Genomic DNA, 453,498 nt, shown 5'->3' on the forward strand with positions numbered 1-453,498 from the left:
CGGTGGTCTGCGATCGTCTGCTGGGCAAGCGCGAAGAAGCGCTGGCTTAAGCTGCTTCATGGCCCGCCACAAGCGGGCCTCGAGCTGCTTCCTGGCAAAAATGGAAATGCCCCGTATCAATCGATACGGGGCATTTTTTATGCGTGTGATGCAGTGTCTTTTTCCTTGCGCTAACGTCGAAGCAGTGCCAAGACCTAATGTGGGAGCGAGCCTGCTCGCGATAGCGGTAGATCAGTCAACATATGTGTTGAATGTAAATCCGTCATCGCGAGCAGGCTCGCTCCCACAGGAATTATGTACTCCGCATCTACATCACAAGGACCTGCATGTCGTTCATCCACACCAACATCATCCACATCCTCGCCGCGCTCTGGTTTGTCGTCTGCTGGGGTGGCTATACCCGTTACGCGACATGGAAGGGCCGCGACACCGCGTGCCTGGCCAGTGTGTTGCACCTGTATCGCGAAGACTGGATGCGCCGCATGCTGTTGCGCGACAACCGCATTGCCGATGCCAGCGTGATCGGTAACCTGGAGCGCAATGCCTCGTTCTTCGCCTCCAGTACGCTGATTATCCTGGCCGGTATTCTCACGGTATTGGGTGCGTCCGACAGAGCCGTGTCGTTGCTGGCGGATATCCCGATGGTGCAACAGGCTTCCCAGGGGATGTCGGAGATCAAGTTGTTGTGCCTGGCGCTGGTGTTTGTCTATGCGTTCTTTACCTTTAGCTGGTGCATGCGTCAGTACAACTTTGCGGCGATTCTCGTGGGCTCGGCGCCGATGATCGGCGAGCGCCATGTGTCCGAGCAAGAGCGTAAAGCCTTCGCTTCTCGAGCCGCCCGTGTCATCTCCATGGCGGCCAACCAGTTCAACTTCGGGCTGCGTTCCTATTACTTTGGCATGACCATGCTGGCGTGGTTCGTCAGCCCCTGGTTGTTCATGTTGATGAGTGCTGGCGTCGTGCTGGTGTTGTATCGCCGCGAGTTTCACTCCGACGTTCTTGATGTGATGGTCTATACCCCTACGGAGGCGCCATTGCCTGAAGCAAACAAGGAGGCTGCTTGATGAGTATTCCGTTCTGGTGTGTGTTTATCAGCGCATTGTTGATTTTCGTGGCAAAGATCCCGGTGGCCAAAGCCATGAACGAGCAGGGTGGTTACAACAATCACCTGCCGCGCCAACAGCAGGCGCAACTTACAGGCTTCGGTGCCCGTGCATTGGCGGCCCATCAGAACAGTTTCGAGGCGTTCTTGTTGTTTGCGGTAGGGGTGTTGATGGCGCATACCACGCAGACGGCGGGATGGCTGATCGATGCGCTGGCAATCATCTTTGTGATCACGCGTATCCTATATCTGTTGTGCTATTGGGCGGACTTGGCCTGGCAGCGCAGCCTGGCGTGGTTCGGCGGCTTAGTGTGTTCGTTGTTGTTGATGATTAGTCCGACTTTTAGGACGATTTTGATCTAATACTGCATTGCAAACAAAAGCCGCAGACAAAAGAAAACCCGCACTTGGCGGGTTTTCTTTTATCACTAAAAACGCTGTTAGTTTTTAGGCGCTTCTGGAGCGGCTTCTTTTACCGCTGCTGCGTTCGATTCGGCCTGAGCTTTGGCAGCTTCGGCGTTTTCTTTTGCTGCCTCGTTCACTTTATCCTGAGCTTCGCTCATTTTTTCCTGAGCTTGCTCGGCATGTTTGGTGGCATCTTGAGCTTTGTCCTCGGATTTTTTATCGCAGGCAGCGAGACCGAGGGAAGCGGTCAACATCAAGGCAATAGCTAAAGTCTTACGCATGGGGTGTTTCTCCTGATGGAAAGTATCTACTGGCCTTTCGAGCACAGCCGACAGCTTTAAGTTCCTCAATTCGTTCAGATATATAAGTTTGTTTTGCTGCGGAACTTTTACCCACTAGCCTGCTACTTTGCCCGGACACTAAGAAGAGTTTTATCAAATGGCCGAAAACCCCGTTTTTGAGCGTGCGACGCGATTTCTGTCGGTATTGCGCCATTGTCAGGTACTCGGCATGCGAGTTCACAGCGCCAGCAGCGAAGGGCTGACGGTGATTCTGCCGTACAGCCCGCAGATCGTCGGCAACCCGCAAACCGGGGTGATTCATGGCGGTGCGCTGACCTCGTTGATGGACACCGCCTGCGGCATGGCCACCCTTTGCGTGCTGCCCGAGTTTGAAGTCTGTCCGACGCTCGACTTGCGCATCGACTACATGCACGCCGCCGAGCCGCACAAGGACGTTTACGGCTTCGCCCAATGCTATCGAGTGACCACCGACGTCATTTTTGCGCGCGGTTTTGCCTATCAGGACGACCCCGAACAGCCCATCGCCCATGTGGTGGGCACCTTCATGCGTATGGGCAAGGGCATCAAAGGCACCAAGGGTTTTGCCGGTGCCATAGCTGGAGGTGCGAAATGACCGACTCGTTCAAGGAGCAACTTCAACAGGCCCATGCGCAGGGGGACTACGCCTCTCTGCTGCACCTGATTCCCTACGCCAGACTGATCGGCGTCGAATGTTCGCGTGTCGGGGATGAGCTGCTGTTTCGCCTGCCGGCCAACAAGGACAACATCGGTAATCCTTTATTGCCGGCGATTCATGGCGGGGTGATTGCCGGGTTCATGGAGCTGTCGGCGGCACTGCACCTGCTGATCTTCACCGGCTCTCCCGGCGTGCCGAAGATTATCGACTTTTCCCTCGACTACCTGCGCGCGGGGCAGTTTCGCGATACCTGGGCCAGATGCCAGGTGTGCCGTCAGGGGCGTCGGGTGGCAAACGTGGCGATTACCGCCTGGCAAAGCACTGAAGCCGAGCCCATTGCCACGGCCCGCGCTCATTTCAAAATTGAAGAGCCCTTGAAATCCTGATCTCAGCCCCCAACTCTGATGACAACCCGCCGCCGACCCTCAAGGTCGCGGCTTATGCCATCTGATTGGAGTTTGATGACCATGAGTGTGGAAACTCAAAAGGAAACCCTGGGCTTCCAGACCGAGGTGAAGCAACTGCTGCACCTCATGATCCATTCGCTGTATTCCAACAAGGAAATTTTCCTTCGCGAATTGATCTCGAACGCCTCTGACGCTGTCGACAAATTACGTTTTGAAGCGCTGGCCAAGCCTGAATTGCTGGAAGGCGGCGCTGAACTGAAAATCCGTGTGAGCTTCGACAAAGACGCTAAAACCGTCACCCTCGAAGACAACGGCATCGGCATGAGCCGTGAAGACGCGGTCACCCATCTGGGTACCATCGCCAAATCCGGCACTGCCGATTTCATGAAACACCTGTCTGGCGATCAGAAAAAAGACTCGCACCTGATTGGTCAATTCGGTGTCGGTTTCTACTCGGCCTTCATCGTCGCCGATAAAGTCGACGTATTCAGCCGCCGTGCCGGCCTCGCTGCCAGCGAAGGCGTGCACTGGTCGTCCAAGGGCGAAGGCGAATTCGAAATCGCCACCGTCGAGAAAGCCGACCGTGGTACCCGCATCGTCCTGCACCTGAAGTCCGCTGAAGACGAATTCGCCGATGGCTGGCGTCTGCGCAACATCATCAAGAAGTACTCCGACCACATCGCTTTGCCGATCGAGCTACCAAAAGAAGTGGCAGCCGTTGAAGGCGAAGACAAGCCTGCCGTTGAATGGGAAACCGTCAACCGCGCCAGCGCCCTGTGGACTCGTCCTCGCACTGAAGTGAAAGACGAGGAATACCAGGAGTTCTACAAACACGTCGCTCACGATTTCGAAAACCCGCTGAGCTGGAGCCACAACAAGGTCGAAGGCAAGCTCGAGTACACCTCGCTGCTTTATGTACCGACCCGTGCTCCGTTCGACCTGTACCAGCGTGAAGCGCCGAAAGGCCTGAAGCTGTACGTGCAGCGTGTGTTCGTCATGGATCAGGCCGAGTCGTTCCTGCCGCTGTACCTGCGCTTCATCAAAGGCGTGGTCGACTCCAACGACCTGTCGCTGAACGTTTCGCGGGAAATCCTGCAGAAAGACCCGATCATCGATTCCATGAAGTCGGCGCTGACCAAGCGCGTTCTGGACATGCTGGAAAAACTGGCGAAGAACGAGCCTGAGCAATACAAAGGCTTCTGGAAGAACTTCGGCCAGGTCATGAAAGAAGGCCCGGCAGAAGACTTCGCCAACAAGGAAAAAATTGCTGGCCTGCTGCGTTTCGCGTCCACTCAGGGCGACGACGGCGAGCAAGTTGTGGGTCTGGCCGACTACCTGGCTCGCGCCAAGGAAGGTCAGGACAAGATCTACTACCTGACTGGCGAAACCTACGCGCAAGTCAAAAACAGCCCGCACCTGGAAGTCTTCCGCAAGAAAGGCATCGAAGTGCTGCTGCTGACCGATCGCATCGACGAGTGGCTGATGAGCTACCTCAACGACTTCGACGGCAAGAGCTTTGTCGACGTGGCACGCGGTGACCTGGACCTCGGCAATCTGGATTCGGAAGAGGACAAGAAAGCTGCGGAAGAAGTCGCCAAGTCCAAAGAAGGCCTGGTTGAGCGTCTGAAGACTGCACTGGGCGACTCCGTTGCTGAAGTGCGGGTCTCCCATCGTCTGACCGATTCCCCGGCGATTCTGGCCATCGGCGAGCAGGACCTGGGCCTGCAAATGCGTCAGATCCTGGAGGCCAGCGGTCAGAAGGTTCCGGATTCGAAGCCGATCTTCGAATTCAACCCGGCTCACCCGCTGATCGAGAAACTCGACAACGAGCAGAGTGATGAACGCTTTGGCGACCTGTCGCACATTCTGTTTGATCAGGCGGCCCTGGCGGCCGGCGACAGCTTGAAAGACCCGGCCGCTTATGTGCGCCGTCTGAACAAGCTGTTGGTTGAACTGTCGGTTTAACCGCGCTGTATAAAAACCCGCTTCGGCGGGTTTTTTCATTCTGGGGCTTTTTTACTGGGAGTAAGTCATGAGCCAAATCACTGTTCGTTCCGTCGTCTATCAGATCGATGGCCAGTCGTATGAAAGCCGTCTGGCCTTCGATGCCGATCATAAAGGCCCGCGCCCGGGTCTGTTGATGGCGCCGAACTGGATGGGTGTCAGCTTTGGCGCCGAAGAGATCGCCAGGTCGGTGGCCTCCAAGGGCTACGTGGTGTTGATCGCGGACCTCTACGGCCAAGCGGTTCGTCCGCAGAACGGCGATGAGGCGGGCGCGGCGATGATGCCGTTGAAGAATGATCGCGCCTTGCTGCGCAAACGCATGCAGGCTGCCTTCGAACAGCTGCAAGGGCAGGGCGAGGCGGCAGTCGATACCTCGAAACTGGCGACCTTCGGTTTCTGTTTTGGCGGTTGCTGTGCGCTGGAACTGGCGCGTACCGGCGCACCGGTGAAAGCGGCGGTGTCGTTCCACGGCACTTTGGATACGCCGAACGTGAACGATGCGAAAAACATCAAGGGTTCGGTGCTGGTATTGCATGGCGCTGCCGATCCGCTGGTGCCGAAAGAGCAACTGCCGGCGTTCGAAGCTGAAATGAATGCCGCCGGGGTGGATTGGCAATTGCTGAGCTACGGCGGCGCGGTGCATTCATTCACCGATCCCCGTGCCAATGTGCCCGGCACAATGATGTATGACGCGAAAACCGCTGCTCGTGCGTTTGCGTCGATGCATAACTTGCTGGATGAAGTTTTTAGAGGCTGAGCTGTTGCCAGGCGCTGAATGAGTCGGTGCCTGAACGGGCCTCATCGCGGGCAAGCCCGCTCCCACAGGGAATTGTGCCGTATGCAATTTTTGCGAACGACCCGGTCAACTGTGGGAGCGGGCTTGCCCGCGATGACGGATTGACAGGCGATGCAGAAATTACGGTAGTTCGATCCGCTCACTTTCCCCTGGCACTGTCGGCCAATCCCCGGCCGCCCAGCGCCGACGTGCTTCATCGATCAACGCCGGATCACTGGCGACGAAATTCCAGTTGATCCGTCGCGGCCCATCAAGCGGCGCACCGCCAAACAGCACGGCATGACAGTCGCTCTCGGCAAACAGTGTCATCTCTTCCCCGGCCGGCAACACCACCAGCGAGTGCGGTTCCAGCAGCTCGCCATCCAGTTGCACTTCACCGCTCAGCACATACAGTGCCCGTTCTTCATGCTCGGTGGGAATCAGCAATGTGGTCGCCGTTTGCAGGTTCAATTCGGCATACAGCGTAGGAGAAAGCACCGGGACCGGCGATTCGAGGCAAAAGCCTGACCCGGCGATCATCCGTATCTTCACGCCAAGGTTATCGCTGACGGGCAACGTGGCAGCCGGATGGTGGCTGTAGTGTCCTGGGCCGTGTTCACGATCCTTGGGCGAAGCCAGCCAGATCTGTAAGCCGTGCATCGTAAATTCGCTGTCTTTCAATGGTTCGGGTGTGCGTTCGACGTGGGCGATTGCGCTACCCGCCGTCATCCAGCTGACATCGCCGGCATTCACCACCTGATCGGAACCGAGGCTGTCCTTGTGCTGGATTTGCCCTTCGAACAGGTAGGTGAGGGTGGACAGGCCGATGTGTGGATGCTGACGGATGTTCATGCCTTTGCCCGCCGGATAACGGGTTTCGAGCATATGGTCGAAAAACACGAAAGGCCCGACGTTGCGGCATTTGGCTGACGGCAGCGGGCGAAGAATCGGCTGGCCTTCGACATCTTCGGCGCGAGGGCGGATCACGAGTGGCGTGTTCATGGTGCATTCCAGGCTGAGCGGGTGACGCAAGGAGCATAACCCGCTGGCGCAGCCCTTGCCGCTATTGGCTGAAGGCACCTTCGGACAGATGGGTTTCGATGCTGACCTCGGAGGTGGTCATCAGCTTGTGTACCGGGCAGCGGTCGGCCACGCGGTGCAGCTCGTCACGCTGGGCATCGGTCAGCACCCCCTTGAGCGTGAGTTCGACGTGCAGGGCGTATTTGCCTTTCTGCTCTTCACTGTTATCGCGCTTGACCTCAACCTCGACGCCCGTCAGCGGGATGCCCTTTTTCCTGGCATACATTTTCAGCGTCAGGGCCTTACAGGCACCCAGGGCTGCGTCGAAGTAGTCGTGTGGTTCAGGCGCGGTGCCTTCGCCGCCAGAGGTTTTCGGCACATCGGCAAAGAGTTCGTGGTCATCGATCTGGACGCTGTGACGAAAACCTTCGGCGGAGACGGTGTTGACGGTAACAGTCATAAGAAACCTCGCAGGCATTGGGAAAAGTCATTCGATCAAAAAAGGTCCTGAAGTTATAGAGCATCCCTTCAAATTCGCGTTCCACTTTCTTGGCGGGGGATTCGACTAAGACGCAGAACCTGTAGGAGCGAGCGGTGCGGCGATCCGACTTGCCCGCGAAGAATGCACCGCAGTTTTTCAGGCATTACGCGTCATCGCTCTTCGCGGGCAAGCCTCGCTCCTACAGGATTTCACTGAACTTGTCATCGTCCTGTCACCCCGGCGTCATACCCTCGCGCTCATCTCAATCAAGGAGCGCACCATGCACCTCACCCGTTTAGCCGCCCTGGCCACAATGATGTTCGCCAGTGGTCTGGCCTGTGCCGAAGTCCGCGTCGAAGGCCCGGTGGAATACGGCGTGTTCGCTGGTCCGAAAGCCGAACTGCAATCGGGCGAGCGAGTTTTGCGCCGCAGCAATGAACAGATCCAGCAAACCGAAATCGTCCCGGCCAAACTCGGCACCAAGTTCGGTATGCGTTACCAGTTGGCCGGCAAGGTCGCCGAAGACCAACCGCTGACTTTGCTCTATTTCACGCCGGGCATCCGTACTCCGGATGGCGCGCGACACGACAAACTGGAAGTGACTCAGAAACTGGTACCCGGTGCTCCGCAGGACCTGATGGCCTTCGAGTTCACCGAAAGCCATGAAGTTGTTCCCGGTGAATGGCGTTTCATGGTGTTCCAGGGCGACCGTCTGCTGGCCCAGCAACGCTTTACCGTGCGCTGATCGCGCGCGCCCAACCAAATCCCAGACGAAAAAAAGCCCCGCGTTTGCGGGGCTTTCATGTTGTTGCGGATCAGCTGCCTTTGACCGTCTTGCCGTTGACCGTACCGTCGAGGAGCATGATGTTGTACTCCTTGCCGTCGGTTTCGACCTGTTGCAAGCGAACCAGCAGGTAATCCCAGTCCTTGGCGAACCACAGGACGGTGATGCGCTTGCTTTGTGTCGGGTCGCGCACGCGCTCGACCTTGATTGCATCGATCTGGCCAGCCTTGGTGTCGACTTTTTCCGAACCCAGCACGCGGAAGTCATAGGTATCGACTTCGCCGCCATCGACGACCGGGTAGCTCATGGTCTTTTTGCCGGCCGCCACATCATGCTGCAAGGCCAGTTGATAGGTGGATTTGTCGACCATGCCGCGATTGAGCGGGATCTTGACCGGATCGCCGCGATCGGTGCCGGTGACCATTTTCGTGGTCCAGTCGAAGTCCAGATCAGCTTTCTTGGCTTTGCCCAAGCCGCCCCGTTCGAAGTGATAGGACTGCGGCAGCAGGGTGTCCTTGTCCAGGGTCAGCGTACTTTCTTCAGTCAGGCTGGCGATCATCATCGACGCCTTGAAGCTGAGTTTCCAGACGCCGTTGGCTCCCTTGGTCAGGCTGCGTTCAGCCGTGCCGCTCATGGGTAGCTGCTTCCAGTCGGCGGTGTAGCTGGCGGAGAAGGGTTGAAGGTCTGCAGCCTGCGCAAACGGCAGGGCGAGCAGAGCGCAAGCGAAGAGCAGGGCGCGACGCATAAAATCTCCTAGGTTCGAATCAAGTGGCCGCTGGCCGCGAGTAACTGTCCGTCCAGTAAAGCACCTTGTTCGCCGAGTGATAAACGACCTTCGGCAAACCAGCGTACGGCCATCGGGTAGATCAGGTGTTCCTGGGTATGGACTCGCTGCGCCAGACTCTGCGGCGAATCGTGCAACTCTACCGGTATTACTGCCTGTACGACCAGTGGTCCGCCATCGAGTTCCTCGGTGACGAAGTGCACGGAACAGCCGTGTTCAGTATCGCCGGCCTCCAGCGCGCGCTGATGAGTGTGTAACCCTTTGTATTTGGGTAGCAGCGAGGGATGGATATTGAGCAGGCGACCCTGATAGTGGCGCACGAAGTCAGCGCTGAGAATGCGCATGAAACCGGCCAGTACCACGAGTTTGGGGTTGAAGGCGTCGATCAGTTCGATCAGCGCGGCATCGAAGGCCTCGCGACCTTCGAAAGCCTTGTGATCCAGGGTGCGGGTGTCGATGTCCGCGTCCCTGGCGCGTTGCAGGCCGTAGGCGTCGGCGCGGTTGGAAATCACCGCAGCGATGCGGGCCGGGCTGTCGCCGGTCCGCGTGCTGTCGATCAAGGCCTGCAAGTTACTGCCAGTGCCGGACAACAGCACCACCACATCACAGGTCTGGGACATCAATGAGCCTTGAGGTTCTTCAGTTCAACCTGGGCCGCGCCTTCGGCAGCGGTGGCGATCTGACCAATGACCCAAGGCTGCTCGCCGGCTTCACGCAACACGTTCAGCGCGGTTTCAACGTGCTCTTGAGCAACGCAGATGACCATGCCGACGCCGCAGTTCAGCACGCGGTGCATTTCGTTTTCGTCGACGTTGCCTTTCTCTTGCAGCCAGTCGAACACGGCAGGACGGGTCCAGCTCGCAACGTCAACCACCGCTTGTGCGCCTTTTGGCAGAACGCGCGGGATGTTGTCCAGCAGGCCACCACCGGTGATGTGGGCCATGGCTTTGACGGCGCCGGTTTCCTTGATCAGCTTGAGCAGCGGCTTCACGTAGATACGGGTAGGGGCCATCAGCAGGTCGGTCAGCGGTTTGCCGTCGAGCTGGATGTTTTCGATGTCTGCACCGGACACTTCGATGATCTTGCGGATCAGCGAGTAGCCGTTGGAGTGCGGGCCGGAAGACGGCAGGGCGAGCAGGGCATCGCCGGCAGCGACTTTGGAACCGTCGATGATTTCGGACTTTTCCACGACGCCGACGCAGAAGCCGGCCAGGTCGTAGTCTTCGCCTTCGTACATGCCAGGCATTTCAGCGGTTTCGCCGCCGACCAGGGAGCAGCCGGACAGTTCACAGCCAGCGCCGATGCCGGTCACGACCTGGGTCGCGGTTTCGACGTTCAGTTTGCCGGTGGCGTAGTAGTCGAGGAAGAACAGCGGCTCGGCGCCGCAGACCACCAGGTCGTTCACGCACATGGCAACCAGATCGATGCCGATGCTGTCGTGCTTGTTCAGGTTCAGCGCCAGGCGCAGTTTGGTGCCGACGCCGTCAGTGCCCGAGACCAGTACCGGTTGCTTGTAACCGGCCGGGATTTCGCAGAGGGCGCCGAAACCGCCCAGGCCGCCCATGACTTCCGGGCGCGCAGTGCGCTTGGCGACGCTCTTGATGCGTTCGACCAATGCTTCACCGGCGTCGATGTCTACACCGGCGTCCTTGTAGCTCAGGGAGGGTTGCTTGCTCATGATCCAGGCCTTTAGGGGGGATTCAGGGGTAACGACCGAGTCCAGTGGGACCGCCGAAACAGACGAAGGCGTGTGCCATCGGCGAATTTCAGGGTGCCCGGCTGTTGCCGGTCTGCGAAGGCGCGCGATTTTATCAGGCTTGAGGGGCAGCGGCCATCCTCGTGCCGACGGGCAGGGGCATATCGCGTTAAAAAAACCGATATTGCCCGTGTTGGTGACGTCCCGGATGGCTGTATAAGGTATCGACGTTAACCGTCTATCGTTATGACAGTGCGAAAACTTACCGTGATCGGGTGAATGTTTTGCTTGAACGTGTGGTCAACAGACCCCTGGTTCAATCATCTTCACGCGGTCTGTTCCAGCCGCTCTTGTCGTCAGGAATCTTTTTATGCGTTTTCTTAAATTCTTGTTCGCGGGCTGTTTATCCATGGTTAGCCTGACCAGTCATGCCGAAACCGTCAAAGGCCTCTATCAAGTGCGCGAGCCTGTCAGCAGCCAGACGCCGGAGGAGCGCGATCAGGCGACTCAGCGGGCGCTGGATACGTTGGTGTTGCGCCTGACCGGCGACCCCAAGGCGGCGCAGAGCCCGGGGCTGGCGACCGTGCGAAAAGACCCTCAGCAGATCATCAGTCAGTTCGGTTATGACGCCGGGCCGCCGGAGGTGTTGAAGGTCGATTTCGATCCAGCCACCACCGAACAGGCCTTGCGGCGTGCCGGGTTGGCCGTGTGGGGTGCCAACCGGCCATCGATTCTTGGTTGGTGGTTGAACGAATCCACCGAAGGTTCGAGCCTGGTCGGCGATGGTCAGGCCAGCGCTACGCCACTGCGTCGAGCGGCTCAGCATCGTGGGCTGCCGCTGCGTTTGCCACTGGCGGACCTGAATGAGCAGATTGTCGCCACTGCGCCGAATCTGGAAAGTGCAGACCCTGCACCGCTGCAAGGGGCATCCGACCGTTACAATGCCGATGCCTTGCTGGCGGTGCATGCCCGTGAAGAGGGTGGCCAATGGCAAGCCAAGTGGCGTTTGTGGTTGGGCGATCAGAAAGAAGCCGGTAGCGTGCAGGGTGCCGATACCGCCGCGCTGGCCGATGCGGTGATGCTGGCGGTCAGCCAACGCTTGGCGCCGCGTTTTGTCGCCAAGCCGGGAGCATCGAGCGAGCAATTGCTGGAAGTGCAGGGGATGAGTCTGGAGCGTTATGCGACGCTCGGGCGTTTGCTGGAGCCTTTTGGCGCACGTTTGCAAAGTGTCGACGGTGACCGCGTGATTTATCGGGTCAACGGCAGCCCCGAGCAACTGCGGGCGCAGTTGTCTTTGGCCAAGTTGCAGGAAATTCCGGCCGGTGAAGCGCCGGCCCCCACTGCGCCTGTTCAGCCCGTGGCGGCTGGCTCGACACCGGTCGCGGCGCCGGCCCCGGCACCGACACCGCAGTTACGTTTTCGCTGGTAGTTTTTCTTTATATAGAAGCAGGAGTGGTACATGGCCGATACACGGCGTTGGTTCTGGCTCGGTGGGGTGGTCCTGCTTTGCGCGTTTGTTTACCTGTTGCACCCGATCCTGACGCCGTTCCTGGTGGCGCTGTTGCTGGCCTATCTGTTCGACCCGCTGGTGGATCGGCTGGAGAAGTACGGCCTGTCGCGGACCTGGGGTGTGGTGGCGGTGTTCGCGTTGTTTACCTTGATCTTCACGACCTTGCTGTTGGTGTTGGTGCCGATGCTCGCCAAGCAGCTGTTTCGCTTGTACGAACTGGCGCCGCAGATGCTCGATTGGTTGCAGCACACCGCATTGCCGTGGGCGCAATCGAAATTTGGGCTGTCGGATAATTTTTGGAAATTCGACAAGCTCAAGGCGGCGATCAGCGAGCACATGGGCCAGACCACCGACATTGTCGGCGTGGTGCTGAGTCAGGCGACGGCTTCAGGTCTTGCACTGATTGGCTGGCTGGCCAATCTGGTGTTGATTCCGGTGGTGAGTTTTTATCTGCTGCGCGACTGGGACCTGATGATGGCCAAGATCCGCAGCCTGCTGCCGCGTGATCGTGAAGAGCGCGTGATGTCCCTGGCGGGAGAATGTCATGAGGTGCTCGGGGCATTCGTGCGCGGGCAGTTGCTGGTGATGCTGGCGCTGGGCGTGATCTATGCCGCAGGCTTGATGATCGTCGGGCTGGAGCTGGGGCTGTTGATCGGTCTGATTGCCGGGTTGGCGGCGATCGTGCCGTACATGGGGTTCGTCATCGGGATTGGCGCGGCATTGATTGCCGGTCTGTTCCAGTTCGGTGGCGATTTGTATCCCATGATCGGTATTGTCGCGGTGTTCATGGTCGGCCAGGCGCTGGAAGGCATGGTCCTGACGCCGTTGCTGGTGGGAGACCGGATCGGCCTGCACCCGGTGGCGGTGATCTTCGCGATCCTGGCCGGCGGCGAGCTGTTTGGTTTTACCGGTGTGTTGCTGGCGTTGCCGGTGGCGGCGGTGATCATGGTCCTGGTGCGTCACGTACACGATTTGTATAAGGACTCGGATATCTACGGCGGTGCCGACGAACTTGAGCCATAAGGTTTTTTGATCGCTCGTAGCGGGCAGTCTGGTTTCGTGCCAGGTTTGCCCGTATCCCTCGTGTGGCTGTCACATGCGCCGCCAAAGAACCTGGTTAACGCAAACCTTTGATTTTGCTTGTGGTCTGTCGCATTGTGCGGTCAGCCTCACGGGTATAAACTTCGCAAACTTTACACAGAGGCCACTAACGGTTCCTTTGGAACTGTTCAGTCAGCATGAAACCGATTCAGCTGCCCCTAGGTGTGCGTCTGCGTGATGACGCTACCTTTATCAATTACTACCCAGGCGCCAATGCCGCTGCACTCGGCTATGTCGAGCGGCTCTGCGAAGCCGACGCCGGCTGGACGGAAAGCCTGATTTACCTCTGGGGCAAGGACGGGGTAGGGCGCACGCATTTGTTGCAGGCGGCGTGTCTGCGCTTCGAACAACTGGGGGAGCCGGCGGTGTACCTGCCGTTGGCCGAGTTGTTGGACCGTGGCATCGAAATCCTCGACAACCTCGAACAATACGAACTGGTCTGCCTGGACGATCTGCAGGCGGTCGCTGGCAAGGCGGATTGGGAAGAGGCGCTGTTCCATCTGTTCAATCGTCTGCGTGACAGCGGCCGGCGTCTGCTGATCGCCGCCTCGACATCCCCGCGCGAACTGCCGGTGAAGCTGGCAGACCTCAAGTCGCGGCTGACACTGGCACTCATCTTCCAGATGCGGCCACTCTCTGACGAAGACAAATTGCGTGCCTTGCAGTTGCGCGCATCCCGTCGCGGCCTGCACCTGACGGACGAAGTCGGGCATTTTATTTTGACTCGCGGTACCCGCAGCATGAGTGCACTTTTCGAGCTGCTTGAACGCCTCGATCAGGCCTCCCTTCAAGCCCAGCGCAAGCTGACAATCCCGTTCCTGAAAGAAACCCTTGGTTGGTAAAAGACCTGATCAAACCCAGGTTTTACGCGGGTTCCGGCATATTCCAGGCGTCAACAAATCCGCTTTCCTGCAAGAGGGCAGGCTGCGCAAAGGTTCAAAATGGGCTTAAGCGCTTAGATGTAAACGAGAAACTGATAAGTCACATAAAGATCGATTGAATTTGCAAATGAGGTTGATAGCGGGCATAGTCGCGGCTTCTTTAGAAACTATCAGCCACGGTCGTGCCCATGCTAAATCGCTTCGCACCCCTCGTGCCTCTCGCACTCGTCACCCTGTTGTTCGGTTGCGCTGCTCACTCTCCAGTGTCCCAGCAAGAGCCAAAACAGCAGGTTTCAAATTCAGTTACCGCTCAGTCTTCTTCCGTTCTTTTCCAGGAAGAGCTGGCCACCGATAAAGAACTGGCAGACTTCGCCGGCGGCAAGTCGTACCAGCTTCCGGTTCTGGCCGACAGCATCCTCGAACGTGGCATGTCCCTGATCGGTACCCGTTACCGTTTCGGTGGCACCTCCGAGGCCGGTTTCGACTGCAGCGGCTTCATCGGTTATCTGTTTCGTGAAGAGGCCGGCATGAACCTGCCGCGCTCCACTCGCGAAATGATCAACGTTGACGCTCCTCTGGTTGCTCGCAGCGCCCTCAAGCCGGGTGACCTGCTGTTCTTCGCCACCAATGGCCGTCGCGGTCGTGTCAGTCACGCCGGGATCTATCTGGGTGATAACCAGTTCATCCACTCCAGCAGCCGCAAAAGCGGTGGTGTGCGGATCGATAGCCTGGGCGACAGCTACTGGAGCAAGACCTTCATCGAAGCCAAGCGCGCACTCGCGATGGCGCCGACTACGGCCCCGGCTATCGTCACGGCACGCAAGTAAGCGGACAGTTTGTAAGGCGAACTTAAAGTCTTACTTGAAGTTTGCCGCGTAGCCGCTAGAATCCTGATCTAATATTGATGGCAAACCGCCTGCGTTCTGCGCAGGCGGTTTTCTTTTCTGCCCTTTCGGTGGAAAAAGCCGCAGCCAGATCAGGATGTTCTGTTTATGACGATGTCGGCCCGCCTCGCACTCATGTTCTTCGCAGCGCTGCTCAGCGCCTGCGCCAGCCGCACACCGCCACCTGCGCCGGTGGTCCGCGCTCCGATTGTTTTCGGTCCTTCCCAAGCCTTTTCCCCTGCGGCAGAAGACGTACTGTTTCGCGCGCTGGGTCTGGTGGGAACGCCTTATCGCTGGGGCGGCAACACACCGGATTCCGGGTTCGATTGCAGCGGTCTGATCGGTTACGTCTATCGCGATGTCGCCGGCATTTCCTTGCCGCGCTCCACCCGCGAGATGATCGGCATGCAGGCTCCTAGTGTCGGCAAGGAAGGCCTGCAAACCGGTGACTTGATTTTCTTCGCCACCAATGGTGGTTCCCAGGTCAGCCACGCCGGGATCTACGTCGGCGAAGGCCGCTTCGTCCACGCGCCAGCCACGGGCGGCACGGTCAAGCTGGACAGCTTGTCCAAGGCTTACTGGCAGAAAGCCTACCTGAGCGCCAAGCGCGTCTTGCAACCTGAGCACTTGGCACATAATCCGTAGCGGAAGTTGTCATGATCGCTCGCTTGAAGGATGACTCGCGCTGGGCGACAGGTTGACGCTGTGCAAAAACTGTAGGAGCGAGGCTTGCCCGCGAAAGCGGTGTGTCAGTCGATATCAATGTTGACTGTGCTGCCGCCTTCGCGGGCAAGCCTCGCTCCTACGGTCAGAGCTGATTACTTGGCTGCTGAAACGCGCCACACCTTGTTCCCGACATCATCCGCCACCAGCAAGCCTCCTTGCTGATCGATCACCACGCCCACCGGCCGGCCCATGGCTTTTTCCTCGTCGTTGAGGAAGCCAGTGAGCACATCCACCGGTTGCCCGGTCGGTTTGCCGGCGCTGAACGGCACGAAAATCACTTTGTAGCCACTGTGTGGCTTGCGGTTCCACGAGCCATGCTGGCCGATGAATACACCTTGAGTGAACGGCGCGGGCAGTTTGCTGCCTTCGGCAAATGTCAGGCCCAGTGACGCGGTATGTGGCCCCACCGCATAGTCCGGGGCGATGGCCTTGGCCACCAGATCGGGTTTTTGCGGCTCGACGCGAATGTCGACGTGTTGGCCGTAATAGCTGTAAGGCCAGCCGTAGAACCCGCCGTCCTTCACTGAGGTGATGTAGTCCGGCACGAGGTCGCTGCCGATTTCGTCACGCTCGTTGACGGCGGTCCACAGTGCGCCGCTCTGAGGCTCCCAGGCCAGACCGTTTGGATTACGAATCCCCGAGGCGAAGATCCGATGATTGCCGGTGGCGCGATCCACTTCCCAGATCGCCGCGCGGCCTTCCTCCTGATCCATGCCGTTTTCACCGACGTTGCTATTCGAGCCCACGGTGACGTACAGCTTGCTGCCATCCTTGCTGGCGATGACGTTTTTGGTCCAGTGATGATTCAGCGTACCGCCCGGCAGGTCGACCACCTTGATCGGCTGCGACTTGATCGCCGTTTCACCGTTTTCATAGTGGAAACGCAGCAGGCGATCAGTGTCGGCGACGTACAGGTCATTGCCGACCAGGGTCATGCCGAAGGGCGAATTGAGGTTTTCCAGGAATACCATGCGGGTTTCGGCGACGCCGTCGTGGTCCTTGTCCCGCAGCAGGGTGATGCGGTTCGGGCTGGGGACGCCGGCACCGGCGCGGCCCATGACTTTGCCCATGACCCAGCCGCGAATGCCTTGGCCATCATCGGGTTTGGGCGGCGCGTTGGTTTCGGCCACCAGCACATCGCCGTTGGGTAATACGTAGAGCCAGCGCGGATGATCGAGGCCTTCGGCAAACGCCGCCACTTGAGTCCCTGCCGCGGCGACGGGTTTCTTGCCTTCAGGCCAGCCGATTGCCGGGGCGATGTTCACCGTCGGGATCAGGGTTTTATTCGGTTCCGGCAGCTTGGGCGACGGTCCGGTGCCGTCCGAGACTTGCAGGCTGGAGGTTTCACCACAGGCGGCGAGCCCTCCGGCGAGCGCGATGATGAAAACGAGATGGGGTTTGCGCATTACTGATCTTCCCTATGAATGCATTGACGTAATCATAGAGAAGCGTAGACGTTCGATGGTTCAACCCGTCAGCCGCGGGCTTCCTTGAACAATACGGCGATCCCTGGATGGTAGTTGCCGGCTTCATTGCGCAACTTGCGATAGGCGTACGGGAAATACCAGGCCACGGCGCAGCTGGGTTCCTTTTGCAGGTCGTCGAGCATGTCCTGGAGTTCTTCCGGTGTAGCGCTCTGCTGAGCTTTTTGCGGCGCAACGAACAGGCAACCGAGTTTCAGGTCGCTGGCGTAGCTGATCCTCTTGGCCTCGCTGGTGATGTCCTGCAGCGCCTGAGTCAGGTTCAGGCTGTTGACCCGCGGCCAGCGTTGAGTGGCTTGAAGGTAGGCGCGTTGTTCGGCGGTGGCTTCGGGAGTGGCGATAAACAGGTCGGCGCGGCCGTTGCGTTCGCCTTCTTCGTTCTGCTTGCGCGTCGGCGTTTGTTGCAAGGTGACCATTTCTGCCATCCAGGCTGCGGCGGAGAGCAGGCCGAGGTTGGCTTTTTCGTCGTACCAATAAGGTGTGTCGTTATCGCCGCGTACAGCGTTGTAGCGGTCGATACAGTCAAACCAGCGTTCCAGCACCGGTCGCAGGAATTCCAGCTTCGGATTGCTGATGATCATGCCTTGCATGTTGCTCACCCTTGTAATTGTGATGTTGGGTTGTGGCGCTTTGATATCACTGCTGACAGTGTGGTGCAAGTTGGGTGTCAGAAATTTGATCGGCGGCAGTATATCGCTCGCCCGCGCTTTGTCTTCAATTGACGCTCCACCCCCAACCCTCTAACCTTCGCGGCTTGTTTCAGGTGCTCTGTGGCGGTGGCCGACAGAGTGAAACAGGGAAGCCGGTGAGTGACTATCGTCAAGCGACGAAGCGTCACGATCCCGGCGCTGCCCCCGCAACGGTAAATGAGTGAAAACTGCGCCTTGAGCCACTGTGTTGATGTCAACATGGGAAGGCGCGCAGTCAGGCAAAACGCCGCTCATGAGCCCGGAGACCGGCCTGATTCATCCAACGGCATCACGGCGGGCGATGCCAGGCTTCTTGCCGTCTATTCTTGTGCCTGCCCGCCGTTATCCAGCCTCAACGGAGAGCTCCCATGACTGATACCCCCGATCGTGACGAACGCCATCTGGCGCGCATGCTGCGCAAAAAAGCGGTGATCGACGAACGCATCGCCAACTCCCCGAATGAATGCGGCCTGCTGCTGGTGCTGACTGGCAATGGCAAAGGCAAAAGCAGCTCGGCGTTCGGCATGCTTGCGCGGGCCATGGGCCACGGTATGCAGTGCGGCGTCGTGCAGTTCATCAAGGGGCGCACCAGCACCGGCGAGGAGCTGTTCTTCCGGCGCTTCCCGGAGCAGGTGCGTTTTCATGTGATGGGCGAGGGCTTCACTTGGGAAACCCAGGACCGCCAACGCGACATCGCCGCCGCCGAAGCCGCCTGGGCGGTGTCCCGCGAATTGCTGCGTGATCCGGCCATTGGCCTCGTGGTGCTTGATGAGTTGAACATCGCCCTCAAGCACGGCTACCTCGATCTCGATCAGGTGCTCAGCGACTTGCAGGCCCGTCCGCCGATGCAACATGTGGTGGTCACCGGTCGTGGCGCCAAGCCAGAGATGATCGAGCTGGCCGACACCGTCACAGAAATGGGCATGATCAAGCACGCCTTCCAGGCCGGAATCAAAGCGCAAAAAGGCGTCGAGCTGTGAACTGCACTTTATGAATAGCCATCGTCAATGCCCGGCGGTACTGATCGCCGCGCCGGCCTCCGGTCAGGGCAAGACCACCGTCACTGCCGCGCTGGCCCGTTTGCATCGCAATCAGGGGCGCAAGGTTCGCGTGTTCAAATGCGGCCCGGACTTTCTCGACCCGATGATTCTCGAGCGCGCCAGCGGTGCACCGGTCTATCAACTCGACATGTGGATGGTCGGCGAGCAAGAAAGTCGGCGTCTGTTGTGGGAGGCCGCTGGCGAAGCCGATCTGATCCTCATCGAAGGCGTCATGGGGCTGTTCGACGGTACGCCGTCCAGCGCCGACCTGGCGCGGCACTTCGGTGTGCCGGTGCTTGGCGTGATCGACGGCACCGCGATGGCGCAGACGTTTGGCGCGCTGGCCCTGGGCCTTGCGCGTTATCAGCCGGATTTGCCTTTTGCCGGTGTGCTGGCCAACCGGGTCGGCACTGTGCGGCATGCGCAGTTGCTCGAAGGCAGCCTGACTGAAGGCTTGCGCTGGTACGGTGCGTTGTCCCGGGAGACCGGGATCGAATTGCCGAGTCGACATCTTGGCCTGGTTCAGGCCAGCGAGCTGAATGATCTCGATCTGCGCCTCGATGCGGCCGCCGAGTCACTGGCCAGCAGTTGCGATGTGGCGCTGCCGCCGGCCGTGGAATTCGCCGCGCCTGAAATGATCGCGGCCGAACCGTTGCTGGCCGGTGTACGGATTGCCGTGGCCCGCGATGAAGCTTTCGCGTTTACCTACGGCGCGAGCCTGGATTTGCTGCGGGCCATGGGCGCCGAATTGTCTTTTTTCTCGCCGATCCGCGACAGCGGGTTGCCGGAGGCAGACAGCCTCTATCTGCCGGGCGGTTACCCCGAATTGCACCATGTGGCGTTGTCACAAAACACGCCGATGCTGAACGCGATCCGCGCTCACCACGCGGCGGGTAAACCGTTGCTGGCCGAGTGTGGCGGCATGCTGTATCTGCTGGATTCCTTGACCGATGTCGAGGGCACTCGCGCTGAACTGGTTGGCTTGCTGGCCGGTGATGCGGTGATGCAGAAGCGTCTTGCCGCGTTGGCCTTGCAGGCGGTCGAATTGCCGGAAGGTTTGCTGCGTGGGCACACGTATCACCACTCGCTGACCAGCACCGGGCTTGAGCCGATTGCTCGAGGTTTGAGCCCCAATGGCGGGCGAGGGGCGGAGGCGGTTTATCGTGAGGGGCGGATGACGGCTTCCTATGTGCACTTTTATTTCCCGTCCAATCCATCGGCGATTGCCGCGCTGTTTGTGCCTGACCTTGACACCGCCATCGCGGGCAAGCCCACTCCCACATTAGAGAGTGTGTTGCCTGAAGAAACACGGTCCACTGTGGGAGCGAGCCTGCTCGCGAAGAGGCCATGACGGAAAACGCATTTTCCGAAGCCGAGCGCGCAGCCGTCTACCGAGCCATCGCCGAACGCCGCGACATGCGTCACTTCAGCGGCGGCACAGTCGAGCCCGAGTTACTTCGTCGTCTGCTCGAAGCCGCGCATCAGGCCCCGAGTGTCGGCCTGATGCAGCCCTGGCGTTTCATCCGCATCAGCGACCGGGCACTGCGCGGCAAGATTCAGCAGCTGGTGGAAGAAGAACGCATCCGCACCGCCGAAGCCCTCGGCGAGCGCTCCGACGAATTCATGAAGCTCAAGGTCGAAGGCATCAACGACTGCGCCGAGGTGCTGGTCGCCGCGCTGATGGATGATCGTGAGCGGCATATCTTCGGCCGTCGTACGTTGCCGGAAATGGACATGGCCTCGCTGTCTTGCGCCATCCAGAATCTTTGGCTGGCGTCCCGCGCCGAAGGCCTGGGCATGGGCTGGGTGTCTCTGTTCGAACCGCAAGCGCTGGCGGACTTGCTGGGTTTACCGAGCGGGGCCAAGCCTTTGGCCGTTCTTTGCCTGGGGCCGGTCAAGGAATTCTATCCGGCGCCGATGTTGGTACTCGAAGGTTGGGCGCAGGCGCGTCCACTCAGTGAGTTGCTGTATGAAAATTATTGGGGAGTGAGTCAATGAGTGTGGCGTTGTTGAGTGTCGCCGCGGTCGCGCTGGATGCGCTGCTGGGTGAACCCAAACGCTGGCATCCGCTGGTGGCGTTCGGTCGTGTTGCCGATCGCATCGAGCAACGTTTCAACTCCGGTGGCCGTGGCTGGCGCAGTCACGGGGTTACGGCCTGGGTGATGGCGGTCGTGCCGCTGACCTTGCTGGCCACCGCGCTTTCCTGGGCGCCTTATGTCGGTTGGATTGTCGAGATTCTCGTGCTCTATTGCGCCCTCGGCATGCGCAGCCTTGGTGAACACGTCGAACCGGTGGCCAAGGCCCTGCGCAGTGATGATCTGATCGAGGCGCGCAAACGCGTTGGTTATCTGGTCAGCCGTCAGACCAGCGAACTGGATGAAACCGAAGTCGCCCGCGCCGCCACCGAGTCGGTGCTGGAGAACGGCAGCGATGCGGTGTTCGCCGCGCTGTTCTGGTTTGCCGTGGCCGGTGCACCCGGCGTGGTGCTTTATCGTCTGAGCAACACCCTGGATGCGATGTGGGGTTATCGCAACGAACGCTTCGAGCGTTTCGGTTGGGCCGCGGCGAAGATCGATGATGTTCTCAATTACATTCCCGCACGTCTGGTGGCGTTGACCTACGCGCTGCTGGGCAAAACCCGACTGGCGCTGAAGTGCTGGCGTACCCAGGGCCCGACCTGGGACAGCCCGAATGCCGGGCCGGTGATGGCCGCCGGTGCTGGCGCGCTGGGCGTCGAGTTGGGTGGGGCGGCGATTTATCACGGTGAGCTGCATCAGCGTCCGCAGTTGGGCGAAGGCGTGCCGGCGGATGCCGATTCCATCGACCGTGGCTGGCAATTGGTCCAGCGCGGGGTATGGTTATGGCTGCTGATTCTCTGCGTGGGGGCTGAATTCTATGCTTGAGCACGGTGGCCGCTTGCGCAAGGCGGCGCTTGAATACGGCATTGCCGAAGCCGATTGGCTCGACCTGTCCAGTGGCCTCGCGCCCTGGCCATTCCCGGTCCCGGACATCCCGCTGCGGGCCTGGGCGCGGTTGCCGGAAACCGATGACGGTCTGGAGCAGGCTGCCTGCAACTATTACGGTGCGGCTCAAGTGTTGCCGGTGGCCGGGTCGCAAATGGCGATCCAGTTGCTGCCGCGTTTGCGTCGGGCCGGCAAGGTCGGCGTGCTGTCGCCGTGTTACGCCGAACACGCCGAAGCCTGGCGTCGCAACGGGTACATCGTGCGTGAAGTGCTGGAGTCGGAAGTCGATTTCTTTCTCGACAGCCTCGATGTGCTGGTGGTGGTCAACCCGAACAATCCCACGGGGTTGAGCCTGACTCCGGCTCGTCTGCTGGACTGGCATTCGCGGCTGGCCCAGCGCGGTGGCTGGCTGGTGGTGGACGAGGCGTTCATGGACAACACCCCGCATTTGAGTCTGGCGCCGTTCGCCAATCAGATCGGCTTGATCGTACTGCGCTCCTTCGGCAAGTTCTTCGGCCTGGCCGGTGTGCGACTGGGGTTTGTGCTGGCCGAGCGCAAGTTGCTCAAGCTGCTGGCCGAACAGGTCGGACCTTGGGCGGTCAGCGGTCCGACCCGAGTGCTGGGTCAGGCGTGCCTGACGGATACGGACGGGCACACCCGACAGCGCATTCGTACTGACGAGGCCGGCGAGCGTCTGGCGTTGCTGCTTGAACAGTACGGTTTCAAACCTCAGGGCGGCTGTGCATTGTTCCAATGGCTGATCACCGAGTGCGCCGAAGCGCTGCATGAATTCATGGCCCGGCGCGGCATTCTGCTGCGGTTGTTCACCCACAACAGCAGCGTGCGGTTTGGCTTGCCCGCCGATGAGGCGGATTGGCTGCGTCTTGAGCAAGCGCTTGAAGCCTACGTTAAGGAAGCGCAATGACTACATTGAAGGTGCAGGGCGCGACTTTGATGGTGCAGGGCACTACATCGGACGCCGGTAAAAGCACGCTGGTGACGGCGCTGTGTCGCTGGGTAACGCGCCAGGGCGTGAGTGTCGTGCCGTTCAAGCCGCAGAACATGGCTCTCAACAGCGCGGTGACTGCTGACGGTGGCGAGATCGGTCGCGCTCAAGCGGTGCAGGCCCAGGCTGCCAACCTTGAACCGCACACCGATATGAACCCGGTGCTGCTCAAACCCAATAGCGATACTGGCGCCCAAGTGATCATTCATGGTCGCGCGGTTACCACCATGAATGCCGTCGCCTATCACGACTACAAAGTCATCGCCATGCAAGCGGTGCTGGCCTCTCATGAGCGTTTGAGTGCGGCGTATCCGGTGGTGATGGTCGAAGGGGCAGGTTCGCCGGCAGAGATCAACCTGCGCGCCGGCGACATCGCCAACATGGGGTTTGCCGAGGCGGTGGACTGCCCGGTCGTACTGATTGCCGACATCAATCGCGGTGGAGTTTTCGCGCATTTGGTCGGCACGCTGGAGCTGCTGTCGCCCAGCGAGCAGGCAAGGGTCAAAGGCTTCATCATCAACCGTTTTCGCGGCGACATCACCTTGCTGCAACCAGGCCTCGATTGGCTGGAGGAGCGCACCGGCAAGCCGGTGATCGGCGTTTTGCCGTATGTGATGGACCTGCATCTTGAGGCCGAGGACGGTCTCGATCAGCGTCAGACCGACAAGGCCGATCAAGTATTGAAAGTGGTAGTGCCGGTACTGCCGCGTATCAGCAACCACACCGATTTCGATCCGCTTCGTCTGCATCCGCAAGTGGACCTGCAATTCATCGGACCCGGCCAGGCGATTCCGCCAGCCGACCTGATCATTCTTCCCGGCTCGAAAAGCGTGCGCAGTGACCTCGCGTACTTGCGGGCCAACGGTTGGGACACGGCGATCTCGCGGCACTTGCGCTATGGCGGAAAAGTGCTGGGGATTTGCGGCGGTCTGCAAATGCTCGGCGAGCAGGTGCACGACCCGCTGGGCCTTGAAGGCGCGCCGGGTTCCAGTGCCGGCTTGGGCTTGCTGGCGTTCGAAACGCAGCTCGAAGAAGAGAAGCAGTTGCGCAATGTGCGTGGGCGCCTGGCACTGGAAGATGCGCAGGTCAGTGGCTATGAAATTCATGCCGGCGTGACCACCGGGCCGGCGCTGGAAAATGCTGCGGTGCAGCTCGACGATGGTCGCTGCGATGGCGCGCAAAGTGTCGATGGGCAGATTTTCGGCACGTATCTGCATGGCCTGTTCGAGTCACCGGCGGCGTGCAGTGCGCTGTTGCGCTGGGCCGGGTTGCAGGATGTGCAGGAAGTGGATTACCACGCCTTGCGCGAGCGCGATATCGAGCGATTGGCGGATTTGGTGGAGAAGCATCTGGATACCTCGCTGTTGCGTGAGCTCTGTGGTTTTTGAGGTGGTTTTGAGGGCGCCTTCGCGGGCAAGCCTCGCTCCTACAGGTTTTGTGTCGTTCACATTATTACGATTCGACGCTAATCCGTAGGAGCGAGGCTTGCCCGCGAAGAGGCCCGCCCCGACACCGCACATTTTAAGGAATAAACCATGCTGCAACTGATCCTCGGCGGCGCTCGATCCGGCAAAAGCCGCCTGGCTGAAAAGCTGGCGACAGACAGTCAGCTCCAAGTCACTTATATAGCCACCTACATCGCCACCAGCCAATCTCAAGATGGCGAAATGAACGAGCGGGTGGCCCATCACCGCGCCCGCCGTCCGGCCGAGTGGGCGTTGATTGAAGAACCGCTGGAACTGGCCCGCGTGCTGCGCGAAACCGCCAGTGCCGATCGTTGCTTGCTGGTGGATTGCCTGACGTTGTGGCTGACCAATCTGCTGATGCTCGACGATGCCGAGCGCTTGTCGGCCGAGCGCGAAGCTCTGCTGGACTGCCTGGCGTCATTGACGGGTGAAATCATTTTTGTCAGCAACGAGACCGGGATGGGTGTCGTACCGCTGGGCGAATTGACTCGCCGCTATGTCGATGAAGCCGGTTGGCTGCATCAAGCCTTGGCCGAGCGCTGTCAGCGAGTCGTACTGACCGTTGCCGGCCTGCCCCTGACTTTGAAAGGAACTGCGTTATGACTCACTCCTGGTGGCTGAACCCGTGCAAGCCAATCGACGCTCAAGCGGTGGAACAGGCGCAGGCGCGTCAACAGCAACTGACCAAACCTGCCGGCTCTCTCGGCCAGCTCGAATCGGTGGCGGTGCAACTGGCCGGGTTGCAGGGGCAGGTCAAGCCGACGCTGGATCAGCTGTGGATTGCGATTTTTGCCGGTGACCATGGTGTAGTTGCTGAAGGAGTGTCGGCGTTTCCGCAGGAAGTCACCGGGCAGATGCTGCACAACTTTGTCAGCGGCGGCGCGGCGATCAGCGTGTTGGCGCGGCAGTTGGGGGCTTCCCTGGAAGTGGTCGATCTCGGCACCGTCACGCCGTCGTTGAATCTGCCGGGGGTGCGTCACCTGAACATCGGCCCGGGCACGGCGAATTTCGTCCAGGGACCGGCGATGACCCAGGCCCAAGGTGAACTCGCCTTGCAGGCCGGTCGCGACAGTGTGCAGCGCGCCATCGCGGCAGGCGCACAGTTGTTCATCGGTGGCGAAATGGGCATCGGCAATACCACCGCGGCCAGCGCGTTGGCCTGTGCGTTGCTCGATTGCCCGGTGGTGCATCTGGCCGGACCGGGGACCGGATTGAACGCGGCGGGTGTCAGCCATAAAGCCCAAGTCATCGAACGCGCCTTGGCGTTGCATGGCGCTCAGCGTAGCGATGCGCTGCAGACCTTGTTCAACCTCGGCGGTTTTGAAATCGCTGCGCTGGTCGGCGCGTACCTGGCCTGTGCTCAGGAAGGCGTCGCGGTGTTGGTCGACGGGTTTATTTGCAGTGTCGCTGCGTTGGTGGCGGTGCGTTTGAATCCGGCCTGCCGTGAGTGGTTGCTGTTCGGTCATCGCGGCGCCGAGCCGGGTCATCGCCATGTGCTCGAAACCCTGAACGCCGAACCGTTGCTGGACCTTGGTCTGCGACTGGGCGAGGGCAGTGGCGCGGCGTTGGCCGTGCCATTGTTGCGTCTGGCCTGCGACCTGCACGGGCAAATGGCGACGTTCGCCGAAGCCGCGGTGGCGGATCGCCCGGCATGACCTTGCGCCTGGACCTGTTGCGCCATGGCGAAACCGAACTCGGCGGCGGTTTGCGCGGCAGCCTCGACGATGCGCTGACCGGCAAGGGCTGGGAGCAAATGCGCGCCGCAGTGATCGAACAGGGGCCCTGGGATCGACTGGTCAGTTCGCCGTTGCAGCGTTGTGCGCGCTTTGCGCAAGAACTTGGGGCGCAACTATGTTTGCCGGTGCAGCTGGATAAGGATCTGCAAGAGCTGCACTTCGGCGCTTGGGAAGGGCAGAGCGCGGCGGCGCTGATGGAAACCAGTGCCGAGGCGTTGGGCTTGTTCTGGGCCGATCCCTATTCGTTCACGCCGCCCGAGGGTGAGCCGGTTGCGGACTTTTCAGCGCGGGTGTTGGCGGCCATCGAACGGCTGCACACGGCCTATGCGGGTGAGCGAATCTTGCTGATCAGCCATGGCGGCGTCATGCGTTTGTTGCTGGCTCAAGCGCGCGGATTGCCGCGTGAGCAGTTGCTCAACGTTGAAGTTGGTCATGGCGCGTTGTTCTCGTTGTCGGTCGAGCCCGGCGTCTTGTTAAGGGAAGCGATCTGACCATGTTGCCGTTCTGGATCGCCCTGCAATTTTTGAGCAGCCTGCCGATTCGCCTGCCAGGCATGCCGACGCCCGAGGAACTGGGCCGGTCGCTGCTGTTTTATCCGCTGGTCGGTTTGCTGTTTGGCGTGATCCTGTGGGGGCTGAACTGGCTATTGCTGGGCACGCCATTATTGCTTCACGCCGCACTCCTGCTGAGTGTTTGGGTCGTGCTCAGCGGCGCGTTGCACCTGGATGGCCTGGCCGATAGCGCCGATGCGTGGCTCGGGGGTTACGGCGACCGTGAACGCACCCTGACCATCATGAAAGACCCGCGTAGCGGGCCGATCGCCGTGGTGACGCTGGTGCTGGTGTTGCTGCTCAAGTTCGCCGCGTTGCTGGCGTTGATCGAGCAGCAGCACAGCGTGATCCTGATCATCGTTCCATTGATTAGCCGTAGCGCGTTGCTGGGGTTATTCCTCACCACGTCTTACGTGCGTCCCGGTGGATTGGGGCAGGCGCTGGCCGATCATCTGCCGCGTTTGGCCGGTCAGCAGGTGTTGGCGATCAGTGCGGTGGCTTGTGTTGTGATGGCAGGCCTCAGCGGTGTATGGGCGCTTGCACTGGCGGCAGCGGTGTTTGTCTGGTTGCGGCAAGTGATGGTGCGGCGATTGGGCGGGACAACGGGCGATACGGCAGGGGCGTTGCTGGAATTGCTGGAGGTGGAGGTGCTGGTGGGGCTTGCACTGCTCTGAATCCTGTAGGAGTGAGGCTTGCCCGCGAAGGCAGTGTGTCAGTCGATATCAATGTTGACTGTGCTGCCGCCTTCGCGGGCAAGCCTCGCTCCTACGGTAATATGTGTCAAAAAATTTGCTTTCATTTAACCGCGGGTATATACACGCACTATGCTTCCTTCTCAATGTTTGTGTACTAACCTGCGTCGCGCCGCTCGTGGCGTCAGCAGGCACTACGACGGCGCTCTCGACGGCTTCGGGATCAACGTTGCCCAGTATTCTTTGCTGTGCAATCTGCAGCGTCTGGATCAGCCGAGCATCTCGACGCTGGCGGAGGCCATGGGCCTGGATCGCAGCACCTTGGGGCGCAATCTGCGGGTGCTGGAGGGCGAAGGTCTGGTGACGCTGATCGAAGGCGAGGACATGCGCAATCGCATCGTCCAGCTCACTGAGACAGGGCGCGAACGTCTGGCAGCGGCCTTGCCGGCCTGGGAAGCGGCGCAGCAGCGGTTGATCGACCGTCTGGGTGCCGAGAAGCGTGAAACCTTGCTGAAACTGCTGGACGAACTGGCTTGAGGCCAGTTTGTTCGATCTTAAGCGGGTATATACCCGCTACCGGAGAACAAGAATGACATCAATGTGGCGTACATGCGGTTGGGTTCTGTTGGGAAGTGCGCTGATTCTGGCGTTGTCCCTGGGGGTGCGACACGGTTTCGGGCTGTTTCTGGCGCCCATGAGTGCCGAGTTCGGCTGGGGCCGCGAAGTGTTTGCCTTCGCCATTGCTTTGCAGAACCTGATCTGGGGCCTGGCGCAGCCATTCACCGGCGCACTGGCCGACCGCTTTGGCGCTGCGAAGGTGGTGTTGATCGGTGGTGTTCTGTACGCCCTGGGTCTGGTGTTCATGGGGCTGTCCGATTCGGCGGTGACCTTGTCCTTGAGCGCTGGGTTGTTGATCGGCATCGGCCTGTCGGGCACCTCGTTCTCGGTGATCCTGGGCGTGGTCGGCCGGGCCGTGCCACCGGAAAAACGCAGCATGGGCATGGGTATCGCCAGCGCCGCCGGTTCTTTCGGCCAATTCGCCATGTTGCCCGGCACGCTGGGGCTGATCGGCTGGCTTGGCTGGTCTGCGGCATTGTTGGTGTTGGGCCTGGTGGTGGCGTTGATCGTGCCGCTGGTGAGCATGCTCAAGGACAAGCCGCTGCCGGTGCTCGGGCACGAGCAAACCCTCTCTGAAGCGCTACGCGAAGCTTGTTCCCATTCAGGATTCTGGCTGTTGGCGTTCGGTTTTTTTGTCTGCGGTTTTCAGGTGGTGTTCATCGGCGTGCACTTGCCGGCCTATCTGGTGGACCAACACTTGCCAGCCTCCGTCGGCACCACGGTGCTGGCGCTGATCGGGCTGTTCAATATCTTCGGCACCTACACCGCTGGCTGGCTCGGCGGGCGGATGTCCAAACCGCGCCTGCTCACCGGTCTGTATCTGTTACGGGCGGTGGTGATTGTGCTGTTCCTCTGGGCGCCGGTCACTCAGGTCACGGCTTATTTGTTCGGCATGGCCATGGGATTTCTCTGGTTGTCGACGGTGCCCTTGACCAACGGCACAGTGGCGACCTTGTTCGGTGTACGAAATTTGTCCATGCTCGGTGGGATCGTTTTCCTCTTCCATCAGCTCGGCTCGTTCCTCGGCGGTTGGTTGGGTGGGGTGGTGTATGACCGAACCGGGAGTTACGACTTGATCTGGCAGGTGGCGATTCTCTTGAGTCTGTTGGCCGCAGCCCTGAACTGGCCGGTGCGCGAGCAGCCGGTGGCACGTCTGCAAACCCGGATGAGTGCAGCATGAACAGTCTCTGGCCGCGGATGGCTGTAATCGCCATCGGCGTACTGCTGCTGGCCCTGGCGTGGTGGGGCTGGCGTCAGGGTGGCCTGGCGTTGATGCAGTTGGGCATGGGTGCTTGCTAGCGAGCGGCGAAGGCGAGTAATTTCGTTTTCTGACGATTGTTCAAGGATGCACCGACATGCTGATGCGCTGGCTTGCAGTTCCCGCGTTGCTGACGGTTTTTACCGGGTTGGTCCAGGCGGCAGAATGCCCGGAGTTGTTACAAGGCTCATTGCCCAAACTGCGTGCCAAGGAATCCATCGATCTGTGCCAGCGCTTCGCCGGCAAGCCGCTGGTGGTGGTCAATACCGCGAGCTTCTGTGGCTTCGCCCCGCAGTTCAAAGGCCTTGAGGCGCTGTATCAGCGTTACAAGGATCAAGGGCTTGAGGTGGTTGGTGTTCCATCCAATGATTTCAAACAAGAGTCTAAAGATGGCGCAGAGACTGCCAAGGTCTGTTACGTGAACTACGGCGTCACCTTCACCATGACCGAGCCACAGAAAGTCCGGGGCGATGATGCAACGCATTTGTTCAAGGTTCTCGCTGAACAAAGCAGTTCGCCGAAGTGGAATTTCTACAAGTACGTGGTCGATCGCCAAGGCAAGGTGATCGCCAGTTTCTCCAGCCTGACCAAGCCTGACAATCCCGAGTTCATCGAGGCGGTGGAGAAAGCTCTCGCTTCGAAACCCTGATCGACGCGCACTAAAAAGCCCCGCCTCTGTACAAGAGTGCGGGGCTTTTTCAATTCAGGCGAGCAGGGAGTCAAGCTCGCCGAGAATCATCAGAAACGGTAGGTTGCGCCTACACCGAAACCGTTCGCCCAGTTTTCATACTTGGCGTTATAGGTTTGGCGGCCGTTGCTGTTGTTGATCTTGACCGACTCTTCGCGCAGGTACGAGTACGCTACGTCGATGGTCAGGTCGTCGGTCGGGCTCCAGCCAGCGCCAAGGCTGAAAATCTTGCGATCGCCAGTCGGGATGCGTGGGGAACGGTTTTCGTTATTGGTCGGTGCCTGGTCGACAGACAGACCGGTACGCAGGACCCATTGTTTGTTCAACTGGTACGAAGCGCCGATGGCGTGAGCCCAGGTGTCATGCCAGTTCTGTTCTTCGGTGATGGTGCCAAACCGGCCGTTCAGGGCAGCAGGAACGCCACTGTTCTCAACGGTGATTTCTTTCAGGCGGCTCCAGCGAGTCCAGGTGCTGCCTGCGTAGAGAGTCCATTTGTCGTCCAGCTGGTGAGTAACCGAGAAGTCGACCGACTCAGGCGTGGTGATGTCCAGCGATGCGTCGTACTTCTGGTTCGGGTTCTGACCAAGGGCACCCAGGAGGTTGTAATTGACCTTGGTGTCACCCTCGAGCTTGTACTTCACTTTCGAGTGGTAGGTCAGGCCGACGCGAGTGCTGTCGGTGGCTTGAACCAGGATACCGATGTTGTAACCCAACGCGGTGTCGTCACCCTTGATCTTGACGTTACCGTCCGCTGCGCGCGGGTTCAGCGACAGGTTCGATTCCAGGGTGCCGTCAATGCGGTTGATGGTCGGACCGAAACCGATCGACACCTTGTCGTTGAAGGCGTAGCTGACGGTTGGCTGCAGGGTTACGATTTTTACTTCGCTCTTGCTGCCGAAGTATTTGCCGGCGAAGCCGTTCTCGTAGTCGGTCACCAGGCCGAATGGCGCGTAGACGCCGAAACCGAATGCCCAGTGGTCATCGATTGGCTTCACGTAGTAGCCCATGGGCACGCCCATGAAAGGGACCATGTCACCTTTGTTGGTGCCACTATTCGGTCTGGAGCTCGCATCACTGATATCAGCGTGCGCGTCGATAAATGCAACACCACCGGTCACTTGTTCGCGCTTGAGGCGAGACATGCCGGCAGGGTTACCAAAAACTGTAGATGCGTCGTCGGCAGATGAAGATCGCCCGGCAAAACCTGTCCCCATCCCGCTGATGCTTTGTTCGTTGAGGGCAAAGCCACTTGCGAAGATTTGGGTGGATGCCATGGCAACGGCGAGGCTAAGGGTGGTTTTGAGCATTACTTTTTTCATTATTAGAACTCCTGGTGATCACCGGGGCGAAAATTACCAACATTTTCGTCCGGGCGCTATAGCCTGTATCGCTTGATTTAGAGCGGTTTTGTAGGACAATCCGACCAAAATCGCGACAAGTTGTGCGATCTTCGGAAACGGGTGGGTCAGCAGGCGACCTGATTCAACGATGAAACACAGGTTTGCCAGGCGTAGGTGAAATCTCGCAGACGGCCTTGGGGCTGGAAAGTCTGGCGCCAGATTCGGGCCATTCCCAACAGGTCGTCGGAGGCGGGGAGGGGAGTGTTCTGTTCTTCTATCAGCAGCCAGGCGATGGCGGTGGCGTAACGCAGGTTGACGGTCAATTCCAGGTGCGGGCCGCTTAGAAAAGCATGTTGGCTGGCCAGGCCGCGGACTAGGCTCGCCCGATCCGGGTCCAGGGCCAAATAGTGATCCCACAGGGCTTGGTGGCGAGGCTCGGCGATTCGATACAGGCCGTGTCCACGGCGGTCATGCAAGGCTGACCCAAGGGCTGACTGACTGGCGGCAATGCCCAGCAGCAGGGATTCGGCAGTTGCGCTATGGCGTCCGAGGTAGATCAATGTCGGACGGATCACATAACGACACAGTTCGCTGGCAGCGATACCCATAAAACCCTCGAAACATGAAGTGGGTCGGCGACACCTGAAGGGGGCCTTGGCAGCAGTGGATCGATTCAGGCTCGCCGGAAGCGGACCAAGCCGCTTGAGTTGAAGTGTAGTGTCATTATTTCGCTGTAAAGGACTGTTTTTAAAATATTTCCGGCTTCGAGTTATAACCGTTATATCGGTTGGTGCTTAGCCGCAGGCCACGAAATGAGAAATATCGGGCAATAAAAAGCCCCGCTTTTCAGCAGGGCTTTTGAGGTTTTCAACCTTTCTGGCGTCTCAGGCAACCAGTGCCTGGCGAGTACGCTCGATCACAGCCTGCAGCGGTTCTGCGCTGGAATATTGATCCGGGTACAGGCGTTCGCTGTGACGAGCGATGCCGTGTTCGTTGACCAGAGTGAAGCTGAAGCAGCCTTTGCGAGCGGCCATGATCAGGCAGTTCATTGGAGCAAAAGCGTTGGTTAGGGTGCGGATGGCATCCTGAGTGTGGATTTGAGTAGACATAATTGGTGTTCCTACAAGCGACACGGATAAGAACCGTGCAAAGTTAAAACGTTCCAGTGACGACGACCACCATTGGTCGAACGAAGAACCCGACTGGAACAAAGCAGCCAGTTTGAAGCGCTGATAAATTGGCGCGCTTGGGCTGGCAGGTAGGTACTTAGGAGGGCAGGCAACACATCAAGGGCAAAGGTTCTGGGCCCGGGGTGAAGATCCTGATCAATTTGCAGGCTGGTTCGGTCAGAGTAAGTGAGCTTCGCAACACCCTTTGCTTTCGATTCAAAGGCTGTGTTGGCGTAGATTTACCTGGAAACCATCGAGGTGGCCGATCCCGCTTTGTCGGTGGAGGCTTCTCTTGGAGAAGGCTGACCGGGGGGATTTGTTCGACCAGAATTGACTTTCAGCTTGGTACTAACGCCGCGGATACTAACGGATTGAATTACCGAAGGGAAGTCTGTTTGCAAAAAAAGATCGTTGGAGTGCCTGCGGACCAGTCCCGGCTGAGCGATTGGAAGTGCCACCGGCAGAGCCTGCGCCCCGTAATGGCCCAGAACCCGACCGTTGATCCGAGAGGACGATCGAGCCAGGATCAATCTGTAGCGCGGGTTGCCTTGGGTTTATCCCCAGACCTTACCTAAAAACGCGCCGAAAAAGCGCATCGATATAACCGGCTCGCAGGTACTTGTGCACATAAGTTGCGCGAACTGTCATCCCACTGTCATCCTCGCCTCAATGGGAGTGGGTGCCTGTAATGAAAATTTAAGTCAATGAAAAACATCGCTTTTTTTTACTGGTGAAAAAATCGTCAGTTTGACTGCGAGCCCCATCCCACACGGCTTTGCGCGAGTTCAAAGGCGGTTGTCCACTGAGTTATCCACAGCTTCTGTGGATTGTCCCAAGCGCTTGCTCTAGGACGGGCGTGCAGGCTTTTTTCGACTTTACCTATGCGAAAAAAAGAGTAGAGTGGCGCGCCTTCCGATCTGCCCCACAGTGCTTTATGAAGTTTCGCTCAGTATCAGTCTCCGCTACCCCAACCCCTCCCAGTGTTACCCCACCCAAGCGCTTTTCGATGCGCGTGGCCGAGTGGCTGCTGGACAGCCCGCGCCTGGGCGAAAACTCCAACGTCAAACACTTCGCCGGACGCTTGCTCAAGCAGCCTGCCCGTGAAGGCGTGGTGGCCGCGCAAAGCCGTCTCGGCCAGTTGATGTGCCGCGAATGCGGTAATGCCCTGGATCGCCGCATTGGCCAGGAGCTGTTGCGTCAGGCCGCGCGTGCGGGCGACCGACGCGCGCAACAGGAACTGGGCCTGACCGAAGACTGAGCTGTCCAAGACCTGACGCCTTGGTTAACCTTCACGCTTTATCTAATCGGCAGGAGTGGCTATGGCGATGGACTTGACCAGCGCATTGCTGGGGCTGGCGGGCGCTGGGCTGCCGTTACTGGTGCTGGCCTGGCAACTTCAGCGTCGAGCGAGTGCGGGGCAGGCCGAGCTGGCGCTGCTGGAGGAGCGCCTTGCCATCGCCCAACTGACGCAGGACGGCTTGAATGCTCAGCTTGACACTTGCCGTGATGAAATCGCCGACCTGAGCCAAGCCAACGCCGCCAAACAGGCCGATCTGGCCGCCGTGCGCCGTGAAGTCGAACTGCTGCAGATCGAACGCGACGACGCCCGCGACGCGGCCCACGCCTGGAACATCGAACGCGCCGGCAAAGAGGCTGAGTTGCGTCGCCTCGACGCTCAGGCCGCTTCCCTTAACGCCGAACTGCGTGAGCAGCAGGAAAGCCATCAGCAGCGCCTCAACGACCTGCAAGGCTCGCGGGACGAACTGCGCGCGCAATTCGCCGAGCTGGCGGGCAAGATCTTTGACGAACGTGAGCAACGTTTTGCCGAAACCAGCCAACAGCGTTTGGGGCAGTTGCTCGATCCGTTGAAGGAACGTATCCAGTCGTTCGAAAAACGCGTCGAGGAAAGCTATCAGGCTGAAGCTCGCGAGCGCTTTTCCCTGGCCAAGGAACTGGAACGGCTGCAACAACTGAACCTGCGCCTGAGCGACGAAGCCACCAACCTGACGCGAGCCTTGAAAGGGCAGAAAACCCAAGGCAACTGGGGCGAGCTGATTCTCGAGCGGGTGCTTGAGCATGCAGGCCTGGAGAAGGGGCGTGAGTACCAGACCCAGGTCAATCTCAAGGGGCCGGACGGTGAGCGTTTCCAGCCGGATGTGATTATTTACCTGCCCGGCGACAAGCAGGTCGTGGTCGATTCCAAGGTCAGCCTCACGGCCTATCAGCAATATGTGGCGGCCGAGGACGATGCCATCGGCCAGATCGCCATCAAGCAGCACGTGCTGTCCCTGCGCAATCACGTCAAAGGCCTGGCCGGCAAGGACTACAAGCGGCTCGACGGCTTGCACAGCCTGGATTTCGTGCTGCTTTTCGTCCCGATCGAAGCGGCGTTTTCCGCGGCGTTGCAGGCTGAGCCGACGTTGTTTCAGGAGGCATTCGACCGCAATATCGTGATCGTCAGCCCGACCACGCTACTGGCCACCTTGCGGGTCATCGACAGTCTGTGGAAGCAGGAGCGCCAGAGCCAGAACGCCCGGGAAATCGCCGAGCGCGCCGGCTGGCTGTACGACAAGTTCGTGTTGTTTATTCAGGATTTGGACGAGGTCGGCAATCGCTTGCAGCAACTGGACAAGGCTTACAGCAACGCACGCAACAAGCTGACAGAAGGCCGTGGCAACCTGGTCAGTCGCAGCGAACAGCTCAAGTTGCTCGGAGCGCGGGCCAGCAAGAGCTTGCCGGCGGACCTGCTGGAGCGGGCGATGACCGATGTCGATGGCTTGGCCGAGTTGCCGGAGTAAAGAGCAAAAGATCGCAGCCTTCGGCAGCTCCTACATTGACTGCGTGCAAACCCGATTCTGTAGGAGCTGCCGAAGGCTGCGATCTTTTCGAAGGCAACACAGACCTCAATCATCACCCTACAACGGTAAATGCCGACTCAACAACGCCCGCAACGCCGCCGGTTTCACCGGTTTGGCCAGGTAATCCAGGCCCGCCGCATGCACCTGGGCCACCGTCTCCGGCCGTCCATCTGCACTGATCACCACCCCCGGCACCGGCTCGCCCAGTTGCGTGCGCAACCACGCCATCAACTCGGTTCCGGTCTCGCCATCGTCCAGGTGGTAATCCACCAGCGCCAATTGCGGACGCACCCCGTCGCCGAGCAGCGTCGCGCATTCATCGCGGTTGCGCGCGGTCCAGACCTGGCAACCCCAGCGGGTGAGCAAACTATTCATACCGATTAAAATGCTGTCTTCGTTATCGATACACAGCACCTGCGCGCCACCGAGCAAATGGCCATTGAGTTCGGCCACTTTGGCCGGCGTCGTGGTTTGTACCCGAGCCAGTGGCACGCTGACGCTGAACACGCTGCCGCGACCCGGCCAGGAACGCACGCGCAAGGTGTGGCCCAGCACACGACACAGTCCATCGGCAATCGCCAGGCCCAAGCCCAGGCCTTTCTCGGCTCGGGTCTGGTGGCTGTCGAGGCGTTTGAACTCTTCGAAAATCACCTGCAGTTTATCTTCCGGAATACCCGGTCCACGGTCCCAAACCTCCAGGCACAGCTCGCCGTTGCGCCGCCGAACGCCCAGCAGCACCGGCCCTTTGGCATAGCGGAAAGCATTGGTCAGGAAGTTCTGCAAGATCCGTCGCAGCAGTTTGATGTCGCTGTCGACGCGCAGCGCGCTGCCCCTGACGCGGAATTTCAATCCCTGTTCCTGAGCCAGTGCCTTGAACTCGGCGCCTAGCGTATGGAACAACTCATTGAGCGCGAAGGGCTTGCGATCAGGGTTGATCTTGCCGTTTTCCAAGCGAGAAATGTCCAGCAGGTCGCTGATCAGGTCCTCGGCCGAGCGCAGTGAACTGTCCAGGTGATGAACCAGCTTTTGGGCTTCACTGGACAAACTGTCTTCCTGATGGGAGAGCGCGGCAGAGAACAGTCGCGCAGCGTTCAGCGGTTGCATCAAGTCATGGCTGACGGCAGCCAGGAAACGGGTTTTCGACTGGTTGGCCGATTCGGCGGTGCCCTTGGCTTCGGTCAGGGCAACGTTGAGTTGCGACAGCTCGTGGGTCCGTTCGGTGACCCGTTGCTCGAGGCCTTCGTTCGCTTCGGTCAGCGCCTGCTCGGCCTCGCGGAACGCGGTGATGTCGGTGAAGCTCATGACGAAACCGCCGCCCGGCATCGGGTTACCGATCAGCTCGATCACTCGACCATTGGGGAACAGCCGCTCGGAGGTATGGGCGCGGCCCTGACGCATCCAGTGCAAGCGACGGGCGACGTGCACTTCCGCTTCGCCGGGCCCGCACAGACCGCGCTCAGCGTTGTAGCGAATGATGTCGGCAATCGGCCGGCCAACGCTGATCAAACCGTCGGGGTAGTTGAATAACTCAAGGTAGCGCCGGTTCCAGGCCACCAGTTTCAGCGACTGGTCGACCACGCTGATGCCCTGGGTGATGTTCTCGATGGCGCCTTGCAGCAGGGCGCGGTTGAACTGCAGCACTTCCGAGGTTTCGTCGGCGATCCGCACGACATCCTCGAGTTGCATTTCCCGACCTTCAATCGCGGCTTTTACCACCGCCCGGGTCGAAGATGCGCCGAGTACACCGGCCAGCAAGCGTTCGGTATGGGCGATCCATTCACCGTCCGCGTTCTGGTTCGGGTTGAAGCCTTTGCCCTGACGGTAGGCGAAACGAAGGAAACTCTGACGAGCCCGCTCTTCGCCGACAAAACGGGCGGCCAGTTGCTGCAAGTCATTGATCTGTACCGCCAGCATCGAACGGGCGCTCGGGCGGGCGCTGATTTCCTGGCCGATGAAGCGGCCGGCCTGCCAGTGCTCTGAAACCCGCGTGCGCGACAGCACCGAGACCCAGGCGAACAAGGTGAAGTTGCCCGCCAGGGACAGCACCACGCCTTGCGTCAGCGGCGTGATCGGCAGGTTCAACGGGTTGCCTTGTAGCCATGCCAGCCCCGGAAAACTGCTCAGGGGCAAGCCGAGGCTTTTGGCGGCGATCGGCAACACCAGAGTGTAAAACCAGAGGAACGTCCCAGCGGCTAGCCCCGCGAATACCCCTCGACGGTTAGCCTGTTTCCAATACAGCGCGCCGAGCATGGCCGGGGCCAGTTGGGTCACGGCGGCGAAGGCGATCTGGCCAATGGTCGCCAGGCTCGCGGTGGAGCCCAGCAGTCGATAACTGACGTAGGCCAGCAGCAGAATGACCACGATGCTCACCCGGCGCACCGAAAGCATCCACTGACGGAACACTTCGAACGGCCGCTCGGCGTTATTACGCCGCAGTAACCAAGGCAGCAACATGTCGTTGGAAAGCATGGTCGACAGCGCGACGCTGGCCACGATCACCATACCGGTCGCCGCCGAAGCGCCGCCGATAAACGCCAGCATCGCCAGAGCAGGGTGAGATTGGGCCAGAGGCAGGCTGATGACAAATGAGTCCGGCAGCACCGAACTGGGCAACAACATCTGACCGGCCAGCGCGATCGGCACGACAAACAGCGCTGCCAGCGCCAGATAGGCCGGGAACACCCACTTGGCCAAACGCAGATCCTGAGGATCGATGTTTTCCACTACGGTCACATGGAACTGCCGGGGCAGGCAGATGATTGCCATCATCGCCACGCCGGTTTGCACCACCATGGAAGGCCAATTGATAGTTTCTTTCCAGTACGCTTCGAGGCGCGGGGCGAGCATGGCCTGGTCGAACAGGTCGTCGAATCCGTCGTACAAGCCGTAGGTCACGAATGCGCCAACCGCGAGAAAAGCGAACAGCTTGACCAGCGATTCAAAGGCAATCGCCAGCACCATGCCGCGGTGGTGTTCTGTGGCGTCGAGGTTGCGGGTACCGAAAACGATGGTGAACAGCGCCAGCACCAGCGACACGATCAGCGCCGTGTCTTGCGCGCGCGTGCCCATGGCGTCAGCGCCGGCACCGATCAGCAGGTTCACGCCCAGCACGATGCCCTTGAGCTGCAAGGCGATGTAGGGCAATACGCCGACCAGGCAGATCAGTGCCACCACGACCGCCAGCGACTGGGATTTACCGTAGCGGGCGGCGATGAAGTCGGCGATGGAGGTGATGTTTTCCTGCTTGCTGATCATCACCATTTTTTGCAGGACCCACGGCGCGCACACCAGCAGCAGGATCGGCCCGAGGTAGATCGGCAGGAATGACCAGAGTTGTTCGGCCGCCTGGCCCACGGCTCCAAAGAATGTCCAGCTGGTGCAATAAACGGCCAGCGACAGGCTGTACACCCAGGCACGTACCCCTGGCGGCAACGGCGCGCTGCGCCGGTCACCGTAAAAGGCGATAGCGAACAGGATAGCCATATAGGCCAGGGCGACGGTGGCGATCAGCCCGATGGACAGCGACATGGGAACTCCAGACAAAAGACCTCCGGGACTGCGCCCGGTCAGGACAGTCTCGCATGACCGCTTGAGTTAGTCAGTGTCGACCAAGGTCGTGGCGTGGCGGGGTGTCGCAGGTTGGGAGGCCGTCAGATCTTTGGTGTCTGTGCGGCCTTCATCGCGAGCAGGCTCGCGATGGCGGTTACTGATTCAACGCAATATCAATCAACCGATGCAACTCTTCAACCTCCAGCGACTGCATCGCAAACAGGATGCGAAACACCGTCGGCGCCACCACCATATTGATCAGTCGATCGGCACTCGGCTTCGGCTGCTCGGGATAGCGATCCAGAATCGTCTGCAACTGCCCGCCAATGATCGTCACGCAATAGCCCGGCGTGGCGCTGGATTGCACATCGCGCATCATGTTGCGCCCGGGCTCGGAACTCATCTCGTCCAGATACTGCTCCGCCCAGGCCAGCACGTCACCGCGCAGGCTGCCGGTGTTGGCCGGCTCGCTGTCGGGGCGCATGCGGGCGAGGGCGACGTCGGCCAGCAGCGCTGACAGATCACCCCAGCGCCGGTAAATGGTCGACGGCGTCACCCCGGCCCGTGCAGCAATTTGCGGCACCGTCACGCTGGCGCGATCCTGTTCTTCGAGGAGTGCGCGGACTGCCGAGTGAATCGACTCTTGCACCCTGGCGCTGCGGCCACCAGGACGTAAACCTTCTTTAATAGCCATACGGCGGACCTTAACACAAAGAATTTGCTTTAAGCGTTTACCAGTAGCACACTCCGCAAAAGCAAAAAGTTAGCTTTTGCGGAGTGTGCTTATGTCCCGTCTAACGTCAAACCGTTCCAGCCTGTGGTTTCTGGCGATCACCTTACTCAGTTTTCTCGCCGCTTCCACCGCGCCAACGCCGTTGTATCACTTGTATCAAGAACACCTGCAGTTCTCGGCAGCGACCCTGACCCTGATTTTCGGCGTCTACGCCCTCAGCTTGCTGGCGGCGTTGCTCACGGTCGGTTCGCTTTCGGATTATCTGGGGCGCAAACCGGTGATTTTTACCGCCGTATTGCTGAACATGCTGGCGATGTTGCTGTTTATCAACGCCGACAGCGTCGCCTGGCTGATCAGTGCGCGGGTCCTGCAGGGTTTTGCCACGGGCATGGCCACCGCCGTTTTGAGTGCGGCGCTGCTGGACACCGACCGTCAGCAAGGGCCGATGGTCAACAGTGTCGCGCCGTTGCTGGGCATGGCGCTGGGAGCCATGGGCTGCGGCGTGTTGGCCGAGTTTGCGCCGCTGCCGCTGCAATTGACCTATTGGGTGCTGTTCGCGCTGTTTGTGATGCAAGCGCTGTATGTCTGGCGCCTGCCGGAAAGCGTCACTCGACAACCGGGTGCCTGGGTCTCGCTACGCCCGACCCTGCATGTGCCGATTCAGGCGCGGCGGATGCTGTGGCGAGTGCTGCCGATAGATCTGGCGGTGTGGGCGCTCGGTGGTTTTTTCGCTTCTTTGGCGCCGTCTCTGGTGCGGACCGCCACCGGGTCCACCTCGAATCTGATTGGTGGGGCTACGGTGGCCGTGTTGACGGTGACCGGCGCCTTGATGATCTACACCTTGCGCAATCGGCCGGCCGACAAAGTCTTGCTGTTGGGCGCGAGCCTGCTGCCTGCGGGCGTTGCGCTGATTCTGCTGGCGGTACACAGCGCCAGCCTGCCGTTGTTTTTCTTCGGCACTCTGGTGGCGGGCGGCGGTTTTGGAGCGGGTTTCCTGGGTGCCTTGCGAAGCATTGTGCCGCTGGCCTTGCCTCATGAGCGGGCGGGGCTGATGTCGGCGTTTTATGTACTCAGTTACCTGGCGTTCTGTTTGCCGTCGTTGCTGGCCGGTAGTCTGACGCGGACCTTTGGCTTGGTGGCAACCACCGATGGTTATGGCGCAGTGCTGATCATTCTATCGCTTGGTGCGCTGGTCGGGTTGATGCGTGTGCAGACTGTCAAAGTCTGTGGCGTTGATGTTCGATGACTGTTGGCCTTGGCACCGAGACCGAAGGCAGCGTCTGATGCCATATCTGCAAAACAGATAACAGTTAGAGATATTACACGTTATATCGATATTCGATTCGGATCTATCATGAACTCCACCTCACCAGAGGACAGGAGATCATCATGACCTGCACCCATAGCGTTAAACCCGGTATCAAACCGCTCAGTCATTTGCAGCACCCTCGAGAGGCCATCCGTCAATTCACCCCCAACTGGTTCGCGGCGACCATGGGCACGGGTGTATTGGCACTGGCCCTTGCGCAATTGCCGGTGTCGAATCCCGGTCTGCATGCGTTTGCCGAAGGCCTGTGGCTGTTCAATATTGTGCTGTTTGTTCTGTTCACGGCCATGTACGCCGCGCGTTGGGTCATGTTCTTCGACGAGGCGCGGCGGATTTTTGGACACTCCACGGTTTCGATGTTTTTCGGCACCATTCCCATGGGTCTTGCGACCATCATCAACGGCTTTCTGTTGTTCGGTCTGCCGCGCTGGGGTGACGGCGTGATTCATCTCGCCGAAGTACTGTGGTGGCTGGATGTGGCGATGTCGCTGGCCTGCGGCGTATTGATTCCCTACATGATGTTTACCCGCCAGGAACACAGCATCGACCAGATGACCGCCGTCTGGCTGTTGCCGGTGGTGGCGGCGGAAGTGGCGGCTGTCAGCGGCGGTTTGCTGGCGCCGCACCTGGCCGACGCTCATTCACAACTGGTGGTGTTGGTGACCAGCTACGTGCTCTGGGCCTTTTCCCTGCCGGTGGCGTTCAGCATTCTGACCATCCTGTTGCTGCGCATGGCGTTGCATAAATTGCCCCACGAAAATATGGCCGCCTCGAGCTGGCTGGCCCTTGGGCCGATTGGCACCGGTGCGCTGGGCATGTTGCTGTTGGGGGCTGATGCGCCAGCGATCTTCGCCGCCAACGGTTTGCCGGGCATCGGAGAGATCGCTGCGGGGCTTGGCTTGGTGGCCGGCATTACGCTGTGGGGCTTCGGGTTCTGGTGGATGCTGATGGCGCTGTTGATCACTGTCCGTTACTTGCGCGCCGGTATCCCGTTCAATCTCGGCTGGTGGGGCTTCACCTTTCCGTTGGGCGTCTATTCTTTGGCGACGTTGAAACTTGCGAGCACGTTGCACCTGACGTTTTTCAGTGTCTTTGGCTGTGTGTTGGTGGCGTTGTTGGCGGTGATGTGGCTGATTGTCGCCAAACGCACGGTGCAGGGCGCATGGCGGGGTGAGTTGTTTGTTTCGCCGTGCATTGCAGGATTAAAGAAATAACCGGCAAAGATTGGGTAATCTGTGGCCTGGATCGACGTTCCACTCCAAAACAGTATTCATGCCACTCGCTACCCAAAATCAGCTACCCAAAATCAGGGACACATGGAAGATGAGTCACCCCTCGCAGTTCACCTTGCTTCGCACTCGGCGCTTCCTGCCGTTTTTTGTCACGCAGTCCCTTGGGGCCTTCAACGACAACATATTCAAGCAGTCGCTGATCCTCGCCATTTTGTACAAGCTGACCATCGAGGGTGACCGTTCGATCTGGGTCAACTTGTGTGCGTTGCTGTTTATCTTGCCGTTTTTCCTGTTCTCGGCCCTGGCCGGGCAATTCGGGGAAAAGTTCGCCAAGGACGCGCTGATCCGTCTGATCAAGCTCGGGGAAATCGTCATCATGACGGTGGGTGCAGTCGGTTTCATGTTCGATCACCTGTCGCTGATGCTGCTGGCGCTGTTTGCCATGGGCACCCACTCGGCGCTGTTCGGGCCGGTGAAGTACTCGATCCTGCCGCAGGCCTTGCGCGAAGAAGAACTGGTGGGTGGCAACGGCCTGGTGGAAATGGGCACCTTCCTGGCGATTCTCGCCGGGACCATTGGTGCCGGGATCATGATGTCCGCCAGCAATTACGCACCGGTCGTGTCCGCGGCAATCATCGGGATCGCAGTGCTCGGTTACCTGGCCAGCCGCAGTATTCCCCGGGCCGCAGCGGCATCGCCGGAAATGCGTTTGAACTGGAACATCTTCAGTCAGTCCTGGGCCACCTTGAAACTGGGTCTCGGACAAACCCCTGCGGTATCGCGTTCGATCGTCGGCAACTCATGGTTCTGGTTTGTCGGGGCGATTTATCTGACGCAAATCCCGGCGTATGCCAAGGAATGGATGCACGGCGACGAGACCGTGGTGACGCTGATTCTTACGGTGTTCTCGGTCGGTATCGCATTGGGCTCGATGCTCTGTGAGAAATTGTCCGGGCGCAAAGTCGAGATTGGCCTGGTGCCGTTCGGCTCATTCGGTCTGACGGTGTTTGGCCTGTTGCTGTGGTGGCATTCCGGCGGAATTCCGGACAGCATTACCGGCCATGGCTGGATCGAAGTGCTGGGGTTCGGTCACACCTGGCTGGTGTTGATCGACATCCTCGGGCTTGGGGTCTTCGGCGGTTTCTACATCGTGCCGCTGTATGCGCTGATCCAGTCGCGCACCGCCGAGAATGAGCGGGCACGGGTGATCGCCGCCAACAACATTCTTAACGCCCTGTTCATGGTGGTGTCGGCGATTGTGTCGATCGTCTTGCTGAGCATTGCCAAGCTGTCGATCCCGCAGCTGTTCCTGGTGGTGTCGCTGCTGAACATCGGCGTCAACGCCTACATCTTCAAAATCGTCCCCGAGTTCAGCATGCGCTTCATGATCTGGCTGCTCGGCCATTCCATGTATCGCGTCGAACATCGCAATCTGGAGCTGATTCCCGATGAAGGCGCGGCATTGCTGGTTTGCAACCATGTGTCGTTCGTCGATGCCTTGCTGATTGGCGGTGCAGTGCGTCGGCCGATTCGCTTTGTGATGTATTACAAAATCTACAATCTGCCGGTGCTGAACTTCATCTTCCGCACGGCGGGGACGATTCCGATTGCCGGGCGTCAGGAAGACATTCAGATCTACGAAAAAGCCTTCACCCGCATCGCCCAGTATTTGAAGGACGGCGAGTTGGTGTGCATTTTCCCTGAAGGCAAGTTGACCGCCGATGGCGAGATCAACGAGTTCAAGGGCGGGCTGACGCGGATTCTCGAAGAAACGCCGGTGCCGGTGATACCGCTGGCGTTGCAGGGGTTGTGGGGGAGTTTCTTCAGCCGTGATCCGAACAAGGGGATGTTTCGTCGGTTGTGGTCGCGGGTGACCCTGGTGGCGGGGCCGGCGGTGGCCGTTGAAGTGGCTGAGCCGGCGACATTGCAAGGGTTGGTGGGGGAATTGCGTGGGGCCGTCAGGTAGTCGTTAATCGGGCGGGCCTCTTCGCGGGCAAGCCTCGCTCCTACAGGTTGAGGACACACCACCAACCCCTGTAGGAGCGAGGCTTGCCCGCGAAGACGGTAGAGGCCTAAGCGCTAACCTTGAGCCCAATCAACCCGGCAATAATCAACGCCACACTGACGAGTCTGAACAACGCCATGGATTCACCAAACAAAATGATCCCGGCGATCACCGTACCCACCGCACCCACGCCAGTCCAGATCGCATAGGCCGTGCCCAGCGGCAATTCCTTCATGGCAAGGCCCAGCAGGCCAAGGCTGATCGCCATGGCGGCAATGGTCAGTGCGGTAGGAAGAGGGCGGCTGAAACCGTCGGTGTATTTCAGGCCGACGGCCCAACCGACTTCGAACAGGCCAGCGAAAAACAGAATGATCCAGGACATCAGAGACCTCCATCGATGGATGGGGTCGTCCCCGGATTAATGATTCGATCGAGCCGCGAGGTCGTCCTCGCGTTGCGCAATAGAGTGCCCATCATTAACCCGAGGATCAAGTTTTCGGCTTAATCCACCGCCTGCTGAGCAGCGATTTGCCGGTCTTCTTTCTCGCTCATACGACGGAAATACGTCGAGAGCAGCGCCCCGGAAATGTTGTGCCAGACGCTGAACAACGCACTTGGCACCGCCGCCAGCGGCGAGAAGTGCGCACTGGCCAGGGCCGCGCCCAGGCCGGAGTTCTGCATGCCGACTTCCAGTGCCAGGGATTTGCGCTGGGCCAGTGGCAGGTTGAACAGGCGCCCGGTGAAGTAACCCAACAAGTAGCCGAAGCTGTTGTGCAACATCACCACGGCCATGATCAGCAGGCCGGATTCGGCAATCTTCGCCTGGCTGGCGGCCACCACGGCGGTGACGATGATCACGATGCTCACCACCGACACCAGCGGCAATACATCCACCGCGTGACGAACCCGATCACCGAGTACGCGCTGGGCAACCACGCCAAGCACGATCGGCAGCAGCACGACTTGCAGGATCGACCAGAACAGCTCCATGAACGACACCGGCAACCAGGCCGAGGCCAGCAGCCAGATCAGCGCCGGCGTCAGCAACGGAGCGAGGAGGGTGGTGACGGCGGCAATAGCCACCGATAACGCCAGATCGCCACGGGCCAGCCAGGTCATCACGTTCGACGAGGTGCCGCTTGGGCAGCAACCGACCAGAATCACCCCGACAGCAATCTCTGGCGGCAGGTGGAAAACCTGGCAGAGCAACCACGCCACACCGGGCATGATCACGAAATGGGCGACCACGCCCAAAGCCACACGCCACGGATGGCGAGCGACTTCGGCGAAGTCTTCGAGCTTGAGGGTCAGGCCCATGCCGAACATCACCAGCCCCAGCAGCGGCACGATGGCGCCTTTCAAGCCGATGAACCAGGTCGGTTGCACAAACGCCACGACGGCGAAAACCAGTACCCAGTAAGCGAAGGTGTTGCCGACAAAACGACTCAATGCAGCCAGTGCGCGCATGGCCTGATCCTTGTTTAAGTAGCACCACAAAACCAATGTGGGAGCGAGCCTGCTCGCGATGAGGGGCTGACATTCAACAATGATGTTGACTGAAACTCCGCTATCGCGAGCAGGCTCGCTCCCACAGTAGACATCACAAGCCTTTAAATACCTTGCGGGGTCTCTTCACCACCCAACGCTTCAACCATCGCCGGCAGGAAGTCGCCGAAGGTCAGCATCATCAGGGTGAAGCTGGCGTCCAATTGGCCCAGGGCTTCGTCGCCACCGTCCTGTTCCGCCTGATCTTGCAGCAGGTCTTCGAACTTCAGGCGCTTGACCACCATTTTGTCGTCAAGCACGAACGACAGTTTGTCCTGCCAGGCCAGCGACAGTTGAGTGACCACTTTGCCGGTGCTCAGGTGCAGCTGGATTTCTTCGCTGGTCAGGTCCTGACGCTTGCAGCGCACGATGCCGCCGTCTTCGTGGGTATCGCGCAGTTCGCACTCGTCGAGCACGAAGAAATCATCCGCGGCTTTCTGGGTGGTGACCCACTCGGTCATGGTGGCGGTCGGCGACATCTTCACCGTCAGCGGACGCACTGGCAGCGAGCCGATCACTTCGCGCAGGGTAGACAGCAGGTCTTCGGCACGTTTCGGGCTAGCCGAGTTAACCAGGATCAGGCCCTGTTTCGGCGCGATGGCGGCGAAGGTCGACGAGCGACGGATAAAGGCGCGGGGCAGGAAGGCCTGGATGATTTCATCCTTGATCTGATCGCGTTCCTTTTTGTAGACCTTGCGCATTTGTTCGGCTTCGATCTCTTCGACCTTTTCCTTCACCGCATCACGCACGACACTGCCCGGCAGAATGCGTTCTTCCTTACGGGCGGCGATCAGCAAGAAGTCGCCGCTGATGTGCACCAGCGGCGCGTCTTCGCCCTTGCCGAATGGCGCGACGAAACCGTAGGTGGTCAACTCCTGGCTTGCACATGGACGCGCCAGTTTGGTGGCCAGTGCAGTTTCCAACGCCTCGGCATCAAAAGGCAGATCTTGGGTCAGGCGATAGATAAGCAGGTTTTTGAACCACATGGGGTGAGTCTCTCCTTTATACAAAGGGGGGCATTATTGTCCTCCGTGTGCCATAGGCCAACCCTTCTCTAAGCCTTTGGAAGGCCTGAGAAAATTAATTTAAAAAGTGCTTGCCAGAGGTTGGGTCGCTACGTAGAATGCGCGCCACACCGAAAGTGAAGGGTGATTAGCTCAGCTGGGAGAGCGTCTGCCTTACAAGCAGAATGTCGGCGGTTCGATCCCGTCATCACCCACCATTCGCTTTAGTGTTACGCGCAGCGGTAGTTCAGTCGGTTAGAATACCGGCCTGTCACGCCGGGGGTCGCGGGTTCGAGTCCCGTCCGCTGCGCCATATTCGGTAACCTGGAACGCTGAACGCCAGGTCACCACGGAAAAAGCCCGCTAACGCGGGTTTTTTTCTGCCTGAGGTTCCTGCTGGGTGTGTCGTTTTACCGGTCTTCAGATTTTTTGATTTTTTATCAATTAAATCAACACTTTATGAAAATCTGTGGCACAATGCGCCCCGCAACGAAGGTAAAGGGTGATTAGCTCAGCTGGGAGAGCGTCTGCCTTACAAGCAGAATGTCGGCGGTTCGATCCCGTCATCACCCACCACTTACTTTCAACGCTACGCGCAGCGGTAGTTCAGTCGGTTAGAATACCGGCCTGTCACGCCGGGGGTCGCGGGTTCGAGTCCCGTCCGCTGCGCCATATTCGGTATCTGGAACGCTGAACGCCAGATCACCACAGAAAGCCCGCTTAATGCGGGCTTTTTGCCGTCTGGGATTTGGCTTTGTGCTGGCCTTCCACTGAAAAAGCGACCCGTACAGGTCAATACTGGTCAGTTAAGCGCGGAACCTGTGGGAGCGGGCTTGCCCGCGATAGCGACCTGTCTGACGCATCAATTATGAATGTGCTGCCGTCATCGCGGGCAAGCCCGCTCCCACATGGATTGCGCTTGACTGGCATTACCCGAACAGGTCGCTTTATTGTTCGGCGTTACGACTGTGCCGGTAGTCGCTGACGGCCTCGTACACCGCTTTGCGTAACCGGTTGATCCCGCCAATCGGCCTATGGGCTTCAAGGCCGAACCATGGGTTGAACGATTGGTTGTCGCATTGCAGGTTCAGCGCCGGGGTGTCGAAATCCTGGGCAGGCAGTTTGATCCGGGCCACGGTTTCGAAGGGCGCGTCGCTTTCGTTCCACTCGATACTGGTGTCTTCGATCGGCATGTACTTGCCCGCATCCTGACGCTGGATCTGTAGAACGAAACAGGCCGGCACCCGATCGGTCGACAGCTGCTGGTTCAGCGCACTGCGCAGGAAATTCGGCAGGTTTTGATTTTGCGTGGGCAGCGCGTAGGCCGGGCAGCTATCAGGATCCGGCATCACCCGGAATTTGGCGTTGGCCTCACCAAATTTGTACGGCGAAACCGAAAAGTAAGTGGTCTGCGTCGGGCTTGTCGGGGCAGGGGAGAGCGTCGCCAGCGCAATAAACAGATGGCGAACCTGCCAGGTGCGCGGGTCCCAACCCGGGAAGAACGCCATGACCTTTTTGCCGTCAGCCTGAGCGGCCACATTCTGACGATACTCGGCGACATCGCTGACAAAGAAGTTCGGATGGTTGAACATCACGAAATCCTGTTCGCTGCGCCCTTGCCGGTCACTCAGCAACTGTTTACCAGGCACATCGAACAGTTTGATCGCCATGCCCCGGGCATCGCGGATGCTGTCGAACTGTGGATACGCATTGCCGTTGGACAGCCGCATTGTCGCTTGCCAGGTTTTGCCAGGTTCGCTGAACACACCTTGACGTAACGCCATCGCCAGATCCGGCAGCACCTGAACCTCGGCCTTCACGCAACCGTGGGCTTTGGCATGGGCATCGCGCAGGTAGCGGGTATTTTCGCGGTGTTGATCGACGATTCGCACGGCCGTCTGGATGATCTCCTGGGTCATTGCCGCTTCGCCGTCCGGAATCAGTTCTTCAGCCGATACCGGGCCGCGATGCTGCCAGGCGGACCAGGCCATGATCAGCGCCCAGCCGAGCAGGCCCAGACCCAACAAGCACAGCAGGGTTTTGCCGAGGAAGGCGCCCAGGCGCAACCAGAGAGTGATCAGCATGGGTCAATCCTTTTGACTGAGGCGGCGGTCTGGCAATTGCGACTCCATCGGGCCACCCAATACTTTCAGGTATTCCAGCAGCGCCCAGCGTTCCTCCGGTTGCAACAGGCGACCAATTACTCCGTTACCGCGCTCGCCTGCGCGGAACTCGTGGCCGCTGTTGTGATTGCCGGTAATGCGCGTGTCGAACACAAAACCGTTGGTGAAGGCTTCGGTGCGATAACCCAAGTGTTTAGGGTCGTATTCGAAGGTGCCTTTGTAGAACGTGGTCGCGCGTTCACTTTGTGGCGAGAGCAATTGATAAAGGCTCGGTACCGAACCGTTGTGCAAAAACGGCGGCGTGGCCCAGACGCCCGCCAATGGTCGGGCTTTGTAGCTACGCAACTCTTGAACACCGATCGGCAGGCCGAATCCGTCCAGGTTCGGGCGCTCTGCGGGTGTCACATTGGCTTCGCGGTAGGCCTGCTTGCTCACGAAAGCAGTGACATAAGCGAGTCCCTTGGCCACTGACAACTGGCTCATATCCAAGGGTTCTGTGGGTTTGGGATGCAGTTGTACGTCCAGTTGAGCAAGCTCTGCCGGATCCCACTGCAAGGCCGTCAAATCGAAGCGATGATCGGCGATGTTGTTGGCGGCGCCGGCGTCTGTGCCAATCAACTCCACGGGCAGCAATTTCAGATGCTGCACTGCTCTGCCATCGTTTTGGGAGACGCGGGGTACATGACACCCGGCGCAATTTTCAGCGAACAGTTCGCGGCCTTTTGCGGCCAGGGGCTTGTCGATGTTGCCTAGTAGTGACTCCGGCCAGGCGGGCGGTTTGAGTCGCTGCAGGGTTTGCTCGATCCGGTGCAGATCGCGTACCCGGACGCTGGACGGGTAACGGTCGTCGCCCTTGAGCGGCTGCCCGCTGCTGTCGAAGAAATTCAGTGTGGCGCCCACACCCAAGGCTTCGCCGATATTACGGGCCATCGGTTGCTGCGCCGAACCGTTCCACTGCACCCAGTCGAAGGTCCACATGTCCCACAGTTGCGGGTAGTCCACCGGAGCGTTGGCCACGCGGTAGTTGGCGGGTGAAATCGCGTCGCCGAAGCTGGCGTTGGCAATGCGCCCGAAGGCGTCGGTGCGGCCGGGGCCTTCTTCGGTGGGGTAGAGGCCGCGATGGGTGTCGTTCCAGGCCACTTTCAAGAAGGTATCGAGTGAGACTTTAAAATCCTGGCGTAGCTGTTGATGCCGTGCGTCGTAGTCCTGACCCAGAACGTTGCGGGCGAAACGTTCGAATTTCCAGGGGTTGTAGTAAGTCGAGGCGAGGCTGGCCACCAGTGCCTGGCCGAAGCTGCCGCCACGCAGGGTCGGAACGCTGGACGGCAATACATGCTGGGCCGAGCCGCCGTCGATGCGCACGGCTTGGCCATTGAAGCGTAATTCGCCGGTGTGGCAGGCGGCGCAGGTGATGTCCAGATACTCGTCCTGGCTGCCGGGGTTTTGATGACGGGCAAAACCGACGGGCAGGTTGCCAGGGTTGTTCGGCGTGGCTTTCTGGCTCGGGTCGATCAGAAAACCAAAGCGTGCGAGGTATTCGGGAGCGGCGAATCGGCGCTGCGAGAAGGGCAGTTCCAGGGCGTTGAACCAGTCATAGCGCAAGCCTTTGACCTGGGTACCCTGGGGCGTGAAATAGTAAGCCTGGCGGTCGGCGGCGCTCCATTGCTCCAGGTAATTCACCTGTTGCGCCGGTGACCAGGCTGGCAATTTCGGGTTGGCGACATAGTACAGCACCACGGCGAGGCCAAGCCCCAGCAGTACTGCGATCAGCATCAGCAAACGGAATATGAGGCGCAAGATAAACATCCTTGTCAATTTGTAGTTCTCTTATGCCTCAGCTGATGAGGTGCGGCAAGAGGCCATTACGCCAGAGGCTGTGGGAACCGGCACCCGAGTCTGTGGGAGGCAGATGACAGAAGCTTCATCCATCTATTGCCGAAATGCGTTTAAACACCTGAACTTATCAGGCGTTTCCTGCTCTCATGCCGGTAGCCATTGGTCGTGGCGGCCTGATAAGCTCGCGGCTTTACTCGATTGCCCTTTAGGCGCATGAACAAGGAAATAGCATGAAACAGCATCGGTTGGCGGCGGCGGTGGCCCTGGTTGGCCTGGTACTTGCGGGTTGTGATTCGCAGACCAGCGTAGAGCTGAAAACCCCGGCGCAAAAAGCTTCCTACGGTATCGGCCTGAACATGGGCAAAAGCCTGGCTCAGGAAGGCATGGATGACCTGGATTCCAAAGCCGTGGCCCAAGGCATCGAAGATGCCGTCGGCAAGAAAGAACAGAAGCTGAAGGATGAAGAACTGGTTGAAGCCTTCGCAGCACTGCAAAAGCGTGCTGAAGAGCGTTTGGCCAAGATGAGCGAAGAGTCGGCAGCCGCCGGCAAGAAATTCCTCGAAGAGAACGGTAAGAAAGCCGGTGTCACCACCACCGCTTCCGGCCTGCAATACGAAGTGGTCCAGAAGGCCGATGGCGCTCAGCCCAAGCCGACCGACGTAGTGACTGTTCACTACACCGGTAAACTGACCAACGGCACCGTTTTCGACAGCTCCGTCGAGCGCGGCAGCCCGATCGATCTGCCGGTCAGCGGTGTGATTCCGGGTTGGGTCGAAGGCCTGCAACTGATGCACGTTGGCGAGAAGTACAAACTGTACATCCCTAGCGAACTGGCTTACGGCGCCCAAAGCCCAAGCCCGGCGATTCCAGCCAACTCGGTGCTGGTATTCGACCTGGAGCTGCTGGCCATCAAGGATCCAGCAAAACAAGACGCTACCAAGTAATCAGCGTCTGCTCTTAAAACAACGCCTCGCTTATGCGGGGCGTTGTTGCATCTGGCGTTCAGCGAAGGTAAACAAAGCGAACGGATGCGGTACGCTGGAGTCATAGCCAGTGAGGACGCCAGAGCTAGACGGGCTAAGGCGCCAAGTCAATGAAATCTTGGGTTTTTTTATGTGAGTAAAAAACGCCCGATCTGAGTCAGGCCCTTATGAAACGGGGCTTTCAGCGATGAAATGCAGCTCTGTTCACAAGGTTATCCACAATTTGTGTGGATAACATTTCAGTGGGAGAAAATGATGAAAGCACCCTGGAATTTCGCTCGTTTTCTGCCTCTGGCCGGACGCCTGCTCGCCCGTGGTCGTTTGCCGACCCTGCTGTTCGCTGTTGCCAGTAAAGGCGCGAGCCAGGGCAATCGCCTGGGTAAACTCAAAGATGATCTGCGTTTGTTACAGGCACTCTGCCTGGCCTACTGGCGTGGCGAGTACCGGGCCATCAGCCCCAAAGCACTGGTCTCGGTGGTGGCCGGCCTGATGTATTTCCTGAGCCCGGTGGATGCGATCCCGGATTTCATCCCGGTATTCGGCATGCTCGACGACATTGCCGTACTGGCCTGGTTGATGAAAGTTCTCGATGACGAACTCAACGCCTTCCGTGCCTGGCGCAAGCGTCAGCTGCCGGAAAAGCTCGCAGTGGTCGAACGCCTGCCCGATACCCCGGAACAACTGCAACTTCAGGGCCCGAAAAAAACCTGAACCGATTCAGGATCATCCATATTCATACCCCCGCGACCTTGGCCGCTGTTAGGATTACACTTCTAGGGAAAAGCGCCGACTCGCTAAGTGTCGTTGTCCTACGGGGTAGTCATGGATATTCAGATAATTACACGCGAAGGCGAACCCGAATATGCGGTTCTGCCATGGGCTCAGTATCAGGCTCTACTGAAAGCAGCAGGCATCAAGCAACAACCATCGCACGAGGCCACAGTGCCTCCCGCGGCGGCACCAGACCAGATTCTTCCGGGTCTGGATCAACTACGCAATTTGCGCGAAGGGAAGGGCATCGCCATTGAGGCGCTGGCCCGCACGGTAGGCATCAGCCCGTCATATCTCGCCTTGATCGAAAGCGGTGAGCGTCAACCTGACGCTGCTATTCGCCGCAGCCTCGCCTGGGAATTGACGGTGCCAGGATGGAGGGATGAATCGTGAGCGTACGCATCAGTCGTCAACATTGGGACGGATTGCTGGGGGAGCTGGATCAGGCGCGTCGTCAGCGCCATCTTTTGACTTATCGGGCGTTGCTGGAGCGTTTGCAGCTACCCACGCCGGCCATGCAAACCTTGACCGCAGCCCTTGAGCACCTGGCCGCGCTGGATGCCAGAGCCGAGCAGCCGTTGCGCAGCTCGCTGGTGATCAGCCAGGGCGCGAGTCGCTTGCCGCGCACCGGCTTCTTCGAGTGTGTCGAGCGCCTCGGGCGCTTCTCCGGACCGTCCGATGGCGTGGCTGCCGCGTCCTGGCATGCCTCGGAAGTGGTGCGGGTGTTCGAATACGAATACCCCGAGTCGGCGGAAGCCTGAGTGTTTTTACGACTCAAGGCGCAGGCCAGTTACTGGCTGGCCCGCCGGTTGTTCCACTGGTCGTGGTTTGTGCGTCAGCCGCGAGGCTGGAGTTGGCTCGAGGGCCAGTTCGCGCGCATGGCGAACCTGGGTGATGTCGGCGCCCAGAGCTTCTATGGCCACATTCTGACCTTTCGCGGTGTCGGTCTTGGGGCACGCGAGGAGGGTGTGAGATTACTGCGCCTGGCCGCGTTGGCGGGGGATGGCAAGGCGGCGTATCAGGTTGGCGTGATCTGCCTCGCGGGGACGCCGAGCAAGGCGCCGGATCCGGTGGAAGCGGCTCGCTGGTGGGAAATGGCAGCGAAGGCCGGGCATCCGCTGGCCGAACTCAAATTGAAAGAGTTGGCGTCCCGCGGTTCTGCGGATTAAGCAATTAAGTGTCTGACAAATGAACGTGGCGTGAGGGCAACCTCCCGCCACGTTTGCGTTTCTGCCTGCTTGTTGATTAATGGAGTGATCATTGGCGAATTACCCTACATCAACATCATCCTTTCCTGACTTCTTTCCTGATCTATCCCCCGCAAAGTCTCGCGCGTTTATTGCCGGGTAGATCCATCGGAGATTTCCTTCAAGTTGTAGCGGTTTGCATGAACTGGTGCGCGATACGCTCCATCGATAGTCTTGGGGTTGTCACTGCAAATTCAGTGACAGGGCGTGGAAGCCCTTCTATCGTTAGGCGCATCAAGCGCCACCAGTTCGGCGTTTTTTTATCGTCTGTGTTTTATGGTGGCTGTGCGCGGGGCGCTTTCGAGTGCGCCAGGTGCCTAACGTCCTGGTCTTCCACACCTGCGTACAGCCGCCACCTATTGCGTGGAAGTGATTTCTGGCGGCTCCAATTCCCAAGTGCTTGAGAATCTGTCCATGCGCGGCTCGGTCGAGTGTGATTCGACGATACTCAGCGACTTTGCCTTGCTCTGCGCCATTCCACTGCGCGATGGGTGTGATGTGCTGGATGTGATTGGGCGGCGGTTGCGGGCTCGGTCTTCGGATTAGCGCCGAGCAGTTTTTTGTGGCGGAGGGAGTCTGCTCCAATGTAGGTAAGTTAAGCGAATATCCTGTGGGAGCGTGGCTTGCCCGCGAAGAATGCGCCGCGGTTTTTCAGGTATTACGTGTCATCGTTCTTCGCGGGCAAGCCACGCTCCCACAGGTTCTGCGTCTTAACTTACCGACCCTCGCCACAAGAGCAAGATCAAAGATCGCAGTCATCACCGATGTCCGGCAACCAACGCTTCTTCGGTTGTCGGCACCGCTAGGCTATCAATCACATGCACGCTATACCCCGGCACATTCTTCGCGTGATGCTTGGCCTGTGATGCCATCTCGGCCAGTTGGCTCGCATCGAGTTGTCCACAAGCCTGTGGATGCAAATGCACCACGCCGATGGACAGGGACAGCAGCGGAAATTCCTGTCTTACGCCTTGGCGGTTGGGGGCGATGAAGCAGCCGGCTTCCAGGTGTTCGCTGCGGTAAAAGCGTCGGCATTGGCTGTGGAAGTCGTCCAGCAGTTGGTTCAGGCGTTTGCGCCAGTCTTCCGGGCCGAGGACCAGCAGGAAGTCGTCGCCGCCGATATGGCCGACGAAGTCGCGGGAAGGGTCGACGCGGTCGTTCAGGCATTGCGCCAGACACAGTAGGACTTCATCCCCGCGACCGTAGCCATAGATGTCGTTGAAGGGTTTGAAGCTGTCGATGTCCACGTAGCAGATCACCGATTCCCGTTCCTGTTGCAGCAGCCGTGTCAGGCATTGCTGGATCGGCACGTTGCCCGGCAGCAGGGTCAGCGGGTTGGCATAGCGGGCTTGCTGGATTTTCAGTTCGGTAATCAGCTTGAGCACGTCGATCACCCGACCGAGCCCCAGATAGCCGCCGTTGAGGGTGATGATGAAGTCTTCTTCGATGCGCTGGCGCGCGCGGCTGGTGATCAGGCGGCTGACCTGTTGCAGCGACTGGCTCAGCTCCACGGCGAGGAAGTCGTTGCTCATCAAGCGGCTGATGGGCTTGCGGGCGAACAGGTCGGTGGCGAAGGGCTTGAGCAAGGCATCCGAGAGCGAATGACGGTGGACGATGCCGCAGGGCTGGCCCTGTTCGTCGAGCACCGCCAGGGAGTTCAGGTTGGCCTGGCGGCGGAAGGCTTCCAGCACGGTGGCGGTCGGGGTGTTGCTGGTCACCGCCGGTTGGTCGTTGAGCAGGGCGCTGAGGTCACTGACTTCCTCGTTCAGTATCGCGGCGACGCTGTTTGGTTTGGGCATCAAGGTTCGGGCCTCGCGGGGCGGATGCTCCTGTGGCCGGCAAAGCAGATAACCCTGGACCAGATCGACGCCCATTTCGGTCAGCACGGCCAGTTCTTCCGGCAATTCGATGCCTTCGGCGATCACTTTTGCCCGGGAAGCCTTGGCGATCTGCAGGATCGAGCCGACGAACTCGCGCTTGAGCGCGTCCTGGTGAATGCCGTCGATAAAGTGCCGATCGATCTTGACGTAATCCGGGCGCAATTCAGACCAGAGCCGCAAGCTCGAATAACCGGCACCCAGATCATCCAGTGCAATGGAAAACCCCATTGCCCGATAGTGATGCAGGGCGTTTTGCAGCAACTGGAAATCGTCGGTTGGGGTCTGTTCGGTGAGTTCGATCACCACCTGGCTCGGCGGTATGCCGAAGTCCTGCAGCAGTTGCAGGGTACGTCCGGGTTGGTGGGCGGCTTCGAGCAGGGATTCCGGGGACACATTGAGGAAGAGTTTGCCGGGCAGTTGCTGTTCATTGAAGCGGCGGCAAGCACTTTGACGGCAAGCGATCTCCAGTTCGCTGAGGCGACCGGCCTGGCGGGCTACCGAGAACAGGGCGACGGGGGAGTGCAGCGGACTGTTGGAGGGGCCACGGCTGAGGGCTTCGTAGCCGATGATACGTCGTTCAGAGAGGGAAATGATCGGCTGGAACAGGCTGTGCAAACCGCTTTGAGTCAGTATCGAGCTCAAGGCACTCAGCTGTTCGGTCGTGGTCATGGCGTTCTCTGGCGATAAAAAAAGGACTGGGCGTGCTCTCGTTAAAGAGCACGCCCAGTCCTGTATTTCACGACAGAATGATGACTGTTTGATGACGCTCCGGGGAGCGTCAGCATTAAATTGCCATCATGCTGATTGCAACCGATTAGTGCTTGGCAACCGCGGTGTTGAGTTTCAAGTAATCGAGCAGAATCCGCCCGGTCTCGCTCAGATAAGCATCGTCTTCTGGCTTGGTCTTGTCCGGCTCGGCCGCGAGGGCATCTTCGTCTTCTTTCTTCAGCTCTTTGAGCGGCTCTTCGCCCTTGGCCTTGCGACGGATGTTTTCCATGACAAGTTGCTTGGCTTCGATATCGGCATGTTGTGCGCGACGGTCGGCTTCATTGAGGCTGACGGTTTTTTCGCTCATCAACTTCTGCGCCAGGGCCAGTTTGTCGCGGATGAACACGAACTCCGCGTCTTTGGCCGTGCGCACGTCATGCTCGGACTTGAGCTGCGTGATGTACGGTTTGAACGGGTCAAGCGCAGGCTTGATGGCCGCACGAATGGTGTCCCACGGCATGGCTTCCGGCAGGGCGCTTTCGCCTATTTCCTTGGTGTCGATGATCGATGGGTAATCGATGTCCGGCAGCACGCCCTGATGCTGGGTGCTCTGACCGGAAACCCGGTAGAACTTGGCCAGGGTCAGTTTCAGTTCGCCATGGTTCAGCGGCTGAATAGTCTGCACGGTGCCTTTGCCGAAGGTCTGGCCGCCGATGATCAGTGCGCGGTGGTAGTCCTGCATGGCACCGGCGAAAATCTCCGACGCCGAGGCGGACAAACGGTTGACCAGCAACGCCATCGGGCCTTTGTAGAACGCCCCCGGGTTTTCATCTTCCAGTACATCGACCCGGCCGTCGGCGTTACGCACCAGTACGGTCGGACCTTTGTCGATGAACAGACTGGTCAGCTCGGTGGCTTCCTGCAAGGAACCGCCGCCGTTGTTGCGCAGGTCGATGACCACGCCGTCGACTTTGTCTTTCTGCAACTCGGTCAGCAGCTTCTTGACGTCGCGGGTGGTGCTCTTGTAGTCCGGATCGCCGGCACGGAAGGCCTTGAAGTCCAGGTAGAAGGCCGGGATCTCGATGACGCCGAGCTTGTAGTCCTTGCCATCCTGTTTGAGGTTGAGGACCGACTTCTTCACTGCCTGGTCTTCGAGCTTCACCGCTTCGCGGGTGATCGGCACGATCTTGGTGGTCTGGTCGTTCGGCGCATTGCTGGCCGGAATCACTTCCAGGCGCACCACGGTGCCTTTCGGACCACGAATCAGTTTGACCACTTCGTCCAGGCGCCAGCCGACCACGTCGACCATCTCTTTGTTGCCCTGGGCCACGCCGATGATCTTGTCGGCCGGTGCAACCTGCTTGGTTTTGTCGGCCGGGCCGGCAGGTACCAGGCGCACGACTTTCACTTGATCGTTATCGCTCTGCAACACGGCGCCGATGCCCTCGAGGGACAGGCTCATGTTGATGTCGAAGTTCTCCGCGTTATCCGGCGACAGATAGTTGGTGTGCGGGTCGTAGGACATGGCGAAGGTGTTGATGTACGCCTGGAAGATGTCTTCTGCACGGGTCTGGTCCAGACGCGCCAGCTGATTCTTGTAACGCTTGGTCAGGGTTTCCTGAATCTGCTTGGACTCTTTGCCGGAGATCTTCATCCGCAGCACTTCGTCCTTGACGCGTTTGCGCCACAGGTCGTCCAGCTCGGCGGTGGTCTTGAGCCAAGGGGCATCCTTGCGATCGACCAGCAAGGTTTCCTTGGTGGTGAAGTCGATTTTGTCGACGCCCTTGTTCAGCTCGGCAAGGGCAAAGTCCAGACGCGCCTTGACGCGGTCCAGGTAGCGCTTGTAGATGGTGAACCCGGCGTTCAGGTCGCCGCTTTTGAGGAAGTCGTCAAACTGGGTTTTCCATTTGTCGAATTCGGCAATATCGCTGGCCATGAAGTAGCTGCGCGATGGGTCCAGCAGCTTGAGGTAGCTGTCGTAGATGATCACGGAGCGTGCATCGTCGAGCGGTGGCTTGCTGTAATGGTGACGCTTGAGCAATTCGACGACGTTCAGACTGGCGATTACTTCATCACGATCGGGCTGAAGCTTGTCCCAGCTGTTGGCTGCGAACGAATTGCTCGACATCGGCAAAATACCGAGACCAATGACAAGAGCGAGGGCGGTGCTGGGGAGCAGATGCTTCATGCTGATTCGACGCGGGGACAATTGATAACGCATATTAGGCCGTCTTTGAAGTCGCCGGATCCACAAGGACCGGTCGCATAATGCAAAAAGCCCGGCGCTACAGCTTCGGGCTCAGTCCAGACTCACTATGGAGGCACTGTGAAAGCATTGCAAGGCGTTGAGGGGCGAGTGGAGTGGGTTGAAGAGCCGAGTCCTACGTGCGATGTAGGACAAGTTCGCATCCGAGTAGCGGCAGCAGGACTCAATCGCGCTGATTTGTTACAGAAAGCAGGACTTTATCCGCCACCGCCGGGGGCCAGTCAAGTACTGGGTCTTGAGTGTTCGGGGGTGATCAGCGAGGTCGGTCCGGGCTCCTCCTGGCAGGTCGGTGATAGGGTTTGCGCCTTGCTGGCCGGGGGCGGGATGGCCGAAGAGGTAGTTGTCGACGGACGGCATGTGTTGCCGGTTCCCGAAGGTTTGTCGCTGGCCGAGGCGGCAGCGTTGCCGGAAGTGTATGCAACCGTTTGGCTGAATTTGTTTCAACTGGCTGCGCTCAAACCGGGTGAGAAAGTTCTCCTGCACGCCGGAGCGAGTGGAATTGGTTCAGCTGCCATTCAGCTGTGCAAGGCATTTGGTAACCCGTGCTGGGTTAGCGTCGGCTCCGCCGAGCGTCTGGCTTACTGCGAAGCGTTGGGCGCACAGGGTGGCGTCGTACGCAATGGCGATCTGGATAGCTTGAATGATCTTGCCCCGTTCGACGTGATCCTCGACCCGGTGGGTGGTAACTATGCGGCGTTGAACCTCAAGCTGCTGGCTCGCGATGGACGTTGGGTGCTGATTGGCTTGATGGGCGGTCGTGAGGCGCAGCTGGATCTGGCGCAGGTGTTGGCCAAACGGGTGCAACTGCTGGGGTCGACCCTGCGCAGTCGCGACGATCAGTTCAAGGCCGATTTGTTCAGCGATCTTGGCCGGCATGTCTGGCCGCTGTTTGCCGAAGGGCGTTTGAGCCCGCAACTGGCCAGGACATTTGCGATCAAGGATGCCGAAGCGGCATTTGCGGAACTGGCGACGAATAAGGTGTCGGGGAAGTTGGTGCTGGTGATTGACGAAAGCCTGACCTAAACCCTGTAGGAGCGAGGCTTGCCCGCGAATGAGGCGACACGGTGTATCTGTCAGACCGCGTCGCGTCATTCGCGGGCAAGCCTCACTCCTACAAGGGTTCTTGGTTACTTCCAGATATGGATCGGCCAGCCGGCCTTTTCGGCGTGTTCGAGCAGGACCGGATCCGGATTCACCACATGCGGAAAGTCCACTTTCAGCAGCAGCGGCAAGTCATTGCGTGAGTCGGAATAGAAACTCGCGCCTTCCAGGTTTTCCTCTTCGGCATCGAGCCATTCCAGCAACCGGGTGATCTTGCCTTCGCGGTAGGTCAACGTGCCAACGGTATTGCCGCTATACACCCCGTGTGCCACTTCCAGCTCGATGCCGAGAATCTCGTCGATGCCCAAGCGGTCGGCAATCGGCTTGACCAAATGCGTGCCCGAGGCCGAGATCACCAGGATCCGGTCGCCGGCCTTGCGGTGGGCGGCGATGGCTTTGGTGGCGTCGCTGAAGATGATCGGCTCGATGAAGTCTTCCACCCAAGGCCCGACCAGATGGTCGACTTCTTCCGGTGTGCGCCCGATCATCGGCTCAAGGCTGAAGGTCATGTACTCCTCCATGCGCAACTTGCCGTGGCTGTAAGCGTCCATCAGTTCGTTGTTCTGACGCATGAACGACTCGGGATCGACCCAGCCCAGGCGCCCCATTTGTTCGCTCCAGAGGGTGGCGCAGTCGCCGTGGATCAGGGTTTCGTCCAGATCAAAAATTGCCAGGGCCATCAGTGCAGTTCTCTCTTCAACATCAGCAAGGTCATCAGGCTACCTCACACAGGGCCGTCGGATCGATGGAAAGTGCCAGGCGCTGACCATCGGGATGCAGGTCGGCCGCCGAACGGTTCAGCACATCCACCACCAATTCCACGCCCCGGGCTTCGACCCGATAGCGAATCACGTTGCCCAACAGGCTGTGGCTGCGAATCTGCGCGTCGAGTTCGCCGTCCAGGCTTAGCTCGATAGCTTCCGGGCGAATCGCGAGGCGATGGGTGATCGGTCGTTGCAGCAATTTCGTCGCGCTGTCGGCATCCAGCAGGTTGTAGTTGCCGATGAAGCCTGCGGCAAATACATCGACTGGCGCGGTGTAGAGGGTTTCTGCATCGCCGCTTTGTACGATCTTTCCCTGATTCATCAGGAAAATTCGGTCAGACATGGTCAGGGCTTCTTCCTGATCGTGAGTGACGAAGATCGTGGTCAGGCCGAGTTCGCGCTGGATCTGACGGATCTGTTCGCGCAGGTGCTTGCGAATCCGCGCATCCAATGCCGACAGCGGCTCATCCAGCAACAACAACCGAGGCCGGGTCACCAGCGAGCGAGCCAGGGCGACACGCTGACACTGGCCGCCGGACAGTTGATGCGGGTAGCGGGCGGCGAAATCATTGAGTTCCACCAGTTGCAACACTTCGGCGACGCGTTTTTGGCTGTCGTCGGCGTTGACCTTTTGCATGCGCAAGCCGAAGGCGACGTTCTGCTCCACGGTCATGTTCGGGAACAGTGCGTAACTCTGGAACACCATGCCGATCCCGCGTTTTTGCGGGCTCAGCGGGACGAGGTCCTGACCCTCCAGCAGAATCTTGCCGCCGTCCACCGAGGTCAGGCCGGCGATGCAACGCAGCAGGGTGGACTTGCCGCAACCGGACGGGCCGAGAAGGGTGACGAATTCACCTTTCTTGATTTCGCAGTTGATGTCGCTGAACACGGTAGTGCCCGAGTAATTCTTTTGAAGATGTTGGACGCTGACATAGCTCATTCGCTTTTGTCCTTGTTCAAGATATTGGCCGCCCAGGTCAGAACCAGCACAAAGAAGAAGTAGGAAATCACCAGCGCGCTGGTGAAGTGGCCGCTGCTGTTACGCATGTTGTTGAGGTAGACCTGTAGGGTTTCATAGCGGGTGCCGACGAGGATGTTGGCGAACACGAACTCACCGAACAGGAACGAGAACGACAGCAGCAACGCCACCATCAAACCCTTGCGCAGGTTCGGCAGCACCACAAGGAATGCCGCTTGCCAAGTGCTGGCGCCGAGTAGTTGCGCGGCATCCATCAGGTCGCGCAGGTTGATCGCTTGCAGGTTGTTGGTGATCGCCCGGTACATGAACGGCAGCGCCACGGTGAAGTAGCAACCGATCAAAATCCAAGGCGTACCGACCATCGCGAACGGCCCCGAACCGTAGAGCTGCAGCAGCCCCACCGACGACACCACCGGCGGCACCGCGAAGGGCAGCAGGATCAGGATGTTCATCAGTGCGTCGAGTTTCGGGAAGTGGTAATGCACCACGAACAGCAGCGGCAGAATCAGCACCACCGACAGAATCAGCGAGCCGACACAGACCAGTAACGACTGGCCGAACGCGTCGAGAAAGCGCGGATCGCTCCACAGCTGGATGTACCACTTCAAGGTAAAGCCGCTGGGCAGAATGGTCGCCGACCAACTGCTGGCGATCGAGTAGATCAGCGTGCCGGCCAGCGGCAACAGCAGAATGGCAAACAGCAAATACACCACGACGCGGTGATAGACACCGACGGGGCCCAGTTCAGCGCGAGACATGGTAGCTCCTCTTCAACAGCAACTGATGCACGATGGTCACCAGGGTCATCAACGCCACCAGCACCACGGCCAAGGCGCTGGCCAGGTTCGGGTCGAGGGAAATGTCGCCGGAGACCATCGCCGCGATGCGGATCGGCAACACGTTGAAGTTGCCGGTGGTCAGGGCGTAGACCGTGGCGTACGCGCCGAGGGCGTTGGCCAGCAGAATCACGAACGTGCCCAGCAGCGCCGGGGTCAGTACCGGCAAACCGATGTGTCGCCAGAACTGCCAGCCGTTGGCGCCCAGCAAGGCGGCGGACTCACGCCAGTCTTCGCGCAGGGCATCGAACGCCGGGTAGAGCAGCAACACGCCCAGGGGAATCTGGAAGTAGGTGTAGAGAATGATCAGCCCGGTCTTCGAATACAGGTTGAAGTCCTGAATGATCCCGGCCTGTTTGAGCATGATGGTGAAGGTGCCGTTGAAGCCCAGCAAAATGATGAACGCGAAGGCCAGGGGCACGCCGGCGAAGTTGCTGGTCATGTTGGCGAAGGCATTGACGAAGTTGCGCAGTTTCGAATCGACCCGGCGCAGGGAGTAGGCACCGAGTACGGCGATGATGATGCCGAATACACTGGACCAGAAACTGATCTCGAGGCTGTACTGGATCGCCTGCAAATAGAACCTCGAGTTGAAGATTTTGCTGAAGTTGGCCAGGCCCCAGCCGAATTCTTCCGATTGCAGGCTGTTGATCATCACCCAGAGCAGCGGGGCGATCTGGAACACGAAGAAGAAAATCGCGAAGGGCACCAGGCACAGAGCGGCCAGCCATTTACCACGGGTCATGGCGTTCACTTGAGCAGCTCCCGGCACACAGGTTTGTCGTGGGGCACGCCCAGCAGTTCGCAGACGGTGCCGCAGATTTCGGTCTGTTTCGGTGCGGCGCTGGCGCTGAAGCTGAAAGCATCGCCGAGGACGAACAGCGGCACTTCGCGTTCTTCGGGCAGCAGGCCGTTGTGCGAGCGGTCGTTATTCATGCCGTGGTCGGCCGTCACCAGCACCTGGTAACCAGCGTCGAGCCAGCCTTGCAGGTAATCGGCGAGAATGATGTCGGCCGAGCGAGCGCTGTTGCGGTACTGCGGGGTGTCGAGGCCGTGCTTGTGCCCGGCGTCGTCGATGTTCATGGGGTGGACCAATAAAAAGTTCGGCGCGTGGCGCAGGCGCAGGTTTTCCGCGTCGGCGAACAGGTGCGAGTCCGGGTAGTGGTCGCTCCAGTAGAAATGACCGTGCTGGATCGGCAGTTTGGCGTCGTCGGTATGACGATCCCGGGCGGCCACGAACGGCGAACGGTTATACAGCTCGCTGACCCAGTGATAGGCCGCTGCCGCGGTTTTCAGGCCGGCGTCGGTGGCGTAGTGGTAGATGCTGCGCTGGGTGGACAGGCGGGAGACGTTGTTGTGAACGATGCCGCTGTCGATCGGCGTAACGCCGGTCAGGATGCATTCATAAAGCGGTCGGGACAGGGCGGGCAGTTCGCACTCCAGCTTGTAGAGTGCCGCGCGTCTTGCGCCAACGTAAGCCTGCAGATGCCCCATGGCGTGGCGCGCGACTTCGTAATTGAGGCCGTCGAGCACGACAAGGATGACGTTGTGCTTCATAGGGGCTGGAACTCCGCAAAATATCGTCAAACCTGTAGGAGCGAAGCTTGCTCGCGAAGGCGGACTGTCAGCCAACATCAATGTTGAATGTCAGTCCCTCTTCGCGGGCAAGTCGGATCGCCGCACCGCTCGCTCCTACAATCTGATCTCCATCAGATCCCCGAATGGGGATCTACCGTGTTACGGCATATTGATGATGACTTCTTCCTGCCACTTCTGCGGCAGCGCCTTGGAGGTCTTTTCCCATGCGTCGGCGTCTTTGATCGGCGTAACCTTTTTGTACTGCTCGTTCGGCAGCAGCTTGGCCTTGACCTCTTCCGGCAGCTTCAGGTGTTCGGCGCGGATCGGACGGGCGTTGCCTTTCGCCAGGTTGATTTGGCCGGCATCGCTGAAGATGTATTCGCGGGTCAGCTTGGCGGCGTTCGGGTTCTTCGCGTATTTGTTGATGATGGTGGTGTAACCGGAAATCACCGAGCCGTCGGACGGAATCAGCACGATGTAGTCATCCGGGTTCGCCATCTTGGCCTTGTAGCTCAGACCGTTGAAGTCCCAGACCACGCCGACTTCGATTTCACCCTTTTCCATGGTGGCGATCGTCGGGTTGGCCATGGACAGGCGGCCTTGCTTGGCGATGTCAGCGAACAGCAACAGGGCTGGCTGAATGTTTTTCTCGTCACCACCGTTGGCGAGGGCGGCGGCCAGTACACCGTTGGCAGCCTGGGCCGCGGTGCTCACGTCACCGATGGAGACTTTGTACTTGCCAGTCTTGAGGTCGGCCCATTTGGTCGGTGCCTCAGAACCGTGCAGCAACTTTTTGTTGACGATAAACGCAATGGTGCCGGTGTAGGCCAGTGCCCAGTTACCGTCTTTATCCTTGGCCCAATCCGGAATCTGTTCCCAGGTCGTTGGCTTATAAGGTTGCACCACGCCCTGCTTGACCGAGATCGGGCCGAAGGCGGCTCCGACGTCGCCGATGTCGGCGCTGGCGTTGTCTTTTTCAGCGGCGAACTTGGCAATTTCCTGAGCCGAGCTCATGTCGGTGTCGATGTGTTTCAGGCCATATTTCTTGGCCAGGTCTTCCCAGGTGCCTTTCCAGTTGGCCCAGTCATCGGGCATGCCGACGCTGTTGACTGCGCCTTCCGCTTTCGCAGCGGCTTCCAGGGTTTTCAGATCATCCGCCGCCATGGCGGAGGTGCACAGGGCAATGGTCGAGCCTAACAGTGATGCCAGGAAAAACTGTTTCATCCGAAGCTCCTTTGGGCGTTTTCAACGCTGCGATTGCGGTTGTGTTGGTCTAGGTCAGCAATACCTGAGCCAATTTAGGCGGGTTGGATGACATTTTGATGTCGACGACCGGTCGGCCTGAATTTTCTGCGCTCGGATACGCGGGGTGCGAGATAAGCGTAGACCATGGCTAAGGAGCTGATATGAAAGGGACTTGGCCATAAAATTGCAGGTGTCTGGCGCAACCGTTCGGCGGCTGTGTCATCTGTCAGTCATGTGCAGTGCCTAGGCTTGCAGGCAGTTGAAGGAACCGATTTGAATCACGGTTCTGCCCTGAATCAGTGCTGGTCTAGTCCAGATAGGTAACGTTGATGCGCATCGAGACAACCAAAGCGGTGACAGCCATCGGGCAGGTTCTGCAAGAACAGCTCGACCACGGCCTGTTGGCGCCCGGGAGCAAGTTGCCGGCAGAGCGCAAGCTCAGTGAGTTGTTCGGTACCACGCGGATCACCGTGCGTGAGGCGTTATTGCAGTTGGAGGCTCAGGGCCAGATTTATCGCGAGGAGCGACGCGGCTGGTTCGTGTCGCCACCGCGACTGGCTTATAACCTGATGCAGCGCAGCCACTTTCACGCGATGGTCAGTGCGCAGGGGCGAGTGCCGTCCACCGAGGTGATCTCGGCGCGCTTGCAACCGGCGTCGGCGGCGGTGTGTGCCTGGTTGCAGTTGCCGGCGCTGTCGAGCGTGATCCAGATCTGCCGCTCGCGACGGATTGACGGGCGATTGGTGTTGTATGTGGAGCACTACCTGAACCCGCAGTTTTTCCCGGGGATTCTGGACTTCGATCTGAATCAGTCGATGACCGAACTGTATGCACGGCATTACGACTTGCACTACGGGCGGGTGCGTTTCGAGATTGTGCCGACGGCGTTGTCGGTGGACGCCGCGGCGGCTTTACGGGTGTCGGTGGGCAGCCCGGGGTTGCGGATTGCCCGGGTCAATTACGATCAGCACGAGCGGTTGATCGATTGCGACCTCGAATTTTGGCGCCATGATGCGATTCATGTCGGGGTGGATGTGGTCTGAATCCTGGCTGCGCACACGAGCAGCCGAAGGCTGCGATCTTTTGATCTTGATTTTGATCTTCCGTAGGAGCGAGGCTTGCCCGCGAAGAGGGACTGACATTCAACATAGATGTTGGCCGATAGTCCGTCTTCGCGGGCAAGCCTCGCTCCTACAAGGGCTTTTATTCCTTGGCGACTTGCACACTCATCCGTGGCGTCGCCAGATCCAGCCCGGCTTCATCCAGATGGCGCTTGAGCGACAGGTTGAACGCTCGGGAAACTTCCCACTGCTTGATCGGCGCGGTCTTGAAGCGTGCGCGAAGAATCGCGTTGCCGGATTCGAAACTTTCTACCCCTTGAATCTCCAGCGGCGACCAGATATTTCGCCGTTGCAGCGGGTCGGTGCGCATTTTCTGGCCGACTTCGCGCATCAGTTTGATCGCCTCGTCGATGTCCATGTTGGAGGGCACCGCCACCCGGAAGATCGCGTAACCGAATTCCCGGGAGTAGTTCTTGATGCTTTTGATTTCGCTGAACGGAATGGTGTGAACGATGCCGTCGATGTCCCGCAGGCGCACGGTGCGGATGGTCAAGCCTTCGACCGTGCCCAAGTGGCCGCCGACGTCCACGTAGTCGTCGATGGCCAGGGAGTCTTCGATGATGATGAACAGCCCGGTGATCAGGTCGGCCACCAGTGATTGCGCGCCGAAACCGATGGCCAGGCCGATCACACCGGCACCGGCCAGCAACGGCGTGACGTTCATGCCCATGTTCGCCAGGGCGACGATCAGCGCAATGATGAAAATCGCCACGAACAGCACGTTGCGGATCAGCGGCATCATCGTCTGTGCGCGGGCATTGGCCAGGCCTTTGCGCGAGCGGGTGAGGGCGTGATGCACGGCGGTGTCACTGAGGATCCAGATCAGCCAGGCAAAAATCAGCGTGCCACTGAGGCTGAACAGTTTGACGCTGACTTCATGACCCTCGCCTTCGGTGAAGCGGATCAGCGACATCCCCCAGACGCGCAGGCCGAGTTCGATGAATGCCAGCCACACCAGCAGATGGGCGAGGGTGTAGAAGAAGCTTTTCAGGCGATCCGAATACAGCGCGTGGCGCTTCACGCTGCGTTGCGGTTTGAGTGAATGGCGGCGCACCAGCCCATTGATGACCATGCACAACACCAGCAGCACGGTGCAGATCAGTGACTGACGCAAGGCCGTGCTGGTGTCGCCGGCGGAGACGAAGGTGGCGAACAGCGAGATGCCCACCAGCACCAGCGCAGGCAGATACCAAAAGGTGCCGAGGATTTCGATCGTGTCGCTCAAGGCCCGGCGAGTCAGGCGCCGGGATAGCGGTTGATTGCGGATCAAGTGCGCGATGGGCCGACGGAAACGCAGAACGAAAAAACCGGTGGAGATCGCCGCCAACACATTGGCGAACGTCGCTGCTGTGTGAGCCAGGTGACTGCCGAGGCTTTCAACCAGGCGCGGATCGTTCAGGGCTTCACCGAAGGCGGCGAAACTGCCGATCAGCCACAACGGGCGGAAGGCCTGATGCCGCAGGATGTACAAGGCACGGTGGCGATGCGGACCATCCAGCACGGAAAACGCAATCACGCAGATCGCCGAGAAACAGGTACCGACCACCAGCGCATAGGCCAGCACCATGGCCAGGCTTTTGCCCAATGACGAAGGCAGGGCGTAGGTCATGTAAACCGTCATGACCAAGGCAATCAACCACGGTCCGAGTTTGCGCAAGGCGAAGCGCAGCATGTCCAGCGCCTTCGGGTGTTGTGGCAGTTCTTCGGTGAGACCAAAGCGCATGCGTACCCGGTGGCCGAGCCAGATCAGGGCGGCGGCCAGCAGGCTCCAGACCATCAGGATTACAGCGAAAGCGAAGATGATCGGCAGCCATTCATTGGCCGGCAGCATCAGCGCCGCCAGTTCGTCCTTGGCCAGATCGACCTCTTCGGACCAGCGATTGAGCGGACTGTCGGCGCCGGAAAATTGCTTTTCGAGCCCGGCCAGAGTGTCGCCGATCAGCCCCAGCACGCCTTGTTCAGTGGGCGGCTGAGCCTTTTGGGTGACGTCGCGAAGTTTTTTCAGGTCCGTCAGTAGCTGGGTGCGCTGCTGATCGTTTTCCAGCGACTTGATGACTTCGTCCAGCGATTGCCCCAACGGCTCTTGTGCTTGCGGCTGGGTTTTCGCCGAGCCATTGAGCAACCCCGGCAAACTGACCGCTTGGGCAGGTGCCATCGGCAGCAGTGTCATCAGGCAGACAAGGAACAAACACGGCAGGGCAAAAAGACGAGCGAACACGGTCAACCTCGGATGAGCGAATCGGCCGAGTGTACGAGCCCGTCAAAATCAATGCGAGCCAGGCGCAAGGTTTTATTCGTTGAGTTTGGCGAGGATCTTGTAGATCACGGTGGCAAGGATCATCAACATGCCGACCCACATCGCGAACACACCAGCGTTCTTGTCGCGAAAGTTGAAGCCGATGGCCAGCATGATCATCCCGGAAAGAATCGGGATCAGCATGGCGTGGAACGAAGACATCGAGATCATGGTGACAGCCTTGTCGGGGAGGGTACTGCAAGTCTAGGCGGCTTTCGGACGAGCGGAGGTGATGCGGGTCAGAAGTGAGTCAGAAGCAGCGCAATCCGTGTGGGAGCGGGCTTGCTCGCGAAGGCGGTGTGTCAGGTAACATTAATGTCGACTGATACACCGCCTTCGCGAGCAAGCCCGCTCCCACAGGTTGCGATTCGCTAGGGCTAAGGCAATTCGCGACAGGCGTAGAACGCGCTCAGCACTTTGACCAGATGCGCCAGATCATGGCTGCCGCACAACTCACGGATCGAGTGCATGGCGAACGTCGGCAAACCGATGTCCACGGTGCGCACGCCCAGGTGGCTGGCGGTGATCGGGCCGATGGTCGAGCCGCAGCCCATGTCGCTGCGCACCACGAAGCTCTGCACCGGTACTTCTTCGGCCATGCACAAATGACGGAAGAACCCGGCGGTTTCGCTGTTGGTGGCGTAGCGCTGGTTGCTGTTGACCTTGATCACCGGGCCGGCGTTGAGTTTCGGGCCGTGGTTGGCATCGTGCTTGTCCGCATAGTTCGGGTGCACGCCGTGGGCATTGTCCGCCGAGACCAGCAGGGATTTCTGAATGGTCCGTACGAATTCATCCCCTTCGGGCAACAGGCGACGCAGGGTTTGCTCAAGCATCGGACCGTCGGCGCCACAAGCCGAGCAGGAACCGACTTCTTCGTGATCGTTGCAGACCAGCACGCAGGTTTCGTCGGTTTCGGTCGTCAGCAAAGCTTGCAGGCCGGCGTAGCACGACAGCAAGTTATCCAGGCGCGCACCCGCAATGAAATCGCCATGCAGGCCGATGACCGCGGCGCTTTGGGTGTCGTAGAAGCTCAGCTCGTAATCGAGCACTACGTCAGCGTTCAGGCCATGTTCGCGGGCCAGTTGGTCGGTGAGCACGGCGCGGAAGTCCACGCGTTCGTCACCGGCGAATTGCGCGAGGATCGGCGGCAGTTCGGTCTGGGCATTGATCGCCCAGCCCATATTGGCTTCACGGTTGAGGTGAATGGCCAGGTTCGGAATGATCGCGATCGGTGCCTTGAAGTCGATCAACTGGCTCTCGACCTTGCCATCACGGCGGAAAGTCACGCGGCCGGCCAGAGACAGATCGCGGTCGAACCACGGCGCCAGTAGCGCACCGCCATAGACTTCGACGCCCAGTTGCCAGAAGCCCTGGCGTTGTAGCTCCGGTTGGGGTTTGACTCGTAGGCACGGGCTATCGGTGTGCGCGCCGACCAGACGGATGCCGCCGTGCAGGGGCGAATGACGGCCCATTTTGAACGCGACGATCGAAGAGTCGTTACGGGTGACGTAGTAACGACCATTGGCTTCGGTGGTCCACGGCTCGCGCTCGTCGAGGCGGATAAAACCGGCCGCTTCCAGACGCTGAACAAGGCTGGCGGTGGCATGGAACGGGGTAGGGGAGGCCTTGAGGAAGTCGATCAGGCCTTGGTTCAACTCTTCGCGCATAAGAAACTCCAGACAGCAATGGGCGGGAGTTTAACGTATTGGCTTGAGGCTTTGGGCCTGACGTTCGCAGGTTGCGTCAGCGGGCCGCGGCTACCCGTTTTTTCAGGTACTTCATGATGATCTGCTCATCTTCAGGCTTTTCTGGCTTGGGCAGTTGTTTGGGCCAGCGATTCTGATGGGTGTTCAGCAGCTGTTTCTGACGGGTGTGGTTCCAGCGAAGAATCTCCCGCGAGGCGGATTCCCACCACTCATGTCGGCATACCGTGTAGTACGGATGATCGGGCGCTGCGCTGCCATAAAGCAAATCGCGACCGACTTTTCTCATGGCGCCGTTCTGGTTGCGTAATTTCCATTTGATTTTCAGCCGTTGCCAGGCCGACGGAACGGGTTTGACTCGCGGCACATCGCGGCACAGTTCCACCAGATTTTGGCTGAACTGCTCGCCATGCTGGGAGAAGAAGTACGCCTGCATCGCATGGAAGAAGCGTTTTTCCGCGAAGTAGTGATAAACGTATTTTTTCGCTTCACCCACCGGTTTGTCGCGCATCGCGAACGACAGGGCGATTTGCTCGATGGTGTGAATGTCGAAGCTGTTGCGGGTCCATTCGTCGATAAACTGGATCGACGCTTCGAACAGCGGCGCGTCGCGCTCGGTCACGCCGCACAGTCCGCTGTTGTACAACTTGAAACCGTTGTCCGGGGTGATGCCGTGAGCGCGTAGGCGTTCACCAAGCTTCAGGTAGTCGTGGCGTTCGCAGACGTCCCGCCAGTCGTACTCGAAGCGGTCCATCAGGTAGTGCCCGGGCTGAATCTGGTTGAAGATTCGGTTGGGGTCGCTGGTGAACAGGGTGTCGGTATCGACGAACAAGGTCTTTTCAGCAAGCTTCAGACCGGCGGCCATGGCGCAGGCTTTGCGGCGATGGTGATAGCCGTTTTCGCCCTGCCACCGGGTCAGGGTTTCTTCGGTCAGGAACACGGTTTCAACCGGCCAGCCGGCGTAGTCTTGCGGGCGATCCGTCAGGATTCTGATGCACGGCAGCTCGCCGTTCTTCACATGGGAAAGCGCAGTCAAAATGCTGAACTTGGCTTCGCGCCGATAAACGTCCTGATTGCCGTAGATCAGATAAAGCAGCTGATTTCGGGTTTTCTTGACGGGCGTTGCCAAGGAGTCAGTACTACTCATTCTGTTCAATTCTCACTTTGAAGCGGTGACGCCATGTGGCAGATTTAGAACGGTGCCGGGCATTCGAAACGCAAGCGGTCGCCAGTTTGGGGGTGGGTAAAACTCAACATGCTCGCATGCAGGCACAAGCGCGGCCAGGCAGCCAGTGCTTGCTCATGGGCGTAGAGCCCGTCACCCAACAGCGGGTGGCCGATGGAGAGCATGTGCACGCGCAACTGGTGAGAGCGGCCGGTAATTGGCGTCAGCTCGACGCGGCACCAGTCGCCACAACGCTCCAGCACACGCCAGAAGGTCAGGGCGTGCTTGCCAAATTCGTGGTCCACCACATGGCGCGGCTTGGTCGGCGGGTCGTAGCGCAGGGGCAGGTCGATGCTGCCGCTGTCCAGTTCCGGTTGTCCCCAGCACAGGGCGGTGTAGGCCTTTTCGGTTTCGCGATCGTGAAATTGCCGAGATAGCTCGCGATGAGTGTCCGGGTCACGGGCCAACAGAATGATACCGGAGGTTTCCCAGTCCAGCCGATGGACAATTCGCGCTTCCGGGTAGCCGTTTTCTTGCAGGCGCGTGATCAGGCAGTCCTTGTTGTCATCGGCCCGGCCAGGGACGGAGAGCAACAGGGTCGGTTTGTCCACCACGAGTACGGCGGCGTCCTGATGGATGATGCGGATGTTGGACAACGGCATTAAAACAGCCTCGTAACAAACGCCAACGGCGGCTCAGGCCCCGCCCTCTGTAGGAGCGAAGCTTGCTCGCGAAAGCGTCACCTCGGTCTATCAGATAGACCGAGTTGCCTGTGTTCGCGAGCAAGCTTCGCTCCTACGGAGTGCGTAAGAGCCTGAGCCGCCGTGGCTCCCGCCGGATCGACTCAGCGATCTGGCAGGGTGATATTGAGTTCCAGGATCGAGCAGCTGCCCTGGTTTTCCAGAGCGACGTGCACGTCATCGGACCCGATATTGACGTACTTGCGGATCACTTCCACCAGTTCCTTCTGCAAGGCTGGCAGGTAATCCGGCGTACTGCGCTGGCCGCGTTCATGCGCCACGATGATCTGTAGACGCTCTTTCGCTACCGACGCGGTGCTGACCTTTTTACTGGCACGAAAGAAGTCAAAAAGGTTCATTACCTACCTCCAAAAAGTCGCTCGAAGAATCCCTTCTTCTCGACATCGAGGAAACGATGGTCCACGGTTTTGCCCAGCAGACGATCGACGGCATCGCTGTACGCCTGACCGGCATCGCTCTGGTCGTCGAGAATGACCGGCACGCCCTGGTTGGAGGCCTTGAGGACGGCTTGCGATTCCGGAATCACGCCCAGCAGGGTCACCGCCAGGATTTCCTTGACGTCTTCGACGCCGAGCATTTCGCCGTTGCTCACGCGTGTAGGGTTGTAGCGAGTCAGCAGCAGGTGTTCCTTGATCGGGTCTTCGCCGTTTTCGGCGCGACGGGACTTGCTGGCCAGCAGGCCCAGCATGCGGTCCGAGTCACGTACGGAGGAGACTTCCGGGTTGGTCACCACGATCGCTTCGTCAGCGAAGTACATGGCCAGGTGGGCGCCTTTCTCGATACCCGCCGGGGAGTCGCAGACCACGAATTCGAAGTCTTCTTTCAGCTGCATCAGGACCTTTTCGACGCCTTCGACAGTCAGCGCGTCTTTATCGCGGGTCTGACTGGCGGCCAGTACGTAGAGGTTTTCCAGACGCTTGTCTTTGATCAGAGCCTGTTGCAGGTTGGCTTCGCCGTTTACCACGTTGACGAAGTCATACACCACGCGGCGCTCGCAACCCATGATCAGGTCGAGGTTACGCAAGCCGACGTCGAAGTCGACGATAACTGTTTTGTGACCACGCAGAGCGAGGCCGGTACCGATAGCGGCGCTGGTGGTGGTCTTACCCACACCACCCTTGCCGGATGTAACCACGAGAATCTTGGCCAAGGTGTTTTACCCCTAAGGAAAAAGGACGTTTAGCCCCTGAAAAACATCTCTTGAAAAACTACTGCAGTCGGACAGCCTTGGCTGGAATCCGGTTTTGAGCGGCGCTTACCCCCGGTAAACACTACTTTTAGCCTTTTTCCTACTTCGTTTGAGCCGTTTTCGCTACGTTTTAGAGATGCTTGGAAAATGCGGCAGTATCCGTTAAAGCCGAATGATGTTCAACACGTCGCCCGACAGGCTGACTTGTACGCCCGCGCCCCACAATGGATCACGACGCAGATCCTCGGAAACCTTGTAGTGGCCGGCGATGGAGACCAGTTCAGCGGTCATTTGCTGACAGAAAATCCTGGCTTTCGTGTCACCTTTGACGCCGGCCAAGACACGACCGCGCATCGCGCCGTATACATGGATGTTCCCATCGGCGAGAAGTTCCGCCCCCGGGCTGACCGACGAAATCACCACCAAATCGCAACCCTGGGCATAAATCTGCTGGCCACCGCGTACCGGCGAGGTAATGATTTTGGTCGGTTTGATGGTCGGTTCCGGTGGTTTTTCCGGTTTTTTCGCAACAGTGCCTTCGAGCGGGTCGAGCGGGCGCTCGCGGGCGCCGGACGGCGGCAGCACCGGCAGATCGACGGCGATGGCGGCGGCAATGTCTTCAATGCGGCTGGCACGGATCGCCAGGGTACGCAGGCCATGCTGGCGGCAGATGCGCATCAGGCCCGGCAGATCGACCGAGCCTTCGCTGGCCGGGAGTTTGTCCAGGGCCAGTACCAACGGCGCGTTGCTGAAGAAGTTGGGCGCCTGGGCGACCTTGGCGGCCAGTTGTCGATCAAGGTTCTCAAGGTCGTTACGGGCCAGTTCCAGCACCGTAATGGCGAGCATGCTGCCCTTCAACTGGAACACGGGATCTTGGTCTAGCGGTTCGGTTTGGCTCATGGTCGGCATACAACGGCTTGTCACTAAAAGTGCCGAGACTTATAACGAGAACGCCCGCGGGCCGCAAGCCGGGTCGAACGATGTAGAATGCGCGGCCACTGTCTTGACGGAACCTTTAATGGATCGCCCGCGTTTTCGAACAGCATTTCTTTCTCCACGTTTCTGGCCGCTGTGGTGTGGCTTGGGGCTGTTGTGGCTGATTGTGCAGCTGCCGTATCCGGCGTTGCTGTCGGTCGGTCGCGTCTTGGGCGCCTTGATGTATCGGGTGGCCGGCGACCGACGGCGCATTGCCAAGCGCAATCTTGAGCTGTGTTTCCCTGAAAAGTCCGCTGCCGAGCGCAAGCGTCTGCTCAAGGAAAACTTCGCCTCCACCGGCATCGCCTTCTTCGAGATGGCCATGAGCTGGTGGTGGTCGCGCAAGCGTCTGGCGAAACTGGCCCATGTCGAAGGCCTGGAGCATTTGAAGCAGGCCCAGGCGGAGGGCAAGGGCGTGATTCTGATGGCCGTGCATTTCACCACGCTGGAAATCGGCGCGGCGCTGCTCGGTCAGCAGCACACCATTGATGGCATGTACCGCGAACACAAGAATCCGCTGTTCGACTACATCCAGCGTCGTGGCCGCGAGCGGCACAACCTTGACTCGCTGGCAGTGGAGCGCGACGACGTGCGTGGCATGCTCAAACTGCTGCGGGCAGGCCGAGCGATCTGGTATGCGCCGGATCAGGACTATGGCGCCAAGCAAAGTATCTTCGTGCCGTTGTTCGGGATTCAGGCGGCGACCGTCACCGCCACCAGCAAGTTCGCGCGGCTGGGCAAGGCGTTGGTAGTGCCGTTCACTCAGCAACGCCTGGCTGACGGCAGTGGTTATCGGTTGGTGATCCATGCGCCGCTGGAGGGCTTTCCCGGCGAGACGGAAGAGGCTGACTGCATTCGGATCAACCAGTGGGTCGAAAGCGCGTTGCGCGAATGTCCGGAGCAATACCTCTGGGCACATCGCCGCTTCAAGAGCCGTCCACCGGGCGAACCGAAGCTGTACGCCAAACGCGGTTGAGTCACCGATCCCTTTAAGCACCATGGAGTGTTGCGATGAGTTCTGCTGAACCGGTTACAGGGTTGATACTTTCCGGCGGCGGGGCTCGTGCGGCCTATCAGGTGGGCGTGCTGGCGGCGATTGCCGAGCTGTTGCCGGTGGGGGCGGCGAATCCGTTTCCGGTAATCGTCGGTACCTCGGCCGGCGCGATCAACGCGGTCAGCCTGGCCAGTGGGGCAATGGACTTTCGCGGCGCGATTCAGAGCCTGACCGCCTTCTGGCAAGGTTTCCGCAGTCATCTGGTGTTGCGCAGCGACTGGCCGGGGGTGATCCATCAAGCCACCCGCTTTGTCAGTCACAGTCTGCTGGGGATTGGCTCTCAGGTACCAGTGGCCTTGCTCAACAGCTCACCGCTGCGCGGTTTACTCAACGACAAACTGCACATGCCCGGAATTGCCGAGGCCATCGCGCAAAAGCAATTGAAGGCGGTGGCGGTCACGGCGTTTGGCTATGAATCCGGTCAGGCCGTCACGTTTTATCAGGGCGGCGGCATGATCGAGTCCTGGTTGCGCCATCGGCGAATCGGCGTGCCGACCCAATTGAGCGTCGACCATTTGCTGGCCAGTTCGGCGATTCCATTGCTGTTTGCGCCGGTGAAGATCGGCGAAGAATATTTCGGCGATGGCGCGGTGCGTCAATCAGCACCGATCAGCCCGGCCCTGCACTTGGGCGCCAGTCGCGTGCTGGTGGTGGGCGTCAGCGGCAACCCGCGCGGGGTCGACCCGCAACAGCCGCTGCAACGTGCCTATACCGGTCAGCAGCCAACCCTGGCGCAAATCGGCGGGCACATGCTCAACAGTACGTTCATTGACAGCCTGGAAAGTGACATCGAGTTGCTGCAGCGTCTGAACCAGTTCAGCCATCTGCTGCCCGACGGCGCACCGAGTCGTGTATTGGGAGCTGCGCCGGTGGAGGTGCTGGTGATTTCGCCGAGTCAGCCGATCGATGAAATTGCAGCGCGGCACCGGCAGGAATTACCGGCGGCCTTGCGCCTGTTTTTGCGCGGGCCGGGGGCGACCAAGACCAGCGGGGCGGGGGTGCTGAGTTATCTGCTGTTTGAGGCGGGGTATTGCAGCGAGTTGATCGATCTGGGGCGGCGCGATGCGTTGGCCAAGCGGGATGAACTGTGCCGGTTTCTGGGGTTGGTGGAGCCTGCGGTTCCGGCTTGAGGTTTGTGGTGCGGCTGTTCGCGGGCAAGCCTCGCTCCTACATTGATCTGTGCCGTTCACAAATCCACTGTAGGAGCGAGGCTTGCCCGCGAAGCTTTTACGATTAGAAGTGGAACTTCACCAGGAAGCTCGTGTTGCTCTGATCGGTCTTGAAGGCCTGGCTGTCCTTGATCCCGTACTTGTCTGACCAGTAGTCGTACTCGACACCCACGTACAACTGCTTCTCGCCAATATTCATCGCTTTACCCAAATCGTATTTGATCTGCGGGTTGAAATGCAGGTTGGCGTGGTAGGTGCCTTTGCTGTTCTTGTCGTTGTCGACCACCCAGTCCATGAAACCATCGATCAGGATGTTCGAATCGCCCACGGGAATGGTGTAGGACCAGACTGGTGTGATCTGCCAGACGTTGTCACCCGGGCGACTGCCCTCGGTGTGACGCTGGTAGAAGTTCAACTGGAAGTAGTCGAACCCGGGAATCGCCAGGTCGAAACCCGGACCGATCAGGTAAGACTCGGTATCGCCCTCACCAAACTCGTACGTCATGGCCAGCAGCACGTCCTTGACCGGGCCGAATTCGATCTTCTGGTCGAGGACCTTGCCCAGCGAAATACGCGGCTGGAACTCCCCGTAATAGGTGTTCGGGCCGGCGTTGAAGTCCTTCTCGCCGTTGTAGAAGATCTTGTCGAGGAAGAAGAAGTTATCCCCGTATTTCCAGGCATCGGCGTGCTCGAAGGTGACGGTTTGCTGAATGCGCGGGTTGACCTGGAAGTCCTTGCCATAAAGGTAGGTCAGGCTGTTGTTCTGCCATTGCAGCAAGTCGCCGGCCATTGCCTGGCCCCCGGCCAGCAAGGATCCCGCAAGCATCAGGCTGGTGCACGTACGTTTCATTCGGTTGCTCCCAAAAAGTAGGTGGTTCCACGTTATTTTTCTAAGGTCGGCGCTCTGGTGTGGCGCCTTTTCTTGCGGCTGTAAAAAATCATCCATTCGGTCAGCTTTGATGCTGTTAGCAAGAGCTGAGCCAAGGCTTTCAAAAAGCAAAAAGACGCCCGTTCGGCTGTTCGAAAACAGTCGATTGAGCGTCATTTCGAGATGCCTTGGTACTGTCCAGAGCCGGGATAAGCTGGCTTTCTGGTCAGGAATTAAATCCGGGCTTTTTTTTAGACCGGATTCGGGCGGCCGCGGAGAATACTGACTCCTTGGCCAGGTCTCAAGTGCCCCGCAACAGAGCACTGGTGAGAGGTGTGGGGCACGGTTGTCGGCGGTCAGCCTGGTGTCGTTGGACGACAGGCTTTTCTGGTCATGAGTCATCTGTTGCTCCCTCTTGTTTTTATTGTTTGAGGCGCAGGCAGCCACCCCTGTGGGAGCGAGCAGGCTCGCTTCCACAGGGGAGGCGTGTCTTTTAGTGGGTCAGTGCGGGTGGGCGTGGCAGTCGTTGACGGTCGCGCGGTCGTGACCGCCCAGAATGTTGAACAACAGGTTCAACGACAGGGCACTCAGCGTGGCCATGGCAATACCGCTGTGGGTGATCGGGCTCATCCACATTGGCAGGTGCGCGAAGAATTCCGGACGCACCACCGGGATCAGCCCCATGCCGATGCTCACCGCCACCAGCAACTGGTTGCGACGGTCACCGATGTCGGCTTCCTGAAGAATCTTGATCCCGGTGGCGGCAACCATGCCGAACATCGCAATGGCCGCGCCACCGAGTACTGCAGGTGGAATCGATGCCACCAGGAATGCCGCTTTCGGCAGCAAGCTCAGCACCACCAGTAACCCGCCGGCGACGATGGTCACCGAACGGCAACGCACGCCGGTCATCTGCACCAGGCCGATGTTCTGGGCGAAAGAGGAGTGGGTGAAGGTGTTGAAGAAACCGGCGAAAAACGAAGCGCCGGCATCACACAGCAAGCCGCGCCGCAGCATCCGTGGCGTGACATCCTGGCCGGTGATTTTGCCCAGAGCCAGGAACATCCCGGTGGACTCGACGAAGATAATCACCACCACCAGGCACATGGACAGAATCGGTGCGAGTTCGAATTTCGGCATGCCGAAATGCAAAGGGGTGACGATCTGCAGCCATGGCGCCTGAGCCATGCCGCTGAGGTCGACCATGCCGATCACGCCGCAAATGACATAGCCCAGGCACATGCCGATCAATACCGAAATGTTCACCCAGAAACCGCGCATGAAACGATGGACCAACAGAATCGTGGCCAGTACCAGTGCGGCGATGGCCAGGTAAACAGGCGAACCGAATTGAGCTGCGCCAGCACCGCCACCGGCCCAATTCACGGCCACGGGGAACAGCGACAAACCGATCGAGGTGATGACGGTGCCGGTCACCAGCGGCGGGAAGAAGCGCACGACTTTGGACATGAAAGGTGCGATGAGCATGCCGAAGAAACCGGCGGCGATGGTCGCGCCGAAAATCCCTTGCAGGCCGATGCCGGGCATCCCGGCCATGGCCACCATGCTGCCGACAGCGGCGAAACTGGCACCCATCATCACCGGCATGCGAATGCCCATCGGGCCGATGCCCAGTGACTGGACGATGGTGGCGATGCCGGCCACCAGCAGGTCGGCGTTGATCAGGAAGGCGATTTCTTCACGGCTCAGCCCCGCGGCCTGCCCGATGATCAGCGGCACCGCAATGGCTCCGCCGTACATCAGTAGAACGTGTTGCAGGCCGACCAGGATCAGTTGCAAAAGGGGTAAGCGCTGAATGGCGGGTGCGTCGGGGATGCGGGCTTCGGATAGCTCGGACATGCAACACCTCGGATCTTTTTTATTCTTGTGATTTACAGCTGCAGTGCTGCTGGCAGCTGTTTTCTAATCAGGTGGACCGCATTGCGGCCAATCGCAGGCAAGCCAGCTCCCACACAGGCAATGCAAAACCTGTGGGAGCGGGCTTGCCCGCGAAGCTTTTGCTACTTAATGGGTTTGGGCTCCCTGAACAATCCACGCACCAATCAGGTCACGTTCCTGCTGGGTCATCTGGGTGATGTTACCCAGTGGCATGATCTGGCTGGCAACAGCCTGGGCCTGGATGCGCGGGGCCTGGAGTTTGATCTGCTCGGGGGTATCGAACATCACGCCAGCCGGCGCCGCACTGAACAGCGGGCTGGTGGGTTTGGCCGAATGGCACACGGCGCAGCGTTCCTGAATCACGCTGTGAACCTTGTCGAAACTCGGACCGGCGTTTGCAGCCTGGGCCGGTGCTTCAGCAGGCTTCTCGACGGCAGGTTTGGCACCACCACCAAGGGCGGTTTCCGGCAGCGGCTGGTACTCGATGGTCCCAGGCGCCTTGGCCACTTCAGGTGCGCTGGACATCGGCGCCGGCCCGGTCACGTAGGCCAGGCAGATCATGCCGACCGCCGCAACGGGCAGGGTCCAGGCGAATTTGTGGCTGTCGTGACGGGTGTTGAAGTAGTGACGCACCAACACCGCCAGCACCGCGATCCCGGCCAGGATCAGCCAGTTGTATTGGCTGCCATAGGTGCTCGGGAAGTGGTTACTGATCATGATGAACAGCACTGGCAAGGTGAAGTAGTTGTTGTGCCGCGAACGCAGCAAACCTTTGGCCGGCAGGGCCGGATCGGGCGTGCGGTTCTCGGCGATCGCCGCCACCAAGGCGCGCTGCGCCGGCATGATGATGCGGAACACGTTGCCGACCATGATGGTGCCGATGATCGCGCCGACGTGCAGGTACGCACCACGACCGCTGAACACTTTGCTGAAGCCGTAGGCGGCGCCGATGATCAGCACGAAGAGGATTCCGCCTAGCAGGGCAGGGCGTTTGCCCAGGGCCGAGTCGCAGAGGAAGGAGTAGATGAACCAGCCGATGAACAGCGAGCCGAGACCGATGGCCACGCCTTCAGGGCCGCTCAGTGTGCTGCCCGGTGCCAGCAGGTACAGCGTCGGGTTGGAGTAGAACACCACGCACAACAGCGCGATCCCTGACATCCAGGTGAAGTAGGCTTCCCATTTGAACCAGTGCAGGTTGTCCGGCATGGTCGGTGGAGCCAGTTTGTATTTTTCCAGGTGATAGATACCGCCGCCGTGGATCGCCCACAAATCGCCTGCCAGCCCGTTTTTCGGGTTGACCCGATTGAGGTTGTTCTCCAGCCAGACGAAATAGAACGACGCGCCGATCCAGGCCACGCCAGTGATCATGTGAACCCAGCGCACGCTCAGGTTCAGCCATTCCAACAGATGTGCTTCCACAGTCTTTACCTCTCGCCTGTCACTCTGTCGTCGAGTGATCAGACCTTCTCTTATTGGTGGGGGGCGAGGATCAAACGCTCATCCTCTTTGAAAAAATGCTCATCGCAGTTGTTGCCTGTGCCACTGCGATCAACCACCAGGAAGTCATCCCGCTTTTCGATCGTCAGCACCGGATGGTGCCAAACGCCGCGATGGTAATTAATGCCCTGCCTGCCGTTGGTGACGAAGGCGCGGACCAAGCCTGATACAGGTTCATCGCCAAGTGGCGCGACCACGATCAGAAAGGGGTTGCCGAGCAGCGGAATGAAAGCCTGGCTGCCCAGCGGGTGACGCTCCAGCATGCAGACGGTCAGCGGCATGTCCTGCGCGTCGGCGCGGAAGATGCTGATGATCGCGTTGTCCTCTGGCGTGGCGGTTTCGACCACAGCCAGTTTGTGAAAGCGCATGGTCGAACCGTTGTTGATCATGAAGTGATCGCTGCCGTCGGTTTCGATCACGTCACCGAAAGGGGCGAAGGCTTCTTTGGTCAGCGGTTCAATCGTCAGTGTGCGCATGCTGGTCTTCTTTTCGTTAAGTTCTGTGTTGTTTGATCTGGCGCCTTCGCGGGCGAGCCTCGCTCCTACAGGGGTTGCGTAATACCTGTAGGAGCGAGGCTTGCCCGCGAAGGGCGCGACGCTTATTTAGCGACCTTGCCGAGGACCCGCAGGCGACTTACGCCCCCATCCGGGAACACGTTCAGGCGGATGTGGGTGATCGGGCCCAGCGCCTTGATCTGCTCGGCAAAGGTGTGTTCGGCGTGCATTTCCAGCTTCTGGCTTGGCAGCAATTCGCGCCAGAACAGCGATTGGGTTTCGATCTGGCTGTCGGTACCGCCTTTCACGAATGCACCCTGGATCGAGCAAGTGTCCGGGTAGTTGCCTTTGAAGTGCAGGGTGTCGACGATGACTTTCTCGATCTCGCCCGCATGGCCCAGCGCGACGATCACCCAGTCATTGCCTGGCGTGCGACGACGTGCGGTTTCCCAGCCATCGCCCATGTTGATGCCACGGCCCGGGTTGAGGATGTTGCTCATGCGGCCGAAGTGCTCGTCGGAGCAGGCCAGCGCCCGGCCGCCGTTCAGGGCTGCAGCCAGGTCGACTTGTTCGTTGTCGCCCACAGCGGACCAGTCGCGGAACGGAATGCCGTACACGCGCAGACGGGCCACGCCACCATCCGGGTAGATGTTGAAGCGCAGGTGGCTGAACGCCTGGTCGTTGTTGATTTCGTGGTAGTGGTGGCTGTTGCCTTGCAGTTCGACGGCCGACAGCACTTCAGTCCACTGAGTGTTTTCGTCCGGCTCGCCCGAGGCCAGAAAGCACGCTTCCAGGGAAGCCGATGGCGGGTAGTTGCCGGTGAAGAATGAAGTGTCGATGTCCACGCCCTTGATCGAGCCCGGTACGCCCAGGCGGATCACCGCGCTGTCGTAGCCTTCGAAGCGCTTGCGGCGCGACTCCCAGCCGTCCATCCACTTGCCGTTGTCATCGAACACGCCCTCCTTCCATACGGCCGGGGTCGGTTGGAACAGACGGTTGGCGTCTGCGAACCAGTCATCGGTGACCGAGATGATTTTGGTGCCCAGACGGGCGTCGGCCAGGTTGACGAACTTCTCGAAAGGTACGGCGTAAGCTTTCATTCTTCTTGTCTGCCTTTAAATAAGTTGGCTTGGGATGCTTGCAGGGCCCTGGGCGTTTTCCGCGTTTTTTAACGCTCGGGCCAAGTTCGCTATAGGGTCAGTAATCGGAACAGGGCGATCTTGTTGATCTCCGCCAGCGCGCATTTGAATTCGGTGTCGACCGAGTTGTGAATGCGCGTTTCGAACGCCGCGAGGATCTGATGCCGGTTGCTGCCTTTTACCGCCATGATGAAGGGAAACTTGAACTTGGCTTTGTAGGCGTCGTTCAGCTCGGTGAAGCGCTGGAACTCATCGCTCGAGCATTGGTGAATACCCGCGCCAGACTGTTCTTCAGTGCTGGCAGCGGTAAGCTGGCCCTGGACGGCAGCTTTGCCGGCCAGGTCCGGGTGAGCGTTGATCAGGGCCAATTGGCTGTCGTGATCGGCGCTCAACAGGATGTCGCTCATGCGCTGGTGCAGGGTTTCGATCTCGTCGATCGAAGTGTCCTGGCCCAGGTCGAAGGCTTTCTCGGCCACCCATGGCGAATGTTCGTAGATGTCGGCGAAAGCGGCGACGAACGCATCGCGGCTCAGGCTCGACGGTTTGATGGTTTGAAAGGTGCTCATTTCGCGGCCCCTTGGAACGGGTGGGTTTGGTGCCAGTGGCGAGCGATGTCGACGCGGCGGCTGAACCACACCTGTTCATGACTTTTAGCGTATTCGATAAAGCGTTTGAGCGAAGCCAGGCGCGCCGGACGGCCGATCAGGCGGCAGTGCAGGCCGATCGACAACATCTTCGGTGCTTCCGCACCTTCGGCATACAGCACGTCGAACGCATCTTTGAGGTATTCGAAAAAGTCGTCGCCCTTGTTGAAGCCCTGGACCTGAGTGAAGCGCATGTCGTTGGTGTCCAGGGTGTACGGGATCACCAAATGCGGCTTGCCGGTCGGGTTGTTCGGTTCCCAGTAGGGCAGGTCGTCGTCGTAGGTGTCGCAGTCGTAAAGGAAGCCGCCTTCTTCCATCACCAGCCGACGGGTGTTCGGGCCGGTGCGGCCGGTGTACCAGCCCAGTGGGCGCTCGCCGGTGATTTCAGTGAGGATGCGGATCGCTTCGAGCATGTGCTCGCGTTCCTGTGCTTCGTCCATGTACTGGTAGTCGATCCAGCGGTAGCCATGGCTGCAGATTTCGTGACCGGCATCGACCATCGTGCGGATCACGTCCGGATGGCGCTGGGCGGCCATGGCCACGGCGAAGATGGTCAGCGGAATGTCGAATTCCTTGAACAGTTTCAGAATCCGCCAGACGCCGGCACGGCTGCCATACTCGTAAAGGGATTCCATGCTCATGTTGCGCTCGCCTTGCAGCGGCTGCGCCGAGACCATTTCCGAGAGGAACGCTTCGGACTCTTTATCGCCGTGCAGGATATTGCGCTCGCCACCTTCCTCGTAATTGAGCACGAAGGACAGCGCGATGCGGGCATTGCCCGGCCAGTGTGGGTGAGGAGGGTTACTGCCGTAACCGATCAGGTCGCGTGGATAGTCAGCGCTCACTGCAGTCTTCCTTCTTGTTCGTGTCGACTTGTTCAAAGTCAGGGTGTGTGTGGCGGCCTGGCGATGAGAGGGCAGGCTGGCGTCACAGCGATGGAGTGATTGTATACAACTTTATATTCACTTTGTAAGCCTGATTTTTTGCATTTTTCACTGACTGGTCACTTTGAAGGGTACTGCAAGAAACCTGCCTGACTGGTCAGCTAATGGATACGGGGTCCGCTGATCGTATGGTTTGGCGTCAGATTCGCCGTTAAACCCTGAATGGCGGAGTTGGCGGTAAAAATGTCGTTTTTATTGTGTACAATTTTTATGAAAAGTGTCTTAATCAGTCGCTCGCCGCAGCTTTTCGTGCTCCGAAACGGTGCGGTCTCCTTTTCAACTGACTTCGGGAGGCGCGAGGTCTGACTGCTCCACGCAGGCAGGCGCGCAGAATCAATGGGACGTTTGACTACACACGTTTTGGACGCTGCACACGGTTGCCCGGGCAGTTCGATCAAGGTCGAGTTGTACCGCGTTGAAGGTTCGCAGCTGGAATTGGTCGCCACTGCGCTCACCAACAGCGATGGCCGTGTCGATTCGCCGCTGCTGCAAGGCGATGACTACCGGTCCGGGGTCTATCAGCTTCAGTTTCATGCGGGTGATTACTACCGCGCCCGTGGGGTTCAGTTGCCTGAGCCTGCGTTCCTGGATGTGGTGGTGCTGCGTTTCGGCATCTCTGCGGAACAGGATCACTACCATGTGCCGTTGTTGATTTCGCCGTATAGCTATTCCACGTATCGAGGCAGTTGATCCCCCAAGCAGCTGCCTCCTCCGAGAAGCGACTGCGCATATAGCTTCTTTGGTCTTTCGCCCGCTCACACTGCGGGCTTTTTTTTGCCCTGAGAAATGTGGTGCATGGGAGGGACCCTTCGCGGGCAAGCCTCGCTCCTACAGGGGATTTGTGAACGCCACAAATCGATGTGAACGGCACAAATCGATGTGAACGGCGCAAATCGATGTGAACGGCACAAATCGATGTGAACGGCGCAAATCGATGTGAACGGCACAAATCGATGTGAACGGCGCAAATCGATGTGAACGGCGCAAATCGATGTGAACGGCACAAATCGATGTGAACGGCACAAATCGATGTGAACGGCACAAATCGATGTGAACGGCGCAAATCGATGTGAACGCCACAAATCCCTGTAGGAGCGAGGCTTGCCCGCGAAGCTTTTAACGGCTCAACAACGACGCCGCACCCGCCCCGCTAAACAACCCCGCACTCACCCGGTTAAACCAGCTCTGCCCCTTGCCGCTGCGCAGATACCGCGCAGCGCCATGGGCACCGAGGCCATAAGCCAACTTGCACAGCAAATCCAGCACGGTCCAGGTGGCAATCATCACCAGCAACTGCGGCAGGAACGGTTGTTCGGCACTCAGAAACTGCGGCAGGAAAGCGGCAAAGAACAAAATGTCTTTCGGATTGCTCGCGCCGAGCATGAACGCGCGCCCGAACAGTGCGCGAAAGCGCGGCACCGGCGCAGTCTGGGGCACTTCGGCGCCTTGGGATGGCTGACGCGATTGCTGCCAGCTCTGCCAGGCGAGATAGAACAGGTACAGCGCACCGACGATTTTAAGGGCGCTGAACAGCTGTTCCGACGCCAGCAACAATGCGCCCAAGCCAAGCGCCGAAGCACTGAGCAGGCAGATCGACGCAATCACACCCCCCAGAAACGCCGGGTAAGAACGGCGTAAACCGTAATTCAGACTGTTGCTGATCATCAGCAAAGACAGTGGCCCCGGGATCAGGATCACCACCAGCGCAGCGCCGCTGAACAGCAGCCAGGTTTCCAGACTCATGACTTTCCTCCATTTGCACAAAAGCCTCACCCGACGGGGTGAGGCTGTTTTGAAACTCTGTTTTTGAAACGTAGACGGCTTACAAGAAAATGAACTTGGCGATGAAGATCGCGCAAAGCACCCACAGGCTGACGGAAATTTCCTTGTACTTACCGGTGCCGGCCTTCAGCGCCACGTAGGTGATGAAGCCCAGCGCGATGCCGTCGGCGACCGAGAAGGTCAGCGGCATCATGATCGCGGTAACGATTGCCGGAATGCTGTCGGTCGCTTCGTCCCATTCGATATGCGCCATGCCGCCCATCATCAGCGTCGCTACATAAATCAGCGCACCGGCGGTTGCGTAAGCGGGGATCATGCCAGCCAGCGGTGCAAAAAACATTGCGGCAATAAATAGCACACCTACGGTCACGGCGGTAAGACCAGTCCGACCACCAGCGGCTACGCCAGCGGCACTTTCCACGTAGCTGGTGACCGGCGGAACACCGACCACCGCACCAAATACGCTGGAAGCACTGTCGGCTTTCATGGCGCGGGAAAGGTTTTCGATCCGGCCGTCAGCGTTCACCAGGTTGGCGCGCTGGGCGACGCCCATCAGGGTGCCAGCGGTGTCGAACATGTGCACGAAGAGGAAAGCGAGTACCACGCTGATCATGCTGACGTTGAATACGCCGGCGACATTCATGGCCATCCAGGTCGGTGCCAGGCTCGGCGGCGCTGACATAATCCCTTCGTAGTGCACCAGGCCCAGGCCCCAACCTGCCAGGGTCACGGTGATGATGCTGATGAGAATCGCGCCGAACACTTTGTGGTAGCTGAGCACGGCGATCATCAGGAAGCAGATGGCCGCCAGCAGCGGGCCAGGCTCGCGCAGGGAACCAAGCTTGATCAGAGTGGCCGGGCTATCGACAACGATGCCGGCGGTTTTCAAGCCGATCAGGCCTAGAAACAGGCCCACACCGGCGCCCATGGCAAAGCGCAAACTCACTGGAATGCTATTGAGCAGCCATTCGCGAATCCGGGAAAAGGTCAGGAACATGAACAGCACACCGGAAACGAACACCGCACCAAGGGCGGTTTCCCAGTTGTAGCCCATGGTGCCGACCACGGTGTAGGTGAAAAACGCGTTCAGGCCCATGCCCGGCGCCAGGCCAACCGGCCAGTTGGCGTACAGGCCCATCAGCAGGCAACCCAGCGCGGCGGCGATGCAGGTGGCGACGAACGCTGCACCGTGGTCGATGCCGGCATCGGCCATGATGTTCGGGTTGACGAAGATGATGTAGGCCATGGTGATGAAGGTTGTCAGACCGGCGATCAGCTCGGTCTTCACCGTGGTGCCGTGCAAGCTGAGTTTGAAGATGCGCTCCAGCCAGCCATTGCGTAATGGCGGCGAGAGTTCCAGCGTCGAGGCTTCGGATTTGCGGCTTTCCACAGCGAGTACTCCTCAAGAGTTTTATTGTTATTTCCAGGGCCGGACCCATGAGGGTGGCAGCGACCCTTTGAGGTACTTGCGAATTTGTTGACCCGTTGGTCAAGAACTCGCACGAAGCGAATTATGCTTTTGTATACAAATAAAGCAAATAATGTTTTTGATTTTGTAGACGAAAAGTTTGGCAATAGGGATATATCGCCAGGAAGGAATGCCTCAAACCTGTAGGAGCGAGGCTTGCCCGCGAAGGCTGACCTGAGGTAATCAAATCTTCTGCTGGTTCTCCCCCAGCCCCAGATTCACCGCCAACCACCCATTCACCGCCGTCTCCCCAGCTTCGGCAAACACCCGCTCGAGCAATTTCACCTGCTCGCGTCGCAACGATTGCTCGAACCGCGCGCCTTCCGCAGTCAGTTCCAGCAGCCGCTTACGCTTGTCGGTCTCGGACGCGACGCTGTTTACCAAATGCATTTCCACCAACTGACGTAGCGGAATGTTCAGCGCCTGTTTGCTCACGCCGAGCAACGCCAGCAACTCCTTGACGCTGAGGGCAGGGTAGCGGGCGATGAAAAACACGATGCGTTGGTGCACCCGGCTCAAGCCGCGACGCTCGAGCATTTCGTCGGCCTTGGCGGTGAACGCCTGGTAACCGAAGAAAAACGCTTCCATGGCTTGTTGCTGAGTGCTGGGGTTTTTAAGGTCAAGCATGTTGACGTATCCGCTCGGTCTGTCGTAATTTCGGTCAACCAGTTTGACTCATTTTCCTCAGGCCTCGCTACCGGTGACCCCCATGGCTTTTTCCGAACGTGTCTCGCGCCTTAAAAGTTCTTTGATCCGTGAAATCCTCGCTGCCGCCCAGCGCCCGGAAGTGATGTCGTTCGCTGGCGGCTTGCCGGCCGAAGCCATGCTGCCGAAAGTCGAATGGGCTAACATGCCGCTATCCATGGGGCAATACGGCATGAGTGAAGGCGAGCCGGCGCTGCGTGAGGCGCTGGCGGCCGAAGCCCGAGCGTTGGGTGTGCCGTGTGAGGCGAGTCAGGTGCTGGTGGTCAGCGGTTCTCAGCAAACCCTCGATCTTGCGGCCAAGCTCTACATCGACAAAGGCACCGAGATCCTGCTTGAAGCGCCGACTTACCTGGCGGCGTTGCAGATTTTTCAGCTGTTCGGTGCCGACTGCATCACCGTCCCGCTGGAAGCCGATGGCCCGAACCTGGTGCAATTGCGCAGCCGTCTGGAAAAACACAAGCCAGCGTTCATCTACCTGATTCCGACGTTTCAGAACCCGTCAGCAGTGCGCTACAGCGAGGCCAAACGCGATGCAGTGGCGGCATTGCTCGACGAGTTCGGCGTGACCCTGATCGAGGACGAACCCTACCGCGAACTGACCTTCGACGGCGGCAGTGCCACGCCGATCGTCAGCCGCTTGAACAAAGCCAGCTGGATCTACACAGGCACCGTGTCGAAAACCCTGTTGCCGGGCCTGCGGGTCGGTTATCTGATCGCCAGCCCTGACCTGTTTCCGCACTTGCTGCGGCTCAAGCAATCGGCCGATCTGCACACCAACCGCATCGGGCAGTGGCAAGCGCTGCAATGGATCGGCACCGAAAAATATCAGCAGCACCTGGGTGAGTTGCGTGACTTCTATCGGGTTCGTCGGGATGCGTTTCAGTCGGCATTGGAAACGCACTTTTGCGATCTGGCGCAGTGGAACGTGCCGCAGGGCGGGTTGTTTTTCTGGCTGACGCTCAAGCAGCCGCTGGATACGCGCACGCTGCTCAAGGCTGCGCTGGCGGCGGATGTGGCGTTTATGCCGGGCGAGCCGTTTTTTCCTGAGCCGGACAACAACCCCGGTCATCTGCGGCTGAACTTCAGCCACATCGATCCGGCGCGGCTGGACGAAGGGCTCAAGCGATTGGCGACGGTGGTGCGTCAGGCACAGGCGGCAGAAGCGGCTTGAGAGGACGCAGAAACAAATAAACCGGCCTATGGGCCGGTTTATTTTTGTCCGGGATTTGTAGTGCTTGTGCCGACGCCTTCGCGGGCAAGCCTCGCTCCTACGGGGGCGAGGTGACCATTCGCACTGTAGGAGCGAGGCTTGCCCGCGAAGAGGCCATCAGCAGCACCACAACACCATCAGGCTGCAGCAAACCGCTTATCCAGATAATCAATGATCACCTTGGACTCATACATCCAGGTGGTCTGGCCATTCTCTTCGATGCGCAGGCACGGCACCTTGATCTTGCCACCTTGCTCCAGCAGGGTCTGGCGATCCTGTTCGTTGTTCTTCGCATCGCGCAACGCCACCGGAACGTTCAGGCGACGCAGGGTGCGGCGGGTTTTCACGCAGAACGGGCAGGCGTGGAACTGATACAGGGTCAGGTCCTTGGCGGCCGTTTCGACCTGAGCCTGAGCGGCGGCGGGGCGCTGCTTCTTGCCTGGACGAGTGATGAAATCGATGAAGATGATCAGTTGGCCGAGGCCGACACGAAGCGCTTTAACGAACACGGGATAAGCCTCACAGGGCAAACAGAAGGCGCGCAGCTTACCTGATTTTTTGCAGGCGAAAAAAAACCGGCGATCAGTGCCGGTTTTCTTCATGCTGCGAGTTACTTGATCAGGCTGAGAAACTCGCTGCGGGTGGCCGCGTTTTCGCGGAACTCGCCGAGCATCACCGAGGTGATCATCGTCGAATTCTGTTTCTCCACACCGCGCATCATCATGCACATGTGCTTGGCCTCGATCACCACCGCAACACCCAGGGCGCCGGTGACTTGCTGGACCGCATCGGCGATCTGGCGGCTGAGGTTTTCCTGGATCTGCAGGCGGCGAGCGTACATATCGACGATCCGCGCGACTTTCGACAGCCCCAGGACCTTGCCGCTCGGGATGTAGGCAACGTGGGCTTTGCCGATGAACGGCAGCATGTGGTGCTCGCACAACGAGTAGAGCTCGATGTCCTTGACCAGCACCATTTCGCTGTTGTCGGAGCTGAACAAGGCACCGTTGGTGACCTCTTCCAGTGTCTGTTCATAACCGCGGCAGAGGTACTGCATGGCTTTGGCGGCACGTTTTGGCGTGTCGAGCAGGCCCTCGCGGGAGGCGTCCTCGCCCAATTGGCCGAGAATCTCGGTGTAGTTCTGTTCCAGTGTCACAGGGGCTGATTCCATAAGGGTTTCAGAGGGGTACTGTTTCAGTCTGTACCAATTTTGTACCAATCCAGCTGTTTTCGAGCTTCCCGAGTTCACCCCAGTCGGTGCTGGGGTTTATCCATCGGGCGTAGGTCGATAGCAGCATCTGAACGCTATGACCGAGCTGAGTGGCAATAAATGCAGGGTTCATCCCCGCCATGAGGCACATGGTAGCGTATGTGTGTCGGCAGTTGTATTGCCGGCGGGCGCGAAGCTCAAATCGATCAGCGCCGCCTGGAAGTGTTTGTCGGTCACGCTAGCCTACTGAATGAACTCGAAGTTCTTGGTCGGCGGGAGCACGAATGGCATTCGACGTGTTTCGGCGGCTCTGTCAATCGCGTTTTCCTGCCTCCAGTTCAGCTCGTTCGATGGCATCGCTCAGTGCGGATTGAGGGGGGGTAGGCGAGGTAGTGCTGGCGCGGGCCTGCTTTGATCTCCCTGCCTCTGGGTGTACTCCCCGAAACGGGGAGTTTTTGAGGAGTTGGCGTAGGTAGTGTTGGCAACCGCAGGGGCCGGGTCTCCGGGCCCTGCGATGGCAGATCAGTTAGCCAATTAGGACAGTCGGACCGATAACCGGCTTCTTCGTATCTGCAGAAACAGGTCCGAAGACGAGCTTGACACTGCTCACGTCAATCAAGAAGTTTGATTGGCCTTTTCCGTTGTTCGACATGGTGGCCCACCGGATTCGAGAGTATCCTTTTTCGGTAGGTTTACTCGTGACCGATTCCGCTTCCGAGTTCGGGAGTTTTTTACTGACCGGCCCACAAGTGAACTCCATGATCGCCTGCCCATCTGCCTCTTCCAGGTTCCACCACAGCACGTTTGCAATCGTGTTTCTATCGAGTACATCTTGAAGTGTAACAATGAACGTCGCCGATTCGATGTCAAACTTCGAGTTGTTGACCAAAACCGGAGCGACTGATGGGGATTGGCTCGAGAGGGGGGGGTATAACTCTTGGCTGTTTTGGTTGAACTGCAAATTGCCAGGTAGGGACAATGTAATCTGGATGTCGTTCTGGTCGAAGAGGACGTAGGTTTTAACCGGACCTTGGTATTCTTCCGAGACTTTTTCCTTGAGTGCTTCAGACATTTTAATTTCCTTTTTATCTGTGCTGAAATTCTAGAAAAGAATTTCTCCTTGTTACGCGATCCCAACCTTGGAAGCGCGCTGGGCAATTCTTGATGGGAGAACTCACTCTGTCAAATGTTTGAAAGCCTAATTCGTCAATTTTTTATTTATGGCTAAAGGGAGGATAATTTGAATGACGTTTTCTTGATCCTAAGTGCTTGAGCTGAAACTAAAAGTGAAGAAGTTCAGGGCTTCGCCAAGGGTGATAGTTACGAGCAGATACAAAAAGCGCGGGCATAGCTTCGCATGAAGATTAGAAGTAAAACTCTCTGACATCAACGGTAGCGTAAGTTACTTTGCCATGAGCAGAAACGAAGGCCTCAGGTCTGTCCGCTGCTGGCCAAGCCAAGCCGGTCAGCAAGGCGGACTTCAGAAGCTATTGGTATCCGAAATATATTAAGTGTTATTTATTGCTATCGGCTATAAGTCGCTTGACTCTAAAGTATGCAATAAGTCCCCGGGACACTTAGAAAACCGCTCTTATAACGTAGCGGGGTGGTTCCAGTGTCACAGAGGCTGATTCCAGAGTTTCAGAGGGGTACTGTTTCTGTCTGTAGCAATTTTTTACCACTCCAGCTGTTTTCGAGCTTCCCGAGCTCACCCCAGTCGGTGCTGGAGTTGATCCATCGGGCGTAGGTCGATAGCAACATCTGAACGCTATGACCGAGTTGAGTGGCAATAAACGCAGGGTTCATACCCGCCATGAGGCACATGGTGGCGTAAGTGTGTCGGCAGTTGTATTGCCGGCGAGTACGAATCCCCAATTCTGTCAGCGCAGCCTGGAAATGTTTGTCGGTCACACTCGACTGCTGGATGAACTCGAAGTTCTTGGTCGGCGGGAACACAAACGGCGACTTCGCTTGCTTGCGGCGGCTCTGCTGCGTGCGTTGCTTGGCCATGCGCTCGGCTTGGTCTATAGCGTGCAAAGCGCGACTGTTGAGCATGACCTGGCGGATAGTGCGGGTTTTGGTGCGCTCCTCGATCTTGTAGTCCGCGACGATCCGACACACGTTGACCAGGCGCTTCTCCTTGTCGACCTCCTCCCAGCGCAGCGCCGCCATTTCGCTCGGGCGCATGCCGGTATAGAAGGCGAACTCGAAGTACGCCGCGTAGATGCGCATCGAGTGGGTCAGGGTCTCGTACAGATGAGCGATGATCTTATTGGCCTCATCCACCGTGAAGGGGTCAATCGGCTTCTTGGCTTTCGCCGGCAGTTCGATCGATTCAACCGGGTTGCGGTTGATCAGCCCGTCTTTCACCGCGGTACCGAACACCGTGGTCAAACGCTGGATCGCCGCGCGCTTTACGCCTGGCGATGGCCATTCGGTGTTGGCCACCACCTTGCGCAGCATCACCGACGTGATGCTGTCTATGGGCAGCATCGCCAGATAGGGCATCCAGTACAGATTGAGGGAGCCGAGGTAGTTCTTGCGTGTACCGGCGACGATCTCCCGGCTGTTGAGCCACTCCTGGGCATACTCCCCGAAACGGGGAGTTGCCGAATAGGTGGCATAAGCGGAGTTGGGGAACAGTTCGGTATAGCGCTGATCATCGAGGACACCATGCTTGATCAGGCTGGTTACGTTAGCGCGTAGGTCGGCGGCAGCCTTAATCCCCTTCGGCGTTTGGGGATAGGGGAGGGTTTCGCAACGGCGTTGCCCATTCCAGGTAAAGCGAATGCGGACGGACTGTCCAGCAAATTCAACTCCGGTGGGCAATCCCATTGGCTTTCGAGCCATGCCTCGTATCTCCTGATGCTGTAGTAAATGCGGCTGTCGATGGTGTTCCAAACACCTTTAGGGATAACCCCTCTGGCGCGCTTGCCTTGCAATGCTCGGCGAGTGGTGCCGACCAGCTCGGCCATCTTGTCTTCCGGAATCTTGTCGATCTGGCAAATCTCAATAGCCGGCTCGGGGGCGATTGGGTCTAGAGATGTGTGCATATGCTGTGCTCCTTGTTTGAGCCAGCCGCCGGATCTTTGGTGAGAGGACGGCAGCTGGGTAATCTAGCCTGTGAAATCAAGCCGCTTCTGTTGCTGCTTGGGCGTCGAGGTAGTCGGCGAGGTCATGTAGATAAATCACGGGTTTTGCCCGCGCCGAGCTGTGCAGGCGTTTGATGTTCAACGGAATGCGACCTGCTTTTATTTCCTTCAACAGGTAGCGGTCGGTTCGGATGTGCGAGAAATACCTTTCGCGTACCTCGGTAATAGACGGGCAAGGTGTATCGAACTGCTTTCTAAGCTGGTTGAGGGTGCTGGTCACGCTGCATCCTCCCCATACCCCTCGGCTTGTGGCAGGAGCTTCAAGCGAATCAACTCAGCCAGACCTTCTTTGCTGCGCCCCATAGCTGCGGCGCAAACGTGACCTTTTTGGTCCGCTACAACCGCCCCATAAGGAAACTCGGGAGAATTGGTAGGTGTGACGTAAGCCGTCTGACCTTCCAAGATCACCGCGTTGACGCTACGGAAAACCTCTGCGAGTTCCACACTCAGCGAGGGCATGCTTTCGAGCAGTTGGACGGCTTCTGTCGCCGCACCAACGAGCGTCGCTCGGCTGATAACTCCAGGGCAATTCAGGTAAATCGGAATCAGTTTTAAGGTACCTACTGCTTGCGTATACGCGTTGTAGTAATTGGTCTTCATGCAACGACTTCCTGATCCGTGATTACGATGCCCAGTTTTTTCGCAAGCCACTGGATGCCTGTCTCGGTGACCATCACCACTGCGTAATGCTTGAGTCGTTTCGGACCTACTTGGACGCTTCGCGGATCGGAGAACAAATGGCCGCTGTCACGGTGGTGACTAGCTAGATCGCCCGCTGGCGTGAGAATGCGTAGCTCGCGGAGCGCCTTGCGAAGGGCGCGTGGTTTGACGCCAAGCAAGGCCGCGGTCTGGTCAAGAGTACGATTCATGTCGAACTCCTTCTGAAATGACGTTTTCTGCGATTTGGCGGTTTGCTACTTCGTGCATGAAGTCACGTAGATGTAGGTGATTGGCTCGATCACCGCGACGCAGCTTCACCTGGTCTGAGCGCCCCGCCACGTCGACTCGGACAAGTGCGTATTCCGCAGTCAACTCAACATCGAACACCGCTTGGATTGTTTGCGCTGGCCGCATCATTGAGCAGGCAGCTCGGCCGCCTGTTTGCAGCATGTGATGCAGCAGGTCTTGTTCCATGAGTGGTAGCTGAAAGTGATTCATGGCGTATCACCATGCTCGATTTGTCGGACTTCTATCGTGGTTTCATCCGGCAAACTGTTCGCAGTAACTACATTTTCGTGGGGCGCTATAGAGGTCATCGCTCGTACTCTTGGTGAGAGGTATACGAGGCGAACAATACAAATACGTATCGATCTGGTCAATACGAATATGTATTGATTTTTCCATGGCCACAAAAAAACCGCCTAAAGGGCGGTCTTGTTGGGAGCAGCGATTTAGAAAATTTCCAATTTTGAAATGACAACCCCGCAAATCACAGCATCTGGCGGTAGCTCAATAATGGGTTCAGGCCACGATGGGTTGAGAGGCTTGAGAAACTGACGATGCCCCTCCAAGACCAGTTGCTTGAACGTTGCTTCATCACTGTTTGTCAGTTTGGCGATGACAAGAGATCCGTTTTCTGGATCCTTCGCTGGGTCGACGTAGATAATGTCGCCATCTCGAAAAGATCGACGTTCATGAGGATTGAACATTGAAAGCCCGCGCACACGAAGCGCATAGGTTTTCTTACTATGAGATACGGCGCATGGAAGCCAAATCTCCGCATCGCCGATATTCATAATATCGATTGCTTCGCACCACGCACCCGCTTGTACCCATGAAATCAATGGAACAGAACCTTTAATAGCAGGGCCTGGCTCCACGTTGGCGTGCGCAAGCGTACTTGCCTCAGATCCAGCGTTCTTACCAGTCCACAACCAATTCGAAGTAACAGCAAGAGCTTTCGCAATTTTGTCGACGTTCGATTGCCTCGGGCTCAGCGATTCGCCGGTGATTATCCTGTGAATAGTTGGTTGAGGTACGCCGGACCTGCGACCTAATTCACCTTCTGATAGCTGAAGCTCCGTCATGCGCTGAGCTATACGCTTGCCTATCACATGTTGGTCCTCTGATTCGTAAACGTATTGGGAGTGTATTGCGCTCGTCGATACGCATGCGTATTATTGCCTCAATGCGAAAACGCATTGGTGAATCACATGACTATTCAAAAGATGCTGAACGTACTTCTGGGGCTTGGCTATTCGCAGCGTGCGATTGCGGAGCGTGTCGGAACGACGCAACCCACGATTTTTCGAGCTGCTAAGGGTGCGGATATTCGATACGAAACGGGCAAAGCAATTGAACGGCTTTTTGAGCAAGAGAAAGGCGCTGAGACCCAGCAGGAAATAGCTTAAAGGTGCCAGGCCGGGGCCTCTCACCAAAGATCCCCCAGCCCGGCGACGACGATACACAGCAATGCACATCGGTCGTGGTCGTAGGATAGGTTGTGCCTGTTCCTATGGCTAGACCGTAAAAGGAGTTTTTACGGTTATGAGTCGCAACGCAAAACTGCCGGCCGCTGAGCCGGTTCTTTCTCTTCGAAAGGCGCTGTATCGCGCAGGCCATTCCTATAGAGGCGGTGTCACTGCCCTGGCGCTGGACATGGTTATCGATTACGACACCCTCCAGAAAAAGCTGAAGCACGACTTCGAACAGCGCTGGCTGGATCCGGACGAACTGGAAGAAGTTATCCGGTTGACGGCCAGCCCTGTGTTGTTGGATGCGCTGATGCGTCCTGCAGGAATGGTTTGGTACAAACCCGAAGCCGCAGCTCCTACGAAGCAGGCGCTTTTGGCCGTCAGCAAGTTGCTGCACGAAACAGGGCTGTTTGTCTCCAGCATGCACGAGGGCGCGGCGGACAACGTATGGGAACAGCACGAAGTCGCTGAGCTGGAGAAACATGGTGCGGATGTGATTCGCGCAGTGTTGGGCATCATGGCCGGCGCCCGTCAGGCGATGGAGGGGCACGAGCATGGCTGATGTGATCGATACGGCCAACGATCAGGCCGATTACTTCCTGCAGGTCGCTTTGGATCGTCGCCCCCGCCCGGCAACAGGTGTCTCCAGCGCCGAGTATTGCGCTGATTGTGATGAGCCCATCCCGGCACTTCGTCAGCAGACGATCGAAGGTTGTCAGACCTGCGTCAGCTGCCAGGCTTTGCGGGAGCGTCGCCGATGAGTGAGCTGGTCAAAGGAGCGCCCACCGCAGAGTGGGCGCAACGTTACATCGATTCCTTCAATCTCGCCCTGGTTCCCATCGAGCCAGGGGAGAAGGCCCCCAAGGGCATGGGCTGGAACAAGCCCGGGGGTTACATCACCGAAGCGGCGAAAGCCGCTCTTTTTTGGCAAACCAATCCTGCGCACAACCTGGGTGTGGTGCTGGGTCCGAGCCGCGTATGCTCATTAGACGTTGATGATGTGCAATGGACGAGGCATATCCTCTACGAATTGCTGGAAATTGATCTGGATGCAATGGCGTTGGTATTCCCGACGGTTATTGGGAACCCCGCACGCTTCCGGATCATGTTTCGTGTGCCGGACGGCATCGAGCTGACTCGGCATGCATTGGCGTGGCCGAACGAGAAAGATCCGGATGGCACGATCCACAAGGGTTTGATCGAGAAAGCTAAGGCTGCCAAAGCAGCCGGCGATGCAATAGGTGAGACCGTGGCGCGGGCCGAGGCAGAGGAGTTCAAGCGCTTCACGGTGTTCGAGCTACGTGCGGGTCTCGTGCAGGATGTGTTGCCTCCATCGATCCATCCGGGTACGGGAAAACCCTATACATGGAGTACGCCGCCTAAGGTAGAGGATGGCTTACCGGTGCTGCCGCATGAGTTGTTGGCTATCTGGAACAATTGGGAGCTTTTCAAGCGTGATGCCGAGGCTGCATGTCCCTGGGCTGTGAAGGCAGAAAAGCCCCTTGGCAAGCCGATCAAGCGTCTGGCACCAGCCAATGGCAAGCAACCTTCTGTGATCGACGAGTTCAACAGCTGTCACGATGTGGAAGAGTTGCTGCACGCCAATGGTTACACCAAGCGCGGCGGCAAGTGGCTCTATCCACAGAGCAGCACGGGGTTGCCGGGTATCACGGTGACCGAGGGTAAGGTGTATTCGCACCACGGCGCCGATCCGCTTGCCAACGGACACCAGAATGACGCCTTTGAAGTGTACTGCCTACTCGAGCACGGCGGTGATCAGTCGCGGGCGGTCAAGGAGGCGGCGCGTCTGTTGGGCATGCAGCATTCGTCTCGACCGGATCCGCGAGATCTTCCCCCGCCCCCTTCTGGTGATGCAGCTGCGGCAGATGTACATGATGAGGCGGCCTCCAGCGAGGCGGCTTCTGCAACTCCCGGGGGAGCGGGGGAGGAGTTAACCCTTGAGCAAGTGTTGCGTCGGTTTGCGCTGGTGGAGGGCACCACGCATGTGTGGGACTGCGACCAATCGAAGGTGATGAAAAAGTCGGCGTTCGAGGCCCGGGTCGGCAAGCCGTTGGCCAAGGCTTGGCTGGACGACACCAGCAAGCGTCTGATCTCTGATGATCACGTCCGTGACATCGAGCAGGCGCGGCGCATGGCCGGAAAAAAGGGCTGTGCCCTGGGCATGTCCCCGACGGATCGTTACGTGTATATCGACGGCACCAAGGACGTGTGGGACCGGGAGAAAAAGCGGCGTATCGCCGAAGGTGCTGTCAAGATGGCGTTGGGCGACACCTATCCGCTGTGGCTCAACAGTAGCGAGCGGCGAACGGTGGACGTTGAACACATCGTGTTCGATCCGACCATGACCAAGGACCCAGCCGTGTTCATCAATACCTTCGACGGGCTGCCGCTTGAGCCGGTCAGGCACGATGCAGCCTGCGCCAACCTACGCTGGCTCATTTCATTCCTTTGCAACCATGACGAAGCTGCGGTGCGGTGGCTGACGTGCTGGCTGGCTTATCCGCTACAGCACCTCGGCGCCAAGATGGACACCGCGGTGCTGATGCACTCCAGCATGGAAGGCTCGGGCAAGAGCCTGTTCTTTGCCGATACGCTCGGCATGTTGTATGGGCAGTACGCGGCGACAGTTGGACAGACCCAGCTGGAGAGCAATTTTAACGCTTGGCAAAGCCGCAAGCTTTGGGCGGTCTTCGAGGAGGTTGTGAGTCGCGACCAACGCTACAACCAGGTGGGCAAGATCAAGCACCTGGTGACAGGCAAAACGGTACGAATGGAATCCAAGTTCATCAACGGCTGGGAAGAGGCCAACCACATGAATGCGGTGTTCCTGAGTAACGAGATCCTGCCCTGGCCCATCAGCGACACCGACCGGCGAATGCTGGTGGTGTGGCCATTGGAGACGTTACCGGTGGAGCGCCAAAAGGCCATTGGCCGGGAGCTGCAGGAAGGCGGAGTCGCGGCGCTGTACGGTTGGCTATTGGCGGTCGACCTAGGCGATTTCAATCAGCGCACACGTCCACCGTCTACCGATGCCCGGGAGCGGTTGGTCGCCCTGAGTCGTGCCGGCTGGCAAACCTTCCTCCACCTATGGAAGTACAGCGAACTCGGTCAGGGATTATGGGGGCCATGCCTGTCCACGGATTTGTATTCGCTGTTCCTTGAGTGGTGCCAGCGCAACAAGGAGCACGTCATGAGTCAGACGAAGTTCTCATTGTTCATCAGTTCGGAGATGAACAAGACGCGAGCGATCCCTTGGACCGATGGTAACAACCGACGATTCGGTGCGTTCTTCTTTCCGGTCGACCAGGACGCTTCCCCGCCCCCATCACTGAAAGCGGCCGAGCTTGGCAAGCAGGTGGAAAACTGGCGGGCCAAAGCGAAGCTGGCGGGTTGGAACGTGGACAACTGGGATCACATCAAGGCGGCTGCCGCATGACGACGCCTCTAAGTGTGTTGAGTGTGTCGGGTATGTGTTGGGTTGTCGTGGGCTACCCCACACAGCGTAAACCCCTGTGTTTCGCGGGCTGGCGGGCTTTGTGTCGGGTGTGTTGGGTTTACGTACGCGTGCGCGCATACGTGACGATATTTGATGGCAAAAATGGTGGTCGGAATTCCTTTCATGCGATGGGCGAAAAAACCAACACACCCAACACACTCAACTCAAATTGGATAAAGGCCTTGTTTTTAAAGGGATTGTTTTGTGTTGGGTTTGTGTCGGGTATCGGGATTTTTGTGTGGGGTTGGATTGGCGGGGAAATGGGGCAATGATCGAGGAAATTGAAGAGCTGATGATGCACTGGGGGCGGCAGCACTGGCTGATTGGCGACGGGCCGGGGTTAGGTAGTCCGATGGCGACCATCATGCAATATGGCGGCAGCGCGCCGCGTGGAACACCGGGGGCTCGCGATCTTTTGCTGAACGGTGGCGGCGGAATGGATTACGTGGCTTGCGAAGTAGCCGCGGCGGTCGCCCAGTTGGGGAGGCAGTCGGAGAAGGGTGCCAAGCTGGCAGCCTTGGCTCACAACCGCTATCTGGCGAATCCGCCGTTGCCGGTTCGCCGTCAGTTGCAGTTGCTGGGTTTACCCGAGGATGGCGACCGGACTTACCGCAATTGGGTGCACCGCATGCATCAGCAAGTGCAGCTCATTCTTACAGTGCGGACGGCGACGACCCGCAACCATGATCGGCGCAGCGGCAGTGCCCAGACCAATCTGACACGTGCCTCGTCCGTGAAACGGCGTTAGGCGTACTGACCGTTCATCGGAGTGGATTGCCTCAAAGCTGCGTCAAAGTGAGCCAAAGTTGCGTCAAGTGTCATAACCGAAAATAGCCCCTTTTCGGTTTTTCCGGAGGGGGGTAAAAAGTCTTCACGATATGGAATTTGCGCCTTGGCGTAGAGCCCACACGAGCTATGCACTTAGTCCCGGGGCACCCAGGACTCCGAAAACCCTGCCCACCCCGGTGGGGTTTTCTTTTTCCGGCGTTGGTGGCGCCACTACTGAGGCAGAACATGACAAATGAGCAGCAAGCGTTGGCTGAGATGCCGATCTGGTTAGTGATCGTCCTGGCCCTGGTCGGCGGCGTGTCGGGAGAGATGTGGCGGGCGGACAAAGATGGGGCGCGAGGTTGGGCATTGTTGCGTCGACTTGCACTTCGATCAGGTGCCTGTATCGCCTGCGGTGTGACAGCGATGATGCTGATGATCGCCGCCGGTATGTCGATCTGGACGGCAGGCGCTTTGGGTTGCCTGACCGCGATGGCCGGCGCCGATGTCGCCATTGGCTTGTACGAACGCTGGGTTGCTAAGCGGCTGGGCGTTTCCGAGTCGGCATCGACCGACCACACCTAGGCGGCGCCCCGGCCGGGGGCCGATTTTTCTGGGTCCTCCCTGAGGGCCGCCCCCTACACGGGTCATCGAACTCGCGGATTCTCTGCAGCTGAGAATCTTGCAGGGATGTCCGTCTTTTCAAAGGGTGAGACATGGGCAAGACAGTCAGCAAGGCCGACTTGAGTGAGATTGTTGGCCGAGACGAACGCACCCTGACCCGTTGGCAGAACGACGGCATGCCCGTAATCGAGTTTGGCCTGGGTCGGGGCAACGAAAACCATTACGACACCGAAGCAGTAATCCAATGGCTGATGCATCAGGCCTCACTCAACGGCAAAAAAGAATCCTCCCGTGACCGACTGGACCGAATCAGGGCCAATCGCGAAGAGCTGGCGCTGGCCAAGGACCTGGGAGAGGTAGTGATCGCGGCAGACCTGGTCGAACGTTTCGAAGCCATGATCACCTCGGCCAAAGTCGAGTTGCTCAACACCTTCCCGGATGCGCTGGCGGCGGAGCTGTCTGCACGCTACGGCGTCGAGGTGGACGACTTACTGATTAGAGAACCTATCGAATCCATCCTGAGGAGGCTGTCTGACTATGACAAGGATGATGCCCAGTCAGCTGGAGATTCTGACGAACCGGACCATCCGGAGGGCTTTGAAGAAGACGGCGAGTAACGCGCTGCGCGGCGCCTGCAGGAGGTGGGCGCCACCGCCGCGCATGAGAGCATCATCGAGTGGGCGGACAAATACCGCTGGCTCGCACCGGAGGAGGCGGCACGCCCCGGGAAGTATCGGTTCGACGTGACGCCGCACCTCATTTGGCCCGGCGGTCCGCTGGAAGCGCTGGACGATCCAAAGGTCAGCGAGATCGTTGGGCGTAAATCGGCACAGGTGGCCTGGACGTCGGGTGTTCTGGGCAACGCGCTGGGCAAATGGATCGACATCGACCCGTCACCGATCCTGGTGCTGTTTCCCAAGGCCGAGGCGGCCAAGCAGTACGTCGGTGAAAAGCTCGAACCCATGATCGAGGCCACGCCTCGGCTGCGCAAGAAAGTCGATCTGCGCAGCCGCAAGCTGCAGCAGCGTCAGGACTTCAAACGTTTTCCCGGGGGCTTCCTGAAAATGGTCGGTTCCAACAGCCCGGCCAGCGTGAAATCCACGCCAGTGCCACGGGTAGCTATTGAAGAGCCCGACGACTGTAACCTCAACCTGCGTGGGCAGGGCGACAGCATCAAGCTGGCCAAGGAGCGTCTGAAAACCTTTCGCCGCTCCAAGATCATCATCGGTGGCACGCCGACCATCAAAGGTCTGTCGGCCATCGATGCGGAACTGGAACTGTCGGACAAGCGCGTCGGCCTGGTCCCCTGTCACGAATGCGGCCAGGAACACGCGCTGAGCTTCGACAATCTGCACTGCGATGAGGATCCGGCCTACCTGCACGAGGTGTACGGCAAGAAGCGGCCGGAGAAGGCCTTCTACTGCTGCCCGCACTGTGGCGCGATCTGGGACGACAATCAGAAAAACGCCAACCTCAAGCACGGGCGTTGGTCGGCCACGGCGGAGTTTCGCGGGATTGCCGGCTACATCCTCAACGAGCTGTACGCGACGTTTTGGGGATCGCGTTTCCAGGTGCTGATGGAGAAAAAGCTCCAAGCCGAACATGCAGCGGCGCAGGGCAACATCGGGCCGATGATTGCCTTCGTGAACAGCTCCAAAGGCGAGAGCTACGAATACCAGAGCGACGCGCCGAAGACCGATGAACTGGAGAAGCGCGCCGAGCCCTATGCCGAACTAACGGCACCCAAAGGTGTGCTGCTGATCACCGTCGGCGTGGACGTGCAGGGCGACCGCCTCGCACTGGTCATCACCGGTTGGGGCCGGGGCGAAGAGTCCTGGCGATTGTATTGGGGTGAACTACACGGCAATCCCATCGACCCGCATGATGCTGTCTGGCAGGAACTGGATCGGGTCATTTCTCGGCCAATTCCCACAGACGGTGGTGCGCAGTTGGCGGTGTCGGCGGTCAGCATCGACAGCTCGGACGGTAACACCAGCGATGCGGTGTACACCTACGTGCGGGATCGTCAGCGCTACAACGTCATGGCCATCAAGGGCGCGTCCATCGATAGCCGCGACAAGGAGATCTTCACCAAACCGCCACAGTCGGTCGACACCTCACAAGACAACACCAAGGCCGCGAAATACGGTCTGCGGGTGCACATCGTCGGCACGCACAAGGCCAAGACGTTGATTGACGGTCGGCTTCGGCTGAAGGGTGTCGGGCCGGGGCGCATGCACTGGTACTGCGAGATCCGCTCGGACTACTACGAGCAGCTCACCAACGAAGTACTGGCGCCTCACCCGCGCAACCCCAGCAAGATGGTCTGGCAGAAAAAGGCCGGTCGACGCAACGAGGCGCTGGACTGTGAGGTGTATGCCTTGCATGCGGCACGCAGTCTGAAAACTCACCTGCTTCGCGATCACGAGTGGGATCAGTTGGAGCAGCAGCTGCTGCAGCCAACCCTGTTCAACACCGAACAACCGGTCGCACCGGTACCGCGCCGAGCCGTCGCTCGCGGGCGGGGCACCCGCAGTCGTGCGGGCTACTAAGGAATAAATCATGACAGACGCACAACAGCGCCTAGCGGAAGTTCGGGCGGCGATTTCTGACGTCCTGAAAAAAGGGCAGCGCCTGCGTCGTGCGGATCGCGAACTATACCGCGCCGAGCTGAACAGCCTGCGCTTACTGGAGCAGCAGTACGCCAAGGAGGTCGCCCTGGAACAGGCCCAGCAACAGGGCCGAGGCCGCAACCGCATCTCTTACATGGCGATCTGACTATGGGCTTCTTTCGAAAGGATCCGGCCGAGCTGCTGATGCGCGAGGCTATCAAGCTCGCCCAATCGGCTTCCGGCGCACGCCCCATCGTCGCCCAAGGCGGTGGGGGCGGCACCGAGACCCGCTGGCGGGGCGCCTCGCGTGTGCTGCGCAGCATGGCCAGCTGGATTCCCGGCCTGGGCAGTCCGCGCCGCGATCTCGATCAGAGCGAGCGGCGCATGCTGGTCGCCCGTTCGCGGGACGCCATGCGCAACCACCTGATCGCCCGGGCGGCTATCACCCGCCTGCGCACCAACGTGGTGGGTACTGGGCTGGTCTGCCGGTCGCAGATCGATCACGCCGCGTTGGGGTTGAGCGAAGAGCAAGCGGAAGAACTCAACACTCAGCTTGACCGATTGTGGTCGCTGTATGCCGACGATCCGCGCGAATGCGACGCCGAGGCGACGCTCAACCACTACCAGCTGCAGGCGCTGGTGATGATCTCGTCGATGGTCTGCGGCGACGTGCTGATTGCCAGTCCCGATGATGAGCGTCCGGGCTGCGTGTTCAGCACACGCCTGCAATTGATCGAGTCGGATCGGGTGTGCAATCCGGCCGGCCAATTGGACAGCGCGAACCTGGTGGACGGCGTCGAGTTCGACCGGCTCGGGGCGCCGCTGGCGTATCACGTCTGCAACGGCTACCCGAACGAGTACACGGCGGGGCAGGCGCTTCGCTGGGAGCGGTTGCCGGCCTTTGGTGAGGCCACCGGCCGACGCCGGGTCATGCACGTCATGGCCGACAAAGAGCGTCCCGGCCAGAAACGCGGTGCGCCATACCTGGCGCCGGTGCTGGAACCGCTGCAGAAACTGGAGCGCTACAGCAGCGCCGAGCTGATGGCGGCGGTGATCTCGGCGATGTTCACTGTGTTCATCAAGAAGAACAACGACTTTCAGGTTTCGAACCTGCCGCTGTCGGCGCTGGCCAACGAAGGTGGTGGAGTGAGCGGCGACACCACCGCTGATGGAGAGCTGGCGTTGGGCGAGGGGGCCATCGTCGACCTGGGGCAGGGCGAGGAACCGGTGATCGCCAATCCGGCGCGGCCTAATGCGCAGTTCGATCCGTTCTTCACTGCAGTGGTCAAGGAGATCGGCGCTGCCCTGGAGCAACCGATGGAGGAGCTGCTGCTGCACTACAGCAGCAGCTACAGCGCGGCTCGTGCGGCGATGTTGCAAGCGTGGCGCTTTTACAGCCTGCGTCGCTGGTGGCTGATCTGCGACTTCTGCCAGCCCAGCCGTGAACTGCTGATCGACGAGGCGGTGGCCCGCGGGCTGATCAAGTTGCCCGGCTACGCCGACCCGGCCAAACGCAAGGCGTACTGCCAGGCGATCTGGATCGGGCCGGCGCGCGGTGCCATCGACGAACTGAAAGAGGCCAACGCCGCCGGCAAGCGCATCGAGATCGGCGTCAGCAATGAAACGCTGGAAACCGCCGCCATGACCGGCGAGCCGTGGCAGCAGGTGTATCGCCAGCGCGTGCGCGAGGTAGAGCAGCGCCGTTCCGACGGCTTGCACGTTTTGCCCAAAGGGCGCGAGCAGGAAATGCCGCCGCCCACTAACCCCAACGAGGAATAACCATGCCCCACGCATTTGAGCTGGCTGCCTCGCAGCCCTGGCTGATGCTGCCTGGCGCCCTGGACAACCTGCTGACCATTGCAGATCGGATGGGCGATCCGGCCGCGCTGGAAACCCGCACCGGCGTGCGACTGGACAACAGCCGCACCGTCAGCATCCGCAATGGGGTGGCGATTATCCCGGTGGTCGGTCCGGTGTTTCGTTACGCCAATCTCTTCACCGAGATCAGCGGCGCGACCAGCACGCAAGTGCTGGCTACCGACCTACAAGCCGCACTGGATGACCCCAAGGTCAACGCGATCATCCTGAACATCGACAGCCCCGGCGGCGTGGCCGCCGGGATCAACGAGTTGGCCGATCAGATCCATGCAGCCCGATCCCGCAAGCGCATCGTCGCTTACATCGGCGGCACCGGAGCCAGCGCGGCCTACTGGATCGCTTCGGCGGCCAGCGAGATCGTCATCGACGAAACCGCGCTGGCGGGGAGCATCGGCGTCGTGGTCGAGGCGGTCGTGGAAGGCGAGGCGGCCAGCGGTCGCAAGCGCTACCAGATCGTCAGCCGCAACGCGCCGAACAAGCGCGTGGATCTGGGCACTGAAGAGGGCCGGGCCAAGGTCGGCGAAACGGTTGATGCCATGGGCGATGTGTTCGTGGCCAAGGTCGCCCGCAACCTCGGCGTGGATGCCGAGTTGGTACCCGAGATGGGCGACTTCGGCGGACTGCGTGTCGGTGCCGCCGCCGTCGAATCCGGCCTGGCCCACCGCCTGGGCTCCCTTGAAACACTGATTACTGAACTGGCCAAACCGGCCGCAACCCAACCGAGGAAATTCAACATGACCACCGTCAGCAGCACGGCGGAGTTGCGTGAGGCGCTGGCCGCCGGCACGGATCCGCAAACCATTCAGATTGCTCAGGCCAGCCAGCCGGATCTGGAGAGCATCCGCACCCAGAGCCGCGAGGAGGGCGCGAGCGCCGAGCGTGAGCGCATCGCCGGTATTCATGCCTTGGCGAGCAAGGGGTTCGAAGCTGAAATCTCCGCCGCCATCGATGCCGGCACTTCGGTCGAAGCCACCGCCCTGCAACTGTTCAAGGCGGCCCAGGATCGCGGCATTTCCCTGAATGCGATCAAGGCCGATGGCACCGGTGTTTCGACTTCTACCCCACCTGGCAATGATGACCAAGGCGAACGCAAGGCCGTGGTCGGCGCCATCGTCGCAGGCGCTTCGCGCCGCTGATTGGAGAACCTCATGAGCAATCCCGAACGCCAAACCTACGTGCCGGATCAGCTGTCGGCAGGTTCCTTTCCCGTGATGATCGACACCGCCGTGATCGCTGCGGGCCAGAGTCTCAAGCGAGGCGCTGTCTTGGGCCAGGTGAAAACCAGTGGCGAATACGTGCTTTGCGCGTCCGCTGCTACGGATGGCTCCGAGGCGCCGAGGGCGATCCTTGACCAAGCCACCGACACCAGCCAAGGCGCCCAGGTGGCGCCGATCCGTCTGACCGGCGAAGTGCTGGGCAGCCAACTCACTCTCGGCGCGGGCCTCTCCCTGGCGCAGGCGAAAGCCGCGCTGCGTGACCTGTGCCTGTTCATTCGCTAAACCGGAGCTTCCGATGGATATTTTTGATACCCGCACCATGCTGGAAGCGGTCGAGCAGATGCCGACTGCGCGCCGCTTTCTGCTGAACACCTTCTTCAACGGCGGCAGCCCGGTGACGTTTCCCACCAAGACAGTGGACATCGACATCATCAAGGGCAAACGCAAGATGGCGCCGTTTGTTCACCCGCGCCTGCCGGGTAGCGTGTCGCTGCATGACGGTTACCACACCGATAACTACACGCCGCCCTATATCCAGCCCAAGCGCGAGACCACCGCCGAACTGGTGCTCAAGCGTGCGGCCGGCGACAACCCGTTTTCCTCGCGCACCCCGCTGGAGCGCGCGGGGCAACTGCTGGGTAAGGATCTGCGTGATCTCGACGATGAGATCGCCCGGCGCGAGGAGTGGATGTGCGCTCAAGCGCTGACCACCGGCAAGGTGCGCGTAGTCGGGGAGGGCGTGGACGACACCATCGACTTCCTGATGGCCAGCGACCACAAAATCAGCCTGGGCAGTGGTCAATGGGGCATTGCCGACAGCGACCCGATTGCCAACCTGCGTGGCTGGAAACGCAAGATCGCCAAGGACTCCGGGCGCACGGCCAATACCGTGGCCATGAGTGGCGAGGCGTTGGACGCGTTCCAGTCCAACGCGACGGTTATGAAACAGCTCAGCACCCGCCGCGTCGATATGGGCCTTATCAAGCCCGAAGAGCTCCCGGACGGCGTGACCTATCTGGGCTACCTGAACGATCCGGGCGTCGACCTGTACGGCTATGACGAGTGGTACCTGGACGATGACGATGACGAGCAGCCGATGATCCCAGCGGGCGGCTTGATCCTCGGTTCTACCTCGACGCGCAACGCCATGTTGTACGGCGCCATTCAGGATCTGGCTGCTGTAGAGAGCGGTCTGGTCGAGGCGGCACGCTTTCCGAAAAGCTGGGTGACCGAAGAACCGAGCGCCCGCTGGTTGAAGCTGCAGAGTGCGGCCTTGGCCGGCCTTCTGGAGCCGGATGCCTTCATCTACGCCAAGGTGGTGTGACATGGCCAAAAAAGCTGAATACCTCGTGATCGACGGTTGCGTGCAGCACGGGCGCACGGTGGTCGTGAAGGGCGAGCCGTACAACCCGCCGAGCAAGGAGGTGGCAGAAGCTCTGCTCACCGAGGGGCGCATCGCCTCGATCAAGGATCCGCTCGCGCAACAGCTGCTGCGTCAAACTCAGGCCTTCACCGGCGATACCGACGACAGCTCCGACGACGGTGCGTAACCGTGCGCTTTCGGGAGTTGAGCGACGACATGGACGCCCTGGTGCTGGATGGCTTGGGCGACATTGGGTTGGTCGACGGTCGCGAGATCGCCGGCTTCTTTTCGGCGCCTTGGCTGCAGCCGCGCATGGGGCGCATCAACACCGCGCTCCGGGAGCCGCAGTTCGAAATCCGCGTCAGCGATGCTGCGGGGATTGAGCCGGGGCAAGTGGTGGTGATCGACCTTCCGATACAGGACGGAGGCGGCGACTATGACCTGGTGAAGCTGGAACCGGACGGCACCGGTTGGGTGGCGTTGCTCTTGAGGGTCAAAGCATGACTGTCGGGAGCTACTTCAAACCCTCGGCCGGCGGCGGGATGATCTCCTTGCAGACCTCGACAGCGGATCTGCAAGCGTTCCAGGACTTTGCCAAGTTGGTGCCGAAAGCTGCAGCCGCTGCCCAGCGTCGGGCGATTAATAAAACCCTGCGCTGGCTCAGCACACATATCGCCCGTGCTGTCGGTCGGCAGGAACGCATTGCCGTGGCGGCGGTGCGTCAGCGCCTCCGCAGTTACCCGGTCAGCGGCAGTGCCAACAGCGGCAAGTTGTGGTTCGGCCTCAACACCATCGAGGCGAGCCGGATCGGTAATCCTCGGCAGGGCAAGGCCGGCGTATCGGTGGCGGGGCGACGTTATCAGGGCGCCTTCTACAAGAAGGTCTACGGCAACAGCGCGGACATCTGGATCCGCACGGCGAGCAAACATTTCAATGCCGACGACTACCCCGACAGCACCGTCAGTGCACGAGGCGGGGCGAGTTCGGGCTGGATTGCCGAGCACGACAGTCGTTTTCCGCTGGCCAAGGCCAAGGTCTCGCTGGAGCAAGCCCGACCGCACTTCGAAAGCTGGGTGCGCAAGGTCGATGCACAGCTGCTGCACGTCCTGCAGCAGGAACTCAACTTTGAACTGCAGAAGTACCTGAAGGGGAAATGACGTGACGGATGAGTCGGACGAACCATTCAGCCTTGAGCAACTGTACCAGGCCATCGAGCAACACATCCGGGCGCACTTGCCGGGCGTGCAGACGGTCGCTGTGTGGCCGAACATCGAAGACCGCGTTGCGTTGCCGGCGGTGTTCGTCGAGCTGGCCGAAATGGAGTCGGGGATCGATACGGCAACCGGCGAAACGGCACTGGCTTGCAAGTTCGAAGCGCGGGTGATCACTGATCCGATCCAACCGAATCATCATCAACAAGCCGTGTTCCTGGTGGGGCAGCTTGCGGTGTTGCTGCGGATGCAGAGCTGGGGCGTGGCGGTGGAACCGGCCGAATTTGTGCAGGCCATGCAGGACTGGACCAAACCTGAACTGGATGGCTACACCGTCTGGGTGGTGGAGTGGACGCAGCAGATCTACCTGGGCGAAGCGCAGTGGTCGTGGCCGGATCAGCCGCCGGGCACCCTGGTGCTGAATATTGAGCCAGGTGATGGCGAAGTGCGACCGGAGGAGGTGGGATGAGTTATGCCCGCGCGCAGCACGACCGCATGCTCGCCGGCCTGGTCAAGGATTGTTACGTGGTGGCGGTGGACCTGGCCGCATCGCCGCCGGTGTGCCGGGTCTCCGATGGTGAATGGGTCAGCGGCTGGGTGCGCTGGCACAGCGTCGCTGCCGGCAAGGCGCGGCATTGGCGGGCACCCAGCCTGAACGAGCAGGGCACCTTGATCAGTGCCAGCGGTGATGTGGCACAAGGCACGTTCATTCCCGGGCTGTACGGTAACGGCGGTCCGCCCCCGGACAATCGCGACCACGTCGAGGTCTGGCGTTTCGACGATGGCGGGTCGCTGGTCTACGACTGGCAGGCCAAGAGCTACAGCATCAGCCTGCCCAGCGGCACGGTCACGATCAAGGTCGGAGCCACCCAGGCCGAGGTGACGGACAGCGCCGTCACGGTGAAGTCCCGCACGATCAACCTGGAGGCGAGCGTGAACATCAAGGGGCCGGTCAACATCGACGGCCCGTTGCACGCGACGCAGAACATCAGCAGCGACGAGGCAATTCTCGACACCAGCGGCAACAGCAACCATCACTCGCACTAACGACAACTTTTAACTCCGCCCGCCTTGTGCGGGCTTTTTCATATGCGGAGCAACCATGGCCAAATCTCAAGACGACTCGGCGGTGCAGGATCCAGTCATCGCCACCCGCTCAACACCGACGGCGTCGATCACGACCTTTCGCGACACCCTCTACACCTCCCGCACGTTGATCCTACCGAATGATCGGACACTGGCTGTTGTAAAGGGCGCTGTCTCGATCAGTGCCTCGGATGACCTGGCGCTGAAGTACCTCAAGACCCACACCGAGTTCGAGCTGCTCAAGGAGTAACCCCGATGATCGGAATGGATCGCCACACCGGGCAGCCCATCTCCGGCATCGAGCATTTACGCCAGTCGGTTGAAGACATCCTCGGCACGCCGTTGCTGAGCCGTCGCGAGCGTCCGGAGTACGGCAGCAAGCTGCGGCGCATGGTCGACTTGCCCATCAACGAAGGCTGGAAAAGCGCCGCGCAGGCTGAAGCGGCTCGGGCCTTGGGCTTATGGGAGCCGCGTCTGAAGCTGGAACGGCTGCGCGTGGTGTCCGTGCTGGGCGGGCAAATCAATATGCAGATCAGCGGCGAATACCTCGGTGTGCGCGGCACGTTGGAGGTGTGGGTATGAGTACCTTGGTGGACCTGTCGGAGTTGCCGGCACCGGAGGTACTGGAGCCGCTGGACTTTGAAGTCGTGTACGACGAAGCGCTGCAGGTGTTTCGTGGACACATGGGCGACAACTGGACGGCCTCGCTGGAAAGCGACCCGGTCACCAAGCTGCTGGAGGTCGGCAGCTATATCAAGCTGGGCAACCGGGCACGGGTCAACGACGCGGCCAAAGCCCAGATGCTGGCCTATGCCATCAACGGCGATCTCGATCAGTTGGCGGCCAACGTCAATCTCAACCGTTTGGTGATCCAGGCGGCCGATCCGCTGGCCGTGCCACCGGTTGAGGCGATCCTAGAATCGCACGATGCACTGCGTGAGCGGGTGCAGCTGGCCTATGAAGGTTTGACCACCGCCGGGCCGCGCAACAGCTACATCCTGCACGCGCGCAATGCGTCGGCGCTGGTCGCCGATGCCACCGCTGAAAGCCCGGCACCGGCCTGCGTCGACGTCACCGTGTTGAGCCTAGAGGGCGACGGCGAGGCGGGGGCAGATCTGCTGGCGCTGGTCGCTGCCGCCGTGAATGACGAGGACGTGCGCCCCGTCGGCGACCGCGTGACTGTGCGGGGCGCCGAGATCCTGCGCTACCGCATCGACGCGGTGTTGCACATGAAAGGTGCCGGCCCGGAAAACGATGCCGCGCTCGCCGAGGCGATCAAGCGTCTAGAGGCTTGGATCAACCCACGTCGGCGATTAGGCATTGAGGTGGCGCGCTCCGGTGTCGACGCACAGCTGCACGTTGCCGGGGTTGGACGGGTCGAACTCAAGGATTGGCAGGACCTGGCCCCAACCAAAGCGCAGGCGGCTTACTGCACCGATTACAGCGTCGTGCTGGGAGGTTGATGTGCGCAGTCTTTTACCGCTCAACAGCACCCCACTGGAGCGCGCCATTGAGGCGACGTTCGCTGAGCAGACCCTGATCCCGCTGCGCGCGTTGTACAACCCCGACACCTGTCCGGTTCACTTATTGCCGCACCTGGCCTGGGCCTGGTCGGTCGACCGCTGGGATCCCAACTGGTCGGAGCCTGTCAAGCGGGCTGCCATTAAGGCCTCGTTCTACATCCATGCGCACAAGGGCACCATCGGTGCGTTGCGCCGGGTGGTCGAGCCACTGGGTTATCTGATCGAGATCGTCGAGTGGTTCAACACGGTGCCGCAAGGCGTACCAGGCACTTTCGCCCTGAAGGTCGGCGTCCTCGACACCGGGATCACCGAGGACATGTATCAGGAGCTGGAGCGCTTGATCGACGACGCCAAGCCCGTAACCCGACATTTGATCGGGCTAGATATAACGCTGGAAACCCATTTGAACGCCTATGTCGGTTTCGCTGTTTATGACGGCGACGAGATCGATGTTTACCCCTGGAGCAACCCGGATGTTGACGTGGTAATTCAGGGGAACCACGGCGTTAGCGAATACATCCTCGACGAATTGGACGTTTATCCCCATGGTTGATAAAAACTCTATTTTCGGCGGCATGCTCACGACTCAGGGGGCCGCCAAGAAAACCAACTGCGACGCGCTGGGTATCCCGTGGGAGCCGCGTTACATGCTGATCGGTGACGCGAACGGCACCGATCCTGTGCCCAGTCCATCGCAGACCAAACTGGTCAATCAGGTCTATCGAGCGCAGCTCAATCAGTTGCGCGTCTCACCCACAGACGACAACATTTTGATTGCCGAGCTGGTGTTGCCGCCGGACGTGGGCGGCTGGTGGATTCGCGAACTGGCGCTGGAAGACAAGGACGGTGTGTTCTGTGCAGTGGCCAACGCGGCGCCGAGCTATAAGCCGTTGCTGGAGCAAGGGTCGGGGCGCAATCAGGTGGTGCGGATGCACATCATCACCAGCGGCACCACGAACATTCAGTTGAAAATCGATCCTTCGGTAGTGCTGGCGACGCGTCAGTACGTCGATGAAACGGTTAATGGTCTGCTGCCCGCCAACAAAGCTGCCGGGACCTATACCAAGGTCACGGTGAATGATCGCGGAGTGTTTGTTTCCGGGTCGAATCCAAACACGCTGGCGGGGTTTGGCATCACTGACAGTTACACCAAGGCTCAAGTCGAGGCGATGATTGCCCAGGCCTCGGCGCTGCCTGTCGGCGCTTCGGTATGGTTTCCAGTGAACAAAGTCCCACCCGGATTTCTGGAGATTGATGGCAGCGTCAAGAGTATTGCGGCCTATCCGGATCTGGCGGCGTTTTTGGGGACTGACTTCAACAAGGGCGATGAGGGCGCCGGTAACTTCCGCCTGCCGGAATCGCGGGCCGAGTTCCTGCGTGGCTGGGACCATGGGCGCGGTATTGATGCTGGCCGGGCGATCGGTAGCTGGCAGAAAGGTACGATGGTTAGCGCTGATACCACTGGGTCAGGTGATGGATCTACAGTCATCGGCCTCGGAGCAAACGCCGCACTGCCTCTGGCGAGCTACGGTATCGATCCTATCGCTCTTGCAGACTACCCGTCGCAGGTTACAGCTCTCTCAAGTGCTGCGACTGCGTCAAGCAACGTGGCGGTGAGCGGTTCAGCCCGTCCGCGAAACTTGGCGGTGATGTGGTGCATCAAGGCCTGGAACGCGCCGATCAATCAGGGAAACATTGATATTGCCGCGCTGGTTGTTTTGGCGGCGCAAGCCACGGAAATCAACCAAGGCACGGCGAAGGTTGCAACACAGGCACTTACTGATGCAGGCGTTGACGATACGAGCATCATCACACCGAAGAAATTGCGGTTTGGTTTTTCGATGTTGAAGGCCTCGAACGGATACATCGTCTTTCCCAGTTGGCTGGGCGGCTTCATCATCCAATGGATGTCCGTCGTCAACTCCAACAATCAGGGATCGGGATTCTCCAGTGCGTCGTACCCCATTCCGTTTCCCAATGGTGTGCTGGGAGCTGCAAAAATCAACTTGGCCACCAGTGGCGGCGGATATGCTACGTCCGATGCCAGCTATAACAGCCTCGATATCGCGAGCTTTTCCTGGCTGGCTTACAAAAGCGACAACAGCTTTGCTTCAGTCGCCGGAAGCGTCAGCGCTCGCTTCATTTTTATTGGGTGGTAGGTGCAATCATGGGCGATAAATATGCCGTTTTCGGTGAGGACAACATCCTTAAGGAACGCTTGATTCGTGGTATCCACGCCATTCCGATGGAAGCGGTCGAGATTGATGATGAGCTGTGGTTCAGGCTTATCCAGGAAACAGAGTGCGTATGGGTATTGGACGCCGAAGGCAAAATTACTAAGGGCCCTATGCCGGCGCCGCCACCGCTGACCGCCGAAGAAAACGAGCGGTTACGTCTGGCCGCCTATGCCAACCCACTGACCGGTTCTGATCGTTACTTCTCGGAAGCACTGCGCATGCAGGTAATGGGGGAAGAGGGCTGGGAAGAGGTCCGAGCGGCCGGTGTGACCCGCTACAAAGCGATCCAGGCGCAATTCCCGTGGACGCCGCCTGATGTCGATGAACCTCAATAACGCCCCGCACTGACGGGGCGTTTTCTATTTCCGCTACGCGCAACACGAACAACCTCACGGCCTCGCAATCGCGGGGCTTTTTCGTTTCTGGAGATTGAGCCTTATGAGTTTCTTTCACGGCGTCACGACCACGTCGGTCGATACCGGCGCACGCACCATCTCGTTGCCGTCCTCCTCGATCATTGGACTGTGCGACACCTTCACCCCGGGCATCCTCGGTGGCGGCACGGCCAAGGCCGGCGAGCTGAAACTGATCACCACCGAGCGCGAAGCCATTGCCGCCTTCGGCGCCGGTGCGGCGATCACCAAGGCCTGCCAGGCGATCTACACCAAGGCCAAGGCGGTGATCGTGGCTATCGGCGTGCCCAAGCTGGAAGACACCGCACTGCAGACCTCGGCGATCATCGGCGGCGTGTTGGCCTCGGGGCAGCGTACCGGGTTGCAGGCGTTGCTCGACGGCAAAAGCCTGTTCAACGCCCAGCCGCGGCTGCTGATCGCGCCGGGGCATTCGGCCACGCAGGCGGTGGCCACCGCGCTCGATAGCCTGGCGCAGAAGCTGCGGGCCATCGGCATCATCGACGGCCCCTGCACCACCGACGAGGCCGCCATGGCCTACGCCGATAACTTCGGCAGCCGCAACCTGTTCATGGTCGACCCGGGCGTGCAGTTCTGGGACACCGGCACCAGTGCCACGGTCAATGCACCGGGCTCGGCCTGGACGGCCGGCCTGTTCGCCTGGACTGATGCGACTTATGGGTTTTGGGCTTCGCCATCGAACAAGGAGTTCGTCGGCATCACCGGTACCACCCGCGCTGTCGAGTACCTGGACGGCGACGAGACGTGCCGGGCCAACCTGCTCAACAACGCCAAGATCACCACGATCATTCGCGACGACGGTTACCGCCTGTGGGGCAACCGCACGCTGTCCAGCGATCCGAAGTGGGCCTTTGTCACCCGGGTGCGCACGCTGTTCATCCTCATGGATGCGGTGCAGGCCGGTCACAAATGGGCGGTCGACCGCTCGATCACCAAGACCTACGTCAAGGACGTCACCGACGGTCTGGAGGCGTTCATGCGCGACCTGAAGAACCAGGGCGCGGTGATCAACTTCGAGGTGTATGCCGATCACGAGTTGAACACGGCCAGCCAGATTGAGCAGGGCAAGGTGTATTGGCGCATTCGCTTCACCGACGTGCCGCCGGCCGAGAACCCGAATTTCCTCTTCGAAGTCACCAACGAATGGATGACCGAAGTGCTTGAAGCCGCCTAAGGAGGCCCCCTGATGATTCCTGAAGTTCTGTCCAACTGCGCCGGCTTTATCGACGGCGTGAGTTTTGCCGGTGAGATGCCGAGTCTCACCCTGCCCAAGGTGGTGCTGAAAACCGAAACCTACCGGGGTGGCGGCATGGCCGGCGAGATCGAGATCCCGACTGGCGTGGAAAAACTCGAAGCCGGGTTCACCACCAACGGCGTGCGTCGTGAGGCGCTGAAGTGGTTCGGCCTCTCGGACCGGACCGCGTGCAACGCGGTGTTTCGTGCTTCCTTCAAGGGCCTCAAAGGCAAGGTCACGCCGGTCATTGTCACCATGCGCGGCGGCCTCAAAGAGGTCGACATGGGCGACTGGAAAGCCGGCGAAAAGGCCGAGAGCAAACACAACATGGCGCTGACCTATTACAAGCTCGAAGTCGATGGTCGGTTGATTTACGAGATCGACATGGTCGGCATGGTGCTGGTGGTCGATGGCGTCGATCAACTCGCCGAAGAACGATCGGCCCTGGGCCTCTAAGGAAAAAACACATGACTCAAGCAACTCAAGAAAAACCACTGCCCAAGTGGCTGCAACTCACCGAAGACGGCTTTCGCATCACCCTCAGGTATCCGACCGAACTCTCCGGCGTGCTGGTCGACAGCATGACCCTGCGTGCCCCCTGCGTGCGCGACATTCGGGCCGCGCAGGCCACCTGCAATGGCGACGAGGAGAAACGCGAAATGTCGCTGTTTGCCTCGTTGACCCAGACCCCGGAGGCGGGCCTGATGGCGCTCAAGCTGGTGGACTACATGCGCCTGCAGGCCGGCTATTTTCGTCTGGTCCAGGACGACGGCGTTTGATGCGACCACGTTGAAGGTGCTGGCCAAACGGGTGGCCAAAGAGACCGGGTTCTCGGCGGCCGAAATCGTGGCCATGCCATTCAACGAGCTGGTGTGGTGGCTCACGGATTGAGCCACCTTCCATTTCTCCGACGCAGAGGGTGCGCACATGGCGAACAAAATGGCGCTCGGCTTTGTCATTGGCGGCGCCGTCGATTCGACGGTGGGCAAAGCGTTCAAGGACGTCGAAAGCAAGATCAAACACCTGGACACGGTGGGCAGTAAAGCCCGGGTGTTGCAGAACACCATCGGCGACACGATCCGCCTGCGCGAGGAGTGGCGCAAGGCGCACATGGCCGGTGCCGAAGGCGCGGGCAAGCTGCTGACCAAGCTGGAATCCAACCTCGAGCTGCTGAAGAAACAGGGCATCGAGGTCGGTCGGCTCAACAAGGCTTACGCCGCGATGGGCCGGGTGGCGGCCGGGGCCGAATTAAAGGCGCTGGGGCACCGCCAGCTGGAGGAAGGGCGGTCCGGTCTCAAGAGTAGTATCGGTCAGGCCGGAGCGCTGACGGCGGCGGTGGCCATTCCGACCAAGGTCAGCGCGGACTTCAGCGCGATCATCCGCGACATCTCGATCAAGGCCGGCATTGCCAACACCAAGCAAGAGCAGAACATGTCCCGCACGATCATCACCACGTCGCAGGACACGGGCATGGCTCGCAACCAGGTGGCCGAGGTGGTCAACGCCCTGGTCGGTGCCGGCATGGATCTGAGCAAGGCCCTGGAGTACGCGCCGAAGGCGGCTAAGTTCGTCGTCGGCCAGGGGGCGGACGGCACCGAAACCGCGAAGATGATCAACGCCCTGGGGCAGAACGCCAAGATCACCGACCCGGCGATGATGCAGAAGGCGCTGGAGGCGATCGCCTTTCAGGGCCAGGCAGGCAGTTTCGAATCGGCAGACATGGCCCGCTGGTTTCCTGAATTGCTGGCCAACATGGGCAACCTGAAGATCTACGGCATGGACGCGGTGACCCAGCTGGGGTCGATGCTGCAGGTGCAAATGAAGACCGCCGGCGGCGCCGATGAGGCGGCCAACAACCTGAAGAACTGGATGGGCAAGATCGGTTCGGGCGACACGGTGGAGGCGTACAAGAAGGCCGGCATCGACTACCAGGCGTCGATGACCACCGGCCTGCAGAACGGCATGTCGACGCTGGAGTCGAGTTTTGCCCTCGCTCAGAAGTACATCGCCGCGACCGACCCGAAGAAGGCCAAGGCGATGGCCGAGGCCACGGCCAAAATCAGCCAGGAGACCGATCCGGAAAAGGCCAAAGGCATGATCATTGCGCTCGAGGAGGCCCTGCGCACCGGTGACCTGTTTGCCGATATGCAGGTCAAGGCGGCCTTGACCGCGTACATGCAGAACAAGGATCTGTACAACCAGCTGAAAAAGGACTCGGCGGACGCCACCGGCATCCTCGACAAGAACCTGGCCGAGCGCCGGCAGACGTCCTCGCAAAAATGGGCCGAGATGGCCCAGAGCATGGACGACGGCATGCGCAGCATCGGTGACGCAATACGACCGGTCACCGATGCTGTGGCCGACGGCATCACCAGCGTCGCCCGACGTCTCACAGCGCTCTCCGACGAAACCCCACAGCTGGTCACCGGCATTGGTACGGCCGTGGCCGGACTGATGGCCCTGAAGACAGCCGTCAGTGCCTTCAAGATGGGCAAGGGCCTGATGAACCTTGGGCGCGGCACCCTGCTGGGCAACCCGAACATTCCGCAGAAGGTGATCGTCACCAATTTGCCAGCCGGTGCCGGCGGACTGGATGGCGGGATGGACAGCGCAGGTAAGTCGGAGCGTTCGGGCAAGGCTGGTGCACGCGGCGGGCGCGGGGCCAAAGTCCTCAGCGGCATGAAAGGCCCGGCCGTGCTTGCGGTGGCCGATGCCGGTTACAAGGCGTGGGACACCTACCAAAACGCGGAGACTCAGGACGAAAAGGCCGAGGGCTACGGACAAGCCGCCGGTGGATTGGCCGGCACGTTGGCCGGTGCAGCCGCCGGTGCCGCCATCGGCACGGCGGTACCGATCATTGGCAACATCGTAGGCGGACTGATCGGCGGTTATCTCGGTTATATGGGCGGTGATGCCCTCGGCGGTTCCCTGGGCAAATCACTATTTGGCACCGAAGAATCGCAGAAAACCTTGCCGGCTGCCGGGCCGCTGATGATGGCCAACGCCGGGCAGAACCTGCCGCCGGTGATGGGCAACATTGCCCGCTCGTTTGCGCCGGCGGCTGCCAGTGGCCCACGCAGTCCCGGTGCGCCGGTGGCATCGAAATCCTCGGCCGGGCAGAGCCTGTTGCCGGAGCGGGATGCCGACGGCGCTTCATTGGGCGACGTGACGCGATCCCTGACCGCTCCGGCGGCACCCAGCGTGTCGGCGCTGTTGGCCCCGGTGCCGGTTGCGGCGAAGAGTGAACCGCCGAAGATCGAACAGCGGGTCGAGATCCAGGCCCCGCTGAGCATCACAGTGCAAGGCGACGTGAAAGATCCGGCGCAATTGGCGCGCGAGCTGCGGCCATTCATTGAACAACAAATGCGCGATGCCACGCAGCAGCTGCAGAACCGCAAGCTGTACGACGAGCCGCATGTCTAACGAGGAGGGCCTATGGCCTACATGGAGCAGCTGCAGGCGGGCCTGAAAAATCTGGCGGCGGCGGGGGAGACCGGGCGCCGCAGCCTGGACGGCATGATTGGGCCGGTCAACGGCGCGATCAGTGAAATCAGCGGCGCGGCTTCGGAGCTGGAAGGCTTGCCAATCGTGGGTCCGGCGGTCAGTCAGAAACTGCAACGGGTCATGCGCGGCGTGAATGCCGCCCAGGCCAAAGTGGGGCAGGTGGTGGCCACGTACAACAAGGCCACGCGGGCCGTGTCGCAGATCGATGAGCGCATGGGGCAGCTGAAAGAGCAGGCCGCCCGGGCGTCCACCGCGATCAACAAGATTGCCGGCAAGGTCAGCCCCTCGCTGGCCAACATCGTGCCCACGGGCTCGCTGGCCGGCGATGCCACCCCGTTGCCGGAGGCGGTCACGCCGTTTCCGCACCTGCTGATCATCCAGCCGCAGGACCCGAAGGCACAGCCGTACTACTTCAACCTGGACACCGCCGCCTTCGACGAACTGCGGCGTTCGACGGAGTTTCGTTGGGCGTCCCAGGAGCGCCTGAGCCGGCGACCGGCACAGCAAGCGGTCGGCATGGGCGAAGAGAAGATCACCCTCAAGGGCGCGATCTTTCCGGGCTTCAAGGGCGGGCTCAAACAACTGGACACCTTGCGCAGCCTCGGTGCGCAGTTGAAACCCCTGACTCTGACCACCGGTTATGGCGACGTGCTGGGCACCTGGTGCCTGAAGAACGTCGAAGAAGAACAGAGCGCACTGCTGCAGGGCGGAATCCCGCGCAAGCAGGCGTTCACCTTGGAGTTTGCGCGCTATGGCGACGACCTGCAGAACATCTAACGGGGATCTGCTCGATACCCTGTGCTACCACGCCTACGGCCACCTCGGCGGCACCATCGAGGCGGTACTGGATGCCAATCAGGGGCTGGCCGATGAACCGCAGCCGTACCGTGCTGGCATCGTCATCGTGCTGCCGGATCTGCCGGCTCCCACCGATGAGGTGGTGATGTTGTGGGGCTGATGTTCACGTCCACGCATCGCCCTAATGACATTGATTCTTTACGGGTTGCCGGGGAAAGTCGTTCTTGATCGTCAAGCAACCACCGGCCCGCGACTCTTGTACCGACCATAAAGCCTGACATGCTTTCCAGGGCATGTGTGCCGCCCTAGAAGTAGTTGCGAGCGTTTTCAGATTGTGTTTTAAGAGATGGCCGCGAGCCGAAGGATTCGTGGTGTGCTCCTGGACGGTGCGCTGGTCGAGTGAGGCGCAATGTCTCCAGGTCTTTTTGCAAAAAACTAAAAGGATTTTCGATATGACGTCTCTTCAAGACATAAAACCTGAGCAGGTCGATGCCCTTAACCAGCAATCACAGGCTGCCTTTGATGCACAAATCAAACGCCTGCGAGAGCTTTCCAATGCGAAGCCGGCGCTAGAAGAGGTCCTCCATCAGAACGTGGACCCGCAATCATTGTGTGGATGCGGGGAGCCGCAGAACATTTGTGGCTACTTCAACTTCGAGGGTTCCGGTGACCTTGGTATTCCTCATCCCGAAACCATCCAGATCAGTGCGTCACCCGCCAAGATCGGACCAAATGCTCCCCAGCAAGGACCCGCAGTGCGGTTCATCGGCCAGGCGACAGGTACAGGGACCGATATCAACCTTTCCGGTTTCTACCTGCAAGGCAAGGTGCCTGATGCTGAGAACCTCATCGGCATCTCGTTGTTGCTGCAATTGTCGATTAGTCCAGGTTCGCTCACCCTGCAGCTTTATGAAGGGCAGCGCCTGCTGGCCGTACTGGTCCATCCATCGCAATATGGCGGGAGGGTTGGCGGGGAGTTCTCCGGCAGTGGGATCGGCTATTTCCAGCTGGCGTGATCTACGTGATGTAGTCGACCAGGAGTAATCAGCCCGACGCCGGGTAAGAAAGCCCTAGCCTCCAACGCTAGGGCTTTTTTTTGGTTCTTTCCCGATAGTCCGTGAAGAACCTTTTTTTTGCCCGCCCTGTGTGGGCTTTCTTTTGGACAAAACAAATGACCCCAGCCTTTCGCGTCGTCGCCGACGGCGCTGACATTACGGCGCTGATCAATGATCGGCTGCTGCAACTTAAAACCACTGACAAGACGGGCATGGAGTCCGACGAGTTCGAGCTGCGCATCGATGACCGTGACGGCGCCGTGGCCCTGCCGCCGCGCGGGGCTGGTATCGAGATCTACTTGGGTTACGCCGGAACCTCCTTGACCCGCATCGGGCGCTACGTTGTCGATGATGTGGATTTTTCCGGGCCGCCAGACACCCTGGTGATCACCGGCAAGGCCAGTGACATGCGTGGCAGTGGCAAGACCACGCGTAGCGGCAGTTGGGAAGACGTGCCCTTGTCACGGATTGTCGCCGATGTGGCCGCGCGTAATGGTTGGCAGCCGGTGTGCCCGGTACAGACTAAGGTGCTCCGGGCCGATCAGCTCAACGAGTCGGATTTCAACTTCATGACTCGCCTGGCCAAGCAGTACGACTGCACGGCCAAGGTGGCCGACGGCAAATTGCTGGTGATGCCTCGGCAGGCAGGGCAGAGCGCCTCGGGCAAGGCCTTTGGCGTGGTCGTGCTTCATCGTCGTGACGTCAGCCGCTTTCGGTTCCGACTGGGTGATCGCAACAGCCACAAGGCGGTTTCGACCAAGCACCAAGACAAGAAAAACGGAAAGCTCGCCGTCGTCACTCTGGACAATGACGACTCGCCCGACGGACTGCCGCCGGTGCACACCGACCGTCACATCTACCCCAACAAGTCGGCGGCCGAACAAGCCGCCAAGGCTCGACTGGCGGCCTTCAACCGGTCGACGGCGGAGGTTCGTCTGGAAATGCCCGGGCGCACCGATCTGTTTGCCGAGCGAACGATCGATGCCCAAGGCTTCAAGGTCGGTTTCGATGGCGAGTACCTGGTGGACGCGGTGGAACAGGTTTACACCCAGTCTGGCTGGAGCACGACCGTTGAGTGCAACGGTGGCAAGCAAGGCAAGGCGAAAGCCAAAGGCAAAAAGAAAAAGTCGGCGAAGGATCTGAAAGTCGTTCAGCTCAAGCAGTAGCGCCGCATCCCCCAACCTCATGGAGACCCGCTATGTCACTGACAGAGCCACAGCTACAACGCATCATGCCCAACGCCCGCCGCCAAGCGGGCGTTTTTGTATCCGCTCTAAGCACCGCCATGGTCCATCGGCAGATCAACACGCCGAAGCGCCAGGCGGCTTTCCTGGCTCAAGTCGGGCATGAGTCCGGCCAGCTGCAGTACGTCCGCGAACTGGGCGGCGACCAGTACCTGAGCAAGTACGACACTGGCACCCTCGCGGCGAAGCTGGGCAATACCCCAGAAGTGGACGGTGACGGTCAGCGCTATCGCGGTCGCGGCCTGATCCAGATTACCGGCCGCAACAACTACCTACGCTGCAGCCTGGCGCTGTTCGGCGATGAACGCTTGCTGCGCACCCCTGAGCTGCTCGAGCTGCCGCAATGGGCTGCCGAGTCGGCCGCGTGGTTCTGGTGGGTGCGCGAGCTGAATGCCCTGGCAGATCGAGATGAGTTCGAGGCGATTACCCGCAAGATCAATGGCGGCCTCAACGGCCTGGCAGATCGGCTGCAGTTATGGGAGCGGGCGAGGGCGATGCTATGCGTCTCTTCGACTTGATCCCTGCGCCGTATCGGCTGCTGGCCAAGGGCGTGCTGCTGGTCACTCTGGCTAGCGGTTCCGCTGCAATTACCTGGCAAGTGCAGGACTGGCGCTACGGCCGACAGCTGGAGCAACAGGCCCGGCTGCACACCGAGACCCTCAATCAACTGACCCTGGCCTCGGCCGCGCAGCAACGCGCCGAGCAGGACAAACGTCTGGCCCTCGAGCAGCAGCTCTCCGCCAGTGAACAAACCTATTACCGAGTCCTGAGCGATGCCCAACGTGATCAAGGTCGCCTGCGTGACCGCCTTGCCACTGCTGATCTGCGCCTGTCAGTCCTACTCGATGCCACCGGCATCGACTCAGTGTCAGCTACCACCGCCACCGGCAGCGTGGTTCATGGCGCCACAAGAGCCCAACTTGAGCCAGCGCATGCTCAACGAATTATCGGCATCACCGATGCCGGCGACCAAGGATTGATCGCGTTGGCGGCCTGTCAGGCCTATGCCGAAGAAGTCTCAACACTGAAGTGAAAAAGAGCGACCGGAGTGGATGCGTCAACATCCAACCCGGTCGCCGTCCCTGCAGATGGTCCCTGCAAGTCCAGCCAAGGCTCTTGCCCCGTGCACAAAGCGCGGCGAGCCTAGCACCTGTTTATCCATACAGTAAAGGTCTTGCTCTTAATGTCTACACCCATCATCCCTTGGATGGGCGGCAAACGCCGCCTGGCCGACCGCCTCATTCCGCTTTTTCCGCCACACGAATGCTATGTAGAAGTCTTTGCCGGCGGTGCCGCGCTGTACTTCATGAAGCCTCAGCCATCACCGGTCGAAGTCCTCAACGACATCAACGGCGACCTGGTCACGCTTTACCGCGTCGTGCAGAACCACCTCGAAGAATTCGTGCGCCAGTTCAAATGGGCGCTCAGCTCGCGGCAGGTGTTCGAGTGGCAGAAGATGACCCGCCCCGAAACCCTCACCGATATTCAGCGCGCCGCCCGATTTTTCTACCTGCAGCACCATGCCTTCGCCGGCAAGGTCACCGGGCAGACGTTCGGTACCGCCACCACCGGCCCGGCCATCAACCTGCTGCGGATCGAGGAAAACCTCTCGGCCGCCTGGCAGCGCCTGTCCGGCACCTATGTTGAAAACCTCCCCTGGCTTGAATGCGCCGAACGCTATGACCGTGCCCATACCTTCCACTACATGGATCCACCGTACTGGCAGACCGCCGGGTATGGCGTGGACTTTCCGTTCGAGAACTATGAGCGGATGGCCGACTTCATGCGCCGCTGTAAAGGCAAGGTGATGGTCAGCATCAACGACCATCCTGACATCCGCCAGGTGTTCCAGGGGTTCCACTTCGAGACGCTGGACATTCGTTACTGCAACAGCAATCAGCGGCAGGGGAAGGCCGAGCTGAGCGGTGAGTTGGTGATCATGAACTGGGAGCCAGCGGCGCTGGGAGGGCTATTTGATGGTGTTGGCTAACAATCAGATCTGATTTGGTTTGGAGCGGAGCGTTGCTGGGTGCGTCGGCTAGTGGCGCGGGGTCTTTATCGCGGGTTGCTGTGAATCGCTCAGCAATAGCCGTTGCGCACATCTGCGATAAACTGCAGCGCATCAGCCTTGCGTTCCGCAGAGCAATCAGCTCGCTTCACCAATGATTCATAGTCATCATTAACCAAGGTGTGCAGTACGCTCACGCACAACAGAATTTCATCATCGTAGCTGTCCTGCAGCGCCTGATACTGCGCCTCCAGTTCGTCAATACGCGCCTGCAGCTGCTGGTAGGTTTGTTCTGTCTGGTTCATGGATAGGGCCTCTCGTCAGCAGGAATTCAGACAAATGGGTCACTCATAGGGTTGATCACGCTGCTTTGCTGATTGCGGATGGGCCACCTTCATCCACCCATTCAAACCAGTTGTCGATCGCGATGATCGCCCGGTGCGGCCATATCGCTCTGAAGAATGGATTATGGGCAATTCTGTCTACCCGGGCCTTGATCGACGCGGCACGATCCATTGCCCAGTTCGGCCGCCATCCCCAGCGCACCATGTCGGCCCGCAGAAACTGACCTTCCTGGTGGAAGAGGGCGAGCTGAGCGGGTGGCGCGGCGTTGTAGAGCTGGAAAGGCTGCTCACCTGCATAGTTGATCAATGCGTTTGGAATGCTGAGCGCCGCGACAAAGTCATGAATGCCACGATACTGAGAAAGACGTCCGCACATAATTGGAGGCCTCCGGTTGTTTTTTCAGCGTAGATCAGAACCAGGCGTCTTGATGACGAAACCTTGTCCGGAACAGGCGGGGCAATCTTCTCTTCGGTCAAAGCGGTCGAGACAAGTCGGGCAGGTACAGAACCTGGCCAAATCAATAAACGGCCGCATCTTTTCGTAAGCGTTCATGTCGCGACCTTCCCCCGCGACCTGCGCCACGTCGACCAGGGCACGATAAATATCGGGGTCTTCAATTGGCTTGTGGATGACCCCGAGAATCATCCGACCCGTCTCGATGAGATCGAACTGTCGACCATCGGGCTGGGTCAGCGTAAGGCCTTCGATGCGTGCGCAGGGTAGGGCTTCATTCATCCCACTCCTACACGAACTCCCACATAACGTCCGTTATACCTAGCGCTGCCACTCGCGGACGCAACTGCTTTGCCTCAGATGCATTGAACTCAATGTTAATGCCTTTCCGGATTTCAAAGCGCTTTAGAATCTGGAACAACACAGTGAACTCATCTGCTCTCGCCTTAAAGGGAGTGGCTATATACATCCGTACCGGATTGCCGCGCTTCTTGAAGATGATTTTTAACATCCCGTTCTCGTTCATCCTTGTGCCCCCGTTGACTCACTGTCTGATATCACCAATGGCTTGCAGCATGGCATTCATGCGCCAGGCCCTCCGAACAAGGGCCCGTTCTTCTATACGAATTCCCAGGTGACCTCGGTTATGCCTAACGCTGCCACCTGCGGGCGCAGCTGCTCTGCCCCGATTGCAGTCAAGTCAATGTCAACGTCCTTCCGGCTTTCATACTGTCTAAGAATATTGAATAGCGCAGCGTACTCATCTGCTCTCGCATGCAACGGAGCAGCGATAAACAACTCCAGCGGATAACCGAGCTTCTTGTAGCTAATTTTTAGCATACCGTTCTCGCTCATCGCGATGTTCCTTTGGCTCGCTGTCTGACATAGAAAACCATAGCAGCTCCATCCAATTATTCCCCCGCTGAAAAAATAAACACGACGAAAAGTACGTGTCTCCCTCCCGCCTACGGATCTTGCTTCCGTTTTTTGTGCAAAGGATCGTGGTGGTGTAATCGGGGGGCGGATCCAGGCCTGCCGAGAACTCTGTTGGATAAGTGGAATTCCACAGTGTGCAAGGCTTTGCAAAGAAATGAAGAAGGGTTACAGAACGCTCAAAGGCGCGGGGGCTGCGGACATTCTGGAAGCCCCGGTCTATAAGGCCAACGACTTGGAAAATCGGAGGTTCGGCGACTTTTCGAATTCTGAGAAGCTCTAGCCAGACGCATATTTGGCTGGTAATTCAATTTCCACCGAAGCTGCAAAAGGCTGGGGTGGTAGTCCTTTCAGGCCACTGGTGTCATTTCACATCCTGTCACAGGAAGGTGCCTCCCATATACGGAGCCACGATCCACCAAACAACCGCAATCCATACCACGCCCAGCGCCAATAGCATGACAATGAAGTATTTTTCAGCCATGGCAGCGCCCACAATCGGAAGCGGGGTTAATAAGTATAGATCCACCGTTTATGAATCGGAGTTCCCGGTTGAAGCAAGGTAGCTACCGCGGCCACCAGCTCATCCAAAGACCAAGGCTTACGCAGATAGATCGCGGAAGGGGGTACTGTATGGGCCTCCTCGTCATAGCCAGATGTCAGAATCGCGGCAATAGAAGGCCATTGGCTTTTCACCTTTTCAATGAATTCAGTACCTTGCAATTGTCCAGGTAACCCTTGATCTGCAATCACGAGCGGGCATTCTCCCTGCATCTCTGATAGGTGAGTGAATGCATCATCGGCGCTTTCGAAACCCAAGAGGGGAAGGCCGATATCAGACAAAATTTCCATCATCAACGCACGCATTGTTGGGTCGCCTTCCACAACGATGACTATGCCTGAGACAGGCAGCAGTCGTTTCCAATATCGATTCACTCGTCGGCTCCTCAGAGGCCCAGTCCGATGCAACAAGAGTGGAACCCTCAGTGTAGGCACCTTTTTTGGCGCTACTGGGGAATTCCGGGAGAGCGTCAAAAGTGCCTATCCCTCGCTGACATCGTCAAACAGGGGGGCGAATGCCCTGCCGCCCGCGTAGGACGTGTCATCGATACGTGGCAACCGGGAGAGCAGGTAGACGATCGAGCCTGCACAGTAAAATTGCCGCGCACCAAGGTCTAGGTAACAGATTTGATTGACGAATCCGGTTGCGGCGAGACATTCACTGATTCACCAACTCCGTGGAGTCCTAATTTGATTAGTGATTTATCGGGAAAAGACTGCTCAAAAACTTTTGTCACACCACTGAAGGCATCGGTAGCAATTATCTTTAATCGAAGGTTTTGTTTTCCAGTTGCTAATAGTTCGTCCAGGTTGAGGTGGGTTGAAACTATTTCTGTGTATCCAGACTTTTTGTCATGCTTGTTGTACCTATTCAAGCTTAAGTTGTCGCCATTATGTATGTCTATTCCGTTTAGGGGTATGGAATACTTCCCGTTCTTGCTCTCGTTGTTTTCAATTAAAACAAGCTCGGCTCTCATGTTGATTGCGGCTCGTAGCGAGGAGCAGTTTATAATTTTGAAGTCGTAGCGCGTCACGCCTTGATGGACTGATTTTGCTATGTATTTCGATATTATTAATTTCGGTTCAATTCGGCTTAGGCATAAAATTATAATGATAAAAAAAATGCAGCCGCCCACCATGCCAGCCAATAAAGATATTCCGATATGGAATGCGAAGTTAGACATGAGTTAATCAATGTCCCGTTTTTTTAGACGAGCCAAGCCTTGTTTGATATAGCCGGCGTTCTCTCTCATCGTCTCTAGGGCTCCACGGATATTTCCACCCACTACCGGTGCACCTTGCTCCTCAACCAGTAGAGTCAATTCCATAATGGCCGCCTCTAGGGCCTCCTGGTTTTCGTATAGCCTTTCAAGCAAATCCGACAGTGAATAATCGCTTGGCATGGTGTCGATTCCTTTCGAGAAAACCCAAGCATAGTACTGGCAGTGTCCCTGTGCGGTAGTAATTGCAGCTTGCTTAGAAATTGCTACGGCGCGAAGAAGTCGCATCGGATTAGCGGCGATGGAGAGATCCAATAAGCCGCAATAGGGTCGACGTTTGGCTGTGAGCATTGCATTTGAGGATGTGATCGCGGGTTTTCATCCCGGCTTTTTCGGCTGGTCACCGATAGGCGACGGTGGCCGAGAAATTCCCGGCCGGTCTTTTCAATGTTCAGGTCAGGTTTTAACGCGCATGCACGTAGGTACCGGGAGCGGCTTCCATCGGTGGGTGATTCTGATTTCCCAGCCCCAGCTGAATTTCGCGTTGCGCACCAGAACGCGCCTGAATCCAGCCCAGCCAACCTGGCCACCAGCTGCCATCGTGCTTCTGCGTATCGGAATACCAGGCACGCGGGTCGGATGGCAGTTTGTCGTTCTCCAGATAGCTAGCTTTGAGATTACCTGGCGGATTGAGGATGCTCTGGATATGCCCGCTGTTGGATAGCAGGAAGCGCCGTTCGCCACCGAGCAGCAGGGTCGAGCGGTATACCGCGTCCCAAGGTGTGATGTGGTCGTTGATACCGGCAATGCTGAAACTGTCGACGGTGACTTTCTGCAGGTCAATCGGCATGCCGCAGACCTCCAAGCCGTCAGGATGTATGAGCGGATTGAGTTTGACGAAGTCCAGCAGATCACCATGTAGGGCGGCCGGTAGGCGAGTGCTGTCGTTGTTCCAGTAAAGGATGTCGAAGGCAGGGGGTTGCTTGCCGAGTAGGTAGTTATTGATCCAATAGTTCCAGATCAGGTCATTCGGGCGCATCCAGGCGAAGACCTTGGCCAAGTCGCGGCCATCCAGCACGCCTTGCTGATCGGAGCGGCGCTTGGCGGCTTCCAGGGTTTGCTCATTGACAAATAACATGGCTGAGCTGTCAATCTGACTGTCTAGCAGGCTGACCAGATAGGTTGCGCTTGCGACTTTGTGCAGCTGTCGTTTGGCTTGCAGGTAGCCTTGCAGGGCGGCAATGCTTAGGCCGCCCGCGCAGGCGCCCATCAGATGGGCCTTTTTGCTGCCGCTGATGGCGCGGGTAACATCGAGGGCTTCTTCGATGGCTTCTACATAACGCGATAGACCCCACTCGCGATGGCGAGCGTCGGGGTTGCGCCAGCTGACAATGAACACCTGTAAGCCGTTCTTCAGTGCGTACTGAACGAAGCTCTTCTCCACGCTGAGGTCAAAGATGTAGTACTTGTTGATCTGCGGCGGCACGATCAGCAGTGGACGGGCGTATTGTTTTTCGCTCATCGGCCGGTACTGGATTAGCTCTAGCAGCTCGTTGCGGAACACCACGGCGCCAGGGGTGATCGCGATATTCTGGCCGACTTCAAAGGCCTGCTTGCTGACTTGGCTGGGCATGCCGCCATTGTGCCGCAGGTCGTCGAGCAGATGACCAATCCCTTTGACCAGGCTGGCGCCGCCGGTGTTAAACAGCTCTTTGACCGCCAGCGGATTGAGTGGGCTGTTGGACGGCGACAGCGCATCGCCAAGTTGAGCCAATATAAAGCGTGCGCGGGCTTGGTCGTCGGCTGCCAGATTGCTCTCGTCAATCCAAGCGTTCAGTTGCTTTTTCCAGGCCAGATAGGCTTGCAGTCTGCGGCGGTAGAAGGGGTTGAAGCGCCAGGATGGGTCCTGGAAGCGCGCATCCTGGATGGGGGAGGGATGCGATGTATTACCGAGCAGCACGCGGCCCAGTAGGCCACCAAGAGCTAGAGTATGGCGGGCGCTGTGGATAGGCTGCTTGATTCCTTGCAGCGCCAGAGTGCGCAATGTAGGGAGCAGACTTCGACCATGTAGACCGAGTATTGCGCTTCGCTCTGCTTTAACAAGGGACGCGGATCCGGGCAAGCCGCTCGTCGCTGTTGTTTTTTTTCGCATGGACCGAACTCCATCGTCGTATCGTTATCGAGCCAAACAGAAAGGATTTGTACCAACATGCGCCAAACTGCCGCGCGAAGATTCAATCCAGAGCCACGTCCTAGCGAGGCAAGTGGTTATGCGCCGCACTGTGACTGAAGATACGATCACTGGTTGTGCAGCGGTGCGGGCTGCCCAACAGTGGCGGGCTCTTCGGTTTGACAAGGCTGGAGGCCGGCTGCAAAAAGCCCAGCAAGGCCTGCTGGGTGTCATGCCAGGCCGTCGGGTGTTCCATATCGAGGAAGTGCCCGGCGTTCTTGATGGTCTGAAACTGCGCCTGACGGCTATGAGCCGCGAACAGACGGGCGTCTTCCACCGAGGTGTACTCGTCCCGTTCGCCGTTGATAAACAGCAGCGGAACTTCGATGGCATCGGCACAGGAGACGTAGCAATAAGTGTCCTGAGTCAGCACTTCGTTGACGTGAAAATGCATCTGGCGGTATTCGTGTTCGTCAAGGCTGCTGACATGGCGTTCGTTGAAACGCTTGAACAGCGACGGCAGGTGCTTGCCGATCGTGCTGTTGATCAAGCGCCCCACATTGCGCCGATCACAGGCCTGGAGGAAGTGCCGGCCACTCTCCAGATAGTCGCGCATCGGCGTATTGATTCGCGCCGCGAATGAACTGATCACCGCTTTTTCGATTCGTCGTGGGTGCTGGGCCAGCGCCAGCAAAGTCGCCGCCCCGCCCCAGGAAAAGGACAGCACATGTTGCGCGCGAAAGTGCTCGATCAACCCCAGCAGGATTGCGGCTTCGTCTTCCTTGCGGATCGGCTGGTCATGTTGGTTGTGTTGTTTCGATTGACCGGCGTAGGGCTGATCGTAGAGGACTACGTTGAAGCGTGGCCGCAGGTAGCGCACCGTTTGGGCAAAGGATGCAGTCGTTGCCAGCGAGCCGTTGACCAGAATGATGGTCTTGTCGGCGGCGGCGTTGAGATAATGCTCGGTATAAACCTTGTACTTCTTACCGATCTCGACGATCGCAGTTTTCAGCGTCATGTCATTCTCTTCCTTGAGCAAATTGGACTACGTGCAGAGGGTTGAGCGACTGCCCGTAGACCATATTGCGAATAGCAGACCAATTGGTCGCTGACTGACCAGAGGTTCAGAGTTAAGCAGGTGATCTTCCACATGCAAGCGCGCAAACAAACTATTCCGACGGGCTGTGAGCTATGCCCGTGAAGATGGACTGCCCGAAGGCTCGGTGATCGCCAAGACGTTACAACCGCCGATAGGCAGTAATTGCAGCTTGCTTAGAAATTGCTACAAAAGTGAAAAAGTCGCAGCGGATTAGCCGGTTGGCTGGGATGTTGGAGGGCTGCTGAACCAATCTTTGCCGGTGGCCATCGCAAGCCGGTCAGCTCTGCTAACTGGGAATGTTTTAGAGCAAAATTAGGGCAGATTCAGGACCGCCATAGACCGCAATACGCCAAAGGCAGAATGCAAAAATACCGTGTTTGACGGTCTATAACGGTCCTCGGGAAAGCTTGAAGGGGTTCGAATCCCTATCTACGCTTTACTCGAAAATCACGCCAATGATCGGTTGAATCCACAACCCATAGCGGTCATCACCTCAGCCCTTTGGTTTTGGAGCAACATCGAGGGGAGCTTCTGGTCGGTTGCAGCTCCTCAAGAAGGGCTGCAGCGGCATCGGGCGGTATCTATGTCTATTTCCGCCGCACCCAACTTTCATTTTTTACTGTTCGCGATGAAATACGCGGCACTGTCGCGCAGAACAATCATGAACCATCGCCAACTAATAGCTTGTTAGAATTTAAGACTTGCTATAAGTGACAGTTGGTTTGACGAGTAGTCGCTTTCATTCCACTTATAGTCATATTGCCCCTTGACCGTCCACGAGCCGGTATCGCAATTGCAGGATAGGAAGGTAATGCCTGCGCCGACGTTGTATAAATCCCGATCCTGCTCTATGCCTTCCACGTTAAACTCCGAGCCGCCACCGAGGAAAACTGCAGTCTGCTCAGTGGTGGTATCGCTGAAATCATGCATCCACTTGACATGAACTTCAGGGGAATAGGTACTGGAGCCGGATCGAACAACGCGCTCGAGCTTAACCCCCACGCCTGATTGAGTCAGGTTGTAATCCTGATCATCCACTCGGTGACCCAAGTCCCCGGCATCCTTTTCTTTATAATCGTCAATTTTGATAAGCGACGTCTGCAATGAAGCGAAAGGGGTAAGGGTGACCTCTTGGTCAAAATAGAAATGCTTCCCGGTCGAGACCATAGCAGTGTATTGCTGCCCATCGTAATCAGATTTAGCAACGCGATTTACGCCTGGAAAGGTGATCTGGCGTTCCCCTTCATAACGATCGATACCGGCAGTCAAAGCCCCCTGCACATACCAAGGGCCCGGCGTGTAATTGACATAGCTGGTCACCTGGTAAGAATCGATTGTGGTCTCACCAGAGGAGTTGTTTCCGTCAATTGTGCTATTCGCATAACCAGCGCTGAGACCAACTCGAGTGTTCTCGCTCACCGGCCGGTCATAGGCCAATACCAACCCGTAGGTTTTAGTGTCATAGCCGTAACTGTTATCAACATCGCCCTGGCTGCCTGCATTACCAAAGGTCTTAACCCACCAATTGCTCGGCTGCTCGTAGCCTTTACATTTACGCGCGTCTTGTTGGAGTTTCTCGGCTCCGCAGCTGGTGTCGCAACACATGTTCTGGATCTCCTCCACACGTGCTTGCAACATGTCCTCCATCAGGCGCGTTGCCTGTCCTGCAACCCAGGGTGCAGCCAGGTTAGTGGTGCTCGAGGCCAACTGAGCCAAGGCATCGGTGACGGCCGCTGCATTGGGTAGAGCCAGCACAGCGCCCTGAATGGCTTGCAAATCGGAACCCACTGGAGCAGCTGAACCCAGTAGTGCCCCCGCAACCACATCGGCAACAGGTACGCCCAAGGAGACCGATTCAACGGTGATGAGAACATCGCCAGTAGTGGTCGGCACACTGGAGAAGGTGTAAAGCGGGTTGGTATTGAGGACGGTTACGGTAGCCCCGTTGGTGCCCGCCAGGCCACCGACAATCGTAAAGGTCGTTCCGGCAGTCAGCACGCCCGTTACAGTTGGAATCACCGTAATGCCGGCCGCATTGATATTCGAAGCACCGGAGGGCTGGATATTACCGTATACGGTATTACCGGCTAGGGAGGTTGCAATCGTGCCATTGGCGTTAGTAGTCAACGCCCCAGTGATAGCCAGGGTATTCGCGCCGAGACTGAATCCTTGAGCTTGTACGGCCCCGGTAATGGACGCATTACCACCCAACACATTGATTTGCTTCAGTCCGCTTGCACCGCCAATAGCCCCCGTTATATGGCTGCCGCTATTCAGGGTCAAAGTGCCGGTATTTGCAGTATTGGTCGTGACGGCTCCCGTCAGCAGTTGACCTGCCCCGAGATTGAGAAAACCATCGCCAACGAATACAGGTGCCGATATGACGTCACCATTGAAGTTTATAGTTCCTTCCCCGCTAATCTGGGTCGTGGTAGCGAATACATCGCCATTAAAGTTAACCGTATTGCCGGTAGCACCGGCACTGATATTGAGAAAAAGAACGCCTGGCTGGCCGGTATCCCCGGTTACGGTCGAGTCACCAAGAAATAAAAGATTGCCAGTATTATTGGAGGCAGTGGTGAAAGCACCGCCGAGGTCATTATTGGTATTTATATTCTGGCCATCGGTAATGGTCAGCGTGGCACCACCCGTGGTGTCGACACCATTTAACTCACCCTCAGCCCCGACTACGCCTGGAAGCGCAACGGCCTCGCGAGCCAAACTGATCGGCGCCCAAGCCACGATGGCGGTCGCTACTGCTACAGAAATTAAGTTGACGTTCATGCCGATCCTTTTGCATTAAATGTCGTAACTGACACTGAAACTTAGGCTTATTTAATATAATTCGCAATAAAATAAATAATTAATATTAATCGCAGTAGGAGGCGAAAATATTGATTTTTAATTATAAGAGGCTAGGTCGTCAAAGATGCGGTCAACGATGAGACGGGTTTGCCGTCCTCAACGCTTCTAGCCAAAACCGAATGGCATCCAAAGCTTGTGACAAACGTTCGGACGCTTTTATGAGACCCAGGAATCTATTTTGTTAGCCGTGACCGTCATGGACTAACCAAAAACCTGAAAAAAGTTAAATTAAGTAAGTGACTGATTTATGGAAGATAAAACACATTTAACAGTTAGCAAGGCTCCGGAAACTTTGAGCCAACAGGTTGATTAATATATCAAAGATGAAATCCATTTTTTATCCTCATGGCTCCTTGTCGGTTTTCTTAAGCGTTTTAGCCGATAGCTGCCTTTCAGCCAGCGTTAAGAGCATCAGCTCTAGTTGTAAAAAAGCCCCGCACGGTTACAGCCGGAGCGGGGCTTTTTATGTATTGCGAGGGGAGGGAATCCCGTACCAATTTTTGTACCAATGACTGCGTTTTGGCAGGAAATTCTGAGTTGGCCTGGGTGTTAGATCCCTGATTTCATTGACTCTGACGACTTAATGAACACCCTTGAACATGTCGGTGTAATTCTGTTCCAGGGACATGAAACTACCTGTGGGATTTTACGCAAAGGGCAAGGGTACGGTGACGGACACGGCGCTGCAAGCGTGAAGCGACGGCATCACTCGTCGCGACCTTCCATCATGGTGCGTTTGAGCATCACATAAACCGCTCCGGCGCCGCCGTGTTTCGGTTGGCACGAGGTGAAGCCGAGCACCTGTGAATGCTGACGTAGCCACGTGTTGACGTGACTCTTGATCATCGGCCGCTTGCCGTCCAGGCGCACCGCTTTGCCGTGGGTGACGCGTACGCAGCGGATTTCGAATTTGGTCGCTTCGGCCAGAAAGGCCCATAAGGTTTCACGGGCCTTTTCCACGTTCATGCCATGCAGATCGAGGCTGCCTTCGAACGGAATCTGTCCGATCTTGAGCTTGCGCATCTGGCTTTCCTGGACGCCGTCGCGGGCCCACATCAGCTCATCTTCGGGGCCGACATCAATGACGAACTGATCGGACAGCCCATCAACGGTGGTGGCATCGGTGCGCACGGTGGCGGCTTGGCGCAGCTTGGCGATTTGCGCGCGGTCGGCCTTGGGTTTGCCGGTTTCGGCGCGATCGTGCTTGATCGGCTTGACGCCTTGGATCGCGCTTTTGAACAGGGAAAAATCGTCGTCTTGCATGTCAGCCTCCGCGAAGGGCGGCCAGTTTACCCAAGTCGAAGCGAATGGGGCGCGACAAAACGCGTGGCGTTCGGCTCAGTCGTGTTTTTTCATCAAATGCGGGGACATGTTCAGCTCTTGCGATTGACGCGAGCGACGACGGCAGCGGCGCCACAGCCACACGCCGATGTACAGCACGAACAGGCCAATCGCCAAAATCACTGCCGACCCGACCCGGTTGGTATTCAACTCGCCCAGAGCGGGCGCTTGGCCGAGCAGGCTGGCGGCACCGGCCATCACCAGCAGCACGCCGCACATCGCCAGCAGAGCGGCAATGGCTGCGCCGAAGCGAAAACGCCAGTTGCTTTGGCCTTTGGGCCGCAAGCGGCGTGCATCAAAACCATCGGATAACTTCATTCCGACCTTCCTCAATGGGTATCGGCCCTTCGACCGGGAGTTGACCGGGATGTTCCTGAGGCTAGGGCAATTACAGCAAATGAGAGGCTTTTGCGGATGAGCGGCGGCATGGACCGCTCATCGAAGGTCGATCAGATCAGTTCGCGAGTCAGGGCGAGGGTGGCGAAGTTGTCCGCCATGATCGCCATTTCGGTGTGCTGAACGTGCTCGGCGCTCAGGACGCCACCCTTGTAGGGCAGGTCGCGAGTCGCGCAGGCGTCTTCAACCAATGTGCAACGAAAGCCCAGGTTCTTCGCGGCGCGCACGGTAGTGCTGACGCTGGAATGGCTCATGAAGCCGCAGACGATAAGGTCCAGCGAGCCGAGATTCTGCAGGCGTTCCAGCAGTTCGGTGCCATGAAACGCACTCGGCAGCAATTTGCCGATGATGGTTTCATCGCCCTGTGGCTCCAGGCCCGGGATGAACTCACCGCGTTCGCCTTGCGGGTCGAACAGCCCACCGACGGTGCCGAGGTGGCGCACGTGCACGATCGGCCGACCGGCTGCACGGGCAGCGGCCACCAGTTGCTTGATGTTCGCGACGGCAGCATCCATGCCGCTCAGTGCCAAGGGGCCGCTGAGGTATTCTTTCTGGGCATCGATGATGACAAGGGTCGCATGACCCAGATTGGCCGCTGCATAACCGCGGCCGCTGAGTTGAAACATCGTTTTTGGAACGGACATTCTGGGGCTCCTTCGGGTGGGGCTTTTGCGACATTGTCCTCTGGCTGAGCGCTTCTGTGAATCGCTACCATCGTAGGCACCGCCGTTGTTGGGTCGCAGCCTTGTCAAGATACCCGTTCTGTTCAATAGCTTGCTGAAAAAATAGAAGACTCCTACATCGGATCCGGTGTTTTTCCTGCGTCGTCGCGGCGCCTTTTGGCTGTTAGAATCGTCAGTCGTTTTTTCTGGAGTTTGCCCCGTGATCACTTCCCGACTTCGTACCCTGCGTGACCATATCCGTTGGGCCGTCAGCCGCTTCCATGGGGAGGATCTGTTTTTCGGCCATGGGACCGACAACGCCTGGGACGAAGCCCGTCAACTGGTGTTGGGTGCGCTGCACCTGCCGTGGGAAATTGCTGATAGCTACCTCGACTGCAATCTGGAAGAGGACGAATTGGTCAACTTGCAGCGCTTGCTCAAGCGCCGCATCGAAGAGCGCATTCCAACCGCTTACCTGCTGGGCGAAGCCTGGTTCTGCGGTATGTCGTTCATTGTCGATGAACGTGTGCTGATCCCGCGTTCGCCAATTGGCGAGCTGATCGAAAAGCGTTTCGAACCGTGGCTCGGCGCCGAACCTGCGCGCATTCTCGACCTGTGCACCGGTTCCGGTTGCATCGGCATCGCCTGTGCTTACGAGTTCCAGAACGCCGAAGTGGTACTGGCCGATCTGTCGTTCGAAGCGCTGGAAGTGGCGAACCAGAACATCGAGCGCCACGGTGTCGATGAGCGGGTGTTCACCGTTCAGGGCGATGGTTTTGATGGTTTGCCGGGTCAACGTTTCGACCTGATCGTGTCGAACCCGCCTTACGTCGATGCGGAAGATTTCGCCGACATGCCGGACGAGTATCAACACGAACCGGAGCTGGGCCTGGCCTGTGGCGACGACGGTTTGAACCTGGTGCGCCGCATGCTCGCCGAAGCGGCGGATCATCTGACCGAGAAAGGTTTGTTGATTGTCGAGGTGGGTAACAGCCAGGTTCACGTCGAGGCGCTGTACCCGGAAGTCGACTTCGCCTGGCTGGAGTTCGAGCGCGGTGGGCATGGAGTGTTCATGCTGACAGCGGAGCAGTGCCGCGATCATCAGGCGCTGTTCGCTTCTCGCGTCTGACCTTAGAAAGCCTTCGCGGGCAAGCCACGCTCCCACAGGTTTTGTGTCGTGTCCAAATGATGGGTAGACACAAAAAAACTGTGGGGGACGCGATCATCAGGCGTTCTCGCGTCTGACCTGAGAAAGCCTTCGCGGGCAAGCCTCGCTCCTACAGGTTTTGTGTGTGCCACATTATTTGGGCACGACACAAAACCTGTGGGAGCGTGGCTTGCCCGCGATGGCCGCGCCGCGGTCTCAAGCCTTCAACGGTGCGTAGCAATCCAGATCAACAACCCCGCCTGAAACACCGCAAACGCCACCAGGCACGTAATGGTAAAACGCAGCCCGGCGTCTTCGCGTTTGTACTTGCTGACTTTTTCTTCGTGCTTCTTCAGTTTGACTTCCTGTTCCGCCAGGTTCTGCTCGGCTTGCTGGAGCATCTGCGCGGCTTCGAGGATTTCTACCTGTTGCAACTTTTCGCTGTTCCAGTCTCCGAGCAAATCACCGACCGACACCTCTTTAACGCTGCCCTTCAAATGCTGGGCGTCGGCGTAGACCACGTCAAAACCGTGCACCCGCAGAAAGTGATCGCGGCGCAGGCGAGTGTCCTCGTTCAGCGCATCCTTGTTGTTCAGGTCAGTGCCGTCGACGGTGTAGGCGGGCCATCTCTTCTTCGCCCACGTAATGCCCTGAGCTGCCATATAGCGCCCGATGCCGCGGTTCATCGGCTCGATCTGCAAGCCGCTTTCCGGCTCGAAATGCACGCGTTTGGCGGTATGATCGACCCACACGTCCAGATGGTTCTGTTCTTTGCGCACGCGCTGGCCTGGAAGCTTGATGGCCATGCGCATCAGGCTGTGTTCCTTGCTATTGCGTTCGGCGTAACCGAATTCGACAAAGCGCAACGGCCGTCCACCGGTGTTGCGGTCGGTCTGCAGCGGCGCCAGGCGGAGCATTTTGTGGTGCTCGACGTGGACGTCCGCCCACGGCAGCTCGACCGCTGGCGGTGCGTCTTTTTCAGCGGTGGTGTCGGGTGAAGTCTGGGTATCAGTCATAACGGCGAGATCCTGTCCAAGCTCTGCTTGCCGCCAGTCATAGCGCTGGCGACAAAGGCTTATCGGCCGTTTTTTTCAGGACTGGAGGGCCAGGGGACGTTTAACGGGTGCGAAGTCCATCAATAAACCCGAGGATTCGCGCGCCGAGTTCGGCCGCCAGCGGTAATTGCGGATCTTTATAGGAGGCCAATTGCCGCTTCACGTCGTTGGGCACGATGCGCATCACGTGGTTCATGCCTTCGATCAGCGCCAGTTCGGCGTCTGGTTTGGCCGCCTTGAGCGCTTGGGCATCACCGACTCCGACCTGAATGTCGTTGCTGCCCTGGATGATCAGCGCTGGCATTTTCAGTTTGGCGAAGGCCGCTGCCGGGTCCTGGCGAAACAGCGAAATCAGATACGGCTGCACGCTGGGGCGGAAAATCACCTGCAATTGCGCTGGCACGTTGTCGTCGGAGTGGCCGGCCTTGAGGCTGTCGAGCAGTTCATTGCTGCGCAGCATCAAGGGAGGCGGCAGGCGATTACTCAACTGCTGGCGCAGTACCTGATCGATCGGCCGGGCGCTGCCGGACATGGAAATCACCGCTGCGGCATCGACGTTCGGCGCCGCCAGGCTGGCGATCAACGCACCTTCGCTGTGGCCCAGCAAAATCAGTTTGCCAAAACGCGGATCGGTTTTGAGCTTCTGGCCCCAGGCTTCGGCGTCGGCCACATAGGCCTCCACCGACAGATTACGTTCGTCTGGAGTCGCAGCCAGGCTCGCCGCCACGCCGCGCTTGTCGTAGCGCACGCTGGCGATGTTGTGTTTGGCCAGCACCCAGGCCAGCCGTTTGAGGCTGTCGTTGCGTCCGCCGTCGGGGTTGTTTCCGTCACGATCCGTAGGACCGGAGCCGGAAATGATCAGGACAACCGGCACAGGCGTGTCGGACTTGGGCAGCAACAGCGAGCCGAAAAGCTCGCCGCTGCCCGTATCCAATGTGATGGGACGTTGCAGGACTGTGGCCTGGGCCACATAGGGGAGCAGGCCGGTAAACAAGGTAAGGCTCAAGGCTAGAACTCGCAGCATCATCACGCCATCATCAACAAGGTGCCGGTTGGACTCACAGGCACCCATAAGGTTCGAGGATGAACTAGTCGGGTAGCCTGCGTATACTGGCGCGCATTACGTATTTTAGTTTCGATTTCACGGAGCGTCCCGCATGTCCGGCAATACCTACGGCAAGCTGTTCACTGTCACCACCGCGGGCGAAAGCCATGGTCCGGCGTTGGTCGCCATTGTCGATGGCTGCCCGCCGGGCCTGGAGATTTCCCTTGAGGATCTGCAGCGCGACCTGGATCGCCGCAAGCCCGGCACCAGCCGCCACACCACCCAGCGCCAGGAAGCCGACGAAGTCGAAATCCTCTCCGGCGTGTTCGAAGGCCGCACCACCGGTTGCGCCATCGGCCTGTTGATCCGCAACACCGACCAGAAGTCCAAGGACTATTCGGCGATCAAGGATCTGTTCCGCCCGGCCCACGCCGACTACACCTACCACCACAAATACGGCGAGCGCGATTACCGCGGTGGCGGTCGCAGTTCGGCCCGCGAAACCGCCATGCGCGTGGCGGCAGGGGCGATTGCGAAAAAGTACCTGGCCACCCAAGGCATCGTCATTCGTGGCTACATGAGCCAGCTCGGCCCGATTGAAATCCCGTTCAAGACCTGGGATTCGGTGGAAGAGAACGCCTTCTTCAGCCCCGATCCGGACAAAGTGCCGGAGCTGGAAGCCTATATGGACCAGTTGCGTCGCGACCAGGATTCGGTCGGCGCGAAGATCACCGTGGTCGCCGAAGGCGTGATGCCGGGCCTCGGCGAGCCGATCTTCGACCGCCTCGACGCGGAACTGGCCCATGCGCTGATGAGCATCAACGCGGTCAAAGGCGTGGAAATCGGCGCCGGTTTTGCCAGCATCGCCCAGCGCGGCACCGAACACCGCGATGAAATGACCCCGGAAGGTTTCCTCAGCAACAACGCCGGCGGCATTCTCGGTGGCATCTCGTCCGGTCAGCCGATCGTGGCGCACCTGGCACTCAAGCCAACCTCGAGCATCACCACGCCGGGCCGTTCCATCGACATCCATGGTAATCCGGCGGAGGTCGTCACCAAGGGCCGTCACGACCCGTGCGTCGGCATCCGCGCCACGCCGATCGCCGAAGCAATGATGGCCATCGTATTGATGGATCACTTGCTGCGTCACCGCGGGCAGAACGCCGACGTGCGTGTGAGCACTCCGGTGCTGGGTCAGCTTTAATGGCTGACCTTATGGCCGCCGGGGTCTGACGACGTTGGCGGCGCTCCCGTACTGGCGGCTCTCCAGTTTCTATTTGTTCTATTTCGCCTTGCTCGGTTCGACAGCGCCATTCCTGGCGCTGTACTTCGATCACCTGGGCTTTTCCAGTGCGCGCATTGGCGAACTGGTGGCGATCCCGATGCTGATGCGCTGCGTGGCGCCGAACATCTGGGGCTGGCTCGGTGACTACACCGGGCGACGGCTGGCCATCGTGCGGTTCGGCGCGGTCTGTACGCTGCTGACCTTCTCACTGATTTTCGTCAGCAAAAGCTACGCGTGGCTGGCAATGGTCATGGCCTTGCACGCGTTCTTCTGGCATGCGGTGTTGCCGCAGTTCGAAGTCATCACTCTGGCGCATTTGCAGGGGCAGACATCTCGCTACAGTCAGATTCGCCTGTGGGGTTCCATCGGTTTCATCATCACCGTGGTCGCCCTCGGCCGGTTGTTCGAGTGGCTTAGCCTGGACATCTATCCGGTGGCGCTGGTGCTGATCATGGCCGGGATCGTCGTCAGCAGTTTGTGGGTACCCAACGCGCAACCGGTTCAGAGTGAACGGTTGGCGGGGGAGGGATTCCTCCAGCAATTGCGTAACCCCGGGGTGTTGGCGTTCTACGCTTGCGTGGCCCTGATGCAGATGAGTCACGGGCCGTATTACACCTTTCTGACCCTGCACCTTGAGCGACTGGGTTACACCCGTGGCTTGATTGGTATGCTCTGGGCCTTGGGCGTGGTCGCTGAAGTATTAATGTTCCTGGCCATGAGCAAGATTCTGGCGCGCTTCTCGGTGCGCCGGGTGCTGCTGGCGAGTTTCCTGCTGGCGGCGTTGCGTTGGTTGTTGCTCGGTTCGTTTGCTGAATTCCTCTGGGTATTGCTGTTCGCCCAAGTGCTGCACGCCGCAACTTTCGGCAGCTTTCACGCGGCTGCCATCCAGTTCGTGCAACGTAGCTTCGGCGCGCGTCAGCAAGGGCAGGGCCAGGCGTTGTATGCCGCGCTGGCTGGCACCGGCGGCGCACTGGGCGCGTTGTATTCCGGCTATAGCTGGAATGCCCTCGGCGCCACATTGACCTTTAGCATTGCCAGTCTCGCAGCCTTCGCCGCTGCCGTTATCATTGCTACACGTATGCAAGAGGACAGGCCATGAGCCTGGCCTGCGAACATCTCGCCCGGAAATCATCGACGTGGGGCGCGCGCATGAGCGACGCGCTGAGACAGATCGAGACCTTTGAATTTTTGTTCGAGTGCGAGTTGAAGACGCGCTCGCTCTTGAACCATAAAGCATGAACCGTTAAGGAGTTGCCCAGATGAGCAGCCTGTCCGTTTATCACGTCTCCAGCCCTGAAATACCGAACAAAGTCCTGACCCACCTCGAGGACATCGCCTCGACCCTGGCCGAGCAGGGCGTGCGCTTCGACCGTTGGCAAGCCGCGGCAAAAATCCAGCCCGGCGCCAGCCAGGAAGAAGTGATCGCTGCGTATCAGGAGCACATCGACAAATTGATGACCGAGCGCGGTTACATCACTGTCGACATCGTCAGCTTGAACAGCGATCACCCGCAAAAAGCCGAGTTGCGCGCCAAGTTCCTCGATGAACACCGCTACGCTGAAGACGAAGTACGATTTTTCGTCGCTGGCCGTGGTTTGTACTCCCTGCACATCGGCGATTACGTCTATGCCGTGCTCTGCGAGAAAAACGACCTGATCTCGGTGCCTGCCGGTACGCCGCATTGGTTCGACATGGGCGAGCACCCGCATTTCGTCGCGATCCGCCTGTTCAACAACCCCGAAGGCAGGGTGGCCAATTTCACCGGCGATGACATCGCCAGGCGCTTCCCGCGGCTTGAGGACTGAGTCGATGCCAATCGTTGCTTCGACCTTCAGCCCTGCAAACCCCCATAACCTGTAGGAGCAGAGCTTGCTCGCGAAGGCGGCGGGTCAGTCAACATTAATGTCGCCTGACACACCGCCTTCGCGAGCAAGCTCTGCTCCTACAGGAGTTGTGCGCAGCCAGAAACAACTCAGGCCGTGAAGCGAAAGCGCTCACGGCCTGTTTGTTTGTAGCGCGTTTATCTATATACAACCGCAGGATTTAAACCTGCGTTTATCTATATACAACCGCAGGATTTAAACCGAGTGATAAGTCGGCAGGGCGAACCGTTGCTGGCTTTGCAGCATGGAGATCTGTGGCAGTTCGCTGGCCTGTTCAGCGATGTCACGGCGAATCGCGCTGATCACCCACGACAGCTGATCGCCGGCATGCAATTGCTGGTAGGAAATCGAACGTTTGAAGACTTTGCCGTCCGTACTGCGCAGGGTCAGCAGAATGCCGCCGTCAGGCCGTGGCTGGGTGGTCACTTCGAAGTTGGAGAATAGCGACGAAAATTTTTCCTGGATCAGGCTCATGTCTATCAGCTCCGTGAGTGCTTTGAAGGGCTACATGGAGAGGTAGTTGCAGTGATTGTGCCAGCATCTTATTTTTTAAAAATTCATATAAATCAATAAGTTAGTTTTTAAGCGTTTTTATGGATTCGTGCAATCTGCATGAATGGCCATCGTGCATCCTGCATTTTGCGTGGTCGACCACGATTCGATTGAACCAATCACAACGCCAGGGTTCCGCTTTTCGATGTCTGGTCCGAACGCTTCGGTCGCGGATACAAAACATTTCAAAAACCGCGTGTACAGCTCAAGAACCGCTGACGTATTTTCGGCCTTAATCAACGCCACCCGACAATAAGAAGACCGAACGGGAGCATCATGAGCCGCACGCTGAACGACACGATTACCTGGGGCATGATGCTCCGCAAGCTGCCTTCCATTGCCAAAGCCATTCCTCGCGTGGTGAAGGGCATGAAAGCCGCCAACGTCAAGGACCCGACCCAACCGTGTGGTCTCGGCTGGAGCTTCGAGCAGGCGACGTTGCGCAACCCCGAGGGCCCGGCCTTGCTGCAGGGCGAGGTGGCGCTCACTTATGCACAGGTCAATCAGTGGGCCAATCGCATCGCCCATCACCTGATTGCCCAAGGCATCGGCAAGGGCGATGTGGTGGCGATCTTTATCGAGAACCGTCCGGAACTGTTGGTGACGATATTGGCGGTGGCCAAGGTCGGCGCGATCAGCGCCTTGCTCAATACCTCCCAGACCCGCGATACCCTGGCCCATAGTCTGAATCTGGTGGCGCCTGTAGCGATCGTGGTCGGAGAAGAGCTGGTTCCGGCCTTCAATGCGGTTCGCGAGCGGGTGTCCATCGACGCTGCGCGCACCTGGTTTGTCGCCGATCAAGATACTTGTCGCGATCCGGGCAATTCGCCCGATGGCTTCGTCAACCTGATGACGGTCAGCGCCCAAGCGTGCAGCGATAACCCCGTCAGCAGCCAGCAGGTTTTTCTCGACGATCCTTGTTTCTACATTTACACCTCGGGCACCACCGGGTTGCCTAAGGCTGGGGTGTTCAAACACGGCCGCTGGATGCGCAGTTCCGCCAGCTTCGGGCTGATTGCCCTGGACATGCAGCCGCAGGACGTCGTCTATTGCACCTTGCCGCTGTACCACGCCACCGGGCTCTGCGTGTGCTGGGGCTCGGCGATCAGCGGGGCGTCGGGGTTTGCCATCCGCCGCAAGTTCAGCGCCAGCCAGTTCTGGAGTGACGTGCGTAAATACCGGGCGACCACCCTCGGTTACGTCGGCGAATTGTGTCGCTACCTTGTGGATCAACCGCGCAGCGTCGACGACAGTCGGCACAGCGTGACGAAGATGATCGGCAATGGCCTGCGCCCCGGCGCGTGGAGCGAGTTCAAGACGCGTTTTGCCGTTGACCATATCTGCGAGCTGTACGCCGCCAGCGACGGCAATATCGGCTTCACCAACATCCTCAACTTCGACAACACCATCGGTTTTTCCCTGATGTCATGGGAACTGGTGGCGCACGACCACGACAGCGGCGCACCCACGCGAGATGCCAAGGGTTTCATGCGCAAAGTGGCCAAGGGCGAGCAGGGTTTGCTGCTGGCGAGGATCGACGACAAGGCGCCGCTGGACGGCTACACCGATCCGCAGAAGACCGCAAAAGTCGTGCTCCACGACGTGTTCAAGAAGGGCGACCGTTACTTCAATACCGGTGACTTGCTGCGCAACATCGGTTTTGGCCACGCGCAGTTTGTCGATCGCTTGGGCGACACCTACCGCTGGAAGGGTGAAAACGTCTCGACCACCGAGGTTGAGAACATCCTCCTGCAACATCCGCAGATCGCCGAAGCCGTGGCTTATGGCGTGGAAATCCACAACACCAACGGGCGTGCCGGGATGGCGGCAATCACGCCGGCTGAATCCCTGGCGACTCTGGATTTCGGCGAGTTGCTGGCTTTCGCCAGGCAGCAAATGCCTGCCTATGCGGTGCCACTTTTCCTACGGGTGAAAGTGAAAATGGAAACCACCGGGACCTTCAAATACCAGAAGACGCGACTCAAGGACGAAGCCTTCGACCCGAACAAAACCGGCGATGACCCGATCTACGCCTGGTTGCCGGGTACTCAGACTTATGTGCAAGTCACCGAGCAGGTGCTGGCGGATATTCGCGGCGGCATGTACCGCTATTGAATGTGGCTTCTATTGAATGTGGCTATAGCCACCCATGAGAAAAAAGAAGTGACAGGTTCCGGACCGCTCGGGAAACTATCGGCTTTCCGATTGACCGAATGTGGAGTCCCCAATGTCAGACAAAAGCCGCCAGATGACGCCCGAAGAGGCTGCTGAATTTGCCGAACAGGTGTTCAACAAAGCACGCGAGGGCGATGCGGCCATGATGGCTGCGCTGCTGACCAAGGGCCTGCCGCCGAACCTGCGCAACCACAAGGGCGACACCTTGCTGATGCTCGCCGCGTACCACGGCCATGTCGAAACGGTAAAAGTCCTGCTCGAGCACAAGGCCGACCCGGAAATCCGCAATGACAACGGCCAGAGCCCGATTGCCGGCGCGGCATTCAAGGGTGATCTGGCGGTGGTCAAGGCGCTGGTTGAAGGTGGCGCGCAAGTGGAAGGTTCGTCGTTCGACGGTCGCACTGCGCTGATGATGGCGGCGATGTTCAACCGCGTCGAAATCGTCGACTACCTGATCAGCAAAGGCGCCGACCCGAAAGCCAAGGATGCCAACGGCGTATCCGCGCTGGACGCGGCCAAAACCATGGGCGCGGTGGATACCACAGCACAATTGCAGAAACTCCTGGCCTGACCTCAAATCCGTAGGAGCGAGGCTTGCCCGCGAAGAACGATAACTCGGTTTCCCGGTTAAACCGCATCATCTTCTTCGCGGGCAAGCCTCGCTCCTACATGTAATGCGTTATCCTTCGCGCCCTCAAATCTCCCTCGCTACAGGATCCACCTCATGAAAGCCGCACTCGTCGAACTCATCAGCAAAATCAGCTCCGGGTGCATGAGCGATGACGAAATTCTGAAAATCGCTGACGAAGCGGCTCAGGCCTACGCCGATCCTGAGGCTTTTCTGACGGCCAATCCGGACATCAACTACGACGACACCTTCCCGATCCCATTGGGTGAGTGGGTAGTCGTCGGCAGCTTGCCGGAAACCGTGCTGTTCCAGGCTGACACCTACATGGACCTGTTTGCGCAGATCGTCGCTTCGTTCGGCCCCGGCGTCGATTTCAACATCAAACCCAAGCAACTGGCCAAGACCGAAGCCCTCACGGCGCTCAATCGCATTCAGGTGCAGATGGGCAGCATGAACAAGGAAAACGGCGGTTACACGCTGATGAACTTCAGCCAATTGCTCGACGACGAACTGCAAGTGGTGCTGGTCTACGGTAACGACGTGCCACGGGTGCTGGAGTTGTGCGCCGAAGTCGGCATCGCCGCCGCGCCCTCCCTGGAAGCCTTGAAAGTCGCGATCCACGTCTGAAGCCGTCTACGACGCTAATAAAACGGAACCCTCGCAAGGCCCGACTATCCTAAGAGGGCATACCACTCTTAGGGAGCGTCACCATGGGTTCCACGTTCAACAGCCTGGTTGGCCTGATTATTCTTGCCCTCGATATCTGGGCCATCATCAACGTGCTTAAAAGTGGCGCCGAGACCGGGATGAAAATCATCTGGGTGCTATTGATCCTCCTGCTGCCGGTCCTGGGCCTGATCATCTGGGCCATCGCCGGGCCACGAGGCAATGTGCGGATCTGATTGGTTTCGCCTGCAACACTGAACCTGTGGGAGCGTGGCTTGCCCGCGATGCTGGCGCTACGGTCTGTCAGCTGCAACGCGGCGATCCTATCGCGGGCAAGCCACGCTCCCACAGGATTGGGTCGAGCCATAACGCGAGGTTCGACCTGTCATATTCCGCGACGTAGAATGCGCGCCTTTCCCGTCAATCGAGGCGATCGATTGGTCATCATGGGCGGGTAACCGTCCGCTGCCACCCGCATTCGATTTCCGGGTTGTAGTAGCGGGCGTACTGCAAGCGGTGAACAAACCCAGCAACGACTAAAATGAACACATAACCCCTGTAGGAGCGAAGCGAAAGCGGTGTATCAGTCGACATGTGAATTGACTACTACACCGCTTTCGCGAGCAAGCTTCGCTCCTACACAGGTTTCTGTGTTTTTTCATGGCGACATGCGGTAATCCGTTGAACGATCAGTCAGGGGCAAAGTCCAGATAGATGTAAGCCCATCCATGGGTTTTATCGAGGAGGCACCGATGCAAAAGTGGAAAATCACTTTCGTGGATGATCACGGTGAAACAGTGGACGAACTCTTCGAGTGCGAGGAATGCCCGAATAGCGAGCAAGCCGCCAAACTCATTCGCGCCCGGTGCCTGCCGGTCGCTGCCGAACTGGATCTCAATGATCTGGAGGGTCGTACCGATGATCCGACCGTCAAAAGTCTGAAATCCCAGAACAGCATTGAAATCATCAGTATTACCCCGATCTGATACACCTCCTGTCACATTCACAACCAGACCTTGGCAGCAGCTCTATCTTGGGGCTACTCTGCAAGCGAGATCAGCGAATGACTCGCTAAGGTCTGGTCTTGTCAGCTACATGCTTGTTTCCCGTCGGTAACCTCTGTTGCCGTATCGCTCTCACCAATCGGTTGAAAGTGCAGGGAATACGGAAAGTCTATCCATCAGTCTGAGGGGGACGTTTCATGAGCACAGCCTATCAAGAAGACATCAGCAGCAGCGTGCTGCGCCGCATGAAAGAAGGCGGTTTCGACTTTTCACGATTCCATCCCATCGAGTTCTACGCCATTTTTCCGGACGAGGAGCGGGCACGCAGGGCGGCAGGTCATTTCAGTGGTGAATCCTTGAATGCCCAGATCAGCGTGCGCGACGACGGTGCGTGGCATCTGGAACTGAGCAAAGTGATGTACGCCACCTATGACGGGATCGGCGACTTTGAGCAGGACTTCGAGGCGGTGGTCGAGCCTCTGGGCGGTATCATCGAAGGATGGGGCGTCAAGCAGGAGGTACGAGGGCTACTCGCATAACTTTATGAACAGCGACAACACTCAGCAACGGCTGACCTTTTGGTTGGCCGTTTTCGTTTTCGCGGTTTGAAAAGGCGCCAAAGATCGCAGCCTCGTTTCACTCGACAGCTCCTACATTGGATGCGTTCTTCTGTAGGAGCTGTCGAGTGAAACGAGGCTGCGATCTTTTGATCTGGGTTTTTGATTCATAACGTTTCAAACACGCAAAAAAAACCGCCTGAGCAGGCGGCTAAAGGGAAGTTCGGTAAGTTTTTCCAGCGAATGCGCGGATTATCCGCATCGCCCCCCGGGCAGTGAAATCAACTCTGGCTATGCTGCTGATAGGCGACAGCATTGCTTCGCCATGAAGCGGGGGCGATCAGGTTGAGGCATTTACCGCACAGGATTGGTGCGGTGCGTGCAGCGTCATTATCCAACTGATTGATATCAAAGCGTTTATGCCGATGGCACGGGCCTTGCGAAGGTCTGGATGTCCGGGGTGACAAGGAGTACGGCATGATCCGCACCTATTTTGATGAGATGTACGATGCCGGCGGCCAGGTCCGCCCGCATTATCGGGAGTTTGCCCGTTGGCTTGCCGAAACGCCTGACGAGCTTTTGGCACAACGGCGACGCGAGGCCGACCTGTTATTTCATCGTGCCGGGATTACCTTCACGCTCTATGGTGATGAGCAGGGGACAGAGCGCCTGATTCCCTTCGACACCATTCCCCGCAGTATCCCCGCCAGTGAATGGCGAGTCGTCGAGCGCGGTTGTATTCAGCGGGTCAAGGCATTGAACATGTTCCTTGCCGACCTCTACCACGAACAGCGCATCATCAAGGCCGGCATCATCCCGGCCGAGCAAGTGCTGGCCAACGAGCAATACCAGTTGGCGATGCAAGGGCTGGATCTGCACCGCGATATCTATTCGCACATTTCCGGCGTCGACCTGGTGCGAGATGGCGACGGCACGTACTACGTGCTCGAAGACAACCTTCGTACACCCAGTGGCGTGAGCTACATGCTCGAAGACCGCAAGATGATGATGCGCCTGTTCCCCGAGTTGTTCGCAGCCCAGCGCATCGCACCGATCGACCACTATCCGAACCTGTTGCTCGATACCCTGAAAAGCTCCAGCCCGATCGACAACCCGAGCGTGGTGGTGCTGACGCCGGGGCGCTTCAACAGTGCGTTTTTCGAGCATGCGTTTCTGGCCCGGGAAATGGGCGTTGAACTGGTGGAAGGTGCGGACCTTTTCGTGCGTGACGACAAGGTGTTCATGCGCACCACGGACGGGCCGAAAGCCGTCGACGTGATCTACCGTCGCCTCGACGATGCTTTCCTCGATCCACTGGCGTTCAACCCGGACTCGATGCTTGGCGTTCCAGGGCTGTTGTCGTCCTACCGTTCCGGCAACGTGGTGCTGGCGAATGCCATCGGCACCGGGGTCGCGGATGACAAGTCGGTGTATCCCTTCGTCACGGACATGATTCGTTTCTACCTGGATGAAGAGCCGATCCTGAAGAACGTGCCGACATGGCAGTGTCGTAATCCCTCTGAACTGTCCCACGTGCTGGCCAATCTTCCAGAGCTGGTGGTCAAGGAAACCCAGGGCTCCGGTGGTTACGGAATGCTGGTGGGGCCAGCGGCGACGGCGGCGGAAATCGAATCTTTCCGCGAGCGGATCAAAGCCAAGCCCCACGCGTACATCGCCCAACCGACGTTGTCTTTATCGACCTGTCCGACCTTTGTCGAAAACGGTATCGCTCCACGCCATATCGACCTGCGTCCGTTTGTATTGTCTGGCCGCGAAACCCGGGTTGTGCCCGGCGGTTTGACCCGTGTCGCCTTGCGCGAAGGCTCCCTGGTGGTGAATTCCTCCCAGGGTGGCGGAACCAAGGACACCTGGGTGGTCGAGGATTGAAGGAAGCCTGCCATGTTAAGTAGAACTGCCTCGGATCTGTATTGGATGTCGCGTTACCTGGAACGGGCGGAAAACCTCGCACGGATGCTCGACATCAGTTATTCGCTGTCACTGATGCCTCAGGATGGTCGTGGCGATGGCTTGCACGAACTCGCCATGCCGTTGCTGATCACCGGCACTCTGGACGATTACCTGGAGCGTCACGGCGAACTGCATGCCGAACGGCTGCTGCATTTCTTTGCTTTGGATGCGGCCAATCCGGCGAGCATCTACAGCTGCCTCGGTGCCGCGCGAGCCAGCGCCCATGCGGTGCGTGGGCGAATCACCGCCGACATGTGGGAAAACATCAACGCCACCTGGCTGGAAATTCGCGGGATCGCCGAGCAGGGCTTGAGTCGCTACGGCATGAGCCGTTTCTGTGAGTGGATCAAGGAACGTTCCCACCTGTTCCGTGGTGCGTCCTACGGCACCATCATGCGTAACGACGCGTTCCGGTTCATTCGTCTGGGCACCTTTATCGAAAGGGCTGACAACACCTTGCGCCTGCTCGACGCCCGTTACGAAATGGCCGGCGATCAGGCCGAAGCGGTCCGCGACGGCACGGCCCACGCCTACTACCAGTGGAGTGCCTTGCTGCGGGCCTTGTCGTCGTTCGAGGCCTATACCGAGATCTATCGCGACGCCCCTGGCGCCCGGCATGTGGCCGAACTGTTGCTGCTGCGCGCCGATGTCCCGCGCTCCCTGCGGGCCTGCACCGAAGAAATCGACCAGATCCTCGCCAACCTGCCGGGGGCCAACGGCCGTCCTGCCCAGCGTTTGGCGGCAGAGATGGACGCACGCCTGCGTTACACCGGTATCACCGAAATTCTCGACGAAGGCCTGCACGCCTGGCTGACCGAGTTCATCCCCCTGGTGCGCCAGTTGGGCAACGCCATACACAGTTCCTATCTGGAGGCTGCATGAGACTTTCCATTAGCCACGAGACCACCTATCACTACGAAGATCAGGTGCGGGCGAGCATCCAGTACCTGCGACTGACTCCCCACGACAGCGAACGCCAACACGTGCTCAGTTGGCAGCTCGATTTGCCACGCCCGGTGCGTGCGCAACTCGATCCGTTCGGCAACATTCTGCATGTGCTGACGCTGGACGAACCTCACGAGGCAATCATCATCGGTGCCCGTGGGCAGGTAGACATCGACGAGCTGCGCGAAGCCGAGCATGAAAGCCAGTCGGCGCTGCCGTTCCTGCGCTTCACGCGCCTGACCGAAGCCGACGAAGCGCTGCGTGCGTTCGCCGAGAAGGCGTGCAAGCAGCGCCGGGATCGTACGGCGCTGATCGATTTGATGCATGGCCTGAACCAGCACATGACTTACACGCCGGGTTCCACTGAAGTAGACACCAGCGCCGCCCAGGCTTTCGCCGGGCGTTCCGGGGTCTGCCAGGACCACACCCATGCGTTTCTCGCCTGCGCCCGCAGCCTGGGTATTCCCTCGCGTTATGTGTCGGGGTATTTGTACAGCGAGAACAGCGAACACCTGGCCAGTCACGCCTGGGCTGAAGCCTGGCTGGATGACGCCTGGTACAGCTTCGATGTGACCAACGAACTGGCCCGCCCGGAGCGTCACCTGAAACTGGCTGTGGGGCTGGATTACCTCGACGCCTGCCCGGTGCGCGGCATGCGTCGAGGCGGTGGGGGTGAGCAGATGCATGCGAAGGTGTTTGTCTCTCCGACGCCAGCGCCGGTGATCTCAGTGCAACAGCAGTAATCCGGGATTTCACAAATCCCCAGTGGGAGCGAGCCTGCTCGCGATAGCGGTGTGTCAGCCACAGATTTACTGACTGAACGTCCGCTATCGCGAGCAGGCTCGCTCCCACAAGGGGATTGGTGTCAGGGCTTCACCTTCCGCCCCGCCATGTGCTTCAAATACCCCACCAATAACTCCAGATCCCCCTCCGGCAACACCGTCGTCGCGAACGCCGGCATCTTCGCCTGCGGCCACTGACGCAAGCTCTGCGGATCACGAATGTAACGCTTGAGGAAATCCGCGCCGAAATACTCGGTCGGATTGAACGGAATATTCAGGTCCGGCCCGAACTGCGCATCCCCCGCGCCATTGAGTCGATGACACGCCAGGCAGTTCTTCTGAAACAGCGCAAAGCCCTTGTTAACCGGATCGTCCGCCTTCAGTGCAGGGTCGGGCAACAGGGCAGGGAAGCGCTCGGCCACCGGGGCCATGCGCTTGATGCTCGCCACTTCGAACGGCCATTGCTCGGGGCTGATATTGCCCGCTTGTGGATCGGTCCAGACCAGATAAAACGGCCCCGCACTGTGCTTGCCCTCTGACAACGGCGGCCACGGCTTGGCCGGGTCTTCAATCGCCAGCCAAGCCCGCGCCCCTTGGGTATTGAGCAATGGTGCGGCAGCCAGTTCGGCGGCAAAACCGTCCAGGGCAACGGCTTGCAGATGATCGTCAGGCTTGATGCCCGTCAACAACGCCGCCAACGGCACGGCGCGATAGCTCATGTCCCGTTTGTAGGAAACGTCGTTAGTGATCGTGATGGTCTGAACCTGAGGATGCTTGAGCAATTGCTCGGTCTGCCAGGTGCGAGAACTCGCGCCCAGCTCAAGATTCAGCTGTGCGGCAGACAGAGGCATGCTGAGCAGCAAGGCCCCAAATAGAATGAGCGTTTTCAAGTGATCGCCGTCCATGTCGTTGAAGTGCCGCAAAGGTTGGCACAGCCACGCTGACCCGGGTAGCGAGCCAATCACATTTTTATCAGGCGAAATGAAAACCCTGATGTTCGATCAGCCAATCACCTTGGTCAGGTTCGGCAAAATCAACAACAGTGTAGTGGCGAATAGAATGAGCCCGGCTTGACGAACTTTCGAATGCTTGAACATGGCTTGACCGCCTTTTTTGTTATTTCCTGATGCCTGCCTGCCTATCTCCATGACGGCAGAGCGCTGCACTTCCTTGTAGGACGAGTGCCTCGGCAAAACCCGACGACAACTTCGTACAGGTTTACCTTAGGGCCCGCGTCACGATTGGCTTAGATCCATTTCGTATGTGCTGAGCACTCATCGCTTTTAAAAAGGTATGAGGCTTATGGCCAGCTTCTTGGGCGCCCGTTTGCTAGACAGCTTGGTGACGTGAATCGGTTTATCCGATAGCAGACTACCGTTCGTCTGAGCGTGACCGTCAACGCCAATGAGCACTGTGGTCATTGAATCCACGGCTGCTCGGCATAAGGTGAGGGCATAAAGATCAGAGTCACACAGTCTCCTGTAGGAGCTGCCGAAGGCTGCGATCTTTTGATCTTTCACCATCAGGTTCGAGGACGTCATGACCCAAGCTTTGATATTCGACGCGTTACGCACGCCCCGCGGCAAAGGCAAGGCCAATGGTGCCTTGCACAGCGTCAAGCCAGTGAACCTGGTGGCCGGGCTGCTGACGGCGCTGCAGCAGCGCACGTCCCTGGACACCAGTCAGGTCGATGACGTGGTGCTCGGCTGCGTGACGCCCATCGGCGATCAGGGCTCCGACATCGCCAAGACCGCCACGCAGGTGGCCGATTGGGACGTCAGCGTGGCCGGCATGCAGCTCAATCGCTTCTGCGCGTCGGGCCTGGAAGCCGTGAACCTCGGCGCAATGAAAGTACGTTCCGGTTTCGAAGACCTTGTGGTGGTCGGTGGTGTCGAGTCGATGTCCCGCGTGCCGATGGGGAGCGATGGCGGGGCTTGGGCGCTGGACCCGGAAACCAACTTGCACAACCACTTCACACCCCAGGGCGTGGGTGCCGACCTGATCGCCACGATTGAAGGGTTCAGCCGTCAGGACGTCGATGCCTTCGCGTTGCACTCCCAGCAGAAGGCGGCGCGGGCGCGGGCGAACGGTGCGTTCAACAAGTCGCTGGTGCCGGTGCAGGACCAGAACGGCATCATCCTGCTCGATCACGATGAGTTCATTCGCGCCGAATCGACGATGGAAGGCCTGGGCAAGCTCAAGCCGAGCTTCGAAATGATCGGGCAAATGGGCTTCGACGCCACCGCATTGCGGGTTTACAGCCAGATCGAGCGGATCAACCACGTTCACACGCCGGGCAACAGCTCTGGGATCGTCGATGGCGCAGCGCTGATGCTGATCGGCTCCGAAGCGAAGGGCCGGGCGCTGGGCTTGCAGCCACGGGCGCGAATCGTCGCCACGGCGGTCACCAGCACCGACCCGACCATCATGCTCACCGGCCCGGCGCCGGCCACTCGCAAGGCGCTGGCCAAGGCCGGGCTGCGGGTCGAAGACATCGATCTGTTCGAAGTCAACGAAGCGTTCGCCTCGGTGGTGCTCAAGTTCATCAAAGACATGGCCATCGACCCCGACAAGGTCAACGTCAACGGCGGCTCCATCGCCATGGGCCACCCGCTCGGCGCCACCGGCTGCGCGATTCTCGGCACGCTGCTCGATGAACTGGAAGCCCGGCGCCTGCGCTATGGCCTGGCGACATTGTGTGTCGGCGGCGGCATGGGCATTGCCACCATTATCGAACGCCTCTGAGCGTGACTTTAAGAAAATCCGACTCAAGGGAAATTGCCATGACCCAAGCCATCCGTTACGAAAAGGGTCAGGACCAGATTGTCGTCCTGACCATCGACATGCCAGGCCAGAGTGCCAACACCATGAACGCGGTCTACCGCGACGCCATGGCCACCTGCGTCGCCCGACTGGTCGCCGACAAGGACGCCATTGCCGGCGTGATCATCACCTCGGCCAAGAAGACCTTCTTCGCCGGCGGCGACCTCAATGAACTGATCAAGGTCGGTAAACCCGAAGCCAAAGCCTTTTACGAGATGGTGTTGACCCTCAAGGGCCAACTGCGCACCCTGGAAACCCTCGGTAAACCAGTGGTCGCCGCGATCAACGGCGCGGCGCTCGGTGGCGGTTGGGAAATCTGTCTGGCCTGTCATCACCGCGTGGCGCTGGACAATCCGTCGGTGCTGCTGGGGTTGCCGGAAGTCACCCTTGGCCTGTTGCCGGGCGGCGGCGGGGTAGTGCGCATGGTCCGCATGCTGGGCATTGAAAAAGCCCTGCCGTATCTGCTTGAAGGCAAGAAAATCCGGCCGCAACAGGCGTTACAGGCGCGTTTGATCGACGAGTTGGCAGCCGATCGCGATGAGCTGATGGCCAAGGCACGGGCGTGGATTATTGCTCACCCGGTCGCTGTGCAGCGCTGGGACGTGAAGGGTTACCAGATCCCTGGCGGCACGCCGTCGGATTCGAAGCTCGCGCCGATGCTTGCTATCACGCCATCGATTCTGCGCAGCAAAACCCAGGGCTGCCTGCCCGCGCCGGAGAAAATCCTCTGTGCTGCGGTGGAAGGCGCCCAGGTGGATTTCGACACCGCGCACCTGATCGAAACCCGCTACTTCACCGAACTGACCACCGGCCAGGTGGCGAAAAACCTCATTGGCACGTTCTGGTTTCAGCTCAATGAGATCAATGCCGGCGGCTCTCGGCCCCATGGCATAGCGCCTTACGTAACGAAGAAAGTCGGCGTGCTCGGCGCCGGGATGATGGGCGCGGGCATCGCGTTTGTCAGCGCATCAGCCGGCATCGACGTGGTGCTCAAAGACATCAATCTCGCCGCGGCAGAGAAGGGCAAGGCCCACTCGGCGACGTTGCTGGACAGGAAGGTTGCGCGTGGTCAGTTAACCCGGGAGCAGCGCGAGGATATTTTGGCGAGAATCCATGCCACCGAAAACGATGCGGATCTGACCGGTTGCGATTTGATCATTGAAGCGGTGTTCGAAGATCGCGAACTGAAAGCCAAGGTCTCATCGGCGGTGCAAGCAGTCGTCGGCCCGGATGCGGTCATCGCCTCCAACACCTCGACCTTGCCGATCAGCGGCCTGGCCACCGCCGTGCCGGACCAGACGAAATTTATCGGCCTGCATTTCTTCAGTCCCGTGGAGAAAATGCCGCTGGTGGAAATCATCAAAGGTGCCCATACCAGCGACGAAACCCTGGCGCGTGGTTTCGATTTCGTCCTGCAAATCAAGAAGACCCCAATTGTGGTCAATGACAGTCGCGGCTTCTTTACCTCGCGGGTGTTCGGCACCTTCACCAACGAAGGCATCGCCATGCTTGGCGAAGGCGTGAGCGCGCCGATGATCGAGACCGAAGCGCGCAAGGCCGGTATGCCTGTTGGACCTCTGGCGATCTCCGACGAAGTTTCCCTCAGCCTCATGAGCCATATCCGCGGGCAAACAGCCAAAGACCTGCGAGCAGAAGGGAAAACCCTGATTGAGCACCCGGCATTCGCCGTGATTGACTTGTTGCTCAAGGAGTTCAAGCGTCCGGGCAAGGCCGCTGGAGGTGGTTTCTACGATTACCCGGCCACAGGGCAGAAGCATTTGTGGCCAGAGCTGAAAAGCCGTTTCGAGAAAGCCGATGGGCAGATTTCGCCACAGGACATACGTGATCGACTGCTATTCGTACAAGCCATCGAAACCGTGCGCTGTATGGAAGAGGGCGTGCTGACCTCGACGGCGGATGCCAACATCGGCTCGATCTTCGGCATCGGCTTCGCAGCCTGGACCGGCGGTGCGCTGCAGTTCATTAATCAGTACGGCGTGAAAGACTTCGTCGCTCGCGCCCAGTACTTGGCCGAGCAGTACGGCGAGCGCTTCACGCCGCCTGCGCTGCTGCTGGAGAAAGCCGCCAAAGACGCGCTGTTCTAAGGGAGGTTCCAAGGGACCGATGACGCGTTCCGGGGCTTGCCTTGCCACCGTGTTTCAAGGCAGGCTCTGGGGTGTGCATTATTCCCATCACGTGTCAGGTATTTTTTATGTCGTTACGCATCTGCATTCTGGAAACCGACATCCTGCGTCCGGAACTGGTCGATCAATATCAGGGTTACGGGCAGATGTTCCAGCGTCTGTTTTCGCAGCAACCCATCGCTGCCGAGTTCACCGTGTACAACGTGATGCAGGGCGATTATCCCAGCGATGACCTGACCTTCGATGCGTATCTGGTCACCGGCAGCAAGGCCGATTCCTTCGGTACCGACCCGTGGATTCAAACCCTCAAGACGTACCTGCTGAAACGTTATGAGCGCGGCGACAAACTGCTGGGCGTGTGCTTCGGCCATCAACTGCTGGCGCTGCTGTTGGGTGGCAAGAGCGAGCGGGCGACCCAGGGTTGGGGCGTCGGCACCCACAACTACAAACTCGCGGCCAAGGCTCCGTGGATGAGCCCGCTGAGGGAAGAGCTGACGCTGCTGATCAGCCACCAGGATCAGGTCACCGCGCTGCCGGAAAACGCTACGGTAATTGCCTCGAGCGATTTCTGCCCGTTCGCCGCGTACCACATCAACGATCAAGTGCTGTGCTTCCAGGGGCACCCAGAGTTCATTCACGATTACTCACGGGCGTTGCTGGATATTCGTCAGGAAGCGCTGGGCGAGCAGATCTATTCGAAAGGTATGGCGAGTCTTGAACACGAGCATCACGGCACTACCGTCGCAGAGTGGATGATGCGGTTTGTGGCGCACAAGCCTGAGGGTGAGTCGGTTAAGCCTTAAAAGCTTCGCGGGCAAGTCGGATCGCCGCACCGCTCGCTCCTACAGGGGTTTCGGTGTTCTTGTAGGAGCGAGCGGTGCGGCGATCCGACTTGCCCGCGAATTTCGCAGACGCCTCGGTCCCGACTACAACCACCCAGACTTTTTGAAACTCGCCCACAAACTGACACACCCCACCGCAATAAACCCCAACACCCCGAAATACCCGTAATGCCAACTCAACTCCGGCATGTTCTGGAAGTTCATCCCGTAGATCCCGGCGACCGCCGTCGGGAACGCCAGAATCGCCGCCCACGCTGCAAACTTGCGCTGCACCACGCTCTGGCGTGAAGCCTCCAGCAACACCCCTACCTCGATGGTCTGGCTGGCAATATCCGCCAGGGTCGTCAGGTCTTCCATCTGCCGCGTGACATGAATCTGCACATCACGGAAATACGGGCGCATGTTCTTGTCTATGAACGGAAAGCTCAGCTTTTGCAGTTCCTCACCGATCTCCACCATCGGTGCCGCATACCGGCGCAAGCGCAATACATCGCGGCGCAGGCTGTGGAGTTTCTGGATGTCGCGCTCGTTCAGGGAACCGCACATAACGTTTTGTTCCAGCTCATCGATCTCGGTATGGATCGCTTCGCCCATCGGCTGGTAGTTTTCAATCACGAAGTCGAGGATGGCATAGAGTACGAAATCTTCCCCATGCTCCAACAACAGCGGCCGCGCCTCACAGCGCTGTCGGACGTACGCGTAGGACGCCGAATGTCCATTGCGTGCGGTAATGATGTAACCCTTGCCGGCGAAGATATGAGTCTCGATGAACTGCAGTTTGCCTTCATTGCGGATAGGCGAATACGTGACGATGAACAGCGCGTCGCCGAACGTCTCCAGCTTCGGTCGGCTGTGTTTTTCCAGGGCATCTTCGATGGCCAGTTCGTGCAGGTTGAACTGGCGTTGCAGGTTGAACAGCTCCTGGGCGTTCGGTTCTTCGAGGCCAATCCACACAAAGTGGCCAGGCTTGGCAGCCCAGGCAGCGCCTTCGTCGAGGGTGATATTGGTGACCTTCTTACCGGCGCTGTAAACCGCAGCAGCAACGACTCTACCCATGATGGTGATTCACTTCTTGTTAGCCGCTTTCTATTGGTAAAGACTGGCGGTGCCAGTCAGGATTCAGCTTAACCTTGTCTGCTGCTTGAGAGTCAGCAAAATCTGTAGAGTTCGCAGGCAAAAGAAAACCCGCACAGGGCGGGTTTCTTTCAGGCGGCTTGCAGTTGCCGATCCATCGAGTCGATGCACTCGCGCATCTGTTCGCGGCACTGGGCAATCAGCATCGGCATGTCATCCAGGCTCAATCCAGCCGTAGGAATCGCCGGCAGCGAACGGATCAGAATCTTCCCACTGCGCCAGCGGTTCAAACGCATGTGTTTGACGTAACTGCTGACACACACCGGCACGATTGGTACCCCAGCGGCAATTGCCATCTGGAACGCGCCTTTCTTGAACGGCAGCAGTTCTTCACCGAGGTTACGGGTGCCTTCCGGGAAGACCCAGATCGAGGTGTCTTCATGTTGCAAGGTGCGAGTAGTGGTCAGCATCGACTGGCGTGCCTTGTGCGCATTGCCGCGGTCAATCAACACATTACCGGCCAGCCAGAACAACTGCCCGAACAGCGGCACCCACTTCAGGCTCTTCTTGCCAATGCACACGGTGCGGCGGGGCACCACGTTGCCGAACACAAACAGGTCGTAGTTGGACTGGTGGTTGGCAATGATCACGCAGCTGTCAGGCTTATCCATCAACGGCCCGACGTCTGCTTTCACCCGCAAACGCAAAATGCACATCGCCGGCCACGCATACAGACGCGCGCATAAACGGCTGTTGTCCGGATTAAACGGTCGGCATAGACCGAGGATCACTCCAAGCACACCGGCCAGAATAAAGTGCAAGCCCATCAATAACATACGGAACACAAACAGCATTTAAAGGGCCCACCGGGACAAAAGGTGGCGCAGTGTACGGATGTGCACTGTTTTCGGCAATTGCCGCTATAGAAGTGGGAGATAGACGATGTTTGAGCGCATGTTTCCGACTTATGGGTCAGAGGCGGTCTAGAGCGGTTGTAAGGTTTTAAACCAGACACGCAAGAAAAAGCCCGACACGACGGTCGGGCTTTTCGGTGCAACGCGTTCGGGCTTAACCCATATGCTCCTGATCCAGGATGATCGCGTTGTCCAGCGTCTCCAGCAGCGCCTTGCGCACTTTCAGCTTGGTGTTCTTGTGGGCGATCATGTTGAGTTTCTTCAACTGACGAGCCGCTGCCAGTGCCGCGCCTTGCAGCTCTTCGGCCGATACCACCACATCAAGGAAGCCGGCATCCACAGCACTCTGCGGATTGAACATCTCGGCATTGATCACCGCACGATGAAACGCCGACTTGCGCAGACGATCACGCGCCAACTCGATACCGGCGTGGTGCATGGTCATGCCGATCTGCACTTCGTTCAGGCCAATGCTGAACGGGCCATCGACACCAATGCGGTAGTCAGCCGACAACAGAATAAACGCACCCTTGGCCACCGCATGCCCAGGGCACGCCACGACCACCGGGTACGGGTGCGACAGCAGGCGACGAGCCAATGTCGAACCGGCTGCCACCAGCGCTCTGGCTTCGTTAGGGCCGGCCGTCATCACCTTCAAGTCGTAACCGCCCGAAAAAATCCCCGGCTGACTGGTAATGATCACCACCGCCCGATCTTCCACCGCCCGATCCAGTGCAGCGTTAAACGCAACAATCACGTCCGGCGAGATGGCATTGACCTTGCCATTGCTCAAGGTCAGGGTCGCGATACCGTCTTCGAGATGGTAAGAAATCAACTCACTCATGACGCCAATCCTTCTAATAAAGTAGGGCAGACGTTACCCACCACCGTAGGCCAGGTAAAGCGCCGTGACTGACCACCCGGTCACCCTTTTCCTCGCCCGGCAAGCGTTGCCGGCCACGCCAGCCGCGCATTCCCCTCTATATAGAAGAGGGCGCGAAGCCGGAGATTGGCGGGTTTGCCATGGCAGGGCACTCGCCGGAACGACTAAATCGCTAACCGCATGAAAATTCTGCAAAAAAAGTTTGCCATCAGAAAAGCTTTCGACTACATTAGCGCGCCTCGACAGACAGAACATGTTTGACGAGATACGGTGAAGTGTCCGAGTGGCTTAAGGAGCACGCCTGGAAAGTGTGTATACAAGAAATTGTATCGAGAGTTCGAATCTCTCCTTCACCGCCAAATTCGATGTAACCAAAACCCCTGATTTCGAGAGAAGTCAGGGGTTTTGTGGTTTCTGGTGTCTGGATTATTCAATCATGGCTGTCACTGGCTGCCGCCTTTTCAAGCTCCCCCCTCTAAGCCCCATTTCAGGTGCGTTCCGCCCCCCCTGTTAAACTGGCAACCCGCTCGACGGGAATCGATCTCTATACTCAATTCTCGCGCCGTTTTCCCATCGTTTCACCCAATCGACGGCAGCTCTGAACAAGGACATTTCATGATCACCACCACAACCCACACCATCGAAGGCCGGCAAATTACCGCATACCTGGACATCGTCAGCGCCGAGTCGGTGCAGGGTGTCAACGTGATCCGCGATCTGTTTGCAGGCATGCGGGATTTTTTCGGTGGGCGCTCTCAAACGTTGGAGCGAGCATTGAAAGATGCGCGGATTCAGGCGACCGACGAGATCAAGGAACGGGCGCGGGCGCTTCAGGCGGATGCGGTGGTAGGGCTCGATTATGAGATCAGCATGCCGGCCGGCAAGGGTGGAATGGTGGTGGTGTTTGTGACCGGGACGGCGGTCAAGCTGAGGTAGGACACCGCGCTGGCCATTCGTCGGTCATGTAACAATCTGAATCACAAGTCTGGGAATGACCAACTAGTCTCAAAATCCTGGGTGGTCGATATTTTTCAGGCAAATAGGGCTTGCCGGTATCGACCCGTGGAGAGGAGCGAAGATATGACTGAGCCGTATATCGAAGACGACGGGGCAGAGTTTCCGATTAATAATTGCGTGCAATGTGGTCAGACCGACTATGTGCCGAGCTTCGGTGAAGACCGTATCAAAATCAACAAAATCAAATCTACGGTACCTCGAACTCGAGGGCCGAAATCGAAATTCATGCCCAAGCTGGGTGCGCCTTCCCGGAAGTAAACAGTGACTCGTATGAGCCCCGCCATTGAGCGGGGTTTCTTGTTTTTGAAGGGAAAAAAAGCGTGCTTGGAGGCAGTGCGGGGAAATGTCCTACAACATTGCGAGCACTAGTGGTTTTTTTCACAATCTTTTCACACCTGCCAACGTAGTCTCAGCTCATCCGTTAGAAAGCAGTACCCTGGCCCGTCTCCCCAGCGGGCTTTTTTTTGCCTGTCATAAAACCTTTTCCATAAATGCTGTCCAACCGTCGCCAATGACGAGGTTGTTCCGTGTTTGTGTCTGGACTTTGCCTCCTCTAAAGCATTCAATCTCCGGCCTTTCGGTTTCCCCCTTCTTTTGAGGTTCTCGTTATGCGTTTGACACTGCCTGCTCTGGTTCTGGGCCTTTTGGTTGCTCAAGGTGCGATGGCTGCCGGTGATGGCACTGCCGCGCTCGGTGGTGGTCTGGGTGGCGCGCTGGGTAATGTGGTCGGCCAGAAAATGGGCGGCAGCACAGGTGCAGCGATTGGTGCTGGCGTAGCGGGCGCAGCCGGCAGTGCTGTTGCAGCACGCAAAGGCAGCCGCACCAAAGCGGCCATCGGCGGCGGTGTCGGCGCGGCGGGCGGTTCGGTGATCGGCAACAGCCTGGGCGGCAAGACAGGTTCCACGATCGGCGCCGGCCTGGGTGGTGCATTGGGCGGCGGCGTGGGCAGCAATCTGTCCAAAAAGCGCCATTGATTTTGAATGATCCGCTGAAAAAGCCCGGCTCGATGCCGGGCTTTTTCATTTTGGAACGTTTTTCCATCGTGCGGCTCAAATCTCGTACAGTCGGTATTTGCTTTGCTGTTCAACAGACGCAGATGCCAGACTGATGCCTATCCGCGGCACGATCTTCCCCCGATGCGGAAATTAGAGGTTCATATCATGCGTTTGACATTGTCCACGGTGGTTTTGGGACTTTTGATTGCTCAGGGTGCGATGGCTGCCGGCGACGGCACCGCTGCAGTGGGCGGTGGTCTTGGCGGCGCGTTGGGTAACGTGGTCGGCGGTCAACTAGGCGGCAGCACAGGAGCCGCGGTGGGTGCCGGCGTCGGCGGTGCGGCAGGCAGCGCGGTCGGTGCGCGCAAGGGCAGTCGAACAGAAGCGGCCGTTGGCGGCGGTATCGGCGCAGCGGGCGGCTCAGTGATCGGCAATAGCCTGGGCGGCTCCACCGGCTCGACCATTGGTGCGGGCCTGGGCGGTGCAGCCGGTGGCGCGGTGGGCAGCAACCTGGGTAATGACAGCGGCAGCTCGCATTCCGGTGGCGGCAACCACAAACACAAGCATAAAAATAAGTACAAGCATCGCTAACTCGATATCGAGTGACAGTAAAAACCCGGCTCAGCGCCGGGTTTTTTCGTATCTGTCACCAGGACTCTGGAACGTTTGCCTGTAGGACGCCTCGAACTTCATACACCCCTGAACGTTTTGAGGCATGTCATGACTCCGGAAACCGAAGGCATGGAAGATGAAGGTCCGATCAACGATCCTGGCAACGAAGATCCGGGGTCTCTGATGGACGACGCCACGGTGCCGCTCAACGATGCCGATGACGCAGGCGATGTGGGCAATTGCGAGTACGACGAATACGACGAGGAAGACGACGAGTGATCATGCTTTGCGGTCGGACCGACCGATCATCTCTCTGATCGAACCGCGTCTAGGGTGTTGTCCTCGAAATGTCAGGATCTGCTTTTCAGGTCCATTGAGAGGTGCGTTATGAACGCTGATCCAAAAGACTCCGATATCGACGATACCCCCGAGTATCCACTGCCTTCCCCCACCAATCCCCTGAGTCGCGACCAGCGCCCGCCCGACGATGACGACACCGCTGTGGAGCAAGTACCCAGCGATGATGTGAAGCGCGGTGACGTGGAAGCCCATCCCGATGACCCGGACATTGCCGGTGACGATTTATCGGGAGAACCGAGCTGAAACCTGCGCAGCGATCCATCGCCGCTCGTCGTTTGTGCGGCATCTTTAAAAAGCGACCGCTGCCAGACATCAGGTAAAGCACTCTTTAAAGGAGGTGCGCCATGATCAGGTCAAAACTGACGACCCTGACAGTGGTCGGCTTATTGTCGATCAGTTCATTGGCAGCGTTTGCTCAATCTTCTGGCCGCGATGCGCCGGTCGACAAGGGCGGGATGCCGCCATACTCGGAAATGAATGCGGGCGCCTCGGATGGGAAGGTGCCGCCACCGGACACCATTGGTGGTGGGAATGGTGGTGATGCCAGCGGGAGTAGCACCAGCCCGGGGGAGGGAAGTGGGTCGATGAGCGATGGCAGTTCGATGGGGAGTGGTTCTGGAAGTGGGTCTGGAGAGTCAGGTGGTTCTAGGGGGAGTGCTGGGGGAGGAGCGGATGGTTCGGGTGGTTAGGGCTCCTCGTTATTTATGAGTAGAAGCCCAGCTATGTGCTGGGCTTTTCGTGTGATAAGTGATCGGATCCTAGATAACAGAGACGATTGGATTATTGATCTTTATTGATGACATTTTGCGCAGCCATCATTTCCTTTATTAGTAACTGAGTAGTTTCGGCCTTTGCAAAAAATAGTGGTGTATCCCAGTCATAGTCCTTGATGGCTCTAATTTGAAATGAACCAGTGATGTCGAATGAGGGATACCAGCCGACATCTAACAAAAACTCCCCCGGATACTCTACTTGCAGCATGTCTTCTTTGAGTAAGTCGATCTGATTGGCGGGATCGATATTTTTCAGTGAGGAAAAATCATCGTGAACGATTTTTCCTTTGATAAATGTTAGGTCAATCACTTCGTCAATCTCCTAAATTCGATCTCGGAAATCGGATGTCCATGAATCGTTCTGGCACTTAGCTCTAGGCGTAGCCAGCGACTATCGAGCTGGACTTTTTTATTTCAGGAAACTATGGAGTTGCTCAACCCCGTATCCGTTGGTCACGATGACATGACTATTTTTGGCAGAGGTGAAGCAATAGCTTACTCCGGTTTCTGATGCATACAGAGCTGTTACTTCCTTCGATAAGAAATTGCAATTTTCCTTACGCATTTCTTATATCATCGCATCCGATGGAGCCAGGAAATTCACATCGATTCGGTCTACTTCTAATTTTATGAAATGACCATTAAATTCCGGGTAATCGTAATGCACGTCCTCGTCATAGAGGTCTGTAAAGGACTCAAACACGGCGCTTCTCAACGTTCCGTATAAGAAATAGGAATAGCCTCCGATTTTCTCGATCAAGACATCCGTGCAAGATATTGTTTTTATTTGGTAGGAGTCAGATAAATTCATTGTTAGCTCTATATTGTATGTTTTCCCGACTTCTATTTCGTATGGGCATGAGTTCGTAAAGCAATCAATGAGGTATTCATTGACTAGCAGTGTTACATGTTCTTCGTTCGTGTCGCTAATATGAAGGACTTTTGCTGTTTTTACATTATTCATCGTGAGGCCTGATCGTGTTGTTTTGAGCGTCGTTGTTTATCGCTTTCCAAAAATCTTTCCCTGTTTTGGTATGCAATGTTGTTATTTCTTGATGGTTGTTTGTGCCAACGAACGAGAACTTTGCTTTTCCCTTACTGTTATTTCCCAAGAACATCACGAATCCTGTTCGCGTTTCATTTTTGTAAAGATACTGGATTCTTATTCCGTTTTTCATGACATAACGTGCTGTGCTGAGATAGTCGTCGGTGCTTCTTGCCCCAAACTCTTTGCCGTGTTTGTTAAAATGATCATTGAGCTTGTCTCTTGTTCCAAAATCGACTGGCCCTCGAGTAGGATTAGGAGTTGTTGGCTCCCCCTCATCAACCCCCACCTTACCCGCCGGATCCTCATCCCCAAACGACGGCTTCCTACACCCATCCGCCCCCGGACACTCACTCAACCCCAACGGATCAACCCAACCCGCCGGATTGCGCGTGTACTGATACCCGTTTAACCCACCCGCCAGCTTGCTCGGGTCCGGTGTCAGGTACCGCCCGACATCCGGATTGTAGTACCGGTGCCGGTTGTAATGCAGGCCGGTTTCTGCGTCGAAATACTGTCCTTGAAAGCGCAGCGGCTGATCGAGGACCTGGTGGGTGTCGCGGTTCAGGCGGGTGAGTCGGCCATAGGCGGTGTATCGGGCGGCCCAGATGATGTCGCCGCTGTAGTCGGTGAGTTCTTGCGGTGTGCCGAGGTGGTCGAGTTGGTAGTAGAACGGGCAGGCTTGACGCGGGCCTTTGCCGTCGAGCATGGCCAGTGGACGGAAGGTGCCGGGTTCGTAGATGTAGCTTCGATGGTGATCCTGGCTGTGTTCGGCGACTAGGTGCTCGCCCTGCCAGAAAAACTCGGTGGTTTTGCCATCGACGGATTTGCTGATACGGCGGCCGAAGGCGTCGTAGCGGTAAGTGGCTTGGCTGCCATTGGGCAGGGTGACGCCGATCAACCGGTGCTGGCAGTCGTAATGGTATTCGGTGACGAGTTTTTGCGCGGTGCCGCGACGCTCGCGGATCAGGTTGCCGAAGGCGTCGTAGTCGTAATGTCGATCGCCTTGCATCAGCAGGCGATTACCCAGCACCTTCGCAACGCCAGGACGATCCTGCATCAACAGGTTGCCCGCCGGGTCGTGGGCGAAGCTTTCCGGCGATTGGTCACGGGAATGGCGGACGCGGATCAGGCGGTCGAGCGAGTCGTATTGGTAGCTGCGCTGGCCGTGGCGGGTGTCGGCGATGTGGTCGAGATTGCCGTTGGCGCTGTAGGCATAGTCGCGACGGTACAGCGGATGTTGATGTTGGCTGACGGCATGGGCCTTCAGCCGGCTCTGGTCGTCGTAGACGTATTCGCTGAGCAACAGACCCTGTTGGCGGTTTTGTTCGCGACCGAAGGAAAACTGGTGGCTGGTGAGTCGTGTGCCATTGAGGTCGATGGCCGTCAGCGCGCCGCCCTTGGCGTGGTGGTAATCGAGTTTGCTGTTGTCTGGCAGGCGCAGGTGGTTGAGTCGGCCGCACGTGTCGTAGCGGTAACGCAAGGTGCCCCAGCCCTGGTGCTCGGTGATCAGCCTGTCCTGGGCGTCGTATTCGAACTCCAGCGGGTGATCGTGGCCGTCGTCGACACTGACCAGTCGGCCGAGGCGGTCGTAGCGATACTCGACCTGGATGCCATCGGGCAGGGTCTTGACCAACAGACGTCCAGCCGAGTCCCGCTGATAGCCGGTGATCAGCGGCGAGGCGTTATCGCCGAACTCGGTTTTCTCCTGCAGGTGGCCATTGAGATCGTAGCTATAAGCAGTGCGGCGGCCGTCGAAGCCGGTTTCCTGTCGGATCAGGCCGTTGGGCGTGTAGTCCAGGCTATATTTTTCGCCGGATTCGTTTTCAATTTCTGTCAGCAACAGCTGCGCGTTGTCGTAGCGATAACGCAGTTGTGTGCCATCGGGGTTGATCCGGCGGCTGACCAGATGCAAATCGTCGGCGTACTCATAGTGCGTGACGCGGCCCAGCTCATCGCGTTCGGCGGTAATCTTGCCGTAGGCGTTGTAATTGAAGGTGCGAGTGGCGCCGGTAGGCAGCGTCGTCTGAACCAGTCGGCCGACGGCATCCCATTGGTACTGGGTGAGCGAACCGTGTTCGTCCTGACGGGTCGTCTGCCGGCCTAGCGCGTCGTAGGAAAAGCTCCGCTGACTACCGTCCGGCAAGGTCTCTTCGAGCAACTGCCCCAAGGCGTTCCAGACGAACACATGTCGACTGGCGTCCGGGAAGCGGATCGACAGCAAACGCCCCTGAGCGTCGTGGTGATAGTGAGTGACCTGGCCATCCGGATCGGTGGCTTCGGTGACGTCTCCCTGAACATTGCGCTGATATTTCCACACCGCTCTGCCGTGATAGCGCGCATGCAGGAAGCCGTTGCGGTATTCGTATGATGTTGGCTCGTCTTCTGGTGGAATCAGCGCCACCAACCGTCCGACTTCGTCATAACGGTATTCAGTGACGGCCCCGAGCGGATCCTGCTCGGTCACCAAGCGGCCCTGTTTGTCATAGGCCTTGAGGTGTTCGCCACCGTTCAGTTCAACCTTGCGCACCAGCCGCGCCCGGTCATCGTGGACGTAAACCTCTTCACTGCCATCGATGTTCTGGACGGTGACACTGCCTTGGTCATCCCAGGTGTAGCGCGCCTCCATCTGCGAAAACGAGGCCCAATGGCGGATGCAACGCGCCGCCTTGCCGGACCGTTCCCACTCCCAGAAAAAACTCGCGCCCCCGGCCAGTTGCCGCTGCAGGATCACGTGCTGGTCGTCGTAGTCGTAACGCTCGCTTTCACCGGCGGCGTTGGTCGCTTCGATCAAGCGTTGGCGGGCGTCGTAGCGATAGAAAACCAGCGTCTGTTCTGTACGCCAGGCTTCACCTGGGGCATCGGTGGGATGAAACGACTGGTATTCAATGGCGACGAGGTGCCTGCGTTCATAGCAAAACAGCAGCGAACGGCCCGCGCCGTTATCGAGGCGTTGAATACGATCCTGACCGTCGCGAGTGAAGTGGAGGCGGTTGTTGTAGGCGTCGCTGATCGCCGTTAAGCGCCCCCCTCGAAAGTGGTAGAACCGGCTCGTCTCGCCAGCCAGCGCGAGAATCAACTCCTCCGGTTCGCCTCCGAGGTAAATCGCCGCCCGCGAGAGGCTGTTGTGGATCACCGGGCGCTCGACGCTCGGCAGCGGAAACGTCGTACGACGGTTTTCGTGGTCGATCCAGACGACCTGCTTGTCGTCCAGCTCCAACCGCTGTGCCAACGAATGGCTCCAACCCCAGCCCAGTCCGCAATCGATCTCCACCGCGCTGGTGCGGTACAACCGGGTAAAGGCAAACGGCAGTAGCCCATCCAGCGAGCCGTCGGTCAGGGTCAGCAGTTCTTCGCCGGTGACCATCGACACCGGGCAGTTGTTGGTGCAGGTCAGTGCCGCGCAATCGGCACTGTCGCCGTTGGGGTTTTTCGCCTGACTCGATGCATCGTCGTGAGGTTCGTGACGGCCCAGCCGGGTCATGGCGTCGGACTTGTCGCGAGCAATGGCAACCGGATTGTTAACCAGTACAACTGGAGAGTCGCCGGCACGGATCTGCAACGGAACCGTCGGTGCCGGTTTCAGCGGTGCATTGCGCGCGCTGACCACGAGCGGCTTGAGCGCGCCAGCGTGGGCTGTCAGGTCAGATTTGGCCGCCAGTTCGGCCAGCCGTAAACTGGCCCCCGCCAACCACTGCCGAGCCTGCCGGGACTGGATTTTGTCCAATACTTTGGCGCTCATGCCGAGCTTCAGGCCCGTAGGGCCGGTGAGGCGCACCAGCAGGAAACTGATCAACAGTTCTGTACGAATTTGCGCCACGACTTCGGCGATGTACTGCGGCGGCAGCATCCTCAGCCAACTGGTAAAGGCCGCGAGATGGATGAACATCAATGGTTCATCGCTCAACATCAGCAACACATTGGCGATGGCTTCAGCCGAGGCATTCAGCAATGTCTCAAGCTCGCCTTGAGTCAGGTACTCAAGGAGTTTTTCGCTGTTGGTTTGCAGGTCTGCCAGCAGGGCGTAGACCTGCTTCACGTCATCCCACAAACCCTGCAGCGAACGCTCGAAGCCGTGCCAGTCGGCCTGTTGCAGCAGGCCGTAGCGCTGGGTGAACCCTGCCTCGGAAAACTCTGCCCACAACGGCTGGAATTCGCTCGTCCATTCATTGCGCAACCAGCCTTCCAGCTCGCCGATCACGCCTTGATAGGAGGCGTAGAGCGCTTTGACGTGATCAGCGCAAACATTGGGAAAGAAGGTGATGCGATAACGCTGGCCGCGCCAGCATTCGGGGATTTCGAGGATGCCGCTGGGACCAATGGTTTTGTGGACGGGCTCACCGAACGTCAGTTCACCATTACGCTGCGAGATAACCGGTTCGAGCATCACCGGCGTATTGCCGATCGGCACGAAACGCGCGGCCTCAAACAGGTGCACCAGGGTCAATGGGCCGCTGGCCGGGCACATGGCGAGTGTCGAACTGACAGGGGCGGTGGAGTCCTTCGGTGCGCTGAGCCGGACTTCGTTGCCGACCTTGAATACCTGCTCGACACTCAGCGCCCCACCGGTCCAGAAGTTTTCCGCCCAGGCCTCGTAGTCGTTGAGGCAGAGTCGAAAATCACCGAGCAACGCTTCGACGTTCGGCTGCTCGGGGTTCATGGCGGCGACCACCAGCAGGCCGATGGTATTGTTCAAGGCCAGGACCTTGTCGGGTTCGAACATTCGCAGTCCCTCGCGCTGATTAATCTGGAGCGCAAGACTTTGCGGGGGATCAACGAGGAAAGAAGTCGGGAAAGGAGGTGTTTGGTGTAGGGGAAATCGCTAAATGATCGCAGGCGTCCCGACACAGTTTTTTGTATCCGCCAGGCATTGCCCGTTGCTCTCTGCCAACCGCGCTCGCTATGCTGCTGAACCCTTTAATCCATCACGGACCCGGTCGTGCCTGAGCCGCTCCTGGGATGTCATGAGAAAACGGATCAGATGCGATGAATGCACCCTTGGATGAGTTTGGCCCGATCAAGGCCGTGATTTTCGATATGGACGGCTTGTTGCTGGACACCGAGGGCATTTACACCGAGGTCACGTCCATCATTGCCAAGCGTTATGGCCGGACCTTCGACTGGAGCGTCAAACAGAACATCATCGGTCGTGGCGCGGGTGATCTGGCGCGCTATGTGGTCGAGGCGCTGGACCTGCCGATTACAGCCGAAGAGTTTCTGGTGATCCGCGAACCGCTGATGCGCGAGCGTTTTCCGACGGCGCTGGCGATGCCTGGCGCAGAGGAGCTGGTTCGGCACTTGAAGGCCAACAACATTCCTATTGCGGTGGGCACCAGTTCTTCACGTCAGTCGTTCGGCCAGAAAACCACTTTGCACCGCGACTGGTTTGCGCTGTTCGACTTCATCGTCACCGCGGATGACCCGGAAGTGGGCGCGGCCAAACCGGCGCCGGATATCTTCTTGACGGCGGCGCGGCGCCTGGGTGTCGCGCCTGAGGATTGCCTGGTGTTCGAGGATTCGCCATTCGGTGTCACGGCGGCGAAAGCGGCGGGGATGACGGCGATTGCGATCCCGGATGCGGCGATGGCCGACGAAAAGTACGCACACGCCGATGGCATTCTTCGTACGTTGAAGGCGTTCAAGCCCAGCGCATGTGGCCTGCCGGCACTTGAGTGGGCTTAACACCTATTTGATGTGGGAGCGGGCTTCTGTGGCGAGGGGGCTTGCCCCCGTTGGGGCGCGAAGCACCCCTGAAACCAGTCACAGCGGTCTTGATTTGGAACGCGGTTACCTGTTTTACGACTGCTTCGCAGTCGGACGGGGGCAAGCCCCCTCGCCACATAAACCCGCTCCCACAGCGACCTGCATCAGGCGCCGAAACCACCGTCGATGGTCAGGCTGGCACCGGTGATGTAGCCGGCTTCCGGACCAACAAGATAAGCGACGAAGCTGGCGATTTCTTCCACTCGTCCGTAACGCCCCACGGCCATCAGCGGGATCAGGCTTTCAGCAAAGTCGCCGCTGGCGGGGTTCATGTCGGTATCGACCGGGCCCGGTTGCACGTTGTTGATGGTGATACCCCGTGGGCCGAGGTCGCGAGCCAGACCTTTGGTCAGGCCGACCAGCGCCGATTTGCTCATGGCGTACGGGCCACCACCAGCGAAGGGCATGCGCTCGGCATTGGTGCTGCCGATGTTAATGATGCGGCCGCCTTCGGTCATATGTTTGGCCGCTTCCTGGGTGGCGATAAACACGCTGCGTACGTTGATGGCCAGGGTCTGGTCGAAGTCTTCGAGTTTGAAGTCTTCCAGCGGTGCGACGGCCAGAACGCCTGCGTTGTTGACCAGGATGTCCAGGCGACCGAAGGCTTCGACGGTGGCATTAACGGCCTTGCGAATGGCGACGGCATCGGCGCTGTCGGCCTTGATGGCCAGGGCTTTGCCACCGGCGCTGGTGATGTTGTTTTGCAGCTCTTCGGCTTTGGCGGTGGAGCTGACGTAAGTGAAGGCGACGGTAGCGCCTTCGGCGGCCAGGCGTTTGACGATGGCAGCACCGATGCCGCGTGAACCGCCTTGAATCAGAGCTACTTTACCGCTGAGGTGTTGAGTGGTCATGTCGATCTCCAGAAATTCAAGGCGGGCTGCCTTGTTGTTGGAGTCGAGTATCAGCCTCGCAATCCGCTCCGGGTAGACCGTCATTGCTATAGTCTGTGTAAACCAAAAGTTTATAGTGGCGCTTATGGAAACCTTCAGCAGTATCGAATGCTTCGTGCGTAGCGCCGAGGTCGGCAGCTTCGCCGAAGCTGCGCGGCGCTTGAGCCTGACGCCGGCGGCGGTGGGCAAGAGCGTTGCCAAACTGGAGGCGCGACTGGGTGTACGGCTGTTCCAGCGCAGCACGCGTAGCCTGACACTGACTGAGGCCGGCCAGCTGTTTCTCGGCGAAGTCAGTGCCAGCCTGCACACGATCCAGAATGCCGTGGCCAACCTGGCCAGCGCCGAAGGACGTCCGGCAGGCACGCTCAAGGTCAGTATGGGGACGGTGTTCGGACGTTTGTACATCGTGCCGTTGCTGGGCGAGTTTCTGCAGCGCTTTCCAGCGATCAACCCGGACTGGCATTTCGATAACCGCCAGGTCGACCTGATTGGCCAGGGTTTCGATGCGGCGATTGGTGGCGGATTCGAACTGCCTCAAGGGGTGGTGGCGCGAAAGCTGACGCCCGCCCATCGGGTATTGGTGGCTTCAGCCGAGTACCTCGCGGGGAACGAGGCGATCATCGAGCCCGACGACCTCAAAAACCACGACGGCATCTTGATACGCTCGCCGCAGACGGGGCGCGTGCGTTCCTGGCAGTTGACCAGTCGCGCCCGGCAACACAGCCCGCTGACGCTCAAGGCGCGGATGACCATGAGCGATTCGGAAGCCGCCTGCGCCACGGCGGCTCAGGGGTTGGGCATTGCGTTGGTGAGCATGCCGTTTGCCGTGGGCTATCTGGATGCGGGGACGTTGCAGCGGGTGTTGCCCGACTGGTACGTCGACGACGGCAACATCTCCATCTATTACGCTGAACACAAACTGCTGCCGGGCAAGACCCGGGCGTTTGTCGATTTCATCATTGAGCAGTTTGCGGAGCAGGGGTTGGGGCAGCGATTCAGTGCGCTTTGAACCTGGCCTGGGACCGAGGTGTGGCCATCGCGGGCAAGCCACGCTCCCACAGGGTTTTGTGTCGTTTACAACACTGTGGTAAGACACAAAACCTGTGGGAGCGACGCGGTCTATCTGCCAAACCGTCCCGGCCAGCCAATAATGGTCTTCGGCCGAGGCGTCGCATACGTCCGCACTTTTGACGTCGACAACCCCAACCGCACCAGCGATTCGGCAATGGTCACCGCCGCCGTCACGCCATCCACCACGGGCACGCCGGTGCGCTGACGAATCTGCTCATCCAGCCCGGCCATGCCGCCGCATCCCAGGCAGATCACCTCGGCCTTGTCTTCACTCACCGCCAGTTCTGCCTGCCGAACAATTGCCTCCAGCGCACGTTCTGGATCGGATTCCAGTTCCAGCACCGCCAAACCACTGGCCCGCACCGATGCACAACGGTCCCAGAGGCCGGACAGTTTGAGGCGATCCTCGATCAGCGGCACGGTACGGTCCAGGGTGGTGACCACCGAATAGGCATGCCCGAGGAACATCGCGGTGCTGGCGCCGGCATCGGTGATGTCCACTACCGGGACGTTGAGTAGTTCCTGTAAACCTTCGCGGCCGTGCTCGCCATAACCGGCCTGGATAACCGCATCAAAAGGCTGATCGTAGGACATGACCCGATCCATCACCGCGATAGCAGCCAGATAACTTTCGAAATTGCCTTCGATGGAGTCGGCACCAAAATGCGGGGTCAGGCCAATGATTTCCGTGCCGGGCGCGGCCACGGATTGGGCTTGGCCGGCGATGGCCTGAGTAATGGATTCGGTGGTGTTGACGTTGACCACGAGAATTCGCATGGGAGGTCCTTTTATAGCGAGGTGGTTCTGCGGCCCGATCTTGACGGACCGCCCGGGGATCAATGGCTGACGTTATCGACCGCGATGGCTTCACCGCTGACATCTGCGTAGTAAGGCTGCCGTTTGGCGATGATCAGGTAGAGCATCCCTGCAATCGCGGCGCCAATCAGCCAGGAGAACGGTGAAATGCTGTCGAAACCTGGCACCAGGGCCAGGACAATGGCGATCAGGGCTGCCGGAATGAACGCCGCCACGGCCCGCAAATTGACCCCATGGCTGTAGTAATAATCGCCATTGGGATCTTCGCTGTACAACTGCGGCACGTTGATCCGGCCTTTTCGTACCTGCCAGTAGTCGACCATGATCACCCCGTACAACGGGCCGAGCAGGGCGCCGAGGCCGGACAGGAAATAGACGATCACCAGCGGGCTGTTATAGAGGTTCCACGGCAGGATCAGCACCGCGATGGTCGCACTGATCAGCCCGGCGCGGCGGAAGGTCAGGTACTTGGGCGCCAGATTACTCAATACGAAGGCCGGGGCCACGAAGTTGGCCATGATGTTCACCGCCACGGTGACAATCAGGAACGCCAGGCAACCGAGTACCAGAAAGAAGGTGTTGGGAATCGACGCGATGATCTCCGTCGGGCTTTCGATGATCCGGCCATTGATCTGAAATTGCGCACCGCACAGTAGGACCGTAATCCCGGCGAATACCAGAATGTTGACGGGCAGGCCCCAGAAGTTACCGACCCGGATGGTCTTGCGGCAGGGCGAAGAGCGGGCGAAGTCACAGAAATTCAGGATCAGCGTGCCGTAGATCGACAGCCACAATGCGCCGCCGGCAAAGATATTGCGCCACATCTCGCCACCGCTAAGCGGCTCGCGAATCGACCAGGCGATGGTTGCATTGGCCTGGAAATACATCCACCCGGCAAGCGCGGCGACGGTCAGCAAAATCACCGGGCCGGCAAATGCCTCGTAGCGTCGCACCATCTCCATGCCATAGGCCAGGATCGCCAACTGCACGAACCAGATCGCCACGAAACACACCCAACCCAGACTCGACAGTCCGAGGATCGAGTCGTGGTCGTAATCGGCGAAGCCGGGGTGCACCGCCGTCAGTAATACACGAAAGACCACTGACGCCAGGTACGTCTGAATCCCGAACCAGGCAATGGCGATAACGGCACGAATCAATGCAGGAATCTGCGCCCCATGGATGCCGAAACTGATCCGGCTGATCACCGGAAACGGCACACCGGTTTTCTGGCCCATGTAACCGGAAAGGTTCATGAAGCCATACACCAGCGCCGCGCCGATTCCCAGGGACAGCAGAATCTGCCAGCCGCCCAGGCCTAGTGCATACAGGCCAATGGCGAAGGAGTAATTGGCAATGTTGTGCACGTCATTCGTCCACAACGCAAAGATACTGTAACGACCCCAACGCCGACCTTCAGCCTTGGTCGGCGCCAAGTCCTTGTTGTGCAGACGGGGGCTGAGTACTACGGGTGGTTGAAGTGTTTGATCGTGTATGACGGACGTGGAAAGTGAGGAGGGCAGATCCAGCGCGATGTTGTTATTGGGCAGGCTAGTACGCATTCCGGCAGGCTCCAGAAGCTCGTTGCCGCGATGACTGTGCATGAGCGTGGGCTCGACAAATCTTCGTCGCGGGCGGGAGAGCATCATTGGTTACGGGGCATCTGCAGCCTGTACGGGATAGGGCGCTTCAGGCTGCGGATCTAAAGTGTGTGTATGTTTTAGTATTGATTGTATACAAAACATGTGTTCACTTAAGCCAGATCTGTGCCAGTCATTGATCTATGAATTACTTGGATAATTTCGTTTTGTTATTGATTGAAACTAAGTAGTTGAAAATTTGGCACTATAAATTGACCGATTGAACAGGTATTTATTTTTGGCGGGGTTTTGTGGGGATGATCGACTGAGAAAGTCAGAACAGAGGAATGTAACTTTTGGGGGCGTTGAAACTAAAAGTGCACACATAAATGGCACCGATGGTGACATTTTTGTGTACACGTTTTGAGGTGAGGCACTGACCTGTGGGAGCGAGCCTGCTCGCGATGACGGACTGACATTCAACATTGAATTATCTGGTCCACCGCTATCGCGAGCAGGCTCGCTCCCACAAGGAGGACTGCATAGGGCGGGGATTACGCCTTGGATTTGCTGATGATATTGCCCGCATGCAGCCCGCATTCTTTCTGCGTGGCTTCTTCCCACCACCAACGACCTTCGCGCTCATGCTGGTTCGGCAACACCGGGCGGGTGCAAGGCTCGCAGCCGATGCTGATGAAGCCGCGCTCATGCAGGCTGTTGTACGGCAGCTCCAGCATGCGGATGTAGCCCCAGATCTCTTCGCTGGTCATTTGCGCCAGCGGGTTGAATTTGTAGAGGGTGCGTTCCGGGGTGGAGAACGCGGTATCGATTTCCAGCACTGCGACCGCGCTACGGGTGCCCGGGCTCTGGTCCCGACGCTGGCCGGTGGCCCAGGCGGTCACGCCCGAGAGCTTGCGACGCAACGGCTCGATCTTGCGGATGCCGCAGCACTCGCCATGACCGTCCTTGTAGAAACTGAACAGGCCCTTTTCCTTCACGAAAGGTTCGAGCTTGGTGTAGTCCGGCGACACGATTTCGATATCGATCTTGTAGTGCTCGCGCACCTGTTCAATGAAGCGATAGGTCTCGGGGTGCAAGCGGCCGGTGTCGAGGCTGAACACTTTGACGTTCTTGTTCAGCTTCCAGGCCATGTCCACCAGCACCACATCCTCGGCGCCGCTGAAAGATATCCACAGGTCATCGCCGAACTCGGCGAACGCGAGTTTCAGGATGTCCTGGGCGGATTTGTTGGCATAGGTCGTGGCGAGTTCCACGACATCGAACGATGGGCTCATCAGGGCGGCTTCCTACAGGTCGGTGGCGCTGGGCGCTCTATATGTGCCTGATGGTAACAAAATCCTGCGGCGGCTGGTGCGCCCTCTGCGTTGCACAGAGGAGGGCGAGTCGCTAGAGTTCGGCAGTCCTTTTGCTCGCTCGACTCAATAAACAGTACAAAATGGGAGTGTCTTGTGGAAATTGCCTGTCTGGATCTTGAAGGTGTGCTGGTCCCGGAAATCTGGATCGCCTTTGCCGAAAAAACCGGGATCGACTCCCTCAGGGCCACCACTCGGGACATTCCCGACTACGACGTGTTGATGAAGCAGCGCCTACGGATTCTCGACGAGCACGGCCTGAAGCTTTCCGACATCCAGGAAGTGATCGCCACGCTCAAGCCTCTGGAAGGCGCCAGTGAGTTCGTCGACTGGCTGCGTGAGCGCTTTCAGGTGGTGATTCTGTCGGACACCTTTTACGAATTCTCCCAGCCGCTGATGCGTCAGCTGGGCTTCCCGACCTTGCTTTGCCACCGTCTGATTACCGACGATGCCGGTCGGGTCACAGGCTATCAGTTGCGTCAGAAAGATCCCAAGCGGCAGTCGGTGTTGGCGTTCAAGAGCCTCTATTACCGGGTGATCGCGGCGGGCGATTCCTACAACGACACGACGATGCTGGGCGAGGCGGATGCCGGGATTCTGTTCCATGCGCCGGACAATGTGATTCGCGAGTTTCCACAGTTCCCGGCGGTGCACAGCTTTGCGCAGTTGAAGCAGGAGTTCATCAAGGCTTCGAATCGGGCGTTGAGTTTGTAGTCGTCAGGGAGGGCCCCATCGCGGGCAAGCCCGCTCCCACAGGATTTGTGTTGATCGCATAATTTTGGTTCGACACATAACCTGTGGGAGCGGGCTTGCCCGCGATGCTCTTAAAGGTTTTGCAGTGTATCCAGCAACACCTTCACCTTGGTAATCGATTCCTGATATTCCGCCTGCCAGTCCGAATCCGCGACGATCCCGCCACCACCCCAGCAGCACACCTGCCCATCCTTGACCAGCAAGCTGCGAATGGCGATGGAACTGTCCATCTCGCCGCGCACGTCCAGGTACAGCAACGAACCGCAATACAACCCACGACGGGTCGGTTCCAGCTCATCGATGATCTGCATGGCACGAATCTTTGGCGCGCCGGTAATCGAGCCGCCGGGGAAGCTGCCGGCGATCAGGTCCAGCGCATCCTTGTCATCCGCCAGCTCGCCGGTAACGCTGCTCACCAGGTGATGCACGTTCGGGTAGCTTTCCAGACTGAACAACTCCGGCACCCGTACCGAGCCGATACGGCAGGTACGGCCGAGGTCGTTGCGCAGCAGGTCGACGATCATCAGGTTTTCCGCGCGATCCTTGGGGCTGGCCAGCAGTTCGGCGGCGTTCGCGGCATCTTCGGCAGTGGTCAGGCCGCGGGGGCGGGTGCCTTTGATCGGGCGGGTTTCGACGTGGCGCTCGCTGACTTTGACGAAACGCTCCGGCGACAGGCTCAGCACCGCGCCGCCGTCGGGCAGGCTCTGGAAACCGGAAAACGGCGTCGGGCACGCCGCCCGCAGCGCGCAGTACGCGGCCCACGGATCGCCCTGGCATTGCGCGCGAAAGCGCTGGGCGAAGTTGACCTGATAGCAGTCGCCGGCCTGGATGTATTGCTGAATGCGTTCGAAAGCTTGCCGATAGTCGTCGGGGCTCAGGTCGGCGCTCATCGGGCCGTCCAGTTTGAAAGGCTCGATTTGCTTGGTCGCAGGTTGCGTGAACAGTTCGATCAGCCGCTGTCGTTCGCTGTCGATCAACGCCGGGTGGAACACCAGTTGGCTGGTGGCCAAGTGGTGATCGCTGATCAGGGCCCAGTCGTACAGCCCAAAACGTGCGTCGGGCAATTGCAGGTCGTCCCGTGCCTGACTCGGCAGGTTTTCCAGGTGCCGGCCGAAGTCGTAGCTCAGGTAGCCAATCAGGCCGCCGGCGAAGGGCAGGTCAAAAGGAACAGTGGCTTCGCCGAGTCGCGTCAGATTGTCGCGAAGGCGTTGCAGGAAATGGCTGCCACTTTCATCCGGTAATACGGCCAGTTGCTCCAGCGGCCAGGCACTGAGCAGGTCATAACGCCCACGCTCGGCGCTTGGCCGGCCGCTGTCGAGCAGCACGGCACCTGGGGCATGACGAATCGCCGCGAAGTACTCGGCGGGGTTGGCGCGATAGGGCAGCGGGTGTACGGAACAGGTCAACATGGGCGGGGCAAATCAGCCATCGAGGCGGGGGAGCGATTGTAGTCCTCTGCAGGATTTGCTCCTAGAGGGGATGTCGGGGATTGGCAGGTTGAGAGCTTTGTTGCCTGTTAGTCAGTCTTCGCGGGCAAGCCTCGCTCCTACAGGAGCGAGGCGTGCCCGCGAATGTCTGTCTCGGATCAACCCTCAACCGCTGGAATATGCCCAAACATTTCCTGAACGAACTCAACGCGTTCCTGCACCGTTTCGGTTATCCCACGCGCTTTCAATTCTTCCAGTCGCGCTTCGACCGCGTGGGTACGCAACGTCAACCCGCAATCGTTGGCGATCTGAATGTTCAAACCGGGCCGGGCGTTAAGCTCAAGAATCAGCGGCCCTTTCTCTTGGTCGAGCACCATGTCGACACCGATGTAACCCAACCCGCACAGCTCATGGCAGCCGGCGGCGAGCTTCATGAAACCGTCCCAGTAGGGCAGTTGCACGCCGTCCACGGCGTTGGTGGTGTCCGGGTGTTTGTTAATGATGTTGTTCAGCCAGGTGCCGCGCAATGTCAGGCCTGTGGCCAGGTCGACACCGACGCCGATGGCGCCTTGGTGCAGGTTGGCTTTGCCGCCAGACTGGCGAGTCGGCAGGCGCAACATGGCCATCACCGGATAGCCCATCAGCACAATGATGCGGATGTCCGGCACGCCTTCGTAGCTGATGCTTTTGAAGATCTGGTCCGGGGTCACGCGGTATTCGATCAGCGCACGGTCGCGGTGCCCGCCCAGGGAGTACAGGCCGGTGAGGATGCTCGAGATATGGTGCTCGAGTTCCTCATGGTCGATGATCTTGCCGGACACTGTGCGATAGCGCCCCTCGAACCGGTCGGCAACCACAATGATGCCGTCGCCGCCGGCGCCCTGGGCCGGTTTGATCACGAAATCGGTACGCCCGCCGATGATCTCGCCGAGGTTGTCGATTTCCTTCTCGGTGGAGATCACGCCGTACAGCTCCGGCACGTGGATGCCGGCGGCGATGGCGCGCTCCTTGGTGATGATCTTGTCATCGACGATCGGGTACAGGCTGCGCTTGTTGTACTTGAGCACGTAGTCTGCGTTGCGCCGATTGATCCCCATGATGCCCCGGGCCTCAAGGGCTTTCCAGGTCTTCCAGAGACCGAACATCAGGCGTCAACCTTCTTCAGGAAAGCCTTGAAACGCACCAGCTCGGTCAGGCGGTAACCGCGATAGCGACCCATGGCCAGCATGAAGCCCACCAGGATCAGCAGGATCGCCGGGAAGGTGAACACGAAGTACACCAGCTCCGGCACGCTCATGATCAGGTGCGCCAGGGAAGCGGCGAACAGCGTGCCGATCGCCACTTTCATGGCATGGCCGCCACCGCGCTCTTCCCAGGTGATCGACAGGCGTTCGATGGTCATGGTCAGAATCACCATCGGGAACAGTGCCACCGACAACCCGCGTTCCAGGCCGAGTTTGTGGCTGAACAGGCTGATAGCCGCGATCAGCACCACCACGAAGGTCAGCACCACCGACAGCCTCGGCAGCATTTGCAGTTTCAGATGTTCAAGGTAGGAGCGCAGCGACAGCCCCAGCGCCGTAATGATCGTAAACAGCATAATACCAAAGCCGAGCTGGGTTTCCCGGAAGGCGAGGGCGATCAGCACCGGGGTAAAGGTGCCGAGTGTCTGAATGCCGATCAGGTTGCGCAGGATCAGGATCACCAGCACGCCGATCGGGATCATCACCATGATCATGAAGGTCTGCTGGGTTTCCAGCGGCAGGCCGTACAGAGAGTAATCGAGGAAGTTGGCGTCGGAGTTTTCGTCGGTCAGCTTGGCCAGGCGAATGGCGTTCATTTCGCTGTTGTTCAGGCTGAAGGTGACGTTGGCTTTTTTGCCGCCATCGACGGTGATCAGGTTTTCATCGCCCGTCCACCACAGCAAGCGGTCGGTGGGCAGGCCCTGTTCACCGGTTTCCGGGTTGAAGTACAGCCAGTCGGTGCCGTTGAAGCTGCGCAACCAGAGTTCAGGCATTTGCGGCTGATCGGCTACCAGGCGAATGGTGTGGACCTTTTCCACCGGCACGTGGGCGATGGACAGTACCAGTTCGACGATTTTGGCTTTGTTCACGGTGGACGGATCACCGGCCAGCAGCAATTTCACGTTGTCGTCGTTGAGGTTGTTGACGCGCTTGATGGCTTCGCCGATGAAGGTTTCGACGTCGGCCGAGTGTTGGCGGATCGGCGCGAGCAGGGCTTCGGCGGCGATTTTTTCCGGGCCTTCGACGGCGATGCTGTCGCGGAAGGTCGGGCCTTTGATCTTGGATTTTTCGCCGCTGTAGCGCTTGGTCAGCACCAGTCGGTAATAAAGGGTCTGGTTGCCCTTGGCCCGACGCGCTGACCAGGTGACTTTGCGGTTGCCATCGGCACGGTTCACCGCCACGCCGTAATTATTGGAAATGAAACTCTCGTTGAGGCTCACGTAGTCGCGGCTCAGTGGCGGCACGAACATCTGGATCTTGATCGGGTCTTTGGCATTGGCGACGAACTCGACCTTGGCGTCGATGTTCCACAAGTCGTCGGTAGCGTCTTCGGTCACCGGAATTCCGAGCACGAAAATCTGATAGGCCGTAACTGAAATGCCCAGCACCACCAGGATGGCGATCAGCAGTTTCAGATGGAGGGTAAGAGAGCGCATTGGAATTACTCTGCGGTATGTGCGTCGGTGGCGCAGGCGGGTTTGCCAGCAGCGTATTTAAGACTGGGGTCGACCAGCGCATCGAAACGCTTGAGCGCTTCGGAGCCGATCAAGAGCGGGTATTGGAAGGCGCTGCGGTCGGTCAAGTTCACTTCGATGCTGCGTAAAGCCGAACCCATGCAGATATCCAGCTCGATGACCGGACGGGCGGTGTATTTCTTGCCTTCTTCCGGGTCGTAGTCACCGGCCCGGCGCTTGATCTTGCTGACACGGGCCAGCGGTCGTTCGATCGGGTGCGAATGCGCGGCGTCGATAGCCAGATAGAAGCGCACCCACGACTCGCCATTGCGTTTGAAACGTTTGATGTCGCGGGCACTCAGCGAAGCGGTTTTCGCCCCGGTGTCGAGTTTGGCGGCGACTTCCAGGTTGATGCCATCCAGCGAAGCGTACTCATTGAGGCCGTACACAGTCTTTTCCCCTGCTGCGGCGAAACCTGGCAGGCCAAAAAGACAAAGGAATGTGGTGAAGGGCTTGAGTCTCATAAATCCTGATGCGCAGCGGTCCGTTCTTCAATTCAAGGCCCTGGCATTGCTGCACAAGCTCCCTCGTATGCCTATCTGCTTTTTATGACAGGCAATGCAGATGACAAGCAAATGCGGGCGGCATTCTAGCACGGTGGGTTTATGGCGCCAGCGTTGGCCGACGGCTATAACTTGAGGTGTTGCTTCCTTATGGTGCAGAGGGTTATTAGACGATTGTCGACAATATCGAATTATCCTTTGACGTAACCGGCCATATTCGCTAGTTTTTGCGGCATTGGTTTTCAAGGTGTCGACAATATGCTGGATCAACTCGATCCCCCGGTCACAGTTCAGGACGACTCGGAAACACTTTCCGAAAACGTCTTCCGACGCATTCAGGCGGCCATCGTCAAAGGCGAGATCGCCCCGGGCAGCAAGATCTCCGAGCCGGAGCTGGCGCGCACGTACGGCATTAGCCGCGGGCCGCTGCGTGAGGCCATTCACCGTCTGGAAGGCCAGCGCCTGCTGGTTCGCGTGCCGCACGTCGGGGCGCGGGTGGTGTCGCTGAGCCACGCCGAACTGCTGGAACTCTACGAAATTCGTGAATCCCTGGAAGGCATGGCGTGCCGTCTGGCGGCTGAACGCATGACGGTCGAAGAAATCGACGAACTGCGTCGGGTGCTGGAAACCCATGAGCGCGATGCGGCGTTTCAGGCCGGTGTCGGTTACTACCAGCAGGAAGGCGATTTCGACTTTCATTACCGGATCATCCAGGGCAGCGGCAACCGTACCTTGACCCAGATGCTGTGCGGTGAGCTCTATCAGCTGGTGCGCATGTACCGCATCCAGTTTTCCACCACGCCCAATCGGCCGCGCCAGGCGTTTGCCGAACACCACCGAATTCTCGATGCCATCGCCGACCGTGACGGTGAGTTGGCCGAGTTGTTGATGCGCCGTCACATCGGCGCCTCCAAACGCAATATTGCCCGTCACTACCAGGACGGCGCTAACCCGACAGCCACTGAACGAGGTGAGTCATGAGTTCCAACAAGAGCACTCCAGGCCAGCGTTTCCGCGATGCGGTCGCCAGCGAACATCCGCTGCAAGTGGTCGGCACGATCAACGCCAACCACGCACTGCTGGCCAAGCGCGCCGGTTTCAAGGCTATTTACCTGTCGGGTGGCGGGGTGGCTGCTGGCTCCCTGGGCGTGCCAGACCTGGGGATTACCGGTCTGGATGACGTGCTGACCGACGTGCGTCGCATCACTGACGTCTGCGACTTGCCGCTGTTGGTGGACGTGGACACCGGTTTCGGTTCCTCGGCGTTCAACGTCGCCCGTACCGTGAAGTCGATGATCAAGTTCGGCGCGGCGGCGATTCACATCGAAGACCAGGTCGGCGCCAAGCGCTGTGGTCACCGTCCTAATAAAGAGATCGTCTCGCAGCAGGAAATGGTCGACCGCATCAAAGCGGCCGTTGATGCCCGCACCGACGACAGCTTCGTGATCATGGCCCGCACCGACGCCCTGGCGGTGGAAGGTCTTGAGTCTGCGCTGGATCGCGCGGCGGCATGCATCGAAGCCGGCGCCGACATGGTGTTCCCGGAGGCGATCACCGAGCTTGAGATGTACAAACTGTTCGCCAGCCGCGTGAAGGCGCCGATCCTGGCCAACATCACCGAGTTCGGCGCGACGCCGCTGTACACCACCGAGCAGCTCGCTGCCGCCGACGTGTCGTTGGTGCTGTACCCGCTGTCGGCATTTCGTGCCATGAACAAAGCCGCGGAAAACGTCTACACCGCGATCCGCCGCGACGGCACGCAACAGAACGTCATCGACACCATGCAGACGCGCATGGAGCTTTACGATCGCATCGATTACCACACCTTCGAGCAGAAGCTCGATGCGTTGTTTGCGGCGAAGAAGTAATGAAAGCCCTGTAGGAGCGAAGCTTGCTCGCGAAGACGGACTGACATTCAAAATCAATGTCGTCTGAGACACCGCTTTCGCGAGCAAGCTTCGCTCCTACAAGTTTCCCTGACAAATTCAAAAAAATTGGAGACAGCAATGGCCGAAGCAAAAGTACTCAGTGGCGCCGGGCTCCGTGGCCAGGTGGCCGGGCAAACCGCACTGTCCACCGTGGGCCAGTCGGGCGCTGGCCTGACCTATCGCGGCTACGATGTTCGCGAACTGGCGGCTGACGCACAATTCGAAGAAGTGGCTTACCTGCTGCTGTACGGCGAACTGCCGACCAAAGCACAACTGGCTGCCTACACCCAGAAACTGAGCAAGCTGCGCGACCTGCCGCAAGCGCTCAAAGAAGTGCTGGAACGCATCCCCGCCGACGCCCACCCGATGGACGTGATGCGCACCGGTTGCTCATTCCTGGGCAATATCGAGCCGGAGAAAGACTTCTCCGAGCAGCACGATGCCACCGACCGCCTGCTGGCCGCCTTCCCGGCGATCATGTGCTACTGGTATCGCTTCAGCCACGACGGCAAACGCATCAATTGCGTGACCGACGAAGCCTGCATCGGCGGCCATTTCCTGCACCTGTTGCACGACAAGAAACCGAGCGAGTTGCACGTCAAAGTGATGAACGTTTCGCTGATCCTTTACGCGGAACACGAGTTCAACGCCTCGACCTTCACCGCCCGGGTGTGCGCCTCGACCCTGTCGGATCTGTATTCCTGCGTCACGGCGGCCATCGGTTCCCTGCGCGGCCCGCTGCACGGCGGCGCCAACGAAGCAGCGATGGAAATGATCGAGCGCTTTTCGTCGCCGGAAGAGGCGATCAAAGGCACTCTCGGCATGCTCGAGCGCAAGGACAAGATCATGGGCTTCGGCCACGCGATCTATAAGGACAACGATCCGCGCAACGAGGTGATCAAGGCCTGGTCGAAAAAACTCGCTGACGAAGTGGGCGACACGGTGCTGTTTCCGGTATCTGAAGCCATCGACAAGACCATGTGGGAGCAGAAAAAACTGTTCCCGAACGCCGACTTCTACCATGCGTCGACGTACCACTTCATGGGCATTCCGACCAAGTTGTTCACGCCGATCTTCGTCTGCTCGCGCCTGACCGGCTGGGCGGCCCATGTGTTCGAACAACGTGCCAACAACCGCATCATCCGCCCGAGCGCCGAATACGTCGGCGTCGAACAGCGCAAATTCGTGCCAATCGAACAACGCTGACTGGGAGGGCGCCGGTAATGGTTGCTGGGCAAAACGAATAACCCTGTGGGAGCGGGCTTGCCCGCGATAGCGGTGGGTCAGTCGACATCTTTGTCGGATGTGACCCAGTCATCGCGGGCAAGCCCGCTCCCACAGTGGCTCGGTTTTGCTTCAAAAGCTGCGCCAGGCGCCCACCCTTTGTAACCACCGTGACCGAGTCCTGACGATGAACACTGAATTCCGCAAACCGCTGCCCGGCAGCCATCTGGATTATTTCGACGTCCGCGCGGCGGTCGAGGCCATTCAGCCCGGCGCCTACGACACTCTGCCGTACACCTCCCGCGTGCTGGCGGAAAACCTTGTGCGTCGCTGCGACCCGGCCACGCTCACCGAATCCCTGAAGCAATTCATCGAGCGCAAACGCGACCTCGATTTCCCATGGTTCCCGGCCCGCGTGGTGTGCCATGACATTCTTGGCCAGACCGCGCTGGTCGACCTTGCCGGCCTGCGTGATGCCATCGCCCTGCAAGGCGGCGATCCGGCGCAAGTGAACCCGGTGGTGCCGACTCAGTTGATCGTCGACCACTCGCTGGCCGTTGAACGCGGTGGCTTCGATCCCGAGGCGTTCGAGAAGAACCGCGCCATTGAAGACCGTCGCAACGAAGACCGTTTCCACTTCATCAACTGGACTAAAAAGGCCTTCAAGAACGTCGACGTGATCCCGCCGGGCAACGGGATCATGCACCAGATCAACCTGGAGAAAATGTCGCCGGTGATCCAGGTGCGCGACGGCGTGGCGTTCCCCGATACCTGCGTCGGTACCGACAGTCACACCCCGCACGTCGATGCGCTGGGCGTGATCGCCATCGGTGTTGGCGGTCTGGAAGCGGAGAGCGTGATGCTCGGTCGCGCATCGTGGATGCGTTTGCCGGAAAGCGTCGGCGTCGAGCTCACTGGCAAGCTGCAACCGGGCATCACCGCCACCGACATGGTACTGGCGCTGACCGAATACCTGCGCAAACAAAAAGTCGTTGGCGCCTGGCTGGAATTCTTCGGTGAAGGTGCTTCGGCGCTGACCTTGGGCGACCGCGCGACCATTTCCAACATGGCCCCGGAATACGGTGCCACGGCGGCAATGTTCTACATCGACCAGCAGACCATCGACTACCTGAAACTCACCGGCCGTGAAGACGAGCAAGTGCAGTTGGTCGAGAGCTACGCCAAGCAGACCGGCCTCTGGGCCGACAGCCTGAAAGGCGCGCAGTACGAGCGCGGGCTGAGCTTCGACCTGTCCTCGGTGGTGCGCAACATGGCTGGCCCGAGCAACCCGCACGCCCGTGTCGCCACGTCCGATCTCGCCGCCCAAGGCATCTCCGGCCAGTGGGACGACGTGCCCGGCCAGATGCCGGATGGCGCGGTGATCATCGCCGCCATCACCAGTTGCACCAATACCAGCAACCCGCGCAACGTGATTGCCGCAGGCCTGCTGGCGCGCAACGCCAACAAGCTCGGGCTGACCCGCAAGCCGTGGGTCAAATCCTCGCTGGCGCCGGGTTCGAAAACCGTGGCGCTGTATCTGGATGAAGCCGGGCTGACTAAAGAGCTGGAGCAACTTGGCTTCGGCGTCGTGGCCTTCGCCTGCACCACGTGCAACGGCATGTCCGGCGCGCTGGACCCGGTGATCCAACAGGAAATCATCGACCGCGATCTGTACGCCACGGCCGTGCTCTCCGGTAACCGCAACTTCGACGGGCGCATTCACCCGTACGCGAAAAACGCGTTCCTGGCTTCGCCGCCATTGGTGGTGGCTTACGCCATCGCCGGCACCATCCGTTTCGACATCGAGAAAGATGTACTGGGCCTGGACGCGAACGGCAAGGAAATCCGCCTGAAAGACATCTGGCCGAGCGACGAAGAAATCGACGCGGTGGTCAAGACTTCGGTGAAACCGGAACAGTTCCGCCAGGTGTATATCCCGATGTTCGCCATCCACGAAGACACCGGTCCCAAGGTCACGCCGCTGTATGACTGGCGTGAAATGAGCACCTACATTCGTCGTCCGCCTTACTGGGAAGGCGCGCTGGCCGGCGCGCGTCCGCTCAAGGGCATGCGCCCGCTGGCGGTGCTGCCGGACAACATCACCACCGATCACCTGTCGCCTTCCAACGCGATCATGCTCGACAGCGCGGCGGGTGAATACCTGGCGAAAATGGGCCTGCCGGAAGAAGACTTCAACTCCTACGCCACCCACCGGGGCGACCACTTGACCGCGCAGCGCGCGACGTTCGCCAACCCGAAACTGTTCAATGAAATGGTCCGGGAAAACGGCAAGGTCAAGCAGGGTTCCCTGGCGCGGGTCGAGCCGGAAGGCCAGGTCATGCGCATGTGGGAAGCCATCGAAACCTACATGGAGCGCAAGCAGCCGCTGATCATCATCGCCGGCGCCGACTATGGTCAGGGGTCGTCCCGCGACTGGGCGGCCAAAGGTGTGCGTCTGGCGGGTGTGGAAGCGATCGCCGCTGAAGGTTTCGAGCGCATCCACCGCACCAACCTGGTGGGCATGGGCGTGCTGCCGCTGGAGTTCCAGCCGGGCACCGACCGTCACGCCCTGGCCATCGACGGCAGCGAAACCTACGACGTGATCGGCGACCGCACCCCGCGTGCGACGCTAACGCTGGTGATCAATCGCAAGAACGGCGAACGCGTCGAAGTGCCGGTGACCTGCCGCCTCGATACCGCTGAAGAAGTGTCGATCTACGAGGCCGGCGGCGTGTTGCAGCGTTTCGCTCAGGACTTCCTTGAAGAATCGGCGGTTGCCGTTTAACACGACGAGCCGCGCGGGGGGGTAAGCCCCGCGCTGGCCGATAAGGATCTATATGGCTCACACACCCCAGATCAAGATTCCTGCTACCTACATGCGCGGCGGCACCAGCAAAGGCGTGTTCTTCAGCCTGAAAGACCTGCCCGAAGCGGCACAAATCCCTGGGCCTGCTCGCGATGCGTTGTTGCTGCGCGTGATCGGCAGCCCCGACCCTTACGACAAGCAAATCGACGGCATGGGCGGCGCGACGTCCAGCACCAGCAAAACCGTGATCCTGTCGAAAAGCATCAAGGCTGATCACGACGTCGATTACCTGTTCGGTCAGGTCTCCATCGACAAGCCTTTCGTTGATTGGAGCGGCAACTGCGGCAACCTGTCGGCAGCGGTCGGTTCGTTCGCCATCAGCAATGGCCTGGTGGACGCCAGCCGCATCCCGCACAACGGTGTGGCGGTGGTGCGCGTGTGGCAGGCCAACATTGGCAAGACCATCATCGCCCATGTGCCGATCACCAACGGTGAAGTGCAGGAAACCGGCGATTTCGAACTCGACGGCGTGACCTTTCCGGCGGCCGAAGTGCAGCTCGAATTCATCGACCCGGCAGCGGAAGAAGAGGGGGGCGGCGGTTCGATGTTCCCCACTGGCAACCTCGTGGATGACCTCGAAGTGCCGGGCGTCGGTACGCTCAAGGCGACCCTGATCAACGCCGGCATTCCGACCATCTTCGTCAACGCTGAAGACATCGGTTACACCGGTACCGAATTGCAAGGGGCGATCAATGGCGACCTGAAGGCGCTGGCGATGTTCGAAACCATCCGCGCTTACGGCGCGCTGCGCATGGGGCTGATTCAGCACCTGGACGAAGCCGCCAAACGCCAGCACACGCCCAAAGTGGCTTTTGTGGCTCCGCCTGCGGATTACATTGCGTCCAGCGGCAAGGCTATTGCGGCAACCGACGTCGACCTGCTGGTGCGTGCGCTGTCCATGGGCAAACTGCACCACGCGATGATGGGCACGGCAGCGGTGGCCATCGGCACGGCAGCGGCGATTTCCGGCACGTTGGTCAACCTGGCGGCAGGCGGCATCGAACGTAATGCTGTGCGCTTCGGTCATCCGTCCGGCACCTTGCGCGTGGGCGCCGAGGCCAGTCAGGTCAACGGTGAATGGACCGTGAAAAAAGCCATCATGAGCCGCAGTGCGCGGGTGTTGATGGAAGGCTATGTCCGTGTGCCGGGGGATTCTTTCTGACAATTTAGAAGTCACCCAAAACCCTGTGGGAGCGGACTTGTCCGCGATGAGGCCTTCACATTCAACATCTATGTCGGCTGATACACCGCTATCGCGAGCAAGCCCGCTCCCACAGTTAATTGCATTTCAATAACAAGAATGGCGTCACCAACTAAGATTGATCCTGAACCGAGGTCCCATCAACGAACCACTGACCGAGTGAATCGAACATGAGCGCCAACGTCGACCTGAACAACCGCCCCGACTACGACACGGTCCTGCAGGACATCGCCGACTACGTCCTCACTTTCAAAATCGACTCTGGCGAGGCGCTGGATACCGCCCGTAATTGCCTGATGGACACCCTCGGCTGCGGTCTGCTGGCCCTGCGTTTTCCTGAATGCACCAAGCACCTAGGGCCCATCGTCGAAGGCACGGTCGTTCCCTTCGGTGCTCGCGTGCCGGGGACCAGTTACCGTCTCGATCCGGTCAAAGCCGCATGGGACATCGGTTGCATCGTCCGCTGGCTCGATTACAACGACACCTGGCTCGCTGCTGAATGGGGTCATCCGTCCGATAACCTCGGCGCCATTCTTGCGGTGGCCGACCACCTGTCGCAAAAGCGCCTGGCCAATGGCGACACACCGCTGTCCATTCGCGTGGTGTTGGAAGCGATGATCATGGCCCATGAGATTCAAGGCGTGATTGCACTGGAAAACTCCTTCAATCGCGTTGGCATTGATCACGTCATCCTGGTGAAAGTCGCCTCGACCGCCGTCACCGCCAAGCTCATGGGCGCCAATCGTGAGCAACTGCTGTCGGCGTTGTCCCATGCCTTTGCCGACGGCCAGGCGCTGCGCACTTACCGGCATGCGCCAAATGCCGGGTCGCGTAAATCCTGGGCGGCAGGGGACGCGTCCAGCCGTGGCGTGCGTCTGGCGGACATTGCGATACGCGGGGAGATGGGCATTCCCGGTGTACTGACCGCCAGGCAATGGGGGTTCTACGACGTGTTGTTCAGCCACACCAACAACGACCTGGCGCTCAAGCCTGAAGACAAACGTGCCTTCAGCTTTTCCCGGCCGTTCGGCAGCTACGTGATGGAAAACGTGCTGTTCAAGATCAGCTTTCCCGCCGAGTTTCACGCGCAAACTGCCTGCGAGGCCGCCGTCACCTTGCACCCATTGGTCAGGAATCGCCTGCACGAAATTGACAGGATCGTCATCACCACCCACGAATCGGCGATCCGCATCATCTCCAAGGTCGGCCCGCTGGCCAACGCTGCGGACCGCGACCACTGCATCCAGTACATGACCGCCGTCCCCCTGGTGTTCGGTAATCTGGTGGCCGAGCAATACGAAGACGACTTCCACGCGGTGCATCCGATTATCGACGTGCTGCGCGACAAAATGGTCATCGTCGAAGACCCGCGCTTCACCCGCGAATACCTGGAGCCGGATAAACGCTCTATCGCCAATGCGGTGCAGGTGTTCTTCAAGGACGGCTCCAGCACCGAGAACGTGGTGGTGGAGTATCCGATCGGCCATCGCCGTCGCCGCGCCGATGGTATTCCGTTGTTGGAGGACAAGTTCAAGGCGAACCTGGCAACGCGCTTCACGGCTCAGCGCAGTGCCGAGATTTTTGCGTTGTGCAAGGACCAGGCGCGGCTTGAGGAGACGGCGGTGAACCGGTTTGTGGATTTGTTTGTGATCTAGTCACACCGCGTCATCGTTCAATCGCGGGCAAGCCCGCTCCCACAGGTTCTCGATTGTTTGCAAATTTTGCATTCAACACAGATCCCTGTGGGAGCGGGCTTGCCCGCGAAGGCGGTGTAACTGCCGCCGAAAATTTACTTGAACCGCCGCTCCACACCTTTCTCCACCAGAATCTTCGCCGAAATCTCTTCTACCGAAAAATGCGTGGAATTGATGTGGGCAATGTTCTCGCGGCGAAACAGATTCTCCACCTCGCGCACTTCGAATTCGCACTGCGCGTAGCTCGAATAGCGGCTGTTGGGCTTGCGTTCATTGCGGATCGCCGTGAGGCGGTCCGGGTCGATGGTCAGGCCGAACAGCTTGTGATGATGGGCGCGCAGGGCGGTTGGCAGTTGCAGGCGCTCCATGTCGTCTTCGGTCAGCGGGTAATTGGCCGCGCGGATACCGAATTGCATGGCCATGTACAAACACGTCGGGGTTTTGCCGCAACGCGACACGCCTACTAGAATCAGGTCAGCTTTGTCGTAATAGTGCGTGCGGGCGCCATCGTCATTGTCGAGGGCGAAGTTCACCGCCTCGATGCGCTCCATGTAATTGGAGTTGCCGCCGATGGAGTGGGATTTGCCGACGGTGTAGGAAGAATGCTCGGTCAGTTCCTGTTCCAGCGGGGCCAGGAAGGTCGAGAAAATGTCGATCATGAAACCATTCGAGGTCGCGAGGATCTCACGAATGTCCTGATTGACGATGGTGTCGAAAATAATCGGACGAAAACCATCGTTTTCGGCGGCTTTGTTGATTTGTTGTACCATGGCCCGCGCTTTATCCGCGTTGTCGATGTAGGGCCGCGTGATTTTGCTGAAGGTAATGTTTTCGAACTGCGCCAACAGGCTTTGACCGAGGGTTTCGGCGGTAATACCCGTGCCATCGGAGATAAAGAAAGCAGATCGTTTCATTTGCACCTTGGGCCTTAAGCTAGTAACGATTCTTGGATATAGTAGGCGCGATTTGTCGGCCGCCAGTGGCCAGCATTCTCACTTATTTTCCAGGTCCAGGCCATACAGCCGGCAAATGCTCCCCCGAGTCGCCGGCTTCTGAGCTTTTCCAACACAGTTAGTGGAGAGATCACCTTGGTAGAGTACGTAGTTTCCCTCGATAAGCTCGGCGTCCATGATGTAGAGCATGTGGGGGGCAAGAACGCATCCCTGGGCGAGATGATCAGTAACCTTGCAGGTGCCGGTGTATCGGTGCCCGGTGGCTTCGCCACGACAGCTCAGGCATATCGTGATTTCCTGGAACTGAGCGGTCTGAACGATCAGATCCACGCCGCCCTCGACGCGCTGGATGTCGACGATGTCAACGCCCTGGCCAAAACCGGCGCCCAGATCCGTCAATGGATCATGGAAGCCGAATTCCCCGAGAAGCTCAACGCCGAGATCCGCACCGCGTTCGCCACGCTGTCGGCCGGCAACCCTGACATGGCCGTGGCCGTGCGCTCTTCCGCTACCGCCGAAGACTTGCCGGACGCTTCCTTCGCCGGTCAGCAGGAAACCTTCCTGAACATCCGTGGTGTCGAAAACGTTATTCGCGCCGCCAAAGAAGTGTTCGCTTCCCTGTTCAACGACCGTGCGATTTCCTACCGCGTCCACCAGGGTTTCGACCACAAGCTGGTGGCCCTGTCGGCCGGCGTGCAGCGCATGGTCCGCTCCGAAACCGGCACCGCCGGCGTGATGTTCACCCTCGATACCGAATCGGGCTTCCGTGACGTGGTGTTCATCACCGGCGCTTACGGCCTGGGTGAAACCGTCGTACAAGGCGCGGTGAACCCGGATGAATTCTATGTCCACAAAGGCACGCTGGAAGCCGGTCGTCCGGCCATCCTGCGTCGCAACCTGGGCAGCAAAGCCATCAAGATGATCTACGGCGAAGTGGCCACGGCCGGTAAATCGGTCAAGACCATCGACGTGGACAAGGCCGATCGCGCACGTTTCTGCCTGAGCGACGCCGAAGTCAGCGAGCTGGCCAAACAAGCGATGATCATCGAGAAGCACTACAAGTGCCCGATGGACATCGAATGGGCCAAAGACGGCGACGACGGCAAGCTCTACATCGTGCAGGCCCGTCCGGAAACCGTGAAAAGCCGCACCCAGGCCAACGTCATGGAACGTTACCTGCTGAAAGAAACCGGCACCGTGCTGGTGGAAGGTCGCGCCATCGGCCAGCGCATCGGCGCCGGCAAAGTGCGGATCATCAAGGATGTGTCCGAGATGGACAAAGTCCAGCCGGGCGATGTCCTGGTTTCCGACATGACCGACCCGGACTGGGAACCGGTGATGAAGCGCGCCAGTGCCATCGTCACCAACCGTGGCGGTCGGACCTGCCACGCAGCGATCATCGCCCGCGAGCTGGGCATCCCGGCCGTGGTCGGTTGCGGCAACGCCACCCAGCTGTTGAAAGACGGCCAGGGCGTGACCGTTTCTTGCGCTGAAGGCGACACCGGTTACATCTTCGAAGGCGAACTGGGCTTCGACATCAAGAAAAACTCCGTGGATGCCATGCCGGATCTGCCGTTCAAGATCATGATGAACGTCGGTAACCCGGACCGCGCCTTCGACTTCGCGCAGCTGCCGAACGCCGGTGTGGGCCTGGCCCGTCTGGAATTCATCATCAACCGCATGATCGGCGTGCACCCCAAGGCGCTGTTGAACTACGACGGCCTGCCGCAAGAAATCAAGGACAGCGTCGACAAGCGCATCGCCGGTTACGACGATCCGGTCGGTTTCTATGTCGAGAAACTGGTCGAGGGTATCAGTACCCTGGCGGCAGCGTTCTGGCCAAAAAAGGTCATCGTGCGTTTGTCGGACTTCAAGTCCAACGAATACGCGAACCTGATTGGCGGCAAACTCTACGAGCCAGAAGAAGAGAACCCGATGCTGGGCTTCCGTGGCGCTTCGCGTTACATCAGCGAATCGTTCCGCGACTGCTTCGAACTCGAATGCCGCGCCCTCAAGCGCGTGCGCAACGAGATGGGCCTGACCAACGTCGAAATCATGGTGCCGTTCGTTCGCACCCTGGGCGAAGCGAGCCAGGTGGTCGATCTGCTGGCCGAAAACGGTCTGGCCCGTGGCGACAACGGTCTGCGCGTGATCATGATGTGCGAACTGCCGTCCAACGCGATCCTGGCTGAAGAGTTCCTCGAGTTCTTCGACGGCTTCTCTATCGGCTCCAACGACCTGACTCAGCTGACACTGGGCCTGGACCGTGACTCCGGGATCATCGCGCACCTGTTCGACGAGCGTAATCCTGCAGTCAAGAAGCTGCTGGCCAATGCTATTCAGGCCTGCAACAAGGCCGGCAAGTACATCGGCATCTGCGGTCAGGGCCCTTCGGACCACCCGGATCTGGCTAAATGGCTGATGGAGCAGGGCATCGAAAGCGTTTCGCTGAACCCCGATTCCGTACTGGAAACCTGGTTCTTCCTGGCTGAAGGTCAAGCTCCGGCCTGATGGTGTGGACGGGCCGCTCTCTGTGGGAGCGAGCCTGCTCGCGATGGTCGTAAACGATAACGCGTACTTGCTGGATAAACGCGTTGTTCTGGCGTCCTTCGCGAGCAGGCTCGCTCCCACACTGGCCGGCTCTTTTAGATATTCAAGTAGGGCGGGCTCCTCTGGATGCCGCCCTTTTTTGTGCAAGAGCATTATGCAAAGCAGCAGCAACCTATTTCCTGTCGCCCTGATCAGCGCCGAACGGCGCGGTGATCTGAGCGAAGATGTCTATCGTTTGAAACCCGGTAACAGCCCCGACGGCACCGTCGAACTGGCTGTGACGCGCCTCGGTCTGGCCGATGAGCCGGCGGTGCGTGGCGTGCCGGTGATTCTGTTGCACGGCAGCTTTTCCAATCGACGGTTCTGGTTCTCTCCCAAAGGTTTGGGGTTGGGGGCTTATCTGACGCGTCTGGGCTTCGATGTGTGGATCCCGGAAATGCGCGGTCATGGTCTGTCTCAGCGCAATCAGGACTATCGCAAGAACCGCGTCGCCGACTACGCGCGTTACGATTTGCCGGCCATTGGCGCGTTCGTGCGCGAGCAAAGCGGCCAGGTCCCACACTGGATCGGTCATTCGTTGGGTGGCATTACCCTGGCCGCGGCATTGGGCGGTCAGTACCTGGGCGAACCTGCCGTGGCTTCCGCGGCGTTTTTTGGCACGCAGGTCAGCCGCACCTACTGGCCGTTGAAGTTTCCGCCGGTGGAGTGGAGCGGGCGCTTCATCCTCAAGCGGTTTGCCCAACTGTCGGGTTCACGGCTCAAGCGCGGCCCGGAGGACGAGCCGATCGGCCTGGCCCTGGAAAGCATGCGCTGGTACGGGCTGTTCGGCCGTTTTGGCGATGCCGACAAAGACTGGTGGGCGGGTCTGGCCGAGGTTCAGTTGCCAGTGCTGGCCGTGAGCGCCGCGGGTGATCATCAAGACCCGACCTGGGCCTGCCGCAAGTTGTTCGATCAGGTTGGCTCTGAGCACAAGCAATTCATCACTCTTGGCCGCGAGCAAGGCTTTGGCGATAATTTCGGTCATGTGGAAATGCTTGTCAGCAAGTCTGCGCAGACTGAAGTGTGGCCATTGGTGGCGCGTTGGCTGGCAGATCAACAGACGCCTTTGCTGGGTGGAAAGCCGGATTTGGCCGCGGCCGTTTGAACCTGATGCTCTAACAAGGGCATTTCGCTCTGAACGGCTTGCGGCTAAGATATGACGCATTAAGCGGTTCTGGTCACTTTTGGTGATTGACTCGATCGGCGCGTTTGCGGCCGTTCAGCCTTGGCCCGCGTATGCTGCCTACTCGATTGTCTTCCTTTTTACAGGAGTTTCTCGATGAACCATTACCTCACGCCTGACCTGTGCGATGCCTACCCGGAGCTGGTGCAGGTGCTGGAACCGATGTTCAGCAATTTCGGTGGCCGTGATTCTTTCGGCGGCGAAATCGTGACCGTCAAATGTTTCGAAGATAATTCGCTGGTCAAGGAGCAAGTCGCGCTCAAGGGTAACGGTAAAGTGCTGGTGGTAGACGGTGGCGGTTCCCTGCGCCGCGCGCTGTTGGGCGACCTGCTGGCCGAAAAAGCCGCCAGTAACGGTTGGGAAGGGCTGGTGATCTACGGTTGCATTCGCGACGTCGACGTCATCGCGCAAACCGATCTGGGGGTTCAGGCCCTGGCCAGTCACCCGATGAAAACCGACCGGCGCGGTGTGGGTGAACTCAATATTGCCGTGACCTTCGCGGGTGTGACCTTCCACCCGGGGCACTATGTTTATGCGGATAACAACGGCGTGATCATTTCGCCAAGCCCGCTGAAGATGCCTGAATAAAGCGCGTTTCATCAAAGGGGTGAGGATGTTCGAGGAAGAAAACGCGCAGTGGGGGCTGGTGCATGCCCTGGTGCTGGACGGTAAAGGCGGTGCGCGTTCGATAGCCCGGACTGAACTCGATGACTTGCAGTTGCAGGACCATGAAAGCCTGTGGCTGCACTGGGATCGCAGTCACCCGCAAACCCAGACCTGGCTGCGTAAATACAGCGGTCTGAGTGAATTTAGTTGTGACCTGTTGCTGGAAGAAAACACCCGGCCGCGTCTTTTGCCGCTGCCGGACTCAGAGCTGTTGCTGTTTCTGCGCGGGATCAACCTCAATCCAGGTGCCGAGCCGGAAGACATGGTCTCGGTGCGGATCTTCGGTTCAGCCCAGCGAGTAATCTCCCTGCGTCTGCGGCCGTTGCGCGCCACCGATGAGTTGCTGGCGCAACTGGCTGAAGGCAAAGGGCCGAAAACCGCCTCCGAACTCATTCTTTATATGGCGCAGTACCTCACTAACAAAGTGCAGGATCTGGTCAGCTGCCTCTCGGAAATCGTCGATGAGGAAGAAGAAAAGCTGGATACCGACGAACGGTATACACCGGAGCATGGGGCCGTTTTGCAGATCCGTCGCAGGGCGGCCGCACTGAAACGTTTTCTGGCACCGCAACGGGATATTTTCGGTCAGCTGACGCGGATAAAACTACCGTGGTTCGCTGAAGACGATGGCGATTACTGGAACGAATTGAACAACAGCCTGACCCGTTATCTCGAGGAGCTGGAATTGACCCGGGAGCGCGTGGGGCTGGTCCTGGAGGCCGAAGACCGGCGTCTGAGCGTGCGGATGAACCGCACGATGTACCGCTTCGGGATCATCACCGGAATTTTTTTGCCGATGAGTTTTCTGACCGGTCTTTTGGGTATCAATGTCGGCGGTATTCCGTTCTCCAGCAGCCCTTATGGCTTCCTGATCGCCTGCTTGCTGGCAGGCTCGGTAGCGCTGGGGCAGTGGTGGCTATTCCGACGTTTGCGCTGGTTCTGATGATGAGTCATGTGACCCGACCAAATTTGACCGCGTCTTTCACAGATATCACGAGAGGTGCGTATGCACGATCCGTTTGAACAGTCTTTGCGTGACATGCTCAAAGCTTCGCCGTCCAGCCGTGACGACGATGCCTGCCTGGGTCGCGTGCTGAAAACCGCCAACCGCCAGGTCGGTGCCGGCGATCTGTTCAGCCTGCTGGGCCGCTGGCTGCCCGCGTTGATGATCGCCCTGAATAACGGATCGGCCCATGTCTCGCCGGTTTCCCGTCTTCGTAAACCTACCGCTCGCACTGCTGATAAGGCTGATTGAATATGGAACTTGATCTCTGGACTCAGAGCCTCGTCACTGCAATGACTGCGTTATGGACCAAGGTTGCAAACTTCATTCCGAACCTGTTTGGCGCACTGGTTGTGCTGCTGCTGGGTTTTGTCGTGGCCAAACTGCTGGACACGTTGCTCTCAAAATTGCTTGCCAAACTGGGCCTCGATCGCCTGATGGGCGGTACCGGGCTGACCAAATTGCTGTCCCGCGCCGGCCTTCAGGTGCCTATCTCGACGTTGATCGGCAAGATCGTCTATTGGTTCGTTCTGCTGATTTTTCTGGTTTCAGCCGCAGAATCACTTGGACTTGAACGAGTTTCGGCTACGCTGGACATGTTGGCGCTGTATTTGCCGAAAGTATTCGGCGCTGCGCTGGTGCTGCTGGTGGGTGTCTTGCTGGCGCAACTGGCCAATGGGCTGGTGCGTGGCGCGGCAGAAGGCGTAGGGCTTGATTACGCCGCGGGCCTGGGGCGAATTGCCCAAGCGCCTGGTGATCATCATCAGTATTTCGGTTGCGATCAGCCAGTTGGAGGTCAAGACTGACCTGCTCAACCATGTGATCGTGATCGTCTTGATTACCGTTGGTCTGGCGGTTGCGCTGGCCATGGGCTTGGGAAGCCGGGAAATTGCCGGTCAGATTCTTGCGGGAATCTATGTGCGTGAGTTGTATCAGGTTGGGCAACAAGTGCGTGTTGGCGAGGTCGAAGGTCAGATCGAAGAGATCGGCACGGTTAAAACCACCGTGCTGACCGATGAGGGTGAGCTAGTCTCTCTCTCGAATCGGATTCTCTTGGAGCAGCATGTGAGTAGCCGCTAACCCGGCAAATCCTGCTAATGTATGCCGCCGCAAAATGCCCTGAAGGGCTGCGGCGGACATTGACCTGACTGTCGGCCAGACTTGTTTTGAATAAAGCTCAATCGCTCTCCACGCGCTACGACCCCCGCGAGCTCTCTGATGAGGAGTTGGTCGCGCGCTCGCATACCGAGCTGTTTCACGTAACGCGCGCTTATGAAGAACTGATGCGGCGTTACCAGCGAACATTATTTAACGTTTGTGCACGGTATCTCGGGAACGATCGTGACGCAGATGATGTCTGTCAGGAAGTGATGTTGAAGGTGCTGTACGGCCTGAAGAACTTCGAGGGCAAATCGAAGTTCAAGACGTGGCTATACAGCATCACGTACAACGAGTGCATCACGCAGTATCGGAAAGAACGGCGAAAGCGTCGCTTGATGGACGCTTTGAGTCTGGACCCCCTTGAGGAAGCGTCTGAAGAAAAGACGCCAAAACCCGAGGAGAAGGGCGGACTTGATCGCTGGCTGGTGTATGTGAACCCGATCGACCGTGAAATTCTGGTGCTACGATTTGTCGCAGAGCTGGAATTTCAGGAGATCGCAGACATAATGCACATGGGTTTGAGTGCGACAAAAATGCGTTACAAACGCGCTCTAGACAAATTGCGTGAGAAATTTGCAGGCATTGCTGAAACTTAGTTCGGCGCAAATATCTCTTACGTGTAGGCAAGTTCTGATAGACTTGCCGCCGAGTTGTCCCCCGGTTTGCGGGACTGCTTCACAATCACCAGATGGGGATTTAACGGATGAAACTGAAAAACACCTTGGGCTTGGCCATTGGTTCTTTGATTGCCGCCACTTCGTTCGGCGCTCTGGCACAAGGCCAAGGCGCAGTTGAAATCGAAGGCTTCGCTAAGAAAGAACAATTCGACAGCGCTCGTAACTTCAAGAACAACGGCAACCTGTTCGGCGGTTCGATCGGTTACTTCCTGACCGACGACGTTGAACTGCGTCTGGCCTACGACGAAGTGCACAACGTGCGTTCCGACGACGGTCGTAACATCAAGGGCGCTAACACCGCTCTGGACGCCCTGTACCACTTCAACAACCCGGGCGACATGCTGCGTCCGTACGTATCGGCTGGTTTCTCCGATCAAAGCATCGGTCAGAACGGCACTGGCGGTCGTAACCGTTCTACCTTCGCCAACGTTGGCGGCGGTGCCAAGCTGTACTTCACCGACAACTTCTACGCCCGTGCCGGCGTTGAAGCTCAGTACAACATCGACCAGGGCGACACCGAGTGGGCTCCAAGCGTCGGTATCGGTGTGAACTTCGGTGGCGGCTCCAAGCCTGCTGCTGCTCCAGTTCCAGCACCAGCTGAAGTCTGCGCCGACAGCGACAACGATGGCGTTTGCGACAACGTTGACAAGTGCCCGGACACCCCAGCCAACGTAACTGTTGACGCTGATGGCTGCCCAGCAGTTGCTGAAGTTGTTCGTGTTGAGCTGGACGTGAAATTCGACTTCGACAAGTCGGTAGTCAAGCCTAACAGCTACGGCGACATCAAAAACCTGGCTGACTTCATGAAGCAGTACCCATCCACCACTACTACTGTTGAAGGTCACACTGACTCCGTCGGTCCTGACGCTTACAACCAGAAACTGTCCGAGCGTCGTGCAAACGCCGTTAAGCAAGTTCTGACCAACCAGTACGGTGTTGAATCGTCCCGCGTTCAGTCTGTTGGCTACGGCGAATCCCGCCCAGTTGCTGACAACAAAACTGAAGCTGGTCGCGCTGTAAACCGTCGCGTAGAAGCGCAGGTTGAAGCTAGCGGTAAGTAATTAGCTCGCAGCTTTGGAAAAGCCCGGCTTAGGCCGGGCTTTTCTTTGTCTGCAATTTGGTGAAAAGGGGTTGGCAAGGTAGGTTCAGGCTGATTGATCGGCCGTCATCGCGGGCAAGCCACGCTCCCACAGAGATGACGTTGCACAGGCTGCCACGGTTCCAATCACCAAAATGGCTGGGCTTTTCAATTCAAAGGCGCAGGCGTCTTTCTCCATCGCTGTCAGGTCGCTCCGACATTCCCGTTGGTGCGGCAGGGAAGCATTTTCGATCATCGCCACAGGCGTATCGGCAGCCATTCCGCCGGCCAGCAGTTGCTCGCGAATTTCACTGAGCTTCGCCACGCCCATGTAGATCACCAGCGTGGTACCCCCTTGAGCCAGGGCCTGCCAGTTCAGGCTGCTGTCATCCTGAGTGTGCGCGGTAACCAGTGTCACGCCACGCGCGACGCCCCTTAGCGTCAGCGGAATATCGCATTGGGTCGCGCCGGCAAGACCCGCGGTGATGCCATTGACCAGCTCAACCTCGACGCCACGCTCACGCAGCCACTGCGCTTCTTCACCGCCGCGCCCGAAGATGCACGGATCGCCACCCTTGAGCCGCACCACGCATTTGCCGTGGCGGGCATAACGCAACATCAGGCGATGAATGAAGGCTTGAGGCGTGGAGCGACAGCCGCCGCGCTTACCCACAGGAATAATTCGCGCATTCGGGCAATGCTCCAGCACCGCGTCATTGACCAGATCGTCGATCAGCACCACGTCCGCTTCGCGCAACGCTCGAACCGCCTTGAGGGTCAGCAATTCAGGGTCGCCAGGACCCGCACCCACCAGCCAGACTTTTGCGCTCATAGTGTTTTCCTCACGAGATGACGGCGACTGGCTGCGCGGTGGCGGCCAGCAAACGCTTGATTTCCGGGACGCAGGAGCCGCATTGCGTGCCGCAGCCCAGTTCTTGTTTCAAACCCTGCAAGTCCAGGCCACGACCGATGCCGGCACAGACCGCGTTCTGGCTGACGTTCATGCAGTTGCACAGGGTTTTGGTGCCGGATGCCGGACCGCCAGCGCTACCCGGTGGCGCACTCAAGGGTGCCAGCAGCCAACGGCGTAGCTGTTCGTCGGCGCGACCTTCGAGCCACAGGCTTTGCAGCCAGTGCTGGGCGAGGGTTTCACCGGCCAGACGAATCGCGGTGATCCGACCGTTCTCGATCCGTACCCGCTTGCCGATCGAGCGCCGAGGATCGTCGTAGGCCAACACCGGGCCATCGTTGAGCCCCAGACATTGATCGATATCACGCAACAGCTGCGGCTCTGGCGCAGTGGCGCTGGCGGCGCGTATCAGCAGTGCAGGGCGCTCACGGCCGGTAAGGCTGAGGCTTGCGTAGGAAAACGCCTCGCAGAGCGGTCGCAGCGTCTCCAAGTGTTGTTGAACATCACCCTCTATCAGGGCGAAAAGCTGCCAGGGCAATTGCACAGGCTCGAGTCGCACACCGCTGTGCTTGAGTTCCGGTTGTTTCGACAATGGGTCGAAGGCGGGAAGGGTGAGGGTATTCACGCCGCCCTTGAGAAAACGGTCGCCCCAATGCATCGGCAGGAACGCCTGGCCCGGACGTACGCTGTCGTCGCTGCTGACCGGCACGATCACCGAGCCCCGGCGACTTTTCAGATTGATCAGATCGCCCGGTTGCAGGCGATGCCGGCGCAGTTCATCCGGGTGCAGGCTCAACACGGCTTCACTGACATGGCCGAATAGCTGCGCGGCGGTGCCGGTACGGCTCATGCCGTGCCATTGATCGCGCAGGCGGCCGGTGATCAGGGTCAGCGGAAAACGCGCATCGCGCTGTTCCTTGGCGGCGCGATACGGGTCGGTGATGAACTGTGCACGCCCGCTGGCGGTCGGGAAAACTCCGTCGAGATACAGCCGCGCCGTGCCTTCGCGGGCCCCGGCGGGGAAGGGCCATTGCTGCGGGCCGAGCTGGTCGATCAGCGCATGGCTGATGCCGGAGAGGTCGAGGTCGCGGCCGCGAGTCAGGTGTTTGTATTCGTCGAAGACCTGCGCCGGGGTTTCAAAGGCAAACAGGCTGGTGGCTCCAGGGCGCAGATGTTTTTCCAGGCGCTGTGCGAAATCCACGGTGATCGCCCAGTCGGACCGTGCTTCACCGGGTGCGCCGATGGCCTGGCGGACGTGGGAAATGCGCCGTTCGGAGTTGGTTACCGTGCCGTCCTTTTCACCCCAGCTGGCGGCGGGCAGCAACAGGTCGGCGAACGCGGCGGTTTCGGTGGTGCGAAAGGCTTCCTGCAACACCACGAACGGACAGGCCTGCAGTGCCGCGCGTACAGCGGTCTGGTCCGGCAGCGACTGTGCAGGGTTGGTGCAGGCGATCCACAGGGCTTTGATCTTGCCGCTGCGCATCTGCTCGAACAGTTCGATGGCGGTCAGCCCGGTGTTTTCGGGCAGTTGATCAACGCCCCAGTAGTCGGCCACTTGCGCGCGGTGTTCGGCATTGGCGGCTTCGCGATGGCCTGGCAGCAGGTTCGACAAACTGCCGGTTTCCCGGCCGCCCATGGCATTTGGCTGACCCGTCAGCGAGAAAGGTCCTGCGCCGGGGCGACCGATTTGCCCGGTAGCCAGGTGCAGGTTGATCAACGCGCTGTTTTTCGCGCTGCCGGCGGTGGACTGATTCAGCCCCATGCACCACAGCGACAGAAAGCTCGGTGAAGTGCCGACCCATTCCGCGCATTGCTGCAGTTGCTCGACGCTGATGCCACAGAGTTGGGACACCATTGTCGGGGTGTAATCACGCACCAGGTTTTTCAGCTCGGCGAGGCCTTCGGTGTGGGCCTTGATGAAGTCGCGGTCGACCCAGTCTTCCCACAGCAACAGATGCAAAATCCCATGGAACAAGGCGACATCGGTGCCGGGCAGAATCGCCAAATGCATGTCAGCCATATCGCAGGTGTCGGTGCGCCGTGGGTCGATGACAATGACTTTCATCTGTGGGCGGCGGGATTTCGCTTCTTCCAGGCGACGAAAGAGGACCGGGTGGGCGTAGGCCATGTTGCTGCCGACGATCATCACGCAGTCGCTCAATTCCAGGTCTTCGTAGTTGCAGGGCGGGGCGTCGGCGCCGAGGCTGCGTTTGTAGCCGACCACGGCTGAAGACATGCACAGCCGTGAATTACTGTCGATGTTGTTGGTGCCCACCAGCGCTCGCGCCAGTTTGTTGAAGGCGTAGTAGTCCTCGGTCAGCAACTGCCCGGAGATATAGAACGCAACGCTGTCCGGGCCATGCTCGGCAATGGTTTCGGCGAAGACGCTGGCGGCGTGATCGAGGGCAGTGTCCCAGTCGGTGCGGCTGCGGGCCAGGCCTTTGCCCAGGCGCAGTTCCGGGTACAACGCCCGTGCCGTCAGGTCGCCAGTCAGGTGCAGGGTCGAACCTTTACTGCACAACTTGCCGAAGTTGGCCGGGTGCGCCGGATCGCCGCTGACGCCGAGGATGCGCTCGCCGTCGTGCTCGATCAGCACACCACAGCCGACCCCGCAGTAGCAGCAGGTGGAGGCGGTGATCTGGTTCATCAGCTTGCTTCCCGCAGGGCCAGCAGCACCCGGCCATTCTCGACCCGTGCCGAGTGATGGTGGGCGCAGCCGATATCCGGTGCCTGGGCCTCACCGGTTTCCAGATCGATCTGCCAGTTGTGCAGCGGGCAGGCCACCCGTTTGCCGTAGATCAAACCTTGGGACAACGGCCCGCCCTTGTGCGGGCAGCGATCGTCGAGGGCGAAAACCTCATCGTCGCTCGTACGAAAAATCGCGATGTCACCTTTCGGGCCCGCGATGATCCGCGAGCCAAGGGTATTGATCTCTTCCAGTGCGCAGATATCCAGCCAGTTCATACCGACACCTCCAGGTTCTTCACGGGAATGACCTCGAATTCTTTTTTCAGCAGCGGCTGTTCGAGGCGTTCCTTCCAGGGGTCCTGTTCGAACGACAGGGAGAATTGCAGGCGATCGTTCAGTGTCTTGCGCCGTTCCGGGTCTTCCAGCACGGCTTTCTTGATGTGTTCCATGCCGACCCGTTGCAGGTAATGCACAGTGCGTTCGAGGTAGAAGGCTTCTTCGCGATACAGCTGCAGGAAAGCGCCGTTGTATTCGCGCACTTCTTCGGCGGTTTTCAGTTTGACGAAGAATTCCGCGACTTCGGTTTTGATCCCGCCGTTGCCACCGATGTACATCTCCCAGCCGGAGTCCACGCCGATAATTCCGACGTCCTTGATCCCCGCTTCCGAGCAGTTGCGTGGGCAACCGGAGACGGCCAGTTTCACTTTGTGCGGCGACCACATGTTGAACAGGTCGTGTTCAAGCTCGATGCCCAGTTGCGTGGAGTTCTGGGTGCCGAAGCGGCAAAACTCGCTGCCGACGCAGGTCTTCACGGTGCGGATGGATTTGCCGTAGGCGTGGCCGGACGGCATGTCCAGGTCTTTCCAGACGCCTGGCAGGTCCTGCTTCTTGATCCCCAGCAAGTCGATGCGCTGGCCGCCGGTGACCTTGACCATCGGCACGTTGTACTTGTCGGCCACGTCGGCAATGCGCCGCAGCTCTGAAGGATTGGTCACACCGCCCCACATCCGAGGGACTACAGAGTAAGTGCCGTCTTTCTGAATGTTGGCGTGGGCGCGTTCGTTGATCAGGCGCGATTGCGGATCGTCCTTGGCTTCGCCCGGCCAGGTGGAAATCAGGTAGTAGTTGAGCGCCGGACGGCACGTGGCGCAACCGTTCGGGGTGCGCCAGTTCAGGTAGCTCATGGTGCCAGCGATGGTCAGCAGGTGCTGGTCGCGGATGGCCTGGCGGATTTGAGCATGGTTGAGGTCGCTGCAACCACAAATGGCTTTTTCGCTTTTCGGTTTGACGTCCGCCGCACCGCCCACGGTATTGATCAGGATCTGCTCGACGAGGCCGGCGCAGGAACCGCAAGAACTGGCGGCCTTGGTGTGTTTTTTCACGTCATCAACGCTGAACAGGCCGTGTTCCTGAATGGCCTTGACGATGGTGCCTTTGCACACGCCATTGCAGCCGCAGACTTCGGCGGTGTCGGCCATGCTCATGGCTTTGTCCTGGCCCTGGTGTCCTACATCGCCAAGAGCGTTTTCGCCGAACATCAGGTGATCGCGGATCTCGCCGATGGCATGGTTCTCACGGATCTGCCGGAAATACCAACCGCCATCTGCCGTATCGCCGTACAGACAAGCCCCGACCAGCACGTCATCCTTGATCACCAGTTTTTTGTAGACCCCACCGATCGGGTCGGAGAGGGTGATGGTTTCGGTGCCTTCTCCGCCCATGAAGTCGCCGGCGGAAAACAGGTCGATGCCGGTGACTTTCAATTTGGTCGACGTCACCGAACCTTTGTAGGTGGCGAAGCCCAATTGGGCGAGGTGGTTGGCGCACACCTTGGCCTGTTCGAACAGCGGCGCGACCAGACCGTAGGCGATGCCACGGTGGCTGGCGCATTCGCCGATGGCGTAGACCCGAGGGTCGTAGGTTTGCAGGGTGTCGTTAACCAGAATCCCGCGATTGCAAGGGATGCCGGATTTTTCCGCGAGTTCGGTATTAGGGCGAATACCGGCGGCCATCACCACCAGATCGGCGGGGATGATGTCGCCGTTCTTGAACTGCACCGAGCCAACCCGGCCATTGCCGGCGTCGTGCAGGGCCTGGGTCTGTTCGCACAGACGGAAATGCAGGCCACGGGCTTCCAGGGCGGTTTGCAGGAGTTGGCCGCTGGTTTTGTCCAGTTGCCGTTCCAGCAACCATTCGCCGATGTGCACCACGGTGACGTGCATGCCGCGCAGCATCAAGCCGTTGGCGGCTTCAAGGCCCAGCAGGCCGCCGCCGATGACCACGGCGTGCTTGTGCGTCTTGGCGGTGTCGATCATCACCTGGGTGTCGGCAATGTCGCGGTAGCCGATCACGCCCTGTAAGGTGTTGCCGGGGATTGGCAGGATGAACGGGGTCGAACCGGTGGCAATCAGCAGGCGGTCGTATTCGGCCTCGGTGCCGTCTTCGGCGATGACCCGACGTTTGACCCGATCGATCTCCACCACTTTACGGTTGAGCAGCAGCTTGATGTTGTTTTCCAGGTACCAGTCCAGATCGTTGAGCACGATCTCTTCGAAGGTCTGTTCGCCGGCCAGTACGGGCGACAGCAGGATGCGGTTGTAGTTGGTATGGGGTTCGGCGCCGAAGACCGTGATGTCGTACAGCTCGTTACTCAGCTTGAGCAGTTCTTCCAGGGTACGAACCCCGGCCATGCCGTTGCCGATCATCACCAGTTTTAGTTTTTTCATCAGGTTCTCCGGGGAGCTCGGGCCTGCCTCATCAGGGCATTCAGGCCTTGCTCGACAAAAAATTTTGCGCAAACAAAAAAAGGCGTCCCGCTAGTTAACTAGCGAGGACGCCTTTGTCCTTGTCCCGTTCTCTCGGGCAGCGCAGCCTTCTACGTTGAAGGTTGGGCTTTATGTATGTTGGGAAAGGTAATGCAGTGGTTGTGCCAAGTCGCACAAATGCGGAATTTATGGGCTCTCAGCACGGGAGGAGGGTGTTTGTGTGCACCGGTTCAATGCGCTATGCCCGGTTTTGAAGCAGAAAAAGATCAAAAGATCGCAGGCTTCGCCAGCTCCTACAGGAGATCGTGGGCACCGGTAGGAGCTGCCGCAGGCTGCGATCTTTTGATCTTTTGGTGCAGTGAAAAACTCAACCATGAAACAGCAAAAACAGCAGCACCAGATTCACCAGCAACGACACCAGCGCCAACGTCCGCCAGACTTTCAGCGGTTCGCGCTCCAGCAACGGTCTGGGGCGCACGCTCAAACTGCGGCGTTCTCCCTGTTCCAGTAGCAACAACCATTCTTCCGCCGTTTCAAAGCGCTGATCCGGCGCTGCCGCCACCGCGCGCTCCAGACTTTGCGCGATCCATTCCGGCAGGTCGGGCCGGTAGCGACTGGCGCTGACAGGCACGCCAAACCGAGGGCGCTGGAATGCTTCGATTTCGCCGTAGGGATAATGCCCGGTCAGCAGGTAATACAAGGTCACGCCGACCGCATACAAATCCTGTTGTGGTGTAGGAGGATCACCTCGAAAGGCTTCCGGCGCGATATAGCTGGGCGTTCCGGGCAGGGCGCAGGCCTGATCTTCGGACAGCCCGGGGCAGTAGGCGAGGCCGAAATCCAGCAGGCGCAACTCGCCGTCGTCCCCCAGCAGCAGGTTCTCCGGTTTGATATCACGATGCAGAATCTGCCGTCGATGCAATATGCCGATGGCCCGCAGCAAGCGTTCGGCCAAGTCCAGCCATTGAGCCAATGGCAGCGTTGCGACACGCTCATGCAGCTCTGCCAAGGTAGACCCGGAATATTCCCGCATCACGTAGTACAAATGCTGACGCTGACTGGCAGCATGGACTTCAGGGAAATGCCGCCCGGCTACACGCTTGAGAAACCATTCCTCCGACAACAATGCCTGCCCGGCCTGATGATCGTCACGAAGCGAACTGGGCAAGGTTTTCAGCAGCCAGGACTGTTGTTGTGCGTCGCGCACCCGATAGAGCAGCGATTGCTGGCTCTGGCCGAGGATCCCTTCGACCTGCCAGCCTTCGAAAGTCTGGCCCGGCTTCAGCGCAGGCGGGAGTGGCCATTGCTGCAGATGAATCAGTGCGTCGCCAATGCTGGTTTCACCGAGGGCATCGACCCGCACCAGCAAGGCGCTGGCATTGTCCTGACTGCCGGCCAGATGTGCAGCGCTGACCAGGGTCTGCGCGGCACTGTTCAGGTCAGGTTGATCGCGCAGAATCGCTGCAATGGCCGTGTCACCCAGCACGGCCCAGATGCCGTCGCTGAGCAGCACAAAACTCTCGTTCAGGCGCAGTTCGCCATCGAGAAAGTCCAGCACCAGGTGTTGATCCAGCCCAAGGGCCCGCTTGAGCACATGCTGCATGCCCGGCTGGTCCCAGACGTGATCCTCGCTTACCCGTTGCAGCGTGTCGGCGTGCCAGCGATAAACCCGGCAATCGCCGACATGCGCCAGGGTAAAGCGCCTGCCGCGCATCACCAGGGCACTGACGGTGGTCAGCAGCGGTTGCCCGCCGCCGTTAGCCTGCAACCAGCGATTTTGCGCCAGTAGCAGGCGGTCCAATGCCTGGGCGACACCCCAGGTTTCCGGGGTGGCGTAGTAGTCCAGCGCCAAGGCCTGCAAGGTTGAACGGGCCGCGAGACCGCCGTCGGCACATTGGCTGACGCCGTCGGCGATGGCGAACAGGTAACCCTTGCTCGCCGCCAGCGCCGGGGCCGGAGTGACCAGGCGCAGAGCGTCCTGGTTCTCCTCGCGGGGGCCGATGGCGCTGTGTTCGGCGAAGCTCAGTTGCAGGCTCATTCAGTCCTCACACCCGTGCTGCGGTAACGGCTGCCGAACCCCAAGTGGTTCTCCAGCGACGTTTCACACCGTGCAGACCGAACCAGGCAAGTACGCCGAGGCTGGCGAACAACCACAAGGCCAGTTGATAGCTGCCAGTGCTTTGCTTGATCGCGCCCATGCCGGCCGCCAGTGCGAAGCCACCGATGCCGCCGGCCATGCCGATCAGGCCGGTCATCACACCGATCTCCCGACGAAAACGCTGCGGGACCAACTGGAATACTGCACCGTTGCCTGCACCCAAACCGAGCATGGTGCAGACGAAAAGCGCTAACGCAGCGTAGGAACTCGGCAGATTGAAACCCACTGTCGCAATGCAGATCGCCGCCACGGTGTACATCGCCAGCAGGGTGCGAATCCCGCCGAAGCGATCCGCCAGCGCGCCGCCCAACGGACGCATCAGGCTGCCACCGAACACACAAGCAGCAGTGTAGTAGCCGGCGGTCACCGGGCTCAGGCCGTACTGGTCGTTGAAGTAGCCGGGCAGAGCGCTGGCCAGACCGATGAAGCCACCGAAGGTCACGCTGTAGAAAAACATGAACCACCAGCTGTCGCGATCACCCAGGGCCTTGAAATAGTCAGACACGGACTTGGCTTTCGGGCGCTCGGGTGCATTCTTTGCCAGCCAAGCGAAGACGATCAAGGTCAGGATCAGCGGGATCAGGGCGAAGCCGAACACGTTGCTCCAGCCAAATGCGGCGGCCAGCACCGGAGCGATCAAGGCAGCGAGCACGGTGCCCGAGTTACCGGCACCGGCAATGCCCATGGCTTTGCCTTGGTGCTGGGGCGGATACCATTGCGAGGCCAACGGCAGGGCGACGGCGAAGGACGCACCGGCCATGCCGAGGAACAGGCCCAGCAGCAACGCCTGTTCATAACTGTGGATGCCGACTTTCCAGGCGACGAACAGGGCGCAGATGACGATCACCTGACCGATTATCCCAGCGGTTTTTGGCGATAGGCGATCAGCCAGCAGGCCCATCGCAAAGCGCAATACGGCCCCGGCCAGAATCGGCGTGGCCACCACCAGCCCACGCTGTTGGGTGGTCAGGTGCAGATCAGCGGCGATCTGCACCGCCAGAGGGCCGAGCAGGTACCAGACCATGAAGCTCAGATCGAAATAGAGGAAGGCTGCGAACAGTGTCGGGGTATGGCCGGATTTCCAGAAGCTTGAATTCATCGCGCACCTCAGCTGTCAGGCGTATCAAGAAGGAGTCATGAGCTTGCAGGTGGGGCGCCGCAACGGCCGCACCACCAGCCCCGGTCTCTGGGGCCAAAACGGAAAAACGCCGCTACCCGATCCGCCAGGGGGCGAATGAGGTGAGCGACGTCTTTGTCGTAGGTGGGGCAACCGCCGTTGGTTACCTTGCAGTGATTTACTTAGCGAGATTTGTGCCAACACGTGAGATCGCGTTGTGGCCATCGCGGGCAAGCCCGCTCCCACAGGTTTTGTGGACACCGAAGATCCATGTGGGAGCGGGCTTGCCCGCGATGGCGTCCTCCAATGCACCACAAGGCTTCAACCAAGCAGTTCACTCATGGCAATGATCTGCTCCGCCACCTGTATCAGCTTCTGCTGGCGACTCATGGCCTGGCGGCGCATCAGGGTGTAGGCCTCTTCTTCGTTGCAGTCCTTCATCTTCATCAGCAGCCCCTTGGCCAGCTCGATGCGCTTGCGCTCGGCCAGTTGCTGGTCGCGGGCATGCAGTTGCGCGCGCAGGGCCTGGTCGCTTTCAAAGCGCGCCATGGCCACGTCGAGAATCGGCTGCAAGCGTTGTGCGTGAATGCCTTCGACGATGTAGGCACTGACGCCGGACTTGATCGCGCGGCGCATCACGTCAGGGTCGTGCTCGTCGGTGAACATCACAATCGGCCGTGGTTGGTCACGGGTCACCAGCACCACTTGCTCCATCACATCGCGGCTCGGTGACTCGGTATCGATCAGGATCACGTCCGGACGCACCGTTTCGACGCGCGCGGGCAGGTCAATGGTCAGGCCGGACTCGTCGATGACCTCGAACCCGGCTTCGGTCAGAGCCGCCTTCAGACGCCCGACTTTTTTCGCAGTGTCATTGATCAGCAGGATACGCAACATATTCGTAGGCTCCTGTCAGCGGCTGGCGAGAAGGGGAGCGCTGTCGCTCATGGCGTGCAGCGTGAAGCTGCGGGCATAGCCGGCCGGGTCCGAGCCGTCCCAGACTTTGCCGTCGATCAGTTGACTGCTGCGCATTTCCTGGCTCCGGGCGGACACACCGACAGCAGTGGCGGCCTCACGGTATAAGTCTAGTTGCTGGACCTGACGGGCCACGCCGAGGTAATCCGGGTCGTCACGCAACAAACCCCAGCGCCGGAACTGGGTCATGAACCACATACCGTCGGACAAATACGGAAAATTGACCTCACCACCACCGTGGAAACGCATGGCGTGCGGGTCTTGCCAGCGATTGCCCAGACCGTCGGCGTAATCACCGAGCAAGCGTGGTTTGATGCAGTCGAGCGGTGCATCCAGATACTCAGGCGCACTCAACAGTTGCGCGGTGCTGCGGCGATTTTCGCGGCTGGCTTCGATGAATCGACTGGCTTCGAGGATCGCCATCACCAATGCCCGTGCGGTGTTGGGGTACTGCTCGACAAAGGCGCGGGTGCAGCCGAGGACTTTTTCCGGGTGATCGGGCCAGAGGGTCTGGCTGGTGGCCATCGTAAACCCGAGATTCTGCTGCACCGCACTGGCCGCCCACGGCTCGCCGACGCAGAAGCCGTCGATGCGCCCGGCTTGCAGGTGCGCGACCATTTGCGGCGGTGGCACCACCACGCTGTCGACATCCTGCAACGGATGAATGCCCTGACTCGCGAGCCAGTAATACAGCCACATGGCGTGGGTGCCTGTGGGAAATGTCTGGGCGAAGGTCAGTTTTGGGCGACTTTGGTGCACATGACGATCGAGTGCTTCAGGACTGGTCACACCCAGGGCCTGCAAGCCGTGGGAGAGGTTGATGCTCTGGCCGTTCTGGTTCAGGCCCATGAGCACGGCCATGTCGGTGGAGGCTACGCCGCCGATGCCCAGGTGCACGGCGTAAATCAGGCCGTACAGGCTGTGGGCGGCGTCCAGTTCGCCGCTGACCAGTTTGTCTCGCAGGTTGGCCCAGGACGATTGGCGCTTGAGGTTCAGGGTCAGGCCGTAGGGTTGGGCGAAGCCCTGAGTGGCCGCGACCACTACTGAGGCGCAGTCGCTCAGGGCCATGAAGCCGAGGTTGATTTCAGTCTTTTCCGGGGCATCGCTGCCGTTGACCCAGGCCAGAGGGCCGGCTGATGGTTCGTTCATCGATTTCGCACCTTCCAAAAAAAAGCGTCGTCCCAAGGCCCTTGCATGGGCAAAGCCGGGTGACGACGCCATTGTCCTTCCACTCATCCCGCCGTTGGCATGAGTGCTGATGCCTGTGATTGGTGCAAGGCATATGCCATCGCCGGCTGATTTTGTTGCGCGCCTCGCCTGTGGACCCGATGCACGGCTATAATCGCCGCCTCTCATCGCCAACCGAGTCAAGCCTGCCCATGTACACCCTGGCCCGTCAGCTGCTGTTCAAACTTTCCCCGGAAACCTCCCACGATCTGTCCCTGGACCTGATCGGCGCGGGCGGGCGTTTGGGCCTTAACGGCTTGCTGTGCAAGGCACCGGCGAAACTGCCGGTAACGGTCATGGGCCTGGAGTTCCCGAACCCGGTGGGTTTGGCGGCCGGTCTGGACAAGAACGGTGCAGCAATCGATGGTTTTGCCCAATTGGGTTTCGGTTTCGTCGAAATCGGCACCATTACGCCGCGACCGCAACCGGGTAACCCGAAACCACGGATTTTCCGCTTGCCGGACGCCGAGGCGATCATCAACCGCATGGGTTTCAATAACCTCGGCGTCGATCACTTGCTCGCTCGCGTGGCGGCGGCCAAGTACAAGGGCGTGCTGGGCATCAACATCGGCAAGAATTTCGATACCCCGGTTGAGCGTGCGGTCGATGACTACCTGATCTGCCTGGACAAGGTCTATGCCCACGCCAGCTACGTGACGGTCAACGTCAGTTCGCCGAACACCCCGGGCCTGCGCAGCCTGCAATTCGGCGATTCGCTCAAGCAATTGCTCGCCGACCTGGCCACCCGCCGGGCGGAACTGGCCCTGCGCCACGGCAAGCATGTACCGCTGGCGATCAAAATCGCGCCGGACATGACTGACGAAGAAACCGCTCAAGTAGCCCAGGCGTTGATCGAAACCGGGATGGACGCAGTGATTGCCACCAACACCACCCTGAGCCGCGTCGGTGTCGAAGGCATGGAACATGGTGACGAGGCGGGCGGGTTGTCCGGCGCACCGGTTCGCGACAAGAGCACTCACACTGTGAAGGTGCTGGCGGCGGAACTGGCCGGTCGCTTGCCGATCATTGCCGTGGGCGGTATCACCGAAGGCAAGCACGCGGCTGAGAAAATCGCCGCGGGTGCGAGCCTGGTGCAGCTCTATTCCGGCTTCATCTACAAAGGCCCGGCGCTGATTCGTGAATCGGTGGACGCCATCGCCGCGCTGCGCTAATCCCTGTGGGAGCGAGCCTGCTCGCGATGACGGATTGACAGGCAACATCTTTGTTGAATGTTGAACCGCTATCGCGAGCAGGCTCGCTCCCACAGTGTGTTTACAGCTCAAGTTGAGTTTTATGCAGGCACAAAAAAGGGCTCCTCGAAGGAGCCCCTGGGCCGAAGCCCGCCGTCCGGATGGGACGTGCGTGGTTAAGTCGTTGCGTAATCAGATTGTCGTGTCGGAGTGTGTGCCCTGTATTAGCCGACGGCGTGAAGTTCGTTGAGTCTGTGGATTCCCGCAGTGCCGGTCATACCGTCCCAGTTGTCGCCGCGTCCTTCTCGCCAGCCATTGATCCAGGCTTGGCGTACCGACGGTAGAGTAAAGGGGCAAAGCTCACGGGATTTACCACCAACGCCATATTGATATCCGCGCAAAAATGCTCTTTCCAACGGATCACGCTTAAGTCTTCTCATAGGGTGTTGCCCTCACTTGTTGACTGTATGTATCGCGTCGACCTCAATCGAGGTCAGGCAGAAAAATTCTGCCGTTGGTGGCTCGCTGCCGGCGTCGCGAGCCAAGGTGTTGACGCCGTTGCGACGTCAACCTGAGTTGAGTTCTAACCAATGCGTCACACCGAGGGAATGATCGTTTTGTCATAAGAACGTAACCATAAAGATGCTATGGCCATAAGTAACACGATATTTGTCCCGTGTTCATTGGCCAAAGCCCGGTATGATCGGCCCTGCGCGGGATGAGAGGGTTGAGGCCTTTAACGAGAATGACACCCGTTCACTTGGGCACTATTCGACGAAGGGTCGACTTATGACATTTTGTTGCATCAACTTTTTTATCTGCCCTGGCATCTAAGCTCTTTTAAACCCGAGCAGTCAGGGTGGGACGGCACACCTTCGTGCCACGCGGGCGTTCTGTTAGAAAAACGCCTGATTGAAAACCGGATCGGCAATGCGTTGCCGGTTCACTTAGCTAAAGGCTCTGGAATTACCATGTCCGATCGTTTCGAACTCTTCCTCACTTGCCCCAAAGGCCTTGAAGGCCTGCTCATCGAGGAAGCCGTCGGGCTTGGCCTTGAAGAAGCACGTGAGCACACCTCGGCTGTGCGCGGCATGGCCACCATGGAAACCGCCTATCGCCTGTGCCTCTGGTCGCGTCTGGCGAACCGCGTGCTGCTGGTGCTCAAGCGCTTCCCGATGAAGGACGCCGAAGACCTCTATCACGGCGTGCTGGATATCGAGTGGCAAGACCACATGCTCAACGATGGCACCCTGGCCGTCGAATTCAGCGGTCACGGTTCGGGCATTGATAACACCCACTTCGGCGCCTTGAAGGTCAAGGATGCGATCGTCGATAAACTGCGCACCCCGCAAGGCGATCGCCCGTCCATCGACAAGCTCAACCCGGACCTGCGCATTCACCTGCGTCTGGACCGTGGCGAAGCGATTTTGTCCCTCGACCTTTCCGGTCACAGCCTGCACCAGCGTGGTTATCGCTTGCAGCAGGGTGCGGCGCCGCTGAAGGAAAACCTCGCGGCAGCGATTCTGATCCGTTCCGGCTGGCCACGGATTGCCGCCGATGGCGGCGCACTGGCTGACCCGATGTGCGGTGTCGGTACGTTCCTGGTCGAAGCCGCAATGATCGCCGCCGACATGGCGCCGAACCTGCGTCGTGAGCAGTGGGGCTTCACCGCCTGGCTCGGTCACGTGCCGGCGCTGTGGAAAAAGCTCCACGAAGAAGCCACCGAACGCGCCGCGGCCGGCCTGGCCAAGCCACCGCTGTGGATTCGCGGTTACGAAGCTGACCCGCGCCTGATTCAACCGGGCCGCAATAACGTCGAACGTGCCGGCCTGAGCGAGTGGATCAAGATCTACCAGGGTGAAGTCGCGACGTTCGAGCCGCGCCCGGACCAGAACCAGAAAGGCCTGGTGATCTGCAACCCTCCGTACGGCGAGCGTCTGGGCGATGAGGCGAGCCTGCTCTACCTCTACCAGAACCTCGGCGAACGTCTGCGTCAGGCGTGCCTGAACTGGGAAGCGGCGGTGTTCACCGGCGCCCCGGACCTGGGCAAGCGCATGGGCATCCGCAGCCACAAGCAGTACTCGTTCTGGAACGGCGCCTTGCCGTGCAAATTGCTGCTGATCAAGGTCACGCCGGACCAGTTCGTCACCGGTGAGCGTCGCACCCCGGAACAGCGCCAGATCGAGCGCGAACAGGCCGAGTCCGATGCACCGTCGAACATCGAAGCGCCGGGCAAGTACGAGAAGTACAACAAGAACGGCAACCCGATCAAACCGGCACCGGTGGTGATCGAGCAACCGCGCTTGAGCGAAGGTGGGCAGATGTTTGCCAACCGTCTGCAAAAAAACCTCAAGGCGCTGGGCAAGTGGGTCAAGCGTGAAGGCATCGACTGCTACCGCGTCTACGATGCCGACATGCCGGAATATTCCATGGCCATCGACCTGTATCACGACTGGGTCCACGTTCAGGAATACGCCGCTCCGAAATCCATCGATCCGGAAAAGGCCTCGGCACGGATGTTCGATGCCCTGGCGGCGATCCCGCAAGCGTTGAACATCGACAAGAACCGCGTGGTGGTCAAACGTCGCGAGCGTCAGAGTGGCACCAAGCAGTACGAACGCCAGAGCGCACAGGGCAAGTTCAATGAGGTCAACGAAGGCGGCGTGAAGCTGCTGGTGAACCTCACCGACTACCTCGACACCGGGCTGTTCCTCGACCACCGGCCGATGCGTATGCGGATTCAGAAAGAGGCGGCCGGCAAGCGCTTCCTCAACCTGTATTGCTACACCGCGACCGCCAGCGTTCATGCAGCCAAGGGCGGTGCGCGCAGCACCACCAGCGTCGACCTGTCGAAAACCTATCTGGATTGGGCGCGTCGCAACCTGTCGCTGAACGGTTTTTCCGACAAGAACCGTCTGGAGCAGGGCGATGTGATGGTCTGGCTCGATGCCTGCCGTGATGAGTACGACCTGATCTTCATTGACCCGCCGACCTTCTCCAACTCCAAGCGCATGGAAGGGATCTTCGACGTGCAGCGTGATCAGGTGCAGTTGATCGACCTGGCGATGGCACGTCTGGCGCCGGGCGGGGTGTTGTACTTCTCCAACAACTTCCGCAAGTTCACGCTTGAGGAAAACCTCACCGAGCGTTATGCCGTTGAAGAAATCACCGCCCAGACCATCGATCCGGATTTCGCCCGTAATGGCAAGATCCATCGTGCCTGGAAGATCACTGCACGCTGACACTTGAGCCTGATTGGATCCAGAGCCTTGATTTTTAAAGGCTCTTGGGTTCTTTCAGTGCTGGTCAAATTAGTGGCTAATAGCTATAACTCAACAGTGGCCAAAGGGCTTTTCCGGCACCTGGCGTTCTGAGTTGCCTCTATGTCGTTGCACGCCGTGCGCCCCAAGATCCTGGGTTTTATCCGCGAAGATGTTTCGGCCTGGCTGGTCGCACTGTTGGCATTGCTCGTCGGCGGGATTCTCACGGGATTGCTGGCCTGGGCGACGTTCAATCAGTTTCATCAGCAATTGCGGCAACGTTTCCAGCTGCTCGCCAGTGAACGTTACAGCCGTATCGAAGAGCGTTTCGAAGATCAGGAGCAGCGCCTCGACGGCCTGCGCCGGTTCTTTGCCAATTCCGAGTCGGTGGCCCGTGAGGAATTCGACGGTTACGCCAAACCTCTTTTGCATCGCACCCAGGCCTATTCCTGGGCTCCCCGGGTTTCCCGCGCCGAACGACCCCTGCTTGAACGCGCGGTGCGTGAAGAAGGCTTGAGCGATTTCACCTTTCGCGAACTCAACGCCGATGGTCAGTGGCAACCGGCCGGCGAGCGCGACGAGTACGTGCCGGTGTTCTACATCCAAACCCAGAGCCAACTCCCCACACCGCTGGGTTACGACCTGCTGGCCGAGCCCCTGCGCCGTTCCACGCTGGAGCGGGCCGATCGCAATGGCCGCATGACCGTGTCGCAACCGTTGCATCTGGTAGGCGTCGAGCCCACCTATTCGCGGGGTGTCTTGCTGGTGGCGCCGGTCACTCGTCAGAACACTCCGAGTGCCGGGCCCGCCGGTTATGTCATGGCGGTGATCAGCATGCGTCAGCTGCTGGCGGACGGACTGCCGGAAGGGAATCAGGACTCTCTCTCGGTGCGTATCCTCGATTTGTCCACCGCGGATCAGCACGAAGTATTGTACGAGTCGACCAACACGGCGGGGGCCAGTGACTTGTCCTCCACGCGATTGCTGCGTCTGGCCGACCATGATTATCAAGTGGATATGCGCCCCAGCGCCGCGTTCCTGAAAGCCAACCATTCCTCGGTGGTCAGCCTGGTGGTGCTCGGCGGTTTGCTCAGCCTGTTGCTCAGTGTGTTTCTCTATGTGTTGGTCAGCCAGCGCCAACGGGCGCTGAGAATGGTCGAACAACGGACCCAGGAACTTCACGACCGTGAGCAAGAGTTGCGCGGCACGCATGGCCAGCTGCGCGGTGTGCTGGATGCCGCGACTCAAGTGGCGATCATCGCCACCGACCTGCGCGGGATCATCAGCACCTTCAATGCCGGTGCAGAGCAAATGCTCGGTTACTCCAGTGCGCAGGTCGTGGGCCACATGACCCTGGAGAACCTGCACCTGCCCCGGGAGCTCGAGGCGCGCTCGGCGGAGTTGAGCGCGCGCTATGGCAAGCCGATTCCGACGTGTCAGGCGATGTTGGTTGAAGGCGGGGAAGAGGGCGGTCACGAAGCGCGAGAGTGGACACTGGTCCGCCACGACGGCAGTCACTTGACGGTGAACATGCTGGCGGCCCCGGTTCTCGACGAGCAAGGCTTGTGGGTCGGGCACCTGGCGATCTGTATCGATATCACCGAACGCAAACGCGTCCACGAGGCCCTGGCGGCACGCGACCTGTTGTTGAAGAAACTCAGCGCCCATGTGCCTGGCGGGATCTACCAGTTCAAGATGGAGTTCGATGGGCGCTTCAGCGTGATCTACGCCAGCGACGGTATGCGCGATATCTACGAACTCGAGCCGGAGGTGCTGTTGCTCAACGCCGAAGCGGTGTTCGCGCGGATTCATCCTCAGGACACGCGCCGGGTCCGCGCTTCGATCCTGGCGTCGGCGGACACTCTCAGCCCCTGGCGCGAAGAGTACCGCGTGCAATTGCCCGAGCGTGGTCTGCGTTGGGTCCGCGGTGAAGCGACGCCGGAGGAACTGCCCGGTGGCGGTGTGCTGTGGCATGGCTACATTTCGGACATCTCCGACCTCAAGCGGGTGGAAGAGGAATTGCGCGCACTGTCGGTGACCGACTCCCTGACCGGAATCCATAACCGTCGCTATTTCCAGGAGCGCCTGACCACCGAAATGGCCCGGGTCGAGCGCGGCGGTGGCGAGTTGTCGGTGATCATGCTCGACATCGATCACTTCAAACGCATCAACGATCAGCACGGTCATGCCGTGGGTGATCGGGTATTGCAGGCCGTGTGCGAGCGCATTGGCGGCCGCCTGCGGCGCACCGATGTGTTCTGTCGCCTGGGCGGCGAAGAGTTCATGGTGCTCTGTCCGGATATCGACGGCGAACAGGCTCATGTGCTGGCCGTGGAGTTGTGGCAAGGGTTGCGCAGTGCGCCGATCGATGAAGTCGGGATCGTCACCGCGAGTTTCGGGATTGCCAGCTGGCGGGCCGGAGAGGGCGCGGATGCGCTGCTGTTGCGGGCGGACTCAGGGGTGTATGCGGCGAAGCAGGCGGGAAGGGATCGAGTTGAGGGACAGATGGATTAGGTCAGGCAGGATGTGATCGTTCCCACGCTCTGCGTGGGAATGCCTCAATGGACGCTCCGCGTCCGCTTCGGCAGGGACGCGGAGCGTCACCGGCTGCATTCCCACGCAGAGCGTGGGAATGATCAGGTTGGGGGTTACAACACCGAAGCCGTTTCCGGCAGTTTCGGCTGGCGGTACAGATCCAGCAGCACCTGATCCAGCACCGAGGAGGCGCCGAACGGTGCCTTGTCGTTGAGGATCGCCACCACCGCCCAGGTATTGCCATTGATGTCGCGGCTGTAGCCGGAAATGGCGCGTACGGTGTTCAGGGTGCCGGTCTTGACGTGGGCTTCACCGCGCATCGCGGTGGTCTTCAGGCGTTTGCGCATGGTGCCGTCGGTGCCGGCAATTGGCATCGAGCTGATGAACTCGGCGGAATACGGGCTGCGCCAGGCGGCTTGCAGCATCGCGGCCATTTCACGCGCACTCACTCGCTCGGCGCGGGACAGACCGGAGCCGTTCTCCATCACCAAGTGCGGTGCGGTGATGCCTTTCTGCGCCAGCCACTGACGCACCACGCGCTGGGCCGCTTTGGCGTCGTCACCGTCGGCATCCGTGCGGAACTTCTGGCCCAGGCTCAGGAACAACTGCTGAGCCATGGTGTTGTTACTGTATTTGTTGATGTCGCGAATGATCTCCGCCAGGTCTGGCGAGTAGGCCCGGGCCAGCACCTTGGCGTTGCTTGGCGTCGGTGCCAGACGATCCTGGCCCTGGATGCTGCCGCCCAATTCCTTCCAGATCGCCCGCACGGCGCCGGCGGTGTAGGTCGCGTGGTCGAGCAGCGACAGGTAGGTCTGGGAGCTGCAGCCTTCGCCCAACTGGCCGCCGACGGTCACGGTGACGCTGCCATCAGCCTGGGGCACCGGGTTGTAACGCACGCCACCGGTGCATTGCTTGGAGTTGAGCGCCTTGACCTGATTGTCGATGCGGATGCTGGCAATCGGCGGTTCGACCGACACCAGGACCTTGCCCGAGTCGTTGCGAGCCACGAAGCGCAGGGCCTTGAGGTTGACCAACAGCGCGTCGGGCTTGACCAGGAACGGTTTGTTCTCGTCGTTGCCGTCGTCGTTGAATTCAGGCAGTTGCGGTTGCACGAAGAAGCCGCGGTCCAGCACCAGGTCGCCGGTGACCTGGGTCACGCCGTTGGCCCGCAAGTCGCGCATCAGCAACCAGAGTTTTTCCATGTTCAGCTTCGGATCGCCGCCACCCTTGAGGTAGAGGTTGCCGTTGAGGATGCCACCGCTGAGGGTGCCGTCGGTGTAGAACTCGGTTTTCCACTGATGGTTCGGGCCGAGCATTTCCAGCGCGGCATACGTGGTCACCAGCTTCATGGTCGAGGCCGGGTTGACCGAAACGTCAGCGTTATGAATGGTTGGGGTGCCCGGGCCGTTGAGCGGGATCATCACCAGCGACAGGGCACTGTCTTGCAACTTGCTGGCCTTGAGGGCCTTTTCGACGTTGGGCGACAGGGCTGTGTTGATCGAAGCGGCGGAAACGGGAAGGGCCAGGGGCAGAAGAAGGCTGGCCAGCAGCAATGGACGCAAAGATTTGATCATCTGAAATAAAACCCTACAGCCGAGGGGAAAAAGACGAGGGCATGGAGATAAATTCCCTCAGCGGTCATGAAAGTGTCGGCATTATGCCCCAAGGTGTAACGGCTTGTGCCGTACTCTGGTCGTCTAATCGGCTATTTTTTTACCGGCGGTAGGTGTAGCGCCGTTCTGAGACGGGCAATCGGTGCCTTAAACTGCTAAAGTGCGGCCCGTTATTACTTATGAGGATTGTTCCAATGGCGACTAACCGTTCCCAGCGTCTGCGCAAAAAACTGTGCGTCGATGAATTTCAAGAGCTGGGTTTCGAACTGAACCTGGATTTCAAAGAAGATTTGGCTGATGAAGCCATTGATGCTTTCCTCGACGCGTTCCTGAAAGAAGCCATGGAAGCCAACGGTCTGGGCTATGTTGGCGGCGACGACTTCGGTCTGGTTTGCCTGCAGAAGCGTGGCTCGGTCTCCGAAGAGCAGCGTGCCGCTGTTGAAGCCTGGCTCAAAGGCCGCAGCGAACTGACCGAAGCAACCGTCAGCCCGCTGATCGACGTCTGGTACCCGGAAAAGCCGATCAATCCGGTAGCTTGATGTTCTAAAAAACGGCGACCCAAGGGTCGCCGTTTTTTTATGCCTGCTTTTTGTAGGCGCATGGCTTGGCCGGCAATGTTGTTCTCGGGGATGCCTTCGCGGGCAAGCCTCGCTCCTACAAGGAAGGCTTCACGCTGAACCTGTAGGAGCGAGGCTTGCCCGCGAAGGGGCCCTCAGGCCTTGCGCCAGTTCAGAATCACCAACGTCAAAACCCCCGCCACAATCCCCCAGAACGCCGAACCGATGGAAAACAGCGTCAGCCCCGACGCCGTGACCATAAAGGTAATCAGCGCTGCTTCCCGTTCCTGCACTTGCGCCATGGCAATGCTCAACCCATTGATGATCGAGCCGAACAGCGCCAGCGCGGCAATCGACAGCACCAGCTCTTTAGGTAATGCGGCAAACAACGCCGCCAGCGTCGCGCCGAACACCCCGGCAATCCCGTAGAAAATCCCGCACCAGACGGCGGCCGTGTAGCGCTTGTTGCGATCCTCATGGGCATGCGGCCCGGTGCAGATCGCCGCGCTGATGGCAGCCAGGTTGATCCCGTGGGAGCCGAACGGCGCCAACAGCAACGAGGCAATGCCGGTGGTGGTGATCAGTGGCGAGGCTGGCACGTTGTAGCCGTCGGCGCGCAATACGGCGATGCCCGGCATGTTCTGCGACGTCATCGCCACCACGAACAGCGGAATGCCGATGCTGATGGTCGCGGCCAGGGAAAAATGCGGCGTGGTCCAGACCGGTGTCGCGACTTCCAGATGAAAGCCACTGAAATCCAGCAACCCCATAAACCCCGATAGCGCAGTGCCGATCAACAGCGCGGCGAGCACGGCGTAGCGCGGCGACAGGCGCTTGACCAGCAAATAGGTGAAGAACATCCCCAGCACCAGCGCAGTGCGGTGCTGGGCGGCGACGAAAATCTCGCTGCCGATCTTGAACAGAATCCCCGCCAGCAACGCCGCCGCCAATGAGGCCGGAATCTTTTTCACCAGCCGTTCGAAACTGCCGGTCAGGCCGCAAACGGTCACCAGCACCGCGCAAGTAATGTAGGCGCCGATGGCCTCGCCGTAACTGACACCGCCAAGGCTGGTGATCAGCAACGCTGCGCCAGGGGTCGACCAGGCGATGGTGATCGGGGTGCGGTAGCGCAGGGACAAGCCGATCGAACACACCGCCATGCCAATCGAGATCGCCCAGATCCACGACGAAATCTGCCCGCTCGTCAGGCCCGCCGCTTGCCCGGCCTGAAACATCAGCACCAGTGAACTGGTGTAGCCGGTCATCATGGCGATGAACCCGGCAACGATGGCCGAGGGTGACGTGTCAGTCAGGGGGCGAAGCTGCGTGTGCGTGGCGTCGGTCATGACAGCGGTGTTCCTTGTTCTGATGAAGATGTCCGTATCCGCTGAACCCTGTAGGAGCGAGGCTTGCCCGCGAAGGCGTCGTGTCATTCAACATTGATATCGACTGACACTGCGCTTTCGCGGGCAAGCCTCGCTCCTACAGGGGATCGCGTTGAGCGGCGGATTCTGCGTTCAAGCCTAAACTGAAAAGTAACCGGTCGTTGCAATACAGCGAAGACGACAAACAGCCGTACAGTCGTGTTGCCACCGTCCATTGTGTACAATCACGGTGTTTTTTACGCGATACTTGCCAGCGACCCACTGTACCGTATTACAGTCACGGTCAATTCGCCGCAGTTCTCCCGACTCGAGTGCCCATGAACGAACAGTTGCAGCCCCTCAAGAAACAACCGCGAGCAGGCAAAGCCGGCCGCAGCGGTACCCAGGACGATATTGTCTATGCGCATATCTTCGAGGCCATCCTCGAACAGCGTCTGGCGCCCGGCACCAAGTTGAGCGAAGAAGCGCTGGGGGAAATTTTCGGGGTCAGCCGCACCATCATTCGCCGAGCGCTGTCGCGTCTGGCCCATGAAGGCGTGGTGTTGCTGCGACCGAATCGCGGTGCAGTCGTTGCCAGCCCGAGTGTCGAAGAGGCCCGTCAGGTGTTTATGGCGCGGCGCCTGGTGGAGCGGGCGATCACTGAATTGGCGGTTCAGCATGCCACCGCCGAGGAAATTGCCGACTTGCGGCAGATGGTCAACGACGAGCGCGACAGTTTCTCCCGTGGCGATCGTGGTGCCGGAATCCGTCTGTCGGGCGAGTTTCACTTGAAGCTGGCCGAAGCGGCGAAAAACGCGCCGCTGATCAGCTTCCAGCGCAGCCTGGTGTCCCAGACTTCGTTGATCATCGCCCAGTACGAGAGCGGCAACCGTTCCCACTGTTCCTACGATGAACACACTCAGTTGATCAACGCCATCGAAGCGCGGGACGCGACGCTGGCGGTGGACCTGATGATGCATCACATGGACCACATCGACAGCAAACTCAACCTCGACGAAGAAAGTGCGTCGGATGATCTGCATGCGGTGTTTTCGCATTTGTTGCAGACCAAGAAGCCTGGGCGGCCTGTCGCGAAACTTTGATAGACCGAGGTGCAGCCTTCGCGGGCAAGCCTCGCTCCTGCAGGTACAGCGTGGCCCTTGTAGGAGCGAGGCTTGCCCGCGATAGCGATCTGACAGGCAATAAAAATCCCCCGGGCTGTACGGCTACGGGGGATTTTTTATGCTTGGAGAAAACTAGCGCTGATGCACCAGATTCCCCGCCGCATACGTCTGCAGAACAGTCCGGTCATCCCCCAGTGTCATCAAGACAAACAACGTCTCGGCAATGTTATTGGCCTGCTTCAAGCGATAGCCGAGCAGTGGCGTGGCGTTGTAGTCCAGCACCAGGAAGTCCGCGTCGGTGCCCGGTTGCAAGGTACCGATCTTGTCTTCCAGACGTAGCGCGCGGGCGCCGCCGAGGGTGGCCAGGTACAGCGACTTGAACGGGCTCAGCCGCGCGCCTTGCAGTTGCATGACTTTGTAGGCTTCGTTCAGGGTTTGCAGCAGCGAGAAACTGGTGCCGCCGCCGACGTCGGTACCCAGGCCGACATTGAGTTTGTGCTTCTCGGCCATTGGCAGATTGAACAAACCGCTGCCGAGGAAGAAGTTCGAGGTCGGGCAAAACGCAATCGCCGAGCCGGTTTCGGCCAGTCGCGCGCACTCGTCGTCGCACAGGTGCACGCCGTGGGCGAACACCGAGCGCTCGCCGAGCAATTGGTAGTGATCGTAGACGTCCAGGTAGCCCTTGCGCTCCGGGAACAGCGCCTTGACCCACTCGACTTCCTTGAGGTTTTCACTGATGTGGGTCTGCATGTACAGATCCGGATATTCGCTGAGCAATTGGCCGGCGAGGGTGAGTTGTTCCGGGGTGCTGGTCGGGGCGAAGCGTGGGGTGACCGCGTAGTGCAGGCGGCCCTTGCCATGCCAGCGCTCAATCAGCGCCTTGCTTTCGACGTAACTCGATTCGGCAGTGTCGGTCAGATAGTCCGGCGCGTTGCGGTCCATCATCACCTTGCCGGCGATCATCCGCAGGTCCAACTGTTCGGCAGCCTCGAAAAACGAGTTTACCGACTGCGGATGCACGCTGCCGAACACCAGTGCAGTGGTGGTGCCGTTGCGCAGCAATTCCTTGATGAAAATATCCGCGACTTCATCAGCGTGGGCTTTGTCGGCGAACTGGCTTTCGCACGGGAAGGTGTAGGTATTCAGCCAGTCCAGCAGCTGTTCGCCATAGGCGCCGACCATGCCGGTTTGCGGAAAGTGGATGTGGGTATCGATGAAGCCCGGAGTGATCAGTGCGTCCTGATAATGGGTGATCTCGATGTCGGCCGGCAGGGTCGGCAGCAAGTCGCTGGCGTGACCGAGGGCGCTGATCTGGCCGTTATCGACTACCAGCAGGCCGTCTTCGAAATACTCGTACGAGGCTTCGATACCCTCTTCGGCAGGGTCGGCGATGCTGTGCAGGATGGCGGCGCGGTAGGCTTTGCGAGTCAGAGGCATTGTTGTTCTCAATTCGTGGCTTTTTAGTTCGAAGCGTGGCTGCGGCGTGAAGCAGGCAGCAGTTTGGCGATCGATGATCCGGCGCTGGCGGTGTGCTGGCCGAAATTCGCGTTATAGGTGGCGATGATCTCGCCGGCGATGGAGATGGCGATTTCCACAGGCAACTTGCCTTTGACTTCGTCGATGCCCATCGGGCAGCGCATGCGTTGCAGCACGCTGCTGTCGAAACCGCGATCACGCAGGCGGTGTTCGAACTTCACTCGTTTGGTCTTCGAACCGATGAGGCCGAAGTAGGCGAAGTCGTTGCGCTTGAGGATCGCGGCGGTGAGTTCAAGGTCGAGCTGGTGGTTGTGGGTCATGACGATGCAGTAGCTGCCGGCGGGCAGATCATCCACTTCATCCAGCGGTTCTTCAGTGACTATTTTGCGCACGCCGTGGGGGATCTGTTCGGGGAATTCCGCTTCCCGCGAGTCGATCCAGCGCACCCGGCACGGCAGGCTGGCGAGCAACGGCACCAGCGCCCGACCGACGTGACCGGCGCCGAACACAGCGATCTGCGCCTGGACCTGGCCCATCGGTTCGAACAGCAATACCGTCACGCCACCGCAGCACTGGCCCAGGCTGGCACCGAGGCTGAAGCGCTCCAGATGGGTGTCCTGTCGGCCGCTGGCCAGCATCTCGCGGCCGATCTGCATGGCCTTGTATTCAAGATGCCCGCCACCGATGGTGTCGAACGTTTGCGTGGCGCTGATGACCATCTTCGAGCCGGCATTACGCGGCGTCGAGCCGAGCTCTTCGATGATGGTCACCAACACACAGGGTTCACCCCGGGTTTGCAGGTCGGCGAGGGCGTCGATCCAGTTGTACATGTTTTCACCCCTACAACATTGTTGTCTGTTCGGGCCTCATCGCGGGCAAGCCACGCTCCCACAAGGATTGCATCGTACCTGTAGGAGCGAGGCTTGCCCGCGAAGGCCGCGCCTCGGTCTTAAAGCGAAGCCAACTCGACTTCAGCCTCAACAGGCTTCAAAGCCTTCAACTGCCGCATCTGCTCACAACCCCACAACACCCGCTCCGGGGTCGCCGGTGCGTCGATTTTCGGTTGATGCCGGTAGTCACCCAAACTGGCCACGGCGTCCTTGATCGCGCACCACGCGGCAATGCCGAGCATGAACGGCGGCTCCCCCACGGCCTTGGAGTGGAACACGGTGTCTTCCGGGTTCTTGCGGTTTTCCACCAGCTTCACCCGCAGGTCCAATGGCATGTCCGCCACCGCCGGGATCTTGTAGCTGGCCGGGCCGTTGGTCATCAGTTTGCCCTTGTTGTTCCACACCAGTTCTTCCATGGTCAGCCAGCCCATGCCCTGGATGAAACCACCCTCGACCTGGCCGATGTCGATCGCCGGGTTCAGTGAGTCGCCGACGTCGTGAAGAATGTCGGTGCGCAGCATCTTGTACTCGCCGGTCAGGGTGTCGACGATCACCTCGGCGCAGGCCGCACCGAAGGCGTAGTAGTAGAACGGCCGACCTCGCGCCTGACTGCGGTCGTAGTAGATTTTCGGGGTCTTGTAGAAGCCGGTGCTCGACAGCGAAACCTGGGCGAAATACGCCTGCTGGATCAGCGATTCAAACGTCAGAATGTGATCGCGAACCCGCACGTGACCGTTGTGGAATTCCACATCTTCTTCGCTGACCTTGTATTGCCGCGCGGCAAATTCCACCAGGCGTTTCTTGATGATTTCAGCCGCGTTTTGCGCCGCTTTACCATTGAGGTCGGCACCGCTCGAAGCTGCAGTTGGCGAAGTGTTCGGGACTTTGTCGGTGTTGGTCGCGGTGATCTGTACGCGGTCCATTTCCACCTGGAATACTTCAGCCACGACTTGCGCGACTTTAGTGTTCAGACCCTGGCCCATTTCGGTGCCGCCGTGGTTCAGGTGGATGCTACCGTCGGTGTAGATGTGGATCAGTGCACCGGCCTGGTTGAGGAAACTGGCGGTGAAGGAAATACCGAATTTCACCGGGGTCAGCGCCAAGCCTTTTTTCAGGATCGGGCTGTTGGCGTTGTAGCGACGGATCGCTTCGCGACGCTCGGCGTACTGGCTGCTTTCTTCCAGTTCGGCGGTCATTTCCTCGAGCATATTGTGCTCGACGGTCTGGTAGTAATGGGTGATGTTGCGCTCGGTCTTGCCGTAGTAGTTGGCCTTGCGCACGGCCAGCGGATCGAGGCCCAGATGCCGGGCAATCGCGTCCATCACTTCTTCGATGGCGACCATACCTTGCGGGCCGCCGAAACCACGGTAAGCGGTGTTCGACGCGGTGTTGGTTTTGCAGCGGTGACCGTTGATGGTCGCATCGCCCAGGTAGTACGAGTTGTCGGCATGGAACATCGCGCGGTCGACAATCGATGCCGACAAATCCGGTGAGCAACCGCAGTTACCGGCCAGTTCCAGCGCAATGCCGTGCAGGCGGCCAGTGCTGTCGAAGCCCACGTCGTACTCGACGTAGAACGGATGGCGCTTGCCGGTCATCAACATGTCTTCGACACGCGGCAGGCGCATTTTGGTCGGCTGACCGGTCAGGTGCGCAATCACCGCGCACAGGCATGCCGGGCTTGCCGCCTGGGTTTCCTTGCCGCCGAAACCACCGCCCATGCGGCGCATGTCGACGACGATTTTGTTCATCGACACGTCCAGCACTTCCGCCACCAGTTTCTGTACTTCGGTGGGGTTCTGGGTCGAGCAGTAAACGATCATGCCGCCGTCTTCAGTCGGCATTACCGAAGAGATCTGGGTTTCGAGATAGAAGTGTTCCTGGCCGCCGATGTGCAGCGTGCCCTGGATGCGATGTTCGGCAGTAGAAAGCGCGGTGGCCGAATCGCCACGCTGATGTGTGTGGCTGTCGAGCACGAAATGGCGTTTGCGCAGGGCTTCGACCACGTCCAGAACGGGTTCGAGGTCTTCGTATTCGATGATCGCGGCCATGGCCGCTTTGCGTGCGGTTTCCAGGTCTTTCGCCGCAACGGCCAGTACCGGTTGACCGACGAACTGCACGTCATCGATGGCCAGTAACGGATCGCCCGGCAACAGTGGGCCGATGTCTTTCAGGCCTGGCACATCTTCGTGGGTAATGGCGATGCGCACGCCTTCGAAGGCGTAACAAGGCTTGGTGTCGATGCTGATGATTTTTGCGTGGGCGCGGTCTGACAGCCGTGCGTAAACGTGCAGCTGATTGGGGAATTCCAGCCGATCGTCGATGTACTGCGCTTCACCGGACACGTGCTTGTCGGCGCTGTCGTGCTTGACGCTGCGGCCGACTCCGGTGGTCAGGTCCTTGGCGAACAATTCAGCCAGTTCGGCTTGGGTCTTCTCTACAGCGTGATGATTAGACATAAGCGGTCACCCGAGTCTCGATGTGCGGTGTTTGCAGTTCGATGAAGTATTTACGCAGCAGGTTCTGCGCACTGAGCAGGCGATATTCCTTACTGGCGCGGAAGTCCGAGAGTGGCGTGAAATCTTCGGCCAATGCAGCGCAGGCGCGTTCGAGGGTGGCGTTGTTGAACGGCGCACCGAGCAGTGCGGCTTCGCAGTTTTTGGCGCGTTTTGGGATGGCCGCCATGCCGCCGAAAGCAACGCGGGCGTCGGCGATCACGCCGGTGTCGATGCGCAGGTTGAACGCTGCACAAACGGCGGAAATGTCATCGTCCAGACGCTTGGAAACCTTGTAGGCGCGGAACAGTTGTTCAACGCTGGCGCGCGGCACGATGATTTTTTCGATGAACTCGCTTTCCTGGTGCGCGGTCACCCGGTAATCGATGAAGTAATCTTCCAGCGCCATCGTGCGGCGGGTTTCGCCCTTGCACAGGACGATCTGCGCGCCGAGGGCGATCAGCAGCGGTGGTGAGTCGCCGATTGGCGAGGCGTTGCCGATGTTGCCGCCGAGGGTGCCCTGGTTGCGGATCTGCAAGGACGCGAAGCGCTGCAGCAATTCGCCGAAGTCCGGGTACTCGGCCTTCAACGCTTCGTAGCAGTCGGAAAGGGCGGTGGCGGCGCCGATTTCCAGGCGATCGTCGAAGCGTTCGATGCGTTTCATTTCGGCGACGTTGCCGACGTAGATCATCACCGGCAAGGTGCGGTGGAACTGAGTGACTTCCAGCGCCAGATCAGTGCCGCCGGCCAGCAAGCGAGCTTGTGGATAAGCGTCATAGAGGTCGGCCAGATCGGCCACGGTCAGCGGCACCAGGCAGCGTTTGTCGCCACTGTTGAGTTCGCCGATGTCGGTGGGGGCGATGGCTTTCAGGCGAGCGATGGTGTCCGCTTCGCGAGCATCGAATTGGTCGGGTTGTTTGCCGCAGCAAGATTGCTCGGCAGCGGCCAGGATCGGCCGATAACCGGTGCAGCGGCAGAGGTTGCCGGCTAGCGCTTCGTGGGCTTTATGGGCGTCGGGCTGGTCGCTGTTCTTTTGCAGCGCGAACAGCGACATCACGAAGCCCGGGGTGCAGAAACCGCATTGCGAGCCATGGCACTCGACCATGGCTTTTTGCACGCTGTGCAGTTCGCCCTGGTGCTTGAGGTCTTCGACGCTGATCAGTTGCTTGCCGTGCAAGGAGGAGACGAACGTCAGGCACGAGTTAAGGCTGCGATAGCGAATGTGTTCGCGGCCATCGTCGTCCGTCTGCAGCTCGCCGACCACCACGGTGCAGGCGCCACAGTCGCCGCTGGCGCAGCCTTCTTTGGTGCCGGGTTTGCCCACATGTTCGCGCAGATAGTTGAGCACGGTCAGGTTCGGGTCCAGGGCGTGCTCGCTACGGAGTTCCTGGTTTAGTAAAAACTGGATCACGGAAGGCCTCGCAAACTCATTATTGTTGTTAACCGACATGAGCCGAATTTATCAGGTCTGACTTTTCGGTCAATGATTTTCTGACTTAAAGGTCAGGAAATAGCATTTTGTCGATCAACGACTCGTTCCTTCATTATTGACCCTCACGGGATAGCTTGCTGTTTGCGTGAATCGTGCCAAAAACCGCTGGGTGGGCACTCCGCCATGACCCATCAATTGCGCTACACTGCGCCGCTTGTGCAGATCGAAGAGTTTGAAGGACAACCATGACGTTCAAGGCGCCGGACAGCCTCGCCGAGCAAATCGCTCACCACCTCGCCGAACGTATCATTCGCGGCGAAATGAAGCCGGGGGAGCGCATCCAGGAACAGAAAGTCACGCTGGCGCTCAACGTCAGCCGCGGTTCAGTCCGTGAGGCCTTGCTGATCCTCGAGCGCCGCCACTTGATCGCGATTTTGCCGCGACGTGGCGCCCACGTGACTGAACTCACGGCGCACAAGGTGCAGAGCCTGTGCACGCTGATGAGCGAGTTGTACATTCTGCTCGGCAACGCCGTGGCCAACGGCTGGCAAGTCCAGGCCGACATGGCGCCGTTCGTGGAGATCCAGCAGCGCCTGACCGCCAGCTACGAGCGCCAGGACATCCGCACGTTCGTCGACGACAGCTTCAGCGTGATGCGTGCCGCGTATCCGTTCGCCAACAACCCGTATTTGCAGGAAACCGTCGAGAATCTGCAACCGGCCATGAGCCGCGCGTATTTCCTCGCGCTGGATCAGCGCAAGGCCTCGATGAGCGAGTTCCTCGAGCTGTTCGAACGCTTGCTCGCTGCCGTGCTGGCTCGTGACTTTCCTCAGATCCGCGTGGTGCTGACGGCGTATGCCCAGCGCAGTTGCGATCTGGTGATTTCTGCCCTGACGGTCGCTTAAGCGTGCGGCTCAAGTGTATCAAACTGGCGGGGTTCAAATCCTTCGTCGACCCGACCACGGTGAACTTCCCCAGTAACATGGCGGCGGTGGTCGGACCCAATGGCTGTGGCAAGTCGAACATCATCGACGCCGTGCGGTGGGTGATGGGCGAGAGTTCGGCCAAGAACTTGCGCGGCGAGTCGATGACCGACGTCATCTTCAACGGCTCGACCAGCCGTAAACCGGTGAGCCAGGCCAGCATTGAGCTGGTGTTCGATAACTCCGACGGCACCCTGCTCGGCGAATGGGCGGCCTATGCGGAAATTTCCATTCGCCGCAAAGTGACCCGCGACAGCCAGACCACTTACTACCTCAACGGCACCAAATGCCGTCGCCGCGATATCACCGACATCTTCCTCGGCACCGGTCTTGGCCCGCGCAGCTATTCGATCATCGAGCAGGGGATGATCTCCAAGCTGATCGAGTCCAAGCCCGAAGACCTGCGCAATTTCATCGAAGAAGCCGCCGGTATTTCCAAGTACAAGGAACGTCGGCGCGAGACTGAAAACCGTATCCGCCGCACCCACGAAAACCTTGCCCGCCTGACCGACCTGCGCGAAGAGCTCGAGCGTCAGCTTGAACGCTTGCACCGCCAGGCCGAGGCTGCCAAGAAGTATCAGGAATACAAAGGCGAAGAGCGCCAGCTCAAGGCCCAGCTGTCGGCCCTGCGCTGGCAGGCGTTGAACGAACAGGTCGGCCAGCGCGAGTCGATCATTGGCACCCAGGAAATCACCTTCGAAGCCCTGGTGGCCGAGCAACGCAATGCCGACGCGGCCATCGAACGCCTGCGTGACGGTCATCACGATCTGTCCGAACGCTTCAATCTGGTGCAGGGGCGTTTTTATTCGGTCGGTGGTGACATCGCCCGGGTCGAGCAGAGCATTCAGCACGGTCAACAGCGCTTGCGTCAGTTGCAGGACGATTTGAAAGAAGCCGAGCGCGCGCGGCTGGAAACCGAGTCTCACCTGGGCCATGACCGCACCTTGCTACTGACCTTGGGTGAAGAGCTGGACATGCTCACGCCGGAACAGGAAGTCACTAGCGCCGCCGCCGAAGAAGCCGCCGCGGCATTGGAAGAATCCGAAACCACCATGCACGGTTGGCAGGAGCAGTGGGACACGTTCAACCTCACTGCCGCCGAGCCACGCCGCCAGTCTGAAGTTCAGCAGTCGCGGATCCAGCAGCTGGAAACCAGCATGGAACGTTTGGCCGATCGCCAGAAACGTCTTGGCGAAGAACGTGCGTTACTGTCAGCGGATCCCGAAGACGCGGCGATCATGGAACTCAGCGAGCAGTTGGCGGCGTCCGAGGCCACGCTCGAAGACTTGCAGGCCAGTGAAGAAGCGCAAGTCGAACGCCTTGAGCAACTGCGTCAGGAGTTGCAGCAAGCGCTTTCGGCACAGCAGCAGGCCCAAGGTGATTTGCAGCGGCTCAACGGACGTCTCGCATCGCTTGAGGCCTTGCAGCAAGCCGCACTCGATCCGGGCACCGGCACCGCCGAATGGCTGCGCGAACAGCATCTGGCGGATCGCCCGCGTCTGGCCGAAGGCCTGAAGGTCGAGGCCGGTTGGGAACTGGCGGTGGAAACCGTGCTCGGCGCCGACCTGCAAGCGGTGCTGGTGGATGACTTCGGTGATTTCGACCTGGCCGGGTTCGCCCAAGGCGATTTGCGCCTCCTCAGCCCGGCCACCGATGGCGTGCGGATGCCCGGCAGTTTGCTCGACAAGGTCGAGGCGCAGATTGATTTGTCGCCGTGGCTGGGGCAGGTCAAACCGGTCGACAGCCTTGAGCAGGCCTTGGCCTCGCGCGGGCAATTGGCGACCGGGCAAAGCCTGATCAGCCGCGACGGTTACTGGGTCGGCCGACACTTTTTGCGTGTGCGCCGGGCCAGCGAAGCGGAAAGCGGCGTGCTCGCCCGTGGTCAGGAAATCCAGCGTTTGGGCCTTGAGCGCGAAGAGCGCGAAGCCACGGTCGAAACCCTGGAAACCCAACTTCAGAATCTCAGGGCACAACAGCGTCAGCAGGAAAACGGCCGCGAACATTTGCGCCGTTTGCTGCAGGACGAAGCCCGTCAGCAGGGTGAATTGAAAGCCCAGCTGTCCGCCGGCAAAGCCAAGGTCGAACAGTTGACCCTGCGCCGCACCCGTCTCGATGAAGAACTTGCCGAGTTGAGCGAGCAGCGCGCGCTGGAACACGAAAACATCGGCGAAGCGCGCCTGCAATTGCAGGAAGCCCTCGACAGCATGGCGCTGGACACCGAGCAGCGTGAGTTGCTGTTGGCCCAGCGCGACAGCCTGCGCGAACGCCTCGACCGGGTGCGTCAGGAAGCGCGGCAGCATAAGGATCATGCGCATCAATTGGCGGTGCGCCTCGGTTCGCTGAAGGCGCAACACGACTCCACTCGTCAGGCCCTTGAACGGCTGGAAATGCAGTCCGAGCGCCTGACCGAGAAGCGCGAACAGCTCAGCCTCAATCTGGAAGAGGGCGAGGCGCCGCTGGAAGAACTGCGCCTGAAGCTCGAAGAGTTACTCGACAAGCGCATGACCGTCGACGAAGAACTCAAGACCGCGCAAATGGCCATGGAAGATGCTGACCGCGAACTGCGTGACGCCGAAAAACGCCGCAATCAGGCCGAGCAGCAATCGCAATTGATCCGTGGCCAACTCGAACACCAGCGCATGGAATGGCAAGCCCTGACCGTGCGTCGCAAGACCCTTGAAGATCAGTTGCTGGAAGACGGCTACGATCTTCACGGTGTGATCGCGACCCTCGTAGCGCAGGCCAACGAGAAAGATGCCGAAGAAGAACTCGAACGCATTGCCGCGCGGATTCAGCGCCTTGGCGCGATCAACCTCGCAGCCATCGATGAATACCAGCAACAATCCGAACGTAAACGTTATCTGGATGCTCAGAACGACGATTTGGTGGAAGCGCTAGACACGCTCGAGAACGTGATTCGCAAGATCGACAAGGAAACCCGAAACCGCTTCAAAGATACCTTTGATCAGATCAATGGCGGTTTACAGGCCCTTTTCCCAAAAGTTTTCGGTGGAGGGCGCGCGTATTTGGAACTGACGGGCGAAGATCTACTCGATACAGGGGTAACGATCATGGCGCAGCCGCCAGGAAAGAAGAACAGCACCATCCATTTGCTCTCCGGTGGCGAAAAAGCCCTGACCGCATTGGCCCTGGTATTTGCCATCTTCAAGTTGAATCCTGCGCCGTTCTGCATGCTCGATGAGGTTGACGCGCCATTGGATGACGCTAACGTTGGACGCTACGCACGGCTGGTCAAAGAGATGTCGCAGACGGTGCAGTTCATCTACATCACCCACAACAAGATCGCCATGGAAATGGCCGATCAATTGATGGGTGTGACGATGCACGAACCCGGTTGCTCGCGTCTGGTGGCAGTGGATGTGGAGGAGGCGATGGCCATGGTGGACGCCTGAATCATCGCTTGTGGGGCAAGTATTTCTGAGCTGTAGGGCTTTTTACCTGCCTTGACTTGCTGGCCAATCGACATAATTCGCGCAAGCCACTGTGACAGACGGTGTAAAGTTGCCTTTGGTCGTGCTAGTTTAATGTCAATTTTTCGTATACGTGGGTAAAACGCCTGTCAGAACATAGAGTTGGCGCCACGTTTTAAAGCGGTTTGCACAGTGTAAACCCCTTATTTTTCAGCATTTTTTATAGAGGCACGGGATTACATGGAAATCGGTCTGCGCGAGTGGCTGATCGTCATCGGCATTATTGTCATTGCCGGTATTCTTTTCGATGGCTGGCGTCGCATGCGCGGCGGCAAGGGAAAACTGAAATTCCGTCTTGACCGAAGTTTGTCCAATCTGCCGGACGAGGACACCAGCGCCGAGCTGTTGGGCCCGCCCCGCGTGCTGGATAACCATAAAGAACCGCAACTGGATGAGCATGATCTGCCGTCGGTGAGCATGCCTGCCCGTGAACCTCGCGAGTCGGGTTCCAGGCGCGGCAAGCGGGGCCATGGCGAGCCATCGCAAGGTGACTTGAACCTCAATCTGGATCTGGACGGCGGCCCGAGCTTCAACAGCCGTGACGACGATTTCCCGGATGACACCAAGCCCGCCAGCTCGGCCGAGAAAGATCAGCCGCAAGCCGAAGAAGTGCTGGTGATCAGCGTGATCTGCCGCGACCCGGCCGGTTTCAAGGGCCCGGCGCTGTTGCAGAACATTCTGGAAAGCGGTCTGCGTTTCGGCGAGATGGACATTTTCCACCGTCACGAAAGCATGGCCGGTAACGGCGAAGTCCTGTTCTCCATGGCCAATGCGGTCAAGCCGGGCGTCTTCGATCTGGATGACATCGATCATTTCAGCACCCCGGCGGTGAGCTTCTTCCTCGGTCTGCCAGGCCCGCGTCATCCCAAGCAAGCCTTCGACGTGATGGTGGCTGCGGCACGCAAACTGTCCCAGGAGCTGAACGGCGAACTGAAAGACGACCAGCGCAGCGTGCTGACCGCCCAGACCATCGAGCACTACCGTCAGCGCATCGTCGAGTTCGAGCGTCGCGCTTTGACCCAGAAGCGCTGACTCGAATGACTGGGGCGGGCTCTTGTGGCGAGGGGGCTTGCCCCCGTTGGGCTGCGAAGCAGCCCCTTCATTTCGGCAACCCCGTTATTCAAACACACCGCATTCTCTGGTTTTACGACTGCTTCGCAGCCGAACGGGGGCAAGCCCCCTCGCCACATAGTGCAAGCCATCAGGCTATCGTGATTAAAAGATTGAGCAGCCTCGGCTGCTCTTTTGCTTTATGAGAGAACACCCATGACCGCCGCCAAAAACCGCATTCTAGAGCTGCGCGCCGAGCTCGATCAGCACAACTATCGCTACCACGTGCTGGACGAACCGAGCATTCCGGACGCCGAGTACGATCGCTTGTTCCACGAGCTCAAGGCCCTCGAAGCAGCCCATCCCGAACTGATCACCAGCGACTCGCCGACCCAACGTGTCGGCAGCGCGGCGCTGTCGGCGTTCACTCAGGTGCGCCATGAAGTGCCAATGCTCAGCCTGGGCAACGCCTTCGAAGAAACCGACATGCGCGAATTCGATCGCCGGGTGACGGAAGGGCTGGACCTGCCTGTCGGCGACTTGTTCGGCGCTGGCGCAGCGGTGGAGTACAGCTGCGAACCCAAGCTCGATGGCCTGGCGGTCAGTCTGCTGTACCAGGACGGTGTACTGGTGCGCGGCGCCACCCGCGGCGATGGCACCACCGGTGAAGACATCAGCGTCAACGTGCGCACCGTGCGCAATATTCCGCTCAAGCTGCATGGCACCGGCTGGCCGGCGACCCTGGAAGTGCGGGGTGAGGTCTTCATGTCCAAGGCCGGTTTCGAACGGCTCAACGCCACGCAACTGGAAGTCGGCGGCAAGACCTTCGCCAACCCGCGTAACGCGGCGGCGGGCAGCTTGCGGCAGCTGGATTCGAAGATCACCGCCAACCGTCCGCTGGAGTTCTGCTGCTACGGCATCGGCCAGATTTCGGCCGATATCGCCGACACGCACATTGGCAATCTGCAGCAACTCAAAGCCTGGGGCATGCCGATCAGTCATGAGCTGAAGCTGGCCAATGGCATCGCTGAATGCCTGGATTACTACCGCGACATCGGCGAGCGCCGTAATGCGCTGCCGTATGAAATCGACGGCGTGGTGTTCAAGGTCAACAGCATTGCGTCCCAGCGTGAACTGGGTTTCCGCGCTCGCGAACCGCGTTGGGCAATCGCCCATAAATTCCCGGCCATGGAAGAGCTCACCGAACTGCTCGATGTGGAGTTCCAGGTGGGGCGCACCGGTGCCGTGACGCCGGTGGCGCGCTTGAAACCAGTCAAGGTGGCTGGCGTCACCGTGGCCAATGCGACTTTGCACAACATGGATGAGGTTGCGCGGCTGGGCCTGATGATCGGTGACACGGTGATCATTCGCCGCGCCGGTGATGTGATTCCGCAAGTGGTGCAAGTGGTTGCCGAGCGTCGTCCGGAGAATGCCCGGCCGGTGCAGATTCCCGAGCAGTGCCCAGTCTGCGGGTCTCATGTCGAGCGCACGCAACTGGTCAAACGCAGCAAGGGCCGCGAGACCATCAGCGAAGGCGCGGTGTATCGCTGTGTCGGGCGTCTGGCCTGCGGTGCGCAACTCAAGCAAGCGATTATTCACTTCGTTTCGCGCCGCGCCATGGACATCGAAGGTCTGGGCGAGAAGAGTGTCGAGCAATTGGTGGACGAAGGCCTGGTGAGTTCGCCGGCCGATCTCTATGCCCTGACGTTCGAGCAGATCGTCGACCTGGAAGGCTTTGCCGAACTGTCGAGCAAGAACCTGCTTGGCGCCATTGAAGACAGCAAGCGGCCGAGTCTGGCGCGGTTCATCTATGCCTTGGGCATTCCCGATGTCGGCGAAGAAACGGCGAAGGTGCTTGCGCGTTCTCTCGGCTCGCTGGAGCGGGTTCAACAGGCGTTGCCGCAAGTGCTCACGTACTTGCCGGATGTCGGGCTGGAAGTGGCTCACGAGATTCACAGCTTCTTCGAAGACGAGCACAACCGGCAGGTGATCGCGGATCTGCTCAAGCACGGTATGCAGATTCAGGATCAGGGCGAGCTGGGTGCAGAATTTTCCGCCAGTACGACACTGGGCGGCTTCCTCGACAAGTTGCACATTCCGTCGGTCGGGCCGGGCGGGGCGCAGAAGCTTGCGGACAAGTTCGGCTCACTCGAAGCGGTGATGAGCGCTGATTGGCTGGACATGCGTCAAGCGCTGCCGGAGAAACAGGCGACTTCGGTTCGCGAGTTCTTTGCGGCGGCACAACATCGCCAACTCGCTGAAGCGGCCGAAAAGCAGTTGCGCGATTTCGGCATGCATTGGCAGAGTGAAAAGAAAGTTGTCGAAGGCTTGCCGCTGGCCGGGCAGACCTGGGTGCTGACCGGTTCACTGGAACTGATGAGTCGCGATGTAGCCAAGGACAAACTTGAAAGCCTCGGTGCCAAGGTGGCCGGTTCCGTGTCGGCCAAGACCCATTGCGTGGTCGCCGGACCGGGCGCGGGATCGAAGTTGGCCAAGGCCAATGAGCTGGGGTTGAAGGTGCTGGATGAAGAGGCGTTTGTGGCTCGTCTGAAGGAATACAACATCTCGATCTAGTGCGAGACCTGTGGCGAGGGGGCTTGCCCCCGTTGGGCTGCGTAGCGGCCCTAAAACAAGCAACCGCGATCTGTCAGACATACCGCGCAAGCAGGTTTTTGCGACGGCTTCGCCGCCGAACGGGGGCAAGCCCCCTCGCCACAAAGAACGTGGAACGATCTTCGCTGGGCAATGATCTAGTCTTGGCAAGCCTCAGAGAGAGATCGCCATGTACCGCTTCTTCGAACAGCTCAGTTCACGCATCGCCGCGCCCTTCATGGGTGAGCGTGTGCGCAACAGCAAGGTCTGGCATTGCCGTTGCGGGCAGTCGCTGTTCTTTCGCAACAGTCAGTGCCTGGCCTGCTCGGCAGCGCTGGGCTATCAGCCGCAGCAGAGTCGCTTGTCATCGCTGCAACCCGGCCCGCAAGCGGATACCTGGTTGCTCGACGCCGATCCCGATGCGGGTGTGTTTCGTCGCTGCGCCAATCTCGATTCTCCGGCCGCATGCAACTGGTTGCTGCCGGCCAATGATCACGATGCCTTGTGCATTGCCTGTAGCCTGAATCGCACCATCCCCGACCTGTCGATCCCCGAGAACCACGAGCGCTGGCGCAAAGTGGAAATCGCCAAGCGTCGTCTGGTGGCGCAGCTGATCAGCCTGGGCTTGTCAGTCATTCCGAAATCCATGGACGAAGACATCGGTCTGGCCTTCGACTTCATCGGTACCGACCTCGAAGGCAAGCCGCCGACCACCGGGCATGCCAACGGTCTGATCACCCTCGATATCAAGGAAGCCGACGACGCCCATCGCGAGCAGGTTCGCGTGCAGATGCACGAACCTTATCGCACGCTGCTCGGGCACTTTCGTCACGAGGTCGGGCATTACTACTGGGACCGCCTGGTCGCCAACAGTCATTGGCTGGAACTGTTCCGCGGTCTGTTCGGTGACGAGCGAGCAAGCTATGCCGAGGCCCTTGAGCGGCATTATCAGCAAGGCGCGCCGCTCGACTGGCAGCAACATTACGTCAGCGCCTACGCGACCATGCACCCTTGGGAAGACTGGGCGGAAACCTGGGCTCACTACCTGCACATGATGGATGCAGTGGACACCGCGCTGGGTTTTGGCATGAGTGCGCAGGAAATGGATTTCGATTACCAGCCGTTTCCGCCGAGCACGCTATTCGACCCGCAGCACCCTGGCGGCCCGGCGTTCCTGTTGTTCGTCAACGCATGGATCGAACTGGCTGGCATGCTCAACGAGTTGTCGCGCAGCATGGGCCAGCCGGATTTCTATCCGTTCGTCCTGCCGCCTGCGGTGATTGCCAAGCTGCACTTCATTCACCTGGTGATCCAGCAAGAGGGCGGCAGGGCGGATGAGGTGTTGGCGCAATAGGATCAAAAGATCGCAGCCTTGTAGCAGCTGCCGAACGCAGGCTGCGCCAGCTGCTACAAGGTCGCGGTGTTTCAGGGCCAGCGCATGTCCTTGAAGCAGCTCATATTTTTTAATCTGCCCGAACGGTTGTAACTTCGTCTCAGATAGGTACAATGGCGCGGCTCGCCGTCAGGTGAGCGTCGTTATGGTGACCCCATCGGTCCCCCCGCAACGATTACCCGTGAACCTGGTCAGATCCGGAAGGAAGCAGCCACAGCGGGAACATTGTGTGCCGGGGTGTGGCTGGTGGGGTTGCCTCCATAACGCAACACGAACCCTCTTTCGTGTTTCCCATTTAAAAATACTGTTCTGTTTTCCCTGCCATGGAGCTCATCCAGGGCGGTGTTTCGTCGTTTCCGAATTAAAGCACTGGATATAAAAAAGGAGGCCGCTCTGTCGCATTCGACAGGTCGGCCTCCTTTTTCATTTACTGGCACTAGGCTTGGACAAGGCCTGGTCAACCGCTGCGATCAGCTTTCCCAGATCCTTCGGGGTGGCTTTGTGTATGACGCTGAACAGGTATGCCCGCTGTTCATCTTCGTCTTCCAGATCTGCGAAAAAGGCTTTCAGCTTCACGCCCAGCACGTCGGCAAGCAAAAACAATGCTTCCACGCTGGGGGTATAGGTGCCGGTTTCGAAGCGACTGATGGTTTTGGGGTCAAAACCGGTTTTTTCGCCGAGTTCAGCCTGAGTAAGCCCTGCGACCTTACGGTAGCGTCGGATGGCCGGACCCAAACTTGAAATTTGCATCGCTCAATTCCCATTTAGAATCAAGAACTTAACGATAGATTTTTGCATTAGGCAACTGCATGATCCATCACCTTGCTTTGCAAAATGTGATGCATTTCGTAGAATCGCCGCTTCGAAGGGTTTTGGGGTGATCTGCTTTCTGAAGTTTAGGCGATATGAAAAAGCCAGCATTGCGTTCCCTTCCGGGTATGCACAGAGGCCGCTGACGGCTTGAAGCCTCGCGAAATATTACCAGAGTCGGTGTTGCTACTTTGCCCTGGATCTTCGGCGCTCCGGGGCCATCAAATGCTGTTCATGGAGTGATAACGTGTCTCTGCGCAGTACGTCTCAAAACACCTCTTCCGGGCATCCTGCGCTGGTCGAGCGGTACCACCGCTAGCGACAGTGAGCCTGACTCATGGATGAGAAATACCGCAGGGCCGTGGATGCAGCCGCCATTTTTTCCGAGACCGATCTGAACGGCCGGATTACCTATGTCAACGATCAATTCTGCGCCGTGTCCGGCTACAGCCGTGAGGAACTGCTGGGGCAAAACCATCGCCTGCTGAACTCCGGCCTGCATTCCGCCGATTTCTTCGCCGCCATGTGGCGCACCATCGCCCTGGGCAATATCTGGAAGGGCGAAATCTGTAATCGCGCCAAGGATGGCAGCCTGTATTGGGTCGACAGCACCATGGTGCCGGTGCTCGATGATGCCACCGGGCGCGTTCACCGATACCTGTCGATTCGTTTCGACATCAGCGAAAAACGCCAACTCCTGCAATCCTTGCAATGGCGGGTCGGGCATGACGTGCTGACCGGGCTGCCCAATCGCGCGTTCCTGTCGGATTTACTCGATCAGGCGCTGGAATTCTCCCGGCATGAAAACATTCCGTTGGCGGTGTGCATGCTTGACCTCGACGGGTTCAAGGCAGTCAACGACGGTTACGGTCACGCCAGTGGCGATATGTTGCTGGTGGAAGTGGCCAAGCGTTTGCGCGACATTGTGCGCGGCGAAGATGTGGTGGCGCGACTGGCCGGCGACGAGTTCGTGCTGGTGCTGCGTTATGTGCGTGATCTGCCGGAATTGTGCGCTGCGCTGAATCGCGTATTGGCGGCGATTTCGGCGCCTTACACGCTGCATGGCAAGGACATCAATGTGTTTGCCAGTATCGGCGTTACCCTGTTTCCCCACGACAACGAAGATGCCGAAACCCTGCTGCGTCATGCCGATCAGGCGATGTACGTGGCCAAGCAGGGCGGGCGAAACCGCTTTCATCTATTCGATGTCTCTCGGGATCAGGAGGTCAAGGCCACTCACCAGACCGTCGAGCGGGTGCGTCAGGCGCTGGTCGCCGGTGAGTTACGCCTGCATTTTCAGCCCAAAGTGAACATGCGCCGTGGCGTGGTCGTCGGTTTCGAGGCGTTGTTACGGTGGGAGCACCCGCAAAACGGCATGGTGCCACCCCGGGAGTTTTTGCCGCTGGTGGAGGACACCGACCTGATCATCGATATTGGCGAATGGGTGATGGATCAGGTTTTGTCGCAGTTGCACCGCTGGCAGCAAGCGGGGCAGGGCTGGCCGATCAGTATCAATATCGCGGCGCGACATTTTCAGCGCGCCGATTTTGTCGACCGGCTCAAGCAAGTACTCGCTCGACATGCCCAGGTTGCCCCGCAGATGCTCGATCTGGAAATCGTCGAGTCGGTGGCGATCGAGAATATCCAGCATGTCAGTGCCTGTTTGCAGGCCTGTCAGGCATTGGGGGTGCAGTTTTCGCTGGGTGACTTTGGCACGGGTTACTCGTCCCTGAGCTACCTCAAGCGATTGCGAACCCAAACCATCAAGATCGATAAGTCGTTCGTGCGCGACATTCTGAATGACCGTGACGACCTGGCCCTGACCACGGCGGTGATTGGCCTTGCACGCGCGTTCGGCCGGCAGGTGATTGCCGAGGGGCTGGAAAGCGTTGAGCACGGTGAATTGCTGTTGCGGCTGGGATGCGAAGTCGCTCAAGGCTATTTCATCGCTCGCCCGATGCCGCCCGGTGAGGTGCCGGACTGGGTGGCGGGGTTTGTCGCCCCGTTGCGATGGCAGACGCTCGGCCAGACAGCCTGAGCCCGCTGCTACACACTGGCTAAGGCCCGTTACCGGTATAGAGCCGGATGATGTCATCGATCTCCCCGGACATTTTCATGTGCTGCAACGTGTCCAGAATGCGTTGAACAGGCACTTTGGGGTCATTGCGCACGTAACAACCGACGGATTGTTCGTGTACCAGCGCTACGCTTTGTAGTTGCCGGTCGGGCAGCAGGCGCTGGTTGAACCAGTCAAGGGTCCATTGGTTGCTCACCGCGTAGCGGTAGCGTCCGGCCAGGAGTTTATCCAGCACCTGTTCCTGATTGCGTGCGTCATCGCGGTGCAGGCGGTCGGCGTCGAACAGCGGTTGCAGGGTCGGGTAGCTATAGCCGAGCACCGTGCCGATCGACTGTTGTGGCAGGTCCGCCGGGTTGACCACGTCGGGTGAGCCTCGCCGGCCAATCAGCAAGTCGCGCTGAACCAGCAGTGGAACGCTCCAGATATAGTCGCCGGACAAGTTCGGCAGCCAGGATTGTGAAATATAACAGCGCACATCGACTTCGCCGTGGTCCATGGCGTTCTGCACCCGCGCCCGAGGCAAGATATGAAATTGCGCCGGCACGCCGACCTGTGTCGCCAGGCTGAGCATGATGTCGTGCAGAATGCCCTGGGTTGGTCGGCCGCGCTCGAGCTGCACCATAGGCATGGCCCAGCTGTCGGATACGACAAAGCGCAACGGCGCCTCGGCGGCCACGACGCTCAGGCTGACCAACAGCAGTGCCCCCAAGGCAAAACGCATAAACGCTCCGGTATGGCTCAAACCCGAGTCAATAAAAGCCCCTCAAAGTGCAGCTTAGCCAGAATAGACGAGCGCGCCGGATGCAATTTTGGCCTTGCTCCGCTAGCATTAGCCGCTTCTGTTCCTTAGTTGCGACGGTTTTCGATGAGTTATCAGGTTCTTGCACGTAAATGGCGTCCGCGCTCGTTCGGCGAAATGGTCGGCCAGACCCATGTGCTCAAGGCTCTGATCAATGCCTTGGACAGCCAGCGGCTGCACCACGCGTACCTTTTTACCGGTACCCGCGGGGTCGGCAAGACCACCATCGCGCGGATCATCGCCAAATGCCTGAACTGTGAAACAGGTATCACTTCGACCCCCTGCGGCGAGTGCTCGGTGTGCCGCGAAATCGATGAAGGCCGCTTCGTCGACCTGATCGAGATCGACGCCGCGAGCCGGACCAAGGTCGAAGACACCCGCGAGCTGCTCGACAACGTGCAGTACGCGCCGAGCCGCGGGCGCTTCAAGGTCTACCTGATCGACGAAGTGCACATGCTCTCCAGCCATTCCTTTAATGCGCTGTTGAAAACCCTTGAAGAGCCGCCGCCCTACGTCAAGTTCATCCTGGCAACCACCGATCCGCAGAAACTTCCCGCAACGATTCTTTCGCGTTGCCTGCAGTTCTCCCTGAAGAACATGACGCCGGAGCGGGTGGTCGAGCATTTGACCCACGTGCTGAGTGTCGAGAACGTACCGTTCGAAGACGACGCGCTGTGGCTGCTGGGCCGCGCCGCCGACGGTTCGATGCGCGATGCCATGAGCCTGACCGATCAGGCCATCGCTTTCGGTGAAGGCAAGGTCATGGCCGCCGACGTGCGGGCCATGCTCGGTACCCTTGATCATGGTCAGGTCTACGACGTCCTGCATGCGCTGATCGAAGGCGACGCCAAGGCATTGCTCGAAGCCGTGCGCCATCTGGCCGAACAAGGCCCGGACTGGAATGGCGTGCTCTCGGAAATTCTCAATGTGCTGCACCGTGTCGCCATCGCCCAGGCCCTGCCTGAAGGCGTCGACAACGGTCATGGCGACCGTGATCGCGTATTGGCTTTGGCCCAGGCGTTGCCGGCTGAAGACGTGCAGTTCTATTACCAGATGGGCCTGATCGGGCGCCGGGACTTGCCGCTGGCACCGGACCCGCGTGGCGGCTTCGAAATGGTCCTGCTGCGAATGCTTGCGTTCCGACCGGCAGATACTGCGGACGCGCCGAGGCAACCGCTAAAGCCAGTGGGGATCAGCCAGGCCACAGTTGATTCCGCAAACTCAGTGGCTGCCGCGCCGATTGTTGCGCCGGTAGTCACTACGGCTGTTACACCGCCTCCGGTTGCGCCGGTGGTAGCACCGGCGGCGGTTCCGGTAGCTGCGCCTGAGCCGGTCGCGTCCGTGCCTGCGCCTGTGATCGAGCCCGAGCCCAAGCCTGTTGTCGAGCCCGTAGCGGTCGAAGAAGTCGTCGATCTGCCGTGGAACGACCCGGTAGAGCCGGAAGTTGTCCAGCAGTCCGCCGTCGAGCCGGTGCTGGAAACGGCCGGCGAGCAACCCGAATTGCCACCGATGCCCATGCCGACCCCGGACAGCGTGGTGCCGGACGCGCCGGAATGGGCCGCAGCGCCGATCCCGGAACCGTCCGTGGCCGAAGTCGATGCCGCTACGCCAGGCATGGATCAGGACGACGAGCCGCCGCTGGATGAGGACTACATCGAGCCGGACATGGATTCGGCCTACAGCTACCTCGATGACCTGGCCAGCGAGCACACCGCCGAACCTGCGCCGGAACCCGAACCTGAACCGGCCGCGATGCCGGCCACCGGCCTGGCCCTGCAATGGTTGGAGTTGTTCCCGAAACTGCCGGTATCCGGCATGACCGCCAGCATCGCCGCCAACTGCACGCTGATCGCCGTCGATGGCGACAATTGGCTGTTGCACCTGGACCCGGCCCACAGTGCCTTGTTCAACGCGACGCAACAACGTCGCCTCAACGATGCGCTGAACCAGCTCCACGGGCGTACGCTGACCCTGAGCATGGAGCTGATCAAGCCCGAGCAGGAAACCCCGGCTCAGGCCTCATCCCGCCGTCGCGCCAACCGTCAGCGTGAGGCCGAGGAATCGATCCATGGCGATCCGTTCATCCAGCAAATGATGCAGCAGTTCGGGGCGGTGGTCCGTCACGATACTATTGAACCTGTCGAGGCCCTGGTCAGTCAGGACTAATAACTGAAGGCGCTTGGCCACATTCGCCGGGCGCTGTTTTTATCCAAGTACTTTTGAGGTGATTCCCATGATGAAAGGTGGCATGGCCGGCCTGATGAAGCAGGCGCAGCAGATGCAGGAAAAAATGGCCAAGATGCAGGAAGAACTGGCCAACGCCGAAGTCACCGGTAAAGCCGGCGGTGATATGGTCACCGTGGTAATGACCGGTCGTCACGACGTCAAGCGCGTGACCATCGACCCAAGCCTGGTCGAAGGCCTGAGCGAAGACGACAAAGAAATGCTGGAGGCGGTATTCGCCGCAGCCGTCAACGACGCCGTGCGCAAGATCGAAGCCAACAGCCAGGACAAAATGTCCGGCGTGACCGCTGGCATGCAATTGCCACCGGGTATGAAACTGCCATTCTGATTCGCCAACGCGCATCGATGGGTTACAAAAAAATGCCAGGCATCGCGCCTGGCATTTTTGTTTCTGCGCCCCTCTTGTAGGAGCGAGGCTTGCCCGCGAAGACGGCGGCACAGTCAACATTGATATTGCCTGACACATCGCCTTCGCGAGCAAGCCCGCTCCCACAGGGATCACCTGAATCCTGTGGGAGCGAGGCTTGCCCGCGATGAAGTCACCTCGGTACAACTGACGAAACTTCGAACCCGACAGCGCCACAAAAGTCTGCTCCCTATACAGCCGAAATTCATCGATCAAGGAGACGTTCACATGCCGCAAGCATCGACTCTCAAGCAGTCCTGCAACTTCGGTAAACAGGTGGTGCGGGTTGCGTGGACTGAGTAATTGACGCTGTTATTTGACGCTAAACAGAGGCGCGGGTATAAACCGCGTCTCGTTGTTATGTCGGACTTTTCCCCATGAGCTTCAGCCCTTTGATTCGCCAACTGATCGATGCCCTGCGAATTTTGCCGGGTGTGGGTCAGAAAACTGCCCAGCGCATGGCGTTGCAACTGCTTGAGCGTGATCGCAGCGGCGGTTCGCGACTGGCCCAGGCGCTGAGCCAGGCCATGGAAGGGGTGGGCCACTGCCGCTTGTGCCGCACGCTGACCGAAGACGATCTGTGCCCGCAATGCGCCGATCAACGCCGTGACGACACCTTGCTGTGTGTGGTGGAAGGTCCGATGGATGTGTACGCGGTGGAGCAGACCGGTTTCCGCGGTCGCTACTTCGTACTCAAGGGCCACCTGTCGCCGCTCGACGGGTTGGGTCCGGAAGCCATCGGCATTCCACAACTGATGACGCGAATCGAAGAGGCGGGCACGTTCACTGAAGTCATCCTCGCCACCAACCCGACGGTGGAAGGTGAGGCCACAGCGCATTACATCGCCCAGTTACTCAGCAACAAAGGCCTGATCGCTTCGCGCATCGCTCATGGCGTGCCGTTGGGCGGTGAGCTGGAATTGGTGGATGGCGGGACATTGGCGCATTCGTTTGCCGGGCGTAAGCCGATTACCTTGTAGCGTCTGAACAGGCCCCTTCGCGGGCAAGCCTCGCTCCTACGGTTTTGCGTCGTGCGAATATTCGCGAACAACCGATATCCGTAGGAGCGAGGCTTGCCCGCGAAGAATGCACCTCGGTCCATCTGATTTACACGACTCTATTGAAAACCAAGCAAGCGCTCGGTTAACTTCGCTGAACCTTCAGTGGAGCTCGCCGATGCCTGCCTTTCAGGAATACTTCGACCCCAGCCACCAATTGGTCCGCGACAGCGTCAGACGTTTCGTCGAACGCGAGATTCTTTCGGACATCGATCAGTGGGAAGAAGCCGAAAGCTTCCCCCGTGAGCTCTACCTCAAGGCCGGCGCGGCGGGGATTCTGGGCATTGGGTATCCCGAAGCGTTGGGCGGCAGTCACGAAGGCGATGTGTTCGCCAAGATCGCCGCCAGTGAAGAACTCATGCGCTGCGGTTCCGGTGGTCTGGTCGCGGGGCTGGGCTCGCTGGACATTGGTCTGCCACCGATCCTCAAATGGGCCAGGCCCGACATCCGCGATCGTGTTGTGCCTCAGGTGCTGGCGGGCGAGAAGATCAGCGCCCTGGCCGTCACCGAGCCCAGTGGTGGCTCAGATGTCGCCAACCTGCAAACCCGCGCCGTGCGCGACGGCGACTGTTACCGGGTCAGCGGCAGCAAAACCTTCATTACCAGCGGCGTTCGGGCGGATTTTTACACCGTCGCGGTGCGCACCGGCGAGCCGGGATTTGGCGGTATCAGTTTGCTGCTGATCGAGAAGGGCACGCCTGGGTTCACCGTCGGTCGTCAGTTGAAGAAAATGGGCTGGTGGGCGTCGGACACCGCCGAACTGTTTTTCGATGATTGCCGGGTGCCGGTTAGCCATCTGATCGGTGCCGAGAACATGGGCTTCGCCTGCATCATGGGCAACTTCCAGAGCGAGCGTCTGGCCTTGGCACTGATGGCCAACATGACCGCGCAGTTGGCGCTGGAGGAGAGCCTGAAGTGGGCTCGTCAGCGCGAAGCCTTCGGTAAACCCATCGGCAAGTTCCAGGTGCTCAAGCACCGACTCGCGGAAATGGCCACGGCGCTGGAGGTGTCACGGGAGTTCACCTACCGCCAGGCGGCGAAAATGGCCGCTGGGCACAGTGTGATCAAGGAGATTTCCATGGCCAAGAATTTTGCTACTGACACGGCTGATCGCATCACGACCGATGCGGTGCAGATTCTGGGCGGTCTGGGTTACATGCGTGAAAGTCTGGTGGAGCGGCTGTACCGCGATAACCGGATTCTGTCGATCGGCGGCGGGACGCGGGAAGTGATGAACGAGATCATCAGCAAGCAGATGGGGCTTTGAGTTTTTGCGGTGTTGCGGCTGACGCCATCGCGGGCAAGCCCGCTCCCACAGTGATTTTTGTCGTATACAAGATTTGTAGTTAACGACAATCCCTGTGGGAGCGGGCTTGCCCGCGATGGCGTCAGTACAGACGCTGCTTATTTATCGGTAAGGGCAAACTGCGTCAGGCAAAACGTCGGAATCCCCATGTCTTCCAGCCGCTGTGAACCACCCAGCTCTGGCAAATCAATGATCGCCGCCGCTTCATGCACCCGCGCACCCATGCGCCGAATCAGGTTGGCCGCCGCAATCAGCGTGCCGCCAGTGGCGATCAGGTCATCGAACATCACCACCGCATCACCCTCACACAGGCTGTCGGCATGGACTTCGAGAAAGGCTTCGCCGTACTCGGTCTGATAACCCTCGGCCAGCACGTCGGCCGGCAATTTGCCCTGCTTGCGGAACAGCACCAGCGGTTTGTTCAACTGATAGGCCAGGATCGAACCGATCAGGAAGCCACGGGCATCCATGGCGCCGATGTGGGTGAAGTCGGCCTCGACGTAACGATGGGCAAAGCTGTCCATCACCAGGCGCAGGGCCGTGGGTGACTGGAACAACGGAGTGATATCGCGAAAGATCACGCCCGGCTTGGGGAAGTCGATCACGGGACGGATCAGGGATTTGATGTCGAAGGAGTCGAAGACCATCGTCGAAGTGTCCTGGCGGGCTGCAAACGTCGCAGTATAACGGCGGCTGAACCGTTTCGCTCAGCCGCAATCGTTGCTATCAGCCTTCGAGCGAACCGCCGGCCAAGGCGCAGAGCTGGATCGGATCGAGGATGTGGATTTCCTTGCCTTCGGCGGCGATCAGTTCGTTTTGCTGGAAACGGGTGAACACGCGGGACACGGTTTCCACCGCCAGACCCAGATAATTGCCGATTTCGTTGCGCGACATGCTCAACCGGAACTGGTTGGCCGAGAAGCCCCGGGCACGGAAACGTGCCGACAGGTTGACCAGGAACGTGGCGATGCGCTCGTCGGCGGTTTTCTTCGACAGCAGCAACATCATCTGCTGATCGTCGCGAATCTCGCGGCTCATCACCCGCATCAACTGACGGCGCAGTTGTGGCAGTTGCAGGGCCAGTTCGTCGAGGCGATCGAAAGGAATCTCGCACACCGAGGTGGTTTCCAGGGCTTGCGCCGAGACCGGGTGCTTTTCAGTGTCCATGCCCGACAGGCCGACCAGTTCACTCGGCAAATGGAAGCCAGTGAGCTGCTCTTCGCCGCCATCGCTCAGGCTGAAAGTCTTCAGGGCGCCGGAGCGTACTGCATAAACGGAATCGAACGTGTCGCCCTGGCGAAACAGGAACTCGCCTTTTTTCAGCGGGCGACCACGTTTGACGATATCGTCCAGCGCATCCATGTCTTCCAGATTCAAAGAAAGTGGCAGGCAGAGAGGGGCCAGGCTGCAATCCTTGCAATGGGCCTGGCTATGAGCGCGCAGCTTTACTGGCTCGGACATTTCTTCAATCCTTGTGGGAAAACACACATAAGACGTAAGGGTAACCCACGGGAGGACATTCAGGCACGCGGCGATTTTGTCGCAGGGTCGTAAAATCAGCGTTTCGCAGACTGGCCATGAGCTGATGGCTAGATAACCCGTGAAAACCGCTGGCGATTTTGCTGTTCCAGGTACGCGTCGAACACCATGCACACCGAACGCACCAGTAATCGTCCGGCGGGCAGTACGGTAATCCGTTCGTTATCAAGTTCGATCAGTCCGTCGTCCGCCATTCCCTGCAACTGTGGCCAGAGTTCGCCGAAGTAACCCTGAAAGTCGATGTTGAAGGCTTGTTCGATCCGGGCGAATTCCAGGCTGAAATGGCAGATCAGTTGCTGGATGACCGCACGTCGCAGGTGGTCATCGGTGTTACACAGCAGACCACGACTGGTGGCCAGCTGTGCGCTGGCCAGCGCGTTCTGGTACTGGTTCAGGTCGCTGCTGTTCTGGCAGTACAAATCGCCGATCTGGCTGATGGCCGATACCCCCAGGCCGATCAAATCGCAATGACCGTGGGTGGTGTAGCCCTGGAAGTTACGTTGCAGGGTCGATTCTTCCTGAGCAATCGCCAATTCATCATCGGGCAGGGCGAAATGGTCCATGCCGATGTAGCGGTAACCGGCGGCTGTCAGTTGTTCGATGGTGCGCTGGAGCATTTCCAGCTTCTGTGCCGGAGCCGGTAGATCGTTGTCGTTGATCCGCCGTTGCGGCATGAAGCGTTCCGGCAGATGGGCGTAGTTGAACACCGAGAGCCGGTCCGGTTGCAGGCTGATGACTTCGTCGACGGTGCGGGCGAAGTTCTCGGGCGTCTGCTTCGGCAGGCCGTAGATCAGATCGATGTTGATCGAGCGAAATTGCAGGGTTCGGGCGGCATCGATCACCGCACGGGTTTCTTCCAGGCTTTGCAGGCGATTGACCGCACGTTGTACCGCCGGGTCGAGGTCTTGCAGGCCGATACTGACCCGGTTGAAGCCCAATTCCCGAAGCAGGCCCATGGTCGACCAGTCGGCCTCGCGAGGGTCTATCTCGATGCCGTAGTCGCCGGAATCGTCGTCCAGCAGATTGAAATGTTTGCGCAGCTGAGCCATCAACTGGCGCAGTTCGTCGTGGCTGAGAAAGGTCGGTGTGCCGCCGCCGAAATGCAGTTGCTCGACTTTTTGCGTCGGGTCGAGGTGGCAGGCAATCAGCTGGATTTCCTGTTCCAGGCGCCGCAAATAGGGCAGGGCGCGGCCACGGTCCTTGGTGATGACTTTGTTGCAGGCGCAGTAGTAGCAAATGTTCGCGCAGAACGGCACGTGCACATACAGCGACAGCGGCCGCAGGGCCTTGCGGCTGTCGCGAAGGGCATGAAACAGGTCGAAGGTGCCGACCTGGCTGTCGAATTGCACGGCGGTCGGGTACGAGGTATAGCGCGGTCCCGCCAGGTCATAACGGCGGATCAGATCTGTGTCCCAACGAATGGCGTCGAGCATGCGGGCATTCCCCCGGATAGGCTGGCAGTGTGGGCGAGTCTAGGGAGAAGTGCGCAAAGGCATCTTGATTTGCATCAAGGGTCGGGATTCGTGTTGCAGGTGCGGGCCTCATCGCGGGCAAGCCCGCTCCCACAGGGTTGTGTTTGGATCACCGAATTGGGCAATCCTCAAATCCTGTGGGAGCGGGCTTGCCCGCGATGGCGCCACTGCCGATCTAATGCCCCATCAGCCAATGCTGATGCGGCCCCGGCAAGGTCCAGATACCGAACACCATCACCAGCAAGCCACCGGTCATGCGTACGCTGCGTTTGCGCAACAACGCCGTGACTCGCTCGGCCGCCAGCCCTGTGGCGAGCAGCACCGGCCAGGTGCCTAAACCGAATGCCAGCATCAGCAATGCACTGTCCAGTGCATTGCCCTGGCTCGCCGACCACAGCAACGTGCTGTAAACCAGCCCGCACGGCAGCCAGCCCCACAGTGCGCCGAGCAGCAGGGCGCGGGGCAGGTTCGATACTGGCAACAGTTTGTTGGCCACCGGCTGGATATGCCGCCACAGGCCACGGCCGAGGCTTTCGATGCGGGTCAGGCCGCTCCACCAGCCGGCCAGGTACAGGCCCATGGCGATCAGCAGAAGCCCGGCGAGGATGCGCATAAACATCGCCGCCGGGCTATTGGCCACGGCCCAGCCGGCCAGGCCGATCAGCAGGCCGGCAGCGGCGTAGCTGAGAATTCGCCCCAGGTTGTAAGCCAGCAACAATCGAAAGCGTCGGCTGCGTTGTTCCTTGGGGATCGCCAGGGTCAGCGCGCCCATCAATCCGCCGCACATGCCCAGGCAATGCCCTCCACCGAGCAGGCCGAGGATCAGCGCAGACACCAGCAGTGGCGCCAACTCAAGCATGGGGTGGCGCCTTGTCGTCCGGTTTGGCCGGATGACCGCTGGCCTCGTCGACCGCTGCCTTGTGGTTCGGGTCCTGATCGTCGAACAGGATGCTGTGGGCCGGGCCGTCGAGGTCGTCGTACTGACCGCTGTCGACCGCCCAGAAGAAGATATAGATAGCGATGGCCACGATCAGCAGCGCGGCCGGGATCATCACGTAGAGAGCTGGCATCTGGACTCCATGCCCGCGCGGCTCAGGCCGGCAGCGGGCGGGTTTCTGGCGTGGTGCTGGCAGGCTGCGAGCTCGGCAGGCGAGTCAGGCGCAGGGCATTGAGCACCACGGTCAACGAACTGATCGACATGCCAACCGCTGCCCATACCGGAGTGATCCAGCCGAGGGCGGCGAACGGCAACATGAGGCCATTGTACAGCGCCGCCCACAGCAAGTTCTCGATGATGACCCGACGGGTGCGACGGGCCAGGCTGAAGGCTTGCACCAGCGCGTCGAGGCGGTTCGACAGCAGTACCGCGTCGGCACTGGTTTTCGCCAGATCGGTGGCCGAACCCATCGCCACGCTGATGTCGGCGGCGGCCAGCACCGGCACATCGTTGACCCCGTCACCGAGCATCAACACCTTGCGGCCTTCCTTGTGCAGTTGTTGCAGCACCTGCAATTTATCGTCCGGACGCAAACCACCACGGGCCTCGTCGATGCCCAATTCGGCAGCGACGCTGGCGACCATCGGCGAGCTGTCGCCGGACAGCAGCAACGTGCGCCAGCCGCGAGCCTTGCAGGCCGCCAGCAGGGTGGGCGCATCGCTGCGTAGACGGTCATCGAGCACGAACCACGCCAGCGGCCCTTGGCTGTCGCCGAGCAACAGCCATTGGCCGGGCTCATCGGGCATTACTGGCGTTTGAGTGCCGCTGAGTTCGCAGACAAAACCCGGTTGGCCAATGCGCAGGCGTTGGGCGCCGACCAACCCCTCCAGGCCAAGGCCCGGCGTGCTGTGGACTTCTTCGGCGGCCAGCGGTGCGCGACCAAAAGCCCGGGCAATCGGGTGCTCGGAGCGGTTTTCCAGGGCAGCGGCGAGGCTCAGGCATTGATCGCTGGTCAGAGCCCCAAGAGGCCGGATCGAACGCAAGGCCAGGCGACCTTCAGTGAGGGTGCCGGTCTTGTCGAAAATTACCGTGTCGATCTGGTTCAGGCCTTCCAGCACATGACCGCGCGTCAACAAAAGACCGAGCTTGTGCAGCGTGCCGGTGGCGGCGGTGAGGGCGGTTGGCGTGGCCAGCGACAAGGCGCATGGGCACGTGGCAACCAGCATCGCCAGGACAATCCAGAACGCTCGCGAAGAGTCCAGTTCCCACCACAGCAGGCCAATGGCAGCCACCGCGATAAGCGACAACAGCAAAAACCATTGGGCGGCGCGGTCGGCGATTTCCGCCAGTCGTGGCTTTTCGGCCTGGGCGCGATCCAGCAGGCGGACGATGGCCGACAGTCGCGTGTCCTGGCCCAGCGCCAGGACTTCCACGGTCAGCGCACCTTCAACGTTCAAGGTGCCGGCGGTGACGGCATCTCCCGGGGTCCGTGGTTGTGGCAGGTATTCGCCGGTCAGCAGGGATTCGTCGATGCTCGACTGACCGTCGAGGATCTTGCCGTCGGCCGGCAGGATCGCACCGGGATGCACCAGCACCTGATCGCCTACGCGTAACTCGCTGAGCAGAATCCGTTCGCTCTGGCCGTCGGCGCTCAGCCGCAGGCAGGAGGCGGGCAACAGATTGACCAGCTGAGCGGTCGCGGCGGCGGTGCGTTCCCGGGCACGACGCTCCAGATAACGCCCGGCCAGCAGGAACAGCGCGAACATCCCCACCGCATCGAAATACAGCTCGCCAACCCCGGTGATCGAGGTCCAGATTCCGGCGATATAGGCACTGCCGATCGCCAGCGACACCGAGACGTCCATGGTCAGGTGACGGGTGCGCAGATCGCGCATTGCCCCTTTGAAAAACGGCGCGCAGCTGTAAAACACGATCGGCGTGGTCAGAAACAGCGCGACCCAGCGCAGGATGGTGTGCAGCTCGGGGCTGAGGTCAATGTTGAATTCCGGCCAGGTGGCCATCGTTGCCATCATCGCCTGGAACCACAGCAGCCCGGCGACACCGAGTTGACGCAGCGCCAGACGGTTTTCGCTGGCCAGTTGTTCACTGGCGCGGTCGGCCTGATAGGGGTGGGCGGCGTAACCGATGTGGCGCAATTCGCTGAGCACCTGGCTCAGTGGTAATTGCGCGTCGGCCCAGCGCACATGCAGGCGATGATTGGACAGGTTCAGGCGTGCTTCGGCCACCGCTGGCAAGGCGCGCAGGTGTTTCTCGATCAACCAGCCGCAGGCGGCGCAACTGATGCCTTCCATCAGCAGGGTGGTTTCGGCGAGTTCGCCTTCGTGGCGGACAAAGGGTTTCTGCACGTCGGCGCGGTCGTACAGCGCCAGCTCATCCACCAACTGTACCGGCAAGGCTTCGGGGTTGGCCGAGGCTTCGCTGCGATGCTGGTAATAGCTTTCCAACCCACCGGCCACGATGGCCTCGGCCACTGCCTGGCAACCCGGGCAGCAGAACTCGCGGGTATCCCCGAGGACGGCGGCCGTGAAGCGGCTACCGGCCGGGACGGGCAGGGCGCAGTGGTAGCAGGGGGTAGGAGTACTCATGAGCTGGAATCTATATCGTCCGGAAGGGCCTCATCGCGAGCAGGCTCGCTCCCACATTTGATCGATGTCGTGCACAAGATTCATGTGCGCCGCAGATCCACTGTGGGAGCGAGCCTGCTCGCGAAGCGCGAAGCGCGACTTTATTTTTTCAGGTCTTCCGCGCCTTGCAGCGGCTCATCGCCCAGCAGCAGATCCTTGGCATGGCTGACCTGTTCTTCTTCGAACATGCGCCAGATCTTGTCATCCTGCACGCCCAGCAATTCGACAAAGCGACGACCTTCGATCTTGTCGCTCAACTGGCCGATGTAGCGGCCCTGTTCGGTTTCGCTGCGGGCCAGGGTGATCTTGCGATCTTTCTCCGGTTGGGTGGGCGAAATCAGGTTCAGCTCAAGGGTTGCAGGCGTGCTGTTGCCGCTCAGGCGCAGGTCGACTTCGCCGGTCACGTCATCCAGATGCACACTGGCTCGCAGTTGCAGGGTCTGGGCCAGCAGTTCGCGGTCCAGAGAACGGTTGATGCCCTTGCCAGCCTCGTAATAGTTGTCGTTGACCAGGTTGTCGGGGTTGTTCACCGCGATGGTCACCATCGACAGGGTCAAAGTCACCGAGCAGGCCAGGATGGCGATGATGATCCACGGCCAAAGGTGCTTGTACCAGGGACTTGCGGCAGTTGCTGCGGGCATGATCACTTCTCTCAACGAATTTGTGGGCCGATGAATCGGCTCTTGGCTTCAACGTGGACGTTGGCGTCATCGGCATCCTTGAGGATGAATTTCACCTCGTTGGTGCTCGACGGCAGTTGTTCCGGTGCGCTGGACAGTTCGACCGGCTGACTGAAAATCTCCCCGGCGGCGACTTTGATCTCGCGCTTGCCTTGCAGCTTGAGGTCCGGCAGGCCGGTGGCTTCCAGCACGTACGTGTGGTCGCGCTGGTCCTTGTTCATGATCTTCAGGCTGTAGACGTTTTCGATCCGGCCTTCGGCGTTCTCGCGGTACAGCACGCGGTCTTTGCTGACATCGAAACCGACCAGCGAACGCATGAAGAACGCGGTCATCAGCAACGCGATCATCGCCAGCAGCACCGTGGCATAGCCGATCAGGCGCGGACGCAGTTTATTGGTTTTTTGCCCCGACAGGTTGTGCTCGGTGGTGTAGCTGATCAGGCCGCGCGGGTAATCCATCTTGTCCATGATGCTGTCGCAGGCGTCGATGCACGCCGCGCAGCCGATGCATTCGACTTGCAGGCCGTCGCGAATGTCGATCCCGGTGGGGCAGACCTGGACGCACATGGTGCAGTCGATGCAATCGCCCAGGCCCTGAGCCTTGTAGTCGATGCCTTTCTTGCGCGGGCCACGGCTTTCGCCACGGCGCGGGTCGTAGGAGACGATCAGTGTGTCCTTGTCGAACATCACACTCTGGAAGCGTGCGTACGGGCACATGTAAATGCACACTTGCTCGCGCAACCAGCCGGCGTTGCCGTAAGTGGCGAGGGTGAAGAAGCTGACCCAGAAATACGACCAGCCATCGGCCTGGCCGGTGAAGAAATCGAGCACCAGTTCGCGAATCGGTGAGAAGTAACCGACGAAGGTCATGCCGGTCACGAAACCGATCAGCAGCCACATCGTGTGCTTGCTGAATTTGCGCAGGAACTTGTTGGCGCTCATCGACGCCTTGTCGAGCTTGATGCGTTGGTTGCGGTCGCCTTCGGTGACTTTTTCGCACCACATGAAGATCCAGGTCCAGACGCTTTGCGGGCAGGTGTAGCCGCACCAGATCCGACCGGCATACACGGTGATGAAGAACAGGCCAAAGGCACTGACGATCAGAATGCCCGAGAGCAGGATGAAATCCTGAGGCCAGAAGGTCGCGCCAAAAATGAAGAATTTACGCTCCGGCAGGTTCCACCAGACGGCCTGATGACCACCCCAGTTCAGCCATACCGTGCCGAAATACAGCAGAAACAGTCCGGCACCGCCGATCATCCGCAGGTTGCGGAACAGGCCGGTGAAGGCTCGGGTGTAGATCTTTTCTCGAGAGGCATAGAGGTCGACGCTGTTGTTCGCGTTCTTGGCAGGCGGAGTAACGTCGTGTACCGGAATCTGATTGCTCATCATTGCATCCCACGGCAGTGGAAAAATGCCCCGGTCAGTACGTGCCGACCGCGGTCAAAAAGAGGTGTTGCAGTGGCGCAATGATACGCCTGTAGCTCTAGCGCAAGGGTGCGACCTTTGGTCGCGTTGGGGGAAATCAATTGATGGTGTATTGACTTGAATCAATTGACTTGTGAATTATGGACGGTTTTGCAGGGGCGGCGAACTCATTCGTCCCACGGATTGATCAGTGCAACACCGCTGGATTGAAAATCGCTGATGTTTCGGGTGACCACAGTAAGGCCATGAACCAATGCAGTCGCTGCGATCAGGGCGTCGCTTTCATTGGCACGATCCGGAACATGCAAGCTGGCACAGCGTAGTGCCACGGCGGCATCGACCGGCAAGATTCTGGCATCGAAGGCCGGTATAACGTGGCGCTTCAGCCAGGTGCGCAATACCTTCCCCTGAACAGGATCACGACGCTCCATTCGAAGAACCCCTGTCTCCAGTTCTTTCAAGGTAATGGCCGAAATAAACAGGCGTGGCGCGATGACACTTTTGGCCCAGGCGACGACATTCGCATCAGCCTGGGGTTTGCGCAGTTCAGAAATCACGTTGGTGTCGAGTAAGAACATCAGGACAGATCCACGGGTCGATGAATGATCACGGTACGCTCGGTTTCGAATTCGATGTCTGCTGCTTCTGGCATCACCAACAGGTCGACGATGTTTGCGTTTATGCCAGTCAATTTTTGGTACTCCTCAATGCTTAGCAGTACGTGTGCAGGCTTGCCACGGTCGGTGATGATAACCGGCCCATTACGCGTGGCTTTTTTGGCACTACTTGTGTCCTGGTTGAATTCACGGCTGGAAATGGTAGTGATGGCCATCATGCGTGGGCTCCTGAAAATGCCGATGTAGAAACGTTACTACCAGGCTCGTGATCCAGCAAGTTGAAATTATTGTGCTCAACCCAGCCTTGCCTGATCACCCGCTTCGGAGATCGCGACCTTTAACCCCGCCGGCTCGAATGCAAACGGCCCCTCTCAGATGAGAGGCCGTTTTTGTAGCGTCAGTAAATGTTTGATGGGCTGTGCCGGGAATCAGGGCAGCCTGCCGCCTCCCAGGCTATCCAGTCCACTGCCGGTATCACGTTTTCTATCCACGCCATCTGCGTCTTCCAGGTCAGTTATGTCGGCGAAAGACCTGATTCTGGTATTTTGCGCGCCTGCACCTGTCGCTGAATCTTCAGGTTTAACGTCTGCCGCGTCCTGAAACGCTGGTTCAATGTCGTCATGCAGGCTGGGGGAGGGCTGATGAAGTGGCATGCTGTTGTCGTCATTCTTTGACATGTGGTTCTTCCATGAAAGTTGGCCCTGACGTTGGTCGTCAGGGTGGGAATGAACGCTACAGGGCACTGAAATTCGAGTCTATTAAGCATTTGTCTCAAGTTATGAGCACATTGCTGATACAAAAAAGCCCCGCCAATTTTCATTGGCGGGGCTTTTTTTGTGTCAGGCGTTTGCCTTACTGGGCGTTCGCGTCCGCTGCCTTCTCACCGTGAGAGAGGCTGTAGACGTAAGCGGCCAGCAGGTGAACCTTGTCGTTGCCTTGCAGCTGTTCTTGCGCAGGCATCTGGCCCTGACGGCCGTAACGGATGGTCTGCTGCAGTTGAGCGAAGCTCGAGCCGTAGATGAACGCCGCCGGGTGGGTCAGGTCAGGTGCGCCCATCGCTGGCGTACCTTTGCCTGCCGGACCGTGGCACGCCACGCAGTTGGCAGCGAACAGTTTCTGGCCGGCAACCGGGTCAGCCTTGGCGCCTTCCGGCAGCTTGCGGCCATCGAGGTTGGTCAGCACGTAAGCGGCAACATCGCTGACACCTTGTTCGCCGATAACCGCAGCCCAGGCCGGCATCACGGCATGACGACCACCCATGATGGTGGTCTTGATGGTTTGCGCATCACCGCCCCAGCGCCAGTCGGCGTCGGTCAGGTTAGGGAAGCCGTAGGCGCCTTTGGCGTCGGAACCGTGGCAGACCGAGCAGTTGGAGGCGAACAGGCGGCCACCCATCTTCAGGGCTTGTGGGTCTTTGGCGACTTCTTCGATCGGCATGGAAGCAAACTTGGCGAAGATCGGGCCGAACTTGGCGTCCGACCTGAGCATTTCCTTTTCCCATTCGTGAACGCCGGTCCAGCCAGTCTGGCCGTTGGCGAACGCGGTCTGCTTCTCGTTATCGAGGTAGTTGTAACCCGGCAACAAGCCTTTCCAGTTACCCAGGCCCGGGTACAGCACCAGATAGCCAAGGGCGAAGATGATGGTGCCCACGAACAGCATGAACCACCATTTCGGCAGCGGGTTGTCATACTCCTCGATCCCGTCGAAGGAGTGGCCGACCGTTTCATCGGTGGATTCGCTGCGCTGGCCCTTGCGGGTGGACAGCAGCAGCCAGGTCAGGGCGAAGATGGTGCCGAGACTGAGGACTGTGACGTACAGACTCCAGAACGTAGTCATTCTTTGTTACTCCTAGAAGCTTGCTCGACGTGCTTGATGGCTTCGGGATCATCCGCGAAAGGCAGCAAGGTCGCGTCTTCAAACTCCGACTTGCGCTTGGGGCTGAACACCCACAGCGCCAGACCGATGAAGGCCACCATCACAACAACGGTGCCCAGGCCACGAATCATCCCGATATCCATCTAAATCACCGTTTGCTTTTGATGATGGTGCCCAGGCCTTGCAGATAGGCCACCAGCGCGTCCATTTCGGTTTTGCCCTTCACAGCATCCTTGGCGCCGGCGATGTCTTCGTCGGTGTAAGGGACGCCGAGCGTGCGCAAGACTTCCATTTTCTTGGCGGTGTCTTTGCCGTCGAGCTTGTTTTCCACGAGGAACGGGTAGGCCGGCATTTTCGACTCAGGCACTACGTTGCGCGGGTTGTACAAGTGCGCACGCTGCCAGTCATCGGAGTAACGACCGCCGACACGGGCCAGGTCCGGACCGGTACGTTTGGAGCCCCACAGGAACGGGTGGTCCCAAACGCTTTCACCGGCGACCGAGTAGTGGCCGTAACGTTCGGTTTCAGCACGGAACGGGCGGATCATCTGCGAGTGGCAGCCGACACAACCGTTGGCGATGTACACGTCGCGACCTTCCAGCTCAAGGGCGGTGCGAGGCTTCATGCCCTCGACCGGCTTGTTGGTGACGTCCTGGAAAAACAGCGGAACGATTTGAGTCAGGCCGCCGACGCTGACGGCGATAACCATGAAGAAGGCCAGCAGGCCAATATTCTTCTCGACTGCTTCATGCTTCATCAGTGAGCTCCAACTACAGCAATCTGTTCAGCAGCTTTGGCTTCAGCCGGGTTCGAGGCACGTACGGTACGCCATACGTTGTAGGCCATGAACAGCATGCCGCTGGCGAAGAACGCACCGCCCAGGGCGCGAACGATGAAACCCGGGTGGCTGGCTTGCAGCGCTTCAACGAACGAGTAGGTGAGGGTGCCGTCATCGTTGATTGCACGCCACATCAGACCCTGGGTGATGCCGTTGACCCACATTGAGGCGATGTACAGCACGGTACCGATGGTCGCAAGCCAGAAGTGCGTGTTGATCAGGCCGATGCTGTGCATCTGCGTACGACCGAACAGTTTCGGGACCATGTGGTAGATCGCGCCGATCGAAATCATCGCTACCCAGCCAAGAGCGCCGGCGTGTACGTGGCCGATGGTCCAGTCGGTGTAGTGCGACAGCGAGTTGACGGTCTTGATGGCCATCATCGGGCCTTCGAAAGTCGACATGCCGTAGAACGCCAGCGATACCACGAGGAAACGCAGGATCGGGTCGGTGCGCAGCTTATGCCAGGCGCCCGACAGGGTCATCATGCCGTTGATCATGCCGCCCCAGCTTGGTGCCAGCAGGATGATCGACATCGCCATGCCCAGGGACTGAGCCCAGTCCGGCAATGCGGTGTAGTGCAGGTGGTGCGGACCGGCCCAGATGTACAGGGTGATCAGCGCCCAGAAGTGCACGATCGACAGACGATAGGAGTAGATCGGACGCTCGGCCTGCTTCGGAACGAAGTAGTACATCATCCCCAGGAAGCCGGTGGTCAGGAAGAAACCTACCGCGTTGTGGCCGTACCACCACTGGATCATCGCATCGGTCGCACCCGAGTAAGCCGAGTAGGACTTGAAGAAACTGACCGGCAGGGACGCGTGGTTGACGATGTGCAGCATCGCGGTCACGACGATGAAGGCGCCGTAGAACCAGTTACCGACATAGATGTGCTTGGTCTTGCGCTTGACGATGGTGCCGAAGAACACCAGACCGTAGGTGACCCAGACGATGGCCAGCAGAATAGCCAGGGGCCATTCCAGTTCCGCGTATTCCTTGGTGGTAGTGAAACCCATCGGCAAGGTAACGATCGCGCCGACGATCACCGCTTGCCAACCCCAGAAGGTGAAGGCCGCGAGGCTGTCGGAAATCAGTCGCGTTTGGCAGGTTCGCTGCACGACATAATAGGAAGTGGCAAACAGAGCACAACCACCGAAGGCGAAAATCACCAGGTTGGTGTGCAGCGGGCGCAGGCGTCCAAAGCTCGTCCATGCCAGACCGAAGTTCAACTCCGGCCAGACCAGTTGCGAGGCGATGAAGACACCGAGCCCCATGCCAAGGATCCCCCAGACCACCGTCATGATGGCGAACTGGCGGACTACCTTATAGTTATAAGCAGTCGGACTGATTGCTGTGCTCATTCTAAGGTTCCACGGTTTGGGTGTTTTATTAGGAGTAAAAATCGGCCGCAAGTATGTAGAAAGCGGGGGGTCATTGCAACGCGCCATGACGCAGGTCAATGCTTTCAAAAGCTGATTCTGCGGCCTTTCCATGCGCCGCGTAAGGACAAAATTGCCCTCGGACAAAATGTCGCAACGGATGAAAGAGGCGAGGGGTTCAGGTCAGTTGTAACGGGGTATGTTCAAACACGACGATCGGGTAACAGAGGGCAATGGGGACGATAGCCGGTGTCTACCAGCCTTTGCGGCCTGTCATCGAGCAAACTCGTCGAACACATCGGGTTGAATCGACCTGGAACCGGCGCTGGCCAGTCCGCATCGCAGGGAAGCTTAGACCCGAATCCGGCGAACCGAAAGGAAGACCAAGGAAGGGTGCGACAATGAGTCGCAAAGGGGCAGAGAACTGCCGCATCCGGAAGAATGCGGCAGCAGAGCGGTCGAGAATTATTCGTTTTTGCCTTCAGCCTGCAAACGCTCTGTATTCAAGCCATGCGACAGGCTGTACACATAAGCGGCCAACAATTGCACTTTATCGTTGCCGAGCAGTTCGTTCTGCGCCGGCATATGGCCCTGGCGGCCATGGCGAATGGTTTGTTGCAGTTGCGCCAGGCTTGTACCGTAGATGAATCCGGCCGGTTGCGTCAGGTTCGGCGCTCCCATGGCTTCAGTGCCCTGGCCGTTTGCCCCATGACAGGCTACGCACATCGTGCTGAACGCTTGCTGTCCGGCGTGCAGGTCGGCACCGTTGTCGGCAGGTAAAGGCAGGCCGGCCAGTTCATGACGCACATAGGCGGCGACGTTCTTCACTCCGGCGTCGCCGAGGATTTCTCCCCAGGCCGGCATTGCAGCCATGCGACCGCCCATGATTGTCGTTTTGATCATTTCGGCATCGCCGCCCCAGCGCCAATTGCTGTCGGCCAGGTTAGGGAAGCCGAACGCGCCCTTGGCATCCGAGCCGTGGCACACCGAGCAATTGGACGCAAACAGACGGCCGCCCATTTTCAGCGCTTGCGGGTCCTTGGCCACTTCTTCGACCGGCATGGCAGCAAATTTGGCGAAGATCGGCTCGAACTTCGCGTCAGCCTTGTTCATCTCCTTTTCCCATTCGTGGACACCGGTCCAGCCGTCCTCATAACCGGGCAAGATGCCTTTCCAGTTGCCCAGGCCCGGGTAAAGGATCAGGTAGCCGACGGCAAACACCAACGTGCCGGCGAACAGCATGAACCACCACTGCGGCAGCGGGTTGTCGTATTCCTCGATGCCGTCGAAGCTGTGGCCCATGGTCTGGTCGGTGCTGCCCTTGGTTTCCCCTCGGCGCGTACCAATCAGCAGCCAGGTCAGGCCGATCAGGCTGCCGATGGTCAGTACGCAGATCCACGTACTCCAGAAGGTGGTCATGACCGGGTACTCCTTGTGGCGGATTCTTGTTGGGTGCTGTTTTCGGATTGCGGTTCGTCGGCGAACGGCAGCAGGCGCGCTTCGGCGAATTCCGGGTTGCGCTTGCTGTTGAACACCCACAGGGTCAGGCCGACGAAGGCCACGAACACCACGACCGTGCCCAGGCCGCGGATCATTCCACTGCTCATTTCAACGACCATGGCTCACCTCTTGCTCTTGATGGATGTGCCAAGCACTTGCAGGTAAGCGACCAGGGCGTCCATTTCGGTCTTGCCCTGGAGCGAGGCGACTGAGCCTGCGATGTCTTCGTCGGTGTACGGCACGCCGAGGGTGCGCATGGCGCGGATCTTGGTTTCGGTGTGGCTGCTATCGACCTTGTTGTCCACCAGCCACGGGTAGGCCGGCATCTTCGATTCCGGCACCACGTTGCGCGGGTTGTACAAGTGCGCGCGGTGCCAGTCTTCGGAGTAGCGACCACCGACCCGGGCGAGGTCCGGGCCGGTACGTTTCGAGCCCCACAGGAACGGGTGATCCCACACGCTTTCACCGGCCACCGAGTAGTGGCCGTAGCGTTCGGTCTCGGCGCGGAACGGGCGGATCATTTGCGAGTGGCAACCGACGCAGCCTTCGCGGATGTAAATGTCACGACCTTCCAGTTGCAACGCGGTGTAGGGCTTCATGCCTTCCACCGGTTTATTGGTCACGTCCTGAAAGAACAGCGGGACGATCTGGGTCAGGCCACCGATGCTCACGGCGAGCACCATCAGCAACATCAGCAGGCCGACGTTTTTCTCGATTGTTTCGTGTTTCATGGCGGCCTCCTCAGGCGATCTGCGCGGCAGCGGCGGCTTCGGCAGGCTGCGAGGCCCGCACGGTGCGCCAGGTGTTGTAGGCCATCAGCAACATGCCGCTGAAGAAGATCGCACCGCCTACCAGGCGCACGACGAAGCCTGGGTGGCTGGCCACCAGGGTTTCAACGAAGGAATAGGTCAGCGTTCCGTCCTCGTTGACGGCGCGCCACATCAGGCCTTGGGCAATTCCGTTGACCCACATGGACGCGATGTACAGCACGGTGCCGATGGTCGCGAGCCAGAAGTGCGCGTTGATCAGGCCGATGCTGTGCATCTGCGCACGGCCGAAGACTTTCGGGATCATGTGGTACAGCGCACCGATGGAAATCATCGCCACCCAGCCGAGCGCGCCGGCGTGAACGTGGCCGATGGTCCAGTCGGTGTAGTGGGAGAGGGCGTTCACTGTTTTGATCGCCATCATCGGCCCTTCGAAGGTCGACATGCCGTAGAACGCCAGCGACACCACGAGGAAGCGCAGGATCGGGTCGCTGCGCAACTTATGCCAGGCGCCCGAGAGCGTCATCATGCCGTTGATCATCCCGCCCCAGCTTGGCGCCAGCAGGATCAGCGACATCACCATGCCCAGCGACTGTGCCCAGTCCGGCAGCGCGGTGTAGTGCAAGTGATGAGGGCCGGCCCAGATGTACAGGGTGATCAGCGCCCAGAAGTGCACGATCGACAGCCGATAGGAATACACCGGGCGCTCGGCCTGTTTCGGCACGAAGTAGTACATCATCCCGAGGAAACCGGCGGTGAGGAAAAAGCCTACGGCGTTGTGTCCATACCACCACTGCACCATGGCATCGGTCGCACCGGCGTACACCGAGTAGGACTTGGTGAAACTCACCGGCAATTCCAGGTTGTTGACGATGTGCAGGATCGCCACGGTGATGATGAATCCACCGAAGAACCAGTTGCCGACATAGATGTGTTTGGTCTTGCGCTGCATGATCGTGCCGAAGAACACCACGGCGTAGGCCACCCAGACGATGGTGATCAGGATGTCGATCGGCCATTCCAGTTCGGCGTACTCCTTGGAACTGGTGTAACCCAGTGGCAGGCTGATGGCCGCCAGCAAGATCACCAATTGCCAGCCCCAGAAGCAGAACGCGGCGATTTTTGGCGCGAACAATCGGGTCTGGCAGGTGCGTTGCACCGAATAGAACGAGCTGGCGAACAGGGCACAACCGCCGAAAGCGAAGATCACCGCGTTAGTGTGCAGCGGGCGCAGGCGGCCGAAGCTGGTCCACGGCAGATTGAAGTTGAGTTCGGGCCAGACCAACTGGGCGGCGAGAAAAACCCCGAGCCCCATGCCGACGATGCCCCACACCACCGTCATAATGGCGAATTGGCGGACCACCTTGTAGTTGTAGGCGGTACTGATAGAAGTGTTCATGGTTCCCCATCCACGGTTCAGACGAAGTGAGGGCCCGTCTTTGCGAGTAAGCCGCAAGGCAGGCGCTCCCTTCGCCTGGAGTTATAGGCAGACTAAAAGCGAGGCAAGCATGGACAAAGAGCACAAGGCCAGTATTGACGGGGATCAATGGGCGCAGTGTGTGCGGGATCACGGATGGTTGTGGAATGCCGCCACGGCGCCGGCCTCGGCGACGCTGATTCTCGCTCACGGCGCCGGTGCGCCGATGGACAGCGACTGGATGTGCGACGTGGCTACGCGCCTTGCCGCGCATGGGGTCAACGTGTTGCGTTTCGAGTTTCCCTACATGGCACAGCGGCGTATCGATGGCGGTAAGCGTCCCCCGAACCCGGCGCCCAAATTGCAGGAATGCTGGCGTGAGGTGTATGCCGTGGTGCGACGCCATGTCGCTGGGCGCCTGGCCATTGGCGGCAAGTCCATGGGCGGGCGGATGGCGAGTTTGTTGGCCGATGAGTTGGGCGCGGATGCGTTGGTGTGCCTGGGGTATCCGTTTTATGCGGTGGGCAAACCGGAGAAGCCGCGGGTTGAGCATCTGGCGGCGCTGAAGACTCGCACGTTGATCGTGCAGGGTGAGCGGGATGCGCTGGGTAATCGGGAGGCCGTCGAGGCTTACACGTTGGCGCCGAGTATCGAGGTGTTCTGGCTGGCGGCGGCGGACCATGATTTGAAGCCGTTGAAGGCTTCGGGGTTTAGTCATGAGCAGCATTTGGCGGCTGCGGCGGGGAAGGTGTCCGAGTTTCTCCAGTGAGATTTTCGCCTGCAGTCAGGGCCTCTTCGCGGGCAAGCCTCGCTCCTACGGGTCATGCGTCGATCATGCGGGCACTGATTACCTGTAGGAGCGAGGCTTGCCCGCGAAAGCGATCTGCCAGGCAATAAAAAACCCGGAAGTTTTCACCGTCCGGGTTTTTGTCTTTCCAGCAGCAATCAGCGATTAAACCGCTCCACCAACGAATACTGGGTATTCGCGGTCTTGGTCAGTTCTTCACTCAACAGCGCCGAGTGCTGTGCCTGTTCCGAGGTCTGGTCAGCCAGTTGTGAGATGTTGCTGATGTTACGGCTGATTTCTTCGGCGACGGCACTTTGCTCTTCGGTGGCGGCAGCGATCTGGGTGGTCATGTCGGTGATGTTGGCCACCAGTGCCTGATCAGCTTCCCTTCATCGAAAGTCCCTATGCAGAATTTTGTGGATGGGCTTTCTACAAGGGAGAGGGCGTGGGGACAACAGACAAACCTGTGGCCAGACACAAATCCCATTGTGGGTTTGCTCGCGAAGAGGCCATAAGCAACGCCGCGTTACTCAACGGCTGATCCTCATCCCACTGAATGGCTCCAGCCTGCCCACTGGCACAACCCAATATGTGTCGAGCGGGTTTATTCCCGATGGGTTGCGAAGCGAACCAAAACTCGCACAGTGCACCCAGCGCGGGGCGAATGGTATTGATGGGGGGGCTGCAGGTAATTGAGCAGGTGTTGATTGACCACTTCTTCAAATTTGGAAAAATCCAACGACAGCTTAAATTTCACCGCATGATTTAAAATGTTGTTTTTTTAAAGTAAGAGAGCCTGAACAAAGCCAGGCTGCATACCGTCAAGGCAGTGATAGTTATTAGAGTTCATATCGTTCCGGATTGTTTTTTTTCGCGGTTCAATACATGAGCCACATATTGTTGTGCGTGATTCAAGAAAATATTCGGATAAAACAGTGTTCGGACCTATTGGCCGGGGCTTCACTTTCCAGGGAAAGCGTTATCCCGTCCAATAACCTCTTGTATTAACTTCAACCCATCGAAAAAACGCCAGCTTTAGGAGCAAGCGCTAAGCGCCTCCCCATCGAGGAGGGCCGCTTAGCGTGGATACCATTGTTCGTATCTAGAGAGGGCCTAGACCCGGCAGAATGCGAGGGCGTGGGTCCAGAAGTAGAAGTCTTGGTCGTCGTAGACGGATAAACTCATGAGCCCACCGGAATCGGTCGTGGGGGTGAGATGTAGCCCGTTGTATTCCTCGTCGTAATACCCTTCGGTTGATTCCCCGATCAGCAGGTATGAGTGTGTGTCGGTGTACGGGCCGTTGCTGCGGAGGTGGGAAAAATTAGCTGCGACTGCTCGGATCAGAGTTTCCCCGAGGTAATCTGTGGGGTAATCGACGTATCCTATGCTCCCGGGCTGGGACCGAATCCATTGGAGACCCGGGTCCCGGGGGAACGTTTGCGAGCTCCGAACCAGACGATACACATTTAGAACCTCAACCGGGTAGTGGGCCGTTCGACCTGCGCTGTCTGTGACCTCTATCTCGGAACTCCCATTGCCGATGCCGGCAACTTCCCCAGCGTTATTTACTGTACAAATACTCGATTCGGTGGATCGGTAATAGTATGGGGGCGTGCCGCCTGTGGGCCGACGAGATCCCACGTTGCCCGCGACCACTTTGGTGGCCCAGCCATAATTCTGGAGCAGCTTAATGCCGTCCAACACCATAGTACTCGTGTCGATGACCAAGGGGGTCAATACGGTCAATATCCACGGATCCGATACCTGCCCACTGCCATACAGGGCGGTGGCGGTGAAGCTATGCTGCGCCACGCTCAAGCCTGCCATGGTCAGTTGCCACAGGCCCGTCGTCGGATCAATCGTCGCCTCACCTTTGACGGTGTCGCCGTCCTTGATCTGGACTTTTTGACCTTTACTCCCCGTCCCCGAAAGCTTGACCGTGGTGTCGACGGTGTTATTGCCAGGGAGAATTTCCACCCCTTGGGAGTCTTGCACCTGGGTGATTTCCGGGCGCATGTCCACAAGCGCTTTGATCGTGTAGGTGCGCACGGGGAAGGGTACAGCCTGGGCCTCGGACGTACTCTGACCTAGTGCGGCTTTGAAGGTCATGGTCAGGGGACTGCCGTCCTTAAGGTTTCTGAGGCTTATCAAGCTAAAGTTCTGAGTGTTATAGCCGTTGTCGATCCACGACTGCCTGACCTGAGCACTCGGTGCATTCCAGATGATTGCGTTGTACTGGGTGTTGTTGGCATAAGTGCCTTGCAGGGATAACCAGACGTACTGCCCCAGGGCGATCAATGGCCAGTCGCCCATGCGAATGGTGGCGTCAGTCAGATTGCCCACATTGAGCTCCGGGCCTTCGCCGTTGTTGTCAGCCTCTACAAAGCGCGGACGGGTGAGGTCGGTCAACTGAAATGACAACACAGCCAGATAAAAGACGAGTGAAGGGGTCGACTTGCCACTGCGTGTAACGACGTAGGACACCTTCACATTTTTGTTCAGGTTGAACGCCACCACACTGTTCGGGATTGGGAACTCCCGGTCGGTGCCCAGTGGCCGTGGAGCGGAGGTGTGCGAACCACCCGCTGGCGTGCCGGCGGCCCCTTCCCAGATAACGCTGACCTGATCATCGGGGCGCAGTTCGGCGTTGAGGGGGATTACAACGGTCAAGCTGTCTTTGGCCAGCACCGGATTGAGTACGAGGCCGGCGTTGTTTTCCTTGATCCAGGGTTTGTCCAGATTCAAGGAGGCCACGACGGTCAATGTCCACTCAGCCGAAACCTGACCACTGCCATACAGTGCCTTGGCGGTAAAAATGTGGATCGCTTCGCTCAGGCCCGTGACGGCCAGGGTCCAAATGCCGGTGGCCGGGTCAGCCGTGGGCTTGCCTTTGGAGACTGTGCCGTCGAAGACCTCGACTTGTAGGCCGCTGCTGGCTTTGCCACTGAGGGTTATGTCTTTTTCAACGGTGTCGCTTTTGTCTGGGATCGGCTCGTCACTGGCTGTGCCTTTCACACTATCGATCGTTGGGTCGGCCAGCTCAATAGCCTTGATCGTATAAACCCGATCCAGAAACACCACCGCATTCGCAACCTCATTGGATTTATCCAGCGAAGCCTTGAATTTGATCGTTAGCGTCGAGCCGTTGCCCAGTTGTTTCAGGTAACTGTTGGCGAGCGTATATGGCCAGAATCCCTGATTGAGCCACTCTTCGTTGACTTTGAAGTTGCCACCATTCCACACCGGCAGGTTGTGAGCACTGCCATCGGCCTTTTTGCCTTCCAGACTCATCCACACCTGTTGCCCGGCGTCGATCAGGATCCAGAGCAGTGCATGGATGGTCGCGTCTTTCGTGCCAAGGGCGAACACATCGAGCATATTGTTCGCATCGGCTTCGATGATAACTGGCGGGATCATGGCACTGTCTGGCAAGGTCAAGATGTTCAGCATCAATGGCAGAGAAGTGCTCTTCACACCATGGCGTTCGATGATGTAGTCCACGGTGACGATTTTGCCCAGGCTATACGCGAGCACTGAGCGCGGCACCGCGATTTCCAGTCCGACACTGACCAGTTGCTGCGGACTGGTGTAGGAGCCGTCAGCCACTGCCGTAGCACCTTTCCATTGCACAATCAGTTTGTCGTCGGGCAACAGCGAACCCTTTGGCACCAGCACGCGAATTTCCGGCTGGGTCGGGCTGAAGTTGTCGCCGGTCTGGCCCTGCACGGTCGGGGCGGCCGGATCGAAAGGGCGGGTGAGGTGAACGTCCAGGGTCGTGACCTCGGAGATAGCGGAGTTACCCAACTGGTCGGTCACTACATAGTCGACGTCGAGCTCACCGTCGCCCGTTTTCTCAAAATCGGCGGTGTACAGCGTCACAGTCACGGGGGTTGGAGGGTCGGTCACCTCTTGGGTGAACGACTGATTGCCAATCCGCAAACGCACAAGGTCATAAGGCTCAGGGGTGGTGTAGTTAAAAATGAATTGAACCCCTTGCGCCGCCCGTTCAGCGCTCACGCCGTTGGCGACCACGTCAGGCGGGATCATCAGGTCAAGGTTGGCCGGCCCGCGCAGGTGATAGAGCACGAACAGGTCGCGCGACGTTCCGATGTTTCCACCGAGGCGGGTCACTTTGTAATACAGGCGGTTGACGCGGTGAATCAAGTGTCCGTGTGGAATGTTCAGGGCGATGCGCATTTGCTCGTCGCCGGGTTGAACAGTGGCGGTGCGCACCGGCGTGGACTCTTCATTGACATACAGTGCAACCGAATCGTAGGCCGCCTTGATCTGGCCGACACACTGCAGCTCAGTCCACGGATCAATCACGCATTGCAGACCGTCAGGTTTGCCGTCGTAGAGAGAGCGGGGGATGCCACCGTCGGCGCGCAGGGGCGGTTTGATCGGCGTCACCCAGCCTGGTACGTGCACCGGATACAGGGTAAAGATTTCATTCAACGCAGAGGACTGGATATCCATGATGCTCTCTTGACCGTAACAGGCCGGGTGGTGGCTGGAATGCATCACACACCGATTGGAGAGCACTGGCTACTGTCAGATCTGACAGGTCAAGGCGGGTTTAAGACAAGCGGTCGTTGCGCCTTGGGCTGAAACGACAAACCCGGAAGCTCTCGCCATCCGGGGTTTTTGTATTGCCAGAACTATCAGCGATTAAACCGCTCCACCAACGAATACTGGGTATTCGCGGTCTTGGTCAGTTCTTCACTCAACAGCGCCGAGTGCTGTGCCTGTTCCGAGGTCTGGTCAGCCAGTTGTGAGATGTTGCTGATGTTACGGCTGATTTCTTCGGCGACGGCGCTTTGCTCTTCGGTGGCGGCAGCGATCTGGGTGGTCATGTCGGTGATATTGGCCACCGCTTCGCTAATACCCACCAGCGCCTGGTCCGCTTCCAGTACCCGCGCGACACCTTCTTCGGCTTGGCGATGCCCGGCTTCCATGGTTTGCACCGCGGTGCTGGCGGTTTGCTGCAGCTTGGCGATCAGGGCGTGAATCTGCCCGGTGGATTCGCTGGTGCGTTGTGCCAATTGGCGTACTTCGTCGGCCACCACCGCAAAACCACGGCCCATCTCGCCGGCACGCGCGGCTTCAATCGCAGCGTTCAAGGCCAGCAGGTTGGTCTGGTCGGCGATGCCTTTGATTACATCGACCACGCCGCCAATTTCGTCGCTGTCCTTGGCCAGTTGAGTCACGGTCAGGCCGGTTTCACCGACGACAACCGACAGGCGCTGAATGGCTTCGCGGGTTTCCCCGGCGATGTCGCGACCACGACCGGTCAGGCGATTGGCTTCCTGAGTGGCGTCAGCGGTGCGCTGCACGTGGCTGGCGACTTCCTGAGTGGTGGCGGCCATCTGATTCACAGCGGTTGCCACTTGCTCGGTTTCGACGCGTTGACGTTCCAGGCCGCTGGAGCTGTTGTGGGCCAGGGCGTCGGACTGTTTCGCTTGTTCGGTGAGGTGTTCGGCAGTGTCCTGCAAACGGGTCAAACAGGTTTTCAGGCGTGCTTCCTGACTGAGGATCGACATCTCCAGGCGTGCCTGGGCGCCACGGCTGTCGGTGTACATCTGCGCGATCAATGGGTCGGACGTGGTCTGTTCGGCCAGGCGCAGCAAACGCTTGATACCGCGCTGTTGCCAGCTCAAACCCATTAAGCCCAACGGCACCGAAAGGCCGGCGGCGAGGGCGAAGCCCCATTGGGACGTCAGGGTGGCGCCGATCATGAAACTCAGCTGGCTGACCAGAATGAACGGCAGCCAGTCCTGAAGCACCGGCAGCCATTTGTCTGTAGAGGGAACCGCCGACTTGCCCTGGTTGATGCGTTGGTAGAGCGCTTCGGCGCGGCGGATCTGTTCGGCGGTGGGTTTGACCCGCACCGACTCGTAACCGATCACCTGATTGCCGTCGAACACCGGTGTGACATAGGCGTTAACCCAGTAGTGGTCACCGGTCTTGCAGCGATTCTTGACGATGCCCATCCATGGCAAGCCTTGTTTCAGTGTGCCCCACATGTGCGCGAACACCGCAGCCGGGACGTCGGGGTGACGGACCAGGTTGTGCGGTGCACGGATCAGTTCCTCACGAGAAAACCCGCTGATTTCGACGAAAGCGTCGTTGCAGTAGGTGATCACGCCCTTGGCATCGGTGGTGGAAATCAACCGTTGCTGAGCCGGGAAGGTCCGTTCGCGTTGTGTAATGGGCTGGTTGTTACGCATGGCTTTTTCAATCCGCAAGGCTTTGAAAGGTTGTCGGCATCGTCAGGTATTTATTGAAATGTTTTTTTCATAAATCAGTGACGCGTCGCAAAACGACTATTGCGTCAGCCGGCGAGCATCGGATAAGTGAACAGCCCGAAATGCAGCAGATTTAAACCAAAGTGGGTGGCGATAGCCGCGCCCAACCCGCCAAAACGATAGGCCAGGCCATAACCGACACCCGCGAGGCCTGCCAGCAACACCCATTGCCAGCCAGCGCCCAGATGAACGAGGCCGAACAGCATTGATGCGAGCAACAACGCGAGATTCTCGCCATAAGGCAGGTGTTTGAACTGCCGGCTCAGGCCGCCCTGGATGTAGCCGCGAAACAGCGCTTCTTCCACCAGCGTCACCAGCAACAGATTGTTCAGCATCCACAACCAGGCTTGATCCGGCCACTTCGGTGCCCAACTGATCACGCCCAGCAACAGCGCGCCACCCAAGGCCAGCACGGCGCTCACGGTCAGGGCGAGGGCGGTGGCATAAACGGACAGCCGCAGCGAGCGCCGGCCGACAATCCATGGACAAACCAGCAACAGCCAGAAACCAATCAGCGGTTTGTCCTGATTCAGGTACATGGCAAACGGCACGGCATCGTCGGTGAAACGCTGGGGATCAATGGCGCGACCGTTGAAGAAACCGGGAAGCCAGTGCATCGCCAGCGCCACCGCCAGGACGATGAACAAGCCGTGGCCAAGGTAGCGGCCAATGGGAACCTGTTGCTGGCGAACGGCGAAACCGGCAATCAGCAGTAACCCGAAAGAGAGGGCAGCCAGCCAGCCGAGATGGCCGTAGACCAGAGCCAGGCTGTAGCCGAGGGAGAGAAGTGCCAGATAGATCCATGGCAGAGCGATCATTTGAAGTCCTTGTTTCAGAGATTCTGCGATGTGCCTCGGTCCGTCTGTGGGAGCGGCCTATGGCGAGGGGGCTTGCCCCCGTTGGGCTGCGAAGCAGTCCTGAAATCTCTGATGTATCAAAGATTTTGTGAGTGCTACGCACCCAAACGGGGGCAAGCCCCCTCGCCACAGACATTTGTTCTGTGATCGACACAAAGGCGCGCAATTATAGAGACGTACACCGCATAAACAAAAACACCGCCCGAAGGCGGTGTCGTTGTCAGCAGGCTGTTACGAGGCAATCAATTGCCGCAACACATAATGCAAAATCCCGCCAGCCTTGAAGTATTCCACCTCGTTGAGCGTATCGATCCGGCACAACACCTCAATCTTTTCCTTGCTGCCATCTTCGCGTGTGATGACCAGTGTCAGGTTCATGCGCGGAGTCAGTTCGACGCCCGTCAGGCCAAGGATGTCCAGGGTTTCCTTGCCGGTGAGGTTCAGGCTCTTGCGGTTCTGATCCAGTTTGAACTGCAACGGTAATACGCCCATGCCCACCAGGTTGGAACGATGAATCCGCTCGAAGCTTTCCGCGATGACCGCTTTTACCCCCAGCAGGTTGGTGCCCTTGGCCGCCCAGTCGCGGCTTGAGCCGGTGCCGTATTCTTGCCCGGCGATCACTACCAGCGGTGTCCCCGACGCCTGGTAACGCATGGCCGCGTCGTAGATCGGCAGCTTCTCTCCGGTCGGAATATAAATCGTGTTGCCGCCTTCTTCACCGCCGAGCATCTCGTTGCGAATGCGGATGTTGGCGAAGGTGCCGCGCATCATCACTTGATGGTTGCCGCGACGGGAGCCATAGGAGTTGAAGTCCCGCGGTTCCACCCCTTGCTCGCGCAAGTAATGGCCGGCAGGGCTGTCAGCCTTGATGTTGCCGGCCGGGGAGATGTGGTCGGTGGTCACCGAATCGCCAAGCAGCGCCAGGACTTTCGCCCCTTCGACGTCCTTGACCACCGGCGCAGGGCCACTGATGTCGTCGAAAAATGGCGGATGCTGGATATACGTCGAATCGTTGTTCCAGACATAAGTCGCCGCCTGCGGCACTTCGATCGCCTGCCACTGCTCGTCGCCGGCAAACACTTCGGCGTACTCCTTGTGGAACATGGCGGTGTTCACCTGAGTCACCGCGTCGGCGATTTCTTTGGTGCTTGGCCAAATGTCTCGCAGATAAACCGGGTGACCGTCCTTGTCGTTGCCCAATGGCTCGCTGCTGATGTCGATGCGCACTGTCCCGGCCAACGCATAGGCGACGACCAGAGGCGGGGAGGCCAGCCAGTTGGTTTTCACCAGCGGATGCACGCGACCTTCAAAGTTGCGGTTGCCCGAGAGCACCGAGGCGACGGTCAGGTCGGCTTTCTGAATGGCTTTTTCGATCGGCTCCGGCAACGGTCCGGAGTTGCCGATGCAGGTGGTGCAGCCATAACCGACTAGGGCAAAACCGAGTTCATCAAGGTATTGGGTCAGGCCCGCTGCCTTGTAGTAGTCGGTGACCACTTTCGAACCGGGAGCCAGAGAACTCTTGACCCACGGCTTGCGCTTCAGGCCTTTCTCCACGGCTTTCTTCGCCACCAGCCCGGCCGCCATCATCACGCTGGGATTGGAGGTGTTGGTGCAGGACGTGATGGCGGCGATCACCACCGCGCCGTTTTTCAGCCGATAAGTACTCCCTTCGTGGTGGTAATCCGCTTCGCCGATCAGATCGGCGTTACCCACCGCGACGCCACCGCCCCCCTCACTTTCGAGGCGACCTTCTTCCTTGCTGGGCGGTTTGAATTGCAGGCCGAGAAAGTCAGTGAACGCTTGCGCGACATTCGGCAGCGAGACGCGGTCCTGCGGGCGTTTTGGCCCGGCGAGGCTGGCTTCGACGCTACCCATGTCCAAGGCCAGGCTGTCGGTGAACTCCGGCTCCTTGCCGGGCAGGCGCCACAGGCCCTGGACCTTGCTGTAGGCCTCCACCAGTTTCACGGTTTGCGGGGTGCGGCCGGACAGGCGCAAATATTCCAGTGTCACCTCGTCCACGGGGAAGAAGCCGCAGGTGGCGCCATACTCCGGGGCCATGTTGGCGATGGTCGCGCGGTCGGCCAGCGGCAAGTCGGCGAGGCCGTCGCCGTAGAACTCGACGAATTTGCCGACCACACCTTTCTTGCGCAGCATCTGGGTCACCGTCAGCACCAGGTCGGTGGCGGTAATGCCTTCCTTGAGCTTGCCGGTGAGTTTGAAACCGATCACTTCCGGAATCAGCATCGACACCGGTTGGCCGAGCATCGCTGCTTCCGCTTCGATCCCGCCCACACCCCAGCCGAGCACGCCGAGGCCGTTGATCATGGTGGTGTGAGAGTCGGTGCCAACCAAGGTGTCCGGGAACGCATAGGTGCGACCGTCCTCGTCCTTGGTCCAGACCGTGCGCCCCAGGTACTCGAGGTTGACCTGGTGGCAGATGCCGGTGCCCGGTGGCACCACGCTGAAATTGTTAAAGGCGCTCTGACCCCAGCGCAGGAAGGCGTAGCGCTCGTGGTTGCGCTGCATTTCGATGTCGACGTTCTGTCCGAAGGCGCTTGAGCTGGCGTACTTGTCGACCATCACCGAGTGGTCGATCACCAGGTCAACCGGCGACAGCGGATTGATTCGCTGCGGGTCGCCGCCGGCCTTGGCCATGGCGGCGCGCATGGCGGCCAGGTCGACCACGGCGGGGACGCCGGTAAAGTCCTGCATCAATACCCGTGCCGGGCGGTACTGGATTTCGCGATCGGAGCGACGCTCCTTGAGCCAGGCGGCAATCGCCTTGAGATCAGCGCCGGTGACGGTTTTTTCGTCCTCCCAGCGCAGCAGGTTTTCCAGCAACACTTTCAACGACATCGGCAGCTTGTCCAGATCGCCCAGGCTTTTGGCGGCTTCGGGCAGGCTGAAATAGTGATAGGTCTTGTCGTCGACTTGTAAGGTTTTAAGGGTTTTCAGGCTATCGAGGGACGGCATTGAAATGACTCCTTTAAATCCGCACGGCTACGGACTGACGGGAAGGACAGAGCTCTAAACCTAGCCCTGTTTATGCGTTAAGGCTAATAACTGGACTCTACGGGCAAGTCCAAGGTTCCGATCTCGGCTATCATGCGCCGGTTTTCGTGACAGGCTTTGCTTCAACGCAAGTCTGGGCATCGCGCAGTGGCTGAATTCTTCGCCAACTGCCCAGGAGTAAGAATGAACACCCTCTTTATGCATTGCCGGCCGGGCTTCGAAAGCGAAGTCTGTTCCGAGATTTCCGAACATGCCGCGCGGCTGAACGTGGCCGGTTATGCCAAGGCCAAGACCGCCAGCGCCTGCGCCGAATTTATCTGCACCGAAGAAGACGGCGCCGAGCGCCTGATGCGGGGCCAGCGCTTCGCCGATCTGATCTTCCCTCGCCAGTGGGCTCGCGGGATCTTTATCGATCTGCCGGAAACCGACCGCATCAGCGTGATCCTCGCGCACATGGCGGATTTCCCTCTGTGCGGCAGCCTGTGGCTGGAAATGGTCGACACCAACGATGGCAAGGAATTGTCGAACTTCTGCAAGAAATTCGAAGGCCACCTGCGCAAGGCGCTGATGGCGGCCGGCAAACTGGTGGAAGACGCCCACAAGCCACGCCTGCTGCTGACCTTCAAGAGCGGTCGCGAAGTGTTCATGGGCCTGGCGGAATCGAACAATTCGGCGATGTGGCCGATGGGCATTCCACGCCTGAAATTCCCGCGTGAAGCGCCGAGCCGTTCGACCCTCAAGCTGGAAGAGGCCTGGCACCATTTCATCCCGCGGGATCAGTGGGACGAGCGCCTGCACAGCGACATGACCGGTGTCGACCTCGGCGCCGCACCCGGCGGCTGGACCTGGCAGCTGGTCAACCGCGGCATGCTGGTGACCGCCATCGACAACGGCCCGATGGCCGAAAGCCTGATGGACACCGGTTTGGTGCAGCATTTGATGGCTGACGGTTTCACCTTCAAGCCCAAGCAACCGGTCGACTGGATGGTCTGCGACATCGTCGAGAAACCGGCGCGCAACGCGGCGATGCTGGAAGAGTGGATTGGCGAGGGGCATTGCCGGGAAGCGGTGGTCAACCTCAAGCTGCCGATGAAACAGCGCTATGCCGAAGTGAAGCGCTTGCTGGAACGTATTGCCGACGGGTTCAAGGCGCGGGGTATTCGGGTCGAGATCGGCTGCAAGCAGCTGTATCACGACCGTGAGGAAGTGACCTGCCACCTTCGCCGGCTCGACGCAAAGAAACCCAAGTCCCGTTAAGCTACACCACCCCCCTGTAGGAGCGAGGCTTGCCCGCGAAGGCCTCGCTGCGGTGTATCTGTAGAACCACAGTGAGGCCTTCGCGGGCAAGCCTCGCTCCTACAGGGGCGGCGGCGTTCTGCCATAGATGACCGAACACCCGGCAATGCGCGACAATGCCGGCAAGTTTCAGGAGTAAACCATGAGTGAAATGATCGATACGCCGGTAGACGGCACCCTCGACGCCACTGGCCTCAATTGCCCGGAACCGGTGATGATGCTGCACCAGCACATCCGTGACCTGGTGCCTGGCGGCCTGCTGAAGGTGATCGCCACCGACCCGTCGACCCGTCGCGACATCCCCAAGTTTTGCGTGTTTCTCGACCACGAACTGGTCGCGCAGCACGAAGAGGCAGGCACCTACCTCTACTGGATCCGCAAGAAACTCGCTTAACGGGCCAAAAAAAGAGCCTGTCTATGCACAATGGCAGTCAGTTAAGAGGTGCAACTTGTGGGAGCGAGCCTGCTCGCGATGACGGCGGTACGGTCAGCATCAATGTTGGCTGACCCACCGCTATCGCGAGCAGGCTCGCTCCCACAGGGGCTGCGGTGTTCATCACCTGCATCTGCAGGCCCTTTTTTGCGCTCGCTTAACCCGCCGAACGACTGATGCGGATCCGCTTGCGTGCACTGCGCGTCAGGCGGATCGACAGCATCAGCGCCGCGCAACTCAAGCCTACGATCAAACCCTGCCACAGCCCGCTCGGGCCGCTCGGTGCACCGAACCAGTCGGTCAGGCCCAAGGCGTAACCCACCGGCAAACCAATCCCCCAGTACGCGAACAGCGTCAGGATCATCGTCACCCGCGTGTCCTGATAGCCACGCAGTGCGCCTGCCGCCGTCACCTGGATCGCATCGGAAAACTGGAACAGCGCCGAATACACGATCAGCATCGCGGCCACGTGAATCACCGTCGGGTCGGCGGTGTAAATCGCAGCGATGGGTTCGCGCAGCAACAACATCATGCTCGCCGACAGGCACGCATAAGCCAGGGCAGTGCCCATGCCGACACCGGCGGCGAAGCGGGCTTCGCGTGGTTCCTCACGGCCCAGTGCCTGGCCGACACGCACGGTCACGGCCATGCCGAGGGAGTAGGGGATCATGAACACCAGCGAGCTGAAGTTCAGCGCAATCTGATGCCCGGCGACCACGGTGGCGCCGAGGCTGCCGATCAGCAGGGCGATCACGGCGAAGATGCTCGACTCGGCGAACACCGCGATACCGATTGGCAGGCCGATGCCCAGCAGACGCTTGATCACCGACCACTGCGGCCAATCGAAACGGCTGAACAACTGGCTCGACTGATAGGCCGGCGCCCAGCGCTCCCAGCCGGCCATGCCCAACGCCATCACCCACATCACGATCGCCGTGGCCCAGCCGCAGCCGACACCGCCCATGGCCGGCACACCAAAGTGGCCATAGATGAAGATGTAGTTCAGTGGAATATTCAGCGCCAGCCCGCACAGGCCAAGGACCATGGCCGGGCGGGTGCGACCCAGGCCATCACTGAAACAGCGCAGCACGTGATAGAGCGCGACGGCGGGCAGGCCGCTGGCGATGCCGTGCAGATACTGCATGCACGGGCCGATCAGCTCGGGGTCGACCTTCATGATGTGCAGGATCGGTTCGGCGCTGAACAGCATGCCGGTCGCCATCAAACCCACCACCAGCGCCAACCACAACGCCTGACGCACGATCGGGCCGATCTCGCTGTGCGTGCCGGCGCCGAAGCGCTGAGCGACTTTCGGGGTGGTGGCCAGCAGTGTGCCGGTCATCAGCAGAAACACCGGCACCCAGATCGAGTTGCCCAGCGCGACGGCCGCCAGATCTCGAGGCCCGACACGACCGGCCATCACCGCATCGACGAAGCCCATCGCGGTGGTCGCCAGTTGCGCGATCATGATCGGCAACGCCAGGCCAAGCAGGTTTTTCAGCTCCAGGCGAACCCGGGCCGGGCGATTGAGGGAAATAGCGGTCGGGCGGTCAGTCACGGAATTCAAGGCGAAACGTCCAAAAGGTTTTGATGCGCAAGGCGGCGCATTCTACGCCTTGACGCAGTGGTCAGGAAAAGTCCTGTGTTAGGGATTTGTAAATGGTTTTCGGACGTTGCGATATTCCCTGTGGCGAGGGGGCTTGCCCCCGTTCGGCTGCGAAGCAGTCGCCAATCCATAGCATTGGGTACGTCTGATTAAACCGAGTCATCGGGTTTTTGGGGCCGCTTCGCAGCCCAGCGGGGGCAAGCCCCCTCGCCACAAGGAGATGTTTGGATCGGGGACAAGTGAACAATGCCTGCTGGCCCATCACGGTCATCTCCGCCTAAACTGCCGATCCGCCAAAGGAGCCTGCCATGCTGATTGTTGCCGACGAAAATATCCCGCTGCTCGATGCCTTCTTCGCAGGTTTCGGTGAAATCCGCCGGGTACCGGGACGTGCCATCGACCGCGCCACTGTCGAGCAGGCCGATGTGCTGTTGGTGCGGTCGGTGACCAACGTCAACCGCGCATTGCTCGAAGGCAGCAAGGTGCGCTTTGTCGGCACCTGCACCATCGGCACTGATCACCTGGATCTGGATTACTTTCAACAGGCCGGCATTACCTGGTCCAGCGCCCCAGGCTGCAATGCCCGGGGTGTGGTCGATTACGTGCTGGGCAGCCTGCTGACCCTGGCCGAAATCGAAGGTGCCGACCTGACTCAACGCACCTACGGTGTGGTCGGCGCCGGTGAAGTGGGCGGGCGGCTGGTCCAGGTTCTGCAAGGCCTGGGCTGGAACGTGCGGGTCTGCGATCCCCCAAGGCAAGCGGCCGAAGGGGGCGATTACGTCAGCCTCGAGCAGATCATCGAGCAATGCGACGTCATCAGTCTGCACACTCCGCTAGACAAGCAAGGCCCTCAGTCGACCTGGCATCTGTTCGATAAAAACCGCTTGAACCAACTCAAGCCCGGCGCCTGGCTGATCAACGCCAGTCGTGGCCCGGTCATCGACAATGCCGCTCTGCGCCAGGTGCTGTTGGAACGTGAAGACCTGCAAGCGGTGCTGGATGTCTGGGAGGGGGAACCTGAGGTTGATGTGGCACTGGCCGAGTTGTGTGTGCTGGCGACGCCGCACATTGCCGGTTACAGCCTCGACGGCAGACAGCGCGGGACGGCGCAGATCTATCAGGCGCTTTGTGAGTTCCTTGGGCAACCGGAACAGGTCCGCCTGAACGATTTGCTGCCGGCACCGTGGTTGTCGGCGGTGACGTTGAACGCCGACAGCGATCCAGCCTGGGCGCTGGCGATGTTGTGCCGTGGCGTGTACGACCCACGCCGTGACGATGCGAATTTCCGCCGCAGCCTTGTAGGCAGCGTGAGCGAGCAGCGTGCGGCGTTCGATGCACTGCGCAAGCATTACCCGCTGCGGCGTGAGATCGATGGGTTGAAGGTGCGGATCGACGGGGATTCGCCAGCGTTGCAGCGGATTGCGGCGGCGTTGGGGGCTTCGGCTGTCTGAGTACCGCATAGGCCTTATCGCGGGCAAGCCACGCTCCCACAGGTCATGCGTCAATTTTGGAATCGCGGTAATCCTGTGGGAGCGGGCTTGCTCGCGATAGGGTGCGCAGCACCCTCAAAAGGCACCCATAAAAAACCCGGCCAACAAGGCCGGGTCAAGAAGACGGTGGCTACATCACTCTTGTTCGGCAGGCTTGACCAATCGCTTCTCCAGTTCGCGGCAAGCGTCCTGGATCATGTTTTCAGTGATCGGTACTTCGTGCCCATCCTTATCAATAATCGAGCAACCCAGAGACTGGTCTGGCTGCGTGCGGATCACTGGAATCTTGTCATCGCTGCTGTTTTGCAAGGACATGGCCTGTCTCCTCATCAGGTTGTGTGCTTACTGTAGAACCGCCAGGTGACCGGGCTGTGACAACTCCCTGCGATCTTTCAGGTCGGCATCTTCAGTCCATCAGAAATACCCTGACGTTTCCACCCGGACTTTAGACCAATAATCTCTAGCCACTAGTCTTGGCGGTCATAATTAACCTGACTCATTATGATTTACCGCGTTCAATCCCGTTGGGCGGTGTAGGCTTGGTCGAGTTAAAGCCATTGGTTGCGCCATCGGATGATCTTCATGCTCTCTTCCCGTCACCGCCGCGCCATTCGTCTGGCCAGCCGTTTCCTCGCGCCTTATCGCTGGCCGGCCTTTGGCGCTTTGCTGGCGTTGATCGTCACTGCTGGCATCACCTTGTCCATGGGGCAGGGGATTCGCCTGTTGGTGGACCAGGGTTTCATGACCCAGTCGCCGCATTTGCTCAACCGATCCATCGGCGTGTTCATGCTGCTGGTGATCGGTCTGGCGATTGGCACCTTTGCACGGTTTTACCTGGTGTCGTGGATCGGCGAGCGCGTTGTCGCCGACATCCGCCGACAGGTATTCAACCATCTGGTCTACCTGCATCCGGGGTTCTATGAAGACAACCGCAGCTCCGAGATCCAGTCGCGGCTGACCGCCGACACCACGCTGCTGCAATCGGTGATCGGCTCTTCGCTGTCGCTGTTCCTGCGTAATGGGCTGATGGTGATCGGCGGGATCGTCTTGCTGTTTATCACCAACCCCAAACTCACCAGTATCGTGGTGGTCGCGTTGCCGCTGGTGGTCGCGCCGATCCTGATTTTTGGTCGCCGGGTGCGCACCCTGTCGCGTCTGAGCCAGGACCGGATTGCCGATATCGGCAGCTATGTCTCTGAAACACTGAGTCAGATCAAAACCGTGCAGGCCTACAACCATCAGGTTCAGGACGAGCAGCGTTTTGCCACGACCGTGGAAGAGGCTTTCAACACTGCCCGCAAGCGCATCTTCCAGCGAGCCTGGTTGATTACCCTGGTGATCCTGCTGGTGTTGGGCGCAGTCGGGGTGATGCTCTGGGTCGGTGGCATGGATGTCATCGCCGGCCGCATTTCCGCGGGTGAGCTGGCAGCGTTCGTCTTTTACAGCCTGATCGTCGGCGGTGCCTTCGGCACGTTGAGTGAAGTGATCGGTGAACTGCAGCGAGCGGCGGGGGCGGCGGAGCGGATTGCCGAGTTATTGCGTTCGGAAAACATCATCCAGCCACCGACCCAGGGCCTGGTGACTTTGCCTGAGCGGGTGAAGGGCGATCTGGTACTGCAAGATGTGCGCTTTTGCTACCCGTCGCGTCCAGAAAGCTATGCCGTCGATGGTCTGAATCTGACGATCAACGCCGGCGAAACGCTTGCGTTGGTCGGGCCGTCCGGTGCCGGCAAGTCTACGGTGTATGACCTGCTGTTGCGCTTTTACGACCCCATTGAAGGACGCATCCTGCTGGACGGTGTGCCGCTGACCCAACTCGATCCTCTGGACCTGCGTCGCTGCTTCGCCCTCGTCTCGCAAACCCCGGCGCTGTTCTTTGGCAGCATCGAAGAGAACATTCGCTACGGTCACCCGACAGCGACTTTGGCCCAAGTCCAGGAAGCCGCGAAAATCGCCTACGCCCACGACTTCATCGAGCAAATGCCCAACGGCTACCAGACTCACCTCGGCGACGCTGGTCTCGGATTATCCGGCGGGCAACGCCAACGCCTGGCTATCGCCCGGGCGCTGCTGGTGGACGCACCAATCCTGCTGCTGGACGAAGCCACCAGCGCCCTCGACGCCCAGAGCGAGCACCTGATCCAGCAAGCCCTGCCCAGCCTGATGAAAAATCGCACCACACTGGTCATCGCCCATCGGTTAGCCACAGTGAAAAACGCTGACAGGATCGCGGTGATGGACCAAGGAAAACTGGTGGCGGTGGGGACGCATCAGGAGTTGATTGCAAGTAATGCACTGTATGCACGGTTGGCTGCGTTGCAGTTTAGTGATGGGCGCTATGCCCCAACCGACCAAGTAACCGACTAAGTAACCGACCAAGTAGAGCACCATAAAAAATGCCCGCATCAATCGATGCGGGCATTTTTGTCAGCGTTTCAAAGCAGGCTCATTGATCGTCAAAGTAGCGTTCATGCCAATCCACCAACGGTTGTGGTGAGTTGAGCTTCTGGCCGTAGATCACCGAGTACGACAGCACGTTTTGCACGTACTGCCGGGTTTCGTCGAACGGGATGCTTTCCACCCACACATCGAAGCTCAGGTGGTCGGCGCCACGCAGCCATTGACGTACGCGGCCGGGGCCGGCGTTGTAGGCGGCGGAGGCGAGGACGCGGTTGCCGTTGAACTGGCTGTGGACCTGGCTCAGGTAAGCGGCACCGAGCTGAATGTTCTTGTCCGGATCGAATACTTGCTGCGGCGAAGCGAGGGGAATGCTGAACTTGCGTGCGGTTTCCTTGGCGGTACCGGGCATCAGTTGCATCAGGCCGCTGGCACCGACGCCGGAGCGTGCATCGGCCATGAAAGCGCTTTCCTGGCGGGTGATGGCGAACACCCAGCTCGAATGCAGGCCACGGACCTTGGCTTCACGGACCAGGGTTTCGCGGTGGGCCATCGGGAAGCGAATATCCAGGTCGTCCCAGTACTTCGCCTGACTGATGGTGCGGATCGCTGGGAAATACCATTTCAGGTCGTAAGCCAGTTTCGCCTGGGCGACCATTTCGTCACGGCTGAAGTGCCGGCTGACGTGGTACCACTCGCGACGACCGTCGACGATCTGCCCGCGGGCATGGAATTCCAGGGCGCGTCGCACGCCTGGGGTATTGCGCACCTTGTTGATCAGCGCCTGGCTGAGCACCAGCGGTTTGTTGTTCAGCGAATAGGGGGATTGCGAGCGATCGGCCGCCAGGAAACCGTAGAAGTCGCGCTCGCGAGCCAGGCCCTTGTAAAGCGTCTGCGCTTGCGGATTCTGTGGCTGCGCCAGCTCCAGGCTGCGAGCCTGCCAGTAACGCCAGCGGTTGGTGGTGGCCAGGTCCTGAGGCAGGCGACGGGTCAGCTCATAGGCATCTTCCCAACGGGCCAGGCGCAACAGCAGGCGTAAACGCCATTCGGAAACGGTGTTGTCCCGCAGTTCCGGGTCGTATTTGGTCATTACGTCCAGCGCGCGGCTGTCGAAACGACGAGCAAGGGTCAGCCCGATTTCCCGGGCAATCGCGACTTTTTCGTCGCGGGAGAAGTGCATGCTGCTGGCGTAACCGTCGAGCAGGTCCATGGCCTTGTCCGGATCCTGACGGGCCAGGCGGCGCAGGCCGAGGCTGACGATGTCGGACATCGGTTCATCCGCCGGGGTGAAGCGCGACGGCTGATTGAGCAGCTCGGGTTTCTGCGCCACATCCACCAGCAGTCGACCGCGCGGGGCGAGTGTCGTCAGGCCGTTGATCAGGCTGTTGGCCAGCGGATAGTTGCGTGCCTGGGCGGCGAGCTTGGTGCGTTCCCAGCGTTTCTGTTCAGTCAGTTGACCATCGGCGGCCCACATGCCGAACACAGCATCGCAAGCGTCGGGTTGGGTTTTGCCGGTCAGCCAGAGTTTATCGGCGTTGGCGTAGCCTTCAGCCTTGCGGTTATGGCTGATCTGATACTGCGCGTTCAGGCAGTCCAGTTCGGTGAAATTGAGCTTGGGGTCATAATATTTAACGAAGGTTGCCCAATCGCCGCGTTCGGTCAGCCAGCGCAGCCAGCGCAACTTCATCCAGTTGGCTTGGGGCAGGTCACCGTGTTCGGCGAGGAATTTCTCGATTTCGGCGTTGCTCGCGGTTTTCAGGCGCGCGGTCAGTTCGTCATAAGCCAGATAGGGCTCCAGCGGATAATCGCTCAGAGCCTGGCTGTAACGGAAATAAGGGCCGGAATCGCCTTTGGCCAAGGCACGCTTGGCTTCATCGTAGTACTGGCGTTGGGTGGACAGGTCCACCGCCTGGGCGGATTGAGCGGCAGCGGCTGTAAGAAGCAAACACGAAAAAAGATTGAAAAGGCGACTGCGCATGAGACGTCCGGGCAGAGAAATCATGACAAGTGCCGGCAAGAGCGGCACTGAATTGTCTGTAGCTTAGCCTTTTGCCAGCAGCGGGCGAAAGCTTTGCCGAGCTGTCGGCACAAGTTCGCAACAATTGTTGTGCAGAGTGCTTCGACATTGAAATTGCCGGCCTTCTGAAGCCTCAAGTCAGGTAGAATGCGCGCCCGGTTTTTGGAGAAGCTCATGACCCTGCTCAAATTCAGCGATGTGTCCCTTGCTTTCGGCGCTATGCCGTTGTTGGACAAGGTGTCCTGGCAGATCGCCCGTGGTGAGCGGGTGTGCATCATCGGCCGCAACGGCACTGGCAAGTCCAGCATGATGAAGCTCGTCAAGGGCGACCAGAAGCCCGATGAAGGCTCTGTTTGGCGCGCACCTGGCCTGAAAATTGGTGAATTGCCGCAAGAATTGCCGGTAGCCGACGAGCGGACCGTGTTCGACGTGGTTGCCGAAGGCCTGGACGGTGTTGGCGAGCTGCTCGCGCAGTATCACCACCTGAGCCAGAACATCGTCACCGACGCCGATCTGGACAAACTGATGCATGTCCAGCACGACCTCGAGGCCCGCGACGGCTGGCGTTTGCAACAACTGGTCGACAGCACCTTGAGCCGCTTGCAACTGCCGGCCGACAAGACCCTCGCCGAATTGTCCGGCGGCTGGCGTCGCCGCGTCCTGCTGGCTCAGGCCCTGGTTTCCGAACCGGATCTGCTGTTGCTCGACGAACCGACCAACCACTTGGACATCGGCGCCATTGCCTGGCTCGAAGAAGCGCTGAAGGATTTCCAGGGCGCCGTGCTGTTTATCACGCACGACCGTTCCTTCCTGCAGAACCTTGCGACCCGCATTCTGGAACTGGATCGCGGTGGCCTGATCGACTGGAACGGCGACTACGCCAGTTTCCTCGTGCACAAAGAGGCGACTCTGGCTGCTGAAGAAACCGCCAACGCGCTGTTCGACAAGAAACTGGCCCAGGAAGAAGTCTGGATCCGCCAGGGCATCAAGGCGCGTCGCACCCGTAACGAAGGCCGCGTCCGCGCCCTGAAAGCCCTGCGCGTTGAGCGTAGCGAGCGTCGTGAGCGCACGGGCAAGGCCAACATTCAGCTGGACACTGCTGACAAGTCCGGCAAGCAGGTGATGGTCCTCGAGAACGTGAGCTTCGCTCACCCGGGTGGCCCGTTCCTGATCAAGGATTTCTCGATGGTCCTGACGCGCGGCGACCGTATCGGTCTGCTTGGCGCCAACGGTACCGGCAAGACCACGCTGCTGAAACTGATGCTCAGCGGTCTGCAACCGACCAGCGGCAAAGTGGAAGAGGGGACGCGCATCGACGTGGCCTACTTCGACCAGTTGCGCCATCAGCTGGACCTGGAAAAGACCGTGATCGACAACGTGGCCGAAGGTCGCGATTTCATCGATATCGATGGTCAGAGCCGTCACGTGCTGAGCTACCTCGGCGACTTCCTGTTCAGCCCGCAGCGTGCCCGCACGCCGGTGAAGGCGCTGTCCGGTGGTGAGCGTGCCCGTCTGTTGCTGGCCAAACTGTTCAGCAAACCAGCGAACCTGCTGGTACTCGACGAGCCGACCAACGACCTGGACGTGGAAACCCTCGAGCTGCTGGAAGAGGTCCTGCTGACCTTCAACGGTACTGTGCTGATGGTCAGCCACGACCGGGCATTCCTCGACAACGTGGTCACCAGCACCCTGGTCTTCGAAGGCGAAGGCAAGGTTCGCGAATACGTCGGTGGTTATCAGGACTGGCTGCGTCAGGGCGGCTCGCCGCGCCTGTTGGGCGTGACCGAGAGCAAGTCCGGCAAGGCCGACCTGAACTCGGCTGTCGTCACTGCTGAACCAGTGCCAGTCGCTGCGGCAGTAGAGGCGCCGGTGGCAAAGAAGAAGCTCAGCTACAAGTTGCAGCGTGAGCTGGAAATGTTGCCGAGTCAGATCGAAGCCATGGAGCAGCAGATTGCGGTGGTTGAAGTGCAGATGGCGGATGCCGGTTTCTATCAGCGCCCTGCTGCCGAGACAGCTGCAGTGATCGCTCAGCTGGAGCAGTTGCAGGCTGAACTCGACGTGATGGTCGAGCGCTGGGCCGAGCTGGATGCCTGATTGATCCGGCGATAAAAAAGCCCGACTTCGGTAACTCGAGTGTCGGGCTTTTTTATAGGGGGGGTGTGTTGTCAGCTTTTGATCAGGCGCACCGCGAGCACATCGCAGGGCGCACCATGCAGCACGTCATTGGCAGTCGAGCCCAGCAGCAGTGCCAGGCCGTGTCGGCCATGACTGCCCACCACGATCAGGTCGCACGTTTGCTCCTTGGCGAGGTGGTGAATCTCCTGGCGCGGCTGGCCGTAGGTCAAGTGACTGTATTCCTTGGAGAGTTCCGGGTATTTCACGATCAATCGCTCAAGGCGCTCTTTGGCCTGATCGAATTGTTGCTGTTGCAACTGGGAAAGGTCCATCGGCACGTCGCCGCCAAAGGCCATGGCCATCGGTTCGACGATATGCACCAGGGAGAGCTTCGCGCCATTGCTCACCGAGAGTTCGCGAGCTCGGTGGATTACAGGATCGCACTCTTCGGTTAGATCTACAGCGACCAGAATGTGGTTGTAGGGCATGAGGTGCTCCTCCTGAGATTGCAATATTGGTAAGTATGGCTGGTTTCAAGCGCATTGGTTTCAAAGTGACTCAATGGGCTCATCAAGAATTGGGAGTACAGATATGACGGTCTGGATAGTGGTGTCAATCCTGCTGGTGGTCTTGAGCCCGCTGGCCTGGTTGCGACCCTCCCGTACTCAGAGCGGGCGCATGGCCCTGCGCATGGAGGCGCGGCGCATTGGCCTGGCCATGCAGCTGGCGCCCCAGGAATGGCCGCACTGGCTGAGCGAGGAGCCGCCGAGCCCTTGCGCTCAGTACCATCGGCCGCGCCGTGGCACGCGACCGGCGTGCTGGAGTTACTGGCAGAAGGCGCCGGGTGTGTGGGTCAATCAGTGGCAGGAGGTCTGTGAGGATGGGATGCTGCTGGATCATTTCGAAAAATTGCCTGCCAACGTCTACAAAGTCGAAGCAGACAAGCAAATGATTGCCCTGTATTGGGGCGAGAAGGGTGAGGCCGAGGTTCTGCAGCAGATCGATGCCACGCTGAAAGCACTCGCCTGAAACCCGATCCGTAGCAGGCAATAAAAAGCCCGACATCATCATCGGGCTGAGGTTGGCCAGGCAGGCCGGTAATTCTGTGTGGCTGATCGTACGCTGGACATTCGTCAAAGCGTTCAAATTTTTTCTTCAGGGTCCCGCCAGCGTAGCTTGTTAAACACAGGCTGCCGGTAATTAGGGCGACTTTTCTAACTATTGATTCTATGAATGGCCTCACATGCATGAGCGTGTTGCAGGGCTTCGTGGTACGGAAGTGACCGGAAAGTCGCGTTTCAACCAGCATTTTGGGCGATTGACAATTGCCGGAAATTCCGTGAAGGTGACATACCCAAATCAAACGGGCGTATGAATTGAGCGTTTGTATTACAGAGCGCTCCTACAGAATCCCGACTATCGCGTTGGCGGGTGTGCCGGGTGAATTGGCGTAGCATCGACGATAAGCGTCCTTGCCGAGCCAGTCGCCTGCGTCCGACGTGTACTGTTCAGCTTCCATATCGTGGAGATCAGTTGATGATTTACGAAGGTAAAGCCATCACGGTTAAGGCTCTTGAAAGTGGCATCGTCGAATTGAAATTCGACCTCAAGGGTGAGTCCGTCAACAAGTTCAACCGTCTTACCCTGAACGAACTGCGTCAGGCCGTAGACACCATCAAGGCAGATGCTTCGATCAAGGGTGTGATCGTCAGCAGTGGCAAGGACGTATTCATCGTCGGCGCCGACATCACCGAATTCGTCGACAACTTCAAGCTGCCGGATGCAGAGCTTGTCGCTGGTAACCTCGAAGCCAACAAGATTTTCAGCGATTTCGAAGACCTCAACGTCCCGACTGTCGCCGCTATCAATGGCATCGCACTGGGTGGCGGTCTGGAAATGTGCCTGGCGGCAGATTTCCGCGTCATGGCCAATACCGCCAAAATCGGTCTGCCGGAAGTCAAGCTGGGCATCTACCCAGGCTTCGGCGGTACTGTGCGTTTGCCGCGCATCATCGGTGCCGACAACGCCATCGAGTGGATTGCTGCCGGTAAGGAAAACCGCGCTGAAGACGCGCTGAAAGTCGGTGCTGTCGACGCTGTGGTCGCCCCGGAGAAACTGCAGGAAGCGGCTCTGAACCTGGTCAAGGGCGCCATCTCCGGTGAATTTGACTACAAGGCCAAGCGTCAGCCGAAGCTCGAAAAGCTCAAGCTCAACGCCATCGAACAAATGATGTCGTTCGAAACCGCCAAGGGTTTCGTGGCCGGTCAAGCGGGCCCGAACTACCCGGCACCGGTCGAAGCGATCAAGACTATCCAGAAAGCCGCGAACTTCGGTCGCGACAAGGCGCTGGAAGTCGAAGCCACCGGTTTCGTCAAACTGGCCAAGACCTCTGCCGCGCAGAGCTTGATCGGTCTGTTCCTGAACGATCAGGAGCTGAAGAAAAAGGCCAAGGCCTACGACGAAATCGCCAAAGAGGTGAAGCAGGCTGCCGTATTGGGCGCCGGCATCATGGGTGGCGGTATCGCCTATCAGTCGGCCTCCAAAGGTACGCCGATCCTGATGAAAGACATCAACGAGCACGGCATCGAGCAAGGTCTGGCCGAAGCCGCCAAGCTGCTGGTGGGCCGCGTTGATAAAGGTCGCATGACCCCGGCGAAAATGGCCGAAGTGCTCAATGGCATTCGTCCGACCCTGTCCTACGGTGATTTCGGTCACGTCGACCTGGTCGTCGAAGCCGTTGTCGAGAACCCGAAGGTCAAGCAAGCCGTTCTGGCCGAAGTCGAAGGCAAGGTCAAAGAGGACACCATCCTCGCGTCCAACACCTCGACCATTTCCATCACCTTGCTGGCCAAAGCCCTCAAGCGTCCGGAAAACTTCGTCGGCATGCACTTCTTCAACCCGGTGCACATGATGCCGCTGGTTGAAGTGATCCGTGGCGAGAAGTCCAGCGAAGTGGCCGTTGCCACCACCGTTGCCTACGCCAAGAAAATGGGCAAGAACCCGATTGTCGTCAACGACTGCCCGGGCTTCCTGGTCAACCGCGTGCTGTTCCCGTACTTCGGCGGTTTCGCCAAACTGGTCAGCGCCGGCGTGGACTTCGTCCGCATCGACAAGGTCATGGAAAAATTCGGCTGGCCAATGGGCCCGGCGTACCTGATGGACGTGGTCGGCATCGACACCGGTCACCACGGTCGTGACGTCATGGCTGAAGGCTTCCCGGACCGCATGAAGGACGATCGCCGTTCGGCCGTCGACGTGCTCTATGAAGCCAAGCGCCTGGGCCAGAAGAATGGCAAGGGTTTCTACGCCTACGAGACCGACAAGCGCGGCAAGCAGAAGAAAGTCGCCGATCCTTCGGTACTGGAAGTACTCAAGCCAATCGTGTTCGAACAGCGCGAAGTCACCGACGAAGACATCATCAACTGGATGATGATCCCGCTGTGCCTGGAAACCGTGCGTTGCCTGGAAGACGGCATCGTCGAAACCGCCGCCGAAGCCGACATGGGTCTGGTCTACGGTATTGGTTTCCCTCCATTCCGTGGCGGTGCGCTGCGCTACATCGACTCGATCGGTGTTGCAGAGTTCGTTGCCCTGGCTGACCAGTACGCTGATTTGGGCGCGCTGTACCACCCGACCACGAAGCTGCGTGCAATGGCCAAAAACGGTCAGAGCTTCTTCGGTTAAGCGCCCACACTAGAGCGAGAGTGAAAGTATATGAGCTTGAATCCTAGAGACGTCGTGATTGTCGACTTCGGTCGTACGCCGATGGGCCGCTCCAAGGGCGGCATGCACCGCAACACCCGCGCCGAAGACATGTCGGCGCACCTGATCAGCAAATTGCTGGAACGCAACGTCAAGGTCGACCCGAGCGAAGTTGAAGACGTGATCTGGGGCTGTGTGAACCAGACCCTGGAGCAGGGCTGGAACATCGCTCGCATGGCGTCCTTGATGACGCAGATCCCGCACACCGCGGCCGGCCAGACCGTCAGCCGTCTGTGTGGCTCGTCAATGAGTGCTCTGCACACCGCTGCGCAAGCGATCATGACCGGTAACGGTGACGTGTTCGTGGTTGGTGGCGTCGAGCATATGGGTCACGTGAGCATGATGCACGGTGTCGATCCGAACCCGCACATGTCCCTGTATGCGGCGAAAGCCTCGGGCATGATGGGCCTGACCGCGGAAATGCTCGGCAAAATGCACGGCATTACTCGCGAACAACAGGACGCCTTTGGCGTGCGCTCCCACCAACTCGCCCACAAGGCGACTTTGGAAGGCAAGTTCAAAGACGAAATCATCCCGATGCAGGGCTACGACGAGAACGGTTTCCTGAAACTGTTCGACTACGACGAAACCATTCGTCCGGAAACCACCCTGGAAAGCCTGGCGGCTCTGAAGCCAGCGTTTAACCCGAAGGGCGGCACCGTGACAGCCGGTACTTCGTCGCAGATCACCGACGGTGCTTCGTGCATGATCGTGATGTCGGCGCAGCGTGCCCAGGACCTGGGCATCCAGCCGATGGCGGTGATTCGTTCGATGGCAGTGGCGGGTGTGGACCCGGCGATCATGGGCTATGGTCCAGTACCGGCAACGCAGAAAGCACTGAAGCGCGCGGGTCTTGGTATCAACGATATCGACTTCTTCGAGCTCAACGAAGCTTTCGCCGCACAGGCGCTGCCAGTGCTGAAAGATTTGAAAGTGCTCGACAAGATGAACGAGAAGGTTAACCTGCACGGCGGCGCGATCGCCCTGGGTCACCCGTTCGGTTGCTCCGGTGCCCGTATCTCCGGCACTTTGCTGAACGTGATGAAGCAGAATGGCGGCACCTTCGGGGTAGCCACCATGTGCATTGGTCTTGGCCAAGGCATCTCCACCGTCTTCGAACGCGTTTAAGCGTTTCGCTGATGGAAGCCGGGGCCAAGTGCCCCGGTTTTTGTTTTTTCCGGATTTATTTTGTTTTTATTTTGAAAAAATTTGAGTGAGGGCCAAACCATGCCGATACAACCTGGGCTCTACGAACATTACAAAGGTCCGCAGTACCGTGTATTCGCTGTTGCGCGGCATTCGGAAACCGAAGAAGAAGTGGTCTTCTACCAAGCCCTGTATGGCGATTACGGCTTTTGGGTGCGCCCCTTGAGCATGTTCCTGGAGTCGGTCGAGGTTGACGGCGAACAGGTGCCACGCTTTGCTTTGGTGCAAGCCGAACCGAGCGTTTTTCCGCAGCCATAAGGGGAGTGCGCGCAGAACCCTGCGCTTGACCTCACCTTGTAGCCACTATATATAGCGGTGCCGCGTCAGGCGCCAACCGCCTTTCACTTCTAGAATTCAGGAATTTTCTGATCCATGGGCAAATCGCTGGTCATTGTGGAATCCCCGGCTAAGGCCAAGACCATCAACAAGTATCTGGGTAACCAATACGTGGTGAAGTCGAGTATCGGCCATATCCGAGACCTGCCCACCAGCGGTTCGGCTAGCGCCAGCAAAGAGCCTGCCGCCAAGCGCGGCAAGGCCGCCGCAGGTGAAGGTCCGGTGCTCACGCCGAAAGAGAAAGCGCGCAAGCAGCTGGTCTCGCGCATGGGTGTCGATCCCGATCATGGCTGGAAAGCCAAGTACGAGATCCTCCCGGGCAAGGAAAAAGTCATCGAAGAGCTGCGCCGGCTCGCCAAAGATGCTGACACCATCTATCTCGCAACCGACTTGGATCGCGAGGGGGAAGCCATTGCCTGGCACCTGCGCGAAGCCATCGGTGGTGACGACAGCCGCTACAAGCGCGTGGTGTTCAACGAAATCACCAAGAAAGCGATCCAGGAAGCCTTCTCCAAACCAGGCGAGCTGGACATCGATCGAGTAAACGCCCAGCAGGCGCGTCGCTTCCTCGACCGCGTGGTGGGTTACATGGTTTCGCCGCTGCTGTGGGCCAAGGTCGCCCGTGGCCTGTCCGCCGGTCGCGTGCAATCGGTTGCCGTGAAGCTGGTGGTCGAGCGTGAGCGTGAAATCCGCGCGTTCAACCCGGAAGAGTACTGGGAAGTTCATGCCGACCTCGGCACCACCAAGGGCGCGACTGTGCGTTTCGACGTGGCCCGTGAGAAAGGCGAAGCCTTCAAGCCGCTCAACGAAGCCCAGGCCATGGCCGCGCTGGAAAAGCTCAAGGCTTCCAGCTACAGCATCGTCAAGCGCGAAGACAAACCGACCAGCAGCAAGCCGTCGGCACCGTTCATCACTTCCACCCTGCAGCAGGCTGCGAGTAACCGCCTGGGCTTTGGTGTGAAGAAAACCATGATGATGGCCCAGCGTTTGTACGAAGCCGGCTACATCACGTATATGCGTACCGACTCCACCAACCTCTCGGTCGATGCCGTGGCGATGGCGCGTACTTATATTGAAGGTGAGTTCGGCAAGAAGTACCTGCCGGAAAACCCGAACATCTACAGCAGCAAGGAAGGCGCACAAGAGGCTCACGAAGCGATTCGTCCGTCCGACGCCAATACCGAGCCAAGCAAGCTATCGGGCATGGAACGTGATGCCGAGCGGCTTTACGAGCTGATCTGGCGCCAGTTCCTGGCCTGCCAGATGCTGCCGGCGCAATACCTGTCGACCACGGTCACCGTCGGTGCTGGCGACTTCGAACTGCGTGCCAAGGGCCGCATCCTGAAGTTCGACGGTTACACCCGCGTCATGCCGCAAATTGCCAAGCCTGGCGATGACGACGTGCTGCCGGACATGGCCCAGGGCGACGCGATGAAGCTGATCAAGCTTGATCCGACCCAGCACTTCACCAAGCCGCCGGCGCGTTACTCGGAAGCGAGCCTGGTTAAAGAAATGGAAAAACGCGGCATCGGTCGTCCTTCGACCTATGCGGCGATCATTTCGACCATCCAGGACCGCGGCTACGTGGCGCTGCACAACCGTCGTTTCTATTCGGAAAAGATGGGCGACATCGTCACCGAGCGTCTGGCCGAGAGCTTCTCCAATCTCATGGACTACGGCTTCACCGCCGGCATGGAAGAGAACCTCGATGACGTGGCTCAGGGCGAGCGCGACTGGAAAAACGTGCTCGACGAGTTCTACGGCGACTTCAAGAAGAAACTCGAAGTGGCTGAAGGCGCCGAAGGCGGCATGCGCGCCAACCAGCCGGTAATGACTGACATTCCGTGCGTGTTGTGCGGTCGTCCGATGCAGATCCGTACTGCTTCGACAGGCGTATTCCTCGGTTGCTCGGGCTACAGCCTGCCGCCGAAAGAGCGCTGCAAAGCCACCGTCAACCTGGTGCCGGGCGATGAAATCGCCGCGGACGACGAGGGTGAGTCCGAGTCGCTGGTCCTGCGTGGCAAGCATCGTTGCCCGATCTGCAGCACGGCCATGGACGCCTACCTGCTCGACGAGAAGCGCAAGCTGCACATCTGCGGTAACAACCCGGATTGTTCTGGCTACGAAATCGAAGAGGGCACCTATCGCATCAAGGGCTACGAAGGTCCGAGCCTGGAGTGCGACAAGTGCGGCAGCGAGATGCAGCTCAAGACCGGCCGTTTCGGCAAGTTCTTCGGTTGCACCAACGCCACCTGCAAGAACACCCGCAAGCTGCTGAAAAGCGGTGACGCGGCGCCGCCGAAGATGGATCCGGTGAAGATGCCTGAGCTCAAATGCGAAAAGGTCAACGACACCTATATCTTGCGCGACGGTGCTTCCGGCTTGTTCCTGGCGGCCAGCCAGTTTCCGAAAAACCGCGAGACTCGTGCTCCATTGGTCATGGAGATTGTGCCGCACAAGGATGAGATCGATCCGAAGTACCACTTCCTCTGCGAAGCACCGAAGAAAGACCCGGACGGTCTCCCGGCAGTGATCCGTTACAGCCGCAAGACCAAAGAGCAGTACGTGCAGACAGAAGTCGACGGTAAGCCGACTGGCTGGAAGGCGTACTACGATGGCGGCAAGTGGACGGTTGAAGACAAGCGTCCAGCAGCCAAGGCTTAATAGGCTGTACACAAAAGGCCGCATGACAACCCTCGGGTTTTCATGCGGCCTTTTGTTTTGGGCTTGCGGGAAGCTCAGGTGATCCACGACACTGTCTGACCTGCGTGAAGCAATTATTTCGTTGTGGAGGCTGCCGTCATGGCCCACGAACTCTATACCCGTACCAACCAGAAAATTTATTTCGCCGGCCTGTCGCTGGAAGCGCTCGCCAAAGCCGAAGAGGGGCGGGCGATGAACGCCTTGGCGCTGATTCAGGCTGGGCGCGAATCAGCGTTGTTTCACCTGTACGGTGCGCTGTTGGGGCTGTGCCATGAAATCGCCGGTTTCTATCGCCTGCCTCAGGCCAATGCGCCGCGGGCAGAGATGCTGCTGACTCGCGAAGTGCTGGAAACCATCGCTATTCCGGAAATGGCCGAGATGGTTGAATTGGCGCAAAACCCTGAAACCTGGCTGGCCAAGCTGCTGTCGGCATATGCCGCACTGTTTCAGCCGCCTCGCGCGCCGCACAAGCCCAAGGGTGATGTGACGCAGCCGCTCATTCTGGCCGTTAATCTGGATGAAGAAGAGGCGCCGGAAGAGCTGAGTCGGGAAGAGCTGGAGAGCTGGCGTCAGAACCTTAAAGGTCTGGCGATTCGGTTTCGCGAAGGGTTGAACGAGTGCTGAAAGATTGAGTGTTTAGGGAAGGGTCCGCTCAAGGAAGCGTGTTGTCAGAAATTTCTCTTCATGATGGCATCTGGTCAAGATCCCGAGCGAAGCTTGGCTGATGCCTATATAATCCCCGCCTTTCGTGGAGAACAGACCTTTATGCCAACGTCCTTTCTAGAAATTGTCGAGTTACCAGACGGCCGAATCGAGCTGCGCAGGGCTGAGGACGAGGGTTCTCTGGTTACTTTGGATTTCTCCGAGGATGCCAAGGTTTTCCTGCAAGGCCAGCATGTGGAAGTCGCCAAGGCGATGTTGAGCGTCGGTGTTCAGATGGCAGGACGCCTGGTTGAAGGCGAATTTGATAAGGAAGAGGGGTCACGGGTTCTTCATTGATCCCGCCCGTCGGATTCTTCGGATACCTCTACAGATCGGCTTCTCTATCCCTGGAGAAGCCCTGCGCTGTTCAGCGCGCACCGTGTTTGTCAGTTAACCCAGTCGAATATTCAGACTTTGCGCATCCCCGATACGGGCGGCGCTGATCAGCTGTTGCCGCGACGATGTGCTCAGCGGGTTAAGCCAGCTGACGACCGTATGGCTGCGGCCCAGTCGCAAGGCTTCGCAGGTCAACTGCTGAGCGCTCTGCGTGCCGCGCGGCTGCAGGAGCAGAATGCGTTCACGGTTCAGGCCGGCGTCCCGTAACCAGGCTTGTGTCAGGCTGGCGGGTGGGGCGATCAGTGTCAGCCAGCGTGCATCTTGATCCTGACTCAGTTCCCTGAGAATCGGTGCCAAAAGGTTCAGGCAGTTCCCGGCCGCGCCGCGCAGTGATAGCTCGCTGAAGACTTCGGGCTCGGCGCTCCAGGGCGATTCGACCACGTCTTTCAGGATCGGCGCCAATGGCTGCGCCATGAACGCCTCGAACAACGGCAGTTGGGCTTGCTGTGAGGTATGTGGGAACTGCATAAAGCCTCCTTTAGCGGCGAATCACGCCGACACTCAAGCCTTCGATAACCAGTTCCTGATCTTTCAGGTTGACTTCGATAGGGGCGAATTCAGGGTTTTCGGCAATCAACCAAACCTTGCTGCCGTCGCGCTTGAAGCGCTTGACGGTCACTTCGTCGCCGATCCGCGCCACCACGATCTGACCGTTACGGGCTTCACGGGTGGTGTGGACGGCCAGCAGGTCGCCGTCGAAAATGCCGACGTCCTTCATGCTCATGCCATGGACCCGCAGCAGATAGTCAGCGCGAGGATGGAAGAACGCAGGGTTGATGTTGCAGGATTCCTCGATGTGCTGCTGGGCGAGGATCGGCGCACCGGCAGCCACCCGGCCAATGATCGGCAAGCTGGACTCGTCGGCCTTGGCTTCGAAGCCAGGGATGCGGATGCCGCGGGAGGCGCCCGGGGTCATCTCGATCGCTCCCTTGCGGGCCAGCGCCTTGAGGTGTTCTTCCGCCGCATTGGGCGACTTGAACCCCAGTTCCTGAGCGATTTCCGCGCGGGTCGGCGGGTAGCCGTTGTCTTCGAGGCAACGTTTGATGAAGGCCAGAATCTCTGCTTGGCGTGGCGTCAGCTTTAGCATATTGATCGCTCTGTCTTTTTATACAGTGACTGGGATTATATACAGTGAACCGGTCTTGGCAATGCCCCTTTTTTTGCCGGGCGCTGGACGGTCATTTCGCTCGCTGATCGATGCGCTGCTGTTGTATGGTTAAATACCTGACCGACCATTCCCAAAACGAACCGCCAGACTTGACAAGGCCAAGGCTGAAACGTATGTTTCAAACAAGTGTTTGTCAGGCGGAGTAGCCATGGCCCAGTCGGAAACCGTTGAACGCATTCTCGATGCTGCCGAGCAGTTGTTCGCGGAAAAAGGTTTTGCTGAAACCTCATTGCGTCTGATCACCAGCAAGGCCGGTGTCAATCTTGCGGCGGTGAATTATCACTTCGGGTCGAAGAAGGCGCTGATTCAGGCGGTCTTCTCGCGTTTTCTCGGGCCATTCTGTCTCAGTCTCGATAAAGAGCTGGAGCGCCGCCAGGCCAAGCCCGAGAACAAGCCGACCCTTGAAGAGCTGCTGGAGATTCTTGTCGAGCAAGCCTTGGTGGTGCAACCACGCAGCGGCAATGACCTGTCCATTTTCATGCGTTTGCTGGGGCTGGCGTTCAGTCAGAGCCAAGGGCACTTGCGTCGTTATCTGGAAGATATGTACGGCAAGGTGTTCCGCCGCTACATGATGCTGGTCAACGAGGCCGCGCCGCGCATTCCCCCGATCGAACTGTTCTGGCGTGTGCACTTCATGCTGGGTGCCGCGGCGTTCAGCATGTCGGGGATCAAGGCCTTGCGTGCGATTGCCGAGACCGACTTCGGCGTCAACACCTCCATCGAACAAGTGATGCGTCTGATGGTGCCGTTCCTGGCCGCAGGCATGCGGGCCGAAACCGGCGTCACCGACGCTGCCATGGCCACCGCGCAGTTGCGTCCACGCAGCAAATCGGCTCCGGTCGCCGCCAAGGTTTAACCGCACACGGGTGGGCGCGGCAGCTGACATCCGCTAAGCTAGCCGCCCATGCCGACTCTCGTTCTGAACCCGCTCCTCATTGAAATCGCCGACCCGCCGGGCACAGCCCATGGCGGCGAATTCGTGCGAGCCGGGTTAATCGTAATCAAGGAATCTCTATGACTGCTGGCCTGCAAGGCTCGTTGATGGTGGACGTCGCCGGTATCTGGCTGACGGCTGAAGATCGCCAATTGTTGCGCCAACCCGAAGTGGGCGGCCTGATCATTTTTGCCCGCAACATCGAGCATCCGCGTCAAGTGCGCGAATTGAGCGCTTCGATTCGCGCCATTCGTCCCGATCTGCTGCTGGCGGTGGATCAAGAGGGCGGTCGGGTTCAGCGGCTGCGCCAAGGCTTCGTGCGATTGCCAGCCATGCGTGCCATCGCCGATAACCCGAATGCCGAGGAGCTGGCCGAGCAGTGTGGCTGGATCATGGCGACTGAAGTGCTCGCGGTCGGTCTCGACTTGAGCTTCGCCCCGGTGCTGGACCTGGATTACCAGCGCAGTGCGGTGGTCGGCACCCGTTCGTTCGAAGGTGATCCCGAGCGTGCCGCCTTGCTCGCCGGTGCATTTATCCGTGGCATGAATAGCGCGGGAATGGCCGCCACCGGCAAGCATTTCCCGGGTCACGGTTGGGCCGAGGCCGATTCCCACGTCGCGATTCCCAGCGACGAGCGCAGCCTCGACGAAATCCGCGCCAACGATCTTGTGCCGTTTGCACGATTGAGCAAGCAACTGGCCGCCGTCATGCCGGCCCACGTAATTTATCCACAAGTCGATTCCCAGCCTGCAGGTTTCTCCCGTCGCTGGTTGCAGGACATCCTGCGCGGCGAGCTGCAGTTCGATGGGGTGATCTTCAGTGATGACCTGTCGATGGCCGGTGCCCACGTGGTTGGCGATGCTGCCAGTCGCATCGAAGCGGCATTGACCGCCGGTTGCGACATGGGCCTGGTGTGCAACGATCGCGCAGCTGCGGAGCTGGCCTTGAGCGCCGCCCAGCGTTTGAAGGTCAAACCTTCGGCGCGTATTGCGCGGATGCGCGGGCAGGCATACGCCAGCACCGAATACCGTCAAGACCCGCGCTGGCTAGCGGCCATCGGCGCGCTCAAAGAAGCTCAATTGATTGATTAAGGACTTCTCGTCATGACGGTTTACGCGATTATCGGCGGCACCGGCCTGACACAACTCGAAGGCTTGAGCATTCGTCAGTCATTGGCGGTGGACACTCCTTACGGTACGCCTTCGGCCGAAGTGCAGAACGGTGAGTACGCTGGCAAGGAAGTGCTGTTTCTCGCGCGTCATGGGCACCCACACCGTTTTCCGCCGCATCAGGTGAACTACCGCGCCAACCTGTGGGCCTTGAAGCAGGCCGGTGCCGAAGCGATTCTCGCGGTCAACGCCGTGGGCGGGATTCATACTGCGATGGGCACCGGACATTTCTGCGTGCCGCATCAACTGATCGACTACACCAGCGGCCGCGAGCACACCTATTTCGCCGATGACCTGGAACAGGTCACGCACATCGACTTCAGCTATCCCTACAGCGAACCCCTGCGTGAGCAATTGATCGCGGCGTTGGCGGCTGAAGGCGTTGCCTACAGCAGCCATGGCGTGTACGCCTGCACCCAGGGCCCGCGTCTGGAAACAGTGGCTGAAATTGCGCGGCTGGAACGTGACGGTTGTGACATCGTCGGCATGACTGGCATGCCGGAAGCGGCATTGGCACGCGAGTTGGAACTGGATTACGCCTGTCTGGCACTGGTGGTGAACCCTGCGGCGGGCAAGTCGACAGCGGTGATCACCATGGCCGAGATCGAGCAGGCATTGCGTGACGGGATGGGCAAGGTGAGGTCGACGTTGGCGCGGGTGCTCAAGGGCTGATCGATCGTTAAACCGAACCGACCCCTTCGCGGGCAAGCCTCGCTCCTACAGACTTGAGTCGTTCGCCGACAATGCGAACGACTCAAGTCTGTAGGAGCGAGGCTTGCCCGCGAAAGCGATCTATAGATCGCCGCTACTTATCAATTTTTTCCGGCAACGGCGCAAACAGCGCCTCGATATCATCGCTCTGCAACTTCCAGTCCCCGGTCTTGCGCCCATCCAGCACGCCTGCGGCCAGATCGGATTTTTCCTTCTGCAGATGCTGAATCTTCTCTTCCACCGTGCCCCTGGCAATCATCTTGTAGACGAATACCGGCTTCTCCTGACCAATGCGATAGGCACGATCCGTCGCCTGGTTTTCTGTCGCCGGGTTCCACCAAGGGTCATAGTGAATCACCGTATCCGCTTCGGTCAGGTTCAGTCCTACGCCGCCAGCCTTCAGGCTGATCAGAAAGATCTGACGCTTGCCGCTCTGGAATTCCTTCACAGGCGTGCGTCGGTCGCGGGTTTGTCCGGTCAGGATCGCATACGCCACGCCGCGTTTTTTCAGCTCGTCCTCGATCAACGACAACATTGAGGTGAACTGCGAAAACAGCAGAATCCGCCGACCTTCTTCGAACAACTCCTCCAGCATTTCCATCAGGCTATCGAGCTTGCCGGAGGTGCTACCGCGCGCGGGTAGGGCAGCATCGTTGACCAGGCGTAAATCGCAGCACACCTGACGCAACTTCAGCAGTGCTTCAAGAATGATGATCTGGCTACGCGCCACGCCCTTGCGGGTGATTTCGTCGCGGACTTTCTTGTCCATGGCCAGGCGCATGGTTTCGTATACGTCGCGCTGGGCTTCGTTGAGTTCGACCCAATGGATGATCTCGGTTTTCGGCGGCAGTTCGGTGGCCACCTGCTCCTTGGTCCTGCGCAGCAGGAACGGTTTGATCCGACCGTTGAGGTGCTGGAGTCTTACTTCGCTGGCACGCTTTTCTATTGGTACGCGGTAATCGCGGTTGAAGCTTTTCACGTCACCGAGCCAGCCGGGCAGCAGGAAGTGGAACAGTGACCACAACTCGCCCAGATGGTTTTCCAGCGGTGTGCCGCTCAGGCACAGACGCTGGCGAGCATTCAGCTCACGGGCTGCATGGGCGGCCTTGCTGTTGGGATTCTTGATGTACTGCGCTTCATCCAGCACCAATACATGAAACGGTTGCGCGGCGAGGCGCTCGACATCCTTGGGCAGCAGTGCATAGGTGGTCAGAATCAGGTCGTAATCGGCCAGGTGCTCGAAATGCTTTTTGCGACTGGCACCGTACAGCGCCAGCACTTTGAGCTGCGGCGTGAAGTGCGCGGCTTCGTCGAGCCAGTTGGGGATCAGGCTGGTGGGCATGACCACCATGCACGGCCGATCGAGGCGCCCAGCGTTCTTCTCGCTGAGAATGTGCGCCAGGGTCTGTAGGGTTTTGCCCAGGCCCATGTCGTCCGCGAGAATCCCGCCGACTTCCAGTTGCCGCAACGACTGCATCCAGCTCAGGCCTTCCAGCTGATACGGGCGCAAGGTGGCATTCAAGCCTTCGGGTGCCACCGCGGTGTGGTCCTTGATGTCGCGCAGGCGTTGGGCAAAGGTGCGGATCTGCTCGCCACCTTCCCAGAGCAACGGCAGGCCTTCCAGCGGATTCAGTCGCGTGGCGTCGGCCTTGCTCAGGCGCAGCGTGGTTTCGCCGGGTTCTTGCAGATAAAACTCGCCGAGGGTGGCCAGCACCGGTTTCAAGCGGCCGAAGGGCAGGGCGACCTGCAACGGGCCTTGGTCGGTGCTGCGGCGCTGCGGGATGTTCACCAGAATCAGTTCGTCGTCGCGACGTCGGGCGAGCCGTTCCGGGTTGAGGATCTCGGTGTGGGAGCGCATCAGGTTCAACAGGATCGGCAACAGGCTCAGCCGTTCGCCGTTGACGATGATCCCCAATTCCAGGTCGAACCAGTCGCGCTCAGGTGCCTGCTCGACAGTGGCGTACCAGTCGTCCACGGCGGTCAGGTCGAAGCCGAAATCCTCGTCGATCTGCAACTCCCAGCCCTGGGTGCGCAGCTTCGGCAGCTCGTTGAGGGTGAAGGTCAGCCAGGCGCTGTCGTTGACCATCTCGTAGAGTTCGCCGGCACTTTCGGGCAAGGCCTTGCTTTGTCGGGTGGCGATCTTGAAACCGAGGATTCGCAGCTGTTCCCTGTAGGCCTGTTCGACTTCCGGGTGGCGTTTTATCCGCAACGTCTGCGTCTCCTGGCGGATCAGGGTGTCAGTGTTTTTCTGTCCGCTGACGTATTCATCCAGATAGCTGAAGGACAGCGCCGCGCGATGCTGGATGTACCGCTGCATCTTGCCGTTGCGCGGTTCGAAGGCGCTGAACTCGATGCTCGCCAGCCACAGGCGCGGCACCGGTTGCACGTTGTCCACCAGGATTTGCGGCGGCGCTTTCGGGCTACGGTTTTCCAGTACGGCCTGAAGTTTTTCCAGCAGTTCAGCGTCTTTGGCAGCCGCTGGGTAGGCGAGGGTTTCCTGTACTTGCAGCAACACCGCCGCGCAATGTTTGCAGTTGCTATGAACCGGGCAGGTGCACGTGGCGTCGATCATCAGCAAGGTGCCTTTGGCCGACTCGCGCAGGCGAATGGTCTGACGGTAAACGTTACCGCCAGAGCCTTCGCAACTGGCGGTGATGGTGGCGTCGCCGACTTCGACGATCCTGACGCGGTTCTCCAGCGCGTAGCGACGGCCACGCTCCAGGCTCTGTTCCTTGAATCGGCTGACCCAGGATGTTGCCAGGGGTTTGCTCAGGGTCGGGGGCATAGGGGGCGTTCTCAATTAGTTTTCCCGTCGCGTTGTCGCCTTAAAGCGGGCCAGGCAAGGCGCAGGCCGCTGGGAATGGTTGTTCCCTTTCCGAGGCCTGCAACGCAGCCTGGCCCGCTTTAGGGCACAACCCGAAGGGCCGGGCCTGCTGTTGTGCAGGGCTGCGTTGCTCGAAGCTTATTTGGAATGACCAAACCACGCTTCTCGCGCCTTGCCCTGCACAACAGCAGACCCGGCGCGGCGTGAAAACTAATTGAGAACGCCCCCTAGATCAGTCCGGAACGACTTCTGGAGCTTCCCGTGGTGCGGGCGCTGTCAGGGAGGTGATCTTGATCAGCAGGCCGAGGTGACCGTTGTCGAGGAAATTCAACTGGCCATTTTTGGTGTGGCTGTCCTGCTTCAGGCGTTCGCTGGCGGTGACCAGGCCGTTGGCGTCAATCTGATTGACCCAGAAGTCGGCGTCGACGTCGGTGAAGCGCCCCAGTTTCAGGCTCAGAGTGCCTTCGATCGGGAACTGGCCAAACTGTTCCTTGCCCTCGCTGATCGCCACTTTGCTGGCTTCTTCCCCCAGGTTCTGTTGCCAGGCCTTGTGCAGCAACACCGTGTATTCGTTGCTGGCGGTGAGTTTTTCCACTTCGGGATTAAGGCTTGGCGTGCGAAAGCTGTCGGGGCTGATGCGCTGGGCGCCGGCATCCCAGTCTTCCGGCGCGGCGCGGCTGACGATGGCGGGCACGGCGTTTTGCCGCACCAGAATCATTTCGACCTGATACAGATCATCAGCAAACGCCGTCGAGGCGAACGACGAAAACAACGACATCAACAAGGTCAGTGAGCGAAACAGGCGCATGCGGCGTCCTTAAGCAGTGGTCGGAATGAGGCGCTCGAACAGCGCCTCTACAGTATTAAAACGCTCTTGCGGGCTTTCCATCGGCACCTGGAATTTGAACATCGTGGCGCCTTCGAATTTGTAGCGTTTGGGCTGGCTCTGGATCAGTTTGATCAGTGTCAGCGGGTCGACCGGTGTCTGCGCCGCGAACTCGATACGACCGCCCTGCGGGCCACCGTCGACTTTTTTGATGCCCAGTTGTTCGGCCTGCAATTTCAACGCCGTGATCCGCACCAGGTTCTTGGTCGGCTCCGGCAGCAGACCGAAACGGTCGATCATCTCCACTTGCAGGTCCTTGAGGCCTTCCTCATCGGTGGCCGAGGCAATGCGTTTGTAGAGAATCAGTCGAGCATGCACGTCCGGCAGATAGTCCTCGGGAATCAACGCCGGTACGCGCAGATTGACTTCGGGGCCGCCACCCAGTGGCTGATCGAGGTTCGGCTGTTCGCCCTTGCGGATCGACTTCACCGCGCGCTCGAGCATTTCCATGTACAGCGTGAAACCGACGGCCTGGATCTGCCCGCTCTGCCCGTCGCCCAGCAGTTCGCCGGCACCACGGATTTCCAGGTCGTTGGTGGCGAGTACGAAGCCCGCGCCGAGGTCCTGGGTATTGGCGATCGCTTCGAGGCGCTTTTCCGCGTCGGGAGTGATTTGCTGGCGCGGCGGTGTCAGCAGGTAAGCATACGCCTGGTGGTGGCTGCGACCGACCCGGCCGCGCAATTGGTGCAGCTGAGCCAGACCGAACTTGTCGGCACGCTCGATGATGATGGTGTTGGCGCTCGGCACGTCGATGCCGGTCTCGATGATGGTCGAGGCGATCAGCACGTTGAAGCGCTTGTGGTAGAAGTCGCTCATCACTTGTTCGAGATCGCGTTCACGCATCTGCCCGTGGCCGATGCCAATCCGCGCTTCCGGCACCAGTTCGGCGAGGTCGGCGGCGCATTTCTCGATGGTCTTCACGTCGTTGTGCAGGTAGTAGACCTGACCGCCACGGAGTAACTCACGCAGCAGGGCTTCTTTGACCGTGCTCTTGTTCTGCTCCATGACGAACGTGCGCACCGACAGGCGACGGGCCGGTGGCGTGGCGATGATCGACAGATCACGCATGCCCGACACCGCCATGTTCAGCGTGCGCGGAATTGGCGTAGCGGTCAGCGTCAGGATGTCGACTTCACTGCGCAGCGCTTTGAGCTGTTCTTTCTGACGGACACCGAAACGGTGCTCTTCATCGATGATCACCAGCCCGAGGTTTTTGATCTTCACGTCGTCTTGCAGCAGCTTGTGTGTGCCGATGACGATGTCGATCTTGCCTTCGGCCAGGTCCGCGACCGCAGCGTTCACTTCTTTGGTCGACTTGAAGCGGCTCATCACTTCCACGCTCACCGGCCAGTCGGCGAAGCGGTCGCGGAAGCTGTTGTAGTGTTGCTGGGCGAGCAGGGTGGTCGGCACCAGAATCGCCACCTGACGACCGCCATGCACCGCAATGAACGCCGCACGCATCGCCACTTCGGTCTTGCCGAAACCGACGTCGCCGCAGACCAGTCGATCCATCGGTTTCGGTGCGAGCATGTCGGCGCGCACCGCTTCGATGGTGGTTTGCTGGTCCGGGGTTTCTTCGAACGGGAAACCGGCGCTGAAGGTCGCGTAATCGGCTTTCGGGTCGGCGAAGGCATAGCCCTCGCGAGCGGCGCGGCGGGCATAGATGTCGAGCAACTCGGCGGCCACGTCGCGCACCTGTTCGGCGGCTTTGCGTTTGGCTTTCTGCCAGGTCTCGGAACCGAGGCGGTGCAGCGGCGCCAGGGCATCGTCGCTGCCGGTGTAGCGGGCGATCAAATGCAGGTTGGCTACCGGAACGTACAGCTTGGCGTTCTCGGCATATTCAAGGGTCAGGAATTCGGCGGCTTGATTGTCGATTTCCAGGATGGTCAGCCCCAGATAGCGGCCGACACCATGATCGATGTGCACCACCGGCGCGTTTTCGCGCAGCTCGGTGAGGTTCTTGATCACCGCATCGTTATTGGCGTCGGCGCGTTTCTCGCGGCGACGGCGCTGCATCACGCGCTGCCCGAACAACGGGCTTTCAGCGACCAGGGCCAAGGCTGGATCGTCCAGCAACAGACCTTCGTCGAGCGGTGCGATGGTGATCGCCAAGCGCTCCTTGCTCGCAACAAAGTCTGGCCAACTGTCGACGGTTTTCGGCCGCAGCTTCAGGCGTTCCAGCAATTCCAGCAGCACTTCACGACGGCCCGCGGACTCGGCGGTAAACAGCACGCGGCCAGGGAATTCGTCGAGGAAGCCGGCCAGCGCCGCCAACGGCTGAGTGGCCTTGGCTTCGATGGCCAGGTTCGGCAGCGACTGAGCCGGGAAGCGCTCGCGACCGACACCGGTTTCCACGTCCTGTTGACTGGCAACCACGCGGGGCCAGCTCTTGAGGCGGGCAAAGCAGTCTTCCACGGGCAAGAACAGCTCGGCCGGTGGTAATAAAGGACGGGATGGGTCGACGCGGCGCTCTTCGTAACGATTGCGCACGTCGTTCCAGAAATTTTCCGCCGCCTGTTCGATGCCCGGCAAAGAGAACACTTGCGTGTCCTGGGGCAGGTAATCGAACAGGGTGGAGGTTTCATCGAAGAACAGTGGCAAGTAGTACTCGATACCGGCCGGTGTAATCCCGCTGCTCAAATCCTGAAAGATCGGGCAGCGACGGAAATCGACATCGAAACGCTCACGAAAGCGCGCCTTGAAGCGGGTGACCGCGTCCTTTTGCAGCGGGAATTCCCGTGCCGGCAGCAGGCGAACAGTGTCCACCTTGTCGATGGAGCGCTGGTTTTCCGGATCGAAGGTACGCAGGGTTTCGATTTCGTCGTCGAACAGATCGATGCGGAAGGGCAGTTTGCTGCCCATCGGGAACAGATCGATCAGCGAGCCGCGCACGGTGAATTCGCCGTGCTCATAGACTGTATCGACGTAACGATAGCCGCTGGCCTCAAGCCGGGTGCGCATTTGCTCGACGTCGAGCTTCTGGCCGACATCCAGCACCAGGCTGCTGCCGAGCAGGAATTTGGTCGGCGCCAGGCGGTGCAGGGCCGTGGTGATCGGCACGACCAACACACCATGACTCAGTTCTGGCAACCGATACAGGCTGGAGATGCGCTGAGAGATGATGTCCTGATGTGGCGAGAACAGGTCGTAGGGCAGGGTTTCCCAGTCAGGGAAATGCAGAACAGGCAAATCCGGGGCGAAGAAACTCAGCTCCTGTTCCAGCCGTTCGGCACTCTGGCTGTCGGCGGTCAGTAGCAGGGTAAAGCGCTTGGCAGCGCTGGCGGCCTCGGCGATGGCCAGGCTCAGGGCGGCACCGGGCAGGTTGCCCCAGTGCTGTTTACCTGCCGCGGCAGGGAGAAGCGGTAGACGCAGAACGGGCACGGAAGGTTGAGCTCCAAGCGTTGCGACAAAGTCGACAATTGTAACGGCCTCTGGTGCCGGCTGTCAGTTGCAGACTGTGTCTATATGCACAGGTTGGGTGAAATGTAGTGGTAATGACAAAAACTGGCGGTTTGATACTGAAAATGTAGTGCCCAAACCGCCCAGTGTTACGGAGGGTTACGGACACGGTAGCGTTATCGTCGAAAAATTGACTGTGCTGAAAGCCCCGGTTTTACTGGGCTGGCGCGGGGCGTAATTTTTTTGAACGGGATTTTGTTACCGCTTGTGCGACAGGCGCGCATTGCTACGGGAGGCACTCGGCGGCATAATGTAGCCCCTTTTTTCTGCCCCTACATGTGGAAGGTTCCCGTGACTCAGAAGCCCGACCAGTGTCTTGGTGAATGGATCGACCGTGAAGCACTCGCAGAAGCGATGATTCCGCTTATCGGTCAGCTCTACCGCAATAACAACGTGGTGAGCTCGATCTATGGCCGCAGTCTGATCAACCAGTCTGTCATCGCGATTCTCAAAGCTCACCGCTTTGCTCGCCATCGCCAGTCCGATGACAGCGAATTGTCCGTCCACGAAACATTCCCTCTGCTCAAAGCGATGAGCGAGCTCAAGCTCGGCGCTGCTTCGGTAGACCTGGGCAAACTGGCCATCAAGTTCAAGGCCGAAGGCAATGGCCGTAGCGCCGAAGAGTTCGTCCGTGACGAACTGGCCGATGTGGTCGGCAAGCAGAATGGTTCCGGTCGTACCGGCACCGACGTTGTCCTGTACGGTTTCGGTCGTATCGGCCGTCTGCTGGCGCGCATCCTGATCGAGAAAACCGGTGGTGGCGACGGCCTGCGTCTGCGCGCCATCGTTGTCCGCAAGGGCGCCGAAAACGATCTGGTCAAACGCGCCAGCCTGCTGCGCCGCGACTCGGTGCACGGTTCGTTCAATGGCACCATCACCATTGATGAAGCCAACAACACCATCACCGCCAACGGCAACCTGATCCAGGTTATCTACGCGAAGAACCCGACTGAAGTGGACTACACCCAGTACGGCATCAAAAACGCGTTGCTGGTGGATAACACCGGTGTATGGCGTGACGCCGACGGCCTGGGCCAGCACCTGGCCTGCCCGGGTATCGACCGCGTTGTCCTGACTGCGCCAGGCAAAGGCAAGCTGAAGAACATCGTTCACGGCATCAACCACGGCGAAATCACCGCTGACGACAAGATCGTTTCCGCCGCTTCCTGCACCACCAACGCCATCGTGCCGGTGCTGAAAGCAGTCAACGACAAGTTCGGCATCATCAACGGTCACGTCGAAACCGTTCACTCGTACACCAACGACCAGAACCTGATCGACAACTTCCACAAGGGTGATCGTCGTGGTCGTAGCGCCGCGTTGAACATGGTCATCACCGAGACTGGTGCTGCCACTGCTGCCGCCAAGGCGCTGCCTGAGCTGGCCGGCAAGCTGACCGGTAACGCGATCCGTGTTCCGACGCCGAACGTGTCGATGGCCATTCTCAACCTGAACCTTGAGAAAGCCGCCACCCGTGAAGAGATGAACGAGTACCTGCGCTACATGGCGCTGCACTCCGATCTGCACAAGCAAATCGACTACGTCAATTCGCAGGAAGTGGTTTCCACCGACTTCGTTGGCTCGCGCCACGCAGGCGTTGTGGACGCTGAAGCGACCATCGTTCAGGACAACCGCGTTGTTCTGTACGTTTGGTACGACAACGAGTTCGGTTACAGCTGCCAGGTGGTTCGCGTGATGGAAGACATGGCCGGTGTAAACCCGCCAGCATTCCCGCGCTAAGCCTTAGCCGCACATGAAAACGCCCCGACTTGGTCGGGGCGTTTTTGTTTGTGGGTGATCGTTCCCACGCAGAGCGTGGGAACGATCCTCTTCTCTGTAGGAGCGAGGCTTGCCCGCGAAGGCTATCGATCAGGCGTCACCCACTACTGCTGCCTGCGCAGTCCGCAGTTCATGACGATTGCCGCGGAACAACACCAGCGTCGCAATCAACCCCAGCACCGCCGCGCCACTGAGCCAGATCCCCGGTGCCGCCTTGTTGTCCAGCACATGGATCAGATACGTGCAGGCCGCCGGTGTGAAACCACCAAAGGTCGCGGTCGCCAGGCTGTAGGCAAGGGAGAAGCCGGTCGTGCGAACCTCCACCGGCATGATCTCGGTCAGGGCCACCACCATGGCACCGTTGTACGAGCCATACAGGAACGACAGCCACAACTCGACGATCAGCAGATGGCTGAAGCTCGGGTTTGTAACCAGCCATGACAGCGCTGGATAAGCTGTGAGGATCGCCAGAATCGTCGCCGCCAACAGTAGGGGTTTGCGCCCGATCCTGTCAGACACAGAACCCATCACCGGCAGCCAGAAGAAATTCGACAGACCAATGCACACGGTCACCAGCAACGTATCCAGATCCGACAGATGCAGTTCGGCTTTGCCGAAGGTCGGGGTGTAGGCGGTGATCAGGTAGAACGACACAGTGGTCATCACCACCAGCGCCATGCCGGCGAGGACGATGCCGAAGTTCTGACCAATCGAGCGGACAATGTCTTGCAGGGTAGGGCGGTGCTTGCGCGCCTGGAACTCCGGGGTTTCTTCCAGCGAACGGCGGATCACGAAGATCGCCGGCACGATCATGCAACCGATCAGGAACGGCACGCGCCAGCCCCATTCACCCATTTCTTGCGGGCTGAGCCAATGGTTCAAACCCACGCCGAGCAGGCCGGCGAAAACCACCGCGGCTTGCTGACTGGCGGACTGCCAACTGACGAAGAAGCCTTTGCGGCCTGGTGTGGATATCTCGGCGAGGTACACCGACACACCGCCCAGTTCCACGCCCGCCGAGAAGCCTTGCAACAGGCGACCGAGCAATACGATCAGCGGCGCCGCGACGCCCAGCGTCGCGTAACCCGGCACGCAGGCAATCAATAGTGTGCCGGCGGCCATCATTGCCAATGTGATGATCAGGCCCTTGCGGCGGCCGTGACGGTCGATGTAAGCCCCGAGGAAAATCGCCCCCAACGGACGCATCAGGAAGCCGGCCCCGAAAGTGGCCAAAGACAGCATCAGGGAAGCGAAAGCGCTGTCGGCAGGGAAGAAGGTTTTAGCAATGGCCGTGGCGTAGAAGCCGTAGACCATGAAGTCGAACATCTCCAGGAAGTTTCCGCTGACGACGCGAAAAATTGCTTTGCCGTTGCTCGTATTGGAAGACATTTGTAAGTACTCACGCTGGTAAATCTTGTTTGAAAACGCTGCGCCTGTGGGAGCCTGCTCGCGATAGCGGTGACCGGATTTACGATTGCTTCGCAATCGGACGGGGGCAAGCCCCCTCGCCACACAGGCTCGCTCACACAGGTTTTGCGTCTGACTGACGGGTGCTGGCAGACCTCGCTCCCATACGCTCTGAGGCCCATAATGGCGGGCGCGGTTTTGAGGGGAGATGAAGATTTGTTAACTGGACGGTGGGGTGGACTTGTGGTGCTGGCCGGCGTTTTGGCCGGTTGCGGCAACGGTGACAGACTGGAGCGCTTCGACGGCCCGACCATGGGCAGTCGTTATTCCATTCAATACGTAAGACATTCCTCCACGCCCGGGCCGAAAGCAGTGCAGGCTGAAGTAGAAAATATCCTCGCCGAAGTGGATCGACAATTCTCGACCTATCGCAGCGACTCGGACACCGTACGCTTTAACGCACTGCCGGCCGGTCGCTGTCAGGTCATGCCTGGCCCGGTACTCGAATTGATCCGTGTGGGCGAGCAGTTGTCATCCCAAAGCGACGGCTCCTTCGACTTGACGGTGGAGCCGCTGCTCAACCTATGGGGGTTCGGCCCGCAGGCACGGGAGGAAAAAGTCCCGACCGCCGAAGCGCTGGCCGAAGTGAGGCAACGCGTCGGTCATACCCATCTGCGAATCGACGGTGATCAGCTGTGCAAAGACGTTGCAGTCGAGCTCGACTTCAACAGCATCGCTGCCGGTTACGCGGTCGATACGATTGCCGCGAAACTCGAAGGAATGGGTATCCACAGTTACCTGGCTGAAGTCACTGGCGAACTCAAGGCCGCCGGCAAAAAACTCGATGGCTCGACTTGGCGCATTGCGCTGGAAGAACCCCGAGACGATCAGCAAGTCGCGCAAAGAGTCATCGCCATCGACGGCTACGGCGTGTCCACGTCCGGCGATTACCGCAATTATTTTCAGCAAAACGGCCGGCGCTATTCCCACACCTTCGATGCCCGCACCGGTGCGCCGGTCCTACACACTCTGGCGTCAGTCACGGTGATTCATCCTTCAGCGTTGATGGCTGATGGCCTATCGACGCTGTTGCTGATTCTCGGTCCTGAACGGGGTTGGGACTATGCCCAAACTCATGACATAGGTGCATTCTTTGTGATTCGTGCCGATACAGGTTTTGTCACCCGCACCAATCAGGCTTTTAAGCGCCTGGTGGGTGAGAAAACCAAGTGATTGCGGCATCAAAAGCATTTTTGATGGCGTTGTAGTGCAGGCAAAACTAGCCTACGACGCGACCAAGGGTTAATGTGCCCGGCGTTGACGCTTCTATAGACTGTGTCCGGGTTCTGCACTGGCCCCAAATTGTTCCTTCACGCCGCAGATCGGCGTGATTTAGCCGCAGGTGCCGAGGGCGCCGCGGCCTGTTCTGAGGAGTATGCATGGCTGTCTACAACTACGACGTGGTGGTGTTGGGTTCCGGCCCGGCGGGAGAAGGCGCGGCAATGAATGCCGCCAAGGCAGGGCGCAAGGTGGCGATGGTCGATAGTCGTCGCCAGGTCGGCGGCAACTGCACCCACCTGGGCACCATCCCGTCCAAGGCTTTGCGTCACTCGGTCCGGCAGATCATGCAGTTCAACACCAACCCGATGTTCCGGGCCATTGGTGAGCCGCGCTGGTTCTCGTTCCCGGACGTTTTGAAAAGCGCCGAAAAAGTCATCTCCAAACAAGTCGCCTCGCGCACCGGCTACTACGCCCGTAACCGTGTCGACGTGTTCTTCGGCACCGGCAGCTTCGCTGACGAGCAAACCATCGAAGTGGTCTGCGCCAACGGCGTGGTTGAAAAACTGGTGGCCAAGCACATCATCATCGCCACCGGTTCGCGCCCTTATCGCCCGGCGGACATCGATTTCCATCACCCGCGTATCTACGATAGCGACACCATCCTCAGCCTCGGCCACACCCCGCGCAAGCTCATCGTTTACGGCGCTGGCGTGATTGGTTGCGAATACGCCTCGATCTTCAGTGGTCTGGGTGTGCTGGTCGAGCTGGTGGACAACCGCGGTCAGTTGCTGAGCTTCCTCGACTCGGAAATTTCCCAGGCCCTGAGCTATCACTTCAGCAACAACAACATCACGGTTCGCCACAACGAAGACTACGACCGCGTCGAAGGCGTGGACAACGGCGTGATCCTGCACCTCAAGTCCGGCAAGAAGATCAAGGCCGATGCCTTGCTCTGGTGCAACGGTCGTACCGGCAACACCGATCAGCTGGGTCTGGAAAATATCGGCGTGAAGGTCAACAGCCGTGGCCAGATCGAAGTCGACGAAGCCTACCGCACCTGCGTACCGAACATTTACGGTGCCGGTGACGTGATCGGCTGGCCGAGCCTGGCCAGTGCCGCGCACGACCAGGGTCGTTCGGCCGCTGGCAGCATCGTCGATAACAACAGCTGGCGCTTCGTCAATGACGTGCCGACCGGTATCTATACCATTCCGGAGATCAGCTCGATCGGCAAGAATGAGCAGGAATTGACGCAGGCCAAGGTGCCGTACGAAGTCGGCAAGGCATTCTTCAAGAGCATGGCGCGTGCGCAGATCGCCGGCGAGCCGCAAGGCATGCTGAAGATCCTGTTCCACCGTGAAACCCTGGAAGTGCTGGGCGTTCACTGCTTCGGTTATCAGGCATCGGAGATCGTTCACATCGGTCAGGCGATCATGAGCCAGCCGGGCGAACTGAACACCCTGAAGTACTTCGTCAACACGACGTTCAACTACCCGACCATGGCCGAAGCCTATCGGGTAGCGGCGTACGACGGCCTCAACCGGCTTTTTTGAGCGGCTCCGGCCGGTGGCCTGAGCCGGCCGGGGAGACCGATTTCAGCAATTCTCGAGCGTGGCAGTGGCCAAACCGGGAAAGTCTGTAATCAGGCTGTCAACGCCGAAGTCGGCGAGTCTGCGCATCAGCGCGGGCTCGTTGACTGTCCACACCGACACATGCAGCCCCTGACGCTGCGCCTTCTGCAGGCGTTCCGGCGTGCATAGGGTCCAGTTCAGCGCCAGAATCTCACAGCCATAGTTTTGCGCGACCTTCAACGGGTCGAGCCAGGCGTATTCGGCCACCAATCCGCGAGACACGTCCGGCACCAGGTCCAGCGCGGCTTTCAACACTTCGCGTGAACTCGACGTAATCGTGATCTTGTCCCGCATGCCGAAACGCTGCGCCATTTCGCGGATCGCCAGCACGGTGGTCGCGGCACGGGTCCGTGAAGCGCTTTTGACCTCTAGCTGCCAGTGATCGAAATCGCATTTCTCGAACAATTCTTCCAGCGTTGGAATCGGGCAGGGTTTGATCCAGCCCGGGCCACCCTTGCGCGCGTCGTAGGTCACCAGCTCCGCGGCGGTATGTTCGACTACTTTGCCGCGGCGCTCGGTGGTGCGTTTGAGGGTCGGGTCGTGGATCACCATCAACTCGCCGTCCCTGGACAGGTGCAGGTCCAGTTCACAGCGTCGTACGCCATGCTTGAGGCATTCCTGAAAGCTGGTCAGGGTGTTTTCCGGTGCTTCGCCCTTGGCGCCGCGATGGCCGTAGATAAGGGTCACGGTTCTTCCTTAAGTTAAATGCCTGATTCGTTTTGTTCGCGGGCCAGGCGTCGTTCATGTGCCTGTCGCTGCAAGATGTAACGGGCCAGCAATTGCCGCTGGGCATCGGACGGGTATTCGAACTCGGTGCCAATGTCGTAGCCGTCGCCCTTGCGGTCGCAATGGGTGACGCGGGCACGCAGCAGCAGGCCAAGGGCTTGCGGCATGAGTACCAGCTTGACCGACAGGTGCGCGCCAGTGGCGATGGGCGTCGGATGCTGAAAGTCGATGCCTCCTTCGGAGAGGATCACCGGCTGCGGTTCGCCGATCTGTCCGAGCACGGTCAGGGCGACCACCTGGCTCAGCAGATCGATGCGTTTGTTCTGGGATTTCAGGAACGCGGCGATGGTCCGGTCGCGTTCGCTGATCTGTCGCAGCAGGTGTTGCGACTCGAATTCGCTCAGGTGCAGTTCGCTGAGCAGGTTGAATAGTGGGGAAGCATCCTGCAACACTTCCTGGCCTGCGGCTTCGGGAGCAGACAGGGGCCGAATTTCCAGTGCGATCGTGTCCTCGATACGGTAGTATTCGCGGCGATCTTCTTCATCTAATGTCGACATGGCGAACCCATGGTAGCGGCGGTGGTCTGAGTGTAAAGCTGGTTATCGACCCCCGCCACAAGGACGTTCCTTTTCCCTCCGAACAAGCCCCGACATGTTCAGACCTCTCTTCGTATTTATTGGCACGCGTTATACCCGTGCAAAGCGTCGCAATCATTTTGTGTCGTTCATTTCCCTGACCTCGATGATCGGACTCGCCCTTGGCGTGGTCGTGATGATCGTCGTACTGTCGGTCATGAACGGCTTCGATCATGAGATGCGCACCCGCGTGCTGGGCATGGTGCCTCACGCGACCATCGAGTCCGGTGAGCCGATCAGCGACTGGCAAAGCCTGGCGGCCAAGGTCAAGCAGAACCCGCAGGTGGCGGCGGTTGCGCCCTTCGTCCAGATGCAGGGCCTGCTGACCAACAACGGCAAGGTCTCCAAGGTGCTGCTCAATGCCATCGATCCCGTGCAGGAACGGCAGGTGTCGATCATTGATAACTTCATGCAGCAGGGCAAACTCGATGACCTGGCGCCGGGCAGTTTCGGCATCGTCATCGGCGACAAGGCCGCGGCCAAGCTCGGCGTGGCGGTCGGCGACAAGCTGACGTTTGTCGCGCCGGAAGTCACCGTGACCCCGGCCGGGATGTTCCCGCGCATGAAACGCTTTACCGTGGTCGGCATCTTTCATGTCGGCGCCGGTGAGATCGACGGCTATCTGGGCATCACCAATTTGCAGGATCTGGCGAAGCTGCACCGCTGGAAGCCGGATCAGGTCCAGGGCTTGCGCTTGAAGTTCGACGATCTGTTCCAGGCACCACGCATGGCGTGGACCATCGCTCAGCAACTCGGCGAAGACACGTATTACGCCCGCGACTGGACCCGCACCCACGGCAACCTGTATCAAGCGATCCGCATGGAAAAAGCCATGATCGGCCTGCTGTTGCTGCTGATCGTCGCCGTTGCGGCGTTCAACATCATTTCCACGCTGGTGATGGTGGTGAATGACAAGAAGGGCGACATCGCGATTTTGCGCACCCTTGGCTCCACGCCGGGGCAGATCATGGCGATCTTCATGGTCCAGGGCACGGTCATTGGTGTTGTCGGTACGCTGATCGGCGCTGTGGTCGGGATCTTCGCCGCGCTGAACGTCAGCGCCGCGATCTCGGCCCTTGAAGGGCTGATTGGTCATAAATTCCTGAACGCTGACGTGTATTTCATCGATTACCTGCCGTCGCAAGTGCAGAGCCAGGACGTGTTGATGGTCTGCGCCGCCGCGTTGGTTCTGAGTTTCCTCGCCACCCTGTATCCAGCCTGGCGTGCCGCGCGCACCCAGCCTGCGGAGGCGCTACGTTATGAGTGAGTCGGGCATGAGTGATAAAGCAATCTTGAGCTGCCGCAACCTGGGCAAATCCTACGTGGAAGGCCCGGAATCGGTAGAGGTTCTGGCCGGTCTGCAACTGGAGCTGCACCCAGGTGAGCGCGTGGCGATCGTCGGTACGTCGGGTTCGGGCAAAAGTACCTTGCTCAACCTGCTGGGCGGCCTTGATACGCCGACCAAGGGCAGCGTCTGGCTGGCCGGTGAAGAGCTCTCGGCATTGAACGAAAAGGCCCGTGGCCTGCTGCGCAATCGGTCGCTGGGTTTCGTTTACCAGTTCCACCACTTGCTGCCTGAGTTCACCGCGCTGGAAAACGTCTGCATGCCGCTGCTGATCGGTAAAACCGCGATCCCGGAAGCGCGTCAGCGTGCGACGGCGTTGCTGGAGCGGGTAGGGCTGGGCCATCGTCTGGAGCACAAGCCGGCGGAATTGTCCGGTGGCGAACGCCAGCGTGTGGCCATTGCCCGTGCCTTGGTGAACAAGCCAGGCCTGGTGATGCTCGACGAGCCGACCGGCAACCTCGACTCCCACACCGCCCAGGGCATTCAGGATTTGATGCTGGAACTCAGCACCTCGATGCGCACCGCGTTCCTGGTGGTGACCCACGACATGAACCTGGCTCGCCAGATGGATCGCGTCCTGCATTTGCAGGAAGGTTACCTGACACCCATCTGATTGACCGAAACCCGGCGTACTGAACAGTGCGTCGGGTCTTTTATTTTTATACGGTGCCCAGCGAATGTTCAGACCGTTATCGATCTTTATCGGCGCGCGCTATACCCGCGCCAAGCGCCGCAATCGCTTTGTTTCCTTCATCTCGATGACCTCGATGATCGGCCTCGCCCTGGGCGTGCTGGCGATGATCGTGGTGCTGTCGGTGATGAATGGGTTCCAGCGCGAAATGAGCTCGCGCATCCTCGGCATGGTGCCCCACGCGACCATCGTCGGCGTGAACCCTATCGACGACTGGCAGCCGGTGGCCGCCGCGGCGATGAAAAATCCTGAAGTGACGGCGGCGGTGCCGTTCACCGAGATGGAAGGCATGCTGTCCTATAAGGGTGCGATGCAGCCGATCCAGGTCAGCGGTGTCGACCCGGCGCTGGAAGGCAAGGTGTCGATCGTTGCCAAGCACATTGTTCAGGGGCGTCTCGACGCCTTGAAGCCGGGCGAGTTTGGCGTGGTGATCGGTGAGATCACCGCAAGACGCTTTCGCTTGAACGTCGGCGACAAGATCACCCTGATCGTGCCGGAAATCAGCACCGCACCGGGCGGGATTACCCCGCGCATGCAGCGGCTGAACGTGGTCGGCGTGTTCAAGGTTGGCGCTGAGCTGGACGGCTCCATGGCGCTGATCCACGTCGCCGACGCCGCGCAGATGCAGCACTGGCAGCCCAATCAAGTGCAGAGCGTGCGCCTGGCGGTGAAGGATCTGTACGCCGCGCCGCAAGTGTCGAGCGACATTGCGACAGGCCTCGGCGCTGCCTACAAGGCTGACGACTGGACCCACACCCAGGGCAGTCTGTTCAGCGCGATGAAGATGGAAAAAACCATGATCGGCTTGCTGCTGCTGATGATCGTCGCGGTGGCGGCGTTCAACATCATCGCCACCCTGATCATGGTGGTGAACGACAAGGGCGCGGACATCGCGATCCTGCGTACCATCGGCGCGACGCCTCGGCAGATCATGGCGATCTTCATGGTGCAGGGCACGGTGATCGGGGTTGTCGGTACCTTGATTGGCGGCGTGCTGGGCGTGATTGCAGCGTTGAACGTCAGTGAACTGGTGGGCTGGATGGAGCGGGTCAGCGGGCAGCACATCTTCAGTTCCGATGTGTACTTTGTCAGTAACTTGCCGTCGGAACTGCAGGGCGCGGATGTGTTGTTGATCTGTTCCGCCGGTTTCATCATGAGCTTTTTGGCGACGGTGTATCCGGCGTGGCGGGCGGCGAAAGTCGAGCCTGCTACCGCATTGCGGTATTCGTAACCTTTTACACCGCCATCGCGAGCAGGCTCGCTCCCACATTTTCCGAGTCGACTCAGGTCCAATGTAGGAGCGAGGCTTGCCCGCGAAGGGGCCGGCCCTGCTGCCCTCAATCCCCCTTCGGCAACTCAATCACAAACCGCGTCCATCCGTTATCCGATTCGCAACGAATCTGCCCGCCATGGGCGCGGATGATCGACTGGGTAATCGCCAACCCCAACCCCGCATGCTCACTGCTGCCTTCACGACGCGCCGGGTCTGCCCGGTAGAAGCGGTCAAACAAGCGCGGCAACAAGTCTTCAGAAATACCTTCACCGCTGTTTTCAACGGTCAGGCTCAAGCCCGTCGGCTGCTCGATAATCTTCACCCGCACCTCGCCATTGGCCGGGGTAAACCGCAATGCATTGTCCAGCAAATTGGACAGCGCCCGGCGCAGCATGCTGCGGTCGCCCTGTATGCGCGCGCTGCCGTCACGACTCAATTTCACCCGGGCGTCCTCGGCCAGCGGCGCAAAAAACTCCAGCAGCACATCGGCTTCTTCCGCCAGTTCCAGCGGTTCGCGCTTGGGCATCAGCAAGCCATGGTCAGCCTTGGCCAGGTACAACATGTCGTTGACCAGTTGCGCCATCCATTGCAGTTCTTCGAGGTTGCTGTGCAGCGCTTCGCGGTAATCCTCAAGGGGGCGAGGGCGGGTGAGGGTGACCTGGGTGTGGGTCAGCAGGTTCGACAGCGGCGTGCGCAGTTCATGAGCGATGTCGGCGGAAAACGCCGAGAGACGCTGAAAAGAGTCGTCAAGGCGTCCGAGCATGGCGTTGAAACTGTGGGCCATTTCCGCGAGTTCTGGTGGCATGTCTGCTTCCGGCAGGCGCGCGTTGAGCGATTGCGCCGAAACACCGCTGGCGACCGCACTCATGCGCCGCAGCGGGCGCAAGCCACTGCGCGCCGCCCAGGCACCGAGCAGGGCGGTGGCCAGCGCCGACAAACCGACCGTCAGCCAGATCAGGTGTTGCATGCGCTGCAGAAAGTGTTGGTGATGGGTGATGTCCAGCAGCAGGGTCAATTGCGGCGAATCGGGTTTATCGAGGAACAGCGGTGCATTCAGGACGCGGTAGTCGGTGCCGTCATCGCTCACCGTCGATAGGCCCAACTGGCGCGGCAAGTCTTTGGGCAAACCGGCCGAGCTGTCGTACAAACGTTGGCCGTCGCTGCCGATGATGCGCAGCGAAAGATCGGCTTGTCGGCTCAATTCATCGGCCAGTTTGGTCTCGCTTTCGCTGGACTGAATGTCATCCAGTGCCCGGCGCAAGCCAATCAGTTTGCCGTCGAGCAACTGCTGGTCCAACTCGACAAAATGCGCCTCGCTGGCGCGGCTGAACAACACCCCGGCGAACAACGACACCACCGCGGTGCAGGCCGCAAACAGCAGCGCCAGGCGATTGCTTAGTGAAAGTCGGCGCATCAGGCAGGGCGCTCTTCAAGGACATAACCCATGCCGCGCACGGTGTGGATCAACTTGTTCGGGAAGTCATCGTCGATCTTCAGGCGCAAACGGCGGATCGCCACTTCGATAACATTGGTGTCGCTGTCGAAATTCATGTCCCACACCTGGGAAGCGATCAGCGATTTGGGCAGCACTTCGCCTTGGCGCCGTAGGAGCATTTCCAGCAGAGCGAATTCCTTGGCGGTCAGGTCGATGCGCTGACCGTTGCGCTCGACCCGGCGGCGGATCAGGTCCAGGCGCAAGTCGGCCAGTTGCAGGCTGGTTTCCTGAGGTGTTGCGCTACCGCGCCGCAGCAGGCTGCGAACCCGGGCCAGCAGTTCGGAGAAGGCGAAAGGTTTGACCAGATAGTCGTCGGCACCTAGCTCCAGGCCGTGCACCCTGTCCTCCACCGCGTCTCGGGCTGTAAGAAACAGTACCGGTGTGTCGAGGCCCGCGCCGCGCACCGCTTGCAGAATCTGCCAGCCATCGCGACCGGGCAGCATCACATCGAGGATCAACAAGGCGTAATCGCCGCTCAACGCCAGTTGCTGGCCGGTGCTGCCATCGGCCACCAATTCGGTGGTGAAGCCGGCCTCGGTCAGGCCCTGACGCAGGTAATGGCCAGTTTTCGGTTGGTCTTCGACAATCAGCAGTTTCATGGGCGACTCGGGTAGTTGGAACAGGTGCTTTATACCGTGGGCGGCGGCGATAAAGGCCAACCTGACAAAGTTGTAATCTGCCTGTCAGGTGGCTGGCAGAGCCCACGGGTTAGAGTTTCCCACAAGCTGAACCTCATCTTGTTGGAGTGCGACTATGTTTTTGCGAAAGCGTCTGGTGTTGGCCGTTTGTTTGCTGACACTGAGTTTAGGGCTTGCGGCCTCGCCGGCGCAGACCTACGACTTCGGTCAACCGGCTACGGCCGCCCGGGCTACCCGTAGCGTTGAAGTGGTAATGGGCGATATGTCGTTCGATCCGAAAGCCATCGAGATCAAGGCTGGTGAGACCGTTCGCTTTGTACTGGTGAATAAAGGCCAGTTGCTGCACGAATTCAACCTCGGCGACGCGGCGATGCATGCCCGGCATCAGCAGGAAATGCTCCAGATGCAGCAAAGCGGCATGCTGATGCCTACAGGCATGAAGGCCATGGACCACGGTTCCATGGCCACTATGGACCATTCCTCCGAAGGGCATGGGATGAAACACGATGACCCGAACAGTGTGCTGGTGGAGCCGGGCAAAACCACCGAGCTGACCTGGACCTTCACCAAGGCCACCAACCTGGAATTTGCCTGCAACATCCCCGGCCACTATCAGGCCGGTATGGTCGGCAAACTGACAGTCAGTCAGTAAGCACTCAAAGGCGGGAGCAAAGGCTGGTAGAATCCGCTGATTCTTCAGTCAGGTTTCCGTCATGCATCCCGCAGCCGAACATTCGCCGCTGGGCAAATCCAGCGAATACATCGCCACCTACACGCCGTCCCTGCTGTTCCCGATCCCGCGCACCGCGAAATGGGCCGAGCTGGGCCTGACGGCTGAAACCCTGCCGTACAAGGGCGTGGACTTCTGGAACTGCTTCGAGCTGTCGTGGCTGTTGCCGTCCGGCAAGCCCGTGGTGGCGATTGGCGAATTCAGCATTCCGGCGGATTCGCCGAACATCATCGAATCGAAGTCGTTCAAGCTGTACCTCAACTCGCTGAACCAAACAGCGTTTGCCGATACCGCAAGCCTTGAAGCGACGCTGGCAAAAGACCTTTCGGCCGCTGCCGGCAAACCGGTGGGCGTGCGGATTCGCAGCCTGAAAGAAGTTGAGGCAGAAGGCGTCGTGGCGTTGCCGGGTGTGTGCATCGATGACCTGGACATCAGCGTCAGCAACTATGAGCATCCGCGTCCGGAACTGCTGCGGTGCGATGATTCGCTCATTGTTGAAGAGTGCGTGCACAGCCATTTGCTCAAATCCAACTGCCCGGTCACCAGCCAGCCGGATTGGGGCAGCGTGGCGGTGGAGTATCGCGGCGCGGCGCTGGATCACGCGAGTTTACTGGAATACATCGTGAGCTTCCGACAGCACTCGGACTTCCATGAGCAGTGCGTGGAGCGGATTTTCCTCGACCTGCAACGATTGCTGAAGCCAGAGAAACTGACGGTGTATGCACGGTATGTGCGTCGCGGCGGGTTGGACATCAACCCGTATCGCAGCACCGAAGAAGTACAACTGCCGAACCACCGTCTGGTCCGTCAATGAAGAACCAATGTGGGAGCGAGCCTGCTCGCGATGAGGGCGGCACATCCAACATTAATGTTGGCTGATACTCCGCCATCGCGAGCAGGCTCGCTCCCACAGGGGATTGCATTTGCAAATCCCGGATATGAAAAAGCCCCGCTATCGATAGCGGGGCTTTTTTGTATCTGGCGGGTTCAGATCCCCATGTTGCCCAAGGCTTGCACGATGTTGCGCAAAGTGCCAGCAAGGGTTGGGTGTTCGAGTTCGAAGCGCTCGACGGCCAGGTTCACATTGTCGGCGAGGTTGGTGTCCTGGGTTTTGGTTTCCAGTTCAAGCTCAAGTTCGATCTGTTGCATCAGCGCGTGCAGGTCTTCGCGCTCGGCTTCGGTCAGTGGCGGATTCTGTTCCAATTGCTCGCGCAGTTTATTGAGCTGTTCTTGCAGTTCGCGGGCAGGCATGGCGTTCTTCCTTTTATCGATAGGCACTGGCATAGACCGCAGCGGCGCGCCAAAGGTCTATGGCTGACCTTTAGATTAATCCACTCCCGGGCAACCTGCATGCCTTCATAGGTGTGAGGCGGCGATCAGGGCTTCTCGCCCTTGAGCCGGCGCAGACTGATATCGGCCAGGCAGGTGTCGAGTTCGCCCAGATGATCGATCACCGAATGCACGCCCAGGCCGAACAACTGCATTGTCGCCTTGCCGCGCAGGTGTTCCCGTTCCTTTTGACTCAAGGCCTGCCATTCGCTTGGAGCCAGCCCGCACAGCGAGCCGCAGGACGCCAGGCCAATGGTCCACAACCCGGCATTCAGGCCCGATTGCAAAAGTCGCGGTTCGCCGCTGACCAGCACGCAACCGTCCAGGCGTTCGACATTCAACGCCATCAAGGCTTGCCAACAGGCGTTCGGAGCCGGCCATGGATTGATTGTTGCCGGGTGTTGCGAAGGTTTGATCCAGTCCGGGAGTGCCGCGGCCAGAGAGTGGCTGAGGGCGGGGGGCAGTTCATCGAGCCAGGCGCAAGGAATCTGTTGGCGCTGCAAACTGGACAGGCTATCCAGAGCGCCAAGCGTGACTTCGGTGTGCTCGGGAGTCAGTGTGCCGGGTTGGCGAGTGCGTGCGCCGAAATCCACCAGACATCCACTGAGGCCGAACAGTACAGCGGTCAGGCTGGGTGCGATGAGAGGCGAGGCTTCGGCGCGTGGCATATCAACGTCCTTGAAATAGTAACAAGGCTATTCGTGGACGGTGACAGTTGAGTGACACTGATGTGAATCGCTGCCAGCCAGGAGGAATCATCCGGGAGCGATCGCGTACGATGCTGCCTAAACCGGGTTATCCGTCATATACTAGTGGTCTTTGCGACTGGGCCAAGCGTCCGCGTCAGTACAATCCAAGGAGTTTCTCTATGCGCTGGAGCAATCGACTCGCTCAGCTTTGTATGTGTGCCAGTGTATTGCTGGTTCCGTTTGCGGCTCAGGCTGCCACGGAAGAAGATCCTTGGGAAAGCATTAACCGCCCGATCTACAAGTTCAACGATTTTGTCGACACCTACGCACTGAAGCCATTGGCTCAGGGCTATCAATTCGTCACGCCGCAGTTTCTGGAAGATGGCATCCACAACATGTTCCGCAACGTTGGCGACGTGACCAACCTTGCCAACGACGTGTTGCAGGCCAAGCCCGCCGCGGCAGGCGTCGACACCGCGCGTTTGATCTTCAACACCACCTTCGGCCTGCTGGGCTTCTTCGACGTGGGTACCCAGATGGGCCTGCATCGCAATGATGAAGACTTCGGCCAGACCCTCGGTTACTGGGGCGTGGGCAGCGGCCCATACTTGATGCTGCCGCTGCTGGGCCCAAGCACCTTGCGTGATGCGCCTTCCAAGTATGTCGACGGCTATACCGGCCCGTACCGCTATATCCACGACGTGCCGGTGCGTAATTCGATCTTCGGCCTGAACATCGTCGACACCCGCGCCAACCTGCTGTCGGCCGAGAAACTGGTCAGCGGCGACAAATACACCTTTATTCGCAATGCATACCTGCAAAACCGCGAATTCAAGGTCAAGGACGGCCAGGTCGAAGACGATTTTTAATCTCGACCGGTAAAACGAAGAAGGCGGCCATTTGGCCGCCTTCTTTCGTTTGGCTTGCGGGCTAAATCGGGGTTACTTCATCTTCAGGATTGTAAGCCCGAGTTTCTGATTGCCACCGTCCTGTGCTTTCACCCACACCACCTCGGTATCGGCCTCAAGGCCTTTTAGCGCTGCGTGATCGGAGTCAATCCGTACGCTAAGCCGGTCACCGACCTTGAATAAACGGGGCGCCTCAACCTGCATGCCACTGCTGGAAAGGTCGATGCAGACGGCTGGCACCTCGTCGCCCTCATGAATCAGCGCCACATCGGCATCGACCCGCATGCGGATGAAATCGCGCTTTTCGCTGTAGTCCCGATCAGTTTGGCTCATGGGCTCGATCCTTCCTTTGGGTTACGGTTTTGCCTGTTCTTATAACTCTCGGTGATTTGACAAGTAAAGACGTCAAGCGACCATCGGCGTGAGCTTGAAACGCCTCGCGGATGGGAGTACCGTCTGCGCCTTAGAAGGGCACCTTTGGTGGACCTGTGAGTAGGGCAAACGCTCGAAAACGGTGCAGCCAGAGAGGCTAGAAAGCGAATCCAGTAGTGTGAGCAGGGCCAAATGCCCAGCCTGCTACGCCAACCTAATTCTGGCGCCGTTTGCCCACATGCCAAAAACCAGTGCCACGCTGCTGATAATCGATGATGACGAAGTAGTGCGCGCGAGCCTCGCGGCCTACTTGGAAGACAGTGGTTTCAGTGTCCTGCAGGCCAGCAATGGCCAGCAGGGACTTCAGGTATTCGAGCAAGACAAGCCCGACTTGGTCATCTGCGATCTGCGCATGCCGCAGATGGGCGGACTTGAACTCATTCGCCAGGTCACCGAGCTGTCGCCGCAAACACCGGTAATCGTGGTGTCGGGCGCCGGCGTGATGAACGACGCGGTCGAGGCCCTGCGCCTGGGCGCGGCGGATTACCTGATCAAGCCTCTCGAAGATCTGGCCGTGCTCGAGCACTCTGTGCGCCGAGCCCTGGATCGTGCGCGCCTGCTGCTGGAAAACCAGCGCTATCGCGAGAAGCTGGAAAAGGCCAATCGCGAGCTCGAAGCCAGCCTGAACCTGCTCCAGGAAGACCAGAACGCCGGTCGCCAGGTGCAGATGAACATGCTGCCGGTCAGTCCCTGGAGCATCAACGAGTTCCAGTTTGCGCATCAGATCATCCCGTCGCTGTACCTTTCGGGCGATTTCGTCGACTACTTTCGGGTCGACGAGCGTCGGGTAGCGTTCTACCTGGCGGACGTTTCCGGTCATGGCGCCTCTTCAGCCTTCGTTACCGTGCTGTTGAAGTTCATGACCACGCGCTTGCTGTTCGAATCCAAGCGCAACGGCACATTGCCGGAGTTCAAGCCTTCAGAGGTTCTTGGTCATATCAACCGGGGCCTGATCAGTTGTAAGCTGGGTAAACACGTCACAATGGTCGGTGGAGTCATCGACGAGGAGACCGGTTTGTTGACCTATAGCATCGGTGGTCATCTGCCGTTGCCTGTGTTGTACACGCCAGACAGTGTTCGTTACCTGGAAGGGCGTGGTCTGCCGGTGGGCCTCTTCAATGAAGCCACCTACGAAGACCACGTACTGGAATTGCCGCCAGTGTTCAGCTTGACGCTGATGTCTGATGGCATTTTGGACCTTTTGCCAGAACCCACACTCAAAGAGAAAGAAGCTGCTTTACCTCAACGGGTGAAGGCAGCGGGCGGCAGCCTGGATGGTCTGCGCCAGGTTTTTGGATTGGCCACGCTAGGGGAGATGCCGGATGATATCGCCCTGTTGGTGTTGAGCAGGAATCTTTAATGAGTACCGGTAGAATCCAGTTCGCCGAGCAGGACGGCACCTTCGTCCTGAAGTTCGTCGGTGAAGTTCGCCTGACCCTGTGTTCGGCGTTGGATGCGACTATTGAGCGGATCTTCACCGCGTTGAATTTCAACGCCATCGTGATCGACCTGACCGAAACCCGCAGCATCGACAGCACCACCCTGGGCCTGCTGGCCAAACTGTCGATCCTGTCGCGGCAAAAGGTCGGCCTGCTGCCGACCGTCGTCACCACCCACGAAGACATCACCCGTCTGTTGCAGTCCATGGGCTTCGAGCAAGTGTTCAACATCGTTGACCGCCCGATCCCATGCCCTGAATGCCTGACCGACCTGCCAGACCAGGACCAGTCCGAAGAAGTGGTACGAGTCAAAGTCCTCGAAGCACACAAAATCCTCATGGGCCTGAACGACTCCAATCGTGAAGCATTCCATGACCTGGTGAATGCGCTGGAGCGGCATTGATTCCCCTGAAACGGTGTGGGTCGGTCTGATCCCACACTAACCCCGCGTAAACACACTATCCCGACTCACTACGAATCCCCTGTAGGAGCGAGGCTTGCCCGCGAAGGCGCCATAACGATCACCACATCCCCCAGCGCGAAGCCCATTCAATCTCCAACATCAACGCACAAAAAAGGGCGAACCCGCTAAGGTTCGCCCTTCTTGCACAGCTTCGAACTAGATCACAGCTTGGCCTGCAACAACGCCTCAAGCTTCTCCTGATCCCGAGCAAACTGACGAATCCCCTCAGCCAGTTTCTCGGTCGCCATCGCATCCTCGTTGGACAACCAACGGAACTGCGCTTCATTCAAGCTCAGACGCGCCTCACCAGCATGCCCCGGCGCCAATTTGCGCTCCAGCTTGCCAGTATCCGCCGCCAGCTTCTCCAGCAGATCCGGGCTGATGGTCAACCGATCACAACCGGCCAACTGCTCGATCTGATTCAGATTACGGAAGCTCGCACCCATCACCACAGTCTTGTAGTCATTGGCCTTGTAGTAGTTGTAGATGCGCGTCACCGACTGCACGCCCGGATCATCCGCGCCGGTGTAGTCGTTGCCAGTGGCCTTCTTGTACCAGTCGTAGATACGGCCCACGAACGGCGAAATCAGGAAAACCCCAGCGTCAGCACAAGCCGCAGCCTGAGCGAAAGAGAACAGCAAGGTCAGGTTGGTCTGAATGCCTTCCTTTTCCAGCTTCTCGGCAGCGCGAATGCCTTCCCAGGTCGAAGCGATCTTGATCAGCACACGCTCACGGCCAACGCCGGCCTTGTCGTACAGGTCGATCAGACGGTGCGCACGCTTCAATACGGCGTCAGTGTCGAACGACAGGCGCGCATCCACCTCAGTGGAAATACGGCCCGGTACAACCTTCAGAATTTCTTGCCCTACCGCAACGCCAAAACGGTCGCTGGCCAGGCCCACATCGCCCTTGCAGTCGTGAACGCAAGCATTCAGCAACTCGGCATAAGCGGGAATGGCCGCCGCTTTGAGCAACAGAGAAGGGTTGGTGGTAGCGTCCACGGGTTTAACGCGAGCGATTGCTTCGAAGTCGCCGGTGTCGGCAACCACGGTGGTCATTTGTTTAAGTTGTTCCAGCTTGGAAGTCATGGGCGTGCTCTGTCCTATGGGTCTAATGACATTACCCGAGCGCTTGCAGCCACTCAAGGGCGCGTACGTGTATCGATGGCCCCAGCGGCAACAACCTGAAAACGGATGTTTGAAAGGCGGGGCGTGGTATCGGTAGATACGATGCTGAAATAGGGGACAGGTTCAACGCAGGTGACCGTTAACGCCCCTCCAACAACTCCGCCGCCTGATCCAGCAACGCCAAAGGCTCTTTGGCCTTGTGAATATCCACCGACAACAACTGCCGAAACTTCCGCGCCCCCGGAAACCCGGTGCCCAGCCCCAGCACATGCCGAGTGATGTGGTGCATCGATCCACCCGCCAGCAAATGCTCGGCAATATAAGGCCGCAACTGCGCCAGCGCCTCGGCCCGGCTGATCACCGGCGCCGTGCTGCCGAACAGCTGCTGATCCACCTCAGCCATTACATAAGGGTTGTGATACGCCTCACGGCCCAGCATCACGCCGTCGAATGTCTGCAGATGCTCGTGACAAGCCTCCAGCGTCTTGATCCCGCCGTTGAGGATAATCTCCAGCTCCGGAAAATCCGTCTTCAACCGCGCCGCCACGTCATAGCGAAGAGGTGGAATGTCGCGGTTCTCCTTCGGCGACAACCCCTCCAGAATCGCAATCCGCGCATGCACCGTAAAACTCGTGCACCCGGCATCCCGAACCGTGCCGACGAAATCACACAATTCCTCGTAACTGTCCCGCCCATTAATCCCGATCCGATGCTTCACCGTCACCGGAATCGACACCGCATCACGCATCGCCTTCACACAATCGGCCACCAACTGCGGATGCCCCATCAGGCACGCGCCGATCATATTGTTCTGCACCCGATCACTCGGGCAGCCGACGTTCAGGTTTACCTCGTCGTAGCCGTGGTCCTGGGCCATGCGCGCGCAGGCGGCCAGATCCAGCGGGACACTGCCGCCGAGTTGCAGGGCGAGCGGGTGTTCGGCTTCGTTGTGACGCAGGAAACGGTCGTGATCGCCGTTGAGGAGCGCGCCGGTGGTGACCATTTCTGTGTAGAGGAGGGCGTGCTTGGAGAGTAGACGTAGGAAAAAGCGGCAGTGGCGATCGGTCCAATCCATCATCGGCGCAATGCTAAAGCGACGGGACAGCTCAGAGCGGGTTGATCCAGCGTTTACGGGTGCTTCAGGCTTTTCAAAATTCATTGATACTGATCTTTTATACAGCGGTTTTTACCCATTTTTCCTTGTTTTTCGAAGTCGGTTGCTACAATGTAGCAATCGAATTCAGCAATGTAGCAACTGGAAATGGGCACGATCACATCACGTAAGCGCAAGGACAACTCGACGGCCTACACGGCGCAGATACGGATCAATCGGGATGGGAAGACAGTTTATCAGGAAAGCCAAACCTTCGACCGCAAGCAGGTCGCCCAGGCCTGGATCAAGCGACGTGAGACTGAACTGGCTGAGCCTGGTGCCATCGAGCGAGCGAAGCGCAAAGGTGTAACGATCAAGGTGATGATCAAGCAGTACCTGGAAGAGTACGAAAGGATTCGGCCGTTGGGGAAAACCAAGCGCGCTACGTTGACTGCCATCAGTGAGAGCTGGCTGGGTGAGGTGGACGACTCGGCACTGACCAGTCAGAAACTGGTGGAGTTTGCACAATGGCGGATGAGCAAAGAGGGTGGTGGTGTTCTGGCGCAGACCGTGGGAAATGATCTATCGCACCTGGGCGCGGTGTTGTCTGTGGCTCGACCGGCCTGGGGCTATGAGGTCGACCCGTTAGCCATGCCTGATGCGCGACGGGTGCTACGCAAGCTCGGCATGGTCAGTAAAAGCAGTGAGCGTAACCGCAGACCAACGTTGGAAGAGTTGGATGCGCTGACGGAGCACTTCTTCGAAATGCAGAAGCGTCGGCCGGACTCGATCCATATGCCGAAGGTAATCGCCTTCGCGATCTTCTCGACTCGCCGGCAGGAGGAGATCACTCGGATTCGTTGGGAGGATCTGGACCAAAATCGGCAGGCTGTGTTGGTCCGGGACATGAAGAATCCAGGGCAAAAGATCGGGAACAACGTCTGGTGTCATCTGCCCGATGAAGCGTGGGCGATTCTTCATACTATGCCGAAGGTGGCTAGGGAGATCTTTCCCTACAACGGCAAGTCAGTGTCGGCGTCCTTTACCCGAGCGTGCCACTTCCTTGAGATTGAGGACCTGCATTTTCATGACCTGCGGCATGATGGGGTGAGCAGGTTGTTCGAGATGGACTGGGACATCCCGAGAGTGTCGAGTGTTTCAGGGCACAGGGATTGGAATTCTTTAAGGCGTTACACGCACCTGCGAGGTAGGGGAGATCCGTACCGGTCATGGAAGGTTCTTACAAGACTCTTGGCACCGTTGACGAATGAATTCTGAAAAAACACTTATCAGGATTGAAAGCTACGATGATAGGTGCATATCATGCTGGAATCGTCTGCTTACTGTGTCCTGCGGATTGAAATTATAAATGGAGGTTTAATTGGCTCTCAAATCGAATTTAGTAAATTTGGATGCGTTAATAAAGAGGGCCGATTTTGCCATTGCTGATAACGACTCAGCTCTTTTTGAAAATGTGCCTACTATCTCTCTAAGGGATTTTACTCAGGGCGGAATGATTGGGCCAAATCTTCGAAAGCCAGATTTTCAACGAGAAACTAATCATTGGACTCCGGAGCAAGTTGTTTCATTGCTGGAGTGCTTTGTAAATGGTGATTTAATTCCTTCTGTCATATTGTGGCAGTCTCCAACATACCTCTTTGTTATTGATGGTGGGCATCGGCTCAGTGCTTTGCGAGCTTGGGTGGAGGATGACTATGGTGATGGCCCTGTATCGCAGCCATTTTTTGGATATGAGATTTCTGATGCCCAGAAACGAGTGGCGCGTCGAACTAGGGATCTAGTAGCTAAAAGTGTCGGAACTTGGCAGCATTATCAAGCTCGGAATTTCGATGCGGATTTAGAGCCGGCGGATAGAAAGCGTTTAAATACGGTGGTGTCAAGAGGGTTGCCGATTCAATGGGTTAAAGGTGATGCTGATAAGGCGGAAAGCTCGTTCTTCAAAATTAACATGAAAGGTACACCTCTTGATGAGATTGAAGAGCTTTTACTGCGTTGCCGTCGTAAACCAGTTCCAATAGCTGCCAGGGCTGTTATACGATCCGGAAAAGGTCATAGGTACTGGTCTGGGTTCTCAAATGATATAGCTCTATCTATTGAGAAGGCGGCGATGAACTTACATTCGACTCTATTTGATCCGGAACTGCAGCATCCGATAAAAACATTGGATCTCCCGCTGGGTGGGCCTAAAGGTATTCGGGCGGCGCTCCAAGCGTTGATCGAGTTTATTTTGATTTCAATAAGGAATCAGCAAGGAACACCAAAAAGCATCTCCGATATGCCAGATGATGATGATGGTAGCCTGACGATCAATGCGTTAGAACGCGCTGTGAAGCTAGCAAAACGCATTACAGGGAATGATGGCGGAAGTCTTGGTTTGCATCCGGCGGTTTATTTTTACGGTCCGACCGGACGACACTCTGGCCCATTATTTATGGGGACTGTCTTGTTGATAGGGGAGAAGTTGGCGAATAATGACTCTGGCTTTTTTTCACGGTTTTCTAGTGTCAGGGCTCAGCTCGAATCTATTCTAATCGATCAGAAGGAACTCATTGCAACCATTCTTCAAAAACAGTCGAGCGCTAGGCGTGCGGGTCTATATGCTAAGGTTCTTGATTCAGTTATTAATGCGCTTTTGAATAGTGTTGAAGTGTCTGATGAGGATTTAGTTAGGTTTGCTGGTATGGATGGGAAAGTTTTTGTTGGTTCGAATTCTGGAGCTCCAAGGAGTTTTAGCGATGATACTAAAAGTCAGGTTTTCATTCGTGTTGCGTTGACGTCTGCGATGAAATGCCCTTTGTGTAGTGGGTATTTAGATAGCGAAAAATCTCTATCTTATGATCATATTGTTAGAGCGAGGGAAGGCGGGAACGGTTCTACAGAAAATTTGCAGTTGACGCATCCTTACTGCAATCAGTCAGTGAAGGGGTGATTTAATAAGGGGCGTTTAAACGCCCCTTTTATTTGGCTCTGGTTCAGTTTCGACCCATCAATTTTCTTTGGTCAGAGAGAGCTTTCTCTCGCTGGCAGTCTATGTAGTTTGCAAGATCCTTAAGGTGAATTCCCAGGCCGGCTTTTTGACTATTTGGGCCAAGGCGCACTATGGGGATATCGATCTCACCGGTTAGTTGTTTATGTTTGAATTTTTCGACAGTTAGATTCATGTAATCTGAACACACGCGGTCCAGTGGAATTACGGCTCGCCCGTCATACTGAGCCATGAGGAGAAAAAGTGTGTTCATGCCGCCTCCCTGCTTTCGATCTTCGATACCAGAGTATGCTGCTTTAGAAAGAAGGGGTGCATATACCCCACAGCAGGCTGCGCGGGCGGGCGATTCTGAGCGATTAGCGTTGCATCGGGTGTAGCTGCCTCGCGCAGCTTTTCGTGGGGTATAAGTGCCTCGGCAGTGGTGCTAAAGGGATCAATAATGCCTGCTGCTGCGCAGCAGAGACTCTTTGTTTTCTGTGCGTCGACGCTGTTAGCGTTGCGGAGCAAAGCGGTCGATGCTTGGGTGGTGTGCAGGTACGTCTTCATGCCGCTTTCCTCCGGTGTTCGATAGCGTGTTGGTCCATCAGGCGTTGGTGAAGCGTGAGCCGTGTTGCGGTGGTGGCGAGAGTCTGAGTCATGCGGCCTCCTTGACCAGGTCTGCCAATAGCAGCGCGTTCTTGGTGTCTTTGTGCAACTGGCGCAGAGCGTCGTAGCCGATCCGTGCTTTCAACTGGCGGTCGAGTTCTTTGTTGTAGCGAGTGAGCGCTCGCAGTTCGGTGGTGGTTCTGGTGTGCTGCTGTTGAAGTGCACCTGCCGCCTCGGGGGATAGGCGCATCATTGGAGTGGCGCGGCTCATGCGGCATCCTCCAGTGCGACGGGCTCCAGCAGGGCGGCCATGCTCAGGGCTTTATTGCGTAGGGTAAGCGCTTGTGTTGCCTGGCATTGGGAGTTCACGGCACGGAAGGTGTCGGCGGCGAGCTTGAGTTTTTCGGCGATGGCCAGAAGGTTTTGATGGTTGTCCGGGCTCAGTGCCTGGCTGGCTTTGAGTTTTTTGCACAGCTGGGCCAGTTGCAGGTGATCGGCACGAATGAACCGCAATGAAGCCTCCAGCTCGTTGATGGTCTTGGCACTGTTGGCGCGTTCGTTGTTCTTGTCTTCTTCACCTTCGAATCGGCCGTCGATCAAGCCACCTCGGTAGCCGGCCCAATAGAGAAGGGCGGCCGCAATGATGAGGCCGATCAGTGCGCAGATTTGAATTGCAGTCATGTGGTGTGCTCCTGGTGGTTTCGATTGGCTGGTGGTGGTAGCCGTTCGGGGTGGTGGTCTTACTCGGTTGGTTCGTCCTGCGGTCGTAGCATCTCTTCATCCGCTTTGTAGGCGCGGATATCGATCAATGAGGCGACATGCCGGATATGTGCGTACTTCGGTGCCTTGCGGCTGGTGTCCAGCGTGGTGATGGGAAGCTGAATCCGTCCGCTGTTGATCTCGGCCACAAACGACTGCTCGTTGAGGTTTCGAAAGTACTGTTCTCGCACTTTTTCCAGTGGGATCAGCACGTCACCGAAAGTGCGGTAGAGCAACTCTACGGTGGCCGACTCAGGTGCGGGTTGCAGTCGGAGTGGGGTTTGGCCGGTGTTAGTCATTGGCTTGCAGAGCCTCCTTGCGTTGTGTTCTTGCCGGGTGGTTCCAGGCGTTCAGGCAGTGGCGTTTGGTCAGTTCCCGCAGATGTTCTGGCACTTCGAGAAGCGCGGCGTTGCGCTCCTCGCGTGTGCGCATGGTGACGATCTGGCGGGCGTATTCCCTAGGCCACGTCACGGTTGTCTACCGGGATAGCAGGTAGCTCCAGCCCCAATTGCCCGGCGAGCCAACGAATGCCGGGTTGCTTGATCCGGGTTGACTGGCTGTATTGCATGCCGGCGGTTTCGTGATACCAGTTGCTGTCCTTGACCCGCAGGAACTCGCGGTCGCGGGACGGGTAAACGGGCAGGTTTCGATCATTGAGCAGACCTTTTTCCCGCATGAGGCTGATCAGCTTGGGGCGCGTGAGTCCGAGCTGGACGGCTGCTTGGGCGAGTGTGCGTTCCATGGCATCCCCTCAAGCGGCGTGTGCGGCGGGTGTTGCTGCCGCAGCCAGGTGGTTGATGGACTCGGCCACTTTCTCGTAGATCTCAATGTCGCTACCGCACACGGTGAAGCACTTGGTGCGCGGGCTTTTCACACCGATGCTCATGATGGTGGTGACGCCGGTACGCGTTTTGGTGCGATGGATAGCGACATGGATGGGGACTTCGAAGCCCATGTCGAGACTCACTACACCGCCGGTACGCACAAGCTCGAACACCCTCTGCTTGTGCTCAACATCGAACCTCCCGTACTGGCGGCTTGCATGAGGGCGGTTCAGCAGGTCGGCCGTGTTACTGGGATCGAACGGACCGTTGACTATCTCCTCGATAAAGTCGGCCAGTTTGAGGTGCATCTTCTTTTCGTTCTGCAAGGTCAGCGTGTGGCGCTCGCTGCCCAACTCGACGGTGAAGAGGGTGTCACATTTACTGCGTTCAACTTTCAGGCGGAACGCCAGGGCCTCGCGCTGTGGTGTCGACCGTAGCGTGTGATTGAAGGTCTCGCTCAGATTGACCTGGGCATTGAGCAGTTGCAGGGCGCGGTTGTCGAGTTTGAACTTGCTCATGCTGCGTACCCTCCGCCATTGCAATTGAAGGGGGCGGTGCGGGCTTCCTGCTTCGGTTTGGTGGTGACAAACGAGCAGCCGCATTCGCGGGCCAGGCGGCGAATCTCGAAGATGAATTGAGGGTCCAATACGCTCGGATGGACGTGTAGGGTGGCAGTGGTGTGCATGGATTTGGATCGCTCTGTGGTGTGAGTGACCGAATAATTAACCATAAAGATTAATTTATCAACAAAAAATAACCTTCTGGGTTTTGTTTTTGGGGCGTTGCAAAAACACCGTGTCGACAGGCTCCCCCACCAGATGGGGGGAAGACATGGCTTATTTTTTTTGTCTTTCTTAATGGCATCAATGCGAAACAGAACCTAAGTTTGTTTTTTTCAAGTACTCTTGCTTTGATGTGACTGAATTAACTGTGAGGAGGTGATTATGGAAATGGATGTGACAAAGTTGGCCGCGGAGTTGGTAAAACAGTTCGCCGCTCCTGTTTTTTCAAGCGCCAAAAGCTTGACTAGAGTTGCCTCTGATAAGTTCAAGATAAATTTTGATTTATGCTTTACTCAGTATTTATTGAGAAATTATGATCGTTATTCGAAAACTAAAACGTTGTTGTATAGAGGTGAGCCTGTAAATCTGAGAGATTTCTATGTGCGTACTGATTTAGAATCTAGCAGGGGGGAAGTAATTGAGGAGTGCGAAGTACTAAGTCATATAGAAAAAAATCAAAGATTTATAGTTACCGGTACTGCGGGCTCTGGAAAGTCAACTTTCTGTAAAAGTATATTTCTAGATTTGATAGAAAGTCCTCGGGGTGTTTTTCCGATTTTCATAGAGCTTAGGCATCTCAACTCCAAACCTGATTCTACATTGCTAGAATATATTCTGACTATGCTTTCTGATTTTGAATCCGGATTCTCTTTGGAGCAGTTGGAAGGATCGCTGCGGCTTGGAAAGGTACTATTGATATTTGATGGTTTTGATGAAGTTTCTATCGATAGAAGAGATAGGTGTGAGGCTGAAATTGTTTCGCTCTCAAATAAATATAGTCAAATAATGATATTGCTTTCTAGTCGTCCCGATTATCGTTTTGATTCTTGGGAGTCATTTTATCAATATGAAATGTTACCTCTCGATATCGAGAAGGCTACAACTCTGATTGGAAAGCTAGACTATGACATTGAGGTTAAGGAAAAATTCGTAGAAGACCTACGTAAGGATTTATATCAAAAGCATCAAAGTTTTGCAGGTAGTCCGCTTCTTCTTACGATGATGCTCCTGACTTACGAACAAATCGCAGAAATACCGAATAAAGTCCATTTATTTTATGAGCAAGCATTTCTTACGCTATTCAATAAGCATGACTCATTGAAAAGTCTTTATAAACGGCAGTCGCTGACGGGGCTGCCTATAGATGATTTCAAGAAGATTCTTTCGGCATTTTGTGCGTTAAGTTATGTGGAGTGTAAGTATTATTTTTCAGGTGCGGAAATTATTGACTGTATAAATAGTGCAATAAAATTAACAGGAATAACAGTTGGTGAGCGCGAGTTTTTAGGTGACTTGCTAGATAGTGTGTGCATTATCCAACGTGATGGTTTGGATTTTACTTTCACTCACAGGTCTTTCCAAGAGTACTTTACAGCTCTGTTCTTAGTTGGTTTTGCGGGTAGTAGAAAGTTTGACTTAATAGATAAAGTGGCATTCTGTAATGATCGAGACGATGTTGTTCCCATGGTCTATGATATAAACAAAGATATGTTAGAAAGTGAGTGGATTATACCTAAGCTTGAAAAGCTTATAGTTGAGCTTGATGTTTATCCGGAAACTGTTCTTGGGCGGATCCGTCTGATGGCAAAAATTCATCCTGGCGTACTTATTTATGATGACGATCAGGATGCTCCAGAAATAGGCCTGTTAATGCCTGAATTGTCGTCGGCACCATTTTTCTTTATAGATTTACTAAAGCGAATCTATTCTCCGATTCTTGATTATAAGAATAAGAACTTCAAGGGTACGGATGATGAGCTTTTGAAGCTCTTAGAGCGGAACGGACGTGAGATTAATATCGAGTCGACTGTGGGTTTTAGCGATGCCGACATGCGAATAATATCTAATTCTGAGTCTTGTGAGCGAGTCCAATCATACCGTAGGTTTTTACGAGCCAAGCTGAGTGAGCTTCAGAAAAATCGTCGGGCGGAGCAGGAGGAGATTAAAAGCCTGTTTTTTGATGAGTAGACCTGGAAATATCTACTTATGTTTGAGTTGGCTGCATCTATATTGATGCAGCTTACATATCATGCACTTAAAGGTGTTAATTATAGGTCCGAGATTTTCCATCGGGCACGCCCACAGATACTCCATTCTTCAGACATCCGAATGATGCGCTCCGGCCAGTCTGGGTTAAGCGCATAAAGATATTGCTCGTTACCCTCCTGTTTTAGCTGCTTAAGTGTCGCAGCTTGATCACTTGTGCGCTTTGCTGCCACAAAATGACCTGGAAGAGCCTCAAGCGAAGGATCGATAACGATTTTGTCCCCTGCGACGAATTTGGGCTCCATGCTCATGCCCTCGACACGAAGTATGAACGCTCGAGGACCAACCGGTCCTGGGGCGTCAATCCATTCTTCAGCTTCTCTTGGGTCGAAGCTGCCATGTGATTCACACCAAGCTCCAGCAGCAATTGATCCAATCACCGGCAGTTTACGTCCCGTGTGGCTTAGCACCGTGGCGTTGTTGAACTCGCCTACACCATAAGGCATGTCGAGATATCCGTCATGAAGGTGCAAAGCCTTCTCAATCTCTCGAGCGATCTGATCGCCGATACCTTTAGTGGGATTTTTGCCCCCAAATGCGCTCACTTGAGCAGGGGCTTTGCCTAGTTTGTCGGCGATATCAGTCAGGCGGAGCTTTTGCTCTGCCAAGACCCTTCGAAAATTTTGCAGCCGGGTATCTGAGATTTTCATGTGCCGATTCTGGACGGATTAACCTTACGGGTGAATGTCCTTTTTGGTATTGCAAAAATTAACCTTTATGGTTAAATTTGGTGTTGAGAGGTACATCACATGAAGCTGCGCGAATACATCAACCGTTTGGATTCAGAAGAACTTGCAGCCTACGCCGAGCGTTGCGGGATTGCTGAGAGCTACCTTCGTCTTCACGTCAAATACGCGAGCAAGGATCCTAGCGTCTCTTTGATCAAGTCCTTGAACCGTGAAAGTGAAGGCTGCGTCTCGTTAGCTGAGGTTCTGGAGCATTTCGGTATCACAGAAAACACTCCGACAACCAAAGCAGCATAGTCAGAAAAAAGGCGGCCCAAGGGCCGCCCAGTTCCTCCCGGCACGCACCACCACAGCGGTGTCGGGTCGCGGCAAAGATAAGCGGGCACACCACATGCGAACCGTCGATCTTTACCGCGCTTTCCAAGGCACGGATGCCTTGATGTTGCTGCCTTCTCCACCACAGATGGGCAGCTGTTGCGCCAGAGGTGAACGACGGATCGTTCGCCTCGGCACGGTGCCGGTGTCGATCCTGAAGATCTAGCCGGCGTTTGGGCCCTTTCAAGCCACGCGGCAAATGTATCACCACTGCATGTCGCGCGGCACTGGCAACTTATAAGGATTAATGCCATGAGCCGAATCGCTCTGAGTTGCGTTGATCGAGCACAGCGGGAAATCCTGCCGCTCGACTTGGCGCTTTACCATGCTGCTCGGGACTATCCCGGCGGCGCCGCTGCAATCGCCGCCACCACCGGTCGCAATCCCACCACTCTGCAACACAAACTCTCACCCACGCACCCGAGTCACACGGTCAACATTCAGGAGTTCGGCGAGATCCTGGAGCTGACCAAGGATCGCCGCATCCTTGATGCCGTGCATGCCTTGGTTGGTGACACGATCTGGCAGGAGTTGGCTGAGACGTACACCAATGACATGCCCGAGACCTTGACCACTGGTATTGCAGAGTACTTTCGACAGGTCGCGAATTTGGCTGAGACGTGGGCCAAAAGCATCGGCGACGGTGTGGTGAACGACCACGAACTGGCCGAGATCCGCCTGCAGGTGTTTCGCGGTATTCAAGGGCTGCTGGGGATGTTCAACCGCGCCACCTACGTTAACCAGACAACGCGAGGTGTCGACCGTGGCTGACATTGCCGACTTTGCTAATGATCTGGTGCAGGAGCGACTTGATCAGGCTCTGGCCGCTCGAAGTGCAGTCAAACCTATGACGGCAGCTTACTCACTTATGTACTGCGAAAACTGCGGTGAGCCGATCCCAGAAGCTCGCCGCCTTGCTGTGCGAGGGTGCATTTACTGCGTGTCCTGTCAGGCGGTTGATGAAGTGTTGGAGGCCCGACATGCTCGATGAGGTTCTCAATCAGTTCGCGGACTATGGTCTGGAGCCCAAGCAGCCTTTGGTGTTCGGCAAGCTGACCCGCTGCAAAACCACCCAGGACAAGGGCAAGGAAAAAAACGGTTGGTACGTCGTCCATGAGCATCGGACTGAAAAAAACGAAACACTGATCTTCGGCAGCTTCGGTGATTGGCGTTCGGGAGAGACGCAGAAGATTAAGATCAAGGCCGGGCGGATGTCTTCTGAAGAGCGAGAGGTCATGCGCGCTCGGCAGGAAGATGCCAAGCGCCGCGCCGCCGAAATCGCGAGTAACGCTGCGCGGCGGGCCGCGAAAAGGGCAGAAGGTTTGTTCGAGCGCATGCCTACCACCGGTCGCAGCGACTACCTGGATCGCAAACAGATCGTTGGCATCAAGGTCCGTTATGCGCCGCGCACCGGTGCCGTTCTGGTCCCGATGAAAAACGCGCGTGATCAGATCATGGGCCTGCAGGTGATCTTCCCTAGCAAGCAGGAAGACACAGGACGCGATAAGTCCTACTGGCCTTACGGGATGGCGAAGGAGGGCACCTTTCACCTGCTCGGTCCACACCCGGAACCGGGCGAACCGGTATTGGTGTGTGAGGGGTACGCCACCGGCGCTAGCCTACATATGGCGACCTCGCTCGCCGTGGCCGTAGCTTTCGATGCGGGCAACCTGTTGGCGGTGTGCAAGGCCATGCGCGAGCGCTTCGCCGGGTGCCCGCTGATCATCTGCCGCGACGATGACTGGAAGACCAAGAAGCCGAATGGCGATGCCTGGAATCCTGGTGAGGAGAAGGCCAGCAATGCCGCCTTGATCGTCGGCGCCCAAGTGGTGGCGCCGATCTTCTCGGTCGAGCGTGAAGACAAGTGGACCGACTTCAACGACCTGCACGTCGCCGAAGGCCTCGATGCAGTCCGTCGCCAAGTGCTGGCTGTGGTTCGTCCGCCGGCTGCCGGCGGCTGGAAAGATCTTCTGGCCCGTAGTGACAGCGGCGCGCTGATTGCGCACATGCAGAACGTCGAACTGATTCTGGCCAACGATGAACGCTGGGCCGGCGTCATCAGCTACAGCGCCTTCAGCTCGAAGATCGTCAAGCTGCGTGCCGCGCCTTACGGCAGCGGCACGGGAGACTGGGCCGACATCGATGATATGCGTGTCATGAAGTGGCTCGCGCAGCAGTACAACTTGCGGGTTAAGGCGTCCCATGTGATCGAGGCGGTAAGTGTGGTTGCCCATGACCATGCCTTTCACCCGGTGCGACAGTACTTGCAAAAACTGGACTGGGATCGCGTACCGCGTCTTGAAACCTGGCTCACGGATGTCATGGGGGTGAAGGAAAGCGAATACACGTCGAAAGTCGGCAAGCGTTGGATGCTCTCGGCGGTGGCGCGGGTGATGAAGCCTGGCTGCAAGGCTGACTCGGTGATGATCCTCGAAGGCGCGCAGGGCGCCGGTAAGTCGACGGCAATGAGCATCCTCGGCGGCGAATGGTTTATGGACACGCCTTTCGCCTTGGGCGACAAGGACGGGTTTCAGGCGATCCGGGGCAAGTGGATCGTCGAGCTGGGTGAGCTGGACAGCTTCAACAAGGCTGAAAGCACCAAGGCCAAACAATTCTTTTCGGCGTCGACCGATACCTACCGTGAGAGCTACGGCCGCAGAACCATGGATGTGCCACGCCAGTGTGTGTTCGTGGGCACGACCAACCAGGACGAATACCTGAAGGATGCGACCGGAAACCGTCGCTATTGGCCGGTGGCCTGTACCAAGGTCGACCTGGAGCTGCTGCGCTCGATCCGCGACCAGCTGTGGGCCGAGGCGATGTTCTGTTACGACGCGGGGGATCTGTGGTGGGTGACGCTGGACGAGGCGGCGATGTTCGGCGAGGAGCAGGACGAGCGTTTTGTGGTGGATGAGTGGGAAGGGCCAATTCTGACTTGGCTGGAAGAGTCGCAGATCGGCGAAACCACCACCGGCAGCGAAGTGTTAGCCAACGCGCTGAAGCTGGACTACGGGCACTGGAGCAAGCCAGAGCAGATACGGGTTGGTGCGATCATGCACCGGCTGGGGTGGCGTCGTGTGCGTCTGCCGGCATTGGCGAAAAGCGGTCAGCGGCCCTGGGCTTACAAGAAGCCGGCAGGGTGGGGAGGGGCGTCAGCGTTGCAGCGGGAAGCGTTCGAGGAGCCTTGCTTTGATTAAGCGAATCGACGAAATGCTCAAGCTGTGGGCAGAGGATCTGCACAGCCCGCACGAAGGTGGATCGGAGCTGGGCGGCGGCAACATGATTGCCATGCTGATGGAGTGCAAGGGCGAGCTGATTCGCGGCACGCGGGGCAGTCGGGTGCTGTTGGACGAATCGGCGGATATCGAGCTGATCGTCAACAAGCATCTGCCGCCGCAGCTGTCGGTGGTTGTGCGCGAGCACTACTGCAATCACGACAGCTTCCTGTCGCAGAAGATCGTCTATTGCGGCTGCAGCCGCAAAACCTACTACGAGCGCTTACACGAGGCTCACGAGTACATCGCCGGCATGCTGATGGGGAAGGCTGCGTGACCCTAGGCTTGGCTCCGGCTATTGCTGTCCCATTGGCCCACCTTGTCCCATTGCGTTTCGACGTGGTGGGACAAGCGCGGGCCTTGTGTTTGTTGGGTTGTCCCATTGTCCCAGCTCAAAACGCCTCCCGCCCGTATGAGCGAAGCGCAGAGCTGTACGCGCTATCGCGCGCACGCGTGTTTTTCGATTTTCTTCTTTACACGAGAAAAGAGAAAACAAATGGGACAATGGGGCAAAGCCCCGAATTTAGGCGCTCTCAGGCGTCCCATAGTGATTTCGAAGCATGGGACATATGGGACACCGCCAAAACAACAGAATGCCGAGGTGGGATATTCGCCGATATTCGCTAGGCGTTCCCCCGGTGTTACCCACTTATTCACCGGGTGGCATTAAAGTGGGGTTGCTGCCAGGAAATTCGACCTGTAAAAAGTAGTCATCTTCGATAGGTGCGACCGCAGAGAGCGGCAGGCACCACACCACCAAACCCGGCCATTGCGCCGGGTTTTTGCGTTTATGGGGTAGGCGATGACAAACGAGCAACAAGCACTGGCAGAGATGCCGATCTGGTTAGTGATCGTCCTGGCTCTGGTCGGTGGTGTCTCGGGGGAGATGTGGCGAGCCGATAAAGATGGGGCGCGTGGCTGGGCGTTGTTACGCCGCCTCGCGTTGCGATCCGGTGCCTGTATCGCCTGCGGTGTGACAGCGATGATGCTGATGATCGCCGCTGGCATGTCGATCTGGACGGCGGGCGCTTTGGGTTGCCTGACCGCGATGGCCGGCGCCGATGTCGCCATCGGCCTTTACGAACGCTGGGTCGCCAAGCGGTTGGGCGTTTCCGAGTCGGCATCGACCGACCACACCTAGGCGGCACCCCGGCCGGGGGCCGATTTTTCTGGGTCCTCCCCGAGGGCCGCCCCCTACACGGGTCATCGAACTCGCGGATTATCTCTAGCTGAAACCCTCGCAGGGATGTCCGTCTTTCCAAAGGGATGGGGACAGAGCAGGGCAGTCGGATGTCGAGTTGACCAGCCGGGCGGGCAGAAAACCGCCGGGGACCCTGGGGACTTTCAAAGGACACGGGGTCGGAAACCCGCGGCATCGTGTTAGCGGTAGGGTTGCCAGCTTACTGAAATTCAATCCATTGAAATTGAAAGGTTCCATTGAAAAGCCGTTGAAAAGGAGGGCTTATGACAGAACCAATGTACCTGTCAAAGAGCGCCTTCGCGGCTCGGATTGGCAGGGCGCCTAGCTACATCACCTGGTTGAAAAACAACGACCGTCTGGTGCTGACCGCCGATGGAAAACAGGTCGACGTGCTGGCCAGCGAAGCGTTGATTCGCGACACCGCTGACCCCAGCAAGGCCGCTGTTGCTGATCGGCACCACCAAGACAGGCTTCAGCGTGACGTGTACAGCCAGCTATCCAGTCAGGTAGAACCGACTTCAATGGCTGCGCCGCCGCCCGCGATCACCCCTGCGGGGCAGTTGCCCGACTTCCAGAAGGCCCGCGCACTGCGCGAACACAACCTGGCCCAGCTCGCCGAGATCGAATTGCACAAGGCCAAAGGCTCGCTGGTCGCGATGTCGGCGGTTCAGACCGGCGCCTACAACGCCGGCCGCATGCTGCGCGATCAACTGCTGGGCATGCCTCCGCAGCTGGCTCCCGAACTGGCATCCATGTCCGACCCTTGGGAAATCGAAAAGCACCTCACGGCGGCGATCCGTCGCTCGCTGGAAGACGCCGAACGTATGTCATCAGCGGATCTTGAACACGCACTGACCACGAGTTAAGCCCATGCCCACGGATATTCCTGACGGTGCAGAGGTGTACCGCGAGGCGTATTTCCGTGGGCTACGGCCCGACCCGGATGTCTGGATCGATCAGTGGGCCGACGAGTACATGCGGATTCCGCGTGACACCGGCGCCGCTGAGCCGGGCCAGTACCGCACCTCGCGTACGCCGTATGCCCGCGAGCCCATGCGTTGTCTGTCGCCGGCTCACCCCTGCAAGCGCGTGATCACCATGGTTGCGTCGCAGCTGATGAAAACGCAGATCGGCCTGAACTGGATCGGCGGGCTGATGCACATGGCGCCGTCGAACATCCTGGCGCTGTTGCCAAGCCTCGGCCTGGCCAAGCGGGTGTCCGCGCGGATCGGCAAAACGATCAAGGCGACACCGGTGCTGCGGGAACGAGTGGCGGCCAACCGTTCGCGGGATTCGCGCAACACCATGGACACCAAGGAGTTCGAGGGTGGGACGTTGTACGTCACCACCGCCGGCTCGGCGGCAAACCTGTCGGAGCTGTCGGCGCGCTACGTGTATGGCGACGAGATCGACCGCTGGGAGGTGGACATCGGCGAGGAGGGCGACCCCATCGAACTGGCGGAAACCCGAGGCAGTACCTTCGGCCGTAACGCGAAGTTCTACTTCTCCAGCTCACCGACAATCAAAGGCGCTTCGCGGATCTCTGACCTGTTCGAGGGCAGCGACCAGCGTTATTACTATGTGCCATGTCCGACCTGTGGGCACATGCAGACCCTGGAATGGGAGCGATTGCATTATTCGAAGGACTACAGCGTGGTGCACTACGAGTGCGCCGGGCCTGAGTGTGACGTACTGATCGAGGAGTACCACAAGGGTGAAATGCTCGCCAAAGGCGAGTGGCGCGCCCATGCCGAGGGCGACGGCGAGACGGTGGGTTTCCACCTCAACGCGTTGTATTCGCCGCTCGGTTGGATGGACTGGAAGTCGCTGGCCAAGCAATTCGAAAAGGCCAAGAAGGCCCAGGCCAAAGGCGATCTGGAGCCAATGCAGGTCTTCTACAACACCAGACTGGCGAAGGTCTGGGACGCCGCTCAGGAGCAAACCAAAGCTGATGTGCTGAGACAACGGGCGAGGTTGGAAGGCTTCAGCCTCGGCTCGATGCCGGCAGCTGTGCTGATGATCACCGGTGCCGTCGACGTTCAGGCCAACCGCCTGGAGTTCATGGTGATGGGCTGGGGCGTCGGTATGGAGCGCTGGGTCATCGACTACCAAGTGGTGTCGGGTGATCCCGCCGACGAGCGCACCTGGGCCGCGCTGGACGAATTGCTCAAGGCCAAATATCGCCATCCTTGCGGTGTTGGCCTGGGCATTCTCGCGGTGGCTGTCGACTCTGGTGGTCACCACACCGATGAGGTCTACCAGTTCTGCCGAGTGCGGCGCTGGCGCAACGTGTTCGCCATCAAGGGTGCGAGCAAACCCGGCAAGCCGGTGATCGCTCAGCGACCGTCGATGGTGGATGTGACGTGGAAGGGACAGACCGAGCGTAACGGTGCCGAGCTGTGGTTCGTCGGTACCGACACGGCCAAGGACTGGATCTACAACCGTTACCCGTTCGAATCGGGACCGGGTGCATTGCACTTTGCCAATGACTTGCCGGACGACTTCTTCGACCAGTGTGTCGCAGAGCGCAAGGTTGCCCGCTACATCCGGGGCCACAAGCGCATCGAATGGGTCAAGGGCAAGGCCGAGCGTAACGAAGCACTCGACCTGATGGTGTACTGCCTGGCCATGGCGCACTACCTGGGCCTCAACCGCTACAAGGAACACGACTGGGAGCGGGTACGTCAGGCCTTGGCGCAGTCAGGACTGTTTGACGAAGCATTGGGCATCAAGCCTGTTCAAGGCGAACGCGTCAGTAACCCGATGCCAGCGGCACCCATTGCCGCACCACACCCGGCACTGCAATCCGCTGCTCCGATCGTGCAAGCGCGACCGGCAGCACCGCCACCTCAACGCCGCAGCTCCAGCAGCGGTTACCTCAAGAGACGCTGATATGTCATTTACCCAGAAGCACCTCGACGCGGTTGAGGCGGCGATCGCTCGCGGTGAGAAAACCGTGCGCTACACCGACCGCACCGTGGAGTACCGCACCGTCGACGAACTGCTCAAGGCTCGCGAAGAAATCCGCACATCGCTGATCAGCGCGGCCGGGCCGCGCTCTCGCGTGGTTCGGTTGTACCACGGAGGCAAAGGAGTCTAATGGCCCGCCACTATCCGACGCTGACCCGTAACGGATTCTTGCTGCCGTCGAACATCAAGGCCAGTTACGAAGGCGCCGGAGAGGGCCGTCGATCCACTGGCTGGGATGCTCCCGACAACGGGATCAACAGCATCAACACCCCGGCACTGCGTAACCTGCGTTCGCGTTCACGGGCGGCGGTTCGCAACGACCCGTATGCCTACAACGTGATCGACAAGCGCGTCAGCAACCTGATTGGCACCGGTATCACGCCACGGCCCAAGACCGACGACGAAGCGCTGCGCAAGTTGCTGCAGGAGCTGTGGGACGACTGGGTCGATGAGTCGGACGCGGATGAGCGCACCGACTTCTATGGCCAGCAGGCGCTGATCGCTCGCACGGTGGAGACCTCCGGCGAGTGCTTTGTTCGCTTGCGGCCGCGCAGTCTGGACGAGGGCCTGGCGGTCCCGTTGCAGATTCAGGCGCTGGCGCCGGAGTTCGTCCCGCACGACAAGTACGAGACCACCAAGAACGGCAACATCATCCGCGCCGGGATCGAGTTCACGCCCGGCGGTAAGCGGGTCGCGTACTGGATGTACCTGTCGCATCCGCGTGATGCCTCGTCACTGAACGCCGGCTACAACCAGTTGGTGCGCGTTCCGGCGGCTCAGGTGCTGCACATCTTTGAGCCGGTCGAGCCGGGTCAGCTACGCGGCGTGCCGCGATTGTCGCCGGTGCTGAAGCGCCTGCGCAGTCTCGACAACTACGACGACGCGGTACTGTTTCGTCAGGAAGTGGCCAACCTGTTTGCCGGTTTCATCAGTCGGCCGGCTCCGGACTCTGGGTTGGTTCCGAGAGACCCGGTCACCGGCCAACCGTTGAGCCTTGATCGTGACGGCTTCACGCCGATGGTCGCGCTCGAGCCCGGCACCATGCAGGAGCTGGGGCCAGGTGAAGAGGTCGAATTCTCCAAACCGCCAGACGCCGGCAACAACTACCCGGACTTCATGCGGCAGCAGCTGATGGCCGCTGCTGCGGGAACGGGCACGCCCTACGAGATCCTCACGGGCGACATGCGCGAGGTCAACGACCGGGCGCTGCGTGTGGTGCTCAACGAGTTCCGGCGTCGCCTGGAGCAACTGCAATTCAGCGTTTACGTCCACCAGCTTTGCCGCCCGGTTCGGGCTGCCTGGATGGACATGGCTGTGCTGTCGGGCGTTCTGGTGCTGGAAGGCTACGCACAGCGTCGCCGCGAATACCTGCGCACACGTTGGGTGCCGCAAGGTTGGGCCTACATCCAGCCGGTACAGGACGTACAAGCCCGGCGGATGGAAGTGCAGGCGGGCTTTGCCTCGCGTAGCGAGATGGTCCTGCGCACCGGCTACGACGCGGAAACGGTCGATGCGGAAAACGCCGCAGACAACGAGCGGGCCGTCCGGCTTGGCCTCAACTACAACACGCACGAAGCCGTCGAACAGCTCGACGACAAGGAGCAACCATGAGCAAGAAAGCGAGCCCGCGCATTTACAACCGGGCTGGCAAACGCGTGCAGGTACAGGACAAAACCTGGTATGCACTGCAAGCCAGCGGCGAAGCCGCCGAGCGAGTCATCGAAGTCTTCGTCTACGGCGAGATCGGTGCCTGGGGCATCACCGCCAATCAGTTCGTGCAAGATCTGCGCGCCATGGACGACGGCGTCTCGCAGGTGATCGCGGCGTTCAACAGCGTTGGTGGCGATTTGTTTGACGGTCTGGCCATGCACAACGCGCTGTCGCGTCTGGGCGAGCGTTGCACCGGTCGCATCGATGCATTGGCCGCCAGTGCCGCCAGCGTGGCGGTGTGCGGCGCACATAATGTCGTGATTGCGGCCAACGCCATGCTGATGATTCACAACCCATGGACCTACGCGGCGGGGGATGCCGAAGACTTCCGCAAGGTTGCCGACGTACTCGACCAAACCATGGAGGCGATCATTGCGGCCTACAAGGCCAAGGCGCCGGACATCGATGAGGTCGAATTGCGGCGGCTGGTCGCCGCTGAAACCTGGCTCACCGCCAATGAGGCGGTGGCGTTGGGCCTAGCCGATGAAGTTGGGGACGGGATCAAGGTCAAGGCGTGCCTGGGCCAGGGTGGCGTGCTGCAGCGTTATCAACATGCACCGGCCGAACTGCTGGCCCAGCTCGACGAGCCACCCGAGCCGGATCCGGAGTTAGAACCTGACAATCCGCCACCGACGCCGCCTGTGGTCGATTCGGCCAAGCTGGCCTTGATGATCACTCAGCGTTGCGCAGAGGCGGGCATCAACAACCTGGTGGCGCCGCTGCTCGAGTCGACCAAGCTCGAAAGCGAAGAGATCGTCCAGGCCGGCCTGACACGCGCGAAGGCCGTGAATGATCTGTGTGTGGCTGCGCGCTTGCCAGAGTTTAGTGCCGAGTACGTCGCTGCCGGTCTGGATGCAGCGGCGGTCCGGGCGCGTCTGTTCGACAAGATCGTGGGCAGCGGCAAGGGCTTTGAAATCGACAACAGCCTGCCACTGGACGAAGACCCACCGCCGAAGGTGCAGGCCAAGCAAATCGATCAACCCTCTATCTGGTCGGCGCGCCAAGCTGCGCACACCGCTAAACCCCAATCTGCTACAGGAGCAAGACGATGACGATTCAACGAGAGCCGATGCATGCAGGTGAGTTCCTCTTGTCCGAGGCCGCCGGCACCATTTCCCGCGAAGCCATCAATGTCGCGGCAGGGCCTGCACTGGAGCCCGGGCAGATCCTCGGCCTGGTGAGCGCGACCGGTGAGTTCGCCCCCTACAGCCCGACCGCCGAAGACGGCAGCGAAAACGCTATCGCCATTCTCTACGGCCCATTGGGCCAATCTGATGTGGTTCGTCGTGGCCGCGCCGTGGTGCGCTTGGCCGAAGTCAGCGAAGTCCATCTCACCGGTCTGGATCCTGCTGCTGAAAAGGCACTGGCCACTCATTTTCTGATCGTCCGCTAAGACGACCACCTTGATTACCGAACCCGCCGAGTGCGGGTTTTTTGCTTTCTGGAGATAGCTTCATGGCTGACATTGAAATCTTTAACGATGACGCGTTTTCGGTCTCTTCGCTGACCGCCGCCATCAACGAACAGGAATACTTGCCGGGCCGCATCAGCAGCCTCGGTTTGTTCCAGGAGGAGGGCATTACCACCCTGACGGTGCAGATTGAGAAAGACGGCGACACCCTGGCCCTGGTGCCGGCGGGCGAGCGCGGCACCTCCGGTCTGGTGGTCAGCGGCACCAAGCGCAATCTGATCCCGTTCAACACCGTGCACCTGCCGCAGCGCTTTGCGATCAAGGCTGATGAGATTCAGGGGATCCGTGCCTTTGGTACGCGTTCCGAGTTGCAGGCTGTTCAGGACGTGGTTAACAAACGCCTGGCCAAAGCTCGACGCCAGCTCGATGTTACTCACGAATTCCAACGCATGGGCGCACTCAACGGCAAGATCTATGACGCCGATGGCCAAACCGTGCTGCTGGATCTTTATGATCGTTTCGGTGTGCAGCGCCAAACGCTGTCGATGGGGCTGAACGATCCAAGCAGCGAATTCCGCGTGCGCTGTGGCGATGCGCTGGATATGCAAGAGGAAGCGCTGGGCAGCGTGACCAGCAGCGGCTCTCGCGCCTTTTGCGGGAAGAGCTTCTGGAATGCGCTTCTTAAAATCAAAGAGGTGAAGGCCACTTATCTGAACACTCAGCAAGCGGCGTCCCTGCGCGGTGACTCGCGCGAAAGCTTCGAGTACGGCGGCATCGTGTGGGAGCGTTATCGCGGCAAGATCGCCGGCATGAACTTCGTGCATGACGACAAAGCTCTGCTGATTCCTGAAGGTGTGCCGGACCTGTACATCTCGGTGTTCGCGCCGGCGGATTACATGGAAACGGTCAACACCGAAGGCGTGCCTTACTACAGCAAACTTGAGCCGATGCCGTTCAACAAAGGGATTTCCGGCGAAGCCCAGTCCAACCCGCTGCACCTGTGTACCCGTCCACGTGCGCAGATCCTGCTGGAGCTCTGACCATGGGCTTTCGCGATTTGATCGCCGAAGTCGACGCGGTGGTGTTCGAGACCCTGGGCGACACCGCCCGCATCGAAGGCCGGGACGAGCCGGTGCTGGGTATGTTCTCCGCGCCCTGGCTGCAGCCGAAGATCGGAAAGCTCAACACCGGCCTGCGCGAGCCTCGGTTCGAGATTCGCGTCAGTGATTCGCAGGGCTTGGAGCAGGGCCTGCTGGTCACCATCGAACTGCCTGAATTGGACGGTGGCGGCGAATACGACCTGCTGCAGCTGGAGCCCAGCGGTGACGGTCTGGTTGCCTTGATTTTGAGGATGCGCGCATGAGTGTCGGCAGCTACTTCAAACCCTCAGCCGGTGGCGGGATGCTCTCTATTCAGTCCTCGGCTGCGGACCTGAAAGCGTTCCAGGACTTCGCCAAGCTGGTACCGAAAGCGGCCGCAGCGGCGCACCGTCGAGCGATCAACAAGACGTTGGGTTGGCTGCGCACGCACATTGCCCGAGCCGTCAGCCGGCAAGAGCGCATCGCCGTCGCGGCGGTCCGTCAGCGTCTGCGCAGTTACCCGGTGTCTGGGGGAGCCACGAGTGGCAAGTTGTGGTTTGGTCTCAACGCGATCGAGTCCAGCCGGATCGGGCGAGCACGGCAGTCCGGCAGCGGCGTGTCGGTGGCCGGGCGACGCTATCAAGGGGCCTTCCTCAAAAAGGTCTATGGCAACAAACCCGACATCTGGATCCGCACCGCGAGCAAGCACTTCAACGCGGACGACTATCCCGACAGCACGGTGTCGAGAGGCGGTGGTGCCAGTTCGGGTTGGGTCGCGGAAAACGGCGATCGCTTTCCATTGGCGAAGGCCAAGGTGTCGCTGGAGCAAGCCCGTCCGCACTTCGACACCTGGGTCAAACGGGCCGACGCGCGTCTGCTGGAGATCCTGCAACAAGAGCTCAACTTTGAGCTGCAGAAGTACCTGAAGGGGACGGCCCATGTCTGACGAACCTTTTAGCCTGGACCAGCTTTATCAGGCGATCGAACAGCACCTGGCCAGCAATCTGTCCGGCATTAAAGCGGTAGCGGCGTGGCCCAACATCAAGGACCGCATCGCATTGCCGGTGGTGTTCATTGAAATGGCCGAGATGGAACCGGGGGTTGATATCGGTACCGGCGAGACCAGCCTGATTTGCCGGTTCGAAGCACGGATCATCGTTGATCCGATTCGCCCGAAGCACTGCCAGCAGGCCGCGCACCTGGCAGCGCAACTGGCCGTGTTGTTGCGCCTGCAAACCTGGGGTTTGGCGGTAGAGCCCGCTGAGTTCGTTCAGGCCACACAAGATTGGACCAAGCCTGCGCTCGACGGTTACGTGGTCTGGCTCGTTGAGTGGACTCACCAGATTTACTTGGGCTCTGAGGAATGGCCGTGGCCGGATGAGCCACCGAGCTCGCTGGTGATCAATGTCGAGCCAGGTGACGGCCCGGTTCATCCGGAGGATCTGTGAGTTACGCCAGTGCGGAACACGACCGCATGATTGCCGCCATGCTGATGCCGTGCGTGGTGGTCGGCGTGGATCTGGCGGCGGCGATGGTCCGGGTGTCCAATGGTGAATGGACCAGCGCCTGGGTGCGTTGGCACAGCCTCGCGGCCGGCAAGGCGCGACACTGGCGCGCGCCGAGCCTGGGCGAGCAAGGGGTGTTATTCAACCCTAGCGGCCAGGCTGGCATGGGCACCTTTATCCCGGGGCTGTATGGCAATGCCGGCGCCCAGCCGGACAACCGCGACCATGTCGAAGTCTGGCGCTTTGACGATGGGGGCTCGCTGATCTACGACTGGCAGGCCAAGACCTACACCATCACGCTGCCCACCGGAACGGTAATGGTGAAGGTCGGTAGTACCGAGGTCACCGTTACGGATAACGCCGTGACGGTGAAGGTGGGCGGCACCGAGGCCGCACTGACGCCCGATTCTATGACGGTCAAATCGACCGCGATCAAGTTGGTCGCGGCGGTGGAAATTGACGGCACGTTACACGTAACGCAGGACATCACCGGCGGCGCCTCGATCCTCGCTGCAGGATCCAGCGACAACCATCACACGCACTAATCAATAACCCCATTCATCCCGCCGAGTGCGGGTTTTTTTATGCCTGGAGAAAACATGGCCAAGAACACCGAACAGCCGGTCGCCGATCAGTCGCCGCCGGATCTGTTGCTGACCTTTCGCGACAAGGTGTACACCTCGCGCACCCTGATCATGCCTGACAGCGATCGCACGCTGTCGGTGGCCAAGGGGTGTGTCGAGGTGTCCGTTTCCGATGAGCAGGCCGTCGCGTACCTGAAGGGCCACCCCGAGCTTGAGCCACTGAAGGAGTGATGTAGATGATCGGAATGGATCGCCACACCGGCCAGCCCATTTCCGGCGTCGAGCATCTGCGCCAGTCCATGGGCGACGTCCTGGGCACGTCACTGGGCAGCCGCCGGCACCGGCCAGAGTACGGCAGCAAGGTCCGCTCCTACGTGGACTTGCCCGTCAATGAGGGTTGGAAAAGCTCCGTGCAAGCGGAAGCCATCCGTGCCCTGGAACGCTGGGAGCCGCGGCTGAAACTGGAGCGCGTGCGCGTGCTGTCGGTGCTGGGCGGGCAAATCAATCTGAGCATTGCCGGCGCCTACCTCGGTGACAGCTTTCTTGTGGAGGTCAGCGTATGAGTCTGCTGGATCTGTCGGCCCTGCCGGCGCCGGATGTGCTGGAACCTCTGGACTTTGAGGCGACCTATGAGGAAGGGCTGGGCGTCTTTCGCGGCTACATGGGTAACAACTGGACCGCGACGCTGGAAAGCGACCCGGTCACCAAAGTGATCGAGGTCGGGGCTTACATCAAGGTCGGGAATCGCGCTCGGGTCAACGACGGCGCCAAGGCGCTGCTACTGGCCCATGCCATTGGCAGCGATCTCGACCAGTTGGGGGCCAATTACAATCTGAAGCGCCTGATGATTCAGGCCGAGGATCTGACAGCGGTGCCGCCGGTACCGGAAATCAAGGAAAAGGACGATCCGTTTCGCGAGCGCATCCAGTTGGCCTTTGAGGGCTTGACCACGGCCGGCCCGCGTAACAGCTACATCCTGCATTCGCGTAACGCATCGGGGCTGGTGGCGGATGCCACGGCGGAAAGCCCGGCGCCGTGCTGCGTTACGGTAACGGTGCTGAGTTCGGAAGGGGAAGGCGAGGCCGGCCCTGAGTTGTTGGCCATCGTGGACACGGCGCTGAATGATGAAGATGTGCGGCCGCTGACCGACTGGGTGACGGTGCAGAGCGCGGAGATTATCCGCTACCGCATAGACGCCATTTTGCACATGAGCAGCGCCGGGCCTGAGGGGGATGCCAGTTTGGCCGAGGCCATCAAGCGACTGGCGGCCTGGATCAACCCGCGCAAGCGGTTGGGGGTTGAGGTGGCGCGGTCGGCGATTGACGCTCAGTTGCACGTTGCCGGCGTTTCCCGGGTTGAGCTGCCCGGCTGGGTCGACCTGGCTCCGACCAAGGCGCAGGCGGCCTGGTGCTTCGACTATGACGTGAAGATGGCGGGGGCGACATGAGGAGTCTGCTGCCGAGCAATAGCACGCAACTGGAGCGCGCCCTGGAGGCGACGTTTTACGAGCGCACGATTGTCCCGCTGCGCACGCTCTACAACGCCGATACCTGCCCGGTGCATCTGCTGCCCCATCTGGCGTGGGCGTGGTCGGTCGATCGCTGGGATTACCGCTGGCCCGAAGCGACCAAGCGCGCCGCCATCAAGGCATCGTATTACATCCATGCCCACAAAGGGACCATCGGCGCCTTGCGCCGGGTGGTCGAGCCTTTGGGCTACCTGATTGAAATCGTCGAGTGGTTCAAGACGGTGCCCAAAGGCGAGCCGGGCACCTTCGCGCTGAAGGTCGGCGTTCTGGATACCGGGATCACCGAAGAAATGTATCAGGAGCTGGAACGCCTGATTGACGACGCCAAGCCGGTCACCCGGCACCTGACCGGGCTGGCGATCAGCCTCGAAACCCAAGGCAATCTGAACATCAGTGTCGCTCTGTACGAAGGCGACGAAATCGACGTTTACCCGCCGGTAATGCGTGACATCGAGGTCACGGGCCACTTCGGCGTGGTGGGGCGCGAACACTCCATAGACACCCTGGACGTTTACCATGATTGATGTGAATTCCCAGTTTTTCGCCATCCTCACGAACGTGGGAATGGCCAAGCAGGCGAACGCCGACGCGCTCGGCATTCCCTGGAAGATCACCGAAATGGGTGTGGGCGATGCCAACAACACCGACCCGATCCCCAGTGCCTCGCAAACTACGCTGATCAACGAATGGCGGCGCCGGCCGCTGAATCAGCTCAAGATCGACCCGATCAACCCGGCGGTGCTGATCGCCGAGCAGATTATCCCGGCGGATGAGGGCGGCAAGTGGATTCGCGAAATCGGTCTGTACGACGCGGACGGGGATCTGGTGGCGGTGGCCAACTGCGCGCCGAGCTTCAAGCCGATCCTGTCGCAAGGCTCGGGCCGCACGCAAATCGTGCGGATGAACTTCATCGTCACCAGCACCGGCAACATCACGCTCAAGATCGATCCGTCGATTGTGCTGGCCTCGCGGGCCTACGTCGACGCGGCCATTCTGGAAGTGCTGCCGAAGAACAAGACGCCCGGCGAATGGACTCGGGTCAAGACCAACGATCGGGGGATTGTGGTATCGGGTGATAACCCGAGCACGCTGGCCGGGATGGGCATCACGGACAGCTACACCAAGGCCCAAATCGAGGCGATGATCGCGCAGGCCTCGGCATTGCCGGTGGGGGCCACGGTGGCGTTTCCATTGGACAAGGTCGCTCCCGGGTTTCTGGAGCTGGACGGCAGTGTCAAAAGCATTGCGGCCTATCCGGATCTGGCGACGTTCCTCGGTACGGCCTTCAACAAGGGTGACGAAGGCGCTGGCAACTTCCGCCTGCCGGAATCCCGGGGCGAGTTCCTGCGTGGCTGGGACCATGGGCGCGGTATTGATGCGGGCCGGGCGATTGGTAGCTGGCAGAAAGGTACGATGGTTAGCGCTGATACCACTGGCTCAGGTGATGGATCTACAGTCATCGGCCTCGGTGCAAACGCCGCACTGCCTCTGGCGAGCTACGGTGTCGATCCTATCGCTCTTGCAGACTATCCGTCGCAGGTTACCGCTCTCTCAAGTGCTGCGACTGCGGCAAGCAACGTGGCGGTGAGTGGCTCGACTCGTCCGCGAAACTTGGCGGTGATGTGGTGCATCAAGGCCTGGAACGCGCCGATCAATCAGGGAAACATTGATATCGCCGCGCTAGCCGCTTTGGCGCAGCAGGCCACGGAAATCAATCAAGGCACGGCGAAGGTTGCAACACAGGCACTTACTGATGCAGGCGTTGACGATACGACCATCATCACACCGAAGAAATTGCGGTTTGGTTTTTCGATGTTGAAGGCCTCGAACGGATACATCGTCTTTCCCAGTTGGCTGGGCGGCTTCATCATCCAATGGATGTCCGTCGTCAACTCCAACAATCAGGGATCGGGATTCTCCAGTGCGTCGTACCCCATTCCGTTTCCCAATGGTGTGCTGGGAGCTGCAAAAATCAACTTGGCCACCAGTGGCGGCGGATATGCTACGTCCGATGCCAGCTATAACAGCCTTGATGCCGCGAGCTTTTCCTGGCTGGCTTATAAAAGCGACAACAGCTTTGCTTCAGTCGCCGGAAGCGTCAGCGCTCGTTTTATTTTTATTGGGTGGTAGGTGCAATCATGGGCGATAAATATGCCGTTTTTGGTGAGGACAACATCCTTAAGGAACGCTTGATTCGTGGTGTCCACGCCATTCCGATGGAAGCGGTCGAGATTGATGATGAGCTGTGGTTCAGGCTTATCCAGGAAACAGAGTGCTTATGGGTATTGGACGCCGAAGGCAAAATTACTAAGGGCCCTATGCCGGCGCCGCCACCGCTGACCGCCGAAGAAAACGAGCGGTTACGTCTGGCCGCCTATGCCAACCCGCTGACCGGTTCTGATCGTTACTTCTCGGAAGCACTGCGCATGCAGGTAATGGGGGAAGAGGGCTGGGAAGAGGTCCGAGCGGCCGGTGTGACCCGCTACAAAGCGATCCAGGCGCAATTCCCGTGGACGCCGCCTGATGTCGATGAACCTCAATAACGCCCCGCACTGACGGGGCGTTTTCTTTTCCGTTACGCGTAACACGAACATCCCTCACAGCCTCGCTTATGCGGGGCTTTCTGGTTTCTGGAGATTGCCTTTATGAGTTTCTTTCACGGCGTTACGACCACGCTGCTCGACACCGGGGCGCGGACTATTTCGCTGCCGTCGTCGTCGATCATCGGTCTGTGCGACACCTTCACCCCAGGCATCCTCGGCGGCGGCACGGCCAAGGCCGGCGAGCTGAAGCTGATCACCTCCGAGCGCGAAGCCATCGCGGCGTTCGGCGCGGGGTCGGCCATCGCCAAGGCTGCGGCCGCGATCTATGTGCGGGCCAAGGCGGTAATTGTCGCTGTCGGCGTGCCCAAGCTCGAAGACACGGCGTTACAAACGTCCGCCATCATTGGCGGTGTTCTTGCCGATGGTCAGCGTACCGGCCTTCAGGCGCTGCTGGACGGCAAGAGCAAGCACAACGCCCAACCCAAACTGTTGATCGCCCCGGGACATTCGGCGACGCAGGCCGTGGCCACCGCCATGGATGCCCTGGCCGGCAAGTTGCGCGCGATCGCCATCATCGACGGGCCGAATACCACTGATGAGGCGGCCATGGCCTACGCCTTGAACTTCGGCAGTAAGCGCCTGTTTCTGGTCGATCCGGGTGTGCAGTTCTGGGACACGGTCGAGAGCGCGACGGTCGATGCGCCGGGCTCGGCGTGGACGGCGGGTCTGTTTGCCTGGACCGATGCCGAGTACGGCTACTGGGCGTCGCCATCGAACAAGGAGTTTGTCGGCATCACCGGCACGAGCCGCCCGGTCGAGTACCTGGACGGCGACGCCACCTGCCGGGCCAACCTGCTCAATAACGCAAACATCACCACGATCATCCGCGACGGCGGTTTCCGTCTGTGGGGCAACCGCACGCTGTCCAGCGATCCGAAATGGGCATTCATCACCCGCGTTCGGACCTGCGACATCCTCATGGATGCGGTGCAGGCCGGGCACAAGTGGGCGGTCGACCGCTCGATCACCAAGACCTATGTCAAGGACGTCACCGAAGGCGTTCAGGCGTTCATGCGTGACGAGAAGAACCGGGGCGCGGTGATCAATTTCGAAGTCTACGCGGACGACGAAATGAGCACGGCCAGCCAAATCATGCAGGGCAAAGTCTACTGGCGCATCCGTTTCACCGACGTGCCACCGGCGGAAAACCCGAATTTCCTCTTCGAAGTCACCGATCAATGGGCGACCGAAGTTCTTGAAGCTGCCTAAGGGGGCCGTTCGATGATTCCTCAAGTTCTCTCCAACTGTAATGCCTTCGTCGACGGCGTCAGCTTTGCCGGCGACGTGCCGACCCTGTCGCTGCCCAAGCTGACCCAAAAGACCGACGACTATCAGGGCGGCGGCATGTTGTCGCCGGTCGAAATCGCCATGGGGCTGGAAAAGCTGGAAGCGGCGTTTACCACCAACGGCGTGCGCCGCGAGGCGCTGAAGTACTTCGGCCTGGCCGATCAGACCGCCTGCAACATCGTGTTCCGCGGTGCCTTCAAGGGCCTGCGCGGCGTGGTCACGCCGGTCATTGTGACCATGCGCGGCGGCATCAAAGAGGTCGACATGGGCGACTGGAAACCGGCCGACAAGGCCGAAATCAAGCACTCGGTCAAGCTGGTCTACTACAAGCTGGAGATCGACGGCCGGGTCATGTACGAGATCGACCCGCTCAACATGGTGATGGTGGTCGACGGTGTCGACCAAGCTGCCGCTGAACGCTCGGCCCTCGGCCTCTAAGGACAAAAGCACATGACCCAAGTAACCCAAGACCAAGAACTGCCGAGCTGGCTCAAGCTGAGCGATGAAGGCGTTACCGTAACGCTCAAATACAAGACCCTGATCAGCGGCGTCCTGACGGACAAGCTGATGATGCGTGCGCCGAGTGTCATGGATTGGCGCGCCTCAAAGGTGGCGGGCAACGGCGACTATGAAAAACAGGAGTTGTCGCTGTTCAGCAGCTTGCTGGGGCTCACTGAACCGGAATTGTTGAGCCTGAAATACAAGGACTATCAGCGCCTATCGGCGGGCTATTTTCGCCTGGTCGAAGAAGACGACGTTTAACGCGACCACCCTCAAAATGGCGGCCCAACGCTTGGCGAAAGAGACCGGTTTCTCTGCTGCCGAGATTACGGCCATGCCCTTTGATGAGATGGTTTGGTGGCTCACGGATTGAGCCGCCCTTGATCTACCCGACGTATAGGGCAAGTACATGGCGAACAAACTCGCGCTCGGCCTGGTCATTGGCGGGGCGGTCAGCTCCACCGTAGGTTCAGCGTTCAAGGATGTCACCAGTCGCATCAAGCGCCTGGAGGCCGAAGGCAAAAAAGCCCGGGTGCTGGAAAAGACCATTGGCGACACCATGCGATTGCGCGATGAATGGCGCAAGGCACACATGGCGGGCGAGAAGGGCGCCGGCGCGCTACTGAAACAGCTGGAAAGCAATCTCAGCAGCCTGAAGAAGCAAGGCGTTGAAGTCCGCAATCTGGCCAAGGCCTACAACACCATGGGTCAGATGGCGGCCAAGGCCGAGCTGAAAGCCAAAGGTCACCATCAGCTCGATGAGGGCAAGCAGCGCCTGAGAAACAGTGTTGGCCAAGCGGTCGCCGGCACGGCGGCGCTGGCGATCCCGGCGAAGATCAGCGCGGACTACGGCGCGATCATTCGTGACATTGCGATCAAGTCGAACATTGCCAACAAGCCCGAAGAAGCGAAGCTGTCCCAGACGGTGATCGACACGTCTCGCGACACCGGCATGGCGCGCAATCAGGTGGCCGAGGTGGTCAATGCGCTGGTGGGGGCCGGCATGGAGCTGGACAAGGCCCTGCAATATGCCCCAACGGCGGCCAAGTTCGCCGTGGGTCAGGGTTCGGATGGCGGCGAAACGGCGCGCATGATCAACGCCCTGGGGCAGAACGCCAAAATATCCGACCCGGCAGTGATGCAGAAGGCGCTGGAGGCGATCGCCTACCAAGGGCAGGCGGGCAGCTTCGAGGCTGCCGACATGGCCCGCTGGTTCCCTGAGCTGCTGGCAGGCATGGGCAAGCTGGGCATCACCGGGATGGATTCGGTCACGCAACTGGGCGCGATGCTTCAGGTGCAGATGAAGACCGCCGGCGGATCGGACGAGGCGGCGAACAACCTCAAGAACTGGATGGAAAAGATCGGTTCGGGTGACACGGTCGAGGCCTACAAAAAGGCCGGGATCGATTATCAGGGCTCGATGAACACTGGCCTGCAGAATGGCAAGTCCACGCTGGAATCCAGCTTTGAGCTGGCCCAGAAGTACATTGCGGCGACCGATCCGAAGAAGGCCGCCGCCATGGCGGAAGCCACGGCCAAGATCAGCAAGGAGACCGATCCGGAAAAAGCCAAGGCCATGATTGCCTCCCTGGAGCAGGCCCTGCGCACCGGCGATCTGTTCGCCGACATGCAGGTCAAGGGCGCCTTGACCGCGTTCATGCAGAACAAGGATCTGTATGCGAAGTTGAAAAGCGAGTCGGCCAGCGCCACGGGGATTCTGGACAAGAACCTTGAAGAGCGCCGGCAGTCGTCTGCGCAGAAACAGGCGGAAATGGTCCAGGGCATCGACGACGCCATGCGAGGCATCGGCGATGCCTTTCGGCCGGTGACTGACGCAGTGGTCGACGGGGTGACCTCTGTCACGCAAGGCCTCGCCAATCTGTCCGATGAGTCGCCCCGGCTGGTGACGGGTATCGGTGCGGCCGTCGCGGCCGTGATCGGCTTCCAGGCCGCCATGAGCAGCTTCAAGATTGCCAAGGGCCTGATGAACCTCGGGCGCGGCTCGCTGATGGGCAATCCCAACATTCCGCAAAAGGTGATCGTCACCAACATGCCGGCCAGTGGTACCGGCGGGCTGGATGGCGGCGACTTCGATGCCGGTGGCGAAGGCAAAAAGGGCAAAAAAGGCAGGCCGGGCGGGAAGGGCGGCGGCGTGCGTGGCGGGGGTGGTGTCGGTGCGGTGGTCAAAGGGGCGGCGGTGTTTGCGGTCGCTGAGGCTGGCTACAAGGCCTATGACACCTATCAGAACGCCGAGACGCAGGACGAGAAGGCCGAGGGCTACGGCGCGGCGGCGGGCGGGTTGGCGGGCACGCTGACCGGTGCCGCCGCTGGTGCGGCGATCGGTACTGCGGTGTTGCCGGTAATCGGCACCTTTGTCGGCGGGTTGATTGGGGGGTATCTCGGCAGCCAGGGCGGTGACGCTTTGGGTGGTGCAATCGGCAAGTCGATGTTTGGCACGCCCGACGAGCTGAAGCGGATGCCGGCTGCCGGGCCGCTGATGATGAGCAATGCTGGCAAGAACATCCCGCCGGTGATGGGCGACATTGCCAAGTCGTTCGCGGCGCCAGTGGCTGGGTCGCTGGTGATGGCCCGTGGCGGTGGTCCGGTGATGCCGACACGCGCAGCCGAAACGCAGCCCGGTGATGCCGCGCGCTCCATGATGTTGCCGCCGGCCAGTGCCGATATAGGGGCGGGGCCGCTGGCCAAGGTACTGGCACCGGCCGCGAAGTCGGAGCCTGCCAAGATCGAATCCAAGGTGGACATTCAGGCGCCGTTTTCGCTGACGGTCAACGGTGACGTCAAGGATGCGGCGCAGCTGTACGGTCAGCTCAAGCCGTTGCTCGATCAGCACTATCGCGACATGGCCAAGCAAATGGGGAGCGCTCAACTCTTTGACGCGCCGCACGTTTAATCAGGAGGGCTCATGGAAGCATTGGGGCAATTACAGTCGGGGCTGAAGTACCTGGCCTCGGCCGGGGAAACCGGTCGGCGCAGTCTGGACGGGATGCTGGGCCCGGTGAATGGCGCGATCGGGGAAATCACCGGCGCGACGTCCGAGCTGGAGGGGCTGCCCGTTGTCGGTCCCGCGATCGGGGCCAAGCTGCAGCGCGTCATGCGCGGGGTGAATGCGGCTCAGGCCAAGGTCGGGCAGGTGGTGGCCACGTACAACACGGCTACCCGGGCGCTGTCGCAGATTGACGAACGCATGGCGGTGCTGAAGGAACAGGCGGGCAAGGCGGCGACGGCGATCAACAAGATCGCCGGCAAGGCCAGCCCGGCGCTGGCCAACATCGTGCCCACCGGGGCCTTTGCCACGGACTCGACGCCGGCGCCGGAGGCGGTGAAGCCATTCCCGCACTTGCTGATCATCCAACCCCAAGATCCCAAGGCGCAGCCGTATTTCTTCAACCTCGACACGGCAGCCTTTGACGAGCTGCGCCGCTCGACGGAATTTCGCTGGGCTTCGCAGGAACGCCTGTCGCGCCGGCCGGCGCAACAAGCCGTGGGCATGGGCGACGAGAAAATCACGCTCAAGGGCGCGATCTTTCCGGGGTTCAAGGGCGGCCTGAAGCAGCTCGACACCTTGCGCGCGATCGGCGCCAGGCTTGAGCCGTTGAGCCTGGTCACGGGCTATGGCGACGTGCTGGGGAACTGGTGCCTCAAGAGCATTGAGGAAGAACAGAGCGCGCTGATGCAGGGTGGCATCCCGCGCAAACAAGGGTTCACGCTGGAGTTTGTACGCTATGGCGACGACATGCAGAACGTCTGACGGAGATCTGTTGGACACCATCTGTCATAACTATTACGGCCACCTCAATGGCAGCGTTGAGGTGGTCCTTGATGCCAATCAGGGGCTGGCCGAAGAAGAACAGCCGTTCCGGGCCGGCGTGGTGATCACGCTGCCGGATATGCTGGCCCCCGCTACGGAGCAGATAACGCTATGGGATTGATGGTCTACACTCGTGTCGTTTATCGCTTCAAGCTCCTTACTTTCTTACCCGCCTTGTGCGGGTTTTTTTTGGAAAAAATTCATGACGCCCATCTTTCGTATCGTGGCGGATGGTGCTGATATCACGAGCCTTATCAACGATCGGCTGTTGCAGCTCAGCACCACGGACAAGCCCGGCATGGAGTCGGACGAGTTCGAACTGCGCATTGACGACCGCGACGGGCTGGTGACGCTGCCCCGTAAGGGCATCGGCATCGAGATCTACCTGGGTTATGCCGAGACGAGTCTGGCGCGCCTGGGGCGCTACGTGGTGGACGAGGTCACGGTATCCGGTCCGCCGGATGTGATCGTGATCAAGGGCAAGGCCAGCGACATGCGCGGCAGCGGCAAGACTATCCGCAGCGGTAGCTGGGAGAACGTGCCGTTGTCCAAGATCGTCAGCGATGTCGCCACGCGTAATGGCTGGCAGCCGGTGTGCCCGGTCACGACGAAGGTCGCCCGGGCAGACCAGCTCAGCGAGTCCGACTTTAACTTCATCACGCGCCTGGCTAAGCAATACGACTGTACCGCCAAGGTCGGCGACGGGAAGCTGTTGGTGATGCCCCGCCAAGGTGGCCAGACGGCCAGCGGCAAGGCGTTCGGGGCGGTCACTCTGACCCGCAGTGACGTCAGTCGCTGGCAGTTTCGCTTTGGCGATCGCAGCGCGCACAAGGCGGTGGCTACCAAGCACCAGGACAAGAAGACCGGAAAGCTCGCGGTCGTCTCCCTGGACAATGACGACGTGCCGGATGGCCTGCCGGCGGTGCATACCGATCGGCATATTCACCCGAACAAGACCGCCGCGGAATCGGCGGCCAAGGCGCGCTTGGCGGCATTCAATCGCTCGAGCGCGGATGTTCGGTTTGAAATGCCCGGCCGTACGGACCTGTTTGCCGAGCGGACCATCAACGCCCAGGGCTTCAAGGTCGGGCTCGATGGTGAGTATCTGACCGACTCGGTGGAGCAGGTCTACACCCAAGCCGGCTGGTCGACCACCGTCGAATGCAACGGAGGCAAGAACGGCAAAGCCAAGGCCAAGGGCAGGAAAAAGAAGAAGGAGGCGAAGCCGGTCAAAGTCGTATCCCTGAAGTAGCGCGAAAAAGAATCCATAGCCGCTGAGTGCGGTTTTTTTTTAGCCTGGAGTTTGTATGTCCTTAACCGAGCAACAGCTGCAACTCATCATGCCGAACGCCCGCCGCCAAGCGGGCGTTTTTGTATCCGCCCTGAACACCGCCATGGCCCACCGGCAAATCAATACACCGAAACGGCAGGCCGCATTCCTGGCTCAAGTCGGCCACGAGTCCGGTCAACTGCAGTACGTCCGCGAACTGGGCGGCGACCAGTACCTGAGCAAGTACGACACAGGCAGTCTGGCTGCGAAGCTGGGCAATACGCCAGAGCCTGATGGTGATGGTCAGCGCTATCGCGGTCGTGGCCTGATCCAGGTGACCGGCCGGAACAACTACCTGCGCTGCAGCTTGGCATTGTTCGGCGACGAGCGATTGCTGCGCACCCCGGAGTTACTCGAGCTGCCGCAATGGGCTACCGAGTCGGCCGCGTGGTTCTGGTGGGTACGCGAACTGAATGCCCTGGCAGATCGAGATGAGTTTGAGGCGATCACCCGCAAGATCAACGGCGGCCTTAATGGCCTGGCGGATCGGCTGCAATTGTGGGAGCGGGCGAGGGCGGTGTTATGCGCCTCGTCGACCTGATTCCGGTGCCGTTTCGGCTGTTCGCCATCGGTGTACTGCTGACCGCATTGGTGGGTGGTTCTGCCTCCGTGGCCTGGCAGGTGCAGGACTGGCGCTACGGTAGCCAACTGGCAGGCCAGGCCAAGCTGCACACCGACACCCTCAATCAACTGATCCTGGCTGCGACCGCGCAGCAACAAGCCGAGCAGGACAAACGTCTGGCCCTGGAGCAGCGGCTTTCAGCCAGTGAACAAACCCATTACCGAGCCCTGAGCGATGCCCAACGTGATCAAGGTCGCCTGCGCGACCGCCTTGCCACTGCTGATCTGCGCCTGTCAGTCCTACTCGACGCCACCGATGCAACCAGTAGCCGCACAGTGTCAGCCGCCACCGCAACCGGCGGCATGGTTCATGGCCCCACAAGAGCCCAACTTGACCCAGCGCATGCTCAACGAATTGTCGGCATCACCGATGCCGGCGACCAAGGATTGATTGCGTTGGCGGCCTGTCAGGCCTATGCCAAAGAAGTCTCAACACCGAAGTGAAAAAGAGCGACCGGAGTGGATGCGTCAACATCCAACCCGGCCGCCGTCCCTGCAGATGGTCCCTGCAAGTCCAGCCAAGGCTCTTACTCCGTGCACGAAGCGCGGCGAGCCTAGCACCTGTTTATTCATACAGTAAAGGTCTTGCAATCAATGTCTACACCCATCATCCCTTGGATGGGCGGCAAACGCCGCCTGGCCGACCGCCTCATTCCACTTTTTCCGCCCCACGAATGCTACGTCGAAGTCTTTGCCGGCGGTGCCGCGCTGTACTTCATGCGGCCCCAGGCAGCGCCGGTCGAAGTCCTCAACGACATCAACGGCGACCTGGTCACGCTGTACCGCGTCGTGCAGAACCACCTCGAAGAGTTCGTGCGCCAGTTCAAATGGGCGCTCAGTTCGCGTCAGGTGTTCGAGTGGCAGAAGATGACCCGCCCCGAAACCCTCACCGACATCCAGCGCGCCGCCCGATTCTTCTACCTGCAGCACCATGCCTTTGCCGGCAAGGTCACCGGACAGACGTTCGGTACCGCCACCACCGGTCCGGCGATCAACCTGCTGCGGATCGAGGAGAACCTCTCGGCTGCCTGGCAGCGCCTGTCCGGCACCTACGTGGAAAACCTCCCCTGGCTAGAATGCGCTGAACGCTATGATCGCCCCCACACCTTTCACTACATGGACCCGCCTTACTGGCAGACCGCTGGTTACGGCGTGGACTTTCCGTTCGAGAATTACGAGCGGATGGCCGACTTCATGCGCCGCTGCAAAGGCAAGGTCATGGTCAGCATCAACGACCACCCGGATATTCGACGGGTATTCGAGGGCTTCCACTTCGAAACGCTGGACATCCGCTACTGCAACACCAATCAACGGCAGGGTAAGGCCGAGGTGAGTGGTGAACTGGTGATCTTGAATTGGGAGCCGGCTGCGTTGGGCGGATTGTTCTGATCACCATGGCGCGAATCCTGGGCAACCAATACCCCAAAGCTGCAACAGCTCGGTGAGTTTGATAAGAAACTCAACAGTTGCCATTAGAAGAGCCAGCACATTCATTTTTTTATTCTCGCAAAGAAACATGCCGCGCCTAATGGCGCGGTAGCTGTGGGCGGAAAGTGAATCTGTTTTTAAACTAGTTGTTAAATACGGTGTTCGTCAATGGCGAGACGAGAATTATTGGGGGTTGGTTAATATTTGTCTGGGTACATTATCCCCGGGTCAAAAGGTGTATGCGACGTGACGTCCTTCTTTGGTATAGGGCTAAGGGGGTATACGGCATTTGGGGATGTGGGCAATGGGTGTATACGGCGGGTATGCATTGAACGCTGCTTTATGGAAGGTCGCGATATCTGTTTTTTACACGAAAAGTGGAAATCATGAATATTTGTTAGTTGGTGGGTGATGCTTGTTATTATATGTTGGCGGGGTGAAGGGCTTGTGTTTACTGAGGTGGATGATTTGTTAAGTGATGAACAGTTAAAATGTTTATTACACGAAAAGTGGAAATCATGCACAAACCATATTTCGCCATAATCGGGCAGATCATGGGTCTAGTGGTGAAGTCGGAGTGATCAATGCGGCACCCTGATTGCGGACATTGCCAATCGCCCTGTCGACCCTGAACCACTCGAATGCTTCGGTTGGCTCCCCCTGCAGCAGTACCATCTGTTCCGCGTGCTCATTGGGCGTGGCCGGGTCCAGCCATTCCCGGGCCAGTTCAGGCGACAGCGTTACCGGCCGACGGTCGTGGATGTCCACCATGCCGCCGGCGCTGTCGGCGGTGATGATGACGAAGCCGTCATACTCGCCTGGCTCATGCTCGGCGCTGGGGTATTGGCCGATCGCAGCACAGAGGATCGGAGTTCGGTCACGGTGACGAATCAGGTAGGGTTGCTTCTTTGGGCCGCCTTCATCTACCCATTCAAACCAGTTGTCGATGGCGATGATTGCTCGGTGCGGCCAGATCGCTTTGAAAAAAGGACCATGAGCGACTTTCTCAACCCGGGCATTGATCGGCGCTGCGCGGTCTTTGGCCCAATGCGGCCGCCATCCCCAGCGAACCATGTCAGCCCGCAGAAATTGACCTTCTTGATGTAAAAGGGCGAGCTGCGTGGACGGCGCAGCGTTATAGCGCTCGAAAGGCTGGTCGCCAGTATAGTTAATTAGTGCGTTTGGCATGCTGAGCGCCGCGACGAAGTCGTGAATGCCCCGGTACTGGGAAAGGCGTCCACACATGGTCAGATCCTCCAGCTGTGCTTTCAGCGTAGACCAGCACTCGGATGCTTAATGACGAAGCCTTGTCCGGAGCAGGCAGTGCAGTCGTCTCTTCGGTCAAAGCGGTCGAGACAATCGGGGCAGGTTTTGAACCTGGCCAGATCAATAAACGGCCGCATCTTTTCGTAAATGTTCAGATCGCGATCTTCCAGCGCGACTTGCGCCGCGTCGACCAAGGCACGATAAATATCGGAGTCTTCAATCGGCTTGTAGATAACCCCGAGAATCATCCGGCCTGTCTCAATGAGGTCGAACTGTCGGCCATCGGGCAGGATCAGCGTAAGGCCTTCGATGCGTGCAGTGACACCGGATGGGTTGAAAACGAGATTTACCCCGGAGCCGCCGCAATAGACCTTGCCATCGTAGGTGGTTCGAACTTCGGCCAGGTTGTCCCTTCTCGCCATAAAAATGGTTCGCCCGATTTCCCCCAGTGTCAGGGAGCCGTTGCAGGCTACAACGTCATAGGATGATGCGCCGCAATAGCGGACAGGATGGCTCTGCAATTCTTCCACGGCATGCCAGTACGCGGCGTTAGCCATTTCATTCATATCGTATTGCTCGAGCGGGTTGATCAGTCCTTCGGCGAGCAAAGTGGATGTCATGGAGTGAAGGTGCTGCCGGTGCGCCTCGGGGTTCTGCATTCGAAAGTCGTGGTCGTCGAGGGTCGAGTTCCACTGCTGATGTCTTAGCGCTTTAGCCTGGTCGAAATTCATGGAAGAGTCTTCGCTGGACGTATACTGTTTTTATATACAGTAATCGGAATCGCACGGTTGGGTGAGTAAGAGGCGACGAGGTGTAGGATTCTAGGGATGTACGGTCGGCATGAGGCTAGGGAGTGCGAGATAGTTGTAGACACCTTCACCCCTGCCGGTCGGTGAGCTTCGCAAGGAGCTGATCATCTGCCTACGCCAAGGTAGGACCGCCCCAGGCCATGCTCTGGTGGAGTGGATCGGCGTGGCCAGATCCCCAGATGATCAGTATTCACATGCTGATCACGCGAGATTGAAGACGGGTTGATGCCAGGGCATTGGGAGCGCGATCTGATTAGGGGCAAAGCCAACGCCTCGTTTGTAGACACCTGTGGTTACTTGATGCTGATGAAAATGAACGATACGACGGCAACCATCTGCGATGGAGGCTTCAGTGCGGTGCTCAATCGCATGACGCTGGCGATGCGTAAAAGCATGACCTATGACCAAGGTAGGAAGATGGCGCAGCACGTCGAAATCACCCAGAAGACCGGAGTGGCGATCTATTTTTGTGACCCGCACAGCCCTGGCAGCGCGGCAGTAACGTGAATATCAACGGGGCTGACCGTCAATAGTTGCCCTAGGAGACTGACTTGTCAGTACATAGCCAGGAAAACCTAGATGCCCTCGCACTGCAATTGAATATGCGTCTTGCACAAACGTTTCGATTTCAACTGTCCAATCGAAGTCATGGGGCAAGTGATGCAAGAGGCCATTGTTGTGAGCCTTGATGCCCAAAACTTCCATTAAATAACTGTAATTGCACTCGGCTCTTGCAATCGCCTTATAATTATTCGGCACATGGTCTGCTCTGAAAAATTCTTAAAGTTGTCATTTATAACAGGTGGATGATTTTTTTATTGGACTACTCTGTGGCTATAAATATGGAGGAGGTTAGTGCGATGGATAGTGCTGATGCAAAGGCTCTTGCGACGGATTGGGTTGGCGTTGGTAAAGAGTTGAGTGTAGTTCTTTGTAGTGGCTACTACACGTCCGAAGGTGGTGCGGGTGCTAGAGGGATTCTTCAAAGCATCGGCTCTAATGGCTTGACAGTAAAAACAGATAAAGGGTCGGTGTACATGGAATATAAGTTCATTGCTGGCATATATAATAGGAAGGAGATAGATAAAGCATCGGCTTCAACTGCCGGATTAGGAATATTTCTTTAAAATTCTTCGGTGACTTGCTCATCGCTCAATCCTCCTAAAGGGAAGGGGCCTGCGGGAAAGTCGGGGCGGTTCAAACGTGTGATGGGCGGCTGGTGGCTAACGGAGTTGCTATGAAGTCGAGTTTGCAGTCGTGCTCCAACTGGCGCCCTAGAAAAGATGTTGCTAATCGCAGTTCCGGCACGGATTTATCGCCCGTGAGTGATAGAGATGCGTCACACAACCAATTGATGTCTGACGCAGTTTCACCACAGGGCGTCGGTTTTTTTGGTCTCGATACCAAAAGTATCATTGGCGATGATGATCGGGACCCTGTAGCCAGCACCGTTAGCGCGCCGTGGCGAATGATTTGCTCCCTCGAGATCTGGTGGCCGGGAGCAGACGCTCCCGCCTATGGCACGGGTTGGCTGGCGGGCCCAGCTCTCGTCGTCACCGCTGCCCACTGTGTGTTCGATCATCAACAAGGCCTCGGATGGGCGACGAAAATATCGGTCACTCCAGGCCGTGATCGGAGCGAAGCCCCGTTCGGGAGCTACGATGCAAATCGCTTTTCCGCCACGAAGGCGTGGCAGAAAGTGCCCGGACGGAATGTAGACATTGGCGCAATCCATCTCGACGACGACCTAGGGCGCGTCGTCGGTTGGTTCACGTACGGCATCAACGACCGGGTCATCGTCGGAGGCGAGCCGCTGACGATCAGCGGATATTCTCGGCGAAGAGCCGTTCACTCTACCCAACAGCGAGCGTCTGGAGTTTCGGTTGGAGTGATCGAGGGTCGACTGTTTTACACCGTCGACACTTTGGGAGGAGCGAGTGGTGCTCCGGTGCTGCTTGGAGCTGTCCAGGATGACTCCGATACACATGTTATTGCGGTACATACCGACGACGAGACTGCGGTCCCTCCGGAAATCGGAGTTGAGAGCAATTCTGGGCCGCTCCTCGTCCCGGAATGGACCACGCTGATTGAGCAGTGGAACGCATTAGTTCGAATATGAAGGAAAGGGAGAATCAGCATGTTCCGGAACCTGAGCATTCATTTTTGTGCGGTAGTAGCGCTAACGACATTGGCGGGATGCGATAAGCCCGAAATTTCAGCCGCGGCACTAGAGTCGCGAGGGGGGGCGCAAGAGTCTGCGAGCTCAACCGGGCCGGTACGGATACTTAGCGCATTGCCCCCTCCGGGAACAAGCACGACAGAGGCGGACCGAGAGGGACGTCTTGCAATTAAACGCGGTGCAGACTATGTGCCCATCGATGAAGATCCTAAGGCTCTTTTCGACCGCCTGGAACGTGACATGTCGCAAAGGCGGCAAGCAGGTTGGAAGATTGTCGAATCGATGCTTGCGCCTCAAAAGCTGCAGGTCGATGGCATGACCATCGACGTGCCGCTGTGGCACACGTGGTATGAGGGCGCGTCTGAGAACGCTGAAGTCAATTCGGTCATCGATTTGTATGTCGACAATCTCAAAAAATGTCGTGAGAGTAGCTGTGGCGATCGTGAGACGAAGATCGCTGAGCGGACGTTGGTCGAGTATTCCACGAAGGATCTGGGCGAAAGCCTCACTCGTGCGAACATGAATCAGACATTGTTACAGCTGAAGAACCTTGAGGAGCCTGATCCAACTGGAAAGCGGGCGCATCTCGGGCAAGGCATCACAATGTTCAGCCCGAGCTTCGTTGAGCACTTACTAACGCAGGCGCGTGGTATTGAGGGCTGTGCATTGCGCAGAGAGACTGCGGACACACCACCCCGCACAGCATCACAGTTTTCCTACTGCTTCGACGAGTTTCCTCGAAGCGCAGTAATGGTCAAGACGCAATGGTCATCGATTGACGATGGTAGCGAGGACCGGGCTTTCGACACCTCGGGGCCGGCGCTTGAGCGTCAGCTGGGTTCGCTGAACGGAAAATGGAATCCCGGTAAGTCGGCGGCACGTTCGACCAGCACGATGTACTCGGTAAAAACCAATGACGGGGGTACCTACGGCCTCAACGCAATCCATTTTTCCACCAAGGACACGCGCGAATGGATCTGGGTGACGTTGTGGTGGGATCCTCAGCCCAACAATGACTTCGGCGCGGATCGTCCGGCATCTATCAACGGATATAACCAAGGGGTCTGGCGAAACTACAAGATGTGTGTGACCAGTGCCTTCAACGAGATGGATCCCGCTCCGTGGAAAAGCTACGAGAAAGACTATCCGTCTCTCGCGGCATCAATCAAAGGGAGCTTTAACGCAATGTCGTCGGCGGCGAAAGCGAGTTCACCGCCTTTTGATAAGGTCACCAGTTGGTGTAGTAATCCTTACGTAGAACGGCAAATCAACAACGACAAGACAAACTGCATTGGCTGTCACCAATACTCAATTACATGGTCGGAGGCCCCCAGCATCTCGCCTGCTCGTAAAGTGGATTTCGCAGACACCATTTGGCTCCTTCCTGATAGACCTCAGCCGCCGATTCCCGAGAAAAGCCGAGCCGACTACGCGAAGCATTTCCCTCAGCTGGGTCGATCGCGAATCCGCAACAACTTCCCGGCAGACTTCGCATGGTCGACGGACCTCGAGTTCCCGGAACAAATTACGAACGCCCGTAAAGAGCACCACTTTGAATGGGATGCCAAGGAGAGTGATTAATATGCTTTCGTACGTCGCTGATATCGTCCCTTTGTTTCGAGAAAAAGATCTCGGTTGTATGGATAAGAGGCATTGGCCCTTGGCCGATGCGGTATTTATGTGTGATCCGACCGGCAGTGCGGTGTACGCCGACCATTGGCATGCACGGTATACATTCTCCAGGCTTTCCAGCACTGACCCTTCCGATCGGATGCCGAAGGGAGGACCTTCTTGGAGCGAAGAAAGCCTGCTCAAATTTCAGCAGTGGATGGACGATGGATTCCATCCATAGTCCATGAGCGTCCTCAGAGGTTCAGATCAGCGGTTAGTTGAGCCGCGGGTAGCACCTCGCCGCAGCGAAGGTTCCAGCCGACGTCCCTGCCTCCGGGCCTTCGGCCCTCCGGCAGGGCCGCGGCTGACGCTCACTTCGTGAGCTGGACATCCAAAAGCTGCGCTTTCGGCCGCCCGTTAGCTTAATCGTTTGCGTCCGTTTTTGGCCGCTTTCAGCCGGTCGCGACAGGCTGAAATCGGCCGATTCTGTTGAAAAAGTCGGTTTTCTCAAACTGCTCGAAAACTGATGGGGTAAAACACATCTTTTGCACGCTGCTACGTAAAATCCGAGTCTGGAAGCCTCTGCTGAAAGCAAGGAATTCAATCTCAGACGCGTACTTTTCTGTCGTGAGAACCAAGCTGGACTTTTTCAACAGAATCGGCCGATAGCTGCCTGTGGCGCGTCGCCAGACTGGCCCCTGAGACTCTGGTAATGATAGAACCATCAGCTGAATTCACCTCGACATGACTGTCGCCGGGCTTTTTGTGTGCAATCGGTTAACCGATGTCCAATTTCTTCAATCGAGCCAGGCCTTGTTTGATATGGCCGGCGTTTTCACCCATGGTCCACAGTGCTCCACGGACATTTCCCCCCACTTCCTGCGCCCCTTGCTCCTCAACCAGGAGGGTCAACTCCATAATAGCCGCCTGCAGAGCCTGCTGATTTTCGTACAGCCTTTCCAGTACATCCGACAGTGAATAATCACCAGGCATGACGTCGACTCCTTTCAATAAAAGCACAAGCATAGTACCGGCTGTGCCCATGTCAGGCAGTAATTGCAGCTTGCTTAGAAATTGCTACAAAGCGAAGAAGTCGCAGCGGATTAGCCTGTCTGGCTGGGGCGTTGGGGGAGTGCTACGCCCAATCCATCATTGGGGCGGCGGAAACGCGACGGGAAAGCGGCGCGGGTGTCTGTCCCCATCTTTTTCCAAATTTAGGCGACAGCAGAGTGGTGTTCTGTGGCGCGAGGGGCTCACACCTCCCCACGCCGATTTGCAACATTGATTACTTAGATGGCTCGACGTTATCCAGCGCCTGGTTCACCGCCAGCTCACCCAGCATGACCACTTGCGCGATGCCCAGCAGGGTTTTGCGGTGTGTTCCTTCCAGCAGCGCAGCAAAATCACCGAGCATAACCGTAGCCGATCCCAGCGTCTCGCTGGCGTTGGCCAGCAGCGATTCGGTGTCGGACTTTGGATTGGCGAAAAACATCGTATTGGGTTGGTATGGTGTAGCCATGATTTGAGCGGCCGGTTTGAGATAGTAGTCGAGGGCGCGTTCGGCGGCTTCGTTGAGCTTTTTGGAATCAAGCGATTCGTAGGGGGATGCCGGATCTGTGATCGGCGGATTGGGTGTTGGTTTGAACATAGATAAAACTCCTCATGCCATAAATAAAGGAGCCATCCAACCTCGCTACCAAACGATGGGTGGCGGCCATGCGCAGGTTGGTAGACCGGGACATGAGGAAGCCGGCGCACCCGAAGGTGCCCTGTGCATGACCACCATAAAGCCGAGACGAAAAACGCCGCGATGGTGATGCTGTGCAAATCTCATGTACGGGCTACCAAACCCGATCGCTGTTTTTCAGCGACGGGGAAACGATAAAGCCCGGACCTTAAGCGCACAAGCCGGTCGATTCTGGCGTAGTCGTAGGCAACGACGCAAGGCGTTGTAGCCTTTGTGAAGTAACCGCGAGTGTCTTTAAACACCCCATTTAAACGAGCGAGTTTCTTCGAAGAAAACAAGGAAATATCTGACGTCTTTTTATGGTTAGCCGTCGTGAATGTGGCGTTTATGTACCGAATAAGCTGCAGGACGTTATCGCATCAGCTCCGTGACGGAGCTGCTAGACACCCTTCCGCGCAACACACCTTTATGACTCCGTCATTCGGGTCTATGTCACCTCAAGCATGAAGGATTAAACTGCTGCAGATTTTCTGCTTCCTAAACTCAAGGATGAAGTTTGTCTTGATGAAGTATTTGACTGCGGTCTTGGTACTGGCTTGGGCTGCCGCGCCTTCCAACAGTTGGTCCAGGGATGATCCGACCAACTCCCCACAGGCAGGCGGGCGCACCTACGCGCAAAATTACAAGGATATGGTGCTGGCAGACTGCATCGCTACAGCCTACAAGAGCGAACCTAAAGCCGCCCAGGACGCCGGAAGCAGTGCCAGTGCGCTTATGGACTGGACCTATTTCGATCTGGAGCAAGCACCTCAAGCCGGTAGACCTCTGGTTGACCAGTTTCTGGCGCGTGATTATCACAATCCACTGGTCGAATCAGAGCGCCAAGGCGTTCGCTTTGAGCTGCTCAAATGCCTGGACCTGTATCACAGCAAAGAGTTGGACAGCCAGGTTAAACAATTGGTCATCAATCCCCAGCATACTTATCGTCAGGACAACCCGCCGCGCCCCCAAAAGGAGTGACCCTGCACTGCGATTGACGATGAGCAGCCGTAACGGTGATGGCTGCTGAACCAACGCTGTCACTCAGCAATGTTTCATCAAGTTTGACGGGCTTGCGGCATAGGATGATGACCTAAGGTCGTGTTGCCATGCTTCTAGCCCAAGGGAACTGAAAAATGATCCTGAACCTCTTCAAAGTCGTGCTGATCGCCGGTGCTTTGCTCTTGAGCGCCTGTTCGGGTGTGAGCACCAGTACGTGCTTCTCAGAAGACTGCCAACAGTTTGATGGCCATAGCCCCAACAAGGTGAACTTTGGTGGGAGCGCTATCGGTAACAGCTTTAATGAGTACAGCTCAGGCTTGCTGCACGATTAAAGGTGACGCAACGGCTGAAATGCTTCCGCCGTTGCGTGATCTATCTGATGCACCGCGGGGTTCTGATTTTGCGACTGCTGCGCAGCCGGACGCAGGCTTCGCCAGTTGCTACATGGAATGGGTCGCGGCGGGTTATTTGGTCTCTGGCACCGCTATCCACTGACCCAGAATTTTCTGGTAATTCCCCGTCACTTTGGCCAGATGCAGCCACTGATCGACATACAACTTCCAGCTGATGTCGTCACGCGGCAGCAGGTAGGCTTTCTCGCCGTACTGCATATATTGCGTCGGGTTAACCGCGCACAAACCCGGTTTGAGTTTCTGTTGATACAGCGCTTCCGAAGCATCGGTAATCATCACGTCAGCCTTCTTGTCCAGCAACTCCTGGAAGATGGTCACGTTGTCGTGAAGCTTCAATTGCGCCTTGGGCAGGAAGGCGTGGACGAAGGCTTCGTTGGTGCCGCCGGCCGGTTCGACCAGGCGAACCGAAGGTTGGTTGATTTGTTCGATGGTCTGGTATTGCGCCTGGTTTTCGCAGCGCACCAGTGGGATTTTGCCGTCGACATCCAGCGTGGTGCTGAAGAAGGCTTTTTTCTGACGTTCCAGGGTGACGGAGATGCCGCCGACGCCGATGTCGCATTTGCCTGCGAGCATGTCGGGCATCAGGGTTTTCCAGGTGGTCTGGACCCACTCAACCTTCACGCCCAGGCTGTCGGCCAACGAGCGGGCCATGGCGATGTCGATCCCCGAGTATTCGCCGTCTTCACCTTTGAAGGTATAGGGTTTGTAGTCGCCTGTGGTGCAAACGCGCAGTTGGCCTTGTTGCAGGACGGTGTCGAGATGGGAAGGGGTTTGCTCTGCCTGAACGCCGCTGGCTAGCGCGAGCAGGCCACAGAACATCATGGTGCTTTTTATGGTTTTCATTGTTATCGGGCTTTTGTGATGGAGTGGGGTTCAAGCGGGAGTCAGTGTAGTTAAAGCGCTTCTCGACTGTCATCCATTGTCCCAATATCACGCTCACTCCAGCGCATGATACGTGTCAGGCAAGGCCCGACACGTATCCCTTCACATTAGTTGTTTATCCACAAGCCACGGACTTCGAACTCTTAAGATGCGCTTCAATCGAGTTGTTAGCAGAGTGGACTCTTACTCCCTTGAGTTTATCGAGTGGCGGCTCTTTCCAAAGTTTTGATGCGTCGATGGGAAGGATGACCTGTATAGCAGCCCCTTGGGGCGGATCAGCAACAAAATCGAAGTCTTGAATGCCGTCTGGTGGGAACTGAATGTAAATCCGCGGCTCCAGTCTCGGGTTTGTCCATCCACCAGAATTCACCAGGCCAATTGCCGATATGTGTAGCTGCGGTGGGTTTGATTTAAGTAATTTTAAGTCGACATCCACCACTTTCATTACTTCAGCCATTTTCGATCTCCTTTCGATAATTGCGCCGCATTTTCACCTTGGCGCTTGGGTGTTGAACCCTATGGCTTTAAATCTGGTGGTTAGACGCTAGTAAAGGACTCTCACGCTGTCCACTGACTGCTTGGCCGGTCATCGGATGCTTCATTCCCTACAGAGCGTCCATCTGCGGACTCAACGTCCCCAACCAGGCCACCAACCCCACAATCACCACCGCAGCCGCTAATTCCACCACCACGCTACGCCGCAACGCATTAGCGGCGACGGCGTATTGCCCGTCCCGCAACGATCGCTCCAATAACGGCCCAAGGTGAAACCGGTTCAACGCGGCAAGCACGAGCATCCCGGCAAACAGCACCACTTTGATAAACAGCAAAACCCCGTAAGTACTGAGAAACACCTCATCCAGCTTCGGCCCAACGATGAACAGATAATTCACAACCCCCGTCACCGTGATGAGCACCACGATGACCGCGCCAATCACCTCAAATCGGTTAACAGCACGGGCCAACAACTTGATGCGCGCTTCGGTTTGCAGCGCATTAATCTTCGCCATCAACGCAAACGCCACCAACGCACCCAGCCATGCCCCCGCCGCCAGTAAGTGCAGAATATCCACCACGAAATGCCAATAACGACGACTGCCTTCATCCATCGCCCCGTGCCCGCTCCAGGCCAGGCTGGCGAGGGCGACACCGCCAGCGAAAGCCGCGATCAGCAAACTGAAACCAGGCGCACGGAGCATCACCGCTGAACCAGCAATCACCAGCGCAACGATGCGAACCACCCAGGCGAGCCCCACGTCCGTTTCAAGCACCATCATCTCGATGTGCGGACGCAGCTCGGCGAAGTCCGATTCCCCGCTCATGGCGCTCACCATCATCACCATGCTGGCGACGGACAGCAGCGCACCCAGCACTGCCGTCCCCGCCAACATCGACCGAAACGACAACACCGCTCCAGACAGCCGTTCCTGCCCTTTAAGGCTATACAAGCCAAAAAGCGCCACCCCGAACAACAGCATCAAATCCACATACAACGCAAAGCGCAGGGCAACGCTGACCGAGTCGCTCATCAATCACTTCACTTTGAACGTAACGTTGCCGGTGATCGGGTGAGTGTCCGAAGACACGGCGCGCCATTCAACTTTGTAGCTGCCGGTGGGCAATGGCGAGAGCGGGGTGATGACCATGGTTTTCGGGTCGCTGCCGCCGGAAACTTTGGCCTTCATCGGCATGGGCGAATGGGCCATGCCGGGCATTGCGGTCATGACCAGTTTGGCGCCGGAGAATTGGGTCATGAGGTTTTCCGAGAAGTGCAGTTCGATGTTGCTCGGTGCTGTGCCGTCCGCGCCTTCTGCCGGGGTGGAGGAGAGCAGTTTCGGGTGGGCTTGAGCCAGTGCGCTCATGAGCAGCCCGGTTGAAAGTGCGATGGCAACAGCGGTGGTTTTGATTGTGCGCATGCAAGGCCTCTTACCGCTTTAAGCGGTTGGTTTTTAGGTTTTTGAGTTAAAGCGTTTAGAACCACAACCGAACGCCGAGCACGAGGCGGGCTTCGCTGCGGTCCTCGCCTTTGTCCTTGGCGTAGTCGGCGGTTTTGCCGTAGGTGCGGTTCCAGGTCACCCCGATGTAAGGCGCGAATTCCCGGCGGATTTCATAGCGCAGCCGCAGGCCGGCTTCGGTGTTGGACAGCCCGGAGCCGATGCCCCGTTGCGGGTCGTTTTTGCCGTAGACGTTGAGCTCGGCGGTCGGCTGCAAAATCAGTCGGTTGGTGAGCAGAATGTCGTAGTCACCTTCCAGCCGTGCGGCGGTCTGGCCACCTTCGCCGATGAAGGCGGTGGCCTCGGTTTCGAAGTTGTACAGGGCCATGCCTTGCACGCCGAACGCGGCCCAGGTTTGCGGATCGCCGGGTTTGAAATCCTGGCGCACGCCGGTCACCACGTCCCACCAGGGGGAGATGGCGTGGCCCCAGAGAGCCTGGACTTCCGCGTCTTCGGTTTTGCCATTGACGCGCTCACCTTCGGAGCGCAGCCACAGGCGATCGATGTCGCCGCCGATCCAGCCGGACAGATCCCAGGCCAACGCGCTGCCGTCGTCGGCGTCCTGCCATTCGAGCTTGTCGGCGAGGAAGTAATAGTTGAGCGCGGTGTCATGCACATTGTGGCCGGTGGGGCTGGCGTACACGGCGGCGCGGTCGGCGTCGGTCAATGCCGGGATCGGCGTGCGGCTTTGGGTTGGCGCGGCGGGCTGCATCTGGCCGTCGTCCATGCTCTGCATTTGGCTGTGATCCATGCCCTGCATCTGGCTATGATCCATGCCCTGCATGTCGTCGGTGGCGGCCATGGCCGAAGAAACCGTGAAGCCAGCGAGTGCCAAAGCGAGGCGGGTAGAGCGATTCAGTCTGGTCATGGGTAGCGCCTCATTCTTCCACGCGAACTTCACGGAACATGCCCATTTCCATGTGGTACAGGAGATGGCAGTGATAGGCCCAGCGGCCGAGCGCATCGGCGGTGACCCGATAGCTGCGCCTTGAGCCGGGCGGCATGTCGATGGTGTGTTTGCGCACCATGAACTGGCCGTTTTCGTCTTCGAGGTCGCTCCACATGCCGTGCAAATGAATGGGGTGAGTCATCATCGTGTCGTTCACCAGCACCACACGAATTCGCTCGCCGTACTTGAGGCGCAGCGGTTCGGCGTCGGAGAACTTCACGCCGTTGAACGACCAGGCGAATTTCTCCATGTGGCCAGTCAGGTGCAACTCGATGGTGCGACCGGGCTCGCGGCCGTCCGGGTCTTCGAAGGTGCTGCGCAGGTCGGAGTAAGTCAGTACGCGACGACCGTTGTCGCGCAGGCCAAGGCCCGGGTCGTCGAGTTTCGGCGAGGTGCTCATGGCTTGCATGTCCACCAACGGGTTGTCTTTTTCCGTGTCGGGATGGGATTGCATGCCGGCCATGGCGCCCATGGCCATGCTGCTGTGATCCATTCCGGCCATGCTGTCCATGCCCTGCATGTCACCGCCGTCCATGCCCGACATGCCTGGCATGGCGCTGTGATCCATACCCGCCATGTCGCCACCCATGCTGCCGTGATCCATCCCGCCCATGCCCATGTCATCCATGGTCACCAGCGGTCGCGGATCCAGCGGAGGAACCGGCGCCGATAACCCGGCCTTCGCCGCAAGGGTGCCTCGCGCATAACCCGTTCGATCCATCGACTGCGCGAACAGGGTGTAGGCGTCCTGGGTCGGCTCGACGATCACATCGAACGTCTCCGCCACTGCGATGCGGAACTCGTCGACGCTCACCGGTTTGACGTGCAGGCCATCTGCGGCGACCACGGTCATTTTCAAACCCGGAATACGCACGTCGAAGTACGTCATGGCGGAGCCGTTGATAAAACGCAGACGCAGCTTTTCGCCGGGACGGAATACCCCAGTCCAATTCATGTTCGGTGCCTGGCCGTTCATCAAGTAGGTGTAAGTGGCGCCGCTGACGTCGGCCAGATCGGTGGGGTTCATCTTCATCTCGGCCCACATCTTGCGATCGGCAACTGTCGAGCCCCAGCCTTTCTCGCTGACGTCGTGGATGAAATCGCCCACGGTGCGCTTGTGGTAGTTGTAGTAATCGGACTGCTTTTTCAGCGTCTTCATCAGGCCGACGGCGTCTTCGTCGGTCCAGTCGGTGAGCATCACTACATAGTCGCGGTCGTACTGGAAAGGCTCCGGTTCCTTGGCGTCGATCACCAATGGCCCGTAAACCCCGGACTGTTCCTGGAGGCCGGAATGGCTGTGATACCAGTAAGTGCCGTTCTGCCGGACCTTGAACTGGTAGACGTACATCCCGTCCGGCTCGATGCCGTGAAAGCTTAACCCCGGTACTCCGTCCATGTTGGCGGGCAGCAAGATGCCGTGCCAGTGAATCGAGGTGCTGTCCTTGAGTTTGTTCTTCACTCGCAGCGTGACCGTGTCGCCTTCACGCCAGCGCAGCAGGGGGCCGGGAATGCCGCCGTTGATGGTCATCGCTGTTCGAGGGTTGCCGGTGATGTTGACCGGGGTTTCGCCGATGAACAGGTCGAAGTCGGTACCGGCCAGCACGTTCGGTTCGCCGGGGCTGGTGACCGCCCAGACCGGCGTGCGCCACAGCCCGAGGCCAGCAAGAACCCCGCCTGCGGCAAGGCCCTTCACGAAGGTGCGTCTTGAGGTGTTGGAATGCATGCCGTTTTATCCCGTCCGTCAGCCTGATGAAGCCCTCAAATCCATCCTGAGCGGAGGGAGGAGAACTTAATGAGGTGGAGGCTAACGGGCGGCGCCTTTCAGCAGGCTGAGGCCAAGATTACAGTTTTGACAGTTTCACGCTGTATTCAGTGACTTCTGTTCGCCACGGTGGCGTTACCGCAATTGATATACGAAGAAGACTTCAACCAGCGCTGATCCGGATAGTAAGAAAACAACAGCTGCCCATCCTTCATCGAGTCGATCAGTTGATGTGCAATCGCAGGCCTCACCGCCGGGCAACCCAGGCTTCTGCCGATCCGGCCATTCGCTCGCGCCAGATCAGGGCTGACATAGGGCGCGCCATGAATAACGATCGCCCGCTCGAAGGCATTGTCGTTGAAACCCGGCTCCAGACCTTCCATGCGCAACGAATAACCGTTCTGCCCGACATAGCTGGACTGGGTGCGGTACAACCCGAGGCTGGTGGCGTAACTGGCATTCTGATTGGAGAACTGGCGGGCCATGTTTTCGCCGCTGTTGCGACCGTGGGCGACCAGTTCGTGGAACAACAACTTGCGTTTCTTAAGGTCGAATACCCAAAGACGTTGTTCGGTGGAGGGCAGGGAGTAATCGATGACTGCTAGCCTTTGAGCCGGGACCGCGCCTTGGGACCGGCTGCATTGGGAGGCGCGCACGGCCAGGGTAATTACCTTGGCGTTGGCATTGGGGGCCGCTTTGATCAGCGCGGCTTCAAGCGAATCGGCGTAGGCTGCCGGTAAGGTAAAAGCGGTCAGCAACAGGGCCGTCATTAAAAAGCCGAAGCGGTCTAGGGCCATATGCAAGTCTCATCTGATTGTTTCGAGTCTAGCAGCGCGCACGACGCTAGCCGGTTGAAAACGGGAGATTAAGGATTATCCATGGGGCAGTTAACAAGGTTATTCGTCATAAGCCGCATATTTTTTATGGGCTTTCTGATAAGCGGCATGGCGATGGCGGAAACTTCGCCGATTGAGCCGCCATCTCCCGTTAGCGTCGTCGCGGATGCCGCGCCTGGGGATTATGTCGCCCAGGCGATTCAGGCGGCGTTGGCGCCATTGAGTTCGGCGTTTCCCCCGTTGCTCACGTCACCGGGCCATCAACGGGTCGACGTCAATCGAGCGGTGATGGACTTTTACAGCCATCGTGGCTATCGCGCCGCCTGGACGGACGATGACGATGTCGTCCAGTTATTGAAAAGCCTGAGCGACACCGTGGTTGATGGCCTGGACCCCGAGGATTTTCGAATTGCCGAACTGGTCACGGCCAGAAACTCGATGCAGAAAACAGCGCCAACCCCCGGGCAACGGGCGGCTTTTGATATCTCGGCGACCCAGACGTTCATCACGGCGCTGCTGCAGTTGCGGCGCGGCAAGGTCGACCCTTCGCGGCTGGACATCCATTGGAATTTCGACCCGGTGGGCATCGACCCCCGGGAGGACGTCAACCTGTTCTTCGCCGCCCTCGACAGTCATGACGTCGCGCGCGCGTTCGCCCAAGCGCCGCCACAAGAAGCGATTTATGGCACGTTGCGACAGGGCCTGGCGCAACTGCGCAGGGTTCGCGACAGTGGTGGCTGGCCAAAGGTCCCGGGAGGGCAGACCCTCAGGCCGGGTATGGACGACGCCTCGGTTGCGCAGTTGCGCGCCCGTTTGGTGGCGGGTGGTTATCTGACCGCGAAAATGAACGCGCGCTCCGACTACGACGACACTGTCATGGCGGCGGTGAAGAAGTATCAGGCCGAGCAATACCTCGGGGCGGATGGTGTGGCGGGGCCGGCGACACTCGCGGCGCTGAACGTGCCGGTCGAGGCGCGAATCGACCAGGTCCGCGTGAACATGGAGCGGGCGCGGTGGCTGCTGTACAAACTTCAGGGCACCTTTGTCATTGTCGACATCGCCGGGTACAAGGTTTCGTTCTATCGCGATGGCAAGCTGGTATGGCGCTCCCGGGTGCAGGTGGGTAAACCGTATCGCAGCACGCCGATTTTTCAATCGGAGATCACCTACGTCACGTTCAACCCGACCTGGACGGTGCCACCGACCATTCTGGTCAAGGATATGCTGCCGAAGATTCGCAACAATCCTGGCTATCTCGATGCAAACCGGATTCGCGTGATCGATCGAGAAGGCAACGTGCTCGACCCGTTGACCGTCGACTGGGACAACCCGCGCGGCCTTACGTTGCGTCAGGATGCAGGGTCGGATAACTCGCTGGGGCAGGTGGTCATTCGCTTTCCCAATGACTATGCGATTTACCTGCACGACACACCGCATCGCGAGTTGTTTGCGCAATCCAATCGCGCGACCAGTTCCGGCTGTATTCGGGTAGAAAACCCGCTGCAATTGGTGGAGCTGTTGTTCAACGACCCGGTTCGTTGGGGCAGCGAAGGGATTCAAAAGCAGTTAGCCAACGGCAAGACGGAGAACATCAGGCTCCCCGTGAAAGTGCCGGTGCTGCTGGCCTATTGGACGGTGGACCTGAGTCTTGATGGGCGAGTGACGTTCAAACCCGATGTGTATGGGTACGATAACCCGGTGTTGCGGGCGCTTAATCTGCCTTCGGAACGGCCAACGCTGGACGGGAGGCGAGCGGCGCCTCCCTCGATGGCGGTGGGGCAGAACGAGCTTTAAAGCCCCAGCCCTTCTTGCACCGCCAGAAGCAGGTTGTGTTCCGTCAGTGCGATCGCATCCAGTTGTTGTCCGGACTGTTCGATCGCCTGAAGCCACCAATGCGTCTCGCCGTGTTCGTCCACGGTTCGCAAGAGGGCGAGTTCCTTGTCTGTCGAGTGGATTTCGACTCGCCCGGCACCGTCGGTGGTGAAGCGGGCGACAGGGTCGAAGGTGATGCTGTGGTGGTTACCGTCGATCAGCAGTTGGTCGATGGCGTAGTCGTAGGTCGCACCGTCCGGGGCGCTCTCGAACACGTGCGTGGAGTTGCGTCGCAGCTTCAGGCCCACTTCGATCAGTGGCTGCAGCCAGGCTTCAATCTGGTGATACAGCTCATAGACCTGGGCGGGCCAGCTGTCGATGGCCTGATCGGCGATGGTCGCGTCGGCACTGGTTTGCCGGGATTGTTTCAGCTTCTCGGCGAGCTCGTCTGCTTTACTCATTTCGATTTCCTGTCGTGATGTCAGTTAATCGTAGCTCCTTCAAGGTCATGCGGTTTTGCCTTGCGTCATGCGATTGAAACACCCGCGTGACAAAACCATTCTTCGGCCCTTTACGGCCAAATCAATCATCCCAAGGAGTGGGTAATGAAGAAATTTTACGCAATCGTCGCGTTGATCGCGCTGACCTTCGGCAACATCGGCCTGAGCAGCGCCCGCGAAACCCAGAGCAGTAAAGTCCAGGCGGAATCGGTCGCGGGGGTGTTCGATTACTACCTGCTGACGCTCTCCTGGTCGCCGACCTTCTGCCTGACTCACAAAGACGATGCGCAATGCTCCGGTAAAGGCTACGGCTTCGTGCTTCACGGTCTCTGGCCGCAATACGCCAAGGGCGGCTGGCCGGAGTCCTGCCCGCCGAGGGTGACCTTGTCGCCGGCGGAAAACGCCAAGGGCCTGACCTTGTTCCCGACCCAGAAGCTGCTCGATCACGAATGGGCCAAGCACGGTACGTGCAGCGGTCTCGGCGCCATGGGTTACCTGGACGCGTCCGACAAGGCGCTCGGTGCGGTCAAGATCCCGCAGAAGCTGCAACCGTTCAGCAGCTCGTATTATTTCGAAGCCCAGGAAATCGCGCAGATGTTTCGCCAAAGCAACCCCGGGATTCCGGCCAATGGCATTGCCGTGATTTGTAATGGCCCAGAGTTGTCGGAAGTGCGGGTGTGCTTGGGCAAGGACCTGGGGTTTGGCGTGTGCGGAACGGGTGTAAAGACACAGTGCCGGGCAGGGGATATTCGGGTTCCGCCTTCGCGGTGATGGATTGACTGTTGCAGACCAGTAGGAGCCAGGCTTGCCGGCGAAGGCGTCCTTAAGAGCGCCTTCGCCGGCAAGCCTGGCTCCTACGAAAATCGGTTTACGCAACGGAATGTAGCCGTTCAGTGTTATCTCGCCGACTGTACGGGCAACCCAAGCGCCACCAGTTCCTCGCGCAATTGTTCCGCGCTGAAGAACTGAACCGCATGAAATCCCTCCCGGCGTGCTCCTGCAATATTCGGCGCATGATCATCGACGAACACCGCGCGGCGGCTATCAACGCCAAACCGCGATAGCAGCAACTGAAAAATCTCCGGCGAAGGCTTGATTATCCCCTCGGCACCCGACACCAGAATGCCTTCGAATCGCTGCAAGAACTCAAAGCGCTCTAGGGCAATCGGAAAGGTTTCGGCAGACCAGTTGGTCAGCGCCAATAACCGCACGCCTTTGGCATGCAGTTCATCGAGGATGTTCACCGTTTCTTCTATGGCACCATCGAGCATTTCTTCCCAGCGCTCGCGGTAGGCGCGAATCAATACCTCCTGGGACGGATGTCGGGCGATGGCTTCCTCAATCGCCTCCTGCCAGGTTCTGCCTTGGTCCTGTTGTTCGTTCCAGGCGGTGTGGCAGACCTCAGACAGGAATGTTTCCATGGCCTCCAGGTCTTCACCGAACAACTTTCGGTAAAGGTTTCTGGGGTTCCAGCGGATAAGGACATTGCCGAGATCGAACACAACGGTGTCAATGGCGGCAGGGTAGTGTGCAGCGCTCATGTTTTTCCTCCTTGGGTAAACGGCCGGGGCATGCACGGCAGCCGATATCGAAGCGTTCGACAGGCTCCTGAGGTTTTTCATCCTAGCAGAGACGGTTTTCGTATTTCACTCGTCGGGAAGTCGATCTCTGTCGGTCAGGCGCATTTACCCCGCGCAACCCCGTAGACTAAGCTCACAAAAATAAGGGTTTTGGGCCGCTGCCCATGCCTTACCCTTTCAGGACTCGCTTTTGCCTATCCCCATTCCCGATCCGCACCACGCGCCCGGTGGTGCCTTGAAGCGGCTGCCCCTGCTCAAAGCCGCGGTGCTGTTTATTGCGGCGGTGTGCCTGTGCCTCTGTGGGCTGCTTTACCTGCAACTGGAGCAGTCGCGTCGGCATAACCTGGCGTTGGCCGAGGTGTCTTCGTCGAACCTGACCCGGGCCATGGCGCAGCAGGCTGAAGACACGTTCATGAAAGCCGATCTGGTGCTGACCAGTCTGGTGGACTGGATTCAGGCTGAGGGTTTCGACGCTGCCCAGACGCCACGCTTGCAGAAAACCTTCGCGCGGCGGGTGCAAACGTTGCATCAATTGCATGGGATATTTCTGTTCGACAAGCAGGGGCAATGGGTTGTGACGTCGTTCGAAAACCTGCCCCGTGGCCCAGGTGTGGCGGACCGCGAATACTTCAGGTTTCACCAGCAAAACGCGTCGTCCCTGGCTCACATCGGCCCGGCGATTCGCAGTCGGGAAAATGGCGAGTGGATCATTCCGGTGTCCAGGCGGGTAAACGACCCGGACGGCAATTTCCAGGGTGTGTTGCTGGCCGGGATCAAGATGTCGTACTTCGATCAGTTCTTCAAAAGCTTCAGCCTCGATAACAACGGCGCGATGTTTTTGGCGTTGACCGATGGAACACTGCTGGCGCGACGGCCGTTTGTGGAGTCGCAGATCGGCACGTCATTGGCTCAGGGCGAGATTTTTCAAACACTCTTGCCCAGTGCGACATCGGGCAACGCCATGATCGGCTCGGTGGTGGATGGCATCGTCCGGTTGTATGGCTATCGTCAGCTCGATGCCTATCCAGTGGTGGTCGCGGCGGCATCTTCCGAAGACGCGATTTTCAAGGACTGGCACGACACAGCGATTCAATCCAGCGTGATCGTCGCTCTGGTCGTCTTCGGCGTGGGATTGTTCGGTTGGGTGTTCGTTCATCAGGTGCGCGCGGGCGAGCGCATCGAAGCGGATTTGCGCGAGGCGCAGAAAACCCTGGAATTGATCGCCACCCACGACAGCCTGACCGGGTTGGCCAACCGTCGATTGTTCGAACGGGCGCTGGAGATCGAGTTCGGGCGCGGGGCCCGGCGGTCGAGTCCGCTGAGCCTGATCATGCTCGATATCGATTATTTCAAGCGCTATAACGACACCTACGGTCATGTGGCGGGGGACCATTGCCTGGCCGAAGTGGCGCGGGCACTGAAGAGTTGCTGTCACCGCAATGCCGATCTGGCGGTGCGCTACGGCGGTGAAGAGTTTGCGGTCTTGCTGCCGGACACCGACATCCATGGTGCGCTGACGATCGCTGAGCAGATCCGCCGCAGCGTCATCGACAAAAACATCATCCACAGCGGCTCACCCACGGGCTACGTGACGGTCAGCCTTGGCTGTTATTCGTTTGTGCCGACAGGGCACGACAGTACCGAAATGTTGATCAAGCGCGCGGATGCGGCGTTGTACCAGGCCAAGCATTCGGGGCGAAATCGTTCGGCGGTGTTGTCCATGGAAGGCGGCGTCGAAGCGCTGATGCGCTCGGACCGCTGAAATTTTCCTGCGAATAAACCGCTTTTCGTAGGAGCCAGGCTTGCCGGCGAAGGCGTTCTCAAGGACGCCTTCGCCGGCAAGCCTGGCTCCTACAGGTCCGATATTGGTGTCATGGATTGCTTTTATGCGTCGAACTGCCCGTCCCACCGCCAGCGCCACCGGTGCCACCACCGGCAGACCCCGTACCGCCTCCAGCACCCGAGCCGGAACCGCTGGCCCCGCCATCGGTGCCCGTGCCGCTGACTTGCGTTATTCAGGGGCGGTGACCGGGCAGGGCTGCTATGGTCAGTGGAGAGCCTGGCTGTCATGACGACAGACCAGACCCCGCCGGTCTCACCCGATAAGGCGATCGATTGACAGGAACAAGTGCATGGATTTGACTGCCATTACCACCGCTGCACCTGCGCGTCATACACCGATTACCCGCAACCTGATGTTCGTCATCGGCCTGCTGTTTGTCGTTGGGGTACTGATTGCACTGATCGCCTTATTCAGCATTGCCGCACGGCTCGATGCTCAGGATCTGAGCAAAACCACGTTCTACACGCAACGAGCACTTGAGAACCGCATCACCGCCTCGAAAAACTACATCGCCAGCTACGCCAACTGGACGACCGCCTACGACCATCTGAACGACAAGGTCGATGAGCAGTGGGCCTATGTCGAGCAGAACATGGGTAAAACCTTGTTCACCATCGATCACTACGATGGCGTTTTCGTGGTTGATCCTCAGCGAACCAAATACGCCGTAGTGCGCGGGCTTCAGGTGCAAGGCGAGGCGATGACCTATCTGTCGACCTCGATGGCGCCCCTCATCGAGGCGATCCAGAGCCAGGAAAGCCTGATCAGCCCTGTCAGTCGGTACACCTTGTTCGAGGGCAAACCGGCGCTGCTGACGGCCGCCGCGATCGTGCCCAATGACGAACGCCCGGCAGTCGATCCCAAAAGCACTTCGGTGCTGATCTACGTCGATCAGTTGACCCCTGAAAAGCTCAGCGCCTTGAGCGCCGATTACGGTTTGCATGACTTGAACCTGACACCCGACGACGCCATCGCACCCGGTCAGCCGGCCGTTGCCCTCGCCGGCACCGGTTACAGCGTGGTTTCCCGGCTTGAGCTGCCAGGGCATCAATTGCTCTGGTCGTTGCTGCCGCCACTGGGTGGAGCGCTGCTGATTCTGGCGTTGTTGACGGCGTACTTCTTTCGATATGTCCTGCGCACGTCCGGGCATGTGGATGCCAGTTACACCAGCCTCGATTTGTCGAATCAGGCGCTGGAGGCCAGTGAAGAACGTTTTCGTGCGGTGGCCGAAGCGGCGTCCGACTGGATCTGGGAAATCGACGACCAGCATTGCCTCACTTATCTGTCGGGGCGCTTCGGCACCGTCACCGGATTCTCCGATCAGCAATGGCTGGGGCAGAACATCGGGCAACTGCTCAGCTGCGATACAACGCCCTTGTCGCTGTGGCTGAACAAACTCGATGAAGAGCAAGCCGTCAGCCACTTGCGCTGTTCCTACCGTGATCAATCGGGGCAACAACGGGTGTGTCGGGTGTCGGCGCGACCGATTCAGCGCAAGGGCGCGCTATTGGGTTTTCGCGGGACGGCCAGCGACATCACTGATGAAGTCGCCGCCCATGCGCAGATCCAGCATCTGTCGATGCACGACGCGCTGACTGGCTTGCCGAATCGCAACAAACTGGCGCGCTACCTCGAAGACGCGCTGGCACTCAAAGAGCAGTCGGCGGCGTTGACGCTGTTGATGATCGACCTGGATAACTTCAAGCCGATCAACGATTCCCTCGGCCACCCGGCCGGCGATGCGGTATTGCTGGAAGTGGCGATCCGTTTGCGCGAGTGCACGCGGGACATCGATCTGGTTGCCCGATTGGGTGGCGACGAGTTCGTGCTCGTGCTCCACGGCATGGACAGCCACGCGGAAATCGACCGTTTTTGCGAGCGCTTGCTCGACAGTCTGCATCAACCGATTCATTACGATCACCACACGCTGCACATCGGCGCGAGCATCGGTATCGCCCTGAGTCGGCGCCAGGGGCATCTTCCGGAGGAGCTGATTCGCTGTGCCGATATCGCGTTGTATCAGGCCAAGTCCAATGGCAAGAAGACCTGGTGCTACTTTGCGCCGCACATGAACGATCAGATCCAGCACCGCCGACAACTGGAAAGCGACCTGCGTCAGGCGATCAAGAACAACGAATTCGTGATGCATTACCAGCCGCGTTATCACGTCGATGGCAAACAGATCGTCTCGGTCGAAGCGCTGCTGCGCTGGCAGCATCCGGTGCAAGGCTTGTTGAACCCCGACGCGTTTATTCCATTGGCCGAGCAGACCGATCTGATCGTGCCATTAGGGCGCTGGGTGTTGCGCGAGGCGTGCGAGACGGCCTTGACCTGGCCCGGTGCGATGATGGTCTCGGTCAACCTGTCGCCGGTGCAATTTGCCCGTAGCGATGTGATCGAGGATGTACGGGAGGCGTTGATCCAGAGCCGCTTGCCTGCCAGTCGACTGGAACTGGAGATCACTGAAAACGTGATGCTCATCGACGTCGATGGCGCCCTGGCGACCATGAATGCGCTCAAGGAGTTGGGCGTACGGCTGAACATGGACGACTTCGGCACCGGTTATTCTTCGCTGGGTTATCTGCGTACGTATCCGTTCGACGGGATCAAAATCGACAAGCGCTTCATTGCGTCCATGAGCAACGGCAGCAATGATCGCGCCGTGGTGCAGGCGATCATCAACCTGGGCAAGGCCATGGGCCTGACTGTCACCGCAGAGGGCGTCGAGACGCTGGAACAACTGGACTTCCTGATCTCCGACCAATGCCATGAAGTGCAGGGGTTTTACCTCAGTCGGCCGGTGGACAGGCATGCGCTGCTGCCGTTGCTCAAGGCATCATGGGACGATCACCCGCTGTAAGCTCGCGCCTTTAGTCGCCTGTTTCGCTCACCGCGGCAACTGCCGTGGCGCACCCCGGTCACAACTGGATACCGCCCCATCCGTTGCGAGCGTCGGATCATGAAGAACCTGAAAATCGCCACCTTCAACGTCAACGGCATGCGCGCCCGCTTGCCGAATCTACTGGCTTGGCTTGCGCGGGAGCAGCCAGACATCGTCTGTTTGCAAGAACTCAAATCGGTAGACGGCGCATTCCCCGTCGCCGAACTGGAGGCGGCCGGGTATGGCGCCGTCTGGCACGGCCAGGTGTCATGGAATGGGGTGGCGATTCTGGCGCGCGATGCGCAGCCGTTGGAGAGCCGGCGCGGTTTGCCGGGTGATGACAGCGATACCCATAGCCGCTACGTGGAAGCTGCCGTGCACGGGGTTCTGGTGGGTTGTCTGTACCTGCCCAATGGCAACCCGCAGCCAGGGCCGAAGTTCGATTACAAACTGGCGTGGTTCGAGCGGCTGATCTCGCACGCCAAGGACCTCCAGAGCAGCGACCATCCGGTGGTGCTGGCCGGCGATTACAACGTGGTACCCACCGATCTGGACATCTACAACCCGCGCTCCTGGCTCAAGGATGCGCTGCTGCAACCCGAGAGTCGCGCGTGTTTTCAGCGGTTGCTGGATCAGGGGTGGACCGATTCCCTGCGTCATCTGTATCCAGAGGAGCGGATCTACACCTTCTGGGATTATTTCCGGCAGCACTGGCAGAAAAACTCGGGGTTGCGCATCGATCATCTGTTGCTCAACCCGGCACTGAGCCCTTACCTGCAAGAGGCGGGCGTCGATGCCTGGGTTCGCAACGAACCTCATGCCAGCGATCATGCGCCGACGTGGATTCGATTGGGTTCGTGCAAGCGGCGATAGGCTTGGCGTGTGCGGCGATTGGCTAAATCAATTGTCAGTCCGACCGCGTTATCCCTTATACATGGCGCCCATCAGCGGAGCGATCCGCGGACCTCTGCATAAAGGATTGAGCGATGAGTGAGACACGACTGACTAATCTTGCGCTGTACCTGCAACGCCTGGGTTTCGATGCGCCCCCGGCGCCGACCCTGGAAACCCTGCGCCAACTGCAACTGCGCCACACCGGTGCCTTCCCGTTTGAAAACCTCACCACGTTATTGGGCGAACCGGTGCTCATCGATCTGCCGTCCATCGAGCAGAAAGTCCTGCACGACGGTCGCGGTGGTTACTGCTACGAACTCAACAACCTGTTCCTGGCCTTGCTTCAGACATTGGGTTTCGACGCACGTGGGATCACCGGTCGCGTGGTCATGGGTCAGCCCGAAGGTGCATGGACGGCCCGAACGCACCGCTTGAGTCTGGTAACCCTCGACGGCGTGCGCTACATCACTGACGTCGGCTTCGGCGGCATGGTGCCCACCGCACCGCTGATGCTGGATACCGAAGCCGAGCAGTTCACCCCTCACGAACCCTATCGCATCGAACCGCACGCCGACGGCTATACCCTGCGTGCCAACGTCGGCGGTGAATGGCGGGCGATATACATCTTCGATCTGCAACGTCAGGAAGACATCGATTACACCCTCGGCAACTGGTACGTCTCGACCCATCCCGAATCGTCCTTCGTGAAACAACTGATGGTGGCGCGGACGGGGGAGGGATGGCGACGCACATTGATTAACGGCAGCTTTACCATTCATCGCATGGGCAGCGACAGCGAACGGCGGCAGGTGGCGGATGTGGATGAGTTGATCGGGTTACTGGAAAGTGAATTCGGGATTCGAGTGCCAGCGCAGGAAGTGTTGAAGCGGGTGCTGGAGCGGTTGATTGAGCCTGTGTCGCTGGCAAATTAAGCTCCACGCAAAGGGGCGAATTTGATCAATTCGCCCCTTTTTCTTTTGCTCGACCAGGCATGGGTGTTTTGTGCCTAGGAACGAACTTCAAGCTCCATCACGTGATGGATTTCGCTGAGGGCTTCTGACAATTTTTTCTCCAGGCTTTTCAGCTCGGAGGCGGTGATGCCTTTTTTCAAATGCCCGACATTTACACCGGCAGTGTTCTGATCGGGCTTCGCCGCTTTGCCTTTATCGCTTAACAATGCCTGGCGCAAGGTGTTGTTGATCACCGTCTGATAGCCATACCCCTCGCTTTCTGCCAGCGCGCGCGCGGTCTCTATGACGACATCATCGAGCATGATGGTGATTCGGGTCTTGCCCTTGCTGGAGGCAATCGCTCCACGCTTGGCGTTGCTGAAGTCGTATTCATCTTTCATCGGTCAAGCCTCCATAGAGTGGCGACGCTCGTTTTTGGTGGCGATGCGCGCGGAAATGAGTCGCTCGAAATTCGGGTCGCGGTAGGTGTAAGCAACGACCAGCAAGCGACCTTTGGCATCCAGCCCCATGATGATCCAGCGTTGCTCATCGTGGTGGTTGTCCTGAAACGTAAGGGCTCGTTCGTCATAAAACACAGGTTCTGTCTCGGCGAGGCTGACACCTTGATGCTTCAGTTTGTTGGCCGCGTTCTTTGCCTTGTGATACTGAATTTCGAATGGCTTCATTATGCATACTTTATATGTATAAGCGAGAGGCGGCCGTGCCGGCGGTCGCTTGGAAAGCAAAAGATTAGCGATGGGGGAGGGAAAGGGGAGGGAGGATGTATTTCAAGAGTTTTTTAGGCTGGGGGCACTACGGATAAAGGGCAGCGTGAACATCTGTCCATAATCTGACTGGTTGGTTGTATACAACTCTATAGACATTTGTTCTGACTATTGAATACAGTGTGCGCACAACAAAAACCAGGGAACCCCCCAACCATGAAAACGCCCCATGTTTCACAACAACGGCCTGAGGATGAGAATCTCGGGATCGGCGCGAATATGGCTTACGGCCTGCAACACGTTCTGACCATGTATGGCGGTATCGTCGCGGTGCCTTTGATCATCGGCCAGGCGGCCGGGCTTTCGCCGGCGGACATCGGATTGTTGATTGCCGCTTCATTGTTTGCAGGGGGGTTGGCGACGTTGCTGCAAACCCTGGGTTTGCCGTTTTTCGGTTGTCAGTTGCCGCTGGTACAGGGCGTGTCGTTCTCCGGCGTTGCGACCATGGTGGCGATTGTCAGCAGTGGTGGGGAGGGTGGCTTTCAGTCGATTCTCGGGGCGGTGATTGCCGCGTCGCTGATCGGCTTGCTGATCACGCCGGTGTTCTCACGAATCACCAAGTTCTTTCCGCCGCTGGTGACGGGCATTGTGATCACCACTATCGGCCTGACGCTGATGCCGGTGGCCGCACGCTGGGCCATGGGCGGCAACAGTCATGCCCCAGACTTCGGCAGCATGGCAAACATCGGCCTGGCGGCGGTGACGCTGGTACTGGTGCTGCTACTCAGCAAGATCGGCAGTGCGACCATCTCCCGTTTATCGATCCTGCTGGCCATGGTTATCGGCACGGTGATCGCCGTGTTCCTCGGCATGGCGGATTTCTCGTCCGTCACCCAAGGCCCGATGTTCGGCTTCCCGGCACCGTTCCATTTCGGCATGCCGACCTTCCACTTCGCCGCGATCCTGTCGATGTGCATTGTGATCATGGTGACCCTGGTAGAAACGTCGGCCGATATCCTGGCCGTCGGTGAAATCATCGGCACCAAAGTCGACTCCAAACGCCTGGGCAACGGCCTGCGCGCCGACATGCTGTCGAGCATGATCGCGCCGATCTTCGGTTCTTTCACCCAGAGCGCCTTCGCCCAGAACGTCGGGCTGGTGGCGGTGACCGGGATCAAGAGCCGTTTCGTGGTGGCCACCGGCGGTGTGTTCCTGGTGGTGCTCGGATTGCTGCCGTTCATGGGGCGGGTCATCGCCGCCGTGCCGACCTCCGTCCTCGGCGGTGCCGGCATCGTGCTGTTCGGCACTGTCGCCGCCAGTGGCATTCGGACGCTGTCCAAGGTCGACTACCGCAACAACGTCAACCTGATCATCGTCGCCACCTCCATCGGTTTCGGCATGATCCCCATCGCTGCACCGAACTTCTACGACCACTTCCCTAGCTGGTTCGCGACGATCTTCCACTCGGGCATCAGCTCTTCGGCGATCATGGCCATTGTGCTGAACCTGACGTTCAACCACCTCACCGCCGGCAACTCGGATCAACAATCGGTATTTGCGGCCGGTACCGAGCGAGTCTTGCGTTATCAGGATCTGGCGGCATTGCGGGAAGGGGATTACTTCAGCGAAGGCAAGCTGCGTGACTGCGACGGGAATGAGATTCCGGTGGTGGAGGCAGAGCATGGGCATGCCGAGCCGCGGGCGGCGCATGCGAAAAGCGGTGAGCATGTTTGAGTGGGGGTGACCGATCCAGATGTCAGTCAGGTTGACACTCGCTCCACTCATGATTGAGAATTGAATTCGAGGTCTGCAATTGCGCATCCTTGGGCTTGGCCTCCAGCATTGGCCCCCCATCTTGTTGGCAGCAGAGAAGCTGGCTCCCTCTGAAGTAGTGACGACTGGCATGCCGGTCGGATTCTGAACCCAAGGTCATTCGTGGCCAGGAGCTAAAGAATCGCTGCGACTACTCCTCGAAATATTCAAAAGGCGTCCTCTGGGGCGCCTTTTTTATTGCATTGCTTTTTACTTTCTTGAGCCTGGTTTGGCAACGGTGCCAACCAAGGTGCCTTCGGCGCGCCTTTTGGGGTACCAGGTCACGACGTAATAACCGAACCCTCGACGCTCGTTCCTTGGTTCTAGAATGAGCGAGCCGGTGGGATTCTTAAGGACGGCAACTCTGTGGTCTCCGCGCATATCTTTGAATTCGCAGTAGATGGGAGCGCCAGGCACGATCATTTTGGCTATGTGAATGGCGACATCATCGATGGTGTGGCAGCCATATTTTGCCAGATCAAGCTTGTGGGCTCCCCATACATGTCTAACACCGAACCCTCTGTTTATTCCTTTGTGTATTCCAACTCTCAGGAATATTTCATCTCCCCGTAAATCGAACTTGGGCATGTTGGGCAGGGTGCCAAAGCTCAAGGAGCCTGAAGGGTGAGGGACAAGGACATTCTCCTTGAGTTTGAGTAACTCTGACACGCGAACAATCCAGGCTATCGGCAGGCGAAAGGCGCTATTCATAACGCACAAATTCGTCGCCTCACAGTCCGCATTTGGCCATCATGGATGTGGCTGCTGGCACTCTAGCCCAACGTTTTCGAGGGGTAAGAGGATGGCTTGAAACTCGGCTACGGAAATTCAGGAAACTTCCTACTCTGTCAGGCCAGAATTCAAAGGGTCTCGTCTTTTCATTAGGCACAAAAAAGCCCCTGAACCTTTCGATTCAGGGGCTTTTCGATTTTGCTGTCTGGCTCCACGACCTGGACTCGAACCAGGGACCCAGTGATTAACAGTCACTTGCTCTACCAACTGAGCTATCGCGGAATGGCGCCTATGTTACTGATTCAAAAAGAGAAGTCAAGCCTCTGTTGGCAGTTTGATGTTTTCATCGGATCAGAGGGGGCTATAGGCCAATGACGGTTACCAGAATCGCGGTAGAGGTCTACCATGGTCGCCCGGAAGTGGTGACACGCGCTGCCGGCCCTCAGCCGAAAAGGTATGCGCCATGAATCACCCAACCCTCACACCTCAAAACAGCGGGGTGTTCGTATGAGCATCGCTCAGATCAGCCTGCCCAAAGGCGTTGGCCCGCACGCCGAGAAACTGTTCGACGCAATCACTCAGGCCAGCACCGCTGATGAATTGAACCGGGCGGGCGGCAAGGCCGAAGGTTTTGTTTTGGGCCTGGAAAGCACCAAGGCGATCAAAAGCCAGGTGGCCGAGTCGCTTTATGTGGCCTATGACGACGCGGCCAGCCAGCGTGCAACCGAATTGGCTTAACCGCCGAAGGTAATGGTGCCGAGCATCAGCTTGGCGTACAGCATCGTGGCGGCCAGTTGCACCAGCCACAAGGCCAGGCCGCCAAGGAACACGCCCGCAGCCACTTGCAGCACCAGGTTATTACCGCGTTTGGCCGAAGAGCGGGGCACGAAGTGGTCCAGCTCGTCGCGGTCGGCGCGTAGGTCATCGTTTTTCATGTGGGTTCTCAAGAATTCTCGGGTGTACATAAAACCTGTGGGAGCGAGCCTGCTCGCGATGGCGGCGGCACATCTTGTATCTATGCGACAGAAAGACCGCTATCGCGAGCAGGCTCGCTCCCACATTTAATTTGTGTGGAGTTTAAAGGGCGCAGCTGCTGCTTTGAGATTTATCTGCGGCCAATAAAAACGGGAAGCCCTATGGCTTCCCGTTTTCATATCACGCAACCACTCAGATCACCGCAACGATGGCCTTGGTCACGGCGTCGATGTTGCTCTGGTTCAGCGCAGCAACGCAGATGCGGCCGGTGTCCAGGGCGTAGATGCCGAACTCGCTACGCAGACGGGTTACCTGCTCAACCGTCAGGCCGGAGTAGGAGAACATGCCGCGCTGGCGACCGACGAAGCTGAAATCGCGCTGTGGAGCGTTTTTCGCCAGCAGGTCGACCATCTGGGTGCGCATGCCGCGAATCCGCAGGCGCATTTCTGCCAGTTCTTCTTCCCACTGGGCACGCAGTACCGGGCTGTTCAGCACAGCGGCGACGATGCTTGCACCGTGAGTCGGCGGGTTGGAGTAGTTGGTGCGGATTACGCGTTTGACTTGCGACAGCACGCGCGCGCTTTCTTCTTTCGATTCGCTGACGATCGACAGGGCGCCAACGCGCTCGCCGTACAACGAGAAGGATTTGGAGAACGAGCTGGAAACGAAGAAGGTCAGGTCCGATTCGGCGAACAGGCGCACGGCCGCGGCGTCTTCATCGATACCGTCGCCAAAACCCTGGTAGGCCATGTCAAGGAATGGCACGTGACCTTTGGCCTTGACCACTTCCAGCACATTTTTCCAGTCCGCCGGGCTCAAGTCCACGCCGGTCGGGTTGTGGCAGCAAGCGTGCAGCACAACGATGGAGCCGGACGGCAGGGCGTTCAGGTCTTCCAGCAGGCCTGCACGGTTAACGTCGTGGGTGGCGGCGTCGTAGTAGCGATAGTTCTGCACCGGGAAGCCGGCGGTTTCGAACAGTGCGCGGTGGTTTTCCCAGCTCGGGTCGCTGATCGCCACGACGGCGTTCGGCAACAGTTGCTTGAGGAAGTCAGCACCGATTTTCAGCGCGCCAGTACCGCCGACGGCTTGGGTGGTGATGACCCGGCCAGCGGCGATCAGCGGCGAATCATTGCCGAACAGCAGTTTCTGCACGGCCTGGTCGTAGGCGGCGATGCCGTCGATCGGCAAGTAGCCACGGGAAACGTGTTGAGCGGCGCGAATCGTCTCGGCTTCGACAACGGCGCGCAGGAGTGGAATTCGCCCCTCCTCGTCGCAGTAAACACCGACCCCCAGGTTGACCTTGTTGGTACGGGTATCGGCATTGAATGCTTCGTTGAGGCCCAGGATTGGATCGCGTGGTGCCATTTCGACAGCGGAGAACAGGCTCATTATTGCGGCGGCTCTGAATGGAGTGTGGAGGGACGTGTCGCGCTCCAGCCGAATGCACTAGAGCGGTGCACAAACGGGGAGCTAGTATAGAGGCCATCAGCGATTGATGGCGACAGGCGATTCGGCTTTTACCGTAAGTTTTTCGAATTATTTTTCGATCGTGGGTCGAGTGGTGTCGTCAAAGGTTTTACCCGATGTAGGACGTTTGCCTTGAAAGCGATGGCAATCGGCTCCACATTGAGCACAATCCAGTTTTTTCCTCGGGCGACATCGGTCGTTTGTGGTCTTTTTCGTTCGTGCCCGGTCAGCCGTGCAGATGCGAACCCAGAGGTAGTTATGTCTGAATTCCAGCTAGTCACCCGCTTCGAGCCCGCCGGCGATCAGCCGGAAGCCATCCGCCTGATGGTCGAGGGCATTGAGGCCGGGCTGGCGCACCAGACATTGCTCGGTGTGACCGGCTCGGGCAAGACCTTCAGCATCGCCAATGTGATCGCCCAGATACAGCGCCCGACGCTGGTGCTGGCGCCCAACAAGACCCTGGCCGCGCAGTTGTATGGTGAATTCAAGGCGTTCTTCCCCAACAACGCCGTTGAATACTTCGTGTCCTATTACGACTACTACCAGCCCGAAGCCTATGTGCCGTCGTCGGACACCTTCATCGAGAAGGATGCCTCGATCAACGACCACATCGAACAGATGCGCCTGTCCGCCACCAAAGCGCTGCTGGAGCGCAAGGACGCGATCATCGTCACCACGGTGTCGTGCATCTACGGTCTGGGCAGTCCGGAAACCTATTTGAAGATGGTGTTGCACGTCGATCGCGGCGACAAGCTCGACCAGCGCGCGCTGCTACGTCGCCTGGCCGACCTGCAATACACCCGCAACGACATGGACTTCGCCAGGGCGACCTTTCGGGTGCGCGGCGATGTGATCGATATCCACCCGGCGGAATCCGATTTCGAAGCGATCCGCATCGAGCTGTTCGATGACGAAGTGGAGAGCCTGTCCGCCTTCGACCCGCTGACCGGTGAGGTCATCCGCAAACTGCCACGTTTCACCTTCTATCCGAAGAGCCACTACGTGACGCCGCGGGAAACCCTGCTGGAGGCCACCGAAGGGATCAAGGTCGAATTGCAGGAGCGCCTGGAATACCTGCGCTCCAACAACAAACTGGTGGAAGCCCAGCGACTGGAGCAACGCACCCGTTTCGACCTGGAGATGATCCTGGAGCTGGGCTACTGTAACGGCATCGAAAACTATTCGCGCTACCTCTCGGGCCGTGAGTCCGGCCAGGCGCCGCCCACTTTGTTCGACTACCTGCCGGCCGACGCCTTGCTGGTGATCGACGAATCCCACGTCAGCGTGCCGCAAGTCGGCGCCATGTATAAAGGTGACCGTTCCCGGAAAGAAACGCTGGTGGAGTACGGCTTCCGTCTGCCGTCGGCGCTGGACAACCGGCCGATGCGTTTCGACGAGTTCGAAAGCATCAGCCCGCAGACGATTTTTGTCTCGGCCACGCCGGGCAATTACGAGGCGGAACATGCTGGCCGCGTGGTCGAGCAATTGGTGCGACCGACTGGCCTGGTGGACCCGCAAATCGAAATCCGTCCGGCGTTGACTCAGGTCGACGACTTGCTCTCGGAAATCACCAAGCGCGTGGCCCTGGAAGAGCGGGTGCTGGTCACCACGCTGACCAAGCGCATGTCCGAAGACTTGACCGATTACCTGGCCGACCACGGCGTGCGCGTGCGTTATCTGCACTCGGACATCGACACCGTGGAGCGGGTCGAAATTATCCGCGACTTGCGCCTCGGCGTCTTCGATGTGCTGGTGGGGATCAACCTGCTGCGTGAAGGCCTGGACATGCCGGAAGTCTCGCTGGTGGCGATTCTCGATGCGGACAAGGAGGGTTTCTTGCGTTCCGAGCGCTCGTTGATTCAGACCATCGGCCGGGCGGCGCGCAACCTCAATGGGCGGGCGATTTTGTACGCAGATCGCATCACCGGCTCCATGGAGCGGGCGATCGGCGAGACCGAGCGTCGTCGCGACAAGCAGATCGCCTTCAACCTGGCCAATGGCATCACGCCGAAGGGTGTGTTCAAGGACGTCGCCGATATCATGGAAGGCGCAGTCGTGCCGGGTTCGCGCAGCAAGAAGCGCAAAGGCATGGCCAAGGCCGCCGAGGAAAGTGCCAAATACGAGGCCGAACTGCGCTCGCCGAGCGAGATCAGCAAACGCATTCGTCAGCTGGAAGAGAAGATGTACCAGCTCGCCCGCGACCTGGAATTCGAAGCTGCGGCGCAGCTGCGCGACGAAATCGGCAAGTTGCGGGAGCGGTTGATCGCGGTTTGATTTGTGGTGTCTGTGAGGGCCTCTTCGCGGGCAAGCCTCGCTCCTACGGGACCGTGTCGTTCACCCATTTTGCGACCGGCACGTACCTGTAGGAGCGAGGCTTGCCCGCGAAAGGCGCGCCACCGTCCAAAGCGTTTCCCCGATATCAATCTTCTTAAATACCCCACTCACTGGAGCCGGGCGGCTATCGCCTGTTACCATTCGCCTCTTGTTTGATCTTCGCTTTTATTCTTTTCGAGACATGCCATGACCACCGTCCGCACTCGCATCGCGCCATCGCCTACCGGGGACCCCCACGTAGGTACCGCTTACATCGCTTTGTTCAACTACTGCTTTGCCAAGCAGCATGGCGGTGAGTTCATCCTGCGGATCGAAGACACCGACCAACTGCGTTCGACCCGCGAGTCCGAACAGCAGATTTTCGACGCCCTGCGCTGGTTGGGTATCGACTGGAGCGAAGGCCCGGACGTCGGCGGCCCGCACGGTCCTTACCGTCAAAGCGAGCGCGGCGATATTTATCAGAAGTATTGCCAGCAATTGGTCGACTTGGGTCATGCCTTCCCGTGCTTCTGCACGGCTGAAGAATTGGACCAGATGCGCGCCGAGCAAATGGCCCGCGGCGAAACCCCGCGTTACGACGGCCGTGCGCTGTTGCTGTCCAAGGAAGAAGTCGCGCGCCGCCTGGCTGCCGGCGAGCCACACGTCATTCGCATGAAAGTGCCGACCGAAGGCGTGTGCGTGGTGCCTGACATGCTGCGTGGCGACGTCGAGATCCCGTGGGATCGCATGGACATGCAAGTGCTGATGAAGACCGACGGCCTGCCGACGTACTTCCTGGCCAACGTGGTCGATGACCACCTGATGGGCATCACCCATGTTCTGCGCGGTGAAGAATGGCTGCCATCGGCGCCGAAACTGATCCTCTTGTACGAATACTTCGGCTGGGAACAACCGCAGCTGTGCTACATGCCGCTGCTGCGTAACCCGGACAAGAGCAAGCTGTCCAAACGCAAGAACCCGACCTCGGTGACTTTCTACGAGCGCATGGGCTTCATGCCGGAAGCAATGCTCAACTACCTGGGCCGCATGGGCTGGTCGATGCCGGACGAGCGCGAGAAGTTCTCCCTGCAGGAAATGGTCGATAACTTCGACCTGAGCCGCGTCTCCCTCGGCGGGCCGATTTTCGACATCGAGAAGCTGTCGTGGCTCAACGGCCAATGGTTGCGTGACCTGCCGGTGGAAGAGTTCGCCGCTCGTCTGCAAAAGTGGGCACTGAACCCTGAATACATGATGAAGATCGCGCCGCACGTGCAGGGCCGGGTTGAAACCTTCAGCCAGGTCGCACCGCTGGCCGGCTTCTTCTTCGCCGGTGGCGTGAACCCGGACGCCAAGCTGTTCGAATCCAAGAAACTCTCGGGCGATCAGGTTCGTCAGTTGATGCAGTTGATCCTGTGGAAGCTGGAAAGCCTGCGTCAGTGGGAGAAGGACAGCATCACCGCAACGATTCAGGCGGTGGTCGAATCCCTGGAATTGAAGCTGCGTGATGCCATGCCGCTGATGTTCGCCGCGATCACGGGGCAGGCCAGCTCGGTGTCGGTACTCGACGCGATGGAAATCCTCGGTCCGGACCTGACCCGTTTCCGTCTGCGTCAGGCTATCGACCTGCTGGGCGGCGTGTCGAAGAAGGAAAACAAGGAGTGGGAAAAACTGTTGGGTAATATCGCCTGAACGGCGTTTGACTCTGCAGGAGCTGCCGAAGGCTGCGATCTTTTGATCTCGATCTTCGGTGCTGCCCCCGAATTTACGGGGGGAGGGCGGTAAGTGATTGTTATGGCGACAAAAAATTTTGGAAATTGTTAAAAATAAGTTTGACAGCCTTCCGATGCGCCATTAAGATTCGCCCCGTCCTCAGCGATGAGGGGCTATAGCTCAGCTGGGAGAGCGCTTGCATGGCATGCAAGAGGTCGACGGTTCGATCCCGTCTAGCTCCACCAATTTACACTTCAAGGTCTGGCCACACCGGCCTTGAAGCGATCAACACTCAGCGTTGATCAGTTGTATAGAAGGGTTTGCGTCCCCTTCGTCTAGTGGCCTAGGACACCGCCCTTTCACGGCGGTAACAGGGGTTCGAGTCCCCTAGGGGACGCCAGTTTTACAGAAGCGATGTTGCAAAATGTCGCTCCGCCGCGAGGCGAAAAATCCGGGGCTATAGCTCAGCTGGGAGAGCGCTTGCATGGCATGCAAGAGGTCGACGGTTCGATCCCGTCTAGCTCCACCAATTTTACAGTTCAAGGTCTGGCCACACCGGCCTTGAATCGATCAGCTCTCAGCACTGATCAGTTGTATAGAAGGGTTTGTGTCCCCTTCGTCTAGTGGCCTAGGACACCGCCCTTTCACGGCGGTAACAGGGGTTCGAGTCCCCTAGGGGACGCCACGATTACCCGCTCTGCGGGATTTTTAAGGGTCATTCAATTATTGAATGGCCCTTTTGTTTGTCTGGCGTTTGGCCAACTCTCCTTTTTCCTCAAAACTGTTCTTCAGACCAGCGGTCACATTCACGACTTGCGGAAAATTATTATGAGAATAATATTCTAGTCGTAATATTCGGAGGCAACGATGAACGATAAAAAAGCTCAAACCCGCGAACGCATCCTCAAGGCTGCCAGTGCCGCGCTGATCCAGCGCGGCCCGGCCGAGCCGAGCGTGGGTGAAGTGATGGGCGCGGCAGGCCTGACGGTCGGCGGCTTCTATGCGCACTTCGAAAGCAAGGACGCATTGATGCTGGAGGCGTTCAAGCTGCTGCTCAGCCATCGTCGTGGCTTGATTGCTGACATGGATGCTCAGTTGACCGGCGAAGAGCGTCGCGCGTTGGTTGCGGCGTTCTACCTGTCGCGCAAACACCGTGATTCCACCGAGCAGGCATGTCCGATTCCGGCGTCGGTCGGCGAGCTGGGCCGTCTGCCGGACGAGTTTCGTGTGGCGTTGAATGAACATGTCGAGTTGATGGTCGCGCAGTTGGCGGCCAGCCCGGAAGAGGCCGACAAAGCCTTGGCCGACATGGCCTTGATGGTCGGTGGTTTGGCTCTGGCACGGGCGCTGGGGCCAGGAGAGTTGTCCGATCGATTGCTGCGCGCCGCCAAGTCGGCGGTGCTATGACCTAAAGGCGTCAGCCTGAGGAGATGGGCGATGAACACGTTGAGCTGGGTTCGTGGCGTTAATGGCACCTTGGGCTGGTTCGCGCCGAAGCTGGTGGCGAGCAAGATGCGTCTGGCATTCATGACCCCGCGGGAATTGCCGCCGCGTGATTGGGAATTGCCGCTACTGGCGAAATCCGAACGAATCACTTTGCGCTTCGGCCTCTCGGCGCTGCGCTGGGGCCAGGGGCCGGCAGTGTTGTTGATGCACGGCTGGGAAGGCCGGCCAACGCAGTTTGCTGCGCTGATCACGGCGCTGGTCGATGCCGGTTACACCGTGGTTGCCCTGGACGGCCCGGCACACGGTCGTTCGCCAGGTCGCGAGGCTAATGTGGTGCTGTTCGCTCGGGCGATGCTCGAAGCGGCCGCTGAATTGCCGCCGCTGCAAGCGGTGATCGGTCACTCCATGGGCGGCGCCAGTGCCATGCTCGCAGTTCAGTTGGGCTTGCGCACCGAAACCCTGGTCTCGATCGCCGCCCCGGCGCGAATTCTCGGGGTACTGCGTGGGTTCGCACGCTATGTGCGCCTGCCGCCCAAAGCGCGTTCGGCGTTTATTCGCCAGGTCGAGAAAGACGTCGGCATGCGCGCCGCTGCGCTGGATGTTGCGCGCTATCAGCTCGACATGCCGGGGCTGATCGTTCATGCCGAGGACGACACCTTTGTCCCGGTCAAGGAATCCCGGTTGATCCACGAAGCCTGGTTCGACAGCCGTCTGTTACGCCTGGAAGAGGGTGGGCATCAGCGGGTGCTGGCGGATCCGCGGGTGATTGACGGCGTTCTCTCGCTGCTGGCCGGTCGCAGCCTGCAATCGCGCCAATCGGCCTGAGCTTCCGTTACACTGCTTCGGTCGAAATAATCTGACCGGGAGTGGGGCATGGGCTGGGATCGGGCAACGCCGTTTATCATTGATCTGGAAGTGGCCGCCGAGGACATCGACGGGCTGGGCCACGCGAACAACGCGGTGTACGTGACCTGGCTCGAGCGCTGCGCCTGGCGCCACTCGCAACGGCTTGGGCTGGATCTGGTCGAGTACCGGCGGCTGGATCGGGCGATGGCGGTGGTACGGCACGAGATCGATTACCTGGCGGCGGCCTATGAGGGCGATGAGTTGCAGTTGGCGACCTGGATCGTCGATTGGGACCAGCGTCTGAAAATGACCCGACACTTCCAGTTGAAGCGCCCCAGCGACAACACGACGTTGCTGCGGGCGCAGACCACTTTCGTGTGCATCGAACTGTCGACCGGCAAGCCCAAGCGCATGCCGGCGGAGTTTATCGAGGGCTATGGCCCGGCGTTGCAAGTCGCGATCTAATTGAAGCTTTCGCGGGCAAGCCTCGCTCCTACGGATCACCGAAATCTGTAGGAGCGAGGCTTGCCCGCGAAGGCGTCCGCACACTTGCCATCGCCCGGTCTGACGAAATACCTTCTGCACGCCGAAACCAGTAAACTGCCGCACGTTTTTCGTTGAGTGTGTTTTTCATGCAAATTGCTTTGGCGCCCATGGAGGGGTTGGTCGACAACATCCTGCGGGACGTGCTGACCCGTGTGGGCGGTATTGATTGGTGCGTGACCGAATTCATTCGGATCAACGATCAACTGCTCACGCCTGCCTATTACCACAAGTTCGGCCCGGAACTGCTGACCGACGCCCGAACTGCCTCCGGCGTGCCGCTGCGGGTGCAACTGCTCGGCTCCGATCCGGTGTGCCTGGCGGAAAACGCCGCCCTGGCCTGCGAGTTGGGTTCCGAAGTCATCGACCTGAACTTCGGCTGCCCGGCCAAGACCGTCAACAAATCCCGTGGCGGCGCGGTGCTGCTCAAAGAGCCTGAACTGCTCAACCAAATCGTCGAACACGTCCGTCGTGCCGTACCCGCGCATATCCCGGTGACCGCCAAGATGCGCCTCGGTTTCGACAGCCCGGACGGTGCACTTGTCTGCGCCACGGCCCTGGCTGAAGGCGGCGCGGCGCACATCGTGGTTCATGCGCGGACCAAAACCGATGGCTACAAGCCGCCAGCTCACTGGGAGTGGATCCCTCGGGTGCAGGACGTGGTCAAGGTGCCGGTGTTTGCCAACGGCGACATCTGGAGCGTTGAAGACTGGCGTCGTTGCCGCGAGATCAGCGGCGTCGAAGACATCATGCTCGGTCGTGGTCTGGTATCGCGCCCGGATCTGGCCCGACAGATTGCCGCCGCCCGCGCCGGTGAAGAGGTTGTCGAGATGACCTGGGCCGAGCTGCTGCCGCTGATTCAGGACTTCTGGCTGCAAGCCAAGGCGCAGATGACGCCACGCCAATCGCCGGGTCGCTTGAAGCAGTGGCTGGCGATGCTGACCCGCAATTATCCCGAAGCGGTAGAGCTGTTCATCGTCCTGCGTCGTGAGACCGAACTGGATAATGTCTCGCGTTTACTGGGGTTGCAGGTGTCTGAAGCGGCCTGAAAAAAATCTTGAAATAATCTCTTGAAAAGCAATCAGCGGTCCTTATCTAAGGATTACGCGATGCCGAATTCGGGTCGCGGAGACAAAAAACTTGCTGATTATGTTCAGGAGATTTGAATCATGAGTACTGCATTTTCCCTGGCCCCACTGTTCCGTTCCTCGGTAGGTTTCGACCGTTTCAACGATCTGTTCGAAACCGCCCTGCGCAATGAGCCAGGCAGCACCTATCCACCCTACAACGTTGAAAAATACGGTGATGATCAATACCGCATTGTCGTAGCGGCCGCCGGTTTCCAGGAAGAAGACCTGGACCTGCAAGTGGAGAAAGGTGTGCTGACCATCAGTGGCGGCAAACGTGACGCGGACGAAAGCGTCACTTACCTGTACCAAGGCATCGCTCAGCGCGCCTTCAAACTGTCGTTCCGTCTGGCGGACCATATTGAAATCAAGGCCGCCGAACTGCGCAACGGTTTGTTGAGCATCGACCTGCTGCGCGTGATTCCGGAAGAGGCGAAAGCCAAACGCATCCCGATCAACGGGACGCAGAAGCCGGCTCTGCAACACTGAGTCAGAGCAACAAAAAAGGGCGCCATCCACTGGCGCCCTTTTTTGTGCCTGTGTCCGACTCATTTGAGGAGTTTCTGAAACCCCTCCACCGGCAGCGGCCGGCTGTGCAAGTACCCTTGATACAAATGGCAGCCCAGCCCCTGCAAAAACGCCAGTTGCTCCAGGGTTTCCACCCCTTCGGCGATGACTTCCAGCTCCAGGCTGCGCGCCATGGCGACGATGGCGCGAATGATTTCGGCATCGTTGGGGTCGGTGGTGGCATCGCGGATGAACGACTGGTCGATTTTCAGGGTGTCCACCGGCAGGCGCTTGAGGTAGGTCAGCGAGGAATAACCGGTACCGAAATCGTCCATCGCAAAGCTCACGCCGAGTTTTTTCAGGCGCCGCATTTTGCTGATGGTGTCGTCCAGGTTCTGGATGACGATGCCTTCGGTGATTTCCAGTTTTAGCAACGAGCAGGGCAGGCCGTAGCTGCCGAGGCTGTGTTCGATGCGTTCGACGAAATCGGTCTGGCGGAATTGTCGTGGGCTGATGTTCACGCACAGGCTGAAATCGAGCGGGTCGATCAGGCCTTTGGCGATCAGATGTTTGAAGGCCGCGCAGGCTTCATCGAGGATCCACGTGCCGACTTCCAGAATCAGCCCACTGTCTTCCAGCACCTTGATGAACTCGGTGGGCGATTGCGCACCCAGCTGCGGATGGTGCCAGCGTACCAAGGCTTCGGCGCCGGTAATGCGATTGTCGCGGGCGTCCACCTGAGGTTGGTATTGCACGCTGAACTCACCCCGGGAAAGGGCCAGGCGCAGATCGGTTTCCATGCGCAGGCGTTCACTGGCGGCCTTCTGCATGGTGTTGTGATACATCTGCGTGGTGTTTCGGCCCGAGTCCTTGGCGCGGTAAAGGGCGATATCGGCACGTTTGAGCAGGTCGGTCGGGGTTGAACCGTGGTCGGGGATCAACGCGATGCCGATGCTCGGCGTCACTTGCAGGCGCTGTCCGTCGAGGAACATCGGTTCGGACAGCAGTTCGCGCAAGGTGTCCGCCAATTCCCGGACCTGAACGCTGACGTCGCTGCGCGAGCCTTCCAGACCGCTGAGCAACACCACGAATTCGTCACCGCCCAGGCGCGCGACGGTGTCCTCCATGCGCACGCTGGCTTCAAGGCGCGCAGTGATGATCTTCAGCACCGTATCGCCCACCGGGTGACCGAGGGAGTCGTTGATGTGCTTGAAGTGATCGAGGTCGAGGAACATCAGCGCGCCACGCAGGTTGTGGCGTTTGAGCAGGGCGATCTGCTGGCTCAGGCGATCCATCAACAGGGCGCGGTTGGGCAGGTTGGTCAGCGGGTCGTGGTAGGCCAGGTGACGGATCTGTGCTTCAGCGTTTTTCAGCAAGCTGACGTCCCGGGCGGTCAGCAGCAGGCACGCCGTTTCGTTGAGGGTGATCGGCTCCACCGAGACTTCGACGGTCAGCAACTCGCCGCGTTTGTTGCGCCCGAGCATTTCCTGATGGTGAACCCGGCCCTTGATCTGTAGTTCCGCCAGCAACGCCGAGCGTTGTTTCTCTTCGGCCCAGATGCCCACCTGATACACCGTGCGGCCGACCACTTCATCGGCGCGGTAGCCAGTCAGGCGACAGAAACCGTCGTTAACTTCCAGGTAGCGTCCGGTGTCGCGCTCGGTAATGGTGATGGCGTCGGGGCTTGAGTGGAAGGCCTTGGCGAACTTCTCCTCGCTGGCCTTGAGTGCCGCTTCCGAGCGTTGCTGCTGGGTGATGTCGCGCAGGGTGGTGACGATGCAGGGTTGGTCGCCGACGCTGATCTGCCGGCTCGATATCACGCAGGTCAGGGACTGTCCGTCCTTGTGCTGGACGATGATCGCGACATTGTTCAGGCCCTGTTCGCGGATGACCCGCTCGATCCTTTGCAGGCTTTTCGCCGAGGCATCCCACAGGCCGATTTCGTCGGCGCTGCGGCCAATCACGTCGACGGTGCTCCAGCCGAACGTTTGAGTGAAACTGGAGTTGATCTCGATGAAGTGACCGGTGTCTTGGCGCGTAACGCAGATCGGGTCCGGGCTGACCTGGAACAAGGTGGCGAATTTCTCTTCCGACGCCACCAGTTGCTGTTCGCGCTCCACCTGATCGGTGATGTCCAGCAGCGTGCCGGCCATGCGCAGCGGGTTGCCCTGTTCATCGCGGTAGAGTCTGGCGCGGCTTTCAAGGTAGCGCGAGCTGCCATCCGTTAGCTGCACGCGGTAAGTCAGCTGGTAATTGCCGGCCGGGCCTTCGCGCAGGCTGCGGTAGGCGTCGCGCATGGTGCCGCGTTCTTCGTCGGGCACTCCTTCGAAAAATGCATCGAAGGATTCATGGAAGGGTTTGGGCTCCAGCCCATGCAACTGGGCGGCACGCGCCGAGCCGTAAAGCATGCCGCTGGGAATGTGCCAGTCCCAGGTGCCGAGTTGCGCCGAATCCAGGGCCAGGTCGAGGCGTTCCTGGCTGTCTTTGAGGGCGTGCTCGGCAATTTTACGTTCGGTGGTGTCGAGGAACGTGCTCAGCAGATAAGGCTGACCTTCGAGTTCGACCTTTTGCGCGCTGAGGATGCCGTCGTGAACCTGCCCATTGCTGGCGCGAAACTGTACCTCCATGTTGATAAGCTCGCCTTTGGCCTTGGTGGCCTTGACCAGTTGCACCCGTTGCTCCGGGTTGACCCAAAGGCCCAGTTCCAGCGTTGTTCGGCCGATGGCGTCTTGCACCGGCCAGCCGAACAGGCTTTCGAAATACTGGTTGGCTTCGCTGATCAGGCCATCCTCCTGACGGGTCAGCAGGACCATGTTCGGGCACAGGTGAAACAGCGTGGCGAAGCGTTTTTCCGAGCTGCTCAGCGCCTGTTCGCGCTGGCGCTGATGGGTGATTTCACGAATGACCCCGATCATGCGCGGCCGGCCGTTCTTGTCCGGCAGCAGGCTTCCATTGATTTCCAGCCAATGCAGACTGCCGTCGGGCCAGCGGATGCGGTGGTGCATGGCCTGTTCCAGCGGAGCGCCGGCAATCACTGCATTGAAGGCGCGGATGGCTTTCGCCCGATCCTCCTGGGGCAGCAGGTCGAGGTATTCCAGGTCCTCGGGCAACGGTTGCCGGGGATCGAAGCCGAACAACGCCTGAGTCCCCCGGGACCAACTGATTTGCCCCCGCTCGATGTCCCAATACCAGGCGCCGAGCCGAGCGCCGTTGAGGGCCGCCAGCAACTGCGGGGCGCTTTCCCAGCTCTGCTCGGACCGTTTGGGGTCAAGTGCCTGAATTCGCGGCATCGGCGGCATACGTTCAACAGATTTGGGCATGGATAACAGGCCTTGGGCTGAATTGGGCGTTAGGCACAGGGTTTTGGGGCTCTATAGGCGTAGCACAAAAAGAAGAAGCACAGCTTAGCCGCGAGTCCCTGGCTGATCGATTTGTGCATCCAGCAGGGCCATGAAGGCCCGTGCCGCGTTCGACAGCGTCCGTTCGGTGTGCAGGATATAGCCTAGCTGGCGAGTGAGCTGTATGCCCGGCAAAGGTATGCGCGCCACTTGATCGTCCAGCATGGTGCGCGGCAAAACGCTCCAGGCGAGGCCGATCGAGACCATCATTTTTATGGTTTCCAGATAATTCGTGCTCATGGCGATGTTCGGCGTCAGGCCCTGGGCCTCGAACAGGCGCTGCACGATGTGGTGGGTAAAGGTGTTGCCACCGGGGAAAACCGCGGGGTGCAGGGCAATATCCGCCAGGCTGACCGGACCGTTAGCGATCAGCGAATGCTCCGGGGCGACCACGAAATCCAGCGGGTCGTCCCACACGGGCGTGGCCTTGACCAGTGCGTGGGGCTCCGGTGCAAGAGTGATTACCGCCAGTTCGGCGCGGCCATGGAGGATTTCTTCGTAAGCCACTTCCGAATCGAGGAACTGAATATCCAGCGCCACTTGTGGGTAACGTCGAGTGAACTCCCTTAATAAGGGCGGTAAACGGTGCAGGCCAATGTGATGACTGGTGGCCAATGTCAGACGACCGGTGACTTCGCCGGTCAGGTTGGTCAGGGCGCGGCGGGTGTCATCCAGCACATTGAGAATCTGATAGGCCCGTGGCAGCAGGGCGCGACCGGCTTCGGTCAGGCTGACTTCCCGGCCCAGACGATCGAACAGCCGTACCTTCAATTGCTGCTCCAGCCCGGCGATGCGCTTGCTAATGGCGGGTTGCGTCAGGTGTAGCCGTTCGCCAGCGCCGGAGAAGCTTCCGGTCTCGGCAATCGCGATAAAAGCATTGAGGTTGGCGAGGTCCATGATGATGTCTCGGTGGCATTCCAGTTGGTTATGCAAAGCATGAAAAATATGAATTTGAGTTATTTAATGTAACCCCCTAGGATCGACCTCACAAGCCAAAGGGTTATTGAAACTTTCAAAATCCGGGGCATAGAAACAAGCTGATGAGGAACCGTCTGATGGCCGGCAAAACGCTCTACGACAAGCTCTGGGATTCGCATTTGGTCAAGCAGCGCGACGATGGCTCGGCGCTGATCTATATCGATCGTCACATCATCCACGAAGTGACTTCGCCGCAAGCCTTCGAAGGCCTGCGTCTGGCCGGGCGCAAGCCTTGGCGCATCGATGCCAATATCGCGACCCCGGACCACAACGTTCCGACTACTCCGGAGCGCAAGGGCGGCATCGATGCGATTGTCGACCAGGTCTCGCGTTTGCAGGTTCAGACCCTCGACGATAACTGCGACGAATACGGCATCGTCGAATTCAAGATGAATGATGTCCGCCAAGGCATCGTCCACGTCATCGGCCCGGAGCAGGGCGCAACCTTGCCGGGCATGACCGTGGTTTGCGGCGACTCCCATACCTCGACCCACGGCGCGTTCGGTGCCTTGGCTCACGGTATCGGCACTTCCGAGGTCGAGCACGTGCTCGCCACGCAGTGCCTGGTCGCGAAAAAGATGAAGAACATGCTGGTATCGGTCGAAGGCCAATTGCCGTTCGGCGTGACCGCCAAGGACATCGTCCTCGCCGTGATCGGCAAAATCGGCACCGCCGGCGGTAACGGCCATGCCATCGAATTCGCCGGTAGCGCGATTCGCGATCTGTCGGTCGAAGGCCGCATGACTATCTGCAACATGTCCATCGAGGCCGGCGCTCGCGTTGGCCTGGTGGCGGCTGACGAAAAAACCGTGGCTTACGTGAAGGGCCGTCCATTTGCTCCGAAAGGCGCGGAATGGGATTTGGCTGTCGAGGCCTGGAAAGACCTGGTTTCCGACGCGGATGCCAAGTTCGACACCATCGTCGAGCTCGATGCCACTCAGATCAAGCCGCAAGTCAGCTGGGGCACCTCGCCAGAGATGGTCTTGGCGGTGGATCAAAATGTTCCCGATCCTGCGAAGGAAATGGACCTGGTCAAGCGTGGCTCCATCGAACGCGCCTTGAAATACATGGGTTTGACCGCCAATCAGGCGATCACCGACATTCAGCTGGACCGCGTATTCATTGGCTCCTGCACCAACTCGCGGATCGAAGACCTGCGCGCCGCTGCCGTGATCGCCAAGGGCCGCAAAGTGGCTTCGACCATCAAGCAGGCCATCGTGGTGCCGGGTTCGGGGCTGGTGAAGGCTCAGGCCGAATCCGAAGGCCTGGACAAGATTTTCCTCGAAGCTGGTTTCGAATGGCGCGAGCCGGGGTGCTCGATGTGCCTGGCGATGAACCCGGACCGTTTGGAGTCGGGCGAGCATTGCGCCTCGACCTCCAACCGTAACTTCGAAGGCCGTCAGGGCGCCGGTGGCCGTACGCACCTCGTCAGCCCGGCCATGGCCGCCGCCGCCGCTGTGAACGGTCGTTTCGTCGACGTCCGTGAATTGATCTAAAGGAGCGCAGCATGAAAGCTTTTACCCAGCACACTGGTCTTGTTGCGCCTTTGGATCGTGCCAACGTCGACACCGACCAGATTATTCCGAAGCAGTTCTTGAAGTCGATCAAGCGCACCGGTTTCGGCCCGAACCTGTTCGATGAGTGGCGTTACCTGGATGTCGGGCAGCCGTATCAGGACAACTCCAAGCGCCCGTTGAACAAGGACTTCGTCCTTAACGCCGAGCGTTATCAGGGCGCCAGCGTGTTGCTGGCCCGCGAAAACTTCGGTTGCGGCTCCAGCCGCGAGCACGCGCCCTGGGCGCTGGAAGAGTACGGTTTCCGCAGCATCATCGCGCCGAGCTATGCCGACATCTTCTTTAACAACAGCTTCAAGAACGGCTTGCTGCCGATCATCCTGAGCGACGCTGAGGTTGATGAACTGTTCCAGCAGGTTGAGGCGACTCCGGGCTATCGGTTGCAGGTTGATCTGCAGGCTCAGACCGTGACCCGTCCGGATGGCAAGGTGTTGAGCTTTGAGATTGACGCGTTCCGCAAGCACTGCCTGCTCAATGGCCTGGACGACATCGGCCTGACCTTGCAGGACCACGAGGCGATTGCCACGTTTGAAGCCAAACATCGTGCGAGCCAGCCATGGTTGTTTCGCGACGCGTGATTTTGCGTAAGGCTCGATGACGCCTTCGCGGGCAAGCCTCGCTCCTACGGTTGAAATGCATTCCCCTGTAGGAGCGAGGCTTGCCCGCGAAGAGGCCCGCACAGACACCACAAGACTCACTCCCAAAAGGAAGTCCCCATGACCAGCACCACCCAGCACAGTCAGGTAGTACAAAAGCAATTCGGTGAACAGGCCTCGGCCTATCTGAGCAGCGCCGTACACGCTCAAGGCACTGAGTTCGCGCTGCTACAGGCTGAACTGGCGGGGCAGGGCGATGCTCGCGTGCTCGACCTCGGTTGCGGTGCCGGTCATGTGAGTTTTCATGTGGCTTCGCTGGTCAAGGAAGTGGTGGCTTACGATTTGTCTCAGCAGATGCTCGACGTGGTGGCCGCGGCAGCCGTCGATCGCGGCTTGAGCAATGTGTCCACCGTGCTCGGTGCCGCCGAGCGCCTGCCGTTCGCCGATGGCGAGTTCGATTTCGTTTTCAGCCGCTATTCGGCGCACCATTGGGGCGACCTCGGGCTGGCCCTGCGCGAAGTTCGTCGGGTGCTGAAGCCGGGCGGGGTGGCGGCGTTCATCGATGTGTTGTCACCAGGCAGCCCGTTGTTCGACACTTACCTGCAAAGCGTCGAAGTGCTGCGCGACACCAGCCACGTGCGCGATTATTCTGCTGGCGAGTGGCTGCGTCAGGTCAGCGAAGCGGGGTTGCACACCCGCAGCACCACGCGCCAACGGCTGCGCCTTGAATACACGTCCTGGGTCGAGCGCATGCGCACGCCGCAGGTGATGCGCGCGGCAATCCGCGAGTTGCAGCAATCGATGGGCAGTGAAGTTCGCGAATATTTTGAGATTGAGGCCGATGGTTCGTTCAGTACAGATGTACTCGTGCTGATGGCTGAACGATAAGCGCCAAGACTTTTTCCGGGTGCGCCCGCGGGCGCGCCGACTGATGACATGAGGAAAGCATGAGCAAGCAGATTCTGATTCTCCCGGGTGACGGTATTGGCCCGGAAATCATGGCCGAAGCAGTCAAGGTGCTGGAGCTGGCGAACGACAAGTACAGCCTGGGCTTCGAACTGAGTCATGACGTGATCGGTGGCGCTGCCATCGACAAGCACGGCGTGCCGCTGGCTGATGAAACCCTGGCCCGTGCCCGCGCCGCCGATGCGGTATTGCTGGGTGCCGTGGGCGGTCCGAAATGGGACACCATCGAACGTGACATCCGCCCTGAGCGCGGTCTGCTGAAAATCCGTGCGCAACTGGGTCTGTTCGGTAACCTGCGCCCGGCGATCCTGTACCCGCAATTGGCCGAGGCTTCCAGCCTGAAGGCGGAAATCGTGGCCGGCCTGGACATCCTGATCGTCCGTGAGCTGACCGGCGGCATCTACTTCGGCGCGCCACGTGGCGTGCGCGAGCTGGAAAACGGCGAGCGTCAGGCCTACGACACCTTGCCGTACAGCGAAACTGAAATCCGCCGTATCGCCCGTGTCGGTTTCGACATGGCCCGCGTACGCGGCAAGAAGCTGTGCTCGGTGGACAAGGCCAACGTTCTGGCGTCCAGCCAACTGTGGCGTGAAGTCGTCGAGCAAGTGGCCAAGGACTACCCGGACGTCGAACTGAGCCACATGTACGTCGACAACGCCGCCATGCAACTGGTGCGTGCACCGAAGCAGTTCGACGTGATCGTCACCGACAACCTGTTCGGCGACATTCTTTCCGACGAAGCGTCGATGCTCACCGGCTCCATCGGCATGCTGCCGTCGGCGTCGCTGGATGCCAACAACAAAGGCATGTACGAGCCGTGCCACGGTTCGGCGCCAGACATCGCTGGCAAAGGCATTGCCAACCCGTTGGCGACCATTTTGTCGGTGTCGATGATGCTGCGTTACAGCTTCAATCTGCAGGATGCGGCCGATGCTATCGAGAAGGCCGTGAGCCTGGTATTGGATCAGGGCTTGCGCACGGGCGACATCTGGTCGGCCGGTTGCACCAAGGTCGGTACGCAGGAAATGGGCGATGCAGTAGTCGCCGCGCTGCGGAATCTGTAATCTCTTTGGCCCGCTGCAACTTTCAACCATGAAAGCAGCGGCCCACTTTTAAGAAGGTGTAGTTGCGATGAAACGTGTAGGTCTGATCGGTTGGCGCGGTATGGTCGGTTCCGTGCTCATGCAGCGGATGCTGGAAGAGCAGGATTTCGATCTTATTGAGCCGGTGTTTTTCACCACTTCCAATGTCGGTGGCCAAGGCCCGTCCGTGGGCAAGGACATTGCTCCGCTCAAGGACGCTTACAGCATTGAAGAGCTGAAAACCCTCGACGTGATTCTGACCTGCCAGGGTGGCGACTACACCAGCGAAGTCTTCCCGAAACTGCGCGAAGCCGGCTGGCAGGGGTACTGGATCGACGCCGCTTCCAGCCTGCGCATGCAGGATGACGCGGTGATCGTGCTGGACCCGGTGAACCGCAAGGTCATCGACCAGCAGCTCGACGCGGGCACCAAGAACTACATCGGCGGCAACTGCACCGTCAGCCTGATGCTGATGGGCCTGGGCGGCCTGTTTGAAGCCGGTCTGGTCGAGTGGATGAGCGCCATGACTTATCAGGCGGCCTCCGGTGGCGGCGCGCAGCACATGCGTGAACTGATCAAGCAAATGGGTGTGACCCACACCGCTGTCGCCGATCAACTGGCCGACCCGGCCAGCGCCATCCTCGACATCGACCGCCGTGTTGCCGAAGCCATGCGCAGCGACGCGTACCCGACTGAAAACTTCGGTGTACCGCTGGCCGGCAGCCTGATCCCGTGGATCGACAAGGAACTGCCGAACGGTCAGAGCCGCGAAGAGTGGAAGGCCCAGGCCGAGACCAACAAGATCCTCGGTCGCTTCAAGAGCCCGATCCCGGTGGACGGCATCTGCGTGCGCGTCGGCGCCATGCGTTGCCACAGCCAGGCGCTGACCATCAAGCTGAACAAAGACGTGCCGATCGCCGACATCGAAGGGCTGATCAGCCAGCACAACCCTTGGGTCAAACTGGTGCCGAACAACCGTGAGATCAGCATGCAGGAGCTGAGCCCTACAAAGGTTACCGGTACCCTGAACGTGCCGGTTGGCCGTCTGCGCAAGCTGAACATGGGTTCGCAGTTCGTCGGTGCCTTCACCGTCGGCGACCAACTGCTGTGGGGCGCGGCCGAACCGCTGCGTCGCATGCTGCGGATTCTGCTTGAGCGTTGATCTGTTGAAGTAATGAAGAACCCGCGCCTTGAAAGAGGTGCGGGTTTTTTTTTGGAGTTGTGCCGTCTGTCAGGGCCTCTTCGCGGGCAAGCCTCGCTCCTACAGGACCGAGTCGATGATGGGTTCGACACTCACCTTGTAGGAGCGAGGCTTGCCCGCGAAGAGGCCGGTACACCCACCACAAATCCCCTGTCGAATTGCCTCACTGCCAACCACCCGGTAAAGTGCCGCTCCCCCCGTTCCGCCAGAGGTAGAACCATGAGCCAGTCCTTTGATATTGCCGTGATCGGCGCCACCGGTACTGTCGGCGAAACACTCGTCCAGATTCTCGAAGAGCGGGACTTTCCGGTCGGTAACCTGCACCTGTTGGCGAGCAGTGAATCGGCCGGTCATTCGGTGCCGTTTCGCGGCAAGAACGTGCGGGTGCGGGAAGTCGATGAGTTCGATTTCAGCAAAGTCCAGTTGGTGTTCTTTGCCGCCGGTCCGGCGGTGACCCTCAGTTTCGCTCCGCGTGCCACGGCCGCCGGTTGCTCGCTGATCGACCTGTCCGGCGCCTTGCCGGCCGATCAGGCGCCGCAAGTGGTGCCTGAGGCCAACGCTGAAATTCTGGCCAGCCTGAAAAAGCCCTTCCAGGTCAGCAGCCCAAGCCCTTCGGCTGCGACGCTGGCGGTGGTGCTGGCGCCGTTGCTCGGTTTGCTCGACCTGCAACGCATCAGCTTGACGGCATGTCTGGCGGTCTCTGCCCAAGGTCGCGAAGCGGTCACCGAGCTGGCCCGGCAAACCGCCGAGCTGCTCAATGTGCGCCCGCTGGAGCCAGCGTTTTTCGATCGGCAGATGGCGTTCAACCTGCTGGCGCAAGTCGGTACACCTGATGCTCAAGGTCATACGTTGCTGGAAAAACGCCTGGTGCGCGAACTGCGTCAGGTCATGGCGCTACCTTCATTAAAGATTTCCGTCACTTGCATTCAAGCTCCGGTGTTTTTTGGCGATAGCTTTAGCGTGACCTTGCAGTCGTCGAGCGCTGTCGATCTGGTGAAAGTCAACGCGGCTCTGGAGGCAGCGCCCGGTATCGAACTGGTCGAGGCGGGCGATTACCCGACCCCGGTAGGCGATGCGGTAGGGCAGGACGTGGTTTACGTTGGTCGGGTTCGTAGCGGGATCGACGACCCGGCGGAACTAAATGTGTGGCTGACGTCAGATAACGTACGCAAAGGCGCCGCGCTCAATGCTGTGCAGGTGGCTGAATTGTTGATAAAAGACCTGCTGTAAAAGATACTTGGCAACAATTTATCGAATGATTCCCGTCGAGCGTCATGCTCGGCCGGAATGCTTAAGGTGAGCCACCCCGCAGGGCTTCCCATTGCATGAATGAAATGATCGCGCGCGACGACCCTTCGCCGCCGCGCGCAATGCCTTACGGCAGCGGCAATCAACACCTTCTCGCTGGCCGAGGAATGTTCAAACAAAGGAAGAGGTTATGGTTCAAGTTCGCAAACTGGTGTTAGCAATAGCGGCCGCCTCGGCGCTGTCCTCCGGTATGGCGCATGCCCTCGGGCTCGGGGAATTGACCCTGAAATCGACGCTGAACCAGCCTCTGGTAGCAGAAATCGAGTTGCTCGACGTCAAGGACCTCACGGCTGCCGAAGTGGTGCCGAGCCTGGCCTCGCCCGAAGATTTCGCCAAGGCCGGTGTCGATCGTCAGGCGTTTCTCAATGACCTGACCTTCACCCCCGTGCTTAACGCCAGCGGCAAAAGCATCCTGCGCATCACGTCCAGCAAACCGCTGTCCGAACCGATGGTGAAATTCCTGGTTCAGGTGATGTGGCCCAACGGTCGTTTGCTACGCGATTACAGCGTGCTGCTCGATCCGTCCAAATTCTCGCCGCAAACCGCCGATGCGGCCGCGCAACCGGCGCCATCCCAAATAGTGACCGCGCCAGTCACCGGCGCCACCACGCCGTCGCAACACACCACCACGCCGCGCGATACCCTGTGGGAAATCGCCGCGAAGGCGCGTAATGGCGGTTCGATCCAGCAGACCATGCTGGCCATCCAGGCGATGAATCCGGATGCGTTCATCGACGGCAACATTAACCGACTGAAAACCGGTCAGGTGCTGCGCCTGCCTGATCAGGTGCAGAGCACCAACCTGCCACAACCCAAGGCCGTCGCTGAGGTCGCCGCGCAGAACACCGCTTGGCGTCAGGGGCGTCGCTACGTGGCGAAACCGGGGACAGGTCAGCAGCAACTCGACGCCACCAAACGCGCTCGCGGTGAAGGTGCTTCGTCGCAAGCCGCCACAGACAAACTGAGCCTGGTCTCCGCCGACACCGGCAACGGTGGCAAAGGTGCCGCTGGTGATGCGAAAGAGTTGAGCAACAAACTGGCCGTCACCCAGGAAAGCCTCGACACTACTCGTCGTGACAACGCTGAACTGAAAAGCCGCATGAGCGATCTGCAAAGTCAGCTGGACAAGCTGCAACGCCTGATCGAACTGAAGAACAACCAATTGGCCAAGTTGCAGGCCGAAGGCGGCGCGGACGCACCGGCGGCGGCTACGACCGCTCCGGCGATGTCGGCTGAGCTGGCGGCCAGTCCTGCGGCAGCGCCTGCGGATGCGGCTCCGGCTCCGGCTCCGGCTCCGGCGCCTGCACCTGCACCAGAGGCTGCTGCACCGGAAGCCGTTCCGGCGCCAGCCGTCGAGCCAACACCTGCGACATCCGATGATCAGAAATTCGATGAGCTGCTGACCAACCCGATCCTGTTGGGTCTGGTGGGTGGCGGTGCGGTGGTGCTGCTGCTCTTGCTGCTGTTGCTGGCCCGTCGCCGCAAAGCCCAGCAAGAGGCCGAGAAGCATCTGCGCATGGCCCGTGCCTTGGCGGAGGAGCAAGAGTTCTCCGCCGACCAGGACCTGCCGGAAAGCAGCTTCGAAGGTCTGGAAGTTCCGCCGCCGAGCGTGAAACTTGCGACCGCACCAACACCTGCGCCCGCGCCGGCCCCGGTGATTACTCCAGTTGTGGTAACGCCGCCGATCGCTGCGCCACTGGTATCGCGTGCCGCCGAGCGTTCCGAGCGTTCCGACGACGTACTGGCTCAGGTGCAGTCGCACATTGTGGGCGGTCGTCTGAATCAGGCCGCTGCATTGCTGGAAGACGCTATCAAGCAAGAGCCGCAACGCAGTGACCTGCGCTTGAAGTTGATGGAAGTCTACGGTCAGCAGGGCGACCGCGATGCGTTCGTCGCTCAGGAGCGTCAGCTGGTGGCCAACGGCGATAACTTCGCCCGGGTTGAAGAATTGAAAAGCCGCTTCCCGGCCATGGCTGTTGTGGCGGCTAGCGGTTTGGCCGCCGCCGCCATCGCCGCTGAGCTGGATGCGCAGTACGTCAAGGACCTGTTGCTGGACGAACCGCAAGCCCCGGAACCGGCATTGTCCGACTTCGACAGCGCCTTCGATCTGAGCCTGGACGATCTGGAGGCGGCTACTCCAATCTCGCCTGCTGTTGCGGCAGTGCCAGAGCCAGCACCAGAGTCAACACCAGCACCAGAAGCTCTGGCTGAGCTGGACGAATTCCCGCTGGACGACGATCTGAGCTTTGAGTCGGTGTTGCAGCAACAGACTGAAATCAAGGAAAACCTCGACGATCTGTCGGACTTCGACCTGGACATGGATCTGGGCGGCGACGCCTCGCCGGCAACCCTGGCCGAAGATGACTTCCTGCTGAGTCTGGATGAGGATCTCAAGGACTTGCCTGTTGCTGAAGCACCAACCGTGACAGAGGTACCGCTTGACGACTTGGAGCTGCCGGCGGACTTCGATCTGTCGCTGGCCGATGAAATGGACGCCGCCCCGGATCAGCTTGACGCCCTCGAAAGCGATCAGCCTGATGCCTTCGAAAGTGAACTCAACGACGTCAACGCTGAGCTGGATCGTCTGTCCCAGAGTTTAGGTGAACCTAGCTTCACCGCCGAAGACGCGTTGGCCTCCGCGGCTGATGAGCCGGACTTCGATTTCCTCTCCGGCACCGACGAAGTCGCCACCAAACTCGACCTGGCCCAGGCCTACATCGACATGGGCGACAACGACGGCGCTCGGGACATCCTCAATGAGGTGGTAACCGAGGGCGATGCGGGTCAAAAGAGCGAAGCCAAGGAAATGCTGTCGCGTCTGGCGTGAGTCATCGGTAAGGCATAAACAAAACGGCAGCCCAACGAGGTTGCCGTTTTTGTTTGGGCGGGGATGCGATGGCGTCTGTTGGATCGCCTTCGCGGGCAAGCCTCGCTCCTACATTGATCGGAGTTGTTCGCATCATTTGTGCCTGGCACCCATTCCCCTGTAGGAGCGAGGCTTGCCCGCGAAGAGGCCGACACATTCAACCCAACTGTCGGCAGTTACACCGCCATCGCGAGCAGGCTCGCTCCCACATTTGATCGGGGATGTCCGCATCATTTGTGTCTGTCACCCATTCCCCTGTGGGAGCGAGCCTGCTCGCGATGAGGGCATCCCGTTCAATATCAAGGCCGACATTGCACCGGTCGGGTAGGGCACGAAGATCATGTGGCTCTGGCATCCCCGCCCGGCGGCCTTATAATGCCTGCCTTTGCGCAGATCAGCAGGCTGTCACCCCTTGGCAAATATAGATAATCCGGCCGCCGAAATGGCAGCCGACGGCTTTTTCCGGATCGCGTTGGGCGTTGAATACAAAGGTTCGCGTTATCGCGGCTGGCAGCGTCAGGCCTCCGGTGTGCTCACGGTGCAGGAAACCCTCGAAAAGGCCTTGTCCAAAGTCGCCGACTCACCCGTGTCGCTGCTCTGCGCCGGGCGCACTGATGCCGGTGTGCATGCTTGCGGTCAGGTGGTGCATTTCGATACCCAGGTCGAGCGTTCAATGAAGGCCTGGGTCATGGGCGCCAATATCAACTTGCCCCATGACGTCAGCGTCAGTTGGGCCAAAGTCATGCCGGCGCATTTTCATGCGCGGTTCAAGGCCATCGCCCGGCGCTATCGCTATGTGATCTACAACGATCAGATCCGTCCGGCGCACCTGAACGATGAAATTACCTGGAACCACCGCCCGCTGGACGTCGAGCGCATGTCCGAGGCTGCTCAGTATCTGGTTGGTACCCACGACTTCAGCGCATTCCGCGCCGGTCAGTGCCAGGCCAAGTCGCCGATCAAGGAGCTGCATCACCTGCGCGTCACGCGCCATGGCAAAATGATCGTGCTCGATATCCGCGCCAGCGCGTTCCTGCATCACATGGTGCGCAACATCGCCGGGGTGCTGATGACCATCGGCGCCGGCGAGCGTCCCGTGGAGTGGATGAAGGAAGTCCTGGAAAGTCGTGTCCGTCGTTCCGGCGGGGTGACGGCCCATCCGTTTGGCCTGTACCTGGTTCAGGTCGAGTACCGCGACGAGTTCGAGCTCCCCGAGCGTTACATCGGCCCACACTTCCTCACCGGTTTCTCGGAACTTGACGGCTGACGCCCTCGAACGCTTTTGTTACCATCCGGGACTTTCCCGGATTTGTCCTGAGGTTCTATCGACATGTCAGCCGTTCGCAGCAAAATTTGTGGGATTACCCGCATAGAGGATGCGTTGGCGGCGGTCGAGGCCGGGGCTGATGCCATCGGATTTGTGTTCTACGCCAAAAGCCCGCGGGCCGTGACGTTTCAGCAGGCGAGGGCGATCATCAAGGCCTTGCCGCCGTTCGTGACCACCGTGGGTTTGTTCGTCAATGCCAGCCGCTGCGAGTTGGGGGAAATCCTCGACGCCGTGCCGCTGGACCTGTTGCAGTTCCATGGCGACGAAACCGCGGCCGACTGCGAAGGCTGGCATCGGCCATACATCAAGGCGTTGCGGGTCAAGGCCGGCGACGACATCGCAGCAGCTTGCGATGCCTACGCCAGTGCCAGCGGGATCCTGCTCGACACGTACGTCGAAGGCGTTCCAGGGGGAACCGGTGAAGCGTTCGACTGGTCTCTGATACCGCAAGGCCTGAGCAAGCCGATCATCCTGGCTGGCGGTTTGACACCGGACAACGTCGCCGAGGCGATTGCCCGGGTTCGGCCTTACGCGGTGGACGTCAGCGGTGGAGTAGAGGCGAGCAAGGGCATCAAGGATCACGCAAAGATTCAGGCATTCATCAAAGCTGTACGCAGGAGCCTGTAGGAGCTGTCGAGTGAAACGAGGCTGCGATCTTTTGATCCGGATGTTGATGTGACGGCTGGCAGACTGCCGCCGTCCACTGCTCTGTACAAAAGAGGTGCACCTGCACACAGCAGGCACGGCTGAGGATTGATGGGTTGTACGCAGGTCACGTCTCGCTGGCCCGGCCACCCGATCAATCATCGCCACACATATGAATTTAGCTCAAGGGCATACGCGGGGCTGCGAACCAGAGCGTTCGGGCCGCCGGTACTGGAGAAAGAAAGCATGAGCAACTGGTTAGTAGACAAACTGATCCCTTCGATCATGCGTTCCGAGGTCAAGAAGAGCTCGGTGCCTGAAGGTCTGTGGCACAAATGCCCGTCTTGCGAGGCGGTGCTGTATCGTCCGGAGCTGGAAAAGACCCTGGACGTTTGCCCCAAGTGCAACCACCACATGCGTATCGGCGCTCGCGCGCGCATCGACATCTTCCTCGACGCTGACGGCCGTGCCGAACTGGGCGCGGACCTGGAGCCGGTTGACCGTCTGAAATTCCGCGACGGCAAGAAGTACAAGGATCGCCTCACCGCTGCGCAAAAGCAGACCGGCGAAAAAGATGCACTGATCTCCATGAGCGGCACCTTGCTGGGCATGCCCGTCGTGGTATCGGCCTTCGAATTCTCCTTCATGGGTGGTTCGATGGGCGCCATCGTCGGTGAGCGCTTCGTGCGCGCCGCCAATTACGCCCTGGAAAACCGTTGCCCGATGATCTGCTTCGCCGCCTCCGGTGGTGCGCGGATGCAGGAAGCGCTGATCTCCCTGATGCAAATGGCCAAGACCTCCGCGGTGCTGGCGCGTCTGCGTGAAGAAGGCATTCCGTTCATCTCGGTACTGACCGACCCGGTCTACGGCGGTGTTTCCGCCAGTCTGGCGATGCTCGGCGACGTGATCGTCGGTGAGCCGAAGGCCCTGATCGGATTCGCCGGTCCGCGCGTTATCGAACAAACCGTTCGCGAAAAACTGCCGGAAGGCTTCCAGCGCAGTGAGTTCCTGCTGGAGCACGGCGCGATCGACATGATCATTCACCGTCAGGAACTGCGTCCGCGTCTGGGTAACCTGCTGGCACAAATGATGGGGCTGCCGACACCAAAATTCGTCGCCGCGCCGATCGAGCCGATCGTGGTTCCGCCGGTGCCTGCCAACATATGACCCAACGCACCCTTGGCGAGTGGCTCGCCTACCTTGAGCAGTTGCATCCTTCGGCCATCGACATGGGGCTGGAGCGTTCGCAGCAGGTAGCGTCCCGCATGGGACTGGGCAAGCCGGCGCCTCGGGTGATCACGGTCACCGGCACCAACGGCAAGGGTTCTACCTGCGCGTTCGTGGCTTCGTTGCTGCGGGCGCAGGGCCTGAACGTGGGTGTCTACAATTCTCCGCACCTGCTGCGTTACAACGAGCGGGTGCAGGTCAATGGCGTCGAAGCCACTGACGCCCAGCTGTGCGAAGCCTTCGCAGCGGTCGAGGCCGGTCGTGGCGACACTTCCCTGACGTACTTCGAAATGGGCACCCTGGCGGCGTTCTGGCTGTTTCAACAGGCAGGGCTTGATGCAGTGGTGCTGGAAGTGGGGCTGGGCGGGCGTCTGGACACGGTCAACGTGGTCGACGCGGACATGGCGCTGGTCACCAGCATCGGCGTCGATCACGCGGATTATCTGGGGGATACCCGTGAGTCCGTGGCTTACGAAAAAGCCGGTATTTTCCGCCAGGGCGCGCCTGCGCTCTGTGGCGATCTGAATCCCCCTCAACCTCTGCTGGATAAAGCGCGCGAGCTCAATTGCCCGTTTTTCCTGCGTGGGCGCGATTTCGACCTGGGTATCACCGATCACAACTGGCAATGGCGCGGCCTTGATGCTCAAGGGCGTGCAGTCGAGTTGCATGATCTGCCATTGCTCGATCTGCCGATGGAGAACGCCGCACTGGCATTGCAAGCTTACCTGCTGCTCGGTTTGCCTTGGGTGGATGCACAGATTATTGAAGCCTTGAAAGCGACACGCGTGGTCGGTCGTCTCGATCGCCGTCAGTTCGACTGGCAGGGCAAGCGTCTGAATGTGTTGCTGGACGTGGGGCACAACCCCCATGCGGCAGAATACCTGGCCCGTCGTCTGGCCAGTCGGCCGCCGGCAGGCAAGCGTCTGGCGGTGTTCGGGTTGTTGGCGGACAAGGATCTGGATGGTGTTGTCGGTGAATTGAATGCTAGTGTCCAGCATTGGGCTGTCGCCCCGCTGGATTCGCCGAGGGCGCGGCCCGTCGAGCAGTTGCACGCGGCGTTGCAGGATCTTGGTGCCTCGGTAACGTCCTATGACAGCGTGGCCGCCGCCCTGGAAGGGCAGTGCGCGCAGGCGACGAGCGACGATGAAATTCTGTTGTTCGGATCATTTTATTGTGTCGCCGAGGCCCTTGAATGGCTGGCCCGGCGCTCCACGGAGGAAGCGGCAAATGGCTTTGCTGGATAAGGCGTACAAGCAGCGCATGGTCGGTGCCCTGGTGTTGGTGGCGTTGGCGGTGATTTTCCTGCCAATGCTGTTTTCCCGTCAGGACGAACAGCGCCAGGTGAGTGTCGACGCGCCGGCTGCACCGCAAGCACCGGCTGTGCCGCAAGTGCAGATTGAGCCGGTGGTGGTGCCTGAACCGCAGGCGTTGCCGCAGGAGCCTGTGCCAAGCGATGAGGAAATTGCCGCGCAGCAAGCGCCTTCGACGCCGATTGCGCCAAGTGCTCCTGTAGCACCGCCACCAGCGCCACCAGCTGCCAAACCGGTCACGCCTCCGGTGCCAGTCGCCAAGCCTGCGCCAGCACCTGCCCAGCCAATCGCTGCTGCACCGACCAAGCCGGCTGCCACCCCAAGCCGCGTTGATGCCAATGGTCTGTCGGTCAGCTGGTCCGTGCAACTGGCCAGCCTGTCGAGCCGTGAGAGCGCTGAAAGCCTGCAGAAAACCCTGCGCAGCCAAGGCTATAACGCCTATATCCGTTCCGCCGATGGCAAGAATCGGGTATTCGTCGGGCCGCTGATCGAGCGCGCGGAAGCCGATCGTCTGCGAGACTTGTTGAGTCGCCAGCAGAATCTCAAAGGTTTTGTGGTGCGTTTCCAGCCTGAGCGCGGTTGAAGCTATCGCCCCGATTTTAAAAGCACTGACAATCTCAGCTTACCGATAGTCATGGGCTCTGCTAAAATGCGCCGCCTTATCTGTCTGTAGGCTGCACTGTGCCATTTACCTGGGTTGACTGGGCGATCGTTGCAATCGTCGCCATCTCCGCTTTGATCAGTCTTAGCCGCGGCTTCGTCAAAGAAGCACTCTCGCTGCTGACCTGGATCATCGCAGGAGCCGTTGCCTGGATGTTCGGTGGCTCATTGTCCGAGTACCTCGGCGGATACATCGAAACGCCGTCGGCTCGCGTGATCGCGGGCTGTGCCATCATGTTTGTCGCCACTTTAATCGTGGGCGCAATGATCAATTATCTTATCGGCGAGTTGGTTCGCGTCACCGGGCTATCCGGGACCGATCGATTCCTCGGCATGGCCTTCGGCGCCGCGCGTGGCGTGTTGCTGGTGGTCGTGGCGGTCGGGCTGTTGAGCCTGGGGCCGGTACAGCAGGACGGGTGGTGGAAAGAATCACAGCTCGTGCCAAAATTTCTATTGGTCGCAGACTGGTCCAAAAACCTGATTCTTGGGTGGAGCAGTCAGTGGCTTGCCAGCGGAATCAGCGTACCCGCTGATATACCGTTCAAGGAGCACCTCTTGCCGACGGCCAAAACGCCTCAGTGAGTTGTGTTCAGTTCAGATCCATTAAGTAGGGGTTGCGTCGCATGTGTGGCATCGTCGGTATCGTCGGTAAGTCGAACGTCAATCAGGCGCTGTATGACGCGCTAACCGTCCTCCAGCACCGCGGCCAGGACGCTGCCGGTATCGTGACCAGCCATGATGGCCGGTTATTCCTGCGCAAGGACAATGGCCTGGTACGTGACGTGTTCCATCAGCGTCACATGCAGCGCCTGGTCGGGCACATGGGCATTGGCCATGTGCGTTACCCGACCGCGGGCAGCTCGACCTCGGCCGAAGCTCAACCGTTTTACGTCAACTCGCCGTACGGCATCACTCTGGCGCATAACGGTAACCTGACCAACGTTGAACAACTGGCCAAGGAGATTTACGAATCTGACCTGCGCCACGTCAACACCAACTCCGATTCGGAAGTGCTGCTCAACGTGTTCGCACACGAGCTGGCCCAGCGCGGCAAGTTGCAGCCGACCGAAGAAGACGTGTTTGCTGCCGTCACCGATGTGCATAATCGTTGCGTCGGCGGTTACGCGGTCGTGGCGATGGTGACCGGTTACGGCATCGTCGGTTTCCGCGATCCGCACGGCATCCGCCCGATCGTTTTCGGTCAGCGTCACACCGACGAAGGCGTCGAGTACATGATCGCCTCCGAAAGCGTTTCGCTGGACGTACTCGGTTTCACCCTGATTCGCGACCTGGCACCGGGCGAAGCGGTCTACATCACTGAAGACGGCAAGCTGCACACCCGTCAGTGCGCGACCAACCCGTCGCTGACTCCGTGCATTTTCGAACACGTCTACCTGGCGCGTCCGGACTCGATCATCGACGGCGTCTCGGTCTACAAGGCCCGCCTGCGCATGGGCGAGAAGCTTGCCGAGAAGATCCTGCGCGAGCGTCCGGATCACGACATCGACGTGGTTATCCCGATTCCGGACACCAGCCGCACCGCGGCCCTGGAGCTGGCGAACCACTTGGGCGTCAAGTTCCGCGAAGGCTTCGTGAAGAACCGCTACATCGGCCGGACCTTCATCATGCCGGGTCAGGCTGCACGGAAAAAATCCGTACGCCAGAAGCTCAACGCCATCGAGCTGGAATTCCGCGGCAAGAACGTGATGCTGGTGGACGACTCGATCGTTCGCGGTACTACCTGCAAGCAGATCATCCAGATGGCTCGCGAAGCCGGCGCCAAAAACGTCTATTTCTGCTCCGCGGCACCGGCCGTGCGTTACCCGAACGTCTACGGCATCGACATGCCGAGCGCTCACGAGCTGATCGCCCACAACCGTTCGACCCAGGACGTGGCTGACCTGATCGGCGCTGACTGGTTGATCTATCAGGACCTGCCTGACTTGATCGAAGCGGTCGGTGGCGGCAAGATCAAGATCGAGAAATTCGATTGCGCGGTGTTCGACGGCCAGTACGTCACCGGCGACGTCGACGAGGCTTACCTGAACAAGATCGAGCAGGCACGTAACGATGCCTCCAAGGTCAAGACCCAGGCAGTCAGCGCGATCATTGATCTGTACAACAACTGAGTAAGAACCGGCCTGTAGGAGCGAGGCTTGCCCGCGAAGCTTTTGGCGTTCCCAAAGGCCTCTTCGCGGGCAAGCCTCGCTCCTACAATGGTGTCCTGCCTCAAGGCCGGTTTTGTATCTACTACCGAACAAGGCAAGGAGTGACAGCATGAGTCAGGATTGGGATGCCGGTCGGCTGGACAGCGACCTCGAAGGCGTAGCGTTCGATACCCTGGCCGTACGCGCCGGTCAGCACCGCACGCCGGAAGGCGAACACGGTGATCCGATGTTCTTCACTTCCAGCTACGTATTCCGTACCGCCGCCGACGCGGCTGCGCGCTTTGCTGGCGAAGTTCCGGGCAACGTTTACTCGCGCTACACCAACCCGACCGTGCGCGCGTTTGAAGAGCGTATTGCCGCGCTGGAAAGCGCCGAGCAAGCCGTGGCTACTGCCACCGGCATGGCTGCGATCATGGCGGTGGTAATGAGCCTGTGCAGCGCCGGCGATCACGTGCTGGTATCGCGCAGCGTGTTCGGTTCGACCATCAGCCTGTTCGAGAAGTACTTCAAGCGCTTCGGCATCGAAGTCGATTACGTCCCCCTGGCGGACTTGTCCGGCTGGGATGCGGCGATCAAGGCCAACACCAAGTTATTGTTCGTCGAGTCGCCCTCCAACCCGCTGGCCGAGTTGGTAGACATCAAGGCGCTGTCGGAAATCGCGCACGCCAAGGGCACGATGCTGGTGGTCGACAACTGCTTCTGCACCCCTGCGTTGCAGCAGCCGTTGAAGCTGGGCGCGGACATCGTTGTGCACTCGGCGACCAAGTTCATCGACGGCCAAGGTCGTTGCATGGGCGGCGTTGTGGCCGGTCGTAGCGAGCAAATGAAAGAAGTCGTCGGTTTCCTGCGTACTGCCGGGCCGACCCTGAGCCCGTTCAACGCCTGGATCTTCCTCAAGGGTCTGGAAACGCTGAGCCTGCGCATGAAGGCGCACTGCGCCAATGCCCAGCAACTGGCCGAATGGCTGGAGCAGCAGGACGGTATCGAGAAAGTCCATTACGCCGGCCTCAAGAGCCATCCGCAGCATGAGCTGGCCCAGCGTCAGCAGAAGGGTTTCGGTGCGGTCGTGAGTTTCGAGGTCAAGGGCGGCAAAGAGGGCGCCTGGCGCTTTATCGATGCGACGCGCCTGATCTCCATCACCGCCAACCTGGGCGACAGCAAAACCACTATCACGCACCCGAGCACCACCTCTCACGGCCGTCTCGCGCCGCAAGAGCGTGAAGCGGCGGGGATTCGTGACAGTCTGATCCGCGTAGCGGTTGGCCTGGAAGATGTGGCAGACCTGCAGGCCGATCTGGCGCGCGGGTTGGCTGCCTTGTGATCGAGTTGTCGACGCCGACTACGGGTACCCATGGCCGCGTCGCGCTGGTCACCGGTGCTGCGCGCGGCATCGGTCTGGGGATCGCGGCCTGGCTGATCAGCGAAGGCTGGCAGGTGGTGTTGACCGATCTGGATCGCGAGCGCGGTTCGAAAGTGGCGAAGGTACTTGGCGAAAACGCCTGGTTCATCGCCATGGACGTCGCGAACGAAGCGCAGGTGGCGCTGGGCGTGGCTGAGGTGCTGGGACAGTTCGGACGCCTGGATGCGCTGGTGTGCAATGCGGCGGTGGCCGACCCGCACAACATCACCCTGGAAAGCCTTGATCTGGCCTACTGGAACCGGGTGTTGGCGGTGAACCTCAGCGGGCCGATGCTGTTGGCCAAGCACTGTGCGCCGTACCTGCGTGCTCACAACGGCGCCATCGTCAACTTGGCCTCGACCCGTGCCGGGCAGTCAGAACCTGACACGGAGGCTTATGCGGCGAGCAAGGGCGGTCTGTTGGCCCTGACTCACGCCTTGGCCATCAGCTTGGGGCCGGAGATTCGCGTCAATGCGGTCAGCCCGGGCTGGATCGACGCGCGAGACCCGGCAGCGCGGCGTGCCGAACCACTGACCGACGCCGATCATGCGCAGCATCCGGCGGGAAGGGTAGGGACGGTCGAGGACGTGGCGGCGATGGTGGCGTGGTTGCTGTCCAAGAACGCCGGTTTCGTCACGGGTCAGGAATTCGTGGTCGATGGTGGCATGACCAAGAAGATGATTTACAGCGAGTAATAGGATGGGGCGCTGTCTCCAGCATTGATGTTGAATGTGCCGCCATCATCGCGAGCAGGCTCGCTCCCACATTAGAAAGCATGTTGTCTGAATAAACGCGGTCCCCTGTGGGAGCGAGCCTGCTCGCGAAAGCGGTCTGACGGTTGCCGACCTCGTTCGGAATGACACGATTTTGTCTTTTTTCGAAAAACTTCAAGCAGGGTATTGACTTAGCTTCGGTACCTGCGTAAATTTCGCGGCCTCGGAGATGCAAACGGGTGATTAGCTCAGCTGGGAGAGCGTCTGCCTTACAAGCAGAATGTCGGCGGTTCGATCCCGTCATCACCCACCACTTCCGAGAGTCTTGCGAAAGCAAGATGGAAGCTTTTAAAAGCCTCCACCGACGCGCAGCGGTAGTTCAGTCGGTTAGAATACCGGCCTGTCACGCCGGGGGTCGCGGGTTCGAGTCCCGTCCGCTGCGCCATATTTTCCGAGTCAGGTTTACCTGCCTCGAGATTGAAAAGCCTCGAAGCTTTCCAGTCAGACGAGTTACTTGGGCGAAAGTCCAAAGCGATACGCAGCGGTAGTTCAGTCGGTTAGAATACCGGCCTGTCACGCCGGGGGTCGCGGGTTCGAGTCCCGTCCGCTGCGCCATATCTGCTTCAAGGCCCACTGAACGCCTTGGAGCTACGAAGCAAGCCGCTGGTAAAGCCAGTGTCTGTTTCGAGTCGATAGCAAAGACCCTGGTCGAAAGACCGGGGTTTTTTGTGTCTGCGATTTGGCTTTTTCTCTCTCACGTCTTACCCGCCCAACCTTTCTGCGCCCCAATTGAATAAAGGACTTGGTTCACAGCTCCGACATTAATTAGAATCACTCTCATTTACGATAACTCCTTGGCACAGGGCTTCTTGAGATGAGTGATGCAGCGATGCCGAAGGAGCAAACCTTCCACGACCTGTACCGCGATCACCGTGGCTGGCTGGAAGGCTGGTTGAGAAGACGCATGGGCAATGGCTGTGATGCGGCGGACCTGAGCCAGGATACGTTCCTGCGTTTGCTCGCCAGCTCTCAACGAATTGCCGATCTGCAAGAGCCTCGTGCCTATCTGCTGACCGTGGGCAAACGCCTGCTGAGTAATTTCTATAAACGACGAAGCCTTGAGCAGGCTTATCTGACGGCACTGGCGGCATTGCCGGAAGACTGTGTGCCATCGCCCGAACAGCGCTGGTTGTTGCTCGAAACCCTGCAAGCCCTGGATGAACTGCTCGATGGACTGCCAGCGGCGGTGCGTAGGGCGTTTCTCTGGAGTCAGCTGGAAGGTTTGAACTATCAGCAAATCGCCGAGCGCCTGCGGGTATCGGAGCGCACGATCAAACGCTACATGGCGCAAGCCTATGAGCATTGCCTGTTGGTGGAACTGTGAACAGTCCGGTGCCCGATGCCCGTCAGGCGGTGCGAGCTGCCGCGCAGTGGCTCGCATTGCTGGAATCTGGAAGTGCCAGTGAGCAGGATCGTGCGAATCTGCAGCGTTGGCGCGACAGTTGCGTCAGTCACGAGCAGGCTTGGCAGAAGGCTCAAGCCTTGCGTCAGCGGTTTGCCAGTCTGCCTTCGGCGCTGGCGCTCAAAAGTCTGGATCGCCCCGAGCCGGGTCGGCGTGTAGTACTCAAGCGTGCATTGGGTGCGGTGGCGTTGGTGCCGGCCGCTTGGCTGATCAGTCGACAATTGCCCCTGGATGTCTGGCGAGCCGATCTGCATACGGCCACCGGAGAGCGCAAACAGGTGCAGCTCGCTGATGGCAGTTCCTTGCAGCTCAACACGGCCAGTGCCGTCGATGTGGATTTGCAGGGCCGTCGCTTGAAGCTGATTGAGGGCGAACTGTCGCTGAAGGTCCCGAGTGCATCGCCGCTGACGATCCAAACGAAGTTTGGACAGATCATCGTCAGCCAAAGCGAAGTCTGTGTTCGTCAGGAAGCGCGCGGTTGCCGTGTGTCGGTGTACAGCGGCGCCGTGCAATTGCAGCCCTTGCAGGGGCCGGTGTTGGCTTTGCGCAGTGGTCAACAAGTCAGTCTTCAAGCCGTCGGCGTCGGGCCGATCAGCCCATTCGATGTGCTTGCGCCGGGTTGGCGAGAGGGCGTGCTAATGGCGAAAAACCAGCCGCTGGGAGATTTCCTGCGCGAACTCAGCACGTATCGACCGGGCGTGCTGCGTTGGGAGCCGGAGCTTGAAGCGTTGCGGGTCACCGGCAGTTTCCGCCTGGACGACACCGATCGCGTCCTCGCATTGCTCGCGGCCAGCCTGCCGCTGGAGGTGCATTCACATACCCGGTATTGGGTGACGTTGCTGCCGCGCAAAAATAGTGTGTGAAGCCTGTCCCCTTTTTTCGGCTCGCTTGTCATTCAAGGCATGTGAACGAATCAAGAGAGCTATTTCAATGCCCGCAGTAATACCTTGCTGTCCGCGTCCGGCTTCTTCCCGCCTGCGTCCGTTGTTGCACTTGAGTCTGTTGTTGGGCCTGAGTGCCAGTCCGTTGTTCATCAATGCCAGTTGGGCCGAAGACAGTGCCCGGCGCAATTATCAGGTGCCTGCCGGCAGCCTGAGCGATGCGCTGACCCGGTTTGCCGGTCTGTCTGGCGTCAATCTCTCGGTCGATCCGGCACTGGTGGGCGGTCGCACCAGCCCTGGTCTTTCCGGCGAATACGCGGTCGAGGAAGGCTTTGCCCGGCTGTTGCAGGGTTCTGGTCTGCAACTGCAGCCGGTGGGCGAACAGGCCTACATCCTGACTCCGGCGCCAGAAGGCAGCAGCCTGCAACTGGCCCCCACCTCGATTCTCGGTGCCACGGGCGGGGCGGACGGCGAGGTGTATGCCGGCGGCCAGGTCGCGCGCCGCGGTTCGCAAGGTTTGCTGGGCTCGAAAGACTTTATGGAAACGCCGTTCAGCATGACCACCTACACCGGTGAGGCGGTCAAAAACCTGCAGGCTCGTACCTTGGGCGACCTGATCGCCAGTGATCCTTCGGTTCGTGCCACCAACCCGGCGGGTGGGCGTTATGAGCAGTTCACCATTCGCGGGCTCAGCCTGTTCAACAGTGATGTCGCCTACAACGGTCTCTACGGTGTCTTGCCGACCTATACGATCGACATGGCGATGGCCGACCGCGTCGACATCCTCAAAGGTCCCACCCAGCTCATCAACGGCATTTCGCCGCGGGGCAGTGTGGGTGGTGGAATCAACGTGGTGCCCAAGCGCGCGACCGACAAGCCCATCACTTCGTTTACCGGTAGCTACGCTTCCGACAACCAGGTCGGTGGGGCCGTGGATGTCGGTCGGCGCTTTGGTGAGGACAACAAATTCGGTATTCGTTTCAACGGCGTGAAGCAGTCCGGTGACACCGAATGGGATCATCAGAGTGTCGACCGCGAGATGGCCGTGTTGGGCCTGGATTTTCGCGGTGAGCGCCTGCGACTCTCGACAGACCTCGGGCGCACCGAACGTGATACCGACGCCCCGCAGGAGCGCGTGCAGGTCGGCACCAATGCGAAAGTTCCAAATGCGAACGATGTCCGCGACAACTATGCGCAGCCCTGGAGCAAGGCGAGCACCAACGACACGTTCGGGGCGGTGAACGGTGAATTCGATGTCAGCGATTCCGTCATGCTGTACGGCGGTGTGGGCGCGCGTAAAAGCAATCATGACTTTCTCCGGCATGCCGTTGCTGTCACCAATGACGCTGGCGATTTCAGCGTTCAGCCGCGAGATTTCACCCGTGACGAAAATGTCCGGACGGCCACGGCAGGGGTGCGCAACTGGTTTCATACCGGCCCGGTGAGCCATGAGATCAACCTGGCCGCCAGCTATTTCTACATGGATTTCGAAAATGGCGGCGCCCGTTATGCCGCGTCCCGCAGCAACCTCTACGACCCGGTGGAAACACCAACTCCTGGCAGACCGACTCGACTCGATTCGAAGGTCTACACCGAGAACCGCTTCAGCGGCGTGGCGTTGTCCGACACGCTGGGCTTCTTCGATGACCGGCTGCTGCTGACCCTCGGCGCCCGCTGGCAGCGCGTGAAGGTTGATGACTGGACAGATGACGTCAAAGGCGCCACTGCCTACGATGAGGAAAAGGTTTCTCCGTCGGGCGGCATCCTGTTCAAGGCAACCGATAAGCTGTCGCTGTATGCCAACTACATGGAGGGCCTGAGCCAGGGCAAGATCGCGCCGTCGACCTCTGTGAACGAGGACGAGATATTCCCGCCGTTCATCAGCCGCCAGGTCGAGGTTGGCGCCAAGTATGACGCGGGTGCGTTCGCCGTGACTGCCGCGGTGTTCCGGATCAAGCAGCCGGCCTATGAGACCAACGCCACGACGCGGGTTTTCGGCCCGAACGGCAAGCGTGAGAACACGGGTGTGGAACTGAGTGTGTTCGGTGAACCGCTCAAAGGCTTTCGCCTGCTCGGCGGTGTCATGTACATCGACAGCGAGTTGACCAATACCACCAATGGCACCTATGACGGCAACCGGGCACCGGCTACGCCGAAATACAACGTCAACCTGGGCGCCGAGTGGGACGTACCGACCATGCAGGGCCTGACCCTGACCAGTCGCGGCCTCTATTCCAGCTCGCAGTATCTGGACCAGTCCAACAACAAGGAAATCGACGCCTGGGAGCGTTTCGACGTGGGTGCACGCTACGCGTTCAAGGTTGACGAAAAGAACATCACCCTACGTGCCAATGTCGAGAACGTGGCGGACAAACGCTACTGGAGTTCGGCTGGGGCCTCGGATGACAGCGAGCCTGGCTTGACGTTGTCGACCCCGCGCACCTACCTCCTTTCGGCGACGGTCGACTTCTGAGTCAGCGACGGGGCCGCTTTTCGTAGGCGCCAGGCTTGGTGGCGAAGGCGCACTTGATGCCGCCTTCGCCGGCAAGCCTTGCGCCAACTTGTCTATCGATCAGTATCCGAACTTGTCCCGCAATCCGTAATACCAGGCGCCCAACGCAGCGAACGGTGTACGCAGCAATTGTCCGCCCGGGAACGGGTAGTGGGGCAGGTCGGCAAAGGCGTCGAAGCGCTCGGCCTGGCCGCGCAATGCTTCGGCCAGTACCTTGCCCGCCAGGTGCGTATACGTCACGCCATGGCCGCTGCAACCTTGGGAATAGTAGATGTTGTCGCCCAGCCGTCCGACTTGGGGGAGGCGCGATAGCGTCAGCAGGAAATTGCCGGTCCAGGCGTAATCGATTTTCACGTCCTTGAGCTGCGGGAAGGCCTTGAGCATCTTCGGTCGAATGATCGCCTCGATGTTCGCCGGATCGCGCGCGCCATAGACCACGCCGCCGCCGAAAATCAGGCGTTTGTCAGCGCTCAGGCGGTAGTAGTCGAGCAGGTAGTTACAGTCTTCGACGCAGTAGTCCTGGGGCAACAGGCGCTTTGCCAATTCATCGCCCAAGGGTTCGGTGGCGATCACTTGAGTCCCGCAGGGCATCGACTTGGCCGCCAGTTCCGGCACCAGGTTACCGATATAAGCATTGCCGGCGACGATGATGAATTTGGCCCTGACCTTGCCCTGAGGCGTATGCACCACCGGATTGGCGCCGCGCTCGATGCGCACCGCTGGCGACTGCTCGTAAATAGTGCCGCCCAGCGACTCCACGGCTGCTGCCTCGCCCAAGACAAGGTTGAGCGGATGAATATGCCCGCCGCTCATGTCGAGCATGCCGCCGACGTATTGATCGCAAGCCACCACTTCACGGATGCGTCGCTGATCCAATAGCTCAAGTTGCGTGTGACCGAAACGCTCCCACAGGCGCTTCTGGGATTCCAGGTGACCCATCTGCTTGGCGGTAATGGCGGCGAACACACCGCCGTCCTTCAGGTCGCACTGGATGTTGTATTTGGCCACCCGCTCACGAATGATCCGTCCACCCTCGAACGCCATTTGCCCCAGCAGCTGAGCTTGCTTGGGACCGACACTGCGCTCGATCACATCGATATCACGGCTGTAGCTATTAACGATCTGGCCACCGTTGCGCCCCGATGCGCCAAAACCCACTTTGGCGGCTTCCAGGACCGTTACCCGAAAACCGTTCTCCAGCAGAAACAGGGCAGAGGACAGGCCGGTATAACCGGCGCCGATGACACAGACATCAGTCTCTACATCATCCTGCAAGGCCGGGCGCGCGGCGGCGCTGCATTAGCCGATGCGGCGTAATAGGACTCTGGGTAGGGAGTGTTCGCCATCCTGCAGCCTCTGTTTAATATATTTTACGAGTGCATCGATCCTACCCGAGTTAAAAAATGACCGCCAGCCACCGGAAAATCTTCTTTGCCGCAGCAAAATTAAATATTTTGCATATTCATAGGGTTAGGTGAAAAAAAGGTGTTGACACCCCTCCGGAATTCCGTAGAATGCCGCCTCACAGCAGGCACGTAGCTCAGTTGGTTAGAGCACCACCTTGACATGGTGGGGGTCGTTGGTTCGAGTCCAATCGCGCCTACCAAACAAAATCCGCTCTGCTGGGCGGTCTAGAAGGGCTCACCGAAAGGTGGGCCCTTTTTTGTTGTCTGTGTTTTGCAAAAACTTTTGCAAAACCCCCCAGCTATCAACTGACTGGGCCAGTTCTGCTCTCCATTCGTTCGGTTTTCCCCATATGGCCCTGTCGCCGCCTCCCATTAACACAGCTTCTGAACTAACACTCCCATAACCGTCTACATTGCAGGGGGCATCCCCTTTCTGAGAGAACGGATATGTTTAGATCTCGCTCGTTGATTGCCGCTATGACGTGTCTTGCCTTGGCGTCCGGTTCAATGACTGCATTGGCCGACCCGGGAAACGGGAAGGGCCAGGGAAGCGGCAAGGGAAATCCACAAAACATCCAGGACCATGGCAACGCCAGCCATGGAAATAAAGGCAAAGGTTCGGGAGGTGATGATTGGAGTCACGGCCCGAGCATCAACCACGGGAGTGTCCTTGGAATCGTGGGTGGTTATCGCGACTACTGGAGCCCCGGGCCCGCCTTGCCACCCGGCATTCAAAAAAATCTCGCACGCGGAAAACCATTACCGCCGGGGATCGCCAAGAAACTCGATGGCCGATTGCTCGGCAGGCTTCCACACTACGATGGCTACGAGTGGCGACAGGCTGGCACTGACTTGATATTGATAGCGATCGCTACCGGAATCATCTATGAAGTTCTCAATGGCGCGTTCGATTGATATGAAAGCGACAAATTCCAACCGCTCCCTCGCCGCATAGCGACCGGCAAAATCACGGGAAGCAATGTGCATTGTTCGATAACTGCACATTGCCTGCCCGCTGGTCGTCAACCTTTGAACTGTGTGGTGCCGAAACAGTCAATTACTCCGTGCGATATCAACCTCACGGAACCCACCCATGTCATTAAAAAACAAGAGTTTTGCAGCTGTCATGTCATGCGTGCTGATGCTTGCAGCCGCCCCATTATTGCCCGCTGATCTGTCCATCATGAGTTCCGCCTACGCGAAGGATGGTGGTGGTGGCGGTGGTGGTAACGGTGGTGGCAATGGCGGCGGTAACGGTGGTGGTCATGGTGGCAGCGGTAATTCCGGCCATTCTGGCGGCGTCAGCAGCAATGGTCACGGCGCAGGCTTAAGTAGCGATCATGAAGGCAAAGCCGTCCGCGACCATGGTCTCAGTGGCAACCACTACGGTAACGATCGTAACGGTGATCGCGGCCGTGGTTCAGTCACTTCGGGCATTGCCCATTCCAGGGATGCGCGAGGGGTGGCGAAGGCCTCAGCCATTTCGGCCTCCAGGCCTGGCGATCACAACACGAAAGGGTTGAGTAACGCTCGCACTTCGATTTCAAAAAGAACGCATTGAGTCAAAGACTCTCAAGCCGGGTGTCCATCAGGAGCCCGGCTTTTTTGTGCCTGTTATTTGCCAATTGAGTCTGACGTTGAAACACCCGGCATATTGGTCGCCCTGGCGGTGGTGATGTGCGGGTAATCAGCGGAGCCAGGTACGTGGGCAAATCCCCTCCGATGAACTACTACTGTAGGGCTGTTTCAACTTCGTCTGTAGGGAGTATGTCGATGCTGATTCACTGGTTTCTGGCGGCGATTCACCTGTTGGCCTTTGCGCTGGGCTTCTGGGCGGTACTGACCCGCGGTACGGCTTTACGTCGTCTGATTGCCGGGGTGGGGGAGGCGCGCAGCGTTTTGGTTGCGGATAATCTGTGGGGGATCTCTGCAGTCATTCTCTTGGTCACGGGTGGGATGCGAGCCTTTGGCGGGTATGAAAAAGGCAGTGATTACTATCTTCACCAACCGCTGTTTCATCTCAAAATGACGCTCTTCGTCCTTATCCTGTTGCTTGAAATTGCGCCGATGGTGGCGCTGATCAAATGGCGGATTGCGCTGGGGCGTGGGGCGGCGATCAATACCGGGCGCGCAACACTGTTTGCCCGTATCAGTCATATCGAAGCGCTGCTGCTGATGCTGATGGTCGTGGCCGCCACGGGCATGGCGCGTGGGGTAACGTTTGGTTAGCCAGGAAGGAGGAAGCTCTTTCTCGCAGTAAATCCGAAACGTCTGACAGTCATGGCATGAGCGGGGGCGGTAGTATCGGCTCCACGTTGCGGCGGTATCGCAAAGAGGCTGGGCAGAGGGCGATGCGGTGCTTGAATCTTTAGCCAGCCGTTATTCGAGGCAGAATGGGCTGGCTACTGACCACAGCAGGATTCAGGGTGTTTGCGGTTTGTCTGGGGCGGTCAGGCCGGCCTGAATGCGTTGATAGATTTCTTCGCGATGCACCGCAACGTCTTTCGGGGCGTTGATGCCAATCCGGACTTGCTGGCCGCTAACGCCCAGAATGGTGATCGTAATGTTGTCACCGATGTTTATGCTTTCACCGACTTTGCGGGTGAGTATCAGCATGGTTTTCTCCTTGATTGCTTTGTAGGGCACCTGATTCGGACAGTGCAGAGGTCGGTATAGATATAGATTAGTGCGAAGTCTCGCAGTTTGGGTGCCTCTTTCTGACGCGCAGATGCTGCATTAATTCCCAAGGCGTAACTATACAGAGGCCGCAACCATCATTCTCGTTGTTTTGTGCCCATTTTGCGGCGCTCGAGCAGGATCCATGAGTGTTAAAATCGCCGCTTTCAGCATTCAGAGGGAAGCGTTGTGCGCAAAATGGCCTTGGTAATCGCAGTATTGACGTTGGCCGGGTGCGATGAGGGTAAGGGGGTTGGCGCGCAAAAGCCGCAACCGACAGTCGCTTCCGCACCCGCGGCGACAACCGGTCCGCAATGGGACGTCGAAGTGCGTGGCGAAACCCCCCAGGCGGTCAGCGACCTGAGCGGCTGGTTGATTGAGCATAGCTTCGTTTCCAACGTCATCAGGGAGAATGGAAAGGTTCGTATTCTGGTCGGACCGTTCAATTCGAAAGCCGAGGCAGAAGCCAAGCAAGCTGAAGTGACGGCAGCGCTCACCCGGGCGAAAAAAAGGAACATCGAGTCGTTGGTCGTTGAACACCCGACGGCACAATAATCAAAAACGCCGATTAGAAACGAACAAAGGCCTGGGGTGTAATGCCCCAGGCCTCTGTGTTTTCAGCGGCCGGTCAGCCGCAGGTTTTCATGTCTACCGGGCCGACAAACTCGTTGCCGCGCCCCATCACGCACGCCACGCTCTGGTTGCGCTGACGTTCCCAGGCCTGTACCGGATAGGTCTTGTTCCAGGCTTCATACAGTTGCCGATCCTGTTTTGACAGGCGCAAGCCGTACTGCTTGCTCATGTAGAAGTAAGTCCGGGCGATCATGCCGCGAATGGAAGGGCGGGGCATGACCTTCTTCGCCTTGAAGTCGACCTGTGTCAGGCACGAACCGTATTGACCGGTTTGCACTGGCAACCAGCCGAAGCTGAAGTTGCTGCGATCGCCATTCACCTCGCCGATGCTTGGCACCAGATTGTGCAGATCGGCCTCGGCTTTCTGATAGGTCGGGTCGTACCGCGTGCAGTTCTTGCGACCGCCTTGTTGCCAGCATTCGCGTTGATGGCCGATCTGCCAGGCCGGCACAATGTGTTCCCACTCAATACGCGAGGCGCGTTTGGCGTTTTTGCGCGGCACATAACCGCAGGCGGCCAGGTCCACGCGGTTGCCGGTGTATTTGCAGCCGCAATAAAACTCGGTGGATTGCGGAGCGTACAACTTCCACGCGACTTTCTTGGCTTCGTTGAAGGTGCGTGGGGCGCCAGCCTGGGCGCCGAGGGTGATGAACAGAAGCAGTAAAGCAAGCCAGCGGACACTCATTGACTCAATCTTCCTTCGGCACAACCCAGAAAATCTGCACACCGCCATCGTCGCGATGGGCGAGGGTGACGTTGTCGTTCTCGTCGATTTCTTCGAGCAAGCGCTCCCACTCATCCACGGGTTCGTCTGGAAGACGGAAGATCAGTGCAGCTTTGGCTTTCTGGGCGGTGGGGGAATTGATGATTTTCTGAACGCGCATACCCAGGCGTTCGTAGGCGTCAGGAGAGGCAGAGGGAGTGGCCACGGAATAATCCTTATTAAGCTGTACGTGCATACAGTATTTAACTGTAAGCATTTTCGCAACTGCTTAAAATTCAAGAAAATCCTCTGACAGTAGTTTTTTCCGTTTGGTGTAGGACGATGGGGATTTTTTTATCGGAAAAGGTCGTGAACCACTCACCAAGGCTGGCGAGTGGTGGCAGCGGTGCCCGACCAGGACAGGTCGGGCGAGGGCGGATCAGTATTCCCAGAACATCCGTTGCAGCTCTTTGCTGTCGTTGGTCTTGGTCAGCGCGACCATGGCCAGGATGCGGGCTTTTTGCGGGTTCAGGTCGTTAGCCACAACCCAGTCGTACTTGTCGTCAGGCTGTTCGGCGTTACGCAGTACGAAACCACCGGCGTTGACGTGGGAAGAACGAATGATTTGTACGCCGTCCTTGCGCAGGGCTTGCAGGGCGGGAACCACGCGAGACGAAACCGAGCCATTGCCGGTACCGGCGTGGATGATGGCTTTGGCGCCCGATTGAGCCAGGGCTTTGTAGGCGGTGTCGCTGACGTTGCCATAGGAATAGGCGATTTCGACGTCAGGCAGGCTCTTGATGGTTTTGATGTCGAATTCCGAATCCATGGTGTGGCGCTTGGCTGGCAAGCGGAACCAGTAGGATTTGCCTTCGACCACCATGCCCAGTGGGCCCCAGGCACTTTTGAATGCCTCGGTCTTGATGTTGATCATTTTGCTGACATCGCGACCCGACTGGATTTCATCGTTCATGGTCACCAGTACGCCTTTGCCGCGCGCGTCTTTGCTGCTGGCCACGGCGACGGCGTTGTACAGGTTCAGCATGCCGTCGGCCGACATGGCGGTACCAGGGCGCATGGAGCCTACGACGATGATCGGCTTGTCGGTTTTTTCCACCAGGTTGAGGAAGTAAGCGGTCTCTTCCAGCGTGTCGGTGCCGTGGGTGATGACAATGCCATCGACGTCTTTGCTGTCGGCCAGCTCAGCTACGCGATGGCCCAGTTGCAGCAGGTTGTCGTTGGTGATGCTTTCGGACGCGATCTGCATGACCTGTTCGCCGCGAACGTTGGCCAATTGGCTCAGTTCCGGAACCCCTGCGATCAACTGTTCGATACCGACTTTCGCCGCTTGATAGGTGGCGCTATTCGCGGCACTGGCTCCCGCGCCGGCAATGGTGCCGCCGGTGGCCAGGATCACCACGTTAGCCAATTTCTGTTGGGTTTCGACTTCTTTTGCCTGAAGGGCGGTGGGCAGAAGCAATAGCAGGGCCAAAGCGCCCGGAATAAAAGTGTTGAAGGCAGATTTCATTATTGTTTTCTCTCGTAGTGAAACGTTGCGGATGCAGGTTCATCTAGACACGGCCCCAAGCAGATCTGAACGCCGGGGGTGTAGGAGAAGAGCAGGATCTGTACCAGCCTGATACTCAACAATAAGATCTTTTAACCCGATGATTTTTATATGAATTATTGAAACGTCTGGAAAAGTATTCGCATTTGGTCATCCGGGTTTCCGAACATGGGTAGCTTTTACGTTCGGCTCTCCGACCACCATTAAGACAGTCGACTTGCAAAATCGGAAATCAGTGCTAAAGAAACCCCCGCGCAGGTCGATGCTCCTTTAAAGGGATCTTTTCCAGGAGTTCATATGTCGTTTACTGTCGGTTTTCCAAATGCAGGCGCAATTACTATCGCGGGCAAGTCCCCGGCGACCATCAATGCCTTGAGTGAAGCGACCTCCGACGCCTCGGCCCAAGCGCTGGGTGAAGAGGAGGGGAGCGACAACCAAGTCAGAACCGGTGGTGCTGCGCAGACTCAGGGCGAAACCAAATCCGAAAAAAGCAGCAATCAAAGTATTGCGGTGCAGGTACTGCTCAAGCGCATGCAGGAACTGCAGCAGCAACTGCGCGAACAGCAGCAACAACTGGCGGCCGCTCAGGCAGCGAATTATCCGACTCCGGATGCCAAAGCCACCGCGGTCATGTCGATTCAGGGGCAAATCGCCGATACCAGCGGTGCGCTCGCGCAAGTGACAGGCAATCTGGTCAAAGAGCTGGCCAAGGGTTCCAGCAGTGGCAATCTGGTCAGCACCACGGCGTGATGTAAAAGGGCCAACCGAGACACATAACGGGTCGTTGACAAATCTCGGCAGGGTTCGCATAGTTCGGTCTACGCAAACGTTTGCGCGGTCACCCTTAATGGCTTGATCCCGTAAGGGCAGAGTCCCGCGCAAGCGTTACTCAGAATAATCATAAGATCGGAGTGAACCCATGAAGCTGCCATTCGCTGGACGTCTTCTCGCTGTCGCAATGCTGGCTGCCGCATCCGCCGCTTTGCCTGTATCTTCGGCTTTCGCCGAAACCCCGGAAAAACCTAAAGTCGCACTGGTCATGAAATCCCTGGCCAACGAGTTCTTCCTGACCATGGAAGACGGCGCCAAGTCCTACCAGAAAGACCACTCCGGCGACTTCGAACTGATCTCCAACGGCATCAAGGACGAAACGGACACGGCCGGCCAGACGCGTATCGTCGAGCAAATGATTTTGTCCAAAGTCAACGCGTTGGTCATCGCCCCGGCAGACTCCAAGGCCATGGTCCCGGTCATCAAGAAAGCAGTCGATGCCGGCATCACCGTAATCAACATCGATAATCAGCTGGACCCGGCCGTGGTCAAAAGCAAAAACATCACCGTTCCGTTCGTAGGCCCGGACAACCGCAAAGGCGCGCGTCTGGTGGGTGAGTACCTGGCCAAACAGCTGAAGGCTGGCGACGAAGTCGGCATCATCGAAGGCGTTTCCACCACCACCAACGCCCAGCAGCGTACGGCGGGCTTCAAGGATGCGATGGAGGCGGCGCAGATCAAAGTCGTGTCCCTGCAGTCCGGCGATTGGGAAATCGACAAGGGCGGCAAGGTTGCCTCGTCGATGCTCAGCGAATACCCGAACATCAAGGCCCTGTTGGCCGGCAACGACAGCATGGCCGTCGGCGCAGTATCTGCCGTGCGCGCGGCGGGCAAGGCCGGCAAGGTGCAAGTGGTCGGTTACGACAACATCAACGCCATCAAGCCAATGCTCAAGGATGGCCGCGTCCTGGCCACCGCCGACCAGTTTGCTGCCCGGCAAGCGGTGTTCGGCATTGAGACTGCGCTGAAAATCATCAAGGGCGAGACAGTCGATAGCGGCGTCAATGGCGTCATCGAAACTCCGGTAGAGCTGGTTACCAAGTAGTCCTTCTGGCGACACAACGGTGCTCGCCTCTTGGGGCGAGCACATGGAGAGTTTTTATGTCCGTTTGCGCCCCGAACGCTGTCCTCTCGGTCAGCGGTATCGGTAAAACCTATGCCCAACCCGTCCTCACCGGTATCGACCTGACGCTGATGCGCGGTGAAGTGCTGGCGCTGACCGGTGAGAATGGTGCCGGCAAAAGCACGCTGTCGAAAATCATTGGCGGACTGGTCACGCCGACCACCGGCCAGATGCAATTCCAGGGGCAGGATTACCGTCCCGGCAGCCGGAGCCAGGCCGAAGAGCTGGGCATCCGCATGGTCATGCAAGAACTCAATCTGTTGCCGACGTTGTCGGTGGCGGAAAACCTGTTTCTCGACAACCTGCCCAGCCACGGTGGCTGGATCAGCCGCAAGCAATTGCGCAAGGCGGCAATCGAGGCCATGGCCCAAGTCGGCTTGGACGCCATCGATCCAGATACTTTGGTTGGCGAACTGGGTATCGGCCATCAACAAATGGTGGAGATCGCCCGCAATCTGATCGGCGATTGCCACGTGCTGATTCTCGACGAGCCGACAGCAATGCTCACGGCCCGTGAAGTCGAAATGCTGTTCGAGCAGATCACTCGTCTGCAGGCTCGTGGCGTGTCGATCATTTACATTTCCCACCGCCTCGAAGAATTGGCTCGGGTGGCCCAGCGCATTGCGGTATTGCGCGACGGCAACCTGGTCTGTGTCGAGCCGATGGCCAATTACAACAGCGAGCAGCTGGTCACCCTGATGGTCGGCCGTGAATTGGGCGAGCACATCGACATGGGGCCGCGCAAGATTGGTGCGCCGGCCTTGACGGTCAAAGGGCTGACCCGTTCCGACAAAGTCCGCGATGTGTCCTTCGAAGTGCGCGCCGGCGAAATTTTCGGAATTTCCGGTTTGATCGGGGCAGGGCGCACCGAGTTACTGCGCCTGATCTTCGGCGCCGATACAGCTGACAGCGGCACCGTCGCGCTGGGAGCGTCGGCTCAGGTGGTGAGTATTCGTTCGCCGGCCGACGCGGTTGGTCACGGCATCGCGCTGATCACCGAAGACCGCAAGGGCGAAGGCCTGCTGCTGACGCAATCGATCAGTGCCAACATCGCCTTGGGCAATATGCCGGTGATTTCCAGCGGCGGCTTCGTCAATAACAGTGACGAGATGTCTCTGGCCCAGCGTCAGATCAACGCCATGCGCATTCGCAGTTCCAGCCCTACGCAACTGGTCTCGGAACTGTCCGGCGGCAATCAGCAGAAAGTCGTGATCGGCCGCTGGCTCGAGCGCGACTGCACGGTGATGCTGTTCGACGAGCCAACCCGTGGCATCGACGTCGGCGCCAAGTTCGATATCTACGCATTACTCGGTGAGTTGACCCGTCAGGGCAAAGCGCTGGTAGTGGTGTCCAGCGACTTGCGCGAACTGATGCTGATCTGCGATCGCATCGGTGTGCTGTCGGCAGGGCGTCTGATTGACACCTTCGAGCGTGACAGCTGGACCCAGGATGATTTGCTTGCTGCCGCTTTCGCCGGCTACCAAAAACGTGATGCGTTGCTCAACGAAGCAGCGCCTAGGGATCTTCCATGAATACTGCATCTTTGGCCGGCAAACGTAGTGGCAATTTTTACGGCCTCGGCACTTATCTGGGCCTGGCCGGTGCCTTGCTGGCGATGGTCGCGCTGTTCTCGGTCCTGAGCAGTCATTTCCTGTCTTACGACACCTTCAGCACCCTGGCCAACCAGATTCCCGATTTGATGGTACTGGCGGTCGGCATGACCTTCGTATTGATCATCGGCGGTATCGACTTGTCGGTGGGGTCGGTACTGGCGCTCGCGGCCTCGGCGGTCAGCGTGGCGATTCTCGGTTGGGGCTGGAGCGTCTTGCCTGCGGCCTTGCTCGGCATGGCGGTGGCGGCATTGGCCGGGACCATCACCGGCTCGATCACCGTGGCATGGCGGATTCCGTCGTTCATCGTGTCCCTCGGCGTGCTGGAAATGGCGCGGGGCCTGGCGTATCAAATGACCGGTTCGCGCACCGCCTACATCGGTGATGCCTTTGCCTGGCTGTCCAACCCGATCGCCTTCGGCATCTCCCCGTCATTCATCATCGCCTTGCTGATTATCTTCATCGCCCAGGCCGTGCTGACGCGTACGGTGTTCGGTCGTTACCTGATCGGCATCGGCACCAACGAAGAGGCGGTGCGTCTGGCGGGGATCAATCCGAAACCCTACAAGATCCTGGTCTTCAGTCTGATGGGGCTGCTGGCCGGTATCGCCGCGTTGTTTCAGATTTCTCGCCTGGAAGCGGCGGACCCGAATGCCGGTTCCGGTCTGGAGCTGCAGGTGATCGCCGCGGTCGTGATCGGCGGCACCAGCCTGATGGGCGGGCGCGGCTCGGTCATCAGCACGTTCTTTGGCGTGCTGATCATCTCTGTACTGGCGGCCGGTCTGGCGCAGATCGGCGCGACCGAACCCACCAAACGCATCATCACCGGTGCGGTGATCGTGGTGGCGGTGGTGCTTGATACTTATCGCAGTCAGCGCGCAAGCCGGCGGACCTGAGTCATGGCAACAATCAAGGATGTAGCGGCACTCGCGGGCATTTCCTACACCACGGTTTCCCACGTGGTGAACAAGACGCGGCCGGTCAGTGAGGAAGTGCGGGTCAAGGTCGAGGCGGCGATCAAAAGCCTCGACTACGTGCCCAGTGCCGTGGCCCGGTCGTTGAAAGCGAAAACCACCGCGACCATCGGCCTGCTGGTGCCCAACAGCCTCAACCCGTACTTCGCCGAGTTGGCCCGTGGCATTGAGGATTACTGCGAGCGCAACGGCTATTGCGTCATCCTCTGCAACTCCGACGACAACCCGGACAAACAACGCAGCTACCTTCGCGTGTTGCTGGAAAAACGCATTGACGGCTTGATCGTTGCTTCTGCCGGTGGTGACAGCGGCCTTGCCGCAGGTCTGGCGGGTGTGCGTACGCCAATGGTGATCGTCGACCGAGGCCTGGAAGGCGTCGATGCGGATCTGGTGCGCATCGATCACGAATACGGTGCCTATCTGGCGACCCGGCACCTGCTGGATCTGGGGCATCGGGACATCGCCACGATTGGTGGACCGGCAAGTACCAGCGTGGCGCAGATGCGTCTGGCCGGTTATTGCCGCGCCCTGAAAGAGGCGGGTGTCGAAGTGCCGCGCGAGCGCATGCTGGAGAGCGACTTCACCAGCACGGGCGGTTACAACGCCGCCGCGATCCTGTTGGAAAAGAACCCGCCCAGCGCGATCTTCGCCGGTAACGACATGATTGGCATCGGTGTGTTGCGCGCCGCTGCCGAGCGCAATATTCGTGTGCCCACCGAGCTGTCGGTGATCGGCTTCGACGATATCCAGATGAGCCGTTACGTCTATCCGGCGCTGACCACCGTGGGCCAGTCGATCCTGAAACTTGGCGAGATGGCGGCCGAAGTGCTGTTGCGCAGGATTACCACACCGGGTCTGGCGACCGATCAGCGCATCGTGATGCCCAGTATTGTCCTGCGAGAATCGACCGCGCCGCTAGCCAGTGTGTTCGCCCAATACCGCTAAAACCAAAAGCACCGCAGAAACAGAATTGACGAGTGATGTATGCCAGCAAAAGTAGTGGTAATAGGCAGCTTGAACATGGACCTGGTAACCCGGGCGCCACGGCTGCCCCGTGGTGGTGAAACGCTAATCGGCCAATCGTTTGCCACGGTTTCCGGTGGCAAGGGCGCGAACCAGGCCGTGGCCGCGGCCCGGCTGGGGGCGCAGGTGTCGATGGTCGGTTGTGTCGGCAGCGACGCCTATGGCGAAGCGCTGCGCGGGGCGTTGTTGGCCGAGCAGATCGATTGCCAGGCGGTCAGTACGGTCGAAGATTCCAGCGGCGTGGCGTTGATCGTGGTCGATGACAACAGTCAGAACGCGATCGTGATTGTTGCCGGTGCCAATGGTGCGCTGACGCCTGAAGTGATCGACCGTTTCGACGCGGTGTTACAAGCGGCGGATGTCATCATCTGTCAGCTGGAAGTGCCGGATGCCACGGTCGGCCATGCTCTGAAGCGCGGTCGTGAGCTGGGTAAAACCGTGATTCTCAATCCGGCGCCGGCCAGCCGCCCGCTGCCGGCGGATTGGTATGCGGCCATCGATTACCTGATCCCCAACGAAAGCGAAGCCTCGGCCTTGAGCGGTTTGCCGGTGGACTCCCTGAGCACCGCCGAAACCGCCGCGGCCCGCTTGATCGCCATGGGTGCTGGCAAAGTGATCATCACCCTGGGTTCTCAAGGATCACTGTTCGCCGATGGCAAACGCTTCGAGCATTTCCCGGCAGCGAAAGTGAAAGCGGTCGACACCACCGCGGCTGGCGACACGTTCGTCGGTGGTTTCGCAGCGGCCTTGGCAGCCGGTAAAAGCGAGGCCGAGGCGATCCGTTTCGGCCAGGTCGCCGCAGCGCTGTCGGTCACCCGGGCTGGCGCGCAACCTTCGATTCCTACCTTGTCCGACGTACAGGCCTATAAAGCACCATGAAAAAGACTCCTTTGCTCAACGTCGCGCTGTCGCGGCTGATCGCCTCCCTTGGCCATGGCGACACAGTCGTAATCGGCGATGCCGGTCTGCCGGTTCCGCCCGGCGTCGAATTGATCGACCTGGCCTTGACTCACGGCATTCCGGATTTCATCAGTACCTTGAATGTTGTGCTTAGCGAAATGCAGGTCGAAAGCCATGTGCTGGCCCATGAGATTCTGGACAAGAAACCGTCGGCCTTGAGTACGCTGGATGAACTGAATGCCGAAGGTGCGCTGGGCCGGCGCGAACTGCTCAGTCACGACCAATTCAAAGCACTCAGCCGACAAGCACGGGCGATTGTTCGTACAGGCGAATGTCAGCCGTACTGCAACATCGTTTTGGTGGCTGGAGTAACGTTTTAACGTTCCGTTCTTCCCACGCACAAGGAGTGCGCTATGCACCGCTATGCTCAGAAACTGCATCATCTGCTTCGGAGTCTGCTGCTTTTGTCCCTGATTACCGCAACAAGCGCCCAAGCGGCGGAAAAGATCGACTTGATCATCGACACCGATCCGGGTGCCGATGACGTGGTCGCCTTGCTGTTTGCCCTGGCATCGCCTGAAGAGCTGAATGTTCGTGCGCTGACCACCGTTGCTGGCAACGTGCGTCTGGACAAGACCTCGCGTAATGCGCGTCTGGCCCGTGAATGGGCAGGGCGCGAGGAGGTGCCTGTTTACGCGGGCGCGCCGAAACCAATGATGCGCACGCCGATCTATGCCGAGAACATTCACGGCAAGGAAGGCTTGTCGGGTGTCACGGTGCACGAACCGAAGAAAGGCCTGGCCGAAGGCAATGCGGTCAACTATCTGATCGATACCCTGAAGACCGCCAAACCCCACAGCATCACCATCGCCATGCTCGGTCCACAGACCAACCTGGCTCTGGCGCTGATCCAGGAACCTGAAATCGTTCAGGGCATCAAGGAAGTGGTGATCATGGGCGGTGCGCACTTCAACGGCGGCAACATCACCCCGGTGGCCGAATTCAACCTGTTCGCCGACCCTCAGGCTGCGGAAGTGGTGCTCAAAAGTGGCGTCAAGCTGACCTACCTGCCGCTGGACGTGACCCACAAGATTCTGACCAGTGAAGCGCGCCTGAAGCAGATCGCCGCCCTGAACAACAATGCCAGCAAGCTGGTGGGTGATATTCTCAACGAGTACGTCAAAGGCGACATGGAGCATTACGGCATTCCGGGTGGCCCGGTGCATGACGCTACAGTCATCGCTTACCTGCTCAAGCCGGAGCTGTTCACCGGGCGTTCGGTCAACGTAGTGGTTGATAGTCGCGAAGGGCCGACCTTCGGCCAGACCATTGTCGACTGGTATGACGGCCTGAAGGCACCGAAAAATGCCTTCTGGGTTGAAAATGGCGACGCTCAGGGCTTTTTCGACCTGCTGACCCAGCGTCTGGCGCGTCTGAAGTAAGCCCTGCACCCGCAGGTGCCAGCCTGCGGGTTTTTACATTCACTCGCTATCTGTCAGGCCCATGTAATCGGCGGGGTATTTCTCGAGTATCTGGGCGATGAATGTCTGGGCGGCTTGTGTCCCCAGTTCCTTGACCAGCAAATCGATACCAATGATTGCCAACTCTTCCGGGCTGCCCGGGCTGTAAGAGCTGTGGCCCTGTGGCCACTTGATCGTGATGTTGGCGTCGATGCTTACGGTGGTCATGATGGCGCTCGTGAAATCGGGATGTCTGAATGTCGAGTTAACCATTTTGCGCGGCGTTTGGCACTCCGACTTAGGCATGAGGGGAGGGCTATGCGACACTTGGTCTTTGAAGAATTTTCAAGGACCGTGCTGTGCAGATCGATTTGAACACTCCTGACGGTTTGACCCTCGAAGCGGTGCGTCAGCTGCTGGCCTCTGCCAGCGACGATGAACACACCCAGCTGCGGGTCACCAAGGGCGGCATCGCCTACATTTCGTCGGGCGTTGTGGGCGGCACCGACATCGACGGGTTGCTGTTTCGCCTGGAGACCTGGGCCAAGGGCTCCGGTTATGTCGGATTGGTCGCGGCCAGCGACGAGGTCTGGGTCATGCAGATCTTCAATGCGCTCAAGGAGAACTGGCCGAAGCCGCCTTTCGACTACATCGACGTTTATTGAGCGCCATTCATATTCAGTCACGATTGAGTGATGAACGGCATGCCGATGCTCAGGCACACTCGCCGCTGCCCGGATCGAGGGCAGGGCGATAGCGCCCGCTCTGAAACCAAACGCCAAAATGGCGGTCGCACGATCTCAGCTTAACTATTGAAAAAAGGAGGCTTCATGCCTTGGAAGCTCGCGTCATTGGGTACATTGTTGGCCGCCACCCTGCTGGCCGGTTGCAGCAGTACGTCCACCGAGTCGGCAAAGGACCCTGTGGCGACCGACACCGGCCACAGCCGTTGTGAAGCAAAGGCTGCCGAATTCACCATTGGCAAAAAGGCTTCGCCCGAACTGCTGGAACAGGCACGTACACGCGCAGGCGCGCAGAACGCCCGGTTCCTCAAGCCTGATGACATGGTGACCCTGGAGTACCGCTCCGATCGCTTGAACCTGAACACCGATAACAATCTGGTGGTCACCCGCGTCAACTGCGGCTGATTGCTTCAGGCTTTTGTTTCGCCCATAAAAAACCCCGTCACATGGACGGGGTTTTTTTAGTGCGGCTGAAAATTACTCAGCGCGGACTTGTGCAGCTTGCATACCCTTTTGGCCTTTCTCAGCCACGAAGGAAACGGTCTGGCCTTCTTTCAGGCTTTTGAAACCGTCGCTTTCGATAGCTTTGAAGTGTACGAACAGGTCGTCACCGCCACCTTGAGGAGTGATGAAGCCGAAGCCTTTTTCATCGTTGAACCATTTAACGGTGCCGGTTTGGCGATTAGACATGGTGTATCTCCAAGAAACATATATTTTCAGTAGTACTGTGCTGCTCAGGCCAACTGGGCACACCGGAGTATCATAGTCGAAATGTTCGCTTTGGGAGCCCCCCGGGTGTGCTGTTTGCCCTTCAGTAGCGTTTGCTTTGTTGCTTCGTGTGGCTGAAAGCCCCGGTTTAAAAGGCTTTCAGCCGAAAGTAAAGACAATAAAAAAAGCTGTAAAACCTGCATAAATCGTACGAAAAAGGTGAAATCCGGCCCTTTTTTTCAGCGATGGGCCGAATCATAAGGGCTTTTTTCTCACTTTTTCGCCGGTGCATTAGCCTTGCATTTGGCGATCTGTCCCAGTGCCTTCTGTTGCAGTTCCGGGCTGGCCTTGTTGTCCATCAACGACTGAATGTCGCTGGCCGGGTACGATTTGATCGCGTCGGCACCGCATGCGCAGTGTGACTTGGCTGCCGCAGCGCCGATCTGCGGAGTGGCCGCCTGAGTGCACTGAGCCATGTATTTCTCGCGCTCGCCCTTTGGCCAATCGGCATGGGCAGCCAGCGGCAGCAACAGGACGACGGGTGCGACGATGGCGAATAAACGATTCAGACGCATGCTGGGATGCTCCTTTTGGGTCAATGTCTTGTTATCTGAGGGGTAAAGCGGGGTTCAAGTTCAGCACTCTGGCATAAAAATGCCTGATTTGCCCCAGCAGAAAACCTTGCTACCGCGATGACCGTTCATCTGTGCTAGCATGCTTCGCTCGGGCGTTTGCAGGCTCCGGATGACCTTCGGTCCCGGTAGCGGCAGCGGCTCGAATAACCCTGATTTGAATCCCAGTCACTCTGGTTCGGTTTTCCGGTTGGCCGCAAGGCTCCTGCCGCTGTAAGGCAGGCGTTCGTTATTGAATGGCCTGGATCGGATCTTGTACTGGCTCATCCCAACCCACGTGACCTTTGGTAGGGGTCACCACTAGGAGAGGAGGCGCCATGCCAACTATTACTCTTCCCGACGGCAGTCAACGTTCATTCGATCACTCGGTTTCCGTAGCCGAGGTCGCCGCATCCATCGGTGCCGGTCTGGCCAAGGCCACCGTGGCCGGCAAGGTCAATGGCAAGCTGGTCGACGCCAGCGACATCATCGACAGCGATTCCTCGCTGCAAATCATTACGCCAAAGGATGAAGAGGGGCTGGAGATCATTCGCCACTCTTGCGCCCACCTGGTTGGCCACGCGGTCAAGCAGCTGTACCCGACGGCCAAGATGGTCATCGGTCCGGTCATCGACGAAGGCTTTTATTACGATATCGCCTTCGAGCGTCCTTTCACGCCGGACGACCTGGCCGCCATCGAACAGCGCATGCAGCAGCTGATCGAGAAAGATTACGACGTGATCAAGAAAGTCACTCCGCGCGCCGAAGTGATCGAAGTGTTCAAGGCCCGCGGCGAAGACTACAAGCTGCGCCTGGTCGAAGACATGCCGAACGAGCAGGCCATGGGCCTGTACTATCACGAAGAATACGTCGACATGTGCCGCGGCCCGCACGTGCCGAACACGCGCTTCCTGAAATCCTTCAAGCTGACCAAACTGTCCGGCGCCTACTGGCGTGGCGATGCCAAGAACGAGCAATTGCAGCGCGTTTACGGCACCGCATGGGCGGACAAGAAGCAACTGGCGGCTTACATCCAGCGCATCGAAGAAGCCGAGAAGCGCGATCACCGCAAGATCGGCAAGCGCCTGGGCCTGTTCCACACCCAGGAAGAGTCGCCGGGCATGGTGTTCTGGCACCCGAACGGCTGGACTTTGTACCAGGTGCTTGAGCAATACATGCGCAAGGTTCAGCGCGACAACGGTTACCTGGAGATCAAAACTCCACAAGTCGTTGACCGCAGCCTGTGGGAGAAATCCGGGCACTGGGCCAACTACGCCGACAACATGTTCACCACTCAGTCGGAAAACCGCGACTACGCCATCAAGCCGATGAACTGCCCGTGCCACGTGCAGGTGTTCAATCAGGGCCTGAAAAGCTACCGCGAGCTGCCGATGCGTCTGGCCGAGTTCGGTGCCTGCCACCGTAACGAGCCGTCGGGTGCACTGCACGGCATCATGCGCGTTCGCGCCTTCACTCAGGACGATGCTCACATCTTCTGTACTGAAGAGCAGATGCAGGCCGAATCCGCTGCGTTCATCAAGCTGACCATGGACGTTTATGCCGACTTCGGCTTCAAAGACGTCGAGATGAAGCTGTCCACTCGTCCGGAAAAACGCGTCGGCTCCGACGAGCTGTGGGATCGCGCTGAAGCTGCACTGGCTGCAGCCCTTGATAGCGCTGGCTTGCCGTACGATCTGCAGCCAGGCGAGGGTGCGTTCTACGGTCCGAAGATCGAGTTCTCGCTGAAAGATTGCCTTGGCCGTGTCTGGCAGTGTGGTACCCTTCAGCTCGATTTTAACCTGCCTGTCCGTCTGGGAGCCGAATACGTCTCCGAAGACAACAGTCGCAAGCACCCGGTTATGTTGCACCGGGCGATCCTGGGTTCGTTCGAACGTTTCGTCGGAATCCTGATCGAGCACTACGAGGGTGCATTCCCCGCGTGGCTGGCTCCGACCCAGGCAGTGATCATGAATATCACTGATAAACAGGCCGATTTTGCCGCCGAGGTTGAAAAAACCCTCAATGAAAGCGGATTTCGTGCCAAGTCTGACTTGAGAAATGAAAAGATCGGCTTTAAAATCCGCGAGCATACTTTGCTCAAGGTTCCCTATCTCTTGGTTATCGGAGATCGGGAAGTCGAGATGCAGACTGTCGCTGTGCGTACTCGTGAAGGTGCTGACCTGGGCTCGATGCCCGTCGCCCAGTTCGCTGAGTTTCTCGCGCAAGCGGTTTCCCGGCGTGGTCGCCCAGATTCGGAGTAATTACTATTAAGCGTGAAATGAGACAAGATAAACGAGCTGCACCGAAAGCCCCGATCAACGAGAATATCTCGGCACGCGAGGTTCGGTTAATTGGGGCTGAAGGTGAACAGCTTGGGATTGTGTCAATTGAAGACGCGCTTCTTAAGGCTGAAGAGGCCAAACTGGATTTGGTGGAAATTTCCGCCGATGCAGTACCCCCTGTTTGCAAACTGATGGACTACGGCAAATCGATCTTCGAGAAGAAGAAGCAGATTGCCGCGGCCAAGAAAAACCAGAAGCAGATTCAGGTTAAAGAAATCAAGTTTCGTCCAGGGACGGAGGAAGGGGATTACCAGGTAAAACTGCGCAACCTGGTACGTTTCCTGAGTGATGGGGACAGGGCCAAGGTATCCTTGCGATTCCGCGGCCGTGAGATGGCCCACCAGGAGCTGGGGATGGAACTCCTCAAGCGAGTTGAAGGTGACTTGCTCGAGTACGGTTCGGTCGAACAGCATCCTAAGATGGAAGGACGCCAGCTGATCATGGTCATCGCCCCGAAAAAGAAGAAGTAATCAATAGGGCACGGCAGGCCTTCTGATTATGTTTATCAACTGAATGCGGAGTATCCGAACATGCCAAAAATGAAAACTAAAAGTGGTGCTGCTAAGCGGTTTTTGAAAACTGCTAACGGTATCAAGCACAAGCACGCTTTCAAGAGCCACATCCTGACTAAAATGTCGACCAAGCGTAAGCGTCAACTGCGCGGTAGCAGCTTGCTGCATCCGTCTGACGTGGCAAAAGTCGAGCGCATGCTGCGCCTTCGTTAATTTTAGTCAAGAATAGAGGAAGTAACTCATGGCTCGTGTAAAGCGTGGCGTCATTGCCCGTA

The 453,498-nt window shown here is 59.0% G+C and carries 432 protein-coding genes, 14 tRNA genes, 1 other RNA gene, 8 pseudogenes and 1 riboswitch (2 of these 456 running past the window's edge); of the genes and pseudogenes, 271 read left to right on the top strand and 184 right to left on the bottom strand.

Annotated elements, in window-relative coordinates; all coding sequences use genetic code 11:
- From brnQ to AB7M22_RS04755, 3 genes are all read left to right on the top strand, one after another.
- Positions 1-50, top strand: the 3' end of a protein-coding gene (gene brnQ, locus AB7M22_RS04745) for a branched-chain amino acid transport system II carrier protein (protein WP_454185400.1). 1,264 nt of this gene lie to the left of the window's left edge; the window shows 50 of its 1,314 coding nt (coding positions 1,265-1,314); its start codon lies off the left edge, out of view; it ends in the stop codon at positions 48-50.
- 276 nt (positions 51-326) lie between these two features.
- On the top strand, positions 327-1,064 hold the full coding sequence (locus tag AB7M22_RS04750) for a DUF599 domain-containing protein (protein ID WP_454185401.1): 738 nt from the start codon (positions 327-329) through the stop codon (positions 1,062-1,064).
- Positions 1,064-1,465 carry an MAPEG family protein gene (locus AB7M22_RS04755; RefSeq protein WP_454185402.1) on the top strand — a complete coding sequence of 134 codons (402 nt, stop codon included), beginning with the start codon at positions 1,064-1,066 and terminating at the stop codon, positions 1,463-1,465. The genes AB7M22_RS04750 and AB7M22_RS04755 overlap by 1 nt, the downstream gene beginning before the upstream one ends.
- 77 nt (positions 1,466-1,542) lie before the next feature.
- On the opposite strand, the gene AB7M22_RS04760 is transcribed toward AB7M22_RS04755, so the two are convergent.
- Positions 1,543-1,788, bottom strand: a complete 246-nt coding sequence (locus AB7M22_RS04760; RefSeq protein WP_007898971.1) for a hypothetical protein — start codon at positions 1,786-1,788, stop codon at positions 1,543-1,545.
- Between the two features lie 157 nt (positions 1,789-1,945).
- Between AB7M22_RS04760 and AB7M22_RS04765 the strand changes: the two genes are divergently transcribed.
- The 4 genes from AB7M22_RS04765 (at position 1,946) to AB7M22_RS04780 (ending at position 5,653) form a co-directional block, all read left to right on the top strand.
- Complete coding sequence (locus tag AB7M22_RS04765) at positions 1,946-2,422, top strand: PaaI family thioesterase (RefSeq protein ID WP_454185403.1); 477 nt, start codon at positions 1,946-1,948, stop codon at positions 2,420-2,422.
- Positions 2,419-2,871, top strand: a complete 453-nt coding sequence (locus tag AB7M22_RS04770; RefSeq protein WP_007898966.1) for a PaaI family thioesterase — start codon at positions 2,419-2,421, stop codon at positions 2,869-2,871. The genes AB7M22_RS04765 and AB7M22_RS04770 overlap by 4 nt, the downstream gene beginning before the upstream one ends.
- Positions 2,872-2,952: 81 nt before the next feature.
- Positions 2,953-4,857, top strand: coding sequence for a molecular chaperone HtpG (gene htpG, locus AB7M22_RS04775; protein ID WP_454185404.1), 1,905 nt, complete (start codon positions 2,953-2,955; stop codon positions 4,855-4,857).
- Positions 4,858-4,924: 67 nt separating this feature from the next.
- Positions 4,925-5,653 carry a dienelactone hydrolase family protein gene (locus AB7M22_RS04780; protein ID WP_454185405.1) on the top strand — a complete coding sequence of 243 codons (729 nt, stop codon included), beginning with the start codon at positions 4,925-4,927 and terminating at the stop codon, positions 5,651-5,653.
- Between the two features lie 159 nt (positions 5,654-5,812).
- On the opposite strand, the gene AB7M22_RS04785 is transcribed toward AB7M22_RS04780, so the two are convergent.
- Entirely contained in the window at positions 5,813-6,673 is an 861-nt protein-coding gene (locus AB7M22_RS04785) for a pirin family protein (RefSeq protein WP_454185406.1), read from the bottom strand.
- A gap of 61 nt (positions 6,674-6,734) precedes the next feature.
- Positions 6,735-7,151 carry an OsmC family protein gene (locus tag AB7M22_RS04790; RefSeq protein ID WP_007898961.1) on the bottom strand — a complete coding sequence of 139 codons (417 nt, stop codon included), beginning with the start codon at positions 7,149-7,151 and terminating at the stop codon, positions 6,735-6,737.
- Between the two features lie 301 nt (positions 7,152-7,452).
- Between AB7M22_RS04790 and AB7M22_RS04795 the strand changes: the two genes are divergently transcribed.
- Positions 7,453-7,917 (top strand): DUF3859 domain-containing protein, encoded by a 465-nt coding sequence (locus AB7M22_RS04795; RefSeq protein ID WP_454185407.1) that lies wholly within the window; start codon positions 7,453-7,455, stop codon positions 7,915-7,917.
- A gap of 70 nt (positions 7,918-7,987) precedes the next feature.
- Here AB7M22_RS04795 and AB7M22_RS04800 read toward each other — a convergent pair whose 3' ends face one another.
- The 3 genes from AB7M22_RS04800 to purM are packed head-to-tail and all read right to left on the bottom strand — an operon-like array spanning position 7,988 to position 10,418.
- Positions 7,988-8,701 carry a DUF3108 domain-containing protein gene (locus AB7M22_RS04800; RefSeq protein WP_454185408.1) on the bottom strand — a complete coding sequence of 238 codons (714 nt, stop codon included), beginning with the start codon at positions 8,699-8,701 and terminating at the stop codon, positions 7,988-7,990.
- 8 nt (positions 8,702-8,709) lie between these two features.
- A complete protein-coding gene (gene purN, locus AB7M22_RS04805) occupies positions 8,710-9,360 on the bottom strand; it encodes a phosphoribosylglycinamide formyltransferase (protein ID WP_454185409.1) in 651 nt (216 codons plus the stop codon).
- Entirely contained in the window at positions 9,360-10,418 is a 1,059-nt protein-coding gene (gene purM, locus AB7M22_RS04810) for a phosphoribosylformylglycinamidine cyclo-ligase (protein WP_008013877.1), read from the bottom strand. Before purM ends, purN begins: the two co-directional genes overlap by 1 nt.
- A gap of 388 nt (positions 10,419-10,806) precedes the next feature.
- Between purM and AB7M22_RS04815 the strand changes: the two genes are divergently transcribed.
- The 5 genes from AB7M22_RS04815 to AB7M22_RS04835 all read left to right on the top strand — a co-directional run bounded on the left by AB7M22_RS04815 (position 10,807) and on the right by AB7M22_RS04835 (position 15,457).
- Positions 10,807-11,865 (top strand): DUF2066 domain-containing protein, encoded by a 1,059-nt coding sequence (locus tag AB7M22_RS04815; RefSeq protein ID WP_454185410.1) that lies wholly within the window; start codon positions 10,807-10,809, stop codon positions 11,863-11,865.
- 30 nt (positions 11,866-11,895) lie between these two features.
- On the top strand, positions 11,896-12,969 hold the full coding sequence (locus AB7M22_RS04820; RefSeq protein WP_454185411.1) for an AI-2E family transporter: 1,074 nt from the start codon (positions 11,896-11,898) through the stop codon (positions 12,967-12,969).
- Positions 12,970-13,184: 215 nt separating this feature from the next.
- Positions 13,185-13,889 carry a DnaA regulatory inactivator Hda gene (hda, locus tag AB7M22_RS04825; RefSeq protein ID WP_007898944.1) on the top strand — a complete coding sequence of 235 codons (705 nt, stop codon included), beginning with the start codon at positions 13,185-13,187 and terminating at the stop codon, positions 13,887-13,889.
- A 227-nt stretch (positions 13,890-14,116) separates the two neighbouring features.
- A complete protein-coding gene (locus tag AB7M22_RS04830) occupies positions 14,117-14,755 on the top strand; it encodes a C40 family peptidase (RefSeq protein WP_454185412.1) in 639 nt (212 codons plus the stop codon).
- 165 nt (positions 14,756-14,920) lie between these two features.
- Positions 14,921-15,457: a C40 family peptidase gene (locus tag AB7M22_RS04835; protein WP_007898942.1), complete on the top strand. Its 537-nt coding sequence runs from the start codon at positions 14,921-14,923 to the stop codon at positions 15,455-15,457.
- A gap of 173 nt (positions 15,458-15,630) precedes the next feature.
- Here the strand turns inward: AB7M22_RS04835 and AB7M22_RS04840 are convergent, their stop codons facing one another.
- Entirely contained in the window at positions 15,631-16,944 is a 1,314-nt protein-coding gene (locus AB7M22_RS04840) for a PQQ-dependent sugar dehydrogenase (protein ID WP_454185413.1), read from the bottom strand.
- A 68-nt stretch (positions 16,945-17,012) separates the two neighbouring features.
- On the bottom strand, positions 17,013-17,609 hold the full coding sequence (locus AB7M22_RS04845) for a hypothetical protein (protein WP_007898940.1): 597 nt from the start codon (positions 17,607-17,609) through the stop codon (positions 17,013-17,015).
- 154 nt (positions 17,610-17,763) lie between these two features.
- Positions 17,764-17,997, top strand: a riboswitch (cobalamin riboswitch).
- Between the two features lie 79 nt (positions 17,998-18,076).
- Between AB7M22_RS04845 and cobO the strand changes: the two genes are divergently transcribed.
- The 14 genes from cobO to AB7M22_RS04915 all read left to right on the top strand — a co-directional run bounded on the left by cobO (position 18,077) and on the right by AB7M22_RS04915 (position 29,687).
- Positions 18,077-18,688: a cob(I)yrinic acid a,c-diamide adenosyltransferase gene (cobO, locus tag AB7M22_RS04850; protein ID WP_454185414.1), complete on the top strand. Its 612-nt coding sequence runs from the start codon at positions 18,077-18,079 to the stop codon at positions 18,686-18,688.
- A gap of 10 nt (positions 18,689-18,698) precedes the next feature.
- Complete coding sequence (locus AB7M22_RS04855; RefSeq protein WP_454185415.1) at positions 18,699-20,099, top strand: cobyrinate a,c-diamide synthase; 1,401 nt, start codon at positions 18,699-18,701, stop codon at positions 20,097-20,099.
- Entirely contained in the window at positions 20,096-20,746 is a 651-nt protein-coding gene (gene bluB, locus AB7M22_RS04860; protein ID WP_454185416.1) for a 5,6-dimethylbenzimidazole synthase, read from the top strand. Before AB7M22_RS04855 ends, bluB begins: the two co-directional genes overlap by 4 nt.
- A complete protein-coding gene (gene cbiB / locus AB7M22_RS04865) occupies positions 20,743-21,651 on the top strand; it encodes an adenosylcobinamide-phosphate synthase CbiB (protein ID WP_454185417.1) in 909 nt (302 codons plus the stop codon). The genes bluB and cbiB overlap by 4 nt, the downstream gene beginning before the upstream one ends.
- Positions 21,644-22,636 (top strand): threonine-phosphate decarboxylase CobD, encoded by a 993-nt coding sequence (gene cobD / locus AB7M22_RS04870; protein ID WP_454185418.1) that lies wholly within the window; start codon positions 21,644-21,646, stop codon positions 22,634-22,636. The genes cbiB and cobD overlap by 8 nt, the downstream gene beginning before the upstream one ends.
- Positions 22,633-24,105 carry a cobyric acid synthase gene (locus AB7M22_RS04875; protein WP_454185419.1) on the top strand — a complete coding sequence of 491 codons (1,473 nt, stop codon included), beginning with the start codon at positions 22,633-22,635 and terminating at the stop codon, positions 24,103-24,105. Before cobD ends, AB7M22_RS04875 begins: the two co-directional genes overlap by 4 nt.
- A gap of 147 nt (positions 24,106-24,252) precedes the next feature.
- Positions 24,253-24,786, top strand: coding sequence for a bifunctional adenosylcobinamide kinase/adenosylcobinamide-phosphate guanylyltransferase (gene cobU, locus AB7M22_RS04880; RefSeq protein ID WP_454185420.1), 534 nt, complete (start codon positions 24,253-24,255; stop codon positions 24,784-24,786).
- Positions 24,783-25,838, top strand: a complete 1,056-nt coding sequence (gene cobT, locus AB7M22_RS04885) for a nicotinate-nucleotide--dimethylbenzimidazole phosphoribosyltransferase (protein ID WP_454185421.1) — start codon at positions 24,783-24,785, stop codon at positions 25,836-25,838. Before cobU ends, cobT begins: the two co-directional genes overlap by 4 nt.
- Positions 25,835-26,410 carry an alpha-ribazole phosphatase family protein gene (cobC, locus tag AB7M22_RS04890; RefSeq protein WP_454185422.1) on the top strand — a complete coding sequence of 192 codons (576 nt, stop codon included), beginning with the start codon at positions 25,835-25,837 and terminating at the stop codon, positions 26,408-26,410. The genes cobT and cobC overlap by 4 nt, the downstream gene beginning before the upstream one ends.
- A 2-nt stretch (positions 26,411-26,412) precedes the next feature.
- The gene (locus AB7M22_RS04895) at positions 26,413-27,144 is read left to right on the top strand and encodes an adenosylcobinamide-GDP ribazoletransferase (protein WP_454185423.1); all 732 of its coding nucleotides are present in this window, start codon (positions 26,413-26,415) and stop codon (positions 27,142-27,144) included.
- A gap of 150 nt (positions 27,145-27,294) precedes the next feature.
- A complete protein-coding gene (locus AB7M22_RS04900; RefSeq protein WP_008013903.1) occupies positions 27,295-27,699 on the top strand; it encodes a MarR family winged helix-turn-helix transcriptional regulator in 405 nt (134 codons plus the stop codon).
- A 52-nt stretch (positions 27,700-27,751) separates the two neighbouring features.
- Positions 27,752-28,960 carry an MFS transporter gene (locus AB7M22_RS04905; protein WP_454185424.1) on the top strand — a complete coding sequence of 403 codons (1,209 nt, stop codon included), beginning with the start codon at positions 27,752-27,754 and terminating at the stop codon, positions 28,958-28,960.
- Positions 28,957-29,079, top strand: a complete 123-nt coding sequence (locus tag AB7M22_RS04910) for a hypothetical protein (RefSeq protein ID WP_256580749.1) — start codon at positions 28,957-28,959, stop codon at positions 29,077-29,079. Before AB7M22_RS04905 ends, AB7M22_RS04910 begins: the two co-directional genes overlap by 4 nt.
- A gap of 56 nt (positions 29,080-29,135) precedes the next feature.
- Complete coding sequence (locus AB7M22_RS04915; RefSeq protein WP_454185425.1) at positions 29,136-29,687, top strand: glutathione peroxidase; 552 nt, start codon at positions 29,136-29,138, stop codon at positions 29,685-29,687.
- An 89-nt stretch (positions 29,688-29,776) separates the two neighbouring features.
- Here the strand turns inward: AB7M22_RS04915 and AB7M22_RS04920 are convergent, their stop codons facing one another.
- From AB7M22_RS04920 to AB7M22_RS04930, 3 genes are all read right to left on the bottom strand, one after another.
- The gene (locus AB7M22_RS04920; RefSeq protein ID WP_454185426.1) at positions 29,777-31,045 is read right to left on the bottom strand and encodes an OmpP1/FadL family transporter; all 1,269 of its coding nucleotides are present in this window, start codon (positions 31,043-31,045) and stop codon (positions 29,777-29,779) included.
- A gap of 146 nt (positions 31,046-31,191) precedes the next feature.
- Positions 31,192-31,674 carry a hypothetical protein gene (locus AB7M22_RS04925; protein WP_008013913.1) on the bottom strand — a complete coding sequence of 161 codons (483 nt, stop codon included), beginning with the start codon at positions 31,672-31,674 and terminating at the stop codon, positions 31,192-31,194.
- Positions 31,675-31,950: 276 nt separating this feature from the next.
- On the bottom strand, positions 31,951-32,175 hold the full coding sequence (locus AB7M22_RS04930; protein WP_007898912.1) for a hypothetical protein: 225 nt from the start codon (positions 32,173-32,175) through the stop codon (positions 31,951-31,953).
- 994 nt (positions 32,176-33,169) lie between these two features.
- On the opposite strand from AB7M22_RS04930, the gene AB7M22_RS04935 reads away from it, so the two are divergent.
- Together AB7M22_RS04935 and rmuC are read left to right on the top strand one after the other, a co-directional pair.
- Complete coding sequence (locus AB7M22_RS04935) at positions 33,170-33,493, top strand: SEL1-like repeat protein (RefSeq protein WP_081501309.1); 324 nt, start codon at positions 33,170-33,172, stop codon at positions 33,491-33,493.
- Between the two features lie 175 nt (positions 33,494-33,668).
- Positions 33,669-35,033: a DNA recombination protein RmuC gene (gene rmuC / locus AB7M22_RS04940; protein WP_162831691.1), complete on the top strand. Its 1,365-nt coding sequence runs from the start codon at positions 33,669-33,671 to the stop codon at positions 35,031-35,033.
- A 117-nt stretch (positions 35,034-35,150) separates the two neighbouring features.
- Here the strand turns inward: rmuC and AB7M22_RS04945 are convergent, their stop codons facing one another.
- Positions 35,151-38,621 carry a hybrid sensor histidine kinase/response regulator gene (locus AB7M22_RS04945; protein WP_454185427.1) on the bottom strand — a complete coding sequence of 1,157 codons (3,471 nt, stop codon included), beginning with the start codon at positions 38,619-38,621 and terminating at the stop codon, positions 35,151-35,153.
- 175 nt (positions 38,622-38,796) lie between these two features.
- Complete coding sequence (locus AB7M22_RS04950; protein WP_454185428.1) at positions 38,797-39,336, bottom strand: TetR/AcrR family transcriptional regulator; 540 nt, start codon at positions 39,334-39,336, stop codon at positions 38,797-38,799.
- 91 nt (positions 39,337-39,427) lie between these two features.
- Between AB7M22_RS04950 and AB7M22_RS04955 the strand changes: the two genes are divergently transcribed.
- The 3 genes from AB7M22_RS04955 to AB7M22_RS04965 all read left to right on the top strand — a co-directional run bounded on the left by AB7M22_RS04955 (position 39,428) and on the right by AB7M22_RS04965 (position 43,900).
- Positions 39,428-40,621 (top strand): MFS transporter, encoded by a 1,194-nt coding sequence (locus AB7M22_RS04955; RefSeq protein ID WP_454185429.1) that lies wholly within the window; start codon positions 39,428-39,430, stop codon positions 40,619-40,621.
- Positions 40,622-40,764: 143 nt separating this feature from the next.
- Positions 40,765-41,916 carry a TDT family transporter gene (locus tag AB7M22_RS04960; RefSeq protein WP_454185430.1) on the top strand — a complete coding sequence of 384 codons (1,152 nt, stop codon included), beginning with the start codon at positions 40,765-40,767 and terminating at the stop codon, positions 41,914-41,916.
- A gap of 109 nt (positions 41,917-42,025) precedes the next feature.
- Positions 42,026-43,900, top strand: a complete 1,875-nt coding sequence (locus AB7M22_RS04965) for an MFS transporter (protein ID WP_454185431.1) — start codon at positions 42,026-42,028, stop codon at positions 43,898-43,900.
- A 106-nt stretch (positions 43,901-44,006) separates the two neighbouring features.
- Here the strand turns inward: AB7M22_RS04965 and sugE are convergent, their stop codons facing one another.
- The 3 genes from sugE to rdgC all read right to left on the bottom strand — a co-directional run bounded on the left by sugE (position 44,007) and on the right by rdgC (position 46,470).
- Positions 44,007-44,321 carry a quaternary ammonium compound efflux SMR transporter SugE gene (sugE, locus tag AB7M22_RS04970; RefSeq protein ID WP_454185432.1) on the bottom strand — a complete coding sequence of 105 codons (315 nt, stop codon included), beginning with the start codon at positions 44,319-44,321 and terminating at the stop codon, positions 44,007-44,009.
- A 119-nt stretch (positions 44,322-44,440) separates the two neighbouring features.
- Positions 44,441-45,406: a bile acid:sodium symporter family protein gene (locus tag AB7M22_RS04975; RefSeq protein WP_454185433.1), complete on the bottom strand. Its 966-nt coding sequence runs from the start codon at positions 45,404-45,406 to the stop codon at positions 44,441-44,443.
- 143 nt (positions 45,407-45,549) lie between these two features.
- Positions 45,550-46,470, bottom strand: coding sequence for a recombination-associated protein RdgC (gene rdgC, locus AB7M22_RS04980; protein ID WP_007898901.1), 921 nt, complete (start codon positions 46,468-46,470; stop codon positions 45,550-45,552).
- A 160-nt stretch (positions 46,471-46,630) separates the two neighbouring features.
- Here rdgC and AB7M22_RS04985 point away from each other — a divergent pair.
- From AB7M22_RS04985 to AB7M22_RS05000, 4 genes are all read left to right on the top strand, one after another.
- Positions 46,631-46,706: transfer RNA gene (locus AB7M22_RS04985), tRNA-Val, on the top strand.
- A gap of 18 nt (positions 46,707-46,724) precedes the next feature.
- A tRNA-Asp gene (locus AB7M22_RS04990) sits at positions 46,725-46,801 on the top strand.
- A 187-nt stretch (positions 46,802-46,988) separates the two neighbouring features.
- Positions 46,989-47,064, top strand: a tRNA-Val gene (locus AB7M22_RS04995).
- Positions 47,065-47,083: 19 nt separating this feature from the next.
- Positions 47,084-47,160 (top strand) — tRNA-Asp (locus AB7M22_RS05000).
- 275 nt (positions 47,161-47,435) lie between these two features.
- Here the strand turns inward: AB7M22_RS05000 and AB7M22_RS05005 are convergent.
- Both AB7M22_RS05005 and AB7M22_RS05010 read right to left on the bottom strand, forming a co-directional pair.
- Complete coding sequence (locus AB7M22_RS05005) at positions 47,436-48,572, bottom strand: catalase family protein (RefSeq protein WP_454185434.1); 1,137 nt, start codon at positions 48,570-48,572, stop codon at positions 47,436-47,438.
- A gap of 3 nt (positions 48,573-48,575) precedes the next feature.
- A complete protein-coding gene (locus AB7M22_RS05010; RefSeq protein WP_454185435.1) occupies positions 48,576-50,408 on the bottom strand; it encodes a di-heme-cytochrome C peroxidase in 1,833 nt (610 codons plus the stop codon).
- A 269-nt stretch (positions 50,409-50,677) separates the two neighbouring features.
- Here AB7M22_RS05010 and AB7M22_RS05015 point away from each other — a divergent pair, with 269 nt between their 5' ends.
- From AB7M22_RS05015 to AB7M22_RS05040, 6 genes and pseudogenes are all read left to right on the top strand, one after another.
- Complete coding sequence (locus AB7M22_RS05015) at positions 50,678-51,391, top strand: FKBP-type peptidyl-prolyl cis-trans isomerase (protein ID WP_008013934.1); 714 nt, start codon at positions 50,678-50,680, stop codon at positions 51,389-51,391.
- Between the two features lie 294 nt (positions 51,392-51,685).
- Positions 51,686-52,141, top strand: a complete 456-nt coding sequence (locus tag AB7M22_RS05020; RefSeq protein ID WP_008013936.1) for a YkvA family protein — start codon at positions 51,686-51,688, stop codon at positions 52,139-52,141.
- A 111-nt stretch (positions 52,142-52,252) separates the two neighbouring features.
- Positions 52,253-52,594, top strand: coding sequence for a helix-turn-helix domain-containing protein (locus tag AB7M22_RS05025; protein WP_008013937.1), 342 nt, complete (start codon positions 52,253-52,255; stop codon positions 52,592-52,594).
- On the top strand, positions 52,591-52,962 hold the full coding sequence (locus AB7M22_RS05030; protein WP_007898892.1) for a hypothetical protein: 372 nt from the start codon (positions 52,591-52,593) through the stop codon (positions 52,960-52,962). The genes AB7M22_RS05025 and AB7M22_RS05030 overlap by 4 nt, the downstream gene beginning before the upstream one ends.
- Positions 52,963-53,370, top strand: coding sequence for a sel1 repeat family protein (locus tag AB7M22_RS05035; RefSeq protein WP_454185436.1), 408 nt, complete (start codon positions 52,963-52,965; stop codon positions 53,368-53,370).
- 417 nt (positions 53,371-53,787) lie between these two features.
- Positions 53,788-53,994, top strand: a pseudogene (locus AB7M22_RS05040) (short-chain dehydrogenase); the annotation flags it as partial.
- A gap of 212 nt (positions 53,995-54,206) precedes the next feature.
- On the opposite strand, the gene AB7M22_RS05045 reads toward AB7M22_RS05040, so the two are convergent.
- The gene (locus AB7M22_RS05045) at positions 54,207-55,997 is read right to left on the bottom strand and encodes a bifunctional diguanylate cyclase/phosphodiesterase (RefSeq protein WP_454185437.1); all 1,791 of its coding nucleotides are present in this window, start codon (positions 55,995-55,997) and stop codon (positions 54,207-54,209) included.
- 145 nt (positions 55,998-56,142) lie between these two features.
- Positions 56,143-58,224, bottom strand: a complete 2,082-nt coding sequence (locus AB7M22_RS05050) for a carboxy terminal-processing peptidase (RefSeq protein WP_008005683.1) — start codon at positions 58,222-58,224, stop codon at positions 56,143-56,145.
- A 138-nt stretch (positions 58,225-58,362) separates the two neighbouring features.
- On the opposite strand from AB7M22_RS05050, the gene AB7M22_RS05055 reads away from it, so the two are divergent.
- The gene (locus AB7M22_RS05055) at positions 58,363-59,325 is read left to right on the top strand and encodes a zinc-binding dehydrogenase (RefSeq protein ID WP_008005681.1); all 963 of its coding nucleotides are present in this window, start codon (positions 58,363-58,365) and stop codon (positions 59,323-59,325) included.
- 104 nt (positions 59,326-59,429) lie between these two features.
- On the opposite strand, the gene AB7M22_RS05060 is transcribed toward AB7M22_RS05055, so the two are convergent.
- The 6 genes from AB7M22_RS05060 to AB7M22_RS05085 all read right to left on the bottom strand — a co-directional run bounded on the left by AB7M22_RS05060 (position 59,430) and on the right by AB7M22_RS05085 (position 64,784).
- Positions 59,430-60,083 (bottom strand): HAD family hydrolase, encoded by a 654-nt coding sequence (locus AB7M22_RS05060; RefSeq protein ID WP_008073684.1) that lies wholly within the window; start codon positions 60,081-60,083, stop codon positions 59,430-59,432.
- Positions 60,084-60,117: 34 nt separating this feature from the next.
- The gene (locus AB7M22_RS05065) at positions 60,118-61,107 is read right to left on the bottom strand and encodes an ABC transporter ATP-binding protein (RefSeq protein WP_454185438.1); all 990 of its coding nucleotides are present in this window, start codon (positions 61,105-61,107) and stop codon (positions 60,118-60,120) included.
- A complete protein-coding gene (locus AB7M22_RS05070) occupies positions 61,104-61,904 on the bottom strand; it encodes an ABC transporter permease (RefSeq protein WP_454185439.1) in 801 nt (266 codons plus the stop codon). Before AB7M22_RS05070 ends, AB7M22_RS05065 begins: the two co-directional genes overlap by 4 nt.
- The gene (locus AB7M22_RS05075; RefSeq protein WP_162130596.1) at positions 61,891-62,727 is read right to left on the bottom strand and encodes an ABC transporter permease; all 837 of its coding nucleotides are present in this window, start codon (positions 62,725-62,727) and stop codon (positions 61,891-61,893) included. The genes AB7M22_RS05070 and AB7M22_RS05075 overlap by 14 nt, the downstream gene beginning before the upstream one ends.
- Before the next feature lie 5 nt (positions 62,728-62,732).
- Positions 62,733-63,539, bottom strand: coding sequence for an alkaline phosphatase family protein (locus tag AB7M22_RS05080; protein WP_454185440.1), 807 nt, complete (start codon positions 63,537-63,539; stop codon positions 62,733-62,735).
- Between the two features lie 180 nt (positions 63,540-63,719).
- Positions 63,720-64,784 carry an ABC transporter substrate-binding protein gene (locus AB7M22_RS05085; protein ID WP_454185441.1) on the bottom strand — a complete coding sequence of 355 codons (1,065 nt, stop codon included), beginning with the start codon at positions 64,782-64,784 and terminating at the stop codon, positions 63,720-63,722.
- A gap of 350 nt (positions 64,785-65,134) precedes the next feature.
- On the opposite strand from AB7M22_RS05085, the gene AB7M22_RS05090 reads away from it, so the two are divergent.
- Positions 65,135-65,848 (top strand): UTRA domain-containing protein, encoded by a 714-nt coding sequence (locus AB7M22_RS05090; RefSeq protein WP_007898856.1) that lies wholly within the window; start codon positions 65,135-65,137, stop codon positions 65,846-65,848.
- Positions 65,849-66,008: 160 nt separating this feature from the next.
- Here the strand turns inward: AB7M22_RS05090 and AB7M22_RS05095 are convergent, their stop codons facing one another.
- From AB7M22_RS05095 to minC, 8 genes are all read right to left on the bottom strand, one after another.
- The gene (locus tag AB7M22_RS05095) at positions 66,009-68,144 is read right to left on the bottom strand and encodes a mechanosensitive ion channel domain-containing protein (RefSeq protein WP_454185442.1); all 2,136 of its coding nucleotides are present in this window, start codon (positions 68,142-68,144) and stop codon (positions 66,009-66,011) included.
- Positions 68,145-68,216: 72 nt separating this feature from the next.
- On the bottom strand, positions 68,217-68,393 hold the full coding sequence (locus AB7M22_RS05100; protein ID WP_008005668.1) for a hypothetical protein: 177 nt from the start codon (positions 68,391-68,393) through the stop codon (positions 68,217-68,219).
- A 206-nt stretch (positions 68,394-68,599) separates the two neighbouring features.
- Positions 68,600-69,889, bottom strand: a complete 1,290-nt coding sequence (locus AB7M22_RS05105; protein ID WP_008005665.1) for a M18 family aminopeptidase — start codon at positions 69,887-69,889, stop codon at positions 68,600-68,602.
- A gap of 76 nt (positions 69,890-69,965) precedes the next feature.
- Positions 69,966-71,072 carry a hypothetical protein gene (locus tag AB7M22_RS05110; protein ID WP_454185443.1) on the bottom strand — a complete coding sequence of 369 codons (1,107 nt, stop codon included), beginning with the start codon at positions 71,070-71,072 and terminating at the stop codon, positions 69,966-69,968.
- 44 nt (positions 71,073-71,116) lie between these two features.
- Positions 71,117-71,752, bottom strand: a complete 636-nt coding sequence (locus AB7M22_RS05115) for an RluA family pseudouridine synthase (RefSeq protein WP_008005662.1) — start codon at positions 71,750-71,752, stop codon at positions 71,117-71,119.
- A gap of 182 nt (positions 71,753-71,934) precedes the next feature.
- Positions 71,935-72,189 carry a cell division topological specificity factor MinE gene (minE, locus tag AB7M22_RS05120; RefSeq protein WP_007898843.1) on the bottom strand — a complete coding sequence of 85 codons (255 nt, stop codon included), beginning with the start codon at positions 72,187-72,189 and terminating at the stop codon, positions 71,935-71,937.
- A complete protein-coding gene (minD, locus tag AB7M22_RS05125) occupies positions 72,189-73,001 on the bottom strand; it encodes a septum site-determining protein MinD (RefSeq protein WP_007898841.1) in 813 nt (270 codons plus the stop codon). The genes minE and minD overlap by 1 nt, the downstream gene beginning before the upstream one ends.
- 201 nt (positions 73,002-73,202) lie before the next feature.
- Entirely contained in the window at positions 73,203-73,940 is a 738-nt protein-coding gene (gene minC, locus AB7M22_RS05130) for a septum site-determining protein MinC (protein WP_007898840.1), read from the bottom strand.
- Between the two features lie 118 nt (positions 73,941-74,058).
- Here minC and AB7M22_RS05135 point away from each other — a divergent pair, with 118 nt between their 5' ends.
- Together AB7M22_RS05135 and AB7M22_RS05140 are read left to right on the top strand one after the other, a co-directional pair.
- Positions 74,059-74,991, top strand: a complete 933-nt coding sequence (locus AB7M22_RS05135; protein ID WP_454185444.1) for a lipid A biosynthesis lauroyl acyltransferase — start codon at positions 74,059-74,061, stop codon at positions 74,989-74,991.
- Between the two features lie 35 nt (positions 74,992-75,026).
- A complete protein-coding gene (locus AB7M22_RS05140; protein WP_454185445.1) occupies positions 75,027-76,199 on the top strand; it encodes a patatin-like phospholipase family protein in 1,173 nt (390 codons plus the stop codon).
- Between the two features lie 103 nt (positions 76,200-76,302).
- Here the strand turns inward: AB7M22_RS05140 and AB7M22_RS05145 are convergent, their stop codons facing one another.
- From AB7M22_RS05145 to puuE, 7 genes are all read right to left on the bottom strand, one after another.
- Positions 76,303-77,088 (bottom strand): outer membrane protein OmpK, encoded by a 786-nt coding sequence (locus tag AB7M22_RS05145; RefSeq protein WP_429425460.1) that lies wholly within the window; start codon positions 77,086-77,088, stop codon positions 76,303-76,305.
- Positions 77,089-77,607: 519 nt separating this feature from the next.
- Positions 77,608-78,966 carry a nucleobase:cation symporter-2 family protein gene (locus AB7M22_RS05150; protein WP_008005657.1) on the bottom strand — a complete coding sequence of 453 codons (1,359 nt, stop codon included), beginning with the start codon at positions 78,964-78,966 and terminating at the stop codon, positions 77,608-77,610.
- 165 nt (positions 78,967-79,131) lie between these two features.
- Positions 79,132-80,424, bottom strand: a complete 1,293-nt coding sequence (locus AB7M22_RS05155; protein ID WP_454185446.1) for a urate hydroxylase PuuD — start codon at positions 80,422-80,424, stop codon at positions 79,132-79,134.
- A 50-nt stretch (positions 80,425-80,474) separates the two neighbouring features.
- Positions 80,475-80,978 (bottom strand): ureidoglycolate lyase, encoded by a 504-nt coding sequence (locus AB7M22_RS05160; protein WP_454185447.1) that lies wholly within the window; start codon positions 80,976-80,978, stop codon positions 80,475-80,477.
- A 122-nt stretch (positions 80,979-81,100) separates the two neighbouring features.
- Positions 81,101-82,096, bottom strand: a complete 996-nt coding sequence (gene alc / locus AB7M22_RS05165; protein ID WP_007898829.1) for an allantoicase — start codon at positions 82,094-82,096, stop codon at positions 81,101-81,103.
- A gap of 89 nt (positions 82,097-82,185) precedes the next feature.
- The gene (gene uraD / locus AB7M22_RS05170; protein ID WP_454185448.1) at positions 82,186-82,701 is read right to left on the bottom strand and encodes a 2-oxo-4-hydroxy-4-carboxy-5-ureidoimidazoline decarboxylase; all 516 of its coding nucleotides are present in this window, start codon (positions 82,699-82,701) and stop codon (positions 82,186-82,188) included.
- Positions 82,698-83,624 (bottom strand): allantoinase PuuE, encoded by a 927-nt coding sequence (gene puuE / locus AB7M22_RS05175; protein WP_454185449.1) that lies wholly within the window; start codon positions 83,622-83,624, stop codon positions 82,698-82,700. The genes uraD and puuE overlap by 4 nt, the downstream gene beginning before the upstream one ends.
- 435 nt (positions 83,625-84,059) lie before the next feature.
- On the opposite strand from puuE, the gene uraH reads away from it, so the two are divergent.
- Positions 84,060-84,413 carry a hydroxyisourate hydrolase gene (uraH, locus tag AB7M22_RS05180; RefSeq protein ID WP_007898824.1) on the top strand — a complete coding sequence of 118 codons (354 nt, stop codon included), beginning with the start codon at positions 84,060-84,062 and terminating at the stop codon, positions 84,411-84,413.
- Between the two features lie 426 nt (positions 84,414-84,839).
- Here uraH and AB7M22_RS05185 read toward each other — a convergent pair whose 3' ends face one another.
- The 3 genes from AB7M22_RS05185 to AB7M22_RS05195 all read right to left on the bottom strand — a co-directional run bounded on the left by AB7M22_RS05185 (position 84,840) and on the right by AB7M22_RS05195 (position 87,600).
- On the bottom strand, positions 84,840-85,466 hold the full coding sequence (locus tag AB7M22_RS05185) for a LysE family translocator (RefSeq protein ID WP_008005651.1): 627 nt from the start codon (positions 85,464-85,466) through the stop codon (positions 84,840-84,842).
- Positions 85,467-85,545: 79 nt separating this feature from the next.
- Positions 85,546-86,895: an NCS2 family permease gene (locus AB7M22_RS05190; RefSeq protein WP_454185450.1), complete on the bottom strand. Its 1,350-nt coding sequence runs from the start codon at positions 86,893-86,895 to the stop codon at positions 85,546-85,548.
- A 261-nt stretch (positions 86,896-87,156) separates the two neighbouring features.
- Positions 87,157-87,600 (bottom strand): MarR family winged helix-turn-helix transcriptional regulator, encoded by a 444-nt coding sequence (locus AB7M22_RS05195; RefSeq protein WP_454185451.1) that lies wholly within the window; start codon positions 87,598-87,600, stop codon positions 87,157-87,159.
- An 82-nt stretch (positions 87,601-87,682) separates the two neighbouring features.
- Here AB7M22_RS05195 and AB7M22_RS05200 point away from each other — a divergent pair, with 82 nt between their 5' ends.
- A complete protein-coding gene (locus tag AB7M22_RS05200; RefSeq protein WP_454185452.1) occupies positions 87,683-88,849 on the top strand; it encodes an aminotransferase-like domain-containing protein in 1,167 nt (388 codons plus the stop codon).
- 176 nt (positions 88,850-89,025) lie between these two features.
- On the opposite strand, the gene AB7M22_RS05205 is transcribed toward AB7M22_RS05200, so the two are convergent.
- The 10 genes and pseudogenes from AB7M22_RS05205 to AB7M22_RS05250 form a co-directional block, all read right to left on the bottom strand.
- Positions 89,026-89,397 (bottom strand): glutathione S-transferase N-terminal domain-containing protein, encoded by a 372-nt coding sequence (locus AB7M22_RS05205; RefSeq protein ID WP_046047502.1) that lies wholly within the window; start codon positions 89,395-89,397, stop codon positions 89,026-89,028.
- Between the two features lie 101 nt (positions 89,398-89,498).
- Positions 89,499-90,044 (bottom strand): GTP cyclohydrolase I FolE, encoded by a 546-nt coding sequence (gene folE / locus AB7M22_RS05210; protein WP_123496264.1) that lies wholly within the window; start codon positions 90,042-90,044, stop codon positions 89,499-89,501.
- 22 nt (positions 90,045-90,066) lie between these two features.
- Positions 90,067-90,294 (bottom strand): annotated as a pseudogene (locus tag AB7M22_RS05215) (site-specific integrase); the annotation flags it as partial.
- A gap of 330 nt (positions 90,295-90,624) precedes the next feature.
- Positions 90,625-91,170 carry a hypothetical protein gene (locus AB7M22_RS05220; protein ID WP_454185453.1) on the bottom strand — a complete coding sequence of 182 codons (546 nt, stop codon included), beginning with the start codon at positions 91,168-91,170 and terminating at the stop codon, positions 90,625-90,627.
- A 569-nt stretch (positions 91,171-91,739) separates the two neighbouring features.
- Entirely contained in the window at positions 91,740-92,948 is a 1,209-nt protein-coding gene (locus AB7M22_RS05225) for a tyrosine-type recombinase/integrase (RefSeq protein WP_454185454.1), read from the bottom strand.
- Positions 92,949-93,227: 279 nt separating this feature from the next.
- Positions 93,228-93,470 (bottom strand): pyocin activator PrtN family protein, encoded by a 243-nt coding sequence (locus AB7M22_RS05230; RefSeq protein WP_454185455.1) that lies wholly within the window; start codon positions 93,468-93,470, stop codon positions 93,228-93,230.
- On the bottom strand, positions 93,467-93,850 hold the full coding sequence (locus AB7M22_RS05235; RefSeq protein WP_454185456.1) for a hypothetical protein: 384 nt from the start codon (positions 93,848-93,850) through the stop codon (positions 93,467-93,469). Before AB7M22_RS05235 ends, AB7M22_RS05230 begins: the two co-directional genes overlap by 4 nt.
- A complete protein-coding gene (locus tag AB7M22_RS05240) occupies positions 93,847-94,119 on the bottom strand; it encodes a phage antirepressor KilAC domain-containing protein (RefSeq protein ID WP_454185457.1) in 273 nt (90 codons plus the stop codon). The genes AB7M22_RS05235 and AB7M22_RS05240 overlap by 4 nt, the downstream gene beginning before the upstream one ends.
- Entirely contained in the window at positions 94,103-94,408 is a 306-nt protein-coding gene (locus AB7M22_RS05245; RefSeq protein ID WP_454185458.1) for a hypothetical protein, read from the bottom strand. Before AB7M22_RS05245 ends, AB7M22_RS05240 begins: the two co-directional genes overlap by 17 nt.
- 233 nt (positions 94,409-94,641) lie before the next feature.
- Positions 94,642-95,304 (bottom strand): LexA family protein, encoded by a 663-nt coding sequence (locus tag AB7M22_RS05250; RefSeq protein WP_454185459.1) that lies wholly within the window; start codon positions 95,302-95,304, stop codon positions 94,642-94,644.
- A 99-nt stretch (positions 95,305-95,403) separates the two neighbouring features.
- On the opposite strand from AB7M22_RS05250, the gene AB7M22_RS05255 reads away from it, so the two are divergent.
- The 35 genes from AB7M22_RS05255 to AB7M22_RS05425 all read left to right on the top strand — a co-directional run bounded on the left by AB7M22_RS05255 (position 95,404) and on the right by AB7M22_RS05425 (position 123,956).
- Complete coding sequence (locus tag AB7M22_RS05255; RefSeq protein WP_305425958.1) at positions 95,404-95,601, top strand: helix-turn-helix domain-containing protein; 198 nt, start codon at positions 95,404-95,406, stop codon at positions 95,599-95,601.
- A 136-nt stretch (positions 95,602-95,737) separates the two neighbouring features.
- The gene (locus tag AB7M22_RS05260; RefSeq protein ID WP_201059423.1) at positions 95,738-96,226 is read left to right on the top strand and encodes a phage regulatory CII family protein; all 489 of its coding nucleotides are present in this window, start codon (positions 95,738-95,740) and stop codon (positions 96,224-96,226) included.
- Complete coding sequence (locus tag AB7M22_RS05265; protein WP_454185460.1) at positions 96,219-96,425, top strand: TraR/DksA C4-type zinc finger protein; 207 nt, start codon at positions 96,219-96,221, stop codon at positions 96,423-96,425. The genes AB7M22_RS05260 and AB7M22_RS05265 overlap by 8 nt, the downstream gene beginning before the upstream one ends.
- Positions 96,422-99,121 carry a DUF5906 domain-containing protein gene (locus AB7M22_RS05270; RefSeq protein WP_454185461.1) on the top strand — a complete coding sequence of 900 codons (2,700 nt, stop codon included), beginning with the start codon at positions 96,422-96,424 and terminating at the stop codon, positions 99,119-99,121. Before AB7M22_RS05265 ends, AB7M22_RS05270 begins: the two co-directional genes overlap by 4 nt.
- Before the next feature lie 328 nt (positions 99,122-99,449).
- Entirely contained in the window at positions 99,450-99,929 is a 480-nt protein-coding gene (locus AB7M22_RS05275) for a hypothetical protein (protein WP_454185462.1), read from the top strand.
- Between the two features lie 266 nt (positions 99,930-100,195).
- The gene (locus AB7M22_RS05280; protein ID WP_086945412.1) at positions 100,196-100,534 is read left to right on the top strand and encodes a phage holin family protein; all 339 of its coding nucleotides are present in this window, start codon (positions 100,196-100,198) and stop codon (positions 100,532-100,534) included.
- Positions 100,535-100,665: 131 nt separating this feature from the next.
- Positions 100,666-101,190, top strand: a complete 525-nt coding sequence (locus AB7M22_RS05285) for a terminase small subunit (protein WP_454185463.1) — start codon at positions 100,666-100,668, stop codon at positions 101,188-101,190.
- Positions 101,191-101,214: 24 nt separating this feature from the next.
- A complete protein-coding gene (locus AB7M22_RS05290) occupies positions 101,215-103,125 on the top strand; it encodes a phage terminase large subunit family protein (RefSeq protein WP_454185464.1) in 1,911 nt (636 codons plus the stop codon).
- A gap of 10 nt (positions 103,126-103,135) precedes the next feature.
- Positions 103,136-103,351, top strand: coding sequence for a hypothetical protein (locus tag AB7M22_RS05295; RefSeq protein ID WP_054597792.1), 216 nt, complete (start codon positions 103,136-103,138; stop codon positions 103,349-103,351).
- 2 nt (positions 103,352-103,353) lie between these two features.
- Complete coding sequence (locus tag AB7M22_RS05300; RefSeq protein ID WP_454185465.1) at positions 103,354-104,964, top strand: phage portal protein; 1,611 nt, start codon at positions 103,354-103,356, stop codon at positions 104,962-104,964.
- Between the two features lie 2 nt (positions 104,965-104,966).
- Entirely contained in the window at positions 104,967-106,199 is a 1,233-nt protein-coding gene (locus AB7M22_RS05305; RefSeq protein ID WP_454185466.1) for a S49 family peptidase, read from the top strand.
- A 12-nt stretch (positions 106,200-106,211) separates the two neighbouring features.
- Complete coding sequence (locus AB7M22_RS05310) at positions 106,212-106,562, top strand: head decoration protein (protein WP_454185467.1); 351 nt, start codon at positions 106,212-106,214, stop codon at positions 106,560-106,562.
- Between the two features lie 13 nt (positions 106,563-106,575).
- Positions 106,576-107,604, top strand: a complete 1,029-nt coding sequence (locus tag AB7M22_RS05315; RefSeq protein WP_454185468.1) for a major capsid protein — start codon at positions 106,576-106,578, stop codon at positions 107,602-107,604.
- Position 107,605: 1 nt separating this feature from the next.
- Positions 107,606-107,830: a hypothetical protein gene (locus tag AB7M22_RS05320; protein ID WP_454185469.1), complete on the top strand. Its 225-nt coding sequence runs from the start codon at positions 107,606-107,608 to the stop codon at positions 107,828-107,830.
- A gap of 2 nt (positions 107,831-107,832) precedes the next feature.
- A complete protein-coding gene (locus AB7M22_RS05325) occupies positions 107,833-108,147 on the top strand; it encodes a head-tail joining protein (RefSeq protein ID WP_454185470.1) in 315 nt (104 codons plus the stop codon).
- On the top strand, positions 108,144-108,800 hold the full coding sequence (locus tag AB7M22_RS05330; protein ID WP_454185471.1) for a hypothetical protein: 657 nt from the start codon (positions 108,144-108,146) through the stop codon (positions 108,798-108,800). The genes AB7M22_RS05325 and AB7M22_RS05330 overlap by 4 nt, the downstream gene beginning before the upstream one ends.
- A gap of 1 nt (position 108,801) precedes the next feature.
- Positions 108,802-109,323 carry a hypothetical protein gene (locus AB7M22_RS05335; protein ID WP_454185472.1) on the top strand — a complete coding sequence of 174 codons (522 nt, stop codon included), beginning with the start codon at positions 108,802-108,804 and terminating at the stop codon, positions 109,321-109,323.
- The gene (locus tag AB7M22_RS05340; protein ID WP_454185473.1) at positions 109,320-109,901 is read left to right on the top strand and encodes a phage baseplate assembly protein V; all 582 of its coding nucleotides are present in this window, start codon (positions 109,320-109,322) and stop codon (positions 109,899-109,901) included. The genes AB7M22_RS05335 and AB7M22_RS05340 overlap by 4 nt, the downstream gene beginning before the upstream one ends.
- Before the next feature lie 55 nt (positions 109,902-109,956).
- Positions 109,957-110,190 carry a hypothetical protein gene (locus AB7M22_RS05345; protein WP_454185474.1) on the top strand — a complete coding sequence of 78 codons (234 nt, stop codon included), beginning with the start codon at positions 109,957-109,959 and terminating at the stop codon, positions 110,188-110,190.
- A 5-nt stretch (positions 110,191-110,195) separates the two neighbouring features.
- A complete protein-coding gene (locus AB7M22_RS05350) occupies positions 110,196-110,522 on the top strand; it encodes a GPW/gp25 family protein (protein ID WP_454185475.1) in 327 nt (108 codons plus the stop codon).
- A complete protein-coding gene (locus AB7M22_RS05355) occupies positions 110,519-111,403 on the top strand; it encodes a baseplate J/gp47 family protein (RefSeq protein ID WP_454185476.1) in 885 nt (294 codons plus the stop codon). The genes AB7M22_RS05350 and AB7M22_RS05355 overlap by 4 nt, the downstream gene beginning before the upstream one ends.
- A gap of 1 nt (position 111,404) precedes the next feature.
- Entirely contained in the window at positions 111,405-112,016 is a 612-nt protein-coding gene (locus AB7M22_RS05360; protein ID WP_454185477.1) for a phage tail protein I, read from the top strand.
- The gene (locus tag AB7M22_RS05365) at positions 112,009-113,622 is read left to right on the top strand and encodes a phage tail-collar fiber domain-containing protein (protein WP_454185478.1); all 1,614 of its coding nucleotides are present in this window, start codon (positions 112,009-112,011) and stop codon (positions 113,620-113,622) included. Before AB7M22_RS05360 ends, AB7M22_RS05365 begins: the two co-directional genes overlap by 8 nt.
- Positions 113,623-113,630: 8 nt before the next feature.
- The gene (locus AB7M22_RS05370) at positions 113,631-114,035 is read left to right on the top strand and encodes a hypothetical protein (protein WP_454185479.1); all 405 of its coding nucleotides are present in this window, start codon (positions 113,631-113,633) and stop codon (positions 114,033-114,035) included.
- Between the two features lie 103 nt (positions 114,036-114,138).
- Complete coding sequence (locus tag AB7M22_RS05375) at positions 114,139-115,305, top strand: phage tail sheath subtilisin-like domain-containing protein (RefSeq protein WP_454185480.1); 1,167 nt, start codon at positions 114,139-114,141, stop codon at positions 115,303-115,305.
- Positions 115,306-115,317: 12 nt separating this feature from the next.
- On the top strand, positions 115,318-115,821 hold the full coding sequence (locus tag AB7M22_RS05380) for a phage major tail tube protein (protein ID WP_086945431.1): 504 nt from the start codon (positions 115,318-115,320) through the stop codon (positions 115,819-115,821).
- An 11-nt stretch (positions 115,822-115,832) separates the two neighbouring features.
- Positions 115,833-116,144 (top strand): phage tail assembly protein, encoded by a 312-nt coding sequence (locus AB7M22_RS05385; RefSeq protein WP_454185481.1) that lies wholly within the window; start codon positions 115,833-115,835, stop codon positions 116,142-116,144.
- 148 nt (positions 116,145-116,292) lie between these two features.
- Positions 116,293-118,788: a phage tail tape measure protein gene (locus tag AB7M22_RS05390; protein WP_454185482.1), complete on the top strand. Its 2,496-nt coding sequence runs from the start codon at positions 116,293-116,295 to the stop codon at positions 118,786-118,788.
- A gap of 12 nt (positions 118,789-118,800) precedes the next feature.
- A complete protein-coding gene (locus tag AB7M22_RS05395) occupies positions 118,801-119,646 on the top strand; it encodes a phage tail protein (protein WP_454185483.1) in 846 nt (281 codons plus the stop codon).
- The gene (locus AB7M22_RS05400) at positions 119,621-119,827 is read left to right on the top strand and encodes a tail protein X (RefSeq protein ID WP_454185484.1); all 207 of its coding nucleotides are present in this window, start codon (positions 119,621-119,623) and stop codon (positions 119,825-119,827) included. The genes AB7M22_RS05395 and AB7M22_RS05400 overlap by 26 nt, the downstream gene beginning before the upstream one ends.
- Positions 119,828-120,119: 292 nt before the next feature.
- On the top strand, positions 120,120-120,683 hold the full coding sequence (locus AB7M22_RS05405; protein ID WP_454185485.1) for a hypothetical protein: 564 nt from the start codon (positions 120,120-120,122) through the stop codon (positions 120,681-120,683).
- Positions 120,684-120,838: 155 nt separating this feature from the next.
- Positions 120,839-121,888 (top strand): phage late control D family protein, encoded by a 1,050-nt coding sequence (locus tag AB7M22_RS05410; protein WP_454185486.1) that lies wholly within the window; start codon positions 120,839-120,841, stop codon positions 121,886-121,888.
- A 32-nt stretch (positions 121,889-121,920) separates the two neighbouring features.
- Positions 121,921-122,484, top strand: a complete 564-nt coding sequence (locus tag AB7M22_RS05415; protein ID WP_454185487.1) for a glycoside hydrolase family 19 protein — start codon at positions 121,921-121,923, stop codon at positions 122,482-122,484.
- Positions 122,466-122,999, top strand: a complete 534-nt coding sequence (locus AB7M22_RS05420) for a lysis protein (protein WP_454185488.1) — start codon at positions 122,466-122,468, stop codon at positions 122,997-122,999. Before AB7M22_RS05415 ends, AB7M22_RS05420 begins: the two co-directional genes overlap by 19 nt.
- A gap of 150 nt (positions 123,000-123,149) precedes the next feature.
- A complete protein-coding gene (locus AB7M22_RS05425; RefSeq protein ID WP_454185489.1) occupies positions 123,150-123,956 on the top strand; it encodes a DNA adenine methylase in 807 nt (268 codons plus the stop codon).
- Between the two features lie 89 nt (positions 123,957-124,045).
- On the opposite strand, the gene AB7M22_RS05430 is transcribed toward AB7M22_RS05425, so the two are convergent.
- The 14 genes and pseudogenes from AB7M22_RS05430 to AB7M22_RS05495 all read right to left on the bottom strand — a co-directional run bounded on the left by AB7M22_RS05430 (position 124,046) and on the right by AB7M22_RS05495 (position 136,001).
- Positions 124,046-124,279, bottom strand: coding sequence for a hypothetical protein (locus tag AB7M22_RS05430; protein WP_454185490.1), 234 nt, complete (start codon positions 124,277-124,279; stop codon positions 124,046-124,048).
- 79 nt (positions 124,280-124,358) lie between these two features.
- Positions 124,359-124,694 (bottom strand): annotated as a pseudogene (locus AB7M22_RS05435) (SOS response-associated peptidase family protein); the annotation flags it as partial.
- A 24-nt stretch (positions 124,695-124,718) separates the two neighbouring features.
- Positions 124,719-125,054: a hypothetical protein gene (locus AB7M22_RS05440; RefSeq protein ID WP_454185491.1), complete on the bottom strand. Its 336-nt coding sequence runs from the start codon at positions 125,052-125,054 to the stop codon at positions 124,719-124,721.
- A gap of 7 nt (positions 125,055-125,061) precedes the next feature.
- Complete coding sequence (locus tag AB7M22_RS05445; RefSeq protein ID WP_454185492.1) at positions 125,062-125,283, bottom strand: hypothetical protein; 222 nt, start codon at positions 125,281-125,283, stop codon at positions 125,062-125,064.
- Between the two features lie 107 nt (positions 125,284-125,390).
- Complete coding sequence (locus tag AB7M22_RS05450; RefSeq protein WP_454185493.1) at positions 125,391-125,627, bottom strand: hypothetical protein; 237 nt, start codon at positions 125,625-125,627, stop codon at positions 125,391-125,393.
- A gap of 588 nt (positions 125,628-126,215) precedes the next feature.
- On the bottom strand, positions 126,216-126,641 hold the full coding sequence (locus tag AB7M22_RS05455) for a response regulator (protein WP_454185494.1): 426 nt from the start codon (positions 126,639-126,641) through the stop codon (positions 126,216-126,218).
- 239 nt (positions 126,642-126,880) lie between these two features.
- A complete protein-coding gene (locus AB7M22_RS05460; protein ID WP_454185495.1) occupies positions 126,881-127,450 on the bottom strand; it encodes a hypothetical protein in 570 nt (189 codons plus the stop codon).
- A 3-nt stretch (positions 127,451-127,453) separates the two neighbouring features.
- Positions 127,454-127,669, bottom strand: coding sequence for a hypothetical protein (locus AB7M22_RS05465; RefSeq protein WP_454188760.1), 216 nt, complete (start codon positions 127,667-127,669; stop codon positions 127,454-127,456).
- A gap of 280 nt (positions 127,670-127,949) precedes the next feature.
- Complete coding sequence (gene phaC / locus AB7M22_RS05470) at positions 127,950-129,638, bottom strand: class II poly(R)-hydroxyalkanoic acid synthase (RefSeq protein ID WP_454185496.1); 1,689 nt, start codon at positions 129,636-129,638, stop codon at positions 127,950-127,952.
- 100 nt (positions 129,639-129,738) lie between these two features.
- The gene (locus tag AB7M22_RS05475) at positions 129,739-130,674 is read right to left on the bottom strand and encodes an alpha/beta fold hydrolase (RefSeq protein WP_454185497.1); all 936 of its coding nucleotides are present in this window, start codon (positions 130,672-130,674) and stop codon (positions 129,739-129,741) included.
- A 768-nt stretch (positions 130,675-131,442) separates the two neighbouring features.
- Positions 131,443-133,539: an autotransporter domain-containing protein gene (locus AB7M22_RS05480; RefSeq protein WP_454185498.1), complete on the bottom strand. Its 2,097-nt coding sequence runs from the start codon at positions 133,537-133,539 to the stop codon at positions 131,443-131,445.
- 786 nt (positions 133,540-134,325) lie between these two features.
- Positions 134,326-134,883, bottom strand: a complete 558-nt coding sequence (locus AB7M22_RS05485) for a Smr/MutS family protein (RefSeq protein WP_007898817.1) — start codon at positions 134,881-134,883, stop codon at positions 134,326-134,328.
- 75 nt (positions 134,884-134,958) lie between these two features.
- Positions 134,959-135,279, bottom strand: coding sequence for a hypothetical protein (locus tag AB7M22_RS05490; protein ID WP_007898816.1), 321 nt, complete (start codon positions 135,277-135,279; stop codon positions 134,959-134,961).
- A 131-nt stretch (positions 135,280-135,410) separates the two neighbouring features.
- A complete protein-coding gene (locus AB7M22_RS05495) occupies positions 135,411-136,001 on the bottom strand; it encodes a cysteine hydrolase family protein (protein ID WP_007898815.1) in 591 nt (196 codons plus the stop codon).
- A gap of 238 nt (positions 136,002-136,239) precedes the next feature.
- Here AB7M22_RS05495 and prmB point away from each other — a divergent pair, with 238 nt between their 5' ends.
- A complete protein-coding gene (prmB, locus tag AB7M22_RS05500) occupies positions 136,240-137,148 on the top strand; it encodes a 50S ribosomal protein L3 N(5)-glutamine methyltransferase (RefSeq protein ID WP_008005645.1) in 909 nt (302 codons plus the stop codon).
- A gap of 242 nt (positions 137,149-137,390) precedes the next feature.
- Here prmB and AB7M22_RS05505 read toward each other — a convergent pair whose 3' ends face one another.
- Both AB7M22_RS05505 and AB7M22_RS05510 read right to left on the bottom strand, forming a co-directional pair.
- A complete protein-coding gene (locus tag AB7M22_RS05505) occupies positions 137,391-138,182 on the bottom strand; it encodes a hypothetical protein (protein WP_008005643.1) in 792 nt (263 codons plus the stop codon).
- Between the two features lie 100 nt (positions 138,183-138,282).
- Complete coding sequence (locus AB7M22_RS05510) at positions 138,283-139,293, bottom strand: alpha/beta hydrolase (protein ID WP_454185499.1); 1,011 nt, start codon at positions 139,291-139,293, stop codon at positions 138,283-138,285.
- 85 nt (positions 139,294-139,378) lie between these two features.
- Here AB7M22_RS05510 and aroC point away from each other — a divergent pair, with 85 nt between their 5' ends.
- The 4 genes and pseudogenes from aroC (at position 139,379) to AB7M22_RS05530 (ending at position 142,356) form a co-directional block, all read left to right on the top strand.
- A complete protein-coding gene (gene aroC / locus AB7M22_RS05515) occupies positions 139,379-140,470 on the top strand; it encodes a chorismate synthase (RefSeq protein ID WP_007898811.1) in 1,092 nt (363 codons plus the stop codon).
- 34 nt (positions 140,471-140,504) lie between these two features.
- On the top strand, positions 140,505-141,650 hold the full coding sequence (locus AB7M22_RS05520; RefSeq protein ID WP_454185500.1) for an MFS transporter: 1,146 nt from the start codon (positions 140,505-140,507) through the stop codon (positions 141,648-141,650).
- Between the two features lie 35 nt (positions 141,651-141,685).
- A pseudogene (locus tag AB7M22_RS05525) lies at positions 141,686-141,790 on the top strand (hypothetical protein); the annotation flags it as partial.
- A gap of 20 nt (positions 141,791-141,810) precedes the next feature.
- The gene (locus AB7M22_RS05530) at positions 141,811-142,356 is read left to right on the top strand and encodes a 1,2-dihydroxy-3-keto-5-methylthiopentene dioxygenase (RefSeq protein ID WP_454185501.1); all 546 of its coding nucleotides are present in this window, start codon (positions 141,811-141,813) and stop codon (positions 142,354-142,356) included.
- 273 nt (positions 142,357-142,629) lie between these two features.
- On the opposite strand, the gene AB7M22_RS05535 is transcribed toward AB7M22_RS05530, so the two are convergent.
- Positions 142,630-142,908 (bottom strand): DUF3509 domain-containing protein, encoded by a 279-nt coding sequence (locus AB7M22_RS05535; protein ID WP_008005638.1) that lies wholly within the window; start codon positions 142,906-142,908, stop codon positions 142,630-142,632.
- 354 nt (positions 142,909-143,262) lie between these two features.
- Between AB7M22_RS05535 and AB7M22_RS05540 the strand changes: the two genes are divergently transcribed.
- The 9 genes from AB7M22_RS05540 (at position 143,263) to AB7M22_RS05580 (ending at position 151,672) form a co-directional block, all read left to right on the top strand.
- Complete coding sequence (locus tag AB7M22_RS05540; protein WP_454185502.1) at positions 143,263-145,101, top strand: long-chain-acyl-CoA synthetase; 1,839 nt, start codon at positions 143,263-143,265, stop codon at positions 145,099-145,101.
- Positions 145,102-145,213: 112 nt separating this feature from the next.
- Positions 145,214-145,732 carry an ankyrin repeat domain-containing protein gene (locus AB7M22_RS05545; protein ID WP_007898805.1) on the top strand — a complete coding sequence of 173 codons (519 nt, stop codon included), beginning with the start codon at positions 145,214-145,216 and terminating at the stop codon, positions 145,730-145,732.
- Positions 145,733-145,885: 153 nt separating this feature from the next.
- On the top strand, positions 145,886-146,416 hold the full coding sequence (locus tag AB7M22_RS05550) for a hypothetical protein (protein ID WP_454185503.1): 531 nt from the start codon (positions 145,886-145,888) through the stop codon (positions 146,414-146,416).
- Positions 146,417-146,499: 83 nt separating this feature from the next.
- A complete protein-coding gene (locus AB7M22_RS05555; RefSeq protein ID WP_007902193.1) occupies positions 146,500-146,691 on the top strand; it encodes a PLDc N-terminal domain-containing protein in 192 nt (63 codons plus the stop codon).
- A gap of 516 nt (positions 146,692-147,207) precedes the next feature.
- Complete coding sequence (locus tag AB7M22_RS05560; protein WP_038979787.1) at positions 147,208-147,441, top strand: hypothetical protein; 234 nt, start codon at positions 147,208-147,210, stop codon at positions 147,439-147,441.
- 215 nt (positions 147,442-147,656) lie between these two features.
- Positions 147,657-147,998 (top strand): ribonuclease E inhibitor RraB, encoded by a 342-nt coding sequence (locus AB7M22_RS05565; protein ID WP_008005633.1) that lies wholly within the window; start codon positions 147,657-147,659, stop codon positions 147,996-147,998.
- A gap of 495 nt (positions 147,999-148,493) precedes the next feature.
- Positions 148,494-149,903 (top strand): circularly permuted type 2 ATP-grasp protein, encoded by a 1,410-nt coding sequence (locus AB7M22_RS05570; RefSeq protein ID WP_007902187.1) that lies wholly within the window; start codon positions 148,494-148,496, stop codon positions 149,901-149,903.
- Positions 149,904-149,915: 12 nt separating this feature from the next.
- Entirely contained in the window at positions 149,916-150,866 is a 951-nt protein-coding gene (locus AB7M22_RS05575) for an alpha-E domain-containing protein (RefSeq protein ID WP_454185504.1), read from the top strand.
- Positions 150,863-151,672 (top strand): transglutaminase family protein, encoded by an 810-nt coding sequence (locus AB7M22_RS05580; RefSeq protein WP_008005629.1) that lies wholly within the window; start codon positions 150,863-150,865, stop codon positions 151,670-151,672. Before AB7M22_RS05575 ends, AB7M22_RS05580 begins: the two co-directional genes overlap by 4 nt.
- A 122-nt stretch (positions 151,673-151,794) precedes the next feature.
- On the opposite strand, the gene AB7M22_RS05585 is transcribed toward AB7M22_RS05580, so the two are convergent.
- A complete protein-coding gene (locus AB7M22_RS05585) occupies positions 151,795-152,616 on the bottom strand; it encodes a c-type cytochrome (RefSeq protein WP_454185505.1) in 822 nt (273 codons plus the stop codon).
- A 634-nt stretch (positions 152,617-153,250) separates the two neighbouring features.
- Here AB7M22_RS05585 and AB7M22_RS05590 point away from each other — a divergent pair.
- The 3 genes from AB7M22_RS05590 (at position 153,251) to AB7M22_RS05600 (ending at position 157,481) form a co-directional block, all read left to right on the top strand.
- A complete protein-coding gene (locus AB7M22_RS05590) occupies positions 153,251-154,456 on the top strand; it encodes an acetyl-CoA C-acetyltransferase (protein WP_454185506.1) in 1,206 nt (401 codons plus the stop codon).
- Between the two features lie 38 nt (positions 154,457-154,494).
- Positions 154,495-156,639, top strand: a complete 2,145-nt coding sequence (locus AB7M22_RS05595) for a 3-hydroxyacyl-CoA dehydrogenase NAD-binding domain-containing protein (RefSeq protein WP_454185507.1) — start codon at positions 154,495-154,497, stop codon at positions 156,637-156,639.
- Between the two features lie 107 nt (positions 156,640-156,746).
- On the top strand, positions 156,747-157,481 hold the full coding sequence (locus AB7M22_RS05600; protein WP_454185508.1) for an amidotransferase: 735 nt from the start codon (positions 156,747-156,749) through the stop codon (positions 157,479-157,481).
- 123 nt (positions 157,482-157,604) lie between these two features.
- On the opposite strand, the gene AB7M22_RS05605 is transcribed toward AB7M22_RS05600, so the two are convergent.
- The 3 genes from AB7M22_RS05605 to AB7M22_RS05615 all read right to left on the bottom strand — a co-directional run bounded on the left by AB7M22_RS05605 (position 157,605) and on the right by AB7M22_RS05615 (position 160,352).
- Complete coding sequence (locus AB7M22_RS05605) at positions 157,605-158,576, bottom strand: magnesium and cobalt transport protein CorA (protein WP_454185509.1); 972 nt, start codon at positions 158,574-158,576, stop codon at positions 157,605-157,607.
- Between the two features lie 149 nt (positions 158,577-158,725).
- Positions 158,726-159,448: a lysophospholipid acyltransferase family protein gene (locus tag AB7M22_RS05610; RefSeq protein WP_454185510.1), complete on the bottom strand. Its 723-nt coding sequence runs from the start codon at positions 159,446-159,448 to the stop codon at positions 158,726-158,728.
- Between the two features lie 214 nt (positions 159,449-159,662).
- A complete protein-coding gene (locus AB7M22_RS05615; RefSeq protein ID WP_454185511.1) occupies positions 159,663-160,352 on the bottom strand; it encodes a crotonase/enoyl-CoA hydratase family protein in 690 nt (229 codons plus the stop codon).
- Positions 160,353-160,660: 308 nt separating this feature from the next.
- Here AB7M22_RS05615 and AB7M22_RS05620 point away from each other — a divergent pair.
- The 8 genes from AB7M22_RS05620 (at position 160,661) to AB7M22_RS05655 (ending at position 164,064) form a co-directional block, all read left to right on the top strand.
- Positions 160,661-160,750 (top strand) — tRNA-Ser (locus tag AB7M22_RS05620).
- Between the two features lie 256 nt (positions 160,751-161,006).
- On the top strand, positions 161,007-161,327 hold the full coding sequence (locus AB7M22_RS05625) for a YbjQ family protein (protein ID WP_007902143.1): 321 nt from the start codon (positions 161,007-161,009) through the stop codon (positions 161,325-161,327).
- A gap of 144 nt (positions 161,328-161,471) precedes the next feature.
- On the top strand, positions 161,472-161,666 hold the full coding sequence (locus tag AB7M22_RS05630; protein ID WP_008072999.1) for a hypothetical protein: 195 nt from the start codon (positions 161,472-161,474) through the stop codon (positions 161,664-161,666).
- A 350-nt stretch (positions 161,667-162,016) separates the two neighbouring features.
- Positions 162,017-162,382 (top strand): glycine zipper domain-containing protein, encoded by a 366-nt coding sequence (locus AB7M22_RS05635; RefSeq protein ID WP_038979874.1) that lies wholly within the window; start codon positions 162,017-162,019, stop codon positions 162,380-162,382.
- Positions 162,383-162,568: 186 nt separating this feature from the next.
- Positions 162,569-162,994 (top strand): hypothetical protein, encoded by a 426-nt coding sequence (locus AB7M22_RS05640; RefSeq protein ID WP_007902137.1) that lies wholly within the window; start codon positions 162,569-162,571, stop codon positions 162,992-162,994.
- Between the two features lie 129 nt (positions 162,995-163,123).
- A complete protein-coding gene (locus tag AB7M22_RS05645) occupies positions 163,124-163,294 on the top strand; it encodes a hypothetical protein (protein ID WP_007902135.1) in 171 nt (56 codons plus the stop codon).
- A gap of 108 nt (positions 163,295-163,402) precedes the next feature.
- Positions 163,403-163,618 carry a hypothetical protein gene (locus tag AB7M22_RS05650; protein ID WP_008005588.1) on the top strand — a complete coding sequence of 72 codons (216 nt, stop codon included), beginning with the start codon at positions 163,403-163,405 and terminating at the stop codon, positions 163,616-163,618.
- A gap of 101 nt (positions 163,619-163,719) precedes the next feature.
- Positions 163,720-164,064, top strand: coding sequence for a hypothetical protein (locus AB7M22_RS05655; RefSeq protein WP_454185512.1), 345 nt, complete (start codon positions 163,720-163,722; stop codon positions 164,062-164,064).
- A 91-nt stretch (positions 164,065-164,155) separates the two neighbouring features.
- On the opposite strand, the gene AB7M22_RS05660 is transcribed toward AB7M22_RS05655, so the two are convergent.
- Positions 164,156-164,458, bottom strand: a complete 303-nt coding sequence (locus AB7M22_RS05660; protein ID WP_454185513.1) for a hypothetical protein — start codon at positions 164,456-164,458, stop codon at positions 164,156-164,158.
- Between the two features lie 646 nt (positions 164,459-165,104).
- Positions 165,105-169,916 (bottom strand): RHS repeat-associated core domain-containing protein, encoded by a 4,812-nt coding sequence (locus tag AB7M22_RS05665; protein WP_454185514.1) that lies wholly within the window; start codon positions 169,914-169,916, stop codon positions 165,105-165,107.
- Between the two features lie 263 nt (positions 169,917-170,179).
- Here AB7M22_RS05665 and AB7M22_RS05670 point away from each other — a divergent pair, with 263 nt between their 5' ends.
- The gene (locus AB7M22_RS05670; protein WP_454185515.1) at positions 170,180-170,875 is read left to right on the top strand and encodes an HAD-IA family hydrolase; all 696 of its coding nucleotides are present in this window, start codon (positions 170,180-170,182) and stop codon (positions 170,873-170,875) included.
- 185 nt (positions 170,876-171,060) lie between these two features.
- On the opposite strand, the gene AB7M22_RS05675 is transcribed toward AB7M22_RS05670, so the two are convergent.
- Positions 171,061-171,807: a 3-oxoacyl-ACP reductase family protein gene (locus AB7M22_RS05675; protein WP_454185516.1), complete on the bottom strand. Its 747-nt coding sequence runs from the start codon at positions 171,805-171,807 to the stop codon at positions 171,061-171,063.
- Between the two features lie 124 nt (positions 171,808-171,931).
- Here AB7M22_RS05675 and AB7M22_RS05680 point away from each other — a divergent pair, with 124 nt between their 5' ends.
- Complete coding sequence (locus tag AB7M22_RS05680) at positions 171,932-172,855, top strand: LysR family transcriptional regulator (RefSeq protein ID WP_454185517.1); 924 nt, start codon at positions 171,932-171,934, stop codon at positions 172,853-172,855.
- A 110-nt stretch (positions 172,856-172,965) separates the two neighbouring features.
- On the opposite strand, the gene AB7M22_RS05685 is transcribed toward AB7M22_RS05680, so the two are convergent.
- The 3 genes from AB7M22_RS05685 to AB7M22_RS05695 form a co-directional block, all read right to left on the bottom strand.
- On the bottom strand, positions 172,966-173,694 hold the full coding sequence (locus AB7M22_RS05685; protein WP_454185518.1) for an aspartate/glutamate racemase family protein: 729 nt from the start codon (positions 173,692-173,694) through the stop codon (positions 172,966-172,968).
- A gap of 59 nt (positions 173,695-173,753) precedes the next feature.
- Positions 173,754-175,295 carry an NCS1 family nucleobase:cation symporter-1 gene (locus tag AB7M22_RS05690; protein WP_008005574.1) on the bottom strand — a complete coding sequence of 514 codons (1,542 nt, stop codon included), beginning with the start codon at positions 175,293-175,295 and terminating at the stop codon, positions 173,754-173,756.
- Between the two features lie 572 nt (positions 175,296-175,867).
- Complete coding sequence (locus AB7M22_RS05695) at positions 175,868-176,608, bottom strand: phosphoadenylyl-sulfate reductase (protein ID WP_008005572.1); 741 nt, start codon at positions 176,606-176,608, stop codon at positions 175,868-175,870.
- 174 nt (positions 176,609-176,782) lie between these two features.
- Here AB7M22_RS05695 and thrH point away from each other — a divergent pair, with 174 nt between their 5' ends.
- The gene (thrH, locus tag AB7M22_RS05700; RefSeq protein WP_454185519.1) at positions 176,783-177,400 is read left to right on the top strand and encodes a bifunctional phosphoserine phosphatase/homoserine phosphotransferase ThrH; all 618 of its coding nucleotides are present in this window, start codon (positions 176,783-176,785) and stop codon (positions 177,398-177,400) included.
- A 110-nt stretch (positions 177,401-177,510) separates the two neighbouring features.
- Here the strand turns inward: thrH and pabB are convergent, their stop codons facing one another.
- From pabB to rloA, 4 genes are all read right to left on the bottom strand, one after another.
- Positions 177,511-178,848 (bottom strand): aminodeoxychorismate synthase component I, encoded by a 1,338-nt coding sequence (gene pabB / locus AB7M22_RS05705; protein ID WP_454185520.1) that lies wholly within the window; start codon positions 178,846-178,848, stop codon positions 177,511-177,513.
- A gap of 176 nt (positions 178,849-179,024) precedes the next feature.
- Entirely contained in the window at positions 179,025-180,011 is a 987-nt protein-coding gene (locus AB7M22_RS05710) for an alpha-L-glutamate ligase-like protein (RefSeq protein WP_008014103.1), read from the bottom strand.
- A complete protein-coding gene (gene rloB, locus AB7M22_RS05715) occupies positions 180,011-181,546 on the bottom strand; it encodes an osmotic stress tolerance membrane protein RloB (RefSeq protein WP_454185521.1) in 1,536 nt (511 codons plus the stop codon). Before rloB ends, AB7M22_RS05710 begins: the two co-directional genes overlap by 1 nt.
- Before the next feature lie 5 nt (positions 181,547-181,551).
- Positions 181,552-182,088 (bottom strand): retropepsin-like aspartic peptidase RloA, encoded by a 537-nt coding sequence (gene rloA / locus AB7M22_RS05720; RefSeq protein ID WP_007902103.1) that lies wholly within the window; start codon positions 182,086-182,088, stop codon positions 181,552-181,554.
- Between the two features lie 297 nt (positions 182,089-182,385).
- On the opposite strand from rloA, the gene AB7M22_RS05725 reads away from it, so the two are divergent.
- From AB7M22_RS05725 to prpD, 6 genes are all read left to right on the top strand, one after another.
- Entirely contained in the window at positions 182,386-183,108 is a 723-nt protein-coding gene (locus AB7M22_RS05725; protein WP_007902102.1) for a GntR family transcriptional regulator, read from the top strand.
- Complete coding sequence (prpB, locus tag AB7M22_RS05730; RefSeq protein WP_007902093.1) at positions 183,105-183,995, top strand: methylisocitrate lyase; 891 nt, start codon at positions 183,105-183,107, stop codon at positions 183,993-183,995. The genes AB7M22_RS05725 and prpB overlap by 4 nt, the downstream gene beginning before the upstream one ends.
- Before the next feature lie 138 nt (positions 183,996-184,133).
- Complete coding sequence (prpC, locus tag AB7M22_RS05735; protein WP_454185522.1) at positions 184,134-185,261, top strand: bifunctional 2-methylcitrate synthase/citrate synthase; 1,128 nt, start codon at positions 184,134-184,136, stop codon at positions 185,259-185,261.
- A 205-nt stretch (positions 185,262-185,466) separates the two neighbouring features.
- Positions 185,467-188,064: a Fe/S-dependent 2-methylisocitrate dehydratase AcnD gene (gene acnD / locus AB7M22_RS05740; protein ID WP_454185523.1), complete on the top strand. Its 2,598-nt coding sequence runs from the start codon at positions 185,467-185,469 to the stop codon at positions 188,062-188,064.
- A 52-nt stretch (positions 188,065-188,116) separates the two neighbouring features.
- Positions 188,117-189,307, top strand: a complete 1,191-nt coding sequence (gene prpF / locus AB7M22_RS05745) for a 2-methylaconitate cis-trans isomerase PrpF (protein WP_454185524.1) — start codon at positions 188,117-188,119, stop codon at positions 189,305-189,307.
- A 209-nt stretch (positions 189,308-189,516) separates the two neighbouring features.
- Positions 189,517-191,001 (top strand): 2-methylcitrate dehydratase, encoded by a 1,485-nt coding sequence (prpD, locus tag AB7M22_RS05750; RefSeq protein WP_454185525.1) that lies wholly within the window; start codon positions 189,517-189,519, stop codon positions 190,999-191,001.
- A gap of 134 nt (positions 191,002-191,135) precedes the next feature.
- On the opposite strand, the gene ppsR is transcribed toward prpD, so the two are convergent.
- Complete coding sequence (gene ppsR / locus AB7M22_RS05755) at positions 191,136-191,954, bottom strand: posphoenolpyruvate synthetase regulatory kinase/phosphorylase PpsR (protein WP_007902088.1); 819 nt, start codon at positions 191,952-191,954, stop codon at positions 191,136-191,138.
- 174 nt (positions 191,955-192,128) lie between these two features.
- Between ppsR and ppsA the strand changes: the two genes are divergently transcribed.
- From ppsA to AB7M22_RS05795, 8 genes and pseudogenes are all read left to right on the top strand, one after another.
- On the top strand, positions 192,129-194,504 hold the full coding sequence (gene ppsA / locus AB7M22_RS05760) for a phosphoenolpyruvate synthase (RefSeq protein WP_454185526.1): 2,376 nt from the start codon (positions 192,129-192,131) through the stop codon (positions 194,502-194,504).
- 193 nt (positions 194,505-194,697) lie between these two features.
- Positions 194,698-195,687 (top strand): alpha/beta fold hydrolase, encoded by a 990-nt coding sequence (locus AB7M22_RS05765; RefSeq protein WP_454185527.1) that lies wholly within the window; start codon positions 194,698-194,700, stop codon positions 195,685-195,687.
- 174 nt (positions 195,688-195,861) lie between these two features.
- Positions 195,862-196,353, top strand: coding sequence for a ribonuclease E activity regulator RraA (gene rraA / locus AB7M22_RS05770; protein WP_454185528.1), 492 nt, complete (start codon positions 195,862-195,864; stop codon positions 196,351-196,353).
- A 25-nt stretch (positions 196,354-196,378) separates the two neighbouring features.
- Positions 196,379-197,374 carry a zinc transporter ZntB gene (locus AB7M22_RS05775; RefSeq protein WP_454185529.1) on the top strand — a complete coding sequence of 332 codons (996 nt, stop codon included), beginning with the start codon at positions 196,379-196,381 and terminating at the stop codon, positions 197,372-197,374.
- 63 nt (positions 197,375-197,437) lie between these two features.
- Positions 197,438-197,686 carry a hypothetical protein gene (locus AB7M22_RS05780; protein ID WP_008006975.1) on the top strand — a complete coding sequence of 83 codons (249 nt, stop codon included), beginning with the start codon at positions 197,438-197,440 and terminating at the stop codon, positions 197,684-197,686.
- Between the two features lie 2 nt (positions 197,687-197,688).
- A pseudogene (locus tag AB7M22_RS05785) lies at positions 197,689-198,514 on the top strand (mechanosensitive ion channel family protein).
- 86 nt (positions 198,515-198,600) lie between these two features.
- Positions 198,601-199,191, top strand: a complete 591-nt coding sequence (gene sigX, locus AB7M22_RS05790; protein ID WP_032834987.1) for an RNA polymerase sigma factor SigX — start codon at positions 198,601-198,603, stop codon at positions 199,189-199,191.
- Positions 199,192-199,298: 107 nt separating this feature from the next.
- Positions 199,299-200,333 carry an OmpA family protein gene (locus AB7M22_RS05795; RefSeq protein ID WP_008006978.1) on the top strand — a complete coding sequence of 345 codons (1,035 nt, stop codon included), beginning with the start codon at positions 199,299-199,301 and terminating at the stop codon, positions 200,331-200,333.
- A gap of 84 nt (positions 200,334-200,417) precedes the next feature.
- On the opposite strand, the gene cobA is transcribed toward AB7M22_RS05795, so the two are convergent.
- From cobA to AB7M22_RS05835, 8 genes are all read right to left on the bottom strand, one after another.
- Positions 200,418-201,182, bottom strand: a complete 765-nt coding sequence (cobA, locus tag AB7M22_RS05800) for a uroporphyrinogen-III C-methyltransferase (RefSeq protein WP_454185530.1) — start codon at positions 201,180-201,182, stop codon at positions 200,418-200,420.
- Positions 201,183-201,192: 10 nt separating this feature from the next.
- Positions 201,193-203,907 carry a nitrate reductase gene (locus tag AB7M22_RS05805; protein WP_454185531.1) on the bottom strand — a complete coding sequence of 905 codons (2,715 nt, stop codon included), beginning with the start codon at positions 203,905-203,907 and terminating at the stop codon, positions 201,193-201,195.
- On the bottom strand, positions 203,907-204,224 hold the full coding sequence (gene nirD / locus AB7M22_RS05810) for a nitrite reductase small subunit NirD (RefSeq protein WP_007902067.1): 318 nt from the start codon (positions 204,222-204,224) through the stop codon (positions 203,907-203,909). Before nirD ends, AB7M22_RS05805 begins: the two co-directional genes overlap by 1 nt.
- Complete coding sequence (gene nirB / locus AB7M22_RS05815; protein ID WP_454185532.1) at positions 204,221-206,674, bottom strand: nitrite reductase large subunit NirB; 2,454 nt, start codon at positions 206,672-206,674, stop codon at positions 204,221-204,223. Before nirB ends, nirD begins: the two co-directional genes overlap by 4 nt.
- Positions 206,675-207,080: 406 nt before the next feature.
- A complete protein-coding gene (locus tag AB7M22_RS05820) occupies positions 207,081-208,751 on the bottom strand; it encodes a protein kinase domain-containing protein (RefSeq protein WP_454185533.1) in 1,671 nt (556 codons plus the stop codon).
- 7 nt (positions 208,752-208,758) lie between these two features.
- Entirely contained in the window at positions 208,759-209,970 is a 1,212-nt protein-coding gene (locus AB7M22_RS05825) for a nitrate/nitrite transporter (RefSeq protein WP_008006983.1), read from the bottom strand.
- Between the two features lie 339 nt (positions 209,971-210,309).
- Positions 210,310-210,885: an ANTAR domain-containing response regulator gene (locus tag AB7M22_RS05830; RefSeq protein ID WP_008006986.1), complete on the bottom strand. Its 576-nt coding sequence runs from the start codon at positions 210,883-210,885 to the stop codon at positions 210,310-210,312.
- A 15-nt stretch (positions 210,886-210,900) separates the two neighbouring features.
- Positions 210,901-212,112, bottom strand: a complete 1,212-nt coding sequence (locus tag AB7M22_RS05835) for a CmpA/NrtA family ABC transporter substrate-binding protein (RefSeq protein WP_454185534.1) — start codon at positions 212,110-212,112, stop codon at positions 210,901-210,903.
- A 230-nt stretch (positions 212,113-212,342) separates the two neighbouring features.
- Here AB7M22_RS05835 and AB7M22_RS05840 point away from each other — a divergent pair, with 230 nt between their 5' ends.
- Entirely contained in the window at positions 212,343-213,362 is a 1,020-nt protein-coding gene (locus tag AB7M22_RS05840) for a quinone-dependent dihydroorotate dehydrogenase (RefSeq protein WP_038980250.1), read from the top strand.
- 242 nt (positions 213,363-213,604) lie between these two features.
- On the opposite strand, the gene rmf is transcribed toward AB7M22_RS05840, so the two are convergent.
- The gene (gene rmf, locus AB7M22_RS05845; RefSeq protein ID WP_003223300.1) at positions 213,605-213,820 is read right to left on the bottom strand and encodes a ribosome modulation factor; all 216 of its coding nucleotides are present in this window, start codon (positions 213,818-213,820) and stop codon (positions 213,605-213,607) included.
- Positions 213,821-214,351: 531 nt separating this feature from the next.
- Between rmf and rlmKL the strand changes: the two genes are divergently transcribed.
- Positions 214,352-216,622, top strand: a complete 2,271-nt coding sequence (gene rlmKL / locus AB7M22_RS05850; protein ID WP_008074082.1) for a bifunctional 23S rRNA (guanine(2069)-N(7))-methyltransferase RlmK/23S rRNA (guanine(2445)-N(2))-methyltransferase RlmL — start codon at positions 214,352-214,354, stop codon at positions 216,620-216,622.
- 141 nt (positions 216,623-216,763) lie between these two features.
- On the top strand, positions 216,764-219,154 hold the full coding sequence (locus tag AB7M22_RS05855) for a sensor domain-containing diguanylate cyclase (protein ID WP_454185535.1): 2,391 nt from the start codon (positions 216,764-216,766) through the stop codon (positions 219,152-219,154).
- A 134-nt stretch (positions 219,155-219,288) separates the two neighbouring features.
- On the opposite strand, the gene dacB is transcribed toward AB7M22_RS05855, so the two are convergent.
- Positions 219,289-220,749: a D-alanyl-D-alanine carboxypeptidase/D-alanyl-D-alanine endopeptidase gene (gene dacB, locus AB7M22_RS05860; protein ID WP_454185536.1), complete on the bottom strand. Its 1,461-nt coding sequence runs from the start codon at positions 220,747-220,749 to the stop codon at positions 219,289-219,291.
- A gap of 233 nt (positions 220,750-220,982) precedes the next feature.
- On the opposite strand from dacB, the gene AB7M22_RS05865 reads away from it, so the two are divergent.
- The gene (locus AB7M22_RS05865; RefSeq protein ID WP_007896965.1) at positions 220,983-221,327 is read left to right on the top strand and encodes a YggL family protein; all 345 of its coding nucleotides are present in this window, start codon (positions 220,983-220,985) and stop codon (positions 221,325-221,327) included.
- A 173-nt stretch (positions 221,328-221,500) separates the two neighbouring features.
- On the opposite strand, the gene AB7M22_RS05870 is transcribed toward AB7M22_RS05865, so the two are convergent.
- Positions 221,501-222,691, bottom strand: a complete 1,191-nt coding sequence (locus AB7M22_RS05870) for a benzoate/H(+) symporter BenE family transporter (RefSeq protein WP_454185537.1) — start codon at positions 222,689-222,691, stop codon at positions 221,501-221,503.
- A gap of 356 nt (positions 222,692-223,047) precedes the next feature.
- Between AB7M22_RS05870 and AB7M22_RS05875 the strand changes: the two genes are divergently transcribed.
- Complete coding sequence (locus tag AB7M22_RS05875) at positions 223,048-223,812, top strand: GntR family transcriptional regulator (protein ID WP_008007001.1); 765 nt, start codon at positions 223,048-223,050, stop codon at positions 223,810-223,812.
- A 153-nt stretch (positions 223,813-223,965) separates the two neighbouring features.
- Here the strand turns inward: AB7M22_RS05875 and guaD are convergent, their stop codons facing one another.
- From guaD to xdhA, 4 genes are all read right to left on the bottom strand, one after another.
- Positions 223,966-225,270 (bottom strand): guanine deaminase, encoded by a 1,305-nt coding sequence (guaD, locus tag AB7M22_RS05880; protein WP_454185538.1) that lies wholly within the window; start codon positions 225,268-225,270, stop codon positions 223,966-223,968.
- A gap of 23 nt (positions 225,271-225,293) precedes the next feature.
- Positions 225,294-226,139: a xanthine dehydrogenase accessory protein XdhC gene (xdhC, locus tag AB7M22_RS05885; RefSeq protein ID WP_454185539.1), complete on the bottom strand. Its 846-nt coding sequence runs from the start codon at positions 226,137-226,139 to the stop codon at positions 225,294-225,296.
- A gap of 119 nt (positions 226,140-226,258) precedes the next feature.
- Positions 226,259-228,658 (bottom strand): xanthine dehydrogenase molybdopterin binding subunit, encoded by a 2,400-nt coding sequence (gene xdhB, locus AB7M22_RS05890; protein WP_454185540.1) that lies wholly within the window; start codon positions 228,656-228,658, stop codon positions 226,259-226,261.
- On the bottom strand, positions 228,651-230,105 hold the full coding sequence (xdhA, locus tag AB7M22_RS05895; protein ID WP_454185541.1) for a xanthine dehydrogenase small subunit: 1,455 nt from the start codon (positions 230,103-230,105) through the stop codon (positions 228,651-228,653). The genes xdhB and xdhA overlap by 8 nt, the downstream gene beginning before the upstream one ends.
- 266 nt (positions 230,106-230,371) lie before the next feature.
- Here xdhA and AB7M22_RS05900 point away from each other — a divergent pair, with 266 nt between their 5' ends.
- From AB7M22_RS05900 to ffs, 6 genes are all read left to right on the top strand, one after another.
- Positions 230,372-231,031: a GntR family transcriptional regulator gene (locus tag AB7M22_RS05900; protein WP_008007012.1), complete on the top strand. Its 660-nt coding sequence runs from the start codon at positions 230,372-230,374 to the stop codon at positions 231,029-231,031.
- Positions 231,032-231,033: 2 nt separating this feature from the next.
- Positions 231,034-234,522, top strand: coding sequence for a chromosome segregation protein SMC (smc, locus tag AB7M22_RS05905; protein ID WP_454185542.1), 3,489 nt, complete (start codon positions 231,034-231,036; stop codon positions 234,520-234,522).
- 258 nt (positions 234,523-234,780) lie between these two features.
- Positions 234,781-235,632 carry a cell division protein ZipA gene (zipA, locus tag AB7M22_RS05910; protein WP_454185543.1) on the top strand — a complete coding sequence of 284 codons (852 nt, stop codon included), beginning with the start codon at positions 234,781-234,783 and terminating at the stop codon, positions 235,630-235,632.
- 234 nt (positions 235,633-235,866) lie between these two features.
- On the top strand, positions 235,867-238,224 hold the full coding sequence (ligA, locus tag AB7M22_RS05915) for an NAD-dependent DNA ligase LigA (RefSeq protein ID WP_454185544.1): 2,358 nt from the start codon (positions 235,867-235,869) through the stop codon (positions 238,222-238,224).
- A gap of 208 nt (positions 238,225-238,432) precedes the next feature.
- Complete coding sequence (locus AB7M22_RS05920; protein ID WP_454185545.1) at positions 238,433-239,596, top strand: zinc-binding metallopeptidase family protein; 1,164 nt, start codon at positions 238,433-238,435, stop codon at positions 239,594-239,596.
- A 194-nt stretch (positions 239,597-239,790) separates the two neighbouring features.
- Positions 239,791-239,887, top strand: an RNA gene (gene ffs, locus AB7M22_RS05925) — signal recognition particle sRNA small type.
- Between the two features lie 171 nt (positions 239,888-240,058).
- Here ffs and AB7M22_RS05930 read toward each other — a convergent pair.
- Positions 240,059-240,385: a helix-turn-helix domain-containing protein gene (locus tag AB7M22_RS05930; RefSeq protein WP_007905395.1), complete on the bottom strand. Its 327-nt coding sequence runs from the start codon at positions 240,383-240,385 to the stop codon at positions 240,059-240,061.
- A gap of 397 nt (positions 240,386-240,782) precedes the next feature.
- Between AB7M22_RS05930 and AB7M22_RS05935 the strand changes: the two genes are divergently transcribed.
- Entirely contained in the window at positions 240,783-242,483 is a 1,701-nt protein-coding gene (locus tag AB7M22_RS05935; RefSeq protein WP_454185546.1) for a putative bifunctional diguanylate cyclase/phosphodiesterase, read from the top strand.
- A gap of 19 nt (positions 242,484-242,502) precedes the next feature.
- On the opposite strand, the gene AB7M22_RS05940 is transcribed toward AB7M22_RS05935, so the two are convergent.
- Positions 242,503-243,243, bottom strand: a complete 741-nt coding sequence (locus tag AB7M22_RS05940) for a substrate-binding periplasmic protein (protein WP_454185547.1) — start codon at positions 243,241-243,243, stop codon at positions 242,503-242,505.
- Between the two features lie 144 nt (positions 243,244-243,387).
- Between AB7M22_RS05940 and dnaX the strand changes: the two genes are divergently transcribed.
- The 4 genes from dnaX (at position 243,388) to AB7M22_RS05960 (ending at position 248,296) form a co-directional block, all read left to right on the top strand.
- Entirely contained in the window at positions 243,388-245,487 is a 2,100-nt protein-coding gene (gene dnaX / locus AB7M22_RS05945; protein ID WP_454185548.1) for a DNA polymerase III subunit gamma/tau, read from the top strand.
- Between the two features lie 67 nt (positions 245,488-245,554).
- Positions 245,555-245,893 (top strand): YbaB/EbfC family nucleoid-associated protein, encoded by a 339-nt coding sequence (locus tag AB7M22_RS05950; protein WP_007905413.1) that lies wholly within the window; start codon positions 245,555-245,557, stop codon positions 245,891-245,893.
- Between the two features lie 455 nt (positions 245,894-246,348).
- Positions 246,349-246,951 (top strand): recombination mediator RecR, encoded by a 603-nt coding sequence (recR, locus tag AB7M22_RS05955; RefSeq protein WP_454185549.1) that lies wholly within the window; start codon positions 246,349-246,351, stop codon positions 246,949-246,951.
- 196 nt (positions 246,952-247,147) lie between these two features.
- Entirely contained in the window at positions 247,148-248,296 is a 1,149-nt protein-coding gene (locus AB7M22_RS05960) for an acyl-CoA dehydrogenase family protein (protein ID WP_454185550.1), read from the top strand.
- A gap of 137 nt (positions 248,297-248,433) precedes the next feature.
- Here the strand turns inward: AB7M22_RS05960 and AB7M22_RS05965 are convergent, their stop codons facing one another.
- From AB7M22_RS05965 to ccoN (AB7M22_RS06055), 19 genes are all read right to left on the bottom strand, one after another.
- Positions 248,434-248,982, bottom strand: a complete 549-nt coding sequence (locus AB7M22_RS05965; RefSeq protein ID WP_007905416.1) for an adenine phosphoribosyltransferase — start codon at positions 248,980-248,982, stop codon at positions 248,434-248,436.
- A gap of 79 nt (positions 248,983-249,061) precedes the next feature.
- Positions 249,062-249,796 carry a fumarate/nitrate reduction transcriptional regulator Fnr gene (gene fnr, locus AB7M22_RS05970; protein ID WP_123360018.1) on the bottom strand — a complete coding sequence of 245 codons (735 nt, stop codon included), beginning with the start codon at positions 249,794-249,796 and terminating at the stop codon, positions 249,062-249,064.
- 128 nt (positions 249,797-249,924) lie between these two features.
- Positions 249,925-251,307 carry an oxygen-independent coproporphyrinogen III oxidase gene (hemN, locus tag AB7M22_RS05975; protein WP_454185551.1) on the bottom strand — a complete coding sequence of 461 codons (1,383 nt, stop codon included), beginning with the start codon at positions 251,305-251,307 and terminating at the stop codon, positions 249,925-249,927.
- A 214-nt stretch (positions 251,308-251,521) separates the two neighbouring features.
- Entirely contained in the window at positions 251,522-252,205 is a 684-nt protein-coding gene (locus tag AB7M22_RS05980) for a sulfite exporter TauE/SafE family protein (protein ID WP_030128460.1), read from the bottom strand.
- Positions 252,198-252,416 (bottom strand): cbb3-type cytochrome oxidase assembly protein CcoS, encoded by a 219-nt coding sequence (ccoS, locus tag AB7M22_RS05985; protein WP_007905420.1) that lies wholly within the window; start codon positions 252,414-252,416, stop codon positions 252,198-252,200. The genes AB7M22_RS05980 and ccoS overlap by 8 nt, the downstream gene beginning before the upstream one ends.
- Positions 252,417-252,438: 22 nt before the next feature.
- The gene (locus AB7M22_RS05990; protein ID WP_454185552.1) at positions 252,439-254,889 is read right to left on the bottom strand and encodes a heavy metal translocating P-type ATPase; all 2,451 of its coding nucleotides are present in this window, start codon (positions 254,887-254,889) and stop codon (positions 252,439-252,441) included.
- A gap of 140 nt (positions 254,890-255,029) precedes the next feature.
- Positions 255,030-255,569, bottom strand: coding sequence for a FixH family protein (locus AB7M22_RS05995; protein ID WP_008007039.1), 540 nt, complete (start codon positions 255,567-255,569; stop codon positions 255,030-255,032).
- An 11-nt stretch (positions 255,570-255,580) separates the two neighbouring features.
- A complete protein-coding gene (gene ccoG, locus AB7M22_RS06000; protein WP_454185553.1) occupies positions 255,581-256,996 on the bottom strand; it encodes a cytochrome c oxidase accessory protein CcoG in 1,416 nt (471 codons plus the stop codon).
- Between the two features lie 206 nt (positions 256,997-257,202).
- Positions 257,203-257,613, bottom strand: a complete 411-nt coding sequence (locus AB7M22_RS06005; protein WP_048395292.1) for a type II toxin-antitoxin system VapC family toxin — start codon at positions 257,611-257,613, stop codon at positions 257,203-257,205.
- On the bottom strand, positions 257,613-257,867 hold the full coding sequence (locus AB7M22_RS06010; RefSeq protein ID WP_032835014.1) for a type II toxin-antitoxin system Phd/YefM family antitoxin: 255 nt from the start codon (positions 257,865-257,867) through the stop codon (positions 257,613-257,615). The genes AB7M22_RS06005 and AB7M22_RS06010 overlap by 1 nt, the downstream gene beginning before the upstream one ends.
- Before the next feature lie 213 nt (positions 257,868-258,080).
- Positions 258,081-258,329, bottom strand: a complete 249-nt coding sequence (locus AB7M22_RS06015) for a hypothetical protein (RefSeq protein WP_454185554.1) — start codon at positions 258,327-258,329, stop codon at positions 258,081-258,083.
- 175 nt (positions 258,330-258,504) lie between these two features.
- Entirely contained in the window at positions 258,505-259,488 is a 984-nt protein-coding gene (ccoP, locus tag AB7M22_RS06020) for a cytochrome-c oxidase, cbb3-type subunit III (protein WP_008007047.1), read from the bottom strand.
- On the bottom strand, positions 259,485-259,670 hold the full coding sequence (locus tag AB7M22_RS06025; protein WP_003175465.1) for a CcoQ/FixQ family Cbb3-type cytochrome c oxidase assembly chaperone: 186 nt from the start codon (positions 259,668-259,670) through the stop codon (positions 259,485-259,487). The genes ccoP (AB7M22_RS06020) and AB7M22_RS06025 overlap by 4 nt, the downstream gene beginning before the upstream one ends.
- 5 nt (positions 259,671-259,675) lie before the next feature.
- Positions 259,676-260,284, bottom strand: a complete 609-nt coding sequence (ccoO, locus tag AB7M22_RS06030) for a cytochrome-c oxidase, cbb3-type subunit II (RefSeq protein ID WP_007905434.1) — start codon at positions 260,282-260,284, stop codon at positions 259,676-259,678.
- Entirely contained in the window at positions 260,284-261,726 is a 1,443-nt protein-coding gene (gene ccoN, locus AB7M22_RS06035; protein WP_454185555.1) for a cytochrome-c oxidase, cbb3-type subunit I, read from the bottom strand. Before ccoN (AB7M22_RS06035) ends, ccoO (AB7M22_RS06030) begins: the two co-directional genes overlap by 1 nt.
- A 483-nt stretch (positions 261,727-262,209) precedes the next feature.
- Positions 262,210-263,163, bottom strand: coding sequence for a cytochrome-c oxidase, cbb3-type subunit III (gene ccoP / locus AB7M22_RS06040; RefSeq protein WP_454185556.1), 954 nt, complete (start codon positions 263,161-263,163; stop codon positions 262,210-262,212).
- A complete protein-coding gene (locus AB7M22_RS06045; protein ID WP_007905441.1) occupies positions 263,160-263,363 on the bottom strand; it encodes a cbb3-type cytochrome oxidase subunit 3 in 204 nt (67 codons plus the stop codon). The genes ccoP (AB7M22_RS06040) and AB7M22_RS06045 overlap by 4 nt, the downstream gene beginning before the upstream one ends.
- A 3-nt stretch (positions 263,364-263,366) precedes the next feature.
- Positions 263,367-263,975, bottom strand: coding sequence for a cytochrome-c oxidase, cbb3-type subunit II (gene ccoO / locus AB7M22_RS06050; protein WP_454185557.1), 609 nt, complete (start codon positions 263,973-263,975; stop codon positions 263,367-263,369).
- A 10-nt stretch (positions 263,976-263,985) separates the two neighbouring features.
- On the bottom strand, positions 263,986-265,410 hold the full coding sequence (ccoN, locus tag AB7M22_RS06055) for a cytochrome-c oxidase, cbb3-type subunit I (protein ID WP_454185558.1): 1,425 nt from the start codon (positions 265,408-265,410) through the stop codon (positions 263,986-263,988).
- Between the two features lie 109 nt (positions 265,411-265,519).
- Here ccoN (AB7M22_RS06055) and AB7M22_RS06060 point away from each other — a divergent pair, with 109 nt between their 5' ends.
- A complete protein-coding gene (locus AB7M22_RS06060; protein ID WP_454185559.1) occupies positions 265,520-266,197 on the top strand; it encodes an alpha/beta family hydrolase in 678 nt (225 codons plus the stop codon).
- A gap of 176 nt (positions 266,198-266,373) precedes the next feature.
- Here the strand turns inward: AB7M22_RS06060 and AB7M22_RS06065 are convergent.
- The 5 genes and pseudogenes from AB7M22_RS06065 to acnA form a co-directional block, all read right to left on the bottom strand.
- A pseudogene (locus AB7M22_RS06065) lies at positions 266,374-266,601 on the bottom strand (chemotaxis protein); the annotation flags it as partial.
- 727 nt (positions 266,602-267,328) lie between these two features.
- A complete protein-coding gene (locus AB7M22_RS06070; protein WP_454185560.1) occupies positions 267,329-270,691 on the bottom strand; it encodes a hypothetical protein in 3,363 nt (1,120 codons plus the stop codon).
- Between the two features lie 185 nt (positions 270,692-270,876).
- Entirely contained in the window at positions 270,877-272,442 is a 1,566-nt protein-coding gene (locus tag AB7M22_RS06075) for a methyl-accepting chemotaxis protein (protein WP_454185561.1), read from the bottom strand.
- Between the two features lie 104 nt (positions 272,443-272,546).
- On the bottom strand, positions 272,547-273,338 hold the full coding sequence (locus tag AB7M22_RS06080) for a CPBP family intramembrane glutamic endopeptidase (protein WP_454185562.1): 792 nt from the start codon (positions 273,336-273,338) through the stop codon (positions 272,547-272,549).
- 270 nt (positions 273,339-273,608) lie between these two features.
- Positions 273,609-276,350: an aconitate hydratase AcnA gene (gene acnA, locus AB7M22_RS06085; RefSeq protein ID WP_454185563.1), complete on the bottom strand. Its 2,742-nt coding sequence runs from the start codon at positions 276,348-276,350 to the stop codon at positions 273,609-273,611.
- 222 nt (positions 276,351-276,572) lie between these two features.
- Between acnA and rlmM the strand changes: the two genes are divergently transcribed.
- Together rlmM and tusA are read left to right on the top strand one after the other, a co-directional pair.
- Positions 276,573-277,646, top strand: a complete 1,074-nt coding sequence (gene rlmM / locus AB7M22_RS06090) for a 23S rRNA (cytidine(2498)-2'-O)-methyltransferase RlmM (protein WP_454185564.1) — start codon at positions 276,573-276,575, stop codon at positions 277,644-277,646.
- A gap of 181 nt (positions 277,647-277,827) precedes the next feature.
- Positions 277,828-278,079, top strand: a complete 252-nt coding sequence (gene tusA, locus AB7M22_RS06095) for a sulfurtransferase TusA (RefSeq protein ID WP_007907805.1) — start codon at positions 277,828-277,830, stop codon at positions 278,077-278,079.
- Between the two features lie 196 nt (positions 278,080-278,275).
- Here tusA and AB7M22_RS06100 read toward each other — a convergent pair whose 3' ends face one another.
- The gene (locus AB7M22_RS06100; RefSeq protein ID WP_454185565.1) at positions 278,276-279,685 is read right to left on the bottom strand and encodes an MATE family efflux transporter; all 1,410 of its coding nucleotides are present in this window, start codon (positions 279,683-279,685) and stop codon (positions 278,276-278,278) included.
- 347 nt (positions 279,686-280,032) lie between these two features.
- Here AB7M22_RS06100 and pdxB point away from each other — a divergent pair, with 347 nt between their 5' ends.
- Positions 280,033-281,175, top strand: a complete 1,143-nt coding sequence (pdxB, locus tag AB7M22_RS06105; protein WP_454185566.1) for a 4-phosphoerythronate dehydrogenase PdxB — start codon at positions 280,033-280,035, stop codon at positions 281,173-281,175.
- Positions 281,176-281,349: 174 nt separating this feature from the next.
- Here the strand turns inward: pdxB and AB7M22_RS06110 are convergent, their stop codons facing one another.
- Positions 281,350-281,529, bottom strand: a complete 180-nt coding sequence (locus AB7M22_RS06110; protein WP_007907798.1) for a PA1571 family protein — start codon at positions 281,527-281,529, stop codon at positions 281,350-281,352.
- Positions 281,530-281,796: 267 nt separating this feature from the next.
- Between AB7M22_RS06110 and AB7M22_RS06115 the strand changes: the two genes are divergently transcribed.
- On the top strand, positions 281,797-283,581 hold the full coding sequence (locus tag AB7M22_RS06115; RefSeq protein ID WP_454185567.1) for an ABC transporter transmembrane domain-containing protein: 1,785 nt from the start codon (positions 281,797-281,799) through the stop codon (positions 283,579-283,581).
- A gap of 79 nt (positions 283,582-283,660) precedes the next feature.
- On the opposite strand, the gene AB7M22_RS06120 is transcribed toward AB7M22_RS06115, so the two are convergent.
- On the bottom strand, positions 283,661-285,589 hold the full coding sequence (locus tag AB7M22_RS06120; RefSeq protein ID WP_454185568.1) for a transglycosylase SLT domain-containing protein: 1,929 nt from the start codon (positions 285,587-285,589) through the stop codon (positions 283,661-283,663).
- A gap of 213 nt (positions 285,590-285,802) precedes the next feature.
- Here AB7M22_RS06120 and AB7M22_RS06125 point away from each other — a divergent pair, with 213 nt between their 5' ends.
- A complete protein-coding gene (locus tag AB7M22_RS06125; RefSeq protein ID WP_454185569.1) occupies positions 285,803-287,722 on the top strand; it encodes an ATP-binding cassette domain-containing protein in 1,920 nt (639 codons plus the stop codon).
- Between the two features lie 71 nt (positions 287,723-287,793).
- On the opposite strand, the gene AB7M22_RS06130 is transcribed toward AB7M22_RS06125, so the two are convergent.
- The gene (locus tag AB7M22_RS06130) at positions 287,794-288,231 is read right to left on the bottom strand and encodes a universal stress protein (RefSeq protein ID WP_007907790.1); all 438 of its coding nucleotides are present in this window, start codon (positions 288,229-288,231) and stop codon (positions 287,794-287,796) included.
- A 103-nt stretch (positions 288,232-288,334) separates the two neighbouring features.
- Between AB7M22_RS06130 and AB7M22_RS06135 the strand changes: the two genes are divergently transcribed.
- From AB7M22_RS06135 to AB7M22_RS06165, 7 genes are all read left to right on the top strand, one after another.
- The gene (locus AB7M22_RS06135) at positions 288,335-288,772 is read left to right on the top strand and encodes a hypothetical protein (RefSeq protein ID WP_454185570.1); all 438 of its coding nucleotides are present in this window, start codon (positions 288,335-288,337) and stop codon (positions 288,770-288,772) included.
- Between the two features lie 507 nt (positions 288,773-289,279).
- Positions 289,280-291,427 (top strand): fatty acid oxidation complex subunit alpha FadB, encoded by a 2,148-nt coding sequence (fadB, locus tag AB7M22_RS06140; protein WP_454185571.1) that lies wholly within the window; start codon positions 289,280-289,282, stop codon positions 291,425-291,427.
- Between the two features lie 30 nt (positions 291,428-291,457).
- Positions 291,458-292,633, top strand: coding sequence for an acetyl-CoA C-acyltransferase FadA (gene fadA, locus AB7M22_RS06145; RefSeq protein WP_008007076.1), 1,176 nt, complete (start codon positions 291,458-291,460; stop codon positions 292,631-292,633).
- Positions 292,634-292,732: 99 nt separating this feature from the next.
- A complete protein-coding gene (locus AB7M22_RS06150; RefSeq protein WP_007907781.1) occupies positions 292,733-292,969 on the top strand; it encodes a DUF1653 domain-containing protein in 237 nt (78 codons plus the stop codon).
- Positions 292,970-293,083: 114 nt separating this feature from the next.
- Positions 293,084-295,711, top strand: a complete 2,628-nt coding sequence (gene topA / locus AB7M22_RS06155) for a type I DNA topoisomerase (RefSeq protein ID WP_454185572.1) — start codon at positions 293,084-293,086, stop codon at positions 295,709-295,711.
- Positions 295,712-295,849: 138 nt separating this feature from the next.
- Positions 295,850-296,374, top strand: a complete 525-nt coding sequence (locus tag AB7M22_RS06160; RefSeq protein ID WP_095052049.1) for a DUF6586 family protein — start codon at positions 295,850-295,852, stop codon at positions 296,372-296,374.
- 141 nt (positions 296,375-296,515) lie between these two features.
- Positions 296,516-296,749: a hypothetical protein gene (locus AB7M22_RS06165; protein WP_008007084.1), complete on the top strand. Its 234-nt coding sequence runs from the start codon at positions 296,516-296,518 to the stop codon at positions 296,747-296,749.
- A gap of 93 nt (positions 296,750-296,842) precedes the next feature.
- On the opposite strand, the gene sulA is transcribed toward AB7M22_RS06165, so the two are convergent.
- The gene (gene sulA / locus AB7M22_RS06170) at positions 296,843-297,316 is read right to left on the bottom strand and encodes an SOS-induced cell division inhibitor SulA (protein ID WP_008007086.1); all 474 of its coding nucleotides are present in this window, start codon (positions 297,314-297,316) and stop codon (positions 296,843-296,845) included.
- A 10-nt stretch (positions 297,317-297,326) separates the two neighbouring features.
- The gene (lexA, locus tag AB7M22_RS06175; protein ID WP_427625563.1) at positions 297,327-297,935 is read right to left on the bottom strand and encodes a transcriptional repressor LexA; all 609 of its coding nucleotides are present in this window, start codon (positions 297,933-297,935) and stop codon (positions 297,327-297,329) included.
- A gap of 229 nt (positions 297,936-298,164) precedes the next feature.
- Between lexA and AB7M22_RS06180 the strand changes: the two genes are divergently transcribed.
- The 3 genes from AB7M22_RS06180 to AB7M22_RS06190 all read left to right on the top strand — a co-directional run bounded on the left by AB7M22_RS06180 (position 298,165) and on the right by AB7M22_RS06190 (position 300,791).
- The gene (locus AB7M22_RS06180; RefSeq protein WP_454185573.1) at positions 298,165-298,872 is read left to right on the top strand and encodes a TetR family transcriptional regulator; all 708 of its coding nucleotides are present in this window, start codon (positions 298,165-298,167) and stop codon (positions 298,870-298,872) included.
- A gap of 170 nt (positions 298,873-299,042) precedes the next feature.
- Positions 299,043-300,041 (top strand): beta-N-acetylhexosaminidase, encoded by a 999-nt coding sequence (gene nagZ / locus AB7M22_RS06185; RefSeq protein WP_454188761.1) that lies wholly within the window; start codon positions 299,043-299,045, stop codon positions 300,039-300,041.
- A 12-nt stretch (positions 300,042-300,053) separates the two neighbouring features.
- Positions 300,054-300,791 (top strand): S-methyl-5'-thioinosine phosphorylase, encoded by a 738-nt coding sequence (locus AB7M22_RS06190; RefSeq protein ID WP_454185574.1) that lies wholly within the window; start codon positions 300,054-300,056, stop codon positions 300,789-300,791.
- A gap of 133 nt (positions 300,792-300,924) precedes the next feature.
- Here the strand turns inward: AB7M22_RS06190 and AB7M22_RS06195 are convergent, their stop codons facing one another.
- The 3 genes from AB7M22_RS06195 to mfd all read right to left on the bottom strand — a co-directional run bounded on the left by AB7M22_RS06195 (position 300,925) and on the right by mfd (position 307,921).
- Positions 300,925-303,615: an SNF2-related protein gene (locus tag AB7M22_RS06195; RefSeq protein ID WP_454185575.1), complete on the bottom strand. Its 2,691-nt coding sequence runs from the start codon at positions 303,613-303,615 to the stop codon at positions 300,925-300,927.
- A 271-nt stretch (positions 303,616-303,886) separates the two neighbouring features.
- Entirely contained in the window at positions 303,887-304,462 is a 576-nt protein-coding gene (locus tag AB7M22_RS06200; protein ID WP_454185576.1) for a CsiV family protein, read from the bottom strand.
- Between the two features lie 9 nt (positions 304,463-304,471).
- Positions 304,472-307,921 carry a transcription-repair coupling factor gene (mfd, locus tag AB7M22_RS06205; protein WP_007907758.1) on the bottom strand — a complete coding sequence of 1,150 codons (3,450 nt, stop codon included), beginning with the start codon at positions 307,919-307,921 and terminating at the stop codon, positions 304,472-304,474.
- Positions 307,922-308,275: 354 nt separating this feature from the next.
- Between mfd and AB7M22_RS06210 the strand changes: the two genes are divergently transcribed.
- On the top strand, positions 308,276-309,739 hold the full coding sequence (locus AB7M22_RS06210) for a glyceraldehyde-3-phosphate dehydrogenase (RefSeq protein WP_007907755.1): 1,464 nt from the start codon (positions 308,276-308,278) through the stop codon (positions 309,737-309,739).
- A gap of 129 nt (positions 309,740-309,868) precedes the next feature.
- Here the strand turns inward: AB7M22_RS06210 and tcuC are convergent, their stop codons facing one another.
- Positions 309,869-311,167, bottom strand: coding sequence for a tricarballylate/proton symporter TcuC (gene tcuC, locus AB7M22_RS06215; RefSeq protein WP_454185577.1), 1,299 nt, complete (start codon positions 311,165-311,167; stop codon positions 309,869-309,871).
- 201 nt (positions 311,168-311,368) lie between these two features.
- Between tcuC and AB7M22_RS06220 the strand changes: the two genes are divergently transcribed.
- Both AB7M22_RS06220 and sthA read left to right on the top strand, forming a co-directional pair.
- A complete protein-coding gene (locus tag AB7M22_RS06220) occupies positions 311,369-312,418 on the top strand; it encodes an FAD:protein FMN transferase (protein ID WP_454185578.1) in 1,050 nt (349 codons plus the stop codon).
- A 206-nt stretch (positions 312,419-312,624) separates the two neighbouring features.
- Positions 312,625-314,019 carry a Si-specific NAD(P)(+) transhydrogenase gene (sthA, locus tag AB7M22_RS06225; protein WP_007907752.1) on the top strand — a complete coding sequence of 465 codons (1,395 nt, stop codon included), beginning with the start codon at positions 312,625-312,627 and terminating at the stop codon, positions 314,017-314,019.
- Positions 314,020-314,061: 42 nt separating this feature from the next.
- Here sthA and AB7M22_RS06230 read toward each other — a convergent pair whose 3' ends face one another.
- Both AB7M22_RS06230 and AB7M22_RS06235 read right to left on the bottom strand, forming a co-directional pair.
- Positions 314,062-314,784, bottom strand: coding sequence for a glycerophosphodiester phosphodiesterase (locus AB7M22_RS06230; protein WP_007907751.1), 723 nt, complete (start codon positions 314,782-314,784; stop codon positions 314,062-314,064).
- A 14-nt stretch (positions 314,785-314,798) separates the two neighbouring features.
- Positions 314,799-315,380, bottom strand: a complete 582-nt coding sequence (locus tag AB7M22_RS06235) for a PilZ domain-containing protein (protein WP_454185579.1) — start codon at positions 315,378-315,380, stop codon at positions 314,799-314,801.
- Between the two features lie 94 nt (positions 315,381-315,474).
- Between AB7M22_RS06235 and AB7M22_RS06240 the strand changes: the two genes are divergently transcribed.
- The 3 genes from AB7M22_RS06240 to AB7M22_RS06250 all read left to right on the top strand — a co-directional run bounded on the left by AB7M22_RS06240 (position 315,475) and on the right by AB7M22_RS06250 (position 318,725).
- A complete protein-coding gene (locus AB7M22_RS06240; protein WP_008073077.1) occupies positions 315,475-316,725 on the top strand; it encodes a lipoprotein-releasing ABC transporter permease subunit in 1,251 nt (416 codons plus the stop codon).
- A 7-nt stretch (positions 316,726-316,732) separates the two neighbouring features.
- Positions 316,733-317,416: a lipoprotein-releasing ABC transporter ATP-binding protein LolD gene (gene lolD / locus AB7M22_RS06245; protein ID WP_020700644.1), complete on the top strand. Its 684-nt coding sequence runs from the start codon at positions 316,733-316,735 to the stop codon at positions 317,414-317,416.
- A gap of 64 nt (positions 317,417-317,480) precedes the next feature.
- The gene (locus AB7M22_RS06250; RefSeq protein WP_008007110.1) at positions 317,481-318,725 is read left to right on the top strand and encodes a lipoprotein-releasing ABC transporter permease subunit; all 1,245 of its coding nucleotides are present in this window, start codon (positions 317,481-317,483) and stop codon (positions 318,723-318,725) included.
- A gap of 106 nt (positions 318,726-318,831) precedes the next feature.
- Here AB7M22_RS06250 and AB7M22_RS06255 read toward each other — a convergent pair whose 3' ends face one another.
- Together AB7M22_RS06255 and AB7M22_RS06260 are read right to left on the bottom strand one after the other, a co-directional pair.
- Positions 318,832-320,181, bottom strand: a complete 1,350-nt coding sequence (locus tag AB7M22_RS06255) for a heavy metal sensor histidine kinase (RefSeq protein WP_454185580.1) — start codon at positions 320,179-320,181, stop codon at positions 318,832-318,834.
- On the bottom strand, positions 320,181-320,861 hold the full coding sequence (locus tag AB7M22_RS06260) for a heavy metal response regulator transcription factor (RefSeq protein WP_008007114.1): 681 nt from the start codon (positions 320,859-320,861) through the stop codon (positions 320,181-320,183). Before AB7M22_RS06260 ends, AB7M22_RS06255 begins: the two co-directional genes overlap by 1 nt.
- A gap of 154 nt (positions 320,862-321,015) precedes the next feature.
- Between AB7M22_RS06260 and copI the strand changes: the two genes are divergently transcribed.
- Together copI and queF are read left to right on the top strand one after the other, a co-directional pair.
- On the top strand, positions 321,016-321,552 hold the full coding sequence (copI, locus tag AB7M22_RS06265; protein ID WP_454185581.1) for a copper-resistant cuproprotein CopI: 537 nt from the start codon (positions 321,016-321,018) through the stop codon (positions 321,550-321,552).
- Between the two features lie 61 nt (positions 321,553-321,613).
- Positions 321,614-322,444 carry an NADPH-dependent 7-cyano-7-deazaguanine reductase QueF gene (queF, locus tag AB7M22_RS06270; protein WP_454185582.1) on the top strand — a complete coding sequence of 277 codons (831 nt, stop codon included), beginning with the start codon at positions 321,614-321,616 and terminating at the stop codon, positions 322,442-322,444.
- A 173-nt stretch (positions 322,445-322,617) separates the two neighbouring features.
- On the opposite strand, the gene AB7M22_RS06275 is transcribed toward queF, so the two are convergent.
- Both AB7M22_RS06275 and AB7M22_RS06280 read right to left on the bottom strand, forming a co-directional pair.
- Positions 322,618-322,881, bottom strand: a complete 264-nt coding sequence (locus AB7M22_RS06275) for a DUF4404 family protein (protein WP_413697203.1) — start codon at positions 322,879-322,881, stop codon at positions 322,618-322,620.
- 125 nt (positions 322,882-323,006) lie between these two features.
- Positions 323,007-323,627, bottom strand: a complete 621-nt coding sequence (locus tag AB7M22_RS06280; protein ID WP_008007121.1) for a hypothetical protein — start codon at positions 323,625-323,627, stop codon at positions 323,007-323,009.
- Between the two features lie 200 nt (positions 323,628-323,827).
- On the opposite strand from AB7M22_RS06280, the gene AB7M22_RS06285 reads away from it, so the two are divergent.
- A complete protein-coding gene (locus AB7M22_RS06285; RefSeq protein WP_454185583.1) occupies positions 323,828-324,517 on the top strand; it encodes an MlaA family lipoprotein in 690 nt (229 codons plus the stop codon).
- Positions 324,518-324,589: 72 nt separating this feature from the next.
- Here AB7M22_RS06285 and AB7M22_RS06290 read toward each other — a convergent pair whose 3' ends face one another.
- The gene (locus tag AB7M22_RS06290) at positions 324,590-324,889 is read right to left on the bottom strand and encodes a PilZ domain-containing protein (protein WP_007897106.1); all 300 of its coding nucleotides are present in this window, start codon (positions 324,887-324,889) and stop codon (positions 324,590-324,592) included.
- Between the two features lie 277 nt (positions 324,890-325,166).
- Here AB7M22_RS06290 and rssB point away from each other — a divergent pair, with 277 nt between their 5' ends.
- The gene (rssB, locus tag AB7M22_RS06295) at positions 325,167-326,348 is read left to right on the top strand and encodes a two-component system response regulator RssB (protein WP_008007125.1); all 1,182 of its coding nucleotides are present in this window, start codon (positions 325,167-325,169) and stop codon (positions 326,346-326,348) included.
- Entirely contained in the window at positions 326,348-326,830 is a 483-nt protein-coding gene (gene rssC, locus AB7M22_RS06300; protein WP_007897104.1) for an anti-sigma factor antagonist RssC, read from the top strand. The genes rssB and rssC overlap by 1 nt, the downstream gene beginning before the upstream one ends.
- Before the next feature lie 221 nt (positions 326,831-327,051).
- Here the strand turns inward: rssC and tal are convergent, their stop codons facing one another.
- Together tal and dusA are read right to left on the bottom strand one after the other, a co-directional pair.
- Positions 327,052-327,978, bottom strand: a complete 927-nt coding sequence (gene tal, locus AB7M22_RS06305; RefSeq protein ID WP_454185584.1) for a transaldolase — start codon at positions 327,976-327,978, stop codon at positions 327,052-327,054.
- A gap of 178 nt (positions 327,979-328,156) precedes the next feature.
- The gene (gene dusA / locus AB7M22_RS06310; RefSeq protein ID WP_454185585.1) at positions 328,157-329,176 is read right to left on the bottom strand and encodes a tRNA dihydrouridine(20/20a) synthase DusA; all 1,020 of its coding nucleotides are present in this window, start codon (positions 329,174-329,176) and stop codon (positions 328,157-328,159) included.
- Between the two features lie 102 nt (positions 329,177-329,278).
- Between dusA and AB7M22_RS06315 the strand changes: the two genes are divergently transcribed.
- Both AB7M22_RS06315 and AB7M22_RS06320 read left to right on the top strand, forming a co-directional pair.
- Positions 329,279-330,388: a tyrosine-type recombinase/integrase gene (locus tag AB7M22_RS06315; RefSeq protein WP_454185586.1), complete on the top strand. Its 1,110-nt coding sequence runs from the start codon at positions 329,279-329,281 to the stop codon at positions 330,386-330,388.
- A 103-nt stretch (positions 330,389-330,491) separates the two neighbouring features.
- Complete coding sequence (locus AB7M22_RS06320; RefSeq protein WP_454185587.1) at positions 330,492-332,060, top strand: GmrSD restriction endonuclease domain-containing protein; 1,569 nt, start codon at positions 330,492-330,494, stop codon at positions 332,058-332,060.
- A gap of 43 nt (positions 332,061-332,103) precedes the next feature.
- Here AB7M22_RS06320 and AB7M22_RS06325 read toward each other — a convergent pair whose 3' ends face one another.
- The 8 genes from AB7M22_RS06325 to AB7M22_RS06360 form a co-directional block, all read right to left on the bottom strand.
- Positions 332,104-332,370: a pyocin activator PrtN family protein gene (locus tag AB7M22_RS06325; protein WP_454185588.1), complete on the bottom strand. Its 267-nt coding sequence runs from the start codon at positions 332,368-332,370 to the stop codon at positions 332,104-332,106.
- Positions 332,367-332,663: a hypothetical protein gene (locus AB7M22_RS06330; RefSeq protein WP_454185589.1), complete on the bottom strand. Its 297-nt coding sequence runs from the start codon at positions 332,661-332,663 to the stop codon at positions 332,367-332,369. The genes AB7M22_RS06325 and AB7M22_RS06330 overlap by 4 nt, the downstream gene beginning before the upstream one ends.
- Positions 332,664-332,751: 88 nt before the next feature.
- The gene (locus AB7M22_RS06335; RefSeq protein WP_454185590.1) at positions 332,752-332,973 is read right to left on the bottom strand and encodes a hypothetical protein; all 222 of its coding nucleotides are present in this window, start codon (positions 332,971-332,973) and stop codon (positions 332,752-332,754) included.
- Positions 332,970-333,383 (bottom strand): hypothetical protein, encoded by a 414-nt coding sequence (locus tag AB7M22_RS06340; RefSeq protein ID WP_454185591.1) that lies wholly within the window; start codon positions 333,381-333,383, stop codon positions 332,970-332,972. Before AB7M22_RS06340 ends, AB7M22_RS06335 begins: the two co-directional genes overlap by 4 nt.
- Before the next feature lie 59 nt (positions 333,384-333,442).
- The gene (locus AB7M22_RS06345; protein ID WP_028939692.1) at positions 333,443-333,760 is read right to left on the bottom strand and encodes a pyocin activator PrtN family protein; all 318 of its coding nucleotides are present in this window, start codon (positions 333,758-333,760) and stop codon (positions 333,443-333,445) included.
- Positions 333,753-333,932, bottom strand: a complete 180-nt coding sequence (locus tag AB7M22_RS06350; protein ID WP_454188882.1) for a hypothetical protein — start codon at positions 333,930-333,932, stop codon at positions 333,753-333,755. The genes AB7M22_RS06345 and AB7M22_RS06350 overlap by 8 nt, the downstream gene beginning before the upstream one ends.
- On the bottom strand, positions 333,919-334,203 hold the full coding sequence (locus AB7M22_RS06355; RefSeq protein WP_454185592.1) for a phage antirepressor KilAC domain-containing protein: 285 nt from the start codon (positions 334,201-334,203) through the stop codon (positions 333,919-333,921). Before AB7M22_RS06355 ends, AB7M22_RS06350 begins: the two co-directional genes overlap by 14 nt.
- A gap of 9 nt (positions 334,204-334,212) precedes the next feature.
- Complete coding sequence (locus AB7M22_RS06360; protein WP_454185593.1) at positions 334,213-334,803, bottom strand: hypothetical protein; 591 nt, start codon at positions 334,801-334,803, stop codon at positions 334,213-334,215.
- Positions 334,804-335,229: 426 nt separating this feature from the next.
- On the opposite strand from AB7M22_RS06360, the gene AB7M22_RS06365 reads away from it, so the two are divergent.
- Positions 335,230-337,035 (top strand): NACHT domain-containing protein, encoded by a 1,806-nt coding sequence (locus AB7M22_RS06365; protein ID WP_454185594.1) that lies wholly within the window; start codon positions 335,230-335,232, stop codon positions 337,033-337,035.
- Positions 337,036-337,115: 80 nt separating this feature from the next.
- Here the strand turns inward: AB7M22_RS06365 and AB7M22_RS06370 are convergent, their stop codons facing one another.
- Positions 337,116-337,763, bottom strand: coding sequence for a LexA family protein (locus tag AB7M22_RS06370; protein ID WP_454185595.1), 648 nt, complete (start codon positions 337,761-337,763; stop codon positions 337,116-337,118).
- Positions 337,764-337,862: 99 nt separating this feature from the next.
- Between AB7M22_RS06370 and AB7M22_RS06375 the strand changes: the two genes are divergently transcribed.
- The 33 genes from AB7M22_RS06375 (at position 337,863) to AB7M22_RS06535 (ending at position 364,997) form a co-directional block, all read left to right on the top strand.
- Positions 337,863-338,096 (top strand): hypothetical protein, encoded by a 234-nt coding sequence (locus tag AB7M22_RS06375; RefSeq protein WP_454185596.1) that lies wholly within the window; start codon positions 337,863-337,865, stop codon positions 338,094-338,096.
- Positions 338,097-338,426: 330 nt separating this feature from the next.
- A complete protein-coding gene (locus tag AB7M22_RS06380; protein ID WP_454185597.1) occupies positions 338,427-338,945 on the top strand; it encodes a phage regulatory CII family protein in 519 nt (172 codons plus the stop codon).
- Complete coding sequence (locus tag AB7M22_RS06385) at positions 338,938-339,165, top strand: TraR/DksA family transcriptional regulator (RefSeq protein ID WP_454185598.1); 228 nt, start codon at positions 338,938-338,940, stop codon at positions 339,163-339,165. Before AB7M22_RS06380 ends, AB7M22_RS06385 begins: the two co-directional genes overlap by 8 nt.
- The gene (locus tag AB7M22_RS06390; protein ID WP_454185599.1) at positions 339,155-341,371 is read left to right on the top strand and encodes a VapE domain-containing protein; all 2,217 of its coding nucleotides are present in this window, start codon (positions 339,155-339,157) and stop codon (positions 341,369-341,371) included. Before AB7M22_RS06385 ends, AB7M22_RS06390 begins: the two co-directional genes overlap by 11 nt.
- A complete protein-coding gene (locus AB7M22_RS06395; protein ID WP_454185600.1) occupies positions 341,364-341,726 on the top strand; it encodes a PA0613 family protein in 363 nt (120 codons plus the stop codon). Before AB7M22_RS06390 ends, AB7M22_RS06395 begins: the two co-directional genes overlap by 8 nt.
- 525 nt (positions 341,727-342,251) lie before the next feature.
- Positions 342,252-342,590: a phage holin family protein gene (locus tag AB7M22_RS06400; protein WP_086945412.1), complete on the top strand. Its 339-nt coding sequence runs from the start codon at positions 342,252-342,254 to the stop codon at positions 342,588-342,590.
- Positions 342,591-342,913: 323 nt separating this feature from the next.
- A complete protein-coding gene (locus tag AB7M22_RS06405) occupies positions 342,914-343,516 on the top strand; it encodes a terminase small subunit (protein ID WP_454185601.1) in 603 nt (200 codons plus the stop codon).
- A 4-nt stretch (positions 343,517-343,520) separates the two neighbouring features.
- Positions 343,521-345,542 (top strand): phage terminase large subunit family protein, encoded by a 2,022-nt coding sequence (locus AB7M22_RS06410; RefSeq protein WP_454185602.1) that lies wholly within the window; start codon positions 343,521-343,523, stop codon positions 345,540-345,542.
- 1 nt (position 345,543) lies between these two features.
- Positions 345,544-345,750: a phage head-tail joining protein gene (locus AB7M22_RS06415; RefSeq protein ID WP_201059406.1), complete on the top strand. Its 207-nt coding sequence runs from the start codon at positions 345,544-345,546 to the stop codon at positions 345,748-345,750.
- Entirely contained in the window at positions 345,750-347,231 is a 1,482-nt protein-coding gene (locus AB7M22_RS06420; protein WP_454185603.1) for a phage portal protein, read from the top strand. Before AB7M22_RS06415 ends, AB7M22_RS06420 begins: the two co-directional genes overlap by 1 nt.
- A complete protein-coding gene (locus AB7M22_RS06425) occupies positions 347,228-348,382 on the top strand; it encodes a head maturation protease, ClpP-related (RefSeq protein WP_454185604.1) in 1,155 nt (384 codons plus the stop codon). The genes AB7M22_RS06420 and AB7M22_RS06425 overlap by 4 nt, the downstream gene beginning before the upstream one ends.
- A complete protein-coding gene (locus AB7M22_RS06430) occupies positions 348,379-348,723 on the top strand; it encodes a head decoration protein (protein WP_454185605.1) in 345 nt (114 codons plus the stop codon). Before AB7M22_RS06425 ends, AB7M22_RS06430 begins: the two co-directional genes overlap by 4 nt.
- 62 nt (positions 348,724-348,785) lie before the next feature.
- A complete protein-coding gene (locus AB7M22_RS06435) occupies positions 348,786-349,781 on the top strand; it encodes a major capsid protein (protein ID WP_454185606.1) in 996 nt (331 codons plus the stop codon).
- Positions 349,782-349,783: 2 nt separating this feature from the next.
- Positions 349,784-350,104, top strand: coding sequence for a head-tail joining protein (locus AB7M22_RS06440; protein ID WP_454185607.1), 321 nt, complete (start codon positions 349,784-349,786; stop codon positions 350,102-350,104).
- Positions 350,101-350,766, top strand: a complete 666-nt coding sequence (locus AB7M22_RS06445; RefSeq protein ID WP_329517328.1) for a hypothetical protein — start codon at positions 350,101-350,103, stop codon at positions 350,764-350,766. Before AB7M22_RS06440 ends, AB7M22_RS06445 begins: the two co-directional genes overlap by 4 nt.
- Positions 350,759-351,268, top strand: a complete 510-nt coding sequence (locus tag AB7M22_RS06450) for a hypothetical protein (protein ID WP_454185608.1) — start codon at positions 350,759-350,761, stop codon at positions 351,266-351,268. The genes AB7M22_RS06445 and AB7M22_RS06450 overlap by 8 nt, the downstream gene beginning before the upstream one ends.
- On the top strand, positions 351,265-351,870 hold the full coding sequence (locus tag AB7M22_RS06455; protein ID WP_454185609.1) for a phage baseplate assembly protein V: 606 nt from the start codon (positions 351,265-351,267) through the stop codon (positions 351,868-351,870). The genes AB7M22_RS06450 and AB7M22_RS06455 overlap by 4 nt, the downstream gene beginning before the upstream one ends.
- Before the next feature lie 54 nt (positions 351,871-351,924).
- Positions 351,925-352,140, top strand: a complete 216-nt coding sequence (locus AB7M22_RS06460) for a hypothetical protein (RefSeq protein WP_454185610.1) — start codon at positions 351,925-351,927, stop codon at positions 352,138-352,140.
- A 5-nt stretch (positions 352,141-352,145) separates the two neighbouring features.
- Entirely contained in the window at positions 352,146-352,472 is a 327-nt protein-coding gene (locus AB7M22_RS06465; RefSeq protein ID WP_454185611.1) for a GPW/gp25 family protein, read from the top strand.
- Positions 352,469-353,356, top strand: a complete 888-nt coding sequence (locus AB7M22_RS06470) for a baseplate assembly protein (RefSeq protein WP_454185612.1) — start codon at positions 352,469-352,471, stop codon at positions 353,354-353,356. Before AB7M22_RS06465 ends, AB7M22_RS06470 begins: the two co-directional genes overlap by 4 nt.
- Positions 353,353-353,961: a phage tail protein I gene (locus AB7M22_RS06475; protein WP_454185613.1), complete on the top strand. Its 609-nt coding sequence runs from the start codon at positions 353,353-353,355 to the stop codon at positions 353,959-353,961. Before AB7M22_RS06470 ends, AB7M22_RS06475 begins: the two co-directional genes overlap by 4 nt.
- Positions 353,954-355,567: a phage tail-collar fiber domain-containing protein gene (locus AB7M22_RS06480; protein WP_454185614.1), complete on the top strand. Its 1,614-nt coding sequence runs from the start codon at positions 353,954-353,956 to the stop codon at positions 355,565-355,567. Before AB7M22_RS06475 ends, AB7M22_RS06480 begins: the two co-directional genes overlap by 8 nt.
- Positions 355,568-355,575: 8 nt before the next feature.
- Positions 355,576-355,980 carry a hypothetical protein gene (locus AB7M22_RS06485; protein WP_454185615.1) on the top strand — a complete coding sequence of 135 codons (405 nt, stop codon included), beginning with the start codon at positions 355,576-355,578 and terminating at the stop codon, positions 355,978-355,980.
- A 102-nt stretch (positions 355,981-356,082) separates the two neighbouring features.
- Positions 356,083-357,249 carry a phage tail sheath subtilisin-like domain-containing protein gene (locus AB7M22_RS06490; protein ID WP_454185616.1) on the top strand — a complete coding sequence of 389 codons (1,167 nt, stop codon included), beginning with the start codon at positions 356,083-356,085 and terminating at the stop codon, positions 357,247-357,249.
- A gap of 12 nt (positions 357,250-357,261) precedes the next feature.
- Entirely contained in the window at positions 357,262-357,765 is a 504-nt protein-coding gene (locus AB7M22_RS06495) for a phage major tail tube protein (protein ID WP_454185617.1), read from the top strand.
- Positions 357,766-357,777: 12 nt separating this feature from the next.
- Positions 357,778-358,089 (top strand): phage tail assembly protein, encoded by a 312-nt coding sequence (locus tag AB7M22_RS06500; protein ID WP_454185618.1) that lies wholly within the window; start codon positions 357,778-357,780, stop codon positions 358,087-358,089.
- A gap of 148 nt (positions 358,090-358,237) precedes the next feature.
- Positions 358,238-360,739, top strand: coding sequence for a phage tail tape measure protein (locus AB7M22_RS06505; protein WP_454185619.1), 2,502 nt, complete (start codon positions 358,238-358,240; stop codon positions 360,737-360,739).
- A gap of 12 nt (positions 360,740-360,751) precedes the next feature.
- Positions 360,752-361,597 (top strand): phage tail protein, encoded by an 846-nt coding sequence (locus tag AB7M22_RS06510; protein WP_454185620.1) that lies wholly within the window; start codon positions 360,752-360,754, stop codon positions 361,595-361,597.
- A complete protein-coding gene (locus tag AB7M22_RS06515; RefSeq protein ID WP_454185621.1) occupies positions 361,572-361,778 on the top strand; it encodes a tail protein X in 207 nt (68 codons plus the stop codon). Before AB7M22_RS06510 ends, AB7M22_RS06515 begins: the two co-directional genes overlap by 26 nt.
- Positions 361,779-361,859: 81 nt before the next feature.
- On the top strand, positions 361,860-362,909 hold the full coding sequence (locus AB7M22_RS06520; RefSeq protein WP_454185622.1) for a phage late control D family protein: 1,050 nt from the start codon (positions 361,860-361,862) through the stop codon (positions 362,907-362,909).
- 55 nt (positions 362,910-362,964) lie between these two features.
- Positions 362,965-363,528, top strand: a complete 564-nt coding sequence (locus tag AB7M22_RS06525; protein WP_454185623.1) for a glycoside hydrolase family 19 protein — start codon at positions 362,965-362,967, stop codon at positions 363,526-363,528.
- The gene (locus AB7M22_RS06530; RefSeq protein WP_454185624.1) at positions 363,510-364,052 is read left to right on the top strand and encodes a lysis protein; all 543 of its coding nucleotides are present in this window, start codon (positions 363,510-363,512) and stop codon (positions 364,050-364,052) included. The genes AB7M22_RS06525 and AB7M22_RS06530 overlap by 19 nt, the downstream gene beginning before the upstream one ends.
- 150 nt (positions 364,053-364,202) lie before the next feature.
- A complete protein-coding gene (locus AB7M22_RS06535; protein ID WP_454185625.1) occupies positions 364,203-364,997 on the top strand; it encodes a DNA adenine methylase in 795 nt (264 codons plus the stop codon).
- 591 nt (positions 364,998-365,588) lie between these two features.
- Here the strand turns inward: AB7M22_RS06535 and AB7M22_RS06540 are convergent.
- Positions 365,589-366,281 (bottom strand): SOS response-associated peptidase family protein, encoded by a 693-nt coding sequence (locus AB7M22_RS06540; protein ID WP_454185626.1) that lies wholly within the window; start codon positions 366,279-366,281, stop codon positions 365,589-365,591.
- Between the two features lie 23 nt (positions 366,282-366,304).
- Positions 366,305-367,033 (bottom strand): hypothetical protein, encoded by a 729-nt coding sequence (locus AB7M22_RS06545; protein WP_454185627.1) that lies wholly within the window; start codon positions 367,031-367,033, stop codon positions 366,305-366,307.
- A gap of 151 nt (positions 367,034-367,184) precedes the next feature.
- On the opposite strand from AB7M22_RS06545, the pseudogene AB7M22_RS06550 reads away from it, so the two are divergent.
- The 4 genes and pseudogenes from AB7M22_RS06550 to AB7M22_RS06565 form a co-directional block, all read left to right on the top strand.
- Positions 367,185-367,819: pseudogene (locus AB7M22_RS06550) on the top strand (IS30 family transposase); the annotation flags it as partial.
- 152 nt (positions 367,820-367,971) lie between these two features.
- Complete coding sequence (locus tag AB7M22_RS06555; protein ID WP_152641235.1) at positions 367,972-368,238, top strand: hypothetical protein; 267 nt, start codon at positions 367,972-367,974, stop codon at positions 368,236-368,238.
- A gap of 110 nt (positions 368,239-368,348) precedes the next feature.
- Positions 368,349-369,230, top strand: a complete 882-nt coding sequence (locus tag AB7M22_RS06560; RefSeq protein ID WP_454185628.1) for a trypsin-like serine peptidase — start codon at positions 368,349-368,351, stop codon at positions 369,228-369,230.
- Between the two features lie 249 nt (positions 369,231-369,479).
- Positions 369,480-370,871: a hypothetical protein gene (locus AB7M22_RS06565; protein WP_454185629.1), complete on the top strand. Its 1,392-nt coding sequence runs from the start codon at positions 369,480-369,482 to the stop codon at positions 370,869-370,871.
- An 807-nt stretch (positions 370,872-371,678) separates the two neighbouring features.
- On the opposite strand, the gene AB7M22_RS06570 is transcribed toward AB7M22_RS06565, so the two are convergent.
- Together AB7M22_RS06570 and AB7M22_RS06575 are read right to left on the bottom strand one after the other, a co-directional pair.
- Positions 371,679-371,894 (bottom strand): hypothetical protein, encoded by a 216-nt coding sequence (locus tag AB7M22_RS06570; RefSeq protein ID WP_454185630.1) that lies wholly within the window; start codon positions 371,892-371,894, stop codon positions 371,679-371,681.
- Between the two features lie 292 nt (positions 371,895-372,186).
- Positions 372,187-372,549, bottom strand: coding sequence for a DUF6124 family protein (locus AB7M22_RS06575; RefSeq protein WP_429543946.1), 363 nt, complete (start codon positions 372,547-372,549; stop codon positions 372,187-372,189).
- Positions 372,550-373,152: 603 nt separating this feature from the next.
- Between AB7M22_RS06575 and AB7M22_RS06580 the strand changes: the two genes are divergently transcribed.
- Both AB7M22_RS06580 and AB7M22_RS06585 read left to right on the top strand, forming a co-directional pair.
- On the top strand, positions 373,153-373,608 hold the full coding sequence (locus AB7M22_RS06580) for a type VI secretion system amidase immunity protein Tai4 (RefSeq protein ID WP_454185631.1): 456 nt from the start codon (positions 373,153-373,155) through the stop codon (positions 373,606-373,608).
- 155 nt (positions 373,609-373,763) lie between these two features.
- Positions 373,764-373,961 carry a hypothetical protein gene (locus AB7M22_RS06585; protein WP_454185632.1) on the top strand — a complete coding sequence of 66 codons (198 nt, stop codon included), beginning with the start codon at positions 373,764-373,766 and terminating at the stop codon, positions 373,959-373,961.
- A gap of 132 nt (positions 373,962-374,093) precedes the next feature.
- Here AB7M22_RS06585 and AB7M22_RS06590 read toward each other — a convergent pair whose 3' ends face one another.
- The 7 genes from AB7M22_RS06590 to AB7M22_RS06620 all read right to left on the bottom strand — a co-directional run bounded on the left by AB7M22_RS06590 (position 374,094) and on the right by AB7M22_RS06620 (position 380,426).
- Positions 374,094-374,885 (bottom strand): transporter substrate-binding domain-containing protein, encoded by a 792-nt coding sequence (locus AB7M22_RS06590; protein WP_454185633.1) that lies wholly within the window; start codon positions 374,883-374,885, stop codon positions 374,094-374,096.
- A 154-nt stretch (positions 374,886-375,039) separates the two neighbouring features.
- Complete coding sequence (locus tag AB7M22_RS06595) at positions 375,040-375,381, bottom strand: hypothetical protein (protein ID WP_454185634.1); 342 nt, start codon at positions 375,379-375,381, stop codon at positions 375,040-375,042.
- A 148-nt stretch (positions 375,382-375,529) separates the two neighbouring features.
- Positions 375,530-376,453, bottom strand: a complete 924-nt coding sequence (copD, locus tag AB7M22_RS06600; RefSeq protein ID WP_454185635.1) for a copper homeostasis membrane protein CopD — start codon at positions 376,451-376,453, stop codon at positions 375,530-375,532.
- 3 nt (positions 376,454-376,456) lie between these two features.
- On the bottom strand, positions 376,457-376,840 hold the full coding sequence (gene copC, locus AB7M22_RS06605) for a copper homeostasis periplasmic binding protein CopC (protein WP_008007147.1): 384 nt from the start codon (positions 376,838-376,840) through the stop codon (positions 376,457-376,459).
- A 55-nt stretch (positions 376,841-376,895) separates the two neighbouring features.
- Positions 376,896-377,786 (bottom strand): copper resistance protein B, encoded by an 891-nt coding sequence (locus AB7M22_RS06610; protein WP_454185636.1) that lies wholly within the window; start codon positions 377,784-377,786, stop codon positions 376,896-376,898.
- A 10-nt stretch (positions 377,787-377,796) separates the two neighbouring features.
- A complete protein-coding gene (locus AB7M22_RS06615; RefSeq protein WP_454185637.1) occupies positions 377,797-379,590 on the bottom strand; it encodes a copper resistance system multicopper oxidase in 1,794 nt (597 codons plus the stop codon).
- Between the two features lie 146 nt (positions 379,591-379,736).
- Positions 379,737-380,426: a murein L,D-transpeptidase catalytic domain family protein gene (locus AB7M22_RS06620; protein WP_008007153.1), complete on the bottom strand. Its 690-nt coding sequence runs from the start codon at positions 380,424-380,426 to the stop codon at positions 379,737-379,739.
- An 81-nt stretch (positions 380,427-380,507) separates the two neighbouring features.
- On the opposite strand from AB7M22_RS06620, the gene AB7M22_RS06625 reads away from it, so the two are divergent.
- Entirely contained in the window at positions 380,508-382,259 is a 1,752-nt protein-coding gene (locus AB7M22_RS06625; protein ID WP_454185638.1) for a L,D-transpeptidase family protein, read from the top strand.
- Here the strand turns inward: AB7M22_RS06625 and AB7M22_RS06630 are convergent.
- Positions 382,256-382,738 (bottom strand): hypothetical protein, encoded by a 483-nt coding sequence (locus tag AB7M22_RS06630; RefSeq protein WP_454185639.1) that lies wholly within the window; start codon positions 382,736-382,738, stop codon positions 382,256-382,258. The genes AB7M22_RS06625 and AB7M22_RS06630 overlap by 4 nt on opposite strands.
- 144 nt (positions 382,739-382,882) lie before the next feature.
- Here AB7M22_RS06630 and AB7M22_RS06635 point away from each other — a divergent pair, with 144 nt between their 5' ends.
- Positions 382,883-383,548, top strand: a complete 666-nt coding sequence (locus tag AB7M22_RS06635) for a ribonuclease T2 (protein WP_454185640.1) — start codon at positions 382,883-382,885, stop codon at positions 383,546-383,548.
- 125 nt (positions 383,549-383,673) lie between these two features.
- Here AB7M22_RS06635 and AB7M22_RS06640 read toward each other — a convergent pair whose 3' ends face one another.
- The gene (locus AB7M22_RS06640) at positions 383,674-384,279 is read right to left on the bottom strand and encodes an HAD family hydrolase (RefSeq protein ID WP_454185641.1); all 606 of its coding nucleotides are present in this window, start codon (positions 384,277-384,279) and stop codon (positions 383,674-383,676) included.
- A 268-nt stretch (positions 384,280-384,547) separates the two neighbouring features.
- On the opposite strand from AB7M22_RS06640, the gene AB7M22_RS06645 reads away from it, so the two are divergent.
- From AB7M22_RS06645 to AB7M22_RS06665, 5 genes are all read left to right on the top strand, one after another.
- Entirely contained in the window at positions 384,548-386,119 is a 1,572-nt protein-coding gene (locus AB7M22_RS06645) for a sensor domain-containing diguanylate cyclase (RefSeq protein ID WP_454185642.1), read from the top strand.
- Positions 386,120-386,243: 124 nt separating this feature from the next.
- Entirely contained in the window at positions 386,244-386,429 is a 186-nt protein-coding gene (locus AB7M22_RS06650; RefSeq protein ID WP_454185643.1) for a hypothetical protein, read from the top strand.
- Between the two features lie 60 nt (positions 386,430-386,489).
- Positions 386,490-389,060, top strand: coding sequence for a bifunctional diguanylate cyclase/phosphodiesterase (locus AB7M22_RS06655; protein WP_454185644.1), 2,571 nt, complete (start codon positions 386,490-386,492; stop codon positions 389,058-389,060).
- A 99-nt stretch (positions 389,061-389,159) separates the two neighbouring features.
- Positions 389,160-389,954 (top strand): exodeoxyribonuclease III, encoded by a 795-nt coding sequence (gene xth / locus AB7M22_RS06660; RefSeq protein ID WP_454185645.1) that lies wholly within the window; start codon positions 389,160-389,162, stop codon positions 389,952-389,954.
- 113 nt (positions 389,955-390,067) lie between these two features.
- Entirely contained in the window at positions 390,068-390,907 is an 840-nt protein-coding gene (locus AB7M22_RS06665) for an arylamine N-acetyltransferase family protein (RefSeq protein ID WP_454185646.1), read from the top strand.
- A 74-nt stretch (positions 390,908-390,981) separates the two neighbouring features.
- Here AB7M22_RS06665 and AB7M22_RS06670 read toward each other — a convergent pair whose 3' ends face one another.
- Complete coding sequence (locus AB7M22_RS06670) at positions 390,982-391,326, bottom strand: BrnA antitoxin family protein (protein ID WP_008007177.1); 345 nt, start codon at positions 391,324-391,326, stop codon at positions 390,982-390,984.
- Positions 391,327-391,329: 3 nt separating this feature from the next.
- Positions 391,330-391,611 carry a BrnT family toxin gene (locus AB7M22_RS06675; RefSeq protein WP_454185647.1) on the bottom strand — a complete coding sequence of 94 codons (282 nt, stop codon included), beginning with the start codon at positions 391,609-391,611 and terminating at the stop codon, positions 391,330-391,332.
- A 255-nt stretch (positions 391,612-391,866) separates the two neighbouring features.
- Here AB7M22_RS06675 and AB7M22_RS06680 point away from each other — a divergent pair, with 255 nt between their 5' ends.
- Entirely contained in the window at positions 391,867-393,384 is a 1,518-nt protein-coding gene (locus tag AB7M22_RS06680; protein WP_454185648.1) for a nucleobase:cation symporter-2 family protein, read from the top strand.
- Positions 393,385-393,672: 288 nt separating this feature from the next.
- On the opposite strand, the gene AB7M22_RS06685 is transcribed toward AB7M22_RS06680, so the two are convergent.
- Together AB7M22_RS06685 and AB7M22_RS06690 are read right to left on the bottom strand one after the other, a co-directional pair.
- A complete protein-coding gene (locus tag AB7M22_RS06685; RefSeq protein ID WP_454185649.1) occupies positions 393,673-394,173 on the bottom strand; it encodes a hypothetical protein in 501 nt (166 codons plus the stop codon).
- A 227-nt stretch (positions 394,174-394,400) separates the two neighbouring features.
- A tRNA-Asn gene (locus AB7M22_RS06690) sits at positions 394,401-394,476 on the bottom strand.
- A gap of 225 nt (positions 394,477-394,701) precedes the next feature.
- On the opposite strand from AB7M22_RS06690, the gene AB7M22_RS06695 reads away from it, so the two are divergent.
- Entirely contained in the window at positions 394,702-394,932 is a 231-nt protein-coding gene (locus tag AB7M22_RS06695; protein WP_008007186.1) for a hypothetical protein, read from the top strand.
- Here AB7M22_RS06695 and AB7M22_RS06700 read toward each other — a convergent pair.
- Positions 394,929-395,129 (bottom strand): hypothetical protein, encoded by a 201-nt coding sequence (locus AB7M22_RS06700; protein ID WP_007935214.1) that lies wholly within the window; start codon positions 395,127-395,129, stop codon positions 394,929-394,931. The two genes, AB7M22_RS06695 and AB7M22_RS06700, sit on opposite strands and share 4 nt — an antisense overlap.
- A gap of 232 nt (positions 395,130-395,361) precedes the next feature.
- A complete protein-coding gene (locus AB7M22_RS06705) occupies positions 395,362-396,558 on the bottom strand; it encodes an amino acid aminotransferase (protein WP_008007188.1) in 1,197 nt (398 codons plus the stop codon).
- A gap of 336 nt (positions 396,559-396,894) precedes the next feature.
- Here AB7M22_RS06705 and uvrB point away from each other — a divergent pair, with 336 nt between their 5' ends.
- From uvrB to AB7M22_RS06760, 11 genes are all read left to right on the top strand, one after another.
- The gene (uvrB, locus tag AB7M22_RS06710) at positions 396,895-398,910 is read left to right on the top strand and encodes an excinuclease ABC subunit UvrB (RefSeq protein WP_008007189.1); all 2,016 of its coding nucleotides are present in this window, start codon (positions 396,895-396,897) and stop codon (positions 398,908-398,910) included.
- A gap of 246 nt (positions 398,911-399,156) precedes the next feature.
- Positions 399,157-400,638, top strand: a complete 1,482-nt coding sequence (gltX, locus tag AB7M22_RS06715) for a glutamate--tRNA ligase (RefSeq protein WP_454185650.1) — start codon at positions 399,157-399,159, stop codon at positions 400,636-400,638.
- Between the two features lie 190 nt (positions 400,639-400,828).
- Positions 400,829-400,904: transfer RNA gene (locus AB7M22_RS06720), tRNA-Ala, on the top strand.
- A 79-nt stretch (positions 400,905-400,983) separates the two neighbouring features.
- Positions 400,984-401,059 (top strand) — tRNA-Glu (locus AB7M22_RS06725).
- Positions 401,060-401,112: 53 nt separating this feature from the next.
- Positions 401,113-401,188, top strand: a tRNA-Ala gene (locus tag AB7M22_RS06730).
- Between the two features lie 80 nt (positions 401,189-401,268).
- Positions 401,269-401,344: transfer RNA gene (locus AB7M22_RS06735), tRNA-Glu, on the top strand.
- Positions 401,345-401,526: 182 nt separating this feature from the next.
- Positions 401,527-402,066, top strand: coding sequence for a TetR/AcrR family transcriptional regulator (locus AB7M22_RS06740; protein ID WP_007905983.1), 540 nt, complete (start codon positions 401,527-401,529; stop codon positions 402,064-402,066).
- 30 nt (positions 402,067-402,096) lie between these two features.
- Positions 402,097-402,930, top strand: coding sequence for an alpha/beta fold hydrolase (locus tag AB7M22_RS06745; RefSeq protein ID WP_454185651.1), 834 nt, complete (start codon positions 402,097-402,099; stop codon positions 402,928-402,930).
- Positions 402,931-402,978: 48 nt separating this feature from the next.
- Positions 402,979-403,416 (top strand): acyl-CoA thioesterase, encoded by a 438-nt coding sequence (locus AB7M22_RS06750; RefSeq protein WP_454185652.1) that lies wholly within the window; start codon positions 402,979-402,981, stop codon positions 403,414-403,416.
- A 167-nt stretch (positions 403,417-403,583) separates the two neighbouring features.
- The gene (locus AB7M22_RS06755; protein WP_454185653.1) at positions 403,584-404,543 is read left to right on the top strand and encodes a tRNA dihydrouridine synthase; all 960 of its coding nucleotides are present in this window, start codon (positions 403,584-403,586) and stop codon (positions 404,541-404,543) included.
- 120 nt (positions 404,544-404,663) lie between these two features.
- Positions 404,664-405,110, top strand: coding sequence for an Hsp20 family protein (locus AB7M22_RS06760; RefSeq protein ID WP_007905974.1), 447 nt, complete (start codon positions 404,664-404,666; stop codon positions 405,108-405,110).
- Positions 405,111-405,169: 59 nt separating this feature from the next.
- Here AB7M22_RS06760 and AB7M22_RS06765 read toward each other — a convergent pair whose 3' ends face one another.
- Together AB7M22_RS06765 and AB7M22_RS06770 are read right to left on the bottom strand one after the other, a co-directional pair.
- Positions 405,170-408,448, bottom strand: a complete 3,279-nt coding sequence (locus tag AB7M22_RS06765; protein WP_454185654.1) for a PAS domain S-box protein — start codon at positions 408,446-408,448, stop codon at positions 405,170-405,172.
- An 84-nt stretch (positions 408,449-408,532) separates the two neighbouring features.
- Positions 408,533-409,423 (bottom strand): LysR family transcriptional regulator, encoded by an 891-nt coding sequence (locus AB7M22_RS06770; protein ID WP_008007197.1) that lies wholly within the window; start codon positions 409,421-409,423, stop codon positions 408,533-408,535.
- A 158-nt stretch (positions 409,424-409,581) separates the two neighbouring features.
- Between AB7M22_RS06770 and leuC the strand changes: the two genes are divergently transcribed.
- From leuC to AB7M22_RS06880, 22 genes are all read left to right on the top strand, one after another.
- Entirely contained in the window at positions 409,582-411,000 is a 1,419-nt protein-coding gene (gene leuC, locus AB7M22_RS06775) for a 3-isopropylmalate dehydratase large subunit (RefSeq protein WP_454185655.1), read from the top strand.
- Between the two features lie 11 nt (positions 411,001-411,011).
- Complete coding sequence (gene leuD, locus AB7M22_RS06780; protein ID WP_454185656.1) at positions 411,012-411,656, top strand: 3-isopropylmalate dehydratase small subunit; 645 nt, start codon at positions 411,012-411,014, stop codon at positions 411,654-411,656.
- A 138-nt stretch (positions 411,657-411,794) separates the two neighbouring features.
- Entirely contained in the window at positions 411,795-412,562 is a 768-nt protein-coding gene (locus tag AB7M22_RS06785; RefSeq protein ID WP_454185657.1) for a class I SAM-dependent methyltransferase, read from the top strand.
- Positions 412,563-412,621: 59 nt separating this feature from the next.
- Entirely contained in the window at positions 412,622-413,704 is a 1,083-nt protein-coding gene (gene leuB / locus AB7M22_RS06790) for a 3-isopropylmalate dehydrogenase (RefSeq protein WP_008007203.1), read from the top strand.
- 67 nt (positions 413,705-413,771) lie between these two features.
- On the top strand, positions 413,772-414,884 hold the full coding sequence (gene asd / locus AB7M22_RS06795; protein ID WP_008007205.1) for an aspartate-semialdehyde dehydrogenase: 1,113 nt from the start codon (positions 413,772-413,774) through the stop codon (positions 414,882-414,884).
- 258 nt (positions 414,885-415,142) lie between these two features.
- A complete protein-coding gene (locus AB7M22_RS06800) occupies positions 415,143-416,153 on the top strand; it encodes an aspartate-semialdehyde dehydrogenase (RefSeq protein ID WP_454185658.1) in 1,011 nt (336 codons plus the stop codon).
- 208 nt (positions 416,154-416,361) lie between these two features.
- Positions 416,362-419,058, top strand: a complete 2,697-nt coding sequence (locus tag AB7M22_RS06805; RefSeq protein WP_454185659.1) for a FimV/HubP family polar landmark protein — start codon at positions 416,362-416,364, stop codon at positions 419,056-419,058.
- Positions 419,059-419,539: 481 nt separating this feature from the next.
- Positions 419,540-420,364, top strand: coding sequence for a tRNA pseudouridine(38-40) synthase TruA (gene truA, locus AB7M22_RS06810; RefSeq protein WP_454188762.1), 825 nt, complete (start codon positions 419,540-419,542; stop codon positions 420,362-420,364).
- A 63-nt stretch (positions 420,365-420,427) separates the two neighbouring features.
- A complete protein-coding gene (locus AB7M22_RS06815; protein WP_008007215.1) occupies positions 420,428-421,051 on the top strand; it encodes a phosphoribosylanthranilate isomerase in 624 nt (207 codons plus the stop codon).
- Between the two features lie 264 nt (positions 421,052-421,315).
- The gene (gene accD / locus AB7M22_RS06820) at positions 421,316-422,236 is read left to right on the top strand and encodes an acetyl-CoA carboxylase, carboxyltransferase subunit beta (protein WP_007905946.1); all 921 of its coding nucleotides are present in this window, start codon (positions 421,316-421,318) and stop codon (positions 422,234-422,236) included.
- Positions 422,233-423,540: a bifunctional tetrahydrofolate synthase/dihydrofolate synthase gene (gene folC / locus AB7M22_RS06825; protein WP_454185660.1), complete on the top strand. Its 1,308-nt coding sequence runs from the start codon at positions 422,233-422,235 to the stop codon at positions 423,538-423,540. Before accD ends, folC begins: the two co-directional genes overlap by 4 nt.
- Positions 423,524-424,189: an SPOR domain-containing protein gene (locus tag AB7M22_RS06830; protein WP_454185661.1), complete on the top strand. Its 666-nt coding sequence runs from the start codon at positions 423,524-423,526 to the stop codon at positions 424,187-424,189. Before folC ends, AB7M22_RS06830 begins: the two co-directional genes overlap by 17 nt.
- Before the next feature lie 98 nt (positions 424,190-424,287).
- Positions 424,288-424,848 carry a CvpA family protein gene (locus tag AB7M22_RS06835; protein ID WP_008007221.1) on the top strand — a complete coding sequence of 187 codons (561 nt, stop codon included), beginning with the start codon at positions 424,288-424,290 and terminating at the stop codon, positions 424,846-424,848.
- A gap of 41 nt (positions 424,849-424,889) precedes the next feature.
- Positions 424,890-426,395, top strand: coding sequence for an amidophosphoribosyltransferase (purF, locus tag AB7M22_RS06840; protein ID WP_007905939.1), 1,506 nt, complete (start codon positions 424,890-424,892; stop codon positions 426,393-426,395).
- Between the two features lie 148 nt (positions 426,396-426,543).
- Entirely contained in the window at positions 426,544-427,755 is a 1,212-nt protein-coding gene (locus AB7M22_RS06845) for an O-succinylhomoserine sulfhydrylase (RefSeq protein ID WP_048395135.1), read from the top strand.
- The gene (locus AB7M22_RS06850; protein WP_454185662.1) at positions 427,752-428,528 is read left to right on the top strand and encodes an SDR family oxidoreductase; all 777 of its coding nucleotides are present in this window, start codon (positions 427,752-427,754) and stop codon (positions 428,526-428,528) included. The genes AB7M22_RS06845 and AB7M22_RS06850 overlap by 4 nt, the downstream gene beginning before the upstream one ends.
- Before the next feature lie 255 nt (positions 428,529-428,783).
- Positions 428,784-428,859, top strand: a tRNA-Val gene (locus tag AB7M22_RS06855).
- Positions 428,860-428,914: 55 nt separating this feature from the next.
- Positions 428,915-428,991 (top strand) — tRNA-Asp (locus AB7M22_RS06860).
- Positions 428,992-429,084: 93 nt separating this feature from the next.
- Positions 429,085-429,161, top strand: a tRNA-Asp gene (locus tag AB7M22_RS06865).
- Between the two features lie 259 nt (positions 429,162-429,420).
- Positions 429,421-429,930 carry a sigma-70 family RNA polymerase sigma factor gene (locus AB7M22_RS06870; protein WP_007905929.1) on the top strand — a complete coding sequence of 170 codons (510 nt, stop codon included), beginning with the start codon at positions 429,421-429,423 and terminating at the stop codon, positions 429,928-429,930.
- Positions 429,927-430,871: a FecR domain-containing protein gene (locus AB7M22_RS06875; RefSeq protein WP_454185663.1), complete on the top strand. Its 945-nt coding sequence runs from the start codon at positions 429,927-429,929 to the stop codon at positions 430,869-430,871. Before AB7M22_RS06870 ends, AB7M22_RS06875 begins: the two co-directional genes overlap by 4 nt.
- A gap of 67 nt (positions 430,872-430,938) precedes the next feature.
- A complete protein-coding gene (locus AB7M22_RS06880) occupies positions 430,939-433,362 on the top strand; it encodes a TonB-dependent siderophore receptor (RefSeq protein WP_454185664.1) in 2,424 nt (807 codons plus the stop codon).
- 99 nt (positions 433,363-433,461) lie between these two features.
- On the opposite strand, the pseudogene AB7M22_RS06885 reads toward AB7M22_RS06880, so the two are convergent.
- Positions 433,462-434,747 (bottom strand): annotated as a pseudogene (locus AB7M22_RS06885) (NAD(P)/FAD-dependent oxidoreductase).
- A gap of 183 nt (positions 434,748-434,930) precedes the next feature.
- Here AB7M22_RS06885 and AB7M22_RS06890 point away from each other — a divergent pair.
- The 4 genes from AB7M22_RS06890 (at position 434,931) to AB7M22_RS06905 (ending at position 437,036) form a co-directional block, all read left to right on the top strand.
- Positions 434,931-435,007, top strand: a tRNA-Val gene (locus AB7M22_RS06890).
- A 247-nt stretch (positions 435,008-435,254) separates the two neighbouring features.
- Entirely contained in the window at positions 435,255-435,722 is a 468-nt protein-coding gene (locus AB7M22_RS06895; RefSeq protein WP_454185665.1) for an anti-virulence regulator CigR family protein, read from the top strand.
- 178 nt (positions 435,723-435,900) lie between these two features.
- A complete protein-coding gene (locus AB7M22_RS06900; RefSeq protein ID WP_454185666.1) occupies positions 435,901-436,368 on the top strand; it encodes a hypothetical protein in 468 nt (155 codons plus the stop codon).
- 212 nt (positions 436,369-436,580) lie between these two features.
- The gene (locus tag AB7M22_RS06905) at positions 436,581-437,036 is read left to right on the top strand and encodes a DUF2214 family protein (RefSeq protein ID WP_454185667.1); all 456 of its coding nucleotides are present in this window, start codon (positions 436,581-436,583) and stop codon (positions 437,034-437,036) included.
- Positions 437,037-437,228: 192 nt separating this feature from the next.
- On the opposite strand, the gene csrA is transcribed toward AB7M22_RS06905, so the two are convergent.
- A complete protein-coding gene (gene csrA / locus AB7M22_RS06910; protein WP_007905913.1) occupies positions 437,229-437,423 on the bottom strand; it encodes a carbon storage regulator CsrA in 195 nt (64 codons plus the stop codon).
- Between the two features lie 249 nt (positions 437,424-437,672).
- Here csrA and AB7M22_RS06915 point away from each other — a divergent pair, with 249 nt between their 5' ends.
- On the top strand, positions 437,673-438,038 hold the full coding sequence (locus AB7M22_RS06915) for an SPOR domain-containing protein (protein WP_454185668.1): 366 nt from the start codon (positions 437,673-437,675) through the stop codon (positions 438,036-438,038).
- A gap of 73 nt (positions 438,039-438,111) precedes the next feature.
- Here the strand turns inward: AB7M22_RS06915 and AB7M22_RS06920 are convergent, their stop codons facing one another.
- The 3 genes from AB7M22_RS06920 to AB7M22_RS06930 all read right to left on the bottom strand — a co-directional run bounded on the left by AB7M22_RS06920 (position 438,112) and on the right by AB7M22_RS06930 (position 440,347).
- Complete coding sequence (locus AB7M22_RS06920; RefSeq protein WP_454185669.1) at positions 438,112-438,801, bottom strand: endonuclease; 690 nt, start codon at positions 438,799-438,801, stop codon at positions 438,112-438,114.
- 4 nt (positions 438,802-438,805) lie between these two features.
- Positions 438,806-439,096: a DUF1654 domain-containing protein gene (locus AB7M22_RS06925; RefSeq protein WP_454185670.1), complete on the bottom strand. Its 291-nt coding sequence runs from the start codon at positions 439,094-439,096 to the stop codon at positions 438,806-438,808.
- Positions 439,097-439,258: 162 nt separating this feature from the next.
- Entirely contained in the window at positions 439,259-440,347 is a 1,089-nt protein-coding gene (locus AB7M22_RS06930) for an asparaginase (protein ID WP_454185671.1), read from the bottom strand.
- Positions 440,348-440,683: 336 nt separating this feature from the next.
- Between AB7M22_RS06930 and AB7M22_RS06935 the strand changes: the two genes are divergently transcribed.
- From AB7M22_RS06935 to AB7M22_RS06970, 8 genes are all read left to right on the top strand, one after another.
- Complete coding sequence (locus tag AB7M22_RS06935) at positions 440,684-441,136, top strand: hypothetical protein (RefSeq protein ID WP_454185672.1); 453 nt, start codon at positions 440,684-440,686, stop codon at positions 441,134-441,136.
- Between the two features lie 169 nt (positions 441,137-441,305).
- Entirely contained in the window at positions 441,306-442,262 is a 957-nt protein-coding gene (locus AB7M22_RS06940; protein WP_007905901.1) for a sugar ABC transporter substrate-binding protein, read from the top strand.
- 56 nt (positions 442,263-442,318) lie between these two features.
- Positions 442,319-443,872, top strand: coding sequence for a sugar ABC transporter ATP-binding protein (locus AB7M22_RS06945; protein WP_454185673.1), 1,554 nt, complete (start codon positions 442,319-442,321; stop codon positions 443,870-443,872).
- On the top strand, positions 443,869-444,846 hold the full coding sequence (locus AB7M22_RS06950; RefSeq protein ID WP_007905898.1) for an ABC transporter permease: 978 nt from the start codon (positions 443,869-443,871) through the stop codon (positions 444,844-444,846). Before AB7M22_RS06945 ends, AB7M22_RS06950 begins: the two co-directional genes overlap by 4 nt.
- A gap of 3 nt (positions 444,847-444,849) precedes the next feature.
- Complete coding sequence (locus tag AB7M22_RS06955) at positions 444,850-445,869, top strand: LacI family DNA-binding transcriptional regulator (protein ID WP_454185674.1); 1,020 nt, start codon at positions 444,850-444,852, stop codon at positions 445,867-445,869.
- Between the two features lie 39 nt (positions 445,870-445,908).
- On the top strand, positions 445,909-446,826 hold the full coding sequence (gene rbsK / locus AB7M22_RS06960; protein ID WP_454185675.1) for a ribokinase: 918 nt from the start codon (positions 445,909-445,911) through the stop codon (positions 446,824-446,826).
- Positions 446,823-447,227 (top strand): D-ribose pyranase, encoded by a 405-nt coding sequence (rbsD, locus tag AB7M22_RS06965; protein ID WP_454185676.1) that lies wholly within the window; start codon positions 446,823-446,825, stop codon positions 447,225-447,227. Before rbsK ends, rbsD begins: the two co-directional genes overlap by 4 nt.
- 33 nt (positions 447,228-447,260) lie before the next feature.
- Positions 447,261-448,289: a nucleoside hydrolase gene (locus AB7M22_RS06970; protein ID WP_454185677.1), complete on the top strand. Its 1,029-nt coding sequence runs from the start codon at positions 447,261-447,263 to the stop codon at positions 448,287-448,289.
- Positions 448,290-448,328: 39 nt separating this feature from the next.
- Here the strand turns inward: AB7M22_RS06970 and AB7M22_RS06975 are convergent, their stop codons facing one another.
- Positions 448,329-448,535, bottom strand: coding sequence for a hypothetical protein (locus AB7M22_RS06975; RefSeq protein ID WP_007905889.1), 207 nt, complete (start codon positions 448,533-448,535; stop codon positions 448,329-448,331).
- 131 nt (positions 448,536-448,666) lie between these two features.
- Between AB7M22_RS06975 and AB7M22_RS06980 the strand changes: the two genes are divergently transcribed.
- Both AB7M22_RS06980 and AB7M22_RS06985 read left to right on the top strand, forming a co-directional pair.
- Positions 448,667-448,972, top strand: a complete 306-nt coding sequence (locus AB7M22_RS06980; protein WP_007905888.1) for a hypothetical protein — start codon at positions 448,667-448,669, stop codon at positions 448,970-448,972.
- A 165-nt stretch (positions 448,973-449,137) separates the two neighbouring features.
- Entirely contained in the window at positions 449,138-449,455 is a 318-nt protein-coding gene (locus AB7M22_RS06985) for an I78 family peptidase inhibitor (RefSeq protein WP_223483674.1), read from the top strand.
- 72 nt (positions 449,456-449,527) lie between these two features.
- On the opposite strand, the gene AB7M22_RS06990 is transcribed toward AB7M22_RS06985, so the two are convergent.
- Positions 449,528-449,740, bottom strand: a complete 213-nt coding sequence (locus AB7M22_RS06990; protein WP_007905882.1) for a cold-shock protein — start codon at positions 449,738-449,740, stop codon at positions 449,528-449,530.
- A gap of 290 nt (positions 449,741-450,030) precedes the next feature.
- Positions 450,031-450,333 (bottom strand): hypothetical protein, encoded by a 303-nt coding sequence (locus tag AB7M22_RS06995; protein WP_007905881.1) that lies wholly within the window; start codon positions 450,331-450,333, stop codon positions 450,031-450,033.
- A 374-nt stretch (positions 450,334-450,707) separates the two neighbouring features.
- Between AB7M22_RS06995 and thrS the strand changes: the two genes are divergently transcribed.
- The 4 genes in view from thrS to rplT are tightly spaced (at most 60 nt apart) and all read left to right on the top strand, a layout consistent with a single transcriptional unit that may run on beyond the window.
- Positions 450,708-452,630: a threonine--tRNA ligase gene (thrS, locus tag AB7M22_RS07000; protein ID WP_454185678.1), complete on the top strand. Its 1,923-nt coding sequence runs from the start codon at positions 450,708-450,710 to the stop codon at positions 452,628-452,630.
- Positions 452,630-453,181 carry a translation initiation factor IF-3 gene (gene infC / locus AB7M22_RS07005; RefSeq protein ID WP_169857083.1) on the top strand — a complete coding sequence of 184 codons (552 nt, stop codon included), beginning with the start codon at positions 452,630-452,632 and terminating at the stop codon, positions 453,179-453,181. Before thrS ends, infC begins: the two co-directional genes overlap by 1 nt.
- Before the next feature lie 60 nt (positions 453,182-453,241).
- Positions 453,242-453,436 (top strand): 50S ribosomal protein L35, encoded by a 195-nt coding sequence (gene rpmI / locus AB7M22_RS07010; RefSeq protein ID WP_002553160.1) that lies wholly within the window; start codon positions 453,242-453,244, stop codon positions 453,434-453,436.
- A 28-nt stretch (positions 453,437-453,464) separates the two neighbouring features.
- Positions 453,465-453,498 carry the 5' portion of a 50S ribosomal protein L20 gene (gene rplT / locus AB7M22_RS07015; protein ID WP_007905879.1) on the top strand. 323 nt of this gene lie beyond the right edge of the window, so only the first 34 of its 357 coding nucleotides appear in the window; it begins with the start codon at positions 453,465-453,467; its stop codon lies off the right edge, out of view.

The sequence above is a fragment of the Pseudomonas sp. ADAK2 TE3594 genome (genome assembly GCF_053628675.1).

Coding starts and splice junctions, on each gene's coding strand:
- zipA (WP_454185543.1), top strand. CDS start 234,781: ATGGAAATCGGTCTGCGCGAGTGGCTGATCGTCATCGGCATTATTGTC.
- AB7M22_RS05330 (WP_454185471.1), top strand. CDS start 108,144: ATGACTGTCGGGAGCTACTTCAAACCCTCGGCCGGCGGCGGGATGATC.
- AB7M22_RS06800 (WP_454185658.1), top strand. CDS start 415,143: ATGAGCCAGTCCTTTGATATTGCCGTGATCGGCGCCACCGGTACTGTC.
- AB7M22_RS04915 (WP_454185425.1), top strand. CDS start 29,136: ATGCTGATGCGCTGGCTTGCAGTTCCCGCGTTGCTGACGGTTTTTACC.
- thrS (WP_454185678.1), top strand. CDS start 450,708: ATGCCAACTATTACTCTTCCCGACGGCAGTCAACGTTCATTCGATCAC.
- AB7M22_RS05835 (WP_454185534.1), bottom strand. CDS start 212,112: ATGAACGAACCATCAGCCGGCCCTCTGGCCTGGGTCAACGGCAGCGAT.
- AB7M22_RS06880 (WP_454185664.1), top strand. CDS start 430,939: ATGCCCGCAGTAATACCTTGCTGTCCGCGTCCGGCTTCTTCCCGCCTG.
- AB7M22_RS04925 (WP_008013913.1), bottom strand. CDS start 31,674: ATGGGTATCGCTGCCAGCGAACTGTGTCGTTATGTGATCCGTCCGACA.
- AB7M22_RS06130 (WP_007907790.1), bottom strand. CDS start 288,231: ATGCCCTACAACCACATTCTGGTCGCTGTAGATCTAACCGAAGAGTGC.
- AB7M22_RS05820 (WP_454185533.1), bottom strand. CDS start 208,751: ATGAGCCTGCAACTGAGCTTCGCCGAACACAGCGCCATCGGCCCCCGC.
- gltX (WP_454185650.1), top strand. CDS start 399,157: ATGACCACCGTCCGCACTCGCATCGCGCCATCGCCTACCGGGGACCCC.
- AB7M22_RS05765 (WP_454185527.1), top strand. CDS start 194,698: ATGCAAAGCAGCAGCAACCTATTTCCTGTCGCCCTGATCAGCGCCGAA.
- AB7M22_RS06680 (WP_454185648.1), top strand. CDS start 391,867: ATGAAAACGCCCCATGTTTCACAACAACGGCCTGAGGATGAGAATCTC.
- AB7M22_RS06830 (WP_454185661.1), top strand. CDS start 423,524: ATGGCTTTGCTGGATAAGGCGTACAAGCAGCGCATGGTCGGTGCCCTG.
- AB7M22_RS06585 (WP_454185632.1), top strand. CDS start 373,764: ATGATCCTGAACCTCTTCAAAGTCGTGCTGATCGCCGGTGCTTTGCTC.
- AB7M22_RS05115 (WP_008005662.1), bottom strand. CDS start 71,752: ATGCCGTTGTCCAACATCCGCATCATCCATCAGGACGCCGCCGTACTC.
- AB7M22_RS06280 (WP_008007121.1), bottom strand. CDS start 323,627: ATGCCACGCGCCGAAGCCTCGCCTCTCATCGCACCCAGCCTGACCGCT.
- AB7M22_RS05725 (WP_007902102.1), top strand. CDS start 182,386: ATGCTGGATCAACTCGATCCCCCGGTCACAGTTCAGGACGACTCGGAA.
- AB7M22_RS05025 (WP_008013937.1), top strand. CDS start 52,253: ATGGATATTCAGATAATTACACGCGAAGGCGAACCCGAATATGCGGTT.
- AB7M22_RS06560 (WP_454185628.1), top strand. CDS start 368,349: ATGAAGTCGAGTTTGCAGTCGTGCTCCAACTGGCGCCCTAGAAAAGAT.
- rbsK (WP_454185675.1), top strand. CDS start 445,909: ATGCCAGCAAAAGTAGTGGTAATAGGCAGCTTGAACATGGACCTGGTA.
- AB7M22_RS06480 (WP_454185614.1), top strand. CDS start 353,954: ATGATTGATGTGAATTCCCAGTTTTTCGCCATCCTCACGAACGTGGGA.
- AB7M22_RS05305 (WP_454185466.1), top strand. CDS start 104,967: ATGCCCCACGCATTTGAGCTGGCTGCCTCGCAGCCCTGGCTGATGCTG.
- cbiB (WP_454185417.1), top strand. CDS start 20,743: ATGAGTGTGGCGTTGTTGAGTGTCGCCGCGGTCGCGCTGGATGCGCTG.
- recR (WP_454185549.1), top strand. CDS start 246,349: ATGAGCTTCAGCCCTTTGATTCGCCAACTGATCGATGCCCTGCGAATT.
- AB7M22_RS06615 (WP_454185637.1), bottom strand. CDS start 379,590: ATGCATTCCAACACCTCAAGACGCACCTTCGTGAAGGGCCTTGCCGCA.
- AB7M22_RS05960 (WP_454185550.1), top strand. CDS start 247,148: ATGCCTGCCTTTCAGGAATACTTCGACCCCAGCCACCAATTGGTCCGC.
- acnA (WP_454185563.1), bottom strand. CDS start 276,350: ATGCCGTCCCTCGATAGCCTGAAAACCCTTAAAACCTTACAAGTCGAC.
- AB7M22_RS05400 (WP_454185484.1), top strand. CDS start 119,621: ATGGCGACGACCTGCAGAACATCTAACGGGGATCTGCTCGATACCCTG.
- AB7M22_RS06955 (WP_454185674.1), top strand. CDS start 444,850: ATGGCAACAATCAAGGATGTAGCGGCACTCGCGGGCATTTCCTACACC.
- ccoP (WP_008007047.1), bottom strand. CDS start 259,488: ATGACTACGTTCTGGAGTCTGTACGTCACAGTCCTCAGTCTCGGCACC.
- AB7M22_RS05140 (WP_454185445.1), top strand. CDS start 75,027: ATGAGTTCTGCTGAACCGGTTACAGGGTTGATACTTTCCGGCGGCGGG.
- AB7M22_RS05445 (WP_454185492.1), bottom strand. CDS start 125,283: ATGTTAAAAATCATCTTCAAGAAGCGCGGCAATCCGGTACGGATGTAT.
- AB7M22_RS06460 (WP_454185610.1), top strand. CDS start 351,925: ATGGCCAAGAACACCGAACAGCCGGTCGCCGATCAGTCGCCGCCGGAT.
- AB7M22_RS06165 (WP_008007084.1), top strand. CDS start 296,516: ATGCCAACGTCCTTTCTAGAAATTGTCGAGTTACCAGACGGCCGAATC.
- fadB (WP_454185571.1), top strand. CDS start 289,280: ATGATTTACGAAGGTAAAGCCATCACGGTTAAGGCTCTTGAAAGTGGC.
- AB7M22_RS06160 (WP_095052049.1), top strand. CDS start 295,850: ATGGCCCACGAACTCTATACCCGTACCAACCAGAAAATTTATTTCGCC.
- ccoO (WP_454185557.1), bottom strand. CDS start 263,975: ATGAAACACGAAACAATCGAGAAAAACGTCGGCCTGCTGATGTTGCTG.
- AB7M22_RS05245 (WP_454185458.1), bottom strand. CDS start 94,408: ATGAATCACTTTCAGCTACCACTCATGGAACAAGACCTGCTGCATCAC.
- AB7M22_RS06635 (WP_454185640.1), top strand. CDS start 382,883: ATGAAGAAATTTTACGCAATCGTCGCGTTGATCGCGCTGACCTTCGGC.
- AB7M22_RS06045 (WP_007905441.1), bottom strand. CDS start 263,363: ATGGTCGTTGAAATGAGCAGTGGAATGATCCGCGGCCTGGGCACGGTC.
- AB7M22_RS06380 (WP_454185597.1), top strand. CDS start 338,427: ATGAGCCGAATCGCTCTGAGTTGCGTTGATCGAGCACAGCGGGAAATC.
- rloB (WP_454185521.1), bottom strand. CDS start 181,546: ATGCGCTCTCTTACCCTCCATCTGAAACTGCTGATCGCCATCCTGGTG.
- AB7M22_RS05365 (WP_454185478.1), top strand. CDS start 112,009: ATGGTTGATAAAAACTCTATTTTCGGCGGCATGCTCACGACTCAGGGG.
- xth (WP_454185645.1), top strand. CDS start 389,160: ATGAAGAACCTGAAAATCGCCACCTTCAACGTCAACGGCATGCGCGCC.
- AB7M22_RS06555 (WP_152641235.1), top strand. CDS start 367,972: ATGGATAGTGCTGATGCAAAGGCTCTTGCGACGGATTGGGTTGGCGTT.
- AB7M22_RS06210 (WP_007907755.1), top strand. CDS start 308,276: ATGTGGAAGGTTCCCGTGACTCAGAAGCCCGACCAGTGTCTTGGTGAA.
- AB7M22_RS05920 (WP_454185545.1), top strand. CDS start 238,433: ATGTACCGCTTCTTCGAACAGCTCAGTTCACGCATCGCCGCGCCCTTC.
- AB7M22_RS05900 (WP_008007012.1), top strand. CDS start 230,372: ATGACGTTCAAGGCGCCGGACAGCCTCGCCGAGCAAATCGCTCACCAC.
- dacB (WP_454185536.1), bottom strand. CDS start 220,749: ATGATCAAATCTTTGCGTCCATTGCTGCTGGCCAGCCTTCTTCTGCCC.
- AB7M22_RS05675 (WP_454185516.1), bottom strand. CDS start 171,807: ATGACCACTCAACACCTCAGCGGTAAAGTAGCTCTGATTCAAGGCGGT.
- leuD (WP_454185656.1), top strand. CDS start 411,012: ATGAAAGCTTTTACCCAGCACACTGGTCTTGTTGCGCCTTTGGATCGT.
- AB7M22_RS04950 (WP_454185428.1), bottom strand. CDS start 39,336: ATGGCTATTAAAGAAGGTTTACGTCCTGGTGGCCGCAGCGCCAGGGTG.
- AB7M22_RS04910 (WP_256580749.1), top strand. CDS start 28,957: ATGAACAGTCTCTGGCCGCGGATGGCTGTAATCGCCATCGGCGTACTG.
- AB7M22_RS06950 (WP_007905898.1), top strand. CDS start 443,869: ATGAATACTGCATCTTTGGCCGGCAAACGTAGTGGCAATTTTTACGGC.
- AB7M22_RS06430 (WP_454185605.1), top strand. CDS start 348,379: ATGACGATTCAACGAGAGCCGATGCATGCAGGTGAGTTCCTCTTGTCC.
- AB7M22_RS05350 (WP_454185475.1), top strand. CDS start 110,196: ATGATCGGAATGGATCGCCACACCGGGCAGCCCATCTCCGGCATCGAG.
- sthA (WP_007907752.1), top strand. CDS start 312,625: ATGGCTGTCTACAACTACGACGTGGTGGTGTTGGGTTCCGGCCCGGCG.
- AB7M22_RS06475 (WP_454185613.1), top strand. CDS start 353,353: ATGAGGAGTCTGCTGCCGAGCAATAGCACGCAACTGGAGCGCGCCCTG.
- AB7M22_RS06515 (WP_454185621.1), top strand. CDS start 361,572: ATGGCGACGACATGCAGAACGTCTGACGGAGATCTGTTGGACACCATC.
- AB7M22_RS04790 (WP_007898961.1), bottom strand. CDS start 7,151: ATGACTGTTACCGTCAACACCGTCTCCGCCGAAGGTTTTCGTCACAGC.
- AB7M22_RS04930 (WP_007898912.1), bottom strand. CDS start 32,175: ATGTCTACTCAAATCCACACTCAGGATGCCATCCGCACCCTAACCAAC.
- AB7M22_RS05185 (WP_008005651.1), bottom strand. CDS start 85,466: ATGAGTCTGGAAACCTGGCTGCTGTTCAGCGGCGCTGCGCTGGTGGTG.
- AB7M22_RS05425 (WP_454185489.1), top strand. CDS start 123,150: ATGTCTACACCCATCATCCCTTGGATGGGCGGCAAACGCCGCCTGGCC.
- AB7M22_RS05235 (WP_454185456.1), bottom strand. CDS start 93,850: ATGAAGACCAATTACTACAACGCGTATACGCAAGCAGTAGGTACCTTA.
- AB7M22_RS05100 (WP_008005668.1), bottom strand. CDS start 68,393: ATGATCTCGATGTCTTCGTTCCACGCCATGCTGATCCCGATTCTTTCC.
- AB7M22_RS06200 (WP_454185576.1), bottom strand. CDS start 304,462: ATGCGCCTGTTTCGCTCACTGACCTTGTTGATGTCGTTGTTTTCGTCG.
- xdhB (WP_454185540.1), bottom strand. CDS start 228,658: ATGTCTAATCATCACGCTGTAGAGAAGACCCAAGCCGAACTGGCTGAA.
- AB7M22_RS06005 (WP_048395292.1), bottom strand. CDS start 257,613: ATGTTCTTACTCGACACCAACGTGATTTCTGAACTGCGCAAACCCCAG.
- AB7M22_RS05690 (WP_008005574.1), bottom strand. CDS start 175,295: ATGCGTACTAGCCTGCCCAATAACAACATCGCGCTGGATCTGCCCTCC.
- rloA (WP_007902103.1), bottom strand. CDS start 182,088: ATGAGACTCAAGCCCTTCACCACATTCCTTTGTCTTTTTGGCCTGCCA.
- AB7M22_RS06935 (WP_454185672.1), top strand. CDS start 440,684: ATGTCGTTTACTGTCGGTTTTCCAAATGCAGGCGCAATTACTATCGCG.
- prpF (WP_454185524.1), top strand. CDS start 188,117: ATGGCTCACACACCCCAGATCAAGATTCCTGCTACCTACATGCGCGGC.
- AB7M22_RS06940 (WP_007905901.1), top strand. CDS start 441,306: ATGAAGCTGCCATTCGCTGGACGTCTTCTCGCTGTCGCAATGCTGGCT.
- AB7M22_RS04750 (WP_454185401.1), top strand. CDS start 327: ATGTCGTTCATCCACACCAACATCATCCACATCCTCGCCGCGCTCTGG.
- AB7M22_RS05990 (WP_454185552.1), bottom strand. CDS start 254,889: ATGAGTACTCCTACCCCCTGCTACCACTGCGCCCTGCCCGTCCCGGCC.
- AB7M22_RS04795 (WP_454185407.1), top strand. CDS start 7,453: ATGCACCTCACCCGTTTAGCCGCCCTGGCCACAATGATGTTCGCCAGT.
- prpD (WP_454185525.1), top strand. CDS start 189,517: ATGAGCGCCAACGTCGACCTGAACAACCGCCCCGACTACGACACGGTC.
- AB7M22_RS05870 (WP_454185537.1), bottom strand. CDS start 222,691: ATGACCGACGCCACGCACACGCAGCTTCGCCCCCTGACTGACACGTCA.
- AB7M22_RS05135 (WP_454185444.1), top strand. CDS start 74,059: ATGGATCGCCCGCGTTTTCGAACAGCATTTCTTTCTCCACGTTTCTGG.
- cobA (WP_454185530.1), bottom strand. CDS start 201,182: ATGAGCGCAAAAGTCTGGCTGGTGGGTGCGGGTCCTGGCGACCCTGAA.
- AB7M22_RS04975 (WP_454185433.1), bottom strand. CDS start 45,406: ATGCGCGCACTGGCTGCATTGAGTCGTTTTGTCGGCAACACCTTCGCT.
- AB7M22_RS04785 (WP_454185406.1), bottom strand. CDS start 6,673: ATGAACACGCCACTCGTGATCCGCCCTCGCGCCGAAGATGTCGAAGGC.
- AB7M22_RS05830 (WP_008006986.1), bottom strand. CDS start 210,885: ATGTTGCGTATCCTGCTGATCAATGACACTGCGAAAAAAGTCGGGCGT.
- AB7M22_RS06675 (WP_454185647.1), bottom strand. CDS start 391,611: ATGAAGCCATTCGAAATTCAGTATCACAAGGCAAAGAACGCGGCCAAC.
- AB7M22_RS05005 (WP_454185434.1), bottom strand. CDS start 48,572: ATGCTGATCACTCTCTGGTTGCGCCTGGGCGCCTTCCTCGGCAAAACC.
- AB7M22_RS05405 (WP_454185485.1), top strand. CDS start 120,120: ATGACGTCTCTTCAAGACATAAAACCTGAGCAGGTCGATGCCCTTAAC.
- AB7M22_RS06260 (WP_008007114.1), bottom strand. CDS start 320,861: ATGAAACTGCTGATTGTCGAAGACCAACCGAAAACTGGCCATTACCTG.
- AB7M22_RS06595 (WP_454185634.1), bottom strand. CDS start 375,381: ATGGCTGAAGTAATGAAAGTGGTGGATGTCGACTTAAAATTACTTAAA.
- AB7M22_RS05570 (WP_007902187.1), top strand. CDS start 148,494: ATGATCCGCACCTATTTTGATGAGATGTACGATGCCGGCGGCCAGGTC.
- AB7M22_RS06985 (WP_223483674.1), top strand. CDS start 449,138: ATGCCTTGGAAGCTCGCGTCATTGGGTACATTGTTGGCCGCCACCCTG.
- cobD (WP_454185418.1), top strand. CDS start 21,644: ATGCTTGAGCACGGTGGCCGCTTGCGCAAGGCGGCGCTTGAATACGGC.
- AB7M22_RS06945 (WP_454185673.1), top strand. CDS start 442,319: ATGTCCGTTTGCGCCCCGAACGCTGTCCTCTCGGTCAGCGGTATCGGT.
- AB7M22_RS05935 (WP_454185546.1), top strand. CDS start 240,783: ATGGATGAGAAATACCGCAGGGCCGTGGATGCAGCCGCCATTTTTTCC.
- AB7M22_RS06770 (WP_008007197.1), bottom strand. CDS start 409,423: ATGGACCTCGCCAACCTCAATGCTTTTATCGCGATTGCCGAGACCGGA.
- AB7M22_RS05310 (WP_454185467.1), top strand. CDS start 106,212: ATGAGCAATCCCGAACGCCAAACCTACGTGCCGGATCAGCTGTCGGCA.
- AB7M22_RS06195 (WP_454185575.1), bottom strand. CDS start 303,615: ATGCCCCCGACCCTGAGCAAACCCCTGGCAACATCCTGGGTCAGCCGA.
- AB7M22_RS05950 (WP_007905413.1), top strand. CDS start 245,555: ATGATGAAAGGTGGCATGGCCGGCCTGATGAAGCAGGCGCAGCAGATG.
- AB7M22_RS04965 (WP_454185431.1), top strand. CDS start 42,026: ATGAGTCACCCCTCGCAGTTCACCTTGCTTCGCACTCGGCGCTTCCTG.
- AB7M22_RS05615 (WP_454185511.1), bottom strand. CDS start 160,352: ATGAGTGAGTTGATTTCTTACCATCTCGAAGACGGTATCGCGACCCTG.
- AB7M22_RS05440 (WP_454185491.1), bottom strand. CDS start 125,054: ATGAATGAAGCCCTACCCTGCGCACGCATCGAAGGCCTTACGCTGACC.
- AB7M22_RS05320 (WP_454185469.1), top strand. CDS start 107,606: ATGGCCAAAAAAGCTGAATACCTCGTGATCGACGGTTGCGTGCAGCAC.
- purM (WP_008013877.1), bottom strand. CDS start 10,418: ATGAGCAAGCAACCCTCCCTGAGCTACAAGGACGCCGGTGTAGACATC.
- AB7M22_RS06365 (WP_454185594.1), top strand. CDS start 335,230: ATGGAAATGGATGTGACAAAGTTGGCCGCGGAGTTGGTAAAACAGTTC.
- nirD (WP_007902067.1), bottom strand. CDS start 204,224: ATGAACTGGCTGGATATCTGCGCACTGGAAGAGATCAATACCCTTGGC.
- AB7M22_RS06490 (WP_454185616.1), top strand. CDS start 356,083: ATGAGTTTCTTTCACGGCGTTACGACCACGCTGCTCGACACCGGGGCG.
- AB7M22_RS05075 (WP_162130596.1), bottom strand. CDS start 62,727: ATGACCCGTGGTAAATGGCTGGCCGCTCTGTGCCTGGTGCCCTTCGCG.
- AB7M22_RS06895 (WP_454185665.1), top strand. CDS start 435,255: ATGTTTAGATCTCGCTCGTTGATTGCCGCTATGACGTGTCTTGCCTTG.
- ccoO (WP_007905434.1), bottom strand. CDS start 260,284: ATGAAGCATGAAGCAGTCGAGAAGAATATTGGCCTGCTGGCCTTCTTC.
- prpC (WP_454185522.1), top strand. CDS start 184,134: ATGGCCGAAGCAAAAGTACTCAGTGGCGCCGGGCTCCGTGGCCAGGTG.
- AB7M22_RS05430 (WP_454185490.1), bottom strand. CDS start 124,279: ATGAACCAGACAGAACAAACCTACCAGCAGCTGCAGGCGCGTATTGAC.
- uraH (WP_007898824.1), top strand. CDS start 84,060: ATGGGACGTTTGACTACACACGTTTTGGACGCTGCACACGGTTGCCCG.
- AB7M22_RS05460 (WP_454185495.1), bottom strand. CDS start 127,450: ATGTCTAACTTCGCATTCCATATCGGAATATCTTTATTGGCTGGCATG.
- AB7M22_RS06740 (WP_007905983.1), top strand. CDS start 401,527: ATGAACGATAAAAAAGCTCAAACCCGCGAACGCATCCTCAAGGCTGCC.
- AB7M22_RS06785 (WP_454185657.1), top strand. CDS start 411,795: ATGACCAGCACCACCCAGCACAGTCAGGTAGTACAAAAGCAATTCGGT.
- AB7M22_RS06465 (WP_454185611.1), top strand. CDS start 352,146: ATGATCGGAATGGATCGCCACACCGGCCAGCCCATTTCCGGCGTCGAG.
- AB7M22_RS05680 (WP_454185517.1), top strand. CDS start 171,932: ATGGAAACCTTCAGCAGTATCGAATGCTTCGTGCGTAGCGCCGAGGTC.
- AB7M22_RS05610 (WP_454185510.1), bottom strand. CDS start 159,448: ATGCTGTTTGTGTTCCGTATGTTATTGATGGGCTTGCACTTTATTCTG.
- ligA (WP_454185544.1), top strand. CDS start 235,867: ATGACCGCCGCCAAAAACCGCATTCTAGAGCTGCGCGCCGAGCTCGAT.
- AB7M22_RS05390 (WP_454185482.1), top strand. CDS start 116,293: ATGGCGAACAAAATGGCGCTCGGCTTTGTCATTGGCGGCGCCGTCGAT.
- AB7M22_RS05590 (WP_454185506.1), top strand. CDS start 153,251: ATGACCCAAGCTTTGATATTCGACGCGTTACGCACGCCCCGCGGCAAA.
- AB7M22_RS05475 (WP_454185497.1), bottom strand. CDS start 130,674: ATGACGCTGAAAACTGCGATCGTCGAGATCGGTAAGAAGTACAAGGTT.
- AB7M22_RS05855 (WP_454185535.1), top strand. CDS start 216,764: ATGTCGTTGCACGCCGTGCGCCCCAAGATCCTGGGTTTTATCCGCGAA.
- AB7M22_RS04835 (WP_007898942.1), top strand. CDS start 14,921: ATGACGATGTCGGCCCGCCTCGCACTCATGTTCTTCGCAGCGCTGCTC.
- AB7M22_RS05415 (WP_454185487.1), top strand. CDS start 121,921: ATGTCACTGACAGAGCCACAGCTACAACGCATCATGCCCAACGCCCGC.
- AB7M22_RS05650 (WP_008005588.1), top strand. CDS start 163,403: ATGAACGCTGATCCAAAAGACTCCGATATCGACGATACCCCCGAGTAT.
- AB7M22_RS05150 (WP_008005657.1), bottom strand. CDS start 78,966: ATGTCCGAGCTATCCGAAGCCCGCATCCCCGACGCACCCGCCATTCAG.
- AB7M22_RS05050 (WP_008005683.1), bottom strand. CDS start 58,224: ATGAAGCATCTGCTCCCCAGCACCGCCCTCGCTCTTGTCATTGGTCTC.
- AB7M22_RS05345 (WP_454185474.1), top strand. CDS start 109,957: ATGGCCAAATCTCAAGACGACTCGGCGGTGCAGGATCCAGTCATCGCC.
- AB7M22_RS06355 (WP_454185592.1), bottom strand. CDS start 334,203: ATGGAACGCACACTCGCCCAAGCAGCCGTCCAGCTCGGACTCACGCGC.
- minE (WP_007898843.1), bottom strand. CDS start 72,189: ATGAACCTTTTTGACTTCTTTCGTGCCAGTAAAAAGGTCAGCACCGCG.
- AB7M22_RS05060 (WP_008073684.1), bottom strand. CDS start 60,083: ATGGCCCTGGCAATTTTTGATCTGGACGAAACCCTGATCCACGGCGAC.
- AB7M22_RS05665 (WP_454185514.1), bottom strand. CDS start 169,916: ATGTTCGAACCCGACAAGGTCCTGGCCTTGAACAATACCATCGGCCTG.
- AB7M22_RS04955 (WP_454185429.1), top strand. CDS start 39,428: ATGTCCCGTCTAACGTCAAACCGTTCCAGCCTGTGGTTTCTGGCGATC.
- AB7M22_RS05085 (WP_454185441.1), bottom strand. CDS start 64,784: ATGAAACAGTTTTTCCTGGCATCACTGTTAGGCTCGACCATTGCCCTG.
- AB7M22_RS05605 (WP_454185509.1), bottom strand. CDS start 158,576: ATGGGTAGAGTCGTTGCTGCTGCGGTTTACAGCGCCGGTAAGAAGGTC.
- AB7M22_RS05395 (WP_454185483.1), top strand. CDS start 118,801: ATGGCCTACATGGAGCAGCTGCAGGCGGGCCTGAAAAATCTGGCGGCG.
- AB7M22_RS06670 (WP_008007177.1), bottom strand. CDS start 391,326: ATGAAAGATGAATACGACTTCAGCAACGCCAAGCGTGGAGCGATTGCC.
- AB7M22_RS06930 (WP_454185671.1), bottom strand. CDS start 440,347: ATGAAATCTGCCTTCAACACTTTTATTCCGGGCGCTTTGGCCCTGCTA.
- AB7M22_RS06510 (WP_454185620.1), top strand. CDS start 360,752: ATGGAAGCATTGGGGCAATTACAGTCGGGGCTGAAGTACCTGGCCTCG.
- phaC (WP_454185496.1), bottom strand. CDS start 129,638: ATGCGAAAAAAAACAACAGCGACGAGCGGCTTGCCCGGATCCGCGTCC.
- AB7M22_RS06900 (WP_454185666.1), top strand. CDS start 435,901: ATGTCATTAAAAAACAAGAGTTTTGCAGCTGTCATGTCATGCGTGCTG.
- AB7M22_RS05240 (WP_454185457.1), bottom strand. CDS start 94,119: ATGAATCGTACTCTTGACCAGACCGCGGCCTTGCTTGGCGTCAAACCA.
- AB7M22_RS04845 (WP_007898940.1), bottom strand. CDS start 17,609: ATGCAAGGCATGATCATCAGCAATCCGAAGCTGGAATTCCTGCGACCG.
- cobC (WP_454185422.1), top strand. CDS start 25,835: ATGACCTTGCGCCTGGACCTGTTGCGCCATGGCGAAACCGAACTCGGC.
- folC (WP_454185660.1), top strand. CDS start 422,233: ATGACCCAACGCACCCTTGGCGAGTGGCTCGCCTACCTTGAGCAGTTG.
- AB7M22_RS05710 (WP_008014103.1), bottom strand. CDS start 180,011: ATGTTCGGTCTCTGGAAGACCTGGAAAGCCCTTGAGGCCCGGGGCATC.
- AB7M22_RS06995 (WP_007905881.1), bottom strand. CDS start 450,333: ATGCGTCTGAATCGTTTATTCGCCATCGTCGCACCCGTCGTCCTGTTG.
- AB7M22_RS05780 (WP_008006975.1), top strand. CDS start 197,438: ATGCACGATCCGTTTGAACAGTCTTTGCGTGACATGCTCAAAGCTTCG.
- rpmI (WP_002553160.1), top strand. CDS start 453,242: ATGCCAAAAATGAAAACTAAAAGTGGTGCTGCTAAGCGGTTTTTGAAA.
- AB7M22_RS04960 (WP_454185430.1), top strand. CDS start 40,765: ATGACCTGCACCCATAGCGTTAAACCCGGTATCAAACCGCTCAGTCAT.
- topA (WP_454185572.1), top strand. CDS start 293,084: ATGGGCAAATCGCTGGTCATTGTGGAATCCCCGGCTAAGGCCAAGACC.
- AB7M22_RS06575 (WP_429543946.1), bottom strand. CDS start 372,549: ATGTTCAAACCAACACCCAATCCGCCGATCACAGATCCGGCATCCCCC.
- AB7M22_RS06015 (WP_454185554.1), bottom strand. CDS start 258,329: ATGTCAAAGAATGACGACAACAGCATGCCACTTCATCAGCCCTCCCCC.
- AB7M22_RS04755 (WP_454185402.1), top strand. CDS start 1,064: ATGAGTATTCCGTTCTGGTGTGTGTTTATCAGCGCATTGTTGATTTTC.
- AB7M22_RS05255 (WP_305425958.1), top strand. CDS start 95,404: ATGACTATTCAAAAGATGCTGAACGTACTTCTGGGGCTTGGCTATTCG.
- tal (WP_454185584.1), bottom strand. CDS start 327,978: ATGACTTCCAAGCTGGAACAACTTAAACAAATGACCACCGTGGTTGCC.
- cobO (WP_454185414.1), top strand. CDS start 18,077: ATGACTGATACCCCCGATCGTGACGAACGCCATCTGGCGCGCATGCTG.
- hemN (WP_454185551.1), bottom strand. CDS start 251,307: ATGCTCGACGCCATTCGTTGGGACACAGATCTGATCCGCCGTTATGAC.
- copI (WP_454185581.1), top strand. CDS start 321,016: ATGTTTTTGCGAAAGCGTCTGGTGTTGGCCGTTTGTTTGCTGACACTG.
- AB7M22_RS06275 (WP_413697203.1), bottom strand. CDS start 322,881: ATGCCTGCCCGCGAACTGCAAGAACAGCTCAATAAACTGCGCGAGCAA.
- AB7M22_RS06745 (WP_454185651.1), top strand. CDS start 402,097: ATGAACACGTTGAGCTGGGTTCGTGGCGTTAATGGCACCTTGGGCTGG.
- AB7M22_RS06330 (WP_454185589.1), bottom strand. CDS start 332,663: ATGAAGACGTACCTGCACACCACCCAAGCATCGACCGCTTTGCTCCGC.
- AB7M22_RS05450 (WP_454185493.1), bottom strand. CDS start 125,627: ATGAGCGAGAACGGTATGCTAAAAATTAGCTACAAGAAGCTCGGTTAT.
- AB7M22_RS06610 (WP_454185636.1), bottom strand. CDS start 377,786: ATGACCAGACTGAATCGCTCTACCCGCCTCGCTTTGGCACTCGCTGGC.
- AB7M22_RS05160 (WP_454185447.1), bottom strand. CDS start 80,978: ATGCGCACACTGACGATTGAACCGCTGACCAAAGAAGCCTTCGCCCCT.
- guaD (WP_454185538.1), bottom strand. CDS start 225,270: ATGCCTCTGACTCGCAAAGCCTACCGCGCCGCCATCCTGCACAGCATC.
- AB7M22_RS05930 (WP_007905395.1), bottom strand. CDS start 240,385: ATGCAAATTTCAAGTTTGGGTCCGGCCATCCGACGCTACCGTAAGGTC.
- AB7M22_RS05090 (WP_007898856.1), top strand. CDS start 65,135: ATGCGCATCGAGACAACCAAAGCGGTGACAGCCATCGGGCAGGTTCTG.
- AB7M22_RS06655 (WP_454185644.1), top strand. CDS start 386,490: ATGGATTTGACTGCCATTACCACCGCTGCACCTGCGCGTCATACACCG.
- AB7M22_RS06700 (WP_007935214.1), bottom strand. CDS start 395,129: ATGAAAAACGATGACCTACGCGCCGACCGCGACGAGCTGGACCACTTC.
- purF (WP_007905939.1), top strand. CDS start 424,890: ATGTGTGGCATCGTCGGTATCGTCGGTAAGTCGAACGTCAATCAGGCG.
- rdgC (WP_007898901.1), bottom strand. CDS start 46,470: ATGTGGTTCAAAAACCTGCTTATCTATCGCCTGACCCAAGATCTGCCT.
- AB7M22_RS06990 (WP_007905882.1), bottom strand. CDS start 449,740: ATGTCTAATCGCCAAACCGGCACCGTTAAATGGTTCAACGATGAAAAA.
- AB7M22_RS05840 (WP_038980250.1), top strand. CDS start 212,343: ATGTACACCCTGGCCCGTCAGCTGCTGTTCAAACTTTCCCCGGAAACC.
- truA (WP_454188762.1), top strand. CDS start 419,540: ATGGCAGCCGACGGCTTTTTCCGGATCGCGTTGGGCGTTGAATACAAA.
- AB7M22_RS05555 (WP_007902193.1), top strand. CDS start 146,500: ATGGGTTCCACGTTCAACAGCCTGGTTGGCCTGATTATTCTTGCCCTC.
- AB7M22_RS05540 (WP_454185502.1), top strand. CDS start 143,263: ATGAGCCGCACGCTGAACGACACGATTACCTGGGGCATGATGCTCCGC.
- AB7M22_RS05110 (WP_454185443.1), bottom strand. CDS start 71,072: ATGAGTAGTACTGACTCCTTGGCAACGCCCGTCAAGAAAACCCGAAAT.
- AB7M22_RS06375 (WP_454185596.1), top strand. CDS start 337,863: ATGAAGCTGCGCGAATACATCAACCGTTTGGATTCAGAAGAACTTGCA.
- AB7M22_RS05530 (WP_454185501.1), top strand. CDS start 141,811: ATGAGCAGCCTGTCCGTTTATCACGTCTCCAGCCCTGAAATACCGAAC.
- AB7M22_RS06695 (WP_008007186.1), top strand. CDS start 394,702: ATGAGCATCGCTCAGATCAGCCTGCCCAAAGGCGTTGGCCCGCACGCC.
- AB7M22_RS05105 (WP_008005665.1), bottom strand. CDS start 69,889: ATGCGCGAAGAGTTGAACCAAGGCCTGATCGACTTCCTCAAGGCCTCC.
- AB7M22_RS05670 (WP_454185515.1), top strand. CDS start 170,180: ATGAATGCACCCTTGGATGAGTTTGGCCCGATCAAGGCCGTGATTTTC.
- AB7M22_RS06080 (WP_454185562.1), bottom strand. CDS start 273,338: ATGATCGCTCTGCCATGGATCTATCTGGCACTTCTCTCCCTCGGCTAC.
- AB7M22_RS06115 (WP_454185567.1), top strand. CDS start 281,797: ATGCTCTCTTCCCGTCACCGCCGCGCCATTCGTCTGGCCAGCCGTTTC.
- AB7M22_RS05340 (WP_454185473.1), top strand. CDS start 109,320: ATGAGTTATGCCCGCGCGCAGCACGACCGCATGCTCGCCGGCCTGGTC.
- AB7M22_RS05295 (WP_054597792.1), top strand. CDS start 103,136: ATGACAGACGCACAACAGCGCCTAGCGGAAGTTCGGGCGGCGATTTCT.
- AB7M22_RS05385 (WP_454185481.1), top strand. CDS start 115,833: ATGACTCAAGCAACTCAAGAAAAACCACTGCCCAAGTGGCTGCAACTC.
- leuC (WP_454185655.1), top strand. CDS start 409,582: ATGGCCGGCAAAACGCTCTACGACAAGCTCTGGGATTCGCATTTGGTC.
- AB7M22_RS06705 (WP_008007188.1), bottom strand. CDS start 396,558: ATGAGCCTGTTCTCCGCTGTCGAAATGGCACCACGCGATCCAATCCTG.
- AB7M22_RS06255 (WP_454185580.1), bottom strand. CDS start 320,181: ATGCGCCGACTTTCACTAAGCAATCGCCTGGCGCTGCTGTTTGCGGCC.
- accD (WP_007905946.1), top strand. CDS start 421,316: ATGAGCAACTGGTTAGTAGACAAACTGATCCCTTCGATCATGCGTTCC.
- aroC (WP_007898811.1), top strand. CDS start 139,379: ATGTCCGGCAATACCTACGGCAAGCTGTTCACTGTCACCACCGCGGGC.
- AB7M22_RS05825 (WP_008006983.1), bottom strand. CDS start 209,970: ATGAATTCAAGCTTCTGGAAATCCGGCCATACCCCGACACTGTTCGCA.
- AB7M22_RS06530 (WP_454185624.1), top strand. CDS start 363,510: ATGCGCCTCGTCGACCTGATTCCGGTGCCGTTTCGGCTGTTCGCCATC.
- AB7M22_RS05265 (WP_454185460.1), top strand. CDS start 96,219: ATGGCTGATGTGATCGATACGGCCAACGATCAGGCCGATTACTTCCTG.
- AB7M22_RS06370 (WP_454185595.1), bottom strand. CDS start 337,763: ATGAAAATCTCAGATACCCGGCTGCAAAATTTTCGAAGGGTCTTGGCA.
- ccoG (WP_454185553.1), bottom strand. CDS start 256,996: ATGAGCAATCAGATTCCGGTACACGACGTTACTCCGCCTGCCAAGAAC.
- AB7M22_RS06525 (WP_454185623.1), top strand. CDS start 362,965: ATGTCCTTAACCGAGCAACAGCTGCAACTCATCATGCCGAACGCCCGC.
- AB7M22_RS05635 (WP_038979874.1), top strand. CDS start 162,017: ATGCGTTTGACACTGCCTGCTCTGGTTCTGGGCCTTTTGGTTGCTCAA.
- minC (WP_007898840.1), bottom strand. CDS start 73,940: ATGAGCCAAACCGAACCGCTAGACCAAGATCCCGTGTTCCAGTTGAAG.
- AB7M22_RS05535 (WP_008005638.1), bottom strand. CDS start 142,908: ATGAGCCTGATCCAGGAAAAATTTTCGTCGCTATTCTCCAACTTCGAA.
- AB7M22_RS05625 (WP_007902143.1), top strand. CDS start 161,007: ATGATCACCACCACAACCCACACCATCGAAGGCCGGCAAATTACCGCA.
- AB7M22_RS05065 (WP_454185438.1), bottom strand. CDS start 61,107: ATGAGCTATGTCAGCGTCCAACATCTTCAAAAGAATTACTCGGGCACT.
- AB7M22_RS06410 (WP_454185602.1), top strand. CDS start 343,521: ATGCCCACGGATATTCCTGACGGTGCAGAGGTGTACCGCGAGGCGTAT.
- AB7M22_RS05980 (WP_030128460.1), bottom strand. CDS start 252,205: ATGCTTGAGTTGGCGCCACTGCTGGTGTCTGCGCTGATCCTCGGCCTG.
- AB7M22_RS06620 (WP_008007153.1), bottom strand. CDS start 380,426: ATGGCCCTAGACCGCTTCGGCTTTTTAATGACGGCCCTGTTGCTGACC.
- AB7M22_RS05020 (WP_008013936.1), top strand. CDS start 51,686: ATGAAAGCACCCTGGAATTTCGCTCGTTTTCTGCCTCTGGCCGGACGC.
- AB7M22_RS06485 (WP_454185615.1), top strand. CDS start 355,576: ATGGGCGATAAATATGCCGTTTTTGGTGAGGACAACATCCTTAAGGAA.
- AB7M22_RS06520 (WP_454185622.1), top strand. CDS start 361,860: ATGACGCCCATCTTTCGTATCGTGGCGGATGGTGCTGATATCACGAGC.
- AB7M22_RS05420 (WP_454185488.1), top strand. CDS start 122,466: ATGCGTCTCTTCGACTTGATCCCTGCGCCGTATCGGCTGCTGGCCAAG.
- AB7M22_RS05685 (WP_454185518.1), bottom strand. CDS start 173,694: ATGCGAATTCTCGTGGTCAACGTCAACACCACCGAATCCATTACTCAG.
- AB7M22_RS06400 (WP_086945412.1), top strand. CDS start 342,252: ATGACAAACGAGCAACAAGCACTGGCAGAGATGCCGATCTGGTTAGTG.
- AB7M22_RS06755 (WP_454185653.1), top strand. CDS start 403,584: ATGCAAATTGCTTTGGCGCCCATGGAGGGGTTGGTCGACAACATCCTG.
- AB7M22_RS05200 (WP_454185452.1), top strand. CDS start 87,683: ATGGCTTTTTCCGAACGTGTCTCGCGCCTTAAAAGTTCTTTGATCCGT.
- tusA (WP_007907805.1), top strand. CDS start 277,828: ATGAGTGAAATGATCGATACGCCGGTAGACGGCACCCTCGACGCCACT.
- AB7M22_RS04770 (WP_007898966.1), top strand. CDS start 2,419: ATGACCGACTCGTTCAAGGAGCAACTTCAACAGGCCCATGCGCAGGGG.
- AB7M22_RS04895 (WP_454185423.1), top strand. CDS start 26,413: ATGTTGCCGTTCTGGATCGCCCTGCAATTTTTGAGCAGCCTGCCGATT.
- alc (WP_007898829.1), bottom strand. CDS start 82,096: ATGAAAGCTTACGCCGTACCTTTCGAGAAGTTCGTCAACCTGGCCGAC.
- AB7M22_RS05585 (WP_454185505.1), bottom strand. CDS start 152,616: ATGGACGGCGATCACTTGAAAACGCTCATTCTATTTGGGGCCTTGCTG.
- AB7M22_RS05410 (WP_454185486.1), top strand. CDS start 120,839: ATGACCCCAGCCTTTCGCGTCGTCGCCGACGGCGCTGACATTACGGCG.
- lexA (WP_427625563.1), bottom strand. CDS start 297,935: ATGCTAAAGCTGACGCCACGCCAAGCAGAGATTCTGGCCTTCATCAAA.
- AB7M22_RS05875 (WP_008007001.1), top strand. CDS start 223,048: ATGAACGAACAGTTGCAGCCCCTCAAGAAACAACCGCGAGCAGGCAAA.
- AB7M22_RS04765 (WP_454185403.1), top strand. CDS start 1,946: ATGGCCGAAAACCCCGTTTTTGAGCGTGCGACGCGATTTCTGTCGGTA.
- AB7M22_RS05595 (WP_454185507.1), top strand. CDS start 154,495: ATGACCCAAGCCATCCGTTACGAAAAGGGTCAGGACCAGATTGTCGTC.
- bluB (WP_454185416.1), top strand. CDS start 20,096: ATGACGGAAAACGCATTTTCCGAAGCCGAGCGCGCAGCCGTCTACCGA.
- AB7M22_RS05045 (WP_454185437.1), bottom strand. CDS start 55,997: ATGACCACGACCGAACAGCTGAGTGCCTTGAGCTCGATACTGACTCAA.
- AB7M22_RS06010 (WP_032835014.1), bottom strand. CDS start 257,867: ATGGCCATCACTACCATTTCCAGCCGTGAATTCAACCAGGACACAAGT.
- sulA (WP_008007086.1), bottom strand. CDS start 297,316: ATGCAGTTCCCACATACCTCACAGCAAGCCCAACTGCCGTTGTTCGAG.
- AB7M22_RS05070 (WP_454185439.1), bottom strand. CDS start 61,904: ATGTCTCGCGCTGAACTGGGCCCCGTCGGTGTCTATCACCGCGTCGTG.
- rssC (WP_007897104.1), top strand. CDS start 326,348: ATGAGTACCGGTAGAATCCAGTTCGCCGAGCAGGACGGCACCTTCGTC.
- AB7M22_RS05550 (WP_454185503.1), top strand. CDS start 145,886: ATGAAAGCCGCACTCGTCGAACTCATCAGCAAAATCAGCTCCGGGTGC.
- AB7M22_RS06535 (WP_454185625.1), top strand. CDS start 364,203: ATGTCTACACCCATCATCCCTTGGATGGGCGGCAAACGCCGCCTGGCC.
- AB7M22_RS06345 (WP_028939692.1), bottom strand. CDS start 333,760: ATGACTAACACCGGCCAAACCCCACTCCGACTGCAACCCGCACCTGAG.
- AB7M22_RS05145 (WP_429425460.1), bottom strand. CDS start 77,088: ATGAAACGTACGTGCACCAGCCTGATGCTTGCGGGATCCTTGCTGGCC.
- AB7M22_RS06470 (WP_454185612.1), top strand. CDS start 352,469: ATGAGTCTGCTGGATCTGTCGGCCCTGCCGGCGCCGGATGTGCTGGAA.
- AB7M22_RS06580 (WP_454185631.1), top strand. CDS start 373,153: ATGAAGTATTTGACTGCGGTCTTGGTACTGGCTTGGGCTGCCGCGCCT.
- uvrB (WP_008007189.1), top strand. CDS start 396,895: ATGTCTGAATTCCAGCTAGTCACCCGCTTCGAGCCCGCCGGCGATCAG.
- rlmM (WP_454185564.1), top strand. CDS start 276,573: ATGAACACCCTCTTTATGCATTGCCGGCCGGGCTTCGAAAGCGAAGTC.
- rlmKL (WP_008074082.1), top strand. CDS start 214,352: ATGTCCGATCGTTTCGAACTCTTCCTCACTTGCCCCAAAGGCCTTGAA.
- AB7M22_RS06760 (WP_007905974.1), top strand. CDS start 404,664: ATGAGTACTGCATTTTCCCTGGCCCCACTGTTCCGTTCCTCGGTAGGT.
- rraA (WP_454185528.1), top strand. CDS start 195,862: ATGAACCATTACCTCACGCCTGACCTGTGCGATGCCTACCCGGAGCTG.
- AB7M22_RS05465 (WP_454188760.1), bottom strand. CDS start 127,669: ATGCCAAGCGATTATTCACTGTCGGATTTGCTTGAAAGGCTATACGAA.
- AB7M22_RS06220 (WP_454185578.1), top strand. CDS start 311,369: ATGGCGGGCGCGGTTTTGAGGGGAGATGAAGATTTGTTAACTGGACGG.
- ccoN (WP_454185555.1), bottom strand. CDS start 261,726: ATGAGCACAGCAATCAGTCCGACTGCTTATAACTATAAGGTAGTCCGC.
- csrA (WP_007905913.1), bottom strand. CDS start 437,423: ATGCTGATACTCACCCGCAAAGTCGGTGAAAGCATAAACATCGGTGAC.
- AB7M22_RS05080 (WP_454185440.1), bottom strand. CDS start 63,539: ATGAAGCACAACGTCATCCTTGTCGTGCTCGACGGCCTCAATTACGAA.
- AB7M22_RS05485 (WP_007898817.1), bottom strand. CDS start 134,883: ATGCAAGACGACGATTTTTCCCTGTTCAAAAGCGCGATCCAAGGCGTC.
- AB7M22_RS04920 (WP_454185426.1), bottom strand. CDS start 31,045: ATGAAAAAAGTAATGCTCAAAACCACCCTTAGCCTCGCCGTTGCCATG.
- ccoN (WP_454185558.1), bottom strand. CDS start 265,410: ATGAACACTTCTATCAGTACCGCCTACAACTACAAGGTGGTCCGCCAA.
- AB7M22_RS05640 (WP_007902137.1), top strand. CDS start 162,569: ATGCGTTTGACATTGTCCACGGTGGTTTTGGGACTTTTGATTGCTCAG.
- asd (WP_008007205.1), top strand. CDS start 413,772: ATGAAACGTGTAGGTCTGATCGGTTGGCGCGGTATGGTCGGTTCCGTG.
- AB7M22_RS06135 (WP_454185570.1), top strand. CDS start 288,335: ATGACGGTCTGGATAGTGGTGTCAATCCTGCTGGTGGTCTTGAGCCCG.
- AB7M22_RS06440 (WP_454185607.1), top strand. CDS start 349,784: ATGGGCTTTCGCGATTTGATCGCCGAAGTCGACGCGGTGGTGTTCGAG.
- AB7M22_RS06905 (WP_454185667.1), top strand. CDS start 436,581: ATGCTGATTCACTGGTTTCTGGCGGCGATTCACCTGTTGGCCTTTGCG.
- AB7M22_RS04875 (WP_454185419.1), top strand. CDS start 22,633: ATGACTACATTGAAGGTGCAGGGCGCGACTTTGATGGTGCAGGGCACT.
- acnD (WP_454185523.1), top strand. CDS start 185,467: ATGAACACTGAATTCCGCAAACCGCTGCCCGGCAGCCATCTGGATTAT.
- AB7M22_RS04800 (WP_454185408.1), bottom strand. CDS start 8,701: ATGCGTCGCGCCCTGCTCTTCGCTTGCGCTCTGCTCGCCCTGCCGTTT.
- pdxB (WP_454185566.1), top strand. CDS start 280,033: ATGCTGATTGTTGCCGACGAAAATATCCCGCTGCTCGATGCCTTCTTC.
- AB7M22_RS06450 (WP_454185608.1), top strand. CDS start 350,759: ATGTCTGACGAACCTTTTAGCCTGGACCAGCTTTATCAGGCGATCGAA.
- AB7M22_RS05995 (WP_008007039.1), bottom strand. CDS start 255,569: ATGCCCGCAGCAACTGCCGCAAGTCCCTGGTACAAGCACCTTTGGCCG.
- AB7M22_RS05580 (WP_008005629.1), top strand. CDS start 150,863: ATGAGACTTTCCATTAGCCACGAGACCACCTATCACTACGAAGATCAG.
- AB7M22_RS05225 (WP_454185454.1), bottom strand. CDS start 92,948: ATGGCTCGAAAGCCAATGGGATTGCCCACCGGAGTTGAATTTGCTGGA.
- AB7M22_RS05270 (WP_454185461.1), top strand. CDS start 96,422: ATGAGTGAGCTGGTCAAAGGAGCGCCCACCGCAGAGTGGGCGCAACGT.
- AB7M22_RS05655 (WP_454185512.1), top strand. CDS start 163,720: ATGATCAGGTCAAAACTGACGACCCTGACAGTGGTCGGCTTATTGTCG.
- AB7M22_RS06415 (WP_201059406.1), top strand. CDS start 345,544: ATGTCATTTACCCAGAAGCACCTCGACGCGGTTGAGGCGGCGATCGCT.
- AB7M22_RS06650 (WP_454185643.1), top strand. CDS start 386,244: ATGCGTCGAACTGCCCGTCCCACCGCCAGCGCCACCGGTGCCACCACC.
- AB7M22_RS06075 (WP_454185561.1), bottom strand. CDS start 272,442: ATGCGTAACAACCAGCCCATTACACAACGCGAACGGACCTTCCCGGCT.
- AB7M22_RS04830 (WP_454185412.1), top strand. CDS start 14,117: ATGCTAAATCGCTTCGCACCCCTCGTGCCTCTCGCACTCGTCACCCTG.
- AB7M22_RS05285 (WP_454185463.1), top strand. CDS start 100,666: ATGGGCAAGACAGTCAGCAAGGCCGACTTGAGTGAGATTGTTGGCCGA.
- AB7M22_RS06805 (WP_454185659.1), top strand. CDS start 416,362: ATGGTTCAAGTTCGCAAACTGGTGTTAGCAATAGCGGCCGCCTCGGCG.
- AB7M22_RS05355 (WP_454185476.1), top strand. CDS start 110,519: ATGAGTACCTTGGTGGACCTGTCGGAGTTGCCGGCACCGGAGGTACTG.
- AB7M22_RS06750 (WP_454185652.1), top strand. CDS start 402,979: ATGGGCTGGGATCGGGCAACGCCGTTTATCATTGATCTGGAAGTGGCC.
- AB7M22_RS06290 (WP_007897106.1), bottom strand. CDS start 324,889: ATGAGCCAAACTGATCGGGACTACAGCGAAAAGCGCGATTTCATCCGC.
- AB7M22_RS05490 (WP_007898816.1), bottom strand. CDS start 135,279: ATGAAGTTATCCGATGGTTTTGATGCACGCCGCTTGCGGCCCAAAGGC.
- AB7M22_RS06315 (WP_454185586.1), top strand. CDS start 329,279: ATGGGCACGATCACATCACGTAAGCGCAAGGACAACTCGACGGCCTAC.
- AB7M22_RS06070 (WP_454185560.1), bottom strand. CDS start 270,691: ATGGATATCCAGTCCTCTGCGTTGAATGAAATCTTTACCCTGTATCCG.
- cobU (WP_454185420.1), top strand. CDS start 24,253: ATGCTGCAACTGATCCTCGGCGGCGCTCGATCCGGCAAAAGCCGCCTG.
- AB7M22_RS06240 (WP_008073077.1), top strand. CDS start 315,475: ATGTTCAGACCTCTCTTCGTATTTATTGGCACGCGTTATACCCGTGCA.
- AB7M22_RS05795 (WP_008006978.1), top strand. CDS start 199,299: ATGAAACTGAAAAACACCTTGGGCTTGGCCATTGGTTCTTTGATTGCC.
- AB7M22_RS04780 (WP_454185405.1), top strand. CDS start 4,925: ATGAGCCAAATCACTGTTCGTTCCGTCGTCTATCAGATCGATGGCCAG.
- purN (WP_454185409.1), bottom strand. CDS start 9,360: ATGTCCCAGACCTGTGATGTGGTGGTGCTGTTGTCCGGCACTGGCAGT.
- hda (WP_007898944.1), top strand. CDS start 13,185: ATGAAACCGATTCAGCTGCCCCTAGGTGTGCGTCTGCGTGATGACGCT.
- AB7M22_RS06505 (WP_454185619.1), top strand. CDS start 358,238: ATGGCGAACAAACTCGCGCTCGGCCTGGTCATTGGCGGGGCGGTCAGC.
- AB7M22_RS06975 (WP_007905889.1), bottom strand. CDS start 448,535: ATGACCACCGTAAGCATCGACGCCAACATCACGATCAAGTGGCCACAG.
- AB7M22_RS05565 (WP_008005633.1), top strand. CDS start 147,657: ATGAGCACAGCCTATCAAGAAGACATCAGCAGCAGCGTGCTGCGCCGC.
- AB7M22_RS05220 (WP_454185453.1), bottom strand. CDS start 91,170: ATGTCTGAAGCACTCAAGGAAAAAGTCTCGGAAGAATACCAAGGTCCG.
- fadA (WP_008007076.1), top strand. CDS start 291,458: ATGAGCTTGAATCCTAGAGACGTCGTGATTGTCGACTTCGGTCGTACG.
- AB7M22_RS06920 (WP_454185669.1), bottom strand. CDS start 438,801: ATGAGTGTCCGCTGGCTTGCTTTACTGCTTCTGTTCATCACCCTCGGC.
- AB7M22_RS06545 (WP_454185627.1), bottom strand. CDS start 367,033: ATGAATTTCGACCAGGCTAAAGCGCTAAGACATCAGCAGTGGAACTCG.
- AB7M22_RS06540 (WP_454185626.1), bottom strand. CDS start 366,281: ATGTGTGGACGCCTTTCCCAGTACCGGGGCATTCACGACTTCGTCGCG.
- AB7M22_RS05480 (WP_454185498.1), bottom strand. CDS start 133,539: ATGAACGTCAACTTAATTTCTGTAGCAGTAGCGACCGCCATCGTGGCT.
- AB7M22_RS05315 (WP_454185468.1), top strand. CDS start 106,576: ATGGATATTTTTGATACCCGCACCATGCTGGAAGCGGTCGAGCAGATG.
- AB7M22_RS04840 (WP_454185413.1), bottom strand. CDS start 16,944: ATGCGCAAACCCCATCTCGTTTTCATCATCGCGCTCGCCGGAGGGCTC.
- AB7M22_RS06435 (WP_454185606.1), top strand. CDS start 348,786: ATGGCTGACATTGAAATCTTTAACGATGACGCGTTTTCGGTCTCTTCG.
- AB7M22_RS05280 (WP_086945412.1), top strand. CDS start 100,196: ATGACAAATGAGCAGCAAGCGTTGGCTGAGATGCCGATCTGGTTAGTG.
- AB7M22_RS06060 (WP_454185559.1), top strand. CDS start 265,520: ATGGACAAAGAGCACAAGGCCAGTATTGACGGGGATCAATGGGCGCAG.
- AB7M22_RS06665 (WP_454185646.1), top strand. CDS start 390,068: ATGAGTGAGACACGACTGACTAATCTTGCGCTGTACCTGCAACGCCTG.
- leuB (WP_008007203.1), top strand. CDS start 412,622: ATGAGCAAGCAGATTCTGATTCTCCCGGGTGACGGTATTGGCCCGGAA.
- AB7M22_RS04820 (WP_454185411.1), top strand. CDS start 11,896: ATGGCCGATACACGGCGTTGGTTCTGGCTCGGTGGGGTGGTCCTGCTT.
- nirB (WP_454185532.1), bottom strand. CDS start 206,674: ATGAAAAAACTAAAACTGGTGATGATCGGCAACGGCATGGCCGGGGTT.
- AB7M22_RS05600 (WP_454185508.1), top strand. CDS start 156,747: ATGTCGTTACGCATCTGCATTCTGGAAACCGACATCCTGCGTCCGGAA.
- AB7M22_RS06495 (WP_454185617.1), top strand. CDS start 357,262: ATGATTCCTCAAGTTCTCTCCAACTGTAATGCCTTCGTCGACGGCGTC.
- AB7M22_RS06180 (WP_454185573.1), top strand. CDS start 298,165: ATGGCCCAGTCGGAAACCGTTGAACGCATTCTCGATGCTGCCGAGCAG.
- AB7M22_RS05195 (WP_454185451.1), bottom strand. CDS start 87,600: ATGCTTGACCTTAAAAACCCCAGCACTCAGCAACAAGCCATGGAAGCG.
- rssB (WP_008007125.1), top strand. CDS start 325,167: ATGCCAAAAACCAGTGCCACGCTGCTGATAATCGATGATGACGAAGTA.
- AB7M22_RS04945 (WP_454185427.1), bottom strand. CDS start 38,621: ATGTCGCTGTCCATCGGGCTGATCGCCACCGTCGCCCTGGCCTATATG.
- ppsR (WP_007902088.1), bottom strand. CDS start 191,954: ATGAAACGATCTGCTTTCTTTATCTCCGATGGCACGGGTATTACCGCC.
- AB7M22_RS05300 (WP_454185465.1), top strand. CDS start 103,354: ATGGGCTTCTTTCGAAAGGATCCGGCCGAGCTGCTGATGCGCGAGGCT.
- tcuC (WP_454185577.1), bottom strand. CDS start 311,167: ATGTCTTCCAATACGAGCAACGGCAAAGCAATTTTTCGCGTCGTCAGC.
- AB7M22_RS05380 (WP_086945431.1), top strand. CDS start 115,318: ATGATTCCTGAAGTTCTGTCCAACTGCGCCGGCTTTATCGACGGCGTG.
- AB7M22_RS06570 (WP_454185630.1), bottom strand. CDS start 371,894: ATGCCTGGTGATTATTCACTGTCGGATGTACTGGAAAGGCTGTACGAA.
- AB7M22_RS06765 (WP_454185654.1), bottom strand. CDS start 408,448: ATGCCCAAATCTGTTGAACGTATGCCGCCGATGCCGCGAATTCAGGCA.
- ccoP (WP_454185556.1), bottom strand. CDS start 263,163: ATGACCACCTTCTGGAGTACGTGGATCTGCGTACTGACCATCGGCAGC.
- AB7M22_RS04935 (WP_081501309.1), top strand. CDS start 33,170: ATGAAGTTTCGCTCAGTATCAGTCTCCGCTACCCCAACCCCTCCCAGT.
- AB7M22_RS05545 (WP_007898805.1), top strand. CDS start 145,214: ATGTCAGACAAAAGCCGCCAGATGACGCCCGAAGAGGCTGCTGAATTT.
- AB7M22_RS06925 (WP_454185670.1), bottom strand. CDS start 439,096: ATGCTTACAGTTAAATACTGTATGCACGTACAGCTTAATAAGGATTAT.
- AB7M22_RS06815 (WP_008007215.1), top strand. CDS start 420,428: ATGTCAGCCGTTCGCAGCAAAATTTGTGGGATTACCCGCATAGAGGAT.
- AB7M22_RS05505 (WP_008005643.1), bottom strand. CDS start 138,182: ATGACTGATACCCAGACTTCACCCGACACCACCGCTGAAAAAGACGCA.
- AB7M22_RS06870 (WP_007905929.1), top strand. CDS start 429,421: ATGAGTGATGCAGCGATGCCGAAGGAGCAAACCTTCCACGACCTGTAC.
- AB7M22_RS04760 (WP_007898971.1), bottom strand. CDS start 1,788: ATGCGTAAGACTTTAGCTATTGCCTTGATGTTGACCGCTTCCCTCGGT.
- ccoS (WP_007905420.1), bottom strand. CDS start 252,416: ATGCCAGCTCTCTACGTGATGATCCCGGCCGCGCTGCTGATCGTGGCC.
- AB7M22_RS06590 (WP_454185633.1), bottom strand. CDS start 374,885: ATGAAAACCATAAAAAGCACCATGATGTTCTGTGGCCTGCTCGCGCTA.
- AB7M22_RS06125 (WP_454185569.1), top strand. CDS start 285,803: ATGACCCTGCTCAAATTCAGCGATGTGTCCCTTGCTTTCGGCGCTATG.
- AB7M22_RS05695 (WP_008005572.1), bottom strand. CDS start 176,608: ATGAGCCCATCGTTCGATGTCGTGGAACTCGCCACGACCTATGCCAAC.
- AB7M22_RS06685 (WP_454185649.1), bottom strand. CDS start 394,173: ATGAATAGCGCCTTTCGCCTGCCGATAGCCTGGATTGTTCGCGTGTCA.
- AB7M22_RS05805 (WP_454185531.1), bottom strand. CDS start 203,907: ATGAACCAGATCACCGCCTCCACCTGCTGCTACTGCGGGGTCGGCTGT.
- AB7M22_RS05965 (WP_007905416.1), bottom strand. CDS start 248,982: ATGGTCTTCGACTCCTTCGACATCAAATCCCTGATCCGTCCCGTGATC.
- AB7M22_RS06445 (WP_329517328.1), top strand. CDS start 350,101: ATGAGTGTCGGCAGCTACTTCAAACCCTCAGCCGGTGGCGGGATGCTC.
- copC (WP_008007147.1), bottom strand. CDS start 376,840: ATGCGCACAATCAAAACCACCGCTGTTGCCATCGCACTTTCAACCGGG.
- AB7M22_RS05375 (WP_454185480.1), top strand. CDS start 114,139: ATGAGTTTCTTTCACGGCGTCACGACCACGTCGGTCGATACCGGCGCA.
- dnaX (WP_454185548.1), top strand. CDS start 243,388: ATGAGTTATCAGGTTCTTGCACGTAAATGGCGTCCGCGCTCGTTCGGC.
- AB7M22_RS06235 (WP_454185579.1), bottom strand. CDS start 315,380: ATGTCGACATTAGATGAAGAAGATCGCCGCGAATACTACCGTATCGAG.
- AB7M22_RS06025 (WP_003175465.1), bottom strand. CDS start 259,670: ATGGATATCGGGATGATTCGTGGCCTGGGCACCGTTGTTGTGATGGTG.
- uraD (WP_454185448.1), bottom strand. CDS start 82,701: ATGAGCACCTTTCAAACCATCAAACCGTCGAGCCTGAGCCGCGATGCG.
- AB7M22_RS05560 (WP_038979787.1), top strand. CDS start 147,208: ATGCAAAAGTGGAAAATCACTTTCGTGGATGATCACGGTGAAACAGTG.
- rbsD (WP_454185676.1), top strand. CDS start 446,823: ATGAAAAAGACTCCTTTGCTCAACGTCGCGCTGTCGCGGCTGATCGCC.
- AB7M22_RS06500 (WP_454185618.1), top strand. CDS start 357,778: ATGACCCAAGTAACCCAAGACCAAGAACTGCCGAGCTGGCTCAAGCTG.
- AB7M22_RS04855 (WP_454185415.1), top strand. CDS start 18,699: ATGAATAGCCATCGTCAATGCCCGGCGGTACTGATCGCCGCGCCGGCC.
- AB7M22_RS05940 (WP_454185547.1), bottom strand. CDS start 243,243: ATGCGTTTTGCCTTGGGGGCACTGCTGTTGGTCAGCCTGAGCGTCGTG.
- AB7M22_RS04900 (WP_008013903.1), top strand. CDS start 27,295: ATGCTTCCTTCTCAATGTTTGTGTACTAACCTGCGTCGCGCCGCTCGT.
- AB7M22_RS06425 (WP_454185604.1), top strand. CDS start 347,228: ATGAGCAAGAAAGCGAGCCCGCGCATTTACAACCGGGCTGGCAAACGC.
- copD (WP_454185635.1), bottom strand. CDS start 376,453: ATGAGCGACTCGGTCAGCGTTGCCCTGCGCTTTGCGTTGTATGTGGAT.
- AB7M22_RS06420 (WP_454185603.1), top strand. CDS start 345,750: ATGGCCCGCCACTATCCGACGCTGACCCGTAACGGATTCTTGCTGCCG.
- dusA (WP_454185585.1), bottom strand. CDS start 329,176: ATGAATTTTGAAAAGCCTGAAGCACCCGTAAACGCTGGATCAACCCGC.
- AB7M22_RS05865 (WP_007896965.1), top strand. CDS start 220,983: ATGGCGACTAACCGTTCCCAGCGTCTGCGCAAAAAACTGTGCGTCGAT.
- AB7M22_RS06110 (WP_007907798.1), bottom strand. CDS start 281,529: ATGTCCTTGCAAAACAGCAGCGATGACAAGATTCCAGTGATCCGCACG.
- AB7M22_RS06625 (WP_454185638.1), top strand. CDS start 380,508: ATGGGGCAGTTAACAAGGTTATTCGTCATAAGCCGCATATTTTTTATG.
- AB7M22_RS05775 (WP_454185529.1), top strand. CDS start 196,379: ATGTTCGAGGAAGAAAACGCGCAGTGGGGGCTGGTGCATGCCCTGGTG.
- AB7M22_RS05630 (WP_008072999.1), top strand. CDS start 161,472: ATGACTGAGCCGTATATCGAAGACGACGGGGCAGAGTTTCCGATTAAT.
- AB7M22_RS06970 (WP_454185677.1), top strand. CDS start 447,261: ATGCACCGCTATGCTCAGAAACTGCATCATCTGCTTCGGAGTCTGCTG.
- cobT (WP_454185421.1), top strand. CDS start 24,783: ATGACTCACTCCTGGTGGCTGAACCCGTGCAAGCCAATCGACGCTCAA.
- prpB (WP_007902093.1), top strand. CDS start 183,105: ATGAGTTCCAACAAGAGCACTCCAGGCCAGCGTTTCCGCGATGCGGTC.
- AB7M22_RS05275 (WP_454185462.1), top strand. CDS start 99,450: ATGATCGAGGAAATTGAAGAGCTGATGATGCACTGGGGGCGGCAGCAC.
- lolD (WP_020700644.1), top strand. CDS start 316,733: ATGAGTGATAAAGCAATCTTGAGCTGCCGCAACCTGGGCAAATCCTAC.
- AB7M22_RS06405 (WP_454185601.1), top strand. CDS start 342,914: ATGACAGAACCAATGTACCTGTCAAAGAGCGCCTTCGCGGCTCGGATT.
- AB7M22_RS06250 (WP_008007110.1), top strand. CDS start 317,481: ATGTTCAGACCGTTATCGATCTTTATCGGCGCGCGCTATACCCGCGCC.
- AB7M22_RS06190 (WP_454185574.1), top strand. CDS start 300,054: ATGACGGTTTACGCGATTATCGGCGGCACCGGCCTGACACAACTCGAA.
- sugE (WP_454185432.1), bottom strand. CDS start 44,321: ATGTCCTGGATCATTCTGTTTTTCGCTGGCCTGTTCGAAGTCGGTTGG.
- queF (WP_454185582.1), top strand. CDS start 321,614: ATGCATCCCGCAGCCGAACATTCGCCGCTGGGCAAATCCAGCGAATAC.
- AB7M22_RS05015 (WP_008013934.1), top strand. CDS start 50,678: ATGAAACAGCATCGGTTGGCGGCGGCGGTGGCCCTGGTTGGCCTGGTA.
- AB7M22_RS05645 (WP_007902135.1), top strand. CDS start 163,124: ATGACTCCGGAAACCGAAGGCATGGAAGATGAAGGTCCGATCAACGAT.
- AB7M22_RS06390 (WP_454185599.1), top strand. CDS start 339,155: ATGCTCGATGAGGTTCTCAATCAGTTCGCGGACTATGGTCTGGAGCCC.
- pabB (WP_454185520.1), bottom strand. CDS start 178,848: ATGTTGACCTGTTCCGTACACCCGCTGCCCTATCGCGCCAACCCCGCC.
- AB7M22_RS06285 (WP_454185583.1), top strand. CDS start 323,828: ATGCGCTGGAGCAATCGACTCGCTCAGCTTTGTATGTGTGCCAGTGTA.
- AB7M22_RS05575 (WP_454185504.1), top strand. CDS start 149,916: ATGTTAAGTAGAACTGCCTCGGATCTGTATTGGATGTCGCGTTACCTG.
- AB7M22_RS05510 (WP_454185499.1), bottom strand. CDS start 139,293: ATGGGTGCCTGTGAGTCCAACCGGCACCTTGTTGATGATGGCGTGATG.
- AB7M22_RS06630 (WP_454185639.1), bottom strand. CDS start 382,738: ATGAGTAAAGCAGACGAGCTCGCCGAGAAGCTGAAACAATCCCGGCAA.
- AB7M22_RS05370 (WP_454185479.1), top strand. CDS start 113,631: ATGGGCGATAAATATGCCGTTTTCGGTGAGGACAACATCCTTAAGGAA.
- htpG (WP_454185404.1), top strand. CDS start 2,953: ATGAGTGTGGAAACTCAAAAGGAAACCCTGGGCTTCCAGACCGAGGTG.
- xdhC (WP_454185539.1), bottom strand. CDS start 226,139: ATGTACAACTGGATCGACGCCCTCGCCGACCTGCAAACCCGGGGTGAA.
- AB7M22_RS04905 (WP_454185424.1), top strand. CDS start 27,752: ATGACATCAATGTGGCGTACATGCGGTTGGGTTCTGTTGGGAAGTGCG.
- AB7M22_RS05260 (WP_201059423.1), top strand. CDS start 95,738: ATGAGTCGCAACGCAAAACTGCCGGCCGCTGAGCCGGTTCTTTCTCTT.
- AB7M22_RS05495 (WP_007898815.1), bottom strand. CDS start 136,001: ATGTCCGTTCCAAAAACGATGTTTCAACTCAGCGGCCGCGGTTATGCA.
- AB7M22_RS06325 (WP_454185588.1), bottom strand. CDS start 332,370: ATGAACACACTTTTTCTCCTCATGGCTCAGTATGACGGGCGAGCCGTA.
- AB7M22_RS04815 (WP_454185410.1), top strand. CDS start 10,807: ATGCGTTTTCTTAAATTCTTGTTCGCGGGCTGTTTATCCATGGTTAGC.
- AB7M22_RS06845 (WP_048395135.1), top strand. CDS start 426,544: ATGAGTCAGGATTGGGATGCCGGTCGGCTGGACAGCGACCTCGAAGGC.
- AB7M22_RS06150 (WP_007907781.1), top strand. CDS start 292,733: ATGCCGATACAACCTGGGCTCTACGAACATTACAAAGGTCCGCAGTAC.
- AB7M22_RS06335 (WP_454185590.1), bottom strand. CDS start 332,973: ATGAGCCGCGCCACTCCAATGATGCGCCTATCCCCCGAGGCGGCAGGT.
- rmf (WP_003223300.1), bottom strand. CDS start 213,820: ATGAGAAGACTTAAGCGTGATCCGTTGGAAAGAGCATTTTTGCGCGGA.
- AB7M22_RS06340 (WP_454185591.1), bottom strand. CDS start 333,383: ATGACTGCAATTCAAATCTGCGCACTGATCGGCCTCATCATTGCGGCC.
- AB7M22_RS06120 (WP_454185568.1), bottom strand. CDS start 285,589: ATGCGCAGTCGCCTTTTCAATCTTTTTTCGTGTTTGCTTCTTACAGCC.
- AB7M22_RS06360 (WP_454185593.1), bottom strand. CDS start 334,803: ATGAGCAAGTTCAAACTCGACAACCGCGCCCTGCAACTGCTCAATGCC.
- fnr (WP_123360018.1), bottom strand. CDS start 249,796: ATGTCCGAGCCAGTAAAGCTGCGCGCTCATAGCCAGGCCCATTGCAAG.